327 protein-coding genes, 2 tRNA genes and 10 pseudogenes (1 of these 339 only partly in view) are annotated in these 389866 nt (G+C 59.4%); 104 read left to right on the top strand and 235 right to left on the bottom strand.

Going from position 1 to position 389866, the window contains the following annotated elements; genetic code table 11:
• Positions 1-119 precede the first annotated feature (119 nt).
• Positions 120-575 (top strand): cupin domain-containing protein, encoded by a 456-nt coding sequence (locus AB7828_RS31150; protein ID WP_089267419.1) that lies wholly within the window; start codon positions 120-122, stop codon positions 573-575.
• Positions 576-725: 150 nt separating this feature from the next.
• Here the strand turns inward: AB7828_RS31150 and AB7828_RS31145 are convergent, their stop codons facing one another.
• The 5 genes from AB7828_RS31145 to AB7828_RS31125 form a co-directional block, all read right to left on the bottom strand.
• Entirely contained in the window at positions 726-1976 is a 1251-nt protein-coding gene (locus AB7828_RS31145) for a flavin-dependent oxidoreductase (RefSeq protein ID WP_441232171.1), read from the bottom strand.
• Between the two features lie 137 nt (positions 1977-2113).
• On the bottom strand, positions 2114-4465 hold the full coding sequence (locus AB7828_RS31140; RefSeq protein ID WP_441232170.1) for a bifunctional salicylyl-CoA 5-hydroxylase/oxidoreductase: 2352 nt from the start codon (positions 4463-4465) through the stop codon (positions 2114-2116).
• Between the two features lie 266 nt (positions 4466-4731).
• A complete protein-coding gene (locus AB7828_RS31135; RefSeq protein WP_441232359.1) occupies positions 4732-5574 on the bottom strand; it encodes an enoyl-CoA hydratase family protein in 843 nt (280 codons plus the stop codon).
• A gap of 53 nt (positions 5575-5627) precedes the next feature.
• Complete coding sequence (locus AB7828_RS31130; protein ID WP_441232169.1) at positions 5628-6389, bottom strand: SDR family NAD(P)-dependent oxidoreductase; 762 nt, start codon at positions 6387-6389, stop codon at positions 5628-5630.
• Between the two features lie 86 nt (positions 6390-6475).
• Positions 6476-7504: an AraC family transcriptional regulator gene (locus tag AB7828_RS31125; protein ID WP_441232168.1), complete on the bottom strand. Its 1029-nt coding sequence runs from the start codon at positions 7502-7504 to the stop codon at positions 6476-6478.
• A 267-nt stretch (positions 7505-7771) separates the two neighbouring features.
• On the opposite strand from AB7828_RS31125, the gene AB7828_RS31120 reads away from it, so the two are divergent.
• Complete coding sequence (locus tag AB7828_RS31120; RefSeq protein ID WP_441232167.1) at positions 7772-8221, top strand: cupin domain-containing protein; 450 nt, start codon at positions 7772-7774, stop codon at positions 8219-8221.
• Between the two features lie 119 nt (positions 8222-8340).
• On the top strand, positions 8341-9843 hold the full coding sequence (locus AB7828_RS31115; RefSeq protein ID WP_441232166.1) for a flavin-containing monooxygenase: 1503 nt from the start codon (positions 8341-8343) through the stop codon (positions 9841-9843).
• 37 nt (positions 9844-9880) lie between these two features.
• On the opposite strand, the gene AB7828_RS31110 is transcribed toward AB7828_RS31115, so the two are convergent.
• Entirely contained in the window at positions 9881-11053 is a 1173-nt protein-coding gene (locus AB7828_RS31110) for an acyl-CoA dehydrogenase family protein (RefSeq protein ID WP_441232165.1), read from the bottom strand.
• Positions 11054-11303: 250 nt separating this feature from the next.
• On the opposite strand from AB7828_RS31110, the gene AB7828_RS31105 reads away from it, so the two are divergent.
• Genes AB7828_RS31105 through AB7828_RS31085 form a run of 5 tightly spaced genes read left to right on the top strand, consistent with a single transcriptional unit; the run spans position 11304 to position 17023 of the window.
• Complete coding sequence (locus AB7828_RS31105; protein ID WP_441232164.1) at positions 11304-12131, top strand: alpha/beta fold hydrolase; 828 nt, start codon at positions 11304-11306, stop codon at positions 12129-12131.
• Positions 12128-13411, top strand: coding sequence for an acyl-CoA dehydrogenase family protein (locus AB7828_RS31100; RefSeq protein ID WP_231077637.1), 1284 nt, complete (start codon positions 12128-12130; stop codon positions 13409-13411). Before AB7828_RS31105 ends, AB7828_RS31100 begins: the two co-directional genes overlap by 4 nt.
• Before the next feature lie 2 nt (positions 13412-13413).
• The gene (locus tag AB7828_RS31095; protein ID WP_441232163.1) at positions 13414-14952 is read left to right on the top strand and encodes a class I adenylate-forming enzyme family protein; all 1539 of its coding nucleotides are present in this window, start codon (positions 13414-13416) and stop codon (positions 14950-14952) included.
• Positions 14949-16043, top strand: coding sequence for an NAD/NADP octopine/nopaline dehydrogenase family protein (locus AB7828_RS31090; protein ID WP_441232162.1), 1095 nt, complete (start codon positions 14949-14951; stop codon positions 16041-16043). The genes AB7828_RS31095 and AB7828_RS31090 overlap by 4 nt, the downstream gene beginning before the upstream one ends.
• On the top strand, positions 16040-17023 hold the full coding sequence (locus AB7828_RS31085; RefSeq protein WP_441232161.1) for a 3-hydroxybutyryl-CoA dehydrogenase: 984 nt from the start codon (positions 16040-16042) through the stop codon (positions 17021-17023). The genes AB7828_RS31090 and AB7828_RS31085 overlap by 4 nt, the downstream gene beginning before the upstream one ends.
• A 144-nt stretch (positions 17024-17167) precedes the next feature.
• Here AB7828_RS31085 and AB7828_RS31080 read toward each other — a convergent pair whose 3' ends face one another.
• From AB7828_RS31080 to AB7828_RS31040, 9 genes are all read right to left on the bottom strand, one after another.
• Positions 17168-17932 (bottom strand): ABC transporter permease, encoded by a 765-nt coding sequence (locus tag AB7828_RS31080; protein ID WP_068732140.1) that lies wholly within the window; start codon positions 17930-17932, stop codon positions 17168-17170.
• 7 nt (positions 17933-17939) lie between these two features.
• Complete coding sequence (locus tag AB7828_RS31075) at positions 17940-18716, bottom strand: ABC transporter permease (RefSeq protein WP_315844366.1); 777 nt, start codon at positions 18714-18716, stop codon at positions 17940-17942.
• 5 nt (positions 18717-18721) lie between these two features.
• Entirely contained in the window at positions 18722-19564 is an 843-nt protein-coding gene (locus AB7828_RS31070; RefSeq protein WP_231081171.1) for an ABC transporter ATP-binding protein, read from the bottom strand.
• A gap of 197 nt (positions 19565-19761) precedes the next feature.
• Complete coding sequence (locus AB7828_RS31065; RefSeq protein ID WP_089267433.1) at positions 19762-20016, bottom strand: DUF3297 family protein; 255 nt, start codon at positions 20014-20016, stop codon at positions 19762-19764.
• Positions 20013-20489 carry a glutathione peroxidase gene (locus AB7828_RS31060; RefSeq protein ID WP_439057642.1) on the bottom strand — a complete coding sequence of 159 codons (477 nt, stop codon included), beginning with the start codon at positions 20487-20489 and terminating at the stop codon, positions 20013-20015. Before AB7828_RS31060 ends, AB7828_RS31065 begins: the two co-directional genes overlap by 4 nt.
• Positions 20490-20503: 14 nt before the next feature.
• Positions 20504-21907 (bottom strand): amidase family protein, encoded by a 1404-nt coding sequence (locus AB7828_RS31055; RefSeq protein WP_441232160.1) that lies wholly within the window; start codon positions 21905-21907, stop codon positions 20504-20506.
• Between the two features lie 889 nt (positions 21908-22796).
• Complete coding sequence (locus AB7828_RS31050) at positions 22797-23384, bottom strand: c-type cytochrome (RefSeq protein WP_439063282.1); 588 nt, start codon at positions 23382-23384, stop codon at positions 22797-22799.
• Between the two features lie 194 nt (positions 23385-23578).
• Positions 23579-24958, bottom strand: coding sequence for a PQQ-dependent sugar dehydrogenase (locus AB7828_RS31045; RefSeq protein WP_441232159.1), 1380 nt, complete (start codon positions 24956-24958; stop codon positions 23579-23581).
• A 256-nt stretch (positions 24959-25214) separates the two neighbouring features.
• Entirely contained in the window at positions 25215-25472 is a 258-nt protein-coding gene (locus AB7828_RS31040) for a DUF6894 family protein (RefSeq protein ID WP_441232158.1), read from the bottom strand.
• 291 nt (positions 25473-25763) lie between these two features.
• Here AB7828_RS31040 and pqqA point away from each other — a divergent pair, with 291 nt between their 5' ends.
• From pqqA to AB7828_RS30965, 15 genes are all read left to right on the top strand, one after another.
• The gene (gene pqqA / locus AB7828_RS31035; protein WP_089267584.1) at positions 25764-25844 is read left to right on the top strand and encodes a pyrroloquinoline quinone precursor peptide PqqA; all 81 of its coding nucleotides are present in this window, start codon (positions 25764-25766) and stop codon (positions 25842-25844) included.
• A 107-nt stretch (positions 25845-25951) separates the two neighbouring features.
• Complete coding sequence (gene pqqB / locus AB7828_RS31030) at positions 25952-26881, top strand: pyrroloquinoline quinone biosynthesis protein PqqB (RefSeq protein ID WP_441232358.1); 930 nt, start codon at positions 25952-25954, stop codon at positions 26879-26881.
• A gap of 35 nt (positions 26882-26916) precedes the next feature.
• Positions 26917-27669 (top strand): pyrroloquinoline-quinone synthase PqqC, encoded by a 753-nt coding sequence (gene pqqC, locus AB7828_RS31025; protein ID WP_441232357.1) that lies wholly within the window; start codon positions 26917-26919, stop codon positions 27667-27669.
• 10 nt (positions 27670-27679) lie between these two features.
• Positions 27680-28000: a pyrroloquinoline quinone biosynthesis peptide chaperone PqqD gene (gene pqqD / locus AB7828_RS31020; RefSeq protein ID WP_441232157.1), complete on the top strand. Its 321-nt coding sequence runs from the start codon at positions 27680-27682 to the stop codon at positions 27998-28000.
• Positions 27997-29211, top strand: a complete 1215-nt coding sequence (gene pqqE / locus AB7828_RS31015; RefSeq protein ID WP_441232156.1) for a pyrroloquinoline quinone biosynthesis protein PqqE — start codon at positions 27997-27999, stop codon at positions 29209-29211. The genes pqqD and pqqE overlap by 4 nt, the downstream gene beginning before the upstream one ends.
• A complete protein-coding gene (gene pip / locus AB7828_RS31010) occupies positions 29201-30178 on the top strand; it encodes a prolyl aminopeptidase (RefSeq protein ID WP_441232155.1) in 978 nt (325 codons plus the stop codon). The genes pqqE and pip overlap by 11 nt, the downstream gene beginning before the upstream one ends.
• A 10-nt stretch (positions 30179-30188) precedes the next feature.
• Positions 30189-30857, top strand: coding sequence for a hypothetical protein (locus AB7828_RS31005; RefSeq protein WP_441232154.1), 669 nt, complete (start codon positions 30189-30191; stop codon positions 30855-30857).
• A gap of 254 nt (positions 30858-31111) precedes the next feature.
• Positions 31112-31744 carry a hypothetical protein gene (locus AB7828_RS31000; RefSeq protein WP_441232153.1) on the top strand — a complete coding sequence of 211 codons (633 nt, stop codon included), beginning with the start codon at positions 31112-31114 and terminating at the stop codon, positions 31742-31744.
• Positions 31745-31773: 29 nt separating this feature from the next.
• Complete coding sequence (locus AB7828_RS30995) at positions 31774-32226, top strand: DsrE family protein (protein ID WP_441232152.1); 453 nt, start codon at positions 31774-31776, stop codon at positions 32224-32226.
• 333 nt (positions 32227-32559) lie between these two features.
• Positions 32560-35412, top strand: a complete 2853-nt coding sequence (locus AB7828_RS30990; protein WP_441232151.1) for a bifunctional transaldolase/phosoglucose isomerase — start codon at positions 32560-32562, stop codon at positions 35410-35412.
• A gap of 64 nt (positions 35413-35476) precedes the next feature.
• The gene (gnd, locus tag AB7828_RS30985) at positions 35477-36505 is read left to right on the top strand and encodes a phosphogluconate dehydrogenase (NAD(+)-dependent, decarboxylating) (RefSeq protein ID WP_441232150.1); all 1029 of its coding nucleotides are present in this window, start codon (positions 35477-35479) and stop codon (positions 36503-36505) included.
• A 5-nt stretch (positions 36506-36510) separates the two neighbouring features.
• Positions 36511-38037, top strand: coding sequence for a glucose-6-phosphate dehydrogenase (gene zwf, locus AB7828_RS30980; protein ID WP_441232149.1), 1527 nt, complete (start codon positions 36511-36513; stop codon positions 38035-38037).
• A 4-nt stretch (positions 38038-38041) separates the two neighbouring features.
• Positions 38042-38782 carry a 6-phosphogluconolactonase gene (gene pgl, locus AB7828_RS30975; protein WP_309946773.1) on the top strand — a complete coding sequence of 247 codons (741 nt, stop codon included), beginning with the start codon at positions 38042-38044 and terminating at the stop codon, positions 38780-38782.
• A 40-nt stretch (positions 38783-38822) separates the two neighbouring features.
• Positions 38823-39302, top strand: coding sequence for a gluconokinase (locus tag AB7828_RS30970; RefSeq protein ID WP_309947124.1), 480 nt, complete (start codon positions 38823-38825; stop codon positions 39300-39302).
• Between the two features lie 11 nt (positions 39303-39313).
• On the top strand, positions 39314-40126 hold the full coding sequence (locus AB7828_RS30965) for an HAD family hydrolase (RefSeq protein ID WP_441232148.1): 813 nt from the start codon (positions 39314-39316) through the stop codon (positions 40124-40126).
• A gap of 224 nt (positions 40127-40350) precedes the next feature.
• Here AB7828_RS30965 and AB7828_RS30960 read toward each other — a convergent pair whose 3' ends face one another.
• A complete protein-coding gene (locus AB7828_RS30960) occupies positions 40351-42150 on the bottom strand; it encodes a glycoside hydrolase family 15 protein (protein WP_441232147.1) in 1800 nt (599 codons plus the stop codon).
• A gap of 24 nt (positions 42151-42174) precedes the next feature.
• The gene (gene malQ, locus AB7828_RS30955) at positions 42175-44127 is read right to left on the bottom strand and encodes a 4-alpha-glucanotransferase (RefSeq protein WP_441232146.1); all 1953 of its coding nucleotides are present in this window, start codon (positions 44125-44127) and stop codon (positions 42175-42177) included.
• Between the two features lie 198 nt (positions 44128-44325).
• Here malQ and AB7828_RS30950 point away from each other — a divergent pair, with 198 nt between their 5' ends.
• The 6 genes from AB7828_RS30950 to treY are packed head-to-tail and all read left to right on the top strand — an operon-like array spanning position 44326 to position 58363.
• A complete protein-coding gene (locus AB7828_RS30950) occupies positions 44326-46278 on the top strand; it encodes an alpha-1,4-glucan--maltose-1-phosphate maltosyltransferase (RefSeq protein ID WP_441232145.1) in 1953 nt (650 codons plus the stop codon).
• A gap of 10 nt (positions 46279-46288) precedes the next feature.
• Positions 46289-49588: a maltose alpha-D-glucosyltransferase gene (gene treS / locus AB7828_RS30945; protein ID WP_089267454.1), complete on the top strand. Its 3300-nt coding sequence runs from the start codon at positions 46289-46291 to the stop codon at positions 49586-49588.
• Complete coding sequence (gene glgB, locus AB7828_RS30940; protein ID WP_441232144.1) at positions 49585-51726, top strand: 1,4-alpha-glucan branching protein GlgB; 2142 nt, start codon at positions 49585-49587, stop codon at positions 51724-51726. Before treS ends, glgB begins: the two co-directional genes overlap by 4 nt.
• Before the next feature lie 3 nt (positions 51727-51729).
• The gene (glgX, locus tag AB7828_RS30935; RefSeq protein ID WP_093760720.1) at positions 51730-53808 is read left to right on the top strand and encodes a glycogen debranching protein GlgX; all 2079 of its coding nucleotides are present in this window, start codon (positions 51730-51732) and stop codon (positions 53806-53808) included.
• The gene (gene treZ / locus AB7828_RS30930) at positions 53805-55571 is read left to right on the top strand and encodes a malto-oligosyltrehalose trehalohydrolase (protein WP_441232143.1); all 1767 of its coding nucleotides are present in this window, start codon (positions 53805-53807) and stop codon (positions 55569-55571) included. The genes glgX and treZ overlap by 4 nt, the downstream gene beginning before the upstream one ends.
• Positions 55571-58363, top strand: a complete 2793-nt coding sequence (treY, locus tag AB7828_RS30925; RefSeq protein WP_441232142.1) for a malto-oligosyltrehalose synthase — start codon at positions 55571-55573, stop codon at positions 58361-58363. The genes treZ and treY overlap by 1 nt, the downstream gene beginning before the upstream one ends.
• Before the next feature lie 230 nt (positions 58364-58593).
• Here treY and AB7828_RS30920 read toward each other — a convergent pair whose 3' ends face one another.
• Positions 58594-58905 carry a polyhydroxyalkanoic acid system family protein gene (locus AB7828_RS30920; RefSeq protein ID WP_441232141.1) on the bottom strand — a complete coding sequence of 104 codons (312 nt, stop codon included), beginning with the start codon at positions 58903-58905 and terminating at the stop codon, positions 58594-58596.
• Positions 58906-59060: 155 nt separating this feature from the next.
• Between AB7828_RS30920 and AB7828_RS30915 the strand changes: the two genes are divergently transcribed.
• Positions 59061-59225, top strand: a complete 165-nt coding sequence (locus tag AB7828_RS30915; RefSeq protein ID WP_081422059.1) for a DUF3309 family protein — start codon at positions 59061-59063, stop codon at positions 59223-59225.
• Positions 59226-59332: 107 nt separating this feature from the next.
• Here AB7828_RS30915 and ligD read toward each other — a convergent pair whose 3' ends face one another.
• Complete coding sequence (ligD, locus tag AB7828_RS30910; RefSeq protein WP_441232140.1) at positions 59333-62056, bottom strand: DNA ligase D; 2724 nt, start codon at positions 62054-62056, stop codon at positions 59333-59335.
• 144 nt (positions 62057-62200) lie between these two features.
• Here ligD and ku point away from each other — a divergent pair, with 144 nt between their 5' ends.
• The gene (gene ku / locus AB7828_RS30905) at positions 62201-63088 is read left to right on the top strand and encodes a non-homologous end joining protein Ku (RefSeq protein ID WP_441232139.1); all 888 of its coding nucleotides are present in this window, start codon (positions 62201-62203) and stop codon (positions 63086-63088) included.
• Between the two features lie 19 nt (positions 63089-63107).
• Positions 63108-63344, top strand: coding sequence for a hypothetical protein (locus AB7828_RS30900; RefSeq protein WP_439057617.1), 237 nt, complete (start codon positions 63108-63110; stop codon positions 63342-63344).
• Positions 63345-63498: 154 nt separating this feature from the next.
• On the opposite strand, the pseudogene AB7828_RS30895 reads toward AB7828_RS30900, so the two are convergent.
• Positions 63499-63753 (bottom strand): annotated as a pseudogene (locus tag AB7828_RS30895) (DUF6496 domain-containing protein); the annotation flags it as partial.
• A gap of 166 nt (positions 63754-63919) precedes the next feature.
• Here AB7828_RS30895 and AB7828_RS30890 point away from each other — a divergent pair.
• Both AB7828_RS30890 and dapA read left to right on the top strand, forming a co-directional pair.
• Positions 63920-64207: a hypothetical protein gene (locus AB7828_RS30890; RefSeq protein ID WP_210269175.1), complete on the top strand. Its 288-nt coding sequence runs from the start codon at positions 63920-63922 to the stop codon at positions 64205-64207.
• A gap of 10 nt (positions 64208-64217) precedes the next feature.
• Complete coding sequence (gene dapA, locus AB7828_RS30885) at positions 64218-65192, top strand: 4-hydroxy-tetrahydrodipicolinate synthase (RefSeq protein ID WP_441232138.1); 975 nt, start codon at positions 64218-64220, stop codon at positions 65190-65192.
• Here dapA and AB7828_RS30880 read toward each other — a convergent pair.
• The 5 genes from AB7828_RS30880 to AB7828_RS30860 all read right to left on the bottom strand — a co-directional run bounded on the left by AB7828_RS30880 (position 65189) and on the right by AB7828_RS30860 (position 68282).
• Entirely contained in the window at positions 65189-65371 is a 183-nt protein-coding gene (locus AB7828_RS30880; RefSeq protein ID WP_441232137.1) for a hypothetical protein, read from the bottom strand. The genes dapA and AB7828_RS30880 overlap by 4 nt on opposite strands.
• The gene (locus AB7828_RS30875) at positions 65368-65664 is read right to left on the bottom strand and encodes a hypothetical protein (protein WP_439057613.1); all 297 of its coding nucleotides are present in this window, start codon (positions 65662-65664) and stop codon (positions 65368-65370) included. Before AB7828_RS30875 ends, AB7828_RS30880 begins: the two co-directional genes overlap by 4 nt.
• Positions 65665-65823: 159 nt before the next feature.
• Positions 65824-66087, bottom strand: coding sequence for a hypothetical protein (locus tag AB7828_RS30870; protein ID WP_441232136.1), 264 nt, complete (start codon positions 66085-66087; stop codon positions 65824-65826).
• A gap of 87 nt (positions 66088-66174) precedes the next feature.
• Complete coding sequence (locus AB7828_RS30865) at positions 66175-67833, bottom strand: OFA family MFS transporter (RefSeq protein ID WP_439063252.1); 1659 nt, start codon at positions 67831-67833, stop codon at positions 66175-66177.
• A gap of 200 nt (positions 67834-68033) precedes the next feature.
• Positions 68034-68282, bottom strand: a complete 249-nt coding sequence (locus AB7828_RS30860; protein WP_093760742.1) for a sulfurtransferase TusA family protein — start codon at positions 68280-68282, stop codon at positions 68034-68036.
• Positions 68283-68352: 70 nt separating this feature from the next.
• Between AB7828_RS30860 and mobA the strand changes: the two genes are divergently transcribed.
• Positions 68353-68982 (top strand): molybdenum cofactor guanylyltransferase MobA, encoded by a 630-nt coding sequence (mobA, locus tag AB7828_RS30855; protein WP_441232135.1) that lies wholly within the window; start codon positions 68353-68355, stop codon positions 68980-68982.
• Positions 68983-69056: 74 nt separating this feature from the next.
• On the opposite strand, the gene AB7828_RS30850 is transcribed toward mobA, so the two are convergent.
• Positions 69057-71714 (bottom strand): autotransporter outer membrane beta-barrel domain-containing protein, encoded by a 2658-nt coding sequence (locus tag AB7828_RS30850; RefSeq protein WP_441232134.1) that lies wholly within the window; start codon positions 71712-71714, stop codon positions 69057-69059.
• 197 nt (positions 71715-71911) lie between these two features.
• Positions 71912-72871 carry an AraC family transcriptional regulator gene (locus AB7828_RS30845; protein WP_441232133.1) on the bottom strand — a complete coding sequence of 320 codons (960 nt, stop codon included), beginning with the start codon at positions 72869-72871 and terminating at the stop codon, positions 71912-71914.
• A gap of 427 nt (positions 72872-73298) precedes the next feature.
• Between AB7828_RS30845 and AB7828_RS30840 the strand changes: the two genes are divergently transcribed.
• Positions 73299-74522, top strand: a complete 1224-nt coding sequence (locus AB7828_RS30840; protein WP_441232132.1) for an ABC transporter substrate-binding protein — start codon at positions 73299-73301, stop codon at positions 74520-74522.
• A gap of 213 nt (positions 74523-74735) precedes the next feature.
• On the opposite strand, the gene AB7828_RS30835 is transcribed toward AB7828_RS30840, so the two are convergent.
• Positions 74736-75707: a TAXI family TRAP transporter solute-binding subunit gene (locus AB7828_RS30835; protein WP_441232131.1), complete on the bottom strand. Its 972-nt coding sequence runs from the start codon at positions 75705-75707 to the stop codon at positions 74736-74738.
• Between the two features lie 147 nt (positions 75708-75854).
• Between AB7828_RS30835 and AB7828_RS30830 the strand changes: the two genes are divergently transcribed.
• Complete coding sequence (locus AB7828_RS30830; protein WP_170849793.1) at positions 75855-76832, top strand: Bug family tripartite tricarboxylate transporter substrate binding protein; 978 nt, start codon at positions 75855-75857, stop codon at positions 76830-76832.
• 31 nt (positions 76833-76863) lie between these two features.
• On the opposite strand, the gene AB7828_RS30825 is transcribed toward AB7828_RS30830, so the two are convergent.
• Positions 76864-77076: a DUF1328 family protein gene (locus AB7828_RS30825; protein WP_089267474.1), complete on the bottom strand. Its 213-nt coding sequence runs from the start codon at positions 77074-77076 to the stop codon at positions 76864-76866.
• A gap of 151 nt (positions 77077-77227) precedes the next feature.
• Between AB7828_RS30825 and AB7828_RS30820 the strand changes: the two genes are divergently transcribed.
• Positions 77228-77303, top strand: a tRNA-Ile gene (locus AB7828_RS30820).
• Here the strand turns inward: AB7828_RS30820 and AB7828_RS30815 are convergent.
• The 9 genes from AB7828_RS30815 to AB7828_RS30775 all read right to left on the bottom strand — a co-directional run bounded on the left by AB7828_RS30815 (position 77260) and on the right by AB7828_RS30775 (position 86967).
• Positions 77260-79014, bottom strand: a complete 1755-nt coding sequence (locus tag AB7828_RS30815; protein ID WP_441232356.1) for a recombinase family protein — start codon at positions 79012-79014, stop codon at positions 77260-77262. The genes AB7828_RS30820 and AB7828_RS30815 overlap by 44 nt on opposite strands.
• Entirely contained in the window at positions 79015-79176 is a 162-nt protein-coding gene (locus AB7828_RS30810) for a hypothetical protein (RefSeq protein WP_441232130.1), read from the bottom strand.
• A gap of 105 nt (positions 79177-79281) precedes the next feature.
• Entirely contained in the window at positions 79282-79590 is a 309-nt protein-coding gene (locus AB7828_RS30805) for a hypothetical protein (RefSeq protein WP_441232129.1), read from the bottom strand.
• A 170-nt stretch (positions 79591-79760) separates the two neighbouring features.
• Positions 79761-80321, bottom strand: a complete 561-nt coding sequence (locus tag AB7828_RS30800) for a hypothetical protein (RefSeq protein WP_441232128.1) — start codon at positions 80319-80321, stop codon at positions 79761-79763.
• A gap of 838 nt (positions 80322-81159) precedes the next feature.
• Entirely contained in the window at positions 81160-82107 is a 948-nt protein-coding gene (locus AB7828_RS30795; protein ID WP_441232127.1) for a hypothetical protein, read from the bottom strand.
• A 214-nt stretch (positions 82108-82321) separates the two neighbouring features.
• Entirely contained in the window at positions 82322-84547 is a 2226-nt protein-coding gene (locus tag AB7828_RS30790; protein ID WP_441232126.1) for a S8 family peptidase, read from the bottom strand.
• Positions 84540-85682: an AAA family ATPase gene (locus AB7828_RS30785; protein ID WP_441232125.1), complete on the bottom strand. Its 1143-nt coding sequence runs from the start codon at positions 85680-85682 to the stop codon at positions 84540-84542. The genes AB7828_RS30790 and AB7828_RS30785 overlap by 8 nt, the downstream gene beginning before the upstream one ends.
• Positions 85683-86269: 587 nt before the next feature.
• Positions 86270-86542, bottom strand: a complete 273-nt coding sequence (locus AB7828_RS30780) for a helix-turn-helix domain-containing protein (protein ID WP_441232355.1) — start codon at positions 86540-86542, stop codon at positions 86270-86272.
• An 11-nt stretch (positions 86543-86553) separates the two neighbouring features.
• Positions 86554-86967 carry a hypothetical protein gene (locus tag AB7828_RS30775; protein WP_441232124.1) on the bottom strand — a complete coding sequence of 138 codons (414 nt, stop codon included), beginning with the start codon at positions 86965-86967 and terminating at the stop codon, positions 86554-86556.
• 245 nt (positions 86968-87212) lie between these two features.
• On the opposite strand from AB7828_RS30775, the gene AB7828_RS30770 reads away from it, so the two are divergent.
• Positions 87213-87803 carry a tyrosine-type recombinase/integrase gene (locus tag AB7828_RS30770; RefSeq protein ID WP_441232123.1) on the top strand — a complete coding sequence of 197 codons (591 nt, stop codon included), beginning with the start codon at positions 87213-87215 and terminating at the stop codon, positions 87801-87803.
• Positions 87804-87871: 68 nt separating this feature from the next.
• Here AB7828_RS30770 and AB7828_RS30765 read toward each other — a convergent pair whose 3' ends face one another.
• Genes AB7828_RS30765 through mobC form a run of 4 tightly spaced genes read right to left on the bottom strand, consistent with a single transcriptional unit; the run spans position 87872 to position 91580 of the window.
• The gene (locus tag AB7828_RS30765; protein ID WP_441232122.1) at positions 87872-88459 is read right to left on the bottom strand and encodes a hypothetical protein; all 588 of its coding nucleotides are present in this window, start codon (positions 88457-88459) and stop codon (positions 87872-87874) included.
• Positions 88456-89883: a type IV secretory system conjugative DNA transfer family protein gene (locus tag AB7828_RS30760; protein ID WP_441232121.1), complete on the bottom strand. Its 1428-nt coding sequence runs from the start codon at positions 89881-89883 to the stop codon at positions 88456-88458. Before AB7828_RS30760 ends, AB7828_RS30765 begins: the two co-directional genes overlap by 4 nt.
• 12 nt (positions 89884-89895) lie before the next feature.
• Positions 89896-91140: a relaxase/mobilization nuclease domain-containing protein gene (locus AB7828_RS30755; RefSeq protein ID WP_441232120.1), complete on the bottom strand. Its 1245-nt coding sequence runs from the start codon at positions 91138-91140 to the stop codon at positions 89896-89898.
• Entirely contained in the window at positions 91137-91580 is a 444-nt protein-coding gene (gene mobC / locus AB7828_RS30750) for a plasmid mobilization relaxosome protein MobC (RefSeq protein WP_441232119.1), read from the bottom strand. The genes AB7828_RS30755 and mobC overlap by 4 nt, the downstream gene beginning before the upstream one ends.
• Positions 91581-92612: 1032 nt before the next feature.
• Between mobC and AB7828_RS30745 the strand changes: the two genes are divergently transcribed.
• The 3 genes from AB7828_RS30745 (at position 92613) to AB7828_RS30735 (ending at position 94901) form a co-directional block, all read left to right on the top strand.
• Entirely contained in the window at positions 92613-93941 is a 1329-nt protein-coding gene (locus AB7828_RS30745) for an amidohydrolase family protein (RefSeq protein WP_441232354.1), read from the top strand.
• Positions 93942-93945: 4 nt separating this feature from the next.
• Positions 93946-94353 carry a DUF4864 domain-containing protein gene (locus AB7828_RS30740; protein WP_441232118.1) on the top strand — a complete coding sequence of 136 codons (408 nt, stop codon included), beginning with the start codon at positions 93946-93948 and terminating at the stop codon, positions 94351-94353.
• 170 nt (positions 94354-94523) lie between these two features.
• Positions 94524-94901 carry a hypothetical protein gene (locus AB7828_RS30735; protein ID WP_139285952.1) on the top strand — a complete coding sequence of 126 codons (378 nt, stop codon included), beginning with the start codon at positions 94524-94526 and terminating at the stop codon, positions 94899-94901.
• Here the strand turns inward: AB7828_RS30735 and AB7828_RS30730 are convergent.
• Positions 94898-96118 (bottom strand): MFS transporter, encoded by a 1221-nt coding sequence (locus AB7828_RS30730; protein ID WP_441232353.1) that lies wholly within the window; start codon positions 96116-96118, stop codon positions 94898-94900. The two genes, AB7828_RS30735 and AB7828_RS30730, sit on opposite strands and share 4 nt — an antisense overlap.
• A gap of 242 nt (positions 96119-96360) precedes the next feature.
• Between AB7828_RS30730 and flhA the strand changes: the two genes are divergently transcribed.
• Positions 96361-98598, top strand: a complete 2238-nt coding sequence (flhA, locus tag AB7828_RS30725; RefSeq protein ID WP_120288934.1) for a flagellar biosynthesis protein FlhA — start codon at positions 96361-96363, stop codon at positions 98596-98598.
• A gap of 329 nt (positions 98599-98927) precedes the next feature.
• Complete coding sequence (locus AB7828_RS30720) at positions 98928-99134, top strand: hypothetical protein (protein WP_068737106.1); 207 nt, start codon at positions 98928-98930, stop codon at positions 99132-99134.
• A gap of 979 nt (positions 99135-100113) precedes the next feature.
• Here AB7828_RS30720 and AB7828_RS30715 read toward each other — a convergent pair.
• The 4 genes from AB7828_RS30715 to fliI all read right to left on the bottom strand — a co-directional run bounded on the left by AB7828_RS30715 (position 100114) and on the right by fliI (position 103597).
• Entirely contained in the window at positions 100114-100995 is an 882-nt protein-coding gene (locus AB7828_RS30715; RefSeq protein WP_120289263.1) for an anti-sigma factor domain-containing protein, read from the bottom strand.
• Positions 100995-101543, bottom strand: a complete 549-nt coding sequence (locus AB7828_RS30710; protein WP_089267514.1) for a sigma-70 family RNA polymerase sigma factor — start codon at positions 101541-101543, stop codon at positions 100995-100997. Before AB7828_RS30710 ends, AB7828_RS30715 begins: the two co-directional genes overlap by 1 nt.
• Before the next feature lie 199 nt (positions 101544-101742).
• Positions 101743-102162: a flagellar export protein FliJ gene (gene fliJ, locus AB7828_RS30705; protein WP_068737112.1), complete on the bottom strand. Its 420-nt coding sequence runs from the start codon at positions 102160-102162 to the stop codon at positions 101743-101745.
• A gap of 109 nt (positions 102163-102271) precedes the next feature.
• Positions 102272-103597, bottom strand: a complete 1326-nt coding sequence (gene fliI / locus AB7828_RS30700) for a flagellar protein export ATPase FliI (protein ID WP_089267515.1) — start codon at positions 103595-103597, stop codon at positions 102272-102274.
• A gap of 372 nt (positions 103598-103969) precedes the next feature.
• Here fliI and ctrA point away from each other — a divergent pair, with 372 nt between their 5' ends.
• From ctrA to AB7828_RS30680, 4 genes are all read left to right on the top strand, one after another.
• Positions 103970-104671 carry a response regulator transcription factor CtrA gene (ctrA, locus tag AB7828_RS30695; protein WP_068737116.1) on the top strand — a complete coding sequence of 234 codons (702 nt, stop codon included), beginning with the start codon at positions 103970-103972 and terminating at the stop codon, positions 104669-104671.
• A 160-nt stretch (positions 104672-104831) separates the two neighbouring features.
• Positions 104832-105242 carry a DUF350 domain-containing protein gene (locus tag AB7828_RS30690; RefSeq protein WP_441232117.1) on the top strand — a complete coding sequence of 137 codons (411 nt, stop codon included), beginning with the start codon at positions 104832-104834 and terminating at the stop codon, positions 105240-105242.
• On the top strand, positions 105239-105637 hold the full coding sequence (locus AB7828_RS30685; RefSeq protein WP_320447348.1) for a hypothetical protein: 399 nt from the start codon (positions 105239-105241) through the stop codon (positions 105635-105637). Before AB7828_RS30690 ends, AB7828_RS30685 begins: the two co-directional genes overlap by 4 nt.
• A 6-nt stretch (positions 105638-105643) precedes the next feature.
• Positions 105644-106801 carry a glutathionylspermidine synthase family protein gene (locus AB7828_RS30680; RefSeq protein WP_441232116.1) on the top strand — a complete coding sequence of 386 codons (1158 nt, stop codon included), beginning with the start codon at positions 105644-105646 and terminating at the stop codon, positions 106799-106801.
• A gap of 6 nt (positions 106802-106807) precedes the next feature.
• On the opposite strand, the gene AB7828_RS30675 is transcribed toward AB7828_RS30680, so the two are convergent.
• The 6 genes from AB7828_RS30675 to chpT all read right to left on the bottom strand — a co-directional run bounded on the left by AB7828_RS30675 (position 106808) and on the right by chpT (position 113432).
• Complete coding sequence (locus AB7828_RS30675; protein WP_439063240.1) at positions 106808-107689, bottom strand: CheR family methyltransferase; 882 nt, start codon at positions 107687-107689, stop codon at positions 106808-106810.
• Complete coding sequence (locus tag AB7828_RS30670; protein ID WP_093760980.1) at positions 107686-108852, bottom strand: protein-glutamate methylesterase/protein-glutamine glutaminase; 1167 nt, start codon at positions 108850-108852, stop codon at positions 107686-107688. The genes AB7828_RS30675 and AB7828_RS30670 overlap by 4 nt, the downstream gene beginning before the upstream one ends.
• Positions 108853-108955: 103 nt before the next feature.
• On the bottom strand, positions 108956-109321 hold the full coding sequence (locus AB7828_RS30665; RefSeq protein ID WP_068737128.1) for a response regulator: 366 nt from the start codon (positions 109319-109321) through the stop codon (positions 108956-108958).
• 45 nt (positions 109322-109366) lie between these two features.
• A complete protein-coding gene (locus AB7828_RS30660) occupies positions 109367-109858 on the bottom strand; it encodes a chemotaxis protein CheW (RefSeq protein ID WP_184514419.1) in 492 nt (163 codons plus the stop codon).
• A gap of 11 nt (positions 109859-109869) precedes the next feature.
• Positions 109870-112584 (bottom strand): hybrid sensor histidine kinase/response regulator, encoded by a 2715-nt coding sequence (locus AB7828_RS30655; protein WP_441232115.1) that lies wholly within the window; start codon positions 112582-112584, stop codon positions 109870-109872.
• A 200-nt stretch (positions 112585-112784) separates the two neighbouring features.
• A complete protein-coding gene (gene chpT / locus AB7828_RS30650; protein WP_441232114.1) occupies positions 112785-113432 on the bottom strand; it encodes a histidine phosphotransferase ChpT in 648 nt (215 codons plus the stop codon).
• Positions 113433-113602: 170 nt separating this feature from the next.
• Between chpT and cysQ the strand changes: the two genes are divergently transcribed.
• Positions 113603-114439 (top strand): 3'(2'),5'-bisphosphate nucleotidase CysQ, encoded by an 837-nt coding sequence (gene cysQ, locus AB7828_RS30645; RefSeq protein ID WP_441232113.1) that lies wholly within the window; start codon positions 113603-113605, stop codon positions 114437-114439.
• A gap of 9 nt (positions 114440-114448) precedes the next feature.
• On the opposite strand, the gene AB7828_RS30640 is transcribed toward cysQ, so the two are convergent.
• Complete coding sequence (locus tag AB7828_RS30640; protein ID WP_176454721.1) at positions 114449-114943, bottom strand: YHS domain-containing (seleno)protein; 495 nt, start codon at positions 114941-114943, stop codon at positions 114449-114451.
• Between the two features lie 113 nt (positions 114944-115056).
• Here AB7828_RS30640 and AB7828_RS30635 point away from each other — a divergent pair, with 113 nt between their 5' ends.
• The 3 genes from AB7828_RS30635 (at position 115057) to AB7828_RS30625 (ending at position 117284) form a co-directional block, all read left to right on the top strand.
• Positions 115057-115641: a DUF1134 domain-containing protein gene (locus AB7828_RS30635; protein ID WP_089267524.1), complete on the top strand. Its 585-nt coding sequence runs from the start codon at positions 115057-115059 to the stop codon at positions 115639-115641.
• Between the two features lie 135 nt (positions 115642-115776).
• Complete coding sequence (locus AB7828_RS30630; RefSeq protein ID WP_441232112.1) at positions 115777-117039, top strand: hypothetical protein; 1263 nt, start codon at positions 115777-115779, stop codon at positions 117037-117039.
• A gap of 170 nt (positions 117040-117209) precedes the next feature.
• Positions 117210-117284, top strand: a tRNA-Val gene (locus AB7828_RS30625).
• A gap of 780 nt (positions 117285-118064) precedes the next feature.
• On the opposite strand, the gene AB7828_RS30620 is transcribed toward AB7828_RS30625, so the two are convergent.
• The 13 genes from AB7828_RS30620 to AB7828_RS30560 all read right to left on the bottom strand — a co-directional run bounded on the left by AB7828_RS30620 (position 118065) and on the right by AB7828_RS30560 (position 135737).
• Positions 118065-119054: a D-2-hydroxyacid dehydrogenase gene (locus tag AB7828_RS30620; RefSeq protein WP_441232111.1), complete on the bottom strand. Its 990-nt coding sequence runs from the start codon at positions 119052-119054 to the stop codon at positions 118065-118067.
• A 187-nt stretch (positions 119055-119241) separates the two neighbouring features.
• The gene (gene araD / locus AB7828_RS30615) at positions 119242-120972 is read right to left on the bottom strand and encodes an L-arabinonate dehydratase (RefSeq protein WP_441232110.1); all 1731 of its coding nucleotides are present in this window, start codon (positions 120970-120972) and stop codon (positions 119242-119244) included.
• Positions 120973-121383: 411 nt separating this feature from the next.
• A complete protein-coding gene (locus tag AB7828_RS30610; RefSeq protein ID WP_441232109.1) occupies positions 121384-122460 on the bottom strand; it encodes an ABC transporter substrate-binding protein in 1077 nt (358 codons plus the stop codon).
• Positions 122461-122510: 50 nt separating this feature from the next.
• Positions 122511-123311 carry an ABC transporter permease gene (locus AB7828_RS30605; protein WP_441232108.1) on the bottom strand — a complete coding sequence of 267 codons (801 nt, stop codon included), beginning with the start codon at positions 123309-123311 and terminating at the stop codon, positions 122511-122513.
• 3 nt (positions 123312-123314) lie between these two features.
• A complete protein-coding gene (locus tag AB7828_RS30600) occupies positions 123315-124178 on the bottom strand; it encodes an ABC transporter permease (RefSeq protein WP_441232107.1) in 864 nt (287 codons plus the stop codon).
• Positions 124175-125272, bottom strand: coding sequence for an ABC transporter ATP-binding protein (locus tag AB7828_RS30595; protein ID WP_441232352.1), 1098 nt, complete (start codon positions 125270-125272; stop codon positions 124175-124177). The genes AB7828_RS30600 and AB7828_RS30595 overlap by 4 nt, the downstream gene beginning before the upstream one ends.
• 220 nt (positions 125273-125492) lie before the next feature.
• Complete coding sequence (gene pdxR / locus AB7828_RS30590; protein WP_441232106.1) at positions 125493-127106, bottom strand: MocR-like pyridoxine biosynthesis transcription factor PdxR; 1614 nt, start codon at positions 127104-127106, stop codon at positions 125493-125495.
• A 781-nt stretch (positions 127107-127887) separates the two neighbouring features.
• Positions 127888-129279 (bottom strand): sensor histidine kinase, encoded by a 1392-nt coding sequence (locus AB7828_RS30585; RefSeq protein ID WP_441232105.1) that lies wholly within the window; start codon positions 129277-129279, stop codon positions 127888-127890.
• Positions 129276-129956, bottom strand: coding sequence for a response regulator transcription factor (locus tag AB7828_RS30580; RefSeq protein ID WP_441232104.1), 681 nt, complete (start codon positions 129954-129956; stop codon positions 129276-129278). The genes AB7828_RS30585 and AB7828_RS30580 overlap by 4 nt, the downstream gene beginning before the upstream one ends.
• 309 nt (positions 129957-130265) lie before the next feature.
• Positions 130266-130616, bottom strand: coding sequence for an EF-hand domain-containing protein (locus AB7828_RS30575; protein WP_441232103.1), 351 nt, complete (start codon positions 130614-130616; stop codon positions 130266-130268).
• Between the two features lie 23 nt (positions 130617-130639).
• Positions 130640-130954, bottom strand: a complete 315-nt coding sequence (locus AB7828_RS30570; protein WP_441232102.1) for a hypothetical protein — start codon at positions 130952-130954, stop codon at positions 130640-130642.
• A 392-nt stretch (positions 130955-131346) separates the two neighbouring features.
• A complete protein-coding gene (locus AB7828_RS30565; RefSeq protein WP_441232101.1) occupies positions 131347-132894 on the bottom strand; it encodes a tannase/feruloyl esterase family alpha/beta hydrolase in 1548 nt (515 codons plus the stop codon).
• A gap of 1163 nt (positions 132895-134057) precedes the next feature.
• Positions 134058-135737, bottom strand: a complete 1680-nt coding sequence (locus tag AB7828_RS30560; RefSeq protein WP_441232351.1) for a methyl-accepting chemotaxis protein — start codon at positions 135735-135737, stop codon at positions 134058-134060.
• An 849-nt stretch (positions 135738-136586) separates the two neighbouring features.
• On the opposite strand from AB7828_RS30560, the gene AB7828_RS30555 reads away from it, so the two are divergent.
• Positions 136587-137573 (top strand): helix-turn-helix transcriptional regulator, encoded by a 987-nt coding sequence (locus AB7828_RS30555; protein WP_441232100.1) that lies wholly within the window; start codon positions 136587-136589, stop codon positions 137571-137573.
• Between the two features lie 276 nt (positions 137574-137849).
• Here AB7828_RS30555 and AB7828_RS30550 read toward each other — a convergent pair whose 3' ends face one another.
• From AB7828_RS30550 to AB7828_RS30510, 9 genes are all read right to left on the bottom strand, one after another.
• A complete protein-coding gene (locus tag AB7828_RS30550) occupies positions 137850-138245 on the bottom strand; it encodes a RidA family protein (RefSeq protein ID WP_441232099.1) in 396 nt (131 codons plus the stop codon).
• Positions 138246-138267: 22 nt separating this feature from the next.
• Complete coding sequence (locus AB7828_RS30545; RefSeq protein ID WP_441232098.1) at positions 138268-139623, bottom strand: aminotransferase class III-fold pyridoxal phosphate-dependent enzyme; 1356 nt, start codon at positions 139621-139623, stop codon at positions 138268-138270.
• A 126-nt stretch (positions 139624-139749) separates the two neighbouring features.
• Complete coding sequence (locus AB7828_RS30540) at positions 139750-141828, bottom strand: hydantoinase/oxoprolinase family protein (protein ID WP_441232097.1); 2079 nt, start codon at positions 141826-141828, stop codon at positions 139750-139752.
• A gap of 26 nt (positions 141829-141854) precedes the next feature.
• Entirely contained in the window at positions 141855-143498 is a 1644-nt protein-coding gene (locus AB7828_RS30535; RefSeq protein ID WP_441232096.1) for a hydantoinase B/oxoprolinase family protein, read from the bottom strand.
• 82 nt (positions 143499-143580) lie between these two features.
• Positions 143581-144288, bottom strand: coding sequence for an ABC transporter ATP-binding protein (locus AB7828_RS30530; RefSeq protein WP_441232095.1), 708 nt, complete (start codon positions 144286-144288; stop codon positions 143581-143583).
• Positions 144275-145012, bottom strand: a complete 738-nt coding sequence (locus AB7828_RS30525) for an ABC transporter ATP-binding protein (protein ID WP_441232094.1) — start codon at positions 145010-145012, stop codon at positions 144275-144277. Before AB7828_RS30525 ends, AB7828_RS30530 begins: the two co-directional genes overlap by 14 nt.
• Positions 145009-145977: a branched-chain amino acid ABC transporter permease gene (locus tag AB7828_RS30520; RefSeq protein ID WP_441232093.1), complete on the bottom strand. Its 969-nt coding sequence runs from the start codon at positions 145975-145977 to the stop codon at positions 145009-145011. Before AB7828_RS30520 ends, AB7828_RS30525 begins: the two co-directional genes overlap by 4 nt.
• Positions 145978-145980: 3 nt before the next feature.
• The gene (locus AB7828_RS30515) at positions 145981-146856 is read right to left on the bottom strand and encodes a branched-chain amino acid ABC transporter permease (RefSeq protein ID WP_441232092.1); all 876 of its coding nucleotides are present in this window, start codon (positions 146854-146856) and stop codon (positions 145981-145983) included.
• Between the two features lie 35 nt (positions 146857-146891).
• Entirely contained in the window at positions 146892-148043 is a 1152-nt protein-coding gene (locus AB7828_RS30510) for an ABC transporter substrate-binding protein (protein ID WP_441232091.1), read from the bottom strand.
• A gap of 220 nt (positions 148044-148263) precedes the next feature.
• Here AB7828_RS30510 and AB7828_RS30505 point away from each other — a divergent pair, with 220 nt between their 5' ends.
• Positions 148264-149049: an IclR family transcriptional regulator gene (locus AB7828_RS30505; RefSeq protein WP_441232090.1), complete on the top strand. Its 786-nt coding sequence runs from the start codon at positions 148264-148266 to the stop codon at positions 149047-149049.
• A 40-nt stretch (positions 149050-149089) separates the two neighbouring features.
• Positions 149090-149575: a thioesterase family protein gene (locus AB7828_RS30500; RefSeq protein ID WP_441232089.1), complete on the top strand. Its 486-nt coding sequence runs from the start codon at positions 149090-149092 to the stop codon at positions 149573-149575.
• 110 nt (positions 149576-149685) lie between these two features.
• Here the strand turns inward: AB7828_RS30500 and AB7828_RS30495 are convergent, their stop codons facing one another.
• The 11 genes from AB7828_RS30495 to AB7828_RS30445 all read right to left on the bottom strand — a co-directional run bounded on the left by AB7828_RS30495 (position 149686) and on the right by AB7828_RS30445 (position 165788).
• Positions 149686-150912 (bottom strand): aspartate aminotransferase family protein, encoded by a 1227-nt coding sequence (locus AB7828_RS30495; protein ID WP_441232088.1) that lies wholly within the window; start codon positions 150910-150912, stop codon positions 149686-149688.
• 238 nt (positions 150913-151150) lie between these two features.
• Positions 151151-152818, bottom strand: a complete 1668-nt coding sequence (locus tag AB7828_RS30490; RefSeq protein ID WP_441232087.1) for a dipeptide ABC transporter ATP-binding protein — start codon at positions 152816-152818, stop codon at positions 151151-151153.
• Positions 152815-153660: an ABC transporter permease gene (locus AB7828_RS30485; protein WP_441232086.1), complete on the bottom strand. Its 846-nt coding sequence runs from the start codon at positions 153658-153660 to the stop codon at positions 152815-152817. The genes AB7828_RS30490 and AB7828_RS30485 overlap by 4 nt, the downstream gene beginning before the upstream one ends.
• Positions 153657-154664 carry an ABC transporter permease gene (locus AB7828_RS30480; protein ID WP_441232085.1) on the bottom strand — a complete coding sequence of 336 codons (1008 nt, stop codon included), beginning with the start codon at positions 154662-154664 and terminating at the stop codon, positions 153657-153659. Before AB7828_RS30480 ends, AB7828_RS30485 begins: the two co-directional genes overlap by 4 nt.
• A gap of 86 nt (positions 154665-154750) precedes the next feature.
• Positions 154751-156376, bottom strand: a complete 1626-nt coding sequence (locus tag AB7828_RS30475; RefSeq protein WP_441232084.1) for an ABC transporter substrate-binding protein — start codon at positions 156374-156376, stop codon at positions 154751-154753.
• 271 nt (positions 156377-156647) lie between these two features.
• Complete coding sequence (locus AB7828_RS30470; protein WP_441232083.1) at positions 156648-158378, bottom strand: hydantoinase B/oxoprolinase family protein; 1731 nt, start codon at positions 158376-158378, stop codon at positions 156648-156650.
• Between the two features lie 119 nt (positions 158379-158497).
• The gene (locus AB7828_RS30465) at positions 158498-160576 is read right to left on the bottom strand and encodes a hydantoinase/oxoprolinase family protein (protein ID WP_441232082.1); all 2079 of its coding nucleotides are present in this window, start codon (positions 160574-160576) and stop codon (positions 158498-158500) included.
• Positions 160577-160654: 78 nt separating this feature from the next.
• Positions 160655-162085, bottom strand: coding sequence for an aspartate aminotransferase family protein (locus tag AB7828_RS30460; RefSeq protein WP_441232081.1), 1431 nt, complete (start codon positions 162083-162085; stop codon positions 160655-160657).
• A 150-nt stretch (positions 162086-162235) separates the two neighbouring features.
• Complete coding sequence (locus tag AB7828_RS30455; RefSeq protein WP_441232350.1) at positions 162236-163156, bottom strand: MurR/RpiR family transcriptional regulator; 921 nt, start codon at positions 163154-163156, stop codon at positions 162236-162238.
• A gap of 219 nt (positions 163157-163375) precedes the next feature.
• Positions 163376-164281, bottom strand: coding sequence for a fumarylacetoacetate hydrolase family protein (locus tag AB7828_RS30450; protein WP_441232080.1), 906 nt, complete (start codon positions 164279-164281; stop codon positions 163376-163378).
• A 61-nt stretch (positions 164282-164342) separates the two neighbouring features.
• On the bottom strand, positions 164343-165788 hold the full coding sequence (locus AB7828_RS30445; protein WP_441232079.1) for an FAD-binding oxidoreductase: 1446 nt from the start codon (positions 165786-165788) through the stop codon (positions 164343-164345).
• A 294-nt stretch (positions 165789-166082) separates the two neighbouring features.
• Here AB7828_RS30445 and AB7828_RS30440 point away from each other — a divergent pair, with 294 nt between their 5' ends.
• Together AB7828_RS30440 and AB7828_RS30435 are read left to right on the top strand one after the other, a co-directional pair.
• Positions 166083-166877, top strand: coding sequence for a D-2-hydroxyacid dehydrogenase (locus tag AB7828_RS30440; RefSeq protein ID WP_441232349.1), 795 nt, complete (start codon positions 166083-166085; stop codon positions 166875-166877).
• A gap of 90 nt (positions 166878-166967) precedes the next feature.
• A complete protein-coding gene (locus AB7828_RS30435) occupies positions 166968-167888 on the top strand; it encodes a cupin domain-containing protein (RefSeq protein WP_441232078.1) in 921 nt (306 codons plus the stop codon).
• A 109-nt stretch (positions 167889-167997) separates the two neighbouring features.
• Here AB7828_RS30435 and AB7828_RS30430 read toward each other — a convergent pair whose 3' ends face one another.
• From AB7828_RS30430 to AB7828_RS30410, 5 genes and pseudogenes are all read right to left on the bottom strand, one after another.
• On the bottom strand, positions 167998-169074 hold the full coding sequence (locus AB7828_RS30430; protein WP_441232077.1) for a tartrate dehydrogenase: 1077 nt from the start codon (positions 169072-169074) through the stop codon (positions 167998-168000).
• A 96-nt stretch (positions 169075-169170) separates the two neighbouring features.
• On the bottom strand, positions 169171-171009 hold the full coding sequence (locus AB7828_RS30425) for an IlvD/Edd family dehydratase (RefSeq protein WP_441232076.1): 1839 nt from the start codon (positions 171007-171009) through the stop codon (positions 169171-169173).
• Between the two features lie 115 nt (positions 171010-171124).
• Positions 171125-172756, bottom strand: coding sequence for an ABC transporter substrate-binding protein (locus AB7828_RS30420; RefSeq protein ID WP_441232075.1), 1632 nt, complete (start codon positions 172754-172756; stop codon positions 171125-171127).
• Positions 172757-173243: 487 nt separating this feature from the next.
• Positions 173244-174233, bottom strand: coding sequence for an NADPH:quinone oxidoreductase family protein (locus AB7828_RS30415; RefSeq protein ID WP_441232074.1), 990 nt, complete (start codon positions 174231-174233; stop codon positions 173244-173246).
• 522 nt (positions 174234-174755) lie between these two features.
• Positions 174756-175124 (bottom strand): annotated as a pseudogene (locus tag AB7828_RS30410) (ArsR/SmtB family transcription factor); the annotation flags it as partial.
• A 391-nt stretch (positions 175125-175515) separates the two neighbouring features.
• On the opposite strand from AB7828_RS30410, the gene AB7828_RS30405 reads away from it, so the two are divergent.
• Entirely contained in the window at positions 175516-176406 is an 891-nt protein-coding gene (locus AB7828_RS30405; protein WP_441232073.1) for an alpha/beta fold hydrolase, read from the top strand.
• Between the two features lie 301 nt (positions 176407-176707).
• Here the strand turns inward: AB7828_RS30405 and AB7828_RS30400 are convergent, their stop codons facing one another.
• Positions 176708-177457, bottom strand: coding sequence for an enoyl-CoA hydratase/isomerase family protein (locus AB7828_RS30400; protein WP_441232072.1), 750 nt, complete (start codon positions 177455-177457; stop codon positions 176708-176710).
• Between the two features lie 432 nt (positions 177458-177889).
• Complete coding sequence (locus AB7828_RS30395; protein ID WP_441232071.1) at positions 177890-178045, bottom strand: hydantoinase/oxoprolinase N-terminal domain-containing protein; 156 nt, start codon at positions 178043-178045, stop codon at positions 177890-177892.
• Positions 178046-178312: 267 nt separating this feature from the next.
• On the opposite strand from AB7828_RS30395, the gene AB7828_RS30390 reads away from it, so the two are divergent.
• On the top strand, positions 178313-180259 hold the full coding sequence (locus tag AB7828_RS30390; protein WP_441232070.1) for a putative bifunctional diguanylate cyclase/phosphodiesterase: 1947 nt from the start codon (positions 178313-178315) through the stop codon (positions 180257-180259).
• Positions 180260-180538: 279 nt separating this feature from the next.
• On the opposite strand, the gene AB7828_RS30385 is transcribed toward AB7828_RS30390, so the two are convergent.
• A complete protein-coding gene (locus AB7828_RS30385) occupies positions 180539-182158 on the bottom strand; it encodes a flavin-containing monooxygenase (protein WP_441232069.1) in 1620 nt (539 codons plus the stop codon).
• Positions 182159-182509: 351 nt separating this feature from the next.
• Positions 182510-183502 (bottom strand): IclR family transcriptional regulator, encoded by a 993-nt coding sequence (locus AB7828_RS30380; RefSeq protein WP_441232068.1) that lies wholly within the window; start codon positions 183500-183502, stop codon positions 182510-182512.
• Positions 183503-184160: 658 nt separating this feature from the next.
• Here AB7828_RS30380 and AB7828_RS30375 point away from each other — a divergent pair.
• The 5 genes from AB7828_RS30375 (at position 184161) to AB7828_RS30355 (ending at position 189609) form a co-directional block, all read left to right on the top strand.
• Positions 184161-185420 carry a cytochrome P450 gene (locus AB7828_RS30375; RefSeq protein WP_441232067.1) on the top strand — a complete coding sequence of 420 codons (1260 nt, stop codon included), beginning with the start codon at positions 184161-184163 and terminating at the stop codon, positions 185418-185420.
• Between the two features lie 135 nt (positions 185421-185555).
• A complete protein-coding gene (locus AB7828_RS30370) occupies positions 185556-186791 on the top strand; it encodes an ABC transporter substrate-binding protein (protein WP_441232066.1) in 1236 nt (411 codons plus the stop codon).
• 174 nt (positions 186792-186965) lie between these two features.
• Positions 186966-187901 (top strand): phosphotransferase family protein, encoded by a 936-nt coding sequence (locus tag AB7828_RS30365; RefSeq protein WP_441232348.1) that lies wholly within the window; start codon positions 186966-186968, stop codon positions 187899-187901.
• Between the two features lie 3 nt (positions 187902-187904).
• The gene (locus tag AB7828_RS30360) at positions 187905-188297 is read left to right on the top strand and encodes a DUF6285 domain-containing protein (RefSeq protein WP_441232065.1); all 393 of its coding nucleotides are present in this window, start codon (positions 187905-187907) and stop codon (positions 188295-188297) included.
• 1 nt (position 188298) lies between these two features.
• The gene (locus tag AB7828_RS30355; RefSeq protein WP_441232064.1) at positions 188299-189609 is read left to right on the top strand and encodes an acyl-CoA dehydrogenase family protein; all 1311 of its coding nucleotides are present in this window, start codon (positions 188299-188301) and stop codon (positions 189607-189609) included.
• Positions 189610-189802: 193 nt separating this feature from the next.
• Here AB7828_RS30355 and AB7828_RS30350 read toward each other — a convergent pair whose 3' ends face one another.
• From AB7828_RS30350 to AB7828_RS30340, 3 genes are all read right to left on the bottom strand, one after another.
• Entirely contained in the window at positions 189803-190759 is a 957-nt protein-coding gene (locus AB7828_RS30350) for an NAD(P)H-dependent flavin oxidoreductase (RefSeq protein WP_441232063.1), read from the bottom strand.
• A 109-nt stretch (positions 190760-190868) separates the two neighbouring features.
• Entirely contained in the window at positions 190869-192302 is a 1434-nt protein-coding gene (locus AB7828_RS30345) for an aldehyde dehydrogenase family protein (protein WP_441232062.1), read from the bottom strand.
• 58 nt (positions 192303-192360) lie between these two features.
• On the bottom strand, positions 192361-193548 hold the full coding sequence (locus AB7828_RS30340; protein ID WP_441232061.1) for an iron-containing alcohol dehydrogenase: 1188 nt from the start codon (positions 193546-193548) through the stop codon (positions 192361-192363).
• A 263-nt stretch (positions 193549-193811) separates the two neighbouring features.
• Here AB7828_RS30340 and AB7828_RS30335 point away from each other — a divergent pair, with 263 nt between their 5' ends.
• Both AB7828_RS30335 and AB7828_RS30330 read left to right on the top strand, forming a co-directional pair.
• Positions 193812-194918: a CoA transferase gene (locus AB7828_RS30335; protein ID WP_441232060.1), complete on the top strand. Its 1107-nt coding sequence runs from the start codon at positions 193812-193814 to the stop codon at positions 194916-194918.
• Positions 194915-196096, top strand: a complete 1182-nt coding sequence (locus AB7828_RS30330) for a CaiB/BaiF CoA transferase family protein (protein WP_441232059.1) — start codon at positions 194915-194917, stop codon at positions 196094-196096. The genes AB7828_RS30335 and AB7828_RS30330 overlap by 4 nt, the downstream gene beginning before the upstream one ends.
• Before the next feature lie 31 nt (positions 196097-196127).
• On the opposite strand, the gene AB7828_RS30325 is transcribed toward AB7828_RS30330, so the two are convergent.
• Together AB7828_RS30325 and AB7828_RS30320 are read right to left on the bottom strand one after the other, a co-directional pair.
• Complete coding sequence (locus tag AB7828_RS30325) at positions 196128-196988, bottom strand: HpcH/HpaI aldolase/citrate lyase family protein (RefSeq protein ID WP_441232058.1); 861 nt, start codon at positions 196986-196988, stop codon at positions 196128-196130.
• A gap of 32 nt (positions 196989-197020) precedes the next feature.
• Complete coding sequence (locus AB7828_RS30320) at positions 197021-198880, bottom strand: AMP-binding protein (protein WP_441232347.1); 1860 nt, start codon at positions 198878-198880, stop codon at positions 197021-197023.
• Positions 198881-199156: 276 nt separating this feature from the next.
• Between AB7828_RS30320 and AB7828_RS30315 the strand changes: the two genes are divergently transcribed.
• Complete coding sequence (locus tag AB7828_RS30315) at positions 199157-199951, top strand: alpha/beta fold hydrolase (protein ID WP_441232057.1); 795 nt, start codon at positions 199157-199159, stop codon at positions 199949-199951.
• A gap of 54 nt (positions 199952-200005) precedes the next feature.
• On the opposite strand, the gene AB7828_RS30310 is transcribed toward AB7828_RS30315, so the two are convergent.
• The gene (locus AB7828_RS30310; RefSeq protein WP_441232056.1) at positions 200006-201244 is read right to left on the bottom strand and encodes an ABC transporter substrate-binding protein; all 1239 of its coding nucleotides are present in this window, start codon (positions 201242-201244) and stop codon (positions 200006-200008) included.
• 176 nt (positions 201245-201420) lie between these two features.
• Positions 201421-202182 carry an SDR family NAD(P)-dependent oxidoreductase gene (locus tag AB7828_RS30305; RefSeq protein ID WP_441232055.1) on the bottom strand — a complete coding sequence of 254 codons (762 nt, stop codon included), beginning with the start codon at positions 202180-202182 and terminating at the stop codon, positions 201421-201423.
• 216 nt (positions 202183-202398) lie between these two features.
• Here AB7828_RS30305 and AB7828_RS30300 point away from each other — a divergent pair, with 216 nt between their 5' ends.
• Positions 202399-203250, top strand: coding sequence for an enoyl-CoA hydratase-related protein (locus AB7828_RS30300; RefSeq protein ID WP_441232054.1), 852 nt, complete (start codon positions 202399-202401; stop codon positions 203248-203250).
• Positions 203251-203288: 38 nt separating this feature from the next.
• Here AB7828_RS30300 and AB7828_RS30295 read toward each other — a convergent pair whose 3' ends face one another.
• From AB7828_RS30295 to AB7828_RS30275, 5 genes are all read right to left on the bottom strand, one after another.
• Positions 203289-204761, bottom strand: a complete 1473-nt coding sequence (locus tag AB7828_RS30295) for an FAD-dependent oxidoreductase (RefSeq protein ID WP_441232053.1) — start codon at positions 204759-204761, stop codon at positions 203289-203291.
• A gap of 107 nt (positions 204762-204868) precedes the next feature.
• Positions 204869-205561: a glutathione S-transferase family protein gene (locus AB7828_RS30290; RefSeq protein WP_441232052.1), complete on the bottom strand. Its 693-nt coding sequence runs from the start codon at positions 205559-205561 to the stop codon at positions 204869-204871.
• The gene (locus tag AB7828_RS30285) at positions 205558-206448 is read right to left on the bottom strand and encodes an SDR family NAD(P)-dependent oxidoreductase (RefSeq protein WP_441232051.1); all 891 of its coding nucleotides are present in this window, start codon (positions 206446-206448) and stop codon (positions 205558-205560) included. Before AB7828_RS30285 ends, AB7828_RS30290 begins: the two co-directional genes overlap by 4 nt.
• 13 nt (positions 206449-206461) lie before the next feature.
• The gene (locus AB7828_RS30280; RefSeq protein ID WP_441232050.1) at positions 206462-207898 is read right to left on the bottom strand and encodes an aldehyde dehydrogenase family protein; all 1437 of its coding nucleotides are present in this window, start codon (positions 207896-207898) and stop codon (positions 206462-206464) included.
• Positions 207899-208035: 137 nt separating this feature from the next.
• A complete protein-coding gene (locus tag AB7828_RS30275) occupies positions 208036-208326 on the bottom strand; it encodes a 2Fe-2S iron-sulfur cluster-binding protein (protein ID WP_441232346.1) in 291 nt (96 codons plus the stop codon).
• Between the two features lie 247 nt (positions 208327-208573).
• Here AB7828_RS30275 and AB7828_RS30270 point away from each other — a divergent pair, with 247 nt between their 5' ends.
• Both AB7828_RS30270 and AB7828_RS30265 read left to right on the top strand, forming a co-directional pair.
• Positions 208574-210181: a GMC family oxidoreductase gene (locus AB7828_RS30270; RefSeq protein ID WP_441232345.1), complete on the top strand. Its 1608-nt coding sequence runs from the start codon at positions 208574-208576 to the stop codon at positions 210179-210181.
• A 122-nt stretch (positions 210182-210303) separates the two neighbouring features.
• Positions 210304-211128: an IclR family transcriptional regulator gene (locus AB7828_RS30265; RefSeq protein WP_441232049.1), complete on the top strand. Its 825-nt coding sequence runs from the start codon at positions 210304-210306 to the stop codon at positions 211126-211128.
• Here AB7828_RS30265 and AB7828_RS30260 read toward each other — a convergent pair.
• The 3 genes and pseudogenes from AB7828_RS30260 to AB7828_RS30250 form a co-directional block, all read right to left on the bottom strand.
• The gene (locus AB7828_RS30260) at positions 211114-212025 is read right to left on the bottom strand and encodes an HpcH/HpaI aldolase/citrate lyase family protein (protein WP_441232048.1); all 912 of its coding nucleotides are present in this window, start codon (positions 212023-212025) and stop codon (positions 211114-211116) included. The two genes, AB7828_RS30265 and AB7828_RS30260, sit on opposite strands and share 15 nt — an antisense overlap.
• 13 nt (positions 212026-212038) lie before the next feature.
• A complete protein-coding gene (locus tag AB7828_RS30255) occupies positions 212039-213277 on the bottom strand; it encodes a CaiB/BaiF CoA transferase family protein (protein WP_441232047.1) in 1239 nt (412 codons plus the stop codon).
• Positions 213274-214254: pseudogene (locus tag AB7828_RS30250) on the bottom strand (MaoC family dehydratase). Before AB7828_RS30250 ends, AB7828_RS30255 begins: the two are co-directional and overlap by 4 nt.
• A gap of 156 nt (positions 214255-214410) precedes the next feature.
• Here AB7828_RS30250 and AB7828_RS30245 point away from each other — a divergent pair.
• Positions 214411-215766: an MmgE/PrpD family protein gene (locus tag AB7828_RS30245; protein WP_441232046.1), complete on the top strand. Its 1356-nt coding sequence runs from the start codon at positions 214411-214413 to the stop codon at positions 215764-215766.
• Between the two features lie 243 nt (positions 215767-216009).
• The gene (locus AB7828_RS30240) at positions 216010-217272 is read left to right on the top strand and encodes a cytochrome P450 (protein WP_441232045.1); all 1263 of its coding nucleotides are present in this window, start codon (positions 216010-216012) and stop codon (positions 217270-217272) included.
• A 77-nt stretch (positions 217273-217349) separates the two neighbouring features.
• Here the strand turns inward: AB7828_RS30240 and AB7828_RS30235 are convergent, their stop codons facing one another.
• Together AB7828_RS30235 and AB7828_RS30230 are read right to left on the bottom strand one after the other, a co-directional pair.
• Complete coding sequence (locus tag AB7828_RS30235; protein WP_441232044.1) at positions 217350-218579, bottom strand: ABC transporter substrate-binding protein; 1230 nt, start codon at positions 218577-218579, stop codon at positions 217350-217352.
• A gap of 137 nt (positions 218580-218716) precedes the next feature.
• Positions 218717-220807 carry a methyl-accepting chemotaxis protein gene (locus tag AB7828_RS30230; protein ID WP_441232043.1) on the bottom strand — a complete coding sequence of 697 codons (2091 nt, stop codon included), beginning with the start codon at positions 220805-220807 and terminating at the stop codon, positions 218717-218719.
• A 435-nt stretch (positions 220808-221242) separates the two neighbouring features.
• Here AB7828_RS30230 and AB7828_RS30225 point away from each other — a divergent pair, with 435 nt between their 5' ends.
• The 4 genes from AB7828_RS30225 (at position 221243) to AB7828_RS30210 (ending at position 226441) form a co-directional block, all read left to right on the top strand.
• On the top strand, positions 221243-222487 hold the full coding sequence (locus AB7828_RS30225; protein ID WP_441232042.1) for an alpha/beta fold hydrolase: 1245 nt from the start codon (positions 221243-221245) through the stop codon (positions 222485-222487).
• A complete protein-coding gene (locus tag AB7828_RS30220; RefSeq protein ID WP_441232041.1) occupies positions 222484-223686 on the top strand; it encodes an acyl-CoA dehydrogenase family protein in 1203 nt (400 codons plus the stop codon). The genes AB7828_RS30225 and AB7828_RS30220 overlap by 4 nt, the downstream gene beginning before the upstream one ends.
• Positions 223687-223910: 224 nt before the next feature.
• On the top strand, positions 223911-225077 hold the full coding sequence (locus AB7828_RS30215; protein ID WP_441232040.1) for an acyl-CoA dehydrogenase family protein: 1167 nt from the start codon (positions 223911-223913) through the stop codon (positions 225075-225077).
• A 191-nt stretch (positions 225078-225268) separates the two neighbouring features.
• The gene (locus tag AB7828_RS30210; RefSeq protein WP_441232039.1) at positions 225269-226441 is read left to right on the top strand and encodes an acetyl-CoA C-acetyltransferase; all 1173 of its coding nucleotides are present in this window, start codon (positions 225269-225271) and stop codon (positions 226439-226441) included.
• Between the two features lie 319 nt (positions 226442-226760).
• Here the strand turns inward: AB7828_RS30210 and AB7828_RS30205 are convergent, their stop codons facing one another.
• The 6 genes from AB7828_RS30205 to leuC form a co-directional block, all read right to left on the bottom strand.
• Complete coding sequence (locus AB7828_RS30205) at positions 226761-227984, bottom strand: ABC transporter substrate-binding protein (protein WP_441232038.1); 1224 nt, start codon at positions 227982-227984, stop codon at positions 226761-226763.
• 284 nt (positions 227985-228268) lie between these two features.
• Complete coding sequence (locus AB7828_RS30200) at positions 228269-229408, bottom strand: acyl-CoA dehydrogenase family protein (protein ID WP_441232037.1); 1140 nt, start codon at positions 229406-229408, stop codon at positions 228269-228271.
• A gap of 121 nt (positions 229409-229529) precedes the next feature.
• Complete coding sequence (locus AB7828_RS30195; protein WP_441232036.1) at positions 229530-230714, bottom strand: acyl-CoA dehydrogenase family protein; 1185 nt, start codon at positions 230712-230714, stop codon at positions 229530-229532.
• Between the two features lie 638 nt (positions 230715-231352).
• Positions 231353-232498, bottom strand: a complete 1146-nt coding sequence (gene leuB, locus AB7828_RS30190) for a 3-isopropylmalate dehydrogenase (protein WP_441232035.1) — start codon at positions 232496-232498, stop codon at positions 231353-231355.
• A gap of 11 nt (positions 232499-232509) precedes the next feature.
• Positions 232510-233130, bottom strand: a complete 621-nt coding sequence (gene leuD, locus AB7828_RS30185; RefSeq protein WP_441232034.1) for a 3-isopropylmalate dehydratase small subunit — start codon at positions 233128-233130, stop codon at positions 232510-232512.
• Between the two features lie 2 nt (positions 233131-233132).
• Positions 233133-234530, bottom strand: coding sequence for a 3-isopropylmalate dehydratase large subunit (gene leuC, locus AB7828_RS30180; protein ID WP_441232033.1), 1398 nt, complete (start codon positions 234528-234530; stop codon positions 233133-233135).
• A gap of 235 nt (positions 234531-234765) precedes the next feature.
• On the opposite strand from leuC, the gene AB7828_RS30175 reads away from it, so the two are divergent.
• On the top strand, positions 234766-235518 hold the full coding sequence (locus AB7828_RS30175; RefSeq protein ID WP_441232032.1) for a GntR family transcriptional regulator: 753 nt from the start codon (positions 234766-234768) through the stop codon (positions 235516-235518).
• A gap of 46 nt (positions 235519-235564) precedes the next feature.
• Here the strand turns inward: AB7828_RS30175 and AB7828_RS30170 are convergent, their stop codons facing one another.
• The 7 genes from AB7828_RS30170 to AB7828_RS30140 all read right to left on the bottom strand — a co-directional run bounded on the left by AB7828_RS30170 (position 235565) and on the right by AB7828_RS30140 (position 241731).
• Positions 235565-235765: a hypothetical protein gene (locus tag AB7828_RS30170; protein ID WP_441232031.1), complete on the bottom strand. Its 201-nt coding sequence runs from the start codon at positions 235763-235765 to the stop codon at positions 235565-235567.
• 99 nt (positions 235766-235864) lie between these two features.
• On the bottom strand, positions 235865-236980 hold the full coding sequence (locus AB7828_RS30165; RefSeq protein WP_441232030.1) for a CaiB/BaiF CoA transferase family protein: 1116 nt from the start codon (positions 236978-236980) through the stop codon (positions 235865-235867).
• An 818-nt stretch (positions 236981-237798) separates the two neighbouring features.
• Positions 237799-238113, bottom strand: a complete 315-nt coding sequence (locus AB7828_RS30160) for an aldehyde dehydrogenase family protein (RefSeq protein ID WP_441232029.1) — start codon at positions 238111-238113, stop codon at positions 237799-237801.
• Between the two features lie 396 nt (positions 238114-238509).
• Positions 238510-239511, bottom strand: coding sequence for a Bug family tripartite tricarboxylate transporter substrate binding protein (locus AB7828_RS30155; RefSeq protein ID WP_441232028.1), 1002 nt, complete (start codon positions 239509-239511; stop codon positions 238510-238512).
• A 168-nt stretch (positions 239512-239679) separates the two neighbouring features.
• Entirely contained in the window at positions 239680-239937 is a 258-nt protein-coding gene (locus AB7828_RS30150) for a hypothetical protein (protein ID WP_441232027.1), read from the bottom strand.
• Positions 239938-240125: 188 nt separating this feature from the next.
• The gene (locus tag AB7828_RS30145) at positions 240126-241415 is read right to left on the bottom strand and encodes an ABC transporter substrate-binding protein (protein ID WP_441232026.1); all 1290 of its coding nucleotides are present in this window, start codon (positions 241413-241415) and stop codon (positions 240126-240128) included.
• Between the two features lie 136 nt (positions 241416-241551).
• Positions 241552-241731, bottom strand: a complete 180-nt coding sequence (locus tag AB7828_RS30140) for a hypothetical protein (RefSeq protein ID WP_441232025.1) — start codon at positions 241729-241731, stop codon at positions 241552-241554.
• Between the two features lie 180 nt (positions 241732-241911).
• Here AB7828_RS30140 and AB7828_RS30135 point away from each other — a divergent pair, with 180 nt between their 5' ends.
• The 3 genes from AB7828_RS30135 to AB7828_RS30125 all read left to right on the top strand — a co-directional run bounded on the left by AB7828_RS30135 (position 241912) and on the right by AB7828_RS30125 (position 245903).
• A complete protein-coding gene (locus AB7828_RS30135) occupies positions 241912-243591 on the top strand; it encodes a methyl-accepting chemotaxis protein (protein WP_441232024.1) in 1680 nt (559 codons plus the stop codon).
• A gap of 192 nt (positions 243592-243783) precedes the next feature.
• Positions 243784-244089, top strand: a complete 306-nt coding sequence (locus AB7828_RS30130; RefSeq protein ID WP_441232023.1) for a DUF1330 domain-containing protein — start codon at positions 243784-243786, stop codon at positions 244087-244089.
• 836 nt (positions 244090-244925) lie between these two features.
• Positions 244926-245903, top strand: coding sequence for a Bug family tripartite tricarboxylate transporter substrate binding protein (locus AB7828_RS30125; protein WP_441232022.1), 978 nt, complete (start codon positions 244926-244928; stop codon positions 245901-245903).
• Between the two features lie 315 nt (positions 245904-246218).
• Here AB7828_RS30125 and AB7828_RS30120 read toward each other — a convergent pair whose 3' ends face one another.
• The 14 genes and pseudogenes from AB7828_RS30120 to AB7828_RS30055 all read right to left on the bottom strand — a co-directional run bounded on the left by AB7828_RS30120 (position 246219) and on the right by AB7828_RS30055 (position 261195).
• Entirely contained in the window at positions 246219-246824 is a 606-nt protein-coding gene (locus AB7828_RS30120; RefSeq protein WP_441232021.1) for an AMP-binding protein, read from the bottom strand.
• A gap of 22 nt (positions 246825-246846) precedes the next feature.
• Complete coding sequence (locus AB7828_RS30115; RefSeq protein WP_441232020.1) at positions 246847-248427, bottom strand: class I adenylate-forming enzyme family protein; 1581 nt, start codon at positions 248425-248427, stop codon at positions 246847-246849.
• A 215-nt stretch (positions 248428-248642) separates the two neighbouring features.
• On the bottom strand, positions 248643-249314 hold the full coding sequence (locus AB7828_RS30110) for a TetR/AcrR family transcriptional regulator (RefSeq protein WP_441232019.1): 672 nt from the start codon (positions 249312-249314) through the stop codon (positions 248643-248645).
• Positions 249315-249437: 123 nt separating this feature from the next.
• The gene (locus AB7828_RS30105) at positions 249438-249860 is read right to left on the bottom strand and encodes a Zn-ribbon domain-containing OB-fold protein (protein ID WP_441232018.1); all 423 of its coding nucleotides are present in this window, start codon (positions 249858-249860) and stop codon (positions 249438-249440) included.
• Position 249861: 1 nt separating this feature from the next.
• Positions 249862-251028, bottom strand: coding sequence for a thiolase family protein (locus tag AB7828_RS30100; protein WP_441232017.1), 1167 nt, complete (start codon positions 251026-251028; stop codon positions 249862-249864).
• 13 nt (positions 251029-251041) lie between these two features.
• On the bottom strand, positions 251042-251833 hold the full coding sequence (locus AB7828_RS30095) for an enoyl-CoA hydratase/isomerase family protein (protein ID WP_441232016.1): 792 nt from the start codon (positions 251831-251833) through the stop codon (positions 251042-251044).
• 186 nt (positions 251834-252019) lie between these two features.
• Positions 252020-253456 carry an NAD-dependent succinate-semialdehyde dehydrogenase gene (locus AB7828_RS30090; RefSeq protein ID WP_441232015.1) on the bottom strand — a complete coding sequence of 479 codons (1437 nt, stop codon included), beginning with the start codon at positions 253454-253456 and terminating at the stop codon, positions 252020-252022.
• A 19-nt stretch (positions 253457-253475) separates the two neighbouring features.
• Positions 253476-253658: pseudogene (locus AB7828_RS30085) on the bottom strand (SDR family oxidoreductase); the annotation flags it as partial.
• A pseudogene (locus AB7828_RS30080) lies at positions 253586-253983 on the bottom strand (SDR family NAD(P)-dependent oxidoreductase). The pseudogenes AB7828_RS30080 and AB7828_RS30085, both read right to left, overlap by 73 nt.
• Before the next feature lie 1034 nt (positions 253984-255017).
• A complete protein-coding gene (locus AB7828_RS30075; RefSeq protein WP_441232014.1) occupies positions 255018-256094 on the bottom strand; it encodes an alcohol dehydrogenase in 1077 nt (358 codons plus the stop codon).
• Positions 256095-256180: 86 nt separating this feature from the next.
• The gene (locus AB7828_RS30070) at positions 256181-257311 is read right to left on the bottom strand and encodes a nitronate monooxygenase (RefSeq protein WP_441232013.1); all 1131 of its coding nucleotides are present in this window, start codon (positions 257309-257311) and stop codon (positions 256181-256183) included.
• Positions 257312-257372: 61 nt separating this feature from the next.
• Positions 257373-258923 carry an acyl-CoA synthetase gene (locus tag AB7828_RS30065; RefSeq protein WP_441232012.1) on the bottom strand — a complete coding sequence of 517 codons (1551 nt, stop codon included), beginning with the start codon at positions 258921-258923 and terminating at the stop codon, positions 257373-257375.
• 152 nt (positions 258924-259075) lie between these two features.
• Positions 259076-259954 carry a Bug family tripartite tricarboxylate transporter substrate binding protein gene (locus tag AB7828_RS30060; protein ID WP_441232011.1) on the bottom strand — a complete coding sequence of 293 codons (879 nt, stop codon included), beginning with the start codon at positions 259952-259954 and terminating at the stop codon, positions 259076-259078.
• Positions 259955-260349: 395 nt separating this feature from the next.
• Positions 260350-261195, bottom strand: coding sequence for a crotonase/enoyl-CoA hydratase family protein (locus AB7828_RS30055; RefSeq protein WP_441232010.1), 846 nt, complete (start codon positions 261193-261195; stop codon positions 260350-260352).
• A gap of 481 nt (positions 261196-261676) precedes the next feature.
• On the opposite strand from AB7828_RS30055, the gene AB7828_RS30050 reads away from it, so the two are divergent.
• Positions 261677-262582 (top strand): LysR substrate-binding domain-containing protein, encoded by a 906-nt coding sequence (locus AB7828_RS30050; RefSeq protein ID WP_441232009.1) that lies wholly within the window; start codon positions 261677-261679, stop codon positions 262580-262582.
• Between the two features lie 226 nt (positions 262583-262808).
• On the opposite strand, the gene AB7828_RS30045 is transcribed toward AB7828_RS30050, so the two are convergent.
• From AB7828_RS30045 to AB7828_RS30025, 5 genes are all read right to left on the bottom strand, one after another.
• A complete protein-coding gene (locus tag AB7828_RS30045) occupies positions 262809-264437 on the bottom strand; it encodes a flavin-containing monooxygenase (RefSeq protein WP_441232008.1) in 1629 nt (542 codons plus the stop codon).
• Positions 264438-265077: 640 nt separating this feature from the next.
• Positions 265078-266595, bottom strand: a complete 1518-nt coding sequence (locus AB7828_RS30040) for an acetyl-CoA acetyltransferase (RefSeq protein WP_441232007.1) — start codon at positions 266593-266595, stop codon at positions 265078-265080.
• Between the two features lie 99 nt (positions 266596-266694).
• Positions 266695-267936 (bottom strand): CaiB/BaiF CoA transferase family protein, encoded by a 1242-nt coding sequence (locus tag AB7828_RS30035; RefSeq protein WP_441232006.1) that lies wholly within the window; start codon positions 267934-267936, stop codon positions 266695-266697.
• A 79-nt stretch (positions 267937-268015) separates the two neighbouring features.
• On the bottom strand, positions 268016-269152 hold the full coding sequence (locus tag AB7828_RS30030) for an acyl-CoA dehydrogenase family protein (protein ID WP_441232005.1): 1137 nt from the start codon (positions 269150-269152) through the stop codon (positions 268016-268018).
• 204 nt (positions 269153-269356) lie between these two features.
• Positions 269357-270571 carry an ABC transporter substrate-binding protein gene (locus tag AB7828_RS30025; RefSeq protein ID WP_441232004.1) on the bottom strand — a complete coding sequence of 405 codons (1215 nt, stop codon included), beginning with the start codon at positions 270569-270571 and terminating at the stop codon, positions 269357-269359.
• 751 nt (positions 270572-271322) lie between these two features.
• Here AB7828_RS30025 and AB7828_RS30020 point away from each other — a divergent pair.
• Both AB7828_RS30020 and AB7828_RS30015 read left to right on the top strand, forming a co-directional pair.
• Positions 271323-272951 (top strand): flavin-containing monooxygenase, encoded by a 1629-nt coding sequence (locus AB7828_RS30020; protein ID WP_441232003.1) that lies wholly within the window; start codon positions 271323-271325, stop codon positions 272949-272951.
• A 460-nt stretch (positions 272952-273411) separates the two neighbouring features.
• The gene (locus tag AB7828_RS30015; protein ID WP_441232002.1) at positions 273412-274335 is read left to right on the top strand and encodes an alpha/beta hydrolase; all 924 of its coding nucleotides are present in this window, start codon (positions 273412-273414) and stop codon (positions 274333-274335) included.
• A 597-nt stretch (positions 274336-274932) separates the two neighbouring features.
• Here the strand turns inward: AB7828_RS30015 and AB7828_RS30010 are convergent.
• From AB7828_RS30010 to AB7828_RS29965, 10 genes and pseudogenes are all read right to left on the bottom strand, one after another.
• On the bottom strand, positions 274933-275316 hold the full coding sequence (locus tag AB7828_RS30010; RefSeq protein ID WP_441232001.1) for a DUF4260 family protein: 384 nt from the start codon (positions 275314-275316) through the stop codon (positions 274933-274935).
• Between the two features lie 63 nt (positions 275317-275379).
• Complete coding sequence (locus AB7828_RS30005; RefSeq protein WP_441232000.1) at positions 275380-276186, bottom strand: ABC transporter ATP-binding protein; 807 nt, start codon at positions 276184-276186, stop codon at positions 275380-275382.
• Positions 276183-276995 carry an ABC transporter permease gene (locus tag AB7828_RS30000; RefSeq protein WP_441231999.1) on the bottom strand — a complete coding sequence of 271 codons (813 nt, stop codon included), beginning with the start codon at positions 276993-276995 and terminating at the stop codon, positions 276183-276185. The genes AB7828_RS30005 and AB7828_RS30000 overlap by 4 nt, the downstream gene beginning before the upstream one ends.
• The gene (locus AB7828_RS29995; protein WP_441231998.1) at positions 276992-277960 is read right to left on the bottom strand and encodes an ABC transporter substrate-binding protein; all 969 of its coding nucleotides are present in this window, start codon (positions 277958-277960) and stop codon (positions 276992-276994) included. The genes AB7828_RS30000 and AB7828_RS29995 overlap by 4 nt, the downstream gene beginning before the upstream one ends.
• Positions 277961-277992: 32 nt before the next feature.
• On the bottom strand, positions 277993-278457 hold the full coding sequence (locus AB7828_RS29990; RefSeq protein WP_441231997.1) for an SRPBCC family protein: 465 nt from the start codon (positions 278455-278457) through the stop codon (positions 277993-277995).
• A 10-nt stretch (positions 278458-278467) separates the two neighbouring features.
• A complete protein-coding gene (locus AB7828_RS29985) occupies positions 278468-279442 on the bottom strand; it encodes an amidohydrolase family protein (RefSeq protein WP_441231996.1) in 975 nt (324 codons plus the stop codon).
• Complete coding sequence (locus AB7828_RS29980; RefSeq protein ID WP_441231995.1) at positions 279439-281847, bottom strand: xanthine dehydrogenase family protein molybdopterin-binding subunit; 2409 nt, start codon at positions 281845-281847, stop codon at positions 279439-279441. Before AB7828_RS29980 ends, AB7828_RS29985 begins: the two co-directional genes overlap by 4 nt.
• A 122-nt stretch (positions 281848-281969) precedes the next feature.
• Positions 281970-282428 (bottom strand): annotated as a pseudogene (locus tag AB7828_RS29975) ((2Fe-2S)-binding protein); the annotation flags it as partial.
• The gene (locus AB7828_RS29970) at positions 282428-283312 is read right to left on the bottom strand and encodes an FAD binding domain-containing protein (RefSeq protein WP_441231994.1); all 885 of its coding nucleotides are present in this window, start codon (positions 283310-283312) and stop codon (positions 282428-282430) included. The pseudogene AB7828_RS29975 and the gene AB7828_RS29970, both read right to left, overlap by 1 nt.
• A 7-nt stretch (positions 283313-283319) precedes the next feature.
• On the bottom strand, positions 283320-283646 hold the full coding sequence (locus tag AB7828_RS29965; RefSeq protein ID WP_441231993.1) for an NIPSNAP family protein: 327 nt from the start codon (positions 283644-283646) through the stop codon (positions 283320-283322).
• Between the two features lie 338 nt (positions 283647-283984).
• Here AB7828_RS29965 and AB7828_RS29960 point away from each other — a divergent pair, with 338 nt between their 5' ends.
• A complete protein-coding gene (locus AB7828_RS29960) occupies positions 283985-285358 on the top strand; it encodes a PLP-dependent aminotransferase family protein (RefSeq protein WP_441231992.1) in 1374 nt (457 codons plus the stop codon).
• 162 nt (positions 285359-285520) lie between these two features.
• Here the strand turns inward: AB7828_RS29960 and AB7828_RS29955 are convergent, their stop codons facing one another.
• From AB7828_RS29955 to AB7828_RS29930, 6 genes are all read right to left on the bottom strand, one after another.
• The gene (locus AB7828_RS29955; protein ID WP_441231991.1) at positions 285521-286963 is read right to left on the bottom strand and encodes an NAD-dependent succinate-semialdehyde dehydrogenase; all 1443 of its coding nucleotides are present in this window, start codon (positions 286961-286963) and stop codon (positions 285521-285523) included.
• 82 nt (positions 286964-287045) lie between these two features.
• Complete coding sequence (locus AB7828_RS29950) at positions 287046-288239, bottom strand: ABC transporter substrate-binding protein (protein WP_441232344.1); 1194 nt, start codon at positions 288237-288239, stop codon at positions 287046-287048.
• Positions 288240-288295: 56 nt separating this feature from the next.
• A complete protein-coding gene (locus AB7828_RS29945) occupies positions 288296-289138 on the bottom strand; it encodes an alpha/beta fold hydrolase (RefSeq protein WP_441231990.1) in 843 nt (280 codons plus the stop codon).
• Complete coding sequence (locus AB7828_RS29940) at positions 289135-289500, bottom strand: hypothetical protein (RefSeq protein WP_441231989.1); 366 nt, start codon at positions 289498-289500, stop codon at positions 289135-289137. Before AB7828_RS29940 ends, AB7828_RS29945 begins: the two co-directional genes overlap by 4 nt.
• A gap of 13 nt (positions 289501-289513) precedes the next feature.
• Positions 289514-291598, bottom strand: coding sequence for an acetate--CoA ligase family protein (locus AB7828_RS29935; protein ID WP_441231988.1), 2085 nt, complete (start codon positions 291596-291598; stop codon positions 289514-289516).
• A complete protein-coding gene (locus AB7828_RS29930; RefSeq protein ID WP_441231987.1) occupies positions 291588-292748 on the bottom strand; it encodes an acyl-CoA dehydrogenase family protein in 1161 nt (386 codons plus the stop codon). Before AB7828_RS29930 ends, AB7828_RS29935 begins: the two co-directional genes overlap by 11 nt.
• Positions 292749-292867: 119 nt before the next feature.
• Here AB7828_RS29930 and AB7828_RS29925 point away from each other — a divergent pair, with 119 nt between their 5' ends.
• The gene (locus AB7828_RS29925; RefSeq protein ID WP_441231986.1) at positions 292868-293761 is read left to right on the top strand and encodes a LysR substrate-binding domain-containing protein; all 894 of its coding nucleotides are present in this window, start codon (positions 292868-292870) and stop codon (positions 293759-293761) included.
• 115 nt (positions 293762-293876) lie between these two features.
• Here the strand turns inward: AB7828_RS29925 and AB7828_RS29920 are convergent, their stop codons facing one another.
• The 4 genes from AB7828_RS29920 to AB7828_RS29905 are packed head-to-tail and all read right to left on the bottom strand — an operon-like array spanning position 293877 to position 298789.
• Positions 293877-294728 (bottom strand): IclR family transcriptional regulator, encoded by an 852-nt coding sequence (locus AB7828_RS29920; protein ID WP_441231985.1) that lies wholly within the window; start codon positions 294726-294728, stop codon positions 293877-293879.
• A 12-nt stretch (positions 294729-294740) separates the two neighbouring features.
• Entirely contained in the window at positions 294741-295874 is a 1134-nt protein-coding gene (locus tag AB7828_RS29915) for an NADH:flavin oxidoreductase/NADH oxidase (RefSeq protein ID WP_441231984.1), read from the bottom strand.
• A gap of 40 nt (positions 295875-295914) precedes the next feature.
• Positions 295915-297132 carry an ABC transporter substrate-binding protein gene (locus tag AB7828_RS29910; RefSeq protein ID WP_441231983.1) on the bottom strand — a complete coding sequence of 406 codons (1218 nt, stop codon included), beginning with the start codon at positions 297130-297132 and terminating at the stop codon, positions 295915-295917.
• A 16-nt stretch (positions 297133-297148) separates the two neighbouring features.
• A complete protein-coding gene (locus tag AB7828_RS29905; RefSeq protein WP_441231982.1) occupies positions 297149-298789 on the bottom strand; it encodes an AMP-binding protein in 1641 nt (546 codons plus the stop codon).
• A 318-nt stretch (positions 298790-299107) separates the two neighbouring features.
• On the opposite strand from AB7828_RS29905, the gene AB7828_RS29900 reads away from it, so the two are divergent.
• On the top strand, positions 299108-299869 hold the full coding sequence (locus tag AB7828_RS29900) for an N-acyl homoserine lactonase family protein (protein WP_441231981.1): 762 nt from the start codon (positions 299108-299110) through the stop codon (positions 299867-299869).
• Between the two features lie 79 nt (positions 299870-299948).
• On the opposite strand, the gene AB7828_RS29895 is transcribed toward AB7828_RS29900, so the two are convergent.
• The 4 genes from AB7828_RS29895 to AB7828_RS29880 form a co-directional block, all read right to left on the bottom strand.
• On the bottom strand, positions 299949-301142 hold the full coding sequence (locus AB7828_RS29895; RefSeq protein WP_441231980.1) for an ABC transporter substrate-binding protein: 1194 nt from the start codon (positions 301140-301142) through the stop codon (positions 299949-299951).
• Between the two features lie 119 nt (positions 301143-301261).
• Positions 301262-303622 carry a 3-hydroxyacyl-CoA dehydrogenase NAD-binding domain-containing protein gene (locus tag AB7828_RS29890; RefSeq protein ID WP_441231979.1) on the bottom strand — a complete coding sequence of 787 codons (2361 nt, stop codon included), beginning with the start codon at positions 303620-303622 and terminating at the stop codon, positions 301262-301264.
• Between the two features lie 37 nt (positions 303623-303659).
• On the bottom strand, positions 303660-304844 hold the full coding sequence (bktB, locus tag AB7828_RS29885; RefSeq protein ID WP_441231978.1) for a beta-ketothiolase BktB: 1185 nt from the start codon (positions 304842-304844) through the stop codon (positions 303660-303662).
• Between the two features lie 12 nt (positions 304845-304856).
• Positions 304857-306635 (bottom strand): AMP-binding protein, encoded by a 1779-nt coding sequence (locus AB7828_RS29880; protein ID WP_441231977.1) that lies wholly within the window; start codon positions 306633-306635, stop codon positions 304857-304859.
• 133 nt (positions 306636-306768) lie between these two features.
• Between AB7828_RS29880 and AB7828_RS29875 the strand changes: the two genes are divergently transcribed.
• Entirely contained in the window at positions 306769-307305 is a 537-nt protein-coding gene (locus tag AB7828_RS29875; protein WP_441231976.1) for a MarR family winged helix-turn-helix transcriptional regulator, read from the top strand.
• A 97-nt stretch (positions 307306-307402) separates the two neighbouring features.
• On the opposite strand, the pseudogene AB7828_RS29870 reads toward AB7828_RS29875, so the two are convergent.
• The 12 genes and pseudogenes from AB7828_RS29870 to AB7828_RS29815 all read right to left on the bottom strand — a co-directional run.
• A pseudogene (locus tag AB7828_RS29870) lies at positions 307403-307981 on the bottom strand (adenylate kinase); the annotation flags it as partial.
• Positions 307982-308048: 67 nt separating this feature from the next.
• Positions 308049-309512 (bottom strand): NADP-dependent succinate-semialdehyde dehydrogenase, encoded by a 1464-nt coding sequence (gene gabD / locus AB7828_RS29865; RefSeq protein WP_441232343.1) that lies wholly within the window; start codon positions 309510-309512, stop codon positions 308049-308051.
• Between the two features lie 2 nt (positions 309513-309514).
• On the bottom strand, positions 309515-311080 hold the full coding sequence (locus tag AB7828_RS29860) for a class I adenylate-forming enzyme family protein (RefSeq protein ID WP_441231975.1): 1566 nt from the start codon (positions 311078-311080) through the stop codon (positions 309515-309517).
• Between the two features lie 25 nt (positions 311081-311105).
• Complete coding sequence (locus AB7828_RS29855; protein WP_441231974.1) at positions 311106-311858, bottom strand: SDR family NAD(P)-dependent oxidoreductase; 753 nt, start codon at positions 311856-311858, stop codon at positions 311106-311108.
• Positions 311859-311918: 60 nt separating this feature from the next.
• Positions 311919-312680, bottom strand: coding sequence for an N-acyl homoserine lactonase family protein (locus tag AB7828_RS29850; RefSeq protein ID WP_441231973.1), 762 nt, complete (start codon positions 312678-312680; stop codon positions 311919-311921).
• A gap of 11 nt (positions 312681-312691) precedes the next feature.
• Positions 312692-313465, bottom strand: coding sequence for an enoyl-CoA hydratase-related protein (locus AB7828_RS29845; RefSeq protein WP_441231972.1), 774 nt, complete (start codon positions 313463-313465; stop codon positions 312692-312694).
• 9 nt (positions 313466-313474) lie between these two features.
• Positions 313475-313912 carry an acyl-CoA thioesterase gene (locus tag AB7828_RS29840; RefSeq protein WP_441231971.1) on the bottom strand — a complete coding sequence of 146 codons (438 nt, stop codon included), beginning with the start codon at positions 313910-313912 and terminating at the stop codon, positions 313475-313477.
• Positions 313909-315060 carry an iron-containing alcohol dehydrogenase gene (locus tag AB7828_RS29835; protein ID WP_441231970.1) on the bottom strand — a complete coding sequence of 384 codons (1152 nt, stop codon included), beginning with the start codon at positions 315058-315060 and terminating at the stop codon, positions 313909-313911. The genes AB7828_RS29840 and AB7828_RS29835 overlap by 4 nt, the downstream gene beginning before the upstream one ends.
• A gap of 149 nt (positions 315061-315209) precedes the next feature.
• On the bottom strand, positions 315210-316217 hold the full coding sequence (locus AB7828_RS29830) for a branched-chain amino acid ABC transporter permease (RefSeq protein ID WP_441232342.1): 1008 nt from the start codon (positions 316215-316217) through the stop codon (positions 315210-315212).
• Between the two features lie 2 nt (positions 316218-316219).
• Positions 316220-317098 (bottom strand): branched-chain amino acid ABC transporter permease, encoded by an 879-nt coding sequence (locus AB7828_RS29825; RefSeq protein WP_441231969.1) that lies wholly within the window; start codon positions 317096-317098, stop codon positions 316220-316222.
• A gap of 7 nt (positions 317099-317105) precedes the next feature.
• On the bottom strand, positions 317106-317840 hold the full coding sequence (locus AB7828_RS29820) for an ABC transporter ATP-binding protein (RefSeq protein ID WP_441231968.1): 735 nt from the start codon (positions 317838-317840) through the stop codon (positions 317106-317108).
• Complete coding sequence (locus tag AB7828_RS29815) at positions 317837-318628, bottom strand: ABC transporter ATP-binding protein (protein ID WP_441231967.1); 792 nt, start codon at positions 318626-318628, stop codon at positions 317837-317839. Before AB7828_RS29815 ends, AB7828_RS29820 begins: the two co-directional genes overlap by 4 nt.
• Positions 318629-318775: 147 nt before the next feature.
• On the opposite strand from AB7828_RS29815, the gene AB7828_RS29810 reads away from it, so the two are divergent.
• The gene (locus AB7828_RS29810) at positions 318776-319987 is read left to right on the top strand and encodes an ABC transporter substrate-binding protein (RefSeq protein WP_441231966.1); all 1212 of its coding nucleotides are present in this window, start codon (positions 318776-318778) and stop codon (positions 319985-319987) included.
• Positions 319988-320015: 28 nt separating this feature from the next.
• Here the strand turns inward: AB7828_RS29810 and AB7828_RS29805 are convergent, their stop codons facing one another.
• From AB7828_RS29805 to AB7828_RS29790, 4 genes are all read right to left on the bottom strand, one after another.
• Positions 320016-321065, bottom strand: a complete 1050-nt coding sequence (locus AB7828_RS29805) for a winged helix-turn-helix transcriptional regulator (protein WP_441231965.1) — start codon at positions 321063-321065, stop codon at positions 320016-320018.
• A 108-nt stretch (positions 321066-321173) separates the two neighbouring features.
• Positions 321174-323564 carry a xanthine dehydrogenase family protein molybdopterin-binding subunit gene (locus AB7828_RS29800; RefSeq protein WP_441231964.1) on the bottom strand — a complete coding sequence of 797 codons (2391 nt, stop codon included), beginning with the start codon at positions 323562-323564 and terminating at the stop codon, positions 321174-321176.
• A complete protein-coding gene (locus AB7828_RS29795) occupies positions 323561-324085 on the bottom strand; it encodes a (2Fe-2S)-binding protein (protein ID WP_441231963.1) in 525 nt (174 codons plus the stop codon). The genes AB7828_RS29800 and AB7828_RS29795 overlap by 4 nt, the downstream gene beginning before the upstream one ends.
• Positions 324085-324960 carry an FAD binding domain-containing protein gene (locus tag AB7828_RS29790; RefSeq protein ID WP_441231962.1) on the bottom strand — a complete coding sequence of 292 codons (876 nt, stop codon included), beginning with the start codon at positions 324958-324960 and terminating at the stop codon, positions 324085-324087. The genes AB7828_RS29795 and AB7828_RS29790 overlap by 1 nt, the downstream gene beginning before the upstream one ends.
• Positions 324961-325141: 181 nt before the next feature.
• Between AB7828_RS29790 and AB7828_RS29785 the strand changes: the two genes are divergently transcribed.
• The 4 genes from AB7828_RS29785 (at position 325142) to AB7828_RS29770 (ending at position 328827) form a co-directional block, all read left to right on the top strand.
• Entirely contained in the window at positions 325142-325990 is an 849-nt protein-coding gene (locus tag AB7828_RS29785; protein WP_441231961.1) for an SRPBCC family protein, read from the top strand.
• A 349-nt stretch (positions 325991-326339) separates the two neighbouring features.
• A complete protein-coding gene (locus AB7828_RS29780; RefSeq protein ID WP_441231960.1) occupies positions 326340-327068 on the top strand; it encodes a helix-turn-helix transcriptional regulator in 729 nt (242 codons plus the stop codon).
• A gap of 92 nt (positions 327069-327160) precedes the next feature.
• Positions 327161-327793, top strand: coding sequence for an acyl-homoserine-lactone synthase (locus AB7828_RS29775; RefSeq protein ID WP_441231959.1), 633 nt, complete (start codon positions 327161-327163; stop codon positions 327791-327793).
• A gap of 104 nt (positions 327794-327897) precedes the next feature.
• Positions 327898-328827, top strand: coding sequence for a LysR substrate-binding domain-containing protein (locus AB7828_RS29770; protein ID WP_441231958.1), 930 nt, complete (start codon positions 327898-327900; stop codon positions 328825-328827).
• Here AB7828_RS29770 and AB7828_RS29765 read toward each other — a convergent pair.
• From AB7828_RS29765 to AB7828_RS29680, 18 genes and pseudogenes are all read right to left on the bottom strand, one after another.
• A complete protein-coding gene (locus AB7828_RS29765) occupies positions 328800-329042 on the bottom strand; it encodes a DUF2274 domain-containing protein (RefSeq protein WP_441231957.1) in 243 nt (80 codons plus the stop codon). The genes AB7828_RS29770 and AB7828_RS29765 overlap by 28 nt on opposite strands.
• Positions 329043-329051: 9 nt before the next feature.
• On the bottom strand, positions 329052-330266 hold the full coding sequence (locus AB7828_RS29760) for a TrbI/VirB10 family protein (protein WP_441231956.1): 1215 nt from the start codon (positions 330264-330266) through the stop codon (positions 329052-329054).
• On the bottom strand, positions 330263-331201 hold the full coding sequence (gene trbG / locus AB7828_RS29755) for a P-type conjugative transfer protein TrbG (protein WP_441232341.1): 939 nt from the start codon (positions 331199-331201) through the stop codon (positions 330263-330265). The genes AB7828_RS29760 and trbG overlap by 4 nt, the downstream gene beginning before the upstream one ends.
• A 92-nt stretch (positions 331202-331293) precedes the next feature.
• Positions 331294-331977 carry a conjugal transfer protein TrbF gene (gene trbF / locus AB7828_RS29750; protein WP_441231955.1) on the bottom strand — a complete coding sequence of 228 codons (684 nt, stop codon included), beginning with the start codon at positions 331975-331977 and terminating at the stop codon, positions 331294-331296.
• Positions 331977-333236 (bottom strand): P-type conjugative transfer protein TrbL, encoded by a 1260-nt coding sequence (gene trbL / locus AB7828_RS29745; protein WP_441231954.1) that lies wholly within the window; start codon positions 333234-333236, stop codon positions 331977-331979. Before trbL ends, trbF begins: the two co-directional genes overlap by 1 nt.
• Positions 333237-333239: 3 nt before the next feature.
• Positions 333240-333620, bottom strand: a complete 381-nt coding sequence (trbK-alt, locus tag AB7828_RS29740; RefSeq protein ID WP_441231953.1) for a putative entry exclusion protein TrbK-alt — start codon at positions 333618-333620, stop codon at positions 333240-333242.
• Positions 333620-334351, bottom strand: a complete 732-nt coding sequence (gene trbJ / locus AB7828_RS29735) for a P-type conjugative transfer protein TrbJ (protein WP_441231952.1) — start codon at positions 334349-334351, stop codon at positions 333620-333622. Before trbJ ends, trbK-alt begins: the two co-directional genes overlap by 1 nt.
• Positions 334348-336789 (bottom strand): conjugal transfer protein TrbE, encoded by a 2442-nt coding sequence (trbE, locus tag AB7828_RS29730; protein ID WP_441231951.1) that lies wholly within the window; start codon positions 336787-336789, stop codon positions 334348-334350. The genes trbJ and trbE overlap by 4 nt, the downstream gene beginning before the upstream one ends.
• A gap of 10 nt (positions 336790-336799) precedes the next feature.
• Complete coding sequence (locus AB7828_RS29725; protein WP_044587821.1) at positions 336800-337063, bottom strand: VirB3 family type IV secretion system protein; 264 nt, start codon at positions 337061-337063, stop codon at positions 336800-336802.
• Positions 337063-337356, bottom strand: coding sequence for a TrbC/VirB2 family protein (locus tag AB7828_RS29720; RefSeq protein WP_441232340.1), 294 nt, complete (start codon positions 337354-337356; stop codon positions 337063-337065). Before AB7828_RS29720 ends, AB7828_RS29725 begins: the two co-directional genes overlap by 1 nt.
• Positions 337357-337382: 26 nt before the next feature.
• Positions 337383-338351, bottom strand: a complete 969-nt coding sequence (gene trbB / locus AB7828_RS29715) for a P-type conjugative transfer ATPase TrbB (RefSeq protein WP_441231950.1) — start codon at positions 338349-338351, stop codon at positions 337383-337385.
• A gap of 234 nt (positions 338352-338585) precedes the next feature.
• Positions 338586-338864 (bottom strand): annotated as a pseudogene (locus AB7828_RS29710) (CopG family transcriptional regulator); the annotation flags it as partial.
• Between the two features lie 305 nt (positions 338865-339169).
• A complete protein-coding gene (locus AB7828_RS29705) occupies positions 339170-340462 on the bottom strand; it encodes a carboxylesterase family protein (RefSeq protein WP_441231949.1) in 1293 nt (430 codons plus the stop codon).
• Positions 340463-340782: 320 nt separating this feature from the next.
• Entirely contained in the window at positions 340783-341547 is a 765-nt protein-coding gene (locus tag AB7828_RS29700) for an ABC transporter permease (protein WP_441231948.1), read from the bottom strand.
• Positions 341544-342326: an ABC transporter permease gene (locus AB7828_RS29695; RefSeq protein WP_441231947.1), complete on the bottom strand. Its 783-nt coding sequence runs from the start codon at positions 342324-342326 to the stop codon at positions 341544-341546. Before AB7828_RS29695 ends, AB7828_RS29700 begins: the two co-directional genes overlap by 4 nt.
• The gene (locus tag AB7828_RS29690) at positions 342323-343252 is read right to left on the bottom strand and encodes an ABC transporter substrate-binding protein (protein WP_441231946.1); all 930 of its coding nucleotides are present in this window, start codon (positions 343250-343252) and stop codon (positions 342323-342325) included. The genes AB7828_RS29695 and AB7828_RS29690 overlap by 4 nt, the downstream gene beginning before the upstream one ends.
• Positions 343253-343326: 74 nt before the next feature.
• Positions 343327-344079: an ABC transporter ATP-binding protein gene (locus AB7828_RS29685; RefSeq protein ID WP_441231945.1), complete on the bottom strand. Its 753-nt coding sequence runs from the start codon at positions 344077-344079 to the stop codon at positions 343327-343329.
• Between the two features lie 82 nt (positions 344080-344161).
• Positions 344162-345859 (bottom strand): porin, encoded by a 1698-nt coding sequence (locus AB7828_RS29680; RefSeq protein WP_441231944.1) that lies wholly within the window; start codon positions 345857-345859, stop codon positions 344162-344164.
• 81 nt (positions 345860-345940) lie between these two features.
• On the opposite strand from AB7828_RS29680, the gene AB7828_RS29675 reads away from it, so the two are divergent.
• Positions 345941-346870, top strand: coding sequence for a LysR substrate-binding domain-containing protein (locus AB7828_RS29675; RefSeq protein WP_441231943.1), 930 nt, complete (start codon positions 345941-345943; stop codon positions 346868-346870).
• A 216-nt stretch (positions 346871-347086) separates the two neighbouring features.
• On the opposite strand, the gene AB7828_RS29670 is transcribed toward AB7828_RS29675, so the two are convergent.
• The 12 genes from AB7828_RS29670 to AB7828_RS29615 form a co-directional block, all read right to left on the bottom strand.
• Positions 347087-347479 carry a hypothetical protein gene (locus AB7828_RS29670; RefSeq protein WP_441231942.1) on the bottom strand — a complete coding sequence of 131 codons (393 nt, stop codon included), beginning with the start codon at positions 347477-347479 and terminating at the stop codon, positions 347087-347089.
• The gene (locus tag AB7828_RS29665; protein ID WP_441231941.1) at positions 347476-347901 is read right to left on the bottom strand and encodes a CopG family transcriptional regulator; all 426 of its coding nucleotides are present in this window, start codon (positions 347899-347901) and stop codon (positions 347476-347478) included. Before AB7828_RS29665 ends, AB7828_RS29670 begins: the two co-directional genes overlap by 4 nt.
• A gap of 3 nt (positions 347902-347904) precedes the next feature.
• On the bottom strand, positions 347905-349896 hold the full coding sequence (locus AB7828_RS29660; protein WP_441231940.1) for a conjugal transfer protein TraG: 1992 nt from the start codon (positions 349894-349896) through the stop codon (positions 347905-347907).
• Positions 349897-349939: 43 nt separating this feature from the next.
• Complete coding sequence (locus tag AB7828_RS29655; protein ID WP_441231939.1) at positions 349940-351703, bottom strand: relaxase/mobilization nuclease domain-containing protein; 1764 nt, start codon at positions 351701-351703, stop codon at positions 349940-349942.
• A gap of 250 nt (positions 351704-351953) precedes the next feature.
• Positions 351954-352862, bottom strand: coding sequence for a lytic transglycosylase domain-containing protein (locus tag AB7828_RS29650; RefSeq protein ID WP_441231938.1), 909 nt, complete (start codon positions 352860-352862; stop codon positions 351954-351956).
• Complete coding sequence (locus tag AB7828_RS29645) at positions 352862-353374, bottom strand: S26 family signal peptidase (RefSeq protein WP_441231937.1); 513 nt, start codon at positions 353372-353374, stop codon at positions 352862-352864. Before AB7828_RS29645 ends, AB7828_RS29650 begins: the two co-directional genes overlap by 1 nt.
• Positions 353371-353835, bottom strand: coding sequence for a DUF2840 domain-containing protein (locus AB7828_RS29640; RefSeq protein WP_441231936.1), 465 nt, complete (start codon positions 353833-353835; stop codon positions 353371-353373). The genes AB7828_RS29645 and AB7828_RS29640 overlap by 4 nt, the downstream gene beginning before the upstream one ends.
• 448 nt (positions 353836-354283) lie before the next feature.
• Positions 354284-355168: a replication initiator protein A gene (locus AB7828_RS29635; protein ID WP_441231935.1), complete on the bottom strand. Its 885-nt coding sequence runs from the start codon at positions 355166-355168 to the stop codon at positions 354284-354286.
• A gap of 18 nt (positions 355169-355186) precedes the next feature.
• Entirely contained in the window at positions 355187-355465 is a 279-nt protein-coding gene (locus tag AB7828_RS29630; RefSeq protein ID WP_441231934.1) for a helix-turn-helix transcriptional regulator, read from the bottom strand.
• Positions 355466-355599: 134 nt separating this feature from the next.
• Entirely contained in the window at positions 355600-355956 is a 357-nt protein-coding gene (locus AB7828_RS29625) for a DUF2285 domain-containing protein (RefSeq protein WP_441231933.1), read from the bottom strand.
• A gap of 223 nt (positions 355957-356179) precedes the next feature.
• Complete coding sequence (locus AB7828_RS29620; protein ID WP_441231932.1) at positions 356180-356374, bottom strand: transcriptional regulator domain-containing protein; 195 nt, start codon at positions 356372-356374, stop codon at positions 356180-356182.
• 162 nt (positions 356375-356536) lie between these two features.
• On the bottom strand, positions 356537-356815 hold the full coding sequence (locus AB7828_RS29615; RefSeq protein WP_441231931.1) for a DNA -binding domain-containing protein: 279 nt from the start codon (positions 356813-356815) through the stop codon (positions 356537-356539).
• Between the two features lie 131 nt (positions 356816-356946).
• On the opposite strand from AB7828_RS29615, the gene AB7828_RS29610 reads away from it, so the two are divergent.
• Positions 356947-357192, top strand: coding sequence for a helix-turn-helix domain-containing protein (locus AB7828_RS29610; protein WP_441231930.1), 246 nt, complete (start codon positions 356947-356949; stop codon positions 357190-357192).
• A gap of 192 nt (positions 357193-357384) precedes the next feature.
• On the opposite strand, the pseudogene AB7828_RS29605 reads toward AB7828_RS29610, so the two are convergent.
• The 4 genes and pseudogenes from AB7828_RS29605 to AB7828_RS29590 form a co-directional block, all read right to left on the bottom strand.
• A pseudogene (locus AB7828_RS29605) lies at positions 357385-357575 on the bottom strand (DUF932 domain-containing protein); the annotation flags it as partial.
• 162 nt (positions 357576-357737) lie between these two features.
• A complete protein-coding gene (panD, locus tag AB7828_RS29600) occupies positions 357738-358085 on the bottom strand; it encodes an aspartate 1-decarboxylase (protein ID WP_441231929.1) in 348 nt (115 codons plus the stop codon).
• Between the two features lie 399 nt (positions 358086-358484).
• Positions 358485-359675: a DUF932 domain-containing protein gene (locus AB7828_RS29595; RefSeq protein WP_441232339.1), complete on the bottom strand. Its 1191-nt coding sequence runs from the start codon at positions 359673-359675 to the stop codon at positions 358485-358487.
• Positions 359676-360062: 387 nt separating this feature from the next.
• Positions 360063-360374 (bottom strand): DUF736 domain-containing protein, encoded by a 312-nt coding sequence (locus AB7828_RS29590; protein WP_441231928.1) that lies wholly within the window; start codon positions 360372-360374, stop codon positions 360063-360065.
• Between the two features lie 280 nt (positions 360375-360654).
• Here AB7828_RS29590 and AB7828_RS29585 point away from each other — a divergent pair, with 280 nt between their 5' ends.
• A complete protein-coding gene (locus tag AB7828_RS29585) occupies positions 360655-360870 on the top strand; it encodes a hypothetical protein (RefSeq protein ID WP_441231927.1) in 216 nt (71 codons plus the stop codon).
• A 289-nt stretch (positions 360871-361159) separates the two neighbouring features.
• Here the strand turns inward: AB7828_RS29585 and AB7828_RS29580 are convergent, their stop codons facing one another.
• The 3 genes from AB7828_RS29580 to AB7828_RS29570 all read right to left on the bottom strand — a co-directional run bounded on the left by AB7828_RS29580 (position 361160) and on the right by AB7828_RS29570 (position 365504).
• Positions 361160-363193: a ParB/RepB/Spo0J family partition protein gene (locus AB7828_RS29580; RefSeq protein WP_441231926.1), complete on the bottom strand. Its 2034-nt coding sequence runs from the start codon at positions 363191-363193 to the stop codon at positions 361160-361162.
• A 552-nt stretch (positions 363194-363745) separates the two neighbouring features.
• The gene (locus AB7828_RS29575) at positions 363746-364663 is read right to left on the bottom strand and encodes a nucleotidyl transferase AbiEii/AbiGii toxin family protein (RefSeq protein WP_441231925.1); all 918 of its coding nucleotides are present in this window, start codon (positions 364661-364663) and stop codon (positions 363746-363748) included.
• Complete coding sequence (locus AB7828_RS29570; RefSeq protein WP_441231924.1) at positions 364650-365504, bottom strand: type IV toxin-antitoxin system AbiEi family antitoxin domain-containing protein; 855 nt, start codon at positions 365502-365504, stop codon at positions 364650-364652. Before AB7828_RS29570 ends, AB7828_RS29575 begins: the two co-directional genes overlap by 14 nt.
• A gap of 228 nt (positions 365505-365732) precedes the next feature.
• Here AB7828_RS29570 and AB7828_RS29565 point away from each other — a divergent pair, with 228 nt between their 5' ends.
• The 4 genes from AB7828_RS29565 to AB7828_RS29550 all read left to right on the top strand — a co-directional run bounded on the left by AB7828_RS29565 (position 365733) and on the right by AB7828_RS29550 (position 370878).
• A complete protein-coding gene (locus tag AB7828_RS29565; RefSeq protein ID WP_441231923.1) occupies positions 365733-365876 on the top strand; it encodes a hypothetical protein in 144 nt (47 codons plus the stop codon).
• Positions 365877-365969: 93 nt separating this feature from the next.
• Positions 365970-366320 carry a hypothetical protein gene (locus AB7828_RS29560; RefSeq protein ID WP_441231922.1) on the top strand — a complete coding sequence of 117 codons (351 nt, stop codon included), beginning with the start codon at positions 365970-365972 and terminating at the stop codon, positions 366318-366320.
• A gap of 25 nt (positions 366321-366345) precedes the next feature.
• A complete protein-coding gene (locus AB7828_RS29555; RefSeq protein ID WP_441231921.1) occupies positions 366346-366969 on the top strand; it encodes a hypothetical protein in 624 nt (207 codons plus the stop codon).
• Between the two features lie 117 nt (positions 366970-367086).
• On the top strand, positions 367087-370878 hold the full coding sequence (locus tag AB7828_RS29550) for a hypothetical protein (RefSeq protein ID WP_441231920.1): 3792 nt from the start codon (positions 367087-367089) through the stop codon (positions 370876-370878).
• 58 nt (positions 370879-370936) lie between these two features.
• Here the strand turns inward: AB7828_RS29550 and AB7828_RS29545 are convergent, their stop codons facing one another.
• The 3 genes from AB7828_RS29545 to AB7828_RS29535 all read right to left on the bottom strand — a co-directional run bounded on the left by AB7828_RS29545 (position 370937) and on the right by AB7828_RS29535 (position 373625).
• On the bottom strand, positions 370937-372514 hold the full coding sequence (locus AB7828_RS29545; RefSeq protein ID WP_441231919.1) for an LA2681 family HEPN domain-containing protein: 1578 nt from the start codon (positions 372512-372514) through the stop codon (positions 370937-370939).
• Between the two features lie 100 nt (positions 372515-372614).
• Entirely contained in the window at positions 372615-373106 is a 492-nt protein-coding gene (locus AB7828_RS29540) for a hypothetical protein (protein ID WP_441231918.1), read from the bottom strand.
• A gap of 129 nt (positions 373107-373235) precedes the next feature.
• Positions 373236-373625, bottom strand: a complete 390-nt coding sequence (locus tag AB7828_RS29535; protein ID WP_441231917.1) for a hypothetical protein — start codon at positions 373623-373625, stop codon at positions 373236-373238.
• 50 nt (positions 373626-373675) lie between these two features.
• On the opposite strand from AB7828_RS29535, the gene AB7828_RS29530 reads away from it, so the two are divergent.
• Complete coding sequence (locus tag AB7828_RS29530; RefSeq protein ID WP_441231916.1) at positions 373676-375262, top strand: DUF2235 domain-containing protein; 1587 nt, start codon at positions 373676-373678, stop codon at positions 375260-375262.
• Between the two features lie 86 nt (positions 375263-375348).
• Here AB7828_RS29530 and AB7828_RS29525 read toward each other — a convergent pair whose 3' ends face one another.
• The 3 genes from AB7828_RS29525 to AB7828_RS29515 are packed head-to-tail and all read right to left on the bottom strand — an operon-like array spanning position 375349 to position 379798.
• The gene (locus AB7828_RS29525; protein WP_441231915.1) at positions 375349-376236 is read right to left on the bottom strand and encodes a hypothetical protein; all 888 of its coding nucleotides are present in this window, start codon (positions 376234-376236) and stop codon (positions 375349-375351) included.
• Between the two features lie 44 nt (positions 376237-376280).
• Positions 376281-378743: a S8 family peptidase gene (locus AB7828_RS29520; RefSeq protein WP_441231914.1), complete on the bottom strand. Its 2463-nt coding sequence runs from the start codon at positions 378741-378743 to the stop codon at positions 376281-376283.
• Between the two features lie 41 nt (positions 378744-378784).
• A complete protein-coding gene (locus tag AB7828_RS29515; protein ID WP_441231913.1) occupies positions 378785-379798 on the bottom strand; it encodes an AAA family ATPase in 1014 nt (337 codons plus the stop codon).
• 1226 nt (positions 379799-381024) lie between these two features.
• Between AB7828_RS29515 and AB7828_RS29510 the strand changes: the two genes are divergently transcribed.
• Positions 381025-382095 (top strand): site-specific integrase, encoded by a 1071-nt coding sequence (locus AB7828_RS29510; RefSeq protein ID WP_441231912.1) that lies wholly within the window; start codon positions 381025-381027, stop codon positions 382093-382095.
• A gap of 55 nt (positions 382096-382150) precedes the next feature.
• Positions 382151-382495, top strand: a complete 345-nt coding sequence (locus AB7828_RS29505) for a hypothetical protein (RefSeq protein WP_441231911.1) — start codon at positions 382151-382153, stop codon at positions 382493-382495.
• Positions 382496-382701: 206 nt separating this feature from the next.
• Here AB7828_RS29505 and AB7828_RS29500 read toward each other — a convergent pair whose 3' ends face one another.
• Positions 382702-383220: a hypothetical protein gene (locus AB7828_RS29500; protein WP_441231910.1), complete on the bottom strand. Its 519-nt coding sequence runs from the start codon at positions 383218-383220 to the stop codon at positions 382702-382704.
• On the opposite strand from AB7828_RS29500, the gene AB7828_RS29495 reads away from it, so the two are divergent.
• Positions 383210-384154 carry a DUF4238 domain-containing protein gene (locus AB7828_RS29495; RefSeq protein WP_441231909.1) on the top strand — a complete coding sequence of 315 codons (945 nt, stop codon included), beginning with the start codon at positions 383210-383212 and terminating at the stop codon, positions 384152-384154. The genes AB7828_RS29500 and AB7828_RS29495 overlap by 11 nt on opposite strands.
• Here AB7828_RS29495 and AB7828_RS29490 read toward each other — a convergent pair.
• Positions 384124-384492, bottom strand: coding sequence for a hypothetical protein (locus tag AB7828_RS29490; protein WP_441231908.1), 369 nt, complete (start codon positions 384490-384492; stop codon positions 384124-384126). The genes AB7828_RS29495 and AB7828_RS29490 overlap by 31 nt on opposite strands.
• A 251-nt stretch (positions 384493-384743) precedes the next feature.
• Positions 384744-385505 (bottom strand): protein kinase domain-containing protein, encoded by a 762-nt coding sequence (locus AB7828_RS29485; protein WP_441231907.1) that lies wholly within the window; start codon positions 385503-385505, stop codon positions 384744-384746.
• A 108-nt stretch (positions 385506-385613) separates the two neighbouring features.
• On the opposite strand from AB7828_RS29485, the gene AB7828_RS29480 reads away from it, so the two are divergent.
• Positions 385614-385937 carry a DNA cytosine methyltransferase gene (locus tag AB7828_RS29480; protein ID WP_441231906.1) on the top strand — a complete coding sequence of 108 codons (324 nt, stop codon included), beginning with the start codon at positions 385614-385616 and terminating at the stop codon, positions 385935-385937.
• 31 nt (positions 385938-385968) lie between these two features.
• Here AB7828_RS29480 and AB7828_RS29475 read toward each other — a convergent pair whose 3' ends face one another.
• The 4 genes and pseudogenes from AB7828_RS29475 to AB7828_RS29460 all read right to left on the bottom strand — a co-directional run.
• Positions 385969-386451 (bottom strand): hypothetical protein, encoded by a 483-nt coding sequence (locus tag AB7828_RS29475; RefSeq protein WP_441231905.1) that lies wholly within the window; start codon positions 386449-386451, stop codon positions 385969-385971.
• A 553-nt stretch (positions 386452-387004) separates the two neighbouring features.
• Positions 387005-387772 (bottom strand): enoyl-CoA hydratase, encoded by a 768-nt coding sequence (locus AB7828_RS29470; RefSeq protein ID WP_309946822.1) that lies wholly within the window; start codon positions 387770-387772, stop codon positions 387005-387007.
• Positions 387773-387782: 10 nt separating this feature from the next.
• Positions 387783-388790 (bottom strand): NAD(P)H-dependent flavin oxidoreductase, encoded by a 1008-nt coding sequence (locus AB7828_RS29465; RefSeq protein ID WP_231081176.1) that lies wholly within the window; start codon positions 388788-388790, stop codon positions 387783-387785.
• Positions 388791-388827: 37 nt separating this feature from the next.
• Positions 388828-389866: pseudogene (locus AB7828_RS29460) on the bottom strand (acetyl-CoA C-acyltransferase) (it continues 148 nt past the right edge of the window).

Genomic DNA, 389866 nt, shown 5'->3' with positions numbered 1-389866 from the left:
GCACATCCGAGCAGCTCAAGAACGACTCCACCGTGAAGGACCGTTTCCTCCACGTTTGATCAACTGTTTTCGAGTACCACCCGACGCGTCGTAATGCGTGACCCAAGGAAGGACCAACCATGAAGACCGAGATCGCCGGCATCACCCGCGCCAATGAAGGCATGCAGGGCATCACCTGGAACATCCTCGGCCAGACCTATGTGCCGAAGAACTGCACCGAGGATTCGTTCTCGTGGCACGCCACCTTCCCGCCCGGCACCTTCGTGCCGCCGCACATCCATCCCGACCAGGATGAGTATCTCTACATTCTCGAAGGCAAGCTCGACTTCTTCCTCGGCGGCTCCGAAACTTCGGCCACGCCGGGCGATCTGGTGCGCCTGCAGCGCGGAATTCCGCACGGCATCTTCAACAAGTCCGATCAGAACGCGAAGGTGCTGTTCTGGGTCTCGCCGAGCCGCCGGCTCTATGACCTGTTCTGGGCGATCCACAATATGAAGGAACAGAAGCCCGAAGACGTGGTGGCGCTCGCTGCCGAATACAACATCCACTTCCTGCCGCCGCCTCCCGGCGCCTAAGCGCGGCTCTTCGTTCAGCCACATACCATCATCGACGTCATGGCCGGGCTTGTCCCGGCCATCTACATCTTAAGCGGCGCCCAAAACGTGGATGCCCGGGACAAGCCCGGGCATGACGAAAGCTAAATTCTCGATTTGCAGCGAGCTAGATCAGCCGTTCACCACGGCCAGCCCGGGCTGCCCCGCAAAGCCAGCCTTATGCGCGTAGCCCTTCACGATGGCTTCGCGCTGCGCGTAGCTCAGGACATTCTCGACATTGTCGAAGCCATCCGGCGCAATCTGTTCAACGGCGTCAATGACGCCTTCCGGACCGCCCCGACGGTTGGAGCGCACGATCTCCGCGGTCATCGGCAGGCGCTTGCGCTCATAGGCCATCAGCGCCTGGCGCGGATGTTCGGCATGGGCCAGCGAGTCAGCCAGCGCGCGCGCATCGAGGATCGCCTGGGAGGCACCGTTCGAGCCGACCGGATACATCGGATGCGCGGCGTCGCCGAGCAGCGTGACGCGGCCGCCCGACCAGTATGGCAGTGGGTCGCGGTCGCAGCAGGGATATTCCCAGAATTCCGGGGTTGCCGTGATCAGCGCCGGCACGTCGATATGGGGCACATTGAAACGCGCCACATGCGGCATCAGTTCTTCGCGCTTGCCGGGACGTGACCAGTCCTCGCGGCGCGGCGGCAGCGTGCCCCCCTCGCCGGTCTTCACCAGCACGGCCCAGTTGGTCAGCCGGTTGCCCGGCGTCTCACCTTCGGCAATCGGATAGATCACGACCTTGGCGTGGAGACCGCCGGCGACGATCATCGAGTTGCCGGTGAGGAAAGCCGGCCAGTCGCGCGCACCGCGCCACAGCATCAGGCCATTCCAGACCGGATGTCCCTCGTTCGGGAACAGCGTGCTGCGCACCTTCGAATGGATGCCATCAGCGCCGATCAGGATATCGCCCCGCGCGGTTTCGACATGGTTGTTATTGCGATCGAAGAAATAGGCGGTGACACCCCCCTCGTCCTGCGTGAAGTGACCCAGGCGACGACCGGTGTGAATCGCCTCGGCGCCAAGGCGCTCTTCCACCGCACGATGGATCGCACTCTGCAGGCGGCCGCGATGGATCGAGAATTGCGGCACGTCATGGCCGGCGCCGAAGCCGCGCTTCTCGCGCCAGACTTCCTGCCCGTGACGGTTGAGATAATGCAGCTCATCGGTGCGGATCGCCACCGCATCGAGGCGATCGAGCAGACCGAGACCAGCGAGTTCGCGGATCGCGTGTGGCAGCGTGTTGATGCCAACGCCGAGTTCGCGGATTGAGTCAGCCTGTTCGTAGAGTTCGCAATTGATGCCCCGCGCCCGCAGCATCAAGGCGGTGGTCAGACCGCCAACGCCGCCGCCCACGATGATTGCTTTCATCAGCTCAACTCCACTCGATACAATGCCGTAGGATGGGTAGAGCCCTTGCGAAACCCATCAACGATACGCGCCGCAGTCATGGGTTTCGCTTCGCTCTACCCATCCTACGTTTGTGATCAATAAACTCGCATGCCCAGTCATTCAGCCGCAAGTGGCTTGGCGGCCTCCGCCCGCATCTCGGCGCGGGTCTTCGGCTTAGCCTTAATTTTCAGGTCTTCGAAATCCTGCTTGTCCCTGACGCTGTTGCGGAAAATCTGATCCTTGCCGGGCATATATTGTGGCGGGCAATAGGCATCCTTTGCACCATACCAGGCGGCCGCCTTGATGGTGAAGGACGGGTCGGTCAGGTGCGGACGACCAAGCGCGACGAGGTCCGCACGGCCGGCGGCCAGGATCGTATTGACCTGATCGGCGGACGTGATGTTGCCGACGCACATAGTGGCAACGCGGGCCTCGTTGCGGACTTGATCCGAGAACGGCGTCTGGAACATCCGGCCGTAGATCGGACGCGACTCCTTGACGGTTTGGCCTGTCGAGATATCGGCGAGATCGACACCGGCTTCGGCGAAGGCGCGGGCGATCTGCACCGCATCGTCACCGGTGTTGCCACCTTCGGCCCAGTCGGTCGCCGAGAAACGTACCGACATCGGCTTGTGTGCCGGCCACGCTTGACGCATCGCCGTGAACACTTCGAGCGGGAAGCGCAGACGGTTCTCCAGGGAGCCACCATATTCATCGGTGCGCTTGTTGGTGAGCGGCGACAGGAAACTCGCCAGCAGATAGCCGTGCGCCGTATGCATCTCAAGCATGTCGAAGCCACAGCGCTCGCCGCGGATGGCCGCGGCGACGAACTCCGCCTTCACACGATCCATGCTGGCGCGATCGATTTCCGCGGGCACCTGACTGTCCGGATAGTAAGGCAGCGGCGACGCCGAGACGATGTCCCATGCGCCATCGGCGAGCGGACGGTCCATGCCGTCCCACATCAATTTGGTCGCGCCCTTGCGGCCGGCATGGCCGAGCTGCAGACAGATCTTGGCGGCGGACGTGTTGTGCACGAAATCGACAATGCGCTTCCACTGCGCTTCCTGCTCGTCGGTCCAAAGTCCCGCACAGCCAGGCGTGATGCGCGCGTCGCGGCCGACGCAGACCATTTCGGTGAAGACGAGACCTGCGCCGCCAATGGCACGCGAGCCGTAATGCACCAGATGGAAATCGTTCGGCACGCCCTCTTCCGCCGAATACATACACATCGGCGACACTACGGCGCGATTGGCAAGCACCATATCCCGCATCTTGAACGGCTGGAACATCGGCACTTCCGGCTTATCAATATCGACGTCGAAGCCCTGCGCGCGCACCTTCTGCGCAAACGACTTGTCGACTTCCTTGACGAAGTCCGGCGCGCGCAGCGTCAGGTTATCGTAGGTAATCGCCTTGGCACGGGTCATGACGCCGAAAGCGAACTGCACGGGGTCGAAATCCCAAAAGCGATCCACGTGCTCGAACCAGACCAGCGACACATCCGCTGAATGCTGGATCTTCTCGACCTCCTCGCGGCGACCGTGTTCGTAGTCGTGCAAACCGGCCTCAACAGTCGGGGCCTTCGCCATTGCATCATGCAGCGCGATGGCATCTTCCATCGCCAGCTTGGTGCCCGAACCGATGGAAAAATGTGCCGTCGCCTTGGCGTCGCCAAGCAGCACCATGTTGTCCTTGACCCAGCGCCTGTTGCGGATCATCGGAAAATTGCGCCACATCGAGCGGTTGATCAACAGCTTGTGGTCGCCAAGGAAGCCCTTGAAGATATCGTGCATGCAATCAGCGGATTCCTGCTCGCCGAGGCCTTCCAGGCCGGCGCGCTTGAAAGTTTCAGGATCGGTTTCGAAGATCCAGGTCGAACGGCCAGCCTCATACTGATAGGCGTGGGCGATGAACGGACCCCACTCGGTTTCCTGGAACAGGAATGTGAAGGCATCGAGCGGCTTGGTCGAGCCCATCCAGGTGAACTTGTTCGAACGCAAATCCACTTCGGGCGCGAAGTGCTCGATATACTTGTTACGGAAGTGGCTGTTGATGCCATCAGCCAGCACGATCAGATCGGCATCGGCGAAACGTGCTTCGTCGGTGATATCGACTTCGAACAGCAGATGGACGCCGAGTTCACGGGCACGATCCTGCAGGATCATCAGCAGCGTGCGGCGCGAACAGCCGCAGAAGCCGTTGCCGCCGACGCGGTGGACAGTGCCGCGGAAGTGCACGGCGATATCGTCCCAGTACGCGAATTCCTGGGTGATGCGCTGATAGCTCGGAAGATCGTATTTCTCGAAATTGTCGAGGGTGGCGTCGGAGAACACCACACCGAAACCGAAGGTGTCGTCAGGGCGGTTGCGCTCATAGACCGTGATCTCTGCCTGCGGCCGCTGCTTCTTCAGCAGGATCGCAGAATAGAGGCCCGCCGGCCCGCCACCGATAATCGCGATCTTCATGACAGCCTCCGCAGTCGTGCCTGGATGGAGATATTTTAAACCTAAAACAATTCCTGGCAAGCCTGACAAACCGGCAATTCGCCAGCTTTGATGCACATCAAATTGTCAATCGGCGCGATGCATCTTGAATTTGCTCGCGCCCGCGCGAGGCGACTTGTTGAAAACTCTGTCATGGCCGGGCCTGACCCGGCCATCCATCTTACCACCCGCATTGCCGCCAAAGATGGATGCCCGGGTCAAGCCCGGGGCATGACGGTGCGTGTGTCTCAATTACCCTCGAACTTCGGCTTCTGCTTGTTCGCGAAGGCATGAAACGCGCGGGCGAAATCCTCCGTGGTCATGCATAGCGCCTGCGCCACCGCCTCGGCTTCGATCGCCTCTTCCACCGACATCGCCCATTCCATCGACAGCATGCGCTTGGTCATGGTGTTGGCATAGGTCGGGCCTTCGGAAATCTGCCTGGCCAGTGTCTGCGCCTGGCTCAGCACCTCTGCAGGCGCGACGATGCGGCTGAAGAAGCCCCAGCGCTCGCCCTCCTCGGCCGTCATGAAGCGGCCGGTATAGAGCAGCTCCGACGCACGGGACTGGCCGATGATGCGCGGCAGGATCGCGCAGGCGCCCATGTCGCAGCCGGCGAGGCCTACCTTGTTGAACAGGAATCCGACCTTGGTGCCGGTCGCAGCCAGACGCATGTCGGAGGCCATCGCCATGATGGCGCCGGCGCCGGCGCAGATGCCTTCCACTGCGGCGATGATCGGCTGCGGGCAGGCGCGCATCGCCTTGACCAGATCGCCGGTCATGCGCGTGAAGGCCGTCAGATCCTTGGTGTTCATCTCAATCAACGGGCCGATGATTTCGAATACGTCGCCGCCCGACGAGAAGTTGCCGCCGGCACCGGTGACGACCACAACCTTGACGTCGTCATCCATCGCACAGGCGCGGAAGAAATCCGTCAGTTCGCGGTAGCTCTGGAAGGTCAGCGGATTTTTGCGTTCCGGCCGGTTCAGCGTCACCGTCGCGATGCCATCGGCCACCGCCAGTAGGAAATGCTCAGGCTTGAACTCGGCCAGCGGCAGCGTGACGGGATTGGCGACCGTGTTCTTGACCATGACTGACATATTGGCTCCCGGTAATTTGTTCGGTTCTTGTTGTTGCGGTTCGATCAGACTTCGCCGCCAGCGACGGCGATGCTCTGGCCGGTGATGGAACTGGCGCCGGCGCCGCACAACCACAATACGGCATCGGCGACTTCGCCGGGCGTCACCAGACGGCTCTGCGGATTGTGCTTCGCCAATTCGGCAACAGCTTGTTCGCGCGTACGGCCAGTCTTGCTCATGATGTTGTCGATGCTGCCTTCGAGCAGATCAGTCTCGGTAAAGCCTGGGCACACAGCATTCACAGTGACACCGCTTTTCGCGACTTCCAGCGCCACCGAGCGCACGAGGCCGATGACAGCATGCTTCGCTGCACTATAGGCGCTGACATAGCCGTAGCCCTTGAGGCCAGCCGTCGAAGCAACCGCGACGATGCGGCCACTCTTGCGCTTGACCATCTCGGGCAGCACAGCCTGCGTCGCATAGACGACGCCCATGAAATTGACGTCCATCATGCGCTGGAACAGCGCGGCATCTGATTTCACGAAAGGCGCGGATTCCGCGGCACCCGCATTCGCCACCAGAATATCGATCGGCTGGCGTTTCGCGGCATCCGCAATCGCGGCATTCAGCGCGGCCTGATCGGAGACGTCCGCCGTGATCGCATGATGCGCCTCACCGGCAGCGACGACTTCATTCAGCACCGCGAGATTGCGGCCCATGATGGTGACCGTCGCGCCGGCCTGCACCAACGATGCTGCAATGGCGCGGCCGATGCCGCGGCCGCCGCCGGTCACCAGAGCGTGGGAGGAGCGAGACAGTCCGGACATGCATCACCTTCCGCAGGCTCTCCATGAGCCTGCCTGGATATTATTTTAGACTTCAAGCTTTTGCAAGAAACAGGCAGGCCATGCTGCTAGCGGCTGCGGCGGAGCGTATCCGACGGGCTCTCGCCATAACGGGCACGGTAGAAGCTGGCCATCCGGCTCGGATGGGTAAAGCCGAGATCGAAGGCCATATCGATGACCCGCTCGCCCGGTGCCGCCCGCAACAGTCGTGCATTCAAATGCGTCAGCCGGATATCGAGCAGCGCATCGGAAATCGACATGCCGAAATGCTTCTGAAAGCCGAGCTGCAGCGAACGTATCCCGATGCCAGCCGCGCGCGCGAGCCGATCGAGATCGAGCGGCTCAGTGGCATGGACCTGAAGATAGTCCCGTGCCTTTCTCAGCACTGATGGCAGCGGACCAAGGCGCGCCAGGGAGCGATCTATGGTGTCGGTCAGCGTATGTCGCTGACCGGTCAGCAGCAGTCCAATCACGGAGTCACGCAGGGTCGCCGCCATCATCGGCGAGATCTGCTGTCCGGGTCCGCGATGCTCCGCGAGATCGACCAGATATTCGATCTGGGACCGGATCGCGAGACCGAACGGCGTATTCAGATCGACCTGCGGATCGAACTCGATCACGGCACCAGATTTCTCCGCCAGCACCGCCGCGCGCTCCTCGACGAGCCGTCGTTCAACCAGCAGGATCAGCTTGGCGCAGTCGCCCTGCCAGACCATTTTTGTCGGCATGGTCGGCGACAGCAAGGACGCGGAACGCCCTGCCGACACTTCGATCGTCCGGCCACCCGTATTGATACGGGCACCGCCATGCATCGGGATTTGCAGCAAGAAGAAGCGATCGAGACAGCCGGGATCGATCGCCACCGAGCCACCATAGGAGACGTAGTTCACCGAGAAGCCATCGAACGCCGCACAGTTATGGAGCGCATGAAAATCTTGCCGGGAGCGCTGTAACGGGTCCAGCGCATGCGGACAAAAAATACGCCCGATCGAATCGGCAGCCTCGTCGATATCCGTCGTGAACACACGAGAGAATGCCGCAAGCCTTGCGGCGCGGGCCGGCTGGGCATTCCCTGATACGGCTGCGTCCAACACCATGGTCCGATCGCCTGCGTTATTTGAAGCCTAGACTATCCATGTCCCGTCACGCCGCATAGTCGGCGCCCCGCCGCAAATGTTGCCGTGCTGCACAACGAATGCGCAGGCCGGCACCTACCAAAGATGAGTGTGCAGCGCAGCGTACGCGCGCCCCGCCTGCGCCGGTAATTATTTCGTCGTTTGGATAGCGGATTCGTTCAACGGCTAGAGACAGACCCCGAGGTCACGCAGCATCCTTGCAGACGTGAAACCCAAGGGAGCAGGACCATGGCGGCACTTGAAAAAGGCATCACCCAGAACGGCACCGGATATGGGGGCACCACGTGGAATATTCTCGGGCAGGTCTATTTTCCAAAGGCCGTGACCGACTCCACCTTTGCCTTCGAGACCAACAGCGATCCCGGTCAGTTCGTGCCGGTGCATATCCATCCGACCCAGGAAGAGTTCATCCTGGTGCAGGAGGGTATTCTCGACCTCAAGCTCGACGGCCAGTGGGTCCGCGCCCATGCCGGCGACCTCGTCCGCCTGCCGCGCGGCATTCCGCATGGCTATTTCAACAAGTCGGACAAACCGGCTCGCGCGCTGTTCTGGGTGTCGCCGACACAGAAGCTCGAAGCCTTGTTCAGGCAATTGCACAACATGAGCGACATCGAAGCCATCGTGCGGGTCTCCGCTGAGCATGAAGTGAACTTCCTGCCACCGGAAGCCAACGACTAGGCGTCAACAGCCGAACCCAGTTTTTTTCACGCATCGCGGTCGTTCCGCGCAGACACCCGTCTGCGCGCGTGAGCCCGCACGCCCGCGATGCAGCGCTGCATTCAGACAGGAGACGAGCCATGGTCAAACAGAAGAGTGTGTGCGTCATCGGCGCCGGCATTGCGGGCCTTGCCGCCGCCAAATCCTTCACGGCGCACGGGCACAAGGTCACGGTGCTGGAGCGCAGTGGCGATCTCGGCGGCGTATGGGAGCCCGCCCGCTCTTATCCGGAGGTGCAGACCCAAAGCCCCAAGGAACTCTATCGGTTCACCGGCAAGCCGATGCCGGCGAACTATCCGGAATGGCCGAAGGGACCGCAGGTCCATGCCTATCTCACAGACTATGCACGCGACTATAATCTGATCCCGCTGATGCGTTTCAACACGACCGTCGTGAGCATGAAACGCCGCGAAGATGGACTCCCCGGCTGGACGCTTGAGACACGCGATGCGGCTGGCAACACCGCGCAGGAAACATTCGATTTCGTGGCGGTCTGCACCGGGCAATTCAACGAGCGCAAGGAACTGCATCATCCCGGCGAAGACGCGTTCAAGGCCGCCGGCGGCGTGATCCTGCATTCGGCCGAGCACACGGATTCATCCATCGTCAAAGGCAAGAAGGTCATCGTGCTGGGCGGCTCGAAATCGGCCACCGATATCGCCGTGCATTCGGTCAATGCCGGCGCCAGCGCCGTTACCTTCGTCTATCGCGAGCCGGTCTGGCGCATTCCCTATTTCATCGGCGGCCTGATCAACTTCAAGCGCATCCTCTATATCCGCGCCCAGGAGGAGATGTTTCGGGGCTGGGGCCTGAGTGCGCTCTCGCGACTCAATCACGCCATTGCCAAGCCATTCATCTGGGCCAACTGGCGCGGGCTGGAGGCCATGTTGAAGACCCAGCTCAAGCTCAAGAAATGCGACATGGTGCCGGAAGGCCGTATCGAGGACGGCATCAACTGCTCGGTACCGATCGCTACACCTAACTTCTTCCCGATGGTTGCCGACGGACGCATCAAGGCCATCCGCGGTACCTTCGATCACTACGACGGCAAGACCATTGTGATGTCATCAGGCCAGCGCGTCGAAGCTGACGTTGCCGTGCTGGCTATCGGCTTCACACTCGGCGTACCGTTCCTGCCGCAGCAATATCGCGACAAGCTCATCCAGGACGACGGGCAGTATCGGCTGTATCGCGTCATTGCCAATCCGGATCTGCCAGACATGGGATTTGTCGGCTTCAACTCCAGCTTCTGCTCGGTGCTGACGGCGGAAATGGCCGCCAACTGGCTGGTGCGCTATGCCGACGGCAAGCTGGCGAAACAGCCGACCGCCGCTCAGATGCATGCGGATATGGACAAGATGCTGCATTTCAAACGCGTCGAACGGCCCGCAGCCGGCGTTTATGGCGGACTATGCGTGGCGCCCTATCACTTCAAGCATTTCGACGAACTGCTCGACGACATGGGCGCCACCAGCAAACGGCGCAGCACGCTGGTGGAGAAATTCACGCCGCCAGATGCGGACGCCTATGCGCGGTTTCTTGCGTCGGCTCCGAACTACAAAGCGGAGGCGACAGCCGCGTGAGGTGTCAGGCGAGCCGCAATCGGCTCGCCTTTTCCGCTCAATTGGTCTGCGCCGCCTTGATCAGCTCGCGACCGATGATGACCTTCTGAACTTCGGTTGCGCCTTCATAGATGCGCAGCGCGCGAATCTCGCGATAGAGCTCCTCGACCTTGACGCCCGACTGCACGCCCATGCCGCCGAAGATTTGAACCGCGCGGTCGATCACTGTCTGTGCCGCTTCGGTCGCGAACATCTTGGCCATGGCGGCTTCGCGTGTGATGCGCGCCGCGCCCTGATCCTTGGTCCAGGCCGAGCGATAGACAAGCAGGGCCGATGCATCGATGGACGTGGCCATCTCCGCGAGTCCCGCTTGCGTCAGCTGAAGATCGCCCAGCGTATGGCCAAACATTTTTCGCGTGACCGAGCGATGCAGCGCTTCATCGAGCGCGCGTCGTGCGAGGCCGAGCGCGGCAGCACCGACGGTCGAGCGAAACACGTCGAGCGTCGCCATCGCGACCTTGAAGCCTTCGCCGTCCTTGCCGATACGGTTCGCCAGAGGCACGCGGCAATCCTCGAATTTCAGCGTGGCCAGCGGATGCGGCGCGATCACATCGATGCGCTCCGCAATGGTGAAGCCGGGCGTATCGGCATCGACGACGAAAGCACTGATGCCACGCGCGCCGGATTCGCCGGTGCGCAGGAACACGACATACTGGTCGGCAATGCCGCCATTGGAGATCCAGGTCTTGAGGCCATTAATGCGGACATGATCCGGACCATCAGGCATCGCCGTCGTCGTCATCGCAGCGACATCCGAACCTGCATCGGGCTCTGACAATGCGAAAGCTGCAATGGCCTCACCGCTGGCGACGCGCGGCAGATAGCGCGACTTCAACGCTTCCGAACCGAACAGGCTGATCGGGCCGGTGCCCAATCCCTGCATCGCAAAGGCAAAGTCTGCGAGACCAGTCTCATAGGCCAGCGTTTCGCGGATCAGACATAGCGAGCGCACGTCAAAGGTTGGAAACATTCCGCCATGGCTCGCCGGTACTGCCGCGCGCAGCCAGCCTCCATCACCAAGCGCCTTCACCAGACGTTTGCAGGAGCCATCGACGTCATGATGATTGACCAGACCGGGCAATATCGCCTTGGCCCAGCGCGACAGGCCGGTGGCCAGTTCGCGGTGATGGTCCTCGAAAAACGGCCAGGACAAAAATGACTGATCGGACATGGCTTCCTCCCTCGATGCATAGGCAATCGACATTGTTTTAAACCTAAAGAAATTTCGGACAAGGGCGATGGCCGAACATCACAACATCGCCAAGCGGAAGGCGCAGGGTCCATCACTCGGAGACCCGACCCCTAACAACGACGTGCCTCCGGATGAGGCAATCCACAACCCTTTAAGTCTAAAACTATCGCTTTTCATATATTTCGGACATGCTAGGATCACCTTGTCCGACAGCACAGGAGGCCTATGCGTGCCAAATTCTGCAGCCCTGACGACGAAGGACGGCCGCTTCGGCTTTGAAGCCAAAGGCGATTCCGCAGCAACGCCGCTGGTGTTTCTGCACGGGATCGGCGGTGCCGGTCGCGGCTGGCGCCACCAGCTCGAAGCATTCGGCGACCGCTACTACGCCATCGGCTGGGACATGCCGGGCTATGGCGGCTCAGCACAGCTACCGGCGCCCAGCATCCCGGCCTTCGCCGAAGCCCTGAAGGATTTCCTCGTGCAGATTGGCGCCAGGAAGCCGGTGCTGGTCGGCCACTCCATCGGCGGCATGATCGTGCAGCGCTTCATGGTGGACTATCCCGATCTCGCCGGCGCCATCGTGCTGGCGCAGACCACGTCGGCCTTCGGCAGCTCCGACGGCGAATGGCAGAAGAATTTCATCGACGCCCGGCTTGGCCCGCTCGACCGCGGCGAGACCATGGTCTCGATGGCGCCGAAGCTGGTGGCAGGCCTGATCGGCGACAATCCGGATCCTGCCGGCCTAGAACTCGCACGCGACTGCATGGCGTCTGTGAAGCCCGACACCTATCGCGCCTCGATGAAGGCGATGATCGGCTTCGATCTGCGCAAGAACATTGCGGACATCAAAATACCGACTTTAGTCCTAACTGGATCGAAAGACAACAACGCGCCCGCGAAAACCATGGCCAAGATGGCCACACTCGTGCCGGGCGCGACCTATGTCGAACTTGAAGGCGTCGGGCATCTCGCCAGTTTCGAATGCCCGCGCGAATTCAACGAAGTGCTCGCCGACTTCCTCAAAACCAGCCACAACCTTTCGGGGTCATCTTCATGAACAAGCCTGCCAGCAAGCCCGATCTCGACAGCATCGTTCTCGACAAGCCGATGTTCGATCCGAAGGCCTATCGTCTCGACGACGAACAGGCCGGGCTGATCGCCAAGGCGCGCGAGCTCGCACAGGCCAATTTCGCCGGCCGTGCGGCGAAGTGGGATACCGAGGCCACCTTCCCGCTGGAGAACTACAAGGACCTGCACAAGGCGGGTCTGCTGGGCATCTCGATCCCGAAAGCCAATGGCGGGTCGGGCGCCGGCTATCAGACCTATTCGCTCGCTGCTGCCGAAATCGGCCGCTATTGCGGCGCCACCGCGCTGACCTGGAACATGCATGTCTGCTCGACGCTGTGGTCCGGCCCGCTGGCCGACGACCTCGACATGGATGACCAGATGCGCGCCGAACAGCACCGCCGCCGCGCCATCCACTACAAGCGCATCGTCGAAGACGGCGCGATCTATTCGCAGCCGTTCTCGGAAGGTGGCGCAGCCGCCGCAGGCGGCGTTGCATTCGGCACCGAAGCCAAGCCCGTCAAGGGGGGCTGGATCGTCAACGGCAAGAAGATCTTCGCCTCGCTGTCGGGCTTCGCCGATTACTACGGCGTGCTCTGCACCGAGGTCGCTGAGGGAGAGAAGGCTTCGCGCCGCAACACGCTGTATCTGGCGATTTCCGCCAAGTCCGAAGGCGTCTCCGTCGTCGGCGACTGGGATCCACTCGGCATGCGCGGCACGGTCTCCCGCACGCTGATCTTCAAGGACGTGTTTGTGCCGGAAGATGCAGCGCTGATGCCGCGCGGCGTCTACTTCCAGGCCGCGATGCGCTGGCCGCACATGTTCCTGACGCTGTCGCCGACTTACGTCGGTCTCGCGCAGGCATCGTACGATTTCACCGTGAAGTATCTCCGCGGCGAAATCCCGGGCATGCCGCCAGTCAAGCGCCGGATGTATCCGACCAAGCAGATCGCCGTGGCGCAGATGCAGATCAAGCTCGAGCAGCTCAAGTCGACCTGGTTCCAGGCCGTGACCGAGGCCTGCGCCAATCCGTCAAAGGAGCAGGTGCTACGCGCCTACGCCGCCCAGTACACCGTAATGGAAGGCGCCAACGAACTTGCGGCACTGGCGATCCGCACCTGCGGCGGTCAGGCCATGCTGAAGACGCTGCCGCTGGAGCGCATCTATCGCGACAGCCGCTGCGGTGCGCTGATGCTGCCCTGGACCGCCGAGCTTTGCCTCGACCGTATCGGCCGCGAGGCACTCTATGAGGCCGGTGAGAAAGACGAGTAATCGTGGATCTCTCCAGCCTCATCGCCCGCAATGCCGCATTTACACCCGACAAGCCCGCGATTCATTTCGAGGGCAAGACGCTCAGCTATGCCGCGTTCAACGCGCGGATCGAGGCAGCGGCGAAGGCACTGAAGGCGGAATGCGGCGTCGGTCGCGGCGACCGCGTCGCGATCCTGAGCATGAACCGGCCCGATTATCTGGTTCTGCTCTATGCCTGCGCCCGCCTCGGCGCGATCATGGTGCCGCTGAACTGGCGCCTCGCGGTCGCCGAGCAATTGTTCATCCTGTCCGATGCTTCGGTAAAGGTGCTGGTGCTGGAAGAAGGCTTTGCGGCGATCCTGCCCTCGCTTGCGAAGGACTTGCCGGATACGCGCGTGATCGCGCTCGATTTCGCGCCTGATGCCCCCGGCCAGACATTCGACACACTGCTATCCCGCGCCTCCGGCGATGGCCGCAATCCACATACCGACCTCTCCTGCCCGCTGCTGATCGTTTACACGTCGGGCACAACAGGGCGCCCCAAAGGCGCCGTGCTGCGTCAGGAAGCCGTGCTGTGGAACGGCGTGATGAGCCAGCACATGCATGGCATCACCTCGGACGATCACGTCCTGACCGTGCTGCCCTTCTTCCATGTCGGCGGCCTGAACATCCAGACCACGCCGGCGCTGCATCACGGCGCTACCGTAACAATCCATGCGCGCTTCACACCCGACTCCACGCTGGAAGCGATCACGCGGGAGCGACCCACCCTGACCGTTTGGGTACCCGCGATCATTCAGGCCATGAGCGAGCATCCCGCCTGGGCTGCGACCGACGTGTCCTGCCTCAAGGCCGTATCCACCGGCTCCAGCATCGTGCCGCCGCATCTGATCGAACGCCTGACAGCGCGCGGCATTCCCGTGCTGCAGGTCTATGGTTCAACCGAGACCTGCCCGATCGCGGTCTATACGCGGCTGGGCGGCGACCTGTCGCGTACGGGATCGACGGGTTTGCCCGGCCTGTGCTGCGAAGCCATCATCATCGACGACGACGGCAACGAACTGCCTGCCACTGCCACCGGCGAGATCGCTGTGCGCGGCCCGAACGTGTTCTACGAATACTGGGGCAACGAGGGCGCGACGCGCGAGGCGCTGCATGACGGCTGGTATCGCACCGGCGATATCGGCACGCGCGACGATGACGGCTATTTCTGGGTCCACGACCGCAAGAAGAACATGATCATTTCCGGCGGCGAGAACGTCTATCCCGCCGAGGTCGAGCGCGTACTGCTCGAACATCCCGATGTCGCCGATTGCGGCGTGGTCGGTGTGCCAGATCCGAAATGGCAGGAAGTACCAGTCGCCTATGTGCTGCTGCGGCCGAATTGCAGCGTGACCGCCGAGACACTGAAGGCCCATGTTCTCACGCAGCTCGCCCGCTACAAGCAGCCGCGCGACATCGTGTTCGTCACAGACCTGCCGCGCACCGCGCTTGGCAAGGTGCAGCATTTCAAACTGAAGCAGGTTCAGGCGGCAACGCCGAGCGACGGAGAGACCAATTGAAGATCGCAGTATTGGGTGGCGGCAACGGTTCGTTCGCAGCCGCGGGTGATTTCGCACTGCAGGGCCATGACGTCCGCCTGTGGCGCCGCGACGCCGAGGCTGTCGCCGAACACAACAAGGCCGGCTCGCGCATCAAGGTCAAGAATGCCCAGGGCACGCACGATACGCAATTGACGCTGGTAACGACGGACATTGCGGAAGCGATCAAGGACGTCGAACTGATCCTGTGCCCCGCACCCGCCTTTGCGCAGCCTGATATCGCCAGGCGGATCGCGCCGTATCTCAAGGATGGTCAGGTCGTCTATCTGCCGCCGGCGACCTTCGGCTCGATGATCTTTGCCAAGGCCGCACATGACGCCGGCAACACGGCCAAGGTCGCCTTTGCGGAAACCGGTACACTGCCCTGGCTCGCGCGTAAGCACGGCCCGTTCGAGGTCGCCATCACCATCCGCGCCAAGCGTCTGCCGACCGGCGTGTTCCCGCTTCACATGATGGACTATGCCTGCAAGGTCATCGACAAAGCCTTCCCCGGTGTGATCGAGCCATGCGGCGATGCGTTGTCTGGCGCGCTGATGAATGCCGGTCCGATTATCCATCCGCCACTCATCGTCATGAATGCCGGGCCGCTTGAGCATTTTCCGACCTGGGACATTCACAAGGAAGGTACGCAGCCCGCGATCCGCCGCGTCACCGACGCGCTCGATGCCGAGCGCATCGCCATCCGCGAGGCCTTTGGCTACAACGGCGCGCATTTCCCGCTGGCGGATCACTACGCCAAGGAAGGCGAAGAGTGGATGTATGGCCGCGGCTCGCATGATCGTCTCACCGACAGCGGTGACTGGCGCGAGCAAATCGTGCTCACCGAGCACCGCTACATGCGCGAGGATCTGCGCACGGGTCTGTCGTTCTTCCTGTCCTGCGCCACGCTCGCGGGCATCGAGACACCACTGGTCAAAGCCTTCCTCGCCATCGGCGGCGCGATCTGTGGCGAAAATTTCCTGCAGGGCGGCCGCACGCTTGAAAGCCTCGGCTTCGGCGATCTCGATCAGGCCGCGCTGCTGAAGCTACTGCGCGAAGGCTTTGCCGCATGAGCGCCCGTGCCGCCATCGCATGTCTTGGCGCGGGCCGCATGGGCCGCGGCATTGCCGTCGCCTTCGCCTATGCCGGCCACAATGTCGCGATCGTCGACTTCAAGGCGCGCGACCTCGACAAGTTCAAGGCGCTCGAAGCCGAGGCGATCGGCGAGGTCCGCAAGACATTCGCCAGCATGGCGCGTTTCGGCCTGCTCACTGAGGTTGATATCGAGACGCTGGTGTCGCGCGTCAGTGTCGTGCCGGAAGCCGGCGCAGGTGCCGCACTGAGCGGTTCGGCGATCATTTTCGAAGGCGTGCCCGAAGTGCTCGACCAGAAGCGCGATGCGCTGGCCCGCGCGTCAAAGCTCGCAGGCCCCACGCCGATCATCGCATCGACGACGTCGACCATCCTCGTCGATGACATCTCCAGCGCCGTCGAGCATCCCGAGCGCTTCCTCAACGCACACTGGCTGAACCCGGCCTATCTCGTGCCGCTGGTTGAAGTCTCAGCCGGCGCCAAGACCGATCCGGCAATCACCGCGCGGGTGAAGGAGATGCTCGAAGGCATCGGCAAGGTCCCCGTAGTTTGCGCCGCGACGCCCGGCTATATCGTGCCGCGCATCCAGGCGATGGCTATGAATGAAGCCGCGCGCATGGTCGAGGAAGGCGTTGCGAGCCCCGAGGATATCGACAAGGCGATCAAATACGGTTTCGGATTCCGCTTCGCAGTACTGGGCCTGCTTGAATTCGTCGATTGGGGCGGCGGTGATATTCTGTATTACGCCAGCAAGTACCTTACCGGTGCACTGAACAACGATCGCTATTCGTCACCGGAGATCGTCGGCCGCAACATGGCCGAGGGCAAGATCGGCCTGAAGACGGGCGAAGGCTTTCTCAATTACGGAGGTCTCGATGTCGATGCCTATCGCGAGGGACGGCTGTCGGCATTCGTCGATCTGCTGAAGCACTTTCAGCTGCAGAAGCCGCCGGTTTTGTAGCGACTGCGAACTCGGCCCCTCATCCTGAGGAGCCGCGCACTTGCGCGGCGTCTCGAAGGATGGCCGCACATCCATTCATGGTTCGAGACGGCGCCGAATAGGCGCCTCCTCACCATGAGGGCTGAGTGTTTTGATCGAAGGTCTTCACACTTCCGGGAATCCGCGCAGCAGATAGCTGCGCAGCCAGTGCAGCAGGCTGTTCAGGATCAGACCGAGCATCGAGATCATGATCAGCGGAACGAACATGTCCACGGTCTGGAACGTGCGCGCGGCCTGCACCAGCATGTGACCGAGGCCATCGGTCGAGGTGATCATCTCGGCGAGGAATACCACGATGCAGGAGATCACGAGGCCGATGCGGCAGCCGGTGAGGATCGATGGCATCGCGGCGGGCAGCACCACCTTGAACAGTATCTGCCAGCGCGGCGTGCCGGCGGCCATCGCGGACCAGATCAGCTTCTGCTCGACCATCGACGCGCCGTAATAGGTCGAGAGCAGGATCGGGAACAGCGCGTCGGCAGTCACCAGCGTGATCTTGGAGGCGTGGTCGAAGCCGAGGATCAGCAGCAGCGCGGGATACAGCGCGATCTTCGGGATCGGCGCCAGCACGCGCACCAGCGGCTTGACCACGGCATTGACCGCCGGGCTGACCGCTGCAGCAAGACCGATGAACACGCCGACGACCACGGCGATGCCGAAGCCGGCGAACAGACGGATCAGTGTTGCGGCGATATCGTGCAGAAAGTCGCCGTTGAAGAAGTCCTTCGCCAGCTTGCCGAATACGGCGCCTGGCGGTGGCAACAAACTCGTCGGTGCGAAGCCGAATGAGATCAGCGACTGCCACAGCGCGATGAACAGCACGATCGGCGTGATGCCCAGCAGAACCGAATTGATGCGTTCCTGGTTCATGTCGTGCTCACGTGAAGCTGAGAGGCATGTCGTCGCGCGGCTGCGACCAGCGCACCAGCGACAGGCGAAGCTTCTCGAAGGCCGCATCGAAGATGATGCCCATGGCGCCGATGATCAGGATCATCGCAAACACCGTGTCGTATTGCGCCATGTCGAGCGAGTTGAACAGGATGTTGCCGGCGCCGGACTGGCGCGCGATCATCTCCGAGGTGATCATGGTGATCAGCGCCAGTACGAGCCCGGTGCGGCAGCCCGTGAGAATTTCCGGCAGCGCCGCGGGCAGCACGATACGCAGCATGCGCATTGGCGCCGACATGCCCATCGCCGCCCCTGACCACAGCATCTTTTCTTCGACGGCTTTGGAGCCCTGGAAGGCGTGATAGATGATCGGCAGGCTGACGCCGAGGAAGATAACTAGGATCTTGGAGACGTCGCCGACGCCCATCCACAGCATGATGATGGGCATTAGCGCTGCTTTTGGCACGGGATAGATGATCATCATCAGCGGATTGAAGAAGGCCGCGACAGCCTTGATGCGCCCCATCAGCAGACCGAGCGGGATCGCAAACATCACTGCGAGCACGAGGCCGATGGCCATACGACGGATGGAATCGAGAATGTTCAGCAGCGATCCCTTGTCCCCGAGGATCGACGGAATGGCCTTGATCGACTCCAATGCCGTTGGGAAGCTTTCGGTATCCAGCCGCAGCGAGGCAATCTGCCAGACACACAGCAAGCCGATACAGGCGAACAATGGCGAAAGTGTCTTGAGCACCCCGCGCATGGTCATCACAGATGGTCCTTGCCGTCGTCGATCATCTTCTCGATATCGACGATGTATTTCTGGAACCGTGCGTCGAGCAGCAGATCGGCGCGCTTGCGCGGCCGCGGCAGATCGATATCGACGATTTCCTTGATGCTGCCCGGCGAGCGCGACATCACGATCACCTTGTCGGAGAGATAGACGGCTTCCTCGACCGAATGCGTGACGAACAGCACGGTCTTGCGCTGTGTATCCCAGATGTCGAGCAGATCGTTCTGCAGCCGCGTGCGGGTATGCGCATCGAGCGCGCCGAACGGCTCATCCATCAAGAGCACGGCAGGATCGTAGGCCAGCGTGCGCGCGATCGCGACGCGCTGCTTCATGCCGCCGGAGAGTTCTTTCGGATAGAAATTCTCGTAGCCCTTGAGGCCGACCATCTCGAGCAGCTTGCGGCCGCGCGTTTCGGCTTCAGCCTTCTTCATGCCCTGCTGGCGCATGCCATACATGACATTGCCGAGCACGTTCTTCCACGGAAACAGCGCGAATTCCTGAAACACCGGACCGCGATCGGGGCCCGGTCCCGTGATCGCCTTGCCCTTCACCTTGGCGACGCCATCGGTGGGCTGCACGAAGCCGCCGACAATATAGAGCAAGGTCGACTTGCCGCAGCCCGATGGGCCGAGGATCGAGACGAAGGCGCCGTCTTCGATGGTGAGGTTGATATCCGACAGCGCCAGATGGCTTTGCTTGCCGGAGGTCTGGAAGCGCTGCGAGACGTGATCGATTTCGATCATGGCTGAAGCTGGTTTGCGGCCGGATAAAGGTTCCGACTCGGCGTGAGCGTCCGAACGTAGCGACACCACCTGCATTCCCGGTCCTTCATTTGCCATGCACGCATTGCAATCACGACGGCCCGACTGTGTCCATCATGCTGACGGACGCAGCCTAGCCGGAAACTGCAATTACTTTAAGCTTCAAATTTATGCGGGCAACGCCTTTTTGCTAGTCAGCGCCTGCTGCGAACAGGTCAGCTTCCTGCAGCAGGGCTTTCGGCGCTTTCGTGGCGTTAGTCGCGGAAATACGGCTCAACAGAGCCGGTCAGCTTGATCAGCAGCGGATTGCCGTACCGGTCCTTTGCCGCACCGGCGGGCACCTTCACCCAGCCTTCGCTGACGCAATATTCCTCGACATTGGTCTTCTCGGCACCCTTGAAGCGAATGCCGACATCGCGCTGCAGCACTTCGGCATTGTAGAACGGGCTTCGCGGATCGGTGGACAGGCGATCAGGCAGATCGGCTGATGCATTGGTGTTGTCGGTCATAGCAGCGCCTCGATTTTCTCTCGCAGTGATTCAGGTTTGGCGGTCGGCGCAAAACGCTCGACGACCCGTCCGGAACGGTCGATCAGGAATTTGGTAAAATTCCATTTGATCCCCGAACCCAGCAATCCGGACTTTTCAGATTTCAGGTAATTATACAATGGATGCGCCCCGGCGCCATTCACGTCGATCTTCTCAAACAGTGGGAAGGTGATGTGGTAATTGGCCTCGCAAAAGCTCTCGATCGCCTTGGCGTCGCCGGGCTCCTGTGCGCCGAACTGATTGCAGGGAAAGCCCAGCACGGAAAATCCGCGCGGCGCAAAATCCTGCTGCAGTTTCTCCAGCCCCGCATATTGCGGCGTGAATCCGCAGGCGCTGGCGGTATTGACGATCAGCAGCACCTTTCCTTCGAACTGCTTGAGCGCGACAGGCTCACCTGTCAGTGCGTTCGCAGAAAAATCGGAGATGCCGGTCATCACACTGATCCCTCTCAGGCCGTCACGGGGTCGCAAGGCATCGGCGGGGTACCGCCGGCCTCGATGGCTTCGCCGGCCAGCAGACACAGATCCTCGCGGTAACGGCCGGCCACGACCTGCACGCCGGTCGGCGCACGGCCGACGAGGCCTGTGGCGACGCTCAGCGCCGGCAGGCCCATGAAGGGAATGCCAATCTGCGGCATCTGGGCGGCCCAGACGCGATCGAAGCCTTCCTGGCCCTGCATATCCAGATGATCCGGGAACGGCAGCTCTCCGGACATCGGCATCAGCACCACGGCATAGCGCTGCAAGAACATTTCCCAGTCGCGCACGAAGGTGGAACGGCGCACCAGCGCGCGGGACAGGCCGCCATTCTCGAAGTCCTTGAGCTTGTCCTTCTGTCCGCGCAGACAGACCAGTGCTGCGGGATCGCCCTCGCGTTCGGCCGCATCCAGCATGCCCTGATAGCCATCGCCGAACCAGAGCTGCGTCTGCAAGGCGGCGGCCTCGCGCAGGGCCGGCGTGTTCTCGACTTCCTCGACGACCCACCCTGCCCGCTCCAGCCGCTTGCCGGCATCGCGCACGGCAGCTTCGACGTCGGCGGTGATGGCGAGACCATCAGGCCGTAAGCACATGGCGGCACGCTTCTCGCGCGTCGGTCCTTCGAGCGGCGCCGGCACCCACCAGGGATCGCGCGCGTCGGGCTGCGACATCGCGGCGAGGCCAAGACGGACATCGTTGATGGTGCGCGCCAGCGGGCCGGACACCGCGGTGATCTGGCCGGAAATGATGCGCTCGGGCAGCGCCTGATTGTAAGCCGCGATGCGGCCGAGCGTGGGACGCAACCCGTGCACGCCGCAGGCATAAGCGGGATAGCGAATCGAGCCCGCGATATCGGTACCATGAGCGATATGACCGATGCCGGCGGCGACCGCGCTGCCTGCGCCGCCTGATGATCCGCCCGGCGTCAGCGAGGGATCGCGCGGGTTTTTGGTATCACCATAGAGCTGATTGGTGGTGAACCAGCGATAGGAAAATGCCGGGCAATTGGTGCGGCCGATGATGACGGCGCCAGCCTTCAGCAGATTGTCGATCACCGGGCTGTTGGTCTTGGCGATGATCTCGTTCTGGATCTTCACGCCATTCGATGTCGGATAGGTCGCGTAGTCGATATTCACTTTGACGGTGATGGGCACGCCGCCGAGCGGACCGACATCGTCGCCGCGCGCAATCGCCGCATCGACCGCATCCGCCCGTGCCAGCGCCTCATTGGGTCGATGGTCGACCACGGCATTGATGGCAGGGTTCACAGCATCGAGCCGTGCGAGGCCAGCCACCGTCGCCTCCTTGGCGGACACCTTGCGGTCGCGAATGAGTGCGGAGAGGTCAGTTGCCGACAGGCGCCAGAGATCGTTCATGCAGTGCTCCATTGCTTGTCGCTTGTTAACGCAGGCGGCCGGAGATTGCCAATCAGGCACGATTTCGCAGTCTCGCGGCGCCGAAGCGTCCGAGCTATGAGCATTCCTTCCCACCCTCAATCGAGAGGGCGTGCGGAACGCCGGGTGCCCGTTGCACCCTTGGGCCTGATGCGAATGCGGTCTTCCGCAATCTAGAGTGCATCAGGACTTTCGGAGGCGCCGAGCAAGTGCCCGACGTTCCGCATACGGTGTTTTTTCGGTTGCCTGCACATCTGCCATGGCGAACGGTCCCATCACCAAAATTAATGTCCCAGGGCGGAGGGACAGGGTAGCCTCAAGCGAGTAAGCCGAACGCGTTTTGACTTGGTCGTCCGTCACACTGTCCAGGGAGTCTTTCCATCCCAAGATCGGCCGTCTCCTTGCCAGTGGCAGTGCTGGCGCAGATCCGTCCTGCCCGAAGACAGACGTCACCCCCAAACCGCGTAACGCCGCATCTCCGGCGTCCACCGCATCCAGCCCCGCGAACGTGACGATCGCGCTCGCCCCTCTCATCGGGGCCGGACGAAGGGGAAAATAATCCATGGCGGGATATTGTCAATAAGAAATAGGAAAAAATGTTAGGTGCTGGCTCGCCGCCCCACACTCGTCATTCCGGGGCGTGGCCGGCTCTTGCCGGACGCGAACCCGGAATCCCAGCATGTTCAGCGCAAAACACTCCGAGATTCCCCACCATTCCAAGTGGAATGGCTGAGGTTCGCGTCCGGCAAGTGCCAGCCGCGCCCCGGAATGACAGTGGGAGCTGAACATGTCGGGATTCCGGGCTCATTCCGGTCCGCTGTGCAGCCCGGCCTGCCCCGGAATGACGTCGCGCGGGGGAGCCCGCGCGACGTCACTTCACCCTTGCGAGAAAATAAGCCAGCTCCACGATTTGCGCTTCGGAGATCGACTGCATCACATCGGCCATGGTGGCATCGTAACCGTGGCGGGAGTTGTCCTTGTATTCGCGCATGGTCTTGGCGAGGTAGTCCTCGCGCTGGTTGGCAATGCGCGGGATATTGTCGCGGCCCGAGAAATCAGCGTTGTGGCAGCTATCGCAGCGAAATTGCGATGTCAGCGCCTTGGCGGCCTGCATCCGCGCGGGATCGCTAGCGATCCCCTGGGGATCGCCCGCCTCCAGCGCTGTCGGTTTCGGCAGCGTCGCGAGATAGTCAGAGAAACTGCGCAGGTCGTCGTCGGTAAAATCCTTCACCATGTCGTTCATCGGCTCCGCGACGCGGAGCTTCTCGCGAAACATGTAGATCTGGATCAGCGAATAGGCCGGCTGCTGCGCGCCGAGCGACGGCGTGTTCTCGGTTTCGGAGGTCCCCTTCTCGCCGTGGCAGGCGAGGCACGGCGCGGCGCGCTCGGTGATGGGTTCGGCGGCGAAGAGTGGGGACGTCGAGAGAAAAAGAGCTACGATGACGGCAAACGGGCGCATCGGCTTTGAACTTTCTGAATACTGAAACTCCGGCGTGGCGAATTCCTTCTCCCCGCTTGCGGGGAGAAGGTGAGGATGAGGGGGACTCTCACCGCGCTCGGAGCAAGTGGAGAGTCCCCCTCACCCGACTTTCACGCGCTTCGCGCGTTGCAGTCGACCTCTCCCCGCAAGCGGGGAGAGGTGAGAAAACGTCGTCACTTCTTGTCCGCCACCTTCTGCTTGCCATAGCTGATGCGATAGATCGCGCCGTTCCAGTCGTCGGAGACCAGCAGCGATCCGTCCTTCATCTGCAGCACGTCGACGGGGCGGCCGACATATTTGTTGTCCTCGATGAAGCCGGTGAGGAACGGCTCGACGGACTTCACCGTGCCGTCCTTGTTCAGCTTCGCGACAACGACGTCTCCGCCGAGCTTCTGAGTCTTGTTCCAGGAGCCATGGCGCGCGATGAAGATCGCATCCTTGTAGGCGGCCGGGAACATCTTGCCGGTGTAGAACCGCATGCCCAATGCCGCCGTATGCGACCCGAGCAGGCCGACCGGCGCGGTGTAGTCGGCGCAGGACTTGCCCCAGCCGAATTCCGGATCGAGGATATTGCCCTGCAGGCAATATGGCGCGCCGAAGTCTTCACCCGCCTTGGTGACACGGTTGAGTTCATCTTCCGGCACCGCTTCCGACATCCAGTCGCGGCCGTTGTCGGTGAAGTACATCTGCTTGGTGGTCGGATTCCAGTCGAAGCCGACGGTGTTGCGGACGCCCTTCACATAGATCTCGGCGCCGGTGCCATCGAGATTCATGCGGCGGATCTGGCCATGGGCCTCGTCATGCAGCACATTGTTGCCGGGCTGGCCGACCGGCACATAGAGCTTGTTGTCCGGGCCGATGCCGATGAACTTCCAGCCATGGGCTTCGTCCTTCGGCAGGTTGTCGTAGATCATGGTCGGCTTCGGCGGATTTTCGAGATTGTCTTCCACCTTGTCGATCTTCGAGATCTTCGACAGTTCGGCGATGTAGAGCGTGCCGTCCTTGAAGGCGAGACCGTTCGGGCGATAGAGGCCGGAGGCCAGCACCTTCACCTGGCGCTTGCCGTCCTTGTTCATGACGGCATAGACCTTGTCGACCAGGCGCGAACCGACAAACACGGTGCCCTTGTCGCCCTCGCGCATCGAGCGCGCATTGGCCATGCCGGCCGCATAAACTTCGATGTTGAAGCCCGCGGGCACTTTCAGTTTGGCAGTCGGCAGCTTGTCGGCGGCCGATGGAATCGGCGGCGGTGCGACCGGCGCGAGCCTGGCTGCGGCGGCGCCATCGGGACGGCCGATCAGCGGCGAGCCGGGCGGCAGCGCAGGCGCTGTGGCAACGGCTGGCGCTGCTGCAGGTGCCGGAGCGGCAGCCTGCGGGGCGGCTGGTGCCGGTGCAGGAGCCGCTGCGGGAGCAGCAGGCGCTGCACTTGGTGCGGCTGCAGGAGCCGGTGTTGCAGGTGACGTATCGGACTGCTGGGCAAAAGCGCCGCTTGTAAAGACACCGATGAACGCACCGGCAAGCAATGCCCGGCGCGCGGACGTGTAGACACTCATGGATCTCTCCCCTTTTTACGGAAGCCTTCTCTGCTCGCAGCACATGAGATGCGCCGCCCCGAGGCTTTCCGGATCGCACTGTTGGATATTTTTATGTCGCTGCGCAATCAAAACATGGCGCGCGAGCAAGCCTGCACCGATTCCCGCAATCGGCTAGAGCCTTCTCGGTTCTGATAGAATCAGAACCGAGGCTCTGGCTTTTTGTATTGACGCGTTTTCTTGACGCGAACCGGTGCCCACTTCGCTCGACAACGCTCTAGTGCCGCGTTGCGGACTCATCGGTGGCATCGAGCAGTGCTTCGGTGAACGGAAATTCAAGCACGATCTCGCCGTCCTTGTCCGTGACTTCCAGCACCGCTTTGAGCAGATCGCTCGGCGTGCCCTCGGAGCGCAGCAATTGCAGGATCATCGACCGCGCCACATCCCAGGCATGATCGGGATTCCGCAGCTCCTCGCCTTCGGGATCGACCACCAGCTCGTCGTTGATGCGTGTGTTGAAGAAATAAAGCGGCATGGCAATTCTCTTGGCACTGGGCTTGGGCGCGGACGCAGAAGACCTCAGACCACGCGAATATCCCGGAAGATGCGGCGGGCTGAGTACGAATCAATGCCTTTCAACCGAAGGCCTTCGCTATCTATGGAACGTTCTCGCCATTGCAATGTTGCAGCGCAATCGATTGTGCATTGCACGCATATTGTACCCCTATCGCTTCACATTGTGATGACGAAGTTGTTGGCGAACCTTTGAGCAGGGATTAGAGTTGTGGTTATGCAGTACCTGACTGCAGAGAAGCGGGAGATAAATATGGCCTGGAAAGCACCGAAGATCGTCGAAGTTGCAGTCGGCATGGAAATCAACATGTACGCCTGCGCAGCGCGCAAGTAAGACTTGAGCTCACGCTAAGATCTTAAGTTTTGGGGGCGCCTTCGTCACTGACGGGCGCCCCGCGTCTTTTTACGAGACGCGAATTGGCCGGGATTCAGGGCGATCTCATGTTGCGTGTTGTCGTTCTTGGAGCCGCGGCCGGCGGCGGTGTTCCGCAGTGGAATTGCGGATGCCGGATTTGTCGTGCGGCGCGCAGCGAGCGACCCGAACTGCAGAGCGGCCAGGCCTCTATCGCGGTGTCGGCCGACAATGCCAACTGGTTCCTGATCAATGCCTCGCCCGACCTGCGACAACAGGTCACCGATACGCCCCAGCTTCATCCCCACCCCGATCATGTCAGACACTCGCCGATCGCAGGCGTGATCCTCACCAATGGCGAGGTCGATGCGGTGGCGGGGCTCTTGTCGATGCGGGAAGGTTCGCCATTTACAATCTATGCGCACACACGTGTGCTGGCGATCCTGAAAGCCAACAGCATTTTCAACGTGCTCTCGGACAAGAATGTGCGCCGCGAAGCCATCGAGATTGATACGTCTTTCGAACCGAAGCTGCAGGATGGCACGCCGTCCGGCCTGGAGGTGTTGCCCTTCACCGTGCCCGGCAAAAGCGCGTGGTATCTCGAAGGCCAGGCGCATCCGGCCGGTGAAGATGGCGACGGCGACACGCTGGGTCTGCGAATTGCCGAGAAGGCCACCGGCAAGTATTTCTATTTTATCGCGGCCTGCGCGCGGGTAACGCCCGAACTGAAACAACGCATTTCCGGCGCGCCGCTGGTGTTCTTCGACGGCACCGTATGGCGCGACGACGAGTTGATCGCGGCGGGATTGGGCCAGAAAACGGGCCAGAGCATGGGGCATCTGTCGATGTCCGGCGCGCAGGGCGCGATCAGCGAACTGGCTGATGTCGGCATCGCCAGAAAGTTCTTCCTGCACATCAACAATTCGAACCCGGCGCTGCTGCATGATTCCACTGAGCGCGCCGCATTGACCACCGCCGGCTGGCAAATCCCCGGCAATGGCATGGAGATCACGCTGTGAACGCACCCAGTGCAAACACGCTCGGCGACAGCGCCATTTCCGCCTATTCGATTTCGCTAGGGGTGCCGCTGGACAACGCCGCGCAACTGGAAGAGACGCTGCGCCATATCGGCGCGACGCGCTATCACAGCCTGCATCCGTTTCATAAGCTGCTGCATGGCGGCAAACTCAACAAGGGTCAGGTGCAGGCCTGGGCGCTGAACCGCTACTATTACCAGAGCACGATCCCCATCAAGGACGCGGTGGTGATCTCGCGCTTCCGCGACCGCGCGACGCGGCTGGAATGGCGGCACCGGATCGAGGATCACGACGGTGATACCGGCGCAGAAGGCGGTATCGAGCGCTGGCTGAAGCTCACCGAAGGGCTCGGCCTCGACTCAGCCTATGTGGAATCCACCGAAGGCATCCTGCCGGCGACGCGTTTTGCCGTGGAGGCCTACGTGCATTTCGTGCGCGACAGGACGCCGCTGGAGGCCATCGCCTCGTCGCTAACGGAACTGTTCGCCCCCAACCTGCATGAAGAGCGCATCTCTGGCATGCTGAAGCACTATGACTTCGTCAATCCGGACATCATGAGCTATTTCAGCCGCCGCCTGACCCAGGCGCCCCGCGATGCCGGCTTCGCGCTGGATTACGTCAAGCAGCATGCCACGACGCCGGCCGAGCGCCGCGCGGTTTGCAATGCACTGATCTTCAAGACCAATGTGTTGTGGGTGCAGCTCGATGCGCTGTATCATGCCTATGTGGACGGCCATGTGCCGCCGGGCGCGTTCGTCCCGGCCAAGTAAGAAGGCAACGATGACGGAGTTGCGCAGCAATCGTCGGATCAGTGTCAGCGAGGCGAGCAAGCCGGTCTTGCCGCGCCACGCCAAGCTGAAGTTCGACGAGACGCGCCAGCGCTGGGTGATCCTGGCGCCGGAGCGCGTGCTGGCGCCGGACGATATCGCCGTCGAAATCCTCCAGCTTTGCGATGGCGAACGTAACGTCGCCGATATCATCGACCTGCTGGCGGCGAAATACGCCGCGCCGCGCGACGATATCGGCACCGATGTCGTGGCCATGCTGCAGGACCTCGCCGACAAGGGCTTTCTCACGCAAGCGCGGGAGAAGACAGCATGAGTCCTACGCTTACCGACGCCAGTCCCGTCTTCACCGATCCCGCCGACAGTCTCGCGATCATGGAGCGCACGCGCTCGACCGCGGAAACCTTCGGCATTCCCCTCGCCGTGCTGGCCGAACTCACCCATCGCTGCCCGCTGCAATGTCCATACTGCTCCAATCCCGTGGAACTCGACCGCGGCAGCACTGAGCTGACCACCGACGAATGGAAGAAGGTGCTGTCCGAGCTCGCCGAAATCGGCGTGCTGCAGATCCACTTCTCCGGCGGCGAACCGACCGCGCGCAAGGACATCGTCGAGCTGGTGCAGCACGCGACGGATGTCGGCCTGTATTCCAATCTCATCACCTCGGCGGTGCTGCTGACGCGCGACAAACTCTCCGCGCTCGCCGATGCCGGGCTGTGCCATGTGCAGATCAGCTTCCAGGGCAATGAGCCCGTGGTGGCGGACCGCGTCGGCGGCTATCGCAATGGCCACGTGAAGAAGCTCGAAGTCGCCAAATGGACGCGCGAACTCGACCTGCCGCTGACGGTGAATGCGGTGATGCACCGGCAGAACCTGCATCAGCTCGCCGACATCATCCAGATGGCCGTCGATCTCGATGCCGACCGGCTGGAAGTCGCCAATGTGCAGTATTACGGCTGGGCGTTGAAGAACCGCGCCGCCCTGATGCCGACCATCGACCAGATCGACGAGACCAGCCGCATCGTCGAGGACGCGCAGCTGCGCCTGAAAGGCATTCTCGATATCGACTATGTCGTGCCGGACTATTACGCGCTGCGGCCGAAGAAATGCATGGGCGGCTGGGGCCGGCAGTTCTTCAACATCTCACCGGCCGGCAAGATCCTGCCGTGCCATGCCGCCGAGACCATCACCGGGATGGAATTTGAATCCGTACGCTCCAATCATTCGATCGCCTGGATCTGGCAGAACTCGGAAGCCTTCAACCGCTATCGCGGCACCGGCTGGATGCCCGAACCGTGCCAGAGCTGCGCGTTCAAGGAAGTGGATTTTGGCGGCTGCCGCTGCCAGGCCTTCGCGCTGACCGGCGATGCCGGCAATACCGACCCCGCCTGCACGCTGTCACCTGTTCACGCCGAAATCTTCAAAATGGCCGAGACGGAATCCACTGAGGGCCGCGACCGCTTCATCTATCGCAACTTCAAAGGCGGCACGCTGGAGCCGGACGCGGACGACGTCCATGGCCGCTGATGTCCCCGCCCCGGCGAGCGCCGATCTGTTCGCGCCGCTGACCTCGGAACATCTGGATGTCGGCGACGGCCACGCAATCCATGTGGAGAGCGTCGGCCGCAGCGACGGCATTCCCGCAGTCTATCTGCATGGCGGCCCCGGCTCCGGCTGCCAGCCCGATCACCGCCGGCTGTTCGATCCGCAGCGTTTTCACACCGTTCTGTTCGATCAGCGCGGCGCCGGCCGCAGCAAGCCGAAAGGGCTGCGCGAGGCGAACACGCTGCCGCATCTGATCGCGGATATGGAAACGATCCGCACCCAATTCGGCTTCGACAAATGGCTCGTGGTCGGCGGCTCATGGGGGGCGACGCTGGCGCTCGCCTATGCGCAGGCCCATCCGGATCGCGTGACCGGCATCGTGCTGCGCGCAACGTTTCTCGGCACGCGGGAAGAATTGCATGATGTCTTCAACGTCATGTTGCCGCGGCATTATCCCGGCCTGCATGGAGATTTTCTGAGCGCCCTTGCCGAAGCCGAGCGCGCCGATCCGCTGCCGAACTTCTATCGCCGCATTCTCGATGCCGATCCGGCCGTGCATGTCCCGGCGATCCGCGCCTGGGGCGGCACCGAAGCCATCCTGTCGGAAATCGCGCCGAAGCGCACGCGGCTCGACCGTGCCGAACTCGGCAACACCACGCGGATGATGCCGGCGACACCCGCGATGGAAGCGCATTACTTCAAGCACGACTGCTTTATGCGGCCGCAGCAGCTCATGGAAGACGCCGGCAAACTCACCGGCATTCCCGGCGTCATCATTCAGGGCCGTTACGACTTCCTCTGCCCGCCCGCGACATCGCACGCCCTGGCCAGGCGCTGGACGGATGCTGAGGTGCGCATCGTTGAAAGCGCCGGTCACAGCCTGTATGACCCCGGCATGCGCGATGCGGTGATGAAGGCCATCGCCGATGTCGCGTCGAAACTGAAATAGGACTTCTGGAATGCCGATCAAAGGCACGGGAATGCTGATGACGTCGATGGATATCGACGCCAGCCATGAGCAGGAATTCAACCAATGGTACGACCGCGAGCATCTCGCCGAGCGCGTCGCCATCGAGGGCTTCGTCGAAGCCCGCCGCTATGTGGCCGTGAACGCCAGGCCGAAGTATCTCGGCCTGTATTCGACCGCGACATTCGACGTGCTGGACAGTGATGCCTATCGCACGGCGCTGGCGAACCAGACCAAGTGGTCGCTGACCAATATCGGCCGTTTCCAGAACATGCTGCGCTCGGTGGCGCGGATCACTGTCAGTCGCGGTCAGGGCCGCGGCGCGGCGCTGGGTCTGGTGCGCATCCGGCCACCCGCCGAAGGCGCTGACAAACTGCGCAGCGCTATCGAAGCACAGCTCGACCCTGGCGATATCAACGGCATCATCTCGATGCATCTGATGGAGAGCGATCCCCGGCTGTCGAAGCCACTGACCGACGATCCCGCCGCACCCAATCCCGCGGCGCGCGACTGGTATGTGATGATCGACGGGACGGATGTCGAAGCCGTCGCTGCGACCATGAAAGGCCGCTTCACTGCGGCCATTGCAGCGGCAAAGGCAGAGCTGATTTCCGAGGGGACCTACCGGCTGATGTGGGACCTGGCGAAGAGCGATCTTTGAATTCACGGTCGACGCGACGCTACCTAACCTCTCCCCGCTTGCGGGGAGAGGTCGGAGTCGGCGCGCAGCGACGGCTCCGGGTGAGGGGGAGTTAGAGGTGAAGCTCAGCAAAAGCCCCTCACCCCACCCTCTCCCCGCAAGTGCGGGGCGAGGAAGTGCATCGACCGCGCCCAGCATCGATTGAACGCATCCCGCTTCTGACGCGACCAAGGTGAACTGGCCCGCAACGGGCCGCCTCACCTTGCGAGACGTCGATGACCATCCGTGTGCTGTCCCTTGTGGTTCTCACTACCGCTTTGATCATGAGCGGCCCGCTGGCGCGCGCCGAGGACGAACCGGCCAAGGTCGATGCGGTGAAGGCAGCCGAATTCAACAAGCGCATGTTTGCCGGCCCGCTGGGTCCGAAGCTGACCTATGCCTGCTTCGTCCGGCGCTATGACGCCGAGCATTTAGCGCGGCACCCTAAGCAGAAGGTCAGCACCATGAAGCTGCTGGTCGTCGCCGGGCATCCGCCCGAGGAAAGCTATACGCCCTACTCGTTCCGGCTCGGATTCAAATATCGCCATCGCAAAGGCGACTGGGATTCCAGCGGCTCCTGCGGCCAGATCCAGGATACCGACAAGGGCCAGGAGGTGAAGTTCGCATGCAGCGTCGATTGCGATGGCGGCGGCATTGCGATCGGCCTGGCCAAAGACATCGACGCAACGCTGGTTCGCGTCGAGCGCGTCCGCATCTGGCAGAACAGCAAACCCGATGAAGAACCAGGCGCCGACGCGCTCACCGGCGGCGAAGACGACAAGATTTTCCGGCTCGATCGCACGAGTCTGAAGGAATGTGAATCCTTGATCACAGACCGCAAGGAACTCGCAGCGATGCGCAGCAAGTAAGCGTGATTGACGCCAAATCGGAGCCAACCATGAATCGACGCAGCCTATTGTGGACCGCCCTGTCGACGGTCGGCGCGGGACTATTGGCATCGCGAGCGAGTGCCGCGACGGCCGACCAGAAGCCGCCTGCCAAGCTCAAGGTCGTCTATCATCTCGCCGATGCCGACCGGGTGAATTTCGCGCTTGGCAATATCCAGAACCATTTCGACGGTGTCGGCGGCCCCGACAACGTTACCATTGCACTGGTCGTGCTTGGCCCGGCGCTGAAGTCATTTGCCCGGGCTTCCGCCAATCCCGACATCACCGCACGGGTTAACAAATTCACCAAGGCCGGCCTGCAACTGGCCGCCTGCGGCAACACCATGAAGGCGCAGGATGTGACGCTGGACGGCCTGCTGCCGGGCTTCACCATCGCCGACCGCGGCGGCGTGGTCCGGATCGCGGAGCTGCAGTCGCAGGGCTATCTGTATATTCGGCCCTGACTCCCTTCGCCGTCATTGCGAGGAGCCCTTGCGACGAAGCAATCCAGTCTTTCTTCGCTTGTGCCCCTCTGGATTGCCGCGTCGCTTCGCTCCTCGCAATGACGTGAGGGCTGGAGGCGCTCCCCAACCCACAAAACCGACGCACAAAATTTGCACAATTGTCATGCCGCCGGGCCAATCTGGCGAACACGGAATTGCGATCCGGCTCCCGCGCCCTGAATGGAACCGTTCGGCTTGCCATGCGTATGGGTTTGGGGCGATCATTGGAACCGGGCCGCGGAACGTTTCGCGCGGCGATCGGCCTTTTGATAATTGTAAGCAGAACAAGGCATCATGAATCCCGTCAAAGCACTCGAATCTCACGGTCAGGCCGTCTGGCTGGACTTCCTCGCCCGCGGCTTCGTCGCCAAAGGCGACCTCAAGAAGCTGATCGACACTGACGCCGTGAAGGGCGTGACGTCGAACCCGGCGATCTTCGAGAAGGCGATCGGAAGTTCGGACGAATATGATGCCCCGATTGCCGAGGCGTTGAAGTCCGGCGACAAGTCGCCTGCCGACCTGTTCGAGCACATTGCCGTCGAGGACATCCAGCACGCCGCCGATGTGCTGAAGCCGGTCTATGACAAGATGAAGGGCGATGATGGTTTCGTCAGCCTGGAAGTCTCGCCTTATCTCGCCAATGACACCAAGGGCACGGTCACTGAGGCGGAGCGCCTGTGGGCGAGCGTCAAGCGCCCAAACCTGATGGTGAAGGTGCCGGCAACGCCGGAGGGGCTGCCCGCGATCCAGCAACTGATCGGCGAAGGCATTAGCATCAATGTGACGCTGCTGTTCGCGCAGAAGACCTATGTGGAGGTCGCCGAGGCCTATCTCAACGGTCTCGAAAAGTATGTCGCCGGGGGCGGCGATCCCTCGCATGTGGCGAGCGTTGCGTCCTTCTTCGTCAGCCGCATCGATGCGCAGGTCGATAAGCAGCTCGACGACAAGATCGCCAAGGCCAATGATCCATCCGAGAAGGCGCGGCTCAAGGACCTCAAGGGCAAGGTGGCCATCGCCAATGCGAAGCTCGCCTATCAGGAATATCTGAAACTGTTCGCCGGCCCGCGCTGGGAGAAGCTCAAGGCCAAAGGCGCAAAACCGCAGCGCCTGCTCTGGGCCTCCACCGGCGTGAAGAGCAAGGACTATCGCGACACGCTCTATGTGGAAGAGCTGATCGGGAAGAACACCGTCAACACTGTGCCGCCCGCCACGCTGGACGCGTTCCGCGACCACGGCGAGGTGCGCGACAGCCTCGAAGAGAATGTCGAGGATGCGAAGAAGGTGCTCGCCGATCTCGCCAAGACCGGCATTTTGCTCGATGCGATTACGACGCATCTCGTCGAGGACGGCGTCAAACTGTTCGCTGACGCCGCCGACAAGCTGTACGGCGCGGTGGCGCACAAGCGCGCGACGTCGCTGGGTAACGGGATCGGATCGCAGAAGCTGGCGCTGGGCGACGGCTTCACAAAGAAGGTCGCAACCTCGACCGAAGACTGGCGCGCGTCCGCAAAGATCCGCCGGCTCTGGCACAAGGACAAGTCGGTCTGGACCGGATCGGATGAAGACAAGTGGCTGGGCTGGCTGAACAGCGCCTTTGACGAGAAGGCCAAGCTCGCCGACTACAACGACTTCGCCAAATGGGTGAAGGCGCAGGGATTTACCGATGCGGTGGTGCTCGGCATGGGCGGCTCGAGCCTCGGGCCGGAAGTGCTGGCGCAGACTTTTGCCAAGGTGTCGGGATTCCCGAAACTACATGTGCTGGATTCCACCGATCCCGCACAGGTGCGCGCCATGGGCGCTGCAGTGACCATTGCCAAGACGCTGTTCATCGTCTCCAGCAAGTCCGGCGGCACCACCGAGCCGAACGTGATGAAGAACTATTTCTTCGACGAGGTGACCAAGGCGGTCGGCGCCGACAAGGCCGGTTCGCATTTCGTCGCCGTGACCGATCCCGGCTCGTCTTTGGAGAAGGTCGCCAAGACCCAAAAGTTTGCGCGCATTTTCCATGGCGATCCGACCATCGGCGGGCGCTATTCGGTGCTGTCGCCGTTCGGCCTTGTACCAGCCGCTGCAGCGGGCGTCGACCTCACCAAACTGCTGGATCTCACGCTGTCGATGGTCCGCTCCTGCGGACCGGACGTGCCGCCCGCTGAAAATCCCGGCGTCCAGCTCGGACTCGCGATGGGCAATGCCGGCCTCGATGGCCGCGACAAGGTCACCATCCTGTCCTCAAAGAAGATCGCCGATTTCGGCGCATGGGCCGAACAGCTCATCGCCGAATCCACCGGCAAGGATGGCAAGGGCCTGATCCCGATCGATGGCGAGACGCTGGGCGAGCCCTCCGTCTATGGCACCGATCGCTTCTTCATCGACTTGCGCACATCGGGCGAAGACGACAAGGCCCATGACGACAAGCTCGACGCGCTTGAAAAGGCCGGTCATCCCGTTGCGCGCATCGTGATGCCGTCCATCGATCATCTCGGCCAGGAATTCTTCCGCTTCGAGATCGCGACGGCTGTCGCGGGTTCGGTGCTCGGTATCAACCCGTTCAACCAGCCGGACGTGGAAGCCGCCAAGATCAAGACGCGCGAGCTGACCGAATCCTTCGAGAAGACCGGTTCGCTGCCGCCGGAGACGCCGGTGGTGTCGTCGAAGGAGGCCGATCTCTATACCGACGACAGCAATGCCGAACTGTTGAAGAAGGCCGGTGCCAATGGCGATCTGACCTCGTGGCTGAAGGCGCATTTCCGCCGGATCACGCCCGGCGACTATGTCGCGCTGCTCGCTTATGTCGAACGCGACGGCGAGCATATCGACACGCTGCAGCACATGCGGATGGCGGTACGCGACAGGAAGAAGGTCGCGACCTGCGCCGAATTCGGACCACGCTTCCTGCATTCGACCGGTCAGGCCTACAAAGGCGGACCCGATACCGGCGTGTTCCTGCAGATCACAGCTGACGATGCCAAGGATCTTGCCATTCCCGATTACCGCGCCTCGTTCGGTGTCATCAAGGCGGCACAGGCGCGTGGTGACTTTGGCGTGCTGACGGATCGCAACCGCCGCGCCCTGCACATCCATCTCAAGGGCGATCTCAAGGCCGGACTTGCTGTTCTCGACAAGGCGATTACTGCCGCATTGAACTAAACGACGATCCGCATGGCCCGGACATTGCTTCGGGTCATGCGCAATCAATAAAGGACATCACACAATGCAGCTCGGCATGATCGGTCTCGGCCGAATGGGCGGAAATATTGTCCGCCGCCTGATGAAGAACGGTCACAGTGCCGTGGTCTATGACAAGGACGCCAAGGCCGTCAGCGGCCTTGCCTCCGAAGGTGCCACCGGCGGATCGTCGCTCGAAGATTTCGTGAAGAAGCTCGACAAGCCGCGCGCGGTCTGGGTCATGCTGCCGGCCGGCAAGATCACCGAAACCACCATCGATGCGCTGACCAGGCTGCTGGAGCCCGGCGATACCATCATCGATGGCGGCAATACCTTCTGGCAGGACGATGTTCGCCGCGGCCAGGCGCTGAAGGAGAAGGGCCTGTATTACATCGACGTCGGCACGTCCGGCGGCGTCTGGGGCATTGATCGCGGCTATTGCATGATGATCGGCGGTGAAAAGAGCGTCGTCGATCGGCTCGATCCGATCTTCAAGACACTGGCGCCGGGCATCGGCGACATCCCGCGCACGCCGGGCCGCGACAACAGCGATCCCCGCATCGAGAATGGCTATATCCATGCCGGCCCCGTCGGCGCCGGCCACTTCGTCAAGATGGTCCATAACGGCATCGAATACGGATTGATGCAGGCCTATGCCGAAGGCTTCGACATCATGAAGAACGCCAATATCGAGGCGCTGCCGGAAGCGCATCGCTTCGATTTGAATTTGCCAGACATCGCCGAAGTCTGGCGCCGCGGCAGCGTGATCCCGTCATGGCTGCTCGACCTCACCTCCTCCGCGCTCGCCAAGAATGAGACGCTGGATACCTATTCGGGCTTCGTCGAGGACTCCGGCGAAGGCCGCTGGACGGTGAATGCCGCCATCGACGAGGCAGTGCCCGCTGAGGTTCTGACTGCTGCGCTGTTTGCGCGGTTTCGCTCCCGCAAGGAGCACACATTTGCAGAGAAGATTCTATCCGCGATGCGCGCCGGTTTCGGCGGCCACAAAGAGCCCGATCAGCATCCGGATCCAAAACGGCAGGACGCGCCTGATATCATCAAACCAAAGGCGTAGCCCGCATGACCGAGATACAAGCTCCAGGCCCTGCCAAATCCAAGAAGAAGCCAGACCCTTGCGCATTCGTGATCTTCGGCGTCACCGGCGATCTCGCCCACCGGCTGGTCATCGCGGCGCTGTATAACCTGCAGGCGGCCGATCTTCTGCCGGAGAAATTCTGCGTCGTCGGCATCGCCCGCAAGGACATGACCGGCGCGGAACTCCGCGACGACCTGATGAAGGGCCTGAAGCAATATGCGACGCGCCCGGTTGACGACGCCATCGCGCAGAAGCTGCTCAATTGCGTCACCTGTATCGAGGCCGATCCGGGCGAGCCGGATTCCTTTGATCGCATGCGCGACCAGCTCGACAAACTCGAGGAAGCGCGCGGCACCGGCGGCAATCGCCTGTTCTATCTGGCGACGCCGCCTTCGGCCTTCGCGCCGATCGCGCGTCAGCTCGGCCGCACCGGCATGCTGAAGGAAAACGGCTCGTGGCGCCGCCTCGTGGTCGAGAAGCCGTTCGGCACCGACCTTGAATCCGCGAAGAAGCTGAACAGTGAACTGCTCGGCCTGATGAACGAGCAGCAGATCTACCGGATCGATCACTATCTCGGCAAGGAGACGGTGCAGAACATCCTGGTGCTGCGCTTTGCCAATGGTATGTTCGAGCCGATCTGGAATCGCAACCATATCGACCACGTGCAGATCACCGTGGATGAGAAACTCGGCGTCGGCCATCGCGGCTCGTTCTACGACGCTACCGGCGCACTGCGCGACATGGTGCCGAACCATCTGTTTCAGCTGCTATCGCTAGTCGCGATGGAGCCGCCCGCGCGTTTCGAGGCCAATGCGGTGCGCTCCGAGAAGGCCGAAGTGCTCGCCGCCGTCACCACGCAGACCGAAGCCGAAGCACTGCAGAATTCGGTTCGCGCGCAATATGTCGCCGGCCATGTCGGCGATACCGATATCGGTGACTATCTGAAGACCAAGGACGTCAAGGATGGCAGCACCACCGAGACCTATGCAGCGATGAAGCTGTCGATCGACAACTGGCGCTGGGCCGGCGTTCCCTTCTATCTGCGCACCGGCAAGGCACTCGGCATCAAGCGCACCGAAGTGGCGATCAAGTTCAAGCAAGCACCATTCGCCATGTTCCGTGACACGTCGGTGGAAAGCCTCGCCGAGAATTTCCTCGTCATCGCCGTGGAGCCGAATGAAGGCATCTCACTGAAGTTCAACACCAAGGTGCCCGGTCCGGCCGTGGAGATCGACGGCGTCGAGATGAAGTTCCGCTACAAGGACTACTTCCAGGCTGCGCCAGCCACGGGTTACGAGACGCTGATCTATGACTGCATGATCGGCGACAACATCCTGTTCCAGCGCGCCGACAGCGTGGAAGCCGGCTGGCGTGCCGTGCAGCCGTTCCTCGATGCCTGGAAGAAGGCCGGCAAGGACGGGCTCAAGACCTACAACGCCGGCAGCGAAGGTCCCGAGGAAGCCGACGACCTGCTCAAGCGCGATGGTCGTAGCTGGCGCGTGCTGAGCTAACGCGATGACAGCGCCCAATCGCCATATCGTCGTGGTCGAGGATGCAGTGGCTCTCGCCGAGGCCGCAGCCGACCGGCTGATCGAGCGCATCGAAGCCAATCCCGGCCGCATCGCCATCTGCATGACCGGCGGATCGAGCCCGAAGCGGCTCTATGAACTGCTCGCCACCGAACCCTATCGCAGCGAAATCCCCTGGGATCGCGTGCACTGGTTCATCGGCGACGACCGCTTCGTTTCTTCAAGCGATCCGCTCAACAACATGACCATGGCGCGAACTGCATTTCTGGATGCATGCGCGCCGCTTGCGAATGTGCACCCGATCAAGACCGATGCGGCGAATCCGGATGACGCGGCGGCGCTCTATGCGCGCGAACTGCAGTCGTTCTACGGAGCCGACAAGCTCGATAAAGCCAAACCGCTGTTCGATCTGGTGTTGCTCGGCGTCGGCCCCGATGGCCACGTGGCGTCGCTATTTCCAAGCTATCCCGCCATCGAGATTAAGGACCGCTGGGTGGTCGGCGTGCCCGAAGCGCATGTAAAGCCGTTCGTGCCGCGCGTCAGCCTGACGCTGCCGGCACTGGCCTCAAGCCGCGAAATGCTGTTCCTGATGAGCGGCGAGGACAAGCGCGCGATCCTGACGCGCGTGCTGAAGGGCGAGGATCTGCCCGCCAATCGCGCGCGGTCGGACGGCGAAACCGTGTGGCTGTGCGACAAGGCCGCCCTCCCGGACGACGCGCGTGGCTGACACCGCGCCCAAGACCCTGGCACCCAAGGCTCTGGTGGTGATGGGCGTCTCCAGCTCAGGCAAGAGCACGATCGCGAAGACGCTTGCTGAACGCCTCGGCTGGCGCTTCGCCGATGGCGACGATTTTCACCCGAAGGCAAATATCGAGAAGCAGCGCGCGGGCCAGCCACTCACCGACGACGATCGCTGGCCCTGGCTGCAGGCCATTGCCGACGAGATCGACCGCGTCACCGCCGATGGCCAAAAGCTTGTCGTCGCCTGTTCTGCGCTCAAGCGCGCCTATCGCGATCTGCTATTGCACGGCCGCGACGACATTCGCATTGTCTATCTCGACGGCTCCAAGGAGCTAATCGCCAAGCGCATGGCGGCGCGGAAGAATCATTTCATGCCGCCGACGCTGCTCGACAGCCAGTTCAAGACGCTCGAAATCCCCGGCCCAGACGAACGCCCGATGACAGTATCCATCGACGACGATGTCGACGGCATCGTCTCCGCCATCATCAAACAAATGCCGGCCTGAAGGATCAGACCATGACCAAGATTGCTCTCGTGGTGTCCGATGTCGACGGTACGCTCGTCACCCACGACAAACGCCTCACCGACACAGCCAAGGCGGCCGTGAAGAAACTGGAAGACGCCGGCATCGGCTTCACCATCACGTCGAGCCGCCCGCCCGTCGGCATGCGCATCCTGGTGAAGCCGCTGGGGATCACGCTGCCGATCGGCCCGTTCAACGGCAGCTCCATGGTGGACGGCGACCTCAAGCCCATCGTGCAGCACCTGATCCCGGAATCCGCCACCAAGCGCGCCATCGAAGTGTTGGAAGACCACGGCGTCGATATCTGGATATTCACCAATGATGAATGGGTGATCAAGCGCGACGACGGCAAATATGTGCCGCATGAGCGCGACACCATCCAGCATGAGGCCGTGATGGTGGATGACTTCTCGCCCTATCTCGCCAAGGCCTGCAAGATCGTCGGTGCGAGCTCCGACTTCCCGCTGCTGGAACGCTGCGAGGGCGTCATGCAGAAGGCGCTTGGCGATACGGCCGTCGCGGTACGCTCGCAGAACTATTATCTCGACATCACGCCGCCCAATCAGAACAAGGGCACCTTCGTGCAGGCGATGGCGCAGCGGCTGGGTATCTCCCTTGAGGCCATCGCCACCATCGGCGACATGCGCAACGACCTGCCGATGTTCAAGGTGTCGGGCATGTCGATCGCCATGGGCAATGCGAGCGACGATGTGAAATCGCAGGCGACGGATGTGACGACGTCGAACGAAGAGGAAGGCTTTGCGGGCGCGGTGGAGATGATTTTGAAAAGGAATGCGGGGCGCTGAGGCGCTCTGGCACCCGTGGCTTCCCTCCCCCAAGCGGCGTAGCCGCGCAGTGGGGTCTGGCGGACGAATTCGTCCGCCATGGGTCGGCCGATAGGCCGGGGTGGGGTGTCCCAGCAGACGACAAAGTGAGCGGAAGCACCCCACCCGTCTCGACCGCTGCGCGGTCGATCCACCTTCCCCACTGCGCGCAGCTTCTCTGCGCTTAAGGGAGGGAAAAGGAAGAGCTACTTCGCCCGCTCCACCTTCTTCTCCTGCGGACGCTTGGCGCTCGCCAGATTATGCGCCACGGCGATCAGCGCGATATGCGTCAGCGCCTGCGGGAAGTTGCCGGTCTGACGTTTGACGCCGCTGTCATATTCCTCCGCCAGCAGGCCGACATCATTGGCGATCGCAACGACGCGATTGAACAGTTCTTCCGCCTTGGCGATCTCACCCATCTTGATATAGGCCTCGGCCAGCCACAGGCTGCAGGCGAGGAACGCACCCTCGGCGGGCTGCACCTCGCCAGTGACCTCGCGCGGATCGTGGCGCAGCACGAAGCCGTCGCGTATCAGATATTTCTCGACCGCAGCGATCGTGCCCTTCACGCGAGGATCGTCGGCCGGAAGAAAACCCAAAGCTGGCAGCAGCAGAATGGCGCCGTCGAGCACGTCCGAGCCATAGGATTCCACGAAGGTGTTTTCGCGAGGATCGAACCCTTTCTCGCAAACGTCGCGATGAATCTCCTTGCGCAGTTCCTTCCACTGGTCGACGGGGCCTTTGAGATTGAAGCTCTCGGCGCTCTTGATGGCGCGGTCGAACGCAACCCAGCAGCCGACTTTCGAAAGCACATAGTGCTTGCCGGGGCCGCGTCGCTCCCAGATGCCGTGATCGGGCTTATTCCAGACAGAAGCGAGATGTTCGAGGATCTCGCATTCCACCGCCCAGGTGCCATCCTCAAGATCGAGTTTGGCAACGCGGGTCTGGTGGAAGGCATCAATCAACTCGCCATAGACGTCGAGCTGCAATTGCGCATGCGCAGCATTGCCGACGCGTACCGGCAGCGCGCCGCCATAGCCGGGCAGCCAATCGGCCTCCCATTCGAGCAGGCGGCGCTGGCCCATGATGCCATACATGATCTGCATCTCGGCGGGCGCGCCAGCGACGGCGCGCAGCAGCCAGCGATACCAGGCGCGCGCCTCATCCGTGTAGCCGCTGTTCATCAGCACGAGCAGCGTGAATGTCGCATCGCGCAGCCAGCAGAAGCGATAGTCCCAATTTCTGGAGCCGCCGAGCTTTTCGGGCAGCGACGTGGTCGGCGCCGCGACAATGCCGCCGGACGGCGCATAGATCAGCGCCTTCAGCGTGATCAGCGAGCGCATCACGAGATCGCGGTGCTCGCCTTTGTAGGTGCAGCGGCTGCTCCATTCCTTCCAGAATTCCTCGGTGTCCTTCAGCGCCTCGTCGACATTGATCGGCGCTGGCACTTTGAGATGCGAAGGCCCATAGGTCAGCACGAACGGGACGCTGTCGCCCTGTTTGACTTCGAATTTCGCGACGGTCGTGAGGTTCTCGCCGTGGGTCTCGACGGGCGTGTGCAGCACGGTCATGTCGGGCCCGCAAATCGCCAGCACTCCGCCGTCCTTGTCGCGCTTCACCCAGGGGATGGCCGCGCCGAATCCGAAGCGGATGATCAGCTCCATCCGGACCGTCACCGTGCCGCGATCGCCGCGGACGATGCGCACCACATCAGAGGCGGCGCCGCGCGGCGGCATGAAGTCGATCAGCGTGATAGCGCCGTCGTCCGTCTCCAGCGTGGTTTCCAGAATGAGGGAGTCGCCGCGATAGCGCCGTTTGCATGCCGTGATCGGAGCGTCGGGCGTGATTTGCCAGCGGCCGTGATCCTTGGTGCCGAGCAGCGCGGTAAAGCAGGCGTCGGAATCGAAGGCCGGCCAGCACAGCCAGTCGATCGATCCGTTGCGGTTGACGAGAGCGGCGGTCTCACAATCGCCGATCAGCGCGTAATCTTCAATATTGCTGTACAATGTCTTTCCGCCACCTGACAAAATTTACGTCAATGCGGACAAACTCCTGTCCGCGGTTGCAATGTGCAGCGCCTCACGATCGATCGACGTGGCCATCGTCTCCACCGTGGCCGGCAGCCGCTGCCGCCAGTTCGGATGTTCATTGATGGTGCCGGGAATATTCGGCTGATCGATCACACCCAACAGGTCTTCCAACGCGACGGTCAGCAAACGGGTCCGCGTGCGCGCGAGAAAGTGAGCGACAGCGTAGAAGTCTTCGGTATTGATGCCCTGCGCTCGCAGCGCCTCGCTGAGCATCTGCAGCGCGTAGCGGCGGGCATCGTCGCTCTCGCCGGGATCGATGCCCAGCGAGCGCTTCAGCTGCAGATCGTGCAGGCTGCGCCAGCCGGCATAGGTCGGCAGATCATGGGTATTGAAGGTCACCAGCGCATTCGGTGCGTAATAGTCGATACCGCGGAAGGCATAGCGTTCATCACGCTCGAACATCATCACCAAATACGACCAGATGCCCCAGGATGCGAGATGATCGCGGAAGCCGTCCGGCACGGTACCGAGGTCCTCACCGATCACCACACAGCGATTGGCGACGCTCTCCTGCGCCGTCACGGCCAACAGTGCTTCCAGCGGCATCTTCACATAGGCGCCGTTATCGGCGTCATAGCCATGCGGCACGACGTAGAGGCGATTGAGGCCGAGCACGTGATCGAGCCTGACGGCGCCGGCATAGCGCATCGAGGCGCGCAACATGTCCTTGAACGGCGCGAAGCCCTGCACTTCCAGCCCTGCGGCATTGAAGCCGGCGAGACCCCAGTTCTGCCCGGCGGGCTGCAGCGCATCGGGCGGCGCACCGACGGAGAGATGACGCGAGATCGCGATCTGCTCGTTCCAGGCATCGAAGCCGCCGGACTGCACGCCGACGGCGACGTCGAGATAGAGGCCGACGGGCATGCCGAGCTTCGTCGTCAGATCGAAACACGCCTTGAGCTGCAGATCGGCATTCCACTGCACATACTCGATGTAAGCCACTTCCTTGCCGTCAGGCCCGGCGCGGAAGGCGTCGCAGGTCGCATCATCGGGCAGCAGCCATTCCGACGGCCAGTCCCACCACGCGGTCTGCTGCTGATGCCGCAGCACCTCGAAACAGGCGAAGCGTGTCAGCAGCGGCGCACGTTCGGCGCGGAATGCGGCGAAGGCCTTCTGACGCTCGGATGTCGGATCGGCATAAAATGTCTCAAAGGCGGCACGCATCGCTGTCGACTTCACCGCGGCGATATCGACATAATCGACGAACTTGCTGGCGCGCATCTCAGCCAGCGTGTCGCCGCTATCGTTCGCCGCATATTCGGGCAGCGCCTCGACGTCGATATAGAGCGGATTGAGAAACAGCCGGCTGTTCGGCGAATACGGGCTGCATTCGGCCGGTCTGTCGTCGAAGAGCGCATGCAGCGGGTTGAGACCGACACCGCCGGCGCCGATACTGGCGGCCAGTCTGATCAGGTCCTGCAGATCGGTGAAGTCGCCGATGCCCCAGTTGCGCTCGGAGCGCACGCCATAGAGCTGTACGGCGAGAATCCAGGACCGATCGAAGGTGCCGGGAAATGCCTTGGTCGGCGCGACGATGAACGGCGCCTCGTCGGGGAATTTCTTGGCGTCGACCAGCCTGAGCCGGTGCACGCCGACCGGCAGGTCGCGCGGCCAGGTGATCTCGCGCCCCTCCGTCGTTCCCTCGGCGATAACCTTAACCCCGTCGAGAATTTTCCAGGTCAGGGGAAACGTGGCAGCCTCATTGAGGACCGTGCGGGCACCCTCGCCGGCCCGGACCACGACCGGACTCGCCACGAAGCGATGCGGCGTGCGCACCGGCATGGCGTCCAGAATGAGCTTCAGGGCGGCTTCGCCCGTGGTGTGCCACTGGCCCTGACCGTCGTGAAAACCGGTCTGGATTCCGAGTTCGGCAGCTTTGGTGAAAAGGTCCATTCGGCACGCTGTTTGCAGAGCAACAATCGAAAGTTGCTGGGAAATTTCTGAATTTGCGGAAGAGGATAGCCGATTTCAACGCGTCGATCTAAGCTGAGTTCCATGGGGAACCAAACCCCTGTCACGGGGCTTTGTATATGATCGCACCGTCTCTTTTTGAAAAATCGAACAGGGACGACACCTCATGATGGCATCACCGTGAACAGAACATCCCAAATCGTGGACACCGCCGGTATCGGCGGGGCTTTCCATATCGAAAACATCTATCCGATCATCGACGCTGGCCGCTTCCCGGTCAAACGCATCGTGGGCGAACCTGTCGCCGTCTATGCCGACCTGTATCGCGATGGTCACGAGATCATCGCCGCGGCTATCGTCTGGCGCCGCGAACAGGACCGCGAATGGAATCGGGTCCCGATGACGCTGGAAGTGAACGACCGCTGGGGCGGCTCATTCATCCCCGATGGCATCGGCCGCTATGTCTATGCCATCGAGGCCTGGACCGACGAATTCGCGACCTGGCGCCACGGCTTCGAACTGAAGCTGAAGGCCGGACAGGATGTCACGCTGGATGCGCTGGAAGGCGCCGGCCTGATGACCAAGGCGCAGAATGGCGGACCCGAGGCTTCGGCGCTCATCGTCAAGCAATGTGAGAATTTTCTGCAGACCGGCGACAATGAGCCGTTGCTGTCACCTGAACTGCGCACCGCCATGGCCGAAGCGCAATTGCGGCCTGACCTGACGCGCTCGCCTTTGTTGCCGCTGATGATCGACCGTGAACGCGCCCGCAACGGCGCGTGGTACGAGATGGTGCCGCGCAGCCAGAGCACGGTGCCCGGCCAGCATGGCACGTTCCGCGACTGTATTGCCCGCCTGCCCGACGTGCAGGCCATGGGCTTCGACGTGCTGTATTTCACGCCGATCCACCCCATCGGCAAGACCAACCGCAAGGGCAAGAACAATTCGCTGACCTCCGAACCAGGCGATGTCGGCAGCCCCTATGCCATTGGCGGCGCCGAAGGCGGCCATGACGCGATCCACCCCGAACTCGGCACCATGGAAGATTTCCATGCGCTGATCGCTGCGTGCAAAGAGCATGGTCTGGAAGTCGCTATCGACGTCGCCGTGCAATGCTCGCCGGATCATCCATGGGTCAAGGACCATCCAGACTGGTTCAAGCGCCGGCCGGACGGCTCGATGAAATATGCGGAGAACCCGCCAAAAAAATACGAAGACATCCACAATCCCGACTTCGACTGCGAGGACGCGGGATCGCTGTGGAACGCGCTCCGCGACATGCTGCTGTTCTGGTGCGATCAGGGCGTGAAGATCTTCCGCATCGACAATCCGCACACCAAGCCGCTGCGGTTCTGGGAATGGGCGATCCACGAGGTGCAGTTGAAGCATCCCGATGCGCTGTTTCTGGCGGAAGCCTTCACGCGCCCGAAGCTGATGAAGGGCCTCGCCAAGCTCGGCTTCTCGCAGAGCTATACCTATTTCACCTGGCGCACCGCGAAGTGGGAAATCGAGCAGTATCTCAACGAACTATGCGGCTATCCCGAGCGCGAATTCTATCGCCCGAACTTCTTCGTCAACACGCCGGACATCCTGCCTTATCACCTGCAATCCGGCGAAGCCTGGATGTTCAAGGCGCGCGTGGCACTGGCGGCCGCGCTGTCGTCGACCTATGGCATCTATAATGGCTTCGAATTGCTCGAACACGAGGCCATTCCGGGCAAGGAGGAATATCTGAACTCGGAGAAATACGAGATCAGGACCCGCGACTGGAATGCGCCGGGGAATATCAAGCCCTACATCACCGCCCTCAACCACGCGCGCCGTGCCAACACGGCGTTGCAGCAGACATCGAACCTGCGCTTCATGCCGGTCGACAACGACAACATCATCGGCTTCGTTAAGGAGTCGGTGGATGGTACCAATACAGTCGCCGGCGCCATCGCGCTGTCGCGCGATCCGTATGAATTCTGGCTGCCGATCGACACGCAGGTGATGGTCGATGGCGAGCGGCGCAATGTTGCCGCCGTCGAGAACATCATTACCGGCGAGCGCCATGGCGTCGAATGGGGCGGCATCCGCCTGCGTCTCGATCCCCAGCGCGATCCCGCCATCTTCTTCCGTTGCCTCGCCTGAAAGCGTTGACATGAACGTAATGACCGATATCGACGTTAAAGCGAAACAGCGCGCCGAGGAGATCGACAAGCTCTGGTACAAGGACGCCATCATCTATCAGCTGCATGTGAAGACATTCGCTGACAGCAACCATGACGGCATCGGCGACTTTATCGGCCTGACCGAGAAGCTGGATTACCTGCAGGATCTCGGCGTCACCACCATCTGGCTGATGCCGTTCTATCCGTCGCCTGGCCGCGACGACGGCTACGACATCGCCGACTATGGTTCGATCCATCCCGACTTCGGCACGATGAAGGACTTCAAGCGCTTCATCCACGAAGCCAAGCGCCGTGGCCTGCGCGTGATTACCGAACTCGTCATCAATCACACGTCGGACCAGCATGACTGGTTCAAGCGCGCCCGCCGCAGCCCGGCCGGCTCCAGTGCGCGCAACTGGTATGTCTGGAGCGACACCGACCAGAAATATCAGAGCACCCGGATCATCTTCACCGATACCGAAAAGTCGAACTGGACCTGGGATCCCGAAGCCAAGGCCTATTACTGGCACCGCTTCTTCTCGCATCAGCCGGATTTGAATTTCGACAATCCGCGCGTCGTCTCTGCCGTGGTGCAGGTGATGAAACGCTGGCTGGACGCCGGCGTCGATGGCTTCCGTCTGGACGCGATCCCCTATCTTGTCGAGCGCGACGGCACCAATAACGAGAACCTGCCCGAGACCCACAAGGTCATCAAGCATCTGCGCGCCGAACTCGATGCCTATGCGCCGGGCAAGCTGCTGCTCGCCGAAGCCAATCAATGGCCGGAGGACGTGCAGGAATATTTCGGCAACAGCGACGAATGCCACATGGCATATCACTTCCCGCTCATGCCGCGCATCTATATGGCGCTGGCGCAGGAAGACCGTTTCCCGATCACCGACATCATGCGGCAGACGCCGGACATTCCCGGCGACTGCCAGTGGGCGATGTTCCTGCGCAATCACGACGAGCTGACGCTGGAAATGGTCACGGACGTCGAACGCGACTATTTGTGGTCGACCTATGCGAACGATCCGCGCGCGCGCATCAATGTCGGCATTCGCCGTCGCCTGGCGCCGTTGATGGACAACGATCGCCGCAAGATCGAGCTGCTGGATTCACTGTTGCTGTCGTTCCCCGGCACGCCGATCATCTATTACGGCGATGAGATCGGCATGGGCGACAATATCTATCTCGGCGACCGCAACGGCGTGCGTACACCGATGCAATGGGCGCCGGACCGCAATGGCGGTTTCTCGCGCGCCGATCCCGCGCGGCTCTATGCACCACCGATCATGGATCCGATCTATGGCTACGAGTCCGTGAACGTGGAGGCGCAGTCGCGCAGCCTATCGTCGCTGCTGTCGGCGACCAAACGGCTCATTGCTGTCAGGAAATCGACGCTGGCTTTCGGCCGCGGCACCATGACCTTCATCCGCCCCGACAACCGCTCCGTTCTCGCTTATGTGCGCCAGCTCGGCGACGAAGCGATCCTCTGCGTCGCCAACCTGTCGCGCGCCGCGCAGGCCACCGAACTCGATCTGTCGCCGTGGAAGGAACGCGTGCCGCTGGAAATGCTCGGCCGCACCAAATTCCCGCCGATCGGCGATCTGCCTTACATGATCACGCTGGCGCCTTACGGCTTCTACTGGTTCCAGCTGCAGCTCCGCGATGTCTCCGAACATTCGCAGCCGCCGGTGGTGCCGGAATTTGAAACGCTGGTGGTGCCGCTTGGCTCGACCTGGATGACTCTCGCCCGTACGCGCGGTGTGTTCGAGCGCGACGTGCTGCCTTCCTTCCTGGCGCGCAGTCGCTGGTATCCGGAGCGACAGCCAAAGGCGATCCAGCCCGTGCTTACCGGCGCGATCCCGTTCTGCGAGATCGGCGACAACCGTCCATGGCTGGTGTTCTTCGAAACCACGCAGCGCAATGTGGCGACGCGCTATCTGCTGCCCATGCAGATCGAGTGGACCCGCTTCGATCGCGAACGCTACAATCCGAAAGCCTTTGCCGCGGTTCGTCAGGGCGCACGCGAAGGTACCCTGCTCGACGTTGCCACCGACCACATCTTCATTGCGCTGCTGTTGCACAATTTGCGCATTTCACTGACCGTCGAAGAAGAGGGCAACCGTCTGGAATTCCGGCCAACGACCAAGCTCGCCGAAAAGCCGGCTGCGCCGCTGGAGAACATCCGTGCGGTCGAAACCGAACAGTCCAACAGCACTGCATTGGTCGACAACGACTATGTCGTGAAGATCTATCGCAAGCTGCAGGCCGGCATCAATCCGGAGATCGAGGTCAGCCGTTTCCTGACGGATATCGCCGGTTTCACCAATACGCCGGCTCTGCTTGGCAGCGTCGAACTGGTCGAGGGTGATCAGCGCACCGCCGTCGCCATCGTGCATGCCTTCGTGCAGAATCAGGGCGATGCCTGGACGGTGACATCGGCCTATCTCGACCGTTTCGCCGATGAGCAGCGTCTGCTGGCGGTGGATGACCACGCCCCGCACAGTGAAGAGCAGGTGCCGTATCTGCTCTATATGTCGCAGACCGGCCGCCGCGTCGCCGAGATGCAGATGGCACTGGCCAGCCGCGACGACATCCCGGATTTCAAGCCGGAGCCGACGTCGCCTGACGATATCAGGCTCTGGATCAACGAAATCGTCACGCGTGCGGAGCCGGTATTTAGTGCGCTCGCCCAGCGTCGCAATGCTGCAAAGGATTCGGATCGCGCACTGATCGATCAGGTGCTGGAACTGCGCCACGGCTTGCGGGGGTGGCTGACCGAGCTGCTGCCGGAGAATATCGACGGACTGAAGATCCGCCATCACGGAGATTTCCATCTCGGCCAGATGCTGATCGTCAAGGATGATATCTTCATCATCGACTTCGAGGGTGAACCGCGCAGGTCGATCGATGAGCGCCGCCGCAAGGCGCCTGCTGCACGTGATATCGCCGGGCTCATTCGCTCGATCGATTATTCGGCAACGGCAGCGCTGGAACGCGCGCTCAAGGTAACTTCGGACGACACCGGCAAGCTGGCTGCCGCGCTGGACGCCTGGCGGGAACGTGCCACCACGGCTTTCGTTGACGCCTATCGCGAGACCATGACTGATGCACGGCTGTGGCCGGCAGACGCGGGAGCCACCAAAGAAATGCTGAACTTCTTCCTTCTGGAAAAGGCGCTTTATGAAATCGAATACGAACTTGCGCATCGGCCGGATTGGCTGCGCGTGCCACTGACTGGCATCCTGCGCATTCTGAACCAGTATTCTGAGGAAGCCGTATGACCAATTTGCCCGCCGAGGCTTACGCAATCGTCGAAGGCCGCCACTCCGATCCATTTCACTATCTCGGCCCCCACGAGGAAGCCGATAAGACGGTCGTGCGCGCTTTCCTGCCGGAAGCTGTGAAGGTCGATGCCATTGACGATCACGGTGCGACGACCGCGTTGGAGCGCGTGCATGACGCCGGGCTGTTTGTCGGCGCACTGGCCAATGGCTCGACCAAGTATCAACTGCGGGCGCGCTATGGCGACAGATCCGTCGATCTCGACGACCCTTATCGCTTTCCGCCGATCCTGACCGAATTCGATCTCTATCTGCTCGGCGAAGGCACGCATCAGCGGCTCTATGACAAGCTCGGCGCCCATCCGATGGTGCTTGAAGGCGTCAGCGGCGTCGGATTTGTGGTGCTCGCGCCTAATGCGAAGCGGGTCAGCGTGGTCGGCGATTTCAATTTCTGGGATGCGCGGCGTCATCCCATGCGCGTGCGCGGTGCGGGCTACTGGGAGCTGTTCATCCCGGGCGCGACGCCCGGCGATCACTACAAGTTCGACATCATCGGCCCGCATGGACAGTTGACGCAAAAATCCGACCCGATGGCCTTCGCCGCGGAAATGCGGCCCTCCACGGCGTCCATCGTGCTCGACGAAACCAGGATCCCGCATCCGCGCCCTGCCCCGGATAACATCAATGCGCTGAACAAGCCGATGTCGATCTATGAGGTGCATCTGGGTTCGTGGCGCCGCAAGGGTGACAATGAATGGCTGACCTATCGCGACCTTGCGGAGACGCTGCCGCGCTACGCTCGCGACCTCGGATTTACCCATGTGGAATTCCTGCCAGTCAACGAGCATCCGTTTGACGGCTCGTGGGGCTATCAGCCGACCGGCATGTATGCGCCGACCAGCCGCTTCGGTACGCCGGCAGAATTCGCATTGCTGATCGACGCTTGCCACGCCGAAGGGCTCGGCGTGCTGCTCGACTGGGTGCCCGGCCATTTTCCGGACGATCCGCATGGCCTCGGCAATTTCGACGGCACGGCCCTTTATGAACATGCCAACCCGCTGCAGGGCCGGCACATGGACTGGGGCACGCTGATCTACAATTACGGCCGCACCGAAGTCGTAAACTTCCTCGTATCCAACGCGCTGTTCTGGCTTGAGCGTTACAATGTGGATGGGCTGCGCGTAGATGCCGTCGCCTCGATGCTGTATCTCGATTACAGCCGCGAAGCCGGCGCCTGGATTCCGAACAAATATGGTGGCCGCGAGAATATCGAGGCCGTCAGCTTCCTACGCCGCTTCAACACCGAAGTCTTCGCGAAATTCCCGAATGCGACCACGGCGGCGGAGGAATCTACTGCATGGCCGCAAGTATCGCGTCCCGTCGAATTCGGCGGGCTGGGCTTCGGCTACAAGTGGAACATGGGCTGGATGCATGACACGCTGAATTACATCAGCAAGGATCCGATCTATCGCAAGTATCAACACAACGACATCTTGTTCGGGCTGCAATACGCCTTCTCGGAAAATTTCGTGCTGCCGCTATCGCATGACGAAGTGGTGCACGGCAAAAAATCCATCCTGGGCCGCATGCCCGGCGACGACTGGCAGCGGTTCGCCAATCTGCGCGCGTATTATTCCTTCATGTTCGGACATCCCGGCAAGAAGCTAATGTTCATGGGCTGCGAATTCGCCCAGGAGCGCGAATGGAATCACGACACGTCGCTGGACTGGCACCTGCTCGAGCAGGACAAGCATGCCGGCATCCATTCGCTGATCCGCGATCTCAACGAGCTGTATCGCAACCAGCCGGCACTGCATGAACTCGATTGCGATCCCGCGGGCTTCGAATGGATGATCACCGACGATGCCGGCAACAACGTTTTCGCCTGGCTGCGTAAGGGCGCCAACCCGCGCACGCAGTGCCTCGTGGTCGTGAACTTCTCGCCGAACGTCTATCACGATTACCGCGTCCGCGTGCCGTTCACCGGCACCTGGCGCGAAGTGTTGAATTCCGACGCCGCGCATTATGGCGGCAGCAATGTCGGCAATTCGGGCGAAGTCATTGCCAAGGGGCTTGTCCCCGAACTCAGTCTAACCCTTCCACCGCTGGCCGCACTCTTTCTCGTACCGGAATTCTAGAGCATGAGACTATCCGCCGGCATGCCCTCCCGCCTCGGCGCAAGCTGGGACGGACGGGGGACCAACTTTGCCTTGTTCTCTGCGAACGCCACCAAGGTCGAACTGTGTCTGTTCGACAGCCAGGGGCGGCGCGAGCTTGAGCGCATCGAACTGCCGGAATATAACGAGCACGTCTTTCACGGCTATCTCAACGATGTCTCGCCGGGCCAGCTCTATGGTTATCGCGTGCACGGCCCCTATGAGCCGGAGCATGGGCATCGCTTCAATGCGCACAAGCTGCTGCTCGACCCCTATGCCAAGAAACTGGCCGGGCGTCTGGTCTGGAGCGACGCTCACTTCGGCTATCGCACCGGCTCGTCGCGCGAGGACCTGTCCTTCGATCGCCGCGACAATGCGCGCGGCATGCCGAAGGCCGTGGTGGTCGACGAGACCTTCAACTGGGGCCGCAAGGAAGCGCGTCCCAGCGTACCCTGGGAAGACACCATCATTTATGAGGCCCATGTCAAAGGCCTGACGCAGACCCGCAAGGACGTGCCGCCAGGGCTGCGCGGCACCTATCGCGGCCTGTCGTCGCCGTCGATGATCGAGCATCTCAAACGGCTTGGCGTCACCACCATCGAGCTGCTGCCGGTGCACAGCTTTGTCGATGACCGCCGGCTGGTGGAAATGAAGCTGGTGAATTACTGGGGTTACAATACCCTCTCCTTCTTCGCCCCGGAAGCGCGCTACGGCACCGACAATCCGCTCGATGCGTTCCGCACGACGGTCGCCCGGCTGCATGATGCGGGCATCGAGGTGATGCTCGACGTGGTCTATAACCACACCGCCGAAGGCAATCATCTCGGCCCGACGCTGAGTTATCGCGGCATCGACAACGCCTCCTATTACTGGCTGATGCCGGACAATCCGCGATTCTATGACGACTTCACGGGCTGCGGCAGCTCGATGAACCTTACGCATCCGCGCGTGTTGCAGATGGTGATGGATTCATTGCGCTACTGGGTCGAGGTGTGTCACGTGGATGGCTTTCGTTTCGACCTTGCAACCACGCTGGCGCGCGGGCCGAATGGCTTCGATCGCAATAGCGGTTTCCTCACCGCCATTCGACAGGACCCTGTCCTAGCGAACGTCAAAATGGTCGCCGAACCCTGGGATCTCGGCATGGGCGGCTATCAGGTCGGTGCGTTCCCGTCGCAATGGTCGGAATGGAACGACAAATATCGCAGCGCCATGCGCCGCTACTGGAGCGGCGAAGGCTCGCTGATCGGCGAAGTCTCCAGCCGCATGACCGGTTCGTCAGACGTGTTCAATCATGACGGCCGCAAGCAGCGCGCCGGCATCAACCACGTCACCGTGCATGACGGTTTCCCGCTGGCAGACCTGTTTGCCTATAACGAGAAGCACAACGAAGCCAATGGCGAGGACAATCGCGACGGCTCCTCGGATAACCTCAGCAACAATTTCGGCGTCGAGGGCCCGACCGACGATCCCGAGCTGCTGGCGCTGCGCCGACAGCTGCGCAAGAACCAGCTCGCCTGTCTGTTCCTGGCCCAAGGTGTGCCGCTGCTGCTGGCCGGCGACGAGGTCGGCAATACCCAGGGCGGTAACAACAATGCCTATTGCCAGGACAACGAGATCGGCTGGGTCGGCTGGGACAATCTCGGCGACAAGGACGACGATCTCACCGACTTCATCGGCCATATGGCGCAGCTGCGACAGCGCTTTCCGCAGATCACCACGCAACGCTGGCTCGACGGCCGCCGTGCCGACGGCAGCTATGGGGTACTGTGGCTGACGCCCTCGGCCGACGAGATGACCGAGACGGACTGGGCTTTTCCAGACGGGCGCTTCCTGTCCTATGTGCTTAGCGCTTCCGGCGACAACACCAACCCGATCTTCATCGTGCTGAATGCGGCGCCTGAGGGCATCCCGTTCAAGCTGCCGAAGATGCTGGAATACAAGAACTGGCGGCAGGTGCTGAACACCGCCGACGAGAAGCTCTCCATCGCGATCCTGCCCCCCGGTAGCGACATCGATGCGCCGCCGCGTTCGGTACTGGCCTTTGCGGGGACGCCAGCATGAGCGCGCATTCGTTCGGACCACGGCTCACGGAGAAAGGCGCGATCTTCCGGCTCTGGGCACCGGCAGCGCTGCACGTAGATGTGATGCTCGGCGATCAGACACATCCGCTGAAGCCCGGCGAGGACGGCTGGTTCGCCGCCGAGATTTCCGATGTGAAAGCCGGCGCCACCTATCGCTTCAGGATCGACGGCAAGACCGACGTGCCCGACCCCGGCTCACGCTTTCAGCCGAACGATATCGCCGGCCCTTCCGAAGTCATCGATCACAGGACCTATGCGTGGCGAGCAGCCGACTGGCGCGGGCGGCCGTGGGAAGAGACCGTGCTGATTGAAACCCATGTCGGTACCTTTACGCCGCAGGGCACCTATCGCGCGATGATCGACAAGCTCGATCACCTTGTGGCGACGGGGATCACCGCGCTCGAATTGATGCCGTTGGCCGATTTCACCGGCAAGCGCAACTGGGGTTATGACGGTGTGCTGTGGTATGCGCCGGACGCGATGTTCGGCCGTCCGGACGATCTGAAGGCGCTGATCGACGAGGCGCATCTGCGTGGGCTGACGGTGTTTCTGGACGTCGTCTATAACCACTTCGGCCCGGAAGGGAATTATCTCGGCCTCTATGCGCCGTCTTTCTTCGGCGATGCGCATACGCCGTGGGGCTCGGCGATCAACTATCACCTGCCGGAGGTGCGGGCCTACGCGATCGAGAATGCCGTGGCGTGGCTGCGCGACTATCGCTTCGATGGGCTGCGGCTCGATGCCGTTCATGCGATCCCCGAACAGGGCGAGATCCCGATGCTGCACGAGCTGAGCCGCGAGGTCGGCAAGCTGGCCGCCGACACCGGCCGGCTGATCCATTTGGTGCTCGAGAACGACGACAACCGCGCCACTCTGCTCGATCCCGCCACCAACCCGCCGCGCGGCAAATATCGCGCGCAGTGGAACGACGACTATCACCATGCCTGGCACGTGCTGCTCACCGGCGAGGACAAGGGCTATTACAGCGACTACGCACCGAAACCGCTCGATCATATCGCACGGGCGCTGGGCTCGGGCTTCGCCTATCAGGGCCAGTCGTCGGCGCATCGCGACGGCGCACCGCGCGGCGAACCATCAGGCGAACTCGCACCGGCCGCCTTCGTGAATTTCCTGCAAAACCACGACCAGATCGGTAATCGTGCGCTTGGCGATCGGCTGGAGACCTTGGCCAAGCCCGAGGCCATCGAAGCTGCGCTGGCCGTTACATTGCTGGCGCCGATGGTGCCGATGCTGTTTCAGGGCGAGGAATGGGGCTCGAAAGTACCGTTTCCGTTCTTCTGCGATTTCGAGGGCGATCTCGCCAATGCCGTGCGCAATGGCCGCAAGAAGGAATTCGCCAGCGCGTACGAAAAGTATGGCGACGAGATCCCCGACCCGCTGGACGAGAGCTCGTTCCGCTCGGCCTTCGTCGATTGGGACAATCGCGAAACGACCACGGGCAAGACGCGGCTGACGCTGGTTCGCGAGCTGCTCGCATTGCGCAATCAGCACATCGTGCCGCGCCTTGCTGGCGCACGGTTCGGCCAGGCTGAGGCGAGCGACGACGGTTTGCTCACGGCCTTCTGGACAATGGGTGACGGCAGCAGGCTGCATCTCACGGCCAATCTTTCCGACAACGCCGTCAACGCGGCACCGCCGAGCACAGGTACAACAATTTGGGGCAACACTACCACCGGCGTGGGGACGCCGTGGTCCGTCGTTTGGCGGATCGGAGATAGATAATGGCTCCTGCGATTCCCGTCGCGACCTACCGTATTCAACTCACCAAGGATTTCGATTTCGATGCCACCGCGGGCATCGTCCCCTATCTGAAGGCGCTTGGCATCACCCATCTCTATGCCTCACCCTTCATGAAATCGCGCGCCGGCTCGACCCATGGCTATGACATTGTCGATCACACCAAGCTCAATCCAGAACTGGGCGGCGACGAAGGTTTCGAGCGCCTGAGTGCCGCGCTGAAGGCCAACGATATCGGCCTGATCCTCGACTTTGTGCCCAATCATGTGGGCGTGCATTTCGCAGACAATCCGTGGTGGCTCGACGTGCTGGAATGGGGACAGGCCTCGCCGCACGCCGTCTCCTTCGACATCGACTGGGACACCCTGCCCTATCGCGCACGCGGCGGCCTGCTGCTACCGATCATCGGTAGCTCTTATGGCCAGGCACTGGACAACGGCGAGATCGAGCTGAAATACGACGCCGAGGAAGGCAACTTCTCGGCCTGGTATTTCGAACATAGGCTGCCGATCGCGCCGGAGCGCTACAGCGAGATGCTGCGCACCATCGTCAAGGAAGCCGACGCCGGCAACACGCCAGCCGGCCGGGCAATCCTGACACTGGCGGCCAAGCACAAGGGCCTCCGCCATCCCAACCGGCGGGAAGCGCCGGCTTTCAAGCAGCAGCTGGCGTCGATCGACGGCGCTGCCGAGGTTATCACGCGTGGCCTCGACGCCTATCGCGCCGGGCTGGATCGGCCCGCCCAGATTCAGGCCATGCACATGCTGCTGGAGCGCCAGCACTACAAGCTCGGTCAGTGGCGCCTGGCATCGAGCGAGATCAATTACCGCCGCTTCTTCGACGTCAATACGCTGGCTGGTCTACGTATCGAGGACACCGATACGTTCGAGGCGATCCATTCGCTGGTCAAACGGCTGATTACCGAAGACAAGCTGCAGGGGTTGCGGCTGGACCATATCGACGGCCTTCACGATCCCTCGCAATATTTCCAACGACTGCGCCGGCTGATCCGCGAGGCGCATGGCAACAGCACCAAACCGTTCTATGTCGTGGTCGAGAAGATTCTCGGCAAGCACGAGAAGCTGGTGCCCTTCGCCGGCGTGCATGGCACCACCGGCTATGAATGGCTCAATGTGATCACGCAGGTGCTGGTCGAAGAAAAAGGCCTGGAACCACTGGGCGAAACCTGGCGACAGGTGAGCAACGTCTCGCCGAAATTCGAACCACAACTGGTGGAAGCCAAGCGCCGCGTGCTCGATACGCTGCTGCTCAGCGAATTCACCGTGCTGACGCGTCTGCTGGCACGGATCGCCAACGGGCATTATTCGACGCGCGACTTCTCCGCCGACACGCTGCGTCAGGCTTTCGAACTCTACGTGCTGCATTTCCCGGTCTATCGCACCTATCTCTCCACCGCCGGTCCATCTGCCCTCGACCGACAACTGATCGCCACGACCATCGAGAAAGCTCGCGCCGACTGGTTCGGCGCCGATGAAGGCTTGTTCGACTTCTTGCGCGACGCTCTGACGCTGGACCTGCTGAAACCCGGCCGCCCCGCACATAGCAAGCCGCGGGTGCGACGCTTTGCATTGAAGGTGCAGCAGTTCACCGGGCCGACGATGGCGAAGTCGCTCGAAGACACCGCCTTCTATCGCTATCATCGCCTGCTGGCGTTCAACGAAGTTGGCGGCGAGCCGGCAGCGGAAGCGATACCTGTCGCCACGTTCCACGAGATAATGATCACACGCGCGCTCGAGCGGCCGCATGGCATGACTTCGACCGCCACCCACGATACCAAGCGCGGCGAGGATGCCCGCGCGCGTTTGCTGGCGCTGGCCGAAATGCCCGGTGAATGGGCCAGTGCTGTCAGCCGCTGGAAGTTGCTGAACGCGCCGCATCTGATTGTTGACGGCGAAATGCGCGCGCCCTCAGCAGCGTTTGAGTATATGTTATACCAGGCGCTTATCGGCGCATGGCCGCTCGGCGGGCAGGACAATTCCTTCCTCGAGCGGATGCAGGCCTATGCGCTGAAGGCGGCGCGCGAGGGCAAGCAGGAAACGAGCTGGCTCAACCCCAACGACACCTATGAGAAGGGTCTGCGCACGTTTCTGGAGCGCATTCTCGACCCGGCCCAGTCGCCGGAATTTCTTGCAGCGCTTGAGACCTTTGCCAAACGCACATCGCTGATCGGCGCGTTGAGTTCACTCAGCCAGATCACGCTGAAAGCGACCATTCCCGGCATGCCGGACTTCTATCAGGGCACCGAATTCTGGGATTTCTCGCTGGTCGATCCCGATAACCGCCGCCCGGTGGATTTCGCCGAACGCGCGAAAGTGCTGAAGGCACTGCAACAACCGGATTGGGCGGCACTGGCGCAGCACTGGGATGATGGCCACATCAAGCTCGCCTGGACGCGCGAGCTTTTGAAACGCCGCACCGAGATGGCAGCCGTCTTCACCGATGGCGATTACGAACCACTTGAAGTGACCGGACCTCATGCCGCGCACATCATCGCCTTTGCTCGGCGGCATCAGCGCGACGCGGCAATCGTCGTGATCCCACGCGCTTTTTCCGAAGCGACACAAGGCGGGCGGCATTGGCCGGAGGCGACGGCCTTCGACGCGACAGTGATCGCGCCCGGCTACCTCGTTGAAGGTTCTGCGCAGAAGAACGGCGCGATCCAGCTCTCCGTTGCCAAGCTCTTCAGGCAGATTCCGATGGCGATCGTGAAGGCACATGCCGCGCCGAAACGCATTCGTTCGACGCGTTTGCGATAGCACACACGACAAGGCCGCCCGGGATCAACGGCCGGGCGGCCTGGCGGATGTCGTGCCGACTCGAGAAAGGTCGGTTCCCTTCCTCCGCGTGCTTAAAGCTTTTCATCAAATTGTTTGCGAGTGGTTTACGATCAAACTCGTGTGCGCCGCACTATCGCACGGCATTTTTATGCTGCAGAGCGGCAGGCACGGAAGATGCGTGAGATTTTCTGCACGCCGCAATCGCCGCTTCAACTCTTTTTCGTGAGCAGCAGATTTCCGCGCGATTTGATCGCTGCCTGCGCCACTTCCGCGAAACGCTGCAGCAACCAGGGCAGCACCACTTCGACGGTGACATGATCCTCGGCAACATCGACATGACCGGACGCCGCCTGCCCCATGGCACGGACGCGGAAGATCATCCGGTCGCCGTCCCAGCGCTCCTCGTCAACTTTCAACATTGGTACATTAGTTGCTGCGCGTGTCAGTCCTGTCTTGAGCCGGCGCGCAGCTTCCTCGCGGCCGAGACTGTGCGGAATGGAAACGACGAGCGGTGCAGACATCTCATGATCCTTTGTTAGCTCACACGGATGTAAGCGCGATTTCGCCCGACGGTAGTCGTAATCAAAGTTTCACTCATGGAACCTTGGGGATGCCTGCGCGTTTTTATCGCATGAAGGCAGCAGGCTTGTCCGTCTGCCAGGCTGAGGAGAAATCCATGTCCATTGGTACTATCATTCTGATCATTCTGATTATCGCCTTGCTTGGTGGTTTCAGCGGTATCGGCGGCGGTCCGTTCTACGGCACCGGCTATTACGGCGGCGGCGGTCTCGGCCTCATCGTGGTAATTCTACTGATCCTCCTGCTGCTTGGTAAGCTGTAAGAGCGGATATTGATTTCAAGGCGCGCGATCCGGAAGGATCGCGCGCTTTTCCATGTGCGTACGCTCTCACCGTCATCACCCGCGAAGGCGAGTGATGACAGTGAGCGTCATTTCATTTTCCCGATCGCCGACTTGATCGACGACGCAGCATCCTCGTAACCCGCCCACGCCTTGCTCTTCGCCATTAGCGACGGGACGCTGCGCACAGTGAAATTCTTCGGATCCAGATCTTTGCGCAGCTGGGGCCATGTCAGCGGCATCGACACCGTGGCCCCCTTTCGCGCCCGCGGCGACAGCACCGAGACCGCGGTCGACATCCGGTCGTTGCGCAGATAGTCGAGGAAAATCTTTCCACCACGCAGCTTCTTCGACATGCTGAGGAGGTAGCGCTCGGGGTCGTCACTGGCCATCTGCTGGCACACGGCCTGCGCAAAACTCTTCGCCGTTTTCCAGTCGACCTTGTCCTTCGCGCCGTGCAGCAGCGGTGCCACCACATGCAGGCCCTTGCCGCCGGTCGTCTTGCAGAAACTCTCCATGCCGAGGCTCGAGAGCCGTTCGCGCATCTCGCGTGCCGCATCCATGACGGCAATGAACTCCACATCAGGCGCCGGGTCGAGATCGAACACCAGACGCCCCGGTGTATCCGGCGCATCCGGCGCGCAATTCCACGGATGCAGTTCGAGTCCGCCGATCTGCGCGACAGCCGCAAGACCCTCGACGCGATCGATCTGCAGGTAAGGCTTGCGGTCACCGGAGACTTTCACGAGTTCGAGCAGGTTGGATGTCCCCGGCATTGCGTGGCGCTGGAAGAACTGCTGCCCGTCGATGCCGTCGGGCGCGCGTACGATCGAACACGGGCGGCCCTTGAGATAGTCCATCATCCAATCGCCGATGGCCTCGAAATACACCGCGAGATCGCGCTTGGTGACCGGCTCGCCATCGCCGGCATCCGGCCACAGCTCCTTGTCGGGTTTGGAGATCGATACGCCCATGACAACGGCATTGCCTGCCGCAGCTCTTGCGGGCGCGGTTTTTCTTGCGGAGCTTTTGGCAGTCTTCTTCGCGTTGCGCTTCGGCGTCGGCTCGGCAAGTTCGGTCTTCTTGGGAGTCTCGGCCTCGACCTCATCGGCTGGCTTGTCCTGCCGCAGCCCCTTGAATGACGCCTGACGCACCATGCCCGCGCCGGTGAAGCCTGCGAATTCGATCTCGGCCACCAGTTCGGGCTTGAGCCAGTGCACGTCCCGACCACCCGGTGGCGTCTCCTTGCCGCCGAACGGGCTCGTCTTCGCCGCTGCTTTCTTCAGCGCCGGCATGATGCGCGTGACCTTGTCCTGGCCGAAGCCGGTGCCGACGATGCCGACATAGGCCAGATGATCGCCTCTGTTGAGGCCGACCATCAGCGACCGGAACTTGCCGGCATTACTCTTCCATCCGCCGATCACGACCTCATGGCCGGCCCGGCATTTGGCCTTGGTCCAGTTTTGCGAGCGGCCGGACATATAGGGCTCCGACAGCTTCTTGGAGACGATGCCTTCCAGCGACAGTTTGCAGGCCGACTGCAGAATGGCGTCACCACCAGTCTCGAAATGATCAACATAGCGAATGAGGCTTTCCTTGCGACGGCCGCGGGCTTTGTCGAGTAGCGCCTTCAATCGCTCCTTGCGCTCGCCGAGCGGCAGCTTCCGCAGATCTTCGCCTTCAGCGAACAGAAGGTCGAACGCGAAAAAAATAAGCGTATCGGTCTCGCCATCCGACAGCGCCGCCTGCAGCGCAGCGAAGTCCGGCGCGCCATGTGCATCAAGGCCGACAATCTCGCCATCGATGATAGCGTCCGGCAGGCCGGTGGCTTCCTTGGCGATGGCCTGAAACTTCTCCGTCCAGTCGAGCCCCTTGCGTGTCTTCAGCGTGGCTTCGCCGTCTTCGACGCGGAGTTGCACGCGATAGCCGTCGAACTTGATTTCATGCGCCCAGCCATCCGCGGAGGGCGGCCGATCCACGACGGTACAAAGTTGAGGCGCGACGAAGCCAGGCATCCTTGCGACCTTGGCCGGCTTCGCCGATGGTTTGGCCGCCTTCCTTGTCACGGCATTTTTGCCTGCAGCTTTCTCGGTCCTCGCCCCCCCTACATCAGCCTTGGTCTTGCCGCCCCTATTAGCGCGCGCATCGGCAGCACTGCCATCGCTGGAATCCCAGATAGCATCGGGTTTGATCTTTGCCGTCTTCGCGATCATGAAGGGCTTCGGCGCCTTCCCTTTTCCTGAGGCGATGGCGCTCATGGTCCGGCCGGATGCCACTGACTTGTCATCGTCGAGGATGGTGTTGGCCTTGCCCTCCTTCACGAAGTCGTCGCGGTGCTTGATCAGCAGCCAGTTGGTCCGCTTGCCGCCATTGCGGTCATGCTTCATGCGCACCAGTACGAAGCCGCCATGCAGCTTCTCGCCGTCCAGCGTGAATTTCAGGTCGCCCTTCTTGAGGCCCTTGTCCGGATCGTCGCTCTCCCAATAGCCACGGTCCCACAGCTGCACCGTGCCGCCGCCGTATTGTCCCCGGGGAATCGTGCCTTCGAAATCGCCGTAATCCAGCGGATGGTCCTCGACCTCCACAGCGAGGCGCTTGTCGGCAGGGTCCATCGATGGCCCGCGCGTGACGGCCCAGGACTTGAACACGCCGTCCATCTCCAGCCGCAGATCATAATGCAGCCGCGTGGCATCGTGTTTCTGGATCACGAAGCGGCGGCGCTTCGCCGGCGCGACCACGATCTGACCGGAGGGCTCCTTGGTGAGCGCGAAATCGCGTTTCCGACGATAGATCTGAAGCTGCTTGTCGGCCACACCGTCCCCCACTCACCACATTGGGCGCATGATCCGGCCCGGAACCAAAACCGGCAACTGCCGTTGAAGTTCCTGGAAATCCACGCCAGCGCAATACTTTGCGTCCTGTGCGCTTCATTTTGTAGATCGAGTTGGAGGACGAGTATGGCCCCGCCCCGCGCCTATTGGAAAGGCTCCCTCAAGCTGTCGCTCGTCACCTGCCCGGTGGTGCTGTATCCGGCCGCGACCACGATCGAGAAGACCAAATTCCACATGATCAACCGCGAGACCGGCAACCGGCTGAAACAGCAGATGGTGGATGCCGAGACTGGCGATGTCGTGGAGAAGGAACAGAAGGGCCGCGGTTACGAGATCAGCAAGGGCGAATATGTCGAGATCGAGAAGGAAGAGCTCGAGGCCGTGCAGATCGAGAGCAATCACACCATCGATATCGATAATTTCGTGCCGCGCGACGAGATCGATCGGCGCTATCTGAACAATCCCTATTACATCGCGCCCGACGGCAAGGCCGGTGCCGATGCGTTCGCCGTGATCCGCGATGCCATGAAGGACAAGGACCGCGTGGCGCTGGCGCGCATCGTGCTGACCAATCGGGAGCACATCATCGCCATCGAGCCGCTCGGCAAGGGCCTGCTCGGTACTACGCTGCGCTTCCCCTATGAAGTGCGCGACGAGGAGGACTATTTCGACGATATCAAGAGCCCGAGGATCTCCAAGGACATGATCGACCTTGCGGCGCATATCCTCGACAGCAAGGCGTCGCATTTCGATCCCAGCAAGTTCAAGGATGAATATGAGACCGCGCTGAAGACGCTGGTGAAGCGCAAGGCTGCGGGCAAGCCGGTGAAGGTCGTCGAGAAGGAGGAGAAGCCGGACAACGTCATCAACCTGATGGATGCGCTGAAGGCGAGCCTCAAGGGTGGCAAGGGCAAGTCGACCAAACGCGCTTCGTCATCACGACCACATGTAGCACGCAAGCGTCCGGCAAAGAAGGCTGCGCGGTCATCGGCGCGACATCGCAAGGCAAGCTGAGCGCATGAAGATTTTGGGAATGATCATAGGCATCGCGTTGATGCCGACCGTGGCAGCGCAGACGCAGCAGCTACAGACAAGGGAATGCAACGCCTCGAATATCGCCTTCGTCGCCGAAGCCATCGCCAAGATGGCCGAAGGCAAGCAAAAGAAGACCGCTTCCGACGAGATCGGCCTGGCCAGCGAAGCAATGGCGGAGGGCAAGGACGATGAATGTAAGGACCACCTGCTGAAGGCGACCCTACAGACAAAGTGAGGCGATGACGCTTCGGTCGAAACTATCATGGCCGGGCTTGTCCCGGCCATCTACGTCTTTTCTCTCCCCAAGACGTGGATGCCCGGGACAAGCCCGGGCATGACGAAGATTGGGTCATATGCGTCGATCAACGTACATCGGCGCTGCCTCAGGCCTTCGTCGACTTCCGGGATTTTTTTGCCGCTTTCTTTTTCCCCGCCGTCTTCTTGCTGGCTTTCTTCACCGTCTTTTTCTTCGGCGCCTTCGGCACCTTCTTGCCCTCGGCGCGAGCTTCCGACAAGCCGATGGCGATCGCTTGTTTGCGGCTGGTCACCTTCTTTTTCGAACGACCACTTCTCAGCGTGCCGGCCTTCGCCTTCTTCACCGCTCGCGCGACCTTCGCTGCCGCCTTCTTGGAATACTTCGCCATTCCACGCTCCCTTTATGATCGAAACGATCAATCGCCGCCGCGGGTGATGGTTCCACGCCGACGATTGGCGAACGGACGCACTTATGAAATCCCTATAACGCGGCGCCGCCACTCATCTCGTTTTCAAACGGGCGGCCGATCATCTTGCAGCCATTCGCTCAAGCGAATGAACTGGAGACTGCAAGTGATCACCATCGAACCTCCCTCGTGTAGCTCATCCCTCGTTTTCATCGGCAAGAACGGCGGCGGCCAGTGGGTCGCGCAGGAGCAAAACGGCCTATTCGGCGGATTGTTTGTCAGCCGCGCGAATGCCGTGCGTTATGCACTGTTCGAGAACGGTCATCGCCCCGAAGCTATCATCGAGACGGCGGGCCTCATCGAACTCGATATGAACGCCCTGCCTTTCACGGCAGCAACCTCTGTCGAACGGTTACAACAACGGCGCGTCGCCTGAGCTTCCCGCCATGTCCACAGTTGCTCTTCGGGCTCATGCCCTCCCGCAAGCTCATGCCTCCCATCGCGCCAACGACTGGCTGCACGGCATCATCGCCGATGTGCCGACGCCGTTCGACACGCATGGCGCGCTCGATCTCGTCACTTTCGCACGCCTGTGCGAGCGACAGGTCTGTGCCGGCGCTAGTGCCATCGTCGTCGGCGCGACCACTGGCGAAGCCGACACGCTCACCTCGAACGAGCGCGCCACGCTGATCCGGACTGCCGCCGGCGTCGCCCGCGGGCGCATCCACGTCATTGCCGGCGCGGGATCGAACTGCACCAGCCGCGCCATTGAATCGACCCGGCTGGCATGGGCTGCCGGCGCCGATGCCGTCATGTCGGTCGTCCCGTATTACAACCGCCCGATGGCAAGTGGCATCGCAGCGCATTTCCGTGCGATCCTGGAGGCGACATTGCTGCCGGTCATTGTGCATGACGCACCGTCGCGTTGTGCCCGTGCGCTGACCGACGACACGCTCATCGGCCTCGCCGCCTCGCCACGATTGATAGGCCTGCGCGACGACACCGCCGACGCCGGCCGGCTGGCGCGATTGCGGCCGCTGCTGCCAGCGGGTTTCCGGATGCTGACGGGACAGGACACCGCAGCCCTGCCTTATCTGCTGCTCGGCGGCGACGGCGTTGTCTCCGCGATGGCCAATGTGGCGCCGCAGCTCTGCCGCGGCATGTATTACGCGGCCCGCCAGGGATGCCCGCGCTATGCGACGACCATTTCGGACATGCTAGCGCCGCTCGCAGCAGCTCTGCCGCCGGACCAGGTTACATCGGCGGTGAAATTTGCATTGAGCCTGCGGGGCTTGGGGAATGCCGCCGTGCGCCTGCCGCTGACGGCGCTCACAGAGACCGAGCAGCGGCTGGTCTACACCGCGATGGAAGCGATCTGGGCACAGCCCGACGACGCACCGCCCCTACGCCGCGCCCGCTAGGCTTGCGGGCGCTCGTTCTTCTCACGACATTTCGGGCCGGGTCCGCGCATATAATGCGCGGCCGGCCGATAGACAGCAGGTCCAATGACGAAACGCCATAGCCGGGCGAGAATGCCCGGCATGATGGTCGCATAGGAGGCAATACGCGCGAGCAGCGCTGCAGAACGGTCTTCCCTCATGGCACGCTCCGGCGATCCGGAAGCACCGGCGTATCGGCGGCGCGCACACGGACGCGCGCCAGTTCACGCCGCGCGCGGCGCATCTTGTCGGCCACCAAAGCCATATGGATGGCGGCGAAGAAGCCCTTGATGTGGTTACGCGTCAGCCTGATGGTTACGCAGAGCCGTTTCCATTGGATATCGCCCGAGTGATGGACGATCGGCGGCTGATTGCGGCTGATGAGGTAGCTGCGATAGGCGCTGTCGGCCGAGAAATCGTGCAGTTGCGTATCGCGATTGTAGAACATCGTCATGGTCGTTGTCCGTCTTCTCAAATCCCTGGCGCATGAGCGCGTCGGGATGGTGAGAAGATGCGGACATCGCCATATGAAATCGAGACGGGCAGCCGCGCCTGTTCATAGGCGCGGCATAAAGATCAGGAGGCTGGAACTGCCGGAAAGACCAGCGCTCGCTCAGCTCTTGGCCATGCAGTCTTCGATGTAGAACCAGCGGTCGTCGCCGGCGAGGCCCTTGACCTTGACGTCCTTGCGGCAGGCCTTGAGCTTGCCCTTGTTGGCGCTCCACTTCGCCTTCATGTCCTTCAGACTCTGCTTGTTCAGCTTCATCTTGGCGGGCGCAGCAGGGGTTGCCGGCGTCGCAGGCGCCTGTGCCGAAGCAGCGCCCATTGAAGTCGCAACGAACAGTGCGGCCAAGAGGCCCGTAGTGATGCGTGTCATCGTTATCCCCGAATGTGCTTGTTTTGAAGATTGTTCGTCAGATGTGAAACGGGACCGGAAGCTTTCGCTGCCGGTCCCGCGCAGGTTTTACTGGAAGATGCGCGCGGCGCTCTGCAGCGTCAGCCAGACACCCCAGCACAGCGGGACACCGACGAAAGCCCAGAAGGCAATGGCTGCGCCGTCGAAACCGCCCTTGCCGATACCATAGGAGCCTCCGCCGGCCGACGCCGCCTCGGCGCCCTTGGCCTGCAACTTCGCGACTTCCTCCGGCTTCATGAACCAGTGCGGCGCCAGTGGCTTCACCAGCATGTTGCAGATCAGTCCCAGCACCAGCATGCCGGCGAGGATATACATCGTGAAGTCATAGACCTGCGCCCGCGGCACGCCGGCAGCGATCTGGAATTCACGGATGTAGTTCACCACCACCGGACCGACGATGCCCGCAGTCGCCCAGGCCGTCAGCAACCGGCCGTGGATCGCACCCACGAACTGGGTGCCGAAGATATCGGCGAGATAGGCCGGGATGGTCGCGAAGCCGCCGCCATACATCGAGAGGATGATGCCGAAGGCCAGCACGAACAGAACCTTGCTACCCATCGCCGCGAAGGTCGGCACCAGTGCATAGAGCACGATGCCAAGAATAAAGAACGTGTAGTAGGTGTTCTTGCGGCCGAGCTTGTCCGACAAAGACGCCCAGAAGAAGCGGCCGCCGATGTTGAACAGCGAAATCAGACCGGCGAAGCCGGCGGCAATGCCGGCGATCGCCGTCTTCTGTGCAGCCGAGAGCTGGCTGAAGGAGAGGTCAGGCGCACCGATCAGCTTGCCCGCGAAGATTTCCTGCAGCATCGGCGAGGCCATGCCGATGACGCCGATGCCGGCGGACACGTTCAAGCAGAGCACGCCCCAGATCAGCCAGAACTGCTTGGTCTTGTGCGCATTGTCGAGATGCACGTGGCCGGTGGTGATCATCGCATTCGCCGTAGCCGGCGGGGTCCAGCCTTCCGGCTTCCAGTTCGGTGGCGTGATGCGATAGGAGAACGCGCCAATGGTCATGAACACGAAGTAGATCACGCCCATGGCCAGGAAGGTCTGCCAGACGCCGACATCGGTCGGGGTCTTGAAATAATTCATCAAGAGGTTAGCCAGCGGCGAGCCGATCATCGCACCGCCGCCGAAACCCATGATGGCCATGCCCGTCGCCATCCCGCGACGATCCGGGAACCACTTCACCAGCGTCGATACCGGCGAGATGTAGCCGAGGCCGAGACCGATGCCGCCGATCACGCCGGAGCCGATCCACAGCAGCCAGAGCTGATGCGTGTAGACGCCGATCGAACCGAGCACGAGACCGCCGCACCAGCACATCGCCGAGACGAAGCCGGCCTTGCGCGGACCGACCCGCTCGAGCCAGCCGCCCCAGATGGCGGCGGAGACGCCGAGCAGCACGAAGAACAGCGTGTACATCCAGCCGAGGCTGGCGACCTTCCAATTACAGGTGGTGGTGAACAGCTCGGTGGCGAGGCTCATGCCCTCGCACACTTCCTTCGAGGCAGGTGTCGTGATTGCTTGCGACAGCGGCAGCCAGAACACGCTGAAGCCGTAGGCCATGCCGATACAGAGATGAATACAGAGTGCAGCAGGTGGAACCAGCCACCGGTTGAAGCCGGCGGTCGCAATGATGCGTTCGCGTTCCAGCAATCCTGGCTTGGTGCCAGACAGTGTTCCGGCGTTGCCCACACTTGTCATGAAAGTTCTCCCCTGCAGCCGACCCTTCTGAGCCGGTCTGCGATTTGAAAAAGTCGCTTCGTCAATTCCCCTGCGGCGCGCGGACAAAGATTCACGCACGCTCGCACTTTAGAACAGGGCCAGAAGCGACTGCGGGAGTCGATAGTCCAAAGGTATCAGGAGCGAAAATTTATCAATGATTTCCACTGCATCGCAGCAATTCAATCGCGATTTGCAATCGCAGCATTTCGTTTTTCGATGAAGAAAACGATCACATCGCCACTGCGTTCGGAGGCTTCGATCTGATCGCCGCTTTGCTGAATCAACGCAGGGATGTCGATCACCGCGAGGGGGTCCGTGCAGTGGACTTCAAGTCGATCGCCCACCGACAGTGCCTTCATCGCCTTGCGCGTCATCAGCGCCGGCAACGGGCATTTCAATCCGGTCAGGTCGAGCTTGGTCACAGGCATCGCGCGGTTCCACTTGGTGCAACTGCGTTATATCGGGCTGGCGTCAAATGTCATATGCAGCGGTATGACGATGACGAACACATATCCGGCCACGCTGGGCGTGCTTCTCGCGGGCGGTCTCGCGCGCCGGATGGGCGGCGGCGACAAGCCGATGCGCGAAATCGGCGGCCGCAGCATCCTGGCCCGCGTGATCGCGCGCATCGCGCCGCAATGCGACGGGCTGGTGCTGAACGCCAATGGTGATCCCGCGCGATTTGCGTCCTTCGGTCTGCCGGTGATTGCCGACGACGTCGCGGATTTTCCCGGCCCCCTCGCCGGCATCCTTGCGGGTCTGGAATGGACAGCTGCCAACCGACCGGATGTCACATGGATGCTCAGCGTCGCCGGCGACTGCCCGTTCCTGCCGCGCGATCTCGTCTCGCGTTTGCATCACGCCCGCAGCGCGGAGAATGCGCAGCTTGCTGTCGCGTCATCGGCCGGACAGTCGCACCCCGTCGTCGGACTGTGGGACGTCGCCCTCCGCCATGAGTTACGGCACGGACTCGTCAACGAGGACATCCGCAAGGTCGGCCGCTGGACGTCCCGCTACGGGCTCGCAACCGTGGAATGGCCGACCGATCCTATTGATCCGTTCTTCAATGCCAATACGATGGACGACATCGCCGAAGCCGAACGGCTTGCAAAGCTGGATGACAACTAACGACATATCGCCGTTTGGAACGACATCGACCGAGAAGCGGCCGTCAGGCCGCCTCTCGACATGATGCGATCGCGTCAGAACCTGACAGCGAAATTGCCTCGCAAGGTCTGGTCGGTGACACCGGAGCCAAACTGCCCGCCATAGGTGAGACCAAGAACGGCGTCTGGCGTGACATTGACGTCAAAGCCAAGGTCAGCGACGGCGCCATTCCTCGCAATCGGGACGCCAGCAACGGTGAACGGCGATCCACCGGCGAAGGCCATGGTCGAGGTCAGCGTGACGTCGCCGAAGGCATGACGCCAGCCGAGCATGCCACGGGCCGTCGCGGTCATCCCGTTGCCGAGATCAAAGCCTGTCGACGCCCGAAGCCCCAGCGTCGTGAAGGTGACGCCAGTGGTATCGCCCCGGCTGGTGAGCGCGGCGGCGCCGCCCTTCTCGGTGAAACCATCGGTCGACAGATTCACATAAGCGAGATTAGCGAAAGGCTCGAAAGCGAGATGGCCGAGCGGCGTCCGCCCTGCCCTGATGCGATAGCCGAACTCGCCAAAGGTCTGCGTGGTGCCGGCGCTGTAGTTGTTCCTCAGCAACTCGGCGACGCCCGGAAACCCTACCGAGCGATTGATCGAGAGATCGTGCCGCGTATAGGCAAGACCGGAGCGGAAAGCGAGATCGCCCCACTGCGTGCCGCCATAGAGGCCGCCATGGTAGTTGTCGCTGGCGCCGGAGGAATTACGATCGCCAACGCGGAAACTCGATCGGCTGTAGCCGCCGATTGCACCGACGCGCCATCCATCGACGAACGGCGCGTCGGCACCGACCATGAAGCCGCCGATATCGCGCTTGACGGTTGCAGCATTGCCGTCGCCGTTCCACAGCCCCCAGGAGCCGAAGCCGCGGCCCCAAACCGCAATGCCGTCGGTGGCGGCTGGTGCAAGCACGGGGCGGCCGTTGACATAGGTCGTGACCGGCGCGGCAGCCGCGCCGACGCCGTCAAACGCAGCGCGCAGCCGATCGATCGCTGCCTCGCGCAGGAAGCGGCTATCCTCGATCATGACGCCCTTGACCGAGGCATGCACCTCGCCAGAGATCTGGTCGAAGGCCCCGCGGGCCTGCGCCACATCGAGCTGCACCAGTGCGCCCACCAATGGACTGCCAACCGGTAGACTATCTGCTCCTCCACCAGCCGCGATCTGATTGCGGGTCGATCCGACCGAGGCGAAGGTGACGTTGCTGCGGCTGACGCCAAGATAGACGTTGGTTGCATCGTAGGTCAGGCCGTAGGCCAGGAACGGCGTCACCGTCGCTCCGCTGGCGCTGGCGAAAGTGCCATTGATGCCGCCGGCTGCCGTCAGGATCGTAAACTGGCTCCCGAGAGGCGCGGCACCGGAGGCGACGATTGTGCCACCGTTCAGCGTCGCGCTTCCTGTCGCTGCAATTTTATCCGACTGCCCGGCTGCATTGGTCTCCACCTGATAGATCGATCCCGCTGCAAACGTCACATTGCCATTGACGTTCAACGTACCGATCGAATTGCCGGGCCCGACGATGCCGCCACTATTGGCCGCGATGCCGCCGACCGTGCCCGTGCCGCCCAGGATGCCGCCGCCCGACACCGTCACTACCGAATTGGCGAGCGAGCCGTTCACGGCCAGCCGCCCACCGGTCACACTGGTCGCGCCGGAGAAGCCGCCCGAATCGCCCGTGAGGATAGTTGTGCCGGCAAGCTGGTTGATCGATCCGGGCCCACTGATATCCGGGGCAAAAGTATAGCCGGTGCTCGTATGATTGAAATTGATCGCGCCGGTCCCGTTGCCGAAAAAGACAGACGCACCATCGAGCGTGCCCGGCGCGGTCGCCGCCGCTCCGGTGCCGCCGCCGATATTGAGCGTACCCACCGAGCCTGCTTGAAAGCCAAGAAGCACATTGCCGCTGACCGATACGACACCACCATTTGCAATCGTGAGCGTGCCGTTTCCCATTTGACCGATAGCGAGGCCATTATTGGCGACGATCAAATGGGAGCCCGGGCCTGTGACCGTTGCCGTGCCAACCGAACCTGCGGCCTGCCCTATATAGCTCGTCCATGTTGTACCAACGACCGTGCCGCCGTTCGAAACCACCAGCGTGCCTGTTCCACCGTTACCAACAACAAAATCGCTGGCGGTCAAAATCGAACCTGCACCATCGACGGTCGCCGCCCCGGAACCACCAAAGTGATCTCCGATAGAGAACTCCCACACTGAGGTGCCGACGGCCGCACCGTTCAGGATATTCAGCGTGCCGGCGCCACGATAGCCGACCACCATTCCCTCAACATTCCAGACCGAGCCCGCGCCCGTAACGGTCGCAGTGCCAACCGAGCCGAACAGATTGCCGAGGAAGGCCTGACCGCCCGCCAGGGTGCCGCCGTTCGAAATTGTCAGCATGCCGGTATTATTCAGGCCGATATTCGTTGTGCCGGCCGCCGCCGTCCCGCCGCTGATCAGCGTCGCATTGGGGCCGGTGGTGTTGATCACGACCGATTGGACTGACGTCGGGATCGCGTTGAGATCCCAATTTCCGGATGTGTACCAGTCCGTGGATATCGTCCCCGTCCAATCGACCGCCATGGCCGGAGCGGGCAAGGCAATGCACACAAGCGCCACGCAGCCAATCGCGAGCGCCAGATGACTGGCATTCGTCAGGTATCGCCGGGATCTCTCGATGGTGCTGGTCGTCGAACGTGGAGACATATATTCCCTCTTGCGAACCGGTAGCCGTGCACCAGAAGTCGCATTGCTGCGAGGCGCTGTCTTGGGCTGGAATGCAGAGGAATTGTCCTGGAGAGAGACGCGTTGCTTTCCCGAACGGTGTGCCCGTCAGGCAACGCTTGATCGGTTAACAGCGCCAATCGTCATTGCGCACGTGCAACTGCGTGATCGTGTAGTGACTATCGCGCACTGCTCGGCGTGCATCCGAAGCGGCGGCGGAAACAGCGATTGAAATAGGCGATATCGTTGAAGCCGCAGATCATGGCGATCTCGCTGACGCGCATTGCACTGCTGTGCCTGTCCTGCAGCATCCTGTAGGTCTTCTGCAGTCGCAATTCGAGCACGCGTTCAGAAAAGCTGATGCCGGTCTCCTGCAAGAGATCATGAACGTAACGCGCCGACAGCTTGAGCTCCCGCGCAACGCCTTGCGCCGAAATGCCGTGGTTGGCGTAATTGTCTGCAATATTCGCCAGGACCGCCTGCAGCCTCGCCGCACGGAGCCCCCGCAGACCCGCCAGCTCGGCAGTCCCGCCCTTCGCACCCGTCGCCAGACCGATGAGGTCGACGATCGTCGTTGCCGCATGCGCAATGAGACCCGGATTCACGAGGGCCGGGCCGGTTTCAAGAAGGTGACAATAACGTTTGAGGAGAGCGAGCGCCTCGTTGTCGGCCCCGATTTTTAGCGCCAGCCTGGTATCGATCTGCGGAAATGCTTGCGACAGAACTTCGCGCGGGATCACCACATTCATCCAGACATTCTCGTCGGCGCCAAGCATTTGCAAGGGCTCGGATGCAGTGACGAGGGCCGCTTCTCCCCGGCCGACAGCATAGTCCCGACCGACCTGCCCGCCAGTCAATTCAGTGCCGGCCTTGTTGATCAGCAGAAGATAGCTGTCATTGCTATCATCGGCGATGTTGCGTTCCTTTCGCGTCGCCTGCCTGATCGTTCCGGCCATCTGGCCGACAACCACCGGCCCGATACTCGTAGCTTCGATCACAGCTTCGAAAGGGAGTTTGTCGGACACCGCGTATTCGACCGACCAGATCTCCGCAACGTGAATATCCTGCCACAAGTCAAACTTGGCCTTCTCGCCGAGATGAAGCGGCAAGTCCTTGGACGAAAACGCAGTCTTTTGCACAGGCGGCCTTTCGGTATTCAGGATTTTGGGATGATCGCGTCGGCATCTTTACCGAAGGTCCTTGATCTCCCCGTCCACAGCTCATGGAGCCTTACACGTGCCGAACGGGTTATCGGTCAAGCGCCTCTGGCAAGGCGCAGGCATGTGTCGTGTTGAGATCGCACTTCGTTCGATCCGGCACGGCAACTTTGCATTCCGCCCCATCGAAAGGCGAGCGCGTTGTGATGATTTCCGCTGCGCGCGGCAACTAGCATACAACTACAATATGTCAAAGCGTCGTGATGGGCTCTGCTCGCCTGCTATATCAAGCATTGGATTTCATGCGCTATCGTACTTGTTGCGCCCTCACACCTGCTGCATGATCGGCCCAAAGCTGGGACGTGCATGTGACGCGTAACACAGCTAAAGCACCGGGGAGGCAATATTCATGCGCTTGAAAAGACTGACCGTCACACAACTTTCACTCGCTGGCGCTTTTGCGCTTGCGCTGCTCGCCACATCCGCAAACGCCCAGGTCTCCGACGATGTCGTCAAGATCGGCGTGCTCACCGACATGAACGGTCCGGCCTCGACGCCCTCCGGCCAGGGTTCGGTGACGGCCGCGCAAATGGCCGTGGATGATTTCGGCGGGACCGTGCTGGGCAAGCCGATCAGCATCATCATCGGTGACCATCAGTTGAAGCCCGATGTTGGCGCCAGTCTCGCGCGGCGCTGGTACGATGTCGATCAGGTCGATCTCATCGTCGACGTGCCGGTGTCTGCCGTCGGCCTTGCCGTTCAGAACGTCGCCAACGATCGCAAGCGGCTGTTCATCACCCATTCGACCGGCGCTGCAGACTTCCACGGCAAATTCTGTTCGCCCTATACGATGCAATGGGTGTTCGACACCCGTGCGCTCGCCGTCGGCACCGCGCAGGAAGTGGTGAAACGCGGCGGCGACAGCTGGTTCTTCATCACCGATGATTTTGCCTTCGGCCATGCGCTGGAGCGCGATGCATCTGCCGTCGTCACCAAGACTGGCGGAAAGGTGATCGGCTCGGTGCGTCCGCCATTCGGCGCGTCGGACCTCTCGTCCTTTGTGCTGCAGGCGCAGGCCTCGAAAGCCAAGATCATCGGCATCGCCGGTGGGCCGCCGAACAACATCAACGAGATCAAGACTGCCGGCGAATTCGGCGTGTTCAAGGGCGGCCAGCAGATGGCGGCGCTGCTGGCGCTGATCACCGATATCGACTCGCTGGGGCTACAGACCGCACAGGGTCTGCTGCTGACCACCGCCTTCTACTGGGACATGGACGACAAAACTCGCGCCTGGTCGAAGCGCTTCTTCGAGAAGACCAAGCGGATGCCCACCATGTGGCAGGCTGGTGTCTATTCCTCCACCATGGTCTATCTCAATGCCATCAAGGAAGCCGGCACCGACGAGCCGCTGAAAGTCGCCGCCAAGATGCGCGAGAAGCCCATCGAGGATTTCTTCGCGCGCAACGGCAGACTGCGCGAGGACGGCTTGATGGTGCACGACCTGATGCTGGTACAGGTCAAGTCGCCCGAAGAGTCCAAGTATCCGTGGGACTACTACAAGATCCTCGCGAAGATTTCCGGTGAGGAAGCATTCGGGCCGCCGGACCCGGCCTGTGCATTGGGGAAGAAGTAGTAGACGAAAACTATCGGCGGCGCTCCACTTTCCCTCTCCCCTTGCGGGAGAGGGTGGCCGCGCGAAGCGCGGACGGGAGAGGGGTGCACAAAACTCGGAGTTCGTGGCGCCCCCTCTCCCGTCTGCACGCCTTTCGGCGCGCATCCACCCTCTCCCACCTAGCGAAGCTGCGCTTCGCCTGGGGGAGAGGGGAAGCAAGAGCGATCCACTACGCTACTTGACCACCCCAATCTCTCTGAAATACTTCAGCACCCCGGGATGGATCAGCGCCACATCGGGCGCTGACGCCACCGTATTCGATGCCGTCGTCTCCTTCGCCTGTGCGAGCCGCGCACCGAGCGTGGCTTCGGCGCCGTGCAGTGTCTTCGCCAGCCGATAGGCGACCTCATCCGGCAGCGTTTCGCGCGCGAGGATGTAGCTCCACGAGCCCACCGACGCGATCGGCATCGGCTGGTTCGGATAGCTGTTGGCGCCCACCAGCATCGGCTTGAGGAAAGTATGTTTGGCGCGGATCTGCGCGATCTCCGCCGCATCGGGCGCAATGAAGCGCGCGCCGCCGGGGCTTTCGCTCATGGCCTTGAAGCCGGGCCAGCCCAGTCCTGCGCCCCACAATGCGGCCACGCGGCCGTCCTGCACCATCGCCGGACCGTCGCCGGCGCGGTCGAGATAGACCGCCTGAAAATCCTTGTCCTGATCGAGGCCGATCCCGTCCAGCACATAGCGCGACAGGAATACGAGGCCGGAGCCTTTCGCACCGAAGGCGATCGGCTTGCCAACGAGATCGCGAATCGTCTTGTAGGGGCTGTCAGCGCGGACCACGAACATGCCGGGATTGGAATAGAGCGCGGTGATGATCTTCAGCTTCGTCGGCGCCCGGCCGATGCCCTTGAACGCCTCGTAAGCGGGCTCGCCGGCTACCAGCGCGAGATCGAGCTGGCCGGCTTCGAGCAACGGGATGTTCTCGGTCGAGCCTTTGGTGTTGCGCGTCACGAGCGTCAGCGACGGATCGGCCTTGTTCATCACCTCGGCAAAGGCGTCGCCATAGAGCGGGAAGCCGCCGCCGGGCGTCGCCGTGCCGAGACTCAAGCTAAGAGGCGTGGTGGTCGACATCGGTTTGGCTCCCTCCTGCGCAATGGCTGTCGTGACAGTCAGGAACGCTGCGCAAACAAGCGGCATCATTTTCATGGGCACCTCGACGTCGATCAGCCTGCATCGTTCGACCAAGCTTGTAGGCAAAATCCGAATTCTATGAAAGCATGGAGGTAACGGGCAGCAAGCCCGATCGAACGACGTCGCGCATCAGCGCTGCGATTTCCATGTCTGGGAGGAACTATGATCGCTTTTCTGCGTGCTGCTGTGCTGTGTCTCGTCGGCTTCGCCAGCCTTGCCACGACAACCCTCCCCGCTTCCGCTGCCGGCTATCCGGATCGCCCGGTGCGCTGGCTGATCGGCTTCGCTGCGGGCGGCCCGGTCGATATCGTGGCGCGCATCATGGCACAGTGGCTGTCGGATCATTTCGGCCAGCAATTCGTGGTGGAAAACCGCGCCGGCTCCGGCGGCAACCTCGCCGCTGCCGCGGCCGTGACCTCGGCGCCGGATGGCTACACGTTGCTGTTCGTCGCGCCGAACAACGCAATCTCGGCCTCGCTGTACAAGAAGCTGCCTTACGATTTCATCCGCGACACCGTGCCGGTCGCGAGCATCATGCAGCTCACCAATATGCTGGTGGTGTCGAATGGTATGCCGGTGAAAACGGTCCAGGAGTTCATCGACTACTGCAAGGCCAATCCCGGCAAGATCTCCTATGCGTCATCGGGCAATGGCACCTCGGTGCATATGTCAGCCGAATTGTTCAAGGCGATGACCAAATGCGACATGATCCACGTGCCCTATCGCGGCTCGGCGATCGCCTTTCCCGACATCATCTCCAACAAGGTGCAGTTGATCTTCGACAACCTGCCCACGGCGCTCGAACAGTCGCGGGGCGGCACTGTCCGTGCGCTCGGCGTCACCTCGCCGCAACGCTGGCCCATCGTGCCGGATGTCCCGGCCATTGCCGAGACGGTGCCAGGCTTCGAGTCCATCGGCTTTTACGGCATCTCCGCGCCGAAGGGCACGCCGCCGGAGGTGATTGCCACCCTCAACAAGGCTGTGGGCGAAGCGCTGAAGGATCCGAAGCTGATCGCACGGCTCGCCGAGACCGGCGGTGTGCCGAAGCCGATGACGCCCGAGGAATTCGGCAAACTGGTTGCCGCCGAAACCGAGAAATGGCGCAAGGTGGTGGAATTCGCCGGCGTCTCGGTCGACTGAGCCAGGGTCGGTTGATCCGGGGGCGACTGAGCTAGACGCTCACCGCGACCATGGCGGGCAGCAGTTCAGAACTGCTGACCGCCCCGGCGACGAGATAGGCGAAGCCCAGCAAAGCCAGGAAGCCGAGGAAGAACAGCGCAAAGAGGATGATCGAGAGCTTCTTGGCGAAAGCCGAGATGTTGGTGAGGCCGAGGCCGCCGGCAATCAGAGAAATGATCAGACAGATGACAGCCCAGCGAAACACCCGCGCCTCCCGACGTTGAAATTGCGCGGGCCAACGCCACCGCCCGGCCAAAGTTCCGCCCCCGGGAACGCGGCATTGCCGACAGGCGATGGCCGATATAAGGAATGCCTGCACCGCCGTCCCCGGTCCTCACGCCCGCTGGACGCCGGCGGGGCCTGTAGCTCAATGGTTAGAGCCGACCGCTCATAACGGTCTGGTTGCAGGTTCGAGTCCTGCCGGGCCTACCAGCTTACCCCGCCTGACTGCACGGTTAGGTTGGGTTGATGAGAAATTGTTGGCTCCGCCGACTTTGTCGGTGGGGCCAACAATCATTCGAAAATGCTTGAGGTCCTCCTCTAGGATTGGAGCGGAGGATTTGTCTGTTCTGGCGATATTTAAAATCCCGGCAAGGTCCCCGTATAAATCGATCGTGAGGTCGGTATCGGAATCTGGATCGGGCGTCAGTACGACTTTGTCAATCAGCGCCCGCACGTATTCCGCTGCCTCATTGAACTGCTTCGGATCGTTGAGAGCCTGGACCAGCTTCGATACCTCCTTCCGATATTTTTCAGCCATGTTCGGATGCAGAAAAATCTTCTCTTCCGGCGCATCCATCAGTAAACGTCTGATTTCGCTCTTTCGATCTTCAATGAAATTTGCTTCACGTTTGAGCGCTTCGTTGTAGAAGCCATTTTTGATCGCTTCGATAATTCTGCGTTCCTCTTGGTGAAGCTTTTCAAGCTCGCGCTTATGCTTTGCGACATCGCCGTTTCGTTGTCCGCGAAGTCGATTGATGTGAGCGGTGTACTCTTTGCAGAACACCGCGAGAAGCTCGGGTTTCATCAATTCATTCTGCAAGGCCGCTAAGACCGCCGCCTCCAATTGATCTTGACGAATGTTGCGGCGGTTCGTGCAAACAGTATCGCCTTTGTTACGAGCTGCGGAGCAGCCGTACATAAGGTTTGAAATTTTCGACATGCCACTGTCGCAGCACCCGCACTTCAGGCGGTGCGAGAGAAGATATTTTGAACGCTGATACGCCCAAAACGGTTTTCTGCCCTCGCTCACCTGCTCACGCGTCTTGTTAAGACGTTGTTGAACGCGGTTCCAAAGTTCGTCGTCAACGATGCGCAGTTCGGGCATATCTGCACTGACTCGCACAGCAAGGTCATTTGTACGACTGACATGTTTGCCAGTATCAGGATTTTTTGGGTAGCTGGCGCGGTTCCAAACGTAACGCCCTGCATATAGAGGATTGCGCAAGATTCCAGAGAGACGATGCCAGTTGCCATAGATTGTGCTCGGTTGCCACTCTGCTCCAACCGGGCCAGGAATGCCCTCTTTGTTCAACAGCGTAGCAATCGCTTTGGGCGATACACCGTCAGCATAGAGTTTGAATATGCGATTGATTACCTTGGCATGCTCCCGATTGATCGTGCGCTCACCACGAATGATTTCGCCCTTGGCATCAACATTCTTGCTCACGACATAGCCGTAGCAATTACCAGCAGCAATCTTGCCCGCGAGAACGCGGCCTTCCTGACCGCGCTTCACTTTGATGCCCATATCGGAAATATAGCTCTCCGCCGTGAATCCTTTCATCGCGATGTGCATCGGCGTGATTTCGCCTTCGAGCACGGTGACAAAGCGCGTTCGTGCGAATTTCGCACGGCTGTAGAGGCCCGCACCATCTTCCATGGTACGAGCGATGCGATCCCACGCTTCGCTGAGTATAATGTCGAATTCGCCCTTCATGACGCGAGCCATCAAGTAATTGATTTCCGTGCGCGTGTGTAATGATCCCACACCCGCCGATTTTTCGTACTCGTCAAACTCTGCGACTACTTGCCAGCCATTGCGCTTTGCGTAAGCCCGGCAGAGCCGACCCTGATCTTCGATTGAAGTGGGATTTTGAAGATCGCTCGAATAACGCTTGTAGATCGCAATGCGCAGGGACATTTAATTTCTTCTTTCTTTAGGGTCCATCCAGCGTTTGCCGTTTGGCAGCTGCGCGAAATCACGCTCGGCCGCCGCGCGAGCCAGCAGCTCGACCAGCTCCACCATTCTCACGAAGAGCTTCTGCTCGTCTCGATTCTTGTGGGTGGGGCTATCCGTGGTCAACTGCTTCTTTCCTCTCATCCTCCGGTTTGAACGATAGAACAAAACCGGAACAATCATGCCGGAACAACGAGCCTGAAAGCAAGGAATTTTAGGAATATTGTCCTTTTATTTGTTATTTTTGTCTTTATGTAAAACTACAGTGGGCGACAAACCCCGTATCCCGAAAGATTTGCAAAGCTCCGCACGTTCAGCTGAAAGCCTGTCGCGTTCGTCCTGATCTCGTTCCAAGATTTCAGATACGTCCCCGTTCGCAAGAAAACCGATCGACTTCCCAGCGTCCGAGTCTGCTGCAAGCATCATCTCTAAACCGCGGCTACGAATGGCATCAAAGCCAAGCTGGGGAATATGGCTGAGAGCGGTGTGTAGATCGCTTGCTGAGCAACCCAATTGCTCGGCGACCTCAATGGCCGTCATCGTAGGACCGCCGACGCACCAGATTCGGCGCGCGTCTCTCTCCAGTCGCCATATCCAAGAACAGGTCATAGATGGCTCCAATCCAGCGGACGGACTGTAGATTACCATAACTCCTCCATATGTCAAACTAGGAGGTGTTTCGCCATGTGACCCCTACTGATAGGGTAATGTTATATTTTGGGTGAAAGGCGGCGTTGCGTTGCAGTGCGAACGGATTTTTTCTCTTCGGAGGTCATTTCATCGTACCCCCCCGCTGCTGCACGAGCGATGCGCTCGGCGACCTTCTGACGGATGGAGGGCATACGGAGATTTTCCGGCAAATTCTTGAAACCAAATTCTTTAAGCGTAGCTAGCAGCTTCGGATCCTTGCGCTTAAGATACTCGCGCATCGCGTTAGCGTGTTCAGGAAGGTAATCACCATAAACCTCCTCGATATGAGCGATTAAAACTCTATCTCGCTCACCCGCAGCTTTCCCTCTGAAATCGTGATTCCAAAGCTTGGGTTGCGCTGGCAGCTTGCGAACCGAGCTATCGGAAGCATTTCTGAATTTTTTTGTGGTGCCGCTTCTGCCTATGGGTCCTTCGCTTGCAAGAGGATTTTCGAAGGTTACCGTTTTCAGGGCTTGGAATTCAACTTTTCCTTCCTTGCCGTCCGAAACATGGCCTTTTCTGTATCGTTGCAGCCCCAGGACCCTGGCTGCTTTACTAACCGCAAGCCCAGTACCAGCCATTCGAGCCGAACTGCCTAATGCGTCGCTCTTAAAGGCTCGAAATAGCGCTTCCCTCGCCTCACGTTGGGCGGTTTCTCTGGAGGGCGTACTTTGGCGGCGGCTTGATCGATCTAAGGGTCGATATGAAGCGGCGGACGTGCTTATCGCCCATCCATGAGTCTTCCAATGTCCACGCTCACGACCATCGAGAATAAAACCCTTCGTCCGTAGCCAAGCGATGAACGCGTCCACCTCGAACTTGAAGCGCTTTCGAGGATTACGATTTGTGATCTGTGCGGCGGTCTTGGGCGCATCGAGTTGCGGAAGCCCGCCAGCAACGCGGCCCCCGGTTTCAGGCTTTGTGGATCGACTGGGCCTAGACTTGGCCTCGCTGTTTCGTGGCATCAAAGAACCCGATTCTGAAGTCATTGAACTATAACATGGCTCGTTGCTTCGCATCGCAAGATGTGTGCGGTAATACCCGCACCATCTTGGCAAGGGGTCCCGCTGGCGCGCCCCCGTTGCATCCCCCCGGCTCATGGCGCGCCTTTCGGCATCGAGCCTCGACGACGCCAGCGAAACGTTCGCCCGTTTCATCGCGCTCGGGATGGGCGTTCCTGACCCGCTCCCGAGACCCACCCAAGACCTAACGTCATCGCCGCTGGACCTGCGACCTAAAGGCATCTGCCGCCTTTGGAAACCTGCATCGAGGCTTTCGCGCCTGAAGACGACCAAAGGGCCTTCGTGCCCATCTGGACTCCTGACGAGGGGCTTTCGCGCCCCTTCGAACCACGACCGCCGTTTCGTCTGCGGCATCCGGCCATACAGCGCTCTAAACCGCCGCACCGAAGATTTGTGCTTAGACCTGCCCGGCTGGCTTTGTAAGTTTTGTGAGCGGCACGTTCGGTATGATGCATTCGCCCGTGTCTTCGCCGCCCTCTCGGGTGATGAGTTGCCGTGGCGGTGAATCCGGATCAACGCGCACCGGCAATCCTGTCCAATCACAATCTGCGCACGCGGGCCGCTCCCATACGGTGTCCGGGACTTCGTCGGGCCTCGCTTCCTGCGGCGAGAGATTTGGTGAACCGCACTTCGGACATTGCTCAGGCACGAGCCGGATTATCCGTAGCAATTGCGATGTGCCGAAGCCGATTGCATGATCCACGGTCGTCTGCGCGGCTTCCGCATCGTGCCAAGTCGCGCTTTTCGTATGCGTGAGCCAGTTCGCGAAGGTCCATGCTTCGTTGAAGAGCGATTTAAACAACCGCCGCCGTTCCTGTTGAGACTGGCCGCCTAATACGGTGTCGAAAATGATATCGACCCAAGCCCGGAAATTCGCCCTTTGCGGCGGCGTCTCCACAGGCCATATGATTGCATCCTGCGCTGCGCCGACGAAGGACAGCAGCAGCTCTCTGCACTTAACGCCAATGCCCTGATAGTCAGACAAGCTCTTTGCCTGACCCAAGGCATCCGGAAGGCTGTGAAGTTCATTCAACAGCGTCGAAAAAGGCGTGAAGTAGGCGTCTGCCGTTTCCTGCTCGTCCGTTCTGGGGATGCGAACGCACAGCCCCAGATGGAAGGTCACCGCATAATCAAGATTGGGGAATTGGGTCTGGGAGTACAGATTGGTCGGATTGGTGATCACCCACCAGCGCCCGTCACTGGCATGGACGTCCCAAACGTCATGCTTATGACCGGCAACGGTTTCGCAATAGACCTTTTGCAGGAAACTGATGGAAGCCTTCGGTGATTGCCAAAGAAAATACCCCTCAACGCTTTCCCGCTCTTCTTGAGTTGACGCTAACATAGCCGCAATCCTGACCTTTCCGGCTGCAATTCTAGCACATGTCGCAATTGCAAGCTGCTCCGACCCCCTATGGTCTAGCGTCTTGCCCCTTCGTCCACCTTAGCGCTAAACGCGACGGCGAATGAACTGCACGCGGGAAACTTCGCTTCTCCCCGGCCCCATTGAGTCAGGACGTTTCGCCGCTCCGACACACACACGAGTCGTAGAGACTAGATCACAAAACTTGTACCGGCACCTGGATCGGCAGCATCGGCTCAAGGATGTTACGGTATTTTCGGACAATCAGATCATACAGATCAGCGTGCTTCGGTGCCTCGATCGTTATTACCAAAGCATATTTGATCTTCGGGCTTTGGTGCTCGACATGGCCCTCGTCGCGAGCGACGTAGTGAATATCGAACACGGGGTCCTTATAGCTTTTTCCCATCTTCTTCAGGTTTCCATGCAAACATGTTTCCCACTTGTGGGCATCCCGACGCATGGATTCTTCTGTGTGATCGTAAAGTTTCGACATGGAGAAGAAGCTTTCGGTCTTCGGATGTGCCGCTTCCGGGGCAAATCGTTCCGCATGCGGACGGAAGAATATCTCAAGCCCGCTCCGGGTGTAAGTTCCTGGATGGGCGGAGTCGATCTCTGTCGAATAGCAAAGCGTCGCTTTGATATTTACTTTTCCTTTCAAATCCACATCAGGCAGTGGAATTGCGGCCCGCAGATATTTTGAGGCGGTCAACTCGCCTTGATAGACGACGCGAACAGTTCCGTCCGGGCAAATCGCGATTTTATCGATGTCGTGCTGAACGCGGCCCCAGCCGATATCGGATTGCGGCTCCTGACCTTCCTCCGCTGTGTGGATCATGAGGGCTTTAACGGCCAAGGCCTCAAGCGAGCCGCCGAAACTCGCTTTGACACCAGTTCCAATGCGAAGGGCGTGCGGAGCGGCAAAGCTTGTGCCGCATTGTGGTACCAGTGCGGTCCCGGAATTCGGACCAAGCACCCAATATGGCGTGTCCTCACAACCACCGAACGCAACGATGTCCGGCTTTACAATGCCGGGACTTCGGCCGGGGCCGACCGAGCTGTAGCTTGCACGCTTCCAGACCAATTCTTCGCAATTCGTGGCACCTATAGCGAGGCCATTGACAGTATCAGACGGAACTTGAATCCGATTGAGTCCTTGCGCTGCATCAGCGTCCCCGTCGTTTCCAACGGCCACGGTTGCCACGCACTTGCCATCCGCAAGATATTCATCGAGCACTGACGTCCACGCATGTACGTCATCGTCTTCTACAGTCAGGGAAGGTCCAAGGCTGAGATTGATGAAGTCATATTGCGGGGAGCTATCGAGCGTATTCTTGATGCGCTCAAGAACGTCGTACAGTTCGAGCGGATCCGATCCGGAGTCTTCGTCCCAGACACGGATATGATCCACATTGGCAAAAGGGGCGGATGCCTCGCCGGGGCTGTGCGAACCAAACAGCACTGCGCTCGTCACTGCGTAACCGTGTTCGAGGGCTTCCGGCACAGGCGCTCCAATACCGGGTGGATCGAACCGCGTTACCCACGGTTCCAAAATAGTCCCCTCCGGCATCCCTCCATCAAACACAGCCACACGGACATTCGGATCCATCGCTGCGCCGCTAGGCAACTTTACGTGCGCTAGTTTACTCGTTTTAAGCGAACGAAGAGGCAGCAAATCGCGCAGCCGAGGCATTTCTCGTAAAGCTCGAAGATAAGAGAACTTCGCGATTTGGGTAAAGCGTTCACGCGGCGCGCGCATCCGTATGAAGCACAGTCCACCCGCGTGAAAACGGTGATCGAGATCCGCTTCCAGGCCAAACGATGCGAGGTAATCTTGAAACGCGTCGATGATGTATAGGTCGCTGCGGAACTCGCTCGCATGCAGCACGACTTCCAGCGGGCTTATCTTTGCGTCCGTAAACCGCCCCTTGATCTTAGATTCCGCGTCGATGGCATCGACCTGTTCCATCGCTGTCAGATCACCTTGGACGGATTCAACAATCGAACCTTGCTCAATGTCTGCCAGAAATCTGCGGAAGTTGCTAACGGCACCAGCAACATAGAGCCGCGTCGTCGGCTTTTCTTCCGGCGGTCTCCCACGACTGCGTTTCTCCGGCGTGACTAGCGTCGGCTTGCTACCGACAGATTTCAGGCCGTAATATTTCAGCACGCGTTCTGGGTAGTAGCTCTTGGCAATGTACTCTGGATTCAAAACGATTCCGCCGACCACTTCGCCTTTTGGCTTCGCTGCTTCCGGAAGCTCTGCAAAAGCCCGCATTGTCCGATCAAGCATCGGGGCCAAGCGTGACCTTGCTTCATCGAACGTGTACGGTGGCTCCTTATCAAGCTTGCGGCCTGATGGCGTCACCGGCTCAGTAAGACGTTCGCCCTTGCCCAGAAAGAAATTCCGCTTATCAGCCATTTGAAGCCTCCTGGCCTAAATCTTTTGAGTCTTTACTGTCGCTTTTTCTTAATGTGTCACGGCTGACACCTGTCAACTCGGCTGCCCTGCGTTGCGACATGCCTTCAACCGCGTAAAGTCTTTTTGCTAACGAAATAACTTCTACGTGCGGCATGGATTCTACTGCGCGCTGGAGATAACCCTCAATCTCTTTAGTTATATCAACGTTGTTCATCGTCGCTGCGCGACGGATCCCTGTAACCCGTTTTCTAATGTCACTGAAATTGGAAGCGTGGAGCAGCATGGACAAAATGCCAATCCACTCGTCGCTGACGCCGCTCTGTTTGCCGAGATATTCAACAATCGCGCGCTTCACATCATCCCGATTTGGTGAAGGAAAGTTGATCACGGAATCAAATCTGCGCCATACGGCCGGATCTAGAAGTTCGGGATGGTTTGTGGCCGCGAGAAGAAGGCCGTCCGCAGGCCATTCGTCAATTTCCTGCAAGAGAACGGTTACAAGTCGTTTGAGTTCGCCAATTTCTGTCGCATCGTCCCGCCGCTTGGCAATAGCATCAAGTTCGTCGAGAAGAAGAACGCAGCGTTGACGCTTAGCGTAATCCAGCACGGCGCGAACGTTGTTGCCCGTCCGTCCAAGGAAGCTACTCATCACAGCTGACAGATCGAGAATGAATAAAGGCAACCCCAATTGCGATGCGATCCATCGCGCCGTCATCGTCTTTCCAACGCCGGGGGGGCCAACAAATAGAGCAGACCGGGTTGGTTCCAGATCAGCATCAGACAGCAGTTCGACTTGCTGGCGTTCCTTGATGAGAGTTCCGATGTCGCGCGACACGGCTGGAGGAAACACTGGAGCCGTCATTCCTGGCTCGGGCTTCTCCATTCGAATTAGATGCAAGCGGGAGTCGTTATCGACCGGAAGTGGCGTCGCAGTTTCTCTGCGAAGCGCGGAGCTTCGTCCAGAAACATTCTTCAGGAGGGTGCCAATTTCCGCTGCCACTTCCGGAGCAGCCTCGCGGTACTTCCGCGCAATCTTTCCAAGATAAAGCGGCACATCTTGAGCGCGTTCACCGAGCGCGAGTCGCGCCAGCGTCAAAAATTCTTCTTTTCCTTCAAACACTTTCTTGTCCGCCACGGTGTCCTCTTCATGTTGAGAATCATCGTAGCATCACCGCGGACTAACATCCAGTATAATTCATGTTACTAGTCCACAATGATTATAAACTATTGAATTTGCTGTATATTATTGCGGACTATAATGTACCAAAATATCCCATATCTAGTCCGATCGTATTCTGGGCCGATAAGGGATTTCGACCGGGTGGTGTCGGATTGGACCACAGATCTGACTGGCCCTGCCGCAGGTTCGAGTCCAGCACAGCACGTCTGCTTTTTCGGGACGGACCCGTTCTTCCGAATCGCATCCACCAGCTTGCGCGCGGAATTACCGACCGGGTTCAGTCGCTAGCGCTTACCGAGCCAAGCCGGTATTGCAAAACAGCGGAACGCTTGTCTCTGCCTTCGGTGACGATCCGTCGCTCAAGTAAGCGGGGTGTGCCACCCCTGCCGTCAAGGCCAAGTCCTTTGGACGAAAGCGTCGGCCCGTGTCGTCGCATTGCTCCAGCCCGCGCCAGCCATCCGCTTGCGGCCTTGTACGGGCCGATCCCCGCTCATTGCCGCTGGGCTAGTCGGTTGCACGAGCAACCCGCCTCTGAGAACCCATTACGAGTCCGACAGCCGCTTCTGCAATATCTTCAGCGAATTTGCGAACGCAATATCTCCGGCCATTCGACGTATGGCGCAGCGGCGATAAAGATCGACAAGTGTGTTGTCCCGTCCGCCCAGCTGCCTGCCGACCAGGATCGAATTTAGCTCGCTTACTCTGCTCGCGAGGTACGCCGCAGCGTGGCGAGCGGGCAAAACCTCCCGCGTCCGTATGCTGGATACAATCTCTGCGGGCAACACTCCGAATTGGAGCGCAACCGCATCGATCACATCGTCCACGCTTACCGTCCCCACCGCGATCGCTCAAACGGCAAGATCTCCTGGGCGAACTTGCAGAAGCTGGTTTGAGGCAGGTCTGACGCCCAAACGACGCTTGCGCGGCTGAAGTAATACCAAAGATTGATGCCGACGATTACGGCGATCAGACTTAGTGCGACGATGCGCGGAATCTGGGTTTTGCCCGGGATGGCCGCACGCAAGCCGATAAATAAGACAAAGGCAAGTACCGGCCCAAATATCTGGAACAGCTGAAGCCTGGCAGGGCTTACATTGCAGTAAGCGAGATCAGTCATCTCGAAGCCCGCCACAAAGAGATGAAAGAGGACGAAGAGCGCGAGAAAGATGCTTGTCACCCATAGTCCTGCACCTCTACTGAAGACAGTTCCAAAGATGGCTCGCGCCTCGTTCTGATCCATCGCAAATCCCCTGTTGTTCGCCTGTAGGCAGAGTCCGGGTGGGCATTTGAGGCGCGCAACAGAATTGCCAATTCTGTCGCATCACAAATTCTGGCACGGGGATTCTTGATCCGGATTCAGTGACCTGCTAAAAGGTCCGGCAATCGAGAGCGCGAAATAGCAAGATTTTCAGCGCTTCGTGGCATTCAACAGAATTGGCAAGACTGTCGCACTTTCGACGACATCGTCGTCCGAAGGAGCGAAAAATGCACACAATTACCCAGCCTTACGCGGCAAGCCTGTATTCGGCGAACGGCCAGCGCAAATATCTCAACGGTCCGGAGCGGACGCGTTTCATTGCCGCCGCCATGGAGTGTCCCCGGTTAGAATTGCGGACCTTTTGCCTCGTGCTCGCCTTTACGGGGTGTCGGATCAGCGAAGGTTTGAATCTGATATCGTCGAGCATCGAGACCGGCGAAACATCCATTGCACTGCGTAGCCTTAAGAAGCGAAAGAAGGCCGTCGTCATCCGTCAAGTGCCTGTCCCAGCGGCATTGATCGAACGATTGCAGGAACTCCACGATTTATCCGTTCCCGGCGCGCGCCTTTGGGGCTGGTCGAGAAGCCGCGCGTGGCAGTTGGTAAAGGCTGTCATGACCCAGGCGGCGATCAACCCGGGGCTTCACGCCACTCCGAAAGGCTTGCGTCACGGGTTTGGCGTCCATGCCATCCGCACTGGGATTCCTCTAAATCTCGTTCAACGCTGGATGGGACATGCCAGCATGACAACAACCGCCATCTATCTTCAGGTTATTGGCGCGGAAGAGCGCGAAATCGCCGAGCGCATGTGGCAGTAGCCAAATGAGCCTGCTTCAATCGATGAAGGCCGCCAACTCGTCAGGCGTTCCCTTTGGAAACGCTTCTTTCAAGAATTCGAGGAAGGCGGATATTCGAAGTAGTTTGGGTCAGTGATCGTATCCCGCAGCTCTTGGAGAGCATTCATCGCCTGAACGCTGACCATATGCGCGAAGTCGTGGCTGTAGTCTTTCGAGGTGATGTGAATGACGTTGCCATTCCTCGCGTACATTCCGACCGAATACGTCACGTTGGATCTTTCAGGCAGCTTGTGGGACAGCTTGCCGACCGACGTGATGTATCGATGCGAGCCGTCGATATGATCTTGCCGAAAATACCCCGGCACACCGCTTGGCATCAAAATGCGCCCGTCGCGGTGGAAGATGATCGACCGTTCCGCATAGCGCCACTCATCCCAAAGTTGACACCCACCGTATCCAATCGCCGTGCTCAATACGAATGTCGCCGTCATTTGCCAGACAGTTATCGGCATCTGGTGTCCTCTCATCGCCATAGCGATGCAGAACACAATTCCGCCGACGCCGATTGCGACGCCGACCACCGCAGCAAGGGTCACGTAACTTCGCTCCTCCTGCCACGCATAGCCGCAGGACATCAGATTGCCTTGCGTATCGTGCGTTCGAACGATCTCGCTCATCTGCGCGGCTCCGGTTCGAAGCGGTCAAGACAGATCGGCGGCTGACCTGGCACGATGATGAGCTGTCGGTTGGTTTCGCGGGCGAAGTAATGCGATATCTCGCCAGGGTCGAGTAGCCGCGTGTTCTCGACATGATCGCGCCTCCCGATATCGCCTTGGCCGCGCGCTTCGCCGGACACAAAAACATCGCGGGAATCGACGATGCGCGTGTTGCCGAGCAGCTTGGATATGTATTCCGTTGTGGTTATGTCAGCGCCGGCGAAGGTCTGTAGGATTCCGGCGTTGCCAAGAAAGGTTTCCCAGGATTTGGGAAAGTGCGTCTTAAGCTGGGAAAGATCCTGCAGAATGGTCCATAGGCGAACACCAAACCCAGCCATGAATCCGGCGGCGTATTCTATCGGGCGCATGTAGCCCAATGCCGCGAACTCTTCGAGCATGAGAAGTACCGGATGACGCGGGATGGTCTGGTCGCGCTCCATCTCGATCAGCGTCAGCGTGACGATAAGGCGTAGCCACCGCGCATGAGTCGCAAGCCGCGTTACGGGCAGACATAGATAGATCGTGGTTGGGGCAGACTTCAGATGCTTCAAGCGCAGCGACGACGATTTCAGCGCCTTGGCGAGCGGGCGCGAATGTAGGAATGCCAGTTGCTCGCGGGCAGTCGAGAGAACCGAACTCAACTCTCTTTCGGACTTGTCGAGAAACGATTGCCCGATCAAGGCGACCCGGCCATCGAAGCCTTCCTTCGCCGCCATACGCACGAAGAAGAAATCATTCAGATTGTCGTCCTTGCCGGGCGACATCAAAGAGCCTTCAGCACCCAGCAGAATTTCGTACATGCGGGGCAGCGAGCATTCGCCCGTAAGCGCCATGTACAGAATGATGCCGCGAACGAGATTCTTGGCTGAGTCAGTCCAATGCCGGTCCTTCTCGGCATCGATAATCAGCGCATCCGCGACGAGCGCGACATCATCGACGTAAGTGTCGGAGGCCGAGTCCAGTTCATCGAACGGGTTATAGGATGACGACTGCCAGCCAGAGACGCCGAACGGATCGAGGATGGCGACGTTCTGTTTTAGAACCGCCGAGCGATAATCTGCCGTCAGCCGCGCCAGTTCGCCTTTCGGATCGATCACCAATACCGACCCCAGATATCGCTTAAGCTGGGGAATCAGGACCGACGACGATTTTCCAGCGCGGGACGCTGCTAGCGTCACGATATTCCGGTCATCGCCGCTGCCTTTAGGTGCACGAGGCCGATCAGGCTCGGCAATAATCCGTCCCTCGAAAACCCCAAGGCTAATCTTTCCCGGAGCATCGTCCCAATGATGGCCCAGAGCCTTCGCGTTCGCCCAGACCCGCGACGGGGCCTGTTCTTTCGCACCGACGATACCAGTGCCGCGCGGTGGAAATGTCCTAGCCATGGTTTCGTACTCCTACAATGACAGACCAAGATCGTGATGTTTCTCGCGCGCGACGCGTGCGAACACAATAAAACGGCGGACAAGCTCGCGGTTTTCTTGCCGGTGTGTGCGCTCCATTTCTGCGATGTGCCGGTGCAGCGCTTCGCGCTCTTTCATCTGGGCGAACACGAGGCCTTCGCGCTGTGCGCGGTCGCGCAAGGCGCAGTCATAAGCCTCGCGTTCGTTTTCTTTTTTGGTCGCGAACAATCGCCCGGTCAGAACATCCATGACCGCGCCTAGGCCGCGCCGGAATTTGTCCGCGCGCGCTTTGGTTTCGGCGATGCGGCGCACGGCCTGTCGGTCATCGAGGATGGACCGCTCTTTGCGATGATGCTTGACCAGCATCCGTAACTGTTCGCGATACGGTGTTACCTTGGCGCGATTGGCGTCCCGTTGCGCGGCAATCGTCTGCCGCGCCCGGTCACCACCGAGCGCTTGAATGCGCTGGCGCGTCGCATCGACGCTGGCAAGCGTGGACGGCGATCCCAGGCGCTGTCCAAGTTCTTTCGTCTTCACGCCTACAAAACGGGCGACAGAATAGACTTCACCGTGAACATCAAGCGCGACAAACCCGCGCCGGTCACCTTGCGCCAGGAAATAGCCATGGCTTTCCAGCGCATTCTTGAATGCGGGCAAGCCATCCGATTGCCGCCATGCGGATTGGAAGACTTGCTTGATCTCGCGCGGGTCGAGACCAAGCCGCTTGGCTTGCTGGAATTCCGCCAAAGTGAAATTCAGCGGGTTCTGCCACCCGTTTTCTTTGAGGCCATCCGGCAGCTCCCAGCCGTGTTCGAGGTAGAGTTCCTTGGCGAGGTCGTTCAGCCGCGTCTTGAAGAACGGCAGATTGACCGCCTTCATCTCCGCCGCGTCGATGCGTGACCAGACGGCATGGGCGTGCCGCCGTCCGTTTTTCTCGTGAATGACGATCGCGCGCGGCTGGCCTTCGAGACCAACCGCCGCTTCTGCCCTGTCGGCGGCGGCAATTAGGTCATCGATTGATGCCTCAGCGTCTTTGGGCGGGTTGAGACTTAAACTGAAGACGGGCTGCTGGCAGCGGGTGCCTTTCGAAATGGCGAGGGTCTCAGTCATCGCGCCGTGCAGGTCGTCGGCTATGAAACCGCGTAATTCCTGCACGGTGACATGGTCGTTGTCCGCCAAATTGAGCAGATGCGCCGCGAGTTGACGCGGCCCGCCGCGTTGCGAGGCTTTGAGGATCATTTCTGGATCCTCCCAACGGCATCGGCGAAACTGTCCGCGAGCGGCGAATCGTCCTGCACTGCGTCCAGTATCTGCATGCCAAGGGCGCGAAGCAGTAAATGCCGCATCTCGCGGATGTCGGCACAGGCTTGGCTAAGATCGGTTTCCAACTCTGCCGTCACCGGCAGACTGCCTTGATTTGCAGCTTTAGCTAGCTGATTGAGATTATTCGCCAAGCGAGATTGGCCCAACATCCCAAGCAACCGGCCCAAAGGCTCGGCATCTTTTAGAGGGTAACGTTGGGCCGCGACGGCAATGACCCGCTCATCGCCGAACACCAAATTGCGGATAAATACGCCTAGCGGAATCGAACCCGCGCGCTTGCGTAGCTGCTCCTTTTCAGTTTCCGTCAATCGGATTGAGAACGGCTGAGCCTGCTTTACATCGCCAGATTTCGTCATTGTCTGCTCGCGAAGCTATCAAACAACCGAACAAGCTGGAGCGCGAGGTTTGTGCCTCTTGGCCCGATTTGGCTTATGTTTCGGGGGTTTGACACCTAATGCGCAGAAGAGCAGGCTAAGCGGGTTGGCCTCCGGGCCCACCAGTGATTTGGTGTTTTAGAACCAGTCTGTGAGGGGCTGCTTTTTGCAGCCAATCCATTCGATACGCATTCTTCCTCTGAAGCGTTTGCTGATCGCCCGCATGAGCCGGCCTCAAGCCCGGTGAGACAATCGTTGCCGGTGGCGGACACTTTGGCGATCCCGACTCCGGGGATCTTCGTCAGTAGCGGAGAGGGTTGGATCGATGTGCCAAGACTTTGCGCCTGCAATCTCGCGCGGTCGGGATGAACTGCATCGTCGCTTCAGTATAGTCAGTATAGCCATACGCTAGCTCAGCATCGTTGATCGCCCGGCTCCTGCCCCTGGCTTTGAAATCGCATCTCGGAGTCGCCCAGCGCATCCAGGACGGTGATCGCGCGCTTGATCACGGCCTTCAGGGCGACGTGCAGTTGCTGCGTGTCATGCCGGCACCCATTGCGTATTGCCGGCTCTGTGGCACGATGAAGCGAATTTCAGCAGTCGGTTTGTGTACAAATGATCTTTGAACCAATTCGATTGATGCCTGAGGCGCCCGGGCAAACCCCGGCGAGGAACCGCACGATCTTTTCTCTCCTGGCGGCGGTTAGATGGGTCCAGCGTTACGTTGACAGCGAAGCCAAGACAACGCCGCGGTGGACGAAGCTGATCGCTGTTCTTGATGAGGCGACTGTCGGGAAAATTGAGCCGCCCGACGTTCGAACCGCGCTCCATGTCGCTTTGATGGCTGAAGGATGGGCGATGCCAGACGAGCTTGAGCAACCAGATATATTCACGTCTGGCCGAGCGGATTCCCCGTAACATCAGCCGGGATCGCAGCTCCACCGGTGGAGGCGCCACCTTCAAGTGGACGCTGGTATCTGCCATAGTGCAGGCTTTACTGCTCGGAGAACGCTCATGTTGTTCCCTGTCGGTAGTCGACGGCTCGCGGCAATTCTCGCGCTGACATTTTGCACCAGCGCGAGCGCCGGCGATGTGCTCTTCGAAAATGTTCGAATCTTCGACGGAAGAAGCGCCACTCTTTCTGCTCCGTCACATGTACTGGTCAAGGGCAACGTCATCGAGCGTATTTCTACGGCACCGATAGCGGCCGCAGACGCTCAGCGTGTTGCAGGAAACGGGCATACGCTGATGCCCGGCCTGATCGACAATCACTGGCACGCGATGTTGATACGGGTGACGCCGGCACAGGCCTTCGGTGACGTCGGCTACAACAATCTGCTGGCCGGCAACGAAGCAACCGATACTCTGATGCGCGGCTTCACCACGGTTCGCGATGTTGGCGGGCCGGTGTTCGGCCTCAAGCGTGCCATCGACGAGGGCATCGTCAAGGGCCCGCGCATCTATCCGTCCGGCGCCATGATCACTATCACGAGCGGGCATGGGGATTTCCGGCAGCTAACCGATCTGCCACGCACGATCGGCGGCATGCTCACCCGCATGGAGCAGGTCGGTGGCGCGATCGTCGCGGACAGCCCTGACGAGGTGCGCCTGCGCGCGCGCGAGCAACTCATGCAGGGCGCCTCCCAGGTCAAGTTGACGGCGGGCGGCGGCGTGTCGTCACCTTTCAGTCCGGTCGACGTGACCACTTTCACCGAGGCCGAACTACGCGCCGCCGTTGAAGCGGCCGAGAATTGGGGCACATATGTCGCCGCGCACGCCTTTACTCCGGCTGCGATCCAGAGAGCCGTTGCCGCTGGCGTGAAGTGCATCGAACACGGCATGCTGATGGACGAGGCGACCGCCAGGCTGCTTGCCGAGAAGGACATCTGGTTGAGCTTGCAGCCCCTCCCCGAGGACCTAAGGCTTGGCTTTCCGGTGGGTTCAGTCCAGCGGGCCAAGGCGGATGAGGTCTGGCCCGGCATAGCCAGGTCCTACGAGTTTGCAAGGAAGTACAAGATCAAGACGGCGTGGGGCACCGACGTGCTGTTCTCGCGCGCGCTCGCGCAGCAACAGGGGGCAATTCTGGCCTCGCTGACGCGCTGGTACACCCCCGCCGAAGCGCTGGTCATGGCGACATCGACAAACGCCGAACTGCTGGCGTTGTCCGGCAAGCGCAATCCCTATCCCGGCAAGCTCGGCGTCGTGGAACAGGGCGCGCTCGCGGATTTATTGCTTGTCGACGGCAATCCGCTGGACAACATCAACCTGATTGCCGATCCCGCGAATAACTTCAAAATCATCATGAAGGACGGCGTCATCTACAAGAACACTTTGAGCAAGTGAGCCTATGCGCAGCCTCCTCTTTCTTGTCGTCATAGCGATCGGCCTCGCATCGCCTGTCCGTGCTGCGGAGGATGTAGCGGCGGCGCAGAAGATCATCAGCTCCCAAGCCGATGCCCTGGCGCGCGACGATGCTGTGACTGCCTATGGGTTCGCGGCCCCCGGCATCCAGAGCATTTTCACCGATCCCGACAGCTTCATGGACATGGTGCGCAACGCCTATGCACCCATCTATCGCCATCGCAGCTTCGAATTCACCGAGAGCAACACATCTGACGGTACAATTGAGCAGAAAGTCCATATCGTCGATGCCGATGGTGTGCCGTGGGATGCGCTCTACACGCTGGAGCCGCAGCCGGATGGCAGCCTGAAGATCAGCGGCTGCATGTTGCTGAAAGTCGGCCAAGCTGTGTGACACCTCACAGCGGCATTCACATTCGCACCTCACATCATCTATAATAGGTCCTGCACCTCTCTCGTCCTACGGTTGCTTCCCGGGTGAATTTGTTGCGGTACCTGTCCCTCAGCACACTGTCTCCCATTGTCCTGGGCAGCCTGTTGGCGTGCGGGGTGTCGACCATCGCGATGACTGACACGCGTCGCCTGTCCCTGATGCCCGATCCGCGCGGCGAGTTCATCCGACTCTGCGCGCCCTTCATGGTGTCGCGCTATGCGCATCCCGAAGCGATCTGTGACTGCGTCCGCACCGCGCTGATCAGCGAGATCGGCGATCGCGATATCCTCGACGCTATCCTCTACGGAGTCACCGAGCGCGGCGTCCCCACGCTGAACGAGAACTGGCTGCCGCCGGACAAACGAAGCTTGATCCCGCGGACCATGACGGCGATTGCGGAGCCGACGCTTGATTGCATGTTCGGTAGCGGCCCGGCCAAACGCGCGCTCGAAAACGTGCCGATCGATGGATTTCCGGCGATGCCGCCGGTGCAGGATCTGACGCCTTAGGCGACTGACGTCCCCGACGAGAAAATCAACCTGCGGCGCGCCCGCAGCATCAGCGCCGTGATGATCGTGACGTTGAGTGCATTCCAGGCGAGGCCATTCATGAACGCTGCCGCGTAGGAGCCCGTAGCGTCGAAGATGACGCCCGACATCCAGCCGCCAAGTGACATGCCTCCTACCGTGCCCAATATGACAATACCGACACGCGTAGCCGCCTGCGATGCCGGCATCGCCTCGCGGATGATGATGGCATAGGCCGGCACCAGACCGCCCTGGAACAGGCCGAACATCGCCGAGATGATGTAAAGCGAAGCCAGGCTGTCGAAGAACAAATAGAACAGCAGTGCGAATCCCTGCAGCAACGAGCCGATCAGCAGCGTGCGAATGCCACCGATACGATCGGCCAGAAAACCCGAGCCAACACGGCTGACAATCCCGCAGGCCAGCATCAGCGACAACATCTCGGCGCCGCGCGTCACGCCGTAGCCGAGATCTCCGCAATAAGCGACGATATGCACCTGCGGCATCGCCATGGCGACACAGCAACCGATGCCGGCCACGAAGAGAAGCGTCGTCAGTGTATTGTTGCTGAGCTGCAGATCGACCTTGGGCGGCGGCGCATTGACGTGACTACGCCGTGTGACTGCACCCATCTGCGCGCGCAGAACCGCGAGCATCAGGAGCATCAGGACGGTTGTAACGATCCCGACACTGATATGCGTCGAGCGCCAGCCAAAAGTCAGAATGCCCCAGCTGACAATCGGCGGCCAGAGCGTGCCGCCGATATAGCTGCCGGTTGCAGCGACAGTCACCGCGATGCCGCGCCGGCGTTCGAACCAGTGCGACGCCTCCGCCATCAGCGGCCCGAAGGTTGCCGACGATCCTGCCCCGATCACCACGTGAATAAGATTGAACTGCCAAAGCGCCGTGGACTGCGACGCGAGAAGATAACCGGCGCCCATCAGCACCGTCGCAAGCGCAATCGTGGCCACGATGCCAAACCGGTCCGTGAGCCTGCCGGCGACCACGCCGCCGAGGCCGAAGCCGACCATGGTCAGGGTAAAGGCCAGCGACGCCGCGCCGCGGCTGGCCGCGAAGTCGGCCTGCACGGCCGGGAGCGCCACCACCACCGACCACATGCCCACTGACCCCAGTGAGCCGATGATCAAGGCAAGCGACAGCCTGATCCAGGCCTGACGGGAGTCAGGCAGGAACGGCATCGAATCTGAAGTGGGGGTCGCGATGGTCACGGCGGCAACATCCTCGGCGTGTGCCCACGGGTCAAGCGATATGCCGAAGGATTAGGCATGCAGAAACAGTGCAACAGACCGTTTCGGCCAAAACTGGCTCCGGGCTTGTGGCAAAGCCGGTCAGTAACGCCTCGTTAACCCTTTGCTAACCATACACACGGCAAAAATTGCCGAGTGGAGTCGCGTCTCGTCAGCTGACCGGGGGAATGCCCGTGGATGCCAGTGCGGTGCCTCACTTGCGGATCGGCGGCCCTTCGGCCGCCGCGCAGACGTTCGGCAGTCGCGAACGACATTCGCGCGGGGAAGCGACATCGATGACGGATTTGATCGCGGGTCAGGGTCTGGGCGCACCCAAGAGCGGCGGTTTCGACTTCGCCAGCATCAGGACGAACGTCTTGCGCGGCGATATCGGCCTCGCCTTCGGCGTTCTGATCATCCTTGTCGTCCTGATCATGCCGCTGCCAGCTATCGTGATGGATCTGTTCCTCGCGATCTCCATCACCATGTCGGTGTTGATCCTGATGACGGCACTGTTCACCCAGACGCCGCTGGAATTCTCGTCATTCCCCACCGTGCTGCTGATCTCGACCATGTTGCGGCTGTCGCTGAACCTGGCCTCGACCCGCCTGATCCTGTCGCATGGCCACGAAGGCACCGCCGCGGCCGGCCACGTCATCGAGGCGTTCGGCAATTTCGTGATGGGTGGCAATTTCGTCATCGGCATCGTCGTGTTCGCGATCCTGGTGATCGTGAACTTCATCGTCATCACCAAGGGTTCGGGCCGTATCGCCGAAGTCGCGGCACGCTTCCAGCTGGACTCGATGCCCGGCAAGCAGATGGCGATCGACGCCGATCTGTCGGCTGGCCTGATCGACGAGGCCACCGCCAAGGCGCGCCGCAAGGACCTCGAAGACGAAAGTGGCTTCTTCGGCGCCATGGACGGTGCTTCCAAGTTCGTCCGCGGCGACGCCATTGCCGGCCTGCTCATCACCGCCATCAACGTGATCGGCGGGATCATCATCGGCGTCGCGCAGCAGGGCCTGTCGTTCTCGGAAGCCGGCCGCACTTATACGCTGCTGACCGTCGGCGACGGCTTGGTCACCCAGGTTCCGGCGCTGATCGTCTCGACCGCCGCAGGCCTGCTCGTCTCGAAGGCGGGCATTACCGGCGCCGCCGACAAGACGCTGATCAAGCAATTCTCCGGCTATCCGCAGGCGCTGGGCATGTCGGCCGGCGTCATGCTGACGCTGGCGCTGCTGCCGGGCATTCCGATGCTGCCGTTCCTCGCACTCGGCGGCGGCGCAGCCTACCTCGCCGTCACCGCCAACAAGCGCAACAAGGTTGCGCGTGCCGAAGTCGCGCATCAGGCTGCAGCGCCCGCCGCCGCCGCCGCCGCACAAGCCGCCGCCGCGGACGAGCCGATCTCCGCATCGCTGAAGATCGACGATCTCAAGATCGAGCTGGGCTACGCGCTGCTGCCGCTGGTCAATGGCCCGGACGGCACCGATCGCCTGACCGAACAGATCAAGGCGCTGCGCAAGTCGCTCGCCGTCGAAATGGGTTTCGTGATGCCGTCGGTCCGAATTCTGGACAACGTGCAGCTCGAAGCCAACACCTACATCATCAAGATCAAGGAAGTGGACGCCGGCACCGGGCGCATCTGGCCGAACCAGTTCATGGTCATGGATCCCGGTGGTAATCAGGTCAACGTCCCGGGCATTCACACGACAGAGCCGACCTTCGGCCTGCCCGCGACCTGGGTCGATGCCGGCCTGAAGGAAGAAGCTTCGCTCAAGGGCTACACCGTGGTCGACGCCGCCACGGTCTTGTCGACGCATCTGACAGAGCTGCTGAAGGGCAATATGTCGGACCTCTTGTCCTACGGCGAAGTGCAGAAGCTACTGAAGGACCTGCCGAAGGAACAAGGCGAACTGGTCAAGGATATCGTCCCGTCGCTCATCACCGTGTCGGGCATCCAGCGCGTGCTGCAATTGCTGCTCACCGAACGTATTTCGGTGCGCGATCTCTCGACCATCCTCGAAGGCATTGCCGACGCCCTCGCCTTCTCGCGCAACCCGTCGACCATCGTCGAGCATGTACGTGCGCGCCTCGCGCGACAGATCTGCGCGCAGAACACGTCCTACAACGGCTACCTGCCGCTCATTGCACTGTCGGCGCAGTGGGAGCAGGCCTTCGCGGAATCGATCATCGGCACCGGCGAAGAACGCAGTCTCGCGATGCAGCCGTCGAAGCTGTCGGAGTTCATGACCACCGTGCGCGATCGTTTCGAACAGGCCGCGCGCGAAGGCGAAGCGCCGGTGCTGGTCACCTCGGCCTCGATCCGGCCGTTCGTGCGCTCGCTGGTGGAACGGTTCCGTGCGCAAACCACCGTGCTGTCCCAGGCGGAAATCCACCCCCGTGCGCGCCTGAAGACCGTCGGAAGCGTCTGATTCGGCGGCAAGAGGCTAGCAACCTTGCCCGAAACCGATGTAAATTCGTCACAGACAAGAGATTTGCCAGAATGTCGCATCCCGAGGCCATTTCGGGGCGACGGCACGAATCAATCTCAACGCTCTGATAATAAATAATAATTTATGAATTTCAGGGCCAAGCCGGGTGCTTCAATCGCGCCGGATCACGTCTTATCACTGCCTTGTGATCGACTATTTGGAACGGAACGACCCAACACCACGTTTCCTATGCGTGATGAGTTGAACCTGCCGACGCGGACACGACACAAACGGTCGTAGGCAGAGTAAGACGGCAGGGAGCGTTTCCAATGAACCACTCGATTTACAGCGCGGATCGCATGACCCACCTCAAGGTGGTGATCGTTGCTCTGGTCGCCGGTATCTTCGTGGCAGGCTTCGGAATCTCGGCCCGCATGAATGCTGACGAAGGCTACAGCCAGACCGCGAGCGCTCGTGTGATCAAAGCAGGCCAGCCGGTTGCTGTCACTACTTCGAACGCCAGCATGGTCCGCTAAGGAATTCAGGAATTCGCGTGGCGATGTCCCCCAAGGTCGTCAGGTGAATACATAGAAGCTCCACTTCCCCCCGAGTGGACTTCTGAATGGAAAACGCCCGCTCCCCACGGGCGTTTTTCTTTTGTGGGGTGCTTTCTTGCTTCTCCCTCCCTCAATCAGCGCAGCTGCGCAGTGGGATACTCTGCGCGCCAGCGCGCCATCACAGATTCAAATATCAAACAGCCAAACTCTCGCAGTCTCGCGGCGCTTGCGCGTCCGAGGTATGAGCAGTGCCCCTCGAAAATATGAGGGGTGGCAGCGCGCCGTGAGGCGCAAGGGGTGGTTTCTGTCGCGATCCGCTCCGCCGGAACGCCGGCAAGCTGCAACCGCGCAACGCCTCACGGCGCGCCACCGCGGCGATTTCTGTCCCCGGGACCGTTCTTCCGGGCAAAGGCGCAGAGCTCCGCACTCCGCTGATCCCGACGGTTTCCCGCCGTTCACCAATGCCACGTCCAGCCAGCATGAGTGGCAGACCCCCGTAGTGGGGCCGGACGGTGACCCAAGGCCTCCCGAGTGCGCGGGGTACGTCACCCCACACCCGCAGGCGCCGCATCCCTGTCCCACTTCAAGACGCCTCATGAAGCGCCCCTCGCGAACCGGATGAGCGGAGGATAATCCTGTTGGGGATATTGTCAAGAACAATAGGAAAAAATGTTTAAAGCCTTCCTCTTCCCATTGTCATTCCGGGGGCGCGGCCGGCACTTTGCCGGACGCAAACCCGGAATCTCGACATGTTCAGCGCAAAACATGTCGGGATTCCGGGTTCACGTGCGCGAAGGCGCGCCCGCGCCCCGGAATGACAGTGGGAGCAACACACATCGAGATTCCACGTCACTCCCCACGGAGTGACTGAGGTTCGCACTTCAGCGGCTTTGCCGCTTTCATGCACCCCGGAATGACGAACATAGGACCAATGCCGGATGACGAGAGAGCCAAACGATCACCGTGCCGGCGGCACCGTTTCGATCAGCTTGCCGGTGAAAACGATCGGGCCCGTGGCTGCACCGGTCGGCGAACCGCCTTCCGGCTCCACGGTCACGGCATAGGTGGCCTGATTGACGACATCGGGATCATAGGCAGCGAGTGCAGCGCGCGATGTGAAGTCGTTGCTGCCGATCACGCCGAGCGAACGCGGGCGTTGCAGCTTGTCGGACACAATCCAGAGCTCGTAGCTTTTGCCGGCCTGCGGTTCGGCGCCAACCTTGCGCACTGTAAAGTTTTTGGTCGCCGCATCGACAGTGAGGATGAATGCGGGTGACGCAGCGTCGGTCTGCAGCAAGGCGACGTATTGCGACTGAGCTGCTGCGGGCGGCGCTACCGGCGCTGGCGCCTGCACCACCTGTTGCGCTGCCTTCGGGCGTAAACCCGCCGGCAGCAATTCGGGGCGATAGGCCTGTACGGCAATCAGCGCAACAAGCATAGCGGCAACGGCGGTCATGCCGGTGGCGACACCGCGCCAGCGTTTTGCCTGGACCGAGAAATCAATCACGTTCGAACGATCGAGCGTCGAACGGTCTATCGCAGGCTGCTCAGCGACGACCGCCGCTGCAGCGACCGGCTGCGGCGCTTCCGGATGCACGATCGCTTCTTGCGTACCGGCCAGACCGATCGCAACGCGGATTTTCTCCCAGACTTCAGGACGCGGCTCGACAAGGCCGACCATCTGATTCAAAACGCCGAGCTTGCGCTCCCACGCCTCGACCACAGCGGCAAAATCCTTGTCGACGGACATCATGGTCTCGACCTGCACGCGCTCTTCGGCACTGAGCGTGCCAAGCGCATATTCCGCGGCAAGCGCGATATGGTCTTCGCTATAGGCCATCATGTCAGTCCCAGACACTCCCGGATGTCCATCATACTGCGGCGCAGCCACGTCTTCACTGTATTGACCGGCGCTTCGAACTTCGTCGCGAGTTGTTCGCGGCTCCAACCATTGTAGTAAGCAAGCAGCACCAGTTTCTGCCGGTCCGGCTCAAGCCGGCCCACGCACTCCAACAAGCGCTTCAATTCTTCGGTCATTTCCTGTCGCGCGAGCGGGTCAGGTGTATCGGCTGCCACTTCCATTGCAGCCGGCTCTTCCTCGATAGACGTTTCGCTTCTCTTGCGAACGACATCGATAGCCCGGTTACGAGCGATCGACGCCATCCACGTGATCGGCGAGGCAACACCGGGATTGAATTGCCCGGCGCTGTTCCAGATCTTGACGTAGGCCTCCTGGATGACTTCCTCGGCGAGATCCTGTCTGCGCAAGATACGGATCACGACGCCAAAGAGTTTCGCGCGCGTCGCTGCATAGAGTCGCTCGAAGGCGGCTTCATCCCCTTTGGCAACTGCGGCAAGAAGCCAGACCAGCTCAGCCGGCGTCAGCATTACGTCTCCCCAACCTCAATATACCTTTCGCCTTACGGAGGTGCCGCCCGGCGGTATTACCTGTCGTAACATAGATTATAGCAAGCGGGCCATGTCGCTGTTTATGCTGTGGATAGACCACAAACAGCAAACCCGGACCTCGCGGCCCGGGCTTGATGACTTCAATCTTTGAGGCTCGTTGGCTCGCCGCTTCTGCGGATCAGGCCACTGCGCCGATGCGGGCACGCATCAGGCCAATGCTGTCGAGGTCGGCCTGTTCGCGTGCGTTCTCTTCGTCGCGTGCACGGGCCTGGTCGCGCTCGTCGAGCAGTTCGACCTTCTTGAGTTCTTCGAAAGCTTCACTCAGCAATGCCTTCGCGTCTTCGAGCTGCACGCGCAGCTCATCGGCCGAACGTGTCAGGTTCTCGCGACGTTGAATCGCAGCCTTCGCATAGGTGGGATAGGCAAAGTGAGTGGGATCCTGAATACCGGCGCGATCCTGTTCGGTCTGGATCTCGCGCTCGAGATCGACCGACATGCGCTGGAAATCCGCGATCATGCCTTCGATCTGATTGACCCGGCGGCGCTTCTCATCGACCTGGAACTTCTTCAGGCGGATCAGGGTGTCACGTGACTTCATCGACTCATACTCCCCAGAAGTCCCAGTCTCAACGCGGGACACAACCGGACAACCGCAAGGGGCTGACCGGCCGAAATTCTTCTCTGAGGGTCATGATGGCCTGACAAAGTTAGCGTTCCGTTTCCAAACCACCAACGATTTGTTGCAGTTGCTGATAGCCTTGGGCCAGTCCGCAGACTTCGTCCTTGCGTTGCCGCAGGAATGCCTCAAGCGGCTCATGGAGCCGGATCGCCTCGTCCACTTCCGGACTGGAACCGGCGCGATAGGCACCAAGCCGGATCAGTTCTTCCATATCCGAATAGGTCGCCATGATCTGCCGGGCTCGCGTGATCGTCGGCAAATAGGCTGGATCGCAGGACCGCGGCATGGTTCGCGACACCGACTTCAGGATATTGATAGCAGGATAGCGGCCACGTTCGGCGATACCGCGTTGCATCACGATATGGCCATCGAGAATGCCGCGCACGGCGTCCGCAACGGGTTCGTTGTGATCGTCGCCGTCGACCAGCACCGTGAAGATACCGGTGATCGAGCCTTCATCGGTGCCCGGCCCTGCCCGCTCCAGCAGCTTCGGCAATTCGGTAAACACCGTCGGCGTATAGCCTTTTGCAGTTGGCGGCTCGCCGACGGACAGGCCGATCTCACGCTGCGCCATGGCGAAACGCGTGACCGAGTCCATCATGCACATGACGTCTTTGCCCTCGTCGCGGAAGAATTCCGAGATCGACAGCGTCAGATAGGCCGCCTGGCGCCGCATCAGTGCAGGCTCGTCCGAAGTAGCCACGACTACGACGGCGCGTGCGAGACCTTCTTCGCCCAAGTCCTCCTGCAAGAACTCCTGCACTTCACGGCCACGTTCGCCGATCAGGCCGATGACCGACACGTCGGCATCGACATTGCGTGCCAGCATGGACAGCAAGACCGACTTGCCGACGCCGGAGCCCGCAAAGATGCCCATGCGCTGGCCGCGGCAGCAGGTCAGGAAGGTATTGAGCGAGCGCACCCCGAGATCGAGCGGCGCGCCGACGCGTTTGCGAGAATGCGCCGGCGGCGGAGACGCGCGATACGGCATCGGTGCCGGGCCCTGCAGCAACGGCCCCTTGCCGTCGATCGGCTCGCCCATGGCGTTCACGACGCGGCCGAGCCAGGCAATCGAGGGCCGCACCTGGCTGGCGGCATTGGCGATCACCGCCCGGCAGCCGCGACGTACGCCTTCCAGTCCGGCAAAAGGCATCACGACGGCGTTGTCGCCACTGAAACCAATCACCTCGGCAGGGATGGAACGGCTGGTGCCGGTCTCGATGGTAATGCGGGCACCGACCGACATCGCGTGGATCGGCCCGGCCACCTCAACCATTAACCCGCGAACACCGACCACCCGGCCGTAAATATTGACGCCATCGAGGTCAGTAATCTGTTCCGCAAGGGCTTTCATTGCAAAACCCTTAAGTTTCGCTTCATTGCCGGCTCGGCCTTAACCCCGTGTTTACCCGCATCGTTAATCATTACGTCACTGTCTTGGATGACTGAGAGCATTCGCGCCATCAGAATGAAGGGGCGAGTCGATGGAGTCGGTTAGGTCCGGCTCTTAATGTGGAGCTTGAGCGGGTACGGGTACAAAAAGAGTCTTTGCTGCAACATCTTATGGCGATTCGACAAAAATTGCACGATTAGAGCTTGCGCTGAAGAATCAGGTTTTGTTAACCATATCCAGTCAGGATCCGAATCAGTTGTTCGTAGGCGTTTTTTGGTGCCGCAAGTATGGCGGCCGACCTGACGCCCGGAGCGGCGACTAAAGGGGACTGGCATGCGCGTTTTGCTAATTGAAGATGATAGCGCCGTTGCGCAGTCGATTGAGCTGATGCTCAAATCCGAGAGTTTCAACGTCTATACGACGGATCTCGGAGAAGAGGGCGTCGATCTCGGCAAGCTCTACGACTACGATATTATCCTGCTCGATCTCAATCTGCCGGACATGTCCGGTTACGATGTGCTCAAGCAGCTGCGGGTGTCCAAGATCAAGACCCCGATCCTCATTCTCTCGGGCCTTGCCGGCATCGAGGACAAGGTCAAGGGTCTCGGCGTCGGCGCCGACGACTACATGACCAAGCCCTTCCACAAGGACGAGCTGGTTGCCCGCATTCATGCGATCGTGCGCCGCTCCAAGGGCCACGCCCAGTCGGTCATCCAGACCGGCGACCTGGTGGTCAATCTCGATACCAAGACGGTGGAAGTCGGCGGTCAGCGCGTCCATCTGACGGGCAAGGAATACCAGATGCTGGAGCTGCTCTCGCTCCGCAAGGGCACCACCCTCACCAAGGAAATGTTCCTCAACCACCTCTATGGCGGTATGGACGAGCCCGAACTGAAGATCATCGACGTTTTCATCTGCAAGCTGCGCAAGAAGCTGGCGAATGCTTCCGAAGGCCGCAACTTCATCGAAACCGTCTGGGGCCGTGGCTATGTGCTCCGCGAGCCGCACGAAGAAGAGATCCGCATCCCGGCTTGAGTTTCAAACCGGCTTAAGCGTCACTCCCCGAAAGTTCTCACGAAACCCCGCCGAAAGGCGGGGTTTTTGTTTGCGTGGATGAACCCACCCTTTGCTTACAGCGACGAATGCCATAGGCGAATACCAAGCGATCATGTTTGGCGCACATTTCGGGGGCGGAATGGTTCTGCAATCTCTGGTCGGGCTGCCGGCCTTTCTGGTCTATTTCTGCACCGGCATTGTCGCCGTGCTGCTGTATCTCTTCGTCTATCTGCGCGTCACCGCACATGACGAGTTCGCACTGATCCGCAAGGATTGCGCGCCGGCTGCGATCGCACTCGGGCTCAGCCTGCTCGGCTTCGTGCTGCCGGTGGCTAGCGCGATCGTCCACTCCGCCAATGTCATCGATTGTCTGATCTGGGCGATCATCGCGCTGATCGTGCAGATCGCCGTCTATTTCATTCTTCGCATTCCGGTGCCGCAATTGTCGGATCGCATAGCCAATGGCGAGATGGCCCCGGCCCTCTGGCTCGGGCTCGCCTCCCTTGCCGCCGGCGTGCTGAACGCGGCCTCCATGGTGTATTCGCCATGACCAGCGAGCCCGCAAAGAACTTCGGCAAGCGCCAACCCGTGCAGCCAATGCATGAGGAAGCCCCGTCGCGCAAACGCTCCAACCACGTGGCGCTCCTGCTCATGGGCACCATGGCTTTGGGCGGCGGCGCCTATGCGCTGATGCCGAGCGAACATTGCGACCCAAACCGCGCGGCCATCGCCGGCCAGCAGCAGGAGTGTCAGCAGCGCAGTTCGTCGTCATCCTCCGGCGGCCATGGCTATTCAGGGGGCAGCAGCAGTTCCTCCGGACGCAGCAACTTCGCCAGCACCGGATCATCATCCAGCGGCGGATATGACAGCTCGTCATCCAGCAGCAGCCACGTAACCCATGGTGGCTTCGGCTCCTTCGCCTCGCATTTCTCCGGCGGCGGCTAGTTTCTCATGCAACGCATCGCATGTTCCGAGCGCGACGATTGGCAGGCCACCGCAGCCGCGACGGACTTCGTATTTCATACCGAGGCCGGTGACCGCTATTGGGACGAGCGCGCCTACTACGCGTTCACGCTGGATGAGATCGAGCGCCAGATCGAAGCCCCGACTGCCGAACTCAACGCGATGTGCCGCGAGCTGGTCAGCCGCGCGGTCAAGGATGAGCGCTATCTGCGGCTGCTGAAGATTCCTCAGGCCTACTGGACCTTCATCGCCGCAAGCTGGCAACGGAGCGACCCCAGTCTCTACGGCCGTTTCGATTTCCAGTTCGACGGCAAAGGCCCGGCAAAGCTGCTCGAATACAACGCGGATACGCCAACCTCACTGTTCGAGGCCGCGGTGTTTCAATGGACCTGGCTCGAACAGGCGATCGAGCGCAAGATCATCCCGAAGCGCGCCGATCAATACAACTCGCTGCATGAGCGACTCATCGAGGCCTGGCGCAAGATCGGCACCGACAAGGCAATTCATCTCGCAGCCACCATGGACAATGCCGAGGACCGTGGCACAGTACAGTATCTCGCCGATGTCGCGCAGCAAGGCGGGCTCACACCGGCGCTGATCGACATCAAGGACATCGGTTATGCCGACAGCGGGCACTTCGTCGATCTCGAGGACCAGCCGATCGACCTGATGTTCAAGCTTTATCCGTGGGAGTGGATGTTCCGCGAGGCATTCGGCGGCCGTCTGAAAGGCGCATCGACGCGCTGGATCGAGCCACCGTGGAAAGCCATTCTGTCCAACAAGGGCATCCTGCCGCTGCTCTGGGCGATGTTTCCGAACCACCCGAACCTGCTGCCGGCCTATTTCGACGATGATGCTGCAGCCGCTGAGCTTGGCACATCCTATGTGCGCAAGCCGCTCTATTCGCGCGAAGGCGCCAATGTCACGCTGGTGAGCGGCGGCAGCGCCATCGATGCGCAGCCCGGTCCCTATGGCGAAGAAGGCTTCATCCGGCAGATGCTGATGCCGCTGCCGAACTTTGCGGATCAGTATCCGGTGCTGGGCAGCTGGCTGGTCGATGAGGTGCCATGCGGGCTCTCGATCCGCGAGGATGAGAATCCGATCACCGGCAACATGTCACGCTTTATTCCGCACGCGATCCTATGACGGCGCTCAACGCGCCGGCGAAGCAGCGGCCTTGAGACCCACAGGTGTCATGCTCGGCACGATCGACGGTGCAGCACGGACGACGTTCGGACGGTACAGGCCACGCTTGTCGGCATGCGGCTTGAACGCATCGGTCAGACCGACAACGGTCTCTGCGGCGCCCAGCGCCAGGAAGCCATCGGGCTCCGTGCACTTGGCAAGGCGGCCAAAGATCTGCGTCTTCATGTCCTGATCGAAATAGATCAGCACATTGCGGCAGAAGATGATGTCGAACTTGCCCATGCTGGAGAAATCCTGCAGCAGATTGAGCGGCTTGTACTGGATCATCGACCGGATCTCCGGATTGATCTGCCACATCTCGCCGGTCTGCTTGAAGTATTTGACCAGCAGCTGGATCGGCAATCCGCGCTGCACTTCGAACTGGGTGTAGATGCCCGACTTCGACTTCTCGAGCACCTGCTGCGAGATATCTGTGCCGATGATCTCGATCCGCCATCCGGCGAGCTGGGCGCTCATTTCCTTGATGGTCATCGCGATCGAATACGGCTCCTGACCGGTGGACGCAGCCGCACACCAGATCCGCAGGCTCTTGCGGGCGGCACGTGCCTGGATCATCTCCGGCAGCACGACGTCACGCAGATGGTCGAATGGAAGCTTGTCGCGGAAGAAGAAGGTTTCGTTGGTGGTCATCGCCTCGACCACGTCGGACGCAACCGTGGAGGAGCCGTTCTTGATCTTCTGGACCAGCTCTTCAATGCCCGACAGGTTGGCCTTGCGTGCGAGCGGCATCAGCCGGCTTTCGACCAGATACTGCTTGTCAGCAGACAGATCGAGACCCGAGCGCTCCTTCAGGAACTTGCGCAGGAAATCATAGTCTGCCGGTGTCATGACCGATCTCCCGAGAAAAGACGAACCACTTTCGAACCGATTTGATTGAGCGGCAGGATAGCCGAGCAGATGCCCGCATTGGCGGCAGCGCCGGGCATACCCCACACCACGCTCGATGCTTCGTCCTGCGCGATGACATTGCCGCCAGCCGCGACGATATCCTTGCCGCCGCGCATGCCGTCCGAACCCATGCCTGTCAACACGACGGCGAGAATGGCGCCGTGCCAGACGTCGATGGCAGACGTGAACAGCGGATCGACAGCAGGCTTGCAGAAATTCACCGGCGGACCGTCATCGAGCGCGATGGCGATGTTGGCACCCTGCTTGACGGCGCGCATATGCTTGCCGCCCGGCGCAAGATAGATCTGACCGGCCTTGACGATTTCGCCATCGACACCTTCGCGAGCCGGACGCTTGCTGGCCCGGGCGAGATGTTCGGCAAGAATGGTCGTAAAGGTCGGCGGCATATGCTGCGTGATCAGAACGGGCACCTTGTCGATCACGGCGCCGATTTCGGCAACCAGCGTCATCAGGGCTTGCGGACCACCAGTGGACGAACCGATCAGCAGCGCGCGTGGCATCGTGGCGCTGAAAGGACGCTTCACGAGCTGCGCCTGCGCGGCGACTGATGTCACGGACTTGAAAGACGGTGCAGCCTCACGCGCCGCGGGAGCTGGCACGATCGACGGCGTCGTCGCCGACTTCAGGCGGCGAACCTTCGCGCCAAGATGACGGATCTTCTGCAACAGGTCGTGCTTGAAGATGTCGGCTGCGGAAATCTCCCGGGTGCTCTCCGGTTTCGGAATGTAGTCGGCGGCGCCGAGCGACATCGCCTTGAAGCTGATCTCCGCGTTGCGGCGGGTCAGCGTCGACGCCATGATGATAATGAGATTCCGCTTCTTCGCCAGCAGCTGCGGCAGCGCCGAAATGCCATCGAGCTCCGGCATTTCAATATCGAGAATGGCAACGTCGGGATTGATGCGCTCGATCTGGTTGACGGCATCGAGACCAGTACGAAGCGACGCCGCGACGGCCATATCAGGCTCGGCCTCGATCCAGCGCGAGATCAGGCCGCGAATGACGACGGAGTCGTCCACCACCATGACTCGCAGTGGCTCATACCGCGAATCGACAACAGGAGGACTTATCACATCAACACTCATGAACTCACCGGACGCAACACAACGCGACAAATGCACTGACAAAACAAATGCACAAACAAAAAGGCGGGCGCCGGAAGTGGAATACGCAATTCCGGCGTAGAACTTAGATCAGGCCGACTTCCTGAAACTTCGCCGACACGATTTCCTTGTCGAACGGTTTCATGATGTATTCGTTCGCGCCGGCATGCAGCGCGCGCGCGATATGGGCCACGTCGTTCTCCGTCGTGCAGAACACGACCTTCGGAACGTCGCCGCCAGGCATGCGGCGCAGGTTACGGAGGAACTCGTAGCCATCCATCACCGGCATGTTCCAATCAAGCAGAACAGCGTCCGGCAGGTTCTGCTTGCAGATTTCGAGCGCTTTCTCGCCGTCTTCAGCTTCGGTAATCTCGAAATCGAGACCTTCGAGAATCCGACGGGCGACCTTACGGATGACACTGGAGTCATCGACAACCAGACATGTCTTCATGTGAGCCTCATTTTCACCGCGGACAAAATTGTCCAAGTGCTGGTCTTAGGCGGCCAGCTTGTCAGGCGAGATTTCAAGGATGCGATCAACGTCGAGTACGACCATCAGTTGCCCATCGAGACGATGGACGCCATCGGCCATCTTGGCCATGCGCGGATCCAGATTGACCGGATTCACCTCACGGCTCTCATCGGCGAGCTTCAGGACTTCGCCGATCGAATCGATCAGCAAGCCGTAGGATTCACCGCGGAGATCGACGCCCACAGCCATCGGCGGCTTGCCGTCATCGTTCTTCGGCAGGCCAAGGCGCGAACGCATGTCGATCGCGGTCACAATTCGACCGCGCAGATTGAGCACGCCGGCGACGTCGCTGGAGGACAGCGGCACGCGGGTCAGGCGCTCGGGCATGAACACGTCCTGCACGCGCGAGATCGGCATGCCGAACAGCTGTCCACCGATCATGGTGGTCACGTATTCGGTAATCGCGCCGTCAGCGCTCGGAGCCTTGGTGGTGGTGGTCGTAGTGGTGGTGGTCATTGCGATTTCCCTCACGCAGCCTGGCGAACTTCAGTGGTCTGTTCTTTGAGCGCCGCAATCAGGCCGGGGCGATCGAACTTGGCGACGTAATCATGGAAACCTGCGAGGCGACCGCGCTCGATGGCAGCCGGGGAGATCATGGCCGAGAGAGCAATGATCGGCGTGTGGCTGAGTTTCTGATCCGCACGGATGGTCTCGGCGAATTCGAAGCCGTTCATATCCGGCATTTCGATGTCGGTGAGGATTACGTCGACCTCCTGACCCGAGCGCAGGAATGACAAACCTTCCTGGGCGTTGGTGGCGACACGTACCTTGTAGCCGGCAGCCTTGAGCACGGGCGAGAGCATGTTGCGGAAGAACGCGGAGTCGTCGACCAGCAGCACCGATTGGGCGGTTGCCGAGACACGCATTTCCTTACGCGAGAACCAATCGGCGAAAGCCATCGGCAGGAAGTGACCGACGTCGATCACTTCGGTCGCGAGACCCTTGATGACAGCGGAGCCGAGGATTCCCTCGCGACCGCTGGCCACTTCGATATGCAGGCGCTCTTCGACGATATCGACGATTTCGTCGACGACGAGACCCATCGAGCGACCGTCGTCTGCGAAGACGAGGATTGGCTGGGTGCCCGACGTACGGACGGTCACGCCTTCCATCTGCACCAGCGGCATCAGCTGATCGCGGTATTGGACCATGTAGCGGCCGTTCGACAGCTCGACCTTGTCAACGCCCACTTCTTCGAGACGCGTGACGAGACCGAGCGGCACCGCCTTGGGCTGTGCGGAGCCGGCGCGGAACACCAGCAGCGACGTCAGCTGTTCTGCATTCATCGCGCGCATCGCGGCGTTCTCGTCAGCGATCTCGTGAGCGTTGGATGCCAGAGCACCAAGCTCCTGCGCGATGCCGTTCGGATCGACGATCATGATCACCGCGCCATCACCCAGGATGGTGTTGCCGGAGAACATACCGATGTGACGGAGCTTGGTGGACATCGGCTTGACGACGATTTCTTCGGTGTGGAAGACGCCATCGACGACGATGCCGAAGGTCTGGTTGCCCACCTGGGTCACGACGATGAAGCCGTTCTCCGGATCGGCCGACGAGCCGTCATCGATCTGCAGCAGCTTCTTCAGATGCATCAGCGGCAGCAGCTTGTTGCGCAGACGGAGCACCGGGGTGTCCTTGATGCGCTCGATGCGATGTTCGGAGTTGGCGCGCGCACGCACCAGTTCGACGACCGCGAGCTGCGGGATCGCGAAGCGATCACCACCGGCCTCGACGATCAGCGCCGACACGATGGCCAGCGTGAGCGGGATCTTGATGGTGACGCTGGAGCCCTCGCCGGCGACCGACTTGATGTCGATGGTGCCGCCGATCTGATCGATATTGGTGCGCACCACGTCCATGCCGACGCCGCGGCCGGAGACGCTGGTAATTGCAGCTGCAGTCGAGAAGCCCGGTGCGAAGATGAACTTGTGGATCTGGGCTTCCGACATCTTCTCGATATCGGCTTCGGTGGCCAGACCGTTCGAGATCGCCTTCGCCTTGATCCGCTCGGTGTTGAGGCCACGGCCGTTGTCGGCGATGCAGATCAGGATGTGGCCGCCTTCATGATAGGCGGACAGACGGATGGTGCCCTGCTCCGGCTTGCCTTCGGCAGCGCGCTCAGCCGGCGTTTCGAGGCCGTGATCCGCCGAGTTGCGCACCATGTGGGTGAGCGGATCCTTGATCAGGTCGAGCACCTGGCGATCGAGTTCGGTATCGGCGCCGTGCATCTCGAGTTCGATCTGCTTGCCGAGTTCGCCGGCCAGATCGCGCACGATACGCGGCAGCTTCTGCCAGGCGTTGCCGATCGGCTGCATGCGGGTCTTCATGACACCGTCCTGCAGTTCGGCGGTCACGGTGGACAGGCGCTGCAGCGGCACCTTGAATTCGGTGTCTTCATGACGACGGCTGATTTCCAGCAACTGGTTGCGGGTCAGCACCAGCTCGGAGACCATGGTCATCAGATGTTCGAGCGTGTCGACGTTCACGCGGATCGACTGGTTTGCGACCTTGTCGGCTTCTGGCTGGTCGACCTCGACTGCAGTCTTCTTGGCAGCGGGCTTCGGAGCGGCAGCCTTCGGCGCGGCGGGCTTTTCAGCAACCGGAGCCGGCGGCGCGACAGGCGCTGCAGCTGCCGGCGGTGCGACTTCGATGGCGGTTTCCTGGAAGGCGCGCTCAAGCTCTTCGAGCGAGACTTCACCGGGACGCAGCTCACGCTCGAGGGTCGGAACGATCAGCGGGGCCGGCTCCGCAGCGACAGGCGCTTCCGGTGCGATCGGAGGTGCGGACTCAGTCATCGATTCCATGCCTTTTTCGACCATGTGATGCAGTTCGCCGATCAGATCCTCGTCGACGCCTTCCGGCTCCGCTTCCGTGGCTTCGAGCTGACCGAGGATTTCCTTGATGCGATCGATCGTGGTCAGGATGAGCGTAACCGCCTCTCCGGTAACCGGCATTCCATCGCGGAATTTGCCCATCAATGTCTCGGCGGCGTGGGCCAGGGCTTCGAGACGGGGCAGTCCGAGAAATCCGCACGTGCCCTTGATGGTGTGAACCAGGCGAAAAATATTATCGAGAATTTTCGCGTTATTCGGGTCCTGTTCGAAGCGGACCAGCTGATTGTCAACCGTATCCAGGCTCTCGTTGGTTTCCGTCAAAAACTCGCGGAGAAGATCATCCATGAAAATAGGCCTTCACACTCCAGGCTCGCGACTTTCGCTACGCCTTTCGAAGTCTGGCTACTTTCCCCGCAAAGCGTTTAATATTAGTTGAGCATTCCCAAAAACAATGAATGCGACATTTAGCTATATGCTCGCACACGTACGAGCCCGCCAAACGGCGGACTCGTAAAGAGTTCATTAAGAGTTGAATGAGTTTGCGATCAGATCGCGGTGACGACGATGGCGTCGCCTTCGGGCACCAAGGTCACCTTGAGGCCGCAAGCCTGCGCCAGGAGCCGCGTATAGTAAGGCTGCACGGCATGGGCATCGATGCTACCAACTTGTTCCGCGGCCAGCATATCGACAATAGCCTGCGGCAGGCGCGCGTTGAGGCCTGCAGCGGTGATCTTGAACCCCTGCGGCTCACCTTCGCCGATGCCATCGATCTTGAGCACGCCGCCGCGCGGAATCGTCTGCTGTGCGATTACCAGCATGTTGAGCAGCAGCTTGACCTTGTTCTTCGGCAGCAGAAGCCGCGGCAGATTCCATTCGATCTTGGTCTTGGCGTCTTCAAGATGGCCGCGCGACATGGTCTGCGCATCGCCGAGATCGATCTGCGCGCCAGCGGAACCGGCGGCGCCGAAGGCGAGCCGGCAGAACTGCAGGCGGGCCGATGCGGTCTTGGCGCTCTTCCGGATCAGATCGAGCGCGAATTCCTTGTCTTCCGGCTTGGGATTGTCATCGAGCACTTCGAGCCCGTTGACGATGGCGCCCACGGGGCTAATCAGGTCGTGGCAGACGCGCGAGCAGAGCAATGCCGCGAGTTCGAGAGCATCGGGGGCCGGACCTGGCGTGGGGGTGTCGGACATGAAATGCGCTCCTGGGGCCACACAGAATGAACGGCGAATCAAGCATTTGCTTTACGGTTAGATACACCGCAGATGGTGGCGCGACCACAACAAGGCTGGCACAGTCCACCGGTGCAACAGGCGCGTGTAAAAATGAACGGGGATGACATGCAGGGGATGAAGGCTAGTCGATGACGGATGATTCGCGACCTCGCATGGATGCCGCGCGGGCTGCCACCCTGATGGCGCCGCTGACCGAGCTCGCCGCACAGGCCGGCGCTGCCATCCTCAAGGTCAACCGCACTGTCATGACCGTGGATGGCAAGGCGGACGGCTCGCCCGTGACCGAAGCCGATCTCGCGGCCGACCATGTCATCGGCGAAGGACTGGCCCGGCTGTTTCCGGGAATCCCGTCGCTGTCCGAAGAGCGCCTGCACCTGGCGACACCGCCTTATGCCGGCACCCTGTTCCTGATCGACCCGCTCGACGGCACCAAGGAATTCGTCGCCGGCCGCCAGGAGTTCACTGTCAACATCGCCCTGATCGTCGATGGCGCACCATTGCTCGGCATCGTCGGCGCCCCCGCCCTCGGGCTGATCTGGCGCGGGCTGGTCGGGCGCGGCGCCGAGCGTGTCGAACTCGCACCAGACCTGTCCATCCGCAAGGTCACACCGATCCGGACCCGCGCTGCGCCTGCTCCGGGCGCGGCATGGACCGCTGCGGTCAGCCGTTCCCACGGCGACCAGCGAACCGAGGCTTTCATCGCCAGCCGCCCCGGTGCTGTCAGACAGGAGTTCGGCTCGGCGCTGAAATTCTGCCGCGTGGCCGAGGGCCAGGCCGACATCTATCCGCGGCTGGCGCCGACCTGCGAATGGGATGTGGCCGCCGGTCATGCCGTGGTGGTGGCCGCAGGCGGCAAGGTGACCGACACCTTTGGCAAGGCGGTTCGCTTCGGCGGCGACCGGGAAGACTTCGTCGTGCCGGAATTCATCGCCTGGGGTGACCTCACCGCGAGCACGCACGGCTGAACCCGCGCGCTATTTCGCAAGGATATCCTGCACGCCCGGCCAGCGCTTGCGCGCGCCGGGCAGGTATTTGGCCGGGGCCGCAGCAAAGGCGTCGCGGGTTTCCTCGCGGCCGAACAGGTAAAGGCGTTCGCCCGTAATGAGCCACAAACGCGGATTGCCGGCGAAGGCGACGCCGCGGGCGACGTCGACGGGATCATAGCCACCGAATTGCGGACCGTAGATGTCCGGATGCGCGGCAAAGGACGCGCGGTTACCCTCATTGCGGAAGCGCCAGACGGTGCCCTCTTCCGACATTTCGAAGTCCGGCTGCCCCAGCGTCGGGCGGCCTTCGGTGAAATAGGCCACCGGATCGAAACCGCTGATCGCGAGACCCGTATATCGGTCAGTGACCACGCGCTCACTGGTCGCAGCCTGCGCGCCCGCCGGGACCAGAGCGGCCGCCAGCAGCAGAATCAAGGCAATTCCACGGCTCCAGCCTGACAATTCCCGCCGTTGTGCCGTCATAGTTGATACCGATAGTATAGGGAGTCGGGGACAATGACTGCAGAGTTAAACCGTGCTTCTCAGCATCCGGTTAAAGCCGCGGTCGCAAATTTGAAATACCAGGGGTTCTTTTCATGACCTTCGCATCACGCCTGGCAGCGGTCGCGCTAGCCACGTTCACGCTCGCCTTCTCGCCGGCTTCTGCGCAGCAACCACCGCGCGGCCAGGCCGCACCGGACACCTATCGGTCCGAAGAACTCATGACGGCCGGACACCGGTTTTTCGGCAACGTCTCGCGCGGCCTCGCTTCGGTGATCGAAAAGGCCGTCAGCCAGTGGGGGCTGCCGAACGGCTATATTCTCGGTGAGGAAGGCAGCGGCGCGATTGTGGCGGGCCTGCGTTACGGCGAAGGTACGCTCTATACGAAGAATGCCGGCGATCTGCGCGTCTACTGGCAAGGTCCCTCGGTCGGCTTCGACTGGGGCGGCGACGGCGCCCGCACCATGACGCTGGTCTATAACCTGCCCGCCACCCAGGCAATCTATCAGCGCTTCGCCGGTATCGACGGCTCCGCCTACATCATCGGCGGCTTCGGCATGACGGCACTGACGGCCAACAACGTCGTGCTGGTGCCGATCCGTTCGGGTCTCGGCCTGCGGCTCGGCGCCAATATCGGCTATCTCAAATATACCCCCAGCGCGACCTGGAACCCGTTCTAACCTCTTCGATCGGAAAGGCGTGCGATCAAGCGCTTCTGAACGGCTGAATAAAGGTTAACGAGGCGTTACGCTGTCTTTGCCGGCGGTGCCATGGCATGCTAACCGCTGCATTTTGAGAGCGTGGGAGCATTCGTCATGGTTGAACCGATCATGTATCTGGCGATCGGTTTTCTGATCTCGATGCTGTGCGGCCTGATGATCATGCCGCTGGTGCATAACCGCGCCGTCCGCCTCACCACCCGCCGGCTCGAAGCCGCCACGCCGCTGTCGATGGCGGAAATCCAGGCCGACAAGGACCAGCTCCGCGCGGAATTCGCGATGGCGGCACGCCGGCTGGAAATGAGCGTCGACCAGCTCAAGAACAAGACCACCAGCCAGCTCGCCGAACTCGGCAAGAAGTCCGACGCCATCAACCGCATGAAGCTTGAGCTCGGCGAAAAGAACGCCACGATCTTCGCGCTGGAAGCCCGTGAAGCCGCCGTGAAGGAAAAGCTCGGCCTCACCGAGGCCGACTTCACCAGCAAGACGGAAGCGTTGCGCGCCGCCGAAAAGGCCCTGAGCGACAAGCAGAGCGAACTCGCCAAGCTGAACCACGACCTCTCGGATCGCTCCATGGTGGCCGACACCCGCCAGGTCGAGCTCATCGCCGTGCGTGCGCAGGTCGAGGAATTGAAGGGCCGTGTCGGCGATGCCGAAAAGGAATTCGCCAATACGCAGCACCGGCTGGAGCTGCAGCGCGGCGAGTCCGACACCGCAACGCGTGAACTCACCGAGGCGCGCGCGCGCGTCGAGAATCTCAGCCAGCGCGTGACTGATCTCGATCAGCAGCTCACTATTCAGGTCCGCGAAGCCGAACAGCTCGGCGCCCGCGTCACCGATCTCGAGAGCCAGCTCTCGACCCAGACCAAGATCCTCGCCGAGCGCGATTTCGAGAACAGCCAGTTGCGCCAAGCCAATGACGCCGCCGAACAGATCGCGCGCGACCTACGCGTCGAGCTCGCCGCCATGAACGGCGCCAAGGGATCGCCCGTCATCGAGAAGCTGCGCGCCGAGAAGGCCGCGGTGGAGACCGAGCTCGCCGCCGCCCGCGAGGAGCGCGCCAAGCTGCAGCGCGACCTCAACGGCGTCCATCAGCAGGCCGAGAGCGCATGGGCCACCGAGCGGATGGAAAACGCGCTGCTGCGCGAGCGCATCAACGACATCGCCGCCGAAGTGGCCAAAATGGCGATGACACTGGAAGGGCCGAATTCGCCCATCGAGGCAATTCTGGCCGCTGAACCGGCCCCAACAGCTCAGCCGCGCCCCGCCAATGACGCAGGTTTCGCCCCCAACAGCACCCTCGCCGACCGGATCCGGGCGCTGCAGTCCCACGCCTCCCGCGCCCCGCAGCCGGGCTAAATCGCGGGCCTGGAACCCGGATTGGCCGTCCGGCCGGACGGGGAGACTTATTGTGCTGACTTGCGGCAGGGTTTGCTTGACACCCCCGCCCCCTATTCCCTAAATCGCGCCATTGACGTCAGTCCCCGCCGGGCCATTACCGCCCGGCCTTTTGGTCTGTACGGCATCCCGGGCGCATAGCTCAGCGGGAGAGCGTTCCCTTCACACGGGAGAGGTCCAAGGTTCGATCCCTTGTGCGCCCACCATCTAACAGCTGATTTTCCTTATCTTTTTTGAATTGGGCATGATCGTTCTCGGCAACTGCCGGCAGAACGATACGCAAACATCACGCATCCAATCGGGGAAAAACTGCGGAGTTTGTTCCGGGAACGTTCATGGCAACACCACACGTCATGAACTCGCAGCAACAGCTTCGCACACACCGACCAGGTTCGAATCTTGGACTCGTAAGCACCGATACCGACATTCGTTGATGGTGGCCATCTGACGCGAACAATCCCTGCGTCCCGAACGCTGTGTACACCCTTTAAGCTATTGATTTTTCTCACTGTGACAGGTGCTACCGCCACGTTTTGTTCACGGACGTCTCATGCAATTCGTTGCGATATCGTTGCACCGTTCTCAGAGAGAACTACAGTAGTTGCCTTGGTTCATTGGGCAACGCGCCTTATGGGAGTTATCCTGATGGCCGTCGAGAATGACGGGCACATTACGGCGATCCCGGCAGCAGCACCTCTTCGCCCAGCGAATAAGGCGAGGACGCCGAAAGCGTATCTGGCCTATCACGTATGAAACTCGCTCCCAGGCTCGCCGCCGTTGCCCACAACATAACTGGGGTAGCGATCTCGGTCGATGGCTGTACCGCGAAATAGCAGCATATCTGGCCATCACGCCAATGGCGTTCCAGTAATGCTCAAGTCGCTAGCAATGTTGCCGCGCAGCCGGAACACCGAGCGATTCGGCAATCGAGCTGACCACTCGTGTCTGGCAGAGCGGCTATCGCACCGAGACTTTCCGAATCATCGTCAGTAACCGCGGGACGGGATGACGACGTTTCGCAAAGGCTGTCCGCTCAGCCATCTCGTCAGGTTTTCTAGGAAGATAGCCGAACTCGCCGCCGTATATCCAACGGAACTGTCCGACGAGACATGGGGGAAAATCGCAAGATTGGGCACGTCCCAGAGTTCGGACTCGGCAGGCAAGGGTTCCTGCCGGAAGACATCGAGGACCGCTCCCGACAAGTGCCCCCGGCGCAAGGACTCGACCAGAGCCTCTTCTTCGATGACGTCGCCACGGGAGATATTGACCAGTCCAACTCCTGGACGCAGCCGGGCCAATTCGGGCGCGCCGATGACCCCTCGCGTTTCGGGAGTCAGCGGACAGGAAAGGAGCAAGAAGTCGACCTCGGCGAGCGCACCGCGAAAATCTGCAGGCGTATACATGCGGTCCACCGCCGGGTGTGGTGCGCCATCTCTGCGGACGCCCCATACCTCCAATCCGATGCACTTGGACGCCTCGGCGGCGGCGCCACCCAGCGAGCCTACGCCGAAGATCATCACAACCTTCCCACGTATCGGATCGCCAAAGGTCCGTTGCCATGATCGGTCGCGCTGCAAGCTAGCATAGTGAGGCGCGCGGTTGTTCAGCATCAACAACGCCATCATCGAGAACTCGCCTGCCCGCGTACCGTGAATGCCCCGGCTATTGGTCAACACGGCCGAGTCCGGAAGCCAATCCAGCGGCATGAGCTTCTCGACGCCGGCGTTGAGGGAGTGGACGATCGCAAGCTGCTTCGCGTGCCGCTTCAATCTTTCCTTATCGATCTGGCCGCCGATAAAGAAGGTCGCCTTCTCCAGCGACGGGATATCGGGCGTGTCAGTCGTGGCTTCGACCACATCGATCCGGGGAAATATTTTCCTGGCGGATTCACTGATGCTTTCGGCATCGATGCGGTGAACCGGCTCGGCGTCCCTCGCATTCTCGACATAGATGAGGATTGATTGAGCGTCAGACATTTTTCCACCAGGCAAGTGTACTGAGGGCCAAAGCGAGTTGCGCTTCGGATGCGCGCAAGGCGAGAGTGACCGGGTCGTTGTTCTCATTTTGCCGGAGGCTCCCCGCCAGAGGCGGGGCCGCGAACCCGAAGACCGAGCATCGCGCGCGCGGCCGTTCAGCTGCCCTGCGCCGCCGGGCAGCTCTCGGCTAATGGATTTCTGGCTCGGGAGTAGCAGGCCCCCTCTCGAGGAAGGAGAAATCGCAGCCTTGATGGGCTTGCGTCACCTGGCTGCTATAGATCGCGCCATAGCCTCGCGCGAAACGGGGGGGAGGCGCGGTCCACCTCGCTCGGCGCGCGGCAATCTCCTCGTCGCTGACGAGGAGATTGAGCTCGCGGCTCGCGACGCTCAGTTTGATCCGGTCGCCGTTCTGGACGATGGCGAGCGGACCGCCGACATAAGATTCCGGCGACACGTGCAGGACACACGCCCCATAAGAGGTTCCACTCATCCGAGCGTCGGAGATTCGAACCATGTCGCGGACACCCGCGGCGAGGAGGCGTTTCGGCAGCGGCAGCATGCCCCATTCCGGCATGCCCGGGCCGCCGACCGGCCCGACATTCCTCAGGACCAGAATCGTGTCAGCCGAAACCTCCAAATCATCCCGGTTCACGGCATCGTTCATCTCGCCATAGCTGTCGAATACGAGCGCGGGACCGACGTGCTCCCGCAGGTGGGCTTCGGCCGCATGGGGTTTGATCACCGCGCCTTCGGGAGCCAAATTCCCACGCAGGACGACTAGCCCGCCGCGATCCTCGACGGGCTCTTCCAGCGTCTTGACGACGTCGTCGTTGAACACAGCCGCACCCGAAATGTTGTCCATCACGGTCCTGCCGTTAATGGTTGGCCGATCGGTGTGGAGCATGCCGGAGATTCGGTTCAGCGCCGCCAGGATACCCCCAGACGCATAGAAATCGTCCATCAGGTAGGAGCCGATGGGCTGGATATTCGCGATGACGGGCGTTTTCTCTGCGATGTCGTTGAAATCGTCCAGTGACAGATCGATGCCGCTCCTGCTCGCCATCGCGATCAGGTGGATCACGGCGTTAGTGGAACCGCCCAGGGCCATCAATGCGGTCACCGCATCGAGATAGCCCTCTCGCGAGAGGATCTTTGACGGCTTCCTATCCAACCAGGTCGCCTCGACGATGGTGCGGCCGCTCTCCGAGCACAGCCTGATATGCTGCGAATCGACGGCGGGGACAGACGAGAAGCCCGGCAAGGTCAGGCCCAGGGTCTCCGTCAGGGCCGACATGGTGGAGGCTGTCCCCATGGTCATGCAGGTGCCTGGCGAGCGGTTGATGCTCTGCTGGATGGTTTCCCATTCCTGCTCGGAAAGCAGTCCGGCGCGACGGTCTGCCCAGTATTTCCAGCTGTCGGAACCCGAGCCCATCGTCTTGCCGCGATAATGGCCTCGGATCATCGGGCCGGCACAAACAAAAATAGTGGGTAGATCCATGGAGATCGCCCCCATCAGCAGCGCGGGCACGGTCTTGTCACAGCCTCCCATCAACACGACGCCGTCGACGGGGTAGGAGCGCAACAGCTCCTCGGTTTCGAGCGCGAGAAGATTGCGATACATCATCGTCGAAGGCTTCTGGAACGGCTCGGACAACGAGATCGCGGGCAATTCGATGGGGAAGCCGCCGGCTTGGAGCACGCCTCTTTTGACGTCGTCGACCCTCGTTTTGAAGTGCTGGTGACAGGGACTGATGTCGCTCCAAGTGTTCACGATACCGATGACGGGCTTACCGAGATATTCCTGCGGGGAGTAGCCCATCTGGCCAGCGCGGCCCCTATGTCCGGAGCCGCGCAAATCGTTGGCTGCGAACCAGCGCGCACTCCGCAGGTTCTTAGCCGAAATCCGTCCGTTACTCATGGGAAACTCCCGACAATATGGGCTCTTGCCGTGCGCCGGGAAAAGGCGGTGCGGCGCGGTTTTTTCTATTGAGCAGTTATAGCGTCGGGCCGATGCCGGCTTGCAGGCCAGTCCCGCTTCGGCGCCGGGGCCTGTTGGCAGGCCCCGGCGCCGAAGCGGTCCAGCCCAAGATCTCGAAGCGCTCGATCACGAGGCGAGCCGGATCGAATCATGACCTTCTGACAAAAAGGGCAGGCGCGGCGGGCTCCTCCTCGATCAAAAAGCGAGTACGAAGCTCTTGCGCCCAAACGTCCCAGGGCGACCACGGATGACGGCTGGGCGACATCGCTCGCGAGGACATGAAGCGGCGCATAAAAAAAACGTGGCCGGAACCGGCCCCGTTCTCTTCACTTGTCGCGGTGCTGCGTCACTTTACTGGATCCAGGCATTCCAGCGCTCGACCAGCATTGCTTGGTTGGCGTTCAACCAGTCCAGGTTCGGCTCGATCAGAACGGTGGCGGCGCCCGCAGCGGGCAATTTCGTCTTGGCCTCCGTGCTCAACAAAGCGAGCGCGGCGTCGCTGGGCGGGACCACACCGGTTAGCTCTGAATAGCGGGCCTGGATGTCCGGGTTCTCCATGTAGAACTTCAGCAGTTTCAGAGCCGCCTCGCGGTTCTGGGCTCCCTTTATAACCTGCAGGCTGTCGCCGATCATGAACGCTTGATTGAACGAGACTTCGATTGGCTGTCCTTCGTCGCGAAGTGTGTTCGCGCGGACCGCAAACAGCATGCCCAGCACATAGTCACGGTTCCTGAAGCCTTGCTGGCTCTGGTCACCGGTGCGCCACCAGAGGTCGATCTGTCGCCGGATCGTATCCAGCTTCTTGAAGGCGCGATCGACGTCCAGCGGGAACAGGTTCGACGGGCTCACGCCATCGGCCAGGAGAGCCGCGGCCAGCACGCGCCAGGGATCGCCGAAGCTCGGCAGCGCCCGACGCCCGGGAAATTTCTCGACGTCCCAGAAATCCGCCCAAGACGAAGGCTTCGCGCCCGCGAAAGCCTCCTTGTTGAACACCATGGTCGTCGCATTCCGCGAAAAACGCAGCCCGGCGGCGCTACACGTCCCGGCTGACAGCTTTGGGCTGCCAACGTATGGCGCACAAAATTGCGACAGATCCTCGGTGATGGCGCGGTTGCCGCTGGAGGCTGCCAGGATCTCATGGTTGTTGAAAATATCCCATTCGACCCGCCCTGCGCGGACCATAGCGGAAGCTCTTGCCCTTTGTTCCGCGTCGGTGGCGACCACGCTGATCACCTTGATTCCAGTGGCTTTCGTGAAAGGGTCGAACCAAGCCGTTCGCAGCGCACGCTCGAAGGATCCTCCCGCCGTCGCAACGACCACCCGCTCTTCTGCTCTGGAAGGCAGCGTGCCCAAGAGCATGCCACCGATCAACGCGGTCGCGACCAATGCGGACCGGCGCAGCACTCCACAACGATACCTGATCGACATTATCGCGATCCTTTCATGGGTAAGGGAAGTTCAGATGGAGATAGGCAGGATCAATCTTGAGGCGCCGGCCGGCGCATTCTTTCGACAAAGAACATCAAGAGGACGGAAATCAGCAAAATTACTGACGATACTGACGCTATTACGGGCGTGAGATTGTAATCGATGTCCTCAAACAGCTTTCTGGTGATCGTCTTTCCTTCGACGCCAGAGAGGAAGAACGACACGGTCGCCTCGTCGAAGGATGCGAGGAAGGCGAAGATTGCGCCGGCGGCGACACCGGGTGCGATGTTGGGCAGGACGATCAGCACGAAGGCCTTAAACCTCGAGGCCCCACAGCTCAACGCAGCGAATTCGAGACTGGGATCCAGCTTCTGCAATGAGGATGTGACCGTGATCACGACATAGGGAACCGACAACATCGAATGGGCGATGAGGAAGCCCAGGAAGCTGCCGGTCAGCCCGACCGGCGCGAACACCAGGTAAAGCGCGACGGCTATGACAATGTGCGGCACGACGAGCGGCGCGAGTGTCAGGACCTGCAATGCGGAGGCAAACCTCAGGCTTCCCTTGACCAGGGCAAGCGAGGCCAGAGTCCCGATGACCGTTGCCATAACCGTCGTGGCGACTGCGATCTTGAGGCTGAAAACGAACGAGGCCATCCATGCCGGGTCCGTGATCAGTTCTCTGTACCACCGCAGCGAGAAAGAGCGGGGCGGAAACTGGATGAAGGGCTCGCTTCCCAACGAGATCGGGATGATCAGCAACGACGGGACCATCAGGAAAACGAGAACCGCCGCCGCATAGGCGTTGAGGGAAAGGCGTCCCCAATTGATCGCTTTTCGGGATTGCATCGATCAGGCGCCTTTTCCGATGCGGAGGAAACGGCCAAAGACGGACACCAGCCCGAGGGTTGCGGCCAGGAGGATGCCTGCCAATGCTCCGGCAAACGGCCAGTTCAGCAGTTCCGTCGTCTGTTGGGCGATCAGGGTGGCGATGGTCATGCTCTGCGGGCCGCCGACCAGAGCGGGCGTCACGTAGAAGCCCAGCGCCAGAATGAACACGATGATCGTTCCGGCGTAGACACCTGGCAGGCTGTTGGGAAACACGATCCGGAAAAAACTGCTGATGGGCCCGGCGCCAAGGTTCCTGGCTGCCCTGTCGAGTTCGGGCGGGATCGCGGACAACGCGGAATAGATCGGCAAGATCATGTATGGCAGGAGGACGTGTGTCATCGCCAGCATGACCGCGGCGTCGGTAAACAGCAATTTTAGCGGCTCGCTGATGATCCCTGCATCTATCAGGGCCGTATTCACGATGCCCTTGCGCTGAAGCAGCACGATCCAGGCGTAAGAGCGGACGAGAACGCTGGTCCAAAGCGGGATTAAGACGCAGGCAGCCAAGTAAATAACGCGTCTTCCCTTCTGGCGCGACATCACCAGTGCAACCGGGTAGCCCAACAGGAAGCACATCGCCGTGACGACACATGCCGTCCGGATCGTTCGCATCAGCACGCTGAGGTACAAGGGCTGCGTGAGGCCCTTGGCGTAGTGTTCGAACGTCAGATCAGGCGCGAAGAGGCTCTCGAAGATCAGCACCAGGATCGGCGTGACGAATGCGCCGGCGAGAAGCAGGATCAGGGGCAACAGGAGCGCGAGGGCCAGGGCGTTCGGTAAGGTGCCTCCGCTTGAAGCTGCCTTGGAGACGGCTGGCGAACTCATTCGGCTCGCTCCGGGAAAATCGCGACCATCTCGCCGGAAAGCCGCAGCGAAACCGCCTCGCCTTCGTCGAGATAATCGCGGCCGGCCGACTGGACATCGACGCGCGCGCCGCCGGGGAGCCGGACGACGTAGGTGGTGTAGGACCCCACGAACACGACACTCTCGACGATCCCGTGCAGCGCATCAGCGGTGCCCCGGATCACGTCGATGTTCTCCGGACGAACGGAAATCTCGACGGCCTGACCGAGCTCGGCATTGCTTGATGCCATGTACCGTTCGCGCGGAACCGTCAGCCTGAGGGACTGAACGTCGATCGTGAGGCTGTCGTGAAAAACAGCTGAAACGGTGCCGGCCAGGAAATTCGTCTTTCCCACGAAGTCCGCGACGAAGCTGCTGCGCGGGGAGGCGTACAGACTCCGGGGATCGCCGACCTGTATGATCCTGCCGTGGTTCATCACGGCTATACGGTCGGAAAGGGTGAGGGCTTCTTCCTGGTCGTGCGTGACGTAGACGATCGTCAGGCCGAGATCGCGGTGCAGCCGCTTGATCTCGATCTGCAGGTCCTCGCGCAACTTCTTGTCCAGTGCTCCGAGCGGCTCGTCCATCAGGAGAACCGGGGGCTCGAAGACGATCGCGCGGCCGACGGCTACGCGCTGCTGCTGCCCGCCCGAAAGCTGCTGAGGGAGCCGGTCACCATAGCTTTCCAGACGGATCATGGCGAGCGTCCGGGCCACCTTGGACCGGATCTCGTCCTTGGAGAGGCCGCGCATCTTGAGCGGAAACGCGATGTTCTGCGCGACCGTTAGGTGCGGGAAAAGGGCGTAGCGCTGAAACACCATGCCGATGCCGCGCTTGTTGGGTGGCACATGGGTGAGATCGCGCCCCGCCATCGTGATCGCTCCAGAGGTCACCGTCTCGAAGCCTGCCAACATCATGAGCAACGTCGTCTTGCCGGAACCCGACGGTCCCAGCAAAGACATGAACTCGCCGGGCTTGATCTCGCAGTCTATGCCGCGTACGGCCTCGACTTCCCCGTATCGCTTATAGAGATTCGTAATCGACAGGTCGGCGCCTCTTACAGCGCGACCTTCCATCCGCTCAGATGCCAAAATCCACCCCTCTCGACTAGCGATCGCGCCCGTTCGGGGGCCGCGTAATCTGTCTCATCGCTGCGAGGGGAAAACAGTAGGCCGGGGTAGAACCAGTCAAAAGGCCAGTTCATTAGATTCGTTCAAGCCAGATTGCCTAGTCGGACGGGCCGACCACGTCGATCGGCGTTGTTGTTGAGCGGAAGCTGTCGACTGCGCCACGGCTCTAGATGTGACTAGGCTGCGGCAAAGGCGGTCTCGCAACCCAAGTCGACGGTCCGTTCGATGCGTCACGCGTAACGCCCGAGCGCCTCAGAAGCCTCGCGAGGAATTCGATTTTTTCGGGAATCGTCTTCACATCCATACGCCCCGTCCCAAGGACGATCCCCTGTCGACGCGGGGTCGTCAGGTAGAGGCTCGACATATCGAACGCCGGGATTCCGACCGAGCGCGCAAGCCGTGCGACGTCCTTGTCTGTCAGAGTCCCGCCTGCGGCGACCAGCCAGGCCGGCAGGAACAGGCTGGGCGATTGAATGTCGAGTTCGAACCTGCCGGCGGCCTTGAGAGCGATTTCCTGCTTCGTCAGATATTGCCGCTCACTGTAGATTTTCTTCATTCGCCGGATATGCGATTCGAGATGGCCTTCCTCGATGAAGGTGGCGAGAACCGGCTGCGGCATCAGCGGAGGAAAATAGTCAATATAATAACGCGCTGCTTCGAGCGCTAAGACGACATCTGGATGAGCTATGATGTATCCGATCCGCAAATGAGATCCGATCGATTTCGAGAATGTGCCCATATAGGCCACCCTGTTATTGCGGCCTAGGCTGAAGAGCGGAAGTATCGGCTGTCTGCCGGACACCAGCTCGCCATCGTAATCGTCCTCGAATATCCAGCCGCCCGTGCGGCTAGCCCAAGACAACAGCTGCATTCGCCTTTCGAGCGACAACGTAGCGCCTGTCGGATAGTGATGGCTCGCCGTCACGAGCGCCGCCCGAGCGTCGAACGCCAGGTCGATGCCGAGCTCGACGTCCAACCCCGCCGCGTCCACGTCCACCGGAACCAGTTCGAGGCCTTGTGCGCGTGCCAGCAACGCAGCCTTCGGCCTACCCGGGTTTTCGACGATCAGCTTATTACCGGGATCGAGCAGAACACGCATGAGCAGGTCGAGCGACTGAGTGGTGCCCGACGTGATCAGAACCTGGTCACGAGAGCATTGTATGCCGCGCGTTCGCTGCACAAGCCTGCAGATGGCCTCGCGCAGATCGAGATGCCCGGACTTCTGGGGCGACGCGCCCAGGAGCTTTTTCCCGCCGCCCCAAATTCGCGAATGAATGCGGTTCCAGATCTCTAACGGGAAAAGCGAACTGTCGGAAGCGCCGACGATCTGAAGCGGATCTGCCTCGTCCCGGGCTCTCATTTCCGTCAAGTGCTGGCCGAATGCGCTCAATGGCGGCATCGAAAAGGTCGCAAGGTCGTTGTCGCGACGGAGCCTCCCGTCGGGAACCATGTCCGCAGGGAGCTTGGCCACGAAGGTCCCGACACCATGCTCACTGAAGAGCGTGCCTTCGTCGACGAGATGGTCGTAGGCGGTCGCCACGGTATGGCGCGAGCATTTGATCTGGTTCGCGAGAACTCGGGGCGATGAAAGCAACGTCCCCGGCGTAAGCGCACCGGCGTCGATCAATCGCTTCAGCTCGTTGTAGATTTGCCGATAGAGCGGCACCTCGCTGCCATGTGCGATGTCGATGCCAGTTAGAAGCGAGATCTGAGATCTATGGCAAGGTGATTTCCTGCCGTTCTTCAGAGCAATTCTTCCATTACGGTCGGCGCTGATCATGAATTTTCGCTTCTATTCACGCGATCACGGGGCGGCGGAAAAGGCGGCGCTCTCGAAGATTCCGCCGATCTGACGTCTGGTCCCCAGGTGAACGGTCGACAGATCGGAACCAAATGATTTTCTTGACACAAGTATGGATCAAATGGTTCGAAGGCGTCAAACGGCAATATCGAGGAGCGCGATGGCACCTGCCGAGTTGAGGCAACTGCATCGTGAACTTATCGATTCGGTGCGGCGATCACCGGCCCCAGCGGCGTGCTGTCCGAAGCGGCCGACATGGAAGGCTATCTGACCGATTGGCGCCGCAGGTACACTGGTGACGCTCTGATCTGACCGGGCTTTTTTGGACCAAGCTTTGTGAGAAAGTGAGCTTGGAAAGGAGCTTTGGTCATGCCGAAGAAGAGGTTCAATGCGGAGCAGATCGTGGTTCTGCTACGCCAGATTGAAGTGTTGATGTCGCGGCGCCGACATTCCCGAAACCAACGATTGCCGCTCGGTCCCCGGTCTTATATTCCGCCCATGGTCGCATTGGCATTCCTGGAATCTCTAGGCTGAGCAGGCGCGTGTGGGACCAGCGCCGCGTCCGACATGTTCAGAGCAACCCGTCAGAGCAATTGCGACGAGAGCAATGGCAATCAATCTTTCCACGATGATTTTCTCGCAGGATATTTCATTTGAAACCATGACGGCCGAGGCCCAGCCATCATTGGTTGATCGACACCCTTTGATGCGGCAGTTCCATTAGAGGAATCTTACGAAAATCGTGGTGATCATCCTCCCGTTAAGGCGTCCGCCCTGATTGGGATCGACTTGGCTGCTGCCCGCTTTCATCCTGATTGTGCACGGGCAGCGATATAACGAACGTGCTTCCAACCCCCGTCTTTGGCTTCAGAACCACTTCACCTCCGTGGGCGCGGGCAATATCCCGAACCATCTTCAAACCGAGGCCCGCTCCGCTTCCATGGGGGTTGAACCGGTAGAATGCCTCGAAAATGGGCTCGCGCTTTGCGTCATCGATGCCGGGACCCTCGTCCTCCACCTCGATTACGCCGCTCTCATATACGCGTACCGAAATACTCCCCTTCTTGCCCCCGTGCTGGACAGCATTCTGAATCAGGTTCACCAGCATCCGATCCAGCGCGGCGGCATCTCCGTTCACCCAGACCGGATCTCCCGGGCAGTCGAGAGAGATCGTGTATCCTTCGGCGACCGCGTAGGGAGCGAGATCGGCAATCGCTTCAGCGACAATCTTGCCGAGATCGATTAACCGGCGCTCTGGCGGGTTCTGTCGGAACGTCTCGATATCAAGCAGCTGATTCACGAGAACGGCCAGTCGCCGGACGATGAGCTTGAACTTGTCCGTCTCCGGTCCCGGGTCGAGCGCTTCGAGACGGACCTGGAGGATGGCGATCGGCGTTCGCAGCTCGTGGGCAGCGTTGACAAAGAAGCGCTCCGTCAGTTCCGAGCCTGCGTCGATCCTGAGGAGAGCTTTGTTCATGCCGCGTACCATCGGCAGGATTTCGCGAGGCAGTTGTTCGCCTTCAATTTGGGTTCCTCTCGCCTCGTAGTCGATCTGGTCGATCTGGCTCGCAACCTGTTTCACCGATCTCAGACTGAAATGAATGACCAGTGGCACGCCAATCGCGGTCAGCACGATCAATGCGAGGACGGGAAAAATGACTGCGATGCCGCCGAGACGCAGAACCGCGCCGACATCGGACAGGAAGCCACCGCCGCCGGTCCAGATCGTGGAACGGCCGACTGCCGTATCGAGGTTGTCGAAACGCGAGGTCAAATAGTCAGCGCGGTCTGTCGTCCGAATGTCGATCGTCCTGATGTCGTTGGCCAATGCCATCACGGCGGAGGTGATGTCGGGTACCGGACCATAGGTCAGTTCCTCCCCGTCAGGCGAACGAGCACGGATCCAGAGGCTGGGCGAGGCCGACATAAACTCCTGCAGCTCCGCAGTCGGCGCGAGTGCAATTCGCCCACTCGCATCGCGGATCAACGACCGGGCGATCGACACGGGCAGTCGCGGATGGATAACGACGCCCTCTGACGTGGCCTTGAAGGCGAGCGCTATCCCCAACGAAGCTAAGACCAGCAGCGTCAAAGCCTGGAAAATCATAAGACCCACGGTGACGCGCCGACTAAGTGACCAGTTGCTTCTCATCGCGCAGCACTCGACTTGATGAAGTAGCCGACGCCGCGGATATTGTGGATTTCGGCACACGCCCCTGCTTCGATCAGCTTCTTTCGCAGCCGTGAGACATTGGCTTCCAGCGAATTGGAGGCAATCTCGTCGTCGAAAGTATAGACGGCGTCCTCGAGCACGTTCTTGAGGATGGTTCGTCCCGGACGTCGAAGGAGGCTTTCCAGGATCAAAAGTTCCCTTCGGGTCAGCGCCAGCCGAACGCTCCCGACATAGGCCTCGCGAGCCTGAATATCGAAGTCCAGGCGACCAAGCGCAATCTTTTGGGTTGGAATGTCCGGCGATCGTCGCAAGACCGCCCTGATGCGGGCAAGCAACTCGTCAACCTCGAAGGGTTTAGACAGGTAATCATCCGCGCCGGTGTTGAGGCCTGAAATCCTGTCCCTGGCCGAACCGAGCGCGGAAATCACAATCACAGGTATCTTCCTTTCGCTGGCTCGGAGTCGCGGAAGGAGCGTGATGCCGTCTCCGTCCGGCAATCGGCGGTCAATCAGCACAACATCATGGACATCGTGCTCCAACGCCTCGCGGGCGATGGAGAGGTTGGGTGCGAAATCGACGATGATGCCGTGCCGCCGAAGGACGGTTGCCAAGGCATCGGCCATCTCCGGCTCGTCCTCGACCAGAAGAATTCGCATCTACCGTACCCTTTGGAATCCTGACATTGCTTGGATTTACTATTCTGTTTTTCATCAGTCCTCTCAATCGGACAGAATTGCGTGATTCTTACAGTAGCGTTGCAGCCGTTGCCACCGCCTTCGCTTCCATGTGTGCAATCGTCCAACCCATTGCGCCTGAATGCGCCGGATGTCTGCTCATGGAAATGCGGGCGTGCTTGGGGCGACGATCCGCGTCCTGTGCATCGGCGTTGGTGTCGGCCGGAGCGGCTCGACGACCGCTTCGCCCCATCTGCCCGAGCTTACTGCTACGTCAGAGTTCGCAGCAAATCAGGGCTGCTGTTCGGTCCTTTGCGAGGCGGAGGCAATTGCCACCTTAATCTCGTCCAGGCTTAGAAAACCGTCACCGTCGGAATCGATATCGCCGAAATAGCCGTCGAGTGCAGCATTAGCTTTCGCCTCTTCCCGATCGATCTTCCCATCCTTGTTGATATCCAATTCCTTGAAGCCTTCGTCGAGCTGTGCCCGCTGCTTCCCAAGGATATCCGTCATGTACGCACCGAATTCCTGGCGGTCGACTGAGCCATCCTTGTTCGTGTCCATTTGCTCAAAGGCCTCGTCGACCGTCATTGCACTGGCCGAGAATAGGACAGTCGCCAGCATCGCAATTTTTATTTTCACAGTGCTATTCCTTGCCCATGCTATCAGTAGCGGCGGACAGGTCGATAGTGGCCGTGATAGCGAGGAGGCGGCCCACGACGCCAATCACGGCGGTCGTCCCGCCACGAGCGGCGATTGTCATTTGTGAGGGCACCGCCAATTAGACCGCCCGCGACAGCGCCGCCAATCAACGCACCTGGATCGCCTTGTGAAGCGATGGCGCCGCCGAGAAGTCCCAGGCCGATCCCCAGGGCAATGTTGCGCTCCTTCTTTCCTGCGTGGGCCAGTTCGGGCACGCTTATGAGCGACAGGAAGACCGCAAGCATCGCAGTCACTTTCCCTAGTCTATCAAAATTCATTCGGAATGCTCCTTTCCGATGCTTAGTTGCATCTTGAGAAAGGGATCGGGTCGGCGCCTTACGGCAACATTACGCGTTCCGAAAAATGACGGGCGTGACGTTCGCAGGATGGCAGCCGTTCGGCTACCACCATGCTGCGATGACCGCTTAGGGGAGCAACGCTCTTGGTGGACGGTGAGTACAGGAGCGACGTGAGACTCTCTCACCACCCGCGGGGCATCGGTACCGGCCTTCATCTGAGCTTCAGCGGTCGGCTCCGGAGCGAGTTTCTGAATGAGACGCCGTTCATGAGCCTGCGCGAAGCCACCGAGCAGATCTCGAACCGGGTGGCATAACCAGAACTACCACTTCCAGCACGTCGGATGCACACATGATGAGAAGGCGCTGCTCGATCATTCACACAAGTAATTGTCAGGGTTTTCCACAGATCCGTCGCCTTTGTATCGTGCGACTCGCGGATATGCGCAGACCGGTCTGCTACGCATGGTTTTCGTTTCCAGTCCAAGCATTACAGAAAGAATGTTGTCGGGCTGCGTTGCAATGAGTCGGTCACTTGCTGTACCGGTCTCATCCCAGCGGCGTAGCTCGGCCAAGTAACCGATCATGCTGGGTCCCCGCCCCCCTCCGCAGTGGGCCATTCCCGGGACCATGAAGAGACGGGTCTGGCTAGGAGCCAGTTCGCCGCTTGCTTCCTGCATTGCAGAGAAATACTTCAGGCTGTTTCTAGCCGGAATCGCCGCGTCGTCCCAGCCATGATACATCAGAAGCTTGCCTCCTCTCTCCAGGAACTGGCTAAGGTTGACATCCACCGCATCGAGAACAGGACCCAGTTTGTTACGTGCAACCGCCAAGTCTCGATCCAGCTCGAAGCTCGACGGTGTCCAATCGGGATCTGCAAGCACCATATATCGGTAGAAGTCCAAGCCCATACCAGCCCCCAGGCTGCCCGACTTGGTGAGCCATGCCTCCCATTCATATTCGCTGCCGATCGGGAGACCTGGCATGACCTGATCGTTAGTGCTGGTTCTGACCCCGGCGTAGATGTGCTTTACAGCAGCAATCTCCGAGCTACGTAGACAAACTCCGCCTTCACGGGGGGGGCACTGAAGGACGCCTGGATCGAAGTTGCATCTCTCCGGTGCCGCGATAAGCCCGTCCTTCACACCATCCATCGCGTCACATTGAGCAATAGCTCTTTGGTGCAGTAGTTCGAGCTTGGGTGCGCTGAGGTTAACGTCCGGTGCCTGCAATATCTTACCGTACTCAACGAACGAGGCCATAAGTCCCGTAAAATCGTTTGCGGGCGCTCCTACAGCGATAAGGTCGTAATCTTCAGGATAGCGTTGAGCGAGCATGAGCGCGTCCCTGCCACCGTTTGAGCAACCTGAGAAATAGGCACGATCAGTTGCGCGGCCATAATAGGCTGCAACCACCGCCTTCCCTATGACGGCAGCAAGATGATTGGCGCGATGACCGTAGTCGGCGACTTTCACGGGTGCATCAACGGCCCATTCAGGATGCGGCGCTACATCATGGCCAGCGTCACTCATGACCCCTGCATATCCACCTCTCACCACACTCGGCAGCAACACTGTCGCAACTGAGTATCCGCCTTCAAATCCACCGCCACCGAGACCGACGAACTTCCCGTTCCAGTCGGTAGGAAGCCATACCTCCAGCTTGATCCCCGAACCAGGTGCCGACGCAGTCTTCATCTGGACGCGGCACAATTCCACCGGCGCCTTTATATTCAACGGAGGCAGTGGGGTTCCCTCGGCAACGAATTCGGTATTAACGACGTCTGCTTCTGCGATCCTCTGGTTGCGGAACTCTTGACAGAACGACACATCCCGAACCGTCACGGTATCGGCGGCGAGAGCCGAATGTCCGAAGCCGGCCGCCATGAAAGACATCAGCCTAATTAAACGAGCGGATTTCAATGCTGGGCTTCCTGTTCAGTAATTGGAAGAACTTGTGTGTAGAGGTTGGAGCTAGCCCCGCACTCTGACTGCTGACGGCATGCCGCCCTGCAAGTGGTCTCGCGGCATGCTCGAACTTCGTATCGGCATCTATCAGAACTCAGAGTATTACGGGAAGATTACGCCGAACACTTGGGGTGTGGCCAGGCGAGCCCCTAACGTCGATGTGAGCTGAGGGTCCGCAGGTCTAATATGGGCGCCGACATCGTTTGATTCGGAGTGCTGTCTTGATCGCGCTATCAGAGCGACGCCCTTAAGCTTTTGCGCGAAATCGCAAAAAGTGGCGGCAGGAAGTACACGGCCGGCGCCATCGATCGCAAACGATATGCACGCCTCGAAACAGTTGGTTTGCTCAAAGGGCAAGCGATCAGCCTGAGTGACGTGATCTATGAGTTACTCCCTGCAGCGAACGAGCACATTCGCGACTAGAGACCGTTTCAAATGGCGAGGACGTGACCGCGTCATTCCAATCTCGCCTGGCGTCAACACCACGATGCAACGATCGACACCGGCTTGTCGGGCGCAGGCCTTATATGTGCTGTATCCTATTAGCTCGGTGAGTATGTGCGCGCTGGTCGCGCTGAAGCTTGTGCTTGAAGAATTCAAGCCATCGCCGCGGCTTGTTCATCTTCTCTATAACAGACAAAACCGATTCCCATTAAAGCTGCGCGCCATTGTAGGTTTCGGAATGCCGCGCTTGCGAGTTCAACTTGAAAGAGCGGTCCTTTGACCAGATATGCAGGCCGAATGACACGTAAACGTTCCGCGACGACTACCCCGGGCATCACCGATAAGTTCAAAGAAGCAAAGCGTCTTTCTGGCGCCCTCACCTACGCACAGGCGTGCATCTCGGTTATCGATGATTATCTAGAGAAACGACGTCGGCAGAAGCGCTTAGGCAGCGGCGTCGGCCTACGGCATAGACGGCTCAGTTTTACCGACAGGTAAGTTACCCGCATAGGGTCCATATTGGTCGAGGACATCCCGCCTGAAATCGAACGACGACCTCCAGGAGCAGTGCAAACGGCATGAGCTGATGTGCCGAATCTGCACCGCAAAAGTTCACCATCAGGGTATCCATCCCATACGGACCCCTCCCGTATGAGCTACAACCTAAACCACAGTCAGCGCCCGATACTGGCAGCTTCCGCTGCCGCGCGTTGCATGCTTGACGACATTTCGCCGGTCACTGTGCTTTGCTCTTCAACCGCAGCCGCAGTAGCGGTAACATACTCGCTGACATTCTGAATTTCTTGCTTGATTGCTTCAAGCGCGGTGACGACGTCACTGGATATGCCGTTCAAACTGTCAATCTCGCGAGTAATCTTGTCAGTGGCCTGCTTGGCCTGATTTGCAAGATTCTTAACCTCGGACGCGACGACAGCAAAACCGCGTCCTGCCTCGCCAGCGCGCGCGGATTCAATCGTGGCATTCAGGGCCAACAGATTGATCTGCCCAGTGATATTCCCAATCAACTCGACGATACCGCTCATGGCCTGCGCTGCCGCGCTGAGGCGCTGCGCCTGCCCATCGGCGGATTCAACTTTGCCCACCGCCGACATCGCAGTATTCTTCGACTTGACCATCGCTTCAGAAATTTCTCGTACAGAAGCGTTTAGTTCTTCGGCACCTGCGGCGACTGACTCCATCATCGAACGGACCCGTTCGCTCTTCATGCGGGCAATTACCTGAGCCGTCGTATTAGTAGCATATTTGACGATTTTAAAAGGCCTACCGTTGAGGTCCAGGATGGGATTGTAGGACGCCTGAATCCAGACTTCCTTGCCGCCCTTTCCGATCCGCTTATACTCGGCGGCCTGGTATTCACCACGGTTCAGACTTGCCCAAAACTCGCGATAGGCAGCACCATCACGCTCCGAAGGATCGACGAACACGCCGTGATGCCTGCCCTTGATTTCTTCTAGCGAATATCCCAGCGCTTGTAGGAAGTTCTCATTGGCCGTCAAGACGATGCCATCCATACCGAATTCGATCACAGCCTGTGATTTTCCGATCGCAGCGATCTGTCCGGCAAGGTCCACTGTCTGGAGTTTTTGTTGGGTGACGTTGGTGGCGAATTTCACCACCTTGAATGGCTTACCTTTCTCGTCGAGGACCGGATTGTAGGAGGCAAGAATCCACACCTCTTTGCCGCTCTTGCCAATCCGCTTGTACTCGGCGGCCTGGTATTCGCCACGGTTCAACTGCGCCCAGAATTCTCGATATTCCCCGCTTTCGCGCATCGCCGGTTCGACGAACATGCTGTGATGCTTGCCCTGGATTTCAGCCAACGCATAGCCGAGCGCGTCGAGAAAGTTTTTGTTCGCAGTGACAATAGTTCCGTCAAGATCGAATTCGATTACGGCTTGCGCGCGCTCGATTGCCGCGATCTTGCTGGATTCCTCCATACTCAAGATCTTCTTCGCGGTGATGTCAGTCGCGATCTTGATGACCTTGATCGGCTTACCACTACGATCGATGATCGGATTGTAGGACGCCTCAATCCAGATCTCCTTGCCGCCCCTGCCGACCCGTTTGTATTCGGCGGACTGAAATTCGCCGCTGCTGAGGCTCGCCCAGAACGCTCGGTATGCCGAGCTATCGCGCATTTCCGCTTCGACGAACATGCTGTGATGTTTGCCTTGGATTTCGGCAAGTGTGTATCCAAGCAAAGTAAGGAAATTCTGATTAGCTGTGATGACCCCACCGCTCATATCGAACTCGATGACCGCTTGCGATCTGTTGATTGCCGCCAACTGGGCAGCTGCGCTGTCGGATTTGGAATGTTGTCGCCAGAACGCCATTTTGTGCGGTTCCTCGTTTGCAATGTAGCGCATTCAATCTGAACTGCGGGCGCGCACCAGCAATCCTGTGCAATCGCGCTTCAAAGAGACTGCACTCGCGCCTCACGGGCTTGAACTTTGCAATCCGTCACGGTCACGCCCAGTTCATGATTGCGACGGGCCGCATGAGTTCCTCTGAACCCGACTACTTAAATATGTGACTCGGTATAAAGAGACGCGTTTAAGATTCGGTTAGTCCTTACAGTGCCTGGCGAATTCCTGTAGCGACACGCCAACTTCTGATGTGAAGGTGCCAAGAGGCATCAATATAGTCCGCGCATCATGCGCCGATCCCGAGACCAAACTACTAACGGTATTTAAGCACCTAGTCGGGTGCGCTCGGACCGAAGATACGGATGTTATTCAGCAACGTTTCGGCATGATCCCCCTGAATTTTTCTTACGAGCAGTATCGCAAGAACTCAAACGACCGAGGAAAGCTCATGCGTTGAAAAACGAAGTGGGTTATGCCGTGGCAAAACTGCAATGACATCAAGAGCAGGAGCGAAGCGTTTCGCCATAGGCTTCCAGTCGCTCGCTCGCAACCTGCGCAATATCGAGATCATGTCGCCCAAACTGTAGGATATTAACGCTCGGCAGGAGTAAGAGCTAGGCGTCAAATCGAACCGACTTAACCTGGCTGAAACGCGATTTGCGCTATCTCGCGCCTTAGTCAAAGGCAGAGCAATAAAAGCGGCTACTGTCGTAAAATGCTAGGCGGTGGATCGTATGGTCTTTTATGATCCAAACGATTCCAGAATTAGTAGACGAATAGGACGGAGCGCCGAACCATAACATCTGGATGACGCCCATGCTTGAACGTTTTCCCGGCTTCCATACGAAAAATCCGGAAGTCAATCGTGAAATACTTTTTGCCAACTTCAACGTTAGCCATTTTGACTGTCAGTTTCGAGAGCAACCATTTGTCGCCAAGGCAAATTGGGTCGACACCAAGTATGTCCGGGTCACGAGCGCATTCTGCAGCACGTCCACTGACATAACATATGATGCCGCCCCGGTAGTCCGGCAGTTTCTCCAAGCCCGCCCCCGAACACACATAACGTTCAATCACAGTGCTCGATCGGATGTGCTCTCGGCGTCCAACACCTCAGTCGTGATACCTGCAGGCTCTTCGTTTCGGGGAATCGCCTCCGGCGCGCACGGAGTTGTGGCCCTGAGAATCGAGATTTCTGCCCTAAGGACCGTCATTAGCGCGATGCTCGGAGAGGATATTCCGGCCGAGCAACTCAATGCCGAGCCATGGACAAATGATCGTTTCGGAAACAGCATGAGAGCTGCCGCCATCCAATTTATTTCAGATCTGGATTCAGTGATGGAAGGCGATTCATTTGCTGCTGAAATTTTTGGCCAGGCGCTTCTCGTCCGGTTGCTGATGAGTTGCTCAGTACGTTTTAGTCCGAGACTTAAAGGCCATGTATCATCTCCCTCTTTGAACCAGCTGCGTCGGGTTGAGAGCTATCTTGCTGCAAACTGGCAGAAGAATATCGACATTAAGGATATAGCCGACGAGTTCGGGATGAGCGTTCGAAGTATCTTCCGCTATTTCAGGTCGCTCCGGGGCACAACTCCTAATGAGTTCATGCGGCAGCTCAGACTGGAGAGGGCGCGGAGTATGTTGGAGGTGGCTGAAGACCCCGACACAGTCATGATGATTGCAATTTGCTGTGGCTTTCAAAGCATGGGACATTTTGCACGCGCGTATCGCACTACGTATGGCGAGTTACCCTCGCAAACCTTGTTAAGGAAGAGATCCAGAACGCCTGACGCAGGTTCATAGAGGGCGTCTTCAGGCGCGTCTGCGCCTATCCGCGCGATGGAATTGCACGGCTAGGCCCCCCCACACCCAGAATCTATTATTTCCGTGCACGTCACGTTGCATGTTAACAATATTGAGGTAGATTCGCGATGCAGCCCTTCGCTCTTAAGCAGGCCAGCTTATGGACCCGCTTGATCGCCCCATTCAAGCGAGACATGCGTCCGACAACGACTTCATTGCCGCAGGTAATTTCAGCTGATTTTCCCGTTCTTATCAAGAACAGTCACGTCGCCTCTATCACGAGGCGACCGCGATCGCATCGATTTCGATGACCGCACCAGGCGCAGCGAGCGCGGCAACGCCCACCAGTGTGCTTGCCGGCTTGGTGTCGCCGAATACGCGAGCACGAACTTCATTGACCGGTCCGCGTAGAGTAATGTCCGTCACGTATGATGTCATCTGAACGACATCGGAAAGCTCCGCACCAGACGAACGCAGGATTTTCTCAAGGATTTGGAAGATTCGTTCGGCTTGCGGACCGGACTCCCCCGGCGCGACGATCGCGTTCTGATCGTCGAAGGCGAGCAGGCCTGCAACATAGACGGTGTTCCCTGCCTTCACAGCGTGGCTGAAATGCCCGCGCGGCGCGGGCAGATCGGGGCTGACGATCTGGGTATTCGATGGCTTGCTCATTGGATCGCTCCTTTTGATTGCGTCAGGCCGCGGCCTGATCGATGGCCTGAAGGGTATCGTCGAAAGCCTGCAGTACGAGATCGACGTCAGGATTCGTGTAGGGTGCGATCGGACCGAAGGTACGCGACGTGATCGCCATGCCGCGATTGGTGACGCCCAGGCACATCACGCGCCATAGATCCTGCTCGGCACGATCGGCGATATCCGCATTGACGACATCTTCCGCCGTAAAGTGGATACCGGCACATGGTCCGGCACCCGTGATCTGAACCGGAATGCGCAGACCGGAGGCGATCTTGCGGAGGCCCTGACGCAAATATTCGCCCTGAGTCGCGACGCGGGCGAATAGCTCCGGCGTTGCGAGCTTCATATTTGCGACCGAGGCCGCCATGGATACCGGATTTTGCGCGTAGGTGTTGGAAGCGCTGATCGGCTGCTCGAGCAGATCGGCCCGTCCGACGACCGCGCCGATCGGAAGACCGCCGCCAAGCATTTTGCCCATCGTGATCATATCCGGCGCCGGATCGAGACGGAGATATTCGGTGGCACCGCCCACAGCGAAACGATTTCCCGTGATGATCTCATCAAGAATGAACGGAATGCCCAGTTTGAACGCGGCCGACCGAATGGCCTGGATATAGCCGTCGCGTTGATGAAGCGCGCCGGGGATCGTCATCATCGGCTCCGCGATGACGGCCGCAAGCTCAGCGCCATGTTGCTTGATGAGCGCGACGGACCGTTCAATGTCGTTATAGGGCATGTCGATGTGCCAGTCCGACGCGCCCGGCGAAATGCCGCGCAGCGAGGAGCCCCCTTGTAGCAGATGATCGTTCTGCCCATGGAAGCCGCCCCGGACACGGAGCACCTTGCTGCGACCGGTCGCGCTGCGTGCCAGCCGCAACGCATAGGTATTCGCTTCCGAGCCTGAGGGGGCGAAGAGAACGCGCTCCGCGCCCGGAATGCGGCTGCATAGGAGATGCGCGAATTCATCGCGATTGGCACTCGGATTCATCGCCCCGCCCGGCGCGCCAACGCGTGTCGCGGCGTCGGCGACAGCTGCGGCGATCACCGGATTGCCGCGTCCAAAAAAGGACGCGTTCCAGCCCGCATTGCAATCGAGAAACTTGTTGCCATCCACGTCGGTGAACCAGGCGCCTGAGCCTTCCGCCACGTAAACGGGAAACGGCATGCCGGAATTGAAGCGTGTTCGCTGGGTCAGCGCGATGACGCTCGATGATGCGGCATTGGCGGTCGCCGACTTTGCATGCTTCTGCCCATACTCTGCCTGCCATTCCGCTCGTAGTTTCTGGATCGCATCGCTTTTGCCAAAGCCCTGTTCGTACCCGTTCGGGTTCGTCGTCTTTACAGTCTCAGTCATGAGTCTTGCCTCTATCTTTACAAATCGCTTGCATTCCAGGGCATGCGACGTCGATCAATGTCATTGTGGGCACTTGATGCTTTTGGTAACCGGCGCACGTCACGCGATCCGCGCCGGTTCGTTGTTTCAAGCCGAAAGGAACGCCTCGTTCTCGAGGCGCACGGCCTTTGCGACCTTAATGTCGAGCCATTTGCGCGCATTGACGGTGACGATGTCCCCGGAATTAACGAGGACCGTTGTTGTTTCTGCTTCGATGATCGCCGGCCCATGAATGACATTGCCCGGAACGAGCTTCTCGGCCGCATAGACATCAACCTCCTTCCATTCGCCGAAGAATGCATTGCGTTTCTTGAGCGGCTGAACTGGTACAGGCGTGATCGTCCCAACCTGATCTTCCATGCGCGGGATGACTCCGACGGCCGCGACGCGGCCGTTCACCAGCACGACTTCTTCATCGGGCAACGAGTAAGTGTAGAGATCTTCATGCGCCTGATGGAACCGGCGTTCGATCTCGCTCATGAAGTCGGGCGCACCGAAATCGATATCAGACAGCGACACGTCGACTTCGAAGACCTGTTCTCCGTAGCGCATCTCGGCAGAACGCTCGATCTTCATCTCACCAGGGAACCAGGCACGAAGCCGTTCGACGGCCTGCTGTTCGAGTTCCGAGAACATCTTGCGGATCTGCTCCTCCGCGCTCTCACCGTCGGCTCGATAATGTGTGCGGCTCATTTCGTAGCGCAGATCACTGGTGAGCATGCCCCAGGCCGAGAGTACCGATGCCTCGGTTGGAACGATGATCCGTTCCATCTCCAGTTCGCGCGCCACCTCCGCCGCATGGATGCCGGCTGCGCCACCAAAAGAGAGCAGCGTGAACCGACGAGGATCGACGCCGCGCTTCAAGGTAGTCAGGCGGATGCCGTCAGCCATCGCCAGATTGACCAGACGGTAGACGCCAGCTGCGGCTTGGTCGCGCGGCAATTCGAGCGTAGCCGCCAATCGGTCGAGCGCAGCTTCGCAGTCCGGCATATTAAGCGGGCGGCGACCGCCCATGAAGTTGTCGGCATCGAGATAGCCAAGAATCAGATTGGCGTCCGTCACCGTCGGCGCTCGGCCGCCATTGCCATAGCAGGCAGGACCCGGGACGGAGCCTGCACTTTCGGGCCCGACACGGAAGATGCCGCTGGCATCGACGCTGGCAATAGAGCCACCTCCGGCCGCAATGCTGGCGATATCGAGGCTACGCAAAGCGATGCGCTGATCCGCGAGCCCGCCATCCGCCGAGAGCGACGCGGCACCGTTGGCGATCAGAGAGATATCCGTGCTGGTGCCGCCCATATCGAACGGAACGAGGTCCGGAATGCCCGCGAGCTCCGCGCAGCGACGGCTTCCCGAAATGCCGCCCGCGGGACCGGACAGCACCGTGCCGGCTGCGAGCCGCCACGCATCTTCAACAGGCGCCATGCCGCCATGAGACAGAATGATGAAGAGGCTGCCGCCAAAGCCGGCCTCAGCGAGGCGCTTCTTCAGGCCCTGGAGATAGTGACGCACGGCCGGTTCGACATAAGCGTTGACGATGGTCGTCGAGACGCGTTCGAACTCCTTAATCTGCGGCAATACATCCGACGACCGCGACACGCTGACATGCGGCAGATCGCGGGCAAGACGTTCGGCCACGGCGATCTCATGCGCGGGATTGGTGTAGGAGTGCAGGAAGCACAGCGCCACCGAGGTCGCGCCTGACGCACGAATGGCTTCAATCGCTTCACCGACCGAATCTTGATCCAGAGGAACAATCACCTCGCCCTGTGCGCCGATGCGCTCGCGGACACCAAAACGGAAATTGCGGGGCACCAGCGGCGCCGGCGGCGGCGAACGAAGATCATAGCGATTGCCCTTCAAGCCTTCGCGCATCTCGATCACGTCGCGATGGCCCGCGGTGGTGAGCAGCGCAACCTTGGCGCCCTTGCGCTCGAGCAACGCATTGGTGGCGACCGTCGTGCCATGGACAATGCGTTCGGCCCTGGCGAGCAATTGCTCGCGCGACATATCGAGGCGTCGCGCAAGCTCTTCGAGGCCGACCATGACGCCGACCGACTGGTCCTGTGGGGTCGATGGCGATTTGGCGAAAACCGTGCGACCGGCTCCGTCGATTGCGACGAGATCGGTGTAGGTGCCGCCGACGTCGATTCCGATAGTCAACATGTTATGAACCCGTGTTTCACTTCAAATCAATTCACATAGCCAAGTTCGCGGTCGAGCTTCCGCGCCGCCTCTGATCGCAACTCAGGCGATCCCCAGCCGCCGCCGCCGGACGAGCGAACCTCAAAGCAGTCGCCCGGCAACACTTCGATGCCAATTTCCTTGGTGGCAAGTGCGCGTCCCGGTTGTCCTTCGGATAGCAGGCTGTAGCGATGCGGGGCGCTATCACTGCCGCCGAGCAGGCCGCATGATCCGTGACGCACGCCCTCGCCCGCCGTATTGGCGATCGCCGGCTTCTCGGTCTGAACGACGAGATCGAGCGCGACACCGAGGCCACCGCGGAACTGACCATCACCCCCGGAATTAGCGAGGAATTCGTGATGCCGGAACAACAGCGGGAAGCGCGCTTCGGCGACTTCGATACTGCCGAATTTGATGCCGCCCACCGAATGCCATTCGCCGATCGACGACCAGCCGTCGCCGCCGGACGACGCGCCCCCGCCGGGGCGCGCCTGGAACATGTGCCAAATGAACTGGCGTCCGGTGCGGGGATTTTCGCCCTGGATAGCGATCCGGAAACGACGGCCCCAGCCAGCCATCGCGCGATCAGGACAGCACTGCGCCATAGCCTTGACGATCGCTTCGATGATCTCGTTCGACGGGTGACTGGTGCAAAAGCTGACGGGCAGACCTTCATCGGACCAGACCACCGTGCCGCGCTTCGCCTTCACCCGTAAAAGACGCAGCGACCCAGCATTCTTCGGCACGTCGGCGTCGATGAGATAGGCAAAGGCCATTACGCAGGCGGCTTGCATATTTGCGTGGGATGAATTGACGAAACTGTCGGTCTGCGGATCGGAGGCAGAGAGATCGATCTCGATATCCGATCCCTTCTTGGTCACCGTGGCGGCGATGCGGATGTTCTCGCGGCCGCGTCCGTCATCGTCGAGGAAGGCTTCGCCATGGAACACCCCATCCTTCCAGGACGAAACGATGTTCCGCGTGCGCGTTTCGGCGGAATCGAGGATCATCTCGATCGCCTGATGCACCACCGGCGCGCTCAGTTCCTTGAACAGGCTGGCGAGACGACGTTCGCCAAGATGGGCTGCGCCGATCATGGCCGAGAAGTCGCCGTGGAAGTCGCGCGGATTGCGGACATTCAGCGCCAGCATATCGATGATATCGCCGCGGCGCTTGCCAGCTTCATAGATCTTGATCGGCGGAATGCGAATGCCTTCCTGCCATATCTCCGTTGCCTTCGGATTGTAGCCGCCATAGGTCGCGCCGCCGACATCGCTGAGGTGCGCACGCACGATGGTCCAGAACAGTCGCTTGCCCTGATCGAAGATCGGAACGAAGATCGTCATGTCTTGCAGATGGCTGCCGCCATGATACGGGTCGTTCAACAAAATGACGTCGCCTGGGGCGACATCGTCGAACCGTTCCTCGACCGCACGCGTTGCCCATGGCAATGCGCCAACGTGAATCGGAATGTGATCGGCCTGCGCCACGAGCCGCGCGTTCGTGTCGCAGATAGCGATTGAGAAATCTCTGCTGGAGTTCAGAATCTGAGAGTAGGATGTCCTGAGCATTGCTTCTCCCATCTCCGTGACGATGGATGTAAGGCGATGCTGAACCACGGACCGGGTAATCGGATCGACGGACGGTTTCATTTTTTTGACCTACAGACTTGCTGTTTCCGATAAATGTTCGAATTTGTAACGGGCCGCATGCGAGGCACACGGCGCCTGCTTTTCAACGACCGAGATAGGCTTCGCGCACACGCGGATCGTTGCGCAGTTCGGCCGCGGTGCCGTTCAAGACAATCCGGCCAGCTTCAAGAACATAGGCCCGGTCGGCCACCGCGAGTGCCAACACGGTGTTCTGCTCGACCACAAGGATCGTCAGCCCCGTATCTGCGATGACTTTCACACGCTCATAGACTTCTTCGGCGAGACGCGGCGCCAAACCGAGAGAGGGCTCGTCGAGCAACAGCAGCCGCGGACGTGCCATCAGCGCACGGCTGATGGCCAGCATCTGCTGCTCGCCGCCGGACAATGACCAGCCGAGCTGCGATCGCCGCTCCTTCAAGCGCGGAAACAGCTGAAACACCCGGTCGAGATCTTCGGCGCAGGATTGCCGCCAGCTCTTCCAGCTCGCCGTCGCGACAACGAGGTTTTCCTCGACTGTCAATCCCGGAAAGATCTTGCGGCCTTCCGGCGACTGCGAAATGCCGAGAGAAACGCGGCGATCTGTCGGCATTGATAGGATCGATTTGCCTTCAAATGCGATGTCGCCCGTGCGCACCCTATTGAGCCCGGAGATCGTGTGCAGCAGCGTTGTCTTACCGGCACCGTTGGCACCAATCAGCGCAACTGTCTCGCCAGCGCGAACCTCGAGATCGACATCCGACACCGCGACAACGTCGCCATGTGCAATGGTCAATTTGTTACAGACGAGCATGAACGTATCCCTCGCCCAGATAAGCCGACAGAACGGCGGGGTCGGATTGGATTTCGACTGGCGTTCCCTCGGCGATCTTCTGTCCGAAATTTAGAACGAAGATCCGCTCGGCAAGGCGCATGACCATGCCCATATTGTGCTCGATGAGCACGACGGCGAGCTGGTGTTGTTCGCGCAGATGCGACAGGCGTTCGACAAGAAGGTCGACTTCCGCCGAATTGAGACCGGCGGCAGGCTCGTCGAGAAGCAGGACCTTAGGTTCGCACGCAACCGAGCGCGCGAGCTCGACCATACGGCGGTGGCCGTAGGAGAGTTTGCCTATCGACTCGTGCGCAATGTCTGCCAGACCCAGTTGATCAAGAACCTGAAGCGACTTCTCGCGCAAATCCCGCTCGTTCGCTTTGCTCTCCAACGCCGCGCCAACCATGACGTTTTCAAGCACTGTCAGACGCCGAAACGTGCGTCCGTGCTGGAACGTCCGGCCGAGCCCCGCCCTCACCCGCCGGTTGGTGGCCATGCGTGTAATCTCCTGGCCACCCAACGTGACCGATCCACGATCGGGGACGACCAGGCCGGTGAGCACATTCAGCAGCGTCGACTTCCCAGCGCCATTGGGACCGATGATCGCGACGAACTGACCGGGAGCAACGCTCACATCGACATCGGTCAATGCCGCAAGTCCGCCGTAGCGCTTGCTGATGGCGCGTGCATCAAGAATGGTCATGAGCGCACCTCCGCAGTTTCAGCTCGGCGATGCCCTGACCAGGCTTTCGCGTACTTGCGCAGGCCGACGATGCCGGTCGGAAGGAAGACGAGAACGGCGAACATCAGCAGACCAAACAGAGCGAGATAGGCATTGCCGAGGAAACGCAGCCATTCCGGAAGGAAGGTCAGCAGTATGGAGCCAAGGATCGCCCCCAGGATCGTCCCCTCGCCGCCCACGATGAGCATCGCCAGATAGGTGATGGAATGCGCGTAATTGAAGTCTTCCGGTGAGATGAACCGGATGTGGAAGGCAAACAGTGAGCCGGCGAATGCAGCGCACGCCGCCGAGATCGCGAAAGCGATCAACTTCAGCCGCGTGGTATCAAGCCCCGTCATCTCGGAGGCCAGTTCATCGTCGCGCACGGCGATCAGGGCACGTCCATAACGCGACCGATGCAACAGCGTCGCCAGAACGACGGTCACGGATAGACATACCAATGCCAACCACAGGAACGATCGCTCGTCCTCCACTGCGAAATGCAGCACGTGTAACGCCGGGATCTGCGATACGCCATTCGTACCGCCAGTAACCTCGATCCAGTTCGAGGCCACGATGACGAAGGACACGTTGAGACCGAGAGTCGCGAGAGCCAGGTAATGCCCCTTGAGACGCAGCAACGGGGTTCCCACCGCGGTGGCGAACGCGGTGGTCGCTACGACGGCAACTGCGAGAGCCAGCCATGGCGACAGCCCTGCCCGCGTCGTCAGCAATGCTGACAAATAGGCACCGACCCCGACAAATGCAGCATGGCCGAGCGAGATCAAACCGGCATACCCGAAGGCGACATTGAGTCCGATCACGGCGATGGCCGAGATCAGCGAGAGGTTGAGAAGTCGCAGGTGATATTCGGGCAGAGCTAGTGACATCGCTGCGCCGACCACGAGAATAAGAGCGGGAAGACCGAACGATCCAAGGAGGCGCATCGATTATCCCCTATCCTGGATCTTCTCGCCGAACATCCCTTGCGGACGCACGAACAGGAAGGCGATCATGATGCCGAAGGAAATCAGGTCCTTGTAAGCAGAGGAGACGTAAGAGGCGCCGAGTACCTCACTCAATCCGACAAACAGACCACCGACAACCGCACCAGGCAGGCTGCCGAAGCCGCCGATGATGGTGGCAGCGAAAGCTTTCAGCGCAACCGGATCGCCCATATTAACGTCGGCGAACCACATTGGCCCCAATAGAAGGCCCGCAGCGCCTGCGAGCAGCGCGCCGAGAATCCACGACATTGCAAGCACCCGATTTACCTTCAAGCCCATTAGCCGCGCCGCCTGGACGTCTTGCGCCACGGCCCGCATACCGATGCCGAATCCGGTTCGATGCAGCAGAAACCACAAACCGCCCACTAGTAGCGCGGTGACGGCCAGTGCCATCAACGTGTGAAGTGAGACCACAGCACCACCGAACTCGACGGTCATGCCTTCGATCGGCGACGGGATGCGCACCGGCCACGACCCGAAAGCGAGCAGTGCCGCATTCTGCATGGTAATGCTGATCGCGACCGTTGCGATGATGACGGTGACCGCAGGGCTCACCCGCAGCGGCCAATAGACGGTGATGAAGAAAATGGCGCCAAACGCGCCCATCGCCAGCAGCGCGACGACATAAGCGATTGGCCATGGAAGCTGTGCATTGACGAGCGTCACGACCCCGGCAAAGGTGCCGAACATAACGAACTGACCAGCCGCGAAATTGACGACGCCTGTCGCCTCGTACACCAGCACGAAGCCGATGGCAGCGAGGGCATAAACGCCCCCGATGGCCAGTCCGTTGATGGTGAGCTGAATGAGATCTGCCATTACTACCTCGGTAACAGGGACACAGACCGACCTAATCAGGTCGGCTGAACCTTCTTCACGAATTCGAGCGTCTTCGTACCGGCCTTCGGCTTGACGATGACGACCTCGTGGACGCCGTTGCCTTTGCTATCGAATGCATAGTTATGGGCGATTCCCTCCCAACCCTTGTTGCTGAGGAACCACTGGCGCAGAGCCGCAGGCTCCAGCCCGACCTGACGCATCGCTTCGGCCATCAGCATGGCACCGTCATAATAGGCGAGACCATATGGATCGGGGTCGGTGTTGAATTTCGTCTTGTAGCGGTCAATGAAGTCCTTCATGCGGGGGCTGACCGCGGGATCGACCAGAGCGTCCATGACGCACAAGGTATTGGCAAGATCGGAGGCCGACAGAAGCTGGAGCGCTGCGGTCACATAGAGCGATGACGAGCCGACCAGCGGCGCCTTCATGCCGAGCGACTTGTATTGCCGCAGCAGCAACGCACCGTCCTGCGGGTGGTTGAAGAGCAGAACGGCATCGACCCCCTTGTTGCGGAGATTGATGACCTGCGCTGAAAAGTCCTTGTCGTTCTGTCCGTAAGCTTCTTTGCCCACCACTGCGACGCCTCGCGCTTCCAGCGCTTTGGTCGCAGCCTGTGCGCCACCCTGACCAAAGTCATTCTGGACGTAGAGAATGCCAACCTTCTTGGCGTCCAGAACGTTGACGACACAATCGACCATGCCGACGGCGGCAAGGCTGTCGGCCGGGCGAATGCGGAACATCCATTCGTTGCCAGCCTCGGCAATGGAATCAACACCGCCTGCATACATCGACGGAACCTGTCCCTTCTTGACCTCGGGAGAGACCGCAAGGTTCTGGGTCGAATAGCTCGACAGGAAGAAGAAAGCCGGCTTCTTCTCTTGCGCCACCTTCACGTAGGCATTCACCGCAGCGCTGTTCGTTGCTTGCGTATCCTCAAAGGCGATCTTGATCTTACGACCCTTGATACCGCCGGCCTTGTTGATGTCCTCCTCCGCAAGACGAAGGGTGTTGTAGTACTGCAAACCCGTGAGCGAGAGAGGACCCGTCATCGGCACTGTCGCGCCCACAACAATGTCTGCATCCTGCGCATGCGCGGACACGCCAACGAGTGGAGCGATCGCAACCGCCGCCATCGACTTCAGAAAATTCTTGCGAGTGATCTCCATACGGCTCTCCTCAGATGTCTCACTTTTCGATACTTTATCTCGAATATCGAGACCGTATGGATTATGGAAATCAGTGTCAAGTTTGTTCGATGGTGCAGTTGCGAACAGAGAACGTTCGAAGACGCCTCAGAAACAAGCATGTGCCCATTGCTGTTGCGGTGCATCGTAAACTCACTTAACTCTCGATGTAGTAATCCAGCTTGACGGTGATGCAGCTCAAATGCCCACAGAAGACGAATCTCCCGGCCCGTTGACGCGATATTTCGATGTGCTCGAACTGATCGCATCCTTCTCCGGAGCAATCACGGCCGCCGACGTTTCATCGATCCTTGACCTTCCGAAAGCGACATCCCATCGGCTTTTAAAGGCCCTCGTCCGCTCAAACTTGGTACAGGAAGGACATGCCGCACGGACCTATGAACTGGGCGAGCGGGTCACTCGCTTGCTTCATATGAGCGCAGAAGATGGATGGCTCACATCGCTGGCAGGCCCCCAGCTGCGTGCATTATCTGAGGCGACGTCCGAAGCGTGTTTCCTTGCTCGCCTGATAGGTTCGCAGGTCTTCGTCGCCGTGTCGCAAGCGCCGAACGGGAAATGGAGACAACACGTCACCGAGGGGCTCGAAATGCCGGTCAACGCTGCCGCCTCTGGCAAGGCTATTATGGCCTTTCAGTCCAAAACGTTGATTGCCGAGGCGCTTTCTCAAGACTTGCCGAAACCCACCAGCCAGACTCACAACAGTCGACGCTGGATCGAGAAGGAACTGGCTGTCGTGCGAGCGCAGGGCTATGCCTCATGCGTCGGGGAGATCTACGAAGGATCAGCAGCCCTCGCCTGTCCTATCGTCCTCCCCGGAGGGAGCGTCATGTATTCTGTGGCAATTAGCGGGCCGATTGACCGCATCATGGATAAAAAGATGTCACAGCATCTTCAAGCCTTGCGTGAAACCGCGGACACTCTTGCGAAATCTCTGTCGATTGGCGCAAGCATCAAGTCACGAGCCTGACCGCGCAGCATTCGTCGAGCGACAACTAACAGGAATATTGATGAGCGCTGCTTCTGCTTTCGTATCGTCCGAGATGACCGTGAATCCAAGCTGGATCGATTATAACGGTCACTTGAACATGGCCTATTATCACGTCTTGCTCGATCGCGCGTCCGACGAATTCTGGTCGCAGTTCGGCCTCGGTCCAGACTATGTCAAAGCAACCGGCCACTCCACTTTCGCTGCTGAATGTCACATTCGATACATCAAGGAGCTACAGGTTCACGATCCGGTGCGGGTCACCGTTCACCTGGTTGGAGCCGATGCCAAGCGCCTTCATACGTTCCGGGAGCTTCGCCATGCACGCGACGGATGGCTAGCAGCTGCTTCCGAGAACATGTCGCTTCATGTTGACCTCAACCTGCGCAAGGTCGTTCCATTCAGCGACAAGATGCAGGCCCACCTGCAGGAGATTGTCGAGCGCCATCGCCTTGCAGGACTACCGCACGGCATCGGACGACGAATTTCGATGCAAAAAGGTGCGTGAACCCGCTCGCATCCGCCCGTCTCCAACCCGGCTATCAGGATCGAGCGACGTCGGCCTGCGAACCATCGCAGCTCCGCCGTCTTTCTGCCGCCGCTGAAACGTCGCCGACCTCAGCTGACCGATGCCGCGGCCTTTACGCCCGCGGCGCAGGCGCTATTGATGGCATCGATATCGACGTCCGTCATCGGCAGCGACAGTGCCATCAGACCGGTGCTTGCCGCAATCACCCCGTGGTCAAGCAGCGTCGCCACGAAACGACCAAGCCGCCTAGTCTCCAAAGGATTGGCATAAGCGGATCGGTAATCGCGGACATGGCGATCCGTAAAATGCACGCGAAGCAAAGAGCCGCGGCCAACAGCGCAACCAGGAACACCGAATTCCTCGAAGTTGGTATTGATGCTGTCCCGAACGGCCTGCCCGATCTGGTCGAGACGTTCGAAGGCGGCCTCGTCCAGCAATTCGAGCGCAGCGATGCCCGCACGCATCGTCACGGGATTGGCCGAGAACGTGCCGCCATGAGGGAGCAACGGCTTCCCGGAAGAAGGATCGAAGACCGCCATGAACTCTGCTTTGCCACCGACGGCGCCGACCGGGAAGCCGCCTCCAATCACCTTGCCCAGTGTGGTCAAATCCGGATCGATGCCCCAAAGGCCTTGGGCGCCCCGGAAACCGAGGCGGAACGCGATGACCTCGTCCAGAATCAGCAGCGCACCGACTTCCTGCGTCGCTTTGCGCAATGCTGCCAGATAATCCTTTTCGGCCGGTACGAGGCCTGCTCGGTTCGGCATCGGATCGACAAGAACGGCGGCCAATTCTGCGCCGTGTTCGCGGATGATGCTGACAGCCGCTTCAGGATCGTTGAAGGGGATCGTGACCACGTCCACAAGCACGTTTGCAGGAGTCCCTTTCGCATACGGAACAGAAACGGGCGTGTTTGCACCCCAGTCCGACGGTGACGAATCTAGGCTGACCTCCGCGTAGTCGTAAGACCCGTGATAAGCGCCCTCGCATTTCGCGATCTTTGGACGTCCCGTATGGGCGCGCGCCGCCTTAAGCGCCATCATGACGGCTTCCGTTCCGGAATTCGTGAACCGTAGTTGCTCGACGGACGGCAATCGCGAGGCCAGCAGCTCCGCCAGAATGATTTCGGACTCCGTCGGCATTCCGAAAGCGGTGCCGAGCGCCAGCTGCTTTACCGCAGCCTCGGTGAGCGAAGGTTGCACATGGCCATGGATCAACGATGTGAAGTTGTTGATGCAATCGATGAACTCGTTTCCATCGACGTCCCATATGCGGCAACCGGACCCACGGGCCGCGTAAATGGGAAACGGCTTCATAAAGACCGTCGTTCGGGTGTTTCCGCCCGGGAGGCTCTTCCGAGCTCTCTGATAAAGATCGCCGGACTTCTTGTGATCGTTCGGATACATTCTTTTATCTTTCAGCTATCAAATCCATTACCGTGATATCGATGATCACGGTCGTCGCTTCCAAGTGGCGCCGCAGCTTTCGCAGCGACGCTTTTCTGGCGCACACACTCTATCCGCTCGAAATGGGCTTGCATGTGTGAGACTACAACTACGAGAACTGCATCTCTTTCCGGATCGGACCAGCCACAAAACTGGGGATCGCTGCAAGGAGCTCGCGCGTGTACTCCGAACTCGCACTAGTGAATATCTTGTCGGCACTCTCCTCTTCGACGACCGCACCCGCCTTTAGAACGATGATCCTCTCGCACAGCATCCGCACGACATTGAGATCGTGACTGACAAATAGGAACGCGAGTCCCTCCTCGCGCCTAAGGGTGTCCAAGAGTTTCAGAACGACAGCCTGCACTGATACGTCGAGCGCAGCAGTCGGTTCGTCCAATACAAGTAATTTCGGACGGGTCGCTATCGCTCGGGCGATCCCTACGCGCGCCTTCTGCCCGCCAGATAGCTGATGCGGAAAGCGCGACAGCAGCTCGTGCGGCAAGCCGACCCGCTCTGCACACTCTTCCACCCTCTGCTTCAGCTGCCCTTTCCGATCATCGATTCTCAGCGTTCGCAATGGGTGCGCAATGCAATCGAAGGCGGAATAGCGCGGGTTTAGGCTCTCGTGCGGATCCTGGAAGACGATTTGAATCTCGCGGCGTAGCGGATGCGAATTGAACCGGGCGGACGAAATATCGCCGATATTGACGCCGTTGAAGTTGATAGTCCCGTCAGTCTTGTCGATCAGGCGCGTAACCAGTCGGGATATCGTGCTCTTTCCGGAACCGGACTCGCCTACCAATCCGATGCTCTCGCCTTGTCGTAGTTGGAATGAGACACCGTCCACCGCCTTGAACTCATCATAGACCTTTTGCACACGCAGCAATTCCAACAAAGGCGGTGTTCCAAGGGGTAGCTTCGGAAGACGGACGACGTTTTCCACGGGTGGTGACCCGTCTTCGCCAACCAATTGATTGATCGTCGATGTCGCGGTCGGCGATGCGGCAACGAGCTTTCGAGTGTACGGGTGTTGCGGATTCAGAAATACTTCCTCGACCGAAGCCGCCTCGACCACCTTCCCTTGCTGCATAACGCAGATATCGTTGCAATATCGTGCCGCGAGGCCCAAGTCGTGGGTGATGAGAATGACCCCCATTCCGCGTTCAGCGGCGATTTTTGCCAGAAGGTCCATGACAACCTTCTGCGTCGTCACGTCCAACCCCGTCGTGGCTTCGTCTGCAATGAGCAACTTCGGATTACAGGCGATGGCCAGCGCGATCATCACGCGCTGGCACATTCCCCCGGATAGCTCGTGAGGATACGACCTCAAGATGCGTCCGACGTCGCTGAGCATGACGTCGCGTAGAAGGCCGAGAGACCGTTCCTGCTGCTGCGACTTGCTCAACGCTGTATGGGCCGCCAGCGCATCCGTCAATTGCTGACCCACGGTCCGAATTGGGTTCAACGCGGCACGTGCATTTTGAAAGATCATCGAAACGGCTGGTCCGCGGAGCCTGCGCATATCTGCCTCGCTCAACGACAGCAAGTCCCGCCCGCCAAATTCGATCTTTCCAGCCGTCACCTTCCCGGCGCGATCCAGAAGCCTCGTAATCGCGTAGGCCGTGACGGACTTTCCTGATCCACTTTCGCCTACGATGCCTAGCGTTCCGCCAGGATTCAAGCCCATCGATACGCCGCGCACTGCGCTGACAACTCCATGACGCGTTGCAAATTCGACCTCCAGATTTGATACACGTAGCAGGAATTCGTTCATGTGCGCATCCGTGGGTCGAGAATATCGCGGAGCCCGTCGCCGAGCAGATTAAAGCAAAGGACGGTCAGCATCAGTGCCGCTCCCGGAAACGCTACGAGCCACCACTGGCCGGACAAGATGAACCGCGCCCCCTCGGCGACCATGATCCCCCATTCGGGAGTCGGAGCCGTCACGCCGAGGCCAAGAAACGATAAGCCAGCGGCGTTGAGAATAGCCCAACCAAGATTTAGCGAAATCTGGACCGCCATGGCTGGGAGGATGTTAGGAATGAGCGAGTTCAGAATGATGCTGAGATGGCTATCGCCGCAGGCCCGAGCGGCCTCAACCCAGCCGAGATTCCGGCGCACATTCACTTCCGCGCGGGCGAAACGAATATAGAAAGGTAAATTGATGAAAGCCGTCGCAATGACGATGTTCTCCACGCGATTGCCGAGCACGGCAACCATCGCCATGGCCATTACAAACAGCGGGAACGCCATTAGGACATCGACGATGCTGCCGATGACCCGGTCCACGCGCCCGCCGATATAGCCGCCCACGCTGCCGATCACGGTGCCGACCACGAAAGAGAGGGCAACCGCTGAAGCTGCGATCATCAGATCGAGACGCGTCGCGGCGATCAGGCGGCTAAGAATGTCACGGCCCAACTGATCTGTTCCCGCCAGATGTACCGCAGACGGCGGCTGCAGCGCCATGGTCACATTGGTGACGATAGGATCGAACGGCTGGAGCCACGGCCCGAATGCCCCCAGAAGAAGCAAGACGAGGAAGCCAGCCGCCGCGATACCCGTGACGGGGTTGCCGCGAACGACCCAGACGATGTGATTTGCGGCTGCTGTCATCGGATCGACACCCTTGGGTCTGCAATGCCATACAGAGTGTCGATGATCAGGTTCACCAGTACGAAGATCGTTGCCATCAGCAGAACGAAGCCCTGCACCGGCGCATAGTCCGATGCCAACAACGCATCGAGTGCGTAGGAACCGACGCCTGGCCAGGCGAACACCTTCTCAACCAGAACGTTGGCACCAAGCATGGTAGAGAATACCACGCCGCTAATCGTGATCACCGGCAACAATGCATTACGCAGCCCGTAAGCGACGATTACTTTCCAGCGTGACAGTCCGATGGAATGCGCCGTCCTGATGAAGTCACTGCCAAGTGAGGCCAACATCGAGGCGCGCGTCATACGCGAGAGCGGCGCGAGAACGAATAACGCCATGGTCGAGGCTGGAAGGATCAGCTGCGAAGCTGCCGAGCGCCAGCTATCGAGATCACCAACGAGAAGATAGTCGATCAGCAACAGACCAGTGATACCGGGCGGTGGTGCATCAAACGCGCCGATTCGGCCGGTTGGGTCCGGCGCGACGCCAAGCACGACATAGAACACATAGATCAGCACCAAGCCGCACACGAATGTCGGAACGCAGACGCCCAGCGAGCATATGAACCGCACCGTGTGATCGATGATGGAGCCTTGCTTCAACGCAGCAAGAATTCCGAGTGGTATCGATAGCGAGAGCGCCAAGGCTAGGGCGACGAATGTGAGCTCCAGCGACGCTGGCAGACGCTCTTTGAGATCGACTAGTACAGTCTGTCCAGTCGACATCGAACGACCGAGATTACCTGTACCTATGTCGTGTAGATAGATGCCGAGTTGAATTGGAAGCGGCTTGTCAAGGCCCATCGCAGTGCGGAGCCGCGCGATCTCTTCGACACCCGCGTTCGGGTCCGACGAGAAAAAGGCGGCTGGATCACCAGGTAATACCCGCATTAGCAGGAATGTGAAGACTACCACACCGAGAAGCGCCGGCACGGATGAGAGCATCCGTTGGCCGACACGCATGGATATATTCGCAATTGCGCGCATGATCAGGCCTGCCACGATGTTAGGTGAAACGCGTTGTGGTGTCGCATCTTCGCAATGCGCGGTCACTTGCGCATCAGATCGCGATAGTCCGCATTGCGATGAAACCAGTACGTATAACCATCGATATCTTTTCCAATGACGGCGTCATGATTAGGACTCCATAGCATTGCGACCGGATCTGCATCGGCGAACATCTTCACCACGCGCAACATTTTCGAATCGTAGTCTGCCTGGTCGAGCGCGAATCGCGATTCCTCTGCGAGCTTCAGCACTTCCGGATCATTCCATCCGCTCGAGTTCCAGCGCCCGGTGCCCGAAAAGAAAACTCGGGTGAAGTAGTCCGGCGAAGGCAGCCATGACGTACCGAAGTCGAAGAACATCGCGAGCCGCCTTTCGACCACATTAGTCGTGAATTGAGCATCCGGCAGTTTCTGGATCGCAACCTCGATGCCGATTCTTGAGAGGCTCTCCTTGATCAGAGCCGCCATCGGTTCGACCGTAGCTGCGACGCTAGCAGGAAACGCGAATGACGTTTTCAGCCCGCCGCCATGACCCGCTTCTGTGAGAAGTTTCTTGGCCAAATCGAGATCGTAACGGTTCGGCATCGGTTGCATCAGCGAGGGCTCGCTCGGTTCGGTCCACGTCGCGCCGTAGAGTTTCTTACCGCGGCCGAAGATAGCCGCCTTGAACATGTCGTCATATGGCAATGCCATAGCGATTGCCCTGCGCAGCTTGACATCGTTGAACGGCGCTACCGTGGTATTGAACGACACGCACTGGAACACGTTCGTCTGCGGGATGGAGAACACCCGCGCGCGGCCGCGCTGTTCGATCCCAGGAATGTCGCTTGCCGCGGCATCGAGCGTGAGATCGGCATCGCCGCGCTCGACAAGACTGGCGCGTGCGGACACGTCAGGAATGGTTTGGACGATGATGCGCTGGAACGCCGGAAGCTTGCCGCCCGGACCGTTCTTCCATTTGTCGTTACGCTTGAGCGTCAACTGCTGGCCCGGCCGATGGTTCTCGACGAGATACGCACCGCCCGCTGCCGTGTTCTCCTTCAGCCACGTCATGGCCCATGGATCGTCAACCGTCGCATGCTGTTTTGCGAGCTTGCTGTTGTAGATCGGCAGGAACGGCACGCACAGTGTCGCCACCGCCAAACGGTCCGGCTTGGGCAGGTTGATCTCGACCTGGCGCTCGCCGACGACCTTAATCTGATCGGTGCTGGTCACCGAGCCGTTGGCGAGTTGCGCCTTTCCGAGGTTTGGCGTCGTAACCGCACGATCGAGCGACCATTTGACGTCCGCGGCCTCGACAGTCGAGCCATCGTGCCAGGTCGCGCCTTCACGGAGGTGGAACGTGATGCGCGTGCCATCCGCCGATCGCTCAAAGCGGTCGGCGAGTTCACCGCGGATGTTGTCGAAGTCAAAGACGTAGCCGCCCGCGGTGGGCTTTCGCTCGAAAGCGACCAGGCGGTCGTAGATGTTCATTGTTAGCGGCGGACTTTCGCGGGTTGCCCCCTGAAGTGACGGGTCCAGAGACGTGAATGTGGCGCCGGTCACATGACGGAAAGTGTCCGCACGCGACTGCGCCATCGCAATGGTACTAGTGGCCGAACTACCGAGCAGGCTTCCAACGGCGAGCCCGGCCGCACCCTGAAGACACTGGCGACGATCAATCTTCATGTTTGTCCCTCTGTTCCACTCTGTTTTCTGGTTGGCTTTATTTTTGAATGGCGCGTGTCTTGCTGCACGGCTCCGCGGTCGGCGGCAGCGATCCGACCGCCGAAATCTATATTCGCTCTTAGACGCGCAGTTATGCGGTCCCCGTCCAGTCAACGATCTGCCATCAGATCGCTCTTCTCACTCCCGACCGTTGCAGCCTTGTCCACGGTTCCAAAGTTCATGCGACGATCGCGGCGGACGATTGACCTCACCACGATCGGTCGTCGCCGCCTTAGCGCCTCGCCGCCGTCGATAAGATCGACTTGCGATCTGATGAGATCTCGACGCCATAGACTTGCGCCGCCTGTTCGGGCGACACGAGCTCATCGCGAACGTCACGAAGTACGGCCTGCGGGTCGCGCTGATGCGGGTGGCCCCAGCCGCCTCCGGCCGACGCTTCGATGACCAGCTTGAACGGCTTGACCTGCTGCACGCCGTATTGGGGGCTGTGAAATTCCTCGCCAGTCGCAAGATCGAAAGTCCGCATCGATCCCTTCGCACCCCAACCGCCGCCATTCGTTCCTGTACCAGTGGGCTTGCGGGACCCTTCACCGCGCAGCAGATGCTCGCCGCCCACAAGAATGTCAGCCACATAATCGACACCCGTGCCCCCCCGGAATTGCCCTGCTCCGCCCGTGTCCGTACGCATCTGATACTTGTGCACGCGAAGCGGATAGGATTGCTCGTACGTCTCTACATTCGGGATGAACATCCCGCCGAGGGTCATCTGGTGGCTTGATGTCGGGAAGCCATCGCGGCCCTTGAGCGCTCCCCCGCCCGAGCTTCCGTGCCAGTGATACAGCACGAATACTCCGCCCGTCGGCTTGGTGCCTGCCGAAATACCGTAGACCGACTTACCCCAGCTGGCGCAGGCCCGGTCCGGATCGGCCTGGCCCAACGCACCCCAGCAGGCGTTCATGATATCGATGGCCGGAAACACGGTGTTCATCGTCATCGGAGCCGGCGGCAAGCAATTCACCGTCGTACCTTCGGGAGCTATGATCCTCACACAGCGATAGACGCCTTCGTTGCGCGGAATCGCCGGGTCCAGGAACGACGATAACGCGCAGTAAACGGACGAATGCGTATTAGCGATGCCGCTGTTCTTGAAGCCCTTGATCTGCGGCGACGTCCCCGTGAAGTCGAAGGTGATTGTATCTCCGCCAATCGTAACCTTCACACGAGTCTCGACATCGACGCTTTCGAAGCAGTCGTTGTCACTGACGTCCATGGCGCTCCATGTGCCGTCCGGCAATTCGGAGATGGCTTGACGCATCCGCCGCTCGCCATAATCGAGCAGTGCGGTCAGATAGGCATTGCCCTCGTGCACGCCGAACTGCGTGATCACCTCAGCCATCCGCGTTGCACCTATGCGTGTCGAACCGATCATCGCACCTAGATCACCCTCCATCAGATCCGGGCAGCGGGAATTGAGCAGAAGCAAGCGCCACAGATCGTCGCGCAGGTTGCCCTTCTCAACCAGCTTGAGGACCGGCAGCCGAATGCCTTCGTGGAAGATCTCGGTTGCCGCAGCATTATAAGTGCCTGCGGCGCCGCCACCGATGTCGGACTGATGCGCGCGATTGGTACAGAACCCGACGAGCGCATCACCGACAAACACAGGGCGGACAACGGTCCAGTCCGGCAGGTGATTGCCGCCTGCAGTATATGGGTCGCTGAGAATGAAGACGTCCTCGTCGTCGATCCGCCCCTTGAAATCACGCAGGAGAGCGCGTACGGCGAAGCCGCCGCTTCCGGAATGGATCGGGAGACCGTCTGCCTGCGCGACCGTTTCGCCATTCGCGTTGCTCAGGAAGCAGGAAAAATCGTGGCTCTGGCTGAAGATCGGGCTCCGGGCGGTGCGGATCATGATCGCGCCCATCTGCAGGCTGATGTGGTCGAGTTGCCGCTGCAGGATCGCCAGCTGAACGGGATCGAATTGGATTGCGGTTGTGCTGTTCATAATTTCACCCAGTCAGGCTTCGGTCGTATAGAAGGTCGACCCTGCCACGTAGATCGCTCCGCGAATTTGCTGTCCTGCGAACGCTACCGCAGCAAAAGCGTCTCCCCTCGCAAGTCGGCTCATGAGACCCTCTTCTTGTGCGCGATCGTGACGTGATAGTTGCCGGCGTCAGTCATTCGCAATTCATCACCCGGCCCAACGAAAATTGTTGTGGTCGCCTCTTCGATGATGGCCGGACCCGTCAAGCGTTGACGCGGGGTCAGGATGGTTCCGTCATAAACCGGCGTCTCTGTGAAGCCGATTTCTCGATCGATCCAGACCCTACGTTGTGCATGTGGCTTGGGATCTGCGACGGCTGGCGGCAGTTGAGCGACTTCGAGCGCGTCCAGCTTGCCGATCGCCGCTAGGCGCAGATTGACGACCTCGATCGCTCCGCTCGGCTGCACATAGCCGAACAGACGCTGGTAGACGCATTCGAAGGCCGCACGGACGGCCGCCGGATCCGTTGACGGGCAATCTATCGCCACGGTCCACTGCTGCCCGAAGTAGCGGAGGTCGTATGCGCGAACGAGAATCGCTTTGTCGCCTTTGAATCCCTCGCGGGCTAAGACCTCAGCGGCAGTAGCTTCCAACTGCCGGAATGCTTGGTCAGCTGATTCAGACTTGGATGATACTGGTACATCCAGATCGCGCATCCAGCTACGCACATAGTCATGGCGCAGATCGGAGTTGCACATGCCGAAAGCGCAGAACACACCTGCCAGTCTTGGAATATAAAGACTCGGGCTGCCTAACAGGCGCGCGGTCGCGGGCCCGTGCAATGGTCCAGCGCCGCCCGCGGCAACCAGTGTGAACAGCCGAGGATTGTAGCCCTTCTCAAGCGATGCCTGCTCGACCGCATGAAGGATGTTCTGCTCGACGAGCTGAATGACACCTGCAGCGGCGTCCTCCACCGACAGTCCTAGAGGCTTGGCGACATGCGTGCTAATCGCCTCTACCGCCTTGTCCAGATCCAACGAGATAGCACCACCCGCGTAGGGCCCAGGCTTTAGACGCCCCAGTACCAACTGCGCATCAGTTACCGTGGGACGCTCGCCCCCACGCCCGTAACTGGCTGGGCCCGGCATCGACCCCGCACCTTCCGGACCGGCATTGAGCAAACCAGCGCCATCCACCGACGCAATAGTACCGCCACCAGCACCGACGGTATGAATATCCACAGCCGGAATGTTGAGATGATATCCATCGACAACCAGTTGATCGGTCATGCTGACTGCATCATTCTGCATCAGTGTGACGTCGCAGCTCGTACCACCGACCTCGATCGAAATGAGATGCTGGGATCCCGTATCTTGCCCAAAGAACTTGAGCGATCCCACGCCGGCAGCTGGTCCCGAAAGAACGAGGCTAGCCGGAGAGTGGCCGATCTCGTCGATCGAGATCGCGCCGCCATTGGACTGGATCATTAGCAGTTTGCGCTGAAGACCCAGTTCACTGAGCCGGCTTGCAAGGCTCTTGAGATAGGGAACGACCCGCGGCGCGACATACGCGTTAACAACCGTCGTTGACGTCCGCTCGTATTCGCCGATCGTTGGCGCGATCTCTGAAGATGCAGTGACCCAGACATCCGGAAGCAGTCTATTCAGCTCAGCCTTTGCAGCGCGCTCATGGTTCGGGTTCGCGTAGGAATGCAGAAAGCAGATCGCCACTGCATCGACCTTCTCCTCGGCAAACACGCGGGCGGCCTCAGCGACGGAGCTGGCGTCGAACGGTATGCGCACACTGCCATCATGCTCAATCCGTTCCTTGACAGGCAGACGCAGATAACGCGGTACGAGAACCTCGGGGAACGGCTTGCGGTGGTCCCACACATTCTCTCGAATGGAGCGTCGAATTTCCAAAGAATCCCGGAATCCGTCGGTAACGAGGAGACCGACTTTCGCTCCCTTTTTTTCGAGCAACGTGTTCGTTGCCACAGTGGATCCGTGGACGAACAGTTCGACATTGGGCAGGAATGTTTCGGACGTCCCCCCCAGAGAGCGAGCGGCCAATTCGACCGCGGTCAGGACGCCTTCTGTTGGGTTCGACGGCACTGACGGCGATTTAAAGGCCTGGACTTTGCCATTGGCGTCCACAAGCACAAGATCGGTAAACGTGCCGCCGACATCAACTCCGACGCGGTAAGGTGCAGCTAACATTGACGGTCTCATCAATCGATTTTTCTTTTCACGTAGTGATTGGATAGGTGCATTGACCAGCGCGATTGCGCTCGATCATCAGACCCTCGTGCTCAGCTCTTTGGCAACGACCGCGCCGAGAGTATCAGCCAGACGCGATACTTCGGTTTCGCTCATCGGAGTGGAGAGCGCTCCTGAACAGTTCGGGGTGAGCAGAATTCCCTCGTCGAGCATTCCACGATGGATATTCTTGAGAGTCTGGCTGGTCTCCGGTCCCGCGTAGGCACTCCTGTAGCCGGTTACTTTTGCCGCTCCGAGATGAAGACGGAACAAGGATCCCAGCCCGCTCACATGCGCCTTGATGCCAGCTTTTTCGAACCCATCATGCACCTTATTACGCAGAAGGTCGCCCAGGCCGTTCAACCGCCCGACCGCGGCCTGATCATAATTCGCCAGCGAAGCGAGGCCTGCAGCCATGCTCAGCGGATTACCGCTGAACGTTCCGCCCATCGAAACCTTTGGCTTTCCGTCAGCATGATTGAAGACGGACATCAACTTTGCTGACCCGGAGACAGCTCCAATCGGGAGACCACCGCCGATGATCTTGGCGGTGGTCACGAGATCGGGTTGCAGACCGAACAGCGGGGACGCGCCGGAAAAGCCGAGACGGAAGCTGATGACTTCGTCCACAATGAGCAGAGCGCCATCGCGACGGCAGGCCTCCTGCACGACTGCGGTCGTTTCCCGAGACATCGGTACCGCTCCCGCGCGCGACGCGTGGGGATCTAGGATCACCGCTGCCAAGGTCGGTCCTTCGCGGCGCAGGATCTCTGCGCAGCGCTGCGGGTCGTCATAGGGCAACACGACAACTTCGCGCAGCACCGATTCCGGCGTACCTGCATTTGTTCCGATCGATGCCGGATTGCCGTTCTCATCATTCCAATTGGCGGGGGTCGGATCGAGACTGACTTCGATCCAGTCATATGCGCCGTGATAGCAGCCTTCGAACTTTGCGATACGCTCACGTCCGGTAATCGCGCGCGCCGCCTTGACAGCGGCGAGCACGGCTTCAGTGCCGGAATTGCAGAAGCGCGTCTGCTCAAGTCTGGGATTGCGGGCCGCCAGCGTCTCCGCAAGCATGATCTCGCTTTCCGTTGGCATCCCGAAGGCCGTACCCTTCACCATCGCCTCCTGTACGGCTGCAAGCACCGGTGGAAACGCGTGACCGTGGATCAGCGAGAAGAAATTGTTCGCGCAATCCATAATCCGTCGACCATCAATATCAACGATAAAGCAGCCTTCGCCGCGCGCGGCATAAGGAGGATGAGGCTTGAACCACGACGCGGCTCGCATCGATCCGCCCGGAACCACTTTGGCTTCGCGCAAGTAAGCGGCCTCAGACCGCGATGTAGCTGCGGCTGTAGCGCCGCTGTTATGTCCTTGACCTGGGCTCATCATCGTTTCCCCGACTTGAATGGCGACAATGAACGATATGATCCATATAAATGTCAACTGGATCATTTGATCCATTTAACGTCACGATGCTTCTTGCAGAGCAGCATTTTGACTAACGTGAGTGCAGAGGTATTCGGCTAGGTTAAAAATGCTGCACGTCGAAACTCCGCATCTTCTTCAGAAGATGCAGGTCACCCGCGCTGCTGACAAAGTTTTGGCGAGAAGCTAATCCGCCGTACGACGACGCCGCGTCGTCTTTCCGGAAAGCAGATACTCGCCCGAGCCAACGAGGAAGCGCTCGTTCTCTCGGATTCGCTTCTGCGCCGGCTCTCCGAGATTGCTGATCGTAAGAGCCGCCAGCAGTTGCGCCATTGCCACGGCACCAAGCATCGATTCGGGAAATGCTTGGCCGGACGATTGCGCCACGAAATGAAGCGGACCAGCCAATTCTCCAACCGGTGCCGCGAAACTGTCGGTAAGCGCTATGATCCGCGCACCAGCAGCAGAAGCTTTCTGTGCAAAATCATGAACCAGCCGATTGAAGGGTGCAAACGTGACTGCGACAAATACGTCATCGGATGAGATATCTTCGAGGGGACCTTCAGGCGCCCCTCCGGGACCATCGAGCATAACGACATTCGGCCGGGCCTTGCGAAGGGTATATGCCAGAGCGTAAGCGGGAGTGAACGCCGTTCTCCTGCCATAAACATACACGGTCCGAGCTTTGGTCAGGGCTTCGACGGCTACCGTCAACCGCTCTTCCGAGAGATGGGCTCGCGCCTGCCGTACGACATCCAGTTCGGCTGCAAAGAACGAATCGAGGAACCCCGTGAGCCCCGCATCTTCGCCGCGTTTCTTGATGAGAGCTTTCGCAGACTGTTCGTTGCGCGAGGTCGATTGACGATCCCGGCGCTGGCGATCACGAGCAAGATCAATAAATCGCTGACGTAGTTCGCTGTACCCGGCCAAGCCGAGACGCTGCGCCAATCTGACAAGACTGACGGGAGGCACATCCGCTCGCCGTGCGATCTCCCTCATCGAGTGAAACGCGACCTCGTCTGGGTTGTTGATCAGATAGTGCGCCGCGTCGATCGCCTGACCCGAAAGATCGGTGCAAATTGCTTTGATATCTTCAATCAAATCCACAGATCCCACGCGGCCAGCTCCAAATGCCTCAAGCAGTCAACCGATAAGCCATCGCGGGCAGGATCCGCGGGCACACCGGCAAGCCTTCCGGACGGCGAACTTAATCGGCGACCATTGTGGCACGCCAGTTTTAAGGGAGCGAGCGGGCCAATGCCAGATATCCTTTCCGGCGTTGCTGCCCCTCACGAGCCGTCCGTTAAGGCCACATCGGCGGGAGGCCTAGCCGATGGTCACGTCGGAGTTCCCGAAGAGATCGGTGCGCACGACACGGTTTCGCAATTCGCCCAGGCCGGTCGCCCTCACCACCACCTCGTCGCCATCGGCGAGGAAAATCGGCGGCGTCCGCGCAAACCCGACTCCGCTCGGAGTTCCGGTCAGCAACATATCACCCGCTCTGAGTGTCATCCCTAACGAGAGTTCGGCGATCAGCTTTGCGATCGGAAATGCCATCTGGGAAATGAGCGCGTTCTGCCGGACGATTCCGTTCAGCTCGCATTCCAGCCTGACCGCGGCCAGGTCGACTTCGTCCTTGGTCACCACATAGGGCCCGATCGGCATCGTACCGTCGATGCTTTTGCCCTTGAGCCACTGGCCGCCATGGCGACGCTGCAGATCGCGCTGCGAGATGTCGTTAGCCAGACAATATCCGAAGATGTGCCTCTCTGCCTCGTTCTCGGAAATGCTCCGACCGGTCTTTCCGATCACGACGGCCAGCTCTGCCTCATAGTCCCATTGCTCGGACAGTCGCTCGTCGAATGCGATCGGATCACGGGACCCGATCACAGTATTCGGGCCTTTGGTGAAGAAGGTCGGTGCCTTAGGCAGCTCTTTCGCCGGCTCTCCCCGCTTTGCCTGCCCTTCGGCAAAGTGATCCAGATAGTTCCAACCGGTACAGAGAATGTCCCGATGGAAGCGCCGGATCGGTGCCAGCACTTTGAGATCCTTCAACGCCGTGCGCTCGCCGCTACCTGTTTCGATAAAGCGCTGCACCTCGGCAAGCACGCTTTCCCCAGCTTCGATAACGTCAAGGACATCGCGGTAACGGTCGGAAAGCAGACAGACATCTTCGCCACGAACGATGCCGACGCGCGCGCGCGCGTTATATTCGAACGACACGAACTTCATGACATTGAGTCTCCGGTTTACGAATGTGGATGGGATCGACGATCGTCGTTCCTTGGCGGTGCTATTTGCAACTGCGAAGAATTTTTCCTGGATTCATGATGTTGTTGGGATCGAGTGCCCGTTTGATCCTCATCATCAATTCCAGATCAAGCGCTGGCTTGAACGTTTCGAGTTCATCGACATGCATCATGCCGATACCGTGCTCGGCACTGATACTGCCGTCGAGGCCGACGCTAACCTCGTGAACGATGTAGTTCACCTTGCTGGCAGCCTCCTCGCGCTTTTCAGCGGTGTTGTAGATATCCCTGCTAAGGATCACCACGACGTGGATGTTGCCATCGCCAATATGCCCACAATGGACCACATCCGCACCTGCGAATTCCCCTCTCAAGCGATCGGTCACCTGCGCGATAAATGCTGGCAATTGCGAGACAGGCACCGAGGTATCGTTCGAGATTGAAAACCCTTTTCGGAGATTCGCCTCCGACGTGTTGTGGCGGAGCTCCCAGAGCCGCTGGGCTTTCGTGGAATCCGCCGCGACGATCGCGTCATCGATCATCTGAGTATCGGCGGCTTCCGCGAGAATTTCTTCCAGACTTTGCGCCGGATCCCAATTGACGCGGGAATCCGCAAGCTCGACGAGGACGTACCACGGAGACGACATCGCCATGGGTGGCTGCCGGCCGAGATGACCCAGGACGTTCTCCAGCTGCCCGAGCGACATGATTTCGAAGGCTTCGATAGTGTTGCCAGCCCGGTCGCCGAACAGCCTGAGCAGCGCCACGGCGGCCTGGACGTTGGGAAGCGCGATCATTGCCGTACCGCTGCTGATCGGCAGAGGAAACAGCTTCAAGGCCGCTGCGGTGACGATGCCCAGCGTTCCCTCGGCGCCGACAAAGAGTTGCTTGAGGTCGTATCCTGAATTGTCCTTCCGGAGGACCTTCAGTCCACTCCAGATGCGGCCGTCGGGCAGAACCACTTCGAGGCCCAGTATGAGGTCGCGCATGTTGCCATAGCGCAGGACACCGGTCCCGCCTGCATTGGTCGAGACAAGCCCGCCCACCTCGCAGCTTCCAACACTGCCAAGCAGCATCGGAAAGAGCCTGTTGGACGCTTCGACAGCATCACGCAAGTTGGCGAGAATGCAACCAGCCTCGACGATCACCGAATTATTGAGACCATCGACCTTTCGCACTTTGTTCATTTTGGAGACATTGATGATCATGGCGGGCTGATCCGCGGGAGGAATGGCGCCTCCCGTAAACCCGGTATTGCCGGCCTGCGGGACGACCGCTACTCCCAGCTCGCTACAGAGGCGAACCAGTTGCGAGACGTGCTCAGCACTGGTCGGAAACGCTACCGCCAGCGCACTGCCTTGATAGCGACGACGCCAGTCCGTCAGGTAACCTTCGATGTCCGAGGGCTCCGAAAGAACCCCGTTAGCTCCGACGATCGCCGCAACGGCCGACAACAGCCGCTGTTGCAGGGTTTCCAGACCTTGGTCCACCGCGCTCTCCTGATGCTTACGCGCTTATGTGAACCATTTGATCCACCAATATGTCAATATGATCATATGATCCATTTTTCTTGACATCGCATACGTCCGGCTGCGACGTTAATCCTCATGCAGGTAGCGTTTCATCCATGTTTTCCGGGCTTCGCACCCGCGGAGAAGTGCGGCGGTCAGGGTATCAACTTTGTCGGCTCTTCCGATATCGAAGAACTCGGCGCGCTCGCCCGCGACAGCGACGCTCTTCTGATCCTTGCGACGGACTATACAGCGCCGCTGGCACACAGCGTGATGCAGCGCTACTCACGCCTTCGTTTGGTTCAATTTCTTTCCGCGGGATATGAAAGCGCTGAGTTTTTGGGCGTTCCGAAGGGCGCCGCGGTTTGCAACGCCAGCGAGATCTGGTCTCCCGTCGTCGCCGAACACGCCGTCGCGCTGATGCTGGGCTTGATCCGCCGCCTGCCGCAGCTCGAACGACGCCGAATCGCCCGGCTGTGGGACCGCGGCTCCTTGAATGCCTCGCTCAGTTCGCTCGATGGCGCGACGATTGGTATCCTGGGCTATGGCGCCATCGGCCGCGAGATTGCGCAGCGGCTCCGCCCGTTCGGCGCAGGGGTCATCGGCTTTTCCCGTTCAGCCAAACCATGTGCCGTCGCCTCCCGTGTCGCGCCGATGTCCGGCCTTGACCGAGAACTCCCCGACTTGGACATGCTCGTCAACGTAATGCCGTCGAGCGCAGCCACGCGTCATTTCATCAATCCCGACATCCTCTCACGGCTGAAACTCAGCGCCTTCTTCGTGAATGTCGGGCGCGGGGCGACCGTCGATGAGACTGCGCTTATCGACTATTTACGCTCGAACCGGATCGCCGGCGCCGCGCTGGACGTGTTCGAAACGGAGCCACTCCCCTCCGACAGCCCACTATGGGACCTCGACAACGTCATCCTGTCACCGCATGCCGCAGGATACGGCAGCACTGGGATCATTCATCGCGCCCACGAGCTGTGCCGTCACAATTTGGCGGCCTTGCGTGACGGTGGCGCTTTCCGAAACGAAGTCCGACTAAAGCGCTCAGCGTCTGAATAAACCGAACACCGTTCGGAATATTCGAATTCGTCTGAACAGGGTCCAACGGTGAAGACGGCAATGATGGAGAGTTCGATGCCAGCCAAGAAGATGCGCGATATTCCGGTTCAACTCAATTCGTCTCCTTCGACGAGCGCGCAGAAATCCGCCCGATACTATAATTCCGGAACCGCCTTCCAGCTCAAGCAAACCGATGTACCGCCCGCGACTTTCGTCGATGAAGCAAATCGTGCGCTCGATCCGAACACACCGACGGGCGTCATCAACTGCGATATTTCGTCGAGCCTGGGCCTAAACGCCCCAGCGACGACACCGAACGTCCTGGCCCGCTATGTGGTTGTTCGCCCTAACGAGAGCCTGCAGTTGAAGGCCGCGGCATCGACTCTGGTTTTCTATGCCATCGCAGGCAGCGGTCAGCTCGATAGCGACGGCACGAACATCTCGTGGCAGGCTGGCGACGTCTTCCTGATGCCGGGCGATGAAGCGATCGACCTGCGCGCGCAAGGCGATCACAATAGCATTCTCTGGGTGGTTGGCGATGATCCACTAGTCCGCTTCCTTGATGTCGATGCGAAATCGACCAAGAAAGCCGCGATCGCTCCAGTCCACTACCCCGCCAAAGACATCAAAGAACAGATTGACCTGATTTATTCAGCGGACCAGGAGGCGGACACGGCCGGCCGCGCCCTGATTTTCGCAAGCGAGCGCCACGACTCGATCCGCAATATCGCTCCTGTCCTCACGCTTGCCCTGAATACGCTCGATCCCGGCACGCAAACGCGGCCGCACAGACACAACTCGGCTGCCGTGATGCTCGTTCTAGCCGGTGAACATTGCCACAGCACCGTCGATGATAAGGTCAAGGAATGGTCTCATCTTTCGACCACGATCACACCGCCCTTCGCTTGGCATGCACATCATAACAATGGCGGCAAGCGCGCGGAGTTGCTAATCATTCAGGACGGCGGCATCTTCACGCATTCGCGCGTGAACGGCTTCAGCTTCGCCTGACGCGACCTGTCGTATCAAAACAGAAAAAGATCGCCGAAAGGCGATCTTTTTCGATAGTGCGGATAGGGAGGCCTTTCGCCACCTCCAGCAATTCCTGCAAGCTGGCCAGCTACTCCACCATCTCCGCCACGGCCTTGCCGCACGCGCCTGTATCTGCCTGACCGCCGAGATCGCGCGTCCGCAGCGTGCGCTCACCGAGGGTGCGCTCGATCGCCTTGACGATCGAATCCGCTGCAGCCTTCTCGCCGAGATGTTCCAGCATCATCGCGCCGGACCAGATCATGCCGATCGGATTCGCAATGCCTTGCCCGGCAATATCCGGCGCCGAGCCATGCACCGGCTCGAACACCGACGGGAAATCGCCGGTCGGATTGATATTGCCGGACGGCGCGATGCCGATGGTGCCGGTGCAGGCCGGGCCCAAATCGGACAGGATGTCGCCGAACAAGTTGGATGCAACCACGACGTCGAACCAGTCCGGATGCATCACGAAATTTGCTGTGAGAATGTCGACGTGATACTGGTCCCACTTCACATCGGGATAGTTGGCGCCCATCGCCTTCACGCGTTCGTCCCAATAGGGCATCGTGATCGCGATGCCGTTGGACTTGGTCGCCGAGGTCAGGTGCTTCCTCGGCCGCGACTGAGCGAGATCGAACGCGAATTTCAGGATGCGGTCGACGCCGGTGCGGGTCATCACCGTCTGCTGGGTGACGAATTCACGGTCGGTGTCCGGGAACATGCGACCGCCCACCGATGAATATTCACCCTCGGTGTTCTCGCGCACCACCCAGAAGTCGATGTCACCGGGCTTGCGGCCGACCAGCGGACAGGGCACGCCGGGCATCAGGCGCACTGGGCGCAGATTGACGTATTGGTCGAATTCGCGCCGGAACTTGATCAGCGAGCCCCACAACGAAATGTGATCCGGAATCTTTGCCGGCAGGCCGACGGCGCCGAAATAGATCGCATCGTGCTTGCCGATCTGCGCTTTCCAGTCGTCCGGCATCATGTGGCCGTGCTTCTCGTAATAGTCATAGGACGAGAAGTCGTAATGATCGAAATGCACCTTCACGCGATGCTTTTTCGCTGCTGTTTCAAGGACGCGCAGGCCTTCCGGCATCACTTCCTTACCGATGCCGTCGCCGGGGATGACCGCGATCCGATATTCTTTTTGTGCGCTCACGTGGGGTTTCCTTCCCGTCGGCAGGAATGCCGGGGACAACTCTTCACCGACGTTCCGTGCTTCGGCGACATGTTTTGAGTGGGCCGCCGAGCCGCCTCAGTGGTTGTCGCGCGGCAGCCCGAATGTCGTATGGATGCGCTGATATTTGACGGCCGGCTTGAGAACCATGCCGTCAGATAGTTCGCCGACGATATCGCGCTGTATTTCCTGCCAGGGGGTCTGGCTTACCGGATAGGGGTAGCCTCCCGACGCCTTCAGCGCCGCCCGCCTCTCATCCAGCTCCTGCTCCGGAATCAGCATATTCGCCGTGCACCGGTTCAGGTCGATACGCACCCTGTCGCCTGTCTTGATCAGAGCGAGACCACCGCCGGTTGCAGCTTCCGGGGAGGCATTCAGGATCGACGGCGACCCCGACGTACCAGACTGGCGCCCGTCGCCGATACACGCAAGGGCGGTGACGCCCTTCTTCAGCAAATAGCTCGGAGCGCGCATGTTCACGACCTCGGCAGCTCCCGGAAATCCAATAGGTCCAACGCCGCGCATGAACAGGATGCAATTTTCGTCGATCTCCAGAGACGGATCGTCGATACGGCGTTGATAATCTTCCGGACCGTCGAACACAATCGCTCTACCCTCGAAAGCCATCGGATCTCTCGGATTCTCCAGATAGCGGCGACGGAAATCCGGCGTGATGCCGCTGGACTTCATGATGGCAGAATCGAACAGGTTTCCACTCATGTTCAGGAAGCCTGCCTTCTCCTTCATAGGCGCGTCGTATTCCTTGATGACGCGTCGGTCCGGCGAGAAAGCTCCTTCGCAATTCTCGATCAGCGTCTTACCATTAGCTGTGATAGCCGGCTTCAACTTGTTCTTCGCGATCAGTTCCGCGAGGACGGCAGGAACGCCGCCTGCACGGTAATACTCCTCGCAGAGATATTCGCCGGCGGGTTGGAGGTTCACGAGCAACGGCGTATCGTAACCGATCGCCATCCAATCGTCGTTATCGAGCGCCACCCCCACATGTTTCGCGATGGCATTGATATGGATCGGAGCATTTGTCGATCCGCCGATCGCCGAATTCACTACGATCGCATTCTCGAAGGCGTCCCGCGTCAATATCTTCGAGGGAGTGAGGTCCTCCCAGACCATCTCCACGATACGCTTGCCCGTCTGATAGGCCATCTCATAGCGATCGCGGTAGGGGGCAGGAATTGCTGCCGCACCCGGCAGCGTCATGCCCATGGCCTCCGCGAGCGAATTCATGGTCATTGCAGTGCCCATCGTATTGCAATGACCGGCCGAAGGGCCGGACGACGCCACGAGATCGATGAAGCCGTGATAGTCGATCTCGCCGGTGGCCATCATCTCGCGAGCCTTCCACAAAGCCGTACCCGAGCCGGAGCGCTCGCCGCGGAAGAAGCCGTTCAGCATCGGACCACCCGGTAAGGCAATTGCGGGGATATTCACGGTCGCCGCGGCCATCAGCTGAGCGGGCGTGGTCTTGTCACAGCCAGTGGTCAGCACGACGCCGTCCAGCGGATATCCGTAGAGGATCTCGACCAAGCTGAGATACTGAAGATTGCGATCCAGGCTTGCTGTGGGCCGCTTGCAGGTCTCCTGCACGGGATGGATCGGAAACTCCAGCGGCACGCCACCCATCTCGCGAATGCCGTCGCGCACACGCGAGGCCAACTCGATGTGATGCCGGTTGCAGGGCGCGATATCCGATCCAGTCTGCGCAAGTCCGATGATCGGACGGCCGGACTGAAGCTCGGCGCGTGACAGGCCGAAATTCATCAGACGCTCGATATACAACGCGGTCAGCTCGGCATTTTCCGGATTATCGAACCAGGCCTTCGAGCGTAGCTCTCCCGGCTTAACGCTGCGATTGGGATTTTTTCCGTTGCTTTTGCCAACGGTCGTTTGCTTGCTCATCTGGAGTCCTGCTGCAGTGCAATTGGACGTCTATCGGCCGTGCGCCGACGCTCGGCGCCACGATAGGCACCGAGACGTCATCCGATCGCGAAGTGGCTTTCGTGCTTCTCTGCGATCACGCACGCTTCAGATCGCGATAATCGGCGCCGCGATGGAACCAGTAGGTATAACCTTCGATGTCACGCCCGACGACCGCATCGTGGCCAGGTTGCCAGAGCAGACAGACAGGCACTTCGTCTGCAATATGTTTGACGATGCGAACGACTTTCTGATTGTAGACCTGCTGGTTTGTTTCGAACCTGGCTTCCTCCGCAAGCTTGATGACTTCCGGATTGTTCCAAGCGCTCGCATTCCAGCGCTGGGGGCCGGAGAAGAAGGTCCGGATGACATATTCGGCAGCAGGGAACCACGACGTCTCATAGTCGAAGAACATCGGCAGGCGCCGCTCGGACATCATCTGCACGAACTGCGACTCCGGAAGTTTCTGAACGGTCACTTCGACGCCGATCTTGGCGAGACTCTCCTGTATCAGCGAAGCCATCGGCTCGTTGAGTGATGCAGCGCTGGCCGCGAAGGAGAACGTTGTCTTGAAGCCGCTGGCGAACCCTGCTTCGGCCAACAGCGTCCTTGCTTTACCGATATCGGTACGGTTGGGCACCGGCTGGAAAATGAGCGGCTCGGTCGGCTCGGTCCAGGTCGCTCCGTACAGTCGCTTGCCTCGCTCGAACAGTGCGGCCCTGAACATTGCTTCATAGGGGATAGCCATGGAAATCGCACGGCGCACGCGCAAGTCGTTGAACGGCGCGAGCTGCGTATTGAGCGCGATCTGATGAATCGCGTTATTCTGCGGGACGGCAATGACCCGCGCCTTGCCGCGCTGTTCGATACCCAAAATGTCGCTGGTGGCGGCATCAAGGGTCATGTCTGCATCGCCGCGCTCAACCAGACTTGCTCGGGCCGACACGTCGGGCACAGTCTGCGCGATCACACGGCGGAAATACGGAAGCTTACTGTCCTTGCCGTTCTTCCAGCTATCGTTCCGCTTGAGCACGATCTGCTGCCCAGGCCGATTGCTTTCGACCATATAGGCGCCACCGGCCGCCGTGTTTTCCTTTAGCCAATTACCCGCCCAAGGATCTTCATCGGTAGCGTGACGTTTGGCGAGCTTGCTGTTGATCATGAATACTGACGGCACGCACAGCGTTGCGAGAGCAAGTCGATCTGGCTTTGAGAGTTTTATCTCAATCTGCCTATCCCCGACGATTTTGAATTGCTCGGTACTGGTCATGGAGCCGTTCGCTGTCTGCGGTTTGGCCAATGACGGCGCCGAGACAGCGCGATCAAGCGACCATTTGACGTCGGTAGCCTCCACTGGCGTCTCGTCATGCCACGTCGCGCCTTCGCGAATATGAAACGTGAAGGTCAGGCCGTCACTCGACCTGTCGATGCGATCCGCCAACTCTCCGCGGATATTGTCCATGTCGAACGTCAGGCCGCCTGGCGTCGACTTCTTCTCGAAACACGCCAGCCGGTCATAGATATTCATCGACAGCGGCGCGCTCTCGCGGGTAGCGCCCTGCATGGTCGGATCAAGGGAGGTAAAACTTGTGCCGAGCACCTGGCGCAGTGTCTCTGCTCGCGACTGCGCGCCTGCTTGTTGATGGGGCAGCATGCTGCCAACCGCTAATGCAGCTGCGCCCTTTAGACAGTCCCGTCGATTAATACCCACGTCGGCCCTCCGATCCAATAGCGTGTTCTGACGCGCGACCTGCGAAGGTGGCGCTTGTCCCTCTTCCCACCCTGGCTTCTCGGCGGAAGCATCGAAGTCAATGAACGATATGATCCACCTTTATGTCAACAGGATCATTTGATCCATTTAGAGGCACTCATGCGCCAATTTGCGTCACATGCCCCTACGCCGCACCGCCTCCAGTTTTGACATTTATTGTGAGGACGCCATTTCCCGTCGCGGTGGGTCCAATGCGGGAGGCTTAAGATCGGGCTCTATTGATCGCCTTGCGTCGTGGCGTGGGCCAGCTCATTGCGCTGACTTGTCGTCCTTATGCGCCGAATCCCTCTTTGATCGTAAGACCGCTCGCGCGACGGGCCTTCCCCGACGGTTGCGCGAAGAATCGAGAAAGTCTTCGCCCGCAACGAAGAGTCGCTGGCCGCGAGGTCCGAGGATTGGATGAATGGGACGTCGCGGCAATCCGGGTGGGCGGCCCGACGCCAGGTCATTCTTTGCATGTCCCGCCAATTTCTATAATCGTCTTGCCCATTCCGCTTCCCGAAAGTGCATAGGTCATAGCGTTCTTGAACTCCGTGAACGCAAAATGGCGTCCCACCGCAGGTTCGAGATTTCCGGAAGCTGCCCATTCGAGCAACTGGTCGACATGGTTTCGCGCTCGGGGCGCTTCCAACTGAAAGAACTGCCGCACATCCACCCCTACGAGAGCGGCCCCCTTCATCAAAGCCAAATTAACGGGCAACGCGGGAATAGGTCCCCCCGCAAATCCAACGACGAGATGACGGCCGCCCCAAGCTTGCGACCTGTACGCGGCCTCGAACAACGGACCGCATACGGGATCGAAGATCACATCGGGCCCGCCGCTGCACACAATCTTCAATCTCTCGCGCCAACCTTCCGGAGCCGTGTCAAGCACGTGATGGGCTCCCTTGGACGCAGCATAGGCGCGCTTATCTTCGGTAGAGGCCACGGCGATCACCTCCGCGCCAAGCAGCCTTCCGATCTGTACCGCCGACGTACCAACACCTCCAGCCGCGCCGAAAACCAGAAGGCGTTCCCCTTTTGCGAGCGATGCCCGGTCCTTTAAAGCATGGAGAGCGGTCACATAGTTCGTTCGGAAAGCTGCTGCCGCTGGAAACCCCAAGAGGTCGGGCAGCTTCCAGGTCGAATCTTCGGACGCTATAGCGTACTCGGCCAACCCGCCCCCGAATGTCGATGCCATCACCCGGTCCCCTACGCTTAGTTCAGATACCTCCGCACCAACCGCAACGACTACGCCCCCAATTTCGAAGCCGGGTGTAAACGGCGTTGGCGGTTTCACTTGGTACCTGCCGAGAGCAACCAGCGCATCAACGTAACCCATTCCGCACGCGCGGACCTCCACCAATAGCTCCCTTGCTCTCGGGGTTGGAACAGGTGATTCAATAATCGCATAATCGTCGACATTGCCTATCGTTTCGGCACGAACAATCTTCACGGGGCGCTCCTTATACTGCGGAAGGAAACTGCTACAACGCTCGAGCATTCAACCTGCACTCGATGCCCACTCATTGACCCTTAGGAGAATACAGGAGCTTCTCGCCAACGGCAGAAAGGCTTCGTCAGATGGAGTGGACGCCAACAGCTTATAATAATCTCACGGTGCCTTTGATTCCGATGGCGCCTTTGCTTCAAAGAGGTATGCCGGATGAACTTTTCGCCCATTACGCTCGATCTTACCCTTGCCAAAAGCGAGGCCCTCAGTCGGCCACGATTTCATCTTTTCAACTACCTTTATCCCATCATTCCTCGCGCTTCCGATCGCGTCGATCTCCTTGAAATAAGGCAGTAGGGACGCGTAGACGCCAGCTTGAATCATGGTGGCTTGGCTTAACTCTTCATCCGTTTCTGAAACCTCGATGAGAAGTCTCGGTTGCCATCAAGGCGGTTGACGTGATCGACCTACTCGCCGTCGGCCTGTTAGGCGAGGCAGCTCGAGGTGCACGCGCCCTGTAGTTCGCTCCGTGTCGCTCGCATCGCAGCCGGACGGCGATTGAAGCCGGCCGGCATCCTTGGCGGCGGAGTTGATCACGGCATCGAGTAGGCTTGGAAAGCGCGCCTCCAAGTCCTCGCGGCGCAACCGCAGGAACCGATTGGTCCCCGCGACGCGCATCTGCGTTACCCCGCATTTGCGTAGCTTGGCGAAGTGATAAGCGAGGTTCGATTTTCCACCGAGGTTGCTGAAATCGCCGCAGCGCGGTTCTCTGCTGGCATGTTCCTGCAGGGCGAGCTGATACACGATCGCGAGCCTGATCGGATCGGCCAGACAATCCAGGACGATCGGCAACTCGATCTGCTCTCGGGTGGGATGAAGCGGCGTGCGGCTCATGGCCTAAATGATAGCGATCTGCCGACATTGTTCAACAGTTCCTGAATAAATTGACCCCGGCGCTTCACAATCAATGGGTTTTTGCAAAATGAGCGTACGTATTTTAGTAGTCCTTCGCATTCAATAGACTTCTCAGCGTGAGAAGCGAGGCTGTGGGCAAACATTATGGAGCCCACGTCGTGAAGCGAAGCGACGACGGTGATCGACATCCATCGGTCCGACGGGCATCAGTCGGATCGTGAGATCTTGATGCAGCTGCGTGGCGAAGCCGACCTCGGCAACACAAGGATGCGCGGATCGGACTGGCGCGCATGGTCAGTGTCGTTGTCGTCTGCTACGTTCATATTTTGCAGCGCGAGTGACGGGCGGAAAACGGATGGGAAAGGGCACGATGGACCAAGTTCGTATGGACGTTATGGACGAGCGGATTTGCCGCCGCCGTGAGATCGAGATCGACGACTGCTCGGGTGGCCGCATTGCCGCGATCGAGTTCGGTTCGACCGACCGCCCTATCGAGGTCGTGTTCGCCCATGCAAACGGTTTGAATGCCCTGGCCTATCGGCGCATCCTCGATCCGCTCGCGCACCAGACGAGAGTGTTGGCGTACGATCATCGAGGCCATGGCAGATCGACGCTGCCGCCCCTCCAAATTGATCGGCGGGATTGGAGTGACATTACGGCTGACCTTGTCGCTCTTCTCGACCGAGTGGCGGAAGAACCTGTGCTTTTGGTGGGACATTCCATGGGTGGCGCAGCCGCCTTCCTAGCCTCCTTGCAAAGGCCCGCACTCGTTTGTGGTGTCTTGATGTTAGATCCCGTCTTGCATCCGTCGTTGCCCAGCCCTCCGGAAGCGACTGGCATGGCAGCGGCCGCATCCCAGCGACGTTCGACATTTCCTTCGCGACAAGATGCCATAGAGGCCTACCGCGGGCGTGGTGCTTTCAAGACTTGGCCTCCGTCGTGCCTCGAGGACTACGTGACGGATGGATTTCGAGATCGGCCGCTCGGCGATGTGGAGTTGTCCTGTCCGCCTAGGTGGGAGGCTTCCAGCTTCATGGCTACCGGGCACGACGACTGGGAAGCGCTGGCAAAAGCGTCTCTTCCGACACGCATCCTACGAGCTGAGAATGGGTCTTTCGCTTACTTGCCGCCCAGGATCGGCCCTTCGATTGATGTGATTACGGTTCCGGGCACTACTCACTTCCTCCCGTTCGAACGCCCGGACGTGGTCCGCAATCACGTGATCGCCGCCCTCGAACAGAGAGTTCGCGCAGTCCGTTAAGTGGCCGGATTTTATCGGAACAGACGATTCTTGCTGCGAAAGCGATTGGTTCACGCTCCTGCAGTTCTGCGAATGCCTAAGCAGGTTGAACGAGGGGCTCGACCGCACTTCCATTCTCGCGGCGACCAGATAGGCCGCCGTGCCGTGCCAACAGCTTACGCATAAGCCCTGCGTCTCCCCTTCTTGTTCTGTTGTAGGAGCTGTGAAGCTCCGGCAACATTCGAAGATCTTACCTATTATGGTCGATTTTGCTCGTCGAACCGCCTCCATCGGGGCGAAAGCGGGCTGCTGGAGTTGCGAACTAGCTCTTTTTCCGGGAAGCGAAGGCCGCGATGCGGTCTGCCATATCTGGACCCTTGCCCTCGCTGCGGAAGACCTCATGCGCCAAGCCCGCCGGCAGAGGCAAGCCGTCGGTGCTGTCGAGCAGCCGCTTGTTGGCAGCGTGACTAAAACTTGAATTCGAAGCGATCTCGTCAACCCAGCTCTCGATGCCAGTCTCGAACTCATCGTCCGGAAAGCAGGCGTTAACTAGACCCATTGCTTCGGCCGCACGCCCGGAGTAGGTGCGGCAAGTATACATCATCTCGCGCGCCTTACTCGTCCCGACCCGTCTCGGTAGACGCTGACTGAGGCCCCATATCGGAGTCAGCGCCCATTTCGCGTGAGTGTCGGCGAACCTCGCGTTCTCCGCCGCCAATATCAAATCGCCTGACAGCGCGAGTTCCAAGGCACCCGTAAAGCAATGTCCGTGAACGGCAGTGACGACCGGTAGCGGCAGGCGGCTTATCCGCTCAATTACTTTGGACTGATAATTGGGCTCTGGTGGTTTTTCGCCAGCCGCTATGTCGCTCAAATCGTGACCTGCGGAAAAGCACTTTCCCGCACCACGCAGCACCACTGCCGCGACGCGAGAGGGATCAGCTGCGATCTCTTTTACGTGAGCATCTAGAGCTTCGAAAAGCGCCACATTGAGCGAGTTGAGTTTTTCCGGTCGGTTCAAGATCAGATGTGCCGTTCGACCGCGGCGTTCTAGCAATACGATATCCGTCATAAGCGCTTCCTTCTGCCCCGATGTAAGTGTACGAGGTCAAACTTATTGCCTTGTCAGGAGAGCCCAACCTACGCAGCCCCGCCCCTTGTCGGACCGCGTCTTATGCGCACGAACGCTTATGCCAAATGGTCTCTGCTGAGAGGTTAACGCGCGCGAGCCTCAGGTTCTAGTGCTCACGATGGTAAGCGATATCGCATTACATTTGTAATTTACTTAGCGGCCACGGCTTTCAACCGCAGCCCATGCAGGCGCAAGTGAAGCCTGACCGTGAACAGATACGCACGCATCTAGCACCCGAGGCACGCATCGCCTTCATCGCTTCATCTAGGGACCCGGGGTCGAGTGGCATAACCGCCTCTCCCTAGGAGCTAATGCGCTCACCGACGCCAAAGCGCAGGTCGCGCGGCGCCACGCGCGTCGCTGGAGAGAGCGTTAGATTATAGCGGTCCCCTCCAGGCGCTCGCGCATCTCGATGACGCCGCGATGACTAGCCGTTGTGAGGAGCGCCACCTTGGCGCCCTCGCGCTCCAGAAGGGCGTTGGTCGCAACCGTCGTCACATGAACGATCCGCTCGGGCTTACCGACCATCTCTTCTCTTCGCGCGAAAGACCGAGCCGCTGCACCAACTCTTCGAGCCGAATCATGACGCCTACAGATTGGTGCTGCGGCGGCGGCTTACCGGATTTCCATGTGGAATCCGTTTTCTGCACGTTAATCCGAATAGTCCGGTTTTTGAAGGCCATGGATTCGTGCAAAATCGATTACAACGAAAGTGTAACGCTCGATTAACCTCATACCCTAACGTGACCTTAGCTCAATACGACTTAACTCGTGGACCGAGTGAGGTCGAATCCGATGGCTACCATAAACCAGCTAAAGCGCATGTTCGCCGCCCTGAGTGCTGCGAACGAAGCCATTCTTCGCGCGCGGGACCCGGACGAGATGCTTCAGATGGTATGTCGCGGTGCCGTGGATGGCGCCAAGTCGATTGGAACAGCCATTTTCTTCCTCGAGGCCAAATCATCCACGCTGATGTTTCGCGCTGGCGCCAGCAACTTCGAGCACGTCTTTCCGCTCATGCGGATATCGGTCGACGAGCGAGATCCCAACGGTAGCGGCTTAGCAGGCATTGCTTTTCGGACTGGCAAGACTCAAGCTTCGAATGACGTGCGGAACGATCCGCGCTCGAAGCCATGGCGACACTTGGCAGAAATGACCGGAACGCACTCTACGGTGGTTGTGCCACTCTTTCGAAAGGGTGAGACCGTGGGCGTCATGTTTTTCTTGTTCGATAAGAGGACAGGAACGCTAAATCGCTCCATGATCGAGTTGATGGAGCGTTTAGCGGAGAACGTGGGCTACGGGTTGGATGCATTCGTTCGAATCGAAGAGAAGAGGCAAGCCGACGAACGATTGCAGTTTCTTGCCACGCACGACGGACTCACAGGGCTCCCCAATCGGTCGATGTTCGAAAGTATCTTGAAGGAGGCTGTCCAAGGTCCCGGACTGATGAGGTCCGCGTTCGCCCTCCTGTTGCTCGACCTAGACGGGTTCAAGTCCATCAACGATACGTTAGGTCACGCCGCGGGCGACGAGTTGCTGAAGGATATCTCTCGGCGGCTGCGCACGGGAATCGAGACCGAGGGTGTCGTAGCCCGGTTGGGCGGCGACGAGTTCATCATGATAATCGAGAACGTCGCAGATCGACATGAGGTCGCCAGAATTGCTAGTGCTCTCCTCGCCTCGGTGATGCGGCCCGTGGCTCTAATGGGGCAGGAATGTCGGGTAACGGCCAGCATCGGGATCGCTCTATTTCCCGTAGACGGCTGTGACGAGCGGACACTGACCCAGAATGCCGACGCGGCGATGTACTTGGCCAAGCGGGAGGGTAAGAACGATGTGCGCTTCTTCTCGAATGAGATCGAGATGGCCTCGGAAGAGCGTCTAGCACTCACGACAAGTCTACGTCGCGCGGTCGAACACGGCGAGTTCGTAGTTCAGTATCAGCCAATGCGGGAGCTTTCGACGGGCGCAATCGTTGGGGTCGAAGCGCTCCTGCGGTGGATGCATCCGGATCTCGGGCTAACGATGCCCGATCGATTCATACATGTCGGAGAAGAAGCCGGTTTGACGGTCCCGATTGGTCGCTGGCTGCTCAAAACGGTCTGCAAGCAGAACATGGAGTGGCAAAGTCGCGGGTGCCCTCCGCTCCGAATGGTTGTCAGCCTCACGCCGCGTCAGCTACGTGACCATACGTTGTTTCGGGATGTTCAAGCCGCTCTCTCCGAAAGCTGCATGCCGGCTCATCTCCTGGAACTCGACGTCCCCGAAAAATCGGTGTTCCAAGGCGGAGCATCCATCGACTTGCTTCAGGGGCTAAAGACGCTCGGTGTGCATCTTGCCATAGACGACTTCGGGATGGCCTATTCTGCCGTTTCCGAGAGGAAGCCATTCCCGGTCGATACCGTCAGGATCGGCCGGTCATTCGGTCGCGGTATGGAGCAGGATGCGGGCGAAGATGCAGTGGCGGATGCCATGGTAGGCTTAGGAAAGGCAATGGGCTTCACCGTCATACCAGAGATGTTGAGGACGTCCGGCCAAGCGACGGCGCCCATGGGGTACGCCTCCAATCACGCGCCCGTCGGACGCGCGATCAGCGCGAACGACATGGAATCTCTGCTCCAGCATACACTCGCGCTATCGCCCCCTTTGCAACCAAGCGACCATGAAGAGAACGCCCACGGTGCACATAGGACGACCGATCAGATTTCGACGGTAAAGACGACGAGTAGCGGGGACTGAATACTGTCGGCAGTTCCATCGGCCGACGCTGTCGTATTGGCGACGCGGAGGGGGCACGGTCTGGCGCGACGAACGCCGCGCCTCCGACCGCCCGGAGTGGCGCCGCCCCACAGTTCCAGCATTTTGACGATCAGACAAGTTGGCCTTCCGGCTGAGCACCCGAGCGCAACTATACGGTACGAGTAGTTCGGCGTCTGACGTGCTTGCTGCTCTTGGTAAACGACCTGAACTTGTCCAAGCCCCTTTCAAGGATGATGAGGCGCCGACGCTCGCAACCATTCATGAAGCCAACTCGAAGCCCTGATAGTCACTGGACCGCATCCTGTCGCAGGCCTCCCGATACGCCGGAATGCCGCCCAGGTAGGCCAACAACTCGCGGTCGGCACCATCCGGCCCTTTACGACGATACCAGGAGTTGCGATTTTGACCGATCAACGTCGGCTCCGATACCGATTCATGGTGTTCCATCCATGCCGCCTCTGTTGCGGCAGAGGGTTGGATGGACTTCAACCCCTTTCTTCTTACGAATCCAATGGTATCGGCGATCCAATTGCACTGTTGGTCCACGCACACCGGAACGTTACAGAGTGCCGCCGCCGGCGCAAAGGGAGCCATAGTCATGAACAAATTCGGAAACCCATGTACCTGCATTCCGACCGTTGTTCGGACTGATTCCTCCCAAAGACTTCGAAGCGATGCGCCACCGACACCGCGGATGTCGATTTTGCTGATTGCGCCCACACCGGCGTCGAACCCGGTAGCATAGATGATGACGTCCAGATCATAGCGGCGAGCCGCGGTAATGATGCCGGTCCTGTCCATGGATAAGACAGGCTCATGGCGCAAGTCGACAAGCTCGGCGTTCTCGCGATTGAATGTTTCATAGTAGCCGTTCTCGAGCGGTACGCGACGGCTCCCGAAGTAATAGTCGGTCGGAATCAACTTGTCCGCGACTCTTGGATCGACAATTCGAGATCGGATTTTCTTTCGCACGAAGTCGGAGACGTAGGCCGCGGCCTCCGCATTGACGCTTGCATCCGCGAAACTCTCTCCCCAGAGGCGGAGGTTGCCTTCATTCCATAGTGCTTCGAGGCGCTGGTCGCGCTGGCCGGACTCGAGGTCGTCGAATTTTGGCGGAGCGACGTCGTCGTATACGAACCCGCCGCGCGATCTTTGCACCCTTTCACGAAGATCATCAAAGGACAGCCGCATGCTGCGCAGATCTTCCGGAAAGATCCCTGTGTTCCGGATAGCGATTGCGTATTGTGGCGTCCTTTGGAATACCGTCAGTCGTGCAACCCTGGAAGCAATTGTCTGAACGACCTGGATTCCGGTCGCTCCCGTGCCGAAGACGCCAACTCGCTCGCCCCCAAGCTCCACGCCTTCCTTCGGCCAACGGCTGGTGTGGCAGCTGCGCCCGGCGAAGGTTTGGTGGCCTGGGAACGAAGGTACGGTCGGCTCAGACAATCCGCCGGTGTTGAAGATAAGAAACCGGCTCCGGACGACTTCCCCTTTGTCGGTCCTGACAAGCCATGTTCCCCTGTCTTCTTCGAAGTCGGCCGAAGTTACACGGTTCGAAAACGAGATATGGCGGCGAAGATCATACTTTTCGACCACACGGTTCAGATATCGTTCAATTTCCGGCTGAGCCGGAAACCGTTCCGACCACTCGGCCTCTTCCCAAAGCTCCTTCGCGAACCAGTACTGGTAGAAGGGAAAATGCGAGTCTACTCGCGCGCCTGGATATCGATTCCAGTACCAGACGCCGCCAACCTCATCGGCCGTCTCGAACGCCCTGCATGTCAAGCCATCCTTCAAGAGCCGATGAAGTTGATAAATCCCTCCTAGACCTGCGCCGACGACTACTGCATCTACTAGCTGCCCTGTCGCGTCGTTCATCGGTCTCTCCCTGCTGTGGTCCCAACCTAGCTGACTTCGCTGCGATCCGACCTCGAGCAAAGGAGAACCATGCTGCCTCGACTCCGCGAGTTGGCTAAGTCGCGGCCGGATGCCCCAAAAGTGTTTGCGCTCAAGCTGGCATGGGGGCGACGTAAGGAGCAAGCCGCAGGCTTGTCGAGAGCGCAGACATTATGTTTGTAATGGAACGAGCAGTGATGACGCCTCGACCTGACGCATATCCAGGCGACGCGAGGGGGCGGAAGGAGCTCCCTCATACTGTCGGTTCGTCCTCTTCGAACCGACCCGACAGAGATCCTAGGCCTTGGGCATACTCAACCGACCGTGCCGATCTCACCAACATGGAGCGCAAAGGGAAGCGGCGTCCAGGTTATCAGATCGTCCAGAACCAGTAGTCGCAACACAAAATCGCTCGCTGTCGCTACCGCGGCGCCGGCCAGCGAACTCAGCTGAACTAAGGGCAGTGTCAGGAGCAACGGCCGAGGGAGGGTTGCTCAAGCCAGAAATGCTGCCAACTGCGTGCGACGCGAGCCTGGCTTGGGCGCGGCGCAGGCCCGCTATGATCAAGCTGCGCTTCCGAATCATGTGTTCGGTCGGGCCGCCGACGGCGATGGCCAGAGGAATGCTCCCGACAGGACAGGGCAACGTGACGGCGATGACGGAATGGCCAGGCCGTATGTCTCCGCACGTTTCCCCAAAGCCTTGGGCTCGCGTGCGTGCTATAACATCCATAAATTTGCCGGGCGAGACGCGAAGTCTGTCGTCGGTGACCGCCGCATTACATCGGCGCACGAGGAGGCCGATCTCCGCGTCAGTTTTCAGGCTAAGCAAGAGGCGGCCGACGGCGGTACATGTGAGCGGCCTCAGCATACCCGATTGAACTTCCATGCGTGAAGGATAGGCCGCCATCTGCGCACTTACATATTGCGAGAACATGCCGTTCTGAATGCCGACGAGAACAGTTTCTCCGGCCTCGCGGATCAGCTCGTCGAGGGCAGCCTCCAGGTCGCTGTCTGCATTGAACCGACGATGGATCCAGCTTCCCAACAGCATGATCCGGATGGTGGGAATGTAGGTTTTCGTCGAACGATCATGTTCGATGTATCCTAGCCGTACGAGATTGCGGACGAGCATCGTAACGCTGGGCTGCGGAGCGTCCAACATGGCGGCGATTTGCCCGATCGTGAGCGATCGTTGGTGCAGCGCGAAAAGCTCGAACAAAGCAACCGTTCGCTCCGCGGACTTGACCGAGCGAGCCGACTGATCGGCAATCTGGCGCCCCCAAGGCACCGTCCAATTGATCCGATAATGCGCTTGTTCAACCATTGAGTCCTCCCAAGGCGCGCCTCTTTTTCGAGGCTTGGTACCGTCCCGGTCGCCGAACCTGACGCACTGCTGTCCGCGAAGCGATCGTGGGCCAAGCGCAATTCCCGAAGGCCGGCCATTCCAACACATACGTAATGGCTTTCAAACCTGTCCGCGGTCCGGCGGGCTCGATTTTTACACTTGTAATAGATCGGACCTGACGTTTGCCGGTGCTGCGTTCCGGCGTGCGAACTGAGCGCGTCCTGTGACAGATTGGCTAACAAGCGAGCCAAGCGACTTGCTCGAACAACGGGAGACACGCCATTGCATCCGAATTCCGGGCGGAGTGCCGAGGAAGAACAGATCGGGTTATCGGACAGCCCAGTCCGGCAGCAGCCTTTCCCTCGATCGACGCGTCCATCTCGGCAGCGCAGGGCAAAGCATCGGCACCCGAACCTCAGTCCGGGGCAACGCCCACCGATTGTGAGAGTCCCCGGAAGAGTATGCCTGGAAGCGCCCTAACGCTGCTGCGGGCGCTGGGCCTTAAACTGAGACCGTCGCTTGAGCGCTGTGACGAGGCAGCAGTAAGGGAACCGAAGCGCCACGTAGATGCGTGACTCGCTGAACGGGCGTGTCCGCCGGCAACAAGACCGGCAACAAGAAGAGGGAGGTAGATCTTATGACACCGGCACTCGAAACCAACCTGGTGAATGTCAACTTGGTCCCCGAGGGCGGCGGGCCGCCTTACTCGCTGTTCGCGGCGTGGCGGGCCCAAGATCCCGTCCACTGGAATCCGCCGCCGCCTCCAGGAACCTACCGGCCGCTACAGCCCGGCATGGACCTCCACAAGGGCTTTTGGGTCCTGACCCGCTACAAGGACGTGTCGGAGGTCTCGCGAGATGCGGAGCTCTTCACCACACATATGGAAGGCATGATGGTGTTTGACTATGAGCCGGCAGCGCTCGAGCAACAGCGTGCCGGAATCATGTGCATGAGGCCGAAGACGCATATGCAGGTCAAGCAGATCGTCGTGCCGCCGTTCATGCCCCGATCGCTCGACGCCTTCGCGCCAGAGATAGCACGGGTCGCCCAGGACATCGTCGATGATGTGATCGAGCTGGGCCAGTGCGAATTCGTGTTCGATGTCGCCTCGAAGCTTCCCGTGTACACATTCTGCAAGCTGACCGGAATCCCCGATCGTGATCGCGAGAAGATATTCAAGCTCGGCAACAAAGCGGCCGACTTCGAAACGGCGCCGGATCCGGAAGGACCTGCCAAGGCTCGCCTGCTCGCCTACTCGATGAATCTAGTCAAGGAAAAGAAAGCGTCGCCCGACAAGTCGTTGATGAGCGCGCTGGTTCATGGGCAGGTCGACGGCGACCGCTTGTCCGATGAGCAGCTTGGGATGTTCTTCTTCATCATATCCGTTGCCGGACATGAAACGACGCGCGGCACGGCGGCGCACTTCATCCGTTTGATGAACGAACACCGGGACCAGTACGAACTTCTGCTCTCCGATATCGACGGCCATCTACCGAACGCCATCGAGGAGGTGCTCCGGTTCGCCCCGCCGGTCCTGAACTTCAGACGCACCGTTGCAAAGGACACGGTCGTCGGGGGACATCAATTCCGCGCCGGCGACAAGATCTACATGTCATATCCGGCGGCGAACCGCGACCCCGACGTATTCGCAGATCCCGATCGCTTCGATATCACGCGGAAGAATGCAAATCGTCATCTGTCGTTCGGGGTCGGTCCGCACGTATGTCTAGGCGCGCGTCTTGCGCGGCTCCAGCTTTTCGAACTGCTGAAGGCAATCATCACGCGGATGCCCGACATTCGCATGACGGCAGAGCCGGCATACCTGCGCAGCATCATCTTCAATGCGATCATCAACATGCCGGTGGAGTTTACGTCCGGCCGGCGTATGGGCAACTGAGAGGCATCTCCGCACAGCAGCGGCTTGAGACGAATGCCGGCACCCACCTCGCCCTCGCCGGTCCAGGCGCCAGAAGTAGGATGTGGAAGTCAGAAGCTTGTCGAAGGGACAGGCGAATGTTTCAGAGGAGCACGTATGAGGGACTATCAATCCTTGCGTAGGAGCGGTCTTCCATTCTTGTTGGGCATGGCGATCTTCAACGCGCCGACATTGGGAGCCGAAACCAAATATGACAAAGGCGCCAGCGATCGCGAGATCAGGATAGGCAACACGTTTCCTTACAGCGGTCCGGTCTCCGCCTTCGGGGTCATCGGAAAGACGGAGCTAGCCTATTTTCAGATGATCAACGATCAGGGCGGGATAAACGGCCGCAAAATCAAATTGATTAGTTATGACGACGCATACAGTCCTCCCAAGGCTGTTGAGCAGACGCGCAGGCTGGTCGAGAGCGACGAGGTGCTTCTGATCTTCAACACGCTTGGCACGCCCTCAAATACGGCTATCCAGAAATATCTGAACACGAAGAAGGTCCCTCAGTTGTTTGTTGCGACGGGTGCCGCAAAATTCAACGATCCTCAAAACTTTCCCTGGACGATGGGGTGGTCACCCAACACTCAGCATGAGGGCAGGATTTACGCGAGCTATGTGCTCGAGGCAAAACCGGACGCGAAGGTCGCTGTTCTTTATCAGAATGACGAGTTCGGCAGGGATCTACTCAGGGGGTTTAAGGAGGCGCTGGGCGACCGGGCGCGATCCGCAATCGTGATCGAAGAAGGCTATGAAGTCGCCGAACCCACGGTCGATTCGCATGTCGCGAAGATTGCTGCCACCGGCGCGGACACCTTGCTCAACTTTTCGCTGCCAAAAGTTGCGGCGCAGACCATCAAGAAGGTCGCCGAGCTGAACTGGAAGCCATTGCACATCGTGCCGACGTCCAGCTCGTCTGTTGGAGCCGTGATGCAGCCTGCCGGCATCGAAGCCGCTCAAGGGATTGTGACATCCTTCTACGTGATGGATGGGTCGGATCCACAGTGGGTCGATCATCCGAGCATAAGACGATGGAACGAGTTTCTCGAAAAGTACCTGCCGGGCGCCGACCGTTCCGACGTTGGTTATATGTACGGCTATGCCGTGTCTCAGACACTGCGGCACGTCCTCGAAATGTGCGGTGATGAGCTGACGAGAGAAAACGTGATTAGGCAGGCCGCCAATCTCAGATCTCTTCAGATCGATGGTCTGTTGCCAGGAATCACACTGAACACCAGCCCGACCGATTATGCCCCGATCAAGCAATTGCAACTGTCCCGGTTCAAGGGGCGGAAATGGGAACGGTTCGGAGAGGTTCTGAGTATCCAAAGCGGAACTAAGTGATCTTGATCGGTCGCCCAACCGTCGGGAGTTCGAACGGCGTCGCGACGCGAATTGATGCGCGCCACGCTACGGCCCTTGCTGGCGACGCTTCGAATGCATGGCCGTTTGCAGGAGAAATTAATGACACTTGAAATCGGGGCAGAAAGTCGCGAGAGATTGGCGCGCCTCGGGCCCATGTTGGCCGGCTCTCCGACACGTATTGACAATTTAGAACGTCTCTCGGCGGGGGCGTCGCAGGAGATATGGCGCTTCGTCCTAACGGGTGCGAACGGCGAGCGAGCATTCATACTACGTCGCGCCTCCGCGAGCGGCGTACTGAGCGGCGGCATCTCTCTGGATCTGGAGGGCGCAATTGTCTGTGCCGCTGGCGAGGCTGGCGTACCGGTCGCGGCGGTGCGTCATATTCTGACCCCCGATGACGGCCTCGGTTGTGGCTACATCATGGATTATGTCGAGGGGGAAACCCTTGGCGGACGCATCGCGAACCATTCCCAGTTCGCGACAACGCGCGACATGCTGGCGTATCAATGTGGTGAGATTCTCGCCAAAGTGCATTCGATCCCGCAAGACAGATTTCCGATGCTCGCCCGCCGCTCACCGGCGGAAGGAGTCGAGTTCTGGCATGGGGCCTACCGCGATAGCACGACCATCAGGCCTGTGTTTGAGCTTGCTTTTCGTTGGCTGGCAGACCATGCGCCGCCGGTCTCTATTGCGGCACTGGTCCACGGCGATTTCCGGAATGGCAACTTGATGATCGGAAGCGAGGGCGTTCGCGCCGTTCTCGACTGGGAGCTCGCGCACGTCGGGGATCCGATGGAGGACCTGGGATGGCTCTGCGTCAATTCGTGGCGGTTCGGCCGGATCGATCGTCCGGTGGGCGGGTTCGGCAATTACGCGGATCTCTACGCCGGATACGAATCGTCTGGAGGCGCTCCGCTCGACCGCGATGCGCAACGATGGTGGGAGGTGTTCGGGACGCTTCGCTGGGGCACCATGTGTGCGGGTTCCCTGAGGAAATTCCGGGAGAAGGATGGCTCAGTCGAGCGCGCCCTCATCGCGAGGCGCGCCTCCGAGACGGAAATCGACCTCCTTCGGCTCATGGAGTGCTGAACGATGCAGGACAAGCCCGAGCCGGTGGACATTCTCTCGGCTGTCGCCGAATTTCTGCGCAACGAAGTTGGGCCGATTGTGAAAGGGCGTCTGGCCTTTCGAGCACGGGTGGCAGTCAATGCGATCGAGCTGGTCAGGCGACAGATCGAGCTCCCGCAGCCGCTCGAGCAGGAAGAGGTCCGTCGCCTTGCAGAGCTGCTCCGGCACGAAACGAGTCTAGACGAAGGAAATCGCGAGCTCGCTCAGCGCATCGCCGACGGCTCAATTGGTCCCGATACCCAAGGTTTGTTGGATCATCTCCGATTGACGACATTGGCGAAGTTGGCGGTCGATCAGCCTCGCTATTCCGGATACTTGGCGGCGCTTCCCGCCGCCGTCACACCTGAGGGGAACTGAAATGGACTTTGCGCTGCCAAAAGCATTGCTCGATTATTTGGACGAGCTCGATCATTTTATCGACGCCGAGATCAAGCCGCTGCAGGCCCAGGATGACAATGAGCGCTTTTTCGATCATCGGCGCGAGAATTCCCGCACCGACTGGGATCATCACGGGCTGCCCCGCCCCGAGTGGGAAGCTCTGCTGGCGGAAGCGAAGCGTCGCGCGGACGCGGCCGGGCACCTGCGTTTCGGGTGGCCACGCGAATATGGTGGTAAGGGCGGTTCTATGTTGTGGCTGGCGGTGATCCGCGAGCATCTCTCATCGAAGGGACTTGGTCTGCACAACGATCTTCAGAACGAGCACTCGATCGTCGGCACTTTGCCTTTCATCACCATGTTCCGCGAATTCGCGACCCCCGCGCAGGCCGCGCGGGACGGCGATGGGCTATTGAGCGGAAGGATGAAGACCGCGTTTGCTCTGACTGAGCCGAACCATGGGTCCGACGCCACCTTCATGGAATCGCGCGCTGTCCGCTGCGAACGCGACGGCAAGCCCGGCTGGCTCATCAATGGCGAGAAGATGTGGGTGACCAACATGCACATAGCTACGCACGTGATGCTATTCACCCGCACGTCCGGTGCGGACGGGGATTCGCAGGGCATTACCTGCTTCATCGTGCCTGTCGGCACACCAGGCGTAAAAGTCGAGGAATGGTTGTGGACCTTCAACATGCCCACCGATCATCCGCGTGTCAGCTTCACTGACGTGTGGGTGCCGGAAGACAGCTACTGGGGGGAGATCGACCGCGGGCTCGGTCTCGGGCAGAGCTTCGTGCACCAGAACCGTATCAGGCAGGCTGCGGCCTCGCTTGGGGCCGCGGTGTACTGCATCGAGGAAAGCGTCAAGTATGCTCGCGCACGCAAACCCTTCGGAAAGCCACTCTCCGACAATCAAGCGATCCAGTTTCCGCTGGTCGAATTGGCTACTCAGGTCGAGATGCTGCGGCTTCTGATCCGCAAGACCGCTTGGCAGATGGACCAAATGGATCAGAAGCAGATCGCGCGCGAAATCTCCGACAAGGTTTCGATGTGCAATTATTGGGCAAATCGGCTGTGTTGCGAGGCCGCCGATCGCGCAATGCAGGTCCACGGCGGGATTGGCTACTCGCGCCACAAGCCGTTTGAGCACATCTACCGACACCACCGGCGCTACCGCATCACCGAAGGTTCTGAGGAAATTCAGATGCGTAAGGTCGCGGCCTTCCTGTTCGGCTACGCCGGACCGAAAAAGGTCGCGGACCGTGCGACCAAAGCTGGTGTCAGCAGCTGAGGAAAAGCCGCGCCCTCGGCGCGGCCTGCAGCTGTTGGTCTGCGGGAATGCCGGCCGCGGCGCGGAGGTGACCCGTCGTCGCGGGCAGGTGTTCCGAAGCGCTACTTGGGACGCGCAGCGGGCGCTCCTCTTGCCGGGACGTACTGCAGAACCATGTGCCGGAAAACACCCGGCATCGATCAGGCACCCTGCTTCAATTGCGGGACGTGCCATCGACGACAGCGCGCATGGCCGCCCGCGCGTCATCGTACTCCGCTCGGAGCCGATCACAGACAGCGACGGCACTTTCCACGGCACTCACCATGCCGACGCCCTGCCCGCATGATTTCACCTTCGAATAGCGTTCACGGACCTTGCCTGATGCCATGATTTCGCCCGGAATCGTGGTCGCGAGCTCGTTGAGATCGACGCCGCAGTCGATCAGGCTTTGCTTGATCCAATTGGCCGGCGCTCCATCGAGCGCAGACGAGAAGAACACGTCCCTGGCTGTGCTGTCGATGAGCAGTTGACGATACTTGTCATCGGCGCCGCCTTCGGTGGTGGCGATGAACCGCGTACCCATGTAGGCTGCGGCAGCTCCCATAGTTTGGGCCGCCAGGATGTCACGGCCGGTGCTCATCGCACCGGACAGGATGATGGGCTTGTCGGTCACTTGCCTGATCTCGTTGAGCAGTGCGAACGGATTGATCGTCCCGCAATGTCCGCCAGCCCCGTCGGTGACCGCGATAAGGGCGTCTGCCCCGGCGGCGGCGGCCTTTTCGGCGTGCCGCGCCGACGCGACGTCATGGAACGCGACGCCGCCGTATTCATGAATGCGACCGAAAATGCTCTCGGGTGCGCCCTTCGACGTCAGGATAACAGGGACCTTCCTGTGAATGGAGAGCTCTAGATCGCCCTCCATCCGCGCATTGGTCGGATGTACAACGATGTTCACCGCCCAAGGCGCGGGATTCTCGAGCGCCGCTACACCTTCCATCATCTGGGCGAGCCAATCGGCGAAGACGTCGCGGCTGCGGGTCGCGTGGGCCGGAAACGAGCCCATCACCCCGCGACTGCAGCACGCCAGCGCCAGTGCCGGGGTGGACACCAGAAACATGGGAGCTTGGATAAGCGGAAGGCGCAGCCGGCCGCCGAAGGTGAGATCTAACATAGTCCGACAGCACCCATCCGTTCGACGTTACCATGACAGATCTCCCTGTGGGGCCGACCACCGGAAGGCCGGTGCCGCTCGGGCACTTCAAGCGCTCTGAAGTCGGGCATCAGGCGGGGCTTCCGTAGCCAAGGACGGCCTTCACCTCGAGGTACTCTTCAAGGCCGAAGATGCCGAGTTCGCGGCCATTACCGGATTGCTTGTATCCCCCCATCGGGATGCTCGCCTTGTGGGCTCCACCATTCATGTAAATGCGACCGGCCTGCAGCCGTTTCGCGACGGCCCGAGCGCGGTCCAGATCACCACTGTGAACATAACCGGCAAGGCCGTAGCTTGTGGCATTGGCGATCTCCACCGCCTCGTCTTCTGTCCTATAGGTTATGATCGACAGGACCGGGCCGAAGATCTCCTGCTGAGCAATCTCCATCTTTCGGTCGACGTTCCCGAACACCGTCGGCCGAACAAAGTAGCCCCGGGTTAGCCCCTGGACACGGCCGGGACCGCCACAAACGAGAGTCGCACCATCGCGGATACCGCGCTCGATGAAGCGCTGCACCCGATCGAACTGAGCACTACTGACGAGCGGTCCCATGGTGGTTGCCGGATCGAGAGGATCGCCTACGCGGCATTGGGCGGCCGCCTCGCGGGCAATATCAAAAACGCGCTCCTGCTGGGAGTGGTGGACAAGCATTCGTGTGGGCGCCTGGCAGGATTGGCCGGTGTTGGCGAAGCACCGCGCGACACCCGCTGGAACGACCCTCTCGAGATCCGCGTCGGGTAGGATCACGTTGGCAGACTTGCCGCCCAGTTCCTGCACGACCCGCTTGACACTGTTGGCTGCCGCCTTGGCGACCAGGATGCCGGCACGCGTCGAGCCGGTGAAAGAAACCATCGCGATGCCGGGATGGCTAGCGATCGCCTCCCCCACGGTAGCGCCGCTGCCATTAACGAGATTGACCACCCCAGGAGGTACTCCGGCATCCTTCAGAATGTCCATGAACAAGATGGTACTCAAAGGGGCGATTTCGCTCGGCTTCACAACAACCGTACAGCCTGCTGCCAGCGCTGGGGCAAGTTTGGCGGTGACCTGGTGAAGGGGCCAATTCCAGGGCGTAATCAAACCGCAGACGCCGATAGCCTCGCGCCGCAGGAGCGTGTCGTCCATGAATCGCTCGAACTCATAGGTCCTCAGGACCGCGACCATCTCCTTGAAATGAGACAATGCGACCACGACCTGCATCTGCCTGGACTGCGTGATCGGCGAGCCCATCTCGGCACTTATTAACAGCGCGAGCTCTTCACTGCGCGCCTCGGCGGCGATCAGGATACTCTGGAGCATCTCGGACCGTTCGGCCGAACTCCTCCCCGCGTAGACTGGAAGGGCCCGTCGCGCGGCCTCCACGGCGCGGTCGACATCGGCTGCAGAACCCAGTGCGACTTGGGCTACAGTCTCCTCGGTCGCCGGATTGTTGACGCTGCAAAAATCCGACGAAAAGGGATTCACCCATGTTCCATCGATGAAGAACTTGCGGCTATTTTCCATCTTCTGGCCCTCGACTCGTCCTGACTTCTGGAGACCTCGTTGTCCGTAAATGGGCTCTCTAAAGAGCCGGGCCTCCCAGCAACAGGACCGCCCTAATGTCGTCCTCCGTCAGGATAGGACGCAGATTGTATTTCATGACACGTGGGTGAGCGACGGCCAGGGGGAGCATCTCTTCCACCAAAGTCTGGCGGATGCCGAGTTCCGCTAAGGTCGTGGGCAGTTCTAGCCGCCGTAGCAATCCAAGAAGCAGTTCAGAAAATTTTTCGTCTGGTCGGCCGAGTAGAGCGGCGATGCGGCTCAGCGGATGCTTATCCATCGCCTCGATCCATCTGGCTTGGGCGAGCATCAACACGCAGGCGGCATCGCTGTGCCGCACACCTGCATAGGGACCCAGCACGTGGACCATCATGTGGCTGAAGCCGTGCGGAACGGCGATCTGTCCCATGCCCGTGTACCAAGTGGCCAGCTGGGAGGCTCTCAATGCCTCGCGGTTCGACCGATCGCGCTTCAGCTTGGGGAGATTGTCGAAAAACAGCGGAATCGCTCGTTCAACCAACACGCTCGTGAACGGGTTGGGTTCCGTCGAGCAATAGGTGTTCACGGCGTGGTCGAGACCACGGATGCCGGTCGAAAGAAGCAGGTCGGTAGGTGTCTCGGCGAGGACTCCGGTGTCGTAGACGATTGCCTGAGGCGTGCCGTCAGGAACGATGAACCGCGCCTTCAGCCGGGTGTCCTCGTCGACGGGCGTCGCTGCCGGAGTCCACTCCGCCGTAGCCAGTGTGGTCGGCACGGCGATCTGCCGAATGGCGGCCGGCTTCACATCGACGGGCCGATACTCGCCGAACGCAAACTTGATGAAGTCGAATTTCGGTTGAAGATCTAGCAATTCCGATTTCGTATAGACGTCCTCCGAAATCGCTACTTGGATCATCTTTGTGGCGTCCATCACCGAACCGCCGCCGATGGTCAAAAGAACATCCGATTTCAGATCCTTTGCCTGGCGAGCGATGGCAAGAAACTTCAGGATCGGCGCATGGTCACCGACGTCGTCCGAGAGTCCTACCACCCTCTCGCCGAGGGCCTCGCGTATGCGCGCCACGATGTCTGTCTTGGTGTTCAGCGTGCGAGAGCAAATGATGAAGGCTCGCTTATAGCCGAACAAGTCGAACAGCCAGGGTAGCGCCTCCTGCGCCGACACGTCCGTCAGGACGCGCTCGATCCCCTGCGGAAATAGGTACTTTTCCATCTTTGCTCCTTACACGACGCAGATAGTGCGGCATCCTCAGGTACACGGGGCCGATGAGACTTGTTCGCCTTGCGAGCGCTCGCAGGCGTGAGGAAATATCCCCCCCTCGCTGGCCGCGCTGCAAGCGCCGCCGGCCGTTCATTACAACTGCAATAAACTCGACGGCAGAGTGCGCGCGCAGGCCGTTTGTGCGTCCTTCTCGTGGATATGCGCTATCGTTGCCGGCGCCAGATGTCCCAGAACTGCTGGCCGGAGGAGAGAACATGCGTCTGCTGGGCGATTTGACCCTGGTGGAGCTTTGTCGAAAGAGCTCGCCGCTATGTGTGCGGCTGGCAACGGCGATGGCAGCCAAATGCTTTGCGGGATTGGGGGCGACCGTCCTTCGGCTCGAGCCCGCGTGCCGCGATCCCCTGCGGGACGTGCAGCCGCTGCTTCCCGATGGGAATAGCGCCCTTTATCATTTTCTCAGCACCGACATGTCGATCCTTTCGCCAGCTGACGACGACGAGCAGGCCGAAGCGCTTGACCGCCTGATCGCCAGCGGGGTGGACGGAGCGATCCTCGCCGAGGGCGATCCAGCGCACACGCTTCTGAAGATTAAGGGCGTGCCTACCGTGCGGATCGCGACCTGGCCGGCCGCCCTCGACGAGGAATGGGCGGTGCGGCCAGTCGACGAGTTCCAGATCCTGGCGCTCGGTGGCCTGCTCGACATGATCGGCGATCCGGACAGAGAGCCCCTGCGCATCGCCGGCCACCAAATCCCTTACGCGGCGGGTCTGTCCGCCTTCACGTCAGGAATGGCAGCCATATTGCAGCGTGAGGCCGGCGGCCACGCCATGCACGCACGTGTTTCACTCGTCGAAACCGTCACGTGGATCAACTGGAAAGCGACGGCCGGCGCGGTGGCGGGCGCGCCCGTCTCCCGGCAAGGCATGAAGGCGGAATACCAGGTTCTTCCATGCAAGGACGGTTGGATCGCATTCGTCTACACGCCCAGCCAATACGATCGCGTTACCGCGATGCTCGGCGATCCGGAGGCGGACGATGCGCGCTTCGCCACAAGAGCAAGACGGTCCGCCAATGTGGAGGACCTCATGACGATCGTTCGCCGCTGGTTGTCTTCGCGGAATCGCGAGCAGGTCTATGCGGCTGCGCGGGAGCATGGGGTGCCTTTGGGACCGGTCTACGAGCCAAGTGAATTGCTAGACGACGAACAATATCTCGCTCGGCGGTTCCTCACATGTGTAAGCCAGCCTGGCACCGGCAGTTTTTGCACACCTACCTTGCCGATGACTCTCAACGGTGAGCGCGGCTCGACGGCCCCGCCAAAGACAATGACAGTTGCGGATATTCGGGGGGACACCCTATGACGATCCAGTCGTTTCGTCCGCTTGCCGGCATTCGGGTGGCGGACTTCGGCCTGTTAACTGCCGGCTCGAACACGTCGGCGATGTTCGCCGACTTCGGCGCCGACGTGATCAAGATCGAATCGGGGGCGTTCATGGACCCATTTCGCCGCTGGAATCCCGACGGAAAAGGCGATTGGTGGAATAACTCGGCTCAGTTCCACTTCACGAACCGAAACAAGCGAGGAATCTCGGTCAATCTCAAGAGCGCCGAGGGGCGCGTCGTTGTACTCGAGCTTCTAAGGCATTGCGACATTTTGGTCGAAAACTTCAGTCGCGGTGTGATGGAGAGGATAGGGCTGAGTTATGCGGAGGTCAGTGCTGTCAATCGGGCGCTTGTCTATGTGTCGATTACCAGCCAGGGGGAAACAGGACCTTACCGACAGCACCGGACCTATGGGTCGACCCTGGAGGCGATGGGGGGCCTGGCGGCGATGACAGGGTACCCGGACGGCGAACCTTTGATCAGCGGCGGAGATGTCAACTATCCCGATCAGGTTGTCTCGTTGCAAGCGGCAGGTCTGGTAATGGCGGCGGTCCGCGCTGCACGCCGCTCAGGCAAGGGTGCGCACGTAGACATCTCGCAGCGCGAGGTCGTCAGTTTCCTGCTCGGCGAGGAGATCGTGAGCGCGTCCGCCACCCGAACCTCCAAGGCGGCGCGAAAGGGCAATGCAGAACCGGGAATCCTGCTTCAACAGTGCTTCCGAGCGAGCGACGACAAGTGGGTTGCCGTCACCGTGTCAGGTCCGCTGGACGAAAGGCATGCTCGGACGCTCGTCGGACAAGAGGGCAGCTTGGCCAATGCCTTGGCTTCATGGGTCTCCGTCCGCGACGCCACCTCGGCGTCGCAGCTCCTGTGCGAGGTTGATGTGCCTGCGGCCCCCTGCAACAACGGCGACGATCTCCTGCGTGCACCCGAGATGCTCGGCGAAAGTATCGTGTGGTCGGAAGGCGGCGTGATGCTGAAAGGAATGCCCTACAGCTTCGACGACGCACCGTTCGTGATGAACCGTCCTGCTCCGAGCCTTGGTGCACACACCCGCGAGATATTGCGATCCATACTCGGCTTTGACGAAGCGAAGATCGATAGGCTGGAAACCGAAGGTATCCTGAGCGATCGGCCGACGGTCGATGCGCCCTAGGGCTCTCCGATTTCGGCCCTTACAGGGTGGATCAGGACAATGATCTGCCGATCGCGACGACGCGCTCGGCCTGCAAGAGATGCAGCCGTTCGACCATCCGGTTCTCGATGCGAAGAACGCCCTTGCCGGCATTTTCCGGCAGGTCGAAAGCCGCGATTATTCGTTTGGACCACTCGATCTCGGCGTCTGACGGCGAGAAGGCGCTATTGCAGATGTCGAGGTGCTTCGGATGAATGAGGCTCTTACCGTCGAAGCCGAGTTCGACACTCTGACGGCAGGTCGACTCCAGGGCGTCCAAATCGTCGACTTCATTGTGAACTCCGTCGAGCACGATCAGTCCGTTCGCATGTGCGGCAGCGACAGCCAAAGAGAGAATGGGGAGAAATGCCTCTCTCGACGCCGTCTGAATCGCGCGCGTTTCCTTGGCGAGGTCGTTTACGCCAAGTACCCAGGCAGACAAGCGCGTCGTGCTTGCACACGTGGCAAGTTCCCACAAGTGGAATGCCGCCTTTGCGGTCTCGATCATGCACCACAGGCGTGTCTTTTGCGGAGCCTGCGAAATCGCATGATCGTAATTCGCGACATCGGCGGCGTCGTTGACCTTAGGAACTAGAATAGCGTCCGGACCTGCGGATACGGCTGCTGCCAGGTCCTCGGCTCCCCACGGACTGTCGAGACCGTTGGTCCGGATCACGACCTCGCGGCGTCCGAATCCACCCGCGCGAACTGCCGCGACTGCGGCCTCGCGGGCGGCTGCCTTCGCATCGGGCGCGACGGCGTCCTCCAGGTCCAATATGACGATATCGGTGGGTAGCCCACGGGCCTTCTCGATGGCCTTTAGATTGGAGGCAGGCATATAGAGCGCGCTGCGACGCGGTCGGATTGAGTCCACGATCGACCTCCTTTTTTTTCTGAGTTCTGGCTCTAAGCCGTGAGTACGATGACGTCGGCATCCGGGACGTCGGCATACAGCCGTTCGACGGCCTCCGCACGACGCGTCGCGACGGCGCGCTGATTGACGTAACCTTTGTCGGTAATCTCGCCGGCTTCAATCGAGGGGGACTCGTGAAGAATGAGGATGCGAGCGATTCTGGTGCTCGATCCGCCTGCCCTGTCGTTGTACTGCGCCAATCCAGCCTTCAAGATGGAAAGAATCTCACCGCTCTTTGCCAGTTCTTCGGGGCGGCCATCCGGAAGCCCCGCGAGTTGACGGCAGGCCTCGGTGTCGAGCCAAACGAGTAGTCCCACGAAGTGCCGGTCCTGTCCGGTAACCACGGCGTCGCGTAGGACGGGCGAAGCGGCCGAGATGGCCGCGGTCCGCAGCGGGCCGGAATGAACGAAGGTACCGGTGGAGAGCTTGAAATCCTCGGCGATACGCCCAGCGAACCGAATGCCGGCCGAGGGATCATCTTTGTCCACGAAACGGCCGGCATCCCCTATCTTGTAGAAGCCTTCTTCGTCGAATGCGGCTTCCGTCAAATCGGGCTGACCATGATAGCCGGGAGTAACGGTGATCGCCCGAAGGCGTAGCTCGAACTTGTCCTCGATGGGGACGAGCTTCATTTCAACGCCGGGGTGAGGCAGGCCGACAAGACCTACGCCTTCGTTGTTCCAATATGTCGATGCTGCCGTGGGAGCGGTCTCCGTCGATCCCCAGCCCGTGTAGAAGACTATGCGGCTGCCTGTCCATCGCACGGCCAGTTTCTGCATGCGCGCATAGAGATCCTCCGATAGCGCGGCGCCACCGTACGTGAGCACTTCGAGGTTTTTGAAGAACTTCTCGGCGAGTACGTCGTCGGCTTCCATAGCGGAGATCAGAGCGGAATAGCCGGCCGGAACGTTGACGAAATATGTCGGCGAGATCTCTTTGAGGTTGCGCAAAGTCTCTTCGAAAGGCCCCGGGGGCGGCCTGCCATCGTCGATATAGAGCGTCCCGAGGTCCGCCATTACCGAATTGAACATCATGTTCCCGCCCATCGTGTGATTCCAGGGCAGCCAATCGAGCACGACCTGGCCAGGTCGACGTATGCGGCATTGCTGACTCATCGCCACGTTAGCGCACATCATTCTATGCGTGTTGACGACGGCTTTCGGCAGGCCAGTAGATCCGGACGTCAGGAGAAATTTGCCGATGGAATCAGGAGTAATCTCGCGAAGCGACCCCTCGACGTCGGGAGACGCATCGCGCCTTACGAGGCCGGCATACGCGATACTTGCCACCTTGTCGGAAGGCTCGTCGACGTGGATGATCGGGACGTCCCGCAGCTCAAGCGCGTTGATCGCCGCTTCGAACTGCACGCCGCTTTGAACGAAGATCGCGCCGGGCCGGATGAGATCCATGACGTATTTAAGTTTCGAGTGGTCGTGGCTGGCGAGGGAGTACGATGGCGAAATTGGGGCCGGCGGCCGTTGCGCTTGCATGGCAGCCAGCGTGAGCAGTCCATGCTCGATGGAATTTCCACTGAGAAGCGCAATGGGCGAGCCCGAAGGAAGCTTCAAATCCAGGATGGCCTGGGTCAGGGCATCGACAGTACGCTTGCCTTGCGAATAGGAGACCGTCCGCCATGAGCGAGTCGCTCCCCGGCGTTGGGCGAGCCAAGTGCGGTCCGGCACCTGATCTGCCGCCGCGGACAAGAGCGCTGGTACGTTTGGCGCATAGGATCGAAGCGCGTGCCGCGACTGCAGGATAATCGATCCGTCGTCCCGACGAGTTACATCGATATCTCGTGAGAGCCACTGCACCTTCTTGAAAGGCACTCCGCTTGTAACTCGAGAGCTGGTCATTGCGTCGAAACTCATCTTGGCGTTCTGCGAACTAAATCCGCTCGATGTCGGTACTTTGCGCCGGCCAATTTATCCGGTGTTCGCAGCCGCGCACCGTCTCAGGTCGAATATTGCATGCGTAATCGTAATCTGGTGGCCTTGATGAGTTCGGCAACGCCTGCTTCTGTCCGAAGGCTCAAACGCGGTCGCCGTCGGTCGGGCCGAGCCATGACACGCCGCGGTGCGCCTAGCCGCGACAAGCCGATACGGTGTTCGAAGGTCGGGAGTGCAGCAAAGATGAGTACCCTGCCGTACTATGAAGCGTATGCAAGCGAGATGACTGCGCCCCACTTGGTGTTGGTACACGGCTTCTTGTCCAGCCGCGCACAATGGCGCGCAAACCTCTCGGCTCTTAGTAGAGTTTCGAGGCCGGTCTGCATCGAGTTGTGGGGACATGGGCGCTCTCCAGCGCCCACCGACCCGGCGGCCTATCGGGTGGATGCTTACCTCCAAGCCTTCGAAACAGTGCGACGCCAACTACGAGTCCGGTCCTGGTACATTTGCGGCCAATCGTTCGCTGCCGGGCTGGTCGCGCAATACTCTCTCCTGTATCCCGACTCGGTCCGGGGGCAGATCATCACGAACTCGACGTCAGCGTTCGCGCCCGTCGCTCGAAACCGGAGCAACGATGAGCAGGCCCGTCGTGCCGATGCCATCAAACGGGAAGGCCGGTCTGCAATCGAGATGCTTTCCATCCATCCGAGACACGCCACCCGCATACCGGCCGCGATCCAGGACGAGCTGATCGCCGACGCGGCCATGGCATCCCCTCTCGGCATCGCGAATTCGATTCGCTACACGGCGCCCGGATTGTCAGTGATCGGTTGCTGGCACAACACTGTGGTTCCGACGCTTCTGGTGAACGGTCGATGGGAGAAGGCGTTCCAGCCGCTTCGTGACCACGCATCCAAGCTGTTGCCGGACGCCATTATTGTTGATCTCGATGCAGGGCATTCGGTGAACATCGAGAACGCGGACGGCTTCAATTCAGCGGTCGCGGCTTTCATGAAGAATGTCGAACGCACCGGCTGATCGCCGCCGGCACGTGCCGTTCGCGATCTTCCAAGCGTCCGCGCATGTCTTACTTCAATCGTCGCGAGCGTCCTCCAGCTCCACCGGATCACCCAAGGGCGTCCAGCCAGCGCCATTGAACTGCTGAAGCTGCAGTTTGCGATAAGGCTGATAGTTGTTGGAAGACGTCGTGAGAGTGACTCCCGGAAGGAGCATCGGGAGCTCCACCTCCTTAAGGGAGGTGGCGACGCGGAGCAGGTTGTCACGAGACAGGTCGTCCCCACAAGCCTTGAGCATGTGCACGAGCAGGATGGCGACGTTGTAGCCGGTAGCGCTTACGGAGTCGCCCGGGTCGGCATCTGGCACTCTTGCCTTCAAGAACGTCAGATATTCTTGCACACCCCGGTCGGTGCTCCAAGCCGGGTCCGTGGCTGCCTTCACCGCGACTCCGGAGATGATACCGATCGAATTTTCGATACCGGCTGGAACGAACACGGACCGGAACGAGGTCGAAAATGCTGGGACGATATGAGTCGGCTTCCATCCCAATTCCACCACTTTGCGGATGGCTTGAGCGGCGAATTTCGGCGTCGCCAAATCGATGAAGACGTCGGCCCCCGACGTTTTCAAGAGCACGACTTGCGAGTCCACCGTCGGGCTCGAGGTTTCGTAGCTGGCCTCGGCAACGATCATTGAGGCGGCCTTGGCGCCGAGACCGGCCTTCAGGCCCGCTACGTAGTCCTTTCCGCCGTCATCGTTCTGAAAGAGGATCGCGATCTTGGCATCCGGCTTGTGCTGCAGAAGATAGCGCGCATAGACCTTGGCTTCGGATCGATAGGGAACGTACAGCGGCATCGACCAAGGGTACTGTTGCGGGTCGTTCCATTTCGATGCGCCAGACAGAACGAGCAGTTGGGGGACCTTTTTGGAGTTGAGATACTTGCGTACCGAGAGACTTGTCGCGGTTCCGACGGAGCCGACTATCGCGAGGACGTCATCGGATTCCACGAGTCGGCGCGTCTGCTCCACGGTCTTCGGAGGACTATAGGCATCGTCTTTGGAGAGGAGGTTGATCTTTCTGCCGTTGATCCCACCTCCCTCGTTGATCATCTGAAGATAGGCGGCGGTAACTCTCCCTTGGGTCGAGAACGCGGAGGCAGGCCCGCTGTAGGGTAGCGTTTGGCCTATTCGTATCTCCGTGTCCGACACGCCCGGCAAAGCCGGTCCCGCGGCCGCAATTCGCGATGCGGCCATGACGCATGCCATCACGATGCCCGCTACCGTCGACAGCCCGTTCGTTCTGCCAGAGTACATTTTCAATGATCCTTCTGGTTGCCGACTATGTCTTTCCTTGAGCCCGGACAGCGTCGTTGTTGCTATGTATGGAAAATGTTTCACGCCGAGAGCGAGCAAACGACGGCTTCCGATGACGATCGTAATGCCGGGGCGCCGCTGCCCGCGGAGGCGAGATCAGCAGCGTGGAAGCGTTGCTATCCTCCGCCGTCAACGCAGATCCGTTGTCCGTTGGTGTAAGAATTGGCGCCCGAAGCGAGATACACGATCGTGGAGGCGACCTCTTCTGGAGCGCACACATGTCCAAACGGTTGCGAAGCGTCCAATTCCCTGATGTCGCCTACGCCGTAGATCCTCTTGGCGCCTGACTTCCCCATCTCCGTGTCCGTCAAGCCGGGAGCCACGATGTTGCAGCGTATTCCGTGCTCTCGCTCCTCTTTCGAAAGCACGCGAGCGAGGGCTTCCGCGGCGGCTTTGCTCATGCTGTAGGCCGCGGAGTAAGGTCTGAGGTTATGGGTCGCGATGCTGGAGACGATGACGATGTCGCCTCGCTTCTGCTGCCGCAGATGAGGGATGGCGGTTTTCGCCAGCAACAGAGGCGACAGGGCGTTGACGCGAAAGGCATGCTCCACATCGGAAAGGTCGCTGTCCACCACCTTCCGGCCTTTGGGCGCCACTCCCGCATTGCAGATCAGTACGCTGAGGGACCCAAACTCGCGAATGACGTCGTTGATTAGACGCTCGTTGTCCTCGGCCTTCTCTACTGCGGCTCCGAAGCACGCCGATCTGCGGCCCATCTCGCGGATTTCCGCTACGGTATCGCGCGCCCCCTTCTCGTCGCGATGGTAGCTCAGTGCGACATCCGCACCCGCCTCGGCGAGCGCCAACGCCGTAGCCCTCCCGATGCCGCGGCTGGCGCCGGTGACAAGTGCCACGCGGCCATCGAACGATATCTTCAATGGGTGCCTCCCCTTGCGCAAGTCGTCTGAATGCGACGGTTATCCCAAGCTGCCACCCTATGGCGCGGCGGGCAATCTAAATTCGCACATGTGAGCTAATATTCGTTTGCGTACCCGGCGAAGCTTGATACGGTTTGGAGGTACTCGCCCGAAGCACGGGCAGCGATGCGGACTCGCCGCTTCGTTAGGACCGGACGACCCCCCTAAGGAGCGCAAATGAGCGACTACGAATTGCTGCTGATCGATCATCCCCGCCCCCACATCAAGCGCATCACGCTCAATCGGCCAGAGAAGCGGAATGCCCTATCCAACCAGCTGCGCACGGAGCTTTTCGACGCGCTCGAGCACGCGGACCGCGATCAGGAGATTGGGGTCAGCATTCTACGGGGAGCCGGGACCTGTTTTTCGTCCGGATATCAGCTCGGAGGCGGCAACGATCAAAACCAGCCGTACTACACACCGGGTGGTCCCGGTCAGTGGGCCAGACATGTGATCGAGGGATCTTTTCGTATCTGGGACATGGCGAAGCCTGTGATAGCGCAAGTTCATGGATTCTGTCTGGCGGGAGGCAGCGAACTCGCGACTGCGTGCGACCTGGTCTACGTGGCGGAGGATGCGCAGATTGGCTATCCCCCCGTCAGATCGATGAGCCCTCCCGACATGCAATTTCATCCTTGGATGATGGGGCTGCGCGACGCGATGGAAATGATGTTGACCGGTGACTCGATCACGGGATTGGAGGCGGCTCGCAAAGGGTTCGCCAATCGCGCCTTCCCGGCCGAGGAACTAGAGAGCAAGGTTCTTGAGATCGCAGAACGCGTCGCAAAAATCCCATTCGAACTGCAGCAAATCAACAAGCGCTCCATGCATCAGGCGATGGAGATCATGGGTATTCGTGCCGCAGTTCGTGCCGGCGCGGACCTTCAGGCGCTGGCGTTCACGACGGAAGCCAGCCTCTCCTATCGCAAGGAATTCGCCAAGGGCGTTTCGCACGCCCTATCGGTGCGTGACAGGCAATTTGGAGACTATCGCGAGGGAGAAAAGAGCGAAGGAAACAAGCGCGGCTGATATTGAGTTGATGCGAGGCATCTCTCGGGAGCTCCTCCTCAAGATCGGTGCGTCGAACTGGCGGCTTGCCGGCCGGCGTGTTTGCCGGCCTGTCGTCCGAACACCAGCCCACGAAGCACCGACGTCGCTCCCACGTATTCGCCGTACAGGATGCCGACCGTCTCGCCGGCCGCATAAAGTCCCCGGATCACGGCCCCGCTGGTACTGACGACCTGAGCGTCGCGAGTCACCTTCAATCCGCCGAACGTAAACGTGTTCGAGGCGATTATCGGATAGCAGCGGAAGGGCGGCTGTGTCACAGCCCGGGCCCAGTTTGATTTGGGAGGATGGATTCCGGCGGTGCATCTGCCGTCGAACAGTCCCGTCTCGACGGGCGCCCCGTCGCACGCGCGGTTGAATGTTTCGACCGTTGCTTCGAGCCGGTCGACGGGAATCGCGAGCTTTTGGCCAAGCTCGGCGATCGATCCGGCTTCGATTGGGGCTTGGTCCGATCGGATCATGACCCGCCAATTCGGCGTGTGTTCAATCTGCTTGTCGAAGATGAAGTAGGCGATACCGCCCGGCTGGCCATTGATCGCTCTCAGGGGCGGTTCGAGGTAGCCGCCACGCTCGTTGGGCGCTTCGTCCATGAAACGATCACCCTTCGCATTCACTACTATGCCCAGAGGATAGGCATGTACCAAGGCTTCCGACACGCTCGATCGAGGATCGATGGGTTGGCGGTGGCACTCCGCATAGTCCCCTGCTGGCGCGGCATTGACGCTTAGCGCCATCCGGATACCCTCTCCCTTGTTGTACCAGCCACCACGCGCGACCGGCCGCATATAGCGGGCGTTCGGGCCCATGTATTGCACGACCATCGCCTGGTTGCCCTCGAAGCCCCCGCTGGCGAGGACGACGCTCTTTGCATCGATGTAAATCGACGCATTGTCTCGGTCGGTAGCCTTGACCCCAACGATCCGATTATCCTCGTCTTCCAGCAATTTGACCGCGGTGGTGTCGTAAAGAAACGTGCCTCCTTGGCGCTCGATAGCCGGACAGAGCGCTTCGATGATGGCAAGGCCGCCGCCATAAATGCCGGGCATCTTGGCACCCATCGCCGGCACGAGCGGGTACATGCTGGGATGGATCCGGATCCCGTGTGGCGCCAACCATTTGAGGACCTCGGGCGCGCCTTCCGCGAACATGGAAAGAAGCTCCGGATCAGTGAAAGGCAACGACTTCAGAATGCCAGGCCAGCTATCGTAGTCGCCTACCGTCGCCTGGACGAATTCCGGGGCGATATGGTAACCCGCGTTGGCGATCAAGTTCGGGACGAAGTCGTCTCGAACCTCGCCATCGTCGGTCATTCGCAACAGCGCTTCGGTCCAGCGTGTGTTGCCGCCTCTTTCCTCGCGCGGCGCTCTTTCGAGGACGATGACGGAGGCCCCTTCTTCGAGGGCAGCCATAGCAGCGGTCAAACCTGCAGCGCCGCATCCGACCACCACGACGTCACATCGCAGTCGTTTCATTTCGTCTCCTCATGCGACTCGCATTGCCGTCCGACGCGCGTTCGATCCGAGTGTTCCATCGGCTACTCAGCCGCGTTTACCGCCGCGGCCTAATCCGTTGTCGTCCGTCAGCGGACGTCAGGAGCAACGACCTCGGCCCGAGAAATCCAGTCCTTGACCCGGGGCAGCCGATCGACGGTTCGGACGACTTCTTCCGCATATAGAAGGGCCTTGACCTGAACGAGGACTGCGATGTCCGCCAGCGATACCGCGCTGCCGACGAGCCAGTCTCCCTTGCTCAGCAAGCCATCAAGCGCATCGAAATGCCGATCTGCGTCTGCCACAATTTGCTCGACCGGCTTTCGGTTCAGGCCCTGCGCAGTCGTTATTGCTGTCACCGCCTTCACGATGCGAGCGAGCACTTCCTCGACGGAAACCCCCGGCATGGTCGCAGCAAACTCCCGAGCGACTCTCTTGGCGTTATGTTCCCACGCCAGGCGCATGGTCATTTCATAGAAATAGAGGCTTTCGTCCGCCCAGTCTTCGAGAATGTGAACGGCAGCGGCAAGAGCAGGATCGGCAGGAATAAGAGGCTTCTGCGGAAACTTACGCTCGATGTACCGCGCAATATCGGTCGAATCCCAAACTGCGTGTCCGTCATGCTCGATGGCGGGAAACTTTCCGGTAGGGCTTACCCTCGCGTACTCGGCGACTTTGGCGCGGGGCACTTCGTGAAGTTCGTATGGAACTGCCTTGAAATTCAGGATACGCCGTACCTTTTCGCAGAATGGCGAGGTCGCAAATTGATAGACCACGATCATGCCTTTGAACTCCCCTGAGCCACGTTCGAAACGCGTCGAACAACCGCGTTGACGTCGTAACGCTCGCTTTCCGGTGTGAATGGGGCTTGGACGGCGAATGCGGCTTCGATCTCTTCAGCTCGCCGGCGCGCCGCAACCACAGAATACGGATGCGTAAAGATGTAGAAGTCGCCGCGCTCGACGCCCGCCGCGGCTCTTCGTCCGATCTCGGCCGGATCCATTCCCTCCTCGAGGATGGCCTTCGGTCGACCAAGCGACGCAACGTCGAGTGGCCCTCCAAGATCCTGGGGCCGATTTCGGCTGGAATTCCAAATGTTGGATCGCACCAAGCCTGGGCACAGAACGCTGACCCCGACGTGCGACGGCAATTCTTGTCGAAGGACATCGGAAAGCCCCAGCACGGCATGCTTGGACGCCGTGTAGATTCCCGTTCCCGCGTGCTGCATGCCGATCGAATGCTCGGAAGCCGTATTGACGATGCGGCTTTCCGAGGCCTGCTCGCGGAAACGCTTTCCGAACAAGGCGCAGCCGTTCCAGACGCCCGTGAAGTTGACCGAAAGAACCCACTGAACGTCCTGAGGACGTGCATCGAGAATCGGGCCCCCTCCTGATACTCCCGCGTTGTTGAAGAGCAGATCTACCGTTCCGAATCTCGCCCAAGCCGATTGGGCAAGACGGTCGACGTCGTCGTAGCTTGCGACGTCGCAGACGGCGCTTTCGGCCTCGCCACCGCTTTTCTGGATCTCGTCCGACACCGCGGCCGCGGCAGACCGCTCGATATCTGCGACCAATACGCGACATTTCCGCTCGGCCAGAGCGAGCGCAATACTCCGGCCGATTCCGCTACCTCCACCGGTTACGACGGCGGCTTTACCGGCAAGTTTCATCTGGTGGCCTCCATCAAAGCTTGATCGTTACACATTTGAGCTGGGTGTAGTGATGCAGCGCCTCTACACCTTTCTCGCGGCCGTATCCGCTACCTTTGTATCCGCCGAGGGGCGTTTCGACGCCGCCTGCCTGATATTCGTTAACGTAGATTTGGCCAGCCTCGAGCCGAGCCGCCACGCGGAGCCCACGAGAAAGGTCGCGCGTCCAGATGCCAGCGGCGAGCCCGTATTCGGTGTCGTTGGCTAATCGTATGGCATCTTCGTCGTCGGTGAACGGAATGATGGCGAGAACTGGTCCGAAGATTTCTTCCCGGGCAATCCGCATGTCGTTGGTCACGCCACTGTAGACCGTAGGCTCGACGAACCAACCCGCCGTCGATTCATCGTTGGCCAATTTCTGACCGCCGATTTCAAGTTTCGCGCCTTCCGACTTGGCGACGTTGAAGTATTCTTGGACCTTCTCGAATTGGGGTTTCGTCGTAAGCGGGCCCATCGTCGCGTCTTTGTCAGCTCCGACCTTGATGGCTTTCACCGCGCGCGTCACGCGTTCGACGAAAGCGTCGTGAATGCTCTCCTGCACTAGACAGCGCGTTCCGGCGAGACAGATCTGGCCCGCGTTCGCTGTGAACGCCCTCACCGAACCTGGCACCGCGAGCGACAGGTCGGCGTCTTCGAAGACTATATTCGGTGATTTGCCGCCGAGCTCAAGCGTCAGCGGAATGATGCGCTCCGCCGCAATCCGACCGATCTCGCGGCCGGCCCGAACGCTTCCCGTAAACGCGACTTTGCGCACAAGCGGATGTTCGACGAGCGACTTTCCGGCTTCCTGCCCGGCGCCGAGCACGACGTTCAGAACCCCAGGGGGCAATCCGCACTCATCCACGGCTAGGCGTGCCACCTCAAGGAGAGATCCAGATGTTTCTTCCGACGGCTTCGCCACGACCACGTTCCCCACCGCCAACGCGGGAGCTATTCCGCGGCCGCCCTGGTTGATCGGCGCGTTCCAGGGAGTGATTACTCCCACCACCCCGTAGGGCTCCCGGCGGGTATACGAATGATACGCGGCACCGATATCGATGACTTCGCCGTGCATAACGTTCACGAGGCCGCCGTAGAACTCGAAATATTGAGCTGCGCCCTCGACTTCCCGCAGGGCCTGGACCAACGGCTTGCCGGTCTCTCGCGCCTCGATCGTAGCGATCTCATTGATCCGCTCGCGGATTTTCTCCGCTATTTTCAGGAGAATGCGCCCCCGCTCGATAGGTCTGCGATCACGCCACGCGGGCCAAGCCGTGTAGGCGGACTGTACGGCCTTGTCGACATCGGATTTGTCGCCTGCAGCCACTTGAGCGAGGGGTTTGCCCGTTGCCGGCTCCATCTTAGGCAGGTACTTCCCCGAAGCCGGCGTCGAGGATGCTCCCGCGATGAAATGGTCGAACCTGTATGTCACGTCTCTCTCCCGCTCATCGTTCTTGGCCCGCCAGAATAGCGGGTTGTTTGAGAGATGCTCGGGAGATCGGCCTCGGGTCTGCGGAGATTACAATTGTAATAGCTGTGGGACCAAGGAGGGCTGCGCAAGCATTTCCCTCAACCTTGCGTCTTGGGAAGCCTGACGATCAAGCCTTCGAGCGTAGCCGTCACGACGATTTGGCAAGCAAGTCGACTGGATGTCGTTCGCTCCTCGGCCACTCCTTCGAGAATCCCATCTTCCGCTTCGTCCATGAGGGGAAGCTTGCCGTGAAATTCCGGATCGACGTAGACGTGGCATGTCCCGCACGTCATGCACCCCCCACATTCCCCGCTGATGCCTTCGACGCAATTGTCGACGGCAGCCTGCATGCAGGTCGTTCCCTCAGCGACTTCAACTGTATCTGCCATACCGTCGAACGCAATGAAGCTCACTCTGACCATTTTGTTCGTACCTGCGGATTCTGTTTCGAAGCAGGACCGACTTTATCGGCCCTCAGTGATTCCGATAGTTGGCGGCCACAACATTACAGGTGTGATGACAATCGTAAACGGAGCTTGGCCTCTTGTGGTGGTGGAAGCACCCATTAACGTGTGACGCCTCTGAGCTTGCTATGTAAGTCCCAGGGCAACAGAAACGGAGGAGCGCTTGGCACCGGTGAGCGCCGAAGAAGGCCTATACGATTTCGTTGTTGTCGGAGCCGGATCGGCCGGTTGCGTGCTGGCCAACCGCCTGTCGGAAGATCCTCGCAATCGGGTTATCGTGTTGGAAGCCGGACCGCCCGACCGGAACATCTGGCTCAAGATACCTGCGGGCATCTCTCGCGTATTTCGACACAAGACGCTGAATTGGGGATACTTCACCGAGCCTGAGTCTCATCTCGGCGGCCGGCGTATCTACTGGCCTCGGGGAAAGACGCTTGGCGGGTCGAGCGCGATCAACGGCATGGCGTATATCAGAGGGCAGCCGTCTGACTACGACCACTGGCGCCAGCTAGGGAATTCCGGATGGAGCTGGGACCATGTCCTTCCCTTGTTTAAGCGCGGGGAAAACCAACAGAGAGGCGCCGACGAATTTCACGGGGCGTCTGGCGAGTTGAGTGTCTCCGATCCGCACTTCCGCCACCTCGCTTCGCGCGCGTTCGTGGAGTCGGCACGGAATGCCGGTGTTCGATCCAACGCAGACTTCAACGGTGCCGACCAGGAAGGCGTAAATTTCCTGCAGTTCACGATCAGGAGCGGAGTGCGTCACTCCACCGCGTCCGCCTTCCTCGACCCGGCGCGTAGGAGAGCGAATCTTAGAGTCGAAACCGGCGCCCACGCCGAACGCATCATGTTCGACGGGAAGCGCGCGCGCGGAATAGTCTACCGAAAGGACGGAGTCGCACGCACGGTGTTCGGCCGAGAGATTGTGCTCTGCGGCGGCACGATCAATTCGCCTCAGCTACTGATGATTTCCGGCATCGGTCCGGCCAGTCATCTCCGAGACCGGTCCATCCAGCCGATCGTGGACCTTCCCGGCGTAGGAGAAAATCTCCAGGACCATCTGTACGTTCACGTACGCGCAAACGTGGAACGGGACTATTCCTTAAATCCGATCCTGAGAACTTGGCGCATTTTTCCGGAGTTGCTTAGATATGCATTGGTCCGGGAGGGCCCGATGACGCTTGGTGCCTCTCAAGCGTGCGCCTTCGTGCGTTCGGGTGCGCACGTCGATCGCCCGGATCTTCAGATAAATTTCCGTCCTGTAAGCACCAACTTCGACAGTAACGGAAAGATGGTGCCGACCCCTTATCCCGGCGTTACCGCCTCGGTATGTCATCTGCGGCCGCAATCGCGCGGACGCGTAAGTCTAAAATCGGCCGATCCCTATCAGCATCCCGCCATCAATGCCGACTACTTGCAGAATTCCGACGACCAACGCGCGCTGATCGCGGGAGTGCGATGGATCAGATCGATCTTCGCGCAGTCTCCGTTGAGGGATCACATAGTCGAGGAAACGGCGCCCGGATCCACGATCGCGTCCAGTGATCAGATCGGACGGTTCATACGAGAGAACGCGCAATCGATGTATCACCCCGTAGGCACATGCAAGATGGGAAATGACGAACTATCCGTTGTAGACGAGGAGCTCAGCGTCCACGGAACTTTCGGACTCCGCGTCGTGGATGCATCCATCATGCCCAGTATTCCTTCGGGCAATACAAACGCGCCTACGATAATGGTGGCGGAGAAAGGAGCTGACCTTCTACTGAAGTCCAGGTGAACAGTACCATTTTGACTGGTCGCCACCGCAGCTCAGAAGCCGGCGCCGCTGGCGACGAATTGTACCAGTTCTATCGGCCGCGCAATTCTCCGTCGATAGAGTTTTGAAGCCCCAAATGCGGCTTGCTAAATTACATATGTAATCGTACCTTCAAGAAAAAACGGGAGGTCAAGTTGGTACGCACGGTAAAATCTGCGGAACGGACGTTAGCGCTTTTCGAAATGTTCTCCAAAGTGCAACGGGGTCTCACCGTCGGGCAGATCTCTCAGGAACTCCACGTCCCTCAGCCGAGTGCAACCATGTTGTTGCGCAATCTGACCGCTCTCGGCTATCTCGAGTACGACGTCGTCAAGCGTACTTACATCCCGAGCATTCGGGTTGTACTTCTAGGCAGCTGGATCGAAAGAATGTTCGGCGAGACCCAGTCGCTCATCACGCGACTCGACACGCTGCAGCGGAGAGCCGGGGAGACGGCCTACATCGCTGTCCAGAACGGATCGCAGGGCCAGTACGTAATGGTGCAGCATCCCGATACTCCTAATAGTTTGAAGGTCGAGTCTGGCAATTTCCGCACTCTGACCTGCACTGCGTTCGGGCGAGCTCTCTTGGCACTCAAACCCGACGCCGAAGTCCTATCGTGGATGAAGCGCTGCAATTCGGAGGCAGCGGAAGAGCGCCTTAAAGTTTCGCGCAGTGAATTCATGCGCATCATGGCCGAGACCCGCCAGAAAGGCTACGGGGAGAGCAACGGCGAGCAGACCCCCGGCTTGGGAGCATACGCCGTGACCTTCCGGTTGCCGACGAGTTCGATGCATTTGGCCGTCGGGGTCGGCGGCCCGCTCGCCCGGATCAAGAGGCGCGAGCGCTTCTTGATCCGGGCGCTGGAGGAGTTCCGATATAGCTTCGAGTCCGAGCCCGCCAAATCGGCTGTTCTAGAGGCCGTATAGGTCCGCCTTGGCGAGGGTATTGCCAACGATCCGCAGAACAGCCACATCGATCATGACCCCGTCGACTTGGACCGCCCCGAGCCCTTTCGCTTCGGCTTCCTTGTAAGCCGCCGACACCTTCCTCGCGCGGCTCACCTGCTCCAGGGTCGGCGAGAAGACCTCCAGGGCCGGATCAATTTGGGATGGATGAATGGCCCATTTCCCCACCATCCCGAGCGACCGCGCCCGAACGGCCTCGGTCCTGAAGCCTTCTTCATTCTTGAAATTCGCATAGGGTCCATCCACCGCGTCAAGACCCGCCGCCCGCGCCGCCATCGTAATCCTGAAGCGGGCGTAGTGAAAGATATCGCCGGGATAAGATCCCGCTTCGCCGATCGACTTTAGATCGATGCCCTGCGATCCCGAATAATCGCCCATGCCGAAGATCAGGCATTCCAGGCGATCCGAACATCGCGAGATCTCCTCCACGTTCTGAAGCGCCTGGACTTCCTCGATGAGTACTTCGATGCCGATTCTGCGTTCGAGCTTGTGCTTTTTCTCAAGCTGGTTGAGCATGCGGTCGAGGAAGATCACGTCCGCCGCCGAATACGGTTTCGTGAGCATAATGGTGTCGAGGTTGCTTCCGGCCTTTTCGACGATCTCGATGATGTCATCATGACACCACTCAGTGGTGACGTCGTTGATGCGAACGCACCGTACCTTCTTGTCCCAGTTCAAATTGTTGAGGGCCCAAGCGATCTTGCCTCGCGCCTCGACCTTCGCGGACGGTGCGACAGCATCCTCGAGATCGCAAAAGACATGATCGGCCTTCGAGATCGCCGCCTTTTGTAACATCTTTTCGCTGCTGCCCGGAACTGACAACTGGGAGCGGCGCGGGCGGGCTGGACGGTTGGACATGTTATCTCTCCTGTTAGACGATCGTTGAGGCCGCGCGGCACGCGACAAGATTTCCGATCTCTTGTTCGCTGAGCCCCGCTCTACGCAACTGCTGCAGTGTGTCTTCCCCGAGAAGGGGGGCCCTTCGTCTCACGGCGCCCGGTGTGACCGTCATTTTGATAGGAACTCCGGCAATTCGGATGGGGGCGGCGCCGGGTTGCTCGACGTCCACGATCATCTCGCGGGCAGCGAAATGGGGATCACGCGAGATTTCGTCGATGTTCATCACCGGCCCGAACGGTATGCGGCCGCCAAGTCGCTCCATGAGTTCGGACTTGGTGAACCGACGCGTGTGCGTACCCAACGTTTCGATCAGCAGCAACCGGTTCTGGTTGCGGTGCTCCTTGGTCACGAACCGAGGGTCTTTCGATAGCGAAGGCACCTCGAGCCGTTCGCAGAGGATTTCGAAGAAGGCCTGCTGTTGGGCCGCGACCGTGACGAAACCGTCCGCAGCCGGAAACATGCCGAAGGGTACGATGAAGGGATGATGATTTCCCTCAGGCCCAGGAATGAGTCCCTGGACGGAGTGCTGATAGACCATGCGTTCGGAGATCGCGAGTATCGCGTCCGTCATCGAGACGTCGACGAACTGGCCCTCCCCGGTCCTCCTTGCGTGATGGATCGCAGCTAGGACGCCGAAGGCCAGCATCATTCCAGGAACGGTGTCTCCGATGCCGGGCCCGACCTTGGTCGGGGTCTCGCTGTCCGGGCCAGTGATCGCCATTATCCCGCCCATGGCCTGTGCGACGACATCGAACGCAGGCCAGTCGACGTAGGGAGATGCGCCGGTGCGACGGTCGCCGAAGCCGCGGAGAGCACCGTAGACCAGCTTCGGGTTGACTTCTCGGAGCGTCTCGTAGCCCAAGCCGAGTCGTTCCATGACGCCGGAACGGAAATTTTCGGTGATGGCATCGGCCGTCTTGATCAGCGCCAGCAAGGCATCGCGGCCTCGCGATTGCTTGAGATCCAGGCAGACACTACGCTTGTTGCGGTCGACGCTTTGGAAGTAACCACCCAGTACACGCATCGAATCGTCCGCCCGAAATGGACCAGCGTTGCGCGTCATATCGCCGTCAGGTGGGGCCTCCACCTTGATCACCTCCGCGCCATGATCGGCAAGCATCATGGTGCCGAACGGCCCGGCCAGCATCTGGGTCAGATCGATGATCCGGATGTCGCGCAGAGATCCGAACGATGTATCGGATTGCGTCACTTGCCCGCCCAATCGTTGCGCCGCTTGATCAGAGCCCGACGATCGACTTGAACGACCGTTTCGTCGTTCTGATTCACCCCGTAGTGTCTGAACGTCACGACGCCGGCGTCATCGCGATCGGAGTCACTCTTGGCGAGCACTTCGCTGTAAGCGTAGAGCGTGTCGCCATGCGTGACCGATTTCGATAACTTGATGTTGTCCAGTCCGAGTTCCTCCAGAGCATTCTCGCAGCAATCCTGCGACGAGAGCCCAAGGATCATCGAAAAGTTCACGCCTCCGTAGGAGACAATCCCGCCGAAGGCTGACTTCTGCATTGCGTGCGCGTTGAAATGACCCTGCGCGGTGTTCATGACCAAGTTTGTGATGAGCACGTTTTCGAGCGGCGTGATGGTCTTGCCGCGGGCGTGACGATAGACCGCGCCCACCTCGAAGTCCTCGAAGTAGTTGTCGCTGCCGGTGAGATTCGAAATTTCACCCATCTATTTTGCCCTCTTCGGATCCCGCAGACGCACGATATTGGACCGTTTGAAACCGACGAGCCGCTTTCCCTCGGCGTCCACGCCTTCGGTTCGCCAAGTGACGATTCCGTTGGTTGGATTGCCGCTCGAAAGACGCCTTTCGAGCGTTTCGGTGCGGGCATACACCGTAGTGCCGGGGTAGATCGGTCGGTCATATACGAGCTCGAACACGCCCAGAAAGGGTCCGCCGATTTCGCTGCAGTCCTCGACCGACAGGCCGAGCACCACGTTGAAGAGGAGGTGCGGATTGACGACGATGTCGGGGTGACCATGCGCCTTCGCGAATTCGCGGTTGAAGTAAAGCGGATTAAACGACAGAGTCAGCGTCGAGAAGAGGATTGTATCGCTCTCCAAGATCGTCCGCCCCCAGTGATGGATGAACCGCTGCCCTGTTTCGAAGTCCTCGTAGAGACGGCCCTTCGGCTTCAAACGCGCCTTCTCCCGGAAACTATCCGCCATCACATATCCTCCATGTGGCGATACTTGCTTCGGACGTTGACCCAAGACAATCCGTGTGGACGGCCAAACTCCATCTATTACATATGAGATGGCGACGGCCGCCTTTGCTGCTGTAGTCTGGCGAGATGGCATCAACGATCATGGGATTGCGGAACAATGGATCAAGAGGTGCGACCGGCCGATGAAGCGTCTCACCTCACGGGCATGCTTTCGTCGCGCATCAACGCGCTGGAGTATCGCGATCTTCCCGCGGACGTGCGGACAGTCGCGAAGCAATGTCTCCTGGACTGGATAGGCGTATCGCTCGCCGCGCGAGCGGACCCACTCGTTGGTATCATTGTCGACGATTGCGTTGCCGAACAAGGTCCGGGGACGTGCACGGTTCTTGGCCACCGGGTCCGACTCCCGGTGCTGCAGGCGGCTCTCGTCAACGGCGCTATGGGACACGCACTGGACTATGACGACGTCCTCTCGGATGTCGGCCATCCCACGGCACCAGTCGCACCCGCGGCCTTCGCGGTCGGCGAGCAGATGGGGGCGTCGGGAAGGGACATTCTGACCGCATTCGTGGCAGGCTTCGAGACGGAATGTCGCGTCGGCCTCTTCATGGGGAGATCGCACTATGCAAGAGGCTGGCATAGCACTTCGACCTACGGGACCTTTGGCGCGATGGCCGCTGCAGCAAAATTGCTTCGACTGGACGTAGGCCAAATCGGTCATGCCTTCGGTCTGGCAGGCACTCAGGCTTCTGGTCTGAAATGCGTGTTTGGAACGATGACCAAGCCTTTCCATGCGGGCAGAGCCGCCCATAACGGAATCCTAGCGAGCCGCCTCGCATCGCGAGGGTTTACAAGCTGCCAGAACATTCTCGAGGCGCCTCAGGGTTTCGGAAGCACGCAATCGGACGCATGTGACGCCTCCGCGGCTCACTCTCACGAGGGCCGGTTCCGCATTTTGGATACGCTCTTCAAGTATCACGCCGCCTGCTATCTGACGCAATCTTCGATTGAAGCGGTCCGATTGCTCCGACAAACGAATGGTATTCGCCCAGAGATGGTCGACCGAATCGTGATCGGCGTCGCTCCAGGACATCTGAACGTTTGCAACATTCAGAGGCCACGCACGGGGCTGGAGTGCAAATTTTCGCTGCGCATGACGGCTGCGCTTGTGCTGAGCGGGGAGAATACCGCGGACGAAAGAACGTTTTCGGACAAGAACGCTGTTCGCCCGGACCTTGAGCGGCTCTGCGACCGCATCTACGTGGAGCCCTCTTCTATGGGGACACTTTCGACGGTGGACGTGCACCTTCGCGATGGACGCCTCCTTTCGGAGAGCGCCGACGTCGCCGTGGTCGAGCGCGACCTCGAGCGACAGCAGAGTCGCATCGAGGCGAAATTCTACCGAGTCACCCGCGATGTATTGGATCCGCGACGATCCAAACGGATCGTGGATCTGATCTCGGAGCTCGAAACGATCCAGTTCAGGGAACTCACGCGGGCAGCAGCGCTTTGAAGCAGATCTCGGGCAAATATTTGACGCGATAACAGCGACCTTTGACTACGGACGATGGTCGGGGCAACGCATTACAAGCATAATGTTTCGCCTAGCGTGTAGCCTTGGCGTTGACAGCTTCCGTCCGCCGGACCCAACTCAGTCCGACAAAACGGGCCTCGATCGAATCTGCGGATCGACGTGCGCCCGAGAAAAAAAGGCGCGCCAGGTGAACCGGCGACGCGAAGGCCGACGGAGGAAAGAATGAACGCCAACGATTTCGCGCTGAATACGAATCTGATCGATGCCGATCTGTTCGTGCGTTACCAGGGCCCCCCTCACGAGTTGCTGCGCGCTTGGCAAGAACACGATCCGGTGCACTGGAATCCGGCGGTCGATTCCTACCGCAACCCTCGAGGCCGTGTCGTCCGCAAGGGCTTCTGGGTTCTGACCCGGTACGCTGATGTGTTCGCCGTATCGAGGAATCCGACGGTTTTCTCATCCAACGTCTCGGGCTTCGTAGTCTGGGACCCCGATCCGGCCGAACTGGCCGTTCAGCAAGCTGGCTTGATGGCAATGGATCCGCCGCATCATGCCAAGTTCAAACGACTGGTCATGCCGCCCTTCTCGCCCAAGTCGCTGGCGGCGTTCGAGCCAGAGGTTGCTGCGATGGCGAGATCGATCGTCGACGGCATCGCCAAGGAAGGGCGCTGCGAGTTCATCTTCGATGTCGCGTCCCGGCTGCCGGTCTACACGTTCTGCATCCTGATGGGTATCCCTTCTAAAGATCACGAGATGATCTTCAAACTCGGAAACGCCGTGGCGGACATGGAAGCCTCGACCTACGTGGACATCGATGCCCAGGGTCAGCTGTTCAGATACGCCCAGCAACTGGCCGAAGAGAAGCGAGCAAATCCCGACAATTCGATGATGAGCTGCTACGTAAACAGCGAAGTCGATGGCGAGCGGCTCACGGGTGCTCAAGTCAACCAGTTCTTCCTGACTGTGTCGGTTGCCGGCCACGAGACGACGCGAAATACGGCGGCCCACTTCATCAGGCTCATGAGCGAGTACCCCGAGCAATACGAGTTGCTGCGGTCCGATCTGAATCGCTATCTTCCCAACGCTATCGAAGAAGTGCTGCGTTTTTCCCCACCGGTCACGAATTTCTGCCGCACTGCCCTCGAGGAGACGACGATAGCAGGCCACCAGATCAGGAAGGACGACAAGATCTACCTGTCTTATCCGGCGGCGAATCGGGATCCGTCGGTGTTTTCCGAACCCGACAAGTTCGACATCACGCGGTCGAATGCCAATAAGCATCTTTCCTTCGGCACGGGCGAGCACGTTTGCATAGGTGCAAGTCTGGCCCGCATGCAGCTGAAGCATCTTCTTAAGCTAATCGTCACGCGGATTCCGGATATCCACCCTGTCGGCGACACAAAGCAGCTCAGGAGCATCTGGTTCAATGCCATCATGGAGATGAACGTCGAGTTCGAACCGGAACGGACTGCCGCTACCATCTGACCCAAAGGCGAGGCCGTGGCGTTCCCGTCCAGTGTGTCGCGACGGGAGGCCTCGGCTTTCGCATACGGGCGATATGGCTACTCGGGACTACCGACCTCACCCCGGAGGACCGGACCGAATGTTTGCCAGCGCTCGCCCGTAAATCGCATCAAGCGGACCTGCTCGATCGGAAAGTAATCTGCTGGACCGGTATCTATAGTAACGCCGTCGGTCAGCATCCCGAGGACGACGCCATGGAGGTTGGCTGCTTGCCGCATGACGTTCTCACGAGTGAGGTCGTCGCCACACTGCTCCAGCACCTTTACCAAAGTCTGGGCGAACAGGTAGCCGCGAATGGTGTTGCTATCGTTCTTGTCGCCGTCGGGATAGTATTTGTCCATGAACGCCGTCCACTCTTTGACTGCGGAATCGTCACGCAATGACGGATCCTCGGGGTCCTTCATGGAGGTGATGGAGATCAGCCCTTGAGCGTTCTCGAGACCGGCCGGTCTTAGGACGGACGAAACGGCGTTGGAGGTGGCGCTGACGAGGTGGGTCGGCTTCCAGCCCAGTTCCGCCATCTTCTTGATGGCCTGCGATGTCGCTTTAGGGGTCGTGAAGGACACCACGATGTCGGCGCCGGCGGCCTTCAGCGTAACGATCTGGGAGTCGATCGTGGGCTCGCCGACCTCGTGGCGCACCGCGGCCGCAATCGCCCGCTCGGCTACCGGTCCCAACCCGTCCCGAAGGCCCTTGAGCCGATCCTGGCCCGAGTCGTCGTTCTGTAGAAGTACGCCGATCTTCGGATCCGGATGATTGTCGAGGATGTATTTCGCGAATATCCGTCCCTCCGATTGGTAGGTGGATGGCCAACCCATCGTCCAGGGAAAGGCCTTATAGTTGCCGAACCGCGTGGCGCCGCTTGCGACGAACAGCTGGGGCACGCCTTTGGCATTGAGGTACTTCTGCACGGCAGCGTTCTGCGGAGTGCCGAGCGCCCCGAAAAGCAAAAGCACCTCGTCGCCCTCGACGAGCCTGCGTGTTTGCTCGACTGTTTTTGGCGGGCTGTAGGCGTCGTCGTAGGAGATGAAGTTTATCTTGCGGCCGTTGACGCCGCCCTTACCGTTTATCATCTTGAAATAGGCCGCCTCCGTTCTGCCGAGCGAAGCGAAAGGCGACTGCGGGCCGCTGTAAGGCATTGTGTTTCCGACCTTTATTTGCGCATCGTCCGCTCCCTGATCGTATTTCCTTTGTGCAATGGAAGGGTTGATCGAACCGACGAAGGCGACAAGAAATGCCGCGGTCGAAACAGCGATGGCATGCCGCATTGAATCCTCCTGAACTTTGTTTCTGCGCCGATCATAGACGCTTCGGTCGGAGGTGGACGGGCATGGCTGGACTCAATACATATGCAATAGCCCGACGTTGACACTGGGGTCGAGAGCCGCCGGCACCGGCGCAATCTCTATGCAGCGCGCAGTTTGCTGAGGAAGCTCGTCACTTGGCCGCCGAGAGTGTGTGACTGGTAGTCGAGAAGCTCGGAAGCACGGCTTACGTCCCCGGCAGCTGCGCCTGTCGCGACCGCGTCGGCACTGACGCCGCCGATATTTTCGGAGACGTTCCTGGTCCCCTCCGCTGCCTGCTCCGTACTACGGGTGATTTCCTGCGTCGCCGCACCTTGCTCCTCGACGGCGGCGGCTATCGCCGTTGCGACCTCGCTGACCTCGCCGATGATGTCGCTGATCGACTGTATGGCACGAACTGCGTCCTTCGCGACCTTCTGGATATCGGTGATCTGTTCCGAGATATCTTCCGTGGCTTTCGCCGTCTGACTCGCAAGCGATTTCACCTCGGCGGCCACAACCGCGAAACCACGTCCGGCATCGCCCGCTCGTGCGGCCTCGATGGTCGCATTCAGCGCGAGTAAGTTCGTTTGAGAGGCGATATCGTTGATAAGCCCGATAACTTCACCGATCCGGTTGGCGCTCTTGGCCAGGCCCTGCACCGTGCCGTCGGTCTCCAGCGCGCGGCTCACCGCGCGCCCGGCTATACCTGCAGCATGGGCAGCCTGACGGCTGATGTCGTGGATCGAGGCGCTCAACTGCCCGGACGACGAAGCGACGCTCTGCACATTGGCCGACGCCTCCTCGGAAGCCGCAGCTGCGATTCCGGCGCGTGCCTTTGTCTGGCTGGACACCATGGACAAGCCCTCCGAGGTGCCTTTCATGTCGGAGGACGCGTCGTTGAGTCGTTTGAGGGTGTCGGCGACCTGCAGTTCGAACTCTCGGGTGTAGGTGTCGATTGCCGCTTGGCGGGTTGACATGCGGGAACTGGCTTCCAGCGTCTGTCGTTCGATGCCGAGCTTTTCTTCGGCATTCTGCTTGAAGACGCGAAGCGCACCGGAGAGCGCGCCGATTTCATCCCGACGTTCGACGTGACCGATATCGACCGTCAAGTCTCCGTTGGCCACTTTCAACATATCGTCCCTAATCGCATGAAGCGGTCTGACGATGCGGCGGCTGACAGTGGCCATGGCGGCGAGCGCCATCACCACGGCACCGACGAGCAACAGCAAATCCCGAAGTAGCGAGCTCATTGCATCGGAACGCAGAGCTTGCGTATGGATGGTCGCCTCCTCCAACGCACGCTCGGCCACTGCGACCGCGGACGTAAGCCTCTTGATGGCAATAGAGCTCCATTCCGTAACGCCGATCTCCGGCTTCTGGCCTGATGTCAACGCCTTGACCAACCGATCTCGCAAGGCGAGATACGTAGCTTCAAAATATGCCGCCTTCGTCAGCGACAATGCGTCCGCAACGCTTTGGAGCGCCAAGCCGTCGGCGACCGTTTCCAGCGTTGCCCACGCGGTCTCGGCCGCCTGAGCAGACTTACCGTAGCTTTCCGCGGCGTCGGGCTGCAAGTGTCCGGAGTTCATTCCTGCAGATACCAATGCGACCACCTGCCCGCCCGAATTACGAAGCGTCCAAGCGGCTTGTTTGATCAGTAGAAGTTGGTCGATCAGAGGATCGCGATGGTGAACCGCCAAGGCTACGTCGCTGCCGAGCTTTTCGAGGCGTCCAAGAAGCGCCGAACTCACATCGGAATATTCCTTGGCCAGCTCCGATCGTCGCGATGGCTTCGGCTGACGCATGGCGGCCCAGCTTTCGGTCTGTAATTCCGAGAGTTGGACGGCCATCTGTTTCAGGGCGGAGCCTAGCGTCTGCAGATCTTTGATCTCCACGGTCTCGATCATTGCGGTGACCGATCTCAGGGCCGAATTCTCGGCAGCGCGATAGAGAGGCAAGCTCTTCTCGACCTCCGGATCGAGGACCGAGTCCGCGTTCAAGGCGATGCCCGTAGAAACCCGGTCGGTCCGCAGGTTGTGCATGGCGACGAACGCGAAGGCGGAGACTTCGGCAGCGGTGGCCGTTTCCTTTGCCGACCTGAGGCGGCTCCAGGAATCCACGACCTTCGCCGATAGCGCGATGACCACGCAAGCCGCTAGGAGCACGATGATCGATTTAAGCAAAACGGAGACCGAAAGACGGTTCAGCATGAATGATTTTCCTGGCAGCGCCGGCGGCGATTGGCTCTCCGGCTGCTGGAGCTAAAAGACAGGCGCGTTCCAAGACTCGACCATTCTCGCTAAACAAGCGTTAAAAGTCGCACGATAGTGCGAAAAAGTTCTCGGTTATTCCGAAAGCGTTCGATGTCGCGTCGCGTCGTCTGGACGGCGGTTCGAACGACAGCCCGCGTCGGTCGCGGCTCGAATACATATGAAATATACCGCGGCTACGCCGGCGAGCGCTTGCTTTGAGACGTCCGTCGCCCGAACGTGGTGACGGAAACGTCGTCGCCGAGGCTAACAGTCCGACAATGGTATCTACAGGCTATATGCGGAAGAGATGCCAAGCGCGGACGCAGTCGCCGTGCCGGAGCCGCAGCTCGTAGACGACGACGGCAAGAGATACCCGGAAGCCGGATCAATTCAATGTTCGAGATTCTAAATAACGCCACTCGGGGCAACCAGGTGTTGGCATGGCAGGCGCGCTTCACCGACCTCAGGATCGGAGTGGACGCGGGTGACGATGGCTGGACGATCACCATACGGAACGGTGAAGTGGCGGTCGCAAGCGGCGATGAAGGGCCTCACGACCTTCGACTGAAGGCGCAGAGAGAATCCTGGGACAAATTCTTCAAGGCCCTCCCTCCGGTCGGATTCCAGACACTGGGCGCCATGTTCACGACGCACCAGATGGATGTGGTCGGCGATTACCTGAAGTTCGCGCGTTACATGTTCCTGATCGAGGGCATCTTCGCCGCCGGCCGGCCATCCGCTCCGCTAGAGTCCGTCGCACCGTTTGCGGAGCCGCGGATCGAGGACGTAACCGGTCGGTATCTCCATATGAACGTCAGCGGACGCCCTCACCGCGTGTATTTCGAAGAAGCCGGGCACGGCATACCGCTTCTTTGCCTACACACGGCAGGTGCGGACGGACGCCAGTATCGGGCTCTCTTGAATGATCCTGAAATCACAGCGCGCTTCCGCGTGATCGCGTTCGACCTGCCTTGGCACGGCAAGTCGTCGCCACCGCCGGGCTTCCAGACCGAGCTGTACTCCCTGACGACGGACCGCTACGTCGAGACCATCATGAGCTTCAAACGCGCCCTAAAGCTTGATGCACCCGTGGTCATGGGCTGCTCAATAGGAGGGCGCGCGGTGCTCCATCTGGCCTTGCGTCACGGAGAGGAATTCCGTGCTGCGATAGGTTTGCAGTCCGCATTGCATGCTGAAGTCCGGCCGACGGAGGGCGCGGAGGGCCGCCTCTACCGCCCTGACGTGAATGGTTCGGAACTGTGTGCGGCAACGGTGGCCGGGGTCATGGCGCCGGGGTCCCGCCCCTCCGACGCTTGGGAAACGCTTTGGCACTACATGCAGGGAGGCCCAGGGATCTTCATGGGAGACCTCTTCTATTATCTGTCCGATGGCGATCTTCGTAACGGGCAGGCCTGTGGCATCGACACGACGAAATGTCCACTCTACCTGCTCACAGGCGAGTATGACCTTTCGGCCACGCCCGAGATGACCGCCGAACTAGCGCGCCAAGTGAAGGCGACATCGTTCGAGATCATGAAGGAATTGGGTCACTTCCCGATGTCGGAGAGCCCAGAGAAATTTCGGAGATACATCATGCCCATCCTCGAACGTATCGCAGGCGGAGCGCATTTGAGATGATGCAGCACGAAACCGACGCTCCGTATCTCTCCGAACAAAGGACGATGATCAGGGACTTGGCCCGGGAGTTCACCCGCGAGCAGGTCACGCCGCTCGCGAACAAACTGGATCCCGAAAAGGGGGACATGCCCCGCGACCTGATCGAAAAGATGGGCGAACTGGGCTTTTTTGGAATTCTGATTCCCGAGAAGTTCGGCGGACTTGGACTCGGAGCGTTCGAGTACTGCCTCGTTGCGGAAGAACTAGCCCGAGGTTGGATGAGCGTCGCCAGCATTATCGCACGAGGCAACGGCTTCTACCGATCGGTTACGGGCACGGACGAAGAACGGCGAGCGAAGATCGCGGCGATGGCAAAAGGGCGATATCTGGGAGCGGCAGCGCTCTCGGAGCCGCAGACTGGATCCGATCTCTCGAGCGTTTCGTGCCGCGCCCGCCGTGAAGGAGATGAGTGGGTCATCACGGGCAACAAGTACTGGTGCACGTTCGCGGACGGGGCAGACTTCATTCGCGTGCTCTGTCGACTCGACGGGCCTGCACAGACATCCGGCGAGCAGCGTACTGTCGCCATCAACGTCGAGAAGCCCCAAGGACAGCTGCCGGCCGGCGTGACGGGAGCTCCTATACCGAAGATCGGCTATTTCGGCTGGAAAACCTGGGAGCTTCGGTTCGAAGGCGTGCGGGTCAAGGCCGACCCGCTTGGAAGCCAGGATGACGGACGGGGATTTCAGGCGGCGGCGGCCAGCCTGGAGGTTGCCCGTGCCCACACCGCAGCACGCTCGATCGGCCTCGCTCAGGCGGCCCTCGATCATGCGAGCGCCTACGCGAAGGAACGCATTCAGTTCGGTGAGCCGATCTCGAACTTCCAGGCCATTCGGTTCAAGATAGCGACTATGGCCACGGAGATCGAGGCGGCCAGGCAGCTGATGTACCGCACGTGCAATGAGATCGATGCCGGCCGACCGGCCACTATCTTGACATCGATGGTGAAGTACTTCGCGTCGGAGATGTCCGAGCGCGTCACCAGCGAAGCCCTTCAGATATTGGGCGGCGCCGGCTATACAACTCTGCATCCCGTGGAGCGATATTGGCGCGACGCACGGCTGACGAAGATATTCGAGGGTACATCCGAGATCCAACAGCGCATCATTTCAGATCGTTTGCTCGGAAAGCCGATGGCAGCCGCGGGACGTCGGCCTTAGAAGGACAGTCGGTCGCGCTGGACCGGATTGCCGAAACGCCGCGCTTTCCTGCGTCGCTGCCGTGCAAGGGAAGCGCCTCGCCCTCGGCTGGCAGTCCCAAAAAACAAAACTCGCATGAACGTGCGATTTCGTGATGCAAATCTTGGTGGCGATCGACCTATGGCCGGCTCTTCAATGCGCAAGGTCGATCCGCTCCTAATTCGTTTGGCCGAAAGGGACCAATCATGGCTGTCGATCCGGAAAGCTTCTCGATCCTTCAGGAGAGCGTCGCCCGCTTCGTGCGCGAACGACTTCTGCCACGCGAGCGCGAAATAGCGGCATTGGAACAGCCTCCGAAGGACCTTCTTGATGAAGTCAGGGAGCTTGGCCTTTTCGGCCTGACGTTCCCGGAGCAATACGGAGGTCTCGAGCTCGATCCGCTTCAGGAAGTTAAGGTCGGCTTCGAACTGGGCCGAGCAAGCCCTGCCATGCGCAATTTTATCAGCATCCACAATGGAGTCGCTGGGCAGTCCTTGAATTTTGGCGGGACGGCGGCGCAGAAAGCCAAATACATGCCGCGCCTGGCGAGCGGCGAGCTCATAGCCGCCTTCGCGCTTACCGAACCCGATGTCGGATCGGACGCGAGAAGCATCCAAACTAAGGCGGAGAAGACGCCGGACGGCTGGGTCATCAACGGTAGGAAGCGGTTCATCTCGAACGCTCCGTTCGCCGGTTTGATCACCGTGCTGGCGAAGACGCAGGAAACGGACGGGGAGCTATCAGTGAGCGCGTTTCTTGTCGAGGCGAATACGCCGGGGATGTCGATCGCCCGCCCGGAGCACAAGATGGGCCAGCAAGGCGCTCCGATCTGCGACATCGTGTTCGACGATTGCCGATTGGGGGGCGAAGCTTTGCTTGGCGCCAAAACCGGCATTGGCCTCAAGGCCGCGATGGCGGGGCTCGACCGGGGACGTCTGTTCATCGCTTCGTGCTGCGTCGGACTAGCATATCGATTGCTGGAGGATGCGACCGATTACGGCCTTCAGCGAGTGCAATTCGGCGTGCCGATCGTTCGCCATCAATTGATTCAAGCGCTTCTCGCCGACTCCCTCACGGAGGCCTACGCCGCCCAGGGCATGGTCGAGAACGCAGCTCGCCTTGCGTCGGTGGGCCGCCCAATCGGCTGCGAAGCGTCCATGTGCAAGCTCTACGCGACCGAAATGGTGGGCAGGGTGGCCGACCGGGCCGTCCAGATCCATGGAGGCAACGGCTACATCTCGGACTACATGGTCGAGCAGCTCTATCGCGACGTGCGTGTGCTGCGGATCTACGAAGGTACCAGTCAGATCCAGCAGACGATCATCGCGAAACATCTGACCGCGCGTCGGCAGAACGGCGAAAGATTGGGTTAAGCCGCTATAGAGAGAGGCCAATTGCGTCAAAAGTCGCCTTCTCGTTGAGGTACAGCGGAGAGCCATTGGCGTGCCGACGGTCAGCTCCAGCACACATGCAATATAAGTATCCGGCGCGCGCGGAGTTCTCGCAAGCCGGTATGGGTGGGTGATCCACTCTCATTGGACTATCCCCGTCGAAAGGAAGTATCATGGCCGAAGCATACATCGTAGCTGCAGCGCGCACCGCGGGTGGGCGAAAAGGGGGCCGTCTCGCTGGATGGCATCCCGTCGATCTGGCCGCAGCAGTATTGGATTCGCTGGTGGACCGAGCCGCCGCGCCTCCCGATCTGGTCGAGGACGTAATCCTGGGCTGTGTGATGCAGACCGCCGAGCAGTCGAACAACGTCGCCCGCAACGCGGTTCTGGCTTCGAAACTGCCCGAAAGCGTGCCAGCGACGTCGGTCGACCGGCAATGCGGCTCCTCGCAACAGGCGTTGCATTTCGCGGCGCAGGCCGTCATGTCCGGCAGCATGGACTGTGTGATCGCCGCCGGCGTGGAATCGATGACGCGGGTGCCGATGGGACTTCCTTCTTCCCTGCCCGCCAAGAACGGCTTCGGCTATTACAAGAGCCCGAACCTCGATAAGCGTTATCCGAACATCGTGTTCAGCCAGTTCGCCGGCGCGGAGATGGTGGCCGAGAAGTATGGTCTCTCGAAAGACAAACTCGATGAATTCTCCTACCAGAGCCACCAGCGCGCGATCACCGCGACTCAAGCGGGTCACTTCAGAGACGAGATACTGCCGCTGCAGATCACTCGTGACGATGGGACGACCGATACCCACAAGGTCGACGAAGGGATCCGCTTCGATGTCAGCCTCGATGGCATCAGGAACGTGAAGTTGATCGCCGAAAACGGAAAGCTTTCTGCCGCAAGCGCGAGCCAGATCTGCGACGGCGCTTCAGGTGTGATGATCGTGAATGAAAAGGGATTGAGATCCCTGGGGATCAAACCGCTTGCACGCATTCATCATATGGGCATGACGGGTGGCGATCCTGTGATCATGCTCGAGGCACCTCTCCCGGCGACCGAACGGGCCTTGAAGAAAGCCGGCATGAAGATCGAGGACATCGACCTTTACGAAGTCAACGAGGCGTTTGCTTCGATTCCGATGGCTTGGCTCGCGAAGATCGGCGCCGATCCTGCGAAGCTCAACGTCAACGGAGGCGCAATCGCGCTCGGCCACCCCCTCGGCGCTTCCGGGACGAAGCTGATGACGACACTGATTCACGCGCTCAGGCAGAACAACCGGCGCTACGGCTTGCAGACCATGTGCGAAGGCGGTGGCATGGCCAACGTGACTATTGTGGAGCGACTCTAGCTCTCGGGCAATCACTCGAGGTCGTCGCATCATGGAGGTGCGACGACCTCGATGCGGCGGTTGGGCGAGCCGATAAGTCTCGGCCAGCCCGAATGAGGCCGTTGCAAAGATCGGTAAGCGTTCCCCGTCGCCGCAGCGGATACGCAAAAGGGCAAGAAGCTATACAGATCCTGTCGGTAGAAATGGGCCTCGAGCCGTGTATGTAGGCGGTAGCTCCAGGCCGACGGAGCCGGGCGCTGGAGCCGTCTGGCCTTGTTTTCCGACGACAAGGCCCATCGGCATGCCACGATGGCACCGTCGGGGCGCGTCCGGGCGGCTCTCAGCCCCCTTCCCCGCCTACTAGGCTGCCGAACGGTTCCCAGTTCTCGCCCTTGAACTTAATCGGCTGCATCTGCTTGATCGGGCTGAAGTCGTTCGGACCGGTCGTCAGCTTAATGCCCGGAAAGTAGACGCCGGGGTCGAAATTCAGCCTAGCGGCCTGCCTCATGAGGTTCTCACGCGTGAGATCGTCGCCGCATTCCTTGATCACGTGAGCCAACGTTCTCGCCACGCTGTATCCGAAGACCGCCGGGAAGTCGTCCTTGTTCCCGTCCGCGTAGTACTTTTCCATGAATGCCTTGTATTCTCGCATGCCCGGATCGGACACCCACTGCTTGTCGGTGGGATCCTTCATGTAGCTGAAACTGATGATGCCCTGAGCATTCTCGAAGCCAGCGGGCCTGATAGTACCCGCTATATTGATCGAATTGTTGGTCAGCAGCTGGGTCGGCTTCCAGCCGAGCTCTCCGACTTTCTTGATCGCTTGCGAAGCCGCCTTGGAAAGACCCAAGTTGATGAAGATATCCGGTTTCGCCGCCGCGATCTGGAGCACCTGCGAATCGATGGTCGGCGAGGTGACTTCGTATGCGAGTTCCGAGACGATGAGCCCGCTCTTTTCACCCAGCGCGACGCGCAGCGCAGCCACATACTCCTTTCCGAGATCGTCGTTCTGGTAAAGAATCCCGATCTTCGCATCCGGATGCGTCTTAAGGAGGTATCGGGCGTGGATACGAGCTTCGATCGTCGAGCTCGGAAGCATACCGATCGTCCAAGGGGAGTTCTTTGGATCTGCGAAGCGGCTGCCCGAGCCGAGCACGAAGAGATGGGGCACCTTTCGGGTGTTCATGTACTTCTGGATGGCGGCATTGGTCGGAGTTCCGACGGGACTGACGATAGCGAAAACTTCGTCGCTCTCGACGAGCTTGCGGGCTTGCTCGACGGTCTTAGGCGGGCTGTATGCGTCGTCGTACGAGATCAAAACGATCTTGCGGCCGTTGATGCCGCCCTGTTCGTTGATCATCCTGAAATAAGCTTCTTCGGTTCTACCAATGCCGGCCATCGAAGATAGAGGACCGCTGTACGGCATGATGGTCCCGATCTTGATTTCGGCATCCGTCGCGCCTTGGTCGTATTTCTTTTGGGCGTGGGCAGGCGTGACGATCGCCAACACAAGAAGCGCCAAGAGACCGCGCACATTCGATAAGAAGCTTTTCCCGCGAAGCATTTCGTTCCTCCAACTGCGGCCGGAATGGCGTAAAAACGCGACCGCCTTGCTGCTTGCTTATTTTTTCGTGACGGTCGGCATTGAGCCTTCGCGACACCGGCGCCGTCCTCCAAATGTCGCATGATCGTGCGACTTGTGCGGTGTCGGGGGAAGAGGCTTTTGCGTCCGCCGTCTTCAATATTACATGGGTAATCGCGTCTCGCCGACGGTTGGACGTCGCGTCGCCTTCCCGGAGCGCCGAAAGGCGCAAGCGGGGCACGCACCGCAGCGCCGCATGCCCATGCTTAATAGTTCTTCATGCGCGCGAGCTGATCAGTGTGGAAGTTGCTGTCACCGAAAAGCTCCTCGCAAACTCGCGCTCGCTTCATGAAGAAGCCAACCTCGAATTCGTCGGTCATGCCTATACCGCCGTGCATCTGGACGGCTTCTTGGACCGCGAGCGTGGCGGTCCGACCGGCGCGCGCCTTTGCTACCGCGACTACTCCGCCGGAATTGCCGACATCGGTGTCGAGCGTTTGCAAGGCCTTCAGCACCGCGGCGCGCGTAATCTCGAGTTCGATGTGAAGCTGGGCGGCCCGGTGCTGGAGCGCCTGAAACTCGCCTATGAGCCTACCGAACTGCTTCCGCTCCTTCAGATACTTCACTGTGCGGCCGAACGCTTCCTGGCTTAGTCCCACCATTTCCGAGGCCACGGCCCCGCGACCGATATCCAGAATTCGCTGCAGCCATATGAATCCCTGGTCGACCTCGCCGAGCACGTCATCGGCACTTACGGCCACGTTTGAGAATTCGATCCTGGCAGCATTGTGGGCATCGACCATCGCCGTGCGCTCGATCGCGACGCCCCTACTTTTTGGATCTACCAGAAACAAAGTCAGGCCGGTCGGCTCGCCGGCATGTCCCGCCGAGCGCGCCGCCACGATCAAAAGGTCGGCCGTGTGGCCATCGACCACGAACGCCTTCGCGCCACTCAGCTTGAAGCCATTGCCGGAATGCGTGGCCTGTAGGTCGATGTCGAGGGGCCGGTGTTTCGTCCCTTCGTCGACCGCGAAGGCCGCCAGGAGCGAGCCGTCCGCGATCTTCGGCAGATAAGCCGATTTCTGAGCCTGGCTGCCGCAAAGGGACAATGCGGAGGCGGCCAGCACGGCGGTCGAGAGGAACGGCGACGGCATCAAGGTAGCACCAATTTCCTCCATAACGATTCCGGCCTCGACGCATCCAAGGCCGCTTCCGCCGAATTCCGCTGATATCAGCAGACCGGAGAAGCCCATCTCGGCGAACTCTTTCCAAAGCGCGCGAGAAAAGCCGTCCGAATCCGCGGTATCCCGCAGATTGCGGAGGTGCGAGACCGGAGCCTTGTCGTTAATTAGCCCGCGGGCGCTGTCGCGCAGCATGGATTGTTCTTCGGTGAGGACGAGTGCCATGAGATCCTTTCAGACGCTTGTGTTTGGAGGACGCGATCTTTCGCCTGAAGACCGGCCGTGTGATCAAGATCGGCAGAGCGCGTCGATAGACGACCCGAACCGATCGCGACCGCCGCAGCCTCTATGCTCCAGGCAGATCGAGGATGCGCTTGGCAACGATGCCCAGCATGATCTCGCTTGTTCCGCCTTCGATTGAATTCGCCTTGGACCGAAGCCAGGCGCGTGAGCGGGAGCCCGCTCCGGAGCGCTCGCTTTCCCATTCCAGCCCGTTAAATCCGCCGGCCGACATCAGGATCTCATGGCGGCGTTTGTTGAGTTCGGTCGCGTAATATTTCATAGCGGAAGATGAGGCCGGATGCGACTGTCCGACTTTGGCAAGATCGGTCATCCGTTCTCCAGCCGCAGCCAGGGCCGCTTCGTCGACTTCGAGGCTTGCGATCTGGCTGCGCAGCATCGGGTCCTGCAGCCTGCCTGCATCGTCCATTCCGAGTGAATCGGCGGCGATCTGGCCCAACGGGCGGCCGATACCGCGGCCGCCCGAACCCGAGATCATCGCGCGTTCGTGCTGCAACAGATATTTGGCCACGTCCCAGCCGCGGTTGACGGCGCCGACCACCTGCGATTTCGGGACGCGGACATTGTCGAAGAAGGTTTCGCAGAAAGGCGAATAGCCCGAAATTAGCAGGATCGGTTTGGTCGAGACGCCTTTTGACGTCATATCGAACAGAATGAAACTTATACCGTCATGCTTCTTTGCGGAGGGGTCGGTTCGTACCAGACAGAAGATCCAATCGCAGTAATTGGCGTAGGAAGTCCAGATCTTCTGGCCGTTGATAATGTAGTGGCTTCCATCGCTCTCGGCGCGCGTCTGCAGTGACGCGAGATCCGATCCCGCGTTCGGCTCGGAGTAGCCTTGGCACCAGCGGATCAGGCCGGCAGCGATTTTCGGTAGATGATCCTTCTTCTGCTCCTCCGTGCCATACTTCAGCAGCGCCGGCCCGAGCATCCAGATGCCGAAGCTGTTCAGAGGCGAGCGAGCGCCCATTATTGCCATTTCCTCGCGCAGCACCTTCGTCTCGCTCGCATCGAGCCCGGCGCCGCCGTATTCCTGCGGCCAATCCGGTACGGTCCAGCCTTTATCACGCATTCTTTCGAACCACACTCGCTGCGGTTCGGATGCGAACTTGGCATTGCGGCCGCCACGGTATGGATCATCGTCCGAGATCATCGGCGTGCGCATCTCGGGTGGACAATTGGCTTCCAGCCACGCCCTGGTTTCACGGCGAAAGTGGGATAGGTCTGACATTGGCAACTTCCGGTCCGGGCTCGTGCTAACGGGGCGCTTGTGTCTCGGCGATCATCGTCGTGAACGATAGTTGCGACGGACAGCCTCGTGGGTGTGATTACGCCAGTATGCCTTCATCCGAAGCAGGTAGCAGGGCAGCATCCGCAAAATTACACATGCAATGGGGTCCGTTCCGATCGGATTGCAGCAGTGCGCGCACAACGAGCGACGTGCCGGAGGCGACGCGCGGCCGCAATATGCCCCTGTTCCACTCCGCAGCTCCGTCGTAAAGAGCCTGTCGGATCATTAGGAAGGGGCTTCCGAAACGCTTGTCCGCGGCGCTCAAGATGCGAGAAGGACGTCCCTGCTGTCTCGATGGAGACCGTGAGTGACGTCTCCTAGAGCGAACGACCCGTCCAGACGCCCAGTATCTCGCGGGTCCTCGTCCCGATTCCTCCCGAGATGAGCTTGAAGAAACCCTGCGTCATGGCGACCTAGAGGGACCCATAGTATGGCAGAGCGACCGGAATGCCGCGCTTCCGGGTTTCGGTACGGGCTGTGCCAACGAGAGATGATCGCCTGCGATGCCCGTCATAGCCCCGCGAGCAATCCGTGAACTATCGAGTGACGGCTGAAGACCAGCGGCATCCGAGCGCTCCTCACGTTCGTGCTTCGGCTCTCGCCTCGAATCGTGGCTCTACTCGATCGAGTTCGCGCAAGACGGCGTCACCCATCTGGCGACAGGAAATTACCGGAAGCCGTTCCTCTCGGATGTCGGACGTCCGGGCTCCCGCATCGAGAGCAGCTCCGACCGCACCTTCGAGCAGATCTGCTTCCGAAGGCCGTCCTAGCGACAGCCGCAAAGCCATCGCCAGGCTGAGAATGGCACCCAGCGGATTCGCGATTCCTTTTCCCGCTATGTCCGGTGCGCTGCCATGCACGGGCTCGTAAACGGCCGATCGCCGCCCGCCCTCTCTGGCGGGCCCCAGGGATGCCGAGGGCAGCATTCCGAGAGAGCCGCATGCCATCGCGGCGCAGTCCGAAAGGATGTCGCCGAAGATATTGTCGGTCACGAGGACGTCGAATTGGGCCGGAGCCCGTACGATCTGCATCGCGCAATTGTCCACGTACATATGCGTCAGTTCGACGTCCTGGAATTCGGCATCTCTGAGCGCCTGCACCTCCTCGCGCCAAAGAACGCCGGACTCCATTACGTTCGCCTTGTCGACCGAGCATACCCGACCTTTCCTGAGGCGAGCCTGTTCGAAAGCGAACCGTGCTACCCGGCGGATCTCCGAAGACGTGTAGGTCTGGGTATTGAAGCCGCGACGTTGCCCGTCCGGCAAAGTCTCTATTCCGCGAGGTTCGCCGAAATAGATCCCGCCGATAAGCTCCCGCACGATGACCATGTCGACGCCTTGCAGAACCCGGTTCTTGAGCGAAGAGGCCTCGTAGAGGGCCGGTATCGTCACGATGGGCCGGACGTTGGCGTACAGCTCTAGCGTCCTACGTATGTGGAGCAAGCTCCCCCTTCGGCGCTCGACCTTGGGAATGGCGTCGAACTCCGGTCCGCCGGTGGCGCCGAACAAGATGGCGTCGGCCTCTTGTAGGGCTTTTTCGGTGGCCGGCGGAAGCACTGCTCCAGTCAGACGATAGGCCTCCGCTCCGTACTGAAATTCCTGCACCGTGGCCGGCACTCCGCGATGCTCGATCATCCAATTGAGGACACGGCTGGCCTCGGCCATCACCTCGGGACCGATACCATCTCCGGGAAGCAGGACGACGTTCATCTTCTTGCTTGGCATTGGAGGCTCCATCAAACGTCGTAGATCCACGGGCGTCGAGCGCGATCTGCCGCCTGGAAGGTGTCGATCATGGATGCCCGCTTCAACGTCAGTCCGACGTCGTCGAGTCCATGGAGAAGCGATTCGCGCCGCAGCGCGGGAATATGAAACTCGCTTTGCGTTCCGTCCGGCGCGAGCACCTGATTTGCGACTAGATCAATCGTGACCTGATTTTTTTCCGGATCGGCTTCGACTTGGCTGGTGATGGCATCGATCTTCGAACGCTCCAGTTGGACCGGAAGCATTCCGTTTTGGAAGCAATTGTTGAAGAAGATGTCGCCGAAACTCGGCGCGATGACCGCGCGAAATCCCATGCCCATCAGGGCCCATACCGCTCCCTCCCGGGAGCTGCCGCATCCGAAGTTGGAGCCGGCCATTAGGATACGCGCCCTTCGGTAGGGATCGCGGTTGAGTAGAAAATCCGGGTTCTCGGACCTGTCGGGCAGATAGCGCCACGATTCGAAGCAGAAGGACCCAAGCTCGTCCCGAGGGATAGATCCCCCCAAGTGCTCGATCCGGATGATGACATCAGTGTCGATGTTGTTTCGCAGCATCGGCGCGACGATGGAGCGAAGGATCGTGAACGTTTCCATGATCAGGCCGCGTCCAGTGTGCGTGGATCCGAAATGACGCCGGCGATCGCCGTCGCTGCGGCCGTGGCTGGGTTCGCGAGATGCGTCCGTGCGCCGGGTCCTTGGCGGCCGACGAAGTTCCGGTTGGACGTGGAGACCGAACGCTCACCGGGCGGGATGGTCTCTCCATTGGCCGCCAAACACATGGAGCAGCCCGTTTCACGCCACTCGAACCCCGCATCCTTGAAGATCGCATCGAGACCTTCCGCTTCGGCTTGCCGGCGGATGTTCTCGGAGCCCGGAACGATCCAGGCCCGCACGTGCACGGCGACTTTCCGGCCTTTGACCACGGCCGCAGCAATGCGTAAGTCGGATATTCGGCTGTTGGTGCACGAGCCTATGAAGACCCAGTCGACCCTCGTGCCAGATATCGGCTGACCCGCCTTCAGGTCCATGTACGCGAGCGCCGCCTGCATCGCGGCACGTTTCGCTCCGTCGGAAACATCGGCCGGATCCGGAATCATCCCATCGACGCCGATGACATGTTCGGGACTGGTACCCCACGTGACTTGAGGCACTATACCCGAAACATCGATCGTGACTTCGCGATCGAAGATCGCCCCCTCGTCCGTTCGCAAAGTTTGCCAGTAAGCGACCGCCCGGTCCCAAAGCTCTCCGGACGGCGCTTTCTCCCGCCCGCGGAGATAGGCGAACGTCTTCTCGTCCGGGGCTATCATTCCGATCTTGGCCCCGAGTTCGATCGAAAGATTGCAGAGCGTCAGACGCCCTTCGATCTCGAGTGCGCGAACTGCCCCCCCCGCATATTCCACCGCGTAACCGGTACCGCCGGCGGCGCCGATCTCCCCGATCAGGTGAAGGATCATATCCTTTGCCACCACGCCGTGACGTCGTGTGCCGGTAAAGGTCACGCGCATGGTCTTGGGACGCTGCTGCACCAGAGTTTGCGTCGCCAGAACGTGCACAAGCTCCGTCGAACCGATTCCGAAGCCCATCGCACCCAGGCCTCCGTGCGTGCACGTATGACTGTCTCCGCAAACGATCACGCTGCCAGGAAGACTAAGTCCGAGCTCGGGACCTACGACGTGGACGATCCCGTGACCAGGCTGGCCCGTATCGAAGATCTTGATGCCGAATTCCCGAACCCCCTCGCGAAGGCGAGTCAGAGATCGCTGGCCGCGCGCGCCTGTATCGGCTCGTCCCGGAGTGGTCGAGACCGCGTGATCGGGCGTCGCGAACGTGAGTTCGGGATTGCGAACGCCATAGCCGGCTTCCTTCAGCGCCACCAATCCGGCGCCGCCTCCCTCGTGCATCAAATGCCGGTCGACATGCAGCAGAGCGAAATCATCACCGAGATCAGCGACGACATGGGAATCCCATACCTTCGCGAATAACGTCTTCATCGAAGACCCGCCCCTTCGCGCATCACGAGGCGCCTGACACTGCATCTGACCGCGAAATCGCGCGCAATTCTCGCGCGCCAGACGGTGTTCCTCGGCATCCGAATCCTCCCGCGCCTTTTTTCTCCAGCGCTGACGGCATATCATCATGACGATATAACGTCTTGTCAAGGAAAGCTCCGGTTGACTTCGGAGGCCTGGTAGGTCGATTTAGGGCGATCATTCGAGGAATAAATCAATGCACGGTCTGAACCGGCAACTGGGCGCATCGCTGCATCACCAGATTACGACCGTTTTAAAGGATGGTATCATAACGGGCCGCTATCCTGCGGGCGAATCCCTTCCAAGCGAGGATGCGCTCTGCGGCTTGTTTTCGGTTTCGCGGATCACGGTGCGCCGGGCCGTTCAATCCCTAGTGGAGCAGGGCCTGGTCGAGCGGCGCCAAGGCCGCGGCTCCTTCGTCATGCGGTTGCCGAACGAGCCTATCAGGGCCTCTTTTTCCAGCTTCGCGAAGAGGGTGGCCGACATATCGGCGACGACGCGAGCCGTGGTCGAGGAGTTCTCCTGGGTTTCTGCCCCTCTTCGTGTGCGAGAGGCGCTTGAACTCGATGCCGTCGCGAATGTTCTGCGCATCGTCCGCATCCGCAAGAACGGCAAGCAGCCCATTATGCAGATCTCCACCTATTTGCCCGAGCCGGTCGGCCGCAAATTCAGCAGGGACGATTTCGCCAATCCATCCATGTCCGCCCTGATCGCCGATGCCGGCCACGTCCGTCACCGGGTAGAGTGCACCTATGGCGCCGTCCTTGCGGATCCGGTCGCGGCGGTGCGCTTGCAGGTGTCAGTCGGGACTGCATTGCTCGACATACATCGGCGGTCGTTCGACAGGAAAGGTCGTCCCTTCGAATATGTGGAGGCGATCGCTCCTCCCGACCGTTATCAAGCCTATCTCGTGATGACCCATCCGACCGGGGAAGATCCGCACTTCTGATAGCTATGACTGGTTACGAAGCGGGTTGGGCTGCCTTCGGCCACCGTCACCACTCGATGGGGCAGAATTGCATCGCTCTTCTTCTCATCTCTGCTTCGAGGGCCGCGCCGTACTGTCGAGCGGAATTCCCGCTTGCGAAGCCTTCGTGTCCACCATCCTTCATGGACTTCTTATCCATCTCGACCTCCTTCCGGAGGCTTTCGTGGTAGCGCGCGATACTCTCGTCGTTCAAGGCGTGTAGGCTCACTCCAATCTCCTTCCAGGCTCCGGCAGGTGCGGTGGATCCGTTTGCGCGACGGAAGCGACGCAGACGGAAGCGGTGCGGAGCATTATTAGCCCGCGACGATCAGGACCGGTGCCAGTCCCTGAGTATTTCGGCAGCGGTCTGGAGTGAACCCGATGGCGATCGTTGTACAGCCGAAGGCGTTCTGGAGAACCGAGGCGCTGGGGCCGGCTGATCGAGCCCGTCGATCTTTACGAACCCGCTCCTCGCCACGAGATGAGGATGGTCCGAAGCCTCGGCCAGGGAGAAGACCGGCTGAGCGCAGGCATCCGTATCGGCAAGGAGAGACGTCCATTCGTCGCGCGACTTCGTTCTGAAGATTTCCGCTGCCTTCCGCTTCAGATCGGGCCAGCGATCGCGATCAAGCTGGGGCTCGAATTCGGGATCATCGAGCCCGACGAGCTGGCGAAGGGTGGCATAGAACTGTGGTTCGATCGCGCCAATTGCGATGTGACGACCATCGGCACATTCGTAGGTCTGATAGAAGTGGGAAGCTCCCTCGAGCATGTTTCCCCGAGGCTCGTCCCGCCACAAACCGAGCGCTCTTCGGCTGTGAAAGTAGGTCATCATGTTCGAGACGCCGTCGCACATCGCGGCATCAACGACTTGTCCCTGGCCGGAGATGCGGACCTCGTTCAGCGCCGCGAGAACGCCGGCGACGAGATAGAGAGCGCCGCCCCCAAAATCTCCGACGAGGTTGAGCGGCCAGACCGGGCCGCCCTCGTTCGACCTAAAACAGTCGAGAGCGCCGGTGATCGCGATGTAGTTTATGTCGTGTCCCGCGGACTGCGATAACGGCCCGTCTTGGCCCCAGCCAGTCATGCGTCCATAGATCAAACGCTGATTTCGCCTAATGAGCGGTTCCGGGCCGAGTCCGAGACGCTCCATGACACCTGGCCGAAACCCCTCGATCAGGATGTCGCAGGACGCAGCCAGTTTCCCAACCGCTTCGAGGTCAGGCGGATTCTTCAGGTCGAACTCGACGACGCGTCGCCCTCGATTGACGAAGTCCCCAGCTTTGCGTTGACCCTGCCCCGGACGGGCGACCGTTACTACCTCAGCCCCCATATCCGACAGCAGCATGGCCGCAAAAGGACCGGGACCGATGCCGGCGAATTCCAGAACTCGGATATTTCTCAGCGGTCCCGTCCTATTGGAACTCCGACCATCGTGTTGCACGTGCACATCCCTACCTGCATTGCCCATTTGTTGACATGGCTTATCGGCTCTCACGTCCGCCTCTCAGATGACCGCTCCCTAACGAGCGCCCCCGTGCATCAACCTCTAAACCGGTTCACCCCGGCATTTCTCTTCGAGGCGGATGTTGATCGATTCTCGTGTACGAACTCGCTCGCCACGAGCTTGTTCGTACGAGGGCTATTAGAAACCGGCCGCACCAGGGCTCTCTACATTATATAGGTGTCCTATTTCGCACAAACGTGCAATTATTATTGTCGCACGTATGCACTACATTTCGTCCGTGCCGATGAGCATCGAGGTCCGGTTGGCGCCTATGCCGGCGTGACGGACGCAGTTCAATTTCGCGCAGGAGGTTACCGATCAGCTCCGGGCAATCACTGAAGACCCTCATTTACGAGCTACCTTCGGCTCGTCGTTTGGAAATCAGCTGCACAAGTGACGTCCCAGGGCAGTGGCTCGTGATCAAGCGGCTTGAGGCAATCTACGGCTGGTCCACCTCGCGCGGTTCGCTCGACCGAATAAGATAGCACATTTGTGCAGTTTTTATCTTGCGCCACTCCTGCCTGCGGAGTAGACCAATCGAGCTGGGTTGGATCGGCACGGCTAGTCCGACGCAGCGAAGCGTCCGTTTGGGCGCTTCCTCCCTTGACTAGAGGTCGATTTCGGCGACGGGATCGACCTTTTTTCTGTGCCTTTGCGGCGCGCAGCCCACCGCGCAACGACTTAGCTTTCCCATCGGGAAAAGCATAAGAGAGCTTCGGCGGTCCGCCCGGACCACGACCGGAGCATTCCGCAGTCTACGAGCGGGCGGACTCGCCTGAGAGACGAACTTGGTGGCGAGAAAGCATTCGACTACCTCGCTCTCGCCTTCCGAGCCGTAGCCGGAATCTTTTACGCCCCCCGAACGGCACTTCGGGAAACGCCAACCCGCAGTGGTCCGTCGAAAGCATCCCAGTCTCTACGCCTGCCGCCAGCGATGAGGCGGCATGCGACGAGCGCGTGTAGGCATAAGCGGGAAAGCCCGTACGGAGCCGATTTGCTTTGGCCACCGCTTCATCGAGATCCATGAATTTGTTGATCAGTGTCAACGGGCCGAAGGGCTCTCCGTTCATCGCGCGCGCATCCTTCGATACATTCGAGAGCACCGCTCAGCAGCTTTTCCCGCCGTAGCGAACCGCTGTGCCTGTAAATTGCACAGTCATGATCATCGCCGCCGGAGGAAGACTGCGCCGCCACCCTTCATAACCGCCGAGCGTTGTTCGCGGTGGCTTCGAGCCCGAAGCTGGAACGGCAGGACGGCGAGCCGACAATGCTGCCGTCGTAGTAAAAAAGGTCCCGGCGGAGCTTCGGCGGTCAATCCCGAAAGCAAAAAGCCTCTGCGCACGCATACCCTTTCGGCCACGTCCGTGCCGACGCAGGCGCCCCAGTTGAGTGACGCACCATCTCGCGTCGCGCCGGTCGGAGCGCGTCGGCTATGCGCGAACCGCGCTCGGTAACACAAGAGGCAGTCAATCCAGCGTCAAATTCAGCTCTTTGATTGCTGTAAGAACAGGTCGGGACTCTTCGCTGTAGGCTCGTTCGGCCGCTTGCCATCCCGAGGCAGCCTCCTCGATGCCGAAATTCTCCAACATCTTTTGCATCCGTTCGGCTTTGCCGGCCTCCACCATGAGTCCTGAAATCCTCTCCCGCAAAGCGGGATCCAGCCCTGCAGGAGCGATCAGCACATGCCAGATCCCGAGCCCGAAGATGGGATTTGTAAATCCTTGCTCAAAATAAGTTGGTACGTCCGGCAGCGATCTCAATCGGGATGAGGTTGGTACGGCTAGAGGCTTCGCCAGCTTCTGTGAGTACAAGCTTTGGGCTGAGCCATAACTACCGACGGCGGCTTGGAGCGAACCGGCAGCCATGTCCTGCCACATCGGCGCCTCGCCCCGATACTGCACGCATTCCATGGTCAGGTCGTAGAGCTTGTTCAACTGGGCGCAAACCAGATGACCTAGACCTCCCGGGGCGTACGATCCGAAGTTCAAAGGCTTTCCCTTGGCCCAGGCCACGAACTCGTTCATGTTGGTCGCCGGAACAGAGGCGGCCGCGCTGAACGGCAGTTTACCTCCAGGGATGTAGGCAATTTTTGTGAAATCCTTATCGGGGTCGTAGGACAGCTTCGCGTAGAGAGCCTTGTTCTGGATCAGTGCGGTCGAGGTCGTGTACAGAAGCTTGCCGCCGTCCGGGGATGCCTTTTTCAGTTCCTCACAAGCGATGATCGATCCTGCTCCAACCTTGTTTTCGACGACGAATGGCTGACCGGTAAGCTTCCATAAGCCCTCGGCATACGCTCGCGCGAAAACATCTGTCTGGCCGCCTGCGGCGTAACCGCATAGAAGCCGAACAGGTCTGCTAGGCCATGAACCCTCAGCGCCTGCGGACGTCGAGAGCGAGCCCATTAGACCGCCGATGGTCCCCTTCGTTGCAGTAGTCAAAAGGGTTCGCCGAGTGATAGCCGAGTTCATATTCACCTCGTCGGCAGCATTGTTTCGTTTGATAGTCGATCGCTCCGGACGATCACAATCGGCACTTGCACCATCACCCTGCCGTCCCACGACGGAAGAACCTTGGGCCGGTCTTTTCGTTCGCCTCATGGAGGGCAGCCGCCTCAGATGACAGTGGCACCGTGAATTTCAAGCCGCAAGACGTAATTGCACAAATGGGCGAATTTTACTCCAGGGCGGATCAGGATGCAGTCTAACCGGATCGACAAAAAGGGCTGCATCGATTGAACCCGCATTTGCGCGGCCGTTTCCAGCAATCGCGCAGAGTACCCGAATGTTTTTACCGCCTTCGTGGAGGCAGTCATTGAACAGTTCAACGACATGCGGGAGGATCTTGGGCGGGAACGCAAGTTCGTCGGCTGTGGCAAATCGTGAGAGGCAGATCATTTCGGCGATCGACCCGACTAGGAATGGTCAGTGAGTTCCAGGCGATCGGGGGTAGATCCCCCGCTGCTGTCGAGCGATGATCCCGGCACCCTCGAAGGCTCGACGACGAGGGCGGCAACGCGGGCAGTAGTCGTCGCCGAAGTTCGGAGAGCTAAGGTCGAGGCGGATCGCGAATGCTTCCCGGTCACCTATTGCGCGCCTTGAACGTAGGCGCAGCCGCCCTCTTTGATGGGACGGATGATCGATGCCGCGGGTATCATAGACTTGACCTTCAGCAAATCCCACTCCCCCTTGCTCTCCGCCGGAGTCTTGCCCTCGACGATCAGCATATCCCTCATCAATCTGCCGTCCTCACGCAGCTTCGCGTCCTTGGTCATGAAGTCGTTGACGGGTATTTCCTTCATCTTCTTCATGACGGCTATGCCATTCGTGCTGTTGGCTGCCGCCACGCCCTTGAGATAGTGGTTGACTGCGCTGTACACCGCAGCTTGGTATTGCGAAGGAGGTCGTTTCATCTTTTCGGAAAAGCGCGCCGCGAATGCGCGGCTGGCTTCGTCATAATCGTGATAGTAGCCCTGCATGAAGACGACATTCTGGGAAAGCTTTGCTCCGATTGCGTGGACCTGAGTGATCGCGAAAATCGGGAGCGCGACGGTTACATGTCCTGAGAGTACCCCGAACTCGCTTGCCTGTTTGAGCGACACGATTGTGTCGTTGCCGGCGTTGAGCAGAGCCAGGACGTCAGGGTTGGTTGCCTGGGCCTGGAGTAAGAACGAGCCGAAGTCCGACGTGTTCAGGGGATGTCGCACCGAACCGGTGATGGATCCATTCAATCGTTGGACCTCGTGCGTCATTTCTTCCCGCATGGAATGGCCGAACGCGTAGTCCACCGTCAACAAGAACCACTTCTTGTGCGTTTCGTCTGTCAACGACGACGCGAGACCTTTCGCCAGGGAATAAGTGTCGTACAGCCACTGTGCACCCGTCGGCGAGCACGCCTTGCCGTAGAGTTCAGCCGAAGCGCTCGTGACGTGGACGACTACGCGATCGTTATTTTTGGCGATCTCCTGCACGGCCAGCGAGACGCCAGTGTTGGCGATGTCGAAGAAAGCGGCGACGTGATCCACGTCAATAGCCTTGCGCGCGAGCGACGCTCCGAGATCGGGTTTGTTTTGATGATCGAGAGCAAGAACTTCGACGGGAATGCCCCGCACCTTGCCTCCGAAGTCGTCAACGGCCATCTGCGCCGCGATCACCGAACCCTTTCCAGAGTCGTCAGAGTATACCGAGGTTTGGTCGTTCATCACGGCGATCCGGACCGTCGGCTCCTTGAGCTGAGCGCGGGTCGGGCCGGCAAAAGCGAAGAGCGAGATCGCGAACAGCGCCGATCGGGCAAGGCGAGCCAGACAAGCCCTGCCCAGATTCCTAAGCGCGCGGAACCCCGGCGTCCCACGCGAAACCGCGATCTTCAGCGTCATATAAGCCTCCCCGCGATAAATACCGTCGAGCGAAGGGCCCGCCAGTCTAAATTGCATAAGGAGTTTCATATTTCGCACATACGCGCAATATAATTAGCACAGATGTGCGAAATCCCTACTTGTGCTTCTTCTTCGATCAATCTCGCGCTCTTGGTGCCTCCTCGAATTGGCCGAAGCCATTTCCTTCTTCTGAGCTTTCGTGACCGAGCTTGAGTCCAATTTTCAACACCTGAACGCCGACCTTTGCATTGGCGAACTGATCCGCGCGCTGGTGACCGTCCGGGATGTGCTCGAAACGGTAGTCAACCTCGGTCATGAGCGCTGTTCAGCTCGAAAGATTGATACAATCAGACATTGCATTACATGAATAATGCATAGGCGATATGCCTTGTGCTGATTGGTCCATACATGAGCCTTTAACGATAGGCGGCAAGAATGCGCCAGCCATTGAACCCGTTGATGATTTCAGATGGTGCCTTAGTTAGGGATCTTCAGCATGCTCGCCCGCTATTCCATCCGCGCCAAGATCACGATCGTTGTCACCTTCTTGCTGATCGCCATGTCTGCCATGGGCGGTCTCGCCGTGAAGCAAATGAGTGATATCAACAGTTCGACGACCGAGATCGCCAACAGTTGGCTGCCGAGCGTGCGCGCGCTTGGGGAAATCCGCGCAGCGACTATCACCTACCGCGCTATTGTTCGTTCGCACCTGCTTGCGACGACCGAGCCAGGCAAGCAGGCGCAGGAAGTGCTGCTGGCGAAATGGCTTGATATTCTGGCTGCGGCCCGCAAGAGCTATGAGCCGCTGATCAACTCAGCTCAGGAGCGCGCCTTTTACACCGAGTCCAACGCCGCGTGGACGGAATACCTGGACGGCGTGAAGCAAGTTCTCGTGTTGTCCCGCAAGAACGAAGATAACGAAGCGCGCGCGCTGCACGCCAAGGCATCGCTCGTCGGTGTCAAGTCCGATGAAATTCTTCAGAAAGACATCGACCTGAACAATAAGGGCTCCGATATCACCGCCGTCAATGCCGCGGCCAGCTACGCTTCCGCCATGAAGATGGTTATCGTATCGCTGACACTGGCCATGATCATCGGCATCAGTGCTGCAGTCCTGCTCGTACGCGATGTCTCCGCCGGTATCAAATCGATCGTGATGCCGATGGAGGCACTCGGAGCCGGCAATCTCACGGCGGTCGTGCCGCATCAAGGTGAGACGACCGAAATCGGCGGCATGGCCGATAGCTTGCAGGTCTTCAAGGAGGCGCTGATCGCCAAGAAGGCTGCGGACGATGCCGCATCGTTCGATGCTGAAGAAAAGATCCGGCGCGGCGAGCGCGTTAATACCATCACGCGTGCGTTCGAAAATCTGATCGGCGGGATCGTCGAAACGGTGACCTCGGCCTCCACCGAGCTTGAGGCGTCCGCCGCCACGTTAACTAATACAGCCACGCGTTCGCAGGAACTCACTGCCATCGTCGCCACCGCCTCTGAAGAAGCGTCCACCAATGTTCAATCGGTGGCATCGGCCACCGAAGAAATGACGACTTCGGTCAATGAAATCAGCCGTCAGGTGCAGGAATCGGCCAGCATCGCCAATCAGGCGGTCAGCCAGGCCCGCGTGACGAACGACCGTGTTGGCGAGCTGGCAAAAGCAGCAGCGCGGATTGGTGATGTCGTCGAACTGATAAATACCATAGCCGGGCAGACCAATCTGCTTGCCCTCAACGCCACGATCGAAGCGGCGCGGGCCGGCGAAGCCGGCCGCGGTTTCGCCGTCGTCGCTTCCGAAGTGAAGGCGCTGGCGGAACAGACGGCGAAAGCCACCGGCGAGATCAGCCTGCAGATATCCGATATTCAGTCTGCGACCCAGGAATCCGTTGGCGCCATCAGGGAGATCGGCGACACGATCGGGCGTATGTCGGAGATTTCTTCTGCGATTGCCTCTGCAGTGGAAGAACAAGGGGCAGCCACGCAGGAAATTTCGCGTAACGTTCAGCAGGCGGCTCAGGGGACCATGCGGGTATCGTCGAACATCAGCGACGTCCAGCACGGCGCATCGGAAACCGGCTCGGCATCCACACAGGTCTTGTCATCCGCGCGATCACTCGCCTCCGAGAGTAGCCGGCTCAAGATCGAAGTCAGCAAATTCCTCGATTCGGTGCGGGCGGCGTAGCCAATTGAACGACCTGACCAGGGCTTATCGCTTCTAACTGCCCCTCGCCGATCCCGTTCAAGGCGTCGGCGAACACGTCGATGGCAAGTCGCGTACACGTGTACTCGCCTGAACAGGGCTACAGCGATGGCCGGCGGGCCGCCAGACCTTGCATTTAGATTCGGTCACGCGCCGATTGAAAGGTGTAAAGTAATGCCTGCTTACGTCGTAAACGAGATCACGATCACCGATATCGGCCGCTACAGGGAATACGCCGAGCGAATGCCAGACACCCTCACGCCTTTCGGTGGGATCTTTTTGGCGCGAGGCGCACCAGAATCAATGGCGGGTGAATTACCCAGTCAGAGAATTGTTATTCTCTCTTTCCCGGATATCGAAAGAGCCAGGCTCTGGCGCGATTCCGACGCATATCAGTCGCTATTGCTTATTCGCAATGCGGCATCGACATCGCGGGTTTACGTCGTAGCCGGCGACAATCTCGACAAGTTCGTAAATTAAACGCGACTGGCATCGATTTAGCCTGCGGCCACGCTCTGCTCTGCTCAATAGCGTTGGGAGCCGACAGTAGCTACTGTTTACTCGTGGCCACCCACCAAAGGTGGCGCTGGACTCGCATAAGCGACTCCATATCAATACTCGGGATGCGATGCGTTCCAGCAGCGCTGTTATCCGCCACTGACTCAAATTGATACTTAAGATCACGCCCTGCAGAGATCGCAGTCCGGCTGCCTATGACCGGGATGATTTCCGTGGCCGAACCAGGCGCCCGCCCTGCCCGGACGCTTGGGGTTTCCGGCTCCAAAGACAGCCTTCAGGCTACGCGAACCCGCCGCGATCTATGCTGTCCTGGGCGCAGGGCGAGATCCTCAATAGATGACCTTGCCCTGCACGCTGATAGATCGCGCGCGAATGTGCGGTATTTTGTCGCGAAAATTACCTTGCGGATGCATCGCGAATTGTTTGGCCAAATCGCCGTTTCGATAACGGAGCTCAATCGAGGCGCGCTCTCTCCGGACCTCAGTCGACTTTGAAATCGCCACAACGATTCATTGTTCAGAGCCGCGGCAGAAATGCGTAAAAATCGGCGTTTTTCGCCGCAACGCTAGCGCGCGGACGATTCAGCCGATCCGCGTTTGGTGGTGATACGACGCGCTCGCGCCGGAGTGCCACCGCACTGCACCAGCGAGAAAAATTGACAATCAAAAACGGTTGAGCACTAATCCTATGAAATTGCACAGACGTGCGATTTAGATTGATGAAATTTCTTCATTCGCTCCGACTGAGGGCTGTATCAAGCCGCCGGAGCAGCATCGGTAGTCGAAGGAATACAAGCCATGTTACTGCTCCGTTCGGTTTTATCGCTGACCTCACTCGCCCTACTGCTCCAGCTGGGGTCGGCCTCGTATGCCACGAATGCGGGATTTCCCGATCGGCGCGTGACGTTGGTCGTTCCGTTTCCAGCAGGTGGCGCAGCCGATAACATTGGGCGTCTGTTAGCCAACAGATTGTCAGATGTTTGGAAGCAGCCTGTCGTCGTCGAGAACAAATCCGGCGGCGCTGGGATCATCGGTAACGATTTCGTCGTCAAGTCACCCGCCGACGGATACACGGTCCTGATCGGAATTTCGCAGCTTGTGCAGGCACCGAACGTCGGGACGAAATTGCCATACGACGCTTTCAAGGATCTCAAACCTGTTACGCAGGCGGCGCTACTCGCCGCCGTTTTTGTCGTGCCTGCGGACCGTCCGGAGCACACTCTGGCAGAATTTGTGCGATCGATGACGGACAGCAGGGGGGCAGGTTCATATGGCTCTTACGGGAATGCCACGACCTCGCATTTGTATGGCGAGCTTCTGAACAAGAAGGCAGGCATCAAGATGACGCATATTCCATATCGTGGCGCAGCTCCCCTTGCCAACGATTTACTCGGCGGACAGATCAACTCGGCATTCCTGGAAACCGCCACGGCGGCTCCTCAATTGCGAGCCGGCAAGATCAGGGCGCTCGCAATAAGTGGCGATAAACGCAATCCGCTATTTCCTGAAATCCCGACATTCGCCGAGCTTGGCTATACCGGATTTGAAGCGAACGGATGGATTGGCGTATTCGTGCCAGCCGCAACTCCCAAGGATATCGTTCAGAAGCTTGACCAGGAGGTTTCGCGCATCATCAAGACAGAAATTGCAGATCAGATCAGAGGAATGAGCTTGGTACCCGTCGGCGATGGTGCCGATGCATTCGCGAATGCTATGCGCAAGGATTTGAAGCAGTGGGGCGACGTCGCGCGCGAGTCTGGCGTTAGAGCCGATTAGCCCTCGTTGGAAAGTGAAATCCGCAGCATAACGACGGTTTAAAGGCTCCGATGACTGATAGGGAACCGCGCGATCGTCCAATCGAGGGCCACCTAATGGCACGACAGGCCGCCTTCGTTCACCGCAGCTAAGACGCGCTTTCGCAGATCAACCGAATGGGCGCGTGCCATCCATGGCTGTCCCATTTCAGTCAGCACGTCGGATCAGAACGATCCTGATCTTCGAGCCCAGGAGGTTCAGCTCAAAGTCATCGCGATCCATGCTGACAAGCATTGCGGAACGCAGCCGGCCAAAGCATGTGGCCTCACCTGAGACCTATGTGTGACCAGCCCTATAGTATATCGAGGCAGCTATTGCCAGGACCTTCGCGGTGAACGCCGAGTGATCAAGCATGATACTATTCCATGCTCCGGCAGCATCACGCTGGTACACAAGCAGAGCATCTGTGCCTGCGGCAATTAGGTCAGCCGGCCGACCCATTTCCAGGAACTCGTCAAACCCGGCAACGCCTTCGAACCAGTCAGAACTCGTCGAGACAATCGCGGCCCGGTTCTGTGTTCGAGCTGTCGCACGTATGATATTCGACATATCCGCGTCCGAGGTCACTATCAGTTTAGCCCCGCACCGCTGGAGCAGGTCCGCAAGATCGTCCTCGCTGGCATGCGTGGGCATTGGTACTGCGATAGCGCCAATTCCGATCACAGCCAGTAAGGAAACGATGAGGTTCTCTGTGTTCGGCATCACCAAAGCGACAGTATCGCGACGCGTCAATCCGAAGCCGATCATGGCGCCGCCGAGTTTCGCTGCGCGCTCCATGGAACGCGGGAACGCAATTTGGGATTCGCTTTGATGATCCTGCGGCTGCTCGATATTGTCGCCCAACTGCGTTGCCAGATAGCTGAAGATTGACGTTGTAGACATGCACACCTCGCATCCTAGAATGTCAGTTGGCCGCTATATCTCGCAGTAACGACTTGTAGATCTTCCCGGTCGGTCCAACCGGAAGTTCACTCTGCAGGATGATTTCTGCTGGCCGCTTATAGGGCGCCAGCCGATCCCTCGCGAAGTGCGCCAAAGCGTCGGTATCGAGAACAACGCCATGAGTTGGTTGAACGAAGGCAACGACTTCTTCATTTCCCTCCACCTGTCGTCCGACGACGGCAACTTGCGCGACGCCTGGATACAGGGCGAGCACAGCTTCGACCTCGGCCGGATAGACGTTAAAGCCGCTTCGAATGATCAGTTCTTTAGAACGGCCGACGATATAGAGGCGCCCCATGGCATCAACCGTCGCCAGGTCTCCCGTCGCGAGAAAGCCATCGGGTCGCATCGCTGCCTGCGTGGCGTCCTTGTTGCGATAGTATCCCAGCATCAGGGATGGACCTTTCGCCCACAACTCTCCTCGCTCATCGACGCCAGCGTCTTCACCATCGTCTCGGACAATTCTGACCGTCACGCCTGGCTGTAGCTCACCGACCTCGTTAGTTTCGACGCCGGCGGCTGATCGCGCGATCGGATTGCATTCCGTCATTCCGTACGAGTTTCCCATGCGAAGACCGAAGGCCGACTCGACCTTCGATTTCAGCGCCATGTCCAGCGGTGCCCCGGCCGTCGCGATGATACGCAGTCTCTTCGATCTCAGGGAAATCCCTTTCTGCTCGGCAAAGTCCAAGATACGCGCAAATAACGTCGGGACCGCCGTAACGCTGCTAATCCGCTCTTGTCGCAGGGCCTCGACGAAATGCTCGGCCGTGAATTTTGATACCAGCTCTGCGCTGGCTCCGGCCCAGAACGCCGTCATCAAAACAGTCCCGAGGCCGATTGCGTGGCTGATCGGCGACGAGTTGTAGAAGACATCATCAGAATTGATCTGGCGTATCTCAGCCATATTGGCGCCCATATAGATCAGCGCCTGGTGGCTAACCCTGACCCCTTTTGGAGCCCCTGTCGTACCCGAGGTGAAAACCAGCACCGCGGTCTGGTTTGCCATGTCCGGAAAGACCTGCTCGGCATTTGCCTGATCGTTCAATGCGCCGATGACGAGAGGGCCAAGTAACTCGGCGCTTTCATTTGCGCCGCTTGATTTCGCGTGTTGTTCGGCGCTCCCGGAGTCGCCCACGCAATAAATGACCCTGCGGCACTCGGCGAAGTCGCGAATCGATTCGATCTCGCGCCAGGACATGCGCGCATTGAGCGGAGCTGCCCAGGCATCTATTTCGCTCGCCGCAAGGAGCAGCGGTACGATCTGCAGACCGTTCTCTCCAACCAGCATGACGCGGTCGCCGGCGCGAACGCCGATACCTTTCAGAAGCGCGATGGCATCCACCGTCGCCGACCACAGTTCGGAGTAACTCATGTTACGGCCGGCGAAATGCAGTGCGCGTCTGTGCGGCGCCCGCTCGGCCCAGTTTTTCACAACCCGGCTATATCGCTCCGGCATCTGCGAGAGAAGTCGGGTGGGATCCGCACCTTGCAGGCGACCATCGCGTTGCCGGATGGTCGGGTCCGAACGTTTGCTCTGCATTGCTGCACTGCTCCCTACCCGCATGAATTTTTCACCACCCTTAAAGCGTCAAGAGGTGGTCCTGTTATCCGGATAGTGCACACAAATTCAAAAATCGCACAAGTGTGCAATTGTAAAAGATGGCGCTCCCTTTGTCCCCGATCTGATGCGACGGCGTTTTGTCGCCAAGCAGCCAGGACTACTGAGCGTCTTCCCGATGAGATTTCGCGAGGCTTCTAGCGGCTCTGCGCCGACCTGCGCGAGGGGTCCGCCTGTTTTCGAGCCGGATTCTCCAGTATTATCTCCGCGAACTTGGCATCGATCATCGCCTTGGCAAGCTCGCGCGTAGCCGGTGTTGGTGACTGAATCTGGCGCAGCACCAACGCATCGCCCAACAGCAGCAATTCGTCCGCCGTCTTCTCAGCATCCACGGCCGGGTCGATTTCACCCGCCGCAATGCCATCTCTCATTAGTTCTCGCCAAAACTTCCGCTGCTTAAGATAGCGATCATTCTGTCTTCGTCGCATCTCATCATCGCGTGTGCTTTGCGCGGTGTAGTTGATCCAGAAGAGCCAGAACCGTTCGCGCGAGGTCCGAAACACATAACCCATTGCCAAGCGTCGAAGCTGCGCCAGTGGCGAACCTTCATATGAGCGCCAGTCTTCAGGCAGCTCATAGGCCGCCTCCAACGCCAGGATAACGAGGTTATGCCGGTTCTTGAAATGATAGTTGATCGTACCCGTGCTGATCTCAGCTGCTTGCGCGATCTGCCGCATGGTCACGGCATCTATGCCATGCTCCGCGATCAACTCATAAACGACCCCCAGTAGCTCTTTTCGACGCTGGAGAGTCTTGGGGCGCGAAGACGCGATACTGCCAATTTCGTTGTTTTTTGGGGAAGTCGCCACAAATCAACTTTCGATCGGTACATTTTGCAATTGTCCCATTATCGCATAACCGATCCGATATGTCAGCTACATCGAAAGAACCGATGGCTGGCTGCAGGCAAACCGGCCTGCAGCCTTTGTCCATTATGCCGGTTCAAATACCGGAACATTGAAGTCATCGTTCAATGCTTCCCAAGAAAGCTTCATCGGCATTCCATCCCGAAGCTGGGAGGCCTCGCAGTTCACCAGATTGACCAGCATTCTTACGCCCTCTTCCAGATCTACAAGCGCGCAGATATAGGGTACGCGGGCCTCGTGCCCCGGCCAAGGAACGACGGTATTTGTCCAAGTATAGAGGCTCGCCTTGCCTGAAGCCTCTCGCCATTCCAGATTCCGCTTGCCGGAGTAGATGCTGACGGGACGCGGGACCCATTGGTATTGGTTCGTGTCCGTGCAGTATTGGAGCAAGAGCTTGTGTTCTTTCGCGGCATCCCAGAAGGGTCGCGTCTTGACGTAGATGTCCGGACGCGGTAGCGGGCGCGGGGGTGTTTTCTTTGCTTCACTCATGTCACTTCTCCAGAATCATGACGTTCGAGACACCCCAGTTACGCCCATAGGGAATGACACCGATGCCGGTCGTCATGGCGTTTTTCAGGCCGGGAATTTGACGGTCACCGGCTTCGCCGAAGAGTTGCCGGACTGCCTCGACGAGATTGAGACCACCACCCGCCAGACCAGGTTGGCCGGCTGAGATTTGACCTCCACTCGTGTTCAGGGGAAGTTTCCCTTTGAAAGTCATATCTGTGCCCAGAATAAAGTCAGATCCCTCGCCGCGTCCACAGAAGCCGATCTGCTCAAGCTGGATCAGGATAGCGATCAAGAAGTCGTCGTACGGGCAGAAGAGCTGGATATCTTTTGCCTGCAATCCGGCCTGCTTCAATGCTTTTGGACCCGCAACCGAGAAGCCGGTTTCGGTGATGTCCGATTTCGCTTTGTCACCGTTGAAATTAGTGATCTCACCGTAGCCGGTGGGATAGACAGCTTTCTTCAATCCGAGACGTTTCGCATTCTCGGTTGACGTCACCAGCACGCCGTTTGCTCCGTCACAGACCATCACGCTATCCAACATGCGGAGCGGTTCTGAGACATAGCGCGATTTGAGATAATCGTCTTCGGTAATGGGCGACTGCAGCTTGGCGCAGGCGTTTGGATTCATCAGCGCGTGATTACGTTGCGTCACTGCCAGTCGCGCAAGCGCTTCGTCCTTCAGGCCATATTGCAGTTTATAGCGCTGGCTGAGCAGACCGAATACGCCGACCGGGCCGCGCAGGCCGGTGGGATACTGGAATTCCCAGCGATAGGCACCTTGCTCGGTGGGCGGATAGCTTGATTGAGCGTCAGACGCGATCACAAGCACGGTGTTGCACAAGCCATCCCTGATCGCAGAGGCAGCTCGCACGATGCCAGCGATGGTCGATGCGCCACCAAGGCCATTGATCTGGGTCCAACTGGGCACAAGTCCCAGCGATTCTGCCATGAAAACAGCCCAGAAGGGGTTCGACGTCTCGCTCATCGTCTCCGATACGCAAATTCCGTCGATCTCGCTTTTGGCGATTCCCGTCGAATTGAGGATCTGCTCGAGAACCTCACCGGCAAGATCGTAAGAACTACGACCGCCCTTCAGTTCGACTTTCGTTTCGCCGAATCCGACGACCGCGATATCACGCTTTGTCATTTCTGCTGCCCCCTTAATTACCCTTGAACTTCGGCGCTCGCTTTTCACGGAAGGCCGCGAGGCCTTCGTTCCTGTCCTGCGAGAAGCTCAGCGCGAAGAAAGCATCGGCTTCCGTTGACATGCCCTCTGCCAATGAACTTTCGAAGCCACGCTCGATGACTGATTTGGTGAACATGACCGAGAGCGGGCCCTGCTCGCCAAGAGCCGTCATGATTTCGCGCGCCTTCTCGATCGCGGTTCCCTGCGCGACGACATGATTGACGATTCGGAGCTGCAATGCTTCGTCAGCCTTCAATCGCCGCCCCGTCCAGATCAGTTCCTTTGCAAGCGGCTTGCCTATGATGCGCGGCAACGTCAGCGTACCCGCGCCACCCGGCATGAGTCCCAGCTTCGCTTCGGGCAAGCCAAACTGTGCTTTCTCGCCAGCGATGATGAAATCGCAAAGCAATGCGACTTCGAATCCGCCGCCAAGTGCATAGCCTTCTACGGCAGCGATGACCGGCTTGGTGAATTCCGGAAGCGCGCGGAAGAACTGATTGACCTTCCGCGATCGCTTACGGCGGCGCCAGAGTTCGAACGCTTCGTCGGGCTCGTTCTTCTGTTCGCTCGTATCGACCCCCGTGCAGAATGCTTTCTCGCTGCCGGTAATGATCAGTCCGCGAAACTGCCGCCCTGACTCGACCTCTTCCATCACGTCAAGGATCTCGATGGCTGTCTGCTCCCTGATGGCGTTTAGCTTCTCCGGACGGTCGATGGTCACTTCGATCCACCCGTCGTGGCGTGCGATTTTGATATCCTCTGCCATTTCTTCTCCTTTGGGGTCGTCTGCGGCGCCATTGAGAGCCGAGAACCCATGTGTTTGAGCGAGCATCCTTGGATTCCACAGCCCGCAAGCATCGTCAATCATTTTCGCACATTTGTGCGCTTTTTATCGTTGCGGCCCAACCGCAAGGCCGACGCGCGATCCGAGGCTTCACGTCCTCACAGCCGATCAGTCGGCCGGGCTAGCCTGGGAAACAAACTTGGTGGCAAGGTAGGATTCTACGGCCTCAAGCCCCCCTTCGGATCCGTATCCGGAATCCTTCACACCACCGAACGGCAGTTCGGGCAATGCGAGCCCATAGTGATTGATGGACAGCATTCCACTTTCGATCGCAGCGGAAATCGCGGTCGCGTTCCTGATGGAGCGCGTATAGGCGTAGGACGCCAGGCCGAATGGCAACCGATTGGCTTCTTCAAGCGCGTCATCGAAGGTCTTGAACCTCTGGATCAAGGCAAGAGGCCCGAAGGGCTCTTCGTTCATCGCCCGTGCTGTCGTCGGGACATCGATCAGGACCGTCGGCGCGAAGAAGTATCCCTTATTCTGGCCGCGCCCGCCGCCAGCCGCAACTTTGGCACCAGATTGCACAGCGTCTTCGACGAAGGACGACAGCGCCGCCTGCCGCCGGTCGTTGGCGAGCGGTCCAATGGTGACGCCCTCGTCGAACCCATTTCCCAGCTTCAGGGCGACGGTTCTCTCGACGAATTCGCTGATGAACTCTTCATACAGAGCATCCTGCACCAGGAACCGCGTCGGCGCGATGCAAACCTGCCCCGCGTTGCGATACTTGCCGGCCGCAAGCACCGTCGCCGCAAACTTCACGTCGGCGTCGTCGAAAATGATTGCAGGCGCATGGCCGCCGAGCTCCATCGTGATCCGCTTCATGTGCAGCCCCGCCAGCGATGCAAGCTGTTTGCCGACTGGCGTGGATCCGGTGAACGAAATCTTTCGAATAGCCGGGTGGGCAATCAGGTAGCTCGAGATCTCCGCCGGAGTTCCGAAAACCAGATTGACGACCCCCTTCGGAAGCCCGGCATCGGCCAAGGCTCGCACGAGTTCGGCAGGAGACGCAGGTGTTTCCTCCGGTGGTTTGATGATCACCGAACAGCCCGCAGCGAGCGCAGCTCCGAGCTTGCGCACCGCCTGACTGATGGGGAAGTTCCACGGCGTGAAGGCGGCCACAGGTCCGACCGGCTCCTTGAGCACAAGGTTGTAGATGCCCTCCCCCCGCGCCGGCACCACGCGCCCATAGGTGCGCCGCGCTTCTTCAGCAAACCAGTCGAGAATGTCAGCGGATGCATTGATCTCGGTCTTGGATTCGGCGACGGGCTTTCCCTGCTCCAGCGTCATAACCGTCGCAATGCGATTGATGCGCTCCCGGAGCAGATTGGCTGCCGTTCGCATGATGTGGGATCTGTCGAGAGGGGACATTTTTCGCCAGATTTTGAAACCCTTCCCGGCGGCTGATACGGCATCGTCGAGATCCGCGTGCCTGGCATGCGACACGCTTCCGATAATGTCCTCAGTCGCAGGGTTGACGACGACGATGGTCTCGGCGGAGCGGCTTTCACGCCATTCGCCATCAATGAAGAGCTGGGTATGTTGCATTTGCTGTCCTGACGGTACGCTAAAGAAGAGGAAACGTGCTCAGTGCATCCACGGAGCCATCGTCAACGACCAGCGTCTGGCCGGAGACGAAATTGCTGTCGTCTGAGGCGAGGAAAAGCAGCGCGCCTATCAAATCGTCCGGCACCGAGTCGCGCTTGATCGCCCGGCTGGATGCGACAGAGACCGAGATCTCCTCCCCATCAGGGTGACCTTGAACGTTGGGCTAATCACCAGACCCGGAGCAATCGCATTGACGCAGATGCCGCTGCTTCCAAGTTCGCGCGCAATGGAACGGGTGAAAGCAATGACATCTCCCTTCGATGTCACACAATGGAGCGAGGTCCCCTTGAATGCCGTCCCGGAGGAGATGTTGATGATCTTCCCTCCACCGTTCTTTTTCATCGCAGGGGCCGCGGCAGTGCTGGCCAGCCATACGCCCCGCACGCCATAACGCGATCCCATTCTTCGATGTTGATCTCGTGGTAGCTCTGCATTTTCAAGACACTGAATAGCCCGGCATTGTTCACCAGAATATCGACACGTCCGAACTTATCTTCGGTATGCGTCACTTGCCTTCACCTTCGTCATGGCAGCGCCTGGCGCTCGCCTAGCTTTTTGCTGGAAACCGATCCGGTTCATCATACGGCGAATCGCGCGCTCGCGTTCAGTTCCGGGGCTGGTGCCGGACTCCAGGACCGATTGCCAGCCGTTGAGCACAGCCTGAAGCTGCTCATACCGACCCACCACGAAAACTTTCCATCGCTGCAACCAGAGAACGTCTCGCATCTCGTGGTGATACGCAGAACAGTTCACGATGTATTCGGAGGCGAACGGATTGATGTTGGACGTTCATGTGTCGGCGGAAACCTGTGCTTGCATCTTTTCTGTCCTGTTTCTTACGATCGTGCCCCGCCGTTCTCAGCGGCGGCTCGTCTCTCGCTCGGTTGCCGGCGAGGCTCCCGATATCTGGCGAGCGACAGTCAAACTGCTATTTGTAGGAAGTTGTCATCCCAACTTGGTGCTGTCAATAAATATCGCACAACAGTGCGATTTTTACGACTGGTCATCGGTACGATGCTGTAGCGAAAATCAGAAGTTTTCTTTACAAGTACGGCGTTGAATAGCCACTCGTGAGTGGTCATTGCGATTGGCCGGTGACGGTCGCTGTCGCCAGACGCCACACCGCGACTTCGATGACGAGGATCGGCAGCTCGCATTTGGCCCGGTCGCTTCGATAGGTCCGCTCGCAAGATCCTGCCTACGTCCACGCCCCCTTGCCGAACATTTCTATGTAGTGGGGGTTCTTGAACCTCGGGCACTTCTCAAAGGGCTTCGAATTGAGTTCGGCGAAGCCCCTTCCGGTACTATCAAAGTTCCTGCGTAAGCTGGGCCCGAGTGATTTTCCCCGGTACGCTCGAAGAGCGTGAACTCGGTACGGCGGCTGATCTTCCACACTTCATTGCGTCATTCGTTCGATCGCATGTTAGCCGCGATCGACATCTGGCGCTTCAGTCCGTTAGATCCTCCGATCATCACATCGGCATGGCCCACGTCAAGCGGCTCAGCATGCGCACCCCTTATCAGCGCGGTGGCGTAGGATGAGCCTGCCTGTTACCTCGCCGTTCTTGAGCCGAGATAGCGCGGCGTTAACCTTTGAAATTGGCAGATCCTCGACGGGGATCGGCAGAACTCCCCCTTTACTGACAAGGCTCACTAACTCTCTCAATTCACGAGGACTTCCTACATAAGATCCCTGTACCGTTAACGCCTTCATTGCCATCAGGGGAAGCGGCAGAGAGAGCTCTCCCCCAAAAAGCCCGACCTGCACCAACTTCCCTCCCTTGCCCAATGCATCAAAGGAAAACTTAGCGGTGCGCGAGTCGTTCACCAGATCGACGATAGCGAGAGGGTTCTTCGAGCATAGCGACACCAGGCGCGCAGTAACGTCGTTTCCTTCGGCGCGTAACGAAGCGGATGCACCGAGCAGCTTGGCGGTCGAGAGACGATCGTGATTGATGTCCACGATCACGATATTCCGATGGCCAAGAGCACGCAGTAGCGAAATTGCGGTGAGACCAAGTGCACCCGCCCCAATGATGACTACCGGCTCTTGCGGCGGAAGCGGAAGCACCTTTTTTACAGCCGAGTACGCAGTAATTCCAGAGCACGCCAGCGTGGCCGCGACGCTTGGCGACACCCCCTCTAAAGGAATGAGATGCCGCGAGGACGGAACCACTACGTGGCTTCCATAGCCACCGTTTTGGATAATACCTAGCGCGCGCCCCTCAACGCACATCTGATCCTCCTCTGCCAGACATCGATCGCAATGACCGCACCCAACCCAAGGGAACACCACCCGCTCGTCGCCGATGGAAACCCCCGATGCCTCCGGACCGAAGCTGACGACCTTGCCTACGATCTCATGACCCAAGGTCAAGGGCAGAGTGACCCCCCGGTCTTTTATCGACATGCGCCGGCCGCCGCCGAGATCATAGTATCCTTCCCACATGTGAAGATCGGTGTGACACACTCCGCAGTGAGTCACAGCAATCACAACCTCGGTACCATTCGGCACGGGATCCGCACATGTGATCTCCTCGAGGGGAGCTCCATTTTCAACAACGGCCCAAGCACGCAAGATGCATCTCCTTATTCGTTTGCGTTAGCACGTGCAGCGATCTGCCACGTTCAGAGCGTGCGCACAGCAGACACTGCTAGTCCATTTTAAGAGATCAAGTACTCAAGGTCTTCGATCGCCGCGAGGAAGTCTTCCTTAAATCCCTGAACGACCGTCGTGCATGACTGGACGCTATCAACTAAGCCGACCCCCTGGCCTACGAAGTAGCTCACCAGCTGGACCGCTTTCGCATTACCGGAATCGGCTGCGCGATTGATCGCCCGGAATGCCTCGTCGCTCACTAAGCTCTGTAGTGGCATAGCAAGGGCCCCCGGAGAGTTAGGATCACGATCCCACGCATCGGTCCATGCCGAACGAAGCTGCCGAGCTGCCTTGCCGGATCGGCTTTTCGATCTCACCGCATCGCGCGATGTCGCATCGATCATCTTTTGGCGAAAGATCTCAGTTGTTTCCGCTTCAACCGTCGCGAGCCATACAGATCCGGTCCAAACGCCCGCCGCCCCCATCGCCATACAAGCGGCCATCTGGCGGCCGGTCATAATTCCACCTGCTGCAAGAACGGGTACTTCGCGAACTTGTTTGACGGCTTTGATGACCTCGGGCACCAAGACCATGGTTGACACTTCGCCACAGTGCCCCCCTGCCTCCGTCCCCTGGACCACAAGGATGTCCACTCCGGCAGCCACCTGCCGTAGCGCGTGTTCTTTGGCTCCGACAAGAGCGGCGACAGGTACGCCGTGCTTACGTGCTTTCGATATCATTTCTGGCGGGGGAACGCCTAAGGCATTTGCGATCAATTTGATCGGATGCCTAAACGCTACGTCGAGGACGGCAAGCGCCCGCTCGGGATCATATGGCTGCCCAAGGTCGTCCGCAGCAGGTGTGTAAGTCAGCGGAACATCAAACTTCTCTAGCAACTCCTTGGCAAATTCGCGGTGCCGGGCCGGCACCCGCCCCTCCAAACTGTTGTAAGTGACGCTCCCTTCACCCGCGGTAGCGATGCTGCTCGAAATAAGAACGTCCAAGCCGTACGGTTTGCCACCCACGTGGTCATCGATCCATCGAAGCTCCTCCTCGATGCTCTCGGGTGTGTGTTGCAGCGCGCCAAGAACTCCGAAGCCCCCAGCTCTACTTACCGCAGCAACGACATCACGGCAGTGACTAAAGGCGACAAGCGGAAATTCAACACCGAGCATCTCACAGATCACAGATTTCATCAGCAATTCCTCGATATTGATTTATGTGTCACAAGCTTTGGACGTATCGCCTTGCCAGCCATTATCCGATGCGTTCGGGTTGTTTCGACCAGTAGCGATCGCGAAGAACGCCCTTTTGCAATTTTCCGCTTGGTTCACGCGGTAGCTCCGCGATGAAGTCGATACTTTTCGGGCATTTTATTGGGGAAAGCTTTTCGCGGCAGAATAATATAAGCTCCGCCTCTAGATCACATCCAGCTTCCAATCCATTGGCCAGTTGAACGACTGCCTTCACCTCCTCTCCGAACTCCTCGCTCGGGACGCCGAAGACTGCGACGTCACTCACTTTGGGATGATCTACGAGAGTATTCTCAACTTCCTGCGGATACACATTGACCCCGCCCGATACTATGGTGAAAGCCATGCGATCGGTGAGATAGAGGAAACCTTCAGAATCGAGATACCCTATATCGCCAAGGGTCGACCATCCTTTTTCGTTGTATGCGGCCGCGGTTTTTATAGGGTCTTTGTGATAGACGAACTTGCGCCCGTTAGCGAAGTAAACGACACCGGCGGTATTTACTGCTAGCTCCTCGCCGCTTTTACCGACAATTTTTAAGTCGGCGACGACAGCCTTACCCACCGATCCTCGGTGACTTAGCCATTGCATCGAGTCGATTGCAGCAATTCCATTTCCCTCGGTACCTCCGTAGTACTCAAAGACAATCGGACCAAGCCACTTAATGACTTTATCTTTGATGGTCGGGGCACACGGACCGGCGCCGTGCACTACGCACTTAAGGGAGGAAAGGTCGTACCTCGCTCGCGCTTCCTCCGGCAACTTCAAAAGGCGCACAAGCATCGTTGGGACCAGCTGCGTGTGCGTAACCCGATGTTTCTGGACAAGAGAAAGGAACGCCTCGGCATCGAAGCGTTCCATGACGATTGAGGTACCTCCCACAGCCGCAACTGTGAGGTTCGCTCGCAATGGCGCGCCATGATAGAGAGGGGCAGTCGACAGATATATCGTATCCGATCCGAATCCGAATCGTTCGATGAACAATTTGCGAAGAGCGGATTTGGATGGCGCATCGAACGGCTCATTGAGGAACGGCACTTTTACGCCTTTTGGCCGCCCGGTCGTTCCTGACGAGTACAACATATCGTAGCCGGCGATTTCGTCGTCGATGGGGGTATGTTTCCGTGAAGACAATTCATGATCCCAGTCGCGGTGTCCCTCGACCAGTCCACCGATCGCTAATCGATGCCTTACGCTCGGCGTCATGCACCGCAAGGCGCCCGCAATCACTGCGTATTTGTCTGAGGTTATGAAGACATTCGCGTCGCAGTCTTCGACAATGTACGCAACTTCAGCCGCCGTTAATTGAGTACTGACAGCAGTGTAGTACAGCCCCGCCCTCTGAGCGGCCCAGCAAATCTCTAGTAGCTCAATGCGATTTTCCAGCAGGAACGCGACATTATCTCCGGCCTTTAAGCCCAGAGCCCTGAATAGGTTCGCTCCCTGGTTGGATCGCTCCTCCAATGTGCGATATGTAACACGCGTGGTCGACCCCGCCACTTCGTAGGCAATCTTTTCTGGCGTACTCTGAGCGACGTAACGAGGATGACTCATTTGGAACACCTCAGAAAGTTGGGATAGACGGATGCGCGGTGACGAACGACCCAAGAATGCTGAGTACGTCCCTTCACGGAGACCTAGCGTCTTCACATCTTCCTATCACTCAAGTCAAAACGGCCTGTCGCGATCCTGCTGAAAAATCGCGATTAGACTGGAATAATACCTGCAGCGCGGATGAGAGGGAGAAGTCGCTTCTCCTCAGCATCTCGAAATTGAGTGATTTCAGCCACGGACGTCGGCCAAGGCATCGCGCCGAGCTCCGCGAACTTCTTTACGATGGTTGGATCGCGGAGACTTTTCACCGCTAGGCCATTCATCTGAGCGGTAACCTCCGACGATTGCTTGGCCGCCGCACAGAGAGCAGTCCATGACGTCAGATCGAAGCCTGGCATTACCTCGTTCAAAGAAGGCACATTGGGAAGAATTTCGCTGCGCACTGCGGAGGTCACCGCAATAGCTCTAACCGAGCCATCGCGAATTTGTGGAAGCGATCCCGACAAATTGTCGAAGAGCATCGGTATACGACCGGCTATCAAGTCCACCAATGCCGGATTTGCTCCACGATAAGGCACATGCCTCATGTCGACGCCGCCAAGTGATTTCATCATCTCTCCGGAGAGGTGAAGCGTCGTACCTATCCCAGGCGATCCGTATTCGAACTTCCCGGGATTGTTCTTCAGAAGCAAAAGCAGGTCGCCGATGCTCGATGCAGGCAGATCCTTGTTTACAACAAGGACATTTGGTATCTGCCAAAGACCGCTGATATAGACAAAATCTGAGGCGGGATTATATGGCAACTTCGCGAACGTGCCCACAGCCAGTGCATTGCTGGCTATACTCGCCATTCCGACGGAATAGCCATCAGGCGCCGCCTTCGCTACCGCATCTGCGCCTATTACGCCGCCTGCTCCTCCCCGATTTTCGACGATAAACTGCTGTCCGGTCAACTCGCTCATCTTCTGGCAAAGCACGCGTGACATAACGTCCGGCCCGCCGCCCGCGGCAAACCCAACCACGTAACGCACTGAGCGTCGCGGCCACACCTCTTGAGCCTTTGCGGTCCTAGCAGCGATTATAGATCCGCCAACCAGAGCAAGAGCACTCCTCCTTGTTATCATAGGTCCCTCCGACTTTTTTCCGTCGTTTGATTGAGCCACGTTGCACCACAACGCGCTGTATTGCTGCGCGGCAAGACATCCAAATCTAATGTGCGACCGGCAATTCTCCTTAATCACGTAGTACCGTTTATTCTGTCGAACTTGAGACAGAAGCGCCGACTTTTCTGGATGGCGTTTTTTTGCCAAGGATCGACGCTGCAGATGATCTTACGGGAAGGCTGCTGTAGCTCCACACTTTCGAACTAAGATGGCTAACATCGGGATCCAACCTTGTGACTTCCGCTTGGCTTACCGACACCAGCTTATTTTCCGCTCCAATTTGGAGCACGCTTCTCTGCAAATGCAGCTGCCCCCTCGCGCGCATCTGAAGATGCAAAAATTGGCGCCATGATATCTTGCTGTTTTGTCCACATCTGCTCATCCGTCCATAGACGCGATTCAACGATCGTCTTCTTGGATGCTTTGATAGCGAGTGGCCCGTTTTTGCTGATTGCTTCAGCCAGGATTTTGGCACCCTCAATCGCAGGTCCGTCAGTCAAGCGGTTTACTAGACCGAGCTCATACGCTCTTTGAGCAGAGAAAAATTCGCCGGTCAGCGCGTATTCCATCGCGATCCTATAAGGCATCTGGCGAGGCATTCGTATCAAGCCCCCTGCGCCCGCAGCTAACCCCCTTTTCACCTCGGGTATGCCGAACATCGCTTGTTTGTTGGCGATGATGAGGTCGCACGCGAGAGCGAGCTCCATTCCACCTGCGAGCGCGAACCCGTCGACAGCTGCTATGAGCGGTTTGGCTGGCGGAGCTTGAACCAAGCCGCCAAACCCCCGACCGGGTATCGATGGCCGATTTCCTTTCAGGAAGTCTTTCAAATCCATTCCCGAACAGAACGATCCCCCCGCCCCTGTGATGATACCGACGCTCAGATGGTCCGTGCCATCGAGGTGATCGATGGCATTCGCGATCGCTAGAGCCATAGCTGAATTCATCGCGTTCTTAGCTTCGCGCCGGTTGAGCGTGATGACGAATATCGTACCGCGCTCTTCCGTGAGAATCTGTGTGGCACCTGGTTCTGTCATGGCAATGGCTACTTTGTTCGGCTCCGGGCGGAGCATTGAGGATGCACCAGGTACAAGCTTACGTGTCTGCACGAGGCGGTCTTATGACCCTGCTCTGCTCTCTGCATCGGCAGAGCTCCAATCTCCCTCTTGTGCCATCACAAGACAGCCATGTTTTATAATGTCGATCTCTTTCCCGCACTGCGGGAGCGGCAGAGACCTAACTAATTTTCGTCAGTTAGGCCGCTCCTGCATAACGATCAATTGGCGGATGCTCATCACAGGAGGAGTTTCGTCAATGAGCATGGTGCACTGCGATGAAGATTCTCCCGGGGCTCTTTACGTGGAGAAGCTTTCCTTCAACGTCCGCCTATGCTCTCATCCTACTGCAACGGTTAGGACCGGCTCGGAGACCCCGACCTAGGCTACCGGAGCGTTCTCCGAAGGAGCGGCTTCTGACATTAGATGACGCGTGTCAGTTTTCGGATTGTCCGATTATTGATATTTTCTCCGCTGATACTGAAACAAAGCTAGTGGCATCCGCTCCAGATTTGATCGCAGAACGAGAGTGTTAATGGGTGGTCTGCCGATAGATCTTCGTCTGGTCCGCACCTTCATCGCTGTTGCCGACGAACGTCATTTCCGACGGGCAGCGGATCGCCTGAATGCGACGCAGTCCGCTGTAAGCTTGCAGGTTCGCGAACTAGAGCGCCGGCTCGGCGTCGCCCTTCTTCTTCGTGATAGGAGGAGTGTGACATTAACCCCAGCCGGGCAAGCGCTGAGATCGGAAGGGCAGGCGCTTCTGGAGCGATCGGAAGCGGTTGCCCGGAACGTCGTCGCAGCGCAGGACGGTCGTCGCGATGTTATCTCCATCGGGGGTGTCGGAGCTGCGACGTTCGAGGTCTTGCCAAAGCTGATCGAAGTCACGCGCAAGCATGCTCCATCACTCCAGTATCGTTTTTTCGAGATGAGTGCGCTCAGTCAACTTGAAGCACTAAGGGTGGGCGATATTGACATCGGCCTGGTTCGATCCGAGTTGAAGGCACCCGGCCTTGCCTTCAAGACCATTCAAGTTGAGCCGGTCGTTTGTCTTTTGCCGACGGGTCATCCGCTAGAATGCCGGAGCGAAATCCGCATACCCGAGCTAGAGAATGAACCAATAATCAACTTGTCACGAGAGCACGATCCGGCAGGTCACGACTTCTATATTTCGATCTATCGCGCAGCGGGATTTGAGCCACAAATTATTCAAGAAGCCAGCCAAGCCACGGCGATTCTTTTTGCGGTCTCGACCCTACGGTGCTTGGGACTTGGACCTCGCGGCTGGCGTGTACTGAAGCGTGACGGGGTTGTCATAAGACCAGTCGCAGAACCTATGCCGATGATTACGACTAGATTGGTTTGGAAACCGAGCAATTTGAAGCCCGGTGTCCGTGCAATACTAGAGGCGGCCGCGGAGATCGCCCCGTGCCTACTTTAGTGCCCGGCCCCTAGCGGGTCTTAAATCACGGGAATTGGACGCAAAGAAAGACCTGCGTTTCCGATCAGGAAGCGTATGCGAAATCCTGATATTCAGGCCCGGAGACCGGAACTGAGCCTGAAGGAACGCGAACGGCTCACTTGTCCCGGCGTGCAGGTGCGCGTGATGCCCCTAGATTCACGAGAACGTTAACAGCCAGCGGCGAGAGCAACGACGACCTAAGATCTCAAATTGGGGTCCCGCCGAGTAGATTGAAGCCTTGGTAATTCTGTGCGGCGATCCGATCGCACGCTGAACGGTACACATGGACGCCGCCCGGGTATGGCATGAACACACGCGGCTTACCGGGAACATTTGCGCCAAGGTACCAGGAGTTCGCCTTATTATAAAGCGTCTCTGCGGCCAGATTGTTGACGTGGGTTACCCAGCCCAGCTCGGCCTCCAGAAGGGGCTCGATACCATCATGTTGCCTGGCCGTAAGCCAAGCGATGCAGTCCGCGATCCATTCCACGTGCTGTTCTATTGAGAGGATCATATTACTCAACACCGAAGGGCTTCCTGGACCGGTTATGAAGAAAAGGTTGGGAAAACCAGACGTCATGAGGCCGAGATATGTTGCAGGCCCGCCGGCCCATTTCTGCTGAAGGGTCACGCCATTCCGCCCCTTAATATCGATCTTGAGCAGAGATCCGGTCATTGCGTCGAACCCAGTCGCAAAGATAATCGCGTCGAGTGGATTCATCCCGTCTCGCGTCCTAACGCCTCGCGATTCGATCCTCTCGATAGGCGAGCTTCTGAGATCGATGAGCGATACGTTTGGCCGGTTGTAGGTTTCGAAATACTGCGAGTCGACACAGATGCGCTTGGCCCCCAATGGGTAGGTCGTTGGCGAAAGCGCCGCCGCGTTTCGCGGGTCTTTGACCGTTGCTCGGATCTTGCCGCGAACGAATTCCGCACCCGTAGCGTTGGCCTCCTCACTTAAAAGCAAGTCTTTGAAGGCTGCAGTAAAACCTGTGCCCGCTGTTTTCCAAGAATGTTCGTAGACCTTCAGGCGCTCATCCTCAGAAACTTCTAATGCCGAGCGCTGGTCAGCGCCTGACGTCCTGAGAATGCCCACCGGCGTCTCGCGGGCGCGGCGCCTCCTTTCAGGGTATTCCCGCTTCCAGGAGCGCTCATATTCCTCGCTCATCGGTTTGTTGTTAGCGGGGACGCTAAAGGTCGGGGTCCTCTGAAAGACTGTGACGTTAGCGGCCTCTTTTGCCACGATGGGTATCAGCTGGACGCCTGATGAGCCGGTGCCAATAACGCCGACGCGAAGCCCAGTAAAATCGACCTTTTCGTGCGGCCATTGCCCTGTGTGATAGACCCTGCCGGCGAACGAACTCAAACCATTGATGTCCGGAATCCGCGCTGTGGAGAGACATCCCGTAGCCATGATGCAGAATTGCGCGGACAATCGTTCGTCCCCGTCGGTCCGAAGGTGCCACCTCCTCCCTGTCTCGTCGAACTCTGCACAGGAGATACTTGTATTGAAGCGTATGCTACGTCTCAGATCAAAACGGTCGGCGACGTGCTGCGCATATCGGAGTATTTCAGGCTGCGTGGCGAAAAGCTCGCTCCAGCGCCATTCTTGTTCTAGCTCAGCTGCGAACGAGTAAGAATATTGCATACTTTCGATATCGCATCTGGCTCCAGGATAACGGTTCCAGTACCATACGCCGCCAACGTCAGCTCCCGTCTCGAAGCCAATCACCGATAAGCCAAGCTTCCGCAGTTGATAGATCATGTACAAGCCAGCAAACCCAGCGCCAACAACCACCGCGTCCACTTGCTCGACGTCTTTGGTATCTGACATTTCCTTCGTTCCGGCCTTCGTTTTAATGCCATTGTTTGGAAAACGGCGCCGGGGACGCCGTTACATGATTAGCCGGGTCTTCCGTCAAGCCACCGGCTAATCAGATGAAATCCATTAGCCTCTTGCTCCGTATAGGGGCAATCCAGTAAACGCGATCACAGGATGAGTAACTCAATCACTGAATTTTCGCCTGTGTCGCGTTGTGCGATGTTTCCGCGGCGGACCGTCGTTTCATCTGAACGGCTGAGACATGGTCTGCCGTCCGCTTGAAGATTTAAACCTGATGCGTCCGTATTGCGTTGCCCGTTGGGAACGGATGGCACAGCAGTTCGCTTTGTGCCGACAAACCTTCTTCGCTCCCTGCGGACATGCCTCGACGGCCTGCATCAGATAAGATGCCGTGGACGCAGCAACGACGGCGCCGTAGTTACCGTCCTAATGCAGTAGAGCTCCCCAGGCGATTGTTCAGCCATGTCAGATACGCCTCGGGGATCGCAGGGAACAACACGCGCGGCCGAAAGGATGTCGTCGTCGTATCGCCGGCTCATTTACCTTCTATGTTCGCCAACAACGATCTGTAGGCCGCATGCGCAGACGTTGGGTGTGACGCATCGTCGTGCGTCAAGCACCGACGGGAGGCTTACGCCATGACCCATTCGCCAAGTGTGTCTTCGCCTTGGATAACCGAACCCTGGAGGCCAACAGCGCTCCGGTCCAATGCCGTTAATATTTCAATCTCGTGACGATTGCTTCCAGGAATTCGAGCCAGCAACCTCGCGCCCGACCGCGCCTTTGCGATCACTACCCCGAACTCGGGCTTGCTTTCGCGATCGTAGACCACGGTGTACGTCTCGATTTCTGCGGGGCCGCGATAGCCAGGATCGATCGGCGGCAGCGGTCCGCGGGCCGCATCTGCCGCGTCTTGAGTGGATTGGTCCTCCCGCGCCAGCCCGTCGACGTCGTGCGGTGGCGTACGCGATAGAACCAACGCGTGATGCTTCGTGACGATCTCACCCTGACCATACAGAAGGCCGGCCTCTCCCGAACCTCCGCGCAGCGAGCGCACCATCGCCGCCGCCGCATGGCTCATGTAATTGCTAAGCGGGGCTCCGAAGAATGTAAGTCCCCCTGTCACGGTCAAGGGTGTACTGCTAGAAAGATAGAGGCTACGCCGTGCCATCTTCGGAACGGTGGGGAAGCAACTGTAGAGTTCGACCATGTCGAAACCATTTGATCTCTTGTCTGACATCTTCGTCGCCGCGGCGAGTACAGCATTCATGGCAACCGAACCGTGATAGTGGTCGCGGGCTAGAATGTCGCGCGGCTCCCACGCAGTCGCGCCCCCGCGAATAAAGATCATCCGGTTTTCGGGAATTTCGAGCGCGCGCGCGCGCGCGTAGCTCATCACGATCAGAGCACACCCTTGATTGACCCCGGGCTGGGCGATCATCAGTTTGGTGTAAGGCCACGCGACAAGGCGATTAGCGGCTGAAGGCTCCGCAATCTCGCTAGCGCCGTGCACACGTTGCAACCAAGCATAGGGATTGCGGGCAGCAACGTGGGATAGGTCGGACCAGATTTGGGCCGATTCAGCGCACCCCTCCCTTGGCGTCTGTCCCCAAGCCATCTGACAAGCGTTCTCATAGAACGGATAGATTCTTAGCGGAACGTTCAGCCCATGTTCAAGCGTATGAGCACTTAGAACATCGGTCAGCCGAGTGACTTTTGCACGGTTCTCATCCTTTGTGGTCCAGGGAAGCTCGAGTCCCGCACGCGCCGCGGCATTGACCGCCGCAAAGGCCTCGGCGCCACAGACCATCGCGATCTCCGACTCGCCCCGGGCGATAGCACGCGCCACTGCGTGCAGGTGGGTGAGCGGCATCTCCCCCCCTATGCCGCCATAACTCGTCGACCGCGGCGACATACCTGTCCTTTGTACAAGACTGGCTGGAATATCCCGATAGGGCCAGGACATTACGTTCACAACGTGCAGAAGATCGACGCCGCATACATCTATGCCTGCGTCATCGGCGGCTCGAGCGGCGGCTGTCTGCAACAAATCGAGCGGCTCCATGGCCTCCATGGGGTCGTTTTGCCGATCGGTAATTTCGCCTACCCCGACGATCACAGGTGCGCGGTTATTCAATCTGTTGGCCACGAGAACTCCACTCGAAGATTGATGGGGACGAAATCCAGTAGCTGCCTCGGGAGCCGTCTATTATAGATGCGAAGCGGTCCGAAAAACGCCGCATGCCTGCTAGACAATTTTTTGCTCTTTGAGCAGTTCGTAACGCTCGGCGTTCATGCCAAGAAGTGTCCGGTAGACATCTTCATTATCGGCACCTAACTCGCGTCCGGCCCAGCGAATTCCGGGAAGAGATCCGCCTTGATCGAACTTCGGAACGATGCCGGGATGAAGCACACTACCGAAATTTTGATCAAAAACGCTCTCAAACGCCTTTCTCGCTACAAACTGAGGGTCCGCCACGCAATCTGCTATTGAGTAAACGCGGGTCGCCGGAACGCCGGCAGCTTGAAGAGTTTCTTCCGCTTCAGAAGCAGTTAGGTCGCCGGCCCATTTTCCGATGATCGCGTCAATCTCATACCGGTGCATAAGGCGCGCGGAGTTGTCGGTGTACCGAGCGTCGTTGATTAGCTCAGGCTGGCCTATGGCTTCAAATAGACGTCCGCAGACGCCGTTAGCGCTCGCGGTCACGAAAAGCCAATTATTATCTTTGCAGAGGTATGAATTGGATGGCACGAATGTGGCTGTAGAACTTCCTGCCGCCTCGCGGATTGTGCCGAGCACGCTGTAATCAGTGACCACGGAATCTAGCATCGCGAAGACGCTTTCATACATAGCAACGTCGACGCAACGCCCTTTTCCCGTACCTTTGACATCACGCTCGTAAACTGCCGCCATCACCCCGAAAAGTGCCTGCATGCTGGTGATGCTGTCGCCGAGACTGACACTGGCTCGCACAGGCGGACGTCGACCGGCGGTCTCCGGATCGGCGGTTATGTAGTTGAGACCACCTGCAGCCTCTGCGATGGGAGCGAACGCCACTCGATCACGGTAGGGCCCCGTCTGTCCAAAGGCCGAGACCCTGACCAAAATAACGCGGTCGTTTGCCGCCTGGAGATTTTTCCAACCGAGATTCCATTTTTCCAGTTGGCCCGCACGGAAGTTTTCGATCACTACGTCGCATTTGGACGCAAGCTCAAGTGCCACTTTCTGGCCTTCAGCTGTCCGCAGGTCTAACGTCACCAACCGCTTGTTACGGGCGAGAGACGACCACCACAAGGACTTTCCTTCGGAGCAAATTCCGTTCAATCGCATCGGGTCGCCGCCATCTGGTGCCTCGACCTTAATGACTTCTGCGCCGAAGTCAGCGAGTATTCGCGCGCAGAAGGGCACCGAGACAAAATGACCGAGTTCGAGGACGCGAAGCCCCGTCAACGGCCCGGTCATTCCCAAATCGCTAGCGAGCTGATCCATATATGTGTCCTAACTATCGCAAGCGCGATGCTGCACGTTACGCGTGGGCGTTCATTATCTACAGTCGACTGGCGTGTGGTTAGAAACCCATCTGCCTGCTCGCAAGATCCTTCATGATCTCTTCCGTGCCGCCGCCTATGGCGGTGACTTTGACTTCTCGGTAGATGCGCTCGACCTTGACGCCGCGAATGAACCCTGCGCCACCGAAGATCTGCACGGCTTCAGACGCACAAAACGCCAGGGTTTGCGTGGACAAGTTTTTCAGCATGCAGATCTCAGCGACCGGACTATCACCCTGATCGAGCCGCCAAGCGAGGGCTTCAAGCATGTACTGCGTCGCAGCAACCCGCTGGGCCATATCCACAAGTTTGTGTCGAATTACCTGATGTTGAGCGATCGGCTTTCCAAACGCTCGACGTTCCTTTGCGTAAGCGATCGCTTCGTCGACGCAGACTTGCGCAAAAGCTGCGCATCCTGCAGCCAGACCCATCCGCTCACTATTAAAGTTTCTCATGATGACCTTGAAGCCCCCCCCCTCCTGACCGATAAGATTTTCGGCCGGAACACGGCAATCGTCGAAGTGGATTGTCGCAGTGTCAGAGCACCACCAGCCCATCTTCTTCAGCGGCGTCCTGGAAATGCCCGGTGTATCCCCATCAATCAGGAGGAGGCTCACGCCGCCTGCTCCGAGCTCCCCCGTGCGCACAGCAACGGTCAGATAGTCGGCTCTCATACCGGATGTGATGAAAGTCTTCTCTCCGTTGACAACGTAGTGATCGCGATCACGGCGGGCCGTCGTAAGCAGATTGGCTACGTCAGAGCCCCCACTGGGCTCAGTAATGGCGAGCGCCGAGATCTTCCGACCAGAGATGATCTCTGGCAAAACACGTGCTTTGACCGCCTCATTTGCCGCTGCTGCTATGGGCGGAGCACCGATATTGCTACTAAACAGACTTGCTTTAATGCCGCCGGAACCAGCGCGAGACACCTCTTGAGCGGCGATGATCTTCATAAAGTTGTCCGCTGGCACGCCGCCATATTCCTCCGGCAACCCGAGACCGAGAAGGCCCAATTCTCCCGCTCTCTTGTACAGCTCTCTTGGAAATGCCTCTGCCTCATCCCACTCGTTGATGTGCGGCTCGACCTCTTTCTGAACGAAACGGCGAACCGTTTCGCGAAAGGCATCGTGATCTTCGCTATAAAACGGACTGCTCATTACTATTGATCTCCGGTTGAATTGCGCAATCGCACCAGTTTTAACCTACCATCACTTCTGGCCGGAAGGACGACGTGCGACGATCGACCGATTAAGGGTACTCTCGGAGGTACGCCAGACTTGCTGATCCGTCGAACCTATGTCGCGAGCTGTGCCGGTTCTGTTGCCTGATGACCCGGCGGCTCAATGCGGCTAGAGCTTCGGTTAATCCGTTTCTAGAACTGCGCCAAAGAATTCCCATTTTTTCCCCACGATACGCATCATCCGGAGCTGTTGTAGGGGAGCGAAATCCGTGGGGCTCGTGTTGATAGTTACTCCTGGAATCATTAAATCTGGCTGAAATTCACGCAGAGTCTGCGCTTGCCGCATGATATTTTCTCGCGTGAGGTCGTCTCCACATTGAACCAGAACCTGAATGAGCGTCTGCGCTGCCGAGTAGCCGTAAGCAACGTATTTATCGTTGGAATCCGCATTAGGCGCGTATTCGGAAAGGAACCGTTTGAATCGCTTTACCCCTTCGTCATCCACCCACTGTGCATCCGAGGGGTCCTTCAGGTAGTCGCTCGAGATCACGCCTTGCGCGTTTTCAACGCCGACCGGCTCAATGGTAGCACTTAAGGAAACGGCTATGTTCGGTATGATCTGCAGAGGCGTCCAACCCAGTTCCGCGACCTTTCTGATCGTTTGTGCCACCGACTTCGGCAGTCCAATGTTCAACAAGACGTCCGCGCCAGACGATCTAAGCTTGGCGACATGAGACTCTACCGTGGGCTCGGACACCTCGAAGCTTTCCTCAGCAACGATCATTCCTACCTTGCTCTGCAAGCCCTCCTTGAGACCTTTTAGGTAATCTCTTCCGAGATCATCGTTCTGATAGAGGATCGCAATTCTAGCATCAGGCCTCTCTTTCAGAATGTACTTTGCATATAATTTCCCCTCCTTTCGATAGCTTGGAGACCAACCCATCGTCCACGGATACTGTTTGGGATCATCCCATCGTGCCGCGCCTGATCCTACAAACAGCTGTGGGACCTGCCTGCCGTTGAGGTATTTTTGGATCGCGGCATTCTGAGACGTACCGACCGCATTATAAACTAGCAACACGCCGTCGCTCTCTACCAACTTCCGCGCCTGCTCGAACGTCTTCGGGGGGCTATATCCGTCGTCATAACTTATGAAGTTCAGTTTCCGGCCCGCGACACCGCCATCGTCGTTTATTTTCTTAAAGTAAGCCGCAGCGACTTTTGCCGTCGTACTCACCGCAGCGACCGGTCCACTATATGGCGCGATATTCCCTATCTTAATCTCGCCATCGCTCGCGCCCTGATCATACTTTTTTTCGGCTCTTGCGGTAGTCGCCAGCACCAAAACCGCAAGAACGGTGAGCATCGCGAGACTTTTGGCAGCTATACCCATCATAATTATCTTTCTATGAAAATATCGGAAGACGGGAAGAGGGCCAGACCACAGCCGCGTCAGATCGCTCCGAAATCGGTAGATCGACCACATTAACGCAAATGGTTTTACGTGCGCGAACACGTGAACGCTCTAACCGGACGATCTAATGCCGCGCTTGGCTCAGATCATCGTGGCGTTCGCGCAACAGATTAACTTTCCAGCAGTCTTCGCAATGCCGATCGGCGGATTTCCGGCGGCGAACCATCGGCCGATCACATATGAGGACAACGACATAGTTCATTCGAACCTCCCGTCTTCATGTTTTTCTTTGGAACCTGACGTTCGCTCTGACCTCGGACTCGCCGAGCGTTTAGAGAACCGCCGTTCACTTCGCTGCACGATATGTCAGGCTAGGGAACAACAACATGGCGGCTTTCTCATCACAGGATGAGTTTTTTCGAACTTCCGGCGGCGCTAATTGTCGAGGCTCACCACCTACTTTATCAGGTTGAGTGTCGGCGGCCTGGGGCTGTCGTACCCTCGCATTTAGCGCCGCTTGACTCGGCTATTTGAGGACTTCTGAGCGCATTCATCGAGCCTCTGCTTCAATTTCCACAATATTCAATTGGACCAACATCACACGCATCAATCAACGATCTGACTCCCACATGCATGGAAGGCCAATCGAGCTCAACGCAACCGAAGGGCTGCTCGTCGAAGAAAACTAAACATCCGGAAGCGGATCGAAAGAATAACAATAGGAGGGTTCACTGTGTCGATTCAGAGTAACGGTAATGCGCTCAATTCTAACTCGTTGGATGTAATGATTGTGGGCGCTGGATTCGCCGGCCTCTATTTAATCCACGAACTGAGAAGTCGGGGCTTCAACGTTCGCGCATTCGAAGCAGGCGACGGCGTAGGTGGCACATGGTACTGGAATCGTTATCCGGGCGCGCGCTGTGATGTCGAAAGCTTGCAGTACTCTTACTCCTTTTCCGATAGAATTCAGGAAGAATGGCAATGGACCGAGAGATACGCGAATCAGAACGAAATCCTTTCTTACCTGAACTACGTAGCAGACACGCTGACCCTTCGCTCACACGTCCAACTCGGCACAGAAATTAAGGCCGCTACGTTCGACGAGAATGAACGACGTTGGACAATCACCACCGATGGTGGCGAAACGTGGAATGCCAGGTTTTTGGTACTCGCCTGCGGGACACTTACTTCGGTCCGCCTCCCCGACATTCCGGGCTTAAAGGACTTTCGAGGCTCGACGCTCCATACAGCTCGATGGCCATCTGAGAATATCGATTTCAGCGGGAAGCGGGTCGGAATAATAGGAACCGGCTCAACTGCCATACAGGTAATACCAGAAGTCGCAGCAGCCGCGAGCCTTTTGACCGTCTTTCAGCGAACGCCAAACTTCGTTGTGCCATCCGGCGCTCAATATCTCGACCCAGACGAACTGGCTCACTGGAAGGCCCACTACCCCAAAATTAGGGATGAAAGTCGTTGGACGAGAGGGGGCGTTTACGATCCCAACCGCAATGATCAGAGCGCTCTGCAAGTTGGGAAGAGGGAACGTGACGAAAGATACTCAGCCGCCTGGGCAAAGGGCGGCGTCCTCTTCCAGTTCACCTTCAACGACATCCAAATAGACAACGAGGCGAACAAAACAGCTGCGGATTTCGTTAGATCTCAGATTCGCTCGATCGTTCACAATCCTGCGACGGCTGATGACCTAAGTCCAACCGATCACCCACTTTCCGCCAAGCGGTTGTGTGTTCACAGCGACTACTATGCGACGTTCAATCGACCCAACGTGAAGCTAGTGAACCTCCGACGCAATCCCATCCAGAGGTTCACGTCGAGTGGAGCAAAATGCGAGTCTCTAGACGAGATCCCGTTGGACATCCTCATCCTTGCCACCGGTTTCGACGCAATGACCGGTTCACTGAAGGCAATTGACATACGAGGCCGAAACGACGCAGCTCTCACCGAGGCTTGGAATGCCGGGCCAGTCACCTATCTCGGCCTGCAGGTCCACGGATTTCCCAACATGTTCCTTGTGACAGGGCCGGGAAGTCCGTCGGTTCTTAGCAACGCTGTCGTGTCGATTGAGCAGCACGTTGGCTGGATCGCGAAATGCCTGGAGGATCTTCGCACAGCTGGAAAATCTATGATCGAAGCGAATCTTGATGCTCAGAGAGATTGGGTGGACCACGTCAATGCTGTTGCCGACACAACGCTCTTTCCGCATGCAAACTCGTGGTACAACGGATCAAACGTGCCTGGAAAACCGCGCGTTTTTATGCCTTACGTGGGCGGAGTGGGTTCATATCGTAAGCGATGTGAGGAAGTGGCGGAGCGCGATTACGAAGGGTTTACTCTCGACTGAGCTTCGCGCGTCAATCCGTAAACTAAGCAACAGAGATCCTGAATGAAGCGCTATGTGGGACCAGAAGAATGACCATTGAAGTCGTTGGACTGGATGCCTGCGGGGCGTCGGTCCAAGCTGTAGCGGGTGACCTATGCCACTCGGATTCACGTGAGATTACTGGGTGCCTGCTGAGAGAAACCTGGTTGCGGTATTTCGCGCCGCACGTGCTCCGCATCGTCAAAGCCTGGGGACGCAAGCTCGCTCTTTAAGCGAACCCAATCATCATGATGGAGAACATAACTATCCACATCGTCGCCGTTCCGGCGACGGCATTCTCACTCCGCTGCCTCCGATTGCGGCGAGCTCGAACTGCGCGGCTCACCCGCCGCCGGAACAATAATCCGCAAACCTCGCTTCATATGAAGCTGTGGGGGCTGGCGGCGATAAATTTCGGCTCAAACAAACTCGGAGGCTTACAATGAAGGCTGATTATCAAGAGATTAAGAATATGAAGGAACTTCGCGTAGCTCTCATGCGCGAAAGAGCAAAGGCCCCCCAAAGCCTCGAACAATTTCGACTAGAATTTGAGACGATCAACGCGAATATCCCCTTGCCCGACGGCTGCAAAACCGTACCGATCGGTGCTCCTCGTGTATCGGGGTACTGTATTACACCGTCGGGATGCGATACGCATCGCGCCCTGCTATACCATCACGGCGGTGGCCACACCTTTGGTAGTCCCGAGAGTCATCGCCATCTGGTTGGTCGTCTTGCTGAAGCCGCGCGGGTCGTGGGCTTTGATATGTTCTATCGTCTGGCGCCAGAATATCCCTACCCCGCGGCTCTCGAGGACGCACTAGAGAACTACCGATGGCTGCTGGGTCAAGGATTTAAGCCCGAGAACATTATAATCGGCGGCGAGTCGGCGGGTGGGAATGTGACGGTAGCACTAGCATTGATGATACGTGAGCGCGGGCTGCCGCAGCCAGCGGGGATGTATCTACTTAGTCCTTGGCTTGATTTGAGACACCAGGGGGTATCGCACAGCCAGATGAAAGAGGCTGATGTCATATTAAACATGGAATTTGTTGAACGGTGCGCCGCGGCCTATTGTGGAAAGAGCTCAGCACGAGACGATCCATTCGTATCACCACTTCTTGCCGAACTTAAAGGTCTGCCCCCAACGATGATTCAAGTGGGAACCAGCGAAATACTCCTCAGCGATTCCCTCGATTTCGCAGCCGCGGCTGCGTTAGCAGAAATGGACGTTACTCTCCGGATCTGGCCTGGTCAGATTCACTGTTGGCCAATTTTCCATCCGGCGATGCCGGAAAGCGCAGGGCGCGCGATTGAAGAAGCTGCCGCTTGGATCAGCCAATGCTTGGCAGGTACCTTACGATGAGCTCAAATGTCTTTGCCCATGCGTCGCATCCTTCCGACGCATACCAAGGTATTTACAGAACATTCATACGGCTGAAATTTCGGAACGACTGGAGCCGGATTGGAGCGAAAGGGGAGCGCAGGAAATTCCCGGAGGATGGCTCGTCTCGACAATCTCTCCGCGCGAATTCTTAACACGCTGCGCCTGAAGCATGCGACGATTGAAACTTGCGTCGATCCTAGCAGTCGCCCCGCAAACCATGCAGTTCGTGTTTGATCACAAGACGCACATTCTAACGATGGAAGCTTCAGAGGCTCTTGGGGTGTAATCCGTATGGCCGCGAAGATCGCACTTGCATGTTACCCGGGACCGATCCGTCTATATGAGTTGATATTAAGTCGATCACATATCGATCAAACGCTCCATGCGCTCATGAGCGCTACTTCCCCCACCGCTAACCTGTCCTGTCGGATCGGACCAACTGCAAGTTATCACCCCCACGCCGCAGAGCCAACGTCGCGGGTCATTGACGAAGGCGGTGAGCGCAGCGCCGGTTGATATCCATGTTCGCCAAGAATTTCGCTTGGAATCCGCGTTCAGACAGTGGGATCTCGCTGTCTAGCCGAGATGAGTGGATCCTTTGCCGGAGGAGTATCGTAAACCTTGGCCAAACGCCCGGGCGAGGCCAATTCGAGCAAACCATATCATGGCAAGAGAGCCTGCGAGCGGCTCCGCGATCAAAAGCCCGACAAGAACCACCACCATCGGCGCGAGAGTCGCATGCGCAACGTTGTACATGCAGACTCCGGCTCGACGGCCGAACACATATGCGATAGCACTTAGATCGGGCGCGAAAAAGAACAAGGCATAATGTGTCAGAGGCGCTCCAGATATGTAATAAACGAATGTCATACCGACAAACAGAGCCACGCCCTCCCAGCGCAGCAATTCACGCACACCACCGGTCGCGGCGCCGCCTTCCTCAATCAGATTTTCGGCCATTATTGATCTTCCTCAATCGCGCGGAATTTTCTTGGCAGTCGATATCCGCGCGAAGACCCTGTATTAGGCGGCGAGGACTTTCCCTATGCGCTCACGAATTAAAGTGCGCACTTCCGGCGGCGTGTCTCTGTCGAAGCTCACGTCGTAGGCAATCATGGCCGGACGTTTCAGGACGACAATACGATCACCGATCTCCAAAGCTTCACTGATCGAGTGAGTAATGAAGACAGCGGTCTTGCCGTTTTCCTTCACTAAGCGCACGAATTCTGCCCGCAGCTTGCCGGCAGTGGACTCGTCCAACGCGGAGAACGGCTCGTCGCAGAGGAGTATCTGCGCGTCGGTCGCGAATGCGCGAGCGATCGAAACGCGCTGCCGCATGCCGCCGGACAGCGCGTGCGGATAGTCGTCCTCGTGGCCGCCGAGCCCAAGCTTGACCAGCCACTTGCGGGCCCGCTCTTTGCGGTCCGGCGGCGGATTATCGAGCATCTCGAGTCCCAATTCGACGTTCTGGATTGCCGTGCGCCACGGCAGCAGTCGGTCGCCCTGGAAGACGATTGCCATCCTGCCCCGGAACGTGTCGAATTCCGTGAATGGATCCCGGCCGCCTACTCGGACCACGCCCGACGTTGGCTCCGTAAGGCCAGCGATCATGTTAAAGATCGTGGACTTGCCGCAGCCAGTTTTGCCGAGCAGCGCCAGCATCTGGCCCGGCGCCACGTCGAGGTTCAGATGGTCGACGGCCCGGTAAGCGCCAACGGAGCCCTCCCGGCCGAATACCTTCGAGACGTCGAGAAGATGGATGGTACCTTCGTCTGCTCCCGCGCCGGTCGAATGCGTCGTCGTCCGTGTCGTGCTGATGGTGGCGGTCATAATGCACGCTCCGAGACGGCGCGGTAGCGGAACGCCGTAGTTTCGATCAACGTCAGCGCGCCCTGCACCAGCAGCACGAAGAAGACGAGCTGCAGCGTCCAGGCCAGCGCGCCAGCCATGTCGAACAGCTGCTGTTGCTGGAGAAGCTGGTAGCCTACGCCCCCGCTGGCGCCGACCAGCTCGGCCACGACAACGACACGTGAGGCGTTGCCCAGGTTGACCTTCCAAGCCGTCAAGATGTCCGGCAGGATCGCCGGCGCAACCATCGTTCGGAACATTTTCATCCGCGTAGGCCGGAACGAGAACACCATTTCCGTTAGGTCCTTCGACATTCCGCGCAGTGCACCGATCACCTGGAAAGTGAATGCCGGAAGCGTAGTCATGACCATGATAAAGAAGATGCGAAACTCGGTGCCATGGAACCAGATGATCGCGAACACCACCCACGACAACGCCGGAATGCCTTGGAACAAGGTCAGGATAGGCGACAGAAATTTGTCGACCGGCTTCGACCGTGCCATGACGAGTCCAAGCAAGCCGCCAATGACGAACGCGCCAGCAAGGCCAGCCAAGATGCGCAGCACCGTCGACGCCACGTTCCAGAACATCGCACCGTCCGAGAAAATCTCGAGGCAGCGCCAGAATACATCGATCAGGGAAGGAAACAGCACGCGCGGGAAGAACAGCGACGCGAACTGCCACAGGGCAATCACAACGACGAATGGCAAGACCGACATCACGATGCTCTTGATCCATCCGAGCGCCACGCCGGGCTCAGCGGATGGCGCGGGGTGAGCTGCGTCCGTCATTTTGCCGCCTCAAAGATCGTCGCAGCAGAAGGATCGGACGGCAGGAACGAGATCGCTTTACCGGCCGAATAGACCGACTGGATTTCCTTGCGGACGTCGGATGCCCATTGCACGTTCATGCCGAGGCGCTCCTTGTGGACGATCAGATCGGCAATTGCCTTCTGGTCATCAGGCGTCCCCTTCGGCGAGATCAACTTGGCGGCCTGCTCGGGGTTCGCCGACACCCATTCGGCGGCTTCCTTGTAAGCTGCGTAGAGCTTCGGGATCAGCTTTCCGTTCTTCTCGATCCAGCCGACATGCGCGGCCACCCCGAGATAGGGAATGTTCGTGCTACCCGTAAACTTCTTCCAGCTGTCGCCTATCCCGATGTCGATGGTGCGGATTCCCGGCTTCTTGGCGACCAGCGTCGTATAGGCCGGCTCCCACAGATGGATGGCCGCCGCGCGGTCCGCCATCGCGTAGCCGACAAGGCCTGGCGTGGCTGTATTGACCACGGAGAATTTTCCGGTATCGGCACCGAGCTGACGCGCGAACCAGTCGAACATTACGTAGTTGGTCGTACCCTTGGCCGCCGCAACCTCCTTGCCCTCCAGATCCTTCAGCGTCTTCACTTCGGGCCGGGAGGTGACGACCGCACCCCAGAAATCAAACAGGTTGAAGAGGTAGGCGACCTTGACGCCGCGCACGTCGGCCAGTCCGACAGTCAGCAGCGCCGCGCTGCCGCCGACCTGGAATTCTCCAGAATTGAACTGTGCGGTGTAGGCGTCGGGCGTGCGTTCCTCAAACTTGATCGCCAGGCCGTTCTTCTCGTCCAATTTTTGCGCCTTGATCACCGGCGGCAGGAACGCGCCCAGCGAAGGCGCGCCGAACACGACGATGGAGATGGACTCCGGCGCCTGTCCAAACGAGGGCGAGACCACGAAGCTGGCAGACAGGCAAACGAGACTCGTCAAGATTTTCTTCATGGCCATCCCTCCCAACTATATTTTTTGATGTATTAAGCAGCACCAGCGACCGGATTTTCGAATTCTTTTCGCAACGTCGTGAAGAACTTGCCGACCAGATGCTTCGAGACACTGGTCAGGATGCGTTGACCGACGCCGGCGACGAGACCACCGATCTCGCCAACGCCCTGATACTTCAAGCGGCAGACATTCGACCCCTCGGGAATGATCTCGAAGGTCGCGCTGCCATTGCCGTGCCCGAGCGTTCCGGCACCCGACACCTTGATGCTGCATGTCTTCGGCGGCATCTTGTCGAACAGCGAAATCTCGCCTTCGAACGAACCGCCAACAGCGGCCACGCGCAACTGCATGTCGACCTTGTAGTTGTCAGGCGATGTCTCGATCATCGCCCTGCAACCAGGAATGCAGCGCGTGAGCACCAGTGGATCGTTGAGAGCCGACCACAACTGTTCGACAGACGCCTGAACGGTTTCTTCGCCACCGATATCGAGTTTCATAATAAGCTCCTCAGAGTCCGAACAGCTTCTGCGCAAGACCACCATTGATGGAGGCGCGCTCAACGTCGCTGAATTTCGAGTCGGCTACGATCTTCAACGGCGACAGATCGCCGATCGGGAACGGCATGTCTGACCCCATCATGATGCGATCTGCACCAACGATGTCGGCGAGATAGCGCAAGGTGCGCGGATCCTGCACGATCGTGTCGTAGTACATGGCAGCCAGCGCGGCATCGGGATCGCCGAGCTTCTTGTCGAGCGCGTAATTGGTGCGCAGGCGACCCATGATGTAGGGCAGACCGGCGCCGCCGATTAACGCCAGGAACTTCATATTCGGGAAGCGGGTGAAGTGGCCGGCATAGATCATGCGCGAGACCGCGATCATGGTATCCGTGACGCGCCCGACCGCATTGGCCATGCCGTAATCATGCACGCGGTCGTCGCCGCTCTCGAACACCGGATGCGGTGACACGATGGAGCCGAGCTCGTTGGCAGCCTCCCAGAACGGATCGAGAGCGGGATCGTCGAGCACGCCGCCCCTGCCCTTTGGCTGGGTGCCAATCATGACGCCCTTGAAGCCGGACGCATGCGCCTCGCGCAGCACTTCGGCTGCAAGTTTTCCGTCCTGCAGCGGCACCGTGGCGAGCGGAACGAAGCGCGGCTGCTCCTTTGATGTCTGCATCAAGTGCTTGTTGATCAGACGGGCCCAGGCAGCGCCTTCGGCCGCCGGAAGATCGTTGCCATACATGTCGAGCCAGCCTGCCACGACTTGACGTTCGACCTTGTTGTCATCCATCCACTTCAAACGGCCGGCGAGATCGCTGAGCGGCTTCGATACCGGGCGCGTCGGCTTGCCCCCAGCAAAGGAGAAGCCGAGACTGGTGCCGTCCTCGATCAGGCGAACCGACGGGAACTGGGCGGTCTGTGACTTGATGTCCTCGATCAGGGCCGGAGGAACGAGATGAGCGTGACAGTCGATAATCATGTGGCTTGCTCTTGTGGTTTGCCTTGTTGCGCATCCGCGATGGCGTCTCCGATCGCGGAAATTCGAATAGGAAGCTTGTTGAAGGAAATGCCGAGCTCTGCGACGGCATCGTTGATGGCGCTGGAAATCGCCGCGGGAGCGCCCAGATAACCGCTTTCGCCGGAGCCCTTTTGGCCGAACACCGTATGCGGTGACGGCGTGCAATGATGTACAATCTCGACTTCCGGCATCTCGTGCGATGACGGCAGCAGATAATCCATGAAGCTTTGGGTTATCAGGTGTCCCTGGTCATCATAGACGAACTCTTCCAGCAGGGTCGCACCGAGGCCATGTGCGATGCCACCGAGCGTCATGCCCTTGACGATATGCGGGTTGATGACCGTGCCGCAGTCGTGACCGATGACGTAACGCTTGATCTCCGGCTTGCCGAGGTCGGGATCGATCGCCAGAAGCACTACGTGGAACTCGAACGAGTGGCACGGATACATCTGCACGCGGCCATTCTCCGGCAGCTTGTTGCCGGTCGGCACCTGCATCACATGGGTGGTCTCAAGACCCGGCTCCATATCCTGCGGCAGCAAATGATAGTTGCGGTGCGCGATATTGACGAGCTCGGCCCAGTTCAGCGAATGCCCGGCCTTGTCGCTGGCAGCGCCTGACGCGAAAGTCACGTCGTCCTCAGTGCAGCCGAACTGATACGCCGCGATCTTGCCGAGCTTGGTCTTGAGTTTCTGCGCCGCATGGAACGCGGCACCGCCGAGCATGATCGCCATGCGGCTGCCGACCGGCGAGTTCGACGGCAGGCAGGCTAGCGTATCCGGCCTGATGATGCGGATCATCTCCGGATCAATCTGAAGCACCTCGCCCACGATGGTGCCGACCAGCGTCTCGTGACCCTGCCCCGACGAGGTGGTGTGGATCGTCACGGTGACGAAACCCAGACCATCGACATTGATACGGCAGGAATCCATCCAGGTCGTGGTGGTGTTCTTCTCGTTCAGCAGCGGCTCGAACGACGAATTGCCGCCCGATGGCTCCAGGCACGCAGCGAAGCCGATGCCGGCCAGCATGCCCGACGCGCGCAGCCGGTCGCGTTCCTTTTCCATCGAGGCGAAATCGATATGCTTGAACACCTTGTCGACCACGGTGTGATAATCGCCGCTGTCATAGGTGCTGCCGCTCGGGATCAGATAGGGGAACTCCTCCTTGCGGATAAAGTTGCGGCCACGAACTTCCATGCGATCCAGTCCGGTGGCAGCCGCAACCTTGTCGATCGCCGTTTCGATCGCGTAATTCGTCGGTGCCTGACCGAAGCCGCGCACGGCCTCCTGCATTGCCTTGTTGGTGGTGACCGACTGCGCACGGTATTGCACGCTTTCGATCTTGTAAGGACCGACGATGGCACCGATCGGCTTGCCCAACTGGAATGGCGCGCGGCCTGCATAGGCGCCGGCGTTATCGAGCGCCCGGATCTTCATCGACTTGACGATACCCTCGTCGTTGAAGGCGACATCGACGTCGAAGATGCGCTCGGGTCCGTGAGCGTCGCCGCTGCGCATGTTTTCGAGGCGATCCTCGATAAAGCGCACAGGGCGGCCGAGACGACGCGCCAGATGCGCGACCAGTACGCTCTGCTTGATGCCGCGCTTGACGCCATAGCTGCCGCCGACGTCGACATCGTGATGGACGCGGACATTGTTGGCAGGAATGCGCAGTGCACGCGCGATCTGATCCGGATATTTCGGCATCTGGATCGAGGCCCAGACGTCGAGAATCTCACGCCAGGGGTCCCACGACGCGGCAACGCCAAACGTCTCGATCGGCACCGTGGAATTACGCCCCCAGGTGACGCGGAACGACAGATGGCGCGGACTCTCGGCGAAATGCTTATCGACCTCGCCCCATACAAACAGCTTGTCGAGCAACACATTCGAACCATGACCGGCATGCACCGGCGTGCTCTCGGGCTTCAGCGCCTCCTCTGCCTTGATCACGAACGGCAACGGTTCATAGACGACGCGCAGTTTTTCGGTGGCATCCTCGGCCAGCGCACGGGTATCGGCAACCACAGCCGCGATCCACTCACCCGCGTAACGAGTTTGGCCCACGGCAAGCGGAAAACGCTTTACGTGCGGAGTGTCGAGGCCGTTCATCAACTGATCGGTCGCGCTGGCGAGTTCGTCACCGGTCAGCACATAATGCACACCTGGCAATGCCATTGCAGCGGTCGTATCGATCGAGACGATCTTCGCAGCAGGATGCTGCGACGGCAGAACGGCAACATGCAGCATGCCTTCGAGCGCTATATCGGCGACGAAACGCCCTTGCCCTGCCACAAAACGTCGGTCCTCGCGAACCCGGCGATTGCTGGAGACAAATCGGAAAGTCGAAGGATCGGCGCTCATCGCACGGCCTCCGTCGGGGCGTCGGCCCCGACCGCTTCGAGAATGCCTCGTTCCGGCGCATCATGCTCGGCGCAGGGATTTTCGTGCTTGGCAGGCTTCGACCGCATCGCGTTGGACTTCTGCAGGCGATCGGCGGCGAATTGCACGGCCTCGACGATCTGGCCGTATCCGGTGCAGCGGCAAATGTTGCCCGAGATCGCCTCGACGATGTCTTCGCGGCTCGGCGTGTGCGTATGTTGCAGAAGCGCATGTGCCGACAGGATCATACCCGGCGTGCAATAGCCGCACTGCAGACCATGAGTCTCGCAAAACGCGTCCTGAATGACACTGAGTTCCCCCGGCGCGGGCGAGAGGCCCTCGACGGTGGTGATCTCGTAACCATCCGCTTGTGCCGCAAACATCAGGCAAGACCGCACCGGCTCCCCATCGAGCAGCACAGTACAGGCGCCGCAGACACCATGCTCACAGCCAGCATGCGCTCCGTTGAGCAAGAATTTTTCGCGCAGCGTATCCAGCAGCGTGTTGCGCGGCTCAACTTCGGCCGAGCGCATGACACCATTGACCTTCAGTTCGACCTTCATCACGCCGCTCCCTTTAGCGCACGCGCGCTGGCGTCGGTTCTTGCTTGTTCGATCGCGCGCTTACTCAGGGTGATCGCGACGCGGCGGCGATAAGCCGCGCTGGCATGCAGATCGCTCGAAGCTTCCATATCGCCTGAGACGGCGTGGACAGCCTCTGCGACTGCCGCCGCTTCAAGTCTGGTACCGACCAGCGATGAGACGTCGAGCCGCAATGCACGATCACCGACGCCGCCGACGCCAAGCGCGATTTCGATGCAACACCCATCGTCATCAAGCGCTAGCTGTGCCAATGCCGAAGCGAAGGCGAAATCCGACTTGCGTGCACTGATCTCGAAGAAGCCGACGCCGATATTTTTGTGCGCCCAGACCGGAAACTTGACGGCGCTGATGCATTCGCCCGGCGCGATCGTCGTCAACATCGGGCCGATGAAAAAATCGTCAGCCGGCATCGACGACAGACCATCCGGCGTTGCCAGCATGATCTCGGCGCCGAGCGTGACCGCGACCAATGGAATTTCCGCGGACGGATCGGCGTTGGCGATCGAGCCGCCCACGGTCCCGCGATTCCGGGTTGGGGGATGCCCAACCCATGGAAGCACGCGGGCCAGCGTCGGCACCTGCATGCGGATCAGGGCGTCCTGTTCGGCAACGGCCTGTCGCGTCGTCGCGCCAACGATCACGGCGCCGGCTTCCGCACGGATACCGGCCAGTTCAGGCAGGCGCATGATGTCGATGAGCTTGGCCGGCCGGGCCAGGCGCATGGCCAGCATCGGCACCAATGTCTGCCCCCCCGCAATCGCGCGGGCATCCTCATCTTCGGCCAGCAATTTGCACGCCTCAATAAGCGAGTGCGGCCGAATATATTCGAACGGCGCGGGCTTCATGGCGACCTCAGCTCAGCAGCAGACCGGCAGTTGCCGGTAACAGCACGGAGATCGACTGGTTCTTCAACAGTGGACCGTCGGTCTCGCTCGCCGTCTTGGCGGCAGCCCATTCCGGGTCGGCGCCGAAGTCCGCCCAAGCTTTCTTGCGGGCGTCTTCGTCGGCGAAGCGGGTCATGTAAGTGAGGCGACCGTCTTCGGTCTGGGCTGTGAAGGCACCAATCAATTCGATCCTGTGCCGCGGGAAAAACTTCGCAGCAACCACATCCAAAAAGCGGCGACGCATAGCGTCGGCCTTACCTTCCGCAGCTTCGTAAACGCGAATCTCGTAAATCAAAATACGCTCCCTTTGGTGCAGCGGCTTCTCAAAGAGCCCGTTGTTGTCTGGCCGGGAGCTAAAAGGTTGACCGAGCCATTGTCAAACATAAACTAAGTCAATCATGCCTAGTATGCTATATTGATATACTTCAATTCGTGCGGTGCAGCATAATTTTAGCTCAATCAACCGGAAATTTCGGAGAATAATGGTATTATAGCAGCACAATTCAGTCGGCTCCAGAAATTGCTCTAAAATCTGTTCAGATCGCTGAGTGAACATTGCAACAATTCGTAAATTGTACTATTTTATCCTGCAATGATTTATCCGCCCTCACGCGGCTTCGAAAATGGACCAAGATGACCGATTGGGTGCCTAACCTCGCGCCGATTTCAGGCCCTCGTTATCTTGCTTTTGTCCTGGCGTTGGATGCGGATATCGCTGCCGGCCGCGTCAAGCCGGGTATGCGGCTGCTGCCCCAACGCGACATGGCACTACGGCTTGGTCTGAGCGTCGGCACGGTGTCCAAGGCCTATACAGAAGCCGAACAACGCGGACTGATTTCCGGTGAGGTGGGGCGCGGCACCTTCGTTCAACGTCGCCGGCCGGAGCCGCGCCACGCGCTCGGCACCTCCGATGCTGCGATCAACCTCGCTCTCAATGTGCCGCCCTACACCGGTGAGGATGACGTGATCGCATCGACGATCGGCGACATCCTTGCGACCGGCGAAATGGGGAATCTGCTAGGCTATCTGCCGCATCAAGGCCTTCGCAGGCACCGCGAGGCCATGGTGAGCTGGCTGGCTTCGCTTGGCGTGGCGGCCGAGGCCGACCAGATCTTCATCACCCACGGCGGTCAGCACGCACTTTCGATCGCCGTCGGCATGGTCGCTGCTCCCGGCGATACGATCCTCACCGAGAGCTTTACCTATTCCGGCATGCTCGCTCTGTCCGTGCAGAACAACTATCACCTGCATGGCGTCGCTACCGATTCTGAAGGCCTCGTGCCGGAAAGCCTTGATCGGGCCTTCACCGAAACCGGCGCGCGCGTTCTCTATTGTATGCCGACGCTACAAACACCGACTGGCGCCATCATGCCGATGGCGCGACGCCAGGCGATTGCCGAGATTGTCCGCAGGCATGATGCTTATCTGGTCGAAGACGATGCTTACGCCTATCTGTTGACGCCACCGATACCACCCGTATCGGCACTGATCCCCGAGCGTAGTTTCTATATCCTGAGCTTCGCCAAATGCCTTGCGCCCGGACTGCGCATCGCGGCCATGATTGCACCGGATTCCTTCCGCGATCGCTCGATCAATGCCGTGCGCGCCACCGGCTGGATGGCCGTGCCGCTGATGGCCGAGGTGGTCGCGCGACTGGTCACGAGTGGGGATCTGGCACGCCAAGCGCGGATGAAACGCGAGAAGGCTGCGTTGCGAGATGCCATCGTCCGGCGCGTCTTGAAGGAGTGGCTTCCGCCGTCCTCGCACGCGCCGGGGTTCCATATCTGGCTGCCATTGCCGGCGGGCCGCACACTTAATGCATTGGTAACGCAAGCCGCACAGGCCGGCATCACGCTGGCACCGCCTGGAGCGCTTCAGCGCATGCAAACCGAGAAACTCGGTATCCGGCTTTGCCTAGGGGCACCCGCCACCGAAGAACAACTCGAACGCGCATTAGTCGAAATCCGTCGCATCCTCGAAATGGCAGAGGCCATATCCTTCGTATGATCAACGAGCCAACTCGTAGCCCTGAAGACGCATCCCACCGTGAGCGGGTGCCATAATCACTAGAGAGAACCTAGCTGAGTTTTCAGCCAAATCCGCGGTGTCGGCCATATTTCAATTGCCAACTTTTGTCGAAATTGACATTTGAGTCCCTGGCTTGAGCGGTTACACCCCCGCAAAGTGGCTCACATACTTGATGGTCTGGAATTCCTGCAGCCCCTCAATGCCGCCTTCCGAGCCGATGCCGCTATCCTTGTAACCACCGAATGGCGTTTCCGGCAGTGATGCCTGCCAGTGATTGACGACGACATTGCCGCTCTGGATCGCCTCGGTGATCGCCGACGCGTTGCGCATGTCGTGGGTCAACACATAGGAGGCCAGACCGAACGGCAAACGGTTAGCGAGGCGGATGGCATCGTCCATGGTTCGGAACGGCGCGGTTGCCGCGAGCGGGCCGAACGGCTCGACATTCGAGGCCATGCAGTCGTCATCCACATGCGACAACACGGTCGGACGATAGAAGAAGCCCTGGTTGCCGCAGCGCTCGCCACCAGCGGACACCGCTATCTTTCGCGATCGCGCATCCTCGACGAAGCGCTCGATGGCTTCGACGCGGCGCTCATGGGCGAGCGGGCCCATCTTGGTCGACGCAGCAAAGCCGTCACCGACCGTGATCTCGTTCGCCAGTTCGGCGAGCCTCGCCGCGAAGCGATCGTGGATCGATTCATGCACAAAAAAGCGAGTCGGCGAGGTACAGACCTGACCGGAATTGCGAAACTTTGCACCGACCGCCGAGATTGCCGCAGCTTCCGGATCGACATCGCCGAAGATCAGCACCGGCGCGTGACCGCCGAGTTCAAGCGTCATCTTCTTCATAGTCTGCACGGCCAGCGCACCGAGCTGCTTGCCCACCTCGGTGGAGCCCGTGAAGGTTAGACCACGGGTGATGGGTGAGCCCAGCAGCTTCCGAGAGATCAGCGCGGGATTGCCGAACACGACATTGAGCACGCCGGCCGGAAGGCCTGCGTCCTGCAGCGCCGAGGCAACGGCGAGCGCGGTGGCCGGCGTTTCCTCGGCCGGCTTGATGATTACCGAGCAGCCGGAGGCCAGCGCGCTCGATATCTTTCGCGCCGGCGTGATCGCCGGTGCATTCCATGGCGCGAAGGCTGCGATCGGGCCGAGGGGCTCGCGGACCGCAATCTGCTGAATGGCGCGGCTTCGCGACGGAATCACGCGGCCATAGGCGCGGCGGCCCTCCTCCGCGTTCCAGACGAACATGCTGGCGGCGGTCTCGACCTCGACACGGGATTCCGCAATCGGCTTCCCCAGTTCCAGCGTGATCAGATTGGCGATCTGCTCCGAACGTTCCTGAATCAGCACGGCGGCGCGCTGCAGGACACGCCCGCGATCAACCGCCGACATCTTGCGCCACTGCTCAAAGCCGCGCGCCGACGAGGCCAACGATTCGTCGAGATCGGCTTCGCTGGCATGCGGCAGCTCACCGAGCACCGCGCCGGTCGATGGATTGAGCACCGGCTCGGTGCTGCGGCCTTCTCCGGTGCGCCACGTGCCGTCGATGAACAGTTTGAGCGCGGGATAGTCGACCATCCTAAGTCCTCCGTCCGAAGCAGAAACGGGCACGGCGATGCCGTGCCCGTGAGTTTGAGTTCAGTTTATTGAGACGCCGCTCTTACTTGGCTGCGCTGACCAGCGGGCAGTTACCGTCCTTCAGAGGCCGGAACGCCTTGTCACCGGGGACGGTGTCGAGGATCTTGTAATAGTCCCACGGATACTTGGATTCCTTGGGATCTTTAACCTGCAGCAAATACATGTCGCGGATCACGCGACCATCTTCGCGGATCGAGGCATTGGCGGTGTAAAAATCGTTGATCGGAGTCTTCTTCATCTGCGGCACGACGACCGAGCCGGCGTCGCTCTTGGTGGCTTCGACCGCCTTCAGATAATGCGTCACCGCGCCATAGACCGCGGCCTGCAGGCTGCCCGGCGCCTTGCCGTTGAAACGCGCCATGAAGCGCTTGCTCCATGCGCGGGTCTTGTCATTGGCATCCCAATAGAAGCTATCGGCAAAAATGAGACCCTTGGCACTGGCGAGGCCAAGCGCGTGGATATCCGGCAGATTGACCAGCAGCGCAGCCATGCTCTGGCCGCCCGCAGTGATACCGAATTCGTTGGCCTGCTTCAGAGCGGTCATCATGTCGGCGCCGGCATTGGCGAGGCCGACGACCTGCGCCTTGGACGCCTGAGCCTGCAGCAGGAACGACGAGAAGTCCGATGAATTCAGCGGATGCTTGGATGAGCCCAGCACCGTGCCGCCATTGGCGGTAACGACCTTCGACGCCTCGGCTTCCAGAGCCTGGCCGAAGCTGTAATCCGCTGTCAGGAAGTACCAGCTCTTCAAGCCCTTCTGCACCAGCGGCGCGGTGGCGACATTGGCCAGTGCATAATTGTCGTAGGCCCAGTGCACGCCGTTGGGCGAGCAGGCCTTGCCGGTGAGGTCCGGCGTGCCCGGCCCGGTCGCCAGGAACACTTTGTCCTTCTCGCGCGACAGCTGCTGCACGGCGAGCGCCACGCCCGACGACACCACTTCCGTAATGGTATCGACACCTTCGGTGTCATACCACTTGCGCGCCAGCGCCAGGCCAATATCGGCCTTGTTCTGGTGATCGGCGGAGATCACCTCGACCGGCATACCGTTGACCTTGCCGCCGTAGTCCTCGACCGCCATGCGGGCGGCAAGCATCGAACCGGCACCGACATTATCGGCATAGGGGCCGGACATGTCGGTAAGCACGCCAATTTTCACGGTGCCGTTGGAAATTTCAGCGGATGCAGATGTTACGAATGACAGCAGCGCGGCCATCATGAGCAGCTTGTTGATCTTCACGCGTTTCCCCTTTTCCATTTATTCTTAGATCTGGTTCACTTGATCGTTTCGAGCACCGGCAGCAGATAACCGAGGAATTTCTTGGGATCCTCGCTCATCGGGAAATGGCCAAGGCCCTTCATGATGGTGACGTGGCTGCCTTTGACACTGCGGGCCACGGCCAGCGTCTCTTCCGGTGTGCAGGAATAGTCGTATTCGCCCGACAGCAGGAACAACGGGCATTTCGACGTGTCGATCTGCGCCACGCGTGCGCGGATGTCGCCGTCGAGCTTGTAGAAATACAAGTCGCCCTTGAACACCCCGGGGCCACCCTGCATGTAGTGCCACAGCGTTTCCCAGCGGTGGAAGTCCGGCGCATCGGGTCCGACGAGGCCCGAGACGATCGCCGCGCAGACTTCGCCGCCATGCACGTCCGGGCGGTGCAGGAAATTGAGGTCGTAATAAGGATCGACATGGGCACCGGCCTGCAGGCCGATGATGGCGCGGAAGCGCTCCGGATGTTCCAACGCCAGATGCAACACGATACGGCCACCGATCGAACAGCCCATCACAATAGGCTTGTCGAGTTCGAGCGCATCCGAAACCGTGAGGATCATCTCGGTATATTGCGCAGAGGTGAGCTGATATTCTTCATTGTGCCAACCGGCCGGCGGCGACGATTTGCCATGCCAGGGCATGTCGAAGGCAATGACGCGATGGTTCGCGGTGACGCGCTCATCGTTCATCAACCCACGATACTGGCGGCCGTCGGCACCCGCGGTGTGCAGACACAGCAGCGGCGTGCCGTTACCGGCTTCCTCGACATAGATGCGATGCTTGCGGCCGAACAAATCGAGATGCAGATAGCGACCGATGGTGGATTCGAAATGAGCACTCATGCGGCGGCTCCTGCGCGCAGTTTCACCAGCGCTTCCTTGAAGTAGCGCAAGTTGGCCATGAAGACGTGCAGATTGCCTTCGGCCTTCAATGCGCGGCGCTTGATCAGCGCCATCAGATCGTTCGAGCCGGGCCGCGGCTTCGCACTCCAGAACTTGCTCCATTCATCATCGGATGCGCGCAGCGCGAATGACCATGACGGCATCACGAACGGTCCCTTGGTCACCGTAACGATCTTGCCTTCAACGATGGCGATCAGCCAGGTCGTCGATCCGACTTCGAGCAGGAACGTAGTCGACAGAAAACGACCGCGTTTCACCAGCATCTCGTCGGCATTGACCTTGTTTTTCAGATCTTCAATCATGCGTTCCCTCCCCTCAAGCGAGTGCAACCAGCGCGTCGACGGCGACGACGCCCTCGCCCACCCGGTTAATGATCAGCGGATTGATCTCGGCATCCACCACGCCCGTGCTCTCAAGCGCAAACTGCGACATCGCGACAATGGCCTGCGCAAGCGCTTCCATATCGCCGTGCGGCTTGTTGCGGAACCCCTGGAAGACTCGACTGATTGACAGCTCAGCGATCATGCTGCGCGCGGTATCGAGATCAACCGGCGCAAGGCGGATGCTGCGGTCGCGGTAGATCTCGGTATAGATGCCGCCGGCAGCCAGCAGCACCATTGGCCCCGCTTCGGGATCGACGCGGTAGCCGAGCAGCATCTCGCCGAGACCGGATGTCATCGGCTGCACCAGCACCTGCGATACGTCGGCATCGGGCCGATGGATCTTTACGCTGATAGCAATCTTCCGGATCGCAGCCTTGAGCTGCGTCTCGTCAGCAACATTGAGAACGACGCCGCCGACTTCGGTCTTGTGCGCGATCTCGGCGGACAGCAGCTTGACGGCAACGGGATAGGCGAAGGGCAACGTCACCGTCGCGGCATCGATGGCGAGTGCCACTGCCGGCGCATGCGGCACGCCGACCTTCTCGAACAGTTGGTAGGCCGCGATCTCGTCGAGCTGCCTGGTTGCTTTCGCCGTGATGTCGTGCGTCGGCTTGGCGAGCGCCATTGGCTGTCGCCGCAACAAAGCGGCGGCAACCGCATCGGCGCAGGACTCCGGCGTGCGAAAATTCGGTACGCCGGCGGTGGTCAGCATGTTCAGCGCATCGGGTGCGTCGGGCACCAGGAACGTTACCAGCGGTTTGGCGGAGGAGGCACAATCAATCACCGGCTTCACCGCGAGCTCCGGCTTGAACCGTGCTGATGAACCGATCACCGCGACAACGACGTCGAATTCTGGCGCCGACAGCATGGTGTCGAGGGCCGCCTTCATCACGTCGTAGCGCGTACCGGCCAAAGTGAGATCGGTGATGCGCTCATGATTGGCCTTGACCCCGGCTGCCGCGAGGCGCGCAAAGGTCTCGCCGCTCGGCTTCACCACATCGATGCCGCGCATCGACAATTCGTCGACCACCATTGCGGCGCCGCCACCGGTGGTGGTGACCACGCCGACGCGCTTGCTGCGCACAGCAATTGGCCGCGCCGGCATCCGCTGTAGCAGCGGCAGGCTTTCCAGCAGGGTCTCGAAATTGAACACGCGGGCGATGCCGCAATCGGCGAGGAAGGCGGCGGCGACATCGTCCTCGCCTGCCAGCGCACCGGTATGCGACAGCGCGAGTTCGGCGGCGGCCGCCGAGCGGCCGAGCTTGTAGGCAACCACCGGCTTGCCGCGTTCGGCAGCGGCGAGCGCAAAGGTGCGCAGGTCCTGCGCGTGACGGATGCTTTCGAGGAACAGCATGTAGCTGGTGACGTCGGGATCATCGAGCGTCGCCGAGCAGATCTCGCCGAGGCTGAGATCGATCTCGTTGCCGACCGACACCAATCCGGCAAAACCGATATTGCGCGCCTTGCCGCGTGAGATCAGCGCGCCGAGCAGACTGCCGCTATGTGACGCCACAAAGATTCCGCCGGTCGGCAGGTTCGGTTCGGCAAAGGCGGCATTGGCGGTGATGATGGTCTTGTGGCGCAGATTGATGGCACCGAGGCTCGACGGGCCGAGAATGCGCAGGCCGGTGTCGGTGCAGAATTTCTGCAGACGCACGACGAGCTTGTGGCCTTCTTCTCCGCCTTCCGTGAAACCGGAGGCGAGGATGGTCGCCACGGGTACGCCGAGCCGCGCGCATTCGGCAGCGGCATCGACCGCATCTTCAGTCGGCGTCAGAATAAAGGCGTGATCTGGTACCGACGGCAGTTCGGCGAGCGACGGCCATGCGGTCTCGCCGAGCACCGTCTTGCGGCGCGGGTTGATCGGATAGATCGTCCCTTCATAGCCGGCTTGCCGCAGATATTGCAGCGGACGCGCCGAGGTCTTCGACACGTCGTCGGACGCACCGACCAGCGCGATGCTGCGCGGCGCGAGTAGCGCCTGTCCGAGCGACGGCTTTATCGTCTTAGCTTGCACGTGCGGCCTGTCCACGCTGATCGAAGCGACGGTCGAACACGTCTTCCGCGATCCGGTTCTTGAGGATTTCCGTCGAACCGCCGGCGATCATCCAGCCGCGGGTGCGGCGCATGCAGTATTCAGCGAGGGATTCCTGGCTGTAGCCGAGACCGCCCATCACCTGCACCGCTTCATTCGCCACTTCAAAGCCGGCCTGGTTACACGCCAGTTTGGCGATCGCGGTCTGATACGCCGACGGCAGGCCTTCGGTGACGCTGGCGGCGCGATAGAGCAGCATCTGCGCGGATTCCAGCTTCAGCGCCATGTCGGCGAATTTCCACTGCAAGCCCTGAAACTCGCAAAGCGGCCGACCGAACTGCTTGCGGATCAGCGCATGTTCGCGTGCGAGGTTGAAGGCATAGCGACCAAGCGCCAGCGAACGCGACGAATTGCCGAGACGCTCCACGTTGAAGCCGGCGATCTGCTTCTTGAAACCACCGACGCCGAGCAACACGTTGCGCGCGGGAATGCGGCAGTTCTCGAAATAGAGCTGGCTCCACTGCTCACCGCTCATGAACGGCGTCGGCTTGCCGATGGTGAAGCCGGGCGTGTCGCGCTCGATGATCACCGAGCCGATGCCGTTCACACCGGGCCCGAAGCGCACATAGACGAGATAGATCGCAGCATCCGGGCTGTGGGTGCCGAACACCTTGCTGCCGTTGATGATGAAATCGTCGCCGTCCTGCGTCGCCGTTGTCTTGAGTTCGGTCACCGCCGAGCCCGCATCGGGCTCGCTCATGCCGAGGCTGATGCAGATGTTGCCGGCCAGCAAATCAGGCAGCCAGCGCGCCTTCTGCTCGGCGGTGGCATATTCGACGAAGGTGCGGATCGGGCCGAAATTGCCGGCCTGCACCACATCGGCACTGCGCGGGCACACCGAGGCGATCTGTTCGATGGCGATCACCGAGTCGAATAGCGTGCCACCCTGCCCACCGTCTTCCGGATCGAAGGCAATGCCCATCAGCCCCTGCTTGCCGAGCATCTGCGCGACATCGCGCGGGAAATGCGGATCATGCGCGCGCTCCAGCGCGCCGGCCTTCAGGTTGGCTTCGGCGAAACGGCGGACCGAGTCGGCGAAAGCCTGCTGCTCTTCATTCAGTTCGAAATTCATCTGTCTGGCACACCTGCTGGAATGTGCCCCTGTTTCCCAACCGGAGCTTTGACCGACAACTGCAGATCGGTTATATGGTCATTACCTAATGTAATGCCAGAAACTGCGAAACCTGATCGGTGATCCCTCCGCTCAATCCGCTACATGTGTTCGACGTGGCGGCGCGCCATCTCAGTTTTACGCGCGCGGCGGCTGAGCTGCGCGTGACGCAACCAGCGATCTCGCGCCAGATCAACACGCTGGAGGGCTTTCTCGGCGTACGGCTGTTCGAGCGCGACAAGCACGGATTGCGACTGACGTCCGAGGGCGAGGAATTCCAGCGCCAGATCGCGCCGGCCTTCCGCATCATCGCCAATGCCACGGCCAGCCTCACCGCCACCGGCAAGGCCGAACCGCTCAAGATCAGGGTCTACACGACCTTTGCCGCAAAGTGGCTGATCCAGCGGTTGCCGTCGTTCTATGTCGCCTATCCCCAGATCAGGTTGAATATCAGCAATGTAGTGGCTCCGATCGACTTCGAGAAGGACAAGGTCGATCTTGCGATCCAGTTCGGCGACGGCAACTGGCCGGGCGTCGAGACCGAATTGCTGTTCAGCGATCTGATCCAACCGGTGTGCAGCCCGAAACTGCTGAAGACCACGCGGCTGTTGGAGGTCGATGACCTTCGCAAGGTTCAATTGCTGCACTCGCATTATCGCCGTGCGGACTGGCCGGACTGGCTGATGGCCGTCAACCGCCCCGATCTACTCACCGATGCCGGGATCAGCTTTCCCAGTTCGGTCCTGACCTATCAGGCCGCGATGGAAGGCGTCGGCGTCGCCGTCGGCCAACTCTTTCTGCTGCGCAACGAAATCCAGGACGGGACGCTCGTACCGTTGTTCAAGGCGCCGTTCGAACGGCCGCTGGCCCATTACGTGGCTTGGCCGAGGCACCGCCCGTTGGGGAGAAAGTCGCGCAGCTTCATGCACTGGCTCAAGGCGCAGGTGGCAGACTTTCTGGCGCCCCCGCCGTAGCGTCTGGACGAGCGAGCCAAGACGCAGCACGATCGCAAAAATGAGCGCGCGATGGTCGCTTATAGACGGTTGCTTCCTTGAATGAGTTGCAGCGGATCTTCTGTGCTGCGTCGCCTCAATCGCTGAGGTGAAAGCGGATAGCCTCGGCCATCAGACCGGCGAATTCCTTCTCCTGCCTGATCAGGGCATTTGTCAGCCCCGCCACACAGATGGCGAGGGGCTCGTGGGACTCGTCGAGTTTCGGCAGTGACATGGCGACAACGCCAGCGCCGGGCGTCACAAGGCTGAGTGACAATGCGTGCCCCTGTTTGCGGACCTTCTCGACTTCAGCGATCAAGGGTTTGATGTCGACGAGCTTGCACGGATCGGTCTCGCAGGCATTCAGCAACTTCACCAGTCGGCGGACTTCCTTATTGGGGTAACTTGCCAGCAGTGCATAACCGAGACCCGACTTCGCCAATGGCCGGAGTGTGCCGTTCCGGACATGCAGCCGCATCGGTAGCCGTGCCTGAATGACATGGATGTATTGTGCGGCGAGCCCGTTGCGCAGGCCGACCATCACGGTCTCGCCGGTCCTGACAGCCAGATCTTCCATCAAGTTGATTAGACGTCCCTTCTGGAACAACACCGGACTGATCCAGTGACCGAGCATCGACAGCCGCGCCGTCGGAATATAAGTGCGCCGGCTGCCGTCGTAATGCAGATAACCCATCGTGGTCATGGTCCGCATCAGCGCCGAGGTGCTGGATTGCGGCATGTTCAGGATGGCAGCGACCTCGATAGCCGACGCGTCCTTCTGGTGCTCTTCGAAGAATTCGAGCACGTCGAATACTCGCTTGGCAGATTTGACTGCGCTGTCGATCTTGCGGCCGGGCTGCTCCGAACTCTGCGCATCGCGCCGGACTTCGCGGCTCGGTGACAACGTGGCCTTGCGTCTTGCGACCTGCGCTACTGAGTCCCGTTTCAACTGCGATCTCCCCTAGCGGCCTTGCTGGACGGTGCGGCGCTTGAGCCACCAGCCATACTGATCTGGCCACCCTGCCCATTCGGGATCACAGCCGAGCTGTAGCGCGGCCTGCGCCGGCCAGTTCGGATTCCACAATAGTTCGCGACCGAGCGCGATTAGCGTGGCCTGGTCTTTCTGCAAGATCTCTTCGGCATATTCCGGCTCACGGATCAGCCCTACCGCGATGGTCGGCATCGCCGCCTCACGCTGGATCTGCTCGGCGAACGGCACTTGGAAACCCGGCATACGCGACACCAGCGAATTCCCGCGCGGCAGCTTCATGCCGCCTGAAGAGCAATCGACCATGTCGATGCCGATTTTCTTGAGTTCTATCGCGAAGGCAACCGAGTCCTCAATCGACCAACCGATATCGACGCCGTCAACGGAGGATATTCGAACCAGCGCGGGCAGATGATCCGGCCATTCTTCACGCATCACGGCGGCGATCCGCAGCGGCAGCCGCATGCGGTTCTCGCGCGATCCGCCAAAGTCGTCGTTGCGGTTGTTGGCGAGCGGCGACAGGAACGAATGCATCAGATAGCCGTGCGCGCAATGTAGCTCGACAACATCATAGCCTGCTTCGCGCGCGCGGCGGAATGCTGCGCGGTAGTCGTCGACGGTCTGGTCGATATCGGTCGCCGTCATCATATGCGGCGCCGGCCAGCCATTGTCGAACGGTATACTGCTCGATGCCGCGATGTCCCATGGTCCTTCGCCGCGTGCGGCGACATCGGTCTCACCAAGCGGCTCGCCCCCCTCCCAAGGCCGCTGCGACGAAGACTTGCGGCCGCCATGCGCAATCTGAATCGCCGCCTTTGCATTGAGGTCGTGAATGAGCCTGGCGAGTTTGGCCAGGCCCGACATATGCGCGTCATCCCAGATACCGAGGCAGCCATGGGTGATGCGTCCTTGCACGCTGACCGAACTCTGCTCGACGAAGACGAGCCCGGCACCGCCGGCCGCCAGCTTGCCGACATGGCTGACGTGCCAGTCAGTGGCGAAACCGTTGCGGGCGGAATAGGTCGCCATCGGCGATACGACCACGCGGTTCTTAAGCCGGAGATCACGAATCTCGATCGGCGTAAACAGAAGGGGCTGGTCAGTCATCGGTGCTCGCTCCACACAGTCGACCACGAACGGTGGCGGTTCACTTTTTCAGCAGCGGGCATGCGCTTTCCTCCGGCGTCACAAACGCCTCCTTGCCAGGGATCACCTGCATAAGTTTCTCGTAGTCCCATGCGCCCTTGGATTCCGATGGCGACTTGACCTGGACCACATACATGTCGTGGATCAATTGCCCGTCCTCGCGCAGATAGGCATTGCGCGCGAAGAAGTCGTCGATCGGCATGGTCTTCATCTGGGCAATGACCTTGAGCCCTTCGTCGGTGCCGGATTTGTCCACCGCCTTCAGGTAATTCATCACGGCAGAGTAAAGGCCCGCTTGCACCATGGTCGGCCGTTTGCCGGTCTTGGCCATGTAGCGCGCGGTGAATTCGCGCGTCTTGTCGTCGAGATCCCAGTAGAAGGCGGTGGTCAACTCCAGGCCTTGGGCGGTCTGAAGTCCGATGGCGTGAATGTCACTGGTCTGCATCAGAAAGGCCGCCAATTTGCGCTTGCCCTTGGCGAGGCCGAATTCCTGCGCCTGGCGAATCGAATTGGCGAGATCGCCACCGGTATTGGCGAACGCGATGACGTCGGCATTCGATGATTGCGCCTGCAGCAGATAGGACGAGAAATCCATGCTGTTGAGGGGGTGACGGACATCCCCCACCACCGAGCCGCCGACCTTTTCAACGGTCTTTGCAGCATCGTTGCGCAGAGCGTGACCGAACGCATAATCGACCGTAACGAAGTACCAACTCTTTGCGCCCTCTTTCACAAGTGCGCGCGCGGTGCTGTTGGCGAGCGCGTAAGTGTTGTAGGTCCACTGCACCGAATTGAGCGAGCACCCCTTGCCGGTGAGATCCGACGAGCCGGCCGACGAAATCAGAATGGCTTTATTCTTCTGCTTCGCCAGTTCGGAGACCGCGAATGCTACGGCGGAATTCGCAAAGTCGACGATGATGTCGACGTTTTCCTGATCGTACCAGCGGCGCGCGATTGTGGCGCCGATATCCGCCTTGTTCTGATGGTCAGCATCGACCATCTGAATCGATTTTCCTTTCACCTTTCCGCCGAAATCCGCGATCGCCATGCGCACTGCCTCGACCGCGCCGGGCCCGGCTGCATCGGCATAAAGGCCGGTCTGATCGGTCAGGACGCCGATCTTGACGACATCGTCCGAGACCTGCGCCTGTACGGCCTGCATTGCGAGCAATAGCCCGAAAGCGGCGCCACCTGCCGCTCTCAAGAAATGTCCCGTCATGTATTTCTCCCCGTGTTTATTGATTGGCCGTCTTGATCGCGGCAGTCTTGTCGGCACGAAAGTCGAGCATTCCGGGATACGTCTCCGGATCACGCTTTGGTTCGAGCAATTGGTGTTTTTGGATCTTGTTTGTGGATGTCATCGGCAGTTCGTCGACGAATTTGATCCATGCCGGAAGCTTGTATGGCGCGATCCGCGCAGCGCAGTGTCGGAATACTTCGCTTGCGGTCGCCGCGGATCGATCGGCCTCCCCGTCGACGACGACAAAGGCGGCCACCTCTTCTTCGCGTACGGGATCGTGGGCGGGAACGACAGCAGCCTGCCGGACCAGCGGAAACGAGAGCAGCACGCCCTCCACCTCGGCCGCCGAGATGTTCTCGCCCGACCGCCGGATCAGATGCTTGAGCCGGTCCACGAAGATGACCGCACCGTCGTCATGCTGCCAGGCGCTGTCGCCGGTATGAAACCAGCCATTGCGCCACGCCGCTTCGGTGGCATCCGGGTTTTTCAGATAGCCTGAGAAGAAGCCCTTGCGCGGCGTTGCCGCGGAGTGCCGTACGCACAATTCGCCGACCACTCCGTTCGGAACCCGATCGTCCTCCGCATCAACCACCTTCATCTCGAAGCAGGCTTCGCTGCGACCGATGGAATTCAGCTCGAGATGCCGCGGCTCCGTAGTGTTGAACGGACTGCGGCCGGTTTCCGTCATGCCCCAGCCCTCGATGAAGGCAATGCCAAAACGGGCACGCGCGCGAGCACGCAAATCGGGATTGGCACCGACGCCCAACGAAAATCGTAGCGCGTGGCGCCGCTCGTCCTCCGTTTCAGGCTGTCCGAGAAGCGCTGCGACGATGACACCGAGATAATGTAGCACGGTGGCCCGGCAGCTGACGATGTCGCTCCATGCATATCGTGGATTGAAGCGCTCCGGCAGGATCAGACAGCCACCGGACAACACCATCGCCATGAAGGTGCAGGCGAGCCCGGCCATATGAAACAGCGGTAATGGGCTGTACAGCCTCTCCATCCCGACGTGATAGGTCGCCTCCCCACCGCGGCTCAAATACCAGCGCCCGGTGACGATGAAATATTCGTTCGTGAGGATACAACCCTTCGGCTGGGCCGTCGTCCCCGACGTGTAGAGCAGCGCGGCCTCGCTCATGCTGGTCGGCACATCGTCACGCGGCGGCTTCCGCAGTGCCGATGGGATCTGCGCGATGCTACGGCCAAGGTCGCCGCCGTCGACGCGAAGAACCGCAATCTCCCCGCCAATCCTCTCCACGGCGGCTTCGAGTTGGCGCTGCCCGTGCAGGGTGACCACCAGCACCGGCTCGGCATGCGACAGCAGATATTCGATTTCGGCAGACCGATAGGCAGGATTAATCGGCACCACGGAGACGCCGATTGCGTTGAGTGCGAGCCAGTGAACGATCAGATCAGGCCTGTTCTCCAAAAGCAGGCAAACGCGATGACCGTGACCGTACCCGGCTTCGGAGTAACGCGTTCGTAACTGATCAACACCAAATGCAATGTCGCCATAGGTGAACTCGATCCCTTCAGGAAAGTATGGGCGATCGGACCGCGCTGGCACACAAAGAAACGGCCGATGGGCCGTGGCGTCAGCCGCGGCAGCGAACATGCTGTGCACGGTGTACATCAACGTTGCATCTCCCATGTGGACACGAAGCACACTGTTACGACAAACCTGCAGAGCGGCCTGCCAGAACCCATGCATGCTTTATCCAGGATGCGACGCGGCTCTTTCTTGTGAAGACCTGCTCACATCCGGTGTCCACGCTATCTGCGAAGCAATTGCGGTGTCAAATCGATAAGGCATTTCTTAAAACTGCATATGAGTTTTGACGGGCATTCTCAGCGCGATTTTCTGCCGCTCGTTGCCGTTGTGCGGTTGACGCGCGCCAGGATTGTTCGCCACGTTGCATCACGACGAACCAAGAAAAACGGAAACGCCGAAATGAAAATGAACATCCTGTCGGGTGGCCGCCTCAAGATGGTGAAGCGCACTTTCGTTCCCGATGCGCCGCGCGGCGAAATGATCGACCTTCCGGTTTCATGCATCCTGCTGCGCCACGCACAAGGCAATGTGCTGTTCGACACCGGTTGCCATCCCGACGTCGCGGATGATCCAGAAGGACGTCTAGGCATCCTCGCCAAATACATGATCCCGAACATGTCGTCGGGCGATCACGTGCTCAACAGTCTGAAGGCTATGGGTCTCGCTCCCGACGATATCGACGTCGTCGTCTGCTCGCATCTCCATACCGATCACTGCGGCTGCAATCAGTTCTTCAATAAGGCAACGTTCTACGTACACGAGTTCGAATTGAAGGCGGCCAAGGAGCCCGGGGCGATCGAGAGCGGCTATCTCGATGCCGACTGGGATCATCCGCAGCGCATGGAAGTGATCACAGGCCCGATCGACCTGTTCGGCGATGGCAAGATCAACCTGATCCCGCTGCCAGGTCATTCGCAGGGCCTGACCGGTGCTTTGGTCAAGCTCGACAAGGATGGCGAATTCTTGCTGCCGTCCGACGCGCTTAGCTTGCGCGAGAATCTCGATAACAATACGGTGCCACGCAATACTTGGAATCCAGAACTCTTCCTCAGATCATTCGAGGACATTCGCAAGCTGGAAAGGTCGGGTGTGAAAGTGATTTGCAGCCACGATCTGAAGGAGTGGGAGACGCTCCGTAAAGGAGCAAACTCCTATTACTAGGACGCACTTTCACCTTGCACACGGACATGTATGCCGGCGACAACGCGGCCTGGCGATTGCTGTCGCCAGGCCGTCAGTCTCACTTCTTCAAGAGCGGGCAAGTACTCTCGCTCAGCGGCATGAACGCCTCTTCGGCCGGGATCGTGGCGACCAGCTTGTAATAATCCCATGGCTTCTTGGATTCTGAAGGTGTCTTCACCTCGAACAGATAGGCCGGATGGATCTTCCGTCCATTGGACTGCACCACGCCTTTGCCAAAGAGGACGTCTTCCGTCGGCAGAGATTTCATCTTTTCAACGATCTTGATGCCATCGTCGAAATTGCCCCCTAACGCTTCTAGCGCTTTGAAATAATGAAGCAGCGATGAGTACACGCCCGCATGCATCATCGTCGGCATGCTTTGGCCTTTCATCCGCTTTTGGAAGCGGTTCGAGAATTCGCGAGTACCCTCATTCATGTCCCAATAGAACGGCTCCGTGAAATTCAGGCCCTGCGCAGTATTAAGTCCGATCGCGTGGATATCGGTGATCAATAGAACCATCCCGGCCAGTTTCTGGCCGCCCTTTACGATCCCGAACTCCGCCGCCTGCTTGATCGAATTCACCGTGTCGCCGCTGGCGTTGGCAAGACCGACGACCTTCGCTTTTGACGACTGTGCCTGCAGCAGAAACGAAGAGAAATCCGGAATATTGGTCGGATGTCTGACCGATCCCATGACCTTGCCGCCGTTCGCCTTCACCGCGCTGGTCGTGTCGCGTTCCAGGGCCGCTCCGAAGGTGTAATCTGCCGTCAGAAAGAACCAGCTGTCGCCGCCGTTCTTGGTCACCGCCGTGCCGGTGCCATGCGCCAGCATGTAGGTGTCGTAAGTCCACTGGATGGTATTGGGCGAGCATTGGCTATTGGTCAGATCGGACGTCCCAGCGCCGGACGCCAGCATGACCTTGTTCTTTTCCTTGACGAGATTGTTTACCGCCAGTGCAACCGAAGACGTCACGACGTCAACGACGACATTGACGTTTTCCCGGTCGAACCACTGGCGGGCGATATTGACGCCAACATCCGGCTTGTTCTGGTGGTCGCCAACGACAACCTCGATTTTCCAGCCTTTTTTTGTCAGACCGGAGTCCTCAACCGCCATTTGTGCTGCCAGCGTCGATCCCGGACCCGATACGTCGGCGTAAAAGCCCGATTGATCGTTGAGCACGCCAATCTTAACGGCCTTCTCCTGTGCCGCTGCACCACCGACATTTGCAAGTGCGATGGCTGATGCCATCAGCACTCCGTGGATTTTCCTATTCATTTCATTTCCTCCGTTTTGATTTTTGTGTTCGAGTATTGAACCCCAGTTTCGCGCCTTCCTTCTCCTCGGTTTCTTGTCCCAAGTACTTTGGTTCAGTTGCGCAGCGGCTTGTTGGTCGACCGCAAATGTTCAAGGCGGGCCAGCGTCGATGCCCGCTTGGCGAGTTCGACGATTGCATCAACTTCCAACGCCATCATCGCGGTCTCGGAAATTTGCAGGTCTGCGGACGCCCCGCCGGTCAGCACGATGGCCAATTCCTCGGCGATACCGGCGTCCGTTTGTGTAAACTTCCGCTCGGCGAGTTCGGCGTCGATCTTTGCTTGCAACGCGGTCCGTCCTTGCGATCCGCTGATCATGATGGCCGCAAAGTCCGGCGCGCGGTAATCGTCAACCAGCTTGAGCGCCAGGGTTTTTGCACGGTCGAGGACATGCGCCTGGCTCATCAGGACATGATCGCCCGGTCGCAACAACGCAGCGTCACGTGCGAACAGTGCCGAGCGCGAGATGTCGCATCCAACGATCGTGATGAAAGCCTGAAGCGCGGCGGCCTCGGGAGCCGCACCGCGCTCAAGATGCCGTAGCAAAAGTTGCGTCCCGCCACCCCAGCCCGGAATGATTCCCGCATTTCGCTCGGGAAATCCGGCCTGCAGTTCGGAATGGGCGACGATAGCATCGCAATGCATCATCAGTTCACAGCCACCCCCGAGGGCCAGTCCCCAGCTCGCGGCAACCACGGGAAATGGTGCATATTTCAACGCCAGCAATGCGCTCTGTCCCGACGCAACGAAATTGCGCAGACCAGCCCAATCGTTTGCCTTCACGTGCGCGATAAACACGTCGAGCTTGGCGCCAGCCGAAAAGGCCCGTCCTTCGCCGGAGCCGATCGTAAGGGTTCGGTGACCATGCGGCACGAGCCGGACCGCCTCCTGCAGTGCCTCCACCACATGCTCGTCGCACGCATTCAGCTTGGTGTGAATCTCAAGGCAGGCCACGCCATCGCCGATATCCCAGAGCGATGCCGAAGAATTGCGGTAGATAGGCGCACTCTTCTGCTTGATGTCGATCAGTCGAAGCTGTCGGCCCGCTCTTTCTCGGCTGGCCGTCGTTGACGCGACTTGCGGTCGAAAACCGCCGCGGCTGGCGGCTTCCCGAAGCAGAGGAGGAACGTCTCTGCCCTCCTGCTCCAGCCGCGCGACGATCCAATCGGCTCCGACTTCGTCTGCAAGCTCGAATGGTCCGAACTTCCAGTTGTAGCCGATGCGCATCGCCAGATCGATGGCGTCGATGTCATCCGCAATCTCGGATGCGATGCCAGCCGAGTACTGGACCAGATGGGATAATACCTTCCATGCGTAATCACCCGCAGAGCCGGCGCTCTCGCATAGCGCGCGAAGACCGCGATAGTCCGCCGGAGACGGAGATTGACGCTGACGATACTCGCCACTCTGCAAATCGATAACTTCATCGACCTTGCTGCCGTCCGGCAATGCCCGGCGGTAGAAGCCGCCGGGGCCGAACCGCCCCGTAAGCCCTCGCCGCAGCATCGATGCGAACAGCGCATCGTCGGTGATATCGTGGCGGTGATGCGCGTCGTCCTGCGGCAACATGCCAAGCAGGCTTTCCCAAACCAGCGGGACAAGATTGATGCCGACAAAGTCGAACAGGCCGAACACGCCGGTGCGCGGCACGCCGAAAGGCTGTCCCACTGTCGCGTCAGCTTCTTCTACCGTAATCCCCGCCTTTATTGCTTCCAGCGACGCCACCGACATCCAGTAATTGCCGATGCGATTGGCGATGAAGCCCGGCGTGTCACGGCATGCGACAACGGACTTGCCGAGCAACTCCGTCGCCCAGCGCTCGACGCGAAGATGAGCCTCGCGGTCCGCATGGCCCTGGATAACTTCCAGCAACTGCATCCGACGCGGCGGGTTGAAGAAATGGGTGATTGCAAAATTTTGTCTGAACCGATCGGATCGACCTTCAATCAGATCTTTGAGCGGTATTGTTGAGGTGTTGGATGAGACGATCGCGTTTTCCCTGCGGTACCGCTCGATGCGGACGAACAGTTCCCGCTTGATTGCGAGATCTTCGACGATCGCCTCGACGATCCAGTCTGAATCTCCGATCGTCTGAAGGTCATCATCGAGATTGCCGACTTCCACCAGCGCCGCGGCAGCCGGATGGATAAACCCCTCGGCCTTGAGCTGCCGCTGGACGCCACCTTGCGCGATCGCATTGCGATCATTTACCGGCCCCGCCATGTCCAGCAAGCGAACGGACACGCCGGCACTCGCCAGCAGCGCTGCGATGCCCGATCCCATCGAGCCCGCCCCGATGACGGTCACCTTGCGGAGGTCACGGTCCGCGAACAGCGCGTTTACGGTTGTTGCGTGGGGGATGTCGGACCGTACCGCTGTCGACGCTTCGGAATTCTCGACGGCTCTCATATTCATGAATCAGGTTCTCGGATTTTGGGATGCATAGTTCGGATTAGTTGAGGCTTTCGACGACCAGCGCGATGCCCTGTCCACCGCCGATGCACATCGTCACGACGGCATATCGCCCCCCGATCCGACGCAGTTCGTAGAGCGCCTTGACGGTGAGGATCGCGCCCGTCGCGCCGAGTGGATGGCCGAGTGCAATGGCGCCGCCATTGGGATTGATCTTGTCTGAAGAGAGGCCGAGCCCATCACAAACCGCGAGCGCCTGGGCCGCGAAGGCCTCGTTGGATTCGATGACATCGATGTCCGCCAGCGTGAGACCGGAGCGCTCGAGTGCAATCGGCACGGCCTTGACGGGCCCGACACCCATGATTTCCGGCGGCACCCCGGCAAGGCCCCACGATACAAGCCGACCGAGCGGCGACAGGTTTCTGCGCACGACTTCCGACTCGCTGGCTAAAACCACCGCGGCGCCGCCGTCATTGATGCCCGACGCATTGCCCGGGGTGACCGTGCCATTCTGCCGGAACGCCGGCTTCAGCTTGGCGAGATCATCCATATTGGCACCGAAACGGGGATGTTCGTCGGTGTCGAACGTGGTCGTGCCCTTGCGTGTCTTGAGTTCGATCGGGACAATCTGCTCTTTGAACCGCCCCTCGTTGATTGCCGCGCCCGCACGGCTCTGACTGACAAGGGCGAATTCGTCCTGGCGCGTCCGCGAAATCTGATGCAGTTCGGCAACGTTTTCTGCTGTGCACCCCATCGCGCCGTGGCCGAACGGATCGGCGAGCGTATTTGTCAACCAGTCATAGATGACGGCATCGCCCATCTTGTGACCGTATCGCATGCCCATGATCGAGAATGGCGAGCGGCTCATGGACTCGGCACCGCCTGCGATCGCGATCTTCGAGTCACCATGCCGGATCATCTGCGCCGCACTGATGATGGCTTGTGCGCCCGACCCGCACAGTCGGTTAACGGTGAGCCCTTGCGAATCGGTCGACATGCCGGCCTCGACGGCCACGGTGCGCCCGAGAAACAGATCGGCTGCCTCGGTGGGGATAACCGTTCCGAACACGGAATTGTCGACCTCGCCAGGTTCGAGTCCGGCGCGCGAAATTGCCGCGCGCGCAGCGACGGCGCCGAGCGCTGTGGGCGACTTGTCTTTGAGACTGCCGCCGAACGAGCCGATGGCGGTGCGCGCGCCGCTGACGATAAAAATGCCTTCAGCCATGGGAGACGTCCTTCATGTTGCGGATGGGAAGATGATTTCTGCTGACGGCGGATCGCCGAACAGCAAATCCACGAGATCTTTGCGTCGGCTCAGGACAGCGCGCTGGTTGAGATATCCTTTGTCGGTGATCTCTCCGTCGCCCATCGAAGGCGGCTCTGTCATGAGGAGGGCCCGGCCGATGCGCATCGACGATCCGCCTCGCGCCAACTCCGAGAGGCTTTTGAGTAGGTGCCGCCGCACGGCGGGATCGGCGACGAGTGTCTCGAGCGTCGCATTGGGCTTTCCCGCGACCTCGCGGCATCCCGCCAGACTCGGAAAGATCAGAAGCCCGACTTCGTCGCGGTCTTGCCCGGCCACGACAGCATCCTGAATCGCCGGAGCTGCGGCGCTGATGGCCGAGACACGGACTTTGCCGACCTGGACCCAAGTGCCCGTAGTCAGTTTGAAATTTTCTGCGACCCGCCCGTCGAACAGCACCCCCTTGCCTGCATCAAACGGATCAACGAGCCGCCCGGCATCCCCGATCCGGTAGTATCCGTCCTCGTCGAATGCATCCGCCGTGGCCTGCGGGTTGCGCCAATAGCCGGGCGTGACCATCGGTCCACGCAGACGCAGTTCCGTACGACCGTCGGCCGCGACGAGCTTGATTGCCGCACCGGCGACGGGAGCGCCCAAATTGTTGCAATGCCTGTTGTCCGGCGGCGTGATCGAGACCACGGGAGAAGTCTCGGTTGAGCCCCAACCGATGTAGATTTGGAAATTGGCTCGCCCGTGTTTTCCCGCCAACTCCCGAAGTTGATCCCATGTCGTTTCGGGAAGAGCTGCGCCCGCCGAGAAGATTGCGCGAAGACGACTGAAAAACCTGACGGCGAGATCTTCATCCGTCCTCATGGCCCTAACCAGCTCCGTAAGGCTTCCAGGAACGGATAGATGCATGGTCGGCGGCGACCGCTTGATGTTGTCAATGGTCTGCTGGAAATGGCCGTGCAGCGGTCGACCATAGTCGATCACCAGCGTACCGGCGTTCCGCATGACTGCGTTGAAGACCAGATTGCCGCCGAACACGTGATTCCACGGCAACCAGTCCACAACACACAACGGCTCTTCTGCGAGAAAGGGCCAGTTCTGCAGGATGGCCTCTTGGTTCGAGCACATCATCCCGTGAGTCACGATCACACCTTTCGGTGCCCCGGTAGAGCCCGAGGTGAACAGGACTTTCGCAACGGTTTCCTGGGACGGCGAGACCAAGGGCGCCCTCAGGGCGCGGCCCTCGTCAACGAGATCATCGAGCGAGGTGACCTGCCCCGGCCTCTTGGTTTCCGCGACAATCGCGGGAATCCCGAGGCTTTGCGCGAACTGAAAACCGTTGGCGCATACGTTCTCGTCCTGCGCGAAAACGGCACCCGGGGTCAGCAGTGACAGAATAGCCTGCAACCGACGGATATCCTCGCTTTGCGAATAGGCTACGGATATGGGGGCGACGGGAATTCCTGCCTTCATGGCTCCCAGACTCATCAAGGCATGTGCGATCGAATTCTGCGACAGAATAGCCAGCGGCCTTTCCGGCCCCAGCCCACGTGCGACCAGCGCATTGGCAATCAGATCGCTTTGTCGATCGGCGTCTTGATAGTTGAGTGAGATCCATCCACCGGGGACACGCTGTTCCAGGAATAAACGTAACGGCGCATGTGCCGCCGCGCTCGCAAGCATCTCGCCGACGCTTCTGAAGCCGAGCGATTTGACCGCCGGTCCTTCAATGATCGTCGTTTTGGATTCGCTCAGACTAAGCACGGCCACCTCCCCATCAATCTGCCTTGAGCAATTGTTGCAATATAGATAACACCATTATCTATATTGCGCAAACCGAATTGAACGCCTCCCGGCGTCTTTTCCGCTATAGTGAGTCCGCTCATCGGAGAATCGCGTGGCCAGCCAAGTATCAAAGAAGCTTCGTCCCAAACCTCGCAAACCGAGTTCGAACCAACCCTCGCGAGCCGCGCCGGCTGACGCGCCGAGTTCTTCGAAGACGACAGATATGTCGTATCTTGAAGGCACGATCGGTTACGCGATTAAGCGCGCGCAGATAGCCGTATTCCAGGACATCTACCGGTCATTCGACGAACATCGCGTAACAGCCGTCGAGTTTTCGGTTCTCGCCGTCGTTGCGGACAATCCGGGCATCAATCAGGCAGATTTAGCTCTTGCGCTTGACGTCGAACGACCAAGGATGGTTCCGATCATCAATAAGCTGGAACAGCGCGGCTTGGCTGTGCGCGCAACGTTCGCGGACGACGGCCGCGTGAGGCTGATCAACCTCACCAAACCCGGCCACCAATTGCTGGCGATCCTCAAGGAGCGTTTTGCAAAGCACCAAGCGAGAATGCTCGAACGTCTCGACATGGATGACGCTACAAAGATCCTCAGACTTCTCTGGAAGCTCGTTCCGGAAGCCTCATCGTAAAACCATAATTTACAGTCGATGCGGCCGCCAACCATATGCCCATACGTGACGTAGCGCCTGCGCTACACGCGAATTCTTGAGCCTATATAGAGATCGGCGCTGACAGGTGGTGACCGATCTCCGCTTCCACCTGGTCGATGGACTTCATGCCATCAAAGGTTAAAAGCGCTCCCTTTTCCGAATAGTAGTGCACGAGGGGTGCGGTCGAGGCCCGATAGCTCCCGAGGCGCTTCGACAGCACTTCCGGAGTATCGTCGGCGCGTATCGTCTCGCCACGCGCGGTCATCTGCGCCACACGCGCTTCGACGCGCTTTAGCAGTTCGTTTTCATTGACGCGCAGTTCGATTGCAGCGTCGAGCACAAGCCCCTTCGAGGTCAGCAGTGCATCCAGCGCTTCGGCTTGCGGCACCGTACGCGGAAAGCCGTCGAGGATGAAGCCATTGGCCGCATCGGGCTGCTCGATCCGGTCCGAGATGATTCCGATCACGACTTTGTCTGGAACGAGACCACCAGCAGCCATGATATCCTTCGCCTTCAGGCCGATGTCGGTCTCGGCAGCCACGGCAGCACGCAGCATGTCACCTGTGGATAGCTGAACGATGTTGTGACGTTCCACCAAACGAACTGCCTGCGTCCCCTTGCCCGCCCCCGGCGGACCGAGAAGAACCACCCTCATTTGCGCCAACCCTCAACTTCTGTCGGAATCCAGTCGATAGTCGCCGGAGAGAAATTCGCGATTGCCATCAAATTCCTCCCATGCAGAGATATTTGATCTCAAGATAGTCCTCGATGCCATATTTGGAACCTTCGCGCCCGTTTCCACTCTCCTTCACACCTCCAAATGGTGCGACCTCCGTGGAGATGATGCCCTCGTTGATTCCAACCATACCGTACTCGAGCGCTTCGGCAACTCGCCAGATGCGGCCGATGTCGCGACCGTAGAAGTACGCTGCCAAGCCGAACTCTGTGTCGTTGGCGAGCTTGATCGCCTCTTCTTCGGTCTTGAACCGGAAGATTGGCGCGACGGGTCCGAATGTTTCTTCTCGGAAGATGAGCATATCCGGCGTCGCGTCGGTGAGAATGGTCGGCTCGAAGAACGTACGACCCAGGTGGTGCCGGCGACCGCCGGCGGCAATCCGCGCACCCTTGCCAGTCGCATCCTTGATGTGTTCCTCAACCTTTTCGACGGCCGCAGTGTTGATAAGCGGCCCGATGGTAACACCATCCTCGAACCCATCCCCCACGCGGAGAGCGCGCACGGCTTGCGTCAAGCGCTCGACGAAACGCTCATAGATGGCATCCTGGGCGAAGATTCGGTTCACGCATACGCAGGTCTGCCCAGCATTGCGATACTTCGACGCCATGGCCCCTTTCACCGCAGCATCAATGTCAGCGTCATCGAAGATGATGAACGGTGCATTGCCACCCAATTCCATCGAGGTCCGTTTCACTGTCGATGCACTTTGCTGCATCAGCATTTTACCGATTTCCGTCGATCCGGTGAACGTCACTTTCCGGACGATTGGATTCGACGTCATTTCACCACCGATTGCCGCCGCCGAGCCAGTCACGACTGAAAACACCCCCTTCGGCACGCCAGCGCGCTCGGCCAGGATGGCAAGTGCGAGCGCGGAGAGCGGGGTCTGACTCGCGGGCTTCACAACCATCGTGCAGCCAGCCGCGAGAGCGGGACCGGCCTTTCGAGTGATCATCGCGGCAGGAAAATTCCAGGGAGTGATTGCGGCGCATACACCAATCGGCTGTTTGAGGACCACGATGCGCCGATCGGACGAGAACGAGGGAATCGTATCGCCATAGACTCGCTTTCCTTCTTCCGCGAACCATTCAATGAAGCTTGCGGCATACGCAATCTCACCCCGGCTCTCCGCCAACGGCTTCCCCTGTTCGGCGGTCATGATCCTGGCGAGATCCTCCTGGTTCGCCATCATCAGATCGAACCAACGCCGCAGAACGGCGGACCGCTCCTTGGCGGTGCGGCCGCGCCATGACGGCAGTGCATCATTGGCGGCCTCGATCGCCCTGTTCGTCTCTGCGGCTCCCATCTTCGGAACGCTGCCGATACTCTCTCCGTTGGCCGGATTTTCGACCGTGATCGTCTCTCCCTGCTCGGCCGCGATCCACGCGCCGTCGACATAGCAGGCATCGCGAAGCAGAGACTGGTCTTTCAGGGATGACTTCAATGTCATGGTCATGAGGCCTTATCGATTGGAGCCGCCAGCGACTCTTTAAGCTTGAAGCGGATGATCTTTCCCGAGCCGGTGCGTGGAATTTCTTTCACGAAGTGAACCGAGGCTGGCACCTTGTAGGAGGAAAGATGGATCTTGCAGTGATCGAGGATCGCCGTCCCGACGAGTTCTGTATTGGCCCGCGGGACAACGAACAAGGCAGGCACCTCACCCAGAAGGTCGTGCGGTACGCCCACGACGGCGCATTCAACTACGCCCTCGAACGCATCGACGACCTCCTCGATTTCGGCGGGCGCGATGTTCTGCCCGCCGCGGATGATCAATTCCTTCAAGCGGCCTGTAATTGTCAGAAACCCATTGATGTCACTGCGCGCCAGATCACCGGTGTGGTACCAGCCATTTTTGAGCGCAGACGCGGTTTCCTCCGGCTTGTTGTGATAGCCGCTCATCAGGTTGGGACCGCGAACGATGAGCTCGCCTTCCTCGCCGACCGCTGCATCCAGGTTCGACGCCGGCGAAACAATGCGCACGGCAACGCCCTGAAGCGGCAAACCGCACGATCCCATCACCCGCGCACCATCGAGACCGTTCATAGTGACCATGGTCGAGGTCTCGGTGATGCCGTATCCGTCGAGCAGCTTGATACCGAACCGCTCTTCGAATTCGCGGTTGAGCGCCGCGGGCAGGATCGCTCCCGCAGACATACTGACGCGGAGAGACGGGAATATAGCGTGGAGATCGTCCCGAGTTGCTTCCAGAAGGTAGTGGAACATCGTCGGGACGCCGGGCAGGACAGTGAACTCTCCGGTTTTCAGAAGACGAACCGCCTCCTTGACCGAGAATTTCTCCATAATGTGCTCGGTTGCTCCCGTTGCGAGAATTCCGAGGACGGACAAGTTCAGCGCATACGAATGGAAGAGCGGCAGAGGCGACAGCACGACGTCGGCGTCGGAAAGCTGCGCAATCGGTGCCCAGCATGCCGCCACGACCCACAGCATGCTGTGGACCGACAGCAGGACGCCCTTGGCGCGCCCCGTTGTTCCTGACGTGTAGATGATGAAGGCTGGCTCTTGAATCCCCATGCCGTCACGAGGCGCAGTCTTGGGTGCCGTCGTCGCCATGTCGGAGTACCGAGCGACAGTCCCGAGAGCCTTGCCCTGGCCGACAAGGACGACCGCCCGCAGAGTGGGCGCCTGATCTTTCAGCTTGGCCACGAGCTGTGAACGATCATCGGTTGTGATGATCGCCGTGCAGCCCGCATCCTGCAGACGATACAGGATTTCGGATTCCGTGGCATCGTGACTGATCGGCACGCTTACCGCTTCGGCGCGGTTGATCGCAAAGCAACTCTCCACCCATTCGACAGAATTGGGCAGGAAGATCGCGACTTTCTCGCCAGGCTCCACGCCGAGATCTGCAAGATGCCCCGCAAGCCGAGCCGTGCGGTCGGCAAGGGCAGCATAAGTGACACTCGATTTATGATCACGATATGCGGTCTGCGAGCCGCGTTGCGCGGCATGCCGCGCAAGCAGATCGGGTATGGTCGCGATGAGATCCGTGTGAATCATTGAACCGCCCTCCGCCTTTCCGGCGTCAAACCATGCTGAAGCCGCCGCTGATGCTGATGGTCTGGCCGGTGATCCAGGCGCCATGCTTGGAGGCCAGAAGCGAAACCATCGGCGCGATGTCGGACGGGAAACCGAGGCGCTTGAGCGGGTAAAGCTTGGTCAGTTTCTCGCGGTTGGCGTTGACCCATTCGAGGTCGTGCGGCGTCTCAATCAGACCGAGCGAGAGCGTGTTTGCCGTCGTCCCGAAACGGCCCATTTCACGGGCGAGCGACTTCATCAGAGCAATGACGCCGCTGCGCGCGGCGGCAACGATCGCCAGCCCCGATTCGCCGACGCGCGAGGAGTCACCGACCAGCGCGATGATGCGGCCGTCGCCGGCTTTCTGCAGATGCGGCGCCGCCGCCTTCGAAATGTGAATCGCGCCGTAAAGGCAGATGTCGATCTGCTTCTTCCACTCTTCCGGAGTGGTGTCGATGAAACGGTTGCGCAGAGCAACCCCCGCATTATTGACGACGATATTGAGACCGCCGAGATCTGCCACGACCTTCTCGACCATGGCGCTCACCTGACCGAAGTCGGCGACGTCTGCCTTATATGCGATCGCCCGGCCGCCCCGGCTCTCGATATCGGCAACCACCTGCTTCGCCTTCTCGGCCGAACCATTGTAGTTGACCGCGACGGCCGCGCCTTCTGAGGCAAGCGACAGCGCGATTTCCCGACCTACATCGCGTGCGGATCCAGTGACCAGTGCGACTTTACCCTTGAGTTCCATATCCATCTGAAATTCTCCGTTCTGTTTTTTTTCAATTAGTGATCCGAGTGCGCCGCAGGGTGCAGCCTATTCGTACGCGTCCGTACCCTTGCGGAGGGCATCCCATTGTTCGAGATCGTGGCCGCAGATGACTTTAGCGCCCGCCTTCTCAAGACGCCGGACCTCGGCGAAGGACTGTCGACACTGTTCGACATTCCAGGTGTTCTTCGGGATGAAGTCGTGGTCGAGGTTTGCCCGCAGGCCGACCGCATCGGACGCCAGCAGAAATTGTCCATCCCGGTCGAGTTGGACCAAGGCTCCCATCATGCCCGGGGTGTGACCGGGCAACGGAATGAGCACGATGCGTCCGTCCTCGAAGAGATCGGTCTCCTTATCGACTACTCGCATGGGCATGGGATGATCCCAGTCTGCGGATAGATACCCGGCATTCGTCGCTCCCGGCTCCTTGGCAGCCGCAAGTTCACGGTCGTGCACGACTACGGTCGCCATCTGAAAGAACTCATTGCAGCCGCAGTGGTCTGGATGAAGGTGAGAACAAATGACAAAATTGATTTCGTCGGGCTCCACCCCGACCGCCTGGAGTTCGGTTAAAATATTCGTTTCCCTCGCCATGATCGGCGTCATGACTTTCGCCAACGCGCCCCAGCGGCCTTCCGGATCTGTCGCAGCAGAGGGGTGGCAACCGGTGTCGAACAACACATTGCCCTTGGGGTGCTTTAACAAGATGCAGGACACCGGCATCTCGATCGTGGCATCCTTGGCGACGTCCGGGAAATAGATGCTCTTGCGCATTCGCAATCGACCACCTGACAATACGTGCATCTTCATCTACGTGATCCTCAACTTCCTCGGAAATCCGGAGACCGCTTCTCGGCAAATGCCCGACGGCCTTCCCTGTAGTCGGCGCTGTCGGATACGCGGTCTATGAAGGCATTTGCCTCCGCGACATCCAGCCTCCCCTCACCCATCGCAATGCCCGTCAGGATTCGCTTCGCGCCCTCAACCGAGAGTGGGGCAAGCGCGCCGATACGTTTTGCGTATTGCAGGGCATCGCTCATCGGGTCTGCCGATACTTCATCGACTAGCCCCATCGATGCGGCCTCGGCCGCCGTGTACCGGTCCGCCGAGTAGAGTACGCGCTTGGCGTTGGTCAGTCCGACCAGGGACATCAGCCGCTGCGTGCTGCGAACGCCATAGACGATCGACAGCTTCGCAGCCGGAATTCCGATTGCGGCGTCGCGCTCGGCGAAGCGAAAGTCGCAAGCCATTGCCAGATGGCAACCACCGCCGAGGCAGTAGCCGGCAAGAACGGCGATCACTGGCATGCGGGCGTTTGCAATCGCTTCCGACGCAGCATCCACGGCGACTTCGTAAGCTTTGCTCTGAGCGCCATCCGACCGAACTTTGCCGAACTCCGAGACATCGGCACCGACGCTGAAATTCCCGCCTGCGCCCGTGAGGATGACACCTCTGACCTCGGTATTGGCATTGAAGCCTGCGAAGATTGAAGCAAGCTCCTTCCACATTGCGTGCGTAACCGCATTGCGCTGCGGCCCCCGATTGAGAGTGACGATCGCAACTTGGCCGTCCTTGGTGATTTCGATATCGGACATTTCGGCCTCCTATGCGGTCAGGCCGGATACAACGGACCGCAGCGCTTCCGGAAGCTGCACAGGACGTCCGGTTTCACGGTTCACGTAGACGTGGACGAAGTGCCCCTGTGCGGATGCCTCATCTGCCTGCTCATCGAACAAGCCGATTTCGTACCGAATGCTGGTCGTGCCCAGACGACCGACGCGAAGGCCAACCGTGACCTTGGACGGGAAACCTAGCGACTTGAAGTAGCTGCACGTCGTTTCGGCGACCAAGCCGATGACTTCGCTCTTTTCGACATCCAGAACACCGTTTTCGATCAGGTACTGGTTCACGATCGTGTCGAAGAACGCATAGTAGGTCGTGTTGTTCATATGGCGATACGAGTCATTGTCCATCCAGCGCGTTGTCATCGTCTGGAAGTACCGATAGCTATCCCGCCGGTCGGGTGGTGCTCGCCCGCTCACAGCGACGCCTCATAGATTGCGCGAGCATCCTCTTTCGTTACCTCTCTGGGATTGTTCATAAGGAGACGCGTCTGGTTCATCGCGTCGCTTGCGAGTTCCTCGATATCCTTCGCCGCAATTCCGACATCCCGGAGACGTGTCGGAAGTGCGAGCTTTTCCGGAAGGGCGGACAACATCTCGACCAACGCAACAGTCTTGTGGCTTGCTGACCCATTGGCCGACGGCAGAAGAATGTCGGCAATTTCCGCATAAAGATGTTCGGCAGCGGGCGCGTTGAATCGCAACACTTGAGGCAAGACCAAGGAGTTCGAAAGGCCGTGCGGCACATGGAATCGCGCTCCGACCGGGTAAGCCAGCGCGTGAACGGCGGCGACCGGTGCATTTGCGAATGCCATGCCAGCCAGCATCGATCCGAACAGCATATTCTGACGGGCGGCCAGATTCTGACCGTCTTTGCAGACCGTATGAATATTCCCACCGAGAAGACGCAGGGCTTCGCGCGCAAGCGAGTCCGACAGCGGGTTCTTTAGGCGCTTGCTGGTATACGCTTCGATCGCATGTACCATCGCATCGATGCCGGTCGCAGCCGTCACCGCCGGAGGCAGTCCGAGCGTGAGCTCCGCATCCAAAATCGCCCAATCCGGCAAGATTACGGGGGACACGACGCCCTTCTTTTCACCCTCGCCCGTCGTCACGATGGAGATCGGCGTGACCTCGGATCCTGTACCGGCTGTGGTCGGCGCTAATACCAGGGGCAAGCGGGGACCCTTGGCCACACCGACACCGTAGATATCGTCGAGCCGCTCGTTGCCTACCGCCAGCAGCGCAACGAGCTTTGCGACATCCATGGAGCTGCCACCGCCGATAGCGACGACCCCATCGACGTTGGCTTCCCTCGCGATCGCTACGGCCTTGTCGATCACGTGAACCGGCGGATCCGCCTCGACATCGGTGAACAGAGTAACGGCCACGCCAGCAGCTTTTAGACCTGCGAGCCCATTCTCCAGTAAGCCCGCTCTCTTCACGCCGGGATCGGACACCATTAGCACCGAAACACAGCCGAGCGCCTTCACGACTTCACCGATACGCGCCGAACACCCCGGTTCGACCATCATCGACTTGGTGGACTGAAAGACAAACCCCTGCATCCTGGACTCCGTGAGACGGGAGCGCGCGGCTCGGTTGCGCCGCGGCTTCGCGCGAGTTTCGTTAGATTTAGTGCGATCACGCGAGGAGAGTTCAGAACTCCCGACACATGACTTGCATAACTAGACTGTTTTGCGTTCGGGATGTCAACTCACGAAAGCGCATCCGCCTTCTCGATTTTGCGCTGCCTCTCGATCCGAAGATTCTGAAACCACGCAGTGATCTCTCCGACGACACCGCGGCGGAACAGCAACACACAGGACATGAAAATCAGGCCGATGATCACGGGCACCTTGGTCGAAAAATCTATCGACCAGCCGGCCAGTTGCACCGTGCCGAGGCCCGACAGTTTGCTTTCCAACGTGACGATCAGAATCGCACCCACGATTGGACCGAGCGGTGTACCCAGACCGCCCAGAAGACACATAAGAATGACGCTTCCGGATTGAGTCCAATGAACATCCGGAAGGCCCGCAAACCCAAGGGTGAGCGCCTTCGTGCCTCCTGCCAGTCCCGCGATCCCCGCCGAGATCGTGAAAGCCGAAAGCTTATAGGCTTGAACATCGTAGCCGAGCGAGATCGCCCGCGGCTCGTTATCGCGAATCGCGAGAAGCACCTGTCCGTATGGTGCTTCCATAAGACGCTGCAACGCCCAAACCGACAGCGTAAAGATCAACAGAAGGACGATATAGAGCGCACTGTCATTCGAGATATCGACCAATCCGAACAACGGACGTCGCGGGATGCGCTGGAGGCCGTCTTCCGCTCCCGTGAATGGAGACTGGACACAGATGAAGTAAACCATCTGGGCCAGAGCCAAGGTGATCATTGCGAAATAGATGCCTTGCCGACGGATCGCCATCGCCCCCATCACAAGGCCGATCATCGCACCGACAACCATGCTGAGAAGCAGCGACACTTCTGGCGTGAATCCCCAGGATTTTGTTGCATAGCCCGCAGCATACGCTCCGACACCAAAGAACGCGGCGTGGCCAATCGAAAGCAAGCCGACGTTTCCAGTGAAGAAGTTGAACGCGACCGCGAACAGAGCGAGCGCAATGCACTTCATCAGGAACTGCGTATAGAGTCCCGTAAATGGCAATATGGCGCCGACTACGATGAGACTGAGCGCAAGGAGCGTTGAATTTCGGAATGACATGGTCACGCTCCGCGTCCAAAGAGGCCAGCAGGGCGCGTCAGAAGAACAAGCGCCATGACGATGAAGACGATGGTGGAGGAGATCTCGGGATAGATGACCTTGGCCAACCCCTCGATGACCCCAAGGGCAAGTCCGGTCGCAATCGCCCCCGCCGTGGATCCAAGACCGCCGATGACGACGACCGCAAAGGTCACGATCAGGATGTTCGAACCCATAAGCGGCTGAACCTGGTAAATAGGTGCCGCGAGCACGCCGGCGAACGCCGCCAGTGCCGCGCCGAGCGCATAAACCATCGTGACCATCAAAGGGACGTCGATGCCCAAGGCCTGCACGATCCGCGGATTCTCGGTTCCAGCACGAAGATAGGCCCCGATCTTCGTTCGCTCGATAAGATACCAGACGCCGACACATACGATCAGCGACACTCCGACGATCCAGACCCGGTAGATCGGCAGACGCATGAAGCCAAGATCGACGAGGCCGCTCAAGCTGGGCGGTGCTGGATACGGCAATCCGGCCGAACCATAGATGTCTCGGAAGATTCCCTCGAGAACCAATGCCAGGCCGAAAGTGAAGAGAAGACTATAGAGGTGATCGAGCCCGGAGAGCCTCCGAAGTAAAACACGCTCGATAAATGCTCCGAAGGCGCCGATCACGAGCGGCACTAGCAACAACGACAGCCAGTAATTTACGCCCAACTTATGGAGAGCGAGATAGACGCCGAACGCGCCGAGCATGTAGAGCGCGCCATGCGCGAAATTGATGATATTGAGCAAACCGAAGATCAGAGCCAGGCCCAGACTGAGGATCGCATAGAACGATCCATTGACCAGTCCGATCGTAATCTGCCCAAGCCATACCTGTAGTGGAATTTCGAACATACTGACCTCAAACGCCAAGAGTGCGATCGACCATCGCCGACTTTTGCTCCAACTCGTCGGCGGTCAGGCGCATCGCGACTTCCCCGTGTTCGACGACGACGAAACGGTCCGCCAACGGAGCCGCGAAATTCTTGTTCTGCTCGACCAGAAGGACCGCGTATCCTCGGTCCTTCAATTCAAGCACGAGGTCGAAGAGTCGATCGACGATGACCGGCGCCAGTCCCTCCGAAATCTCATCAAGCAAAAGGATTTTCGCGCCGGTCCGCAAAATTCGGGCGATCGCGAGCATCTGCTGTTCGCCACCCGACAACTTGGTGCCCTGCGTGTTTTTCCGTTCAGCCAGGTTCGGCAGGAGCTCGTAAATCTCTTCCACCGACATGCCACGCCCAGACTGCTGCGGCGGAAGAAGGAGATTTTCCTCACATGACAGCGATGAGAAGATTGCCCGTTCTTCCGGACAGTAACCGACACCCAGACGCGCGATCTTATGAGGCGGCATTTCAATAACGTTGCGGTCGTAAACGTTGATTCGACCACTCCGCCGACCTACGAGACCCATGATAGCGCGCAGGGTCGATGTTCGGCCGCTTCCGTTGCGGCCGAGCAGGGCCACAACTTCCCCTGCGCAAAGGTCCAAGGACATACCGTGCAGGACGTGCGACTCGCCGTACCATGCATGCAGGTCCACGATCGACAGAACCGTTTCGGCCTCAGAAACCTGTGGGTGAGCAGCCACCGTCATCGCTTCCTCTCCCGTCGCGATTTCGATCCCAAGTATGACTCGATGACCTCTGGATCGCGTGACACGTCCTCGTACACGCCTTCGGCGATGATCGATCCGCGCCGTAGAACGCTGATCCGGTCGGCGATGCTCGCAACCATTTTCATGTTGTGCTCGACCATGACGACGGTGCGACCGATCGCGGATTGCTTGATGAGTGCGGTGATGCGGTCGATATCCTCGTGGCCAAGGCCTTGGGTAGGTTCATCAAGAAGCATGATCTTCGGCTCGGCCGCCAAAGTGGTCGCAAGCTCAAGCGCGCGCTTGCGGCCGTAGGCAAGATCTCCCGCGCGATGCTTCGCGAACCGAACGAGATCAACCTGCTGCAGCAATTCCTCGACGCGGCCGGTTACATCGCCGAGCTGCCGACGTCCGCGCCAAAACGCCACAGGCGATACGCAAGACCTCTGTAGTGCGACAATGATGTTCTGGCTCACGGTGAGATGCGAGAACACGGCCGATATCTGGAACGACCGCACCAAGCCGCGTCTCGCCAATGCCGCCGGACGTTCGCGGGTGACGTCCACTCCGTCCAAAAGTATTTGCCCAGCGGTCGGTGCCAGAAACTTGGTCAGTAGATTGAAAACGGTCGTCTTTCCGGCGCCGTTGGGTCCGATCAGCGCGTGGATATCGCCACGTCGCACATCAAGATTGACGTCGGAGACGGCAGAGTATCCGCGGAAATCCTTCCGCAGCCCCCGTGCGCGCAGCACGACTTCCGTCTCCGGATGATGCGGATCAGCCGCCATCGCTCTCCTCCCATTTCGTTTGCACTGCAACCGAAAGATCACGTTGCAAGGTCATTGACAGCTTCATATCAAATTAGTCTAGTTATGCAAGCCTATTGCGCCGCTGGTCAACAGAACATGCAACGGGCCAAATTTTTGGGAGGGATTATGAAACGTATCGCACTATCGCTAACCGTGGCCGCAGCTCTAACGGGTCCTGCATTAGCTCAGTCCAAGTTATCGGATGACCTGGTCCGCATCGGCGTTATGACCGACATGTCAGGACAATTCTCGCACGAGTCAGGCGAGGGCTCGGTCGTCGCTATCAAGATGGCGGTCGAGGACTTCGGCGGATCCGTTCTCGGCAAACCGATCGACGTCGTGGTTGCGGATCATCAGAACCGCAATGAAGTGGCAATTGCAAAAGCGCGCGAATGGTATGATGTCGGCAAGGTCGATATGATCGGAAACCTGATCAATTCGTCGATTGCGCTTGCGGTGACGAATATCGCTCAGGAGAAGAGCCGGATTGCGATCGTGAACGGCTCCGGTTCATCCCGTCTCACCGGAGACTCTTGTACTCCCAACAGCATTCACTACGCCTACGACACCTATGCATTGGCTCAGGGCACCGGCAAGGCACTCATCAAGGAGGGCTTTGACTCCTGGTATTTTCTGACTGCGGACTATGCGTTCGGACACGCACTGGAAAATGATACGTCCGCCGTCGTGAAGGCGAACGGAGGCAAGGTCATCGGCGCGATCCGGTATCCTATCGATACACCAGACCACTCATCCTTCCTTCTGCAAGCCCAAGCATCAAAAGCAAAGGTTGTGGCGATCGCCGGTTCTGGCACAACGTTCATCAATGCGATGAAGTCGGCAAAAGACTTCGGTTTGACCGATGGCGGCAAGCAAACCCTTGCGGGATTGCTCGTCTGGGATACCGATATCGATTCGTTGGGTCTGAAGTCAGGCCAGGGACTTGTATTGACGACCGGGTTCTATTGGGACCGGGATGAAGAGACGCGAGCGTTCGCCAAGCGCTTCTTCGAGCGCACAAAGCGAATGCCTCATATGGGCGACGCCGGCGACTATTCGTCCACGATGCATTACCTCAATGCGATCAAGGCAGCCGGAACCGACGACGCGAAGACCGTGATGGCCAAGATGCGTGAAATGCCCGTCAACGACTTCTTCGCAAAGGATGGTCGTCTGCGGGAAGACGGTCGCTTCGTCCATGACATGTACGTCTATGAAGTCAAGAAGCCGTCGGAGTCGAAGTATCCGTGGGACTATTACAAACTCCGAGCGACCATCCCAGGAAACGAGGCCTTCCGGCCGTTGTCCCAAAGCGCCTGCCCGCTCGTGAAGAAGTAACCCGATCCGGAAGCGATCAATTGCTCCATCAACGGCCGGGTATCGCCCGGCTGTTTTTGCGCCCGCCGAACTGATCCGGATCGTAACGCATGCGGTACTTCATAGCATAAGCCAATACGGGCTTCCCGCAGCGATTGCACAGCACTTGAGGCTGCGTGACGTTGCCGCAGGAAAGATGCTTCACCAACATCGGGGGCTGGCCGTCCGCCCTCCATCGATCGCCCCAAGCCATCATCATCATGAGCGGCCCATGGAGCTCACTGCCCATGTTGGTGAGCACGTATTCGAAACGCTCAGGCGACGTCTGATATAATTTCTTTTTGAAAACGCCCTGCTCAACCATGCGAGCCAGGCGGTCCGTCAGAATGTTCGTGGCGATATGGAGTTCGGCCTGGAATTGATCGAACCGATTGGAGCCCAGAAAAGCTTCCAGTAACAACAGCACGCTCCAGCGATCTCCAATGACCTCGAGCGCCCGCGACACGGAACTGGGTCGCCCTCGCATATAGTCTTCCGACGTGCGTCGGGATCGCCGTGCGGGCTCACTAACCGACACCCCAGCGCCCGGACCGTCCAGATACGTCACTTCGCGGCATATGAGGCGCTCCTGGCAGCAGGAGCAGGCGACGAACGGCTTGCTGACGCACCCGCAGTCTTCATGGACCAGTTGCAAGGGGCCGCTTTTCGGGTCGAGCCATCGGTCGCCGAATTGCATCATCGCCATGAAGGTCGGATAAAGATCTATCCCGGATTTGGTCAGCTTGTATTCGACACGGCTTGAAGTTTCCGAGTAGCTGACTTCCCTGAGAATCTCCTCGCGGGTCAAGCGGCGCAGACGATCGGTCAAGGTCGCGCGGGTGATTCCGAGGGAAGTTCGAAATTCCTCAAACCGCCTTGCACCAAAGAACGCTTCTCGGATGACGAGGAATGCCCACGCATCCGACAGGATATTGACGGTCGACGTGATCGAGCAATTTCGCTCCATTCCCTCGGAAACGGCGTGGGACGAACGAACCGGTGCATCCGGTTTTTCTGCCTCCAGGAGCTTTCTGATCTTTGCTGTCGCTGCCGAACGCATCCCAGGGCCCTATCCGTCGCGAGCTATGATCAATGTAGCCCGCTTCAATGCCTTGTATACCAGCCACGAGTTCGAGAACAACCCGTACTGCTTCCGCGCGACCTCCGTCTATCCCGCCGCCGAGCGAGCGCGGGCAGCTAGAACCAAGCGAAAAATTCGATCGGGGGTCGCTGGTAGAGTGTCAATTTCGATGCCCAGCGGCGACAACGCGTCGGAAATGGCATTCGCGATCGCGGCAGGCGCGCCGATCGTTCCGCCTTCACCCATTCCCCTGAAGCCACCCAAGTTGTTCGGCAGATCGGCCTCGACATGCACGATGCCAATATCTGGGACATTCGTTGCGACCGGCACAAGATAATCGGCCAAGCTGGCAGTGACAAATTGTCCCTTGTCATCGTAGACGATCTCTTCGAGCAAAGCCGCTCCGATGCCCTGGGCGACTGCACCATGTACCTGGCCATCAACGATCATCGGATTGATGATGCGGCCGCAGTCCTCCGCAACCACAAAACGCTTGATTTGTACGCCGAAGGTTTGCGGATCGATCTCGACCATCGCAAGATGGGTCGATGAACACGCGGTGCCGAGAAACGGATCATAGGTTTCAGATGCCGAGAGATCCTCTCGCTGCTCGCGCGGAATACGCCCCATTTGCGAATACACGGCGCTGGCGACTTCCTTGAACGTCATCGACGCATTGGAGGATCGGGCTCGGATGATGCCGTCGGAGGCCTCGAGATCCTCGACAGGAACCTCCATCAAGTAAGCCGCCGCCCTCAAAACCTTGGCCTTGACGACTCTCGACGACATCGTCGCTGCGCCCCCTGCCAAAACGGCCGATCGGCTCGCATAGGTGCCGCTGCTCATCGGGACGAGCGAGCTGTCGCCATGCAGGACTTCGACGTCCTCCATCTTGCAACCGAGTTCATCGGCAATGACTTGCGCAAGCGTGGTCTCCAGCCCCTGCCCGTGCGATGAGATGCCGAAAGCGGCCGTGATCGCGCCGGTCGCGTCGATTTCGATCTTCGAGGTCTCAGTCCCGGTATTGATTGGCATACCAGGCGCAACGGAAATTCTCGTTCCGATGCCCGTCAATTCAGCGTAGCTCGACAATCCAATACCGACCCAGCGTCCTTGCTCACGAGCCCGATCCCTTTCGCGCACCAGACCTTCATAGTCAGCATGCTCGCACGCCCCCTCCAGACACTCCTGAAATGCAGATTTGTCCCATATGATGCCCGAGGCGGTCCGGTACGGAAATTCGTCAGCGGTCACAAGATTTCGCCGCCGGATTTCGACGGGGTCCATTCCGAGCTTGCGCGCCGCCATGTCGATGAGACGCTCCATCGCGAATGTCGATGATGGGCGACCAACGCCTCGATAAGGACCCGTAGGCGGCTTTGGCGTCAGAACGCCCCTGACACGACCACGATAGTGTTCAAGGCGATAAGGCCCGGGAAGGAAACTGACGACCTGCACAGGCTCCAGCGCACCGGTCCAAGGATAGATCGAATAGGCTCCGATATCGCCGATGACATCGGCTCTCAGGCCGAGAAGTTTGCCTTCATTGTCTACGGCGAGTTCGGCCTCAATGAGCTCGTCGAAGGCCTGGCTTGTCGCGGATAAGTCTTCGAGGCGATCGCTGGTATATTTAATGGGACGCCCGAGCTTGCGCGCCAGAACCGAAACGAGCATTTCTTCGGGATAGAGCGATCCTTTTCCACCAAAACTGCCGCCGACATCGGGAGCGACGACCCGCAAGTGGTTCCCGGAAAGGCCCAAGCATCCAGACAAAACGTCCCGGATAATGCCGGGAATATTGGTCGAGGAATGGAGCGTCAGCGATCGGCGTCGCTTGTCCCATTCCGCCAGATAGGTCCGGTTCTCCATGGACACCGCAGTCTTCCGGGTCATCCGGAAGGTCCCCTTTACCACGATAGGCGCACCTGCTATTGCGCCATCGACGTCGCCGCGGGCAAATTCACGCGAGATGATGACGTTCGTTCCCGCCTCTTCGTGAAGGAGTGGAGCATCTTCAGCGACAGCATCCACTTGCCTGATCGCAAACGGCAGCGTTTCGTATGCGATGTCGATTAATTCCAACGCGTCCTCGGCGGCATATCTGCTTTCCGCAAGCACAGCCACCACAGGTTCGCCGACGTAACGGACCTTGCCACGTGCCAGCGGCCAGATAGGCGTCGCGTAATAGTTCTTCATGCGCGACGTGGGCAAAGCTGGCAACGTCTCGCCTTCGATATCGCTGGCGTCGAAAATCCCGACGACGCCTGGAATAGCGAAGGCCTCGCCGACATCGATGGATTTGATGCGTGCGTGCGGCTGGTCGCTACGGCGAATGGCGAGATGCAGCGTTCCGGAAGGCGTGATGTCGTCCACATACCGACCGCATCCCGTCAACAGGCGTGGGTCCTCCGTGCGCTTGATGCGCTGACCGACGAGTTTCGGGCGAAGTTCGATGGATGCCGGATCGTGAATTCTCATAATGCCCGCGCCCGTCCCTCGGATTCGGCTTCGAAACGCTTCAGCTTCAAGACATCCCGTTCTTTCACCAATTCACGAACCGCATTGACGATGTGTTCGTATCCCGTGCAGCGACAGATGTTGCCGGAGAGAGCCTCGCGAATTTCCTCGTCGCTCTCCAATTGGTGGTGACGCAAGATATCCGTTATCGTCATGATGAAACCGGGTGTGCAGAATCCGCATTGCAGTCCGTGGTGATCCCGGAATGCCTTTTGCACACGACCCAACGTCTCAACCGTTCCCTGGCCCTCCACGGTCTCGATGTCCGCATCGTGCACTTGCACGGCAAGCGTGAGGCAGGATCGCGCACTGCGGCCATTCAACAGGATGGTGCAGGCGCCACATACACCATGCTCACAGCCGACATGCGTCCCTGTCAGGCCGAGTTCGTGACGCAGAAAATCGGAGAGCAGCATGCGCGGCTCAGCTTTCCCGGTATATTGAAGCCCATTCACCGTGACGGAAACTGTGACAGGTGCCATCACGCATGCCCCCTGTTCGCGCGCGTCCAGGCATTAGAGATCGCGCGACCGAGTAGAGCGCCGGCCAAATGTCGACGATAATCCGCAGATCCGTTAAGATCGGAATTGGGCATGATCGAATCGCCGAGAGCATGGATTACATCGTCTTTGAGTCGATCGTTCACTGCGTTGCCCGCAACCATCTCTTCCAGCCCCGATATTCGCAGCGGCGTCTCCCCGACGCCCATAATCGCGATACGTACGTCCCTGGCGACTCCCCCACTTGCAACCATGGTTACCGCCACGGCCGCCAGGGCGTAGTCTCCATGGCGGCGAGAAAACTCCTCAAATCCCCAGCCGGCACCTTCCGGAAGCGTGTCGATATCGATCGAAGTGACCATTTCATCCGATTCCAACACGGTCATAAGCGACCCAGCGAAGAACTCGTGAGCCAAAATCGTCCGGTTTCCACGAACGGACGAGGCGTTCACCACGCCATTCAAGAGGAGCGTCATCATCGGCATTTCGGCAGCCGGATCGGCATGGCACACGCTGCCGCAGAACGTCCCGCGGTTACGGACGGTCAGATGAGCTACATGCTTCATGGCCGCGTGGAGGATCGGTATGGACATGGTGACGTCCGCGCTCTCGGCCGTCATGCGATGCCGAACGAGCGCGCCGATCCGTAGCTTGTCGCCAACGCGCTCGATACTATCGATCCCGGAGATCGAGTTGATATCGACCAGCAGCGATGGCTTGACCAGCCGAAAGTTCATCATCGGCATCAAGCTCTGCCCGCCAGCGATGATCTTCGCGTCGCCTCCGGCCCCGGACAACAGCCGAACGGCGTGCGCAATACTTTCTGCGCGAACGTAATCGAATGACGCAGGCTTCATGAACCCTCGGCTTCGTTTCCAGATGCCCATCGCTTGGCGCGCGATTTGTTCGTTACAGTGACTTGCATTACTGGACTAACGGCTGCAATGTCAACCTGTCGCGCGAGCGGCGGCCATTGCCGTTCGTGATAAAGCGTGAAGTGAGCACGCCCGGATGCGTTCGGCCGAAGGAGGATATTCCATGGAAATGAAGGGTCAGCAGCAGATAGCGGCGAGCCGCGAGGTCGTATGGGCTGCGCTCAACAACCCCGACGTCTTGAAGGCTTGCATTCCTGGCTGTCAGGAATTGACGAAGACTTCCGACACCGAGATGACGGCCATAGCGGTCATCAAGGTGGGACCGGTCTCCGCCAAGTTTCAGGGCGCGGTCACGCTGTCCGACCTCAATCCTCCCAACGGCTATCGCATCACTGGTGAAGGGCAAGGCGGCGTTGCCGGCTTCGCCAAGGGAAGCGCTGTCATTCGCCTCGAAGAGCGGGATGGCGAAACACTCCTGAGCTACGAAGTCTCCTCTGAAATTGGCGGCAAGCTTGCTCAACTCGGGGGACGACTGATTGACGCGACGGCTCGTAAGATGTCGGATGCCTTCTTCAAGAAATTTTCCGAAGAAATTCGGACAAGAGCTTCCGGAAGCTCTGATATCGACGCTCCCGCGGCCCCTTCAGGCTCTCAAGGCCGTCAATCCGCGTTGCACCAGCAAGGCGCCGCCGGGCAAGCCGCACCGGCAATACACCGTCCGCATCTCGTGGCTGCAGCACCGCAATCCGATAAAATAGCACAGGCGCTGTTGTCCGCCATTTTGGTCGCGATCATAGCCATAGGCCTTTGGTTGATAACAAACAAGACGAGCGCGATCCCGACGATGACACCGGCTCCCTCGTTCGAGTTTGTGGCGGCCCTCTTCACCCTGATCGTCGCGGCGATAGGCTATCTACTCGGGCGCATCCAAAGCATTTCTGCCAATGTTGGCGTCCATCTCGATCCGCACAGCTTCCACGCGCTGCTGCTATCGCAACGAGAAGGCGACTGACCTGTTGACGGTGTCCGACGCGTCAGACCTGTCGCGGCAGGCACCCGCGGTCAGGAACAACTCCGTCGATACGGAGTCGGTCATCGCGAAAGGTATGGACTTTCCTCATTCTACGAGAGTTTTTCGCTGAGGCGGCGGATGGGCCGCCTTAACCCGTCCGCATCTTAATGCCTTTAGACATCGTCGTGTGCAACTGCTGCCGCACTCCATTGGAGGATGAGGAAATGAGCTACGAATCAAACATTAAGTTCCCGTTTGTCCTGTGACGGGTAGTCGGCAAGCGGGACCACGGCGAGACACCACGCGCCGTTCGTCGTGAAGACCTTTATGCTCCGCCTTGAGCGCTGCCATGCACCGCATTTATCAGACGTTTGTTGATCGGCTCACAGAAAGTACGAGCGCCGCGGAACTAAAGAACGGCATGGCGGAAACTGCCCGTGCGCTCGACTTGTCTTGTTTCGCCTACCTGCGCATTTCAAGACGAAAAGGCGATACTCCGCTGTTAATTTCAACTTATCCGTCCACCTGGACTGAGCATTATTTGAAGAATCACTACGAACGTTTTGATCCAGTGATCACCCAAGCGCTCGAAGTCGCTGAACCCTTTCAGTGGGGTCTCAACTCGACAGTGAGAAAACTATCGCGACCGCAGCAGGAATTATTCGAAGATGCCGCCAGATTTGGCATCGCGTGTGGCTTTACAATTCCTATTCACGATGGTCGTGGTCCAATTGCTGCCGTCACCTTTGCTGCGGACAAACATCTCAGCGCCGCCTTCTCTCGGCGAATCGAAGCACATGGACAAGTACTTCAGCTCATGGCGATGTATTTTCATGCGCATGTTCGATGCAAGTTCCCATCCGAACGGGTCATCAATGGTATAATATTATCGCCTCGCGAATTCGAATGCCTTGGATGGGCAGCGCAAGGCAAATCTGCCTGGGAGATCGGGCGCATCCTCGGCATTACACGTCGCACGACCGCCTTCCACTTGGAAAACGCCAAGGCAAAACTTGGCGTGCACTCGATCTCTCACGCTGTCGCCCTATTGGTTGCCTTCAGGCAGATAATGCCCTGACTATCTTTCGGCACACCTGTGCATCTGCACAGGATGCGCCGAAGCACCAATTCGTCTCAATTGCTGAAAGGTCAGCAACTGAGGAGGCGATTATGATGCAACTGATAACGGCCGATCACTTCGGTAGTTTTATTGGTGAGATTGCGGAGATGCACCGCCTGCGCTACCGCGTTTTCAGGGAACGACTGGATTGGGACGTCCAAGTCAGCGGCGATATGGAAATCGACGCGTTCGACGCCCTTCTGCCCTGCTACTTGCTACAGCGAGCGGGCGATGGACGCATCCAGGGCTGTGTACGCCTGCTCCCTTCGACCGGCCCCACCATGCTCCGCGACATTTTTCCTGTTCTCTTGGACGGTGCATGTGCGCCCGCTAGTCCGGCCATCTGGGAAAGCAGCCGCTTTGCGCTCGATGTTGCGGACGACGCGCCCAAGGGCGCTCACGGCCTGGCAACGGCGACCTACGAACTTTTCGCCGGTATGATCGAGTTCGGTCTGTCGCGGCAGCTTACCGACGTCGTCACCGTTACCGATGCCCGAATGGAGCGGATCCTGCGCCGCGCCGGGTGGCCCTTGCGGCGGATAGGTAAGCCTCGCCCGCTCGGCAGCACTTTAGCAGTTGCGGGCTATCTCGAGGTTTCGACAGATGCCTTGGAACGCGTGTGTACCGCGGGTGGGCTGCGTGGACCCGTGCTGTGGGCTCCCGTCGCGTCTATCGCTGCTTAGTTCCCCTCATTAGGCATCACGAACTTTTGTCTTGCAACGTCTGCGCGCAGACGTCGCGCAACAAACGCCCGACTATCGAACATCAAAACATGGCGGAGAGAACCATGGCAAACGGTAAGCGGCTGGGTATTGATCTACAGCAGCTGCGATTTGCGGTGACTGCCGCGGATACTGGTAGCTTTCGACAAGCTGCAGATCTATTGCGGCTTCGTCAATCGCAGATGAGCCGCTCAGTGCGCCAGCTTGAGCACTCGATTGGGATCCTCGTGTTCGAGCGATCAAGCGGCGGAGTGAGACCAACACCGGGCGGCCGCGAATTTCTCAAGTCGGTAAGAGCAATCTTGGAACAGGTCGACGCGCTCGTTGCGGGCGTAAAAACAACCGAGCCCGGAGAAACCCGCAGACTAGCAGTAGGCCTTTGCACGTCGCTTTCCTCGGGGAACTTGCGTGCAACGTTACTCGATTTCAAGCTACGCTACCCGCATATCGAACTCGTCACCGTCGAACGATCACGCGCGCGCCTGGCGACTGCGCTACGAAACGGCACAGTCGACGTTCTCGTCGTAACCAGCGCTACGCTTTCTCCAGAAAGCCAGACCCTTCCGCTCTGGAGCGAGCGGATCCTGGTTGCGTTGCCAGAGGATCATCCCTTGACGACGCGTGACGTCGTTTTGTGGACCGACCTTCGGAATCAAACCGTTTTGCTGAGTCAATACGACCCTGGACACGAACTTGAGGGTGTCCTGATCTCTAAGCTCCCTTTGCCTGGGGACAGACCTCAAGTTCAGCGTCACGACGTCGGTCGGGGCATCATCAAAAGCCTGATCAGTATGAGGTTCGGGATCAGCCTGATCATGGAATCAGATATCGGCGCCCGCTTTGCCGGTTTGGTTTATCGCGAACTGAGTGACGGGACACGACCGAATTATCTGAATTTTTCAGCACATTGGCGCGGCGATAACGAGAACCCAGCTCTACACGGCTTTCTGAAACTGTTGGCCGAGCGCTACCCGTCGCCGGTGACTGGTGAGTGAATCGCCCGACGCGATTTCGCAAATCCCCGATCCGTCGCCATGAATCGCGTCAACATGGGCGCGATCAGCTTTGACGGATCATTGACCGGCTGGCCGGTTTCACGTGAGAGTGCTTCCGCATAGGCGACGAGATCACGATGCACCACGGCCGACAATTCGACGGTGACCTTGACTGGCTTGTCGTCAGCGAGCGCCCTGATCTTAAGCTTGGCCATTCTTATTCCTCACCCTCTGTAAGGCTCTAATACCAGGTCGCGATTGACGATCACGCGGACCGGGAATCCCGGCCTGATTGTTAGCGTTGGCTGAATATTCAGACTACGTTCAACGATCTTCTGGCCAGTTCGATTGAAGCTATCGCTCGATCCGCGGCGAAGGGCCTGAATGATGTCACCGTTGTTGCCGGTGTCGGAGCCGGCTCCCACTTCGCTGCCGACTGCCAGCAAAGTGGACAGCATTGCCGCCTTGAAGAGAGCGGCCCAATGATTGTCGACGTCGTCTTCCAGACCAGCATAGCCGCCCGAATCCGCACCTGGCTGGCGTTCCAGCACGATCGAGCGGCCGTTCGGCATGATCAAGCGTGTCCAGACCAGCAGCACGCGTGACTGACCGAATGCGATCTGGCTGTCATAGGTTCCGATCAGACGAGCTCCCTGCGGGATCAGCAGCAGGCGACCGGAGGGTGTGTCAAAAACATTCTCGGTCACCTGCGCCGTGATCTGCCCGGGCAAATCTGAGCGAATGCCGGTGATGAGGGCCCCTGAAATAACCGTTCCTGCCTGAACCACATACGGCGAAGCTGGCTTCGTGACGCGGTCCGGGCTCGTGGTACGGTGATCAACCGATGCATTGACGAAGGCAAGTTTGCGATCCTGGCCGTTCTGCGCAAAGCCGTCGTCAGTGCCCGGCATGGACGATGTGGCGGCTCGGTCCACGTTAGAGGTCTGAGTTGCTGCAGGCGTCGTCTCTCGGATATTGGTGGAGGCGAACACACGGCTGACACGTGCGGCTTCGGTCTCCTGGTCGCGGCGCTGCTGCTCCTGATCGAAGCCCGTCGCGGTTGTGGTTGGCGGCTGTCCCTGCGCGGCAAGGATTGGCCGGCCGAGATCACCAGGAAGCGGTGGGCCCAGCGAGGGCACCTGACGCGGAATGCCAGCATAGTCCCGCGGCAATCCGGCGAGGCCATCAGCGACGTTATGGTGATCGGTGCTGTAGAGTTCGTCCGGCGTAGGCCCGCGGGAGCGGTTGTTTTGAAGGGCCCAAAGCACGGCACCTCCAACAAGAACCAACGCAACAGCACTCCCTCCCGCCAGGACCTTACGGGACAGCCGCGTGACGCGAGGATGATCTGCCCGCAACCGGAACCCCTGCGCCAATTCTTCCGACCTGTTCGGCTCGCCGGGCTGCTGGTTGCTCTCATCGCTCTGAACTGTGCTCATGACGACGACCTCCCGTCGGTCCGGACAATCCGGACTTTCTGCTGGTGCTCGCCCCCGAGCCGCAACTCCGCGGCAGCAAAGAGCCGGTCGACGATCAGGACGTTGCCGTAAGCGCGGTAGTTCGCGATCTCGGTCTTGCCATCGTGGCCGATAACGAAGAGAGGCGGCATCTCGCCTTGAACGATGCCCTGCGGGAACTCGATGTAGACCTTGCGTCCATCGTCATAAGCGGTCAGAGGCCGCCAAGGCGGACTGTCACCTTCAATGGCATAGCGGAAACGCCGCTGCGTCGGATCGGGCAGCACCGGCGTCAACGGCACGGACCGCACCCTGCCCGACCGGTCCTCTGGATAGTACCAGGCAACCGAAGGCATATAAGGTTTTTCGCCGGCACGCAGCTCGATCAGATAGGTGCGCCGATCGGTGTTGACGACAAGATTTGTTTCGATCGAAGCGCGCGTAGGCTTCACCAGAATATGGACGCGGCGGGTATCTCCGTTGCCGCTCTCGGTATCGCCGACGACCCAACGAACGGTGTCGCCTGCCGCGACAGGACCCGATCCCGTAAGTTGTTCGCCCTCCTCGAGCGCGATATCGGTGATTTGTCCGGGCGCGGCATAAACCTGGTACAACGCACCCGGACTGTAGGCGTAAACCTGCGCGGCGTTGAAATATCCCTTTTTGCGCGGCTCGACCCGGGCTGCACTGTTCGCCGTCTCGACCCGGCTCACCGGCTCGGTCTCCTCCTTGCTACCGGACTTACCGCCAAGAGCCGGTTTCCACAGTGGAGGAACATGAAGCGGCCGCGGCTTGTCGTCGAAAGGCACGGGCGGTTGAGGCAATGGCGGAACATCACTGTCGTAGCTGATCTCGGGCGGCTTGAACGTGGAGCAACCACTCAATGCCGGAGCGCACAGTAACAGTGCTGAAAGTATCGCTGTTCGGAACGCCGAAGCATCTGATCTGAGCCAGAGGGAGCGACTGCAGCAAGTCTGGTGCGGAGAAGTCCTATTGCGAACTAACGTATTCACTGCCCAAGCTCCTTCGACGAGTTGATGGCGTGGATGTAGACGCCGAGAGGATTCTTGCGCAGCCGATCGGCATCGTGCGGCGTCTCGATCACGACGGAGAGAATGGCGGTCCAGCGCTCGGTCGAACTGAGAGATCCGTTATCGTAGGCACGCTGAACCCACGCCACCCGAAAACTCTCCGGCGATGCGCGAATGACGCTCGATACCTCGACCGACACCTGCACTTTGCCGAGCCTGGCAAAGGGATCGTTAGTTCGGGCGTAGTCATTGAGAGCGGCAGCACCGCGATCGGTCGTAAAGTCGTAGGCGCGCAGCCAATTCTGACGCAACACGATGGCGTCAGCCGGCAGCCCCCGGACATCTTCGATGAATCGCGCCAGGTGGTAGGCGATCTGCGGATCTGTCGGTTGGTAGTCTGCATTAGCCGGTGCCACGCGCTGTGCCTGGCCAAGACGATCAACCTCGACCACCCAAGGCGTGATCGTGCCTTGACCCGATTGCCAGACAAGGCTGCCGGCGAGGCCCGTTGACAGCGCGAGGCATCCAAATGCCATCAATCGCCAGTTTTTTGCCTGCACGCGGGCCGACCCGATGCGGTCGTCCCAGACTTGCGCTGCTTTTTGATAGGGCGTGACCGGCTCGGGTGTGCGGCCGTAGTGAACGGATGGACGTTTAAACATCAGCGGTTTCCTTCAGAGAGATCGATCGATGCGCCGCCTCCACCATGGTCGCCCGAGCGAACGGCATGGGTGACGGCTGATGCGCCATGGCTGACGGTTTGGGCACGCTTCATGCGTCGCGCCCACTCGGGCGGACCATTCGGCGCGGTGTTCCCGGTCTCGGCACCGGCCCCCCCAGTGGTTGGCGCCTGGCCAGCCGATTGATTGCCGTTACTGAGAGTTGCCGCGGCCCGACGCAGCGGGCTTGCCACTGCCGAGAGCCCGGCGTCGGCGACACCGCTGAGGCCGCCACTGCGATAAGCCGCGGACGCGCCGCTTGTGAGCGCAGCGCCGCCCCGCGCGGCTCCCGCCATCGCTCCACCAGCGAGACCAGCACCGCCTGCAGCCAGACCCGCGCCGGCGACAACAATGCCGCCCGCTGCAAGTCCTGTCCCGACCGCGGCACCCGCGCCGAGCTGAGGTCCACCGGACACCAGACCGTTCGCGATCCCTGGACCGAAAATGCCGAGACCGAGCAGCGATAATGCCGCCAGTACCAGCGCCATAGCGTCTTCGATGGTCGGCTGTCCGCCGTTAAACCCAGACGTGAATTGGGAGAACAGTGTCGAGCCGATGCCAACAATGACGGCAAGAACCAGAACTTTGATGCCGGACGAGACGACGTTACCGAGCACACGCTCCGCCGCAAACGCGGTCTTGCCGAACAAACCAAAGGGGATCAGCACGAAGCCGGCGAGCGTTGTCAGCTTGAACTCGATGAGGGTCACGAAGAGCTGGATCGCCAGAATGAAGAAAGCGAGCAGCACAACGACCCAGGCGAATAACAGAACGACGATCTGGACGAAGTTTTCGAAGAAGCTGATGTAACCCATCAGACCGGAGATCGAGTCGAGGATCGGTCGGCCAGCATCGAGGCCTACCTGGGCGATCCGTCCTGGCCGCAGGAAATCCGCTGATGACAGGCCTGTGCCGGACGCCTTCAGCCCAAGACCGGCAAAGCTCTCGAACACGATGCGGGCGAGATTATTCCAGTTGCCGATGAGGTAGGCGAAGACGCCGACAAACAGCGTCTTTTTGACGAGCCGCGCGATCAGATCGTCATCGGTCCCCCAGCTCCAGAATAAAGCCGCAAGCGTAATGTCGATTGCAGCCAACGTCGTTGCAAGAAAGCCAACTTCGCTGCCCAGAAGACCGAAGCCAGAATCTATATAGCGGGTAAAGGTATCGAGGAATTGATCGATCACGCCGGTACCGGTCATGGCTTACTCACCCTCCGGGAAGGCCACCGACGGATAACCTTGTGGCATCCGGCTCTGATCCTTTGGCGGCAACTCAAGTAGTTGGCTGGAGAGCGCATCACTGCCAGCGGGAGCCGTCGCACTACCCTTCTGACCGAAAAACCGACGTCGGTTCTCAGCCCAGATCCGGCGGCAGTAATCGTAGGTCGCCGTCTGCTCCGGCGTGACCGTCCCGCAGCGCGCAAGACTGGGAGCGAGCGTGCCCGTGGTCTTTGGGGCCGCCGGGTTTGACGAAGCTTCGTCGCCGTCACCGCGGAGCTGGATGGCACATGCCGCCATCACCAACATCATGGATGCCGCTGCCGCGACAACTGGCAGTCGTTTGAACCTGCTGAACGCACTCATCAATGAAACATCTGCACGTTTGAGGATTGATAGCCTTGGCCCGGGGTCAGAAACCGCCGCAGCTGCTCGCGGCCCTGATCCTGCGCCGCTGCACGTTGAGCCGATTCAAGATTTTGCGCCCTGCCCTGCGCTGCAACGGTCGCCGTGAGATCGGCGAGTTGCTGAGCCTGAAGTGCTAGGATCTGGTTGCCGGCCTGTGTCGCCTGTAGCGCGCCGCTTGCGCCCTGGCTCGAAGTCACCAGCGCCGACGTCTGGGCGCGGTTGGTGTCGAGATTGCTGACAACGCCGGCCTGCACACGCAAGGCGTCCTGCAGTGCGGCGACCGAGTTCTGCCAACGCGATTGCGCGTTGGTGATGAGCGCCTGACTGGATTGGCCGCTGGTCGCCGGCGCATAGTTGGTCGAGAATGCGTGGTCGATCTGCTGCACGTCGTAGGCAATGCGTTGCGCTTGGGCGAGCAGTTGCTGGGTACGTTGGATCGACGATTGAAGTTGCTGCAGCGACGAGTATGGCAGGCTCGCCAGATTCTTTGCCTGATTGATCAGTGACTGCGCCTGGTTTTGCAGCGACGTGATCTGATTGTTGATCTGCTGCAGCTCGCGCGCCGCTGTCAGGACATTCTGGGCATAGTTGTTGGGATCGAAGACGACCCATTGCGCAGATACCGGCGACATCGCGGCAAGCGACAACGCGACAGCACCCGCCGCTGCAGATAAGCAAAGACGTCTCATAACGATGGCTCCAGATTGCTCAGATTGGGGATCAGATCCGCGGCCCACAATGCATTGCGGTGTCGGAGCCAAGCGGGCACGAAGCCGTCGCGGCCGTGTTCTGCGAGCAGGCGTTCGATCGCCGTCTGATCGGTCTTGGAAGAAGCGGCCGTAAAGGCGAGCGCGACCTCACCGAGGCTCAACTCGAACATCCTATTGCCGCGGCGGGACTGGCAATAATAATCGCGCTTCGGTGTTGCCCGACTCAAAAGCTCGATCTGCCGATCGTTGAGACCAAAGCGGCGATAGATCGCCGTGATCTGCGGCTCGATCGCGCGTTCGTTCGGCAGCAATATGCGGGTCGGACAGCTCTCAATGATGGCAGGCGCAATCGCTGAGCCGTCGATGTCCGAGAGCGACTGCGTGGCGAAGATGACGGAAGCGTTCTTTTTCCGCAACGTCTTCAGCCATTCGCGCAACTGCCCGGCAAAGTCCTCGTCATCGAGCGCCAACCAACCTTCGTCGACGATGAGAAGGGTTGGGCGACCGTCGAGTCGATCTCCAATCCGATGGAAGAGATAGGCAAGCACCGCGGGTGCGGCGCCGGTGCCGATCAATCCTTCGGTTTCGAAAGCTTGAACCGATGATTCACCGAGGCGCTCGAATTCGGCATCGAGCAACCGGCCGTAGGGTCCTCCCAGGCAATAGGGTTGCAAGGCCCGCTTTAGCGCGCTCGACTGGAGCAGAACGGAAAGACCGGTCAGCGTGCGCTCCTGGATCGGAGCCGAGGCCAGTGACGTCAAGGCGGACCACAGATGATCCTTGGCCTCCGGCGTGATCTCGATTTTTTCCCGCGCCAGGATCGCGGCGATCCATTCGGTCGCCCAGCTCCGCTCGGAGACGTCGTCGATCCAGGCCAGCGGCTGCAGCGCAACGGGCTCGGACGCATCGTCCGACAGCGCCCCCCCCAGGTCATGCCAGTCGCCACCCATGGCGAGTGCAGCGGCCCGGATCGATCCGCCGAAATCGAAGGCAAAGATCTGCGACGCCGGATAGCGGCGGAACTGCAACGCCATCAGTGCCAGTAGCACCGATTTCCCGGCGCCGGTCGGGCCAACCACCAGCGTATGACCGACATCACCGACATGGAGAGAAAATCGGAACGGGGTCGAACCCTCGGCTTTTCCGAACAGCAAAGGCGGTGCCGCGAAGTGATGATCCCTCACCTCTCCGGCCCAGACCGCCGATAGCGGAATCATATGGGCGAGGTTGAGGGTCGAGACCGGCGGTTGCCGGACATTGGCATACGCATGGCCGGGCAAGCTGCCGAGCCAGGCTTCGACGGCGTTCACCGTCTCAGTCATCGAGGTGAAGTCGCGACCCTGGATCGTCTTTTCGACCAGCCGCAGCTTCTCATCGGCCACGCGCGGGTCGTCATCCCATACGGTGACAGTCGCCGTGACAAAAGCTTCACCGATCTGGTCGGAGCCCAGTTCCTGGAGCGCGGCATCGGCATCGACAGCTTTGTTGTGGGCATCGGTGTCGAGCAGCGTCGATGCCTCGTTCGTCATCACCTCTTTGAGGATGGCGGCGATCGACTTCCTCTTGGCGAACCATTGCCGGCGAATCTTCGTCAGCAATTTGGTGGCATCGGTCTTGTCGAGCATGATCGCACGCGTCGACCAGCGATACGGAAATGCCAAACGATTCAGTTCGTCGAGTATTCCGGGCGTCGTCGCGGTCGGAAACCCGACGACAGTGAGAACGCGCAGATGCGATGTACCCAATATCGGCTCGAGGCCGCCGGTCAGCGGCTGATCCGCGAGCAGTGCATCGAGATACATCGGGATCTCGGGCATCCGAACGCGATGACGCTTCGTCGACACGCAGGAATGCAGATAAGTCAGTGTCTCCGGGTCATCGAGCCAGGCGCATTCCGGCATAAAGCCCTCGACCAGCTGCAGCACCCGATCGGTGCGGTCGAGGAACCCGCGCACCACCTCGCGTGCGTCAGCGTGCTCGGTGCGATCGCGGCCCTCGTACAGAAACCGCTCGGCCCGTGCAGCGTCCTCAGCCGGCGGCAAATAGAGAAAGGTGAGAAAATAGCTCGACTCATAGTGAGCTCCCGCCTCCTCGAACTGGGCTTTCCGCTCGGCATCGACCAGGGCGGACGCCACGTCCGGAAACATGCTTGTTGGATACCCGAATGCAGCATGGCGCTGCGCTTCAACAAAAACGGCCCAGCCTGCCCCGAGACGGCGCAAGGCACTGTTGAGGCGGCCAGCGACGGCGACGAGTTCGGCCGGGACTGCGCTGTCGAGATCCGGTCCGCGGAACCTTGCTGTGCGCTGGAATGAACCATCCTTGTTGAGGATGATGCCCTCCCCGACCAACGCGGCCCAAGGCAGGAAATCCGCGAGGCGGGTATTTGAGCGGCGGTATTCGGCAAGATTCATCATGACTGAAAACTCAGATGCTGAGATGACCGGGAATTCGCAGATGACGGCGCACCACATCGACGAAGGCGGGATCACGCTTGGCAGCCCACACCGCGGCCGCATGGCCGATCGCCCACAACAGAAGACCTGCGATCCAGAGCCGCAGACCGAGACCAAGGGCGGCTGCGAGCGTGCCGTTGACGATGGCGACCGCCCGTGGCGCGCCACCCATCAGGATCGGTTCGGTCAGCGCGCGGTGCACGGGCGCCACGAAGCCAGCGACGGGCTCATCCATCAGACCAAGACTCCGCCGCCGAACGAGAAGAACGACAAAAAGAAGCTCGATGCGGCGAAGGCGATCGAGAGGCCGAATACGATCTGGATCAGCCGGCGAAAGCCACCGGAGGAGTCGCCGAAGGCGAGCGTGAGACCCGTGACGATGATGATGATCACCGCGATGATCTTGGCGACCGGCCCCTCGACCGATTGCAGGATCTGATTGAGCGGCTGCTCCCACGGCATGTTGGAGCCGGCAGCCCAAGCCGGAGCGACCGTGAATAGAACCAATCCCGACGCGGCAATCGACATCGCGCAAGAATGAAGTGATAGAGGTCTCATGTTTGGTCTCCTGCTGGTGAAAGGCTGTAGTCGCCGGCGGGTCCGAGCCCGGTGACGCTGGCGAGTTCGGTGAGACGACGATCCGCGCCGCGGCCGGCAAGCACGGCAACGATGTTGATGGTTTCTGCGATCAGGGCGCGCGGAACGGTGATGACCGCTTCCTGGATGAGTTGCTCGAGCCGGCGCAGTGCGCCCAGCGCCGTCCCCGCATGAATGGTGCCGATGCCGCCGGGATGGCCGGTGCCCCAAGCCTTGAGGAGATCGAGTGCTTCAGCGCCGCGCACCTCGCCGATGGGGATGCGGTCGGGACGTAAGCGAAGTGACGACCGCACGAGATCTGACAGTGAGACCACGCCGTCCTTGGTGCGTAAGGCCACGAGGTTTGGCGCCTTGCACTGCAATTCGCGCGTATCCTCGATCAGCACGACGCGGTCAGTGGTTTTGGCGACTTCCGCAAGAAGGGCGTTGGTCAAGGTGGTCTTGCCGGTGGAGGTACCGCCAGCGACCAGAATATTCCTGCGCTCAGCAACCGAGCTCCGCAGGGCCTCAGCTTGGTCCGAAGTCATGATGCCGGCGGCGACGTAGTCGTCGAGCGTGAACACGGCGACCGCCGGCTTGCGGATCGCAAAGGCTGGAGCCGCGACCACCGGTGGCACCAGACCTTCGAAGCGCTCGCCGGTCTCAGGTAGTTCAGCAGAAACGCGCGGCGCACCAGCATGCACTTCGGCACCGACGTGGTGCGCCACCAGCCGAACGATGCGTTCTCCGTCAGCGGCCGAGAGGGTCTCTCCCGTGTCCATCAAGCCGCTCGACAGCCGATCAATCCACAACCGGCCATCGGGGTTGAGCATCACCTCGACGATCGAGGCGTCTTCCAGGTATCGCGCAATATCGGGGCCAAGCGCGCTACGGAGCATGCGCGCGCCGCGCGAGATCGCCTCTGCTTGAACCGAATGAATTGCCACTGCCGCCCCCACCAACGAGGCCGCTTAAGAAGCGCCCTCAGATGGGGATGAATAGAAGAGGCAGGAACCGGCCCTGCGCAACAACGCTCCCAAGGCGATCGTAGATTGGCGTAGAAAGAGAAAGACTCGGCGAGATGGGTGATACCGACGACTCTGCTATCGAAGCTTTGGCCAACACGCTTCTAGCCTGTGATAAGCCGGTCCGTCAGCGCCCGGTGGCCAAGGACCTCGATAGAACTTTTCAAGCCGCTCATAGCAGCTGATCCGGGCGGCGGCGTTCGGCAAGAGCGGCGTGATCGTCAGCCAGAAGAAGGCGAAAGGCGCAGTGTTTCGGCGGTGACGCCGAGATCGCGTTCGCGACGTTGGAGCTGGCGCGAACGCCGCCTCGCGCCGATCCTCCTAGTTCGGAGATAAGAACGAGGCGACCGCCGCTTGAACGATCACCGATCGAGAAAGCATCTTGCGGTCGACAAGATCGATGGTCTGCCACAGGAGCTCCGGCGAGAAATGCATAATCACCGTTCGCGCATGGTCTCACAACTCCGTGCCATCTGTCGCTCGGCTTCAGATCGCTGCGCAGCGTCCGTCTGCCGGATTCAGCTCCGCGAGCGACTCGCCGATACGGCGGATCTTCGACTGATGCCCAAGCCGCGGCATAGCCTCTCCCTCCTGGACCTGTCTGGCGGTAAGCCATGTCATGCCGGTGAAAGCGACGACGTGACCGCCCTCAGCCGGTACACACTTCTGCAACCTCTATGCGGCCGAAAGTGCACCCAGAACGGAGACAACGGGCTCCTGATGAACTCGGCGTCATTCGGTCACGCATCAATGCGTGTAACGCTGCCCCCGCTTCGCCCGCCATATTGTTTCCACTGCCAACCATCTTCTGTGGTCGGATCACCGCTCCGCGCGAATGTACTCCAGGCCGATCTGACGCGCTGACCGAGCCTCTCTACAACATCCCATGGGGTCGTACCCAGCATCGGCGCATGTTGCCAAGCCGCCTTATCTCCAAGAAGCAGCGGCAAATCCAAACAGTGGCACGCACCATACCTGGAGTCCGACGGTTGCCAATCGAGGCTGTAGACATACATTTTCGCCTTGCCCGACGTCATTCGCGCGAACTCCTTTGACGGGCCGGAAAATTTCGACTGCGACAAACGCCACGTCGCGACAATGGCTTGCAACTTGTAGCGAACCGAACTCTCGGGCGGCTTCAGAGCCAGTGCCACGAAGGGAGAAGCATCTTGCTTCGTCCACCCCACGAGAACGTCCAGACCCGCGCGTCCGGAATAGTCCGGGGTCAATACCGGCCCGATTGGCATCGCCGATGTAGACAGCGATAGTGCCCGCCGCTGCGCCAGCAGCAGCTCTTTTGTAGTTGCGCTGTGATGATCCTGCCCCAACGCTTCGTGAAAGGCGCCAGCGAAGTTTTCGGCGTCACGCTTGTTCTGCCAGGTCCCTAGCGGGGCGCTTTGAATGATTGCGCGCTTGAACGGCCTGTTCCTTTCGCCCTGACTTAGCATGGCGGCGATAGAGTGCCCGCCAGCCGACTGCCCAAACACGGTCACCCGCTCGGGATCTCCGCCGAAGCGGTCGATGTTGGCCTTGACCCAGTGGAGAGCAGCAATCTGATCTTTGAGTCCGAGATTGCGTGCACCTTCTTCGGCGGACCAGAGATAGCCGAATACTCCCAAACGATAGGTAACGGAAACGACTACGACATTCCCCTCGACGGCAAGTTTTTGCGCGTCGTACCAAGGTAGCTCACCGCCGCCAGTGAGATACGCTCCTCCATGTATCCACACCATGACCGGAAGGAGGAATGCTCTATCCGGAGTGCTTATCGACAAATGCAGGCAATCTTCTGATTGCATGGCTGACAACGGCGAGGCCCCCATAACGATCTCGAGCCGCGAGGGAGACTGAGGGCACACGGGTCCCGGAGACTGTCCATCGCGGGTACCCGTCCAGGCACGCGCGATGGCCGGAGGCTCGAAGCGTCGCGCCTGGGCGTATGGTACGTTTCGGAATACTCTAACTCCGTCAAGTTGCCGCCCGAGCACCCGACCTCCGGGCACCTCTACAATTGTCGATTCGTTCACATCCATATCCTTGATGCCGTCAGCCTTGATCTCGGGGATCCTGCTTTTCGCCGAGACGTAGCTGAGACTTGTCCTGCCCGGGACGATCGTGATCGGAGCAGCGGCTTGCTCGGCAACGGCTCTTGCTGATTACCTTCCAAACTTCAGGCGCGGCGTCGAGGCACCGTATCGGGAAGGCCCGTTCCAATTCTGGAACGCGGCCATCCGTTTCCAACTGAGTCCACGTCGGCGCTCAGCGTGCTTGGTAGAGCAGAGGGCATCCGGCACGGCTCTGAAACGGTTACCTGCAGATCACCCGTCGTCACCGTTCCTGGATCCAGGTACGTCTAGGCCCTCTGAGACGAAAACCGCTGTGCAAGTGGATCGATCATAAGCTTCTCTCCGACCGTGAAGAGTATGGTTATGACCACGCAGGTCGCGATGACCGTCGTCATGTCAGCCGCCCCCTGCGCGCGAAGCATGAGATACCCGAGACCGGAGCTCGAACCCAAAAGTTCGGCCACCAGCGATATTTTCCAAGCGACTCCGTAAGAGATCCTGAGCGCTGCGATCAGATATGGAAGGAGCAGCGGCAATGTTACCCGGAAGAGCACTCTTCGCCGATTTCGACTGAAGCTACGTGCCATTTCAAGTGCATCATCGTCAATTTGGCGAAGCCCTTCGGACATATTGATCAGGCAGAAGGGCGTCAATATCGCCACTTGCACAAAGATGATCGAAAAATTATCCGGACTGAACCAGATGGCCGCCAGAATTGCCCAACCTATGGATGGAAAGGAATTCAGAAACGGTGCGATAGCTCCCCTAATGACCCAGTCCAGAACCAACACATATCTGTGGATCAATGCGATGCCCGTTCCGATCACCAGCGCCAGGAAAACTGATGCGAAGACACGCCATGTCGAGGCGATCATCTCGCCAAAGAAATTCCAATCGAGAAAGAATGAGGCAATGCGCTCCGCGACCGCTATCGGGCCCGGCAACACATATGACGGGAGGTTCGCAGTCCCGCAGAACCATAGGCCGAGCACCGCCAATGACAGGGCATCTGCAATCCACCACGACGCGCCACGCTCCAGCATTTTCCTCATCGCCCGCCTCCACCGAAACGACGGGCGGTCGAACGCGCGATCGGCAGGAAGATGAAACGGTCGGCCGCATAGACCAGGAGCACGATGAAGATGGTCACCGTGAAGATCGTTCTTGTATCAAACTCTTGCCTGGCCAGATTGACCAGATAACCCAGGCCTGAACTCCCGCCGAACAGCTCCGCGGTTAGGGCGACCTTCCAGGCGACGCTGAACATGATCCGCAACGTGGCGGCGGCGAACGGAAGCATGGCCGGCGCAACGATGAGGCAAAACTGGCGCAGTCTGGAGCGACCGAAGCTTTTGCCCATTTCCCCGAGATCACCGTCAAGGGACACAAGCCCCTCGCGCAAATTTATCAGTGCAAAGGGAATAAGAACGACAGAGATGGAAAAGATGACCGTCGTTGTCGATACGCCGAACCATACGACCGCTAGTAGCGTCCATCCTATGCCCGGAAACGAATTGAACAGCGGACCGAGCCGATGATGAACAAGGGGTGCGCTCAATGGAAGATAGAACGCCAACAGCGCCAAAAGCGCTCCAACAAAAAAGGAGAAGGCGATGGAAGAGCCGATCGAGAATATCGTCGACCCTAGATGACCCAAACTCGCGCGAGACGTGAAAAACTCGGCCGTTCCCGCCAGCACGTCGGGGACGGAAGGCAGGATGTAGGGCGGGAGATAGTGTGCGCCTATCGACCAGGAAAGAAGGACCGTAGTGCCGAAGATAGCCGCCACCAGGGCTTTGGCCCTGGTCGATGGCAGCTCTGCCCCTTTCATGCCCGAAGTACCCGATCCCAAACAAGACTCTCTACTTTCGGCGCCCCCCCAATGACTCCGTGCACCTGTGCGATGTTCCAGGCTATTCTCACGGCCCTTTCATGGGCGGCGGTAAACGTACCGGGAATTTCGCTCGTCCGATCGAACCACCAGTCGAAAAAGGCTGGATCTATGTTTGCATCTCTTGCGACCGCCGCGAACACTTCGCGGCGGTTCTCCAAGGCGTAGGTCACCGATGCCCGCATAATGCGCAGGAACTCCACAAAAGCTTCCGGTCTTTCTTCCAATCTCTCCGGATATGCGACATTCACGGCGGCGACCAATCGCCCGTAAGTTTCGTTCAGAATTTTTCCCGTTTCGACGACGCTCACAAAATCGCCAGATCGCATCGCACGATACGCTTGGCTGTGAATGAGCGAAGCCGCGTCGACCTTACCGGTCGCCAAGGCAGCCGGAAGATTTGGAGCCTGTATCTCGACCTGTTTAAGATCGCCATTCTCCAGACTGACGTTCAATCCGTAACGAACCGCGAGGGCGTCTCGTTGGAAAAGATATCCGGTTGACCGCAGACCGTAGGAGCCAATGGTCTTCTGCTTCAGATCGTCACCGCTCTTGATCTCACTGTCTTTCCTGACCCAGATTCCGCCCCCTTCTCCGTGACCAGAAGCATACAGAGCCGTCGAAATGATCCGGAGGCTCAGTCCGCGGGCAGCTGCCGCAGCAACGCCCGTAACGGCAGTCATTACAACGTCGTATTGCTTGGTCGCCGTCGCCTGAATAAGCGCCGCAATGTTGGCACCGGTCGCTTCGAGCTCAATGAGATCCGACTTTACCTTTCCATTGCGAATACCCCACAGGGCAACATCGAAGACCGGGTCGAGCAGGTACAGATAGCGAATTTTTTGACGAGCCTGGCCCCTGGCCATCGTCCCCGGTCCCAGTACCAAGGGCGCAGCAAGCAGCTGCAGAACCTGTCTCCGCCTCCATGGTGTTCTCATCGTCATTTGCCTTCGATTGAAAGGAAAAGATTGTTCAGCTTGATACGAACGTCTTGAAGCGCGGGGTCGGACATCACGGTTCGGGGCCGGGCCGCGTCGATTTCGACTATTTCCACGACCTGGGTCGGCTTCGGCGAAAGCACGATAATCCGGTCAGCCAGCGAGATCGCCTCATCGATGTCGTGCGTGACGAACACGACCGTTATCCCGGTCTCAAGCCAGATTCGCTCGACCTCGACTCTTAGCCGGCGTCGGGTATTTGGATCGAGGGCAGAAAATGGTTCGTCCATAAGCATGATGGACGGCTCAACCGCGAGAGCTCTGCCTATTGCAACGCGCTGCCGCTCTCCACCCGACAACATCCACGGATACTTCCCGCCCGCATCACCCAGACCGACCATCTCAAGGAGCCGCTTGCCCGCACCGACCCGTTGCCTGGCCTCACCGCTCCCAAAGCGCAGATCGACACCCAGCATCAAATTGTCGAGCACGTTTCGCCATGGCGCCAGTCTCGGTGACTGAAACACGAATGCGATCTCGCTCCATGCATCCGCCGGACGGAGTCCCTTAACGTTCACTTCACCACCATCATACTCCAGCAGGTCACCCATGATCCGTAAGCTGGTGGACTTCCCGCATCCCGATGGTCCAAGAATGCAAACGAACTCGCCTTCGTGGATCGAGAACGTAACGTTGTCGTAGATTCTCTCTCCATTGAGGGTTAGCTCGACGTCCTTAAACTCAACCGCACTCATTGATGCCTTTCGAATGTCATGTCTTATGCCGCCGGCTCATTCTCGGGCCGGCGGCTCTCAGGTGCCGCTCTATCGCGTCTCGTCAAAAGCTTCGCAGGATTTGCACAGACCCGTCGAAAAGGTTCTGGTCCTTCAATTCATAAGTTGAGCCATTGGGCTTCCCGGCTACGTTCCCGGCGTACGTTCCGACCAGATTCTGGTTCAATCGGCTGAAAATCACCTCTGCGGAGAGGGTCAAATTTTTCACAGGCGTCCAAGCAGTTCGCGTTCCGACCTGTGCTACGGCGAGGTTGAAGTTACCACTTGCGTTCAAGACGCCTGCCTTGGCGCCGACACCCGAGGTATTCACTCCGAGACCGACGGCCCCCGGAGAGGAGAATGAAGCGAACAGCAGGTTCGTAGCGTTGGCATTGTATTCGATGCTGCTATAGGACCCGAACAAAGACGTGCGCCATTGAGGATTCCAATAGTGTTCATAGAACGCACTCACATCCCAAGCGTTGCTCTTTTGGATTTGAGTACCGTCCGCAGCGCTGGTGCCGCTGAACACGCCGTCCAATGCGTAACCGAACGCTAAGCTATTGCGTGCGCCGGGGAGGCTGGTGCTTCCAAATTTTGCAAAACGGCCACCGCCGATCACGTCAAAAGTCCCACCGAAGACGTATCGGGCGGCGCCATTGGCGAATGTCGCTTCGAGCTTGAGGCTGTCACCTGTACCCGTTGGAAGGTTCTTGAGCTCCACCGCACCGGTAAGTGCGTATCCCCAAGCATCGTTTGGATGCCCGCTGATCTGATTGGCCGGGTTGTAGTACGTTGCGGTGATGTTATGAAGCGCAGCGCCAAGATGGGCCGTTCCCCATGTCTGATCTGTGCGCAGATTCGTCACCACGTCAGGAACGTGAATGCCCCCTTCCGAATTTCCCAAAAAGTAGTTGGCGCCTGTGGGCGAGGCCGACCCTACTCCGAGAAACGTATTTTGACCCGGCGCGATGATGTAGGTCGATGCATTGTAGAGGCCCATGCGCCTGAACGATGAGGGGTTCTCGAGCGAGATGGTCGCGGAAGCGACACTCCCGATTTGCGCCGTATAAGCAAGCTGCGGAATGCCGGTTGCGTTGTTTGACCCGCTCAACAGGCCAGAGGTAATGTAGGGCCGCGAGAGCGTCCATTGTGGATCGAATTGCGACACTGCTTTGCCGAAAGTGAACCCGACGAATTGGATGAAGGCGTAGTCCGTAGCGACGAACCCGCCCGCGATACTTTCCCTTCCGTCGAAGAAATCGAGTTGAATATTCGAGTATGTTCGCAATGAGCCGTAATCGGTACTTGTGCGAGTATCGATGTTCATGTTTACCCGCTCTCGGGAATTAAAGTACGGCTTTGTGAACAGGCCCGAAGATCCGGCGCCCGACTGATAGAATGGCACTTCGTAGCCACCGGAGTTGAAGGAGGTGTCGATGCGAATTGCCCCCCCGATCCGTATGCAGGTATCAGCGCCGGGGATGCTCCAGAATCCTACTCCGTGCTGAGAACATACTTTGACGTACTCGACCGGCTTCGCTTTGAACGCATTGTCTGCGGCTTGCGCAGCGACCACCGACGCGGAACAGACTACCGCGATCGTCAGAACCTTTGCTTTTACTGCCTTGCCGTGCCCGCCCATAGAATACCCCCGTTTGTGAAAGCCGCCTGATGCCAAGTGCTTAGAGATGCCGGTTCGCAAACTTGCGTGCGCTGCAATCCCCGAGACCGCGCCCCCCGTCATCGCGATGATGTGCAACGAGGTTCAGTTTTTCCGTGTGGAGTGTCGAGATCTGAGGCTAGGATGCACCGTTCCGTTTTCAGAACGATGAGGTGCCGTGTGGGAATTGCCGATGATCTGATGCTCTTGGTCGAAGTCATCGAGGCGGGCAGCATATCGGCTGCCAGTCGAAAGACGGGGATTCCCAAATCAAGGTTGAGTCGACGGATCGAGGACCTTGAGAATAATCTGGGCGCCCATCTTTTGAAGCGTGGCCCCCGTAATATTTCGGTGACTGAGATTGGCCTTACGATATCAAAACACGGTTTAAAGATTCGAGATGAACTCCAGGCCGCCAAGATACTGGCTCAGGATCGACACGAGCGCCCGTCCGGCCGGCTGCTTGTTTCATGTCCGATAGTTTTGACCGAACTATTTCTCGCGGAATTCGCGACCACGTTCGCCGTTCACTATCCCGATGTCCAACTGACTTTGGACGTGTCCAAGGGATTGTTCACTCCCGACATGAATCACTACGACATTGCGATTCAGCCATCTCAGGAAGGATTGCCGGATTCCGACATCGTTTGTCAGAAATTGGCGTTGGCTCCATACGTCTTGGTAGCCGCACCTACTCTCGTCGACCCCCGCAACAAGAAGCTCGTTCTGTCGGATATCGAGAATATCGACGCTGTGGGGTGGGGAGCGGACGGTTATTCTTCTCGCTGGAAGCTTTACGGCATCGAGGGAGAGGCGGAACTCGATGTGCGTCTCCGGTTTTCTACAAATAGCCTTAAGGTGGTGCACACAGCCGCTCTCCAAGGATTGGGTTTGGCGAGATTGCCTATACGCCTATGCAAGCGCGACTTAGAGGCGGGCCGGCTGTTCCTGCCGCTTCCCGACTGGACGCCCCGGTCCGTCTCGATCTATGCGATCTACCCGTCGCGTCGAGCGTTAACCCGGGCGGGACGTGTCTTCGTCTCCGAGCTGTTGCGGTACATCGATGACCGAAGCGAAAAATCCGTTCCAATGGTAACAACACAGGACTAAGAGTCGGCATCGATGGGCGTCATCAGAAATGACCCCTAGGATTCTGCTGCCAAGCAGTTCCACGCAGTCGCAGCTTCGCACTAACGCGGGCCGCCGTCACGACCTCGTCCGTGGCGTCGGCTTCAAACGAGTTCTGATCGCGACTTTCGGAACCGAACGTCATGTCAATCGCATCCTGAAGCTCACGCGGCGCGGCGACCGCCTTCAGGCGAGGTGTCACCAGGCAACAGATCGCTCGTTGGAGATACGCTTAGCTCCCGCGTCCGCCTTCACGGACTGGTTGATCCCGCCCAAGAAGAGTGCCAGATCCCTGTCGGGGGCGCCGGCATCGTATGTTCCTCTGGAACACATCACGAAGTACGACATCAGGATTCTGATGGATCGCACATTGGCGAATGCGGTATCGGCATCCCTCGCACCAACACCAGAGCGGCAGCCGAAGGAGAGCTTGAGTAACGTGGGGTCCTCTTTCGACATAAAGCTGCGCAGTGTTGCGGCAGCCTCCTGAAGCCTGTCTTGCTGCAGCCAATGCCTCGCTATGAGTGGTACCGAAGACTCCGTGATCGACCTCTTGGCCCGGAAAATATAGCCTTCTGAGAAATCGATCAATTCCGATCATCCGATTTTTCGTTCACAATGTCGTCCGGGATCTCGCGTAAGAAACTCTGGCCCTTCTGCAAGCGGCGGCCAAGCGCCTCGATAAAACCTTCAAACCGCTCGCGGCCCTTGATCTGGGCGGCCGCCTGCGCGTCGTTCGGCAAGGGCGGCGTGATCGTCAGCCAGAAACGGACAAACAACGCCAGTGTTTCGGCGGTAAGGCCAACATCCCGCTCCAGCCTCTGCATTTGTCGCGACAGCCGATCGAGGCGGCGCGCAAACGCCGCCTCACGTCTGTCCTCCCCGTCCGGCGATAAGAACGAGGCGACTGCGGCTTCGACGATTGCCGATCGAGAAAGCTTCTTGCGGTCGGCGAGATCGGCGATCTGCTTCAGAAGCTCCGGCGGAAAATACACATTCATCCGGTCCCGCATGTCTCACAACTCCATGCCATCATTCGGGTCAAGCGAGATCTGGCGGGCGATGCCACGCATCTGCTGGCGCAGAATGCGGGCCTGACTGGCGGCATCGTCCGACTCGTCGTCGAGCACAATGGCAAACTCTTCCGCCGGCTTCGGGTCGGTCGTCTCCTTGGCGATGGCGACATGGTCGGGAAGCTCGGGTTCGCGGCGCAAGCCGCTGTTGGCGGCGTCCCCTTCTGCCCGCTCGATCGCTGCGAGCAATACCGTGTCCGACGTCTGCGGCTTCAGCAACGACCATCCGTCCGTCCGTGACGACCGGCCGGACTTGACGGGATCAGGTGGCGTCAGCACCCGTTCGGTAAAACGATGGTCCTCGTAATAGCGAGCTTTCTTCGCCCGGATCGGCGGCGTACCGGCAATCATGACGATCTCGTCAGTGGGCGGGAGCTGCATCACCTCGCCCGGCGTCAGTAGCGGCCGTGCCGTCTCCTGTCGCGAGACCATGAGGTGACCAAGCCACGGGTTCAGCCTGTGACCAGCATAGTTCTTCATGGCCCGCATCTCGGTCGCTGTCCCCAGCGCATCGGAAACACGCTTCGCCGTGCGCTCGTCGTTGCTGGCAAAGCTGACGCGCACATGGCAGTTGTCGAGGATCGAGTTATTGGCGCCATAGGCTTTCTCGATCTGGTTCAGTGATTGCGCGATTAGGAAGCTCTTGATGCCGTAACCTGCCATGAAGGCCAGCGCGGATTCGAAGAAGTCGAGCCGGCCGAGCGCCGGGAATTCGTCGAGCATCATCAGGATACGGTGGCGGCGATTCCTGGCATGCAGATCTTCGGTGAGCCTGCGGCCGATCTGGTTCAGCACCAAGCGGATCAGCGGCTTGGTCCGCGAGATATCGGACGGCGGCACCACAAGATAGAGCGTGGCGGGCTGCGGATCGGCGATCAGGTCGGCAATCCGCCAGTCGCAGCGGGACGTGACCTCAGCAACGACGGGGTCGCGGTAGAGGCCGAGAAACGACATGGCGGTGGACAGCACGCCCGACCGTTCATTATCCGACTTGTTCAGCAGCTCGCGTGCGGTCGATGCAACGACGGGATGCGGACCTTTCTCGCCGAGGTGCGGCGTGGTCATCATCGCCTGCAGCGTTGTCTCGATCGGCCGCTTGGGATCCGAGAGAAACGCCGCGACGCCGGCCAGTGTCTTGTCCCTCTCGGCATAGAGGACATGCAGGATCGTGCCGACGAGCAGCGAATGGCTGGTCTTCTCCCAATGGTTCCGCTTGTCGAGCGATCCTTCGGGGTCGACCAGCACGTCGGCGACGTTCTGAACGTCTCGCACCTCCCACTCGCCGCGGCGGACCTCCAGCAGTGGATTGTACGCCGATGACCTGGCGTTGGTCGGATCGAACAGCAGAACCCGGCCGTGCCGCGCGCGGTAGCCGGCGGTGAGCTGCCAGTTCTCGCCCTTGATGTCGTGAACGATCGCCGAGCCTGGCCAGGTCAGGAGCGACGGCACGACCAGGCCGATGCCTTTGCCGGAGCGGGTCGGCGCAAAACACAGCACATGCTCCGGGCCGTCGTGACGGAGATACTCATGGCCGAGCCGGCCGAGCACGACGCCATCTGCGCCGAGAAGCCCGGCGGCCTTCACCTCGCGCGGATCGGCCCAGCGCGCCGATCCATAAGTCTCGACGTTCTTCGCCTCCCGTGCCCGCCAGACCGACATGCCGATCGCCGCCGCGATCGAGATGAAACCTCCCGATGCTGCAATGAAAGCGCCCTCGACAAAGACCTGTGGCGCATAAGCATCAAAGATGTACCACCACCAGAAGAAGACCGGCGGATAGTAGACCGGCATCCCGGCGACTTCGAACCAGGACCGGCCGAGCTCAGGCTGGAAGCCTAACCGCCACGCCGTCCACTGCGTGGCGCCCCAGGTCGTGAGCAACACGATCAGGAACACGACGGTGATCTGGCCCCAGAGGATTTTGGTCGCGGACATGGCACACGTCCTTCTTGTGCTTAAGCGTTCTGGAACGACGGAACTACAAGCCCAGGCCTGGTTTGCGACCTAAGGCCCACTCGATGCCACCACCGTCCTTGGCGACGCCGGTGACGTACTGGCCGAGCTTCTTTTCGATCTCGCGCGACCAGGGCACGAGCTGGAAGCCAAGGCCGTTGTCGATCATGGCGAAGCGGCCGGAGGAGAGCGTCAGGCGCTGACGATAGGTGCCGCTTACATGCTCGCCTGTCGCGGTTTTCATGTGGGTCAATCCCGCCTTGGCTGAGAGTTTTGCACCCGCCGCGTCCAGTTCGCGCCCTCGCAAGGTGTTCAAGAGATCGCGCTGCAGGATGATACGCTGACCCTGTCGCCGGGCGAGCCCTTCGCCGGCGAGATGTTCGGCACGGGCCTGCGTGGCGTCGCGCGCTTCGCGACCGAACCCGCCCATGGCCAGCGGCATGGGGTCGCGCTCGACAAGTCGGTGGTCAATCCAGGTCGCGCCGGGTGCGGTGATCTGCTGATTGAGGTCGAAATCGGAGCGGTTGGCGAGCACCAATGTCGGGCGCCGGTCGTCCGGCCCACCAAAGCGGCGGACCTCGACTATCCCTCCGATCGGCGGGGCGTGCTCGAACGCCTCGATGCCCCGAAAACGAACATGGTGGGCGCGTCCGTCCGTACCATCGATCACGGCATACGCCTCGCCGGACAGCTCGTCATGCAGTCCCCTGTCGACCAGCCGGCCGATGATCGGTGATCCCGGCTTCTCACCATCGATCACATAGTCGGCAACGCCGCGTGTCTCCCCGCGCTCCGTGAAGGCGCGGTGCATGGTCTTGATGACGTCGCCGCGCATGCCGAGGTCGCGGAGATTGCGCTCGGCCTCCAGCCCGACCATCCATTCGCCGGGGCCGGCCGGCGCGGCAAGGCCCATCTTCTCCAGATGCTGGAGCCGGCCGATCATCAGGCGGCGGATTTCGGGATCGGCCGCGCCGGGATGTTCAGGGCGCAGGTCGATGTCGCCGGTTTCATCGGCGGCCATGCGGATCTCGGCGTCGAGCCGCGTCCAGCGTTCGGCCGCGATTTCCTTTTCCAGGGCATTGCGAATCTCGTGCTCGGGCTTCGGACCAAGCTCGATAGACACCAACTCCTCGGCGCGTGAGCGCAGGCCCCGGCTGATGTAATCTCTGGAGATCACGAGGTCGGCGCCCGTCTGATCGACGCCGCGCACGAGCAGATGAACGTGCGGATTGTCCGTGTTCCAGTGATCGACGGCGACCCAATCGAGCCGCGTGCCGAGATCGACTTCCATTTGCCTGGCGAGATCGCGCGTGAAGGCTTTGAGATCGGTCATCTCGGCAGCGTCCTCGGGCGAGACGATGAAACGGAAATGATGCCGGTCGTCCTCGCAGCGATCCGCGAAGGCCGCGTCGTCCGTGCGCTCACTGCCTGCATCGAACATCACCGCCTTCTCACTGTTACGAGTGACGCCGTCGCGCTTGAGATAAGAAAGATGCGCCGTGAGCGGCGCCGAACGGAAGGATCGTCCCTGGTGACGAACGACGCGCGCCTTCACCACCACGCGCCGCTCCGGGTTGAACAGGTGACTGCGGCTAAAATTGATCCGGCCGCGCCCGAAGGTCGAGCGCCCGTAGCTTGGGGAGCGCTTCCCCGCAGCCGCATGCGAAGGGCTGTGACCAGCCTTCTTCGCCGCACGCAGCACCTGATTGATGAAGCTATTGGGCTTTGGCGCTCGCGTGCGGCGGATGCGGCCAGGCCGGATGCGTAAATCGCTGTCGCCTGCGCTCATGGCAAAGGCTCCACGAATGGGAAATGGGGAGCAGTGCCGGAAACATTCTTGAATTCATTGGCGAAAGCATCAGGCGCGGCACGCGCCCCGACCGACCGGCACGGCCGAACCCAAGCCATGTCAATGGCTTGCGGTCCGGCCGGCGAGCCGCTTTTATCTCGCCGTCCCGCTGTCGTGTTTCCACGCTGCCTTCGCCTTCCCCACGATCCTATCCCAGAGCACGCTATTGCACGCCGGACTGCACATCCCGTCATGGCAGATCTCCCCCACTGGATCGAACGACAAAAAGGCTGCGCGCTTGCGGCACGAGCGCAGGAATATTGCGCATCGGATCACTAGCCGGAACGCGGTCCGATCGACTCTCAGCCGACACCCGATCGGCAGCGGTTGCGCGTTCGGGTCGCGCGATGAACAGCGGCGCCTCGCTAACTGACTTCGAATGAACCGCTGCGACGGAGATTGGACCGGCGAGTTCACCGGCACCGAACATGGGAGCAAGCGTTGCCACATAGGCGCGGGTCTCGGCCGGCAGTGGACGACCCGCCAGATAATGTTCGTAGCGGCCTGGTCCCGCATTGTACGCCGCGAGGAAACCGGGCGAGCCGTAGCGGTCGTGCAGCTCGCGGAGATACGCGGCACCGGCCAGAATGTTGTCATGGGGATCGTAAGGATTGTTGCCGAGGCGGTGACGCATGCGCAGGTCTGCCCAGGTCTCGGGCATGAGCTGCATCAACCCCCTTGCGCCTTTTGGCGATCGGGCGCGCACGTCAGCGGCACTTTCGACGGTCATCACGGCGCGTATCCAGTGCGCCGGTACGGCGAAGCGGCGTGAAGCCTCTTCGATCAGATTTGCAAACGACCCGGCGCGCCGTGCGCTCGCGGGATGTACGATTGATACACTATCAGCTTGTGCGACATTCACCGGCACGATCGCAAACGACAACACCATCACGACGGTACAAGCTGCCGTCCCTAAACGACGCAAACATGCCACCGTGCTCGCGCCCGTCCAGGGTAAAGCTGCTTCGCGCCGGCCTTGCGGCCGCCCTGGACCGCCGCTGCGCGCGGCGGCGTTGCGAATTCTGGGCGGGACGGAGGAATGGTGCAGCATCCGGTCGAACAGAGGAATGGCAGATCGAAAAAGAAAGATGCACACCATCACTCATCTCCGATCCACACAGGGAATGCACGGCCAATGACGGAGGATGCCGCGATCGGTCCGAAGTACCGGCCGTCCAGCGAGTCCTTGGACTGCCAGTTCATGAGAAAGAGTTCGTCATCGCCGACAACACGACAGCCGTGCCAGACCGGGAGTGGTCGGCCGCGGCTGTCTCGCTCGCGCGCTTCTCCCATGTCGATCGCATCGACCGAAATTGTGCGCCCGCTTCTGCAGACCGTTTGCCCCGGAAGCGCCAGCACGCGCTTCAACATGGGAAGGCCGACTGGCAAATAGCCGTTCAGGTCAAGAAAACTCGCCAGCGGCTCAGGTGGCTGCACGACGACGAGTTCGGTGACAAACAGCCTGTCTGCGGGCCGCAAGCGATAAAGCCCAAGCGGCACACTTTCGGAAGCATTCCATACGTAGAGTGGAGCCGGCGCCACGACGACCGGGGCAACGAGAACGGCGATCCCAACAAGCATGACTGCGAGCGCCCCGAACCGACCATTCATGGCGCAATCCTCTGCCGGTGAAGCCAAGCCTGGTGACGCGACTTGGCGTAGGCCCGTGGCGCTTCGTTGACGGACAGGCGGTTATGGACGTGATGCCAGTAGTCAGGTGCAGCGTCCGCGGGATCGATGCCGAGCGCCTCGATCACATCGACCAGTTGCAGCACCCGCTCGACCTTGGGCCAACCCGACACCCGCAACAGAATGTCGCCGCCGGGTCGCACATAGGGCACCGTTGAACAACGCTGACCGGTCGCGACTGCGCGCAAGATGTCGATCCGCGAGATCACCGTGCCGAAGTCATTCGAGGTCCAGCGGACGAACGCAAAAATGCTGCCGGGCGCAAATGACACAACGCGCCGTCGTCGATCGAGAATCTTCTCGTCGACTATCCGGCCGAAGCGAATCCGGTTCTCAATCCGTTTCTCAAGCCACAGAATCTCGACCTGCGTGAGATCGCTCATGAACCTCCTCCATGTTTGGAAAAATGAACCCAGTTGCAGTTCGACGGCGACGATGCGCGTCGGCCATGCTCCATGGATTGCAGACACCGATCGCGTGGGGTGAACCCTGGCAACCGACGTGGATGCTTGAGCGACAGCAATGCCGTCGCGATCCAGCTTTGCGCGGAGGGCGCCTGTCGCCCGCAGCGCGTCTTACCAATGCGCTTGCTCTGAAGCGGACTCGGGAGCGAAACCAGAACTGTGCTCGCGCTGAGCCTTTGCTGGTTATCCCCAGAAGCGACCCATGCCGCGTCCGTTAGAGAAAATCCGAAGGATTTTAGGTTAGGAAAGTTACGGGTGCTGCAAAGCGTTGCGCGACAAGGCCTTAGACCCGATTTCGGTCCCCGATAGCACGAGGATCTGGTCCCCGATGGCACGAGGGTTGCGGTCCCCGATAGCACGAGCTGATTCACAGGCCGTCCACCGATTGAGGAACGAGCCCGCGCCTGCGCAGCCGCTCAGCGAATGGATCGACCGGGTGAGGTGCGAAGATGAGACGCTCGGTGCCGCGGCGGTCACGCTCGATCATGAGCCGATAGCCCGGCAACGTCTGGCGACGGACGATCTCGCGCAGGTCGTAAGCAAAATGCTTGAGCGGCGAGAGGCTGCCCGACTTGGCGTGAAGGTAGACCAAGTCGAAGCTCCAGCCGCCCTCCTGGCGACCGCCATGTTTGCGGACCAGCCGATAAAGCCAGCGCTCAAGTCCACCGGTCAGATCGAAATAGGCGGGATCAATCGTCAGCACGAGCGCGTCGTCCAGGACGCCGGCATAGAACCAATCGGGCAGGATCAGCTCGAGGCCAAACGGTCGCCCATGTGCATCGGCGGTCTCTTTCCACTCGTTAATCCAGGAGAAGCGATGTCGGCGCCGCTCGATCGGCTGACGGATCGAAGTCAGCACCGACGTTGATTGCAGCCTGTCGAGGCCGGCCTTCAGCCGATCGTAATCGCGTGCACCGGTGCCGCGGCCGACGAAGGTCAGAATTTCGTATGGCGTTGCAGCCATCAGGCGCGACGTCTTCCGGCCGGCGTCACGTGCCTCGACAATCTGCGAGGCAGCCCAGATCAGAACATCCGCATCCCAGATGGTCGCCAGGCCATGTTCGGGCACGGCCTCGACACGAATAGCGATGGTTCCCGCGCGAAAATCGATCGGTACGACACGCTTGGATTTGGCGAGGGAAAAGAACGGATACGCCATCAGATCCTGCGCATCCCGCGGCGCGAGATCGCCGGGCAACGCGCGAAAGAGATCGAGCCGTTCGCGCTCCGATTTATGCCGATGCCTCGTCACGATGCGCCCCCGTGACGATCAGCGGCGCACTTGGCCGGCATACGGCAGCGGAACATGTCGCTTGGCAGGCAGTACGGTTTCGGCGCCGGAATCGGAGGTCGATTGCCGGATTCCGCGTTTGGCCCAAGCTTCCAAATCGGCGATAGCATAGACAACGCGACCACCAAGCTTTCGATACGTGGGACCGGTCCCGTAGGTCCGGTGCTTCTCGAGCGTGCGGCCTGAGAGGCTGAGAAATCGCGCGGCTTCAGGCGTCCGTAGGTAGCGCGGCGGAGAGGCGGCGGTAGTATCTGGCATCTGAAGGCCTCCGTGATCTCATGGAGCGCTGGCGAGGTGCGCGGCGCGTCCGGGGTCACGATGGCGGAGCAGACATGCGATGGGGGATGCCGATGACGAGGGGGTGCGTTAGCGATACCCCTCGGAGTTATCAGCTACTTCTTGCGACGCGATTGCCGGAGGAGTTCGCGATAACCGCCGCGCATCAGTGCTAAGCCGCTTTGCACGAGACGGATGGTCCGGTTGCGGAGGTCGTGGGTTTTCCAGGCGCGCTCGGGGATGCGCGTCTTGCCGAACAACACTTCGGCGACCGCACGATAGGTGCCGCCGTCCATACGCCCATCGAGCGCACGAACCGCCAGAGCCAAACGTTCGCGGCGTTGAAGAGATAGTTCGTGAAATGCCGGACCGGGCGCACGTCCATTGATAGCCCGCCACAGCCGATGGGCAGCGTGCGCGCGAACTTCGAAGTCAGAGTCTAGCGGCAGTACCGACGTATACGACATGCTCATCGTCGGCGGCTCCATCAGCCACAGACGATGCTCAGATCCACGAATGCGCAGAACCGCATGCCAACCGTCGGACGCGCGGCGCAGATCGCCCGCCGTCAGATCGACGAGCGACTGGCCTACGCCATCAACATTCGAAGAGGATGCAGGCCGACCGATCGGCACCACCGTCGGCAGAGCCTCCGGCGCCCAGAAGATCGCCTGTGCGTTGAACGACCCTTGCGGGTCATGAGCGAAAGCAGAGGCCCCATCTCCTCCTGAACCCGGCTGTCACATGATGGACGCGTCCAGCCCTGACCATCTCTTCGTAGTCACGGCGATAATCCGGGTTGCGACGAAGGTACTCCCAGGCGATGGCAGTGATTTCGGCATCTTGTACGCGCTTGTACGACTCTGGCACTCGCCAGTCGAATTCAGGCATTGCTCTGATCCCACACAACATATCGAAGATTGCGGGGCAATAAATTCGGATCCAAGAGGTTGCAGGAAGTCCCGAATTGAGCATCGCGCGCGATGCTTCAAAGTGATCACTGCACGAAGAGAATTGTTTTTCTCAAATGAAAGTTTGCGTGGCTAATTTTCGCTATTTGGTCGGGCCACCGCGTAGCAAATGACGATAACCATGCTCAGTCATCCATTTGGCGCGGGCCAGATGGCTTTCAAAAGCATTGCGCGCGCGATCAGGTTCGCGGTCAGGATCAAGATGCAACACGACCCGCGCGACTTCTCGCCAGTCCGCCCCCTCCGACTCGGCGGCAAGAAGGCGCATGTACGTCACTACATGCTGTTCATCATAGCCCGTCAGCGTCGGATCGATCGGCGCAGCGTCGGCAACGTCGGGATCAAGCGGCGGCTTCTTCATGAAATTCCTATTCAAATATTCACAATCTCTATATCGCCATTGTACTTGCTGAAAGGGATCAACGGTTGCACCTGAGTTTTGTAGAGAATACTCCGTGGTGAAATACTCTTCAAGACGCTGCCCTCTCGGACATGGATATACGAGAGGTACTGGCACTCAATTTGCGAAAGCTCCGACGGGTTAAAGGCCTGTCGCAAGAAGAATTGGCCCATCGCGCGGAGATTGACCGTACCTACATCAGTGCACTTGAGCGAAGCGTTTACGCTGCCAGCATTGATGTTTTGGATAGGCTTGCGCGAGTTCTGGGTGTTGAGGCGGCAGATCTGCTCACACGGCCATCTCCGACCAGCGAGAAAAAGAGGCCGAAGTCCGCCTAGTGCTTTCTCGGTGGAAGATGACAGAAGTCGGCCAGTGCTTTTGCGAGCCGGGCCGCAGGCCCGGCGAGCCACGGACGCGTATCCGCGTCCGCCGCCGATCCGCCGCAGGATCGGCGGAAAATTGCAAAGTTTAAAGCCTGGAGAAGCGCTTGCCGCGCAAGCCGGACTTCCGGCTGCGCGGCCATTCGCTCATCAGGTGGCGCGTTCCAACAGCCGCTTCGCGTTGCCATCAAGCTCAAGACGCGCGACTTGATGCGCCTTGCCACGCGCAAGCGCAGTGATCCCTTGCACGAATTCAAACAGGCTTCCGGCGAGCGGCCTTCATGCAATACGGTCTCGATGATGTTCTTTGTCTCGGATTTGGAGAACCCGCGCTTGCGCAGGGAACCTCATGAGCAATACGTCGCCGACGAATTTGGAATGGCGAATAGTGATTTCCTCAAAGCTCTCAGCGCCCCGACAGATTGCCTTCGGCTATCCCGAACGAATCGGAGGCGTTGACACGTGACACGCACAATTTGCGCGAGTGGACACTCCGCTCACGGTCATATTTTTTGATTCTTCTCATTGACGAGGACAACGCGTGGCTGAAAGGTGGGCGCTTCAACGTTGTCGAAATTCGCGTAGGCAACGATAATGACCTTGTCACCCATCATCGCAAGGCGTGCGGCAGCGCCGTTGAGACCGATAATACCGGAGCCAGCAGGGGCTTCTATCACGTAAGTCGAGAAGCGCGCGCCAGTGTCAATATTGTAAATGTCGACACGCTCATTGATTAGGAAGCCAGCGGCCTCGATGAGGGTTCGATCAATCGAAATCGAACCCTCGTAGTGCAAATCCGCCTCCGTAACGCGCGCACGGTGGATCTTGCCTTTCATCAAAGTCACTTGCATTGAAAGTATCCTGTCCCGCGTACGTCAGACTTGCTGACCATCGCACTAAGACGGCCTCGCCCGCAGGTCAATGCTTCGGCTGCCCTAAAGATACCGCGGCGTGCGCGGCGTCATGACGCCAACGAACATGATGGCCGAGGCCTTTAGCAAGGTCAGACAGAAAATTCTCGACACAACCCCAGCCATAGCAAAAACCATTCTTCCAGCCGTGTTTACAAAGTCAAATCTCACTCGTTGTGCCCAGACGCAAGATAATAAACGTCAGATATCTGGCAACGCTGTTTCGCAAACCGGCCATACGCTTGGCGAGCAACAGAGGGTATCCCTGTCCGCCGCCGACCCGAAAGCCGGATCGACAGAAGAGGAGGTGACCACTGGGCCCGTAACCGGATTTGGCATTCAAGTGACGCGCTCCAACAATCGCTTCGCCTTCCCCTCAAGTTCAAGACGCGCGTCTTGATGCGCCTTGCGACGGGCCAGCGCGGTGATCCCCTGCACGAAATCAAATACGCTTTCCGGCGGACGGCCTTCCTCATGCAACACGGTCTCGATGATTTTCACCGTCTCGGATTTGGAGAATCCGCGTTTGCGCAGGAAGGTCTCGCGGTCTTCCCCTGTGCGAGCGACGATCCGTTCGCGCGCAGCCTTGATGCCCGCGATGAACGGCGCGGGCGACGAATCGGCAAAGCTCTTGAGAGCGGGTGCCGCCTCATGAGCGAACCGCTGCGCGGCAAACTTGGAATGCCGGATGCTGATTTCCTCGAAATTCTCAACGCCCCAGAGATTGCGGTTCATGCAAACCGCCCGCAGATAAAACGAGGCGATGCCGAGCGTCTTCGATCCAACTTCGCTGTTCCAGCAATAGAATCCTCGAAAATACAAATCCGGCGATCCGTCCGGTAAGAGTCCCGCCTCGATAGGATGGGTATCATCGACCAGAAACAGGAACACATCCCGGTCACTGGCGTAGAGCGTCGTCGTGTCCTTCGTGATATCCACGAAGGGGTGGTGCATCATCCTACTCCAGTCGAGCACGCCTGGCACCTTCCACCGCGTATCTCCGGTCCCATTGCCCGCGATCTTCATAACTGCGGCGACAAGTTCGTGATCCCAAATGCGGCCATAGTCCGGGCCGGTCACGGCGCGAAGCTCAACGCGACCATCATCAGCTTCCAGTGTTTTCACCAGTTCAGCGCGGTGCGACAGCAAGCCGTGTTGCAGATTGATCCCGGCCAGCGGCGCGGGAAGCTGCCGCATATAGGATGACGGCGCGCCGACAAGGCTGCACAATTGCCCAAAACTCCAATGTGTCGGCGCAACCGGCTCGTCTCGCCCCGGCACGATCAAGGCCAGCCGCTCGGCATTGTCGCGGCTCGCCTCCACCCTGACCGCGCGGCTTTCCACGGTGCGGACCTGTGCATGCTCGGCGCGGCGGCGCACCGCGTCATAAAGATCAGTCAGACTAAGAAATCGCTCGTCATCGGGGCGGGAAAACCATTCTGACGACACGCGGCCAACACGCTCGCCGCGCGACACGTCGACGCGAAAGCCATTGGAAACAGGCTGCTCGTTCTGGGTCTGGGTCACCATGGTCATAGGTCATTCTCCTCATGTAGCTGGGTGAAAGCGCAGCGCTGCGCTGCAACCCTGCCCGTCGGCGAGACCGGGGTAGCAAGGGCAAGGGCGGCTGGAGTGGAGGGGGATCACCCGCCCAAAGGGGTGCGCGGTACGCGCGCGTCTGCACGCGCCTGGCGCTCATCATGTCGTCATGAAAATTCTGCGAGGGCGCGGAAGACCGGGGAGACCGCTCCGGCCGGCACCGAACGGTGCTTTACCCTTGCGCGCGCGAGGGCGGAGCCCTTAGCGATGTTTATGCGGACAAGGAGACCGAAGTTATCCCCCTTAATTCTGCGCAACGATGGCCTAAGCGCAAAAAAAGCCCCGCCTCGAAGAGGCGGGGCGCGTCGATCCGTTGGATCAGTCGCCGTTGCGGCGGGACCAGATCAGCGTGAAGCTGTTGTCGCCCTCGCCTTTCACCAGCGAGGCGTAGATCGGTGCCGGGAAGCTCGGATCGTCCAGCTTGACTGAGAGATATTCGCGATCGGTCTCCCGTGCGGTCTTCTTCCAGGCAGCGCCGAACTCGGTGGCGCCAGTCACGATACGATAGTCCGGAGCCTTGTCGTTCTCCTTGTCGGTCGCGACGAATGTTGCCTTGACGTTGAGCGTCAGTGTCTTGACCGAGCCGGTGAAGCCATTGTTCGACGCAGTGAAGGTTCCGATGGTAGCCATGGTGGTCTCCGTTCTGTTGTCGGGCCGCGACCATCGCAGCCTCGATGGCGGTCCTTGGCCCGGGGAGCGATCGGCCCGCAGCCGTCAGGCCCGCAGCGCAGCGAAGGACGGCGGCAGACGGCTTTTTTGCCTCGCGAGGAATGCCGCCACTTCGCGGCAGGGGAAAAAAGCAGGCTTAGCCGTTGCGGGAAGGCGATCGAGGCGCAGCCGGCCCTCGGGCCTGATCCGTCCATTCGAGGTTGCGTGTGACGCGCCCATCAACGGACTGATGGAGACGACCATGAGCGCTGCCATCGCCGCCGCACAAGGACATGACCTCACCGGTCGCACAAGGACCTGCGCCCGCGCGTCAACGACAGTGAAGGCGTGCTCCGACGAACGACCGCGCATGATCTCGCATCACTGCGCGCCGGTTGGCGTGCCCTCAACCCCGACCCGTGGAGTCCGGCTCGCGATCGCGATGTCAGGAACGATCGATACGCCCGTCACGATCTAACCTCGCGGATGAAAAGCGAGGCCATCGATCAGCCGCAGCCAATATCGCAGTCGCGCCAGGGCGTGAACCACGGTGACGTGCCGTCCTTCGGGCGGGCTCATTGGCGCCGACCATAGCGGGCCCTTCCCTACTGTCCTGAGCTTGAAAAACGTTTCGCTTCCTGGAATGCGCCCAATCGAGGGCGTGAGCATCGTGACATTGGCCGCACGCCCGACGGTGCGCGGCCAAAAAATTTTCTACATCCGCACAGTGAACGGCCGGGACCGCGTGAGCGGTCCCGGCAGCTCGATTACTCGGCGGCGACGGAGTAGGCGTCAGGGTTCGTCTCCGTGACGGCATCCGCTTGGGGGTGTTCGGCAGACTCTTGGGCGGCACGCGATGTCCGCATCAGCACGGGCAGCCAGCCGGTGCCGACCAATAACTGCTCGGCGGCTTCCGCCATGTCCTGCTTCTTCATATCCGCCATCCGGTCGCCGGCCTCGATGCTGACAGCTTCCCGCACGGCGGCAAGAATATGCGTTTTGGTGACACGACCAAGATAGGTCTCCACGGTCGGTGCCCAATGCGCGGCCATGTCGAGCGACACGGCCTCCGCCAGCCGGTTCGCCGTTGCCACCGCACGGGGCCTGCGCTCCGACGGCAGTCTCACCGCGTTGGTCGTGAGTGCGACACAATGCGCAAACAGCGCCATGCGGCTATCATGGTCAAGCTCCACGACGAACGTCCACAGGTCGGATACGTCGCGCGGCACCTGCGCCGCCCAACGAACATGCTGATCCGCCCATGCCCTCCCCGCCTTCGTGTCCTCAATACCATCCGCATGGGTAGCCAGCATTGTACTGACCGGACGGATATCGAGAACGTGGGCGTCCGCGCCGCGATAGAAGATTTGCGCGGCGAACGCATGGGTCACCGCAACAATGGCGACCTCTGGCTGTTCGCTCACAGCGAGGCGAAGCCCGAGGGTCCGGTGCGCAGTGAGATCGCGGACCAGGATGTCCGACAACGGCTTGTGATCGTCGCCATCCTCCTCCGCGTCCAAATTGTCACCCTCGGCTTCACCGTTCGAACCGTTTCCGCCGTCATAGACGGCGTCACTGCCCTCTCCTTCGCCGCTTAGGTCCTGCGTTTCCGGCTCCGCTTTCTCGTCTTCAGCGCACGTGAAACCGCGTTCAATACGCAACGTCCCGTCATGATTGAGAAGCACGAAGGCTCCACATCGTGCGATGTCCGCGGGGTCATAGGCCTGACGCTTCGCCTCAAGCCGCTCGATCTCGGCTTCAAGCTCGCCGAAACGCGCATCGACATCATCGGGCAGTCCCTCGGCGCTCTCATGCTGCTCCGTCAGGCTGTCGAACTCAGCCTGTGCCGCATCCAAGGCGGCTCGATCTTCCGCCGACAGGTCCACCGGTTGCGGATAAGTCCGACGCAGACCGTGACTGTGGGGATAGTCGAGATGGACTTGCGTCCACTTCCATCCCTCAGCCTCCTGCAAGGCGGTCGCTTCACGCCCCAGCTTCGCCATCACGAGCAGGTCGAGAAGCGCCACGTCCTCGAAATAGCCGCCGCGATCCTCGGTGAAGAGATCGCGGAGGATCGTGCCACCCACCTCGGTATAGGCCTCCGCGCCGACAAAGATCGCACGGCGATCGGTGGCGGCGACGTGGCTTTCCGTGAGCATGCGGCGGATCGTGCTGGCATCGCGGTTATAGGACAGTCGCTCATAGGCCGCTTCCTGCCGGGCATGGTCCTCGGTGATGGCAAAGGCCATCAACTGGTCAAGCGCCAGATCGCCCTCACGATAGATTTGCATCAGCCTGGGCGAGATCGCACCCAGACGAAGGCGTTGCCGCACCACATGGGGCGTCACGCCGAAGCGGGCGGCGATTTCTTCCGCGCCGAACCCGCGTTCTTCCGCCAGCGTCTTGAAGGCCTCGAACTGATCGGCGGGATGCATGTTCTCGCGCGTGACGTTTTCATCGAGGCTGATTTCGAAGGCGTCGTTCGCGGTGTCGATGACGCAGCGGATCGGCTCCGTCTTCTTGATCTCCTTGCGTTTGACGCGCAGAAGCTGCGCCAGTCTGCGGCCTTCGCCAATGGTGACGAAGTAAAACCCGGTTGCCGTGCCGTCCGCGTCCACTTCCGGCTCAACAACGAGATTTTGCAGAATGCCTTTCGCGGCGATACTGGCCGCATAAGCCTCAATCGACGCCTCGCTGTGCGGCGTCTTGCGAGCATTGTTCGGAGACTTCTTGAGTTTGTTGAGCGGAATGAAAATCTCGGTCCCGCTCGCCGTGACGATTTCGACGTTCTTGGCAGACATGATCGTGCTCCTTTCGGGTTTGGGGTGCAAGCGCAGCGCTGCGCTGCACCCCTGCCCGTCGGCGAGACCGGGGTAGCAAGGGCAAGGGCGGCTGGGGCGGAGGGGGATCACCCGGCCTGCACAAGCGGATTCCGATGGTGGCAGCTGTCCAGTCTTGACGTCAGCGCGGAAGGTCGGGGAGACCGCCCGGGCCGGTCCCGGATCCCCCGGGACTTCACCCTTGCCCGCGCGAGGGCGGAGCCCTTAGCGCCCAAACAAAAAAGGGCGTCTGTGCCGCAGCGAAGCGAAGGCCAGTCGGCAGTCGCGAAGACCGGTTAACAAGGCACCCGCAGGAGGGTCAGCATAGCGCCGCCTTTTGGCGGGACCCGGGATCGATTGCCTCCGGCGAGCGACGGGATATAAGCAGCCGTCGTATCAGAAGCTATTTTTGAATGAAGAGCGTGGCCGGCACAGCCTGACGCGCCTGATTAGAGTATTTAAAGTTGGATTCTATTGCTGGTGGCGAACACATAGTTTGCCGAGAATAGCGGTGGTTACTAGCGGGAGGTCCGGCTATCCACGCTTTGAAAGCACTTCTTCAAGCCGAGCAACAAGGATGGCGCGCTTGTTCGGCGACAGCTTGTCGAGATTCTGCTGGCGCCAGCGAACGGCGGGAAGCTCGGCCGCATTTGGTAGCCCCAATAGGTCCCAGTTGGGCTCGCCCCGTTCGAACGAAATGAGAAATTTGCGATGTGCAGCAGGCATATCGCCGACGATAGACTTTATCAGCGCTGCTCTCGCGGCGAGTAGATCGGCAAGCTCCACGGGGTCTCGCGTCATTCCCGAAAAGCCATGCTTGAACGCAGCTTCGATGTTTTTGAGGGTAGGTTCTAGCACCTCGGACATGGGTCGATCATGGCTTAGCAGGTAAACGATAAAAGCCTGACGTAACGCGTCGCTGATGCCTTCATTCGCCAACAAGTCACGCACGTCGAAAAGATCGCGGGGATGCTGACGGTCCAACGCGGCGACGATCTTCCCGGCGTAGAGGTCTTCAAACGATACGGTACGCGCCTCCGCAAATCCAAATTCCTCTTCGACGGCTGGCTTTACCGTAACTAATGCGGGTTCGAAGACGCAGCCGCGCAAGACCGGCGTCACTTCAATTTTGATCTGGATGCCCTGGGAACGAACGATCAATTTGACGACGGTATTTTCAGTCTTGGACTCGGTGATTTGCGCATCAGGAATAGCGGCTTTGATCTTGCCTGCAATGCGTTTCATGGCGGCGTCGATGTCGGCAAGGGATTCCGGGCGCGGCGCGACCGGCAAGTAGGTCAGATCAATATCCACCGAGAGGCGCGGAAGGTCGCGAACAAATAGGTTGATCGCCGTCCCACCTTTCAGAGCAAAGCATGCTTCTTCCGTGACGAGGGGAAGAACGCGGATCAGCAAGGCGACTTGCCGTTTGTAGACGTCAGCGAACGCCATTCAGATCCCCAGGAACGGTGATGTGGTAGGTCGGGTCAAGCACCCCGCCTTTAACAAGCATACGCTTGCCGCTGCCGAGATCGATATCTTCTTTTTTCAGGCGCTTGAGCCACGCGTGCTTGTGACGATCGGAAAAATAGAAGAAGAGGCGCTTGACCTTAACGCTAGCGCAATCCTTCAACAATTTTTGCAAACGATCGGGGCGCAGATTGGCGAGTCCACCGAACAGGGCATCGACCTGTTCAAAGGTCTCGCGGTTGGGTAACTCGTCGAGCAGTTCGAATATCGCGCGCTCCGGCGTGGACAGCGTCAAGGGCCAGTCCCACTGACCCCAGGTCAATTCGGTTATGTCGCCGCCACGGAAGCTCGTCACATCGAGAGCCTCACCTTTGTCGATATTCCATTTGACGCTGTTGACGCCCTTGGTAACCGGTTCGTTTTTGAAGAGCCGTCGGTCATTGTGATAAACAAATTTGACTTGGAGCGGCAGTTTCTGAACCCAACCCGGCGGTGGTTTCGGACCGTAGAGATGCACGACGGTGGTCGATTGCGAAAGGTAGTGGGCGTAGCCCTGTAATTCGAGGGCGGTACGTCCGCCAACTGTGAGCGGCGAATAATTGAGGATGGTCTGAAGCGATATGACGACCTGCTGCCAGCTCAAGACTCCGCGCGGCCGGCGAAACACACTGCGTGCGGGTTGTTCAAGCCAGCCTGATTTCACATATCGGTGCTGGAGTTGAGTTGAGTAGCCCTGGGCGTTGAGCCAAGCGGCGTCGACCAGCATACCCTCGGGGAGCTTGCTCGCGAGCCGGTTTAGAAGTCCGCTTTTTTCTCTACTCATGCTTGATAATATTGCATATACCCAAACCGAACTCCAGTTTGAAAATATCCATTAAAATAAACTATGTGTTGATTAATTCACGAACCTCCAAACCCCCGGCGGGACGATATCCCGCATCGTTGGGGGTAACCGAGGTTCAGCGTTGCATATCGAACAAATAGAGAACACAATAAATTGTGTCCCAATCGCCCCAAATCGCACCGCCGCAGCTAGGGGTATTTGCTGGCCGTGACCGCCAAATGGGAAGCGCCCACGCCAGCAAAGGAAGTCGTCGAGTTTCGTATGTTAGTCGCCGAGCTTGACCATCAAAAGTATGTACGTGTGATCGAGTACACGCTCAACAACAAGCAATGGGCGACAGAAGGCAAGTGATTCTATGCTCAACAGCTCGAACGTCAATCTCTTGGTTTCGGTGCTAGTGGTGCTATCACGCGCGCTCCCAGTCATGCAGCGTTGATTGGCGGCATGCGCGACCTTTACAAGAGTTGGGCCGAAAGGCGCTTGCCCTCTGATCAAGACAACATGGCCGGGTTCTGCGGATTCTTGAGTAGCGACGCCGGGCATGTACTCCGGATGGATGGCCTCCAGTGGATTTCTACCGTCATGCGCGCCGACCCCGAAGCCGGCAAATGGTATAGGGATTCCACTTCCAACGTATTCATAGGATTATTAGAAGCTGCCGTCTTGGAAGACGCCGACGAACTGATGAAGAACCCAGCCGTCCGGCAAGCCCTCATCGATCTCACTGCCCATGCCGTAGCACGGCAGTTACCACGGGCGCTCGCTTTGCAGGAACACGTGCGTCGATTGCGCTAACCTGCGCAGATAGGCAAAGGATTTCATGAATCTCATCTCGACTATCACGCGCAGCTTGTACGTTGTCGACCGTTCGCTCCGGAAGGAATTTCTGGAAGATTATTACAAGCGATGTATGTACGCCGCGTTTGGCACCACAGTCCTCCTGCAGGACGCGGGATTCAAGGCAAACATTGCGGGCGGCGATTTTCTGGCATTTGTCGTCGCAAGGTTCGAACAGCGCGCAGGTCTTCAAGGGTTCGGACTGGGCGCTGACCAACCTTCACATTTCTGGGTAGAAGTTGACGATACAATCGTCGACGTCGGACCACATTACCTTCCTGATGACTCGCGCTTTCCTGCCGCTTCCATGCCATTCATTGCGTGGTCGCCCGTTTCGAAGCTTCCTTTGTATCTGCGATATCGCAGAAATGTGCAGTACGATCCCCGCGCCCGGCTTGATTCGACGCCCGAGATTGCCAAGCGGCTAGACGCGTTTATCGCAACGTGCCGGGCGCGCTACGCGGCACAAAGCGGCCAACCGAAACTGCGGAGCTGGCTCCTAACAGGCGGAAATTCACTGGAAACTGCCGCACGGGCTGGCGATGCCTGGGCACAAAATGCGATCCGGTTCGCAAACGGCATCAAGGAAGAACAGATTCCATTTTGACGGCGCCGCGCTAAGGACCGCGATCTCGACGTCGCATCGGATACGACAATAGTTGGCCGTTGCCTATCATCAGAAAGAGCGCTGGGACTTGGACGTCATGGTTCTCTAGCGAACCGATTGCTTTTTGTTTACGCGCAGATGACGCTTTGCAAAGCACCAACCATCGTAACCGAGCCCCCGATGTCTGAAGACATTCCACCATCAATCGACAGCATGATCGCCATGATGGCGGCTGCGCAGGGCGACGAGAACGCTCGGCTCGCGGCTATCGTGAAGCGCTGTCCCACATTGGTGCGCGCCCTCAAAAACTTTAGTTTCCCAAAGGTTGCACGGCTATTGGCCGGGCTGACCACCTTGCCGGAGAACCAGCCAGCGGACCTCCGGTTAACGGCAATGATTCACTTGGCAGCTCTGTTCTGCGCAGGCGGCGAAGAACCGACCCTAGCCCAACTCAGGCGATGGCTGAACGAGATAATTCTGAAAGATCCCATTACGCAGCACGAGGATCCTGTGGAAGACGTGTTCGTTTCCAACGTCGTGACATGGTTTGGGAATGCGCGCCTTTTCGACGGTGGATGGTCGGACAATGATTACGCGTTACAGTCGTTCTTGGCTTGCATAGTGCGCTTTCGCAAAGAGCCATGGATGGCCCCGGTTGAGCGCTCCGTCACCGCGCTTCTTAAAATGAGCGAAACTGTCGCAGAGCGGGCTTCGCTCTCCCGTTTTACTCTCACCAAGGCACCGCCGCGTCAACCGCTCCGCGTTGCACAGAACTCGGTGAAGCCGGCGAGCGAACACGTTACCTTCATGCCCGAAGAACTCGCCGCAATGGGCATCGCGCGAGCCGACATTGAACCATTCGAGTTTGTCCCAGATTTACGACAGTCTCTTACCACGGAGACAATTGGGCACACAGCGCTTGAGCGCCACCCCATCCTCTTTAGTGAGGGGCGCGTTCTCCTTACACTTCCTACGGCGGTAAGCGCGGCCTTGCGCCGTTACATGATTGAAACCGCAGTTGCCGCTGGCACGCTTGCTCGGCTTCAAGAAATGCTGACCAAATATCAATTCGACGAATTCCACCACTTCGGCTTAAGCGGATGGGAAATCCGCCAATTTGACCCGCCGGAGACGCCGGCTGACCACGAAGTTATCGGGCGCTTCGACGAGGGCGGGTACGCTCACATTGTCTTTATTCCCGACTCGCTCGAAGAAATTCTTAAGGACGGCCTGCAGAGCATACACGAGGTTCCTGATGAATTTACTGCGCGGCTCGACAAGGTCGCTGCTGATATAGCAAAGCGTCCCGATTATCAGCGTGGGATGACGTTCATCGTGCATGGTGGAAGCGGGCGCGGCTTTTCGTTGGGATTCAATGAACCGCCGCCTCCGCAGTGGCAACGGCTCGTCCTTGGCGCCGCTGATTTCATACGGCTTGCCTGGGACAATGAGATGACTGCGTTACGCGCGTGGAAATTGTTGGAACAGGAAGACGAGCTTCGGAGACGGGACATTCAATTCGTCAACGTCAACGGCTTCATGAATCTCTACGGGTATGCAGAACAAGAGAACTATGAGCTCGTGCCGAACGCGATCGCCGCCGGTATGCTTATGCTTGCGACCGACTATCTTACACCTGTAAGGCACCGGCTTCGAACGTCACTGGACCAACATGCGGCTGTGCTCAAGGCTTCGCGCGCATATCTGTCGATACAACGACAGACGACGAGCGGCTATTTCGAGCAGGTCAAGAACCTGCCTATCTACATCAGCGCGGCCCACGCTGCGTCGGCGCAGTTGTTGGGTTGCGTCGAAACAGCATCACGCCCTTGGTGGGTTCGATGCAATGAAAGATCGGGGGATGCTCGCGCAAGCAGCGTTATCTATCAAGTCTGGGAGCTGGTGCAAAGCTGGCTGGTTCGGACAGCCCCGACGGTCGAAGCGCTATTGCCCGCGCTACCGTCGGGACCGGTCATGATTGAACTCTTCTTTCCAGATGTGGGGACATTTGTCGCCCGGCAGGGCGACCGTGTCGATCCTGTCGTTTCGCCCACCATAGCAATCGAGAAAGGAGAGATTCACATCACTTGTCCTGTGGCCTACCTGCGGTCTTTTGCTAGCGAAAAAAATATTGGCGACCGGATGATGGTCGCCGCTCTCGTCCGAGCCGCATATGCCCTGGCGGAAGAGCCTCAGATTGACGAGGCAATCGAAGAGTTGACGGCGCAAACCGTCAAGAATGACGAAGCCCGGTTCTTCCACACCATTCCGGCAACCACGCCCCGGGAACGACTTTACGCTGCATTGACAGAGTTACGCCCACGCTTTGTCCAACCCGAGGACAGGGCCGCTAGTTGGCTGAACCTCGCGCAAGCCGCGGGATGGAAGAAGCCGATTGGCCCTGTACCGAACGATCAGGCGCGCGGATTATTGAATGGCGCGGCCGCCATTGCTTGGCAGCGGCTCAAAGAGCGCCTGCTTACGTTGGAACGCCAGAGCGTGGTTGAGCGCGCTATCAAGAACGATTACGCGATCTACCGGGATCGGACCACATGGCAAATGACAGCGGCGGCGCTTTTGTCGCTGCATGAGGATCAGGCCGAGGTGGTGGCGGCTGCGAATGCGCGGGAAGGTCAACGGGGGCTGGCGGCGCTTGCCAGCCGCGTCGTTGCCGAAATGGCTGTTTGCGTTTCACCATTCGGAACCGGCATAAAGTGCAGCACCGCCGATCTAGATTATTTGGTTGCGAACGTGGCGATACTACTTGAATGCGCCAGCCAGAGTGACGCGATTCACTACGGTCTTTCCTCCCGGAACTTAGTTATCGAACCGAACGGCACGTTCACGTTCGATACCACCTTCCTTGAGACCCTACATGCTCCGTACATGCACAGTCACGGCGAGCGCGGCTTCCGCGCCGCGGCGGCAGACTATGGCGATGCTTTTGAGACGCGCGACGGCTCGATCAAGACAATTGACGCCCAGTTCCAGGCTGCGTTTCTTGAAGAATTCGGACTTACACCCCCGCAATTATCGGAATTTACCTATCGGGTATCAGACATCTCGATCAGCACCGGCCACTCGACATTCTCTCTTCGGCGCAGCGAGTTAGAGGAGCACTTCAAGCAGGTCGGTGTGGCCCACTCCGCCCGAGCATACGAAGCCCTGTCGTTAAAGCCGCGCGCGAAATGGGACGATCCAAAACCAGTAAACGCAAGAGCAAAGGATTGGTACCCATGGCGTTTCAATCGGCGCTTGTCGTTAATGCGGCGCGCATTGGTGCAGCTCAACGAAGGCGACGACCCCCACGTGCTGATAGCACCAGCGCTGATCGATCGGTCAGTGGAATATCTCTACGGAACCTATCCAGGTCGATTGCCGGAAGACTTGTTCCAAAGCGAGGCTATGAAAAGCTGGATCGGTACAGCAGTCAATAAAGACGGCCACGCCTTCAATCATACAGTCACGGCACAGTTCAAAGAGCTGGGATTCCAGGCGCGGGCGGATGTAAACATAACGGAGCTCGGTGGAACGCGAGCAATGGGCGACGTGGATGCCCTTGCCTGGAACCAAGAAACGGGAATAGTTTATGCAACCGAATGCAAACGATTGCTGTTCGCGCGGACGGTTGCCGAGATAGGCGAACGCTTGCAGGAATATACGTCCATCGCCAAGCCGGGCGAAGACCGCACACCGATCCAAAAACATCTTGACCGTATCGCGTTCCTTCGGAACGCATTGCCTGCCATTTCGAAAACGACTGGCATCGCCGTTGACAAGATTCAACTCCGGTCAGCGCTCGTGACCGATTACCTCGTACCGATGCAATTTTTGGAGGACACCGCCAAGCTTGTGGATGTGGTTACTGACATATCCCTTTTGAACGAAGCAGTTAAGAGCGGCGCATAGGCGACCTAGATCGCCCATGAAATACGTCAGGAGTGCGCAAATCGCATTGGTGAAGTCGTCATCGCTTCCATTCGTCTCGCCAGCGATCGAGATACATGGGAGAGACTATCCCATTCTCCGGCGTCGGCCGGCTCCGTTCTTCGTGGTGCATCGCCAACGAAAGATAAATCATTCCTGCGCGTGCTAGCCGCAGCACCCGGTATGTCTTGCGATAAAGATCCTCCCGTTGAATGGAGTATGCAAGGCGATCGTTAAAAATGTCAGGCCCCTGCCTTGGCACCAACATGTCGTGGACCTTCAGATAGGTGTGCTCAAGGCAATTACGTATAGTGTAAAGCTCTTGCGCATCGGGTTCCGCAGTCTCTTGCAAGTCCGGATCAAAAATATCCTTGGACAGCCAAAACAAACCTCGTAAGGGCCAGTTATGCGAGTTTGCGAATTCGCTGTGCACGGCCCCTACTCGCGCATTCTGGTTTTCATACCAGATCGTTTTAAAATAAACGCTCCTTGGATTCACACCGAATTTCCAATAGTCGTTTACGAAAAACGCGATCTTATCGAACAGCGCGTAGCCCATCCGGAAGGCCGCCTTTATCTTCTCGACAGCTATCGAATAAGAGGGATAGTCGAGGGTATTGTAGAGGAGCACATCGCGATCTGCAAAATGCGGAGAGTCCGCAGCCATCCCTTCGTACAGAAGCCAACGAGCCGAAGTAAATTCCTGCTTCATTTGGTTAAATAGACCGATGAGCGTTGGCGGTTCATCAAGGCTGGTGGTGAACATCGGCAAGACGAAAATGTCTTGCGCCGCGATGGTGTGAAAGCCAACGTCATTGAGCGGATTGAGAAACAATCCTTCGTGCAGCATCCGGCGGCGATATTCTTGCTCTTCTACTGTGTCTCCCAGACTGTGGTCATCGAGGTGCAGCGACTTGCCAACCGCTTCAACGTCGATGCGCTTTTCGATCTGCGCTCGCCTGTTCGCAAAGGCTGCTTTGGCGTCGCCGTGATCGTAGCCTGCGAAGTCTGCAGTTTCGGATAATGCGGCGCTGAGATCGCGATGCGCGAAAAACAGGAACGCTGCTTGGTGACCGTGATCGTACAAGCTGCCTCCGTATTCCGATAGACCCATTCCCCTGTTTCCCAGCGCCATGCCGAATTTCGGATTAACGGAAAGAGCACTGGTCCAAAGCGGTACGGCATCGACAAAGCGGCCCAAGGAGTTGAGTTGATTTGCGAGATTTGTGAAAATCTGCGAGCGCCTCACGGCATCAAGATCATCAAAACCCTTCCCACGCACAGCCAACCGCAGCGCCGATATCTGCTGCAGGACTTCAGGTTGGTTCCATTTCCACGCGACGTTTGAATCCGTGTGCTTCGCCTGTTGGCGGGCGTGCCACGCATTGGCCCGGAAGTAATATAGCAATGCAAGGTCGGCCGGACTCAACCGCCGTTTTTCAAGTTCATCGCACCATCCAAGCGCCTTATCGATTCCGTCGCCCCGTTCAAAGTCGGCCGAAGCGTCAATCACGTGCGCGACTACTTCCAGCGCTTTTGCATCCGGAAAGCTAGCGAGGTCGGTAAGCGCTAGGAGCTGCTCAAGGAGAGCAAGTCGACTATCTGTCGTTCGCGTCATGGAGGTGATCCGAAGAGAGCTCGCGTCGCCTGCATCCATTTAGCTCCATTTTAAGTTAGCACGTCTTTGTTTTCGTGCAGGAGGTGGCGGATTCAGCAGTTTAAACTTCCTTGGAGTGGTTTTTCCCACGGAGAGAGATGCCACCCAGCTTTGGTCCGGGCCCGCTTGTCGCCCTCTCCCACTCCGCCGCCATTTTTAGTTTTACGTTCCTAAGCTGCTTTGAAAGATCAGCAAGTTCGGCTGCGCTGGGAATTGACTGATGCTCATAAATCAGCTGGAGGCGAATGCCGTCTAGCTCGACCCGCATTCTTTCGTGCCAGTTAACCGCCTTCACGCAATGAAGCTGCTGCGAGAGAATCGTTGCCACACTGGTGAGCGCTCCAATGATACCAGCCCACTTTCCATAATCGTTTCCTCCATTCGCCATCATTCCGAGGGTGAGCGACGCAAAACCCGCTACGGCGGCTCCAATGACTAGGACTTGGTAAAGCCATGCGTCCCACCAACGTTTGGTATTGTGCGACGCTATCGCCGTGATCAGCTCGGCCAGAAAGGCGTCAATCGTTTTTTGATGCTCACCGGTATCAGCCATGTATTCCCCTAGCAGACTGTTTGCAGATACCCGCATCCGCGGTCGGTTAGCCGGACGGCATCGCGAACGGGCTTGGCGTCAGGTTCGCTGTTGAGGCGGCGCAAGTGGCTATCACTCTTACCCTCTCCATCAGAACGGGGCCAGTTTCGACATGATACGCGTCGCTTGGGATTCGAGATAGCGTGTTGCCGCGTCCACGCAGTCGCCCCCGTTGGTTCGGGTTCTGATCTCGGCGTGCACTCGTTCCCAATGCCGGGCTGGCCGGTTGGGATCGACGGTCGTCTTGCGAATCTCGTCGACGGCGCGGGTGCGCGCCACATCGTATGCTTCCTCACCATAGCGGGCAATCAGGTCTGCGGTATCGCTCTCAACAAAGGCATGCCGTTCCCGGCACCACCGCCAGAAGTCCATTATTTCGGGCTCTGTTTCTCCCACCGTCTGCCAAGCACTAAATTGGCAGCACACGCGCGTATCGAACGCATGAACGTGTGTAACTAGCAACCAGACCTGAAACGGCATTGGCTGCGCTTGAGGTTGTGAATAGGCTGCAAGCGACGGGGAGTGTAGCCATGCCGAAGAACATTGTCGTCTATTCAGACGGTACCGGCCAGGACGGCGGGGTGCACGTCGAACAGCGCATCAGCAACGTCTACAAGATGTACCGAGCATCACGCGTGCATCCGGAAAACGAGATCAAGCCTACCGATCAGGTCTGCTTCTACGATCCCGGTCTAGGAACAGACAGCGGTGCAAGCGGACTGACCAGCATCATGCGCAGGATCGATAAGCTGCTGCAGTCGGTGACCGGGCGCGGCATCACCAGAAACATGGCTGACTGCTACGAGTTCATCATTAATCATTACGAAGAAGGCGATCGGATCTACCTTATCGGTTTCAGCCGTGGCGCGTACACCGTCCGCTGTCTTGCGAACACCATCATGCTCTGCGGCATTCCGACAAAAGCAGAGAGCGACCCCTTGCTGCGCTACCGCAAGCAGATTCATGATATCGCCAGAGAAGCGGTCGAAACCGTCTATGAGCATGGCGCGGGCCATGCTCGCGGCGAATACGAGACCGAGCGTGATGAACAGGCCCGAAGATTTCGCGCAAAATACGGCTCAAATTTTGTCGGCGAGAGTCCTGACAAGGATAGGTCAAATGCAGCGGCATACTTTGTTGGCGTCTTTGACACGGTGGCCGCACTCGGCGCGAGCGGCATGCGCCGGTTTCTGATCCAGGCGGGCCTTACGGTTCTTTTCACCGGAGTTGCAAGCGTCGCATCCGCCGCAATCGCCATCTTGCCGTCATTAGCCGCGAAGTACTATTTCGGCCTCGGCTTCTGGTGGTCGGAGCTCGCGATGAGTGCCGTGCTGGTCGCGCTGGCGGTTCTTTGGTTTCTCTACAGGCAGCACGCGCAATATACGAAGACCATCCACGATTTCCCCACCAAGGGCGAAAGCCGTTCGCATCAGGCCGAATGGAAGTCAGGTAACTTTGACCGTCTCTTGTCGAAGTATGTCGGCACCGCCCGATCGGCCAACGCGATTGACGAAAGGCGCAAGGATTTTGACCGCGTCACATGGGGCCAGGCGGACAGTACTCAACTGTCGCAATGGTGGTTTGCAGGTAACCATTCTGACATCGGCGGCAGTTATCCGGAGACAGAGTCACGGCTCTCCGATATCTCGCTGCAGTGGATGCTCGAGGAGATGCTTAAGCTGGATCAGCCAGTCAAATTCGGACCGGTAACGGTCAACGGCGAAGCAGTGGCGGGCGGTGGCGCCATCGGCACGCCTTTGCATCTCTACCCCGACGCGACGAGCATGCAGCATAGCGAGATTTCAGGCATGCGTGATACAATAGATGCATTCAGGGAACGTCTGCCATACATGCTTCGATGGTTGCTGGCTAACGCCAACTACGAGATCATCAAGCGATCAATTCCGACGAAAGCGAATATCCATCTTTCAGTGAAGGAGCGATTTGCGCGCGAAACAGTTGTTGACTGCGCTAGCCAAAAAGTCGGGGACTATCGTCCGGAAGCGCTTCGTAAGCACGATGACTTCAAACAGTTTTATCCTGATCCTCCTCCAGCAGATGCACCGCCACCCGGCAAAAGCGAGGAACCTACGCTGCAGGCGCAATTACCTCCGTAAGTGCTCGCAAATGCGTGGCACGCTGGGGGCCATCAGCCCGACCTTCAGACTAGGGAGTCTTCCGTAGCCCGACGAAGCCGATCGAACTAGTCATATGTCCGATAGAATTTACGCATCTTCATTGAGCGAAGATCGCGCTTTTCCCGGCCAGACCCACCGACCGCTACCCACATCTTCTGCCGCCTTGTCGCTGCTTTCAACGAAACGCGCATCAGATACGCTACAGCAAGGGGCGATTTGCCAGAATCGAACAGTCGGTAGCAAATTTCAACACCGCGCGCAGTGAGATTGCCCGACTCATAGCGATTGAGTGGGTGATAGGGATGTCTCTCATCAGTCAGACCTGATCCATCAAGACGCAGTTCTTCCTTGAGCTTTGCGTTCGATAGTTTTCGCTCCAACAGCTGCCGTTCAACTCTATGCCGCAAGCGCTTCAGTTCTAGTATCAGTGCTTTCTCTGCAGGCTCAAACAAGAGCGGCGCCATCGATAGCCGCCAGACGTATCTGGACGTGGCGCGCTCGCTAATCATTCTGCGCAGGCCCCGAAGACGTTCTATTGCCTGATAATCGTACCCAGGCTTTTCCTTGCGCAAGAATTGAGTGAAGCTTTTTGCGTATTGCGTTGGGTTCAGGTCGACTGTCAATTCATGCAGCCGATGCGCAATATCATTACGAAAATCGATTAACCGCTCAATTTCTCGTTTCTCATCCGCGCTTAAAATTCCATCAGCAATAAAAATGTTGAGAGCTTTTTGCAAAGCCCTATTGGTGCCTGGAGGAATACGGGGTTCAGGCGGTGTCTTACCATCAGCGGCCAACTTGAATTCATCCGATGCCTGGATACAACCAATCACAGTCTCACGCAGATCTTCCGTATAAAAGAGCGCGAGCACCATTTCCAAAGCGCGGTACTTCAAAATGTTTCGCTCGAGCGCCCGTAAGCGACTCCCGCGTGGATTTTCGTTATGCCGCATGCGAATTCGCAGGCCTATCGTCCCACCCACTGTGGGAAAGCTGGCTACAGTTCAATCGGAACTTCAATGCCTATCTGCACAGCAACCGGCGTATAGATGTCCACTTCGGTGTCCGGTGTGGAGATAGAGACTATCAGGGTATATCGCACCGAGCGTTCAAATCTGTTTTCTGCAGGACGTGTGCGCCACCAACCGATCGTTGGATGAACCGCGACATAGCTGCGGTTGGCAAGTTCCGCAGCCGAACCTCTCCACACGTTTGAATGGATAGAGCCGTTCGTAGGTCCGGTCGTGCCGAGATCCCAAGTGCCCGCCTCGTTGGCGTGGTCCTCGTCGTAATCTTCGTCTCGGTCGTGGGCGTTGATGCGCAGTTTGAACTCTGCCAAGCTTTCCGTGGGCCGGATGACCTTGAAGCGCAAGCCATGCGACGGATAGCCGTATTTGCGATCCCAACCACGCTCGCCCGGGCTCGGCTCTACAAAATATGACAACGTGACCCGCATTTCGATTGGCGTGTCGAACGGCAAGGCGAGCAACGCATCTCGCGGCCATGGCAGCTCATGGTACTTGATATCATAGGACTTGACGTCACCTCCTTGCGGCCGGAAGAACGGCTGAATGGTGTCTTCCGCAACAAGTGTTAGATTATTCTGCGCACTGTAGAACAGGAGTTCTGGCATCGGCACCCCGTAACCGAACGTGCGAAGCAGCCGTCCTGTGTCGAGCGCACCGTTTTCGTCGGTGGCGCGCGCAAGCATGGCTTCAGTCCATCTCGCGCTGTGCACCATGAAGCCGCGCACGGTTTCGGGAGAATAGTCGGTGTAGCGAGCAACCAATTTAGTGGCCAGATTCGCGGCCAAAGCGCATGCGGCGCTCGTGTCATGAAATTCAACAAAGGGCGCAACGCCCACGGCGAATTCGTTATTGGTGGTGAGGACTTGAAGCTCAGGCAAATAATCCGGCTCACCCCCACCGGGTGGCGAGCCCATATTCCCCGCCTCCATGACGATGTCGGGCTTAAAAGGGGTTTTCATCGAGCGCGGCCACGTCATCGATGTGGTACTCGATGGGGCAAGGTCGCCACGGTTCGCCAAAGCTGCCCAACCAGGATTAGCCTCATCGTCGATGAAGGCGCGCTCGGTGTACCCGCCGACCGTAAGTGCGTTCCAGGCCTGGGCCGGATCTTGAATCGAAGCCGTTTCGTTGTAGGCCGGATAAAGTACGCGATCCCCGGGCCCGGTATTTCCAGCCGCAATCACGATGAGACGGGGCGTTTCATTGATAGAGCCAAAGGCTAGATTATCTATCGCGGCGGACCAGGAGGACGGCCGCCCTCTGTCGCGCGCATCTGCTGTAATCGCCAAGCAATAAACCTTGCGGCGCAAGCCTTCAACTTCCAACCGCGAAATGCCTTCGATCGTCACCGTGCCATATAGATCTGGTCTATGAGGATCCGGAAGATGAATGAGCTTCAACGACTGAACACCATGTGTGAGCTCAATCGGTCCTTCGCCATCAAGCACATCGGTTAAATCGCCGTAGATCGCCAAACCGGCCATCTGCGTGCCGTGACCATGAAGATAGGTGTCGTGCCCACCCCACCCGGGCTTCAGCTCCTGAACGTCATCATCTGACATAATGGGCGACAACAACGGGTGGCCATGATTGACGCCCGTATCCAACAACCCGACGACGGGGGAATTTGCGGCCAATTGACCTAAACGCGCGACCAAGCCGTCTGCCAGCTCGTGCTGGGCCGCAGCAGCCTGGGTGGAATAAAAGTCAGCCGTCACCTTGGCTTTGCGTACTTCAGCAATAACGCCAAGGACCTCTGCGCTCCGTGACAACTGCTCACGAGTACCTCGGGTAAGCACGACGGTACGATCAACAAAAGTCAGGTCGTTTGAGATCACCTCATATCCAAAGTCCTCGGCGCCATTGCGGACACGCTCTATGGATGAAGCCTCGCCGGCCACTGGGCGGCGCAGCCAAACTTCCCAGGTAATGACGGTGTTGGCGGCAGGATATAAATCGCGATCATCGGTCCAATATTCTCTCAGCGTCGCGAGCTTGATGTTGGCTATGCTCTCCACAAGCTTGCGGTGGTCGCGAACGCGCCTCGCGTCCGGATTTGCGTCGCGGTACGTTTCGAGCCTCCGCAACAGGATTTGCACCTTATCGTCTGGCACGTGAACGGTCGCGATAGTGCGGTTATCTTCGTCAGTAATGACCGACAGAAGCTGGATCTTGCTTCCTTGCAAATCCAGGCTTTCGAACGCCAACGGGAAATTCGGATCACTCTCGAAGGACAGCGTTAGCCCTGGCGATTCATAGAATCCGTTGCCTACCTTAACCGGAAACTGTTCACGCAGGCCCTGCGCCGTTTGTAATGCCCCAATCACATGAGCGGCATGCGTGGCTCGCACTCGGTCGGGGTTATTGAATTCCTTGGAAAACCCGCGGTTCGCGGTGTATCGCGCAGTGTCTGCAACGTTTACTAGAAACAAATGCGGGTATCGTGGCATCGACAGCCTTTAATGATTTGAATTTATCTCTTGGAGCTTCCGTGCAGAAGAGCGGCTTTTCGCTCTGCTATGGAGGAAAGCAAATCCGCGGAAGTAAGCGCGCGACCTTCAATCAGAGCGTGCTTCAATGCATCGCCCGTGGCGCGGGTCACATCAGCGTAGCTGAGACCTTTCGCCAAGGCTGAAAGCCTGACCCAATTCATTTTGGTAGAAGTCTTAGCACCAGAAAGTTTAAATTTCAGAGTGGTCTGAATTTCGCTGGTCGACGGCAATGAATATTGAACGATATCGTCAAAACGACGGAAGAGAGCACGGTCAAGAATGGCCGGGTGATTTGTTGCGGCGATAATCAAACTGTCGGAGGTATCCTGCTCAACCATCTGCAGGAAGCTGTTAACGATACGCCGGATCTCCCCGACATCATTGCCGAGCCCGCGTTCTGACCCAATGCTGTCGAACTCGTCGAACAGATATACGGCGCGTGTTTGCGCGATCGCATCGAATATCAGCCGCAGCTTGGTCGCAGTCTCTCCCATGAAACGCGTAATGAGGCGGTCCAGCCGGACGACGAATAAGGGCAGTGATAGCTCACCCGCAATAGCAGACGCGGTCATGGTTTTGCCTGTACCGGGCGGCCCAACCAACAGCAGCTTTTTACGGGGAGACAGTCCGTGAGCGCGAATGTCGCGGATCGTTTTGTGTTCCCGAATAACGCGGTCCAGGATTTTCCGCGTTTTGGAATTCAGCACCAAATCCTGCAAGTGAATATGCGGATAGGTGACCGTCAATAGATCGGCAATTTCCCCGCGGGGACGGGCCATTGGAATCGGCGATGGGCCGACGCTCGGCACACGCACACGGGACTTATCGATCAGTTCGCGCAGTTCTTCGGCAAGCTTACCATGGCCAATGCGCGCCTCGCCCGCCGCGATTTGCATTGCGATCGAATGAAATTGCGCGTCATCGCCCAAGGCGTAAGCCTTGAGGAGCGCTTTGAGTTGGTCGGCGCTGGGCATGAGGCGAGCTTTATTGGACACGCAGGAGTCTAACCGTAGAGACGAGATTCTGGCAACCGAAAGTGTGCGGTAGCGTTTATTTGCAATGTATAGGTGGTGCCAGACGACCGAATTCGAACCGATACGGCATCTGCAGGTCTATCCTCGTAATACGTGCCTGCCAAGCAGGCCAAAGAACGATTCGTAAGAAGAGAAGGGCCCCTCCGCCTCTAAGAAGCAAGCTTACTGGGCCTGCTCGTAGAGTTCAGTACCGTTCTCTTGACACGGTGCGGGCTTCTTCCGCACCACCGACTTTGGCTTCGGCCGAACCACATCGATAACTGCACTGGAAAGTGATGAGCACTTGAATGTACGATCGCCCAGCGTCTCTTCGCAAGCCAGCTATTCGATACTCCCGATCGAAGCGATGATGAACTTGCCTACCATCTAATGCTGATCATCGATGAGGGTAGATACGCGATCAGGCGCCGGCCTATCCGAGACTTTTCACGAGCGAAAACCGTTTGAAAGCCGTTTTAATTTCGCCGTCTCAAACGGCGTTTTTCCGCAAGTGCTTGATTTTATTGGCGCGCCCGAAAGGATTCGAGTCTCTGCCCTCTAGATTCGTAGTCTGGACGTTCGGAGCCCCGATCGCGATTGCGGCGATTGTCTCATCGTATTTGCATCCCCGTCCGATTTCTACGCCATAGCTATCCAAATCCCCCACGCACATTGGATCGCCCTTTCCCGCCTCGCACGCGTCGGTTTCCATATCGCAAATCCGATTTGGCTAGAGGCATGGGAACTAGAGGCATCGGAATATGGCAGCAAAGAACGAAGGGGCACCGATTTATCCGTTGGCTTTCACCGCACCTGAAGCACCAGACCCGACGGTTAGTGCTCAGTTCGAAGATGCGGCCCTACGTCTAACCCGCCCGATTAACCACCGGATAGCCCTCGAGGAGTTCGAGCAGCGACACAGCCAAAAAGCGAAAGGGGCAGCTGACGCTAAGAAGCGGAAAAACCGGCATGACGATCCGAGTTGACACAAGATCGCATGGCGGAGGATCGCCCATGACCGCATCAATCTATTCCATGGAGGGAGCGGCCAAGGCTCTTTTGAAGAGCCGCCGCTGGCTGCAGGAATGGCTGGGGCATCATCCCGTGGATGAGAACGGAATCCCCTATTATTCGCCCCTTGGCCGATCCAAGACGTTCGACGATAATGATCTGGTTCGGATCCGTGCAGCCTGCAGGGAGGAAGAGCGATGCCGATTAAGCTCATCCCGCCCCGCGCGGGCAAAACCCCGTACTTCGCCGGCCGCGGCACCCACTTCGGGCGATATGTTGACCGAAGCACGAAGGCTCGCGAAAAGCGGGTCGCGCTCCAAGTCATCAGAAAATGGGAACGGGAAATCGAGCGTGGTGAATTTTCCACGCCAAGCGAAGCGACATTCGCTAGCGCCGTCGTCGCATACCTGAAGTCAGGCGGCGATCCGCGGCCGACAGGTCCGCTCATCGAATACTTCATCAAGCCGGACGGCAAATCGACTCCGCTGCGCGAGATCAACCAGACCGCAATCGACACCTGCGCGCTGGCGCTCTTCCCGGATCACACGCCGGCAACCCGCAATCGCGAGGTCTACACGCCGATCTCGGCCATCCTGAAAGGTGCCGGGCCCGACTTCGATTTCAAGATCCGCCGGCCGAAGGGCTCGCGCGGCAAGGTCGTCACCGGCTGGCTGTGGCCAGAACAGGCGTTCCGGATCTTCGATGCCGCGGCGACGCTCGACGCCGAGTTCGGCATCTTCCTGCACTATCTCTGCTACACTGGCTGCCGCATCAGTGAGGCGCTACGACTCACCTGCAACGAGCTGCGCGTCAGCGAGGCCTTCGCTTTCCACCGCATCACTAAGAACGAGGATCCGCGCGCGGTCTTCCTGCCGCCGGTGCTGGTGGCCAGCCTCGCCAATCATCCCCGCGGCCTTGAGCGCGGCACTCAGCGCGTGTTCCGATTCCACCAGGGCGGATCACTGCGCTACATGCTTCAAGCGGCCTGCATGATCGCCTGCAGCCTTCCTCAGCCAAAACGCGTTCGGAAAGGCAAGACGCCGCCGAAGCCGGCCTATGAACTCGACTTCGTCAACTTCCACACGTTCTGCCACACCTACGGCACCTGGATGCGCCGCTACGCGGGCCTCGACATCAAGGGCCTGGTCGGCACGGGTCGATGGAAGAGCGAACAGTCCGCATCGCGCTACGCCCATGTGGTGCCGAGCGAGGATGCAGTGAAGGCGGCAGTGCTGCCGACAGCGAACGGTTCAAAGGCTTCGGCATGACTGGAGAGGAACGGCAGTGGCACTGGAGCGAGGGTAACAAATACGCACCGAATGTATGAAGGCCGTGTTGTTGTTGAACGGCGGCAGCGCGCTCGCTCTCTTGCCGTTCTTCGGCAGCCGACCGCGAATGTTGAGCACGGTCGCCACGGAAGCGGTTGGTAACGCGCTGTTCAGTTTCGGAATAGGCACCACCGGTTCCGTAATGGTCTTCCTGTGTGCCTATCTAACGCAGCTCCACTACGGCAACGAGGGCACCGAGATTCGCCCCGGCCGACAAGGAGTCATTTGGCACAATCTTGCCTATGGCGCCGTCGCGATAGCTGTCGGGCTACGCAAGGACCGCAACGCCCTCCGAGAACAGTTCAGGACAAAGCACTTCGGCCTGGGCAACAAATCATAACGAAAAAAGACCGATTCCCCGACGACCGGCCAAGACGATGACTGAGGTCCGTATTGATGTGAGCCGATACCCAGGCATCACCAATAAGTTCAAAGAAGCAAAGCGTCTTTCTGACGCCCTCACCTACGTTCAGGTCTGTATCGCAGCTATCGATGATTACCTAGAGAAACTACGTCGGCAGAGGCACTGAGAGCAGCGTCGTCGGCCTACGGCATGGACAGCTGAGTTTTACCCTCCGGGAGGTCACCCTTGTAGGGCCCGTACTGGTTGAGAAAGTCTCGCCAGAAACGAATGACGACTTCCAACAGGAGAGCAAACGGAAGCAGCTGCTGTGTCGGATCGCTTCCGCCAAGGTCCACCGTCAAGTAGCCCGTTCCATACGGTCCCATTCCATAGCCGCCCTGCCCGTACCCGCCGATGCGAGCCGTGCTAACGCTCTGATCGCGCAGGAAGTGTTTACTACCATTCGAGATGTCTTGGACCATGGCGTACCACACCGATTGACCATCGATCCACGACTTGAAGTCCGGTCGATTCTTGATGCCCAACTTCATCCGCAGCGCAGCATCGGCCTTCAGGAAGTCGACCCACACCCAATCTGCCATATGATGCGCTGTGATTGCGCAATTCATGCCATGGCGCGCTGAGTCCTGATGGCCCATAAAGTCATCGAAGTCTTCCAGCAGCTTTTGGTAGAAATCCCGTGAATTATTGATGTCGAACATGTCAGATCCGTCCGCCAAGCTGCCGAAGCATCACTATATCCCTGTGCTCTACCTTAAACAGTGGACGAAAGACGGACGATTCACGGAGTTCAGTCGTCCATCTGGGCGAGGTCGCGTTGAGCCGCGCGGTACAGCTGCACGCGGCACTGGTTATCAGCAGGGCCTGTACCGCCTCATGTCGCCAGGCATCCCTGAGGATCTGGCCGAGCAGGTCGAGCGGAATTTCATGGGCACGGTCGACAACCTAGCCAAGGACGCATTGGACATTCTGCTGGGGTCATCGCATGCCAAGTGGAATGACAAGACACGCAGCGCCTGGGCGCGTTTCGTCAACGGGCTGCTCTTCCGTGTTCCTGAGCGCGTCGCCTCGGCTCGAAAGTTCTTGGAGGACTTCTGGCGGGCCGACTTCGAGCGGCATAAGGCGGAATACGACGCCCAGAAGGGTCCCGAAGATCCAGAGTTTTCCGACTACATCCCGGAAGCGGTCAATCGTGAGACACTCCAATTCATAATGACGCAGATTGACGACAGGAGGATTGGCACTCTGCTCGGTCGTATGCGATGGCGCACCATCGACGTCGAGGCGACCGGGCGGCGTCTTTTTACTTCCGATAGGCCAGTCATCATGAGCAACGGCCTTGCATACGAAAGCTCTCACATGCTTCTGCCAATCAGCCCTACACGGTTCTTTGTCGCTACGCATACACCAGCGATGGAAAATCACCTCGCCAATGTCATTCCGCGGCGTGAGCTGGTGAAGATATGCAATCGCCACATTATTCGGCGAGCGCAGAAATACGCCTGGAACACGAATGACACAGAAATTGATTTCGTGCGTAAGCATCTGTCAGCAGAAGCAGATATGGACAGCCGCTTTTGGGAAGCACTACCCGACAGGTTTACTCAGTTGAACAGCGGAGTGTCGAGCGCATAGGCAGCGGCCCATGCGGCATCCGCCTCGTCTTCCTTTAGATCAACGCCCCAGCGAGCATGCGCCGCACCCTGCATGTCCGGCTTCTTGGCGTTGCCCTTCCCCGTCGCATGAATCTTTAGTTGAGCGAGATGGATCGCCGACCACGGGAGCCCCGCCAGCTCGCAGGTGAGTACGGCAGCTCCAAGCATGGGGAGGAGAGCTTTGACGCCGGAGAATTGCCCGGAGAACAGTTCCTCGATGCACACCCCGACGCAATCCAGTCCCGCAAAGCGATTGATAATGCCGGCGACGCCGACCGTGCGACTACCGATGTTACTTTCAAGCCGAACTGTGGGCATCCAACCCTCCATCCAGGAATACCCTTGCCACGCCGAGATTCGTTCCGAGGAAGCAGATCGGACGCTGCGATCAACATTAAGCGCACGGGCAAGGATGGCCCGTTTGACTGCCAGACACATCGCAAGCCCACCTATTAAAGCGACACCCGAGCTTGAGCGCTCTAAAGTCCGAAACGATTTTACTCATGCAGCCTCCATTGAAGGCAGATCATACGCTGGCCGCTCCCCTGTTCAACGAGCGTGTTGAGGCATCAGAGATCATCGTCACCGTAATAAGGCGTGTCAGGGAAGCGTTCGCTGTTGATTCTACGGATAGCCGTTAAGTAAAGCTCCGGGTCAAACTTCATGTGCCCTCCACGCGCATCAACTTCCTCCATCAAGGCCGTCTCGGCCTTGGGGTATGATGCGACAATCATGCCAAAGGTCTCCCGAACAACCCGAGCATGCCTTCGCAAAGAATTTTCTCTCCCGGCAAAGATTGAGGTTCCGAAGTCAAGAAGTTTGATCATTTTGAAGGCGTGAGTTGGCTCCGCAAAGACCATCACGTTTCCGGTATGGGCGTCGCCGTGATAGAGAGTATCAGTAGTTGTCGCCGAAATAGCCCGCCAATACTCTCCCGCCAAATGCAGCGGTGAATACCTTCTCATCTTAAGCGCCTCACTCAGCGTATGTCCGTTGACCTTTTCCATAGATGAGTAAAGGAAACCGCCGACTTGCTCGATATCATGAATGACAACCACCCAATCGGGGTCAGACGCCGCAAGTTTCCTAGCCTCTGCGATTCCTTGCGCAACCTTGTCTCTACGATCTGCCTTCCGTAGCTTCATCCATACTTTTACCGCACGGGGCTGTTTGAGATGTCGGTGAAGCGCATTGAAGACCACACCGTTCGCATTCGAGCCATCTCCAAGTGTTCCCAATATCTCGAATTTGTCTATTGGCTTGCCGCCAAGATGCAGCAGGCCATCCTCGACATAGACCGCTTCAGATACCTTGATTGAAAAAGCGGTCATTGACGTCGGCCAACATGGAAATCATCTGACTTAACCTTAGATGCCTTCATCTCCTGCCGCCTATCCTTCTTGCCGCAATAGGTAGGCTTCGGATTCGCGCGTGTTTTCTTGGCCGTCGGCACTCTCACGGTACGAGAGCCGCTGCGCTTCCGCCTTGAGAGCTTTCAGGCGGGACTTCCTGTGCGTGCCATCGTGGACATTGGCATGCGCATGCTGTCGCCGCGCGAACTTTACCGTGCACAGGTTTTCCCCGATTCCTACATCATCGATCGCACGAAGGAAGGCAAGCCGCTTTCCAAAGCGTCACAGGTTCGTATGTGCGGCAATTCAGTAAGCCCGGTGCTGGCCGAGGTGTTGGTGCGAGCCAACCTGTCCGAGAGCATCCTGTTTGAAACGCCTGCAAACGATAACCAAGAGAAAGCAGTGGCATGACGACTGCCCCACAGATCGAGAGCCAGATTTCCTATTTAAACGTCACATTGTAGTTATGCTTGAACATATCGCGCCGCACAGGTGACTGATTGTCTGGATGGTCACACGCGACACTAAGCACAACATCATTCTCCTTTCCCCCACGAATAATTGAATAAACAATTCTGCCTGGATTAGAGTGAGGCGTACCGACAAAACCTTCGTTGTATCCATTTACGCGAAGCGTGTTCGCATTCCCCTCAGGAACCAATAAGTCATTTATCTCATAAACTTTGTGGGGCTTTGGCTCACCGTTAAATGGAAAGTCGATCCGGTTTAAGTTGAAGTACATCTCAACTTGATTGTCTACAAACTGAAGAACAAGCTGATAGCGCACGCTTTTCTGAAGCTCGAGAGCAGGAACAGGCTGCGCGCAGTCAGCAACGGCAGATGCTGGCGTCGCAAGAAGCAAAATCCCAATGACAGCGAGCGTGGAAACTTTCCGAATTGAAAGGTATGAAGATTCAAGCAACATTTTGAACTACCTTTGGATGATGAATTAATTTGAGCATTGTGACGAGGTTTAAGCCGGACACAATGCCCGCTCTGGGTTCATCTCAGCTCGCCCACACCTTCTAAGAACTTACCGAAGCCCCGCCTCCGGCGCTATCGCCAAGAGGGCCCCCCTATCCGCAACAACGCCAACCGCCCTGGTCGTCCTTGATCAGGGACCTGTGGCGGCACGGCTCGTGAGAGCGGGGGATCGCGGGTTACTATTCGGACCAGAAGGTCCGTCTTGTGCGTTGGGACGCTGTCAAAAATGTCGAAACCGTCGCTGGAAAAACTGAGGAAAAACGCCGGCCTTCGGCATAACGCTTTGATTTTGTTGAGATAGGATTTCCCTTCACACGGGAGAGGTCCAAGGTTCGATCCCTTGTGAACCAACCATTATTCCAGCATATTCAAGTATTTAGCGGCCTTACTCCCTCGAAGTGTGCCCCGGAAAAGCTGGGGCACAGCAGGGGCACACTCGTTTCGGCGCTTGATCATCGTCATGGATTGGCCGGCGCAGCTCTCTAGCCGCCAAGTTAGACTTTCGTGAAATCGGGCTTTCGCTTCTCTGTAAAGGCAGAGAAGGCCTCGCGAGCTTCCGCGCTCTGAAGCCGCTCTTTGAAAAGAGCGCTTTCTTCAGCGATCCTTTCGACCATTTCCTGCTGCTCTCGCATCAAAAGCTTTGTATGGCGAAGTGCGCCCGTCGGACGCTGCGTCAAAGTCAGGGCGGCGGTCGCCGCCCTCGCACGAACGTCGCCGATAGGGACAACGGCATTGGCAAGTCCGCATTGAAGTGCGGTTGCTGCATCCATCGGCTCTCCCAACGCGAACATGGCATACGCCCTCACGTGCCCGATCCGCGAAGGGAGTAACCAACTCGAGGCGGCTTCGGGCACAAGCGCCAGATTGACGAAAGGCGTGATCAGGCGCGCATTCTCCGCCAAGTAGACCAGATCGCAATGCAGGAGCATCGTGGTTCCGACACCAACGGCGTTTCCCTGGACGGCCGCGACGAGCGGCTTGGTCGCCTTTGCTAAATTGCCGATAAAGCGAAACGCGGGACTGTCAGTGGTTTCGTTTGCCGTGGACTGGGCGGCAAAGTCCGCCAAGTCGTTGCCGGAGGTGAAGCTGTCGCCGTCGCCCTGAAACAGAACGACCTTGACGGCGGGATCCCTTTCGGATCGTTCGAGGCCTTCCGACATCGCGTCGTACATCGCGCCAGTCAGCGCGTTCTTCTTTTCGGGACGCGAGATCGTGAGCGTCATCACGCCATCGACGACATCCGTCTTCAAATGATCCGTCATGCCATCGTCCTCAGCTTGCGGCGCGCAGGGGTTCGCGGGCAGAGGCGTCGAGAAAACCGGTCAAGCGCTGGCGGATGATGCTTTCGGCGTCCGCCATGATGCGATCGATCAGTTCCTTGACGGTCGGGATGTCGTTGATGAGGCCCGCAACCATGCCGCAGCTCCAGGCGCCGGCGTCCATGTCACCGTCGACCATGACTTTCGGATACACGCCCGCCACTTCATTGATGATGTCGCCGATGACCAATGAGTCACCCTTAGCTCGTTCGGTTGCGAGCAGCCGCTCGACTCCGGCGTTATTGAGAACGCGCTCGGTATTCCTGAGCGAGCGCATCACCAGACGGGTGTCGAGTTCTGACGCCTTCACAATCGCATCCTTGACGTTCTGATGAACGGGCGCCTCTTTGGTCGCCACGAACCGGGTGCCCATGTTCATGCCCGCAGCGCCCATCGCGAGCACCGCAACCAGACTACGCGCGTCGGCCATCCCTCCCGATGCAACGAACGGGATCTTCAGCTCTTCGGCAGCGCGCGGCAGCAGAATCATGTTTGGCATGTCGTCTTCGCCGGGATGGCCGCCGCATTCGAAGCCGTCGACGCTGACGGCATCGCAACCGATCTTCTCCGCCTTCAACGAATGGCGAACGGAAGTGCACTTGTGGATGACCTTGATCCCCGCCTCTTTCAGGGCTGGCATATATTGCTCAGGGCTTCGACCTGCGGTCTCCACCGCCTTGATGCCGCCTTCCTTAATGGCGGCGATGTATTCTGGATAGGGCGGCGCGTCGAACGTCGGAAGAAATGTCAGGTTCACGCCGAACGGTTTGTCGGTCATGTCGTGACAGCGCGCGATTTCCTTCGCGAGGTTCTCGGGCGTTCTCTGCGTCAATCCGGTGATGATGCCCAGGCCACCGGCATTCGAGACGGCCGCGGCGAGTTCGGCAAAGCCTACATAGTGCATGCCGCCCTGAATGATGGGATGTTCGATCCCGAACAGGTCTGTGATCGCGGTTCTCATGATCGTCTCCGAATCTCGCTGTTTAGGTTTCTTATTATCAGTGAACGATTTCGAGCAAACCCGCTGCGCCCATCCCGCCACCGACGCACATCGTGACCACCGCGTACTTCGCCTTGCGACGACGCCCCTCGATCAATGCATGCCCCGTCAGTCGCGCGCCGGTCATGCCATAGGGGTGACCGACCGCGATGGAGCCGCCGTTGACGTTGAGCTTCTCGGGATCAATGCCGAGCTTGTCGCGGCAGTAGATGACCTGGACCGCGAATGCCTCGTTCAATTCCCAAAGGTCGATGTCGTCGATCGTGAGACCATGACGTTTGAGGAGACGCGGAACGGCGAAGATCGGCCCTATGCCCATCTCGTCGGGCTCGCAACCCGCCGAGACGAATCCACGGAAGATTCCGAGCGGCTTTAGGCCCTTTTTGGCGGCGAGCTTGTCGCTCATGACCACGGTGGCGCTGGCACCGTCCGATAGCTGGCTCGCGTTGCCGCCGGTGATCGTGTAACCGGGGCCCTTCGCGGGCTTGACCTTGGCCAACCCCTCGGCGGTGGTGTCGGGACGCGGGCCCTCGTCCGCCAAGAGCGTGATCTCGTTGTAGGAGATGGCGCCGGTCTCCTTGTTAGTCACGGCCATCGTCGTCTTGATCGGCGCCAGTTCGTCATTGAAGCGGCCGGCCTGCTGCGCGGCCGCGGTGCGGCGCTGACTTTCGAGACTGTATTCGTCCTGCGCGTCCCGAGAGATGTCGTAGCGTTTTGCGACGTTTTCGGCCGTATCCAGCATGGCGATGTAAGCGTCGCCTTTGATCGCCAGAAGCTCCGGATCGACCGCGTGCCACTGGTTCATGTGCTCGTTCTGGACCAAGCTGATGGATTCACCGCCTCCGCCGACCGCGACCTCCACGCCATCGAAGATCACCGACCGAGCGGCAAGCGCGATCGCCTGAAGCCCCGACGCGCACTGTCTGTCGATGGTGGTGCCGGCGACCGTGACGGGAAGACCGGCGCAAGCAGAGCCTTACGCGCGATGTTCGACCCCGTCGTACCCTGCTGCATGGCGCATCCCATCACGACGTCCT

It is taken from the genome of Tardiphaga sp. 215_C5_N2_1 (assembly GCF_052076055.1).
Lineage (GTDB): Bacteria > Pseudomonadota > Alphaproteobacteria > Rhizobiales > Xanthobacteraceae > Tardiphaga > Tardiphaga robiniae.
The sequence above is the reverse complement of the archived record's forward strand: the minus strand, read 5'-3'. Positions and strand labels throughout refer to the sequence as shown.

What these genes read in the sequence shown, in the direction of transcription:
- AB7828_RS30115 (WP_441232020.1), bottom strand. Translation starts at nt 248,427, where the DNA reads ATGCAGAGCAAACGTTCGGACCCGACCATCCGGCAACGCGATGGTCGC.
- AB7828_RS29500 (WP_441231910.1), bottom strand. Translation starts at nt 383,220, where the DNA reads ATGTTCGACATCAATAATTCACGGGATTTCTACCAAAAGCTGCTGGAA.
- AB7828_RS30095 (WP_441232016.1), bottom strand. Translation starts at nt 251,833, where the DNA reads ATGGCAGAGGATATCAAAATCGCACGCCACGACGGGTGGATCGAAGTG.
- AB7828_RS29990 (WP_441231997.1), bottom strand. Translation starts at nt 278,457, where the DNA reads ATGAAACTCGATATCGGTGGCGAAGAAACCGTTCAGGCGTCTGTCGAA.
- AB7828_RS29535 (WP_441231917.1), bottom strand. Translation starts at nt 373,625, where the DNA reads ATGCCGTTTCAGGTCTGGTTGCTAGTTACACACGTTCATGCGTTCGAT.
- AB7828_RS31145 (WP_441232171.1), bottom strand. Translation starts at nt 1,976, where the DNA reads ATGAAAGCAATCATCGTGGGCGGCGGCGTTGGCGGTCTGACCACCGCC.
- AB7828_RS30775 (WP_441232124.1), bottom strand. Translation starts at nt 86,967, where the DNA reads ATGGATCAGAACGAGGCGCGAGCCATCTTTGGAACTGTCTTCAGTAGA.
- leuB (WP_441232035.1), bottom strand. Translation starts at nt 232,498, where the DNA reads ATGCCAAGCAAGAAGATGAACGTCGTCCTGCTTCCCGGAGATGGTATC.
- leuC (WP_441232033.1), bottom strand. Translation starts at nt 234,530, where the DNA reads ATGAAGACGTTATTCGCGAAGGTATGGGATTCCCATGTCGTCGCTGAT.
- AB7828_RS30300 (WP_441232054.1), top strand. Translation starts at nt 202,399, where the DNA reads ATGAGCGACTACGAATTGCTGCTGATCGATCATCCCCGCCCCCACATC.
- AB7828_RS29905 (WP_441231982.1), bottom strand. Translation starts at nt 298,789, where the DNA reads ATGTACACCGTGCACAGCATGTTCGCTGCCGCGGCTGACGCCACGGCC.
- AB7828_RS29785 (WP_441231961.1), top strand. Translation starts at nt 325,142, where the DNA reads ATGGAAATGAAGGGTCAGCAGCAGATAGCGGCGAGCCGCGAGGTCGTA.
- AB7828_RS30680 (WP_441232116.1), top strand. Translation starts at nt 105,644, where the DNA reads ATGCAACGCATCGCATGTTCCGAGCGCGACGATTGGCAGGCCACCGCA.
- AB7828_RS30795 (WP_441232127.1), bottom strand. Translation starts at nt 82,107, where the DNA reads ATGTTAGCGTCAACTCAAGAAGAGCGGGAAAGCGTTGAGGGGTATTTT.
- AB7828_RS30440 (WP_441232349.1), top strand. Translation starts at nt 166,083, where the DNA reads ATGCAGCGCTACTCACGCCTTCGTTTGGTTCAATTTCTTTCCGCGGGA.
- AB7828_RS29795 (WP_441231963.1), bottom strand. Translation starts at nt 324,085, where the DNA reads ATGGCACCTGTCACAGTTTCCGTCACGGTGAATGGGCTTCAATATACC.
- AB7828_RS29490 (WP_441231908.1), bottom strand. Translation starts at nt 384,492, where the DNA reads ATGCCCACAGTTCGGCTTGAAAGTAACATCGGTAGTCGCACGGTCGGC.
- pip (WP_441232155.1), top strand. Translation starts at nt 29,201, where the DNA reads ATGGCCGCTGATGTCCCCGCCCCGGCGAGCGCCGATCTGTTCGCGCCG.
- AB7828_RS30660 (WP_184514419.1), bottom strand. Translation starts at nt 109,858, where the DNA reads ATGACCACCACCACTACGACCACCACCACCAAGGCTCCGAGCGCTGAC.
- AB7828_RS30635 (WP_089267524.1), top strand. Translation starts at nt 115,057, where the DNA reads ATGACCTTCGCATCACGCCTGGCAGCGGTCGCGCTAGCCACGTTCACG.
- chpT (WP_441232114.1), bottom strand. Translation starts at nt 113,432, where the DNA reads ATGTCCGACACCCCCACGCCAGGTCCGGCCCCCGATGCTCTCGAACTC.
- AB7828_RS29575 (WP_441231925.1), bottom strand. Translation starts at nt 364,663, where the DNA reads ATGGCGTTCGCTGACGTCTACAAACGGCAAGTCGCCTTGCTGATCCGC.
- AB7828_RS30220 (WP_441232041.1), top strand. Translation starts at nt 222,484, where the DNA reads ATGATGCAGCACGAAACCGACGCTCCGTATCTCTCCGAACAAAGGACG.
- trbE (WP_441231951.1), bottom strand. Translation starts at nt 336,789, where the DNA reads ATGATGAATCTTGCCGAATACCGCCGCTCAAATACCCGCCTCGCGGAT.
- AB7828_RS30485 (WP_441232086.1), bottom strand. Translation starts at nt 153,660, where the DNA reads ATGACAGCAGCCGCAAATCACATCGTCTGGGTCGTTCGCGGCAACCCC.
- AB7828_RS30390 (WP_441232070.1), top strand. Translation starts at nt 178,313, where the DNA reads ATGGCTACCATAAACCAGCTAAAGCGCATGTTCGCCGCCCTGAGTGCT.
- AB7828_RS29775 (WP_441231959.1), top strand. Translation starts at nt 327,161, where the DNA reads ATGATGCAACTGATAACGGCCGATCACTTCGGTAGTTTTATTGGTGAG.
- AB7828_RS30355 (WP_441232064.1), top strand. Translation starts at nt 188,299, where the DNA reads ATGGACTTTGCGCTGCCAAAAGCATTGCTCGATTATTTGGACGAGCTC.
- treY (WP_441232142.1), top strand. Translation starts at nt 55,571, where the DNA reads ATGGCTCCTGCGATTCCCGTCGCGACCTACCGTATTCAACTCACCAAG.
- AB7828_RS29640 (WP_441231936.1), bottom strand. Translation starts at nt 353,835, where the DNA reads ATGAGCGATCTCACGCAGGTCGAGATTCTGTGGCTTGAGAAACGGATT.
- AB7828_RS30675 (WP_439063240.1), bottom strand. Translation starts at nt 107,689, where the DNA reads ATGACACCGGCAGACTATGATTTCCTGCGCAAGTTCCTGAAGGAGCGC.
- AB7828_RS30330 (WP_441232059.1), top strand. Translation starts at nt 194,915, where the DNA reads ATGACGATCCAGTCGTTTCGTCCGCTTGCCGGCATTCGGGTGGCGGAC.
- AB7828_RS30235 (WP_441232044.1), bottom strand. Translation starts at nt 218,579, where the DNA reads ATGCGGCATGCCATCGCTGTTTCGACCGCGGCATTTCTTGTCGCCTTC.
- AB7828_RS31005 (WP_441232154.1), top strand. Translation starts at nt 30,189, where the DNA reads ATGCCGATCAAAGGCACGGGAATGCTGATGACGTCGATGGATATCGAC.
- AB7828_RS29765 (WP_441231957.1), bottom strand. Translation starts at nt 329,042, where the DNA reads ATGGCCAAGCTTAAGATCAGGGCGCTCGCTGACGACAAGCCAGTCAAG.
- mobC (WP_441232119.1), bottom strand. Translation starts at nt 91,580, where the DNA reads ATGACGAAATCTGGCGATGTAAAGCAGGCTCAGCCGTTCTCAATCCGA.
- AB7828_RS30160 (WP_441232029.1), bottom strand. Translation starts at nt 238,113, where the DNA reads ATGAACGGAGAGCCCTTCGGCCCGTTGACACTGATCAACAAATTCATG.
- AB7828_RS30640 (WP_176454721.1), bottom strand. Translation starts at nt 114,943, where the DNA reads ATGACGGCACAACGGCGGGAATTGTCAGGCTGGAGCCGTGGAATTGCC.
- AB7828_RS30880 (WP_441232137.1), bottom strand. Translation starts at nt 65,371, where the DNA reads ATGAGGGAAGACCGTTCTGCAGCGCTGCTCGCGCGTATTGCCTCCTAT.
- AB7828_RS29980 (WP_441231995.1), bottom strand. Translation starts at nt 281,847, where the DNA reads ATGAGCGCCGATCCTTCGACTTTCCGATTTGTCTCCAGCAATCGCCGG.
- AB7828_RS30630 (WP_441232112.1), top strand. Translation starts at nt 115,777, where the DNA reads ATGGTTGAACCGATCATGTATCTGGCGATCGGTTTTCTGATCTCGATG.
- AB7828_RS30350 (WP_441232063.1), bottom strand. Translation starts at nt 190,759, where the DNA reads ATGTTAGATCTCACCTTCGGCGGCCGGCTGCGCCTTCCGCTTATCCAA.
- AB7828_RS30030 (WP_441232005.1), bottom strand. Translation starts at nt 269,152, where the DNA reads ATGAGCAGTCCGTTTTATAGCGAAGATCACGATGCCTTTCGCGAAACG.
- AB7828_RS30345 (WP_441232062.1), bottom strand. Translation starts at nt 192,302, where the DNA reads ATGGAAAATAGCCGCAAGTTCTTCATCGATGGAACATGGGTGAATCCC.
- AB7828_RS30140 (WP_441232025.1), bottom strand. Translation starts at nt 241,731, where the DNA reads ATGACCGAGGTTGACTACCGTTTCGAGCACATCCCGGACGGTCACCAG.
- AB7828_RS30835 (WP_441232131.1), bottom strand. Translation starts at nt 75,707, where the DNA reads ATGAAAATGATGCCGCTTGTTTGCGCAGCGTTCCTGACTGTCACGACA.
- AB7828_RS29985 (WP_441231996.1), bottom strand. Translation starts at nt 279,442, where the DNA reads ATGATTATCGACTGTCACGCTCATCTCGTTCCTCCGGCCCTGATCGAG.
- AB7828_RS31080 (WP_068732140.1), bottom strand. Translation starts at nt 17,932, where the DNA reads ATGAACCAGGAACGCATCAATTCGGTTCTGCTGGGCATCACGCCGATC.
- AB7828_RS30710 (WP_089267514.1), bottom strand. Translation starts at nt 101,543, where the DNA reads ATGCTGACGCCGGCTGAGCTGGTCTGGCTTCTTGCCGCAGTTGCCAAA.
- AB7828_RS30515 (WP_441232092.1), bottom strand. Translation starts at nt 146,856, where the DNA reads ATGGCAGATCTCATTCAGCTCACCATCAACGGACTGGCCATCGGGGGC.
- AB7828_RS29540 (WP_441231918.1), bottom strand. Translation starts at nt 373,106, where the DNA reads ATGGCTGATACCGGTGAGCATCAAAAAACGATTGACGCCTTTCTGGCC.
- AB7828_RS30530 (WP_441232095.1), bottom strand. Translation starts at nt 144,288, where the DNA reads ATGCTCGTCTGTAACAAATTGACCATTGCACATGGCGACGTTGTCGCG.
- AB7828_RS29685 (WP_441231945.1), bottom strand. Translation starts at nt 344,079, where the DNA reads ATGAGTGCGGTTGAGTTTAAGGACGTCGAGCTAACCCTCAATGGAGAG.
- AB7828_RS31140 (WP_441232170.1), bottom strand. Translation starts at nt 4,465, where the DNA reads ATGAAGATCGCGATTATCGGTGGCGGGCCGGCGGGCCTCTATTCTGCG.
- AB7828_RS29950 (WP_441232344.1), bottom strand. Translation starts at nt 288,239, where the DNA reads ATGATGGCCGCGCTGCTGTCATTCGTAACATCTGCATCCGCTGAAATT.
- leuD (WP_441232034.1), bottom strand. Translation starts at nt 233,130, where the DNA reads ATGGAAACGTTCACGATCCTTCGCTCCATCGTCGCGCCGATGCTGCGA.
- AB7828_RS30525 (WP_441232094.1), bottom strand. Translation starts at nt 145,012, where the DNA reads ATGACCATTCTTGATGCACGCGCCATCAGCAAGCGCTACGGCGGACTT.
- AB7828_RS31100 (WP_231077637.1), top strand. Translation starts at nt 12,128, where the DNA reads ATGAACAAGCCTGCCAGCAAGCCCGATCTCGACAGCATCGTTCTCGAC.
- AB7828_RS29505 (WP_441231911.1), top strand. Translation starts at nt 382,151, where the DNA reads ATGAAGGCCGTGTTGTTGTTGAACGGCGGCAGCGCGCTCGCTCTCTTG.
- AB7828_RS29530 (WP_441231916.1), top strand. Translation starts at nt 373,676, where the DNA reads ATGCCGAAGAACATTGTCGTCTATTCAGACGGTACCGGCCAGGACGGC.
- pdxR (WP_441232106.1), bottom strand. Translation starts at nt 127,106, where the DNA reads ATGATCAGCGCCGACCGTAATGGAAGAATTGCTCTGAAGAACGGCAGG.
- AB7828_RS30370 (WP_441232066.1), top strand. Translation starts at nt 185,556, where the DNA reads ATGAGGGACTATCAATCCTTGCGTAGGAGCGGTCTTCCATTCTTGTTG.
- mobA (WP_441232135.1), top strand. Translation starts at nt 68,353, where the DNA reads ATGACGAACACATATCCGGCCACGCTGGGCGTGCTTCTCGCGGGCGGT.
- AB7828_RS29790 (WP_441231962.1), bottom strand. Translation starts at nt 324,960, where the DNA reads ATGAAGCCTGCGTCATTCGATTACGTTCGCGCAGAAAGTATTGCGCAC.
- panD (WP_441231929.1), bottom strand. Translation starts at nt 358,085, where the DNA reads ATGCAAGTGACTTTGATGAAAGGCAAGATCCACCGTGCGCGCGTTACG.
- AB7828_RS31055 (WP_441232160.1), bottom strand. Translation starts at nt 21,907, where the DNA reads ATGAACGATCTCTGGCGCCTGTCGGCAACTGACCTCTCCGCACTCATT.
- AB7828_RS31125 (WP_441232168.1), bottom strand. Translation starts at nt 7,504, where the DNA reads ATGGTGTTGGACGCAGCCGTATCAGGGAATGCCCAGCCGGCCCGCGCC.
- AB7828_RS30340 (WP_441232061.1), bottom strand. Translation starts at nt 193,548, where the DNA reads ATGGAAAAGTACCTATTTCCGCAGGGGATCGAGCGCGTCCTGACGGAC.
- AB7828_RS29545 (WP_441231919.1), bottom strand. Translation starts at nt 372,514, where the DNA reads ATGACGCGAACGACAGATAGTCGACTTGCTCTCCTTGAGCAGCTCCTA.
- AB7828_RS30290 (WP_441232052.1), bottom strand. Translation starts at nt 205,561, where the DNA reads ATGATCGTGGTCTATCAATTTGCGACCTCGCCATTCTGCGAAAAGGTA.
- AB7828_RS30555 (WP_441232100.1), top strand. Translation starts at nt 136,587, where the DNA reads ATGCTTGAACGTTTTCCCGGCTTCCATACGAAAAATCCGGAAGTCAAT.
- AB7828_RS30105 (WP_441232018.1), bottom strand. Translation starts at nt 249,860, where the DNA reads ATGAGTGAAGCAAAGAAAACACCCCCGCGCCCGCTACCGCGTCCGGAC.
- AB7828_RS29695 (WP_441231947.1), bottom strand. Translation starts at nt 342,326, where the DNA reads ATGAAAGGGGCAGAGCTGCCATCGACCAGGGCCAAAGCCCTGGTGGCG.
- AB7828_RS29855 (WP_441231974.1), bottom strand. Translation starts at nt 311,858, where the DNA reads ATGGATATGGAACTCAAGGGTAAAGTCGCACTGGTCACTGGATCCGCA.
- AB7828_RS30915 (WP_081422059.1), top strand. Translation starts at nt 59,061, where the DNA reads ATGTCCATTGGTACTATCATTCTGATCATTCTGATTATCGCCTTGCTT.
- AB7828_RS29940 (WP_441231989.1), bottom strand. Translation starts at nt 289,500, where the DNA reads ATGATTGAAGATCTGAAAAACAAGGTCAATGCCGACGAGATGCTGGTG.
- AB7828_RS30310 (WP_441232056.1), bottom strand. Translation starts at nt 201,244, where the DNA reads ATGTACTCTGGCAGAACGAACGGGCTGTCGACGGTAGCGGGCATCGTG.
- AB7828_RS29725 (WP_044587821.1), bottom strand. Translation starts at nt 337,063, where the DNA reads ATGGATGAGCCCGTCGCTGGCTTCGTGGCGCCCGTGCACCGCGCGCTG.
- AB7828_RS30285 (WP_441232051.1), bottom strand. Translation starts at nt 206,448, where the DNA reads ATGAAACTTGCCGGTAAAGCCGCCGTCGTAACCGGTGGAGGTAGCGGA.
- AB7828_RS30050 (WP_441232009.1), top strand. Translation starts at nt 261,677, where the DNA reads ATGGGTGGTCTGCCGATAGATCTTCGTCTGGTCCGCACCTTCATCGCT.
- AB7828_RS29720 (WP_441232340.1), bottom strand. Translation starts at nt 337,356, where the DNA reads ATGTCGATTGCCGCGTCGGGATTGGTTCTATTCACGGTCGCTCCGGCT.
- AB7828_RS30425 (WP_441232076.1), bottom strand. Translation starts at nt 171,009, where the DNA reads ATGAGCAAGCAAACGACCGTTGGCAAAAGCAACGGAAAAAATCCCAAT.
- AB7828_RS30005 (WP_441232000.1), bottom strand. Translation starts at nt 276,186, where the DNA reads ATGACCGCCACCATCAGCACGACACGGACGACGACGCATTCGACCGGC.
- trbL (WP_441231954.1), bottom strand. Translation starts at nt 333,236, where the DNA reads ATGACCGGTACCGGCGTGATCGATCAATTCCTCGATACCTTTACCCGC.
- AB7828_RS29620 (WP_441231932.1), bottom strand. Translation starts at nt 356,374, where the DNA reads ATGCCTGAATTCGACTGGCGAGTGCCAGAGTCGTACAAGCGCGTACAA.
- AB7828_RS30550 (WP_441232099.1), bottom strand. Translation starts at nt 138,245, where the DNA reads ATGAGCAAGCCATCGAATACCCAGATCGTCAGCCCCGATCTGCCCGCG.
- AB7828_RS30870 (WP_441232136.1), bottom strand. Translation starts at nt 66,087, where the DNA reads ATGACACGCATCACTACGGGCCTCTTGGCCGCACTGTTCGTTGCGACT.
- AB7828_RS29570 (WP_441231924.1), bottom strand. Translation starts at nt 365,504, where the DNA reads ATGAGTAGAGAAAAAAGCGGACTTCTAAACCGGCTCGCGAGCAAGCTC.
- AB7828_RS29580 (WP_441231926.1), bottom strand. Translation starts at nt 363,193, where the DNA reads ATGTCTGCCAAGAACGTCGAAATCGTCACGGCGAGCGGGACCGAGATT.
- AB7828_RS30720 (WP_068737106.1), top strand. Translation starts at nt 98,928, where the DNA reads ATGAACCACTCGATTTACAGCGCGGATCGCATGACCCACCTCAAGGTG.
- AB7828_RS29910 (WP_441231983.1), bottom strand. Translation starts at nt 297,132, where the DNA reads ATGACGGGACATTTCTTGAGAGCGGCAGGTGGCGCCGCTTTCGGGCTA.
- AB7828_RS30620 (WP_441232111.1), bottom strand. Translation starts at nt 119,054, where the DNA reads ATGTCTGACGCTCAATCAATCCTCATCTATGTCGAGAATGCGAGGGAC.
- AB7828_RS31130 (WP_441232169.1), bottom strand. Translation starts at nt 6,389, where the DNA reads ATGTCCGGACTGTCTCGCTCCTCCCACGCTCTGGTGACCGGCGGCGGC.
- AB7828_RS30380 (WP_441232068.1), bottom strand. Translation starts at nt 183,502, where the DNA reads ATGGTTGAACAAGCGCATTATCGGATCAATTGGACGGTGCCTTGGGGG.
- gabD (WP_441232343.1), bottom strand. Translation starts at nt 309,512, where the DNA reads ATGACATTGAAGTCATCCCTGAAAGACCAGTCTCTGCTTCGCGATGCC.
- AB7828_RS30605 (WP_441232108.1), bottom strand. Translation starts at nt 123,311, where the DNA reads ATGCAATCCCGAAAAGCGATCAATTGGGGACGCCTTTCCCTCAACGCC.
- AB7828_RS29590 (WP_441231928.1), bottom strand. Translation starts at nt 360,374, where the DNA reads ATGGCTACCATCGGAACCTTCACTGCGTCGAACAATGGCTTCACCGGC.
- AB7828_RS30585 (WP_441232105.1), bottom strand. Translation starts at nt 129,279, where the DNA reads ATGAGAAGCAACTGGTCACTTAGTCGGCGCGTCACCGTGGGTCTTATG.
- AB7828_RS30120 (WP_441232021.1), bottom strand. Translation starts at nt 246,824, where the DNA reads ATGTCTACAACGTCAATCTTCAGCTATCTGGCAACGCAGTTGGGCGAC.
- AB7828_RS29930 (WP_441231987.1), bottom strand. Translation starts at nt 292,748, where the DNA reads ATGAATTTCGAACTGAATGAAGAGCAGCAGGCTTTCGCCGACTCGGTC.
- trbF (WP_441231955.1), bottom strand. Translation starts at nt 331,977, where the DNA reads ATGTTTAAACGTCCATCCGTTCACTACGGCCGCACACCCGAGCCGGTC.
- AB7828_RS30790 (WP_441232126.1), bottom strand. Translation starts at nt 84,547, where the DNA reads ATGGCTGATAAGCGGAATTTCTTTCTGGGCAAGGGCGAACGTCTTACT.
- AB7828_RS30395 (WP_441232071.1), bottom strand. Translation starts at nt 178,045, where the DNA reads ATGGTCGGTAAGCCCGAGCGGATCGTTCATGTGACGACGGTTGCGACC.
- AB7828_RS31000 (WP_441232153.1), top strand. Translation starts at nt 31,112, where the DNA reads ATGACCATCCGTGTGCTGTCCCTTGTGGTTCTCACTACCGCTTTGATC.
- AB7828_RS29860 (WP_441231975.1), bottom strand. Translation starts at nt 311,080, where the DNA reads ATGATTCACACGGATCTCATCGCGACCATACCCGATCTGCTTGCGCGG.
- AB7828_RS30155 (WP_441232028.1), bottom strand. Translation starts at nt 239,511, where the DNA reads ATGAACTCGGCTATCACTCGGCGAACCCTTTTGACTACTGCAACGAAG.
- AB7828_RS30510 (WP_441232091.1), bottom strand. Translation starts at nt 148,043, where the DNA reads ATGGAGATCACTCGCAAGAATTTTCTGAAGTCGATGGCGGCGGTTGCG.
- AB7828_RS30460 (WP_441232081.1), bottom strand. Translation starts at nt 162,085, where the DNA reads ATGGATCAAATGATCCAGTTGACATTTATATGGATCATATCGTTCATT.
- AB7828_RS30385 (WP_441232069.1), bottom strand. Translation starts at nt 182,158, where the DNA reads ATGAACGACGCGACAGGGCAGCTAGTAGATGCAGTAGTCGTCGGCGCA.
- AB7828_RS29945 (WP_441231990.1), bottom strand. Translation starts at nt 289,138, where the DNA reads ATGAGTGCTCATTTCGAATCCACCATCGGTCGCTATCTGCATCTCGAT.
- AB7828_RS30495 (WP_441232088.1), bottom strand. Translation starts at nt 150,912, where the DNA reads ATGAAGCCGTTTCCCATTTACGCGGCCCGTGGGTCCGGTTGCCGCATA.
- AB7828_RS30100 (WP_441232017.1), bottom strand. Translation starts at nt 251,028, where the DNA reads ATGACAAAGCGTGATATCGCGGTCGTCGGATTCGGCGAAACGAAAGTC.
- AB7828_RS30405 (WP_441232073.1), top strand. Translation starts at nt 175,516, where the DNA reads ATGGACCAAGTTCGTATGGACGTTATGGACGAGCGGATTTGCCGCCGC.
- AB7828_RS31050 (WP_439063282.1), bottom strand. Translation starts at nt 23,384, where the DNA reads ATGCGCCCGTTTGCCGTCATCGTAGCTCTTTTTCTCTCGACGTCCCCA.
- AB7828_RS30295 (WP_441232053.1), bottom strand. Translation starts at nt 204,761, where the DNA reads ATGAAACGACTGCGATGTGACGTCGTGGTGGTCGGATGCGGCGCTGCA.
- AB7828_RS30540 (WP_441232097.1), bottom strand. Translation starts at nt 141,828, where the DNA reads ATGTTGACTATCGGAATCGACGTCGGCGGCACCTACACCGATCTCGTC.
- AB7828_RS29525 (WP_441231915.1), bottom strand. Translation starts at nt 376,236, where the DNA reads ATGCGGCATAACGAAAATCCACGCGGGAGTCGCTTACGGGCGCTCGAG.
- AB7828_RS31040 (WP_441232158.1), bottom strand. Translation starts at nt 25,472, where the DNA reads ATGCCGCTTTATTTCTTCAACACACGCATCAACGACGAGCTGGTGGTC.
- AB7828_RS30025 (WP_441232004.1), bottom strand. Translation starts at nt 270,571, where the DNA reads ATGATGGGTATAGCTGCCAAAAGTCTCGCGATGCTCACCGTTCTTGCG.
- AB7828_RS30800 (WP_441232128.1), bottom strand. Translation starts at nt 80,321, where the DNA reads ATGGCTGGTACTGGGCTTGCGGTTAGTAAAGCAGCCAGGGTCCTGGGG.
- AB7828_RS29665 (WP_441231941.1), bottom strand. Translation starts at nt 347,901, where the DNA reads ATGCGGGACCGGATGAATGTGTATTTTCCGCCGGAGCTTCTGAAGCAG.
- AB7828_RS29825 (WP_441231969.1), bottom strand. Translation starts at nt 317,098, where the DNA reads ATGTTCGAAATTCCACTACAGGTATGGCTTGGGCAGATTACGATCGGA.
- AB7828_RS29895 (WP_441231980.1), bottom strand. Translation starts at nt 301,142, where the DNA reads ATGGCATCAGCCATCGCACTTGCAAATGTCGGTGGTGCAGCGGCACAG.
- AB7828_RS29690 (WP_441231946.1), bottom strand. Translation starts at nt 343,252, where the DNA reads ATGGCCAGGGGCCAGGCTCGTCAAAAAATTCGCTATCTGTACCTGCTC.
- AB7828_RS30520 (WP_441232093.1), bottom strand. Translation starts at nt 145,977, where the DNA reads ATGCGCCTCCTTGGATCGTTCGGTCTTCCCGCTCTTATTCTCGTGGTC.
- AB7828_RS30035 (WP_441232006.1), bottom strand. Translation starts at nt 267,936, where the DNA reads ATGGATCAGCTCGCTAGCGATTTGGGAATGACCGGGCCGTTGACGGGG.
- AB7828_RS30670 (WP_093760980.1), bottom strand. Translation starts at nt 108,852, where the DNA reads ATGAGTGTTGATGTGATAAGTCCTCCTGTTGTCGATTCGCGGTATGAG.
- AB7828_RS30805 (WP_441232129.1), bottom strand. Translation starts at nt 79,590, where the DNA reads ATGACGGCCATTGAGGTCGCCGAGCAATTGGGTTGCTCAGCAAGCGAT.
- dapA (WP_441232138.1), top strand. Translation starts at nt 64,218, where the DNA reads ATGTCCACAGTTGCTCTTCGGGCTCATGCCCTCCCGCAAGCTCATGCC.
- AB7828_RS29915 (WP_441231984.1), bottom strand. Translation starts at nt 295,874, where the DNA reads ATGACTGACCAGCCCCTTCTGTTTACGCCGATCGAGATTCGTGATCTC.
- AB7828_RS29475 (WP_441231905.1), bottom strand. Translation starts at nt 386,451, where the DNA reads ATGTTGCTTGAATCTTCATACCTTTCAATTCGGAAAGTTTCCACGCTC.
- AB7828_RS29465 (WP_231081176.1), bottom strand. Translation starts at nt 388,790, where the DNA reads ATGAGAACCGCGATCACAGACCTGTTCGGGATCGAACATCCCATCATT.
- AB7828_RS30770 (WP_441232123.1), top strand. Translation starts at nt 87,213, where the DNA reads ATGCACACAATTACCCAGCCTTACGCGGCAAGCCTGTATTCGGCGAAC.
- AB7828_RS29485 (WP_441231907.1), bottom strand. Translation starts at nt 385,505, where the DNA reads ATGACCGCTTTTTCAATCAAGGTATCTGAAGCGGTCTATGTCGAGGAT.
- zwf (WP_441232149.1), top strand. Translation starts at nt 36,511, where the DNA reads ATGACCGAGATACAAGCTCCAGGCCCTGCCAAATCCAAGAAGAAGCCA.
- AB7828_RS29900 (WP_441231981.1), top strand. Translation starts at nt 299,108, where the DNA reads ATGAAAATGAACATCCTGTCGGGTGGCCGCCTCAAGATGGTGAAGCGC.
- AB7828_RS31085 (WP_441232161.1), top strand. Translation starts at nt 16,040, where the DNA reads ATGAGCGCCCGTGCCGCCATCGCATGTCTTGGCGCGGGCCGCATGGGC.
- trbK-alt (WP_441231953.1), bottom strand. Translation starts at nt 333,620, where the DNA reads ATGAGTGCGTTCAGCAGGTTCAAACGACTGCCAGTTGTCGCGGCAGCG.
- AB7828_RS30205 (WP_441232038.1), bottom strand. Translation starts at nt 227,984, where the DNA reads ATGCTTCGCGGGAAAAGCTTCTTATCGAATGTGCGCGGTCTCTTGGCG.
- AB7828_RS29850 (WP_441231973.1), bottom strand. Translation starts at nt 312,680, where the DNA reads ATGAAGATGCACGTATTGTCAGGTGGTCGATTGCGAATGCGCAAGAGC.
- pqqB (WP_441232358.1), top strand. Translation starts at nt 25,952, where the DNA reads ATGTTGCGTGTTGTCGTTCTTGGAGCCGCGGCCGGCGGCGGTGTTCCG.
- AB7828_RS30195 (WP_441232036.1), bottom strand. Translation starts at nt 230,714, where the DNA reads ATGTCAGACCTATCCCACTTTCGCCGTGAAACCAGGGCGTGGCTGGAA.
- AB7828_RS30865 (WP_439063252.1), bottom strand. Translation starts at nt 67,833, where the DNA reads ATGACAAGTGTGGGCAACGCCGGAACACTGTCTGGCACCAAGCCAGGA.
- gnd (WP_441232150.1), top strand. Translation starts at nt 35,477, where the DNA reads ATGCAGCTCGGCATGATCGGTCTCGGCCGAATGGGCGGAAATATTGTC.
- cysQ (WP_441232113.1), top strand. Translation starts at nt 113,603, where the DNA reads ATGACGGATGATTCGCGACCTCGCATGGATGCCGCGCGGGCTGCCACC.
- AB7828_RS30275 (WP_441232346.1), bottom strand. Translation starts at nt 208,326, where the DNA reads ATGGCAGATACAGTTGAAGTCGCTGAGGGAACGACCTGCATGCAGGCT.
- AB7828_RS29555 (WP_441231921.1), top strand. Translation starts at nt 366,346, where the DNA reads ATGAATCTCATCTCGACTATCACGCGCAGCTTGTACGTTGTCGACCGT.
- AB7828_RS30830 (WP_170849793.1), top strand. Translation starts at nt 75,855, where the DNA reads ATGATCGCTTTTCTGCGTGCTGCTGTGCTGTGTCTCGTCGGCTTCGCC.
- AB7828_RS30685 (WP_320447348.1), top strand. Translation starts at nt 105,239, where the DNA reads ATGACCAGCGAGCCCGCAAAGAACTTCGGCAAGCGCCAACCCGTGCAG.
- AB7828_RS30360 (WP_441232065.1), top strand. Translation starts at nt 187,905, where the DNA reads ATGCAGGACAAGCCCGAGCCGGTGGACATTCTCTCGGCTGTCGCCGAA.
- AB7828_RS30135 (WP_441232024.1), top strand. Translation starts at nt 241,912, where the DNA reads ATGCTCGCCCGCTATTCCATCCGCGCCAAGATCACGATCGTTGTCACC.
- AB7828_RS30890 (WP_210269175.1), top strand. Translation starts at nt 63,920, where the DNA reads ATGAACTGGAGACTGCAAGTGATCACCATCGAACCTCCCTCGTGTAGC.
- AB7828_RS29820 (WP_441231968.1), bottom strand. Translation starts at nt 317,840, where the DNA reads ATGACGGTGGCTGCTCACCCACAGGTTTCTGAGGCCGAAACGGTTCTG.
- AB7828_RS30500 (WP_441232089.1), top strand. Translation starts at nt 149,090, where the DNA reads ATGAGCGCTGCTTCTGCTTTCGTATCGTCCGAGATGACCGTGAATCCA.
- AB7828_RS29780 (WP_441231960.1), top strand. Translation starts at nt 326,340, where the DNA reads ATGCACCGCATTTATCAGACGTTTGTTGATCGGCTCACAGAAAGTACG.
- AB7828_RS31060 (WP_439057642.1), bottom strand. Translation starts at nt 20,489, where the DNA reads ATGACCGGCATCTCCGATTTTTCTGCGAACGCACTGACAGGTGAGCCT.
- AB7828_RS30535 (WP_441232096.1), bottom strand. Translation starts at nt 143,498, where the DNA reads ATGAAACCGTCCGTCGATCCGATTACCCGGTCCGTGGTTCAGCATCGC.
- AB7828_RS30245 (WP_441232046.1), top strand. Translation starts at nt 214,411, where the DNA reads ATGGATCAAGAGGTGCGACCGGCCGATGAAGCGTCTCACCTCACGGGC.
- AB7828_RS30580 (WP_441232104.1), bottom strand. Translation starts at nt 129,956, where the DNA reads ATGCGAATTCTTCTGGTCGAGGACGAGCCGGAGATGGCCGATGCCTTG.
- trbJ (WP_441231952.1), bottom strand. Translation starts at nt 334,351, where the DNA reads ATGAGACGTCTTTGCTTATCTGCAGCGGCGGGTGCTGTCGCGTTGTCG.
- AB7828_RS30690 (WP_441232117.1), top strand. Translation starts at nt 104,832, where the DNA reads ATGGTTCTGCAATCTCTGGTCGGGCTGCCGGCCTTTCTGGTCTATTTC.
- AB7828_RS30240 (WP_441232045.1), top strand. Translation starts at nt 216,010, where the DNA reads ATGAACGCCAACGATTTCGCGCTGAATACGAATCTGATCGATGCCGAT.
- AB7828_RS30065 (WP_441232012.1), bottom strand. Translation starts at nt 258,923, where the DNA reads ATGAGTCATCCTCGTTACGTCGCTCAGAGTACGCCAGAAAAGATTGCC.
- AB7828_RS29585 (WP_441231927.1), top strand. Translation starts at nt 360,655, where the DNA reads ATGAGCGCTGCCATCGCCGCCGCACAAGGACATGACCTCACCGGTCGC.
- AB7828_RS30600 (WP_441232107.1), bottom strand. Translation starts at nt 124,178, where the DNA reads ATGAGTTCGCCAGCCGTCTCCAAGGCAGCTTCAAGCGGAGGCACCTTA.
- AB7828_RS29760 (WP_441231956.1), bottom strand. Translation starts at nt 330,266, where the DNA reads ATGAGCACAGTTCAGAGCGATGAGAGCAACCAGCAGCCCGGCGAGCCG.
- AB7828_RS30715 (WP_120289263.1), bottom strand. Translation starts at nt 100,995, where the DNA reads ATGGCCTATAGCGAAGACCATATCGCGCTTGCCGCGGAATATGCGCTT.
- AB7828_RS29800 (WP_441231964.1), bottom strand. Translation starts at nt 323,564, where the DNA reads ATGAGAATTCACGATCCGGCATCCATCGAACTTCGCCCGAAACTCGTC.
- AB7828_RS30990 (WP_441232151.1), top strand. Translation starts at nt 32,560, where the DNA reads ATGAATCCCGTCAAAGCACTCGAATCTCACGGTCAGGCCGTCTGGCTG.
- AB7828_RS30150 (WP_441232027.1), bottom strand. Translation starts at nt 239,937, where the DNA reads ATGATCTGCCTCTCACGATTTGCCACAGCCGACGAACTTGCGTTCCCG.
- pqqA (WP_089267584.1), top strand. Translation starts at nt 25,764, where the DNA reads ATGGCCTGGAAAGCACCGAAGATCGTCGAAGTTGCAGTCGGCATGGAA.
- AB7828_RS30225 (WP_441232042.1), top strand. Translation starts at nt 221,243, where the DNA reads ATGTTCGAGATTCTAAATAACGCCACTCGGGGCAACCAGGTGTTGGCA.
- AB7828_RS29805 (WP_441231965.1), bottom strand. Translation starts at nt 321,065, where the DNA reads ATGCGTTCGGCAGCGACAGCAAAGATCAGAAAGCTCCTGGAGGCAGAA.
- fliJ (WP_068737112.1), bottom strand. Translation starts at nt 102,162, where the DNA reads ATGAAGTCACGTGACACCCTGATCCGCCTGAAGAAGTTCCAGGTCGAT.
- AB7828_RS29705 (WP_441231949.1), bottom strand. Translation starts at nt 340,462, where the DNA reads ATGGATGTGAACGAATCGACAATTGTAGAGGTGCCCGGAGGTCGGGTG.
- AB7828_RS30760 (WP_441232121.1), bottom strand. Translation starts at nt 89,883, where the DNA reads ATGGCTAGGACATTTCCACCGCGCGGCACTGGTATCGTCGGTGCGAAA.
- AB7828_RS30260 (WP_441232048.1), bottom strand. Translation starts at nt 212,025, where the DNA reads ATGTCCAACCGTCCAGCCCGCCCGCGCCGCTCCCAGTTGTCAGTTCCG.
- AB7828_RS29610 (WP_441231930.1), top strand. Translation starts at nt 356,947, where the DNA reads ATGGATATACGAGAGGTACTGGCACTCAATTTGCGAAAGCTCCGACGG.
- AB7828_RS31045 (WP_441232159.1), bottom strand. Translation starts at nt 24,958, where the DNA reads ATGAGTGTCTACACGTCCGCGCGCCGGGCATTGCTTGCCGGTGCGTTC.
- AB7828_RS29630 (WP_441231934.1), bottom strand. Translation starts at nt 355,465, where the DNA reads ATGCCAGATACTACCGCCGCCTCTCCGCCGCGCTACCTACGGACGCCT.
- AB7828_RS30860 (WP_093760742.1), bottom strand. Translation starts at nt 68,282, where the DNA reads ATGCCTGTGACCAAGCTCGACCTGACCGGATTGAAATGCCCGTTGCCG.
- AB7828_RS30450 (WP_441232080.1), bottom strand. Translation starts at nt 164,281, where the DNA reads ATGAAGTTCGTGTCGTTCGAATATAACGCGCGCGCGCGCGTCGGCATC.
- AB7828_RS31115 (WP_441232166.1), top strand. Translation starts at nt 8,341, where the DNA reads ATGGTCAAACAGAAGAGTGTGTGCGTCATCGGCGCCGGCATTGCGGGC.
- AB7828_RS30595 (WP_441232352.1), bottom strand. Translation starts at nt 125,272, where the DNA reads ATGGAAGGTCGCGCTGTAAGAGGCGCCGACCTGTCGATTACGAATCTC.
- AB7828_RS31070 (WP_231081171.1), bottom strand. Translation starts at nt 19,564, where the DNA reads ATGCAGGTGGTGTCGCTACGTTCGGACGCTCACGCCGAGTCGGAACCT.
- AB7828_RS30840 (WP_441232132.1), top strand. Translation starts at nt 73,299, where the DNA reads ATGCGCTTGAAAAGACTGACCGTCACACAACTTTCACTCGCTGGCGCT.
- AB7828_RS29960 (WP_441231992.1), top strand. Translation starts at nt 283,985, where the DNA reads ATGACCGATTGGGTGCCTAACCTCGCGCCGATTTCAGGCCCTCGTTAT.
- AB7828_RS29510 (WP_441231912.1), top strand. Translation starts at nt 381,025, where the DNA reads ATGCCGATTAAGCTCATCCCGCCCCGCGCGGGCAAAACCCCGTACTTC.
- AB7828_RS30400 (WP_441232072.1), bottom strand. Translation starts at nt 177,457, where the DNA reads ATGACGGATATCGTATTGCTAGAACGCCGCGGTCGAACGGCACATCTG.
- glgX (WP_093760720.1), top strand. Translation starts at nt 51,730, where the DNA reads ATGAGACTATCCGCCGGCATGCCCTCCCGCCTCGGCGCAAGCTGGGAC.
- AB7828_RS29815 (WP_441231967.1), bottom strand. Translation starts at nt 318,628, where the DNA reads ATGGCGGCTGATCCGCATCATCCGGAGACGGAAGTCGTGCTGCGCGCA.
- AB7828_RS30215 (WP_441232040.1), top strand. Translation starts at nt 223,911, where the DNA reads ATGGCTGTCGATCCGGAAAGCTTCTCGATCCTTCAGGAGAGCGTCGCC.
- AB7828_RS29655 (WP_441231939.1), bottom strand. Translation starts at nt 351,703, where the DNA reads ATGAGCGCAGGCGACAGCGATTTACGCATCCGGCCTGGCCGCATCCGC.
- AB7828_RS30730 (WP_441232353.1), bottom strand. Translation starts at nt 96,118, where the DNA reads ATGCCGTTCCTGCCTGACTCCCGTCAGGCCTGGATCAGGCTGTCGCTT.
- ctrA (WP_068737116.1), top strand. Translation starts at nt 103,970, where the DNA reads ATGCGCGTTTTGCTAATTGAAGATGATAGCGCCGTTGCGCAGTCGATT.
- pqqD (WP_441232157.1), top strand. Translation starts at nt 27,680, where the DNA reads ATGACGGAGTTGCGCAGCAATCGTCGGATCAGTGTCAGCGAGGCGAGC.
- AB7828_RS31075 (WP_315844366.1), bottom strand. Translation starts at nt 18,716, where the DNA reads ATGCGCGGGGTGCTCAAGACACTTTCGCCATTGTTCGCCTGTATCGGC.
- AB7828_RS30740 (WP_441232118.1), top strand. Translation starts at nt 93,946, where the DNA reads ATGCGCAGCCTCCTCTTTCTTGTCGTCATAGCGATCGGCCTCGCATCG.
- AB7828_RS29645 (WP_441231937.1), bottom strand. Translation starts at nt 353,374, where the DNA reads ATGAATGGTCGGTTCGGGGCGCTCGCAGTCATGCTTGTTGGGATCGCC.
- AB7828_RS30145 (WP_441232026.1), bottom strand. Translation starts at nt 241,415, where the DNA reads ATGACGCTGAAGATCGCGGTTTCGCGTGGGACGCCGGGGTTCCGCGCG.
- AB7828_RS30900 (WP_439057617.1), top strand. Translation starts at nt 63,108, where the DNA reads ATGATCATAGGCATCGCGTTGATGCCGACCGTGGCAGCGCAGACGCAG.
- treZ (WP_441232143.1), top strand. Translation starts at nt 53,805, where the DNA reads ATGAGCGCGCATTCGTTCGGACCACGGCTCACGGAGAAAGGCGCGATC.
- fliI (WP_089267515.1), bottom strand. Translation starts at nt 103,597, where the DNA reads ATGAAAGCCCTTGCGGAACAGATTACTGACCTCGATGGCGTCAATATT.
- AB7828_RS31120 (WP_441232167.1), top strand. Translation starts at nt 7,772, where the DNA reads ATGGCGGCACTTGAAAAAGGCATCACCCAGAACGGCACCGGATATGGG.
- AB7828_RS30505 (WP_441232090.1), top strand. Translation starts at nt 148,264, where the DNA reads ATGCCCACAGAAGACGAATCTCCCGGCCCGTTGACGCGATATTTCGAT.
- bktB (WP_441231978.1), bottom strand. Translation starts at nt 304,844, where the DNA reads ATGGCTGAAGGCATTTTTATCGTCAGCGGCGCGCGCACCGCCATCGGC.
- AB7828_RS30545 (WP_441232098.1), bottom strand. Translation starts at nt 139,623, where the DNA reads ATGACTGAGACTGTAAAGACGACGAACCCGAACGGGTACGAACAGGGC.
- AB7828_RS29995 (WP_441231998.1), bottom strand. Translation starts at nt 277,960, where the DNA reads ATGAAGAAAATCTTGACGAGTCTCGTTTGCCTGTCTGCCAGCTTCGTG.
- AB7828_RS30125 (WP_441232022.1), top strand. Translation starts at nt 244,926, where the DNA reads ATGTTACTGCTCCGTTCGGTTTTATCGCTGACCTCACTCGCCCTACTG.
- AB7828_RS30560 (WP_441232351.1), bottom strand. Translation starts at nt 135,737, where the DNA reads ATGGCGTTCTGGCGACAACATTCCAAATCCGACAGCGCAGCTGCCCAG.
- malQ (WP_441232146.1), bottom strand. Translation starts at nt 44,127, where the DNA reads ATGGACCTTTTCACCAAAGCTGCCGAACTCGGAATCCAGACCGGTTTT.
- AB7828_RS30320 (WP_441232347.1), bottom strand. Translation starts at nt 198,880, where the DNA reads ATGACCAGCTCTCGAGTTACAAGCGGAGTGCCTTTCAAGAAGGTGCAG.
- pgl (WP_309946773.1), top strand. Translation starts at nt 38,042, where the DNA reads ATGACAGCGCCCAATCGCCATATCGTCGTGGTCGAGGATGCAGTGGCT.
- araD (WP_441232110.1), bottom strand. Translation starts at nt 120,972, where the DNA reads ATGAGTAACGGACGGATTTCGGCTAAGAACCTGCGGAGTGCGCGCTGG.
- AB7828_RS30335 (WP_441232060.1), top strand. Translation starts at nt 193,812, where the DNA reads ATGCGTCTGCTGGGCGATTTGACCCTGGTGGAGCTTTGTCGAAAGAGC.
- AB7828_RS30070 (WP_441232013.1), bottom strand. Translation starts at nt 257,311, where the DNA reads ATGAAATCTGTGATCTGTGAGATGCTCGGTGTTGAATTTCCGCTTGTC.
- AB7828_RS29650 (WP_441231938.1), bottom strand. Translation starts at nt 352,862, where the DNA reads ATGGTGTGCATCTTTCTTTTTCGATCTGCCATTCCTCTGTTCGACCGG.
- AB7828_RS30010 (WP_441232001.1), bottom strand. Translation starts at nt 275,316, where the DNA reads ATGGCCGAAAATCTGATTGAGGAAGGCGGCGCCGCGACCGGTGGTGTG.
- AB7828_RS29845 (WP_441231972.1), bottom strand. Translation starts at nt 313,465, where the DNA reads ATGTCCGATATCGAAATCACCAAGGACGGCCAAGTTGCGATCGTCACT.
- AB7828_RS31065 (WP_089267433.1), bottom strand. Translation starts at nt 20,016, where the DNA reads ATGACCGACAACACCAATGCATCAGCCGATCTGCCTGATCGCCTGTCC.
- glgB (WP_441232144.1), top strand. Translation starts at nt 49,585, where the DNA reads ATGACCAATTTGCCCGCCGAGGCTTACGCAATCGTCGAAGGCCGCCAC.
- treS (WP_089267454.1), top strand. Translation starts at nt 46,289, where the DNA reads ATGAACGTAATGACCGATATCGACGTTAAAGCGAAACAGCGCGCCGAG.
- AB7828_RS30655 (WP_441232115.1), bottom strand. Translation starts at nt 112,584, where the DNA reads ATGGATGATCTTCTCCGCGAGTTTTTGACGGAAACCAACGAGAGCCTG.
- AB7828_RS30200 (WP_441232037.1), bottom strand. Translation starts at nt 229,408, where the DNA reads ATGGCACTCGTCCTCACCGAAGAACAATCCATGCTGCGCGACAGCGCC.
- AB7828_RS31110 (WP_441232165.1), bottom strand. Translation starts at nt 11,053, where the DNA reads ATGTCCGATCAGTCATTTTTGTCCTGGCCGTTTTTCGAGGACCATCAC.
- AB7828_RS29560 (WP_441231922.1), top strand. Translation starts at nt 365,970, where the DNA reads ATGCGCGACCTTTACAAGAGTTGGGCCGAAAGGCGCTTGCCCTCTGAT.
- AB7828_RS30745 (WP_441232354.1), top strand. Translation starts at nt 92,613, where the DNA reads ATGTTGTTCCCTGTCGGTAGTCGACGGCTCGCGGCAATTCTCGCGCTG.
- AB7828_RS30465 (WP_441232082.1), bottom strand. Translation starts at nt 160,576, where the DNA reads ATGTTAGCTGCACCTTACCGCGTCGGAGTTGATGTCGGCGGCACGTTT.
- AB7828_RS30570 (WP_441232102.1), bottom strand. Translation starts at nt 130,954, where the DNA reads ATGAATTTTGATAGACTAGGGAAAGTGACTGCGATGCTTGCGGTCTTC.
- AB7828_RS31135 (WP_441232359.1), bottom strand. Translation starts at nt 5,574, where the DNA reads ATGGTCAAGAACACGGTCGCCAATCCCGTCACGCTGCCGCTGGCCGAG.
- AB7828_RS29700 (WP_441231948.1), bottom strand. Translation starts at nt 341,547, where the DNA reads ATGAGGAAAATGCTGGAGCGTGGCGCGTCGTGGTGGATTGCAGATGCC.
- AB7828_RS29835 (WP_441231970.1), bottom strand. Translation starts at nt 315,060, where the DNA reads ATGCAGGGGTTTGTCTTTCAGTCCACCAAGTCGATGATGGTCGAACCG.
- AB7828_RS30230 (WP_441232043.1), bottom strand. Translation starts at nt 220,807, where the DNA reads ATGCTGAACCGTCTTTCGGTCTCCGTTTTGCTTAAATCGATCATCGTG.
- AB7828_RS30475 (WP_441232084.1), bottom strand. Translation starts at nt 156,376, where the DNA reads ATGAAGATTGATCGTCGCCAGTGTCTTCAGGGTGCGGCCGGGCTCGCC.
- pqqE (WP_441232156.1), top strand. Translation starts at nt 27,997, where the DNA reads ATGAGTCCTACGCTTACCGACGCCAGTCCCGTCTTCACCGATCCCGCC.
- AB7828_RS30435 (WP_441232078.1), top strand. Translation starts at nt 166,968, where the DNA reads ATGCGCGATATTCCGGTTCAACTCAATTCGTCTCCTTCGACGAGCGCG.
- ku (WP_441232139.1), top strand. Translation starts at nt 62,201, where the DNA reads ATGGCCCCGCCCCGCGCCTATTGGAAAGGCTCCCTCAAGCTGTCGCTC.
- AB7828_RS30610 (WP_441232109.1), bottom strand. Translation starts at nt 122,460, where the DNA reads ATGTCGATCAGGTATCGTTGTGGAGTGCTGCGCCGGTCCGCATTGGTC.
- AB7828_RS30365 (WP_441232348.1), top strand. Translation starts at nt 186,966, where the DNA reads ATGTTGGCCGGCTCTCCGACACGTATTGACAATTTAGAACGTCTCTCG.
- AB7828_RS29615 (WP_441231931.1), bottom strand. Translation starts at nt 356,815, where the DNA reads ATGAAGAAGCCGCCGCTTGATCCCGACGTTGCCGACGCTGCGCCGATC.
- AB7828_RS30210 (WP_441232039.1), top strand. Translation starts at nt 225,269, where the DNA reads ATGGCCGAAGCATACATCGTAGCTGCAGCGCGCACCGCGGGTGGGCGA.
- AB7828_RS30755 (WP_441232120.1), bottom strand. Translation starts at nt 91,140, where the DNA reads ATGATCCTCAAAGCCTCGCAACGCGGCGGGCCGCGTCAACTCGCGGCG.
- AB7828_RS30015 (WP_441232002.1), top strand. Translation starts at nt 273,412, where the DNA reads ATGAAGGCTGATTATCAAGAGATTAAGAATATGAAGGAACTTCGCGTA.
- AB7828_RS30815 (WP_441232356.1), bottom strand. Translation starts at nt 79,014, where the DNA reads ATGTCCCTGCGCATTGCGATCTACAAGCGTTATTCGAGCGATCTTCAA.
- AB7828_RS29660 (WP_441231940.1), bottom strand. Translation starts at nt 349,896, where the DNA reads ATGTCCGCGACCAAAATCCTCTGGGGCCAGATCACCGTCGTGTTCCTG.
- AB7828_RS29955 (WP_441231991.1), bottom strand. Translation starts at nt 286,963, where the DNA reads ATGGTCGACTATCCCGCGCTCAAACTGTTCATCGACGGCACGTGGCGC.
- AB7828_RS29595 (WP_441232339.1), bottom strand. Translation starts at nt 359,675, where the DNA reads ATGGTGACCCAGACCCAGAACGAGCAGCCTGTTTCCAATGGCTTTCGC.
- AB7828_RS30045 (WP_441232008.1), bottom strand. Translation starts at nt 264,437, where the DNA reads ATGTCAGATACCAAAGACGTCGAGCAAGTGGACGCGGTGGTTGTTGGC.
- AB7828_RS30850 (WP_441232134.1), bottom strand. Translation starts at nt 71,714, where the DNA reads ATGTCTCCACGTTCGACGACCAGCACCATCGAGAGATCCCGGCGATAC.
- AB7828_RS29770 (WP_441231958.1), top strand. Translation starts at nt 327,898, where the DNA reads ATGGCAAACGGTAAGCGGCTGGGTATTGATCTACAGCAGCTGCGATTT.
- AB7828_RS29810 (WP_441231966.1), top strand. Translation starts at nt 318,776, where the DNA reads ATGAAACGTATCGCACTATCGCTAACCGTGGCCGCAGCTCTAACGGGT.
- AB7828_RS29890 (WP_441231979.1), bottom strand. Translation starts at nt 303,622, where the DNA reads ATGAATATGAGAGCCGTCGAGAATTCCGAAGCGTCGACAGCGGTACGG.
- AB7828_RS30765 (WP_441232122.1), bottom strand. Translation starts at nt 88,459, where the DNA reads ATGAGCGAGATCGTTCGAACGCACGATACGCAAGGCAATCTGATGTCC.
- AB7828_RS30970 (WP_309947124.1), top strand. Translation starts at nt 38,823, where the DNA reads ATGGGCGTCTCCAGCTCAGGCAAGAGCACGATCGCGAAGACGCTTGCT.
- AB7828_RS30965 (WP_441232148.1), top strand. Translation starts at nt 39,314, where the DNA reads ATGACCAAGATTGCTCTCGTGGTGTCCGATGTCGACGGTACGCTCGTC.
- AB7828_RS29625 (WP_441231933.1), bottom strand. Translation starts at nt 355,956, where the DNA reads ATGAGCATGTCGTATACGTCGGTACTGCCGCTAGACTCTGACTTCGAA.
- AB7828_RS30175 (WP_441232032.1), top strand. Translation starts at nt 234,766, where the DNA reads ATGCACGGTCTGAACCGGCAACTGGGCGCATCGCTGCATCACCAGATT.
- AB7828_RS29495 (WP_441231909.1), top strand. Translation starts at nt 383,210, where the DNA reads ATGTCGAACATGTCAGATCCGTCCGCCAAGCTGCCGAAGCATCACTAT.
- AB7828_RS31150 (WP_089267419.1), top strand. Translation starts at nt 120, where the DNA reads ATGAAGACCGAGATCGCCGGCATCACCCGCGCCAATGAAGGCATGCAG.
- AB7828_RS30470 (WP_441232083.1), bottom strand. Translation starts at nt 158,378, where the DNA reads ATGAACAGCACAACCGCAATCCAATTCGATCCCGTTCAGCTGGCGATC.
- AB7828_RS29470 (WP_309946822.1), bottom strand. Translation starts at nt 387,772, where the DNA reads ATGACGGATCATTTGAAGACGGATGTCGTCGATGGCGTGATGACGCTC.
- AB7828_RS30480 (WP_441232085.1), bottom strand. Translation starts at nt 154,664, where the DNA reads ATGCGTGTCGGCCAACGGATGCTCTCATCCGTGCCGGCGCTTCTCGGT.
- AB7828_RS30920 (WP_441232141.1), bottom strand. Translation starts at nt 58,905, where the DNA reads ATGTCTGCACCGCTCGTCGTTTCCATTCCGCACAGTCTCGGCCGCGAG.
- AB7828_RS30875 (WP_439057613.1), bottom strand. Translation starts at nt 65,664, where the DNA reads ATGACGATGTTCTACAATCGCGATACGCAACTGCACGATTTCTCGGCC.
- AB7828_RS29830 (WP_441232342.1), bottom strand. Translation starts at nt 316,217, where the DNA reads ATGTCATTCCGAAATTCAACGCTCCTTGCGCTCAGTCTCATCGTAGTC.
- AB7828_RS30130 (WP_441232023.1), top strand. Translation starts at nt 243,784, where the DNA reads ATGCCTGCTTACGTCGTAAACGAGATCACGATCACCGATATCGGCCGC.
- AB7828_RS30665 (WP_068737128.1), bottom strand. Translation starts at nt 109,321, where the DNA reads ATGAAGACATGTCTGGTTGTCGATGACTCCAGTGTCATCCGTAAGGTC.
- AB7828_RS30490 (WP_441232087.1), bottom strand. Translation starts at nt 152,818, where the DNA reads ATGAACGAATTCCTGCTACGTGTATCAAATCTGGAGGTCGAATTTGCA.
- AB7828_RS30735 (WP_139285952.1), top strand. Translation starts at nt 94,524, where the DNA reads ATGACTGACACGCGTCGCCTGTCCCTGATGCCCGATCCGCGCGGCGAG.
- AB7828_RS29970 (WP_441231994.1), bottom strand. Translation starts at nt 283,312, where the DNA reads ATGAAGCCCGCGCCGTTCGAATATATTCGGCCGCACTCGCTTATTGAG.
- AB7828_RS30000 (WP_441231999.1), bottom strand. Translation starts at nt 276,995, where the DNA reads ATGACGGACGCAGCTCACCCCGCGCCATCCGCTGAGCCCGGCGTGGCG.
- AB7828_RS30315 (WP_441232057.1), top strand. Translation starts at nt 199,157, where the DNA reads ATGAGTACCCTGCCGTACTATGAAGCGTATGCAAGCGAGATGACTGCG.
- AB7828_RS30090 (WP_441232015.1), bottom strand. Translation starts at nt 253,456, where the DNA reads ATGCAACATACCCAGCTCTTCATTGATGGCGAATGGCGTGAAAGCCGC.
- AB7828_RS30375 (WP_441232067.1), top strand. Translation starts at nt 184,161, where the DNA reads ATGACACCGGCACTCGAAACCAACCTGGTGAATGTCAACTTGGTCCCC.
- AB7828_RS30995 (WP_441232152.1), top strand. Translation starts at nt 31,774, where the DNA reads ATGAATCGACGCAGCCTATTGTGGACCGCCCTGTCGACGGTCGGCGCG.